At 67.9% G+C, this 368,809-nt stretch carries 337 protein-coding genes, 3 tRNA genes, 2 pseudogenes and 1 riboswitch; of the genes and pseudogenes, 214 read left to right on the top strand and 128 right to left on the bottom strand.

Annotation, left to right across the window (positions count from 1 at the left end):
• The first annotated feature begins 1,476 nt into the window (after positions 1-1,476).
• Entirely contained in the window at positions 1,477-2,760 is a 1,284-nt protein-coding gene (locus tag AB0M15_RS25380; RefSeq protein WP_363823815.1) for a hypothetical protein, read from the top strand.
• Positions 2,761-2,891: 131 nt separating this feature from the next.
• Positions 2,892-3,995 carry a CHAD domain-containing protein gene (locus tag AB0M15_RS25375; protein WP_363823814.1) on the top strand — a complete coding sequence of 368 codons (1,104 nt, stop codon included), beginning with the start codon at positions 2,892-2,894 and terminating at the stop codon, positions 3,993-3,995.
• Here AB0M15_RS25375 and AB0M15_RS25370 read toward each other — a convergent pair.
• Positions 3,992-5,155 (bottom strand): DUF1015 domain-containing protein, encoded by a 1,164-nt coding sequence (locus tag AB0M15_RS25370; RefSeq protein WP_363823812.1) that lies wholly within the window; start codon positions 5,153-5,155, stop codon positions 3,992-3,994. The two genes, AB0M15_RS25375 and AB0M15_RS25370, sit on opposite strands and share 4 nt — an antisense overlap.
• Positions 5,156-5,179: 24 nt before the next feature.
• Here AB0M15_RS25370 and AB0M15_RS25365 point away from each other — a divergent pair, with 24 nt between their 5' ends.
• The 13 genes from AB0M15_RS25365 (at position 5,180) to AB0M15_RS25305 (ending at position 19,519) form a co-directional block, all read left to right on the top strand.
• On the top strand, positions 5,180-6,292 hold the full coding sequence (locus AB0M15_RS25365; RefSeq protein WP_363823810.1) for an HAD-IIA family hydrolase: 1,113 nt from the start codon (positions 5,180-5,182) through the stop codon (positions 6,290-6,292).
• Between the two features lie 71 nt (positions 6,293-6,363).
• Positions 6,364-6,900 (top strand): phasin family protein, encoded by a 537-nt coding sequence (locus tag AB0M15_RS25360; RefSeq protein ID WP_363823808.1) that lies wholly within the window; start codon positions 6,364-6,366, stop codon positions 6,898-6,900.
• Between the two features lies 1 nt (position 6,901).
• Positions 6,902-7,897: a hypothetical protein gene (locus AB0M15_RS25355; RefSeq protein WP_363823807.1), complete on the top strand. Its 996-nt coding sequence runs from the start codon at positions 6,902-6,904 to the stop codon at positions 7,895-7,897.
• Positions 7,898-7,913: 16 nt separating this feature from the next.
• A complete protein-coding gene (locus tag AB0M15_RS25350) occupies positions 7,914-8,729 on the top strand; it encodes a TlyA family RNA methyltransferase (RefSeq protein ID WP_363823805.1) in 816 nt (271 codons plus the stop codon).
• Between the two features lie 5 nt (positions 8,730-8,734).
• Entirely contained in the window at positions 8,735-9,730 is a 996-nt protein-coding gene (locus AB0M15_RS25345; protein ID WP_363823854.1) for an NAD kinase, read from the top strand.
• Positions 9,730-11,454: a DNA repair protein RecN gene (gene recN, locus AB0M15_RS25340; RefSeq protein WP_363823803.1), complete on the top strand. Its 1,725-nt coding sequence runs from the start codon at positions 9,730-9,732 to the stop codon at positions 11,452-11,454. Before AB0M15_RS25345 ends, recN begins: the two co-directional genes overlap by 1 nt.
• Positions 11,455-11,548: 94 nt before the next feature.
• The gene (gene steA, locus AB0M15_RS25335) at positions 11,549-12,730 is read left to right on the top strand and encodes a putative cytokinetic ring protein SteA (RefSeq protein WP_363823802.1); all 1,182 of its coding nucleotides are present in this window, start codon (positions 11,549-11,551) and stop codon (positions 12,728-12,730) included.
• Positions 12,727-13,671 (top strand): copper transporter, encoded by a 945-nt coding sequence (locus AB0M15_RS25330; protein WP_363823800.1) that lies wholly within the window; start codon positions 12,727-12,729, stop codon positions 13,669-13,671. Before steA ends, AB0M15_RS25330 begins: the two co-directional genes overlap by 4 nt.
• Position 13,672: 1 nt before the next feature.
• Complete coding sequence (locus tag AB0M15_RS25325) at positions 13,673-14,485, top strand: hypothetical protein (RefSeq protein WP_363823799.1); 813 nt, start codon at positions 13,673-13,675, stop codon at positions 14,483-14,485.
• On the top strand, positions 14,464-16,083 hold the full coding sequence (locus AB0M15_RS25320) for a lipid II flippase MurJ (protein ID WP_363823797.1): 1,620 nt from the start codon (positions 14,464-14,466) through the stop codon (positions 16,081-16,083). Before AB0M15_RS25325 ends, AB0M15_RS25320 begins: the two co-directional genes overlap by 22 nt.
• Positions 16,080-17,105: a glycosyltransferase family 4 protein gene (locus AB0M15_RS25315; protein WP_363823796.1), complete on the top strand. Its 1,026-nt coding sequence runs from the start codon at positions 16,080-16,082 to the stop codon at positions 17,103-17,105. Before AB0M15_RS25320 ends, AB0M15_RS25315 begins: the two co-directional genes overlap by 4 nt.
• Before the next feature lie 21 nt (positions 17,106-17,126).
• Positions 17,127-18,869, top strand: a complete 1,743-nt coding sequence (locus AB0M15_RS25310) for a CTP synthase (RefSeq protein WP_363823795.1) — start codon at positions 17,127-17,129, stop codon at positions 18,867-18,869.
• A complete protein-coding gene (locus AB0M15_RS25305; RefSeq protein ID WP_363823794.1) occupies positions 18,866-19,519 on the top strand; it encodes an NUDIX hydrolase in 654 nt (217 codons plus the stop codon). The genes AB0M15_RS25310 and AB0M15_RS25305 overlap by 4 nt, the downstream gene beginning before the upstream one ends.
• Here AB0M15_RS25305 and AB0M15_RS25300 read toward each other — a convergent pair.
• The gene (locus tag AB0M15_RS25300) at positions 19,509-20,453 is read right to left on the bottom strand and encodes a helix-turn-helix domain-containing protein (protein WP_363823792.1); all 945 of its coding nucleotides are present in this window, start codon (positions 20,451-20,453) and stop codon (positions 19,509-19,511) included. The two genes, AB0M15_RS25305 and AB0M15_RS25300, sit on opposite strands and share 11 nt — an antisense overlap.
• A gap of 71 nt (positions 20,454-20,524) precedes the next feature.
• On the opposite strand from AB0M15_RS25300, the gene AB0M15_RS25295 reads away from it, so the two are divergent.
• Positions 20,525-21,541, top strand: a complete 1,017-nt coding sequence (locus AB0M15_RS25295) for a saccharopine dehydrogenase NADP-binding domain-containing protein (protein ID WP_363823790.1) — start codon at positions 20,525-20,527, stop codon at positions 21,539-21,541.
• A gap of 48 nt (positions 21,542-21,589) precedes the next feature.
• On the opposite strand, the gene AB0M15_RS25290 is transcribed toward AB0M15_RS25295, so the two are convergent.
• From AB0M15_RS25290 to AB0M15_RS25275, 4 genes are all read right to left on the bottom strand, one after another.
• Positions 21,590-22,339 (bottom strand): peptidylprolyl isomerase, encoded by a 750-nt coding sequence (locus AB0M15_RS25290; protein ID WP_363823788.1) that lies wholly within the window; start codon positions 22,337-22,339, stop codon positions 21,590-21,592.
• Between the two features lie 28 nt (positions 22,340-22,367).
• Positions 22,368-25,760 carry a GH92 family glycosyl hydrolase gene (locus AB0M15_RS25285; protein WP_363823787.1) on the bottom strand — a complete coding sequence of 1,131 codons (3,393 nt, stop codon included), beginning with the start codon at positions 25,758-25,760 and terminating at the stop codon, positions 22,368-22,370.
• Positions 25,761-25,895: 135 nt separating this feature from the next.
• Complete coding sequence (locus AB0M15_RS25280; protein ID WP_363823785.1) at positions 25,896-26,246, bottom strand: extradiol dioxygenase; 351 nt, start codon at positions 26,244-26,246, stop codon at positions 25,896-25,898.
• Entirely contained in the window at positions 26,243-26,851 is a 609-nt protein-coding gene (locus AB0M15_RS25275) for a hypothetical protein (protein WP_363823784.1), read from the bottom strand. The genes AB0M15_RS25280 and AB0M15_RS25275 overlap by 4 nt, the downstream gene beginning before the upstream one ends.
• Before the next feature lie 22 nt (positions 26,852-26,873).
• On the opposite strand from AB0M15_RS25275, the gene AB0M15_RS25270 reads away from it, so the two are divergent.
• Positions 26,874-27,311, top strand: coding sequence for a cupin domain-containing protein (locus AB0M15_RS25270; protein ID WP_363823782.1), 438 nt, complete (start codon positions 26,874-26,876; stop codon positions 27,309-27,311).
• On the opposite strand, the gene AB0M15_RS25265 is transcribed toward AB0M15_RS25270, so the two are convergent.
• Positions 27,308-28,138 carry an LLM class F420-dependent oxidoreductase gene (locus tag AB0M15_RS25265; protein WP_363823781.1) on the bottom strand — a complete coding sequence of 277 codons (831 nt, stop codon included), beginning with the start codon at positions 28,136-28,138 and terminating at the stop codon, positions 27,308-27,310. The two genes, AB0M15_RS25270 and AB0M15_RS25265, sit on opposite strands and share 4 nt — an antisense overlap.
• A 391-nt stretch (positions 28,139-28,529) precedes the next feature.
• Between AB0M15_RS25265 and ald the strand changes: the two genes are divergently transcribed.
• From ald to AB0M15_RS25205, 12 genes are all read left to right on the top strand, one after another.
• Entirely contained in the window at positions 28,530-29,645 is a 1,116-nt protein-coding gene (ald, locus tag AB0M15_RS25260; RefSeq protein ID WP_363823779.1) for an alanine dehydrogenase, read from the top strand.
• Positions 29,642-30,583, top strand: coding sequence for a site-specific tyrosine recombinase XerD (xerD, locus tag AB0M15_RS25255; protein ID WP_363823852.1), 942 nt, complete (start codon positions 29,642-29,644; stop codon positions 30,581-30,583). Before ald ends, xerD begins: the two co-directional genes overlap by 4 nt.
• A gap of 8 nt (positions 30,584-30,591) precedes the next feature.
• A complete protein-coding gene (locus AB0M15_RS25250) occupies positions 30,592-31,866 on the top strand; it encodes a low temperature requirement protein A (RefSeq protein ID WP_363823776.1) in 1,275 nt (424 codons plus the stop codon).
• Positions 31,838-32,560 (top strand): alpha/beta hydrolase, encoded by a 723-nt coding sequence (locus tag AB0M15_RS25245; RefSeq protein WP_363823775.1) that lies wholly within the window; start codon positions 31,838-31,840, stop codon positions 32,558-32,560. The genes AB0M15_RS25250 and AB0M15_RS25245 overlap by 29 nt, the downstream gene beginning before the upstream one ends.
• Positions 32,561-32,959: 399 nt before the next feature.
• Complete coding sequence (locus AB0M15_RS25240; RefSeq protein WP_203590677.1) at positions 32,960-33,835, top strand: ParA family protein; 876 nt, start codon at positions 32,960-32,962, stop codon at positions 33,833-33,835.
• A complete protein-coding gene (locus tag AB0M15_RS25235) occupies positions 33,820-34,209 on the top strand; it encodes a hypothetical protein (RefSeq protein WP_164599735.1) in 390 nt (129 codons plus the stop codon). The genes AB0M15_RS25240 and AB0M15_RS25235 overlap by 16 nt, the downstream gene beginning before the upstream one ends.
• Positions 34,210-34,216: 7 nt before the next feature.
• Positions 34,217-35,269, top strand: coding sequence for a ScpA family protein (locus tag AB0M15_RS25230; RefSeq protein ID WP_363823774.1), 1,053 nt, complete (start codon positions 34,217-34,219; stop codon positions 35,267-35,269).
• Positions 35,270-35,735: 466 nt separating this feature from the next.
• On the top strand, positions 35,736-35,819 hold the full coding sequence (locus AB0M15_RS25225; protein WP_363823850.1) for a hypothetical protein: 84 nt from the start codon (positions 35,736-35,738) through the stop codon (positions 35,817-35,819).
• Between the two features lie 223 nt (positions 35,820-36,042).
• On the top strand, positions 36,043-37,065 hold the full coding sequence (scpB, locus tag AB0M15_RS25220) for an SMC-Scp complex subunit ScpB (protein ID WP_363823847.1): 1,023 nt from the start codon (positions 36,043-36,045) through the stop codon (positions 37,063-37,065).
• On the top strand, positions 37,058-37,828 hold the full coding sequence (locus AB0M15_RS25215; RefSeq protein WP_363823772.1) for a pseudouridine synthase: 771 nt from the start codon (positions 37,058-37,060) through the stop codon (positions 37,826-37,828). The genes scpB and AB0M15_RS25215 overlap by 8 nt, the downstream gene beginning before the upstream one ends.
• 92 nt (positions 37,829-37,920) lie before the next feature.
• Positions 37,921-39,282: a Pup--protein ligase gene (gene pafA, locus AB0M15_RS25210; protein ID WP_020386528.1), complete on the top strand. Its 1,362-nt coding sequence runs from the start codon at positions 37,921-37,923 to the stop codon at positions 39,280-39,282.
• 253 nt (positions 39,283-39,535) lie between these two features.
• Entirely contained in the window at positions 39,536-40,519 is a 984-nt protein-coding gene (locus AB0M15_RS25205; protein WP_363823770.1) for an FKBP-type peptidyl-prolyl cis-trans isomerase, read from the top strand.
• A 70-nt stretch (positions 40,520-40,589) separates the two neighbouring features.
• Here the strand turns inward: AB0M15_RS25205 and AB0M15_RS25200 are convergent, their stop codons facing one another.
• The 3 genes from AB0M15_RS25200 to AB0M15_RS25190 are packed head-to-tail and all read right to left on the bottom strand — an operon-like array spanning position 40,590 to position 43,186.
• Complete coding sequence (locus AB0M15_RS25200; protein WP_363823769.1) at positions 40,590-41,069, bottom strand: hypothetical protein; 480 nt, start codon at positions 41,067-41,069, stop codon at positions 40,590-40,592.
• Positions 41,070-41,100: 31 nt separating this feature from the next.
• Positions 41,101-42,198 (bottom strand): DUF3866 family protein, encoded by a 1,098-nt coding sequence (locus AB0M15_RS25195; protein WP_363823845.1) that lies wholly within the window; start codon positions 42,196-42,198, stop codon positions 41,101-41,103.
• A gap of 19 nt (positions 42,199-42,217) precedes the next feature.
• Complete coding sequence (locus AB0M15_RS25190) at positions 42,218-43,186, bottom strand: hypothetical protein (protein WP_363823765.1); 969 nt, start codon at positions 43,184-43,186, stop codon at positions 42,218-42,220.
• 99 nt (positions 43,187-43,285) lie between these two features.
• Here AB0M15_RS25190 and AB0M15_RS25185 point away from each other — a divergent pair, with 99 nt between their 5' ends.
• Positions 43,286-44,248, top strand: a complete 963-nt coding sequence (locus AB0M15_RS25185) for a WYL domain-containing protein (RefSeq protein WP_363823763.1) — start codon at positions 43,286-43,288, stop codon at positions 44,246-44,248.
• A complete protein-coding gene (locus AB0M15_RS25180) occupies positions 44,245-45,225 on the top strand; it encodes a WYL domain-containing protein (RefSeq protein ID WP_363823760.1) in 981 nt (326 codons plus the stop codon). The genes AB0M15_RS25185 and AB0M15_RS25180 overlap by 4 nt, the downstream gene beginning before the upstream one ends.
• Before the next feature lie 413 nt (positions 45,226-45,638).
• Here AB0M15_RS25180 and AB0M15_RS25175 read toward each other — a convergent pair whose 3' ends face one another.
• Entirely contained in the window at positions 45,639-46,835 is a 1,197-nt protein-coding gene (locus AB0M15_RS25175) for a winged helix DNA-binding domain-containing protein (protein ID WP_363823758.1), read from the bottom strand.
• A 116-nt stretch (positions 46,836-46,951) separates the two neighbouring features.
• On the opposite strand from AB0M15_RS25175, the gene AB0M15_RS25170 reads away from it, so the two are divergent.
• The 5 genes from AB0M15_RS25170 (at position 46,952) to AB0M15_RS25150 (ending at position 50,191) form a co-directional block, all read left to right on the top strand.
• Positions 46,952-47,143 (top strand): hypothetical protein, encoded by a 192-nt coding sequence (locus tag AB0M15_RS25170; protein WP_328326995.1) that lies wholly within the window; start codon positions 46,952-46,954, stop codon positions 47,141-47,143.
• 51 nt (positions 47,144-47,194) lie between these two features.
• Positions 47,195-47,485 carry a twin-arginine translocase TatA/TatE family subunit gene (locus tag AB0M15_RS25165; RefSeq protein WP_363823752.1) on the top strand — a complete coding sequence of 97 codons (291 nt, stop codon included), beginning with the start codon at positions 47,195-47,197 and terminating at the stop codon, positions 47,483-47,485.
• 79 nt (positions 47,486-47,564) lie between these two features.
• Entirely contained in the window at positions 47,565-48,323 is a 759-nt protein-coding gene (gene tatC, locus AB0M15_RS25160; protein WP_363823750.1) for a twin-arginine translocase subunit TatC, read from the top strand.
• Entirely contained in the window at positions 48,323-49,195 is an 873-nt protein-coding gene (locus AB0M15_RS25155) for a YegS/Rv2252/BmrU family lipid kinase (RefSeq protein ID WP_363823748.1), read from the top strand. The genes tatC and AB0M15_RS25155 overlap by 1 nt, the downstream gene beginning before the upstream one ends.
• A gap of 135 nt (positions 49,196-49,330) precedes the next feature.
• The gene (locus AB0M15_RS25150) at positions 49,331-50,191 is read left to right on the top strand and encodes a chitosanase (protein ID WP_363823745.1); all 861 of its coding nucleotides are present in this window, start codon (positions 49,331-49,333) and stop codon (positions 50,189-50,191) included.
• 10 nt (positions 50,192-50,201) lie between these two features.
• On the opposite strand, the gene AB0M15_RS25145 is transcribed toward AB0M15_RS25150, so the two are convergent.
• Positions 50,202-52,358, bottom strand: coding sequence for an MMPL family transporter (locus tag AB0M15_RS25145; protein WP_363823743.1), 2,157 nt, complete (start codon positions 52,356-52,358; stop codon positions 50,202-50,204).
• 163 nt (positions 52,359-52,521) lie between these two features.
• Here AB0M15_RS25145 and AB0M15_RS25140 point away from each other — a divergent pair, with 163 nt between their 5' ends.
• Together AB0M15_RS25140 and AB0M15_RS25135 are read left to right on the top strand one after the other, a co-directional pair.
• Positions 52,522-53,652 (top strand): histidine kinase, encoded by a 1,131-nt coding sequence (locus AB0M15_RS25140; RefSeq protein ID WP_363823741.1) that lies wholly within the window; start codon positions 52,522-52,524, stop codon positions 53,650-53,652.
• Positions 53,649-54,302 carry a response regulator transcription factor gene (locus AB0M15_RS25135; RefSeq protein ID WP_363823740.1) on the top strand — a complete coding sequence of 218 codons (654 nt, stop codon included), beginning with the start codon at positions 53,649-53,651 and terminating at the stop codon, positions 54,300-54,302. The genes AB0M15_RS25140 and AB0M15_RS25135 overlap by 4 nt, the downstream gene beginning before the upstream one ends.
• Here AB0M15_RS25135 and AB0M15_RS25130 read toward each other — a convergent pair.
• Positions 54,265-54,708, bottom strand: a complete 444-nt coding sequence (locus AB0M15_RS25130) for a MarR family winged helix-turn-helix transcriptional regulator (RefSeq protein WP_363823738.1) — start codon at positions 54,706-54,708, stop codon at positions 54,265-54,267. The two genes, AB0M15_RS25135 and AB0M15_RS25130, sit on opposite strands and share 38 nt — an antisense overlap.
• Before the next feature lie 80 nt (positions 54,709-54,788).
• On the opposite strand from AB0M15_RS25130, the gene AB0M15_RS25125 reads away from it, so the two are divergent.
• From AB0M15_RS25125 to AB0M15_RS25115, 3 genes are read left to right on the top strand one after another with little or no spacing between them, the layout of a single operon-like run.
• Positions 54,789-55,691 (top strand): alpha/beta hydrolase fold domain-containing protein, encoded by a 903-nt coding sequence (locus tag AB0M15_RS25125; RefSeq protein WP_363823736.1) that lies wholly within the window; start codon positions 54,789-54,791, stop codon positions 55,689-55,691.
• A 38-nt stretch (positions 55,692-55,729) separates the two neighbouring features.
• The gene (locus AB0M15_RS25120; RefSeq protein ID WP_363823735.1) at positions 55,730-58,585 is read left to right on the top strand and encodes a DEAD/DEAH box helicase; all 2,856 of its coding nucleotides are present in this window, start codon (positions 55,730-55,732) and stop codon (positions 58,583-58,585) included.
• A 25-nt stretch (positions 58,586-58,610) separates the two neighbouring features.
• On the top strand, positions 58,611-59,873 hold the full coding sequence (locus AB0M15_RS25115) for a serine hydrolase domain-containing protein (RefSeq protein ID WP_363823733.1): 1,263 nt from the start codon (positions 58,611-58,613) through the stop codon (positions 59,871-59,873).
• Here AB0M15_RS25115 and AB0M15_RS25110 read toward each other — a convergent pair.
• Positions 59,870-60,334, bottom strand: a complete 465-nt coding sequence (locus AB0M15_RS25110; RefSeq protein ID WP_363823731.1) for a MarR family transcriptional regulator — start codon at positions 60,332-60,334, stop codon at positions 59,870-59,872. The two genes, AB0M15_RS25115 and AB0M15_RS25110, sit on opposite strands and share 4 nt — an antisense overlap.
• Before the next feature lie 63 nt (positions 60,335-60,397).
• On the opposite strand from AB0M15_RS25110, the gene AB0M15_RS25105 reads away from it, so the two are divergent.
• Together AB0M15_RS25105 and AB0M15_RS25100 are read left to right on the top strand one after the other, a co-directional pair.
• Entirely contained in the window at positions 60,398-60,769 is a 372-nt protein-coding gene (locus tag AB0M15_RS25105; RefSeq protein ID WP_363823729.1) for a cupin domain-containing protein, read from the top strand.
• A gap of 37 nt (positions 60,770-60,806) precedes the next feature.
• Entirely contained in the window at positions 60,807-62,336 is a 1,530-nt protein-coding gene (locus tag AB0M15_RS25100) for a hypothetical protein (protein ID WP_363823727.1), read from the top strand.
• Here the strand turns inward: AB0M15_RS25100 and AB0M15_RS25095 are convergent.
• The gene (locus tag AB0M15_RS25095; RefSeq protein WP_363823725.1) at positions 62,333-63,616 is read right to left on the bottom strand and encodes a glycoside hydrolase domain-containing protein; all 1,284 of its coding nucleotides are present in this window, start codon (positions 63,614-63,616) and stop codon (positions 62,333-62,335) included. The genes AB0M15_RS25100 and AB0M15_RS25095 overlap by 4 nt on opposite strands.
• Positions 63,617-63,708: 92 nt before the next feature.
• On the opposite strand from AB0M15_RS25095, the gene AB0M15_RS25090 reads away from it, so the two are divergent.
• On the top strand, positions 63,709-64,182 hold the full coding sequence (locus AB0M15_RS25090) for a GyrI-like domain-containing protein (RefSeq protein ID WP_363823724.1): 474 nt from the start codon (positions 63,709-63,711) through the stop codon (positions 64,180-64,182).
• On the opposite strand, the gene AB0M15_RS25085 is transcribed toward AB0M15_RS25090, so the two are convergent.
• From AB0M15_RS25085 to AB0M15_RS25055, 7 genes are all read right to left on the bottom strand, one after another.
• Positions 64,179-65,240, bottom strand: coding sequence for an FAD-dependent oxidoreductase (locus tag AB0M15_RS25085; protein WP_363823722.1), 1,062 nt, complete (start codon positions 65,238-65,240; stop codon positions 64,179-64,181). The genes AB0M15_RS25090 and AB0M15_RS25085 overlap by 4 nt on opposite strands.
• Before the next feature lie 42 nt (positions 65,241-65,282).
• Entirely contained in the window at positions 65,283-65,930 is a 648-nt protein-coding gene (locus AB0M15_RS25080) for a hypothetical protein (protein ID WP_363823720.1), read from the bottom strand.
• 83 nt (positions 65,931-66,013) lie between these two features.
• Positions 66,014-66,670 carry a hypothetical protein gene (locus AB0M15_RS25075; protein WP_363823719.1) on the bottom strand — a complete coding sequence of 219 codons (657 nt, stop codon included), beginning with the start codon at positions 66,668-66,670 and terminating at the stop codon, positions 66,014-66,016.
• Between the two features lie 78 nt (positions 66,671-66,748).
• Positions 66,749-68,260 carry a precorrin-2 C(20)-methyltransferase gene (locus AB0M15_RS25070; RefSeq protein WP_363823718.1) on the bottom strand — a complete coding sequence of 504 codons (1,512 nt, stop codon included), beginning with the start codon at positions 68,258-68,260 and terminating at the stop codon, positions 66,749-66,751.
• Positions 68,257-68,892 carry a precorrin-8X methylmutase gene (locus AB0M15_RS25065; protein WP_363823716.1) on the bottom strand — a complete coding sequence of 212 codons (636 nt, stop codon included), beginning with the start codon at positions 68,890-68,892 and terminating at the stop codon, positions 68,257-68,259. The genes AB0M15_RS25070 and AB0M15_RS25065 overlap by 4 nt, the downstream gene beginning before the upstream one ends.
• A complete protein-coding gene (locus AB0M15_RS25060; RefSeq protein WP_363823715.1) occupies positions 68,889-70,034 on the bottom strand; it encodes a precorrin-3B synthase in 1,146 nt (381 codons plus the stop codon). Before AB0M15_RS25060 ends, AB0M15_RS25065 begins: the two co-directional genes overlap by 4 nt.
• 73 nt (positions 70,035-70,107) lie before the next feature.
• A complete protein-coding gene (locus AB0M15_RS25055; RefSeq protein WP_363823713.1) occupies positions 70,108-71,262 on the bottom strand; it encodes a N(5)-(carboxyethyl)ornithine synthase in 1,155 nt (384 codons plus the stop codon).
• Positions 71,263-71,352: 90 nt separating this feature from the next.
• Between AB0M15_RS25055 and AB0M15_RS25050 the strand changes: the two genes are divergently transcribed.
• The 3 genes from AB0M15_RS25050 to AB0M15_RS25040 all read left to right on the top strand — a co-directional run bounded on the left by AB0M15_RS25050 (position 71,353) and on the right by AB0M15_RS25040 (position 73,984).
• Positions 71,353-71,832: a MarR family transcriptional regulator gene (locus tag AB0M15_RS25050; RefSeq protein ID WP_363823711.1), complete on the top strand. Its 480-nt coding sequence runs from the start codon at positions 71,353-71,355 to the stop codon at positions 71,830-71,832.
• 77 nt (positions 71,833-71,909) lie between these two features.
• Positions 71,910-73,340 (top strand): MFS transporter, encoded by a 1,431-nt coding sequence (locus AB0M15_RS25045; RefSeq protein WP_363823710.1) that lies wholly within the window; start codon positions 71,910-71,912, stop codon positions 73,338-73,340.
• Between the two features lie 2 nt (positions 73,341-73,342).
• A complete protein-coding gene (locus AB0M15_RS25040) occupies positions 73,343-73,984 on the top strand; it encodes a TMEM175 family protein (protein ID WP_363823843.1) in 642 nt (213 codons plus the stop codon).
• Here the strand turns inward: AB0M15_RS25040 and AB0M15_RS25035 are convergent.
• The 3 genes from AB0M15_RS25035 to cobF all read right to left on the bottom strand — a co-directional run bounded on the left by AB0M15_RS25035 (position 73,973) and on the right by cobF (position 77,635).
• Positions 73,973-75,565, bottom strand: coding sequence for a carboxylesterase family protein (locus AB0M15_RS25035; protein ID WP_363823708.1), 1,593 nt, complete (start codon positions 75,563-75,565; stop codon positions 73,973-73,975). The genes AB0M15_RS25040 and AB0M15_RS25035 overlap by 12 nt on opposite strands.
• 77 nt (positions 75,566-75,642) lie before the next feature.
• Positions 75,643-76,725 carry a chitinase gene (locus tag AB0M15_RS25030; protein ID WP_363823841.1) on the bottom strand — a complete coding sequence of 361 codons (1,083 nt, stop codon included), beginning with the start codon at positions 76,723-76,725 and terminating at the stop codon, positions 75,643-75,645.
• A 130-nt stretch (positions 76,726-76,855) separates the two neighbouring features.
• On the bottom strand, positions 76,856-77,635 hold the full coding sequence (gene cobF / locus AB0M15_RS25025) for a precorrin-6A synthase (deacetylating) (RefSeq protein WP_363823706.1): 780 nt from the start codon (positions 77,633-77,635) through the stop codon (positions 76,856-76,858).
• A gap of 83 nt (positions 77,636-77,718) precedes the next feature.
• Here cobF and AB0M15_RS25020 point away from each other — a divergent pair, with 83 nt between their 5' ends.
• From AB0M15_RS25020 to AB0M15_RS25005, 4 genes are all read left to right on the top strand, one after another.
• Positions 77,719-78,822: a DNA alkylation repair protein gene (locus tag AB0M15_RS25020; RefSeq protein ID WP_363823704.1), complete on the top strand. Its 1,104-nt coding sequence runs from the start codon at positions 77,719-77,721 to the stop codon at positions 78,820-78,822.
• On the top strand, positions 78,819-79,205 hold the full coding sequence (locus AB0M15_RS25015; RefSeq protein WP_363823703.1) for a nuclear transport factor 2 family protein: 387 nt from the start codon (positions 78,819-78,821) through the stop codon (positions 79,203-79,205). Before AB0M15_RS25020 ends, AB0M15_RS25015 begins: the two co-directional genes overlap by 4 nt.
• A gap of 173 nt (positions 79,206-79,378) precedes the next feature.
• Positions 79,379-80,059 (top strand): hypothetical protein, encoded by a 681-nt coding sequence (locus AB0M15_RS25010; protein WP_363823701.1) that lies wholly within the window; start codon positions 79,379-79,381, stop codon positions 80,057-80,059.
• A 62-nt stretch (positions 80,060-80,121) separates the two neighbouring features.
• Positions 80,122-80,982 carry an LLM class F420-dependent oxidoreductase gene (locus AB0M15_RS25005; protein ID WP_363823699.1) on the top strand — a complete coding sequence of 287 codons (861 nt, stop codon included), beginning with the start codon at positions 80,122-80,124 and terminating at the stop codon, positions 80,980-80,982.
• A 75-nt stretch (positions 80,983-81,057) separates the two neighbouring features.
• On the opposite strand, the gene AB0M15_RS25000 is transcribed toward AB0M15_RS25005, so the two are convergent.
• Positions 81,058-81,849 carry an SDR family oxidoreductase gene (locus AB0M15_RS25000; protein ID WP_363823697.1) on the bottom strand — a complete coding sequence of 264 codons (792 nt, stop codon included), beginning with the start codon at positions 81,847-81,849 and terminating at the stop codon, positions 81,058-81,060.
• Between the two features lie 98 nt (positions 81,850-81,947).
• Between AB0M15_RS25000 and AB0M15_RS24995 the strand changes: the two genes are divergently transcribed.
• Positions 81,948-82,547: a TetR/AcrR family transcriptional regulator gene (locus tag AB0M15_RS24995; protein ID WP_363823696.1), complete on the top strand. Its 600-nt coding sequence runs from the start codon at positions 81,948-81,950 to the stop codon at positions 82,545-82,547.
• On the opposite strand, the gene zwf is transcribed toward AB0M15_RS24995, so the two are convergent.
• The 5 genes from zwf to AB0M15_RS24970 all read right to left on the bottom strand — a co-directional run bounded on the left by zwf (position 82,544) and on the right by AB0M15_RS24970 (position 90,266).
• Complete coding sequence (zwf, locus tag AB0M15_RS24990; RefSeq protein WP_363823695.1) at positions 82,544-84,058, bottom strand: glucose-6-phosphate dehydrogenase; 1,515 nt, start codon at positions 84,056-84,058, stop codon at positions 82,544-82,546. The genes AB0M15_RS24995 and zwf overlap by 4 nt on opposite strands.
• Positions 84,059-84,095: 37 nt before the next feature.
• Positions 84,096-85,100: an alpha/beta hydrolase gene (locus tag AB0M15_RS24985; RefSeq protein ID WP_363823693.1), complete on the bottom strand. Its 1,005-nt coding sequence runs from the start codon at positions 85,098-85,100 to the stop codon at positions 84,096-84,098.
• A 16-nt stretch (positions 85,101-85,116) separates the two neighbouring features.
• Entirely contained in the window at positions 85,117-86,409 is a 1,293-nt protein-coding gene (locus AB0M15_RS24980; protein ID WP_363823692.1) for an epoxide hydrolase family protein, read from the bottom strand.
• Positions 86,410-86,505: 96 nt separating this feature from the next.
• Positions 86,506-89,184: an AAA family ATPase gene (locus AB0M15_RS24975; RefSeq protein WP_363823690.1), complete on the bottom strand. Its 2,679-nt coding sequence runs from the start codon at positions 89,182-89,184 to the stop codon at positions 86,506-86,508.
• 68 nt (positions 89,185-89,252) lie between these two features.
• Entirely contained in the window at positions 89,253-90,266 is a 1,014-nt protein-coding gene (locus tag AB0M15_RS24970; protein WP_363823688.1) for an aldo/keto reductase, read from the bottom strand.
• A 61-nt stretch (positions 90,267-90,327) separates the two neighbouring features.
• Between AB0M15_RS24970 and AB0M15_RS24965 the strand changes: the two genes are divergently transcribed.
• The gene (locus AB0M15_RS24965) at positions 90,328-91,239 is read left to right on the top strand and encodes an AraC family transcriptional regulator (RefSeq protein ID WP_363823686.1); all 912 of its coding nucleotides are present in this window, start codon (positions 90,328-90,330) and stop codon (positions 91,237-91,239) included.
• Here the strand turns inward: AB0M15_RS24965 and AB0M15_RS24960 are convergent.
• Complete coding sequence (locus AB0M15_RS24960) at positions 91,236-92,321, bottom strand: serine hydrolase domain-containing protein (RefSeq protein WP_363823684.1); 1,086 nt, start codon at positions 92,319-92,321, stop codon at positions 91,236-91,238. The two genes, AB0M15_RS24965 and AB0M15_RS24960, sit on opposite strands and share 4 nt — an antisense overlap.
• A 99-nt stretch (positions 92,322-92,420) precedes the next feature.
• Here AB0M15_RS24960 and AB0M15_RS24955 point away from each other — a divergent pair, with 99 nt between their 5' ends.
• Positions 92,421-93,254 carry a hypothetical protein gene (locus tag AB0M15_RS24955; RefSeq protein ID WP_363823682.1) on the top strand — a complete coding sequence of 278 codons (834 nt, stop codon included), beginning with the start codon at positions 92,421-92,423 and terminating at the stop codon, positions 93,252-93,254.
• Positions 93,255-93,457: 203 nt separating this feature from the next.
• On the opposite strand, the gene AB0M15_RS24950 is transcribed toward AB0M15_RS24955, so the two are convergent.
• A tRNA-Arg gene (locus AB0M15_RS24950) sits at positions 93,458-93,529 on the bottom strand.
• Between the two features lie 155 nt (positions 93,530-93,684).
• Between AB0M15_RS24950 and AB0M15_RS24945 the strand changes: the two genes are divergently transcribed.
• The 11 genes from AB0M15_RS24945 (at position 93,685) to prmC (ending at position 105,966) form a co-directional block, all read left to right on the top strand.
• A complete protein-coding gene (locus tag AB0M15_RS24945; RefSeq protein ID WP_363823680.1) occupies positions 93,685-93,873 on the top strand; it encodes a PspC domain-containing protein in 189 nt (62 codons plus the stop codon).
• A gap of 18 nt (positions 93,874-93,891) precedes the next feature.
• Positions 93,892-94,407 (top strand): hypothetical protein, encoded by a 516-nt coding sequence (locus AB0M15_RS24940; RefSeq protein ID WP_363823678.1) that lies wholly within the window; start codon positions 93,892-93,894, stop codon positions 94,405-94,407.
• Positions 94,408-94,564: 157 nt separating this feature from the next.
• The gene (gene argS / locus AB0M15_RS24935; RefSeq protein WP_363823675.1) at positions 94,565-96,226 is read left to right on the top strand and encodes an arginine--tRNA ligase; all 1,662 of its coding nucleotides are present in this window, start codon (positions 94,565-94,567) and stop codon (positions 96,224-96,226) included.
• Positions 96,223-97,626, top strand: coding sequence for a diaminopimelate decarboxylase (gene lysA, locus AB0M15_RS24930; RefSeq protein ID WP_363823672.1), 1,404 nt, complete (start codon positions 96,223-96,225; stop codon positions 97,624-97,626). Before argS ends, lysA begins: the two co-directional genes overlap by 4 nt.
• Entirely contained in the window at positions 97,623-98,963 is a 1,341-nt protein-coding gene (locus tag AB0M15_RS24925; RefSeq protein ID WP_363823665.1) for a homoserine dehydrogenase, read from the top strand. The genes lysA and AB0M15_RS24925 overlap by 4 nt, the downstream gene beginning before the upstream one ends.
• A 2-nt stretch (positions 98,964-98,965) precedes the next feature.
• Positions 98,966-100,042, top strand: coding sequence for a threonine synthase (gene thrC / locus AB0M15_RS24920; RefSeq protein WP_363823659.1), 1,077 nt, complete (start codon positions 98,966-98,968; stop codon positions 100,040-100,042).
• Position 100,043: 1 nt separating this feature from the next.
• Entirely contained in the window at positions 100,044-101,051 is a 1,008-nt protein-coding gene (thrB, locus tag AB0M15_RS24915) for a homoserine kinase (RefSeq protein ID WP_363823655.1), read from the top strand.
• A 271-nt stretch (positions 101,052-101,322) separates the two neighbouring features.
• Positions 101,323-103,560 (top strand): transcription termination factor Rho, encoded by a 2,238-nt coding sequence (rho, locus tag AB0M15_RS24910; protein WP_363823649.1) that lies wholly within the window; start codon positions 101,323-101,325, stop codon positions 103,558-103,560.
• 143 nt (positions 103,561-103,703) lie between these two features.
• Positions 103,704-103,910 (top strand): 50S ribosomal protein L31, encoded by a 207-nt coding sequence (rpmE, locus tag AB0M15_RS24905; RefSeq protein WP_328326895.1) that lies wholly within the window; start codon positions 103,704-103,706, stop codon positions 103,908-103,910.
• A gap of 143 nt (positions 103,911-104,053) precedes the next feature.
• Positions 104,054-105,130, top strand: coding sequence for a peptide chain release factor 1 (prfA, locus tag AB0M15_RS24900; protein WP_363823636.1), 1,077 nt, complete (start codon positions 104,054-104,056; stop codon positions 105,128-105,130).
• Positions 105,127-105,966, top strand: coding sequence for a peptide chain release factor N(5)-glutamine methyltransferase (prmC, locus tag AB0M15_RS24895; protein ID WP_363823632.1), 840 nt, complete (start codon positions 105,127-105,129; stop codon positions 105,964-105,966). The genes prfA and prmC overlap by 4 nt, the downstream gene beginning before the upstream one ends.
• Here the strand turns inward: prmC and AB0M15_RS24890 are convergent.
• Entirely contained in the window at positions 105,957-106,892 is a 936-nt protein-coding gene (locus tag AB0M15_RS24890) for a hypothetical protein (RefSeq protein WP_363823625.1), read from the bottom strand. The two genes, prmC and AB0M15_RS24890, sit on opposite strands and share 10 nt — an antisense overlap.
• Positions 106,893-107,096: 204 nt before the next feature.
• On the bottom strand, positions 107,097-108,113 hold the full coding sequence (locus AB0M15_RS24885) for an adenosine deaminase (RefSeq protein WP_363823619.1): 1,017 nt from the start codon (positions 108,111-108,113) through the stop codon (positions 107,097-107,099).
• A gap of 119 nt (positions 108,114-108,232) precedes the next feature.
• Between AB0M15_RS24885 and AB0M15_RS24880 the strand changes: the two genes are divergently transcribed.
• The 15 genes from AB0M15_RS24880 (at position 108,233) to sppA (ending at position 123,989) form a co-directional block, all read left to right on the top strand.
• Positions 108,233-109,051, top strand: coding sequence for an L-threonylcarbamoyladenylate synthase (locus tag AB0M15_RS24880; RefSeq protein WP_363823614.1), 819 nt, complete (start codon positions 108,233-108,235; stop codon positions 109,049-109,051).
• A gap of 149 nt (positions 109,052-109,200) precedes the next feature.
• The gene (locus tag AB0M15_RS24875; RefSeq protein ID WP_363823607.1) at positions 109,201-110,319 is read left to right on the top strand and encodes an MraY family glycosyltransferase; all 1,119 of its coding nucleotides are present in this window, start codon (positions 109,201-109,203) and stop codon (positions 110,317-110,319) included.
• A 195-nt stretch (positions 110,320-110,514) separates the two neighbouring features.
• Positions 110,515-110,979 (top strand): hypothetical protein, encoded by a 465-nt coding sequence (locus AB0M15_RS24870; RefSeq protein WP_363823602.1) that lies wholly within the window; start codon positions 110,515-110,517, stop codon positions 110,977-110,979.
• 126 nt (positions 110,980-111,105) lie between these two features.
• On the top strand, positions 111,106-111,321 hold the full coding sequence (locus AB0M15_RS24865) for a hypothetical protein (protein WP_328326880.1): 216 nt from the start codon (positions 111,106-111,108) through the stop codon (positions 111,319-111,321).
• A 97-nt stretch (positions 111,322-111,418) separates the two neighbouring features.
• On the top strand, positions 111,419-112,201 hold the full coding sequence (gene atpB, locus AB0M15_RS24860; protein WP_363823598.1) for a F0F1 ATP synthase subunit A: 783 nt from the start codon (positions 111,419-111,421) through the stop codon (positions 112,199-112,201).
• Between the two features lie 93 nt (positions 112,202-112,294).
• Positions 112,295-112,528 (top strand): ATP synthase F0 subunit C, encoded by a 234-nt coding sequence (gene atpE, locus AB0M15_RS24855; RefSeq protein WP_343964018.1) that lies wholly within the window; start codon positions 112,295-112,297, stop codon positions 112,526-112,528.
• A 30-nt stretch (positions 112,529-112,558) separates the two neighbouring features.
• A complete protein-coding gene (locus AB0M15_RS24850; protein WP_363823595.1) occupies positions 112,559-113,134 on the top strand; it encodes a F0F1 ATP synthase subunit B in 576 nt (191 codons plus the stop codon).
• Complete coding sequence (locus tag AB0M15_RS24845; RefSeq protein ID WP_363823592.1) at positions 113,134-113,931, top strand: F0F1 ATP synthase subunit delta; 798 nt, start codon at positions 113,134-113,136, stop codon at positions 113,929-113,931. Before AB0M15_RS24850 ends, AB0M15_RS24845 begins: the two co-directional genes overlap by 1 nt.
• A gap of 90 nt (positions 113,932-114,021) precedes the next feature.
• A complete protein-coding gene (atpA, locus tag AB0M15_RS24840; RefSeq protein ID WP_363823589.1) occupies positions 114,022-115,659 on the top strand; it encodes a F0F1 ATP synthase subunit alpha in 1,638 nt (545 codons plus the stop codon).
• 6 nt (positions 115,660-115,665) lie between these two features.
• Positions 115,666-116,577: a F0F1 ATP synthase subunit gamma gene (locus AB0M15_RS24835; protein ID WP_328326868.1), complete on the top strand. Its 912-nt coding sequence runs from the start codon at positions 115,666-115,668 to the stop codon at positions 116,575-116,577.
• Positions 116,578-116,582: 5 nt separating this feature from the next.
• Positions 116,583-118,037, top strand: coding sequence for a F0F1 ATP synthase subunit beta (gene atpD, locus AB0M15_RS24830; RefSeq protein WP_363823585.1), 1,455 nt, complete (start codon positions 116,583-116,585; stop codon positions 118,035-118,037).
• 6 nt (positions 118,038-118,043) lie between these two features.
• Positions 118,044-118,448, top strand: coding sequence for a F0F1 ATP synthase subunit epsilon (locus AB0M15_RS24825; RefSeq protein WP_363823582.1), 405 nt, complete (start codon positions 118,044-118,046; stop codon positions 118,446-118,448).
• Positions 118,449-118,540: 92 nt separating this feature from the next.
• On the top strand, positions 118,541-118,972 hold the full coding sequence (locus AB0M15_RS24820) for a DUF2550 domain-containing protein (RefSeq protein WP_328326862.1): 432 nt from the start codon (positions 118,541-118,543) through the stop codon (positions 118,970-118,972).
• Between the two features lie 15 nt (positions 118,973-118,987).
• Complete coding sequence (locus tag AB0M15_RS24815) at positions 118,988-122,308, top strand: SNF2-related protein (RefSeq protein WP_363823580.1); 3,321 nt, start codon at positions 118,988-118,990, stop codon at positions 122,306-122,308.
• A 22-nt stretch (positions 122,309-122,330) separates the two neighbouring features.
• Complete coding sequence (gene sppA / locus AB0M15_RS24810) at positions 122,331-123,989, top strand: signal peptide peptidase SppA (RefSeq protein WP_363823577.1); 1,659 nt, start codon at positions 122,331-122,333, stop codon at positions 123,987-123,989.
• Here the strand turns inward: sppA and AB0M15_RS24805 are convergent.
• The gene (locus tag AB0M15_RS24805; protein WP_363823575.1) at positions 123,982-124,569 is read right to left on the bottom strand and encodes a cob(I)yrinic acid a,c-diamide adenosyltransferase; all 588 of its coding nucleotides are present in this window, start codon (positions 124,567-124,569) and stop codon (positions 123,982-123,984) included. The two genes, sppA and AB0M15_RS24805, sit on opposite strands and share 8 nt — an antisense overlap.
• Positions 124,570-124,706: 137 nt before the next feature.
• On the opposite strand from AB0M15_RS24805, the gene murA reads away from it, so the two are divergent.
• Positions 124,707-125,993, top strand: a complete 1,287-nt coding sequence (gene murA / locus AB0M15_RS24800) for a UDP-N-acetylglucosamine 1-carboxyvinyltransferase (protein WP_363823572.1) — start codon at positions 124,707-124,709, stop codon at positions 125,991-125,993.
• A 19-nt stretch (positions 125,994-126,012) separates the two neighbouring features.
• Positions 126,013-127,194: an enoyl-[acyl-carrier-protein] reductase FabV gene (gene fabV / locus AB0M15_RS24795; protein ID WP_363823568.1), complete on the top strand. Its 1,182-nt coding sequence runs from the start codon at positions 126,013-126,015 to the stop codon at positions 127,192-127,194.
• 2 nt (positions 127,195-127,196) lie between these two features.
• Here the strand turns inward: fabV and AB0M15_RS24790 are convergent, their stop codons facing one another.
• Together AB0M15_RS24790 and AB0M15_RS24785 are read right to left on the bottom strand one after the other, a co-directional pair.
• The gene (locus tag AB0M15_RS24790; protein WP_363823566.1) at positions 127,197-129,698 is read right to left on the bottom strand and encodes a DUF3516 domain-containing protein; all 2,502 of its coding nucleotides are present in this window, start codon (positions 129,696-129,698) and stop codon (positions 127,197-127,199) included.
• Between the two features lie 22 nt (positions 129,699-129,720).
• Positions 129,721-130,545 carry an ATP-grasp domain-containing protein gene (locus tag AB0M15_RS24785; RefSeq protein WP_363823562.1) on the bottom strand — a complete coding sequence of 275 codons (825 nt, stop codon included), beginning with the start codon at positions 130,543-130,545 and terminating at the stop codon, positions 129,721-129,723.
• A 120-nt stretch (positions 130,546-130,665) separates the two neighbouring features.
• On the opposite strand from AB0M15_RS24785, the gene AB0M15_RS24780 reads away from it, so the two are divergent.
• Positions 130,666-130,878: a hypothetical protein gene (locus AB0M15_RS24780; protein ID WP_363823557.1), complete on the top strand. Its 213-nt coding sequence runs from the start codon at positions 130,666-130,668 to the stop codon at positions 130,876-130,878.
• Here AB0M15_RS24780 and AB0M15_RS24775 read toward each other — a convergent pair.
• From AB0M15_RS24775 to AB0M15_RS24760, 4 genes are all read right to left on the bottom strand, one after another.
• On the bottom strand, positions 130,863-134,321 hold the full coding sequence (locus AB0M15_RS24775; protein ID WP_363823553.1) for a S8 family serine peptidase: 3,459 nt from the start codon (positions 134,319-134,321) through the stop codon (positions 130,863-130,865). The genes AB0M15_RS24780 and AB0M15_RS24775 overlap by 16 nt on opposite strands.
• Positions 134,322-134,463: 142 nt before the next feature.
• Positions 134,464-135,600: a CU044_5270 family protein gene (locus AB0M15_RS24770; RefSeq protein ID WP_363823550.1), complete on the bottom strand. Its 1,137-nt coding sequence runs from the start codon at positions 135,598-135,600 to the stop codon at positions 134,464-134,466.
• A 1-nt stretch (position 135,601) separates the two neighbouring features.
• Positions 135,602-136,246: an RNA polymerase sigma factor gene (locus AB0M15_RS24765; protein WP_363823547.1), complete on the bottom strand. Its 645-nt coding sequence runs from the start codon at positions 136,244-136,246 to the stop codon at positions 135,602-135,604.
• A 205-nt stretch (positions 136,247-136,451) separates the two neighbouring features.
• Positions 136,452-136,805 carry a hypothetical protein gene (locus AB0M15_RS24760; RefSeq protein WP_363823544.1) on the bottom strand — a complete coding sequence of 118 codons (354 nt, stop codon included), beginning with the start codon at positions 136,803-136,805 and terminating at the stop codon, positions 136,452-136,454.
• A gap of 125 nt (positions 136,806-136,930) precedes the next feature.
• On the opposite strand from AB0M15_RS24760, the gene AB0M15_RS24755 reads away from it, so the two are divergent.
• A complete protein-coding gene (locus AB0M15_RS24755; RefSeq protein WP_363823541.1) occupies positions 136,931-137,239 on the top strand; it encodes an STAS domain-containing protein in 309 nt (102 codons plus the stop codon).
• Here AB0M15_RS24755 and AB0M15_RS24750 read toward each other — a convergent pair.
• A complete protein-coding gene (locus tag AB0M15_RS24750) occupies positions 137,236-137,964 on the bottom strand; it encodes a class I SAM-dependent methyltransferase (RefSeq protein WP_363823538.1) in 729 nt (242 codons plus the stop codon). The two genes, AB0M15_RS24755 and AB0M15_RS24750, sit on opposite strands and share 4 nt — an antisense overlap.
• A gap of 107 nt (positions 137,965-138,071) precedes the next feature.
• Here AB0M15_RS24750 and AB0M15_RS24745 point away from each other — a divergent pair, with 107 nt between their 5' ends.
• Positions 138,072-140,051 carry a protein meaA gene (locus AB0M15_RS24745; RefSeq protein WP_363823535.1) on the top strand — a complete coding sequence of 660 codons (1,980 nt, stop codon included), beginning with the start codon at positions 138,072-138,074 and terminating at the stop codon, positions 140,049-140,051.
• Here the strand turns inward: AB0M15_RS24745 and AB0M15_RS24740 are convergent.
• On the bottom strand, positions 140,048-140,539 hold the full coding sequence (locus tag AB0M15_RS24740) for a pyridoxamine 5'-phosphate oxidase family protein (protein ID WP_363823532.1): 492 nt from the start codon (positions 140,537-140,539) through the stop codon (positions 140,048-140,050). The two genes, AB0M15_RS24745 and AB0M15_RS24740, sit on opposite strands and share 4 nt — an antisense overlap.
• Before the next feature lie 82 nt (positions 140,540-140,621).
• On the opposite strand from AB0M15_RS24740, the gene AB0M15_RS24735 reads away from it, so the two are divergent.
• The 3 genes from AB0M15_RS24735 (at position 140,622) to AB0M15_RS24725 (ending at position 145,435) form a co-directional block, all read left to right on the top strand.
• On the top strand, positions 140,622-142,544 hold the full coding sequence (locus tag AB0M15_RS24735) for a hypothetical protein (RefSeq protein ID WP_363823530.1): 1,923 nt from the start codon (positions 140,622-140,624) through the stop codon (positions 142,542-142,544).
• 116 nt (positions 142,545-142,660) lie between these two features.
• The gene (locus AB0M15_RS24730; protein ID WP_363823527.1) at positions 142,661-143,710 is read left to right on the top strand and encodes a hypothetical protein; all 1,050 of its coding nucleotides are present in this window, start codon (positions 142,661-142,663) and stop codon (positions 143,708-143,710) included.
• Between the two features lie 81 nt (positions 143,711-143,791).
• A complete protein-coding gene (locus AB0M15_RS24725) occupies positions 143,792-145,435 on the top strand; it encodes a DNRLRE domain-containing protein (RefSeq protein ID WP_363823525.1) in 1,644 nt (547 codons plus the stop codon).
• Positions 145,436-146,120: 685 nt separating this feature from the next.
• Here the strand turns inward: AB0M15_RS24725 and AB0M15_RS24720 are convergent.
• A complete protein-coding gene (locus AB0M15_RS24720) occupies positions 146,121-147,029 on the bottom strand; it encodes a cyclase family protein (RefSeq protein WP_363823523.1) in 909 nt (302 codons plus the stop codon).
• A 50-nt stretch (positions 147,030-147,079) separates the two neighbouring features.
• On the opposite strand from AB0M15_RS24720, the gene AB0M15_RS24715 reads away from it, so the two are divergent.
• Both AB0M15_RS24715 and AB0M15_RS24710 read left to right on the top strand, forming a co-directional pair.
• On the top strand, positions 147,080-147,973 hold the full coding sequence (locus AB0M15_RS24715) for an alpha/beta fold hydrolase (RefSeq protein ID WP_363823520.1): 894 nt from the start codon (positions 147,080-147,082) through the stop codon (positions 147,971-147,973).
• Between the two features lie 31 nt (positions 147,974-148,004).
• Positions 148,005-148,709, top strand: coding sequence for a hypothetical protein (locus AB0M15_RS24710; RefSeq protein ID WP_363823517.1), 705 nt, complete (start codon positions 148,005-148,007; stop codon positions 148,707-148,709).
• Here the strand turns inward: AB0M15_RS24710 and AB0M15_RS24705 are convergent, their stop codons facing one another.
• Both AB0M15_RS24705 and AB0M15_RS24700 read right to left on the bottom strand, forming a co-directional pair.
• On the bottom strand, positions 148,710-149,420 hold the full coding sequence (locus tag AB0M15_RS24705) for an isocitrate lyase/phosphoenolpyruvate mutase family protein (RefSeq protein WP_363823514.1): 711 nt from the start codon (positions 149,418-149,420) through the stop codon (positions 148,710-148,712).
• Between the two features lie 4 nt (positions 149,421-149,424).
• Entirely contained in the window at positions 149,425-149,889 is a 465-nt protein-coding gene (locus AB0M15_RS24700) for a carboxymuconolactone decarboxylase family protein (protein ID WP_363823511.1), read from the bottom strand.
• A 47-nt stretch (positions 149,890-149,936) separates the two neighbouring features.
• Between AB0M15_RS24700 and AB0M15_RS24695 the strand changes: the two genes are divergently transcribed.
• Positions 149,937-151,361: a PLP-dependent aminotransferase family protein gene (locus AB0M15_RS24695; protein WP_363823509.1), complete on the top strand. Its 1,425-nt coding sequence runs from the start codon at positions 149,937-149,939 to the stop codon at positions 151,359-151,361.
• Here the strand turns inward: AB0M15_RS24695 and AB0M15_RS24690 are convergent.
• Positions 151,358-151,774 (bottom strand): MarR family transcriptional regulator, encoded by a 417-nt coding sequence (locus tag AB0M15_RS24690; RefSeq protein WP_363823506.1) that lies wholly within the window; start codon positions 151,772-151,774, stop codon positions 151,358-151,360. The two genes, AB0M15_RS24695 and AB0M15_RS24690, sit on opposite strands and share 4 nt — an antisense overlap.
• A gap of 73 nt (positions 151,775-151,847) precedes the next feature.
• On the opposite strand from AB0M15_RS24690, the gene AB0M15_RS24685 reads away from it, so the two are divergent.
• A complete protein-coding gene (locus AB0M15_RS24685; protein WP_363823503.1) occupies positions 151,848-153,659 on the top strand; it encodes an ABC transporter ATP-binding protein in 1,812 nt (603 codons plus the stop codon).
• Here AB0M15_RS24685 and AB0M15_RS24680 read toward each other — a convergent pair.
• A complete protein-coding gene (locus tag AB0M15_RS24680) occupies positions 153,656-154,573 on the bottom strand; it encodes an FAD-dependent oxidoreductase (protein WP_363823500.1) in 918 nt (305 codons plus the stop codon). The two genes, AB0M15_RS24685 and AB0M15_RS24680, sit on opposite strands and share 4 nt — an antisense overlap.
• A gap of 227 nt (positions 154,574-154,800) precedes the next feature.
• On the opposite strand from AB0M15_RS24680, the gene AB0M15_RS24675 reads away from it, so the two are divergent.
• From AB0M15_RS24675 to AB0M15_RS24610, 14 genes are all read left to right on the top strand, one after another.
• Positions 154,801-155,952: a DUF2332 domain-containing protein gene (locus tag AB0M15_RS24675; RefSeq protein WP_363823497.1), complete on the top strand. Its 1,152-nt coding sequence runs from the start codon at positions 154,801-154,803 to the stop codon at positions 155,950-155,952.
• Positions 155,862-157,022 (top strand): NTP transferase domain-containing protein, encoded by a 1,161-nt coding sequence (locus AB0M15_RS24670; RefSeq protein ID WP_363823493.1) that lies wholly within the window; start codon positions 155,862-155,864, stop codon positions 157,020-157,022. Before AB0M15_RS24675 ends, AB0M15_RS24670 begins: the two co-directional genes overlap by 91 nt.
• A gap of 13 nt (positions 157,023-157,035) precedes the next feature.
• Positions 157,036-158,325 carry an aconitase/3-isopropylmalate dehydratase large subunit family protein gene (locus AB0M15_RS24665; RefSeq protein ID WP_363823490.1) on the top strand — a complete coding sequence of 430 codons (1,290 nt, stop codon included), beginning with the start codon at positions 157,036-157,038 and terminating at the stop codon, positions 158,323-158,325.
• A complete protein-coding gene (locus AB0M15_RS24660) occupies positions 158,322-158,912 on the top strand; it encodes a hypothetical protein (RefSeq protein WP_363823488.1) in 591 nt (196 codons plus the stop codon). The genes AB0M15_RS24665 and AB0M15_RS24660 overlap by 4 nt, the downstream gene beginning before the upstream one ends.
• Positions 158,909-159,655: a class II aldolase/adducin family protein gene (locus tag AB0M15_RS24655; protein ID WP_363823486.1), complete on the top strand. Its 747-nt coding sequence runs from the start codon at positions 158,909-158,911 to the stop codon at positions 159,653-159,655. The genes AB0M15_RS24660 and AB0M15_RS24655 overlap by 4 nt, the downstream gene beginning before the upstream one ends.
• A 110-nt stretch (positions 159,656-159,765) precedes the next feature.
• Positions 159,766-160,371 carry a DUF402 domain-containing protein gene (locus AB0M15_RS24650; protein WP_363823483.1) on the top strand — a complete coding sequence of 202 codons (606 nt, stop codon included), beginning with the start codon at positions 159,766-159,768 and terminating at the stop codon, positions 160,369-160,371.
• A complete protein-coding gene (locus AB0M15_RS24645; protein WP_363823480.1) occupies positions 160,368-161,714 on the top strand; it encodes a condensation domain-containing protein in 1,347 nt (448 codons plus the stop codon). The genes AB0M15_RS24650 and AB0M15_RS24645 overlap by 4 nt, the downstream gene beginning before the upstream one ends.
• Complete coding sequence (locus tag AB0M15_RS24640) at positions 161,711-162,202, top strand: NUDIX hydrolase (RefSeq protein WP_363823476.1); 492 nt, start codon at positions 161,711-161,713, stop codon at positions 162,200-162,202. The genes AB0M15_RS24645 and AB0M15_RS24640 overlap by 4 nt, the downstream gene beginning before the upstream one ends.
• A complete protein-coding gene (locus AB0M15_RS24635; protein WP_363823474.1) occupies positions 162,199-163,158 on the top strand; it encodes a phosphotransferase in 960 nt (319 codons plus the stop codon). Before AB0M15_RS24640 ends, AB0M15_RS24635 begins: the two co-directional genes overlap by 4 nt.
• The gene (locus AB0M15_RS24630; protein ID WP_363823471.1) at positions 163,146-164,240 is read left to right on the top strand and encodes a glycosyltransferase family 4 protein; all 1,095 of its coding nucleotides are present in this window, start codon (positions 163,146-163,148) and stop codon (positions 164,238-164,240) included. Before AB0M15_RS24635 ends, AB0M15_RS24630 begins: the two co-directional genes overlap by 13 nt.
• On the top strand, positions 164,237-165,211 hold the full coding sequence (locus AB0M15_RS24625) for a GNAT family N-acetyltransferase (protein WP_363823468.1): 975 nt from the start codon (positions 164,237-164,239) through the stop codon (positions 165,209-165,211). The genes AB0M15_RS24630 and AB0M15_RS24625 overlap by 4 nt, the downstream gene beginning before the upstream one ends.
• Complete coding sequence (locus tag AB0M15_RS24620; protein WP_363823464.1) at positions 165,192-166,460, top strand: MFS transporter; 1,269 nt, start codon at positions 165,192-165,194, stop codon at positions 166,458-166,460. The genes AB0M15_RS24625 and AB0M15_RS24620 overlap by 20 nt, the downstream gene beginning before the upstream one ends.
• Entirely contained in the window at positions 166,457-167,737 is a 1,281-nt protein-coding gene (locus AB0M15_RS24615) for an ATP-grasp domain-containing protein (RefSeq protein WP_363823458.1), read from the top strand. The genes AB0M15_RS24620 and AB0M15_RS24615 overlap by 4 nt, the downstream gene beginning before the upstream one ends.
• Positions 167,738-169,192 (top strand): AMP-binding protein, encoded by a 1,455-nt coding sequence (locus AB0M15_RS24610; RefSeq protein WP_363823456.1) that lies wholly within the window; start codon positions 167,738-167,740, stop codon positions 169,190-169,192. It abuts the gene before it with no gap.
• Between the two features lie 61 nt (positions 169,193-169,253).
• Here the strand turns inward: AB0M15_RS24610 and glmS are convergent, their stop codons facing one another.
• The 3 genes from glmS to nucS form a co-directional block, all read right to left on the bottom strand.
• Complete coding sequence (gene glmS, locus AB0M15_RS24605) at positions 169,254-171,074, bottom strand: glutamine--fructose-6-phosphate transaminase (isomerizing) (protein WP_363823453.1); 1,821 nt, start codon at positions 171,072-171,074, stop codon at positions 169,254-169,256.
• Positions 171,075-171,120: 46 nt separating this feature from the next.
• Positions 171,121-171,396: a hypothetical protein gene (locus tag AB0M15_RS24600; RefSeq protein ID WP_328335311.1), complete on the bottom strand. Its 276-nt coding sequence runs from the start codon at positions 171,394-171,396 to the stop codon at positions 171,121-171,123.
• A 91-nt stretch (positions 171,397-171,487) separates the two neighbouring features.
• Positions 171,488-172,147, bottom strand: coding sequence for an endonuclease NucS (gene nucS / locus AB0M15_RS24595; RefSeq protein WP_363702589.1), 660 nt, complete (start codon positions 172,145-172,147; stop codon positions 171,488-171,490).
• Between the two features lie 72 nt (positions 172,148-172,219).
• Here nucS and AB0M15_RS24590 point away from each other — a divergent pair, with 72 nt between their 5' ends.
• From AB0M15_RS24590 to AB0M15_RS24575, 4 genes are all read left to right on the top strand, one after another.
• The gene (locus tag AB0M15_RS24590; protein ID WP_363823450.1) at positions 172,220-172,543 is read left to right on the top strand and encodes a hypothetical protein; all 324 of its coding nucleotides are present in this window, start codon (positions 172,220-172,222) and stop codon (positions 172,541-172,543) included.
• A 102-nt stretch (positions 172,544-172,645) separates the two neighbouring features.
• On the top strand, positions 172,646-173,665 hold the full coding sequence (locus tag AB0M15_RS24585) for a class I SAM-dependent methyltransferase (RefSeq protein WP_363823840.1): 1,020 nt from the start codon (positions 172,646-172,648) through the stop codon (positions 173,663-173,665).
• Complete coding sequence (locus AB0M15_RS24580) at positions 173,662-174,114, top strand: NUDIX domain-containing protein (RefSeq protein ID WP_363823447.1); 453 nt, start codon at positions 173,662-173,664, stop codon at positions 174,112-174,114. Before AB0M15_RS24585 ends, AB0M15_RS24580 begins: the two co-directional genes overlap by 4 nt.
• Before the next feature lie 64 nt (positions 174,115-174,178).
• On the top strand, positions 174,179-175,957 hold the full coding sequence (locus AB0M15_RS24575; protein WP_363823444.1) for a 3-hydroxybutyryl-CoA dehydrogenase: 1,779 nt from the start codon (positions 174,179-174,181) through the stop codon (positions 175,955-175,957).
• Between the two features lie 3 nt (positions 175,958-175,960).
• On the opposite strand, the gene AB0M15_RS24570 is transcribed toward AB0M15_RS24575, so the two are convergent.
• The gene (locus tag AB0M15_RS24570; protein WP_363823442.1) at positions 175,961-176,749 is read right to left on the bottom strand and encodes a phytanoyl-CoA dioxygenase family protein; all 789 of its coding nucleotides are present in this window, start codon (positions 176,747-176,749) and stop codon (positions 175,961-175,963) included.
• A gap of 49 nt (positions 176,750-176,798) precedes the next feature.
• Between AB0M15_RS24570 and AB0M15_RS24565 the strand changes: the two genes are divergently transcribed.
• From AB0M15_RS24565 to AB0M15_RS24550, 4 genes are all read left to right on the top strand, one after another.
• Positions 176,799-177,629, top strand: a complete 831-nt coding sequence (locus AB0M15_RS24565) for a helix-turn-helix domain-containing protein (protein WP_363823439.1) — start codon at positions 176,799-176,801, stop codon at positions 177,627-177,629.
• A complete protein-coding gene (locus AB0M15_RS24560; RefSeq protein ID WP_363823437.1) occupies positions 177,626-178,486 on the top strand; it encodes an ABC transporter substrate-binding protein in 861 nt (286 codons plus the stop codon). The genes AB0M15_RS24565 and AB0M15_RS24560 overlap by 4 nt, the downstream gene beginning before the upstream one ends.
• A gap of 110 nt (positions 178,487-178,596) precedes the next feature.
• A complete protein-coding gene (locus tag AB0M15_RS24555) occupies positions 178,597-179,334 on the top strand; it encodes an amino acid ABC transporter permease (RefSeq protein ID WP_363823838.1) in 738 nt (245 codons plus the stop codon).
• Positions 179,331-180,062, top strand: coding sequence for an amino acid ABC transporter ATP-binding protein (locus tag AB0M15_RS24550; RefSeq protein ID WP_363823434.1), 732 nt, complete (start codon positions 179,331-179,333; stop codon positions 180,060-180,062). Before AB0M15_RS24555 ends, AB0M15_RS24550 begins: the two co-directional genes overlap by 4 nt.
• A 26-nt stretch (positions 180,063-180,088) precedes the next feature.
• Here the strand turns inward: AB0M15_RS24550 and AB0M15_RS24545 are convergent, their stop codons facing one another.
• Both AB0M15_RS24545 and AB0M15_RS24540 read right to left on the bottom strand, forming a co-directional pair.
• Positions 180,089-181,006, bottom strand: a complete 918-nt coding sequence (locus AB0M15_RS24545; protein ID WP_363823432.1) for a DUF559 domain-containing protein — start codon at positions 181,004-181,006, stop codon at positions 180,089-180,091.
• A 160-nt stretch (positions 181,007-181,166) separates the two neighbouring features.
• A complete protein-coding gene (locus AB0M15_RS24540; RefSeq protein ID WP_363823430.1) occupies positions 181,167-181,583 on the bottom strand; it encodes a YciI family protein in 417 nt (138 codons plus the stop codon).
• 204 nt (positions 181,584-181,787) lie between these two features.
• Here AB0M15_RS24540 and AB0M15_RS24535 point away from each other — a divergent pair, with 204 nt between their 5' ends.
• Complete coding sequence (locus tag AB0M15_RS24535; protein WP_363823423.1) at positions 181,788-182,744, top strand: acyltransferase family protein; 957 nt, start codon at positions 181,788-181,790, stop codon at positions 182,742-182,744.
• On the opposite strand, the gene AB0M15_RS24530 is transcribed toward AB0M15_RS24535, so the two are convergent.
• Both AB0M15_RS24530 and AB0M15_RS24525 read right to left on the bottom strand, forming a co-directional pair.
• Positions 182,722-183,369, bottom strand: coding sequence for a response regulator transcription factor (locus tag AB0M15_RS24530; RefSeq protein WP_343963913.1), 648 nt, complete (start codon positions 183,367-183,369; stop codon positions 182,722-182,724). The two genes, AB0M15_RS24535 and AB0M15_RS24530, sit on opposite strands and share 23 nt — an antisense overlap.
• Positions 183,321-184,619, bottom strand: a complete 1,299-nt coding sequence (locus AB0M15_RS24525) for a sensor histidine kinase (protein ID WP_363823419.1) — start codon at positions 184,617-184,619, stop codon at positions 183,321-183,323. Before AB0M15_RS24525 ends, AB0M15_RS24530 begins: the two co-directional genes overlap by 49 nt.
• A gap of 193 nt (positions 184,620-184,812) precedes the next feature.
• Between AB0M15_RS24525 and AB0M15_RS24520 the strand changes: the two genes are divergently transcribed.
• Both AB0M15_RS24520 and AB0M15_RS24515 read left to right on the top strand, forming a co-directional pair.
• Positions 184,813-185,868: an acyl-CoA desaturase gene (locus tag AB0M15_RS24520; RefSeq protein ID WP_363823416.1), complete on the top strand. Its 1,056-nt coding sequence runs from the start codon at positions 184,813-184,815 to the stop codon at positions 185,866-185,868.
• Between the two features lie 138 nt (positions 185,869-186,006).
• Complete coding sequence (locus tag AB0M15_RS24515) at positions 186,007-187,392, top strand: M20/M25/M40 family metallo-hydrolase (RefSeq protein ID WP_363823414.1); 1,386 nt, start codon at positions 186,007-186,009, stop codon at positions 187,390-187,392.
• Here the strand turns inward: AB0M15_RS24515 and AB0M15_RS24510 are convergent.
• A complete protein-coding gene (locus AB0M15_RS24510; RefSeq protein ID WP_363823411.1) occupies positions 187,389-188,369 on the bottom strand; it encodes a zinc-dependent alcohol dehydrogenase family protein in 981 nt (326 codons plus the stop codon). The genes AB0M15_RS24515 and AB0M15_RS24510 overlap by 4 nt on opposite strands.
• 28 nt (positions 188,370-188,397) lie before the next feature.
• Positions 188,398-188,979, bottom strand: coding sequence for a TetR/AcrR family transcriptional regulator (locus tag AB0M15_RS24505; protein ID WP_363823408.1), 582 nt, complete (start codon positions 188,977-188,979; stop codon positions 188,398-188,400).
• A 99-nt stretch (positions 188,980-189,078) separates the two neighbouring features.
• On the opposite strand from AB0M15_RS24505, the gene AB0M15_RS24500 reads away from it, so the two are divergent.
• Together AB0M15_RS24500 and AB0M15_RS24495 are read left to right on the top strand one after the other, a co-directional pair.
• Positions 189,079-189,378: a hypothetical protein gene (locus tag AB0M15_RS24500; RefSeq protein WP_363823405.1), complete on the top strand. Its 300-nt coding sequence runs from the start codon at positions 189,079-189,081 to the stop codon at positions 189,376-189,378.
• A gap of 11 nt (positions 189,379-189,389) precedes the next feature.
• Positions 189,390-190,154 (top strand): alpha/beta fold hydrolase, encoded by a 765-nt coding sequence (locus AB0M15_RS24495; protein WP_363823402.1) that lies wholly within the window; start codon positions 189,390-189,392, stop codon positions 190,152-190,154.
• A 3-nt stretch (positions 190,155-190,157) separates the two neighbouring features.
• On the opposite strand, the gene AB0M15_RS24490 is transcribed toward AB0M15_RS24495, so the two are convergent.
• Positions 190,158-191,762 carry a DHA2 family efflux MFS transporter permease subunit gene (locus AB0M15_RS24490; protein WP_363823399.1) on the bottom strand — a complete coding sequence of 535 codons (1,605 nt, stop codon included), beginning with the start codon at positions 191,760-191,762 and terminating at the stop codon, positions 190,158-190,160.
• A gap of 167 nt (positions 191,763-191,929) precedes the next feature.
• Between AB0M15_RS24490 and AB0M15_RS24485 the strand changes: the two genes are divergently transcribed.
• The 5 genes from AB0M15_RS24485 (at position 191,930) to AB0M15_RS24465 (ending at position 196,104) form a co-directional block, all read left to right on the top strand.
• Positions 191,930-193,045 carry an erythromycin esterase family protein gene (locus AB0M15_RS24485; protein WP_363823396.1) on the top strand — a complete coding sequence of 372 codons (1,116 nt, stop codon included), beginning with the start codon at positions 191,930-191,932 and terminating at the stop codon, positions 193,043-193,045.
• A 30-nt stretch (positions 193,046-193,075) separates the two neighbouring features.
• Positions 193,076-193,546 (top strand): NUDIX domain-containing protein, encoded by a 471-nt coding sequence (locus AB0M15_RS24480; protein WP_363823393.1) that lies wholly within the window; start codon positions 193,076-193,078, stop codon positions 193,544-193,546.
• 262 nt (positions 193,547-193,808) lie between these two features.
• The gene (locus tag AB0M15_RS24475; RefSeq protein WP_363823390.1) at positions 193,809-194,726 is read left to right on the top strand and encodes a GTP-binding protein LepA; all 918 of its coding nucleotides are present in this window, start codon (positions 193,809-193,811) and stop codon (positions 194,724-194,726) included.
• Between the two features lie 374 nt (positions 194,727-195,100).
• Positions 195,101-195,502, top strand: a complete 402-nt coding sequence (locus AB0M15_RS24470) for a hypothetical protein (RefSeq protein WP_363823386.1) — start codon at positions 195,101-195,103, stop codon at positions 195,500-195,502.
• Positions 195,499-196,104: a DUF2188 domain-containing protein gene (locus tag AB0M15_RS24465; RefSeq protein WP_363823382.1), complete on the top strand. Its 606-nt coding sequence runs from the start codon at positions 195,499-195,501 to the stop codon at positions 196,102-196,104. Before AB0M15_RS24470 ends, AB0M15_RS24465 begins: the two co-directional genes overlap by 4 nt.
• Before the next feature lie 226 nt (positions 196,105-196,330).
• Here the strand turns inward: AB0M15_RS24465 and AB0M15_RS24460 are convergent, their stop codons facing one another.
• The 5 genes from AB0M15_RS24460 to mce all read right to left on the bottom strand — a co-directional run bounded on the left by AB0M15_RS24460 (position 196,331) and on the right by mce (position 202,361).
• Complete coding sequence (locus AB0M15_RS24460) at positions 196,331-197,665, bottom strand: AI-2E family transporter (protein WP_363823377.1); 1,335 nt, start codon at positions 197,663-197,665, stop codon at positions 196,331-196,333.
• Entirely contained in the window at positions 197,662-199,299 is a 1,638-nt protein-coding gene (locus tag AB0M15_RS24455) for a transposase (protein WP_363823374.1), read from the bottom strand. The genes AB0M15_RS24460 and AB0M15_RS24455 overlap by 4 nt, the downstream gene beginning before the upstream one ends.
• A 110-nt stretch (positions 199,300-199,409) precedes the next feature.
• The gene (ccrA, locus tag AB0M15_RS24450) at positions 199,410-200,747 is read right to left on the bottom strand and encodes a crotonyl-CoA carboxylase/reductase (RefSeq protein ID WP_363823369.1); all 1,338 of its coding nucleotides are present in this window, start codon (positions 200,745-200,747) and stop codon (positions 199,410-199,412) included.
• Between the two features lie 160 nt (positions 200,748-200,907).
• Positions 200,908-201,840, bottom strand: coding sequence for a sensor histidine kinase (locus tag AB0M15_RS24445; protein ID WP_363823365.1), 933 nt, complete (start codon positions 201,838-201,840; stop codon positions 200,908-200,910).
• An 86-nt stretch (positions 201,841-201,926) separates the two neighbouring features.
• A complete protein-coding gene (mce, locus tag AB0M15_RS24440; protein WP_363823360.1) occupies positions 201,927-202,361 on the bottom strand; it encodes a methylmalonyl-CoA epimerase in 435 nt (144 codons plus the stop codon).
• A gap of 94 nt (positions 202,362-202,455) precedes the next feature.
• Here mce and AB0M15_RS24435 point away from each other — a divergent pair, with 94 nt between their 5' ends.
• The 6 genes from AB0M15_RS24435 (at position 202,456) to AB0M15_RS24410 (ending at position 207,559) form a co-directional block, all read left to right on the top strand.
• Positions 202,456-203,673 carry an acetyl-CoA C-acetyltransferase gene (locus AB0M15_RS24435; protein WP_363823356.1) on the top strand — a complete coding sequence of 406 codons (1,218 nt, stop codon included), beginning with the start codon at positions 202,456-202,458 and terminating at the stop codon, positions 203,671-203,673.
• A gap of 54 nt (positions 203,674-203,727) precedes the next feature.
• Entirely contained in the window at positions 203,728-204,684 is a 957-nt protein-coding gene (meaB, locus tag AB0M15_RS24430; protein WP_363823348.1) for a methylmalonyl Co-A mutase-associated GTPase MeaB, read from the top strand.
• Positions 204,685-205,320: 636 nt separating this feature from the next.
• Positions 205,321-205,479 (top strand): hypothetical protein, encoded by a 159-nt coding sequence (locus tag AB0M15_RS24425; RefSeq protein ID WP_166678885.1) that lies wholly within the window; start codon positions 205,321-205,323, stop codon positions 205,477-205,479.
• Between the two features lie 90 nt (positions 205,480-205,569).
• The gene (locus tag AB0M15_RS24420; RefSeq protein WP_363823345.1) at positions 205,570-206,298 is read left to right on the top strand and encodes a PH domain-containing protein; all 729 of its coding nucleotides are present in this window, start codon (positions 205,570-205,572) and stop codon (positions 206,296-206,298) included.
• Between the two features lie 87 nt (positions 206,299-206,385).
• Positions 206,386-206,733, top strand: coding sequence for a VOC family protein (locus AB0M15_RS24415; RefSeq protein WP_328326738.1), 348 nt, complete (start codon positions 206,386-206,388; stop codon positions 206,731-206,733).
• Between the two features lie 16 nt (positions 206,734-206,749).
• Complete coding sequence (locus AB0M15_RS24410) at positions 206,750-207,559, top strand: methyltransferase domain-containing protein (protein WP_363823340.1); 810 nt, start codon at positions 206,750-206,752, stop codon at positions 207,557-207,559.
• 199 nt (positions 207,560-207,758) lie between these two features.
• On the opposite strand, the gene AB0M15_RS24405 is transcribed toward AB0M15_RS24410, so the two are convergent.
• Complete coding sequence (locus AB0M15_RS24405; RefSeq protein WP_363823337.1) at positions 207,759-208,508, bottom strand: maleylpyruvate isomerase family mycothiol-dependent enzyme; 750 nt, start codon at positions 208,506-208,508, stop codon at positions 207,759-207,761.
• 71 nt (positions 208,509-208,579) lie between these two features.
• Between AB0M15_RS24405 and AB0M15_RS24400 the strand changes: the two genes are divergently transcribed.
• From AB0M15_RS24400 to AB0M15_RS24385, 4 genes are all read left to right on the top strand, one after another.
• Positions 208,580-209,086 (top strand): MarR family transcriptional regulator, encoded by a 507-nt coding sequence (locus tag AB0M15_RS24400; protein ID WP_363823335.1) that lies wholly within the window; start codon positions 208,580-208,582, stop codon positions 209,084-209,086.
• A 90-nt stretch (positions 209,087-209,176) separates the two neighbouring features.
• On the top strand, positions 209,177-210,850 hold the full coding sequence (locus AB0M15_RS24395; protein WP_363823333.1) for a methylmalonyl-CoA mutase family protein: 1,674 nt from the start codon (positions 209,177-209,179) through the stop codon (positions 210,848-210,850).
• Complete coding sequence (locus AB0M15_RS24390; RefSeq protein ID WP_363823331.1) at positions 210,771-212,645, top strand: NAD-binding protein; 1,875 nt, start codon at positions 210,771-210,773, stop codon at positions 212,643-212,645. The genes AB0M15_RS24395 and AB0M15_RS24390 overlap by 80 nt, the downstream gene beginning before the upstream one ends.
• 190 nt (positions 212,646-212,835) lie before the next feature.
• Positions 212,836-213,639, top strand: coding sequence for a tetratricopeptide repeat protein (locus tag AB0M15_RS24385; protein ID WP_363823328.1), 804 nt, complete (start codon positions 212,836-212,838; stop codon positions 213,637-213,639).
• Here AB0M15_RS24385 and AB0M15_RS24380 read toward each other — a convergent pair.
• Both AB0M15_RS24380 and AB0M15_RS24375 read right to left on the bottom strand, forming a co-directional pair.
• Positions 213,636-214,412, bottom strand: coding sequence for an IclR family transcriptional regulator (locus AB0M15_RS24380; protein WP_363823325.1), 777 nt, complete (start codon positions 214,410-214,412; stop codon positions 213,636-213,638). The genes AB0M15_RS24385 and AB0M15_RS24380 overlap by 4 nt on opposite strands.
• Positions 214,409-215,044: an NAD(P)-dependent oxidoreductase gene (locus AB0M15_RS24375; protein WP_363823322.1), complete on the bottom strand. Its 636-nt coding sequence runs from the start codon at positions 215,042-215,044 to the stop codon at positions 214,409-214,411. The genes AB0M15_RS24380 and AB0M15_RS24375 overlap by 4 nt, the downstream gene beginning before the upstream one ends.
• Positions 215,045-215,135: 91 nt before the next feature.
• On the opposite strand from AB0M15_RS24375, the gene AB0M15_RS24370 reads away from it, so the two are divergent.
• The 4 genes and pseudogenes from AB0M15_RS24370 to AB0M15_RS24355 all read left to right on the top strand — a co-directional run bounded on the left by AB0M15_RS24370 (position 215,136) and on the right by AB0M15_RS24355 (position 217,595).
• Entirely contained in the window at positions 215,136-216,077 is a 942-nt protein-coding gene (locus tag AB0M15_RS24370) for a hypothetical protein (RefSeq protein ID WP_363823319.1), read from the top strand.
• Positions 216,077-216,733, top strand: a complete 657-nt coding sequence (locus AB0M15_RS24365; RefSeq protein ID WP_363823316.1) for a bifunctional 4-hydroxy-2-oxoglutarate aldolase/2-dehydro-3-deoxy-phosphogluconate aldolase — start codon at positions 216,077-216,079, stop codon at positions 216,731-216,733. The genes AB0M15_RS24370 and AB0M15_RS24365 overlap by 1 nt, the downstream gene beginning before the upstream one ends.
• Positions 216,734-216,759: 26 nt before the next feature.
• Positions 216,760-217,127, top strand: a pseudogene (locus AB0M15_RS24360) (NAD(P)-binding domain-containing protein); the annotation flags it as partial.
• A complete protein-coding gene (locus AB0M15_RS24355; protein WP_363823836.1) occupies positions 217,107-217,595 on the top strand; it encodes an NAD-binding protein in 489 nt (162 codons plus the stop codon). The pseudogene AB0M15_RS24360 and the gene AB0M15_RS24355, both read left to right, overlap by 21 nt.
• Positions 217,596-217,777: 182 nt before the next feature.
• On the opposite strand, the gene AB0M15_RS24350 is transcribed toward AB0M15_RS24355, so the two are convergent.
• Both AB0M15_RS24350 and AB0M15_RS24345 read right to left on the bottom strand, forming a co-directional pair.
• Complete coding sequence (locus AB0M15_RS24350; protein ID WP_363823314.1) at positions 217,778-218,224, bottom strand: MarR family transcriptional regulator; 447 nt, start codon at positions 218,222-218,224, stop codon at positions 217,778-217,780.
• Positions 218,225-218,251: 27 nt separating this feature from the next.
• Positions 218,252-218,782, bottom strand: coding sequence for a GNAT family N-acetyltransferase (locus tag AB0M15_RS24345; protein ID WP_363823311.1), 531 nt, complete (start codon positions 218,780-218,782; stop codon positions 218,252-218,254).
• 127 nt (positions 218,783-218,909) lie between these two features.
• Here AB0M15_RS24345 and AB0M15_RS24340 point away from each other — a divergent pair, with 127 nt between their 5' ends.
• Positions 218,910-219,902: a hypothetical protein gene (locus tag AB0M15_RS24340; RefSeq protein ID WP_363823308.1), complete on the top strand. Its 993-nt coding sequence runs from the start codon at positions 218,910-218,912 to the stop codon at positions 219,900-219,902.
• Between the two features lie 33 nt (positions 219,903-219,935).
• On the top strand, positions 219,936-220,832 hold the full coding sequence (locus tag AB0M15_RS24335; protein WP_363823305.1) for a MurR/RpiR family transcriptional regulator: 897 nt from the start codon (positions 219,936-219,938) through the stop codon (positions 220,830-220,832).
• On the opposite strand, the gene AB0M15_RS24330 is transcribed toward AB0M15_RS24335, so the two are convergent.
• The gene (locus AB0M15_RS24330; RefSeq protein WP_363823302.1) at positions 220,805-221,962 is read right to left on the bottom strand and encodes a citrate/2-methylcitrate synthase; all 1,158 of its coding nucleotides are present in this window, start codon (positions 221,960-221,962) and stop codon (positions 220,805-220,807) included. The genes AB0M15_RS24335 and AB0M15_RS24330 overlap by 28 nt on opposite strands.
• Before the next feature lie 73 nt (positions 221,963-222,035).
• On the opposite strand from AB0M15_RS24330, the gene AB0M15_RS24325 reads away from it, so the two are divergent.
• Complete coding sequence (locus AB0M15_RS24325; RefSeq protein ID WP_363823299.1) at positions 222,036-223,199, top strand: citrate/2-methylcitrate synthase; 1,164 nt, start codon at positions 222,036-222,038, stop codon at positions 223,197-223,199.
• A gap of 58 nt (positions 223,200-223,257) precedes the next feature.
• Here AB0M15_RS24325 and AB0M15_RS24320 read toward each other — a convergent pair whose 3' ends face one another.
• Positions 223,258-224,169: an alpha/beta hydrolase gene (locus AB0M15_RS24320; protein WP_363823297.1), complete on the bottom strand. Its 912-nt coding sequence runs from the start codon at positions 224,167-224,169 to the stop codon at positions 223,258-223,260.
• 18 nt (positions 224,170-224,187) lie between these two features.
• Positions 224,188-225,651, bottom strand: a complete 1,464-nt coding sequence (locus tag AB0M15_RS24315; RefSeq protein WP_363823295.1) for an NAD(P)/FAD-dependent oxidoreductase — start codon at positions 225,649-225,651, stop codon at positions 224,188-224,190.
• A 133-nt stretch (positions 225,652-225,784) separates the two neighbouring features.
• On the opposite strand from AB0M15_RS24315, the gene AB0M15_RS24310 reads away from it, so the two are divergent.
• The 3 genes from AB0M15_RS24310 (at position 225,785) to AB0M15_RS24300 (ending at position 228,687) form a co-directional block, all read left to right on the top strand.
• On the top strand, positions 225,785-226,156 hold the full coding sequence (locus AB0M15_RS24310) for a YciI family protein (protein WP_363823293.1): 372 nt from the start codon (positions 225,785-225,787) through the stop codon (positions 226,154-226,156).
• Positions 226,157-226,293: 137 nt separating this feature from the next.
• Complete coding sequence (locus tag AB0M15_RS24305; protein WP_363823291.1) at positions 226,294-227,571, top strand: sigma-70 family RNA polymerase sigma factor; 1,278 nt, start codon at positions 226,294-226,296, stop codon at positions 227,569-227,571.
• Between the two features lie 204 nt (positions 227,572-227,775).
• Positions 227,776-228,687, top strand: coding sequence for a phosphotransferase (locus AB0M15_RS24300; protein ID WP_363823288.1), 912 nt, complete (start codon positions 227,776-227,778; stop codon positions 228,685-228,687).
• On the opposite strand, the gene AB0M15_RS24295 is transcribed toward AB0M15_RS24300, so the two are convergent.
• From AB0M15_RS24295 to AB0M15_RS24265, 7 genes are all read right to left on the bottom strand, one after another.
• Positions 228,656-229,711, bottom strand: a complete 1,056-nt coding sequence (locus tag AB0M15_RS24295; RefSeq protein ID WP_363823286.1) for a GNAT family N-acetyltransferase — start codon at positions 229,709-229,711, stop codon at positions 228,656-228,658. The genes AB0M15_RS24300 and AB0M15_RS24295 overlap by 32 nt on opposite strands.
• Before the next feature lie 281 nt (positions 229,712-229,992).
• Positions 229,993-232,344, bottom strand: coding sequence for a 1,4-alpha-glucan branching protein GlgB (gene glgB, locus AB0M15_RS24290; RefSeq protein ID WP_363823283.1), 2,352 nt, complete (start codon positions 232,342-232,344; stop codon positions 229,993-229,995).
• A 63-nt stretch (positions 232,345-232,407) separates the two neighbouring features.
• Entirely contained in the window at positions 232,408-235,257 is a 2,850-nt protein-coding gene (locus AB0M15_RS24285) for a BTAD domain-containing putative transcriptional regulator (protein ID WP_363823280.1), read from the bottom strand.
• Positions 235,258-235,400: 143 nt separating this feature from the next.
• On the bottom strand, positions 235,401-236,813 hold the full coding sequence (locus tag AB0M15_RS24280) for an aminoglycoside phosphotransferase (protein WP_363823277.1): 1,413 nt from the start codon (positions 236,811-236,813) through the stop codon (positions 235,401-235,403).
• Positions 236,810-238,513: a maltose alpha-D-glucosyltransferase gene (gene treS, locus AB0M15_RS24275; protein WP_363823834.1), complete on the bottom strand. Its 1,704-nt coding sequence runs from the start codon at positions 238,511-238,513 to the stop codon at positions 236,810-236,812. Before treS ends, AB0M15_RS24280 begins: the two co-directional genes overlap by 4 nt.
• Positions 238,514-238,815: 302 nt before the next feature.
• Entirely contained in the window at positions 238,816-239,388 is a 573-nt protein-coding gene (locus AB0M15_RS24270; protein WP_363823275.1) for a hypothetical protein, read from the bottom strand.
• 136 nt (positions 239,389-239,524) lie between these two features.
• Positions 239,525-240,658 (bottom strand): OmpA family protein, encoded by a 1,134-nt coding sequence (locus tag AB0M15_RS24265; protein WP_363823272.1) that lies wholly within the window; start codon positions 240,656-240,658, stop codon positions 239,525-239,527.
• A 193-nt stretch (positions 240,659-240,851) separates the two neighbouring features.
• Between AB0M15_RS24265 and AB0M15_RS24260 the strand changes: the two genes are divergently transcribed.
• From AB0M15_RS24260 to AB0M15_RS24250, 3 genes are all read left to right on the top strand, one after another.
• Entirely contained in the window at positions 240,852-242,096 is a 1,245-nt protein-coding gene (locus AB0M15_RS24260) for a glycoside hydrolase family 18 protein (RefSeq protein ID WP_363823269.1), read from the top strand.
• Between the two features lie 303 nt (positions 242,097-242,399).
• Positions 242,400-242,984, top strand: a complete 585-nt coding sequence (locus AB0M15_RS24255) for a winged helix-turn-helix domain-containing protein (RefSeq protein ID WP_363823262.1) — start codon at positions 242,400-242,402, stop codon at positions 242,982-242,984.
• A 54-nt stretch (positions 242,985-243,038) separates the two neighbouring features.
• The gene (locus tag AB0M15_RS24250; RefSeq protein ID WP_363823259.1) at positions 243,039-243,161 is read left to right on the top strand and encodes a hypothetical protein; all 123 of its coding nucleotides are present in this window, start codon (positions 243,039-243,041) and stop codon (positions 243,159-243,161) included.
• Positions 243,162-243,223: 62 nt separating this feature from the next.
• On the opposite strand, the gene AB0M15_RS24245 is transcribed toward AB0M15_RS24250, so the two are convergent.
• Complete coding sequence (locus tag AB0M15_RS24245) at positions 243,224-247,642, bottom strand: S8 family serine peptidase (RefSeq protein ID WP_363823255.1); 4,419 nt, start codon at positions 247,640-247,642, stop codon at positions 243,224-243,226.
• Positions 247,643-247,935: 293 nt separating this feature from the next.
• Between AB0M15_RS24245 and AB0M15_RS24240 the strand changes: the two genes are divergently transcribed.
• Positions 247,936-248,568, top strand: coding sequence for a winged helix-turn-helix domain-containing protein (locus tag AB0M15_RS24240; protein WP_363823250.1), 633 nt, complete (start codon positions 247,936-247,938; stop codon positions 248,566-248,568).
• 11 nt (positions 248,569-248,579) lie between these two features.
• Positions 248,580-249,755, top strand: coding sequence for a threonine synthase (locus tag AB0M15_RS24235; protein WP_363823246.1), 1,176 nt, complete (start codon positions 248,580-248,582; stop codon positions 249,753-249,755).
• Here the strand turns inward: AB0M15_RS24235 and AB0M15_RS24230 are convergent.
• Both AB0M15_RS24230 and AB0M15_RS24225 read right to left on the bottom strand, forming a co-directional pair.
• On the bottom strand, positions 249,752-250,135 hold the full coding sequence (locus AB0M15_RS24230) for a hypothetical protein (protein ID WP_363823240.1): 384 nt from the start codon (positions 250,133-250,135) through the stop codon (positions 249,752-249,754). The two genes, AB0M15_RS24235 and AB0M15_RS24230, sit on opposite strands and share 4 nt — an antisense overlap.
• 42 nt (positions 250,136-250,177) lie before the next feature.
• Positions 250,178-252,166 (bottom strand): maltotransferase domain-containing protein, encoded by a 1,989-nt coding sequence (locus tag AB0M15_RS24225; RefSeq protein ID WP_363823236.1) that lies wholly within the window; start codon positions 252,164-252,166, stop codon positions 250,178-250,180.
• Between the two features lie 249 nt (positions 252,167-252,415).
• Here AB0M15_RS24225 and glgP point away from each other — a divergent pair, with 249 nt between their 5' ends.
• Positions 252,416-255,019 (top strand): alpha-glucan family phosphorylase, encoded by a 2,604-nt coding sequence (gene glgP, locus AB0M15_RS24220; RefSeq protein ID WP_363823233.1) that lies wholly within the window; start codon positions 252,416-252,418, stop codon positions 255,017-255,019.
• A 67-nt stretch (positions 255,020-255,086) separates the two neighbouring features.
• On the opposite strand, the gene AB0M15_RS24215 is transcribed toward glgP, so the two are convergent.
• Positions 255,087-255,782 carry an SDR family NAD(P)-dependent oxidoreductase gene (locus AB0M15_RS24215; protein WP_363823230.1) on the bottom strand — a complete coding sequence of 232 codons (696 nt, stop codon included), beginning with the start codon at positions 255,780-255,782 and terminating at the stop codon, positions 255,087-255,089.
• Positions 255,783-255,794: 12 nt separating this feature from the next.
• Positions 255,795-256,304, bottom strand: coding sequence for a hypothetical protein (locus AB0M15_RS24210; protein ID WP_363823227.1), 510 nt, complete (start codon positions 256,302-256,304; stop codon positions 255,795-255,797).
• Positions 256,305-256,439: 135 nt separating this feature from the next.
• Here AB0M15_RS24210 and AB0M15_RS24205 point away from each other — a divergent pair, with 135 nt between their 5' ends.
• A complete protein-coding gene (locus tag AB0M15_RS24205; protein ID WP_363823225.1) occupies positions 256,440-256,901 on the top strand; it encodes an SRPBCC domain-containing protein in 462 nt (153 codons plus the stop codon).
• Positions 256,898-257,287 (top strand): metalloregulator ArsR/SmtB family transcription factor, encoded by a 390-nt coding sequence (locus AB0M15_RS24200; protein ID WP_363823223.1) that lies wholly within the window; start codon positions 256,898-256,900, stop codon positions 257,285-257,287. The genes AB0M15_RS24205 and AB0M15_RS24200 overlap by 4 nt, the downstream gene beginning before the upstream one ends.
• Here AB0M15_RS24200 and AB0M15_RS24195 read toward each other — a convergent pair.
• On the bottom strand, positions 257,284-257,568 hold the full coding sequence (locus AB0M15_RS24195; RefSeq protein WP_363823221.1) for a hypothetical protein: 285 nt from the start codon (positions 257,566-257,568) through the stop codon (positions 257,284-257,286). The two genes, AB0M15_RS24200 and AB0M15_RS24195, sit on opposite strands and share 4 nt — an antisense overlap.
• Positions 257,569-257,624: 56 nt before the next feature.
• On the bottom strand, positions 257,625-258,110 hold the full coding sequence (locus tag AB0M15_RS24190) for a hypothetical protein (RefSeq protein ID WP_363823219.1): 486 nt from the start codon (positions 258,108-258,110) through the stop codon (positions 257,625-257,627).
• Positions 258,111-258,251: 141 nt separating this feature from the next.
• Between AB0M15_RS24190 and AB0M15_RS24185 the strand changes: the two genes are divergently transcribed.
• Together AB0M15_RS24185 and AB0M15_RS24180 are read left to right on the top strand one after the other, a co-directional pair.
• On the top strand, positions 258,252-258,833 hold the full coding sequence (locus AB0M15_RS24185) for a dihydrofolate reductase family protein (RefSeq protein WP_363823217.1): 582 nt from the start codon (positions 258,252-258,254) through the stop codon (positions 258,831-258,833).
• A gap of 30 nt (positions 258,834-258,863) precedes the next feature.
• Positions 258,864-259,859, top strand: a complete 996-nt coding sequence (locus AB0M15_RS24180; RefSeq protein WP_363823214.1) for a DMT family transporter — start codon at positions 258,864-258,866, stop codon at positions 259,857-259,859.
• On the opposite strand, the gene AB0M15_RS24175 is transcribed toward AB0M15_RS24180, so the two are convergent.
• Both AB0M15_RS24175 and AB0M15_RS24170 read right to left on the bottom strand, forming a co-directional pair.
• Complete coding sequence (locus tag AB0M15_RS24175; RefSeq protein ID WP_363823212.1) at positions 259,834-260,709, bottom strand: transglutaminase-like domain-containing protein; 876 nt, start codon at positions 260,707-260,709, stop codon at positions 259,834-259,836. The genes AB0M15_RS24180 and AB0M15_RS24175 overlap by 26 nt on opposite strands.
• The gene (locus AB0M15_RS24170) at positions 260,706-261,557 is read right to left on the bottom strand and encodes a MerR family transcriptional regulator (protein ID WP_363823210.1); all 852 of its coding nucleotides are present in this window, start codon (positions 261,555-261,557) and stop codon (positions 260,706-260,708) included. Before AB0M15_RS24170 ends, AB0M15_RS24175 begins: the two co-directional genes overlap by 4 nt.
• Positions 261,558-261,754: 197 nt before the next feature.
• Between AB0M15_RS24170 and AB0M15_RS24165 the strand changes: the two genes are divergently transcribed.
• The 4 genes from AB0M15_RS24165 (at position 261,755) to AB0M15_RS24150 (ending at position 264,603) form a co-directional block, all read left to right on the top strand.
• Positions 261,755-262,267, top strand: a complete 513-nt coding sequence (locus tag AB0M15_RS24165; protein WP_363823207.1) for a PadR family transcriptional regulator — start codon at positions 261,755-261,757, stop codon at positions 262,265-262,267.
• Positions 262,268-262,349: 82 nt separating this feature from the next.
• Positions 262,350-263,657, top strand: a complete 1,308-nt coding sequence (locus AB0M15_RS24160) for an alpha/beta fold hydrolase (protein WP_363823205.1) — start codon at positions 262,350-262,352, stop codon at positions 263,655-263,657.
• Entirely contained in the window at positions 263,654-264,151 is a 498-nt protein-coding gene (locus AB0M15_RS24155; protein ID WP_363823203.1) for a sigma-70 family RNA polymerase sigma factor, read from the top strand. The genes AB0M15_RS24160 and AB0M15_RS24155 overlap by 4 nt, the downstream gene beginning before the upstream one ends.
• Entirely contained in the window at positions 264,148-264,603 is a 456-nt protein-coding gene (locus AB0M15_RS24150) for a hypothetical protein (RefSeq protein ID WP_363823200.1), read from the top strand. The genes AB0M15_RS24155 and AB0M15_RS24150 overlap by 4 nt, the downstream gene beginning before the upstream one ends.
• Positions 264,604-264,663: 60 nt before the next feature.
• Here AB0M15_RS24150 and AB0M15_RS24145 read toward each other — a convergent pair whose 3' ends face one another.
• Positions 264,664-265,461 carry an SGNH/GDSL hydrolase family protein gene (locus tag AB0M15_RS24145; RefSeq protein ID WP_363823198.1) on the bottom strand — a complete coding sequence of 266 codons (798 nt, stop codon included), beginning with the start codon at positions 265,459-265,461 and terminating at the stop codon, positions 264,664-264,666.
• Positions 265,462-265,596: 135 nt separating this feature from the next.
• The gene (gene glgX, locus AB0M15_RS24140; protein WP_363823196.1) at positions 265,597-267,693 is read right to left on the bottom strand and encodes a glycogen debranching protein GlgX; all 2,097 of its coding nucleotides are present in this window, start codon (positions 267,691-267,693) and stop codon (positions 265,597-265,599) included.
• A 184-nt stretch (positions 267,694-267,877) separates the two neighbouring features.
• Here glgX and AB0M15_RS24135 point away from each other — a divergent pair, with 184 nt between their 5' ends.
• From AB0M15_RS24135 to AB0M15_RS24095, 9 genes are all read left to right on the top strand, one after another.
• On the top strand, positions 267,878-269,167 hold the full coding sequence (locus tag AB0M15_RS24135; RefSeq protein WP_363823194.1) for a sugar ABC transporter substrate-binding protein: 1,290 nt from the start codon (positions 267,878-267,880) through the stop codon (positions 269,165-269,167).
• Positions 269,164-270,039: a sugar ABC transporter permease gene (locus tag AB0M15_RS24130; RefSeq protein ID WP_363823191.1), complete on the top strand. Its 876-nt coding sequence runs from the start codon at positions 269,164-269,166 to the stop codon at positions 270,037-270,039. Before AB0M15_RS24135 ends, AB0M15_RS24130 begins: the two co-directional genes overlap by 4 nt.
• Complete coding sequence (locus AB0M15_RS24125; protein ID WP_363823188.1) at positions 270,032-270,871, top strand: carbohydrate ABC transporter permease; 840 nt, start codon at positions 270,032-270,034, stop codon at positions 270,869-270,871. Before AB0M15_RS24130 ends, AB0M15_RS24125 begins: the two co-directional genes overlap by 8 nt.
• Positions 270,872-270,880: 9 nt before the next feature.
• A complete protein-coding gene (locus AB0M15_RS24120) occupies positions 270,881-271,894 on the top strand; it encodes a Gfo/Idh/MocA family oxidoreductase (protein WP_363823185.1) in 1,014 nt (337 codons plus the stop codon).
• Positions 271,894-272,937 (top strand): Gfo/Idh/MocA family oxidoreductase, encoded by a 1,044-nt coding sequence (locus AB0M15_RS24115; RefSeq protein WP_363823183.1) that lies wholly within the window; start codon positions 271,894-271,896, stop codon positions 272,935-272,937. Before AB0M15_RS24120 ends, AB0M15_RS24115 begins: the two co-directional genes overlap by 1 nt.
• Before the next feature lie 91 nt (positions 272,938-273,028).
• Positions 273,029-273,808, top strand: a complete 780-nt coding sequence (locus AB0M15_RS24110) for an enoyl-CoA hydratase-related protein (protein WP_363823181.1) — start codon at positions 273,029-273,031, stop codon at positions 273,806-273,808.
• On the top strand, positions 273,809-274,756 hold the full coding sequence (locus AB0M15_RS24105) for a methyltransferase domain-containing protein (RefSeq protein WP_363823178.1): 948 nt from the start codon (positions 273,809-273,811) through the stop codon (positions 274,754-274,756).
• A gap of 19 nt (positions 274,757-274,775) precedes the next feature.
• Positions 274,776-275,645: an acyltransferase gene (locus AB0M15_RS24100; protein ID WP_363823174.1), complete on the top strand. Its 870-nt coding sequence runs from the start codon at positions 274,776-274,778 to the stop codon at positions 275,643-275,645.
• Positions 275,638-276,615 carry a hypothetical protein gene (locus AB0M15_RS24095; protein WP_363823171.1) on the top strand — a complete coding sequence of 326 codons (978 nt, stop codon included), beginning with the start codon at positions 275,638-275,640 and terminating at the stop codon, positions 276,613-276,615. The genes AB0M15_RS24100 and AB0M15_RS24095 overlap by 8 nt, the downstream gene beginning before the upstream one ends.
• 3 nt (positions 276,616-276,618) lie before the next feature.
• On the opposite strand, the gene AB0M15_RS24090 is transcribed toward AB0M15_RS24095, so the two are convergent.
• Complete coding sequence (locus tag AB0M15_RS24090; protein WP_363823168.1) at positions 276,619-277,353, bottom strand: class I SAM-dependent methyltransferase; 735 nt, start codon at positions 277,351-277,353, stop codon at positions 276,619-276,621.
• A gap of 106 nt (positions 277,354-277,459) precedes the next feature.
• Between AB0M15_RS24090 and AB0M15_RS24085 the strand changes: the two genes are divergently transcribed.
• Together AB0M15_RS24085 and AB0M15_RS24080 are read left to right on the top strand one after the other, a co-directional pair.
• Positions 277,460-278,242, top strand: coding sequence for an electron transfer flavoprotein subunit beta/FixA family protein (locus AB0M15_RS24085; protein WP_363823165.1), 783 nt, complete (start codon positions 277,460-277,462; stop codon positions 278,240-278,242).
• Positions 278,243-278,256: 14 nt separating this feature from the next.
• The gene (locus tag AB0M15_RS24080) at positions 278,257-279,204 is read left to right on the top strand and encodes an electron transfer flavoprotein subunit alpha/FixB family protein (protein ID WP_363823162.1); all 948 of its coding nucleotides are present in this window, start codon (positions 278,257-278,259) and stop codon (positions 279,202-279,204) included.
• 191 nt (positions 279,205-279,395) lie between these two features.
• Here the strand turns inward: AB0M15_RS24080 and AB0M15_RS24075 are convergent, their stop codons facing one another.
• A complete protein-coding gene (locus AB0M15_RS24075) occupies positions 279,396-281,060 on the bottom strand; it encodes an amidase (RefSeq protein WP_363823159.1) in 1,665 nt (554 codons plus the stop codon).
• A gap of 203 nt (positions 281,061-281,263) precedes the next feature.
• On the opposite strand from AB0M15_RS24075, the gene AB0M15_RS24070 reads away from it, so the two are divergent.
• A complete protein-coding gene (locus tag AB0M15_RS24070; protein ID WP_363823156.1) occupies positions 281,264-282,211 on the top strand; it encodes an acyltransferase domain-containing protein in 948 nt (315 codons plus the stop codon).
• Here the strand turns inward: AB0M15_RS24070 and AB0M15_RS24065 are convergent.
• The 10 genes from AB0M15_RS24065 to AB0M15_RS24020 all read right to left on the bottom strand — a co-directional run bounded on the left by AB0M15_RS24065 (position 282,179) and on the right by AB0M15_RS24020 (position 297,285).
• Complete coding sequence (locus AB0M15_RS24065; protein WP_363823151.1) at positions 282,179-283,858, bottom strand: helix-turn-helix domain-containing protein; 1,680 nt, start codon at positions 283,856-283,858, stop codon at positions 282,179-282,181. The genes AB0M15_RS24070 and AB0M15_RS24065 overlap by 33 nt on opposite strands.
• A 77-nt stretch (positions 283,859-283,935) precedes the next feature.
• Positions 283,936-285,060, bottom strand: a complete 1,125-nt coding sequence (menC, locus tag AB0M15_RS24060) for an o-succinylbenzoate synthase (RefSeq protein ID WP_363823149.1) — start codon at positions 285,058-285,060, stop codon at positions 283,936-283,938.
• Positions 285,060-286,085 (bottom strand): GNAT family N-acetyltransferase, encoded by a 1,026-nt coding sequence (locus AB0M15_RS24055; protein WP_363823146.1) that lies wholly within the window; start codon positions 286,083-286,085, stop codon positions 285,060-285,062. Before AB0M15_RS24055 ends, menC begins: the two co-directional genes overlap by 1 nt.
• Positions 286,082-287,203, bottom strand: a complete 1,122-nt coding sequence (locus AB0M15_RS24050; RefSeq protein ID WP_363823143.1) for a M20/M25/M40 family metallo-hydrolase — start codon at positions 287,201-287,203, stop codon at positions 286,082-286,084. Before AB0M15_RS24050 ends, AB0M15_RS24055 begins: the two co-directional genes overlap by 4 nt.
• The gene (locus AB0M15_RS24045) at positions 287,200-290,538 is read right to left on the bottom strand and encodes an LpqB family beta-propeller domain-containing protein (RefSeq protein ID WP_363823140.1); all 3,339 of its coding nucleotides are present in this window, start codon (positions 290,536-290,538) and stop codon (positions 287,200-287,202) included. Before AB0M15_RS24045 ends, AB0M15_RS24050 begins: the two co-directional genes overlap by 4 nt.
• Positions 290,535-291,347 carry an ATP-binding cassette domain-containing protein gene (locus AB0M15_RS24040; protein WP_363823137.1) on the bottom strand — a complete coding sequence of 271 codons (813 nt, stop codon included), beginning with the start codon at positions 291,345-291,347 and terminating at the stop codon, positions 290,535-290,537. The genes AB0M15_RS24045 and AB0M15_RS24040 overlap by 4 nt, the downstream gene beginning before the upstream one ends.
• Positions 291,344-293,305, bottom strand: coding sequence for a dipeptide/oligopeptide/nickel ABC transporter permease/ATP-binding protein (locus AB0M15_RS24035; protein ID WP_363823135.1), 1,962 nt, complete (start codon positions 293,303-293,305; stop codon positions 291,344-291,346). The genes AB0M15_RS24040 and AB0M15_RS24035 overlap by 4 nt, the downstream gene beginning before the upstream one ends.
• Positions 293,305-294,291, bottom strand: a complete 987-nt coding sequence (locus tag AB0M15_RS24030; protein ID WP_363823133.1) for an ABC transporter permease — start codon at positions 294,289-294,291, stop codon at positions 293,305-293,307. Before AB0M15_RS24030 ends, AB0M15_RS24035 begins: the two co-directional genes overlap by 1 nt.
• Entirely contained in the window at positions 294,288-295,871 is a 1,584-nt protein-coding gene (locus AB0M15_RS24025) for an ABC transporter substrate-binding protein (protein WP_363823130.1), read from the bottom strand. The genes AB0M15_RS24030 and AB0M15_RS24025 overlap by 4 nt, the downstream gene beginning before the upstream one ends.
• Before the next feature lie 25 nt (positions 295,872-295,896).
• Entirely contained in the window at positions 295,897-297,285 is a 1,389-nt protein-coding gene (locus AB0M15_RS24020) for a serine hydrolase domain-containing protein (protein WP_363823125.1), read from the bottom strand.
• Between the two features lie 98 nt (positions 297,286-297,383).
• Here AB0M15_RS24020 and AB0M15_RS24015 point away from each other — a divergent pair, with 98 nt between their 5' ends.
• From AB0M15_RS24015 to AB0M15_RS23980, 8 genes are all read left to right on the top strand, one after another.
• Positions 297,384-298,040 (top strand): hypothetical protein, encoded by a 657-nt coding sequence (locus AB0M15_RS24015; protein WP_363823118.1) that lies wholly within the window; start codon positions 297,384-297,386, stop codon positions 298,038-298,040.
• 76 nt (positions 298,041-298,116) lie between these two features.
• On the top strand, positions 298,117-299,319 hold the full coding sequence (locus AB0M15_RS24010) for a cysteine desulfurase family protein (RefSeq protein ID WP_363823109.1): 1,203 nt from the start codon (positions 298,117-298,119) through the stop codon (positions 299,317-299,319).
• Positions 299,319-300,407 (top strand): tRNA 2-thiouridine(34) synthase MnmA, encoded by a 1,089-nt coding sequence (mnmA, locus tag AB0M15_RS24005; RefSeq protein WP_363823106.1) that lies wholly within the window; start codon positions 299,319-299,321, stop codon positions 300,405-300,407. The genes AB0M15_RS24010 and mnmA overlap by 1 nt, the downstream gene beginning before the upstream one ends.
• Before the next feature lie 15 nt (positions 300,408-300,422).
• Positions 300,423-300,659 (top strand): DUF1272 domain-containing protein, encoded by a 237-nt coding sequence (locus AB0M15_RS24000; protein WP_363823832.1) that lies wholly within the window; start codon positions 300,423-300,425, stop codon positions 300,657-300,659.
• Positions 300,656-301,663 (top strand): methionine synthase vitamin-B12 independent, encoded by a 1,008-nt coding sequence (locus tag AB0M15_RS23995; RefSeq protein ID WP_363823102.1) that lies wholly within the window; start codon positions 300,656-300,658, stop codon positions 301,661-301,663. Before AB0M15_RS24000 ends, AB0M15_RS23995 begins: the two co-directional genes overlap by 4 nt.
• A 31-nt stretch (positions 301,664-301,694) precedes the next feature.
• A complete protein-coding gene (gene ligA / locus AB0M15_RS23990; protein ID WP_363823100.1) occupies positions 301,695-303,824 on the top strand; it encodes an NAD-dependent DNA ligase LigA in 2,130 nt (709 codons plus the stop codon).
• A 245-nt stretch (positions 303,825-304,069) separates the two neighbouring features.
• A complete protein-coding gene (locus AB0M15_RS23985; protein ID WP_363823098.1) occupies positions 304,070-305,518 on the top strand; it encodes a hypothetical protein in 1,449 nt (482 codons plus the stop codon).
• 6 nt (positions 305,519-305,524) lie between these two features.
• Complete coding sequence (locus AB0M15_RS23980) at positions 305,525-305,749, top strand: hypothetical protein (protein WP_363823096.1); 225 nt, start codon at positions 305,525-305,527, stop codon at positions 305,747-305,749.
• Positions 305,750-305,816: 67 nt separating this feature from the next.
• On the opposite strand, the gene AB0M15_RS23975 is transcribed toward AB0M15_RS23980, so the two are convergent.
• On the bottom strand, positions 305,817-306,461 hold the full coding sequence (locus AB0M15_RS23975) for an amino acid-binding protein (RefSeq protein ID WP_343963711.1): 645 nt from the start codon (positions 306,459-306,461) through the stop codon (positions 305,817-305,819).
• A gap of 225 nt (positions 306,462-306,686) precedes the next feature.
• Here AB0M15_RS23975 and gatC point away from each other — a divergent pair, with 225 nt between their 5' ends.
• Genes gatC through gatB form a run of 3 tightly spaced genes read left to right on the top strand, consistent with a single transcriptional unit; the run spans position 306,687 to position 309,992 of the window.
• Positions 306,687-306,986, top strand: a complete 300-nt coding sequence (gatC, locus tag AB0M15_RS23970; protein ID WP_328326589.1) for an Asp-tRNA(Asn)/Glu-tRNA(Gln) amidotransferase subunit GatC — start codon at positions 306,687-306,689, stop codon at positions 306,984-306,986.
• Between the two features lies 1 nt (position 306,987).
• A complete protein-coding gene (gene gatA / locus AB0M15_RS23965; RefSeq protein WP_363823084.1) occupies positions 306,988-308,493 on the top strand; it encodes an Asp-tRNA(Asn)/Glu-tRNA(Gln) amidotransferase subunit GatA in 1,506 nt (501 codons plus the stop codon).
• Positions 308,490-309,992, top strand: coding sequence for an Asp-tRNA(Asn)/Glu-tRNA(Gln) amidotransferase subunit GatB (gatB, locus tag AB0M15_RS23960; protein WP_363823082.1), 1,503 nt, complete (start codon positions 308,490-308,492; stop codon positions 309,990-309,992). Before gatA ends, gatB begins: the two co-directional genes overlap by 4 nt.
• Before the next feature lie 49 nt (positions 309,993-310,041).
• On the opposite strand, the gene AB0M15_RS23955 is transcribed toward gatB, so the two are convergent.
• Positions 310,042-310,485, bottom strand: coding sequence for a general stress protein (locus tag AB0M15_RS23955; protein ID WP_363823079.1), 444 nt, complete (start codon positions 310,483-310,485; stop codon positions 310,042-310,044).
• A 103-nt stretch (positions 310,486-310,588) separates the two neighbouring features.
• The gene (locus AB0M15_RS23950; RefSeq protein ID WP_363823076.1) at positions 310,589-311,698 is read right to left on the bottom strand and encodes a PQQ-dependent sugar dehydrogenase; all 1,110 of its coding nucleotides are present in this window, start codon (positions 311,696-311,698) and stop codon (positions 310,589-310,591) included.
• A 163-nt stretch (positions 311,699-311,861) separates the two neighbouring features.
• On the opposite strand from AB0M15_RS23950, the gene AB0M15_RS23945 reads away from it, so the two are divergent.
• Positions 311,862-312,587: a peptide deformylase gene (locus AB0M15_RS23945; protein ID WP_363823073.1), complete on the top strand. Its 726-nt coding sequence runs from the start codon at positions 311,862-311,864 to the stop codon at positions 312,585-312,587.
• Positions 312,588-312,591: 4 nt separating this feature from the next.
• Here AB0M15_RS23945 and AB0M15_RS23940 read toward each other — a convergent pair whose 3' ends face one another.
• Together AB0M15_RS23940 and AB0M15_RS23935 are read right to left on the bottom strand one after the other, a co-directional pair.
• Positions 312,592-313,881 carry a cyclopropane-fatty-acyl-phospholipid synthase family protein gene (locus tag AB0M15_RS23940; RefSeq protein WP_363823070.1) on the bottom strand — a complete coding sequence of 430 codons (1,290 nt, stop codon included), beginning with the start codon at positions 313,879-313,881 and terminating at the stop codon, positions 312,592-312,594.
• Complete coding sequence (locus AB0M15_RS23935; protein WP_363823067.1) at positions 313,878-315,257, bottom strand: FAD-binding oxidoreductase; 1,380 nt, start codon at positions 315,255-315,257, stop codon at positions 313,878-313,880. The genes AB0M15_RS23940 and AB0M15_RS23935 overlap by 4 nt, the downstream gene beginning before the upstream one ends.
• A 157-nt stretch (positions 315,258-315,414) precedes the next feature.
• Between AB0M15_RS23935 and AB0M15_RS23930 the strand changes: the two genes are divergently transcribed.
• The 4 genes from AB0M15_RS23930 to AB0M15_RS23915 all read left to right on the top strand — a co-directional run bounded on the left by AB0M15_RS23930 (position 315,415) and on the right by AB0M15_RS23915 (position 318,345).
• Positions 315,415-316,344, top strand: coding sequence for a 2-hydroxyacid dehydrogenase (locus tag AB0M15_RS23930; protein WP_363823064.1), 930 nt, complete (start codon positions 315,415-315,417; stop codon positions 316,342-316,344).
• A 45-nt stretch (positions 316,345-316,389) separates the two neighbouring features.
• Positions 316,390-317,481, top strand: a complete 1,092-nt coding sequence (locus AB0M15_RS23925; RefSeq protein ID WP_363823061.1) for an exo-alpha-sialidase — start codon at positions 316,390-316,392, stop codon at positions 317,479-317,481.
• Entirely contained in the window at positions 317,481-317,765 is a 285-nt protein-coding gene (locus AB0M15_RS23920; RefSeq protein ID WP_363823059.1) for a ubiquitin-like small modifier protein 1, read from the top strand. Before AB0M15_RS23925 ends, AB0M15_RS23920 begins: the two co-directional genes overlap by 1 nt.
• A gap of 118 nt (positions 317,766-317,883) precedes the next feature.
• Entirely contained in the window at positions 317,884-318,345 is a 462-nt protein-coding gene (locus AB0M15_RS23915) for a cupin domain-containing protein (protein ID WP_363823056.1), read from the top strand.
• Between the two features lie 40 nt (positions 318,346-318,385).
• Here AB0M15_RS23915 and AB0M15_RS23910 read toward each other — a convergent pair whose 3' ends face one another.
• On the bottom strand, positions 318,386-318,937 hold the full coding sequence (locus tag AB0M15_RS23910; protein ID WP_363823054.1) for a CHAP domain-containing protein: 552 nt from the start codon (positions 318,935-318,937) through the stop codon (positions 318,386-318,388).
• Between the two features lie 106 nt (positions 318,938-319,043).
• Between AB0M15_RS23910 and ilvD the strand changes: the two genes are divergently transcribed.
• The 6 genes and pseudogenes from ilvD (at position 319,044) to serA (ending at position 327,446) form a co-directional block, all read left to right on the top strand.
• Complete coding sequence (gene ilvD / locus AB0M15_RS23905; protein ID WP_363823051.1) at positions 319,044-320,714, top strand: dihydroxy-acid dehydratase; 1,671 nt, start codon at positions 319,044-319,046, stop codon at positions 320,712-320,714.
• A gap of 230 nt (positions 320,715-320,944) precedes the next feature.
• Positions 320,945-322,693, top strand: a complete 1,749-nt coding sequence (locus tag AB0M15_RS23900; RefSeq protein ID WP_363823049.1) for an acetolactate synthase large subunit — start codon at positions 320,945-320,947, stop codon at positions 322,691-322,693.
• A pseudogene (gene ilvN, locus AB0M15_RS23895) lies at positions 322,694-323,197 on the top strand (acetolactate synthase small subunit); the annotation flags it as partial.
• 214 nt (positions 323,198-323,411) lie between these two features.
• Positions 323,412-324,431, top strand: coding sequence for a ketol-acid reductoisomerase (ilvC, locus tag AB0M15_RS23890; protein ID WP_363823831.1), 1,020 nt, complete (start codon positions 323,412-323,414; stop codon positions 324,429-324,431).
• Positions 324,432-324,540: 109 nt separating this feature from the next.
• Positions 324,541-325,734: a trypsin-like peptidase domain-containing protein gene (locus AB0M15_RS23885; protein ID WP_363823047.1), complete on the top strand. Its 1,194-nt coding sequence runs from the start codon at positions 324,541-324,543 to the stop codon at positions 325,732-325,734.
• A 113-nt stretch (positions 325,735-325,847) separates the two neighbouring features.
• On the top strand, positions 325,848-327,446 hold the full coding sequence (gene serA / locus AB0M15_RS23880) for a phosphoglycerate dehydrogenase (RefSeq protein WP_363823045.1): 1,599 nt from the start codon (positions 325,848-325,850) through the stop codon (positions 327,444-327,446).
• Between the two features lie 567 nt (positions 327,447-328,013).
• Here the strand turns inward: serA and AB0M15_RS23875 are convergent.
• The gene (locus tag AB0M15_RS23875) at positions 328,014-328,877 is read right to left on the bottom strand and encodes a LysR family transcriptional regulator (protein ID WP_363823042.1); all 864 of its coding nucleotides are present in this window, start codon (positions 328,875-328,877) and stop codon (positions 328,014-328,016) included.
• Between the two features lie 99 nt (positions 328,878-328,976).
• On the opposite strand from AB0M15_RS23875, the gene AB0M15_RS23870 reads away from it, so the two are divergent.
• Positions 328,977-329,618 (top strand): dihydrofolate reductase family protein, encoded by a 642-nt coding sequence (locus AB0M15_RS23870; protein ID WP_363823039.1) that lies wholly within the window; start codon positions 328,977-328,979, stop codon positions 329,616-329,618.
• Positions 329,615-330,580, top strand: a complete 966-nt coding sequence (rarD, locus tag AB0M15_RS23865) for an EamA family transporter RarD (protein WP_363823037.1) — start codon at positions 329,615-329,617, stop codon at positions 330,578-330,580. The genes AB0M15_RS23870 and rarD overlap by 4 nt, the downstream gene beginning before the upstream one ends.
• Here the strand turns inward: rarD and AB0M15_RS23860 are convergent.
• The 5 genes from AB0M15_RS23860 to AB0M15_RS23840 form a co-directional block, all read right to left on the bottom strand.
• Positions 330,468-331,283, bottom strand: a complete 816-nt coding sequence (locus tag AB0M15_RS23860; protein ID WP_363823034.1) for an aldo/keto reductase — start codon at positions 331,281-331,283, stop codon at positions 330,468-330,470. The genes rarD and AB0M15_RS23860 overlap by 113 nt on opposite strands.
• 8 nt (positions 331,284-331,291) lie before the next feature.
• Positions 331,292-332,416: a hypothetical protein gene (locus AB0M15_RS23855; RefSeq protein WP_363823031.1), complete on the bottom strand. Its 1,125-nt coding sequence runs from the start codon at positions 332,414-332,416 to the stop codon at positions 331,292-331,294.
• Positions 332,413-332,925: a SigE family RNA polymerase sigma factor gene (locus AB0M15_RS23850; RefSeq protein WP_363823028.1), complete on the bottom strand. Its 513-nt coding sequence runs from the start codon at positions 332,923-332,925 to the stop codon at positions 332,413-332,415. The genes AB0M15_RS23855 and AB0M15_RS23850 overlap by 4 nt, the downstream gene beginning before the upstream one ends.
• A gap of 78 nt (positions 332,926-333,003) precedes the next feature.
• Positions 333,004-333,747: a class I SAM-dependent methyltransferase gene (locus tag AB0M15_RS23845; protein ID WP_363823026.1), complete on the bottom strand. Its 744-nt coding sequence runs from the start codon at positions 333,745-333,747 to the stop codon at positions 333,004-333,006.
• A 169-nt stretch (positions 333,748-333,916) separates the two neighbouring features.
• Positions 333,917-334,483: a class I SAM-dependent methyltransferase gene (locus tag AB0M15_RS23840; protein WP_328326545.1), complete on the bottom strand. Its 567-nt coding sequence runs from the start codon at positions 334,481-334,483 to the stop codon at positions 333,917-333,919.
• A 258-nt stretch (positions 334,484-334,741) separates the two neighbouring features.
• Between AB0M15_RS23840 and AB0M15_RS23835 the strand changes: the two genes are divergently transcribed.
• The 3 genes from AB0M15_RS23835 to AB0M15_RS23825 are packed head-to-tail and all read left to right on the top strand — an operon-like array spanning position 334,742 to position 337,078.
• Positions 334,742-334,894: a hypothetical protein gene (locus AB0M15_RS23835; RefSeq protein ID WP_020392829.1), complete on the top strand. Its 153-nt coding sequence runs from the start codon at positions 334,742-334,744 to the stop codon at positions 334,892-334,894.
• Positions 334,891-335,940: a 3-isopropylmalate dehydrogenase gene (locus AB0M15_RS23830; protein WP_363823014.1), complete on the top strand. Its 1,050-nt coding sequence runs from the start codon at positions 334,891-334,893 to the stop codon at positions 335,938-335,940. The genes AB0M15_RS23835 and AB0M15_RS23830 overlap by 4 nt, the downstream gene beginning before the upstream one ends.
• A 46-nt stretch (positions 335,941-335,986) precedes the next feature.
• A complete protein-coding gene (locus AB0M15_RS23825; protein ID WP_363823010.1) occupies positions 335,987-337,078 on the top strand; it encodes a branched-chain amino acid aminotransferase in 1,092 nt (363 codons plus the stop codon).
• Positions 337,079-337,106: 28 nt separating this feature from the next.
• On the opposite strand, the gene AB0M15_RS23820 is transcribed toward AB0M15_RS23825, so the two are convergent.
• Positions 337,107-337,535: a hypothetical protein gene (locus AB0M15_RS23820; protein ID WP_363823007.1), complete on the bottom strand. Its 429-nt coding sequence runs from the start codon at positions 337,533-337,535 to the stop codon at positions 337,107-337,109.
• A 51-nt stretch (positions 337,536-337,586) separates the two neighbouring features.
• Here AB0M15_RS23820 and AB0M15_RS23815 point away from each other — a divergent pair, with 51 nt between their 5' ends.
• The 3 genes from AB0M15_RS23815 to AB0M15_RS23805 all read left to right on the top strand — a co-directional run bounded on the left by AB0M15_RS23815 (position 337,587) and on the right by AB0M15_RS23805 (position 340,063).
• The gene (locus AB0M15_RS23815; protein WP_363823005.1) at positions 337,587-337,985 is read left to right on the top strand and encodes a hypothetical protein; all 399 of its coding nucleotides are present in this window, start codon (positions 337,587-337,589) and stop codon (positions 337,983-337,985) included.
• Between the two features lie 228 nt (positions 337,986-338,213).
• Positions 338,214-339,803 (top strand): citramalate synthase, encoded by a 1,590-nt coding sequence (cimA, locus tag AB0M15_RS23810; RefSeq protein WP_363823002.1) that lies wholly within the window; start codon positions 338,214-338,216, stop codon positions 339,801-339,803.
• A complete protein-coding gene (locus tag AB0M15_RS23805) occupies positions 339,800-340,063 on the top strand; it encodes a hypothetical protein (RefSeq protein ID WP_363822999.1) in 264 nt (87 codons plus the stop codon). Before cimA ends, AB0M15_RS23805 begins: the two co-directional genes overlap by 4 nt.
• Here the strand turns inward: AB0M15_RS23805 and AB0M15_RS23800 are convergent.
• Entirely contained in the window at positions 340,050-341,138 is a 1,089-nt protein-coding gene (locus tag AB0M15_RS23800) for an epoxide hydrolase family protein (protein WP_363822996.1), read from the bottom strand. The genes AB0M15_RS23805 and AB0M15_RS23800 overlap by 14 nt on opposite strands.
• 112 nt (positions 341,139-341,250) lie before the next feature.
• On the opposite strand from AB0M15_RS23800, the gene AB0M15_RS23795 reads away from it, so the two are divergent.
• Positions 341,251-341,685: a MarR family transcriptional regulator gene (locus AB0M15_RS23795; protein ID WP_363822993.1), complete on the top strand. Its 435-nt coding sequence runs from the start codon at positions 341,251-341,253 to the stop codon at positions 341,683-341,685.
• A complete protein-coding gene (locus AB0M15_RS23790; protein ID WP_363822990.1) occupies positions 341,682-343,052 on the top strand; it encodes an MFS transporter in 1,371 nt (456 codons plus the stop codon). The genes AB0M15_RS23795 and AB0M15_RS23790 overlap by 4 nt, the downstream gene beginning before the upstream one ends.
• A 90-nt stretch (positions 343,053-343,142) precedes the next feature.
• Here the strand turns inward: AB0M15_RS23790 and AB0M15_RS23785 are convergent, their stop codons facing one another.
• Both AB0M15_RS23785 and AB0M15_RS23780 read right to left on the bottom strand, forming a co-directional pair.
• A complete protein-coding gene (locus tag AB0M15_RS23785; RefSeq protein WP_363823830.1) occupies positions 343,143-344,213 on the bottom strand; it encodes a ribonucleotide-diphosphate reductase subunit beta in 1,071 nt (356 codons plus the stop codon).
• Complete coding sequence (locus tag AB0M15_RS23780) at positions 344,195-347,035, bottom strand: ribonucleoside-diphosphate reductase subunit alpha (RefSeq protein ID WP_363822987.1); 2,841 nt, start codon at positions 347,033-347,035, stop codon at positions 344,195-344,197. Before AB0M15_RS23780 ends, AB0M15_RS23785 begins: the two co-directional genes overlap by 19 nt.
• 185 nt (positions 347,036-347,220) lie before the next feature.
• A riboswitch (cobalamin riboswitch) is annotated at positions 347,221-347,350 on the bottom strand.
• 125 nt (positions 347,351-347,475) lie between these two features.
• On the opposite strand from AB0M15_RS23780, the gene AB0M15_RS23775 reads away from it, so the two are divergent.
• On the top strand, positions 347,476-348,576 hold the full coding sequence (locus tag AB0M15_RS23775) for a serine hydrolase domain-containing protein (RefSeq protein ID WP_363822985.1): 1,101 nt from the start codon (positions 347,476-347,478) through the stop codon (positions 348,574-348,576).
• Here the strand turns inward: AB0M15_RS23775 and AB0M15_RS23770 are convergent.
• Positions 348,573-349,277 carry an NUDIX domain-containing protein gene (locus tag AB0M15_RS23770; protein WP_363822982.1) on the bottom strand — a complete coding sequence of 235 codons (705 nt, stop codon included), beginning with the start codon at positions 349,275-349,277 and terminating at the stop codon, positions 348,573-348,575. The two genes, AB0M15_RS23775 and AB0M15_RS23770, sit on opposite strands and share 4 nt — an antisense overlap.
• 68 nt (positions 349,278-349,345) lie before the next feature.
• Here AB0M15_RS23770 and nadC point away from each other — a divergent pair, with 68 nt between their 5' ends.
• The 4 genes from nadC to AB0M15_RS23750 are packed head-to-tail and all read left to right on the top strand — an operon-like array spanning position 349,346 to position 353,042.
• The gene (nadC, locus tag AB0M15_RS23765; protein WP_363822979.1) at positions 349,346-350,218 is read left to right on the top strand and encodes a carboxylating nicotinate-nucleotide diphosphorylase; all 873 of its coding nucleotides are present in this window, start codon (positions 349,346-349,348) and stop codon (positions 350,216-350,218) included.
• Between the two features lie 16 nt (positions 350,219-350,234).
• Positions 350,235-351,215, top strand: a complete 981-nt coding sequence (nadA, locus tag AB0M15_RS23760; RefSeq protein ID WP_363822976.1) for a quinolinate synthase NadA — start codon at positions 350,235-350,237, stop codon at positions 351,213-351,215.
• Entirely contained in the window at positions 351,212-352,720 is a 1,509-nt protein-coding gene (gene nadB, locus AB0M15_RS23755) for an L-aspartate oxidase (protein ID WP_363822973.1), read from the top strand. Before nadA ends, nadB begins: the two co-directional genes overlap by 4 nt.
• Before the next feature lie 28 nt (positions 352,721-352,748).
• Positions 352,749-353,042, top strand: coding sequence for a DUF1330 domain-containing protein (locus AB0M15_RS23750; RefSeq protein WP_363822971.1), 294 nt, complete (start codon positions 352,749-352,751; stop codon positions 353,040-353,042).
• A 272-nt stretch (positions 353,043-353,314) separates the two neighbouring features.
• Here AB0M15_RS23750 and AB0M15_RS23745 read toward each other — a convergent pair whose 3' ends face one another.
• The 5 genes from AB0M15_RS23745 to AB0M15_RS23725 all read right to left on the bottom strand — a co-directional run bounded on the left by AB0M15_RS23745 (position 353,315) and on the right by AB0M15_RS23725 (position 359,936).
• On the bottom strand, positions 353,315-353,896 hold the full coding sequence (locus tag AB0M15_RS23745) for a DinB family protein (RefSeq protein ID WP_363822969.1): 582 nt from the start codon (positions 353,894-353,896) through the stop codon (positions 353,315-353,317).
• Between the two features lie 86 nt (positions 353,897-353,982).
• Positions 353,983-355,254 carry a Fic family protein gene (locus tag AB0M15_RS23740; RefSeq protein WP_363822966.1) on the bottom strand — a complete coding sequence of 424 codons (1,272 nt, stop codon included), beginning with the start codon at positions 355,252-355,254 and terminating at the stop codon, positions 353,983-353,985.
• 44 nt (positions 355,255-355,298) lie between these two features.
• On the bottom strand, positions 355,299-358,463 hold the full coding sequence (locus AB0M15_RS23735) for a P-loop NTPase fold protein (protein ID WP_363822964.1): 3,165 nt from the start codon (positions 358,461-358,463) through the stop codon (positions 355,299-355,301).
• A gap of 70 nt (positions 358,464-358,533) precedes the next feature.
• Positions 358,534-359,451, bottom strand: coding sequence for a 3-methyladenine DNA glycosylase (locus AB0M15_RS23730; protein ID WP_363822961.1), 918 nt, complete (start codon positions 359,449-359,451; stop codon positions 358,534-358,536).
• Positions 359,448-359,936, bottom strand: a complete 489-nt coding sequence (locus AB0M15_RS23725) for a GNAT family N-acetyltransferase (RefSeq protein WP_363822958.1) — start codon at positions 359,934-359,936, stop codon at positions 359,448-359,450. Before AB0M15_RS23725 ends, AB0M15_RS23730 begins: the two co-directional genes overlap by 4 nt.
• A 42-nt stretch (positions 359,937-359,978) precedes the next feature.
• Here AB0M15_RS23725 and AB0M15_RS23720 point away from each other — a divergent pair, with 42 nt between their 5' ends.
• From AB0M15_RS23720 to AB0M15_RS23710, 3 genes are read left to right on the top strand one after another with little or no spacing between them, the layout of a single operon-like run.
• Positions 359,979-360,767, top strand: a complete 789-nt coding sequence (locus AB0M15_RS23720; RefSeq protein ID WP_363822955.1) for a fumarylacetoacetate hydrolase family protein — start codon at positions 359,979-359,981, stop codon at positions 360,765-360,767.
• Positions 360,760-362,298, top strand: coding sequence for a glutamate--tRNA ligase (gltX, locus tag AB0M15_RS23715; RefSeq protein ID WP_363822953.1), 1,539 nt, complete (start codon positions 360,760-360,762; stop codon positions 362,296-362,298). The genes AB0M15_RS23720 and gltX overlap by 8 nt, the downstream gene beginning before the upstream one ends.
• The gene (locus tag AB0M15_RS23710) at positions 362,298-363,260 is read left to right on the top strand and encodes a type II CAAX endopeptidase family protein (protein ID WP_363822950.1); all 963 of its coding nucleotides are present in this window, start codon (positions 362,298-362,300) and stop codon (positions 363,258-363,260) included. Before gltX ends, AB0M15_RS23710 begins: the two co-directional genes overlap by 1 nt.
• 37 nt (positions 363,261-363,297) lie before the next feature.
• On the opposite strand, the gene AB0M15_RS23705 is transcribed toward AB0M15_RS23710, so the two are convergent.
• A complete protein-coding gene (locus tag AB0M15_RS23705) occupies positions 363,298-364,503 on the bottom strand; it encodes a transposase (protein WP_363822945.1) in 1,206 nt (401 codons plus the stop codon).
• A 211-nt stretch (positions 364,504-364,714) separates the two neighbouring features.
• Here AB0M15_RS23705 and AB0M15_RS23700 point away from each other — a divergent pair.
• Positions 364,715-364,786 (top strand) — tRNA-Gln (locus tag AB0M15_RS23700).
• A 79-nt stretch (positions 364,787-364,865) separates the two neighbouring features.
• Positions 364,866-364,941, top strand: a tRNA-Glu gene (locus AB0M15_RS23695).
• Between the two features lie 69 nt (positions 364,942-365,010).
• On the opposite strand, the gene AB0M15_RS23690 is transcribed toward AB0M15_RS23695, so the two are convergent.
• On the bottom strand, positions 365,011-365,550 hold the full coding sequence (locus AB0M15_RS23690; protein ID WP_363822939.1) for a DUF308 domain-containing protein: 540 nt from the start codon (positions 365,548-365,550) through the stop codon (positions 365,011-365,013).
• A 170-nt stretch (positions 365,551-365,720) separates the two neighbouring features.
• Complete coding sequence (locus AB0M15_RS23685) at positions 365,721-366,440, bottom strand: IclR family transcriptional regulator (RefSeq protein WP_012922430.1); 720 nt, start codon at positions 366,438-366,440, stop codon at positions 365,721-365,723.
• 140 nt (positions 366,441-366,580) lie between these two features.
• On the opposite strand from AB0M15_RS23685, the gene leuC reads away from it, so the two are divergent.
• Positions 366,581-368,011, top strand: a complete 1,431-nt coding sequence (leuC, locus tag AB0M15_RS23680) for a 3-isopropylmalate dehydratase large subunit (RefSeq protein ID WP_363822931.1) — start codon at positions 366,581-366,583, stop codon at positions 368,009-368,011.
• Between the two features lie 13 nt (positions 368,012-368,024).
• Positions 368,025-368,624 (top strand): 3-isopropylmalate dehydratase small subunit, encoded by a 600-nt coding sequence (gene leuD, locus AB0M15_RS23675; RefSeq protein ID WP_363822922.1) that lies wholly within the window; start codon positions 368,025-368,027, stop codon positions 368,622-368,624.
• The last annotated feature ends 185 nt before the right edge of the window (positions 368,625-368,809 follow it).

Genomic DNA, 368,809 nt, shown 5'->3' with positions numbered 1-368,809 from the left:
CTGGAAGTTAAGCCTGACAGCGCCGATGGTACTGCGACCGGTAGGTCGTGGGAGAGTAGGACGTCGCCGGACATTCACACTGTTAAGGGCCACCCACTCGGGTGGCCCTTAATGTTTGTGCCTGTACTTTTGTCTGAGCGCTGTTTTCACCTCGTACGACCGATAGGAGTCACCGTGGCTACGCCACCTCGCAACCCCCGCTCTGGTCCGGGCGATCGCTCCGGCCGTGGTTCGTCCGGCGGATCGGGTCGTGCCGGCGGCGGCAACACCGGCGGCCCTCGGTCCGGCGGCTCATCCTCCGGCCCCCGCGGCGGCAGCTCGTCCGGAGCCCCTCGCGGCGGCTCGACAGGCGGCCCGCGCGGCGGCTCAACCGGTGGTCCCCGTGGCGGGAGCTCCTCTGGCGCTCCCCGCGGCGGCTCCGGCGCGCCCCGAGGAGGCTCCTCGAGCGGCCCCCGTGGCGGTTCCGGCGGCAGCTCGTCCGGTGGTTCGTACGGCGGCTCCTCGAGCGGCGCCCGTGGCGGTTCCGGCGGTGGATACGGCGGCAGTTCGTCCGGCGGCGGTTCGTACGGGGGTAGTTCCTCGGGTGGCTCGCGTGGAGGCGGCTCCTACGGGGGCGGTTCTGGCGGTGGCTCACGAGGTGGGTCTTCTGGTGGATCGCGTGGCGGTTCCTGGAGTGCGTCTGGTGATGCGCGGAGTGGAGCCCCTCGTTCCAGTGGCTCTACCGGTGGTCCGCGCAGTGGTGGGCCGCGGCGGGACGACAAGCCGGCTCCGAAGCGGAACACGCGCTGGGACGACAAGGGCGACCCGGGACGCGACCCGTTCAAGGGACAGCTGTCGGACCGCGATGACCGTGGACCCCGCCGTGACGACCGCGGCGCTCCCCGTCGCGACGACCGTTCGCCCCTGGGCTCCGACGGCCGCTCCGCCCCCCGCGGCGGCGACCGCGCCGGCTCCCCCCGCGACGACCGAGGCAGCTACAACCGCGACGACCGCGCCGGCTCCGGCCGTGATGACCGTGGCGGGTACAACCGCGATGACCGTTCCGCTCCGCGTCGTGACGACCGTGGTGGATATGGGCGCGACGAGCGCAGCGCGCCCCAGCGCGACGACCGTGGTGGCTACAGCCGCGATGATCGTTCCGCTCCGCGCGGTGACAACCGTGGTGGGTACAACCGCGATGACCGCGGTGGGTACAACCGGGACGACCGCTCTGCGCCGCGCGGGGACAGCCGTGGGGCGTCTGACCGTGGCGGGTACAACCGGGACGAGCGCAGTGCGCCGCAGCGTGACGACCGCGGTGGGTACAGCCGTGACGAGCGGTCTGCTCCTCGGCGGGACGAGCGCAGTGCGCCGCGGCGGGATGAGCGTGGTGGGTTCCAGGGTGGGGCTCGGTCTGGGCCGCCTCGGGATGGGCGGCCGACCGGGTTCAAGGGCGGCGCTCGGACCGGGCCGCGGAGTGATGACCGGACGGGGTCTGTGCCGCGTCGGGACGAGCGGACCGGATACCAGGATGCGGCTCCCCGGGATGACCGTGGACCGCGTCGGGATGACCACAACGGGCCTCGCCGGGAAGAGCGTGGTGGGCGTGGGCGTACTGATCGTGAGCGTGGCGGTCGGGGTACCGGGCGTCAGGACGAAGAGAAGGTCGGTCCGCGCAAGGACGACCCGATCATTCCGGCCGGGATCACCGGTGCGGAGCTCGACCGTGGGGTGAAGGCCGAGCTTCGGTCGTTGCCGCGCACGCTCGCCGACCTGGTCGCGCAGCACCTGGTGGCGTCCGGTCGGTTCCTCGAGGACGACCCGGAGCTCGCATACCAGCACGCGAAGACGGCGCGGCGGCTCGCTGCCCGGCTCGGCGGAGTGCGTGAGGCGGTAGCTGTCACGGCGTACCTGTCCGAGCACTACGCGGAGGCGCTGACCGAGTTCCGCGCGGTTCGGCGGATGACCGGCAACCACGAGGTGCTGCCGGCGATGGCCGACTGCGAGCGTGCGCTCGGCCACCCGGAGAAGGCGCTGGCGTTGTCGCAGGAGAAGGCCGTGCTGACGCTGGAGGAGGGTTCGCAGATCGAGATGCTGATCGTGGCGGCCGGAGCCCGGCGCGACATGGGTCAGACGGCTGCGGCGATCCAGGTCCTCGACATCCCCGAGCTCACCAAGCGGACCCGGGCCGAGTGGCTGCCGCGGCTGCGGTACGCGTACGCCGACGCGCTGGCCGAGGCAGGTCGTACGGAGGAAGCCCTCACCTGGTTCCACCGCGCCGCCGGCTCCGACCAGGACGGCTCCACCGGAGCCGCCGAACGCGCCGCCGAACTGGAAGGCCTGACCTTCACCGACCTCGACGAAGACGACGAAGACGAAGTAATCATCGAGGTCTTCGACGAAGCCACCGGCACCACCACCGGCACCACCACCGACGCCGACGCCGACGTGGACGAGGACGACGAGGACGAGGACGAGGACGAGGACGACAACGTCGAGTCCGACACGGACGACTCCGCCGACCTCGACTCGGACGACGACTCCGCTGACGAGGATGACGACACCGACGACGTCGCCTCCGAGGACGAGGACGAGGACGAGGACGAGGACGACGCTGACTCCGACCAGGACGACGCTGACTCCGACGAGGACGACTCGGACGACGATGATGCGGCCGACTCCGATGACTCGGACGAGGGCGACGACGCGGGATCCGCGGGTGATGAGGCTGCGGAGGACGCGGCTGATGGCGAAAAGGCCGGCGGGAAGTCGGCGGAGTAGTAGCTGGATGTAGTTGGTGAGCGGCCCGGGTGGGCGGTGGAGAAATCCGCTGCCTGCCCGGGCCGTTCTGCTTGTCCGGAGGTGGTCGGCGTGGCGGGGCGTGGGGTTGGCGGACCGACGAGAATGGGTCGATGACAGCTGACGCAGGAGCAGGTACACCAACTGCCGGTGTGATGACCACCGACGCAGCACCAGACCCGTCAGCTGCCGAACCGACGTCCGCGGCTGCGGCGCAGCCGTCGGCAGGTGAGGTGGTGCCTGAGGCTGCGGCGGAGCCGCCGGCTGGTGACGGGGTGTCTGGGGTGGCAGCCGAGCCGTCGGCTGGTGAGGTGGTGTCCGGGGTGGCAGCGGAGTCGTCGGCTGCTGGGGTGGTGACTGCTGAAGCTCGGGGTGGGGGTGGGTTGCTGGCGGGGGAGTTGGTGGGGCGGGCTGTTGAGAAGGGGGCTCGGCGGTTGGGGAAGGCCGTGCGGATGGTGGAGCGGGGGGAGGATGACGCGATTCATCAGGTGCGGGTTAGTTGCCGGCGGTTGCGGAGTGATTTGAAGTTGTTCCGGAAGGTGATCGCGGGGGACTGGGGTGAGCGGTTGCGGGTGGAGTTGGCTTGGTTGGCCAACAGTTGTGGGGAAGCTCGGGATCTTGAGGTGATCGCGGAGTTGGTGCGCGAGGGAGTGACCGGCGAGGATGACGCGGAGCATGTGGCGACGATTCTTGGGACGTTGACGACCGGGTTGGGGCGGGCGTCGGCGCAGTCGGCTGAGGTGGTGTTGGGGGAGCGGACCGCCTTGTTGGTAAGGGAACTGACGGTGGTTGCTGCCGCACCCGAGCTCAGTGGGTTGGCTGAGAAGACCAGTGCTGAGTTGTTGCCGAAGCTCCTCAAGGCCGCACGGCGAAAGTTTGATTCGTCGGCTGAGTTGCTGAAGCCGTGGTCGCCGGATGATGACTGGCACGAGGTGCGGTTGCTGGCCAAGCGGGTCCGGTACGCGGCGGATACGAGTGCGTCGGTGCTTGGCGATGAGGCGCGTGACATCGCAGTACAGGCGGCGCGATTCCAGGAGTTGTTGGGGCAGCATCAGGATCACTGTGCGGCGGCGGATGCGTTGACGGCGTTGGCGAAGGACGCGGCTGCTCAGAGCGATGCGGAGCTGTCGTTCACGCTAGGCAGGTTGACCGAGCGCCACCGAGCGGCGCGCAAGCCGCTGCGGGAAGAGTTTCTGAGCCAGTACCACCGCGACTAGCTGAGCATCCGGAACAGGAGCCCCACACGCGGCTTGGGGCCGAATGAGGTCGCCTTCTGCGGCAGTACGACGCCGCGCACGGCTGAGCGGAGTACCTGGTCCATCCGGGGCGCTACGAGCTCCACAGCGGCCTGCTGGGGCCCAGCGAGGGCTACTGCGTCCGCCAGCGCGTGGTGGAAGGTGATCTCGTCCGCGGGCACGCCCCAAGCCGGCAGCAGTTCGCGATGCAGCAGGGCGACAGTAGGCGTCACCTGACCCTCAGTGGACTGCAGTGTCACCCAGGACGTCCCGTCAGTGATCGCAATGCGGTCCGGCACGCCCTCCACGCGACCAGGCAGCACCTGCCAGCCATTCGGCGTACGGGACGACACCAGGTCCAGGGTGAGCCCCGGTACGACGCGGTGGATCGGGTCAAGCGTCAGCGGGTGCCGGTCGTTGTCGACCAGCATGGCGAGGCCGACATCAGTGCCGTCGCGGTCGGGCTCGCGCCGGTTGCGTTCCAGGTACGCCGCGTAGCGGTGGTGGCCGTCGGCGATCAGCGCCTCGTGCGTCGCCAGCTCCTCGGCGATCTTGGTCAGCAGCTCCTGGTCGTCGATCCGCCAGATCCGGTGCTGGGCGCCGTTCTCGGTGTCGGCGACCAGCCACGGCTCACCCGCGCGGGCCTCGTCGACGGCGTCGCTGGCCACCTGGCCGCCGTTGTAGGCGAGCAGGATCGGCTCCAGGTCCGCGTCCGTCGCCTCCATCAGCTCGAACCGGTCGTCGACCCACTGCGGCATCACGTCCTCGTGCGGCAGTACCACCCGACGGGCCGGATCGAGCGCGAGCGAGCCGACCAGCCCGCACAGTACGGCGCCCTGGAACTGCTGCTCGTAGACGTACAGAGCGGGCCGGTGGTCCTGGATCACCACGCCCTCGCGCTGCCAGGTGGACAGCCTCCGGGCGGGCTCGTCGTACCGGCCGGGGCCGAGGTCGGGATCGCGTGGAAGGATGAGCCTCACCATGTTGTGGAGATCAGAGTCAGTCAGCCGCCGGACGATGGCGGGTTCCAGTACGTCGTACGGCGGCGAGGTCACCGCGCCGAGCGCGCTCACCTTGCCCGCGACGAACCGCCAGGCCCGCAGCGGGTCGAGCCGCAGGACGTTCGCGGACGCTTCTGACATGGGCGGCATCGTACGGGGGGAAGCATGACCAGGACACAGGAATCGCCCGCCCCACTGTCGGCTTGTGACGAACCGCTCGCCAGCCGGTACGACGTTGCGCTGCTCGATCTGGACGGGGTGGTCTACGTCGGCCCGGACCCCGTGCCGGACGCGCCGGACAACCTGCGTAAAGCCGCCGCGGAGGGTATGCGGATCGGGTACATCACCAACAACGCGAGCCGGCCGGCCTCCGTGGTCGCCGAGCATCTGGCGTCGTTCGGGCTGGACGTGATCGGCGAGGACGTCGTCACCTCGGCGCAGGCGGCGGCGAAGCTGATCGCGAAGGAGTTCCCGAAGGGGTCGCCGGTGCTCGTCGTCGGTGGCGAGGGGCTGATCGCGGCGCTGGAGGAGTACGAGCTGAAGCCGGTCCGGAGTAGCGACGCGAACCCAGTGGCCGTCGTTCAGGGGTTTCATCCCGATGTGAACTGGGTGATGCTCGCGGACGGTGCGCACGCGATCAACGAGGGCGCGAAGTGGTACGCGACGAATCTCGATCTGACGATTCCGACCGCGGGTGGCAAGGCGCCGGGCAATGGGACGCTGGTCCAGGCGGTTCGGGCGGCTGTCGAGGTGGATCCGATCGTGGCGGGCAAGCCGGAGGCACCGCTGCTCGAGACGAGTATCGAGCGGTTGAAGGCCGAGCGGCCGTTGATGATCGGCGATCGGCTGGACTCCGACATCGCCGGGGCGCACAACGTTGGGATCGCGAGTCTTTGGGTGGCGACTGGGGTGCATGACGCTTATGACCTCGCGGCGGCGCCGAAGAACGAGCGGCCGACGTACATCGGGGCCGGGCTGGGTGCGTTGCGGCAGAAGCATCCGGGGGTGACGGTCGACGGGGCGAAGTACAGCTGCGAAGGCTGGACGGCTTCGGTTGTTGACGGCGCAGTGGCTGTGACGGGTGAGGGCGAGCCGTACGACGGGTTGCGGGCGATCCTGTCGGCGACGTGGGCTGCCGTGGATGCCCCGCCGAAGCCGGTTGCCAAGACGGCGGCCAAGAGCGCTGCGCGAGGGCGGCGGCCGTTGCCGAAGCCGGCGCCGGAGCTGGGGTCGATCAAGATCGGCGAGGCGCTGCATCGGGTCGGGCTCGACAAGTAGCACTCTTGATGGGTGCTGGTATTGCCGGGCGGGCGCGATACCGTGGCTTGCAAGTCAAGCAGGAGGTTCTCATGGTGATGGATGCATTGCGCGGCTACGTACAGCTGGCGAACGGTCTGACCGAGGTGACGAAGCAGCGTGCGCAGCAGGCCGCGAAGGCGCTGTTGCAGCAGACCGGCGCGGACGCGCTGACGGCCGGCGTGACCACCAAGGTGAGCGACCTGGCCGAGGAGATCGTTGCTACCAGCAAGAGCAACCGGCAACTGCTGCAGGCGATCGTGGCGAACGAGGTCGAGGGTGCTGTGGCGCGGCTCGGGTTCGTACGGTCCGAAGAGGTCGCTGCGCTGAGTCGGCGGGTCGACGGGCTGGAGCGCGAGCTGGCCGAGGCGAACGACGCCCTGGTCGCTGCTGCTGCTTCGTCTGCTCCTGCGCCGGCTGCTGCGTCCAGGCCGGCGGTGAAGAAGTCTCCGGCCAAGGCCGCGGTGAAGGCGCCGGCGGTCAAGAAGGCTCCGGCCAAGAAGACGTCGGCCGCTGCGAAGACGACCGCGTCGGCGAAGAAGGCGGCGGTCAAGAGGACGGCCAAGAAGGCCCCGGCGAAGAAGGCGTGACGTGACCGACCACCCCGGCGAGCAGTTCCCCCCGGCAGTCGACCCCGACGTCGAGCCCGGCTACGACCCCGAGCCCGACGAGCAGTCCCGCCCCGACTACGACGCCGAACCCGGCCCGGAGTCCCGCAGTACCTGGGTCAACCCAACCCTGCAGGGCCGCCCCCACACAGACCCCCTCCTAGCAGGCTTCACCGTCTACGGCGACCCAACCCCGGAACCCGACCCGGACCCGGTAGAGGACACCGAGCAAGCCTTCGAGGCCTCACTGGAGGAGCCGACGCAGCATTCGTTCGTCGACGACGGGCTGGACGACTTCGACGACGAGCAGAACCAGTCGTACGAGCAGCCTGAAGAGCCAGAGGCTGACCAGACTCCAGCGCCTGCTCCTGTGGTTCCGACTCCGGCATCTGCTTACCCACGACCGGCCGCTGCTTCGTCTGGTGAGGCTTTGGCTGGGCCGGATGCGGTGTCCGGGCAGTCGGCTCCTCGTCCGGGGGTGCCTGGGCAGGGGATCGCCCGGCCCGCCTCACCCGGACCTGCATCGGCCGCGCCCGCTGCTGCGGCATCGGCACCCTCGCTCGCCCAGGCTTTCCCACCACCGGCCGCTGCTTCGTCTGGTGAGGCTTTGGCTGGGCCGGATGCGGTGTCCGGGCAGTCGGCCCCTCGTCCGGGGGTGCCTGGGCAAGGGTTCACCCGGCCCACCTCACCTGTGCCTGCGGCGCCGGCTCGGGTGTCTGAGCAGGCGTATCCGAGGCCGTCGGCTTCTGTGCCTGGGTCTGCGGCTCCTCTGGCTTCCGGTGCGGCGCCTGTTGTGCAGGCGGCTGCTGAGGAGCAGAGGGAAGAGGAGGTGCATCCGTTGGTTGAGGATGTGGTGGAGCGGTTGGAAGGGCTGGGGGAGCGGGCTGTCGGGGAGCATGCGGAGGTTTATGCGGAGCTGCATGAGCGGCTGCAGGCTGCTTTGGTGGAGGCGGACGCCGAGCATGGCGACCGGAGTTGAGTGACCGCGGGGACCGATGGCTAAAGGGGTGAAGCGGTCCCGGCTGGATGCCGAGTTGGTGCGGCGCGGGCTCGCGAGGTCGCGGGAGCAGGCCAGTGAACTGGTACTGGCGGGGAAGGTGAAGGTCGCCGGGACGGTGGCGACCAAGCCGGCTACGGGTGTCGGGGCGGATGCGGCGATTCTGGTCGACACGTCTGAGACCGATGATCCGGGATATGCGAGTCGTGGTGCGCACAAGCTGGTCGGTGCGTTGGAGGCTTTCAGCGAGATAGAGGTGAAGGGCCGGCGGTGTCTTGACGCGGGTGCGTCGACCGGTGGATTCACCGACGTACTGCTGAGGAACGGCGCCGCGAGCGTGATCGCTGTCGACGTCGGCTACGGGCAGCTTGTCTGGGCGCTGCAGACCGACGAGCGCGTCACCGTGATGGATCGTACGAACGTCCGCACCCTCACCCTCGAGGACATCGGCGGCGAGCCGGTCGATCTCGTCGTCAGCGACCTCAGTTTCATCTCGCTGACGATCGTCATGCCGGCCCTGCTCGCTGTGGTCGAGCCCGACGGCGACCTGGTGCTGATGGTGAAGCCGCAGTTCGAGGTCGGCAAGGAGCGGCTGGGCAAGGGCGGCGTGGTCCGGGATCCGGTACTCCGCGCCGACGCGGTCCGTGGCGTGGCCCGGAAAGCGGCCGATCTCGGCTGGGGCGTGGCCGGTGTCGCGGCCAGTCCGTTGCCGGGTCCGTCAGGAAATGTCGAGTACTTCCTGTGGATACGCCGTACAGCGCCGCCGCTCGATGAGACGATGCTCCGGACCGCTATCGAGAGCGGCCCGCAGTGAGCACTGTGGTCACAGCTACTGCGCCTACAGCTGAAGGGCAGGTCCCCGTGGTCGAGCCGGAGCCCCGGCGCGTGCTGTTGGTGACGCACACCGGTCGCGACCTGGCCGTGGAGGTGGCCCGTGAGGCGCACCGGTTGCTGACCGGTGCCGGGCTGGTGGTCCGGCTGCTGTCCGAAGAGTTCGAGGCGATGAAGCTCGACCCGGTCGAGATCGCCGAGGATCCGGAGAAGGCGGCCCAGGACGTCGAGCTGATCATCGTGCTCGGCGGCGACGGCTCGATCCTGCGCGGCGCCGAACTCGCCCGCCCGCACGGTACGCCGGTACTGGGCGTCAACCTCGGCCATGTCGGGTTCCTCGCCGAGGCCGAGCGCGACGACCTGGAGCGGATCGTCGACGTGGTGGTCGACCGCACGTACACGGTCGAGGAGCGGATGACGCTCGCGGTCGACGTGTGGCACGACGACGAGCTGATCTTCGACACCTGGGCGCTCAACGAGGCCAGCATCGAGAAGGCCGCCCGGGAGAAGATGCTCGAGGTGATGGTCGAGGTCGACGGCCGGCCGCTGTCGCGCTGGGGCTGTGACGGGGTCGTGGTCGCGACGCCGACCGGCAGCACGGCGTACGCGTTCTCGGCCGGCGGGCCGATCGTCTGGCCCGAGGTCGAGGCGATCTTGATGGTGCCGCTCAGCGCGCACGCGTTGTTCTCCCGGCCGATCGTGGTGGCGCCGACGTCGCAGCTGTCGATCGAGCTGATCGCCGCCTGGCACGGGCGCGGAGTGCTGTGGTGCGACGGCCGGCGGATGGTCGAGGTGCCGCCGGGCGCACGAATCGTTGTTAGGCGGGGCAGGACACCGGTCCGGCTGGCGAGGGCGCACGAGGCGTCCTTCACCGACCGGCTGGTCGCCAAGTTCGATCTACCGGTGCTCGGCTGGCGCGGACGCGCCGAGCGCGACCGCAATCCAGACGCAGACCGCGACAGCAGTCCGCAAGAGGAGAAGTAATGCTCTCGGAGATCCGCATCACCGGTTTGGGTGTGATCGAGGACGCCACGCTGGAGCTCGATCCGGGGTTCACTGCGGTCACCGGCGAGACCGGGGCCGGCAAGACGATGGTCGTGACGGGCGTGAACATGCTGCTCGGCGGCCGGGCCGACAGTGGGCTGGTCCGGCACGGCGTACGGCGGGCCCGGGTCGAGGGCCGGGCGAGCAACGTACCGAAGTCGATCGTGCAGCAGGCCGAGGACCGTGGCGGCGAGCTGGACGACGACGAGCTGCTGATCGCGCGCGAGCTGTCGTCGGAGGGTCGCTCACGGGCGTTCCTCGGTGGCGCTTCGGTGCCGGTGTCGGTGCTGGCCGAGGTGTCCGGTGACCTGGTCGCGATCCACGGGCAGGCCGACCAATGGCGGTTGCTGCAGCCGGCCCGGCAACGCGAGACGCTGGACACCTTTGCGGGGAAGCCGGTTCTGGTTCCGCTGGGGGAGTACAGCACGGCCTACCGGCGGCATCGGGAGATCGAGACCGAGCTGACCGAGCTGACCACGCGGGAGCGCGACCGGCTGGCCGAGGCGGATCTGCTGCGCTTCGGGCTCAACGAGATCGCCAAGGCGGAGCCGTTGCCGGGCGAGGATGTCGAGCTCGCGGCCGAGGAGGAGCGACTCGCGTACGCCGACGGCCTCCGTACTGCGGCCACGACCGCGGCCGAAGCGCTCGCCTCCGAGGACCTGGACTCCACCCGGCCGGCCGACGTGCTCGGCCTGCTCGCTCTAGCGAAGCAAGCGCTGGACGGGGAGCGCGAGCACGACGCGAAGCTGGCCGAACTGGCCGACCGCGCGAGCGAGCTCGGGTACCTCGCGGCGGACCTGGCCGGCGAGCTTTCGTCGTACGCGTCGGATGTGGATACCGATCCGGCCCGGCTCTCGGTGGTGAGCGAACGTCGTTCGTTGCTGAAAACACTTGTTCGTAAGCACGGTGGCGAAGAGGGCACAGTCGACGAGGTACTGGAGTGGGCCAAGCGATCCGCCGCGCGGCTGGCCGAGCTGGACGGCAGCGACGAGCGCGTCGAGCAGCTCACCACGGAACTGACCGAGCTGCGGGCCCAGCTGAAGGATCTCGGCGACCAGGTCAGTACTGCGCGCCGCGAGGCGGCGGCCCGGCTCGGCGTGGCCGTGTCGGAGGAGCTGAGCGGGCTGGCGATGCCGCACGCGACGCTGACCGTCGAGATCCACGAGACGGCGCCCGGGCCGTACGGTGCCGACGAGATCGAGTTCTGCTTCGCGGCGAATCCGGGAAGCCCGGCGCGGCCGCTGCAGAAGGCGGCCTCGGGTGGTGAGTTGTCGCGGGTGATGCTGGCGCTCGAGGTGATCCTGTCGGACACGCATCCGGTGCCGACGCTGGTGTTCGACGAGATCGACGCCGGGATCGGTGGTCGGGCCGCGGTCGAGGTCGGCAAGCGGCTGGCGCGGCTGGCAGAGAAGGCACAGGTGATCGTCGTGACCCACCTCCCGCAGGTGGCGGCCTTCGCGGATCGTCACGCTGTGGTGCTGAAGAGCGACGACGGATCGGTCACCACGAGTGGTCTGGTCGCGCTCGACGACGACGCCCGGCTGAAGGAGCTCTCCCGGATGATGGCCGGTCTGGAGCACTCCGACGCGGCCCAGGCACACGCGGAAGAACTGCTTGCGCTAGCGGCCGAAAGGCACCAGAAGGGCAAGAAGAAGAAGCGCTGAGTCCTGGTTCAAAAGGATGATTTAACGCACCGTCACCGGGGTACCGGCTGAAAAGGCGGGCGGAAGGCTCTTGACATGGCAGGATGAGTAAGCGATGAAACTGCCCAGTCTGCGACGAGCACGCCCACCTGAACTGCCCGGGACCGCCGGGGTGGTCCGGCTGGATCGCCGTACCAAGAATCTCACCAAACGGCTCAAGCCGGGCGAGATCGCGGTGATCGACCACGTCGACCTGGACCGGGTCAGCGCCGAGGCCCTGGTCGACTGCCGGGTGGCCGCGGTGGTCAACGTGGCCGACTCGATCTCCGGGCGCTACCCGAACCTCGGTCCCGAGATCCTGGTCGAGGCCGGCATCCCCCTCGTCGACGGGATCGGCCGCGAGGTCTTCTCGGTCCTGCACGAGGGCGAGCGGGTCCGGCTGAACGACGGAATCCTGTACCGCGGTGAGGAAGTCGTCGCCAAGGGCGTGGTCCAGGACAGCGCGTCCGTCGCCCAGTTGATGGACGACGCCCGTGCGGGCCTGTCGACCCAGCTCGAGGCATTCACGGCGAACACGCTGGAGTACTTGCGCCAGGAGCGCGACCTGCTGCTCGACGGCGTCGGCGTACCGGCCGTGCACACGGCGATGGACGGCAAGCATGTGCTGATCGTGGTCCGGGGCTACGACTACCGCGAGGACCTGGTGGCCCTGCGGCCGTACATCCGGGAGTACCGGCCGGTCCTGATCGGCGTCGACGGCGGCGCTGACGCCCTGGTGGAGAACGGCTACGTCCCCGACCTGATCGTCGGCGACATGGACTCGGTCAAGGACGAGACGCTCAAGTGCGGCGCGGAGGTCGTCGTGCACGCGTACCGCAACGGGCACGCGCCGGGATCGGAACGGCTGGAGCGGCTCGGGGTCGAGTCGATCGAGTTCCCGGCCACCGGTACCAGCGAGGACGTCGCGATGCTGCTGGCCGATTCGAAGGGTGCCTCGCTGATCGTCGCGGTCGGCACCCACAACTCGCTGGTGGAGTTCCTCGACAAGGGACGCTCCGGAATGGCGAGCACCTTCATCACCCGGCTGCGAGTAGGTGCGAAGCTGGTGGACGCCAAGGGCGTCGGCCGGCTCTACCGAAGCCGCGTTTCGACCCTGCAGGTGGTCGCGCTGATCGCGGCCGGCCTGTTCGCGCTCGGCGTGGCGATGGTCGCCATCGGCGCCGACGACGTGGTCTGGTCGATCCTGCGGGCGCGCTGGAACGACTTCGTCTATTGGATCCGGGAGCTGTTCACGTGATCGACTTTCGCTACCACATCGTCTCCATCGTGGCGATCTTCTTCGCCCTCGGCGCCGGTGTGGTGCTAGGTGCCGGACCACTGAAGGGCACCGGCAGCGACATCGTCGCGGCCCAGGCCGCCAAGGACCGCGACCAGCTGGCCGACGCGCGGGCCGAGCTGATCCAGGCCAAGGCGCTGGACAAGTACCGCGACGACTACATCGCCAAGGTGACGTCGGGCCTGACCGACGGCAAGCTGGTCGGCAAGCGGATCGTCCTGGTCACGATGCCGAACGCGGACAGCGACATGACGGACGCGATCCAGGCCGCGATCGAGCAGGCCGGCGGCCAGGTCACCACCAAGGTCTCGCTGGACGGCAAGCTGTTCGATCCGGGACAGCGCCAGTTGGTCGAGCCGCTGGTCAACGACCTGGTCACCAGCGACCTGCAGTTCCCGGCTGACAGCAACACCTACCAGCGCGCTGGGATGATCCTGGCCCGCGGCGTGGCCGCCAAGGAAGAGGCCAAGACGGTCGACACCGAGGCGGTCAAGATCATCAACGGGCTGAGCAGCGCGAAGCTGGTCTCGCTGAAGCCGACGCCGAAGGACCGCGGCAGCCTGGTCGTCGTGGTGGCCGCCAAACCGCCGACGCCGGCGCCGGACAACTCGTCGTACAACGAGGCGGTGGACTTCGCCGAGGGGCTCGACACCGCCAGCGGGGGTGTGGTGGTCGCCGGGATGCCCGAGTCCGCGCAGAACGGCGGGTTCCTGAAGGCGCTGCGCGGCAACGCCGACGCGACCAAGGGGCTGTCGACGGTCGATGTCGCGAACCTGCCGAGCGGGCAGATGACGGTCGTGTTCGCGCTGGCCGAGCAGGCCGGCGGCAAGGCCGGGCAGTACGGCGGGATCGATGCGAAGAACGGCGTCGCGCCGACGGCCGACCAGGTGAAGGGCAACTGAGATGGGTCTGTTGGGTGCGGTGATCTCCGCTGCCGCGACGGCTGGGCTGGAACGGGCCGCGGCGAAGCTGCCGAAGGAGAGCCGGGCGCCGTTCGAGCGGACCAACCATCGCGGCGAGACGGTCACCTTGCTGGAGGGCCCGATCGCGGTGCTCGGCGCGTTGGCCGGGGTCGCTGCTAGTCGCTCGGACGGCCGGGTGAAGGCTGCTGCTTTGCTGGCTGGCTCGGTGTCCGGTGCGGTCGGCGCCTATGACGACCTGGCCGGAGCGACCGATACCAAGGGCTTTCGTGGGCATCTGACCGCTTTGCGCCGTGGCGAGGTGACCAGCGGTGCGGTCAAGATCCTCGGGGTCGGTGCGGCCGGGCTTGCTGCTGCGGCGTTGCTGCCTCGCCGGTCGAAGGGCTTCGGCGGGGTCGTCGAGACCGTTGCCGACGGCGCCTTGATCGCCGGTACTGCGAACCTCGCGAACCTGCTGGACCTCCGCCCCGGCCGGGCGTTGAAGGGCATCGCGGCGGTCAGCGCTCCGGTGGCTCTGGTGGCCGGTGGACCCGCTGGTGCAGTCGTCGGAGCTGCTGTTGCGTCCGCGCCGTCGGACCTCGGAGAGCGCTCGATGCTCGGTGACTGCGGGGCCAACGGGCTCGGCGCGATCACCGGTACTGCGCTCGCGTCCGCGCTGCCGCGTCCGCTGAAGGTGCTCGCGCTGGGGGCGGTCGTCGCGCTCAACCTGGCCAGCGAGAAGGTCAGCTTCACCAAGGTGATCGCGAACACCCCGGTCCTCGACAAGATCGACCAGTGGGGCCGACGCCCCCGGTGAGCACGGGCGGGCGAATCGCTCGGGCCGCCTTGCTGGTCGCGGGTGTCACCGTCCTTGCCCGCGTGGTCGGGTTCGGGCGATGGCTGGTCTTCTCGAAGACCGTTGGTGCTGGGTGTCTTGCCGACGCCTATGCGACGGCCAACCAACTACCGAATGTCGTCTTCGAGATCGTCGTCGGCGGGGCGCTTGCGGGGGCGGTCATTCCTGTTCTGGCCGGGCCGGTCGCTCGAGGTGATCGGGCTGCGCAAGGCCGGATCATCGGTGCGTTGCTGACCTGGTCGCTCGTGCTGCTGACTCCTTTCGCCTTGCTGGCTTGGCTATTCGCCTCGCGCTACACCTCCGCGATGCTCGACGCCGGCCCGGAGTGCGGCGGTTCGGGCGACACTGCGACGCGCATGCTGTTGATCTTCGTCCCACAGGTCTTCGGCTACGCGATCACTGTCGTCGCAACCGCGGTTCTCCAATCCCACAAGCGTTTTGCGGCAGGCGCGGTCGCCCCATTGATCTCCAGCCTCGTAGTGGTCGCCACCTACTTCGCCTTCGCCGCCATGGCTCCCACGGCAGACAAGGCCTCGCAGGGTGCAGCCGACTTGCTTGCCTGGGGCACCACTGCCGGTGTCCTCGCCCTAGCGCTCACTGTCCTAGTGCCGATGCTCTTCCTGCGCCTACCGATCAAACCGACCCTGCGCCTCGACCCAGGCGTAGGCCCGGTACTACGCAAGCTCGCCGCCGCAGGCCTCGCCGTACTGGTCGCCCAGCAACTGGCCTTCGTCGTCACGACCTACCTGGCCAACCACCGAGGCGCTGCAGGAAGCATTGCCGTCTACACCTGGGCCAACGCGGTCTACCTGCTGCCCTACGCAGTACTGGCCGTGCCGATCACCACCGCGGTCTTCCCGCGACTAGCGGCTGCCTACGAGTCAGGCTCAGCCACCTTCGACCTCTACGCCGCCACCTCGACGCGAGCAGTCATGCTCGCCGGGGGAGCCGGTGCGGCGCTGCTGGTGGGTACTGCGGTCCCGGTCGCGCGCATCTTCGCCTACAACGACGGCCAGGTGCAGGAAGCCCAGGCCACCTCACTGGGCGCAGGGCTCGTCGCCTTCGCTCCAGCGATCATCGGCTTCGCAGTACTCATGCACGTCGGCAGGGTGCTCTATGCGCGTCACGCCGGACGCCAGGTCGCAGTGGTGACCGGCGGAGCCTGGCTGATCGTTGCGGTGGCCGGGATCCTGCTCACGCTGCAGTGGGACGGTTCTGAGGCTGTAGGAGCACTAGCGGCCGCCATGTCGATCGGAATGGTCGCCGGGGCCGTCGTACTGCTCGTGGTCTTGCGGCGGCTGGCGGGACCTGGTGTGCTCGGTGGGCTGCCCCGCGCGACGCTTGCCGCGCTCGTCGGCGCAGTACTGGCCGGTGCGGCCGGATGGCTCGTCGCGCTGCCGGCTGATGACGGTGGCTGGGGCAGTGCGCTGGTGTTCTCGATACTGTCCGGCCTGGCTGTCGTGATCGTGTACGCCGCGGTCGCGGTCGCTCTGGATCGTCCGGACGCCCGAGCGCTGCTGCGCCGGGGTGTGCCAACCGTTGTGGAGGAGACGTCATGAGGATCGGCTTGCTGCTGGCGGAGTCCCGGGGTGGGATCGGGCAGCACGTCGCCTCGCTGGTGCCGCGCTTCCTCGAGGCCGGCCATGAGGTTGTGGTCTGCGCCCCGCCCGGTACTGCCGAACACTTCGACTTCGGCGACGCGACTGTCGTAGTACAGGCTGCTGGGCTGCGTGGCTGCGACGTGATCCATGCCCACGGCTACCGAGCCGGTACTGCGGCGCTGCGCGACCGGGCGAATCTCCGGCCGCTCGTGGTGACGTGGCACAACGCCATCCTGACTACTGGGCCGCGCGGGGTCGTCATGCGGCTCGGGCAGCGTCTGGTTGCCCGTGGAGCCGACCTGACTCTAGGAGCGTCTAGCGACCTTGTGGAGCTCGCCAAGTCGCTGGGCGCCCGCAAGGTCGAGTTGGCGCCGGTAGCGGCCCCGGCGCTACCCGAGGCTCGCACGCCGGCTGCCGAGGTCCGCGAGGCACTGGGAGTGAGTGACGGGCCACTAGTGCTCTCGGTTGGGCGGTTGGCTCCGCAGAAGGACTACCCGACCCTGTTGTCGGTAGCGGCTGCTGTGGCGTCTCAGCGCTCAGACGCCACCTTCGTGGTTGTTGGGGATGGCCCGCTCAAGGAGAACCTGCAGGCGCGGATCGACGCCGAGGCGCTCCCGGTGCGGCTGCTCGGGCACCGTAGCGACGTGGCTGACCTGCTGGGGGCGGCTGACGTCTTCCTGCTGACCTCGCACTGGGAGGCGCGGGCGCTGGTGCTCCAGGAGGCGGTCCAGGCGGGCGTACCGGTCGTCGCGACGGCGGTGGGCGGCGTACCGGAATTGGTGCGGGACAGCGCGGTACTGGCGGCTCCGGGGGACGCGGCGGCGCTCGCGGCCGGAGTACAGGAAGTTTTTTCTGATCCGGACAGGGCGGCCGCTATGCGGACAGATGGCCTGAAATTGGCCGCGGAGTGGCCGGACGAAGACGAGGTTGCAAAGAATCTGCTCGACATCTACGCGGGTCTCGTCGCGACCACCGGCTGACAAGAGGTAGCCTTAAAGCCCGTGGACAGAGCTTCGTTCGGGCAGCAGACCAAGCACGTATTCGTCACCGGTGGCGTCGCCTCCAGTCTCGGCAAGGGGCTGACAGCGTCAAGCCTCGGCAGCCTGCTGACGGCGCGGGGCATCCGGGTCACCATGCAGAAGCTGGATCCCTATCTCAATGTGGATCCCGGCACGATGAACCCGTTCCAGCACGGCGAGGTGTTCGTCACCAACGACGGCGCCGAGACCGACCTGGACATCGGGCACTACGAGCGGTTCCTCGACCGGGACCTGTCCCAGGTCGCCAACGTCACCACCGGCCAGGTCTACTCGTCGGTGATCGCGAAGGAACGCCGCGGCGAGTACCTGGGCGACACCGTCCAGGTGATCCCGCACATCACCAACGAGATCAAGGAACGGATGCTGGCGATGGCCGGCGCCGACGTGGACGTGGTGCTGCACGAGATCGGCGGCACCGTCGGCGACATCGAGTCGCTGCCGTTCCTCGAGGCCGCGCGCCAGGTCCGGCACGACGTCGGCCGCGACAACGTCTTCTTCCTGCACATCTCGCTGGTGCCCTACATGGCGCCGGCCGGCGAGCTGAAGACCAAGCCGACCCAGCACTCGGTCGCCGCGCTGCGCTCGATCGGTATCCAGCCGGACGCCATCGTCTGCCGGGCCGACCGGCCGATCCCGGACAGCGTCAAGCGGAAGATCTCGCTGATGTGCGACGTCGACGTCGAGGCCGTGGTGGCCGCGGCGGACGCGCCGAGCATCTACGACATCCCCAAGGTGCTGCACTCCGAGGGGCTGGACGCGTTCGTCGTCCGCCGCCTCAACCTGCCGTTCCGCGATGTCGACTGGACCCGCTGGGACGAGCTGCTGAAGGTCGTCCACAACCCCGCCGACCAGGTCACGGTCGCGCTGGTCGGCAAGTACATCGACCTGCCGGACGCGTACCTGTCGGTCGCCGAGGCGCTGCGGGCCGGCGGTTTCGACAACGACGCCAAGGTCAACCTGCGCTGGGTTCCCTCCGACGACTGCGCCACTCCCGAGGGTGCCGCGCGGCTGCTCGGCGACGTGGACGCGGTCTGCATCCCGGGTGGCTTCGGGGTCCGTGGCATCGAGGGCAAGATCGGCGCGATCCGGTACGCCCGCGAGAACGGCGTACCGATCCTCGGACTCTGCCTCGGCCTGCAGTGCATGGTGATCGAGGTGGCCCGCGACCTGGCCGGGCTGACCGACGCGAACTCGACGGAGTTCGACCCGGACGCGGAGCAGCCGGTGATCGCGACGATGGAGGAGCAGAAGCACATCGTCGACGGCTCCGGTGACCTCGGCGGCACGATGCGGCTCGGTCTCTACCCGGCGAACCTGGCCGAGGGCTCGATCGTCCGCGGCCTGTACGGCGCTCCGTCGATCCAGGAGCGGCACCGGCACCGCTACGAGGTCAACAACGCTTACCGCGACAAGCTGGAGACCGCGGGCCTGGTGTTCAGCGGATTGTCGCCGGACCACGAGCTGGTCGAGTTCATCGAGCTGGACCGCGCGCAGCACCCGTACTTCGTCGCCACCCAGGCGCACCCGGAGCTCCGCTCGCGTCCGACCAAGCCGCACCCGCTGTTCTCCGGCCTGATCGTCGCCGCCCTGGTCCGCCAGCGCGAATCGCGACTGCCGGTCGAGGACCTGACCAAGAAGCCCACCCCGAAGTCGAAGGGTTCCAAGGCTGCCGAGCCGGCTGTTGTAGAGACGGCGAAGGCGTGACCACGGATCATCCTGTACTCCGCTTCGGCGCCGGCCTGGCCGATTCGCGGGAGTCGTGGGAGGTCTCGTCGTCGGAGGTAGTGCACTCCACCGGTCGGGTCATCTCGGTCCGCCGCGACCAGATCGTCCCGCCGGACGGTGGCGAGACCTTCACCCGCGACGTGGTCGTCCACCCCGGCGCTGTCGGGGTGGTGGCGCTGGACCCTGACAACCGGATGCTGCTGGTACGGCAGTACCGGCACCCGGTGGGCTATCGGCTGCTGGAGCCGCCGGCTGGGCTACTGGACGTCACCGGTGAGGCGTACCAGCTTGGAGCTGAGCGGGAGCTGTGGGAGGAGGCAGCCACCAAGGCTGCCGACTGGCGGGTGCTGGTGGATGCCTTCACCTCGCCGGGACTGACCAACGAGGCGGTGCGCATCTTCCTGGCACGCGAGCTGTCGGAGGCACCGGAGACCTATGACCGCCTGCACGAGGAAGCCGACATGGAGACCGTCTGGGCTCCACTGGTCGACGTCGTCGGTGCGGTGTTGGCAGGGGATCTCCACAACCCGATCCTGGTGATGGGTGCGTTGGCGGCTTGGGCTGCGCTCAATGGGCCTGGGTTCGACAACCTGCGGCCGGCTGACTCTCCTTGGCCCGCTAAGGACTAGTGCGGAAGGTGCGGCGGTAGGTGTCCGGTGGGACGCCTACTACGCGCTTGAACTGGCGGCGAAGCGTCGTGGCCGTGCCCATGCCGGTAGCTGTGGCTACTGACTCGATGCTGTCGGTGGTGGACTCCAGGAGCTCCTGAGCGCGGCGTACTCGCTGGATCAGGAGCCACTGGAGTGGGGTCTGGCCAGTGACCGAGTGGAACTGACGGCCCAGGTTGCGGGTGCTCATGCTCGCTCGCTTGGCCAGCTCGGTGACAGTGAGCGGCTGGTCCAGGCGTTGCTGGGCCCAGGCGAGTACGCCGGCCAGGTGGTGGTCGCCGGAGGGCTGCATCGGGGTGGCTACGAACTGCGCCTGGCCGCCCGGGCGGTGGGGTGGCATGACCAGGCGGCGGGCGACCGTGTTGGCGATGATGGCGCCGTGGTCGAGGTGGATCAGATGGATGCAGAGGTCGACTGCGGCCGCTTTGCCTGCTGCGGTGAGGACGCTGCCGTTGTCGGTGTAGAGCACGTCTGGGTCGACAGTGGCCTCGGGGTGGCGAGCAGTGAGCTCCGCTGTGTGCGCCCAGTGAGTAGTGGCGCGCCGGCCGTCCAGTAGACCTGCGGCGCCGAGTGCGAACGCCCCGGTGCACAGGGACGCGATCCGGGCACCTGCGTCGTGGGCTGCGCGGATGGCGTCGACCAGCTCGGCCGGTGGCGGTACGTCGACGTCCGCGCAGGCGGGCACCAGCACAGTGTCAGCCGTGGCGAGCCGTTCCAGCCCGTACTCCGGGGCGAGCGTGAAGGGCCCGATGTCGACGGGGCCCGGGCCACAGAGCAGTACGTCGTACCAGTCCTCGCGCGGAAGCTCCTCCGGTGGCGTCCGGAAGATCTCGTAGGCCACCGCGAGCTCGAAATGCAGCAGGTGGCCGGCGGTCGCGATCGCGATCGTGTGCATGTCCGAAAGTGTACGCATGATGTCGTTTCGGACTCTCACGGTTCAGGGGCGATCTCGGCCAGAGTGGAGGCATGCAGAACACAGTGGTGGTCTACGGCGCGACCGGGCACACCGGCCGCTTCATCGTCGCGGAGCTGGTCGAGCGCGGCTTCGTCCCGATCCTCTCCGGACGTGACGCGGGGCGGCTCGAAGTACTGGCGAAGGAGTACGACGACCTGGCGGTCCGCCCGGCGACGGCGGACGATCCGGCGTCGCTGGATCGCGCGCTGGACGGCGCCGCGGCAGTCATCAATGCCGCCGGACCCTTCGCCGTGACAGCCGGTCCGGTGGTCGAAGCCGCTTTGCGTGCAGGCATTCCGTACGTTGATGTCGCGGCCGAGATCGAGGCGAACGCGGACATGTTCGCCAACTACGCAGAGGCAGCTCGCGAGGCGGGTGTGGCGGTGGTACCGGCGATGGCCTTCTACGGAGGCTTGGGCGACCTACTGGTCTCGGCGGCCATGGGCGACTGGACCGCAGCCGACGAGGCCCACATCGCCTACGGCCTCACTAGCTGGCACCCAACCCCCGGTACCCGCGCTGCAGGCTCCATCTCCCACGACCGTCGAGCAGGCCGCCGGGTGCGCTTCAGCAACGGCCAGCTGCAGTACCACGACGACCAGCCGGTCCAGGAGGCCTGGAACTTCCCAGAGCCGCTGGGCCTCCGCCAGGTGATCGCCGAGTTCACCATGGCCGACGTAGTGACAGTCCCCAGTCACCTCCCGATCCCAGAGGTCCGCACCTACATGTCGGTAGAAGCCGCCACAGACCTGGGCAACGAGAACACCCCAGAGCCCGTCGCAGCCGACGCCCAGGGCCGCTCCGACCAGACCTTCGCAGTAGACGTGCGAGTCCGGGCAGGCGACGCAGAACGTCGCCTGACCGCCCACGGCCAAGACATCTACGCCATCACCGCCCCACTGGCCGTAGAAGCGGTCCACCGCATCCTCACCAACCAGACCCGGACCACCGGCGTCGCCTCGGCTGGCGCGATCTTCGACGCCGAGGACTTCCTCCAGGCGCTCGCCCCTGTGCTGTCCGTGAAATAGAACGCGGCCGCCGGGAAGTGTCCCGGCGGCCGCGTTCAGTAGTTGCTGTCAGAAGCGAAGGGCCCGCAGGATGTCGGTCTTGCGGTTCGGTGCTCCGTCTACAGGGGCCGGGTCTTCGGGGGTGGGCTTGACGCCGGCGGCGGCTACCCGGTCGAGGGCCTTGAGACCGAGGCGGTCTACCGAGCCGAAGACGGTGTAGTCGGGGCGGAGGCGCGAGTCGGCGAACACCAGGAAGAACTGGCTGCCGTTGGTGTTCGGGCCGGCGTTGGCCATCGCCAGGGTGCCCCGGGCATACACCTTGCGCGTGCCGGTGGTGTCGCCCGGCCAGGGCGGCAGGTCGGTCGGAAGTTCGTCCTTGTACGAGTAGCCGGGGCCGCGCTCACCGGTACCGGTCGGGTCGCCGCACTGGAGCACCTTGAGGGTGTCGTACAGGGTCAGCCGGTGGCAGGTGGTGAAGTCGTAGAAGCGGCTCTTGGCCAGGTGCAGGAAGCTCTGCACCGTACAGGGCGCCTTGGCCCGGTCCAGTGACAGCAGCATCGGGCCCTGGTTGGTGGCCAGCAGCACCTTGACGATGCCCTTGTTCGGAGTGGGCGTGGGGTCCGGCGGCAGCGACACCGGTCGCGGCGACGGGTCGTCAGGGGTCGCCGTGTAGCCGCAGGGGCCGGTGGTCGACGTGGTGACGGCCGCAGGTGCAGCCGGGGCAGCAGAGGCCGCGGGCTGGGCCAGCGCGGTGGTGGTCGGGGCCAGCAGGCCCACGATGGTCAGCGCCGCGCCGGCGATGACTCTGGTGGCTCTCATCGATCGTTCTCCTTCAGGGCGTTCGGGATCAGCCGGTGGCCAGCGTGAAGATCCGCAGGTCGCGGTTCTTCGGCAGCGTCACGCTAACCGGTGTCTTGCCTGCCGGGAAGGTGAACGGCGCGGTGGCGAAGATGTGCGTGGTGACGTTGTCCTTGCCGCCGCCTGCCTCGTTGCGGTACGGCGTGGTCGCGACGATCAGGTTGCCGTAGTGGATCGTGTCGCCGCCCCCACCGAGGGTCCAGTCGCTGAACGACAGGTCGATCGGTGCGGTGCTGCCGTCGGAGTACGTGAGCGTGGCGGTCGTCTGCTGGTTGCCGTTCACCGCGCTGCCGACGAAGGACAGCTTGGTGGCGCCCGCCGGAACACTCAGGTTGAGCAGTTGCCCGTCCGCAGGCACGTTGTCGGGATCACCAGCCGGTACTGCGGGCCAGACGAACGTCAGGCCCTGCTTGGTGACAGTGGCGCCCGGGACGAGTCCCGCCGCGGCGAGAGCCTGACGGGAGTAGCTGACGCCACCACCGTCGTAGTCGGCCTCGTTGTGGTCGCCTGCGTCGTCAGAGGCCGCTACACCTTCCCGGAGTACGGAGAAGGAGTTCGGCTCGCCGACAACGACGGTGAAGCCCAGCCGGGGCAGGGCGGTGCCGTCTGTTGCTTGAAGGGCCACAGTGACCGAGTAGCGGCCGTCCGGAGTACCAGGGGCTGCCGAGATGGTCACTGGTGCACTGCCTACGCCACTGGCTGGGTCCACCGTGAATGTGCCACTCGCAGGTGACGCGGTGAGTCCGGCCGGCGTTGTCACGGTGTACTTGACGCTGGTCGCGTTGCCGTTGAGCCGGTGAGCGGTGATCGCTACTGGGCCGCTGGTGGATCCAGGGGCGACCACTACGCGGCTGGTGTCGGTAGAGGTCTGGAACGGGATCTCCCCGGTACGCCACGAGCGCGGCGCGTCCTTGGCGGCGCTACCCCAGGCGGTATTGGGCGTAGTACCGAGGTGGAAGTCGAGCGTGCCGCCGTGCTTGACGAAGTCCTCGTCCAGCCACGCCTTGCTCGAGTTCTGGCCGTTCACGCTCAGGCTCTGGACGTACTGCGCCGGCGCCTCGGGTGCGGTGATCTCGATCGACTTGCCGTGGTCGCGGTGGATGATCGCGTGCGTGAACGTCGGTGCGCCCACCTGCAGGTCCGCGCGGCTCGGTACGTCGGGGTAGAGGCCGAGTGCGGTCCATACGTACCAGGACGACATGGCGCCGAGGTCGTCGTTGCCGGGGATGCCGCCGGTGGTGGTGTTCCACAGCTGCGTCATCGCCTGCCGCAGCGTCTCCTGCGTCTTGTACGGCTGTCCTGTGTAGTTGTAGATCCATGGCGTGTTGATCGACGGCTCGTTGTCCATCTCGGCGTGCAGGTCGCCCGAGTGGGTCAGAGCCCAGTTGCCGTTCGGATCCTTGAAGAACGCGTCCAGGCGCTGGCTGGCCTTCGCCTGCCCGCCCATGGCGTCGAACAGTCCGGCGCGGTTGTGCGGAATCATCCAGGTGTACTGCGCGCTGCTGCCCTCGGCGAACCCGTCACCTGTCGCCGGCTCGAAGCCCGGCCAGGCGCCGTTCTCGTCGCGGTTCTGGATGTAGCCGCCGTTCTCGGGGTTGAACACGTTCTGCCAGTACTGCGACCGCTTGAGGAACTGGTCGTACGTCTTGCTGTCGTTGGTCTTCAACGCCAGCTGCGCGATCGCGAAGTCCGCAGTGGTGTCCTCGAGCGTCTCGACGGCTCCACCCCACGCGTTCGACTTGGTGGGGATGTAGTGGAGAGCCAGATACTTGTCGAGCGACGGGCGCTGGCCGATCGACATCACCGGCTTACCCGCGGAGCTGAGGTCCTTGGCGGTCGGTACCGTCGCAGCCTTCACCAGTGACTTCAGCGCGTCGCGGGCGTCGAAGTTGGTACCACCGAACGCGTAGATGCCTGCCACTGCTGGGGCGGCCGGGTCACCGGTCATTACCGCAGTACTGCCGGAGGCGTGCGTCCAGCGGTCCCAGATGCCGCCGTTCTGGTCGGCCTGGTTGAGCAGCGACTGGGCGATGTCCCCGGCCTTGCGCGGCTCGATGAGCGTCAGTAGTTGGACCTGCGACCGGTAGACGTCCCAGCCGGAGAAGGTCGCGTACTGCGCTTTCTGTACTCCCTTGACCCGGTGCTTCTGCTGGTCGAAGCCCCAGTACTCGCCGTTGACGTCGCTGAACAAGTTCGGGTGCAGCAGTGCGTGGTAGAGCGCGGTGTAGAAGGTGGTGCGCGCTGCTGGTGTTCCGCCGTCGACCTGGATCTTGTTGAGCTGGTCGCGCCAGGCCTGCTTCGCCTGAGTCGCTGTGGTCTCCAGGGATGTGCCGGTCGGGTTCTCCGCCGTCAGGTTGGCCTGCGCGTTCGCCTGGCTCACGTAGGAGATGCCGATGCGCATGTTGACCGTCTTGGCGTCGAAGCCGACATACCCGCCGGAGCCCTTGTTGGCGGGCATCCAGCCGTCCGGCCCGTACGTCGTACCGCCCTGGGCGCTCGTGCTGCCCGGGCTGACCGTGGTGTCCTTCCAGGTGCCGGTCTTGGCGAAGGGCTGGTCGAACTGGGCGACGAAATGCAGCGTGTAGTAGCTGTGCCGTCCGACCGACGCCAGGTAGCCGCAGAAGTTGCCGGCGGTCACCGAGCCGGTGATGGTCCGGGTGGCCGGGTCGATCGAGATCTGGGCGTCGCTGCTGCCCACCTCGGAGTTGGAGGTCCGGAAGAGCAGCGAGGAGGCCTTGTCGGCCGGGAAGGTGAACTTGGCCGAGCCGGTGCGCGGAGTCGCCGCTAGCTCAGTGGTGACGCCTGAGTCGAGTCCCACCTTGTAGTAGCCGGGCTTGGCGACTTCGTTGGCGTGGGAGAAGGTGCTGGCGTAGGTGGCGTCCGTCGCGTCCGCCTGGGGTGAGGTGGTGACCCCACCGGCGTACGGGAAGATCGGGATGTCGCCGGAGCCGCCGGCGCACCCAGTGCCCGACATGTGGGTCAGGCTGAAGCCGCGGATCTTCGTGGCGGAGTACATGTAACCACCGGGTGCTGCTGTGCGGTACGCGTTGCCCCTGGTCGTCTCCGGGCTGAAGGAGAACATCCCCTGCGGCGTCACTGCGCCGGGGAAGACGTTGCCCGCGTTGGTCGTACCGATGAGCGGATCGACGTGGTCCGTCGGGTCCACCGAGCTAGTGGTGATCCGGGACGTCCCGATCGCTTGGGGCGCGCGCAGGCCGGGTGGAGTGGTGTCAGGGGTGGCTGTGGTCGGCTGGGCCTTCCGGCCTGGACCTGGTGGTGCCGGACTGGGCCCGGCGAGTGCTGAGGTTGTCAGCGAGACGGCTGCGATCAAAGACCCAGCCAGTACTACGGACGCGCGGCGGCGCAGGGCGGACTTCTTCAAGGGGTTCCCCACCTTCGACGTCGATTCACGGGCGGCGTGACATCGTTGTCAGCAAGAAATACCCGAGCGACCGACCACCGTCAAGGGATCAGCCCACTATCCGCAACACCCCGACCCCGGAGCGCTACCTGCCGATCAGAGGTCGTAGGCGGGTTCGTGGTGGGGCTGGTACAGGCCGAGGTTGCCGCCGCCGGGCAGCCGGATCGTGGTCAAGATGCCCCAGCGCTGTTCCTGCGGCGGCTCCGGAAACTCGACCCCGCGCTCCTGCAGTGCCGTGATGGTCTCGGCGAGGTTGTCGCACATCAAAAACAGCTCGTGCGACTCGGCGCCGTCGGCGGGGTGGACGGCGACCTCGGCCGGCGGCAGCTTGAAGATCAGCCAGCCGTGCCCGGCGTCGACATGCGGGTAGCCGAGCACGTCGCGCAGGAAGTTGCGGTCAGCCTCCGCGTCCTGGCTGTAGATGATGACGTGCGCTCCGTTGATCATGCGCCGAGGCCTTTCCCGAGTGGTTCGCCGGATCGTTCGCTGAGGGCGGCTGCGACGGTGCGCGCGTTGGCTTGGAACTCGGCTGCCGGGATCGTCGGGAGCAGGTCGTCCCAGGCGGCGATCATCGCGCCGCGTAGTTGCATCATGCCGAGCGGTCTGGCCAGGAACCAGACGTGGAAGTGCTCGCTGCCGTCGCCCCAGCGGTTGAAGTGCGTACGGCCGACTCCCGGGATCCGGCGGATGGCACCCGCAGTCCGCTGGATCATCGGGCCGAGGGTCGCGGTCAGCTCGTCCGGCAGGTTGTCCAGCCGGAAGTGCTCCCGGGGCACCATCAGGGCAACCATCGGCAGCCCGGTGGGCTGGAAGGCCTTCAACACCCACTGCTGGTCGGCCCAGATCGCATCCTTCTCCGGATCGACGCAGGTTGGGCAGGGGGTGCCGCCGGGCTCGCCCGCACGTGGCGGCTCGGGGAGGGTTGGCTCGGCGAGTGGGACTACCTGGAGGTCGCCTTCGAAGGGGAAGAACGGGCCGCCCAGCAGGGAATCGGCCGCCATGCGTTCGCCGTACGGGAGTCTGCGGTGGTAATCGCTCGGGTACTCGTTCATGCCCGAAGGCTACGGTCGGAGCATGTCAATCGATGAGCAACCTGAGTTGGTTGAAGTACTGGGGTTGGAGCGGCATCCGGAGGGTGGGTGGTTCCGGGAGACGTGGCGGTCGGAGGTGTCCTTCCAGCCCGACGGGTACGACGGTGAGCGGGCCAGCGCCACGGCCATCTACTTCCTGCTGGCGCCGGGGGAGGAGTCGCGCTGGCACCGGGTGCGGTCGGCCGAGATCTGGCTCTGGCACAGCGGCGGGCCGTTGACGCTGGAGCTCGGCGGCACCGGTGACGACCCGGGGGAGCCAGACCCGATCACGCTCGGCCCGGATGTGAAAGCCGGCCAGCACCCGCAGGCCGTAGTACCGGCGGGTGCTTGGCAAGCTGCGCGGCCGGCAGGAGATCAGCCCGTACTGGTCTCCTGCATCGTCTCGCCCGGCTTCGACTTCGCCGACTTCACCCTGCGTTAGATCAGTACGGTCGCCAGGGCCTCGTAGCCGGGCAGCAGGTCGGGGCCTTCCTTGCCGAGCTGCTGGATGACGACCTGGTCGGCACCGGCGTCCAGGTGTGCCTTGAGGCCCTCGGCGATCTCCACTGCGGTCCCGTGCAGCACCAGTGCGTCGACCAGGTCGTCGCTGCCGCCGTCGGCCAGGTCGTGGTCGCTGAAGCCGAGCCGCTTCAGATTGCTCGTGTAGTTGCTCAGCTTCAGGTACGTCGCCAGGTAGTCGCGGCCGACCGCCCGGGCGAGGTCGTCGTCGGTCTCGAGCACCACCTTCTGCTCCGGCGCTAGCAGTACGCCGGCGCCGAGCGTCTCCCGAGCCTGCCGGGTGTGCTCGGGGGTGGTCAGGTACGGGACTGCACCGGCAGTGCGCTCGGCCGCGACCTTCAGCACCCGCGGGCCGAGTGCGGCAAGCACCCGGCGGTCCACCGGGACCTTGCCGTCGTCCAGCGCGTCCAGGTAGTCGACGATGGTCTCGTACGGCGTCTTGTACTCGCCTGTGTGCTCTCGGTGCCCGATACCCACACCCAGCACGAACCGGCCGGGGTGCTCGCTCTCGAGCCGGTGGTAGGACTCCGCCAGCACGGCCGGGTCCGCCTTCCACATGTTCACGATGCTGGTGCCGACCACCGCATTGGTGGTGGAGGCGAGTAGCACCTCGGCGTCCCGCAGGTCCTCCGTCGGGGAGCCACCGAGCCAGAGCGTGCCGTAACCCGCCTGCTCGACCCCAGCGGCGAGCTCAGGTCCCCACTTGTGCGCTTGGTGCCAGACCCCGAACCGTCCCAGATCGACCGCCACGTCGTGCTCCTCTCGTCAGTACGTCTCAAACACAGGCGACAGCGGGCGGGCCATCATCCCAGCCTGGATCTCCTCACCTGGCAACGATGGCAGATCCAAGCGTACGGGTTTCCCGTTCGGGTACCGGAAAGTAGCTGAACGGGTTAAGAAAGCCGGGGGTTCGAAAGAGCACGGTAAAGATTTAACCGGACTGCCACGCGGGACTGCCGCGCGTCGTCCTTCACTAAGACCAACCGGTCGAGTGGTATGAACCCGGCGGGCTTACACTCGGCAGCGACCTGGCGTTCCCAACCCCTCGAAACGCCCGGGCCGCGGACCACAGCGAGGTGGGCCGCCGGCGACTCGGACGTAATCCCTGAGTCGTCACCTGGATACGGAAGAAGGGCAAGTTGTGAAGGTCGGAGTACCGAAGGAAGTCAAGAACCACGAGTACCGGGTGGCGATCACCCCGGCCGGCGTGCACGAGTTCGTGCGCAACGGGCACGAGGTTCTGATCGAGCAGGGGGCAGGCGCCGGTTCGCTGCTTCCCGATGAGGAGTTCGTCGCGGCGGGCGCCCGGATCGTCCCCACCGCGGACGACGTCTGGGCCGACGCGGAGCTGGTACTGAAGGTCAAGGAGCCGGTCGCCGAGGAGTACCACCGGATGCGCAAGGAGCAGGTGCTGTTCACCTACCTGCACCTGGCCGCCAGCCGCGAGACCACCACCGCGCTGATCGACTCCGGGACCACAGCGATCGCCTACGAGACGGTCCAGCTCCCCGACGGCTCACTGCCGCTGCTGGCCCCGATGAGCGAGGTTGCGGGCCGTCTGGCGCCGCAGGCCGGCTCGTACCACCTGATGGCCAACGGCGGCGGCCGCGGCGTACTGATGGGTGGTGTCTCCGGCGTGCACGCGGCCCGGGTCGTCATCATCGGCGCCGGTGTCGCGGGCATGAATGCGGCGGCGATCGCGCTCGGCATGCAGGCCGAGGTGCAGCTGTTCGACCGGAACATCCAGCGGCTGCGGGACGCGGACACGACCTACCAGGGCCACCTGCGCACGGTCGCGTCGAACGCGTTCGAGATCGAGAAGGCGGTCCTCCAGGCCGACCTGGTGATCGGCGCCGTACTGGTCACCGGCGCGAAGGCGCCGAAGCTGGTCAGCAACGAACTGGTGTCGCGGATGAAGCCGGGCAGTGTGCTCGTCGACATCGCGATCGACCAGGGCGGCTGCTTCGAGGACTCGCACCCGACCACGCACGCCGACCCGGTCTACAAGGTGCACAACTCGCTGTTCTACTGCGTGGCGAACATGCCGGGCGCGGTGCCGAACACCTCGACGTACGCGCTCACCAACGTGACGCTGCCGTACGCCGTGGACCTGGCGAACCTCGGTTGGAGGGAAGCTCTCAAGGCCGACCACAGCCTCGCGCTCGGCCTCAACACGCACGACGGCCAGGTCACCTACGGCCCGGTCGCCGACGCGCACGACCTGCCGCAGCTGAAGCTCGACGAGGTGCTCGTCTGAGCCGGGAGATCACCCGTGCGGTCAGCTCCTACCTCGACCACCTGACGGTCGAGCGCGGGCTGGCCGCCAACACCCTGGCGTCGTACCGCCGCGACCTGCGCCGGTACGACGCCTACCTGGCGGGCGTGGAGATCGACAGCCTCGGCCGGATCTCCGAGGCGGTCATCAGCGAGTTCCTGATGCGCCTGCGCGAAGGGGACGCCGACAACCCGCCGCTGACCGCCTCTAGCGCCGGGCGGACCGTCGTGGCCGTCCGTGGCTTCCACAAGTTCCTGCTGCGCGAGGGGCTGACCGCTGTCGACCCGGCGGCCGCAGTGAAGCCACCTGCTCCTCCGCAACGGTTGCCCAAGGCACTGTCGGTGGATGAGGTGACCCGCATCCTCGCTGCCGCGGCCGGGGCGGAGGCGGAGCCTGCAGTACTGACTACGCGGGACGCTGCGCTGCTGGAGTTTCTGTACGGGACCGGTGCGCGCATCTCGGAGGCAGTCGGGCTCGATGTGGATGAGGTCGATCTCGAGACCGGGACTGTGCTGCTGCGGGGCAAGGGCAGCAAGGAGCGGGTCGTACCGGTCGGGCGTTATGCGCGCGATGCGATTTCGGCGTACCAGGTCCGTGGCCGGCCTGACCTCGTGCAGCGGGGGCGTGGGTCGCATGCGCTCTTCCTCAACGCCCGCGGCGGTCGCCTGTCCCGGCAGAGCGCCTGGACCGTACTACGTCGCGCAGCGGAGCGGGCCGGGATCGCCAAGGACATCTCGCCGCACACGTTGCGCCACTCGTTCGCTACGCATCTACTGGACGGCGGCGCCGACGTACGGGTGGTGCAGGAGCTGCTCGGGCACGCATCCGTCACCACCACGCAGGTCTACACCCTGGTCACGGTCGACAAACTCCGCGAGGTCTACGCAACCTCCCACCCGAGGGCCCTGTCTTCCTCTTAACTGGGCGCGTGGCAGATCAGAAGACGCCGGAAGAGCGGCATGCGAGCTGGCTGGAGCTGTTCTTCGACCTGACGGTGGTGGCGGCCGCTGCGCAGATCTCGCACCGGCTGCACGGCGCGGACAGCATCGGCCAGGTGGCTGCCTGCGCTGCGATGTACTACGCGATCTGGAGCGTCTGGACGACCACCAGCATCTACGCGAACGTGGCGGGGGAGCGGACTCGCCGGCGCGCAGTACTGCGAACCATGCTCGGCATCGCCGTCATGGCGGCGACTGTGCCTGGGGTATGGCCGGAACTGCTGCCTGGTGAGCACGAGGAGCTGAAAGGCCGTACCGCTGCCTTCGTGGTCGCCTTCATCGTCTGCCGGGCGATCGCATCCAGGTCTGCGGCTCGTGACGGGCAGGTGGTCGCGTTCTGGCCGGCCACCCAGAGCCTGATGGCCACGCCCTGGGTGGTCTCGCTCTTCGTGCCGCACACGGTCGCGTACTGGCTGTGGGGGTTCGCGATCGCCGTGGACATCGCCTTCTCGATGCTCGGCGCCAGGAACCCGCGTGCGGTCGAGGAGATGACCGAGCGCGCCCGCAAGCGGCAGGAGCAGCAGGACCGGCAGCAGGAGCGCAGGCTGGCCCGGCTGATCGAGCGCGGGGTCGCCCCGGACCAGGTGCCGACCCGGCCGACGACGTACATCTCTGTGGCACAGGTGGAGCGCGGTCATCTCGACGAGCGACTCGGGCTGTTCGTCATCATCGTCCTCGGCGAGGCGCTGGCCCAGGTGGTCGCCTCCAACACCGAGGAGGCCTGGACCTACGCGGTGATCGCTGCCTCCCTCGCCGCCTTCCTGGTGCTGGTCACGCTCTGGCAGCTGACCACCCTCTACGGCTTCACCCCCGCACCCCGGACCACTGCGCCACTTGAGCCATGGCAGTCCCTCCCGGCCCACCTAGGCGTCACTGCCTCGATCGTGGCCATAGCGACCGGCTTCGGCGCGCTGATCCCGGACGCGGCCCACCACGTCCACGACAAGGACCGCTGGTACCTCTTCGGCGGCCTGGCCCTCTACTTCCTCACCAGCCTCTTCGCCGGCCTCGCAGGCAAGGCGCCTCTTCGCTGGTACCTGGGCTGGCTAGCGCCCAGCCTGCTAGCCACCGCTGCGCTCGCCGTCTTCGGCCATCCCCTGACCGGCTGGGGCCTCGCGATCCTGGCCTGGGTCATCCTGGGCTGGTTCTCGACCTACAACAGCGAAAGACTCACCCGTGTACTACGAAGACCACGGCCAAGGTGACGCCGTCCTACTGCTCCCCGGTTGGGGCGGCAGCATCACCGACCTCAACCCTCTCCGGCAGGCGCTAGGAGACGGATTCCGGGTCATCGCCGCCGACCTGCCCGGTTGCGGCCGCTCGGAGCCGCGGACGTACACCGCCGACTTCTACGACGAGGACGCTCGGGCTTACCTCGCACTCCTCGATCAGCTCGGGGTCGAAGCCGCACACCTGGTCGGCTTCAGCGACGGCGGGGAGACGGCACTACTGATGGCCGCACTCGCACCCGATCGAGCACTGTCGGTGGTGGCCTGGGGAGCCGCCGGACAGATCGTGGAGCCGGTCGAGGGATTTGGCCCGCTGATGCGGTTGCTGGACGAGCCGACCGAGCGTTTGCTGCCACTAGCTGCGTACCTGGCTGAGGCCTACGGTCCCGACCGGGCACGGGCGATGGCGGCCGGCTGGGGTGGTGCACTGCGGGCCATTGCCGCTGCCGGTGGCGACATCAGCCTGTCCCGGGCCGGTGCGATCACCTGCGAAGTACTGCTGGTCATCGGCTCGGATGATCCGCACTGTCCGGTCGCCGCCGTCCAGGAGCTGGCTGATGCCGTCCCGCGGAGCCGGCTGCTGGAGCTGGAGGGCGTCGGGCATGACGTTCATCTCGCCGCGCCCGGGCTGCTCACCACCGTCGTGCTCGACTGGCTGGGTGATCACTGAAACCCACCGGGGCCCCGATGCGCAGGAACCAAGAGCAGTGTGCGATCATTCCGTCACGGTCGGTCACTCTGGCGGAGTGATCGACCCTGCCTGGAAGGTCGGCCGACCCCGCTGCGGAGTGGCTGGTTGAGAGTGCTTGAATGCACGCTTACAGTCGCTGGGATCGCCCGTATCGGTTGAAAGGTTTGACGAGTCATGAACGAGTCGACATTCCCGGGCACCCAGCACCTGTCGTCGTCGACGGAACCGATGTCGTCGACTCCTGACCCGGCGCCCGCCACGCCCGCTGCTCCACCAGTCGTGACCCCGGCGCAGAACCCGGTTCCGCCCCGGACCGTCACCCCACCCAGTAACTATGCGGAGATGCCCCGGCCGACGGCCAAGCTCACCGCGGAGGACATGCACCCTGTGAATGACGCGAACGGCGCGAAGGGCAAGATCGGGCCGACCGGACGGCCGCTGCCCGACCTGCCGGACGTCCTGCCGCCGACCCGGCGCGGCCCCGCGCAGGTGATCGCCATGTGCAACCAGAAGGGTGGCGTCGGCAAGACCACGACGACCATCAACCTGGGCGCCGCGATCGCCGAGACCGGGCGCAAGGTGCTGCTGATCGACTTCGACCCGCAGGGCTCGGCCTCGATCGGTCTCGGCGTGCAGCCGCACGACCTGGAGATCTCGGTCTACAACCTGCTGATGCAGCGCGACATCACCCCGGACGAGGTGATCCAGGCCACCAAGGTGCCGAACCTCGACCTGCTGCCGGCCAACATCGACCTGTCCGCGGCCGAGGTGCAGCTGGTCCAGGAGGTCGCCCGGGAGTACACGCTGTCGCGGGTGCTGGAGCCGATCATCCCGCTGTACGACGTGATCCTGATCGACTGCGCGCCGTCGCTGGGTCTGCTCACCGTGAACGCGCTGACCGCGTCGAACGGCATCGTCGTCCCACTGGAGTGCGAGTTCTTCGCGCTCCGCGGACTGGCCATGCTGACCGACACGATCGGCAAGGTGCAGGACCGGCTGAACCCGAAGCTGGAGATCGTCGGCATCCTCGGCACCATGTTCGACGGCCGCACCACGCACGCCCGGGAGGTGCTCGACCGGGTCGTCCAGGCCTTCGACGAGCGGGTCTTCCACACCGTCATCCGGCGTACCGTCAAGTTCCCCGAGACCACGGTCGTCGGCGAACCGATCACGACGTACGCGCCGTCCTCATCTGCGGCTACCCAGTACCGCGACCTTGCCAAGGAGGTGCTCGCGCGTTGTCCCGCCGGGTAAGCCTGCCAGGTGCCAGTGAGCTCTTCGGGGGCGCGGCACCCAAGCAGACCAGACCCGAGAAGCGCACCACCACTGACGGATCGTCGCTCGCCGACGACCGCCCCGGTCCGAACGGACGCGGCCGCACGGCCGTGGTCGAGGACCGCAAGTCCAGTGGACGGATCCGGCACGACACGAAGATCACCGTGTACGTGACGGAAGAAGAGCTGCTCGGACTTGAACAGACTCGGCTCGCGTTGCGGGCCGAGCACGGCTTGACCGCCGACCGCGGCCGGATCGTCCGGGAGGCGATCGACGTGCTGCTGGCCGATTTCGTCGACCACGGACCCGACTCCGTGCTGGTGCAGCGGCTTCGGGCCGCGGCTCCGGAGTGAGCCGGCGATGAGTGACGCCGTGGCTCCCGAGGCCTCCACGCCGCCGGTGGAATCCTCGGAGTCACCGATCGACCTGCCGGGGGTGCCGGATCCGGAATCGCCGGTGGACTCCGCCGGCACGGGCTTCAATGTGCATCTGGTCAACTTCGAGGGTCCGTTCGACCTGCTGCTGCAGCTGATCAGCAAGCACAAGCTCGACATCACCGAGATCGCGTTGTCGGTGATCACGGACGAGTTCATCGCCCATATCAAGGCGCTGGGCTCGGAGTGGGATCTGGACCAGGCGTCGGAGTTCCTGCTGATCGCCGCGACGCTGCTGGATCTCAAGGCGGCCCGGTTGCTGCCGCAAGGCGATGTCGAGGACGCGGAGGATCTGGCGCTGCTGGAGGCGCGGGATCTGCTGTTCGCGCGGTTGTTGCAGTACCGGGCGTTCAAGCAGATCGCGGCGTTGATGCAGCTGCGGATGGCGGAGGAGGCCAAGCGCTTCCCCCGGGCCGTTGAGATGGAGGCTCGGTTCGCGGATCTGCTGCCTGAGGTGCTGCTCGGGGTTGACCCCGCCGGGTTGGCGGCGTTGGCTGCGCGGGCGTTGGCGCCGAAGGCGGCCGTAGTACCGGAGGGTGTGTCGCTGGCGCACTTGCATGCGCCGGCGGTGACGGTGCGCGAGCAGGCGGCGGTGATCATCGATCGGTTGCGACGGGAGCGGAGTACAACCTTCCGGTCGCTGGTGGCGGATTCACCGGACACGGTGACGACGGTATGCCGGTTCCTGGCGCTGCTGGAGCTGTTCCGCGAGGCCGCGGTCACCTTCGACCAGGAGACACCACTCGGCGAACTGACAATCGTCTGGACCGGCACCGACGAAGGCGAAATCGCCGTCGGCGACGAGTTCGACGAGGTACCGGCGCCCGCGGACGAGGACGGCGAGGCACCGATCGTCCCCGACGAAGCCGACTTCCTCGAGCCCGGCGAAGAACTCACCGAGCCGCCCGAAGACCCTGTACCTGCTTCAGACACCGAGCCCGATTCCGGGCCCGAGCAGCACGAAACGGTGGACCAGTGACCGACAACCAACCCCCGACCGACCTCCAGAACCCCGCCGACGCCACCACAGCCGACGCCCTGGACTCCGTCACCACCACCGAAACAACCGACTCCGCAGAAGCCGACTTCACCCCGGCCGAGCCGACCCCGCCCACCGACCAAGCGCCGTCCGACGACCCGCTCTCCCACGAGCCGCTCTCCCACGAGCCGCTGTCCGACGAGGCGTCGTCCGACGAGGCGTCGTCCGACGAGGCGTCGTCCGACGAGGCGTCGTCCGACGAGGCGGTGTCCGGCGAGCCGCCGTCTGACGAGGAGTCGCCGGCTGAGGACGCATCGGCCGAGGACGCGTCCCCGGAGGCCGCTCAGTCCGAGGACGTTGCCGCGGGAGCTGCTCCGGCCGACGCCGAGGGCACGCCGGCTGACGGAGAGTCGTCCGAGGACGAGCCAGCCCAGCCCGGCACCGAGCCCGCTTCCGCCGAGCTCGCATCCGACGAGTCCGCCTCAGAAGAGTCCGCCTCCAACGAGCAAGCTTCCGACGACTCCGCTTCCGCCGAGCCCGCTTCCGTTGAGCTGGCCTCCGAGGCCGCTTCCGACGACTCCGCTTCCGCCGAGTTGGCCTCTGATGAGTCCGCCTCCGCCGAGCTGGCGTCCGCCGAGCTGGCGTCCGGTGAGGCCGCCTTGGCGGGTGATGGTGTTGGTGAAGGGGTGCCTGCTGAGGGGGATGTGGGGGCGCTGCTGGATGAGGTGCTGGATGACGTGGTGGTGGCGGAAGACGCCATCGACGACGTCACCATGCGGCGGGCGCTGGAAGCGATTCTGATGGTGTCGGACGAGCCGTTGCCGGTGCTGGCGATGGCGAAGACTGTCGGACGGAAGGTCGCGGATGTATCGGCGGCGTTGACCGGGCTGTCGGAGGAGTACACCGAGCAGGGGCGTGGGTTCGACCTGCGTGAGGTCGGTGGCGGGTGGCGGTACTACACGCGAGAGGACACCGCGCAGTACGTCGAGGGCTACGTGCTGGAAGGTCAGCAGGCGCGCCTCACGCAGGCGGCGCTCGAGACGCTCGCGGTGGTCGCGTACAAGCAACCGGTCAGCCGCGCACGAGTCTCCGCGATCCGCGGCGTGAACGTCGACGGCGTCATGCGCACCCTGATCAGCCGAGGCCTCCTCGAAGAAGCCGGCCCCGACACCGAATCCCAGTCCACGCTCTACCGAACCACCTCGTACTTCCTCGAACGCATGGGCATGCAGTCCCTCGACGACCTCCCCGAACTAGCCCCGTACCTCCCCGAGATGGACGACATGGAGGAGGAACTGGCCGCCCAGTCAGCCACCCCCACCGACCCCACCTCCGAGGACACCCCCGAAGACGACAACACCCCCCTCGAAAACGACCTCGCCCCACCCACCCTCCCCATCGCCCCCGACGACGAGCTGGCCGGCGATGACTCTGAGGTGGGCGATGAAGGTGACGCCGACGCCGAGCTGGTTGGCGATGACGCTGAGGTCGGCGATGAAGATGACGCCGAGGCCGAGCTGGTCGACGAGGCTGAGGAGGCGGACGGGGTCAGGGCGATCGAGGGTGTAACGGACGACCCGGCTGACGAAGTTGATGCTGGTGAGATCGCGTCGGGCGAAGAGGCTGTCGAGGTGACCGACGCTGCCGATGAGGCGGAGCTGGCCGACGGTGCCGGTGGTGGCCAGGACGACGAGGGTGAGGGGGCTGGTGTCGGCGGGGTTGGTGGTGGGGTCGAGACTGTGGGTGGGCCCGGTTCGGGTGGTAGTGGCGAGAGCAAGAGTGGGCTGAATGACTGACGAGCAGGATCAGGGTGACGGCGTCTCCGAGGGTGGGGAGTCGGGGATCCGGTTGCAGAAGGCGCTGGCGCAGGCGGGTATTGCGAGCCGGCGTGGGTCGGAGATCTTGATCGAGCAGCGGCGGGTCGAGGTGGACGGCCAGGTGGTGACCGAGTTCGGTACCCGGGTCGACCCGGCCGTCTCGGTGATCCGCGTGGACGGCGTACGGATTCCGCCGATCACCGCGCACGTCTACCTGGTACTCAACAAGCCACGCGGTGTCGTCACCACGATGTCCGACCCGCAAGGCCGCCCGTGCGTCGCCGACTACGTGCACGACCGCCCGGAGCGGCTCTTCCACATCGGCCGGCTCGACACCGACACCGAGGGCTTGCTGCTGCTCACCAATCACGGTGAGTTCGCGCATCGCCTCGCGCACCCGTCGTACGAGGTCTCCAAGACGTACGTCGCCGAGGTCGAGGGCAACGTCAAACCGCAGGTCCTCCGCCGCCTCACCGACGGCCTCACCCTGGAGGACGGATTCGCCCAGGCGGACACCGTCCGCGAGATGACCAGCATCAAGGGCCGCACGCTGATCCAGATGACCCTGCACGAGGGCCGCAACCGCATCGTCCGCCGTATGTTCGATGCCGTCGGCCACCCGGTCAAGCGCCTCACCCGCACCGCGATCGGCCCCGTCCGCCGCGGCAACCTGCACACCGGCGAACTCCGCGAACTGGACGCCAAGGAACTAGGCCAACTCCTCGACCTCGTCGACCTCTGACCCAGCGTTGCGGCACCACCCCGGCAACGAAGCGGTGACGGCGCGCCTGAGACTCGACCCGATTGTCGGAACGGGGTCGTAGGGTGGGGACTGTGAACCGGCGAATCTTCGGCCTGGAGAACGAGTACGGAGTCACCTGCACTTTTCGCGGTCAGCGCCGACTGACCCCCGATGAGGTGGCCCGGTACTTGTTTCGGCGCGTCGTGTCCTGGGGGCGGAGCAGCAACGTCTTCCTCCGCAACGGGGCGCGGCTCTACCTCGACGTGGGCTCCCACCCGGAGTACGCGACCGGCGAGTGCGACTCGGTCACCGACCTGATAGCGCACGACAAGGCCGGCGAGCGGATCCTCGAGGGGCTGCTCGTCGACGCGCAGAAGCGGCTGCACGACGAGGGCATCTTCGGCGACGTCTACCTGTTCAAGAACAACACCGACTCGGCCGGCAACAGCTACGGCTGCCACGAGAACTACCTGGTCAGCCGGCACGGTGACTTCGCCAAGCTCGCCGACGTACTGATCCCGTTCCTGGTCACCCGGCAGCTGATCTGCGGCGCCGGCAAGGTGCTGCAGACGCCCCGCGGCGCGGTGTACTCCGTGAGCCAGCGCGCCGAGCACATCTGGGAAGGCGTCTCCAGCGCGACGACCCGGTCCCGCCCGATCATCAACACCCGCGACGAGCCGCACGCGGACGCCGAGCGGTTCCGCCGGCTGCACGTGATCGTCGGCGACTCGAACATGTCCGAGACCACGATGCTGCTGAAGGTCGCCAGTACCGACCTGGTGCTGCGGATGATCGAGGCCGGCATCGTGATGCGCGACCTGACGCTGGACAACCCGATCCGGGCGATCCGCGAGATCAGCCACGACATGACCGGCCGGCGCGAGGTCCGGCTGGCCAACGGCCGCGAGGCGAGCGCCCTCGACATCCAAGGCGAGTACCTGACCAAGGCCCGCGACTTCGTCGACCGCCGCGAGCTCGGCACCCCGGCCGTCGAGCGGGCGCTGAACCTGTGGGAGCGCTGCCTCAAGGCGATCGAGTCCGGCGACCTGTCCGGGATCGAGCGCGAGATCGACTGGGTGATCAAGTACCGGCTGATCGAGCGTTACCGCCAGCAGAACAACCTCGGCCTGGCCAGCCCGCGGGTCGCCCAGCTCGACCTGGCGTACCACGACATCCACCGGCCGCGCGGTCTGTACTACCTGCTCGAGCGCAAGGGCGCCGTCACCCGCGTCGTCGACGACCTGCGGGTCTTCGAGGCCAAGTCGGTACCGCCGCAGACGACCCGGGCGCGGTTGCGCGGCGAGTTCATCAAGCGGGCCCAGGAGCGCCGCCGCGACTTCACCGTCGACTGGGTGCACCTGAAGCTCAACGACCAGGCCCAGCGGACCGTGCTCTGCAAGGACCCGTTCAAGTCCCACGACGAGCGCGTCGAAAAACTCATTGCGAGTATGTAAGAGAAGAAGCTGTGATGGGGAGCACGACGAGCGCGTGGAAAGCTCATCGCCAGTATGTGACGGGTTGCTGTGAGCCTGCTGGGAGTCTGCTGGACGGCCGCTCGCGACGCTGCGTGACGTGATCGAACGGTGACTGAGGTGCCTGGTCGGCGGCTTGTCCGCGCAGGCTAGGGTGGGCGAGTTCATCTGGCCGTATATCCAGGCGGGCCCGCCGACGGCAGGGCCGTGCCGTGAGATTTCGAGGTGCTCGTTCGTGCGCAAGTTGTTGAGTCTGGTCGCGGTGCTGGCGCTGGGGACCTCCCTGGCCGCCTGCGGTTCCGATGATTCCAAAGCCGGGTCCGGGGGCGACTTCGGCAAGATCGGGATCAAGGCCACCGAGGAGTTCGGCAAGAAGCCGACCGTCACCCACAAGGACGGGGATCCGGACAAGACCCTGCAGACCGAGGTCCTCAAGGAGGGCGACGGTCCCGAGGTCAAGAAGGGTGAGCTGCTCACCGCGAACTACCTCGGCCAGATCTGGCGCGACGGCAAGGTCTTCGACAACTCCTACGACCGGGGCGCGCCCTCGTCGTTCCCGATCGGGATCGGCGGCGTGATCGCCGGCTGGGACGAGGCACTGGTCGGCAAGAAGATCGGCAGCCGGGTGCTGATGTCGATCCCGTCCGACAAGGGCTACAAGGAGACCGGCAACGAGCAGGCCGGGATCAAGGGTGACGACACGCTGATCTTCGTCGTCGACCTGGTCGGCGTGGCCGGCAACGACACCAAGCTCGACGCCGACCCGGTCGCCGCCCCGGCGACGCCGTTCAAGGTCACCGGCGAGCTGAACGCGGCCCCGACGCTGGTCGTGCCGAAGGGCACCAAGGCTCCGGCCAAGCCCGGCAAGCCGGTCATCATCGCCACCGGCAAGGGCAAGCCGATCGAGAAGGGCAGCCAGCTGGTCGGCCGTTACGTCGTCTTCGACTACACCGGCAAGAAGCAGGCCAGCACCTGGGATCCGCAGCCGGCCTCGCAGACCGCACCGGCTCAGCCGGGCCTCCCGACCGACAAGCTCCAGGTCGGCCCCGGCCCGAACGGTCAGGCAGGCGCCCTGGACGGCCTGGCCGGCATGCCGGTCGGCAGCCGTGTCCTGGTCGAGCTGCCCCCGGGCAAGGACGAGAAGGGCAAGATCACCAGCCCCGCGGCGATCGCCGTTCTCGACATCCTCAACGCCTTCCCGGCGCCGAAGCAGCAGTAATACTCTGAACCCAGTGATGGGGGTGGGGCGGCGGTACTTCGGTACCACCCCCCACCCCCATCCTTTTGGGTCAGCTCCTCGCCTTGAACCAGCGGTTCGCCTCCGGCTGGTACATCAGGACCACGCCGGTGATGACCGCCATCACGTGAACGCTGCGGATCACCGCGAAGGCGACGAGCTCCGCGCTGACGTCGATCGCGCCGAAGTCGCCGTTGGTGAGCAGCCACTGGATCGGGCGGATGACCAGGGTCGCCAGGCCGATCACGCCGAGCAGGACCGCCAGGAGCTGGCGGGACCAGTTGCGGCCGAGCCGGAAGTACCGGTCGATCACTACGAACAGCCCGCCGTAGACGATGGCTCGGAAAGCGATCTGGGCGACCAGGGCCGGCCAGGCCATCGAGCCGTCGAAGGCGCCGATCACGCCGAGGACCGACTCGGCGACACCCGCGCCGACCGCCAGGAACCACGCGGCCGTCGCGGCCCGCACCCGTACCGGCGGCTCCAGCCGGACGGTGTCGTGAATCGTGAGGTCGCGCTGCGTGGTTGCCATGCTTCCACTCTGGCCGCCACGGCCTGGAGTTTCAGGAGTACTGAGACCCCGAACCAGGTGGTGGTACGTCCACCAGCCCGGCTGCATGGCGACCGGCTGCGGCGGCTGCTTCGAAGTAGGCGCGGTCTGAGTCCAGGTCGCGGCCCATCGTCGACAGCTTGACCGGGGCGGCCGCCAGAGCGTCGTACAAGCCGTCCACTGAGACCCGTACGACCCGATGCCGGCCCTTGAGGGGTTCGGCCGCGTCCCTGACGGCGTCGCCGAACTCTCCGTCCAGGTCCGGTACTACGACGTCCGCCGGCTGCAGCGCCACCCGCCCGTACGCCGTGAGGCTGTGATGCGAGATGCCCCGGTGCCGTGGTCGCGGGTCGGCTTCGGAGATGCGCAGCGACGCCACGGCCCGCCCACCGAGCGTTCCGACCGCATTGACCGCCTCACCCGACTGGACGCCGGAGAAGCCCCAGCGGGTACCAGTGCCGAGGTTGCCCGGTCCCTGCGTCAGTACGACTACCTCTGCCGCCAGCACGTGTACTGCGGTGAGCAGGCCGGTGTGGACGGTCACGGCCTCACGGTCGCCGCCATATGCCTGGCCGACCGTGACAGTCCCGCCAAGCCAGCCAGCATCCCGCAGCGCCGAGACAGTCCTCGAGAACGCGAGGGGCAGCGCGCCGCCATCCGTCATCACGTAGACAACGCGAGTACCGGGTCGGGCCTCGAACACGCCGGCCAGCACCGCGGGTAGCGCGGAGTGGAGGTCAGCGACTACTACCGGCGTACCGAAGAGGTCGTCGGCGTCCCGTAGTACTGCGTGGTCCGGCGAGTCCTGCTCGTCGGCGCCGAGCACCATGGACTGCAGCGGGGTGTAGCGGGCCTTGACCAGGTGGCCGGTCTCGGGCGGGTCGGCTGGGAGCCGGTCGGGGATGGCGACGACCAGTGCATAGCCGCCGGTACCCAGGCCTCGGTCGAGAGCGCCTACGTTGAGCAGCACTCGATCGCCGACGACGGGGGAGCCCACGAGATCCGGGTAGGCCAGTGACCGCACATCCCGGTCACCGACCACCACAGTCAGCTCCTGCGCCCCGGCCCAGCTCCGCCCGAGCCCACTCACGATTCCTTCACGCCACCGCATCACACGGTGACTGTAGTAGTCAGGAGCCGCAGTCGAAGACGCGGTGATCCTCGTAGTAGACCCGGCCTGAGTCCGACAGGCCGACGGCATAGCCAGGACCGGCCGCGCGCACAGGCTGTCCGCGCCGGATGAAGTCGGTGACCGCGGGCGCCGCGGACGGAGTTCTGGTGACCGTGAAGTCCCCACCAGCGTTCACCTCGCCGCTGCGAGCCTCGCTGGCGGCCACCACTGTCTCGGTGTCCGCGGCGAGGTTCCAGCTGACGACGGACTGGCCGTCCTCGCCGATGGCGATGCCGTTGCGGACCGCTGATGGCCAGGTGTAGTCGTGATCCGTGGCGAGCAGCAGCCGGTACCCGCCGTCAGCCGGCCAGACGACCGGCTGCCGGGTGGGCATACCGAACTCGTCGAGGTTGACTGCGAAGCCGACGACCGTGCCGTCGTCGTCGATGTCCGTGGCTTCCGCCGAGGTGAACCCGTCGGGCACCGGCAGGGCCCGCGGTTCGTTGCTGGGCGACCACACGATCCCTTGGCTGCCGGCGGTAGTGGTGATCACGCCGGCAACCTCGCCGGCGGAGTTGATCGCCACCGCCTTGGCGGAATCGGCGCCGGTCGGCGCCGGCAGCGCGGTCCGCTGCGTCCCGCGAGCTCGCCAGGCGCCCATCGGCTCGCCGCCGGCGTAGCCGAACCCGACCACCTCGGCCCGGACGTTGACGTCGAGCGGCTCGATGTAGCCGTCGAGCAGGGGGACCATCGTCTCGGCGACACCGTTGCGCCAGATGCCGACACCGAGCCGGCCTGTCCGGTCGCCCAGTTGCGCTACCTGGTACCGGCCGGAGGGATCGGTTGCTGTGATCGGGGACCGCTCCCAGGACGTCAGCGGAATCAGGTACGACTCGGAACAGGTCTCAGCAGCCGCTGCGGGCTGCATCTGCAGCAAGCCGGTCGACGCAAGGGCCAGCAGAGCCAACCCGGCGGTGGGTTTTTTCATGGCTGGACTCTGGCAGCGGGCGGGGTCACCGACAATCTTTTCCCCGACTGTCGAAGGTTAGAACACATGTTCGCGCCGATCACCCCGTAAGGTGGTCGGGTGTCGGCGCGGAAGAGTGAGCGGCTGCTCAATGTGGTGATCTGCCTGCTGGTCGCGCGCACCTACGTGACCAAGGAGCGGATCCGCGAGGTCGTCGAGGGGTACGCCGGGCAGACCGACGACGCCTTCGAGAAGATGTTCGAGCGCGACAAGGACGAGTTGCGCGACCTCGGCATCCCGATCGAGATGGGCACCATCGACAAGTTCTTCTCCGACGACGTCGGCTACCGGATCCGGCGCGACGTCTTCGAACTGCCCGAGGTTCACCTGGAGCCGGACGAGGCTGCCGTCCTGGGCGTCGCCGCGCGGGTCTGGCAGCACGCGAGCCTGGCCGAGGCGACCACGTCGGCCGTGCTCAAGCTCAAAGCCGCCGGGATCCAGACCGACCAGTCGGCGCTGAGCGCGATCGAGCCGCACGTCGGCGCGTCCGAGCCGGCCTTCGACCCGCTGTGGTCCGCCGTCGTGAGCCGTACCGCCGTACGGTTCGAGCACACTCGCAGCGGCGGCTCGGCGCCGACCACGCGCACTCTCGAGCCGTGGGGCATCGTCTCGTGGCACGGCCGCTGGTACGTCGTGGGCCGGGACCGCGATCGCGAGGCGACCCGGATGTTCCGGATGTCGCGGATCGGCGGCAACGTCAAGACGGTCGGCCCGCCGAACGCGTTCACCGTGCCCGAGGGCACCGACATCCGCTCGCTGGTCAGTGAGCTCGCGCCGCCACGGCCGACCTCGGAGGCGAAGGTCCGGGCCCGGACCGGCTCGGCCGTGAGTCTGCGCCGGCGCGCGAACGCGATCGAGCCGTACGAGGAGGACTGGGACCTGCTGCACGTCCCGTACGCCGACTCCGAGGTGCTCGCCGAGGAGATCGCCTCCCTCGGCCCGGACGCCGTGGTCGAAGGCCCGGGCGACGTACTGGACGGCGTACTACGCCGCCTGCGAACCGTTGCCGGAGTGACCGCATGAGCAATGCGCGTGACCAGGTGCAGCGGCTGCTGGCACTGGTGCCGTACCTGCGTGAGAACGACGGCGCCCGGGTGGACGACGTCGCCGCGGAGTTCGGCGTACGGCCGAAGCAGATCATCGCGGACCTGAAGGTGCTGTGGTTCTGCGGTCTGCCCGGCGCCCAGATGGGCGATCTGATCGAGATCGACATCGACGCGGCCGAGGGCGACGGCGTGATCCACCTCAACAACGCCGACTACCTGGCTCGCCCGCTGCGGTTGGCGGCCGACGAGGCGCTCGCCCTGCTGACCGCGCTGCGCACCCTGCGCGACGTGACCGCCGGCCAGGACCGCGACGCCGTCGACCGCGCGATCGCGAAGCTGGAAACGGCCGCGGGGGAGGGCGCCGCTGCGATCGAGGGCTCCGCCGCCCACGTCCACGTCGAGCCCGCCGCGCCGGAGATCGCCGACCTGGTCAACCGCGCGCTGGCCGGCAAACGACGGATGCACCTCACGTACGACGTACCGTCTCGCGACGAGACGACCGAACGAGACGTCGACCCCATGCGCCTGGTGGTCTCCGAAGGCCGCAGCTACCTGGAGGCGTGGTGCCGCCTGGCCGAGGATGTCCGGCTCTTCCGGCTGGACCGAATCGCCGCCGCCAAACTCCTGGACCTGCCGAGCGAGCCGCCGCCCGAGGCGACTCCGCGCGACCTCTCGAACGGCATGTTCCAGCCCTCAGAACAAGACCTACTAGCCACCGTGAAGCTCGAGCCTCCCGCACGGTGGGTCGCCGAGTACTACCCCATGGAGTCGGTGGAGGAGAGCTCCGGCAACTCTCTAACCGTCAAACTCCGAGTAGCCGACACCGCCTGGCTCCAACGCCTGATCCTCCGCCTAGGCGGCACCGCCACAGTCCTGGACCCCCAAGCCCTAGGCAAACAAATAGCCGAAACAGCCCAAGAAGCCCTCTCCGCCTACGACGACCACCTCCCCTAACCCCACGCCACCGACCCACCGCCCGCTCCTTCGGCCTCGTGGCGCTGGGCGCCACCTCGGCTGGCCTGGATGCTGACGGCGTGTGGATCCTGCGCAGGGGCTGATTCCGTTGAGGTGAACTGCGTTGGGGTGGTCTCGCGATGGACCTGCGGTGGTGAGTGCGGTGTTGGCTGGTCGGGTGAGCGCGCCGGCGGTCAGCCGGTCGGCTTGGCCTCGTGGCGCTGGGCGCCACCTCGGCTGGCCTGGATGCTGACGGCGTGCGGGTCCTGAGCCGGGGTGGGGTCCGTGCGCTGGGATTCTGCGCGGGCGCGAGCGCGGGCGCGGGCGAGGGCGCGGGTGGTGATGCGAGTGCGAGTGCGGGTGCGGGTGCGAGTGCGAGTAAGGAGTCGGGCGGGCGGGCGCCGGTTGGTAGGTCAGCGTTTGGAGAGTTCTTCTTCTAAGGGGGAGGCGCGGCGGCCTCGGGGAGTGATACGGACGCCGGCCAGCCAGTTGGTCCAGCGGTTGGCTTCGGATTCGATTGCGGAGGCGGTTTCGTGGCCTACGTCGTCTAGTAGTTGGTAGCGGACATCGCCGGATTCCGGTTGGCCCCAGCCGCCTACGATTCGGCCGTTGGACCAGACTGAGGGGCCGATGTTGCCGGTGGTGTCGAACATTCGGGATTTGTGGTCGCCTAGGTACCAGGCTCGGTCTTTCCAGCCCATTGGTGTGGGGTCGAGGGCGGGGAGGAAAGCTACCCAGGGCTCGGGGTCGGGCTCGGGGGACTCGTCTCCGGGGAGGACGTATCCGACGGAGCCGTCGAGGTCGACTTCGACTGCTTCGACGGCGGATAGGGCCTTGCGGGTTTGGCCTAGGGTCCAGCCGGACCACCACTGCAGGTCTGCTGAGGTGCCGGGGCCGAATGAGGTCAGCCAAGCGCGTGCGAGAGTTGCTCGCGCCTCGTCGGCCGGTAGCTTGTCGCCGAAGCCGTCGGGGAGCCAGTTTTCTACTGGGGACCACTGGTGCTGGCCGCTCAGCCAGGTGCCTAGCGGGCGGCCGCGGACGATCCGGCCCTCGGCTGAGAGTTGGAACAGGACGCGGCTCGTCACGTACGGCTGGGCGGCGTACGACTTGCCAGGTGCCATCGCCAGCCGGCTGCGCAAGCGCGGCTCGTCGGCCGACAACTCTGAAGCCGTCGCCGAACCGCGCAGCGCGAGGGCGGTCGCCGTCGACTCCTCGACGGCCCGCAACCACTTCGCGCACTCCTCGGCGTCGGGCGCGATCCCCGCCTCGGCGAGATGCTTGACCAGCAGTTTGCGCTGCTTGTCCGCGATGTCGTCAGTACAAGCAGCCTGTACTACGGAAGCGAACGCCGTAGGCACGACGAACACCGTTCGCCGCATCCCCAGCATCCGAATCAGCGTGCGATCGTCGTAGAGCGCGCGCTCGGTCCCCGCCACCTCGCTACCCGGCACCCGCGCGGCGATCGACAAGTGGACGGTCGCCGGGTCGGTCCCATGCAGGACGACCATCGACCGAGCTGCCTCGACCGGATCCGCAGCCTGCGCCGATCCCGCCAGCCGATGCCGCCGCCCGAGCCGGGCCCGCCTGTCCGCGACCGAAATCCGTTCCATCAATGCCCCCTGAGGTCTCTGCTTCCCCTGTTCTTACCATCACGTTCCGACACCGTTGTCCACCGCGACGGGCTGCGGGGAAGGGTCGTGACCGGGAACCGGATAGGCTCTTGGGCATGTATTGGCTCTTGCTCTTCCTGGGCGTGGTGGCGGTGTGGATCCTGGTCCTCGTGCTGCTCGCTAGGAAGCTGTGGGGTCAGGCCAAGGCACTGACACGTGAGTTGGTAACCGCCCAGTCCAAGCTCGAGGACGCGCAGTCGGAGGCGAGGTCCGCCCGGACCGCCGAGGACGCACAAGCTCGGGCGTAGTATCGGCGCTCACGGTTGAGCCACAAGTAGAAGTCGGTAGGGAGTTTCGTCATGGTTGCGTATCTCGGAATGCCTCAGGGCGCTGAGTGGCTCGTCATTCTCGCGATCGTCGTGCTGCTGTTCGGGTCGGCCAAGCTGCCGGCGCTGGTGAAGCAGCTCGGCAAGTCGAAGAAGATCTGGGAAGAGGAGGTCGGCCCGTCGTCCCGCAGGAAGGAGGGTGAGCTGACCGAGGGCACCCAGGCGCCGACCCAGCCGGTCAACCCGCCGGTGCAGGCACCCAGCCAGCAGCCGAACGGCCAGGCCCCGGGCGACGGCTTGCCGCCGACCCACACCGCCAACTGAGCCGCGCGCTCCACCTGTGACAACGGTGAGGCTGGGACGGCGGAAAGAACCCCGCCGCCCGAAGGACGAAGAGGGTCGGATGACCCTGCGCGAGCACATTGTCGAGCTGCGTAACCGGCTGCTCATCAGCGTGCTCGCGATCGTGATCGGCACGGTCGCGGCCTGGTTCATCTACGACGAGGCGTTCAAGCTGCTGACCGAGCCGTTCCAGGAGAGCGTTCGGCAGCTGAACCCCGGGGTCGACGAGACGAAGCCGATCCTGACCCTGAACGGGGTCGGCGACGCGCTGACCTTCCAGATCAAGGTCTCGGCGCTGATCGGGCTGGTGGTCTCCAGCCCCGTCTGGCTGTACCAGCTGTGGGCGTTCATCGCGCCCGGGCTGCACCGGAGCGAGAAGAAGTGGGCGGCGCTGTTCGCCGGTCTCGCCGCGCCGTTGTTCGCCGGTGGCATGGCGGTCGCTTACTGGACGCTGCCGAAGGGCATCGCGATCCTGATCAGCTTCACCCCGCAGTCGGTGCAGAACCTGATCGAGATCCCGCACTACCTGGACTTCGTGATCCGGACGATGCTCGTCTTCGGGATCGCCTTCCTGATCCCGCTGGTCGTCGTCCTGCTGAACATGCTCGGCCTGGTGCCCGCCTCGGCGCTGGGTAAGTTCCGGCCGTACATCATCCTGGTGATCTTCATCTTCGCCGCGGTCGCGACGCCGTCCGGTGACCCGTTCACGATGTGCCTGCTGGCGATCCCGATGTGCCTGCTGTTCTTCATCGCCGAAGTGATCTGCCGGATCAACGACAAGCGCCGGGGCCGCAAGGCCGAAGAACTGCTGGCCGACTGATGGGCCGCAAGATCGCGCTGGTGGTCAATCCCACCAGCGGCAGAGGGCTGGGCGCACGGGTCGCCCCGGTGGTCCGCGCCGAGCTCGAAGCCGGCGGCCTGACCGTCGACGAGTACACGACCACCTGCGCCGAGGACGTCGGCCGGATCTCGGCCGAGGTGATCGCCTCCGGCGCGGACGGCGTAGCGCTCGTCGGTGGCGACGGCACGATCCACCTCGGTGCTCAGGTGCTGGCCAAGTCGGGCATGCCGTTCGGCGTGATCCCGGCCGGCACCGGCAATGATTTCGCCCGCGGCATCGGCGTACCGCTGAAGGATCCGAAGGCCGCGGCCGCGCTGATCGTCAGGGGGCAGACCCGGGCGGTCGACCTGGCGACGGCGAAGGACGAGTACATCACCACCGTCGTGGCCGGCGGCTTCGACTCGTTGGTGAACAAGCGGGCCAACGCGATGACGTGGCCGAAGGGCAACGCGCGCTACACACTGGCCACCTTCGCCGAGCTGCGTACCTTCACGCCGATCTCGTACGTCGTCACCGTCGACGGCGAGGTGCTGGAGACCGACGCGATGCTGGTGGCCGTCGGCACCGGTCCGACGTACGGCGGGGGACTGCAGATCTGCGCCGGGGCCGGGATCGACGACGGGCTGCTCGACGTCACGATCATCAAGCCGGTGTCGCGGCTGACCCTGCTGCAGATGTTCCCGAAGCTGTCGAAGGGCACCCACCTCGGCCACCCGGCGGTGCACACCCTGCGCGGCCGGTCGATCCGGCTCGAGTCGCCCGGCGTCACGGCGTACGCCGACGGCGAGATCCTCGGCCCGCTGCCGGTCGACATCGGTGTCGCTCCCGGCGCCCTGACCGTCTTCGCCTGAGCTGAAACGAGCGTTCGAACCGGTTAAGTCTCCTCGATCACTGAATGAATTTCAGTGATCTCTGTTCGTCACCGGATTTGTCTGATAGGAAAGCTTCCTAACAGATAACCACCTCGACGCCCTCGGAGGAGATTCGTGTTCAACGCCCCCACGAACACCAAGAGCAGCACCCGCCGGCTGACCGGCATCTTGCTCGGCCTCGCCGTCGCCGCCGCCCCGGCGACCGCGTACGCCTCGCCGCTGCTGGAGCACACGACCGCCACGCACGCACAGAGCAGTGTGCAGGCAGTCGGGCTGGACGACCCGGCGAAGAAGGAAATCGCGATGAAGATCGTCTCCAGCGCGGAGAACTCCTCGCTGGACTGGAAGGCGCAGTACAAGTACATCGAGGACATCGACGACGGCCGCGGCTACACGGCCGGCATCATCGGCTTCTGCTCGGGCACCGGCGACATGCTGGACCTGGTCAAGCTCTACAAGCAGAAGAAGCCGGGCAACGTTCTCCAGAAGTATCTGCCCGCCCTGGAGAACGTCGACGGCACCGACTCACACGAGGGTCTCGACCCGAACTACACCAGGGACTGGAAGACCGCCGCCAATGACTCGGTCTTCAAGGCCGCGCAGGACAGCGAGCGCGACCGGGTCTACTTCAACCCGTCGGTGAGCCAGGGCAAGGCTGACGGCGTCGGCGTACTCGGCCAGTTCATGTACTACGACGCGATCGTCATGCACGGTGGCGGCAACGACGGCACCAGCTTCGGTGGGATCCGCAAGCGCGCCCTGACCAAGGCCAAGCCGCCGGCCCAGGGTGGTAACGAGACCACCTGGCTGAACGCCTTCCTCGACGCCCGCGTCTGGGCGATGAAGCAGGAGGAGGCGCACAGCGACACCAGCCGGGTCGACACCGCCCAGCGCGTGTTCCTCCGCAACGGCAACCTCAACCTCAACACCCCCCTCGACTGGAAGGTCTACGGAGACTCCTTCCACATCAGCTAGCAGAGTCACATCAGCTGACCCTGACCGGCTGATGACGGCCCCCTGTTGCCCGAGTGTCCCCGGGTAGCGGGGGGCTGTGTGTTTCGAGCGCCGGCAGCAGGCGATCGAGCCAGCCCGGGATCCACCAGTTCGCGGTACCCAGCAACTTCATTGCCGCCGGCACCAAGAGCATCCGGACGATGGTCGCGTCGATGAAGATCGCGACGGCCAGTCCGAGCCCGAACATCTTGGCCGACGGATCGCTGCTCAGGACGAAGCCGAGGAAGACCGACACCATGATCAACGCCGCCGACGTGATCAGCCGCCCGGTGGTCGCGATGCCGTGCACGACCGAGCTGTCGCTGTCACCGCTGCGCAGATACTCCTCCCGCACCCGCGACAGCAGGAACACCTCGTAGTCCATCGACAGCCCGAACAGGATCGCGAACATGAACATCGGGATGAACGGCACGATCGGTACCGTCGACTCCAGCCCGATCAGCCCGGCGCCCCAGCCCCACTGGAACACCATCACCATCACCCCGAACGAAGCGCCGATGCTGAGCAGGTTCATCAGCGCAGCCTTGAGCGGTACGACGATCGACCGGAAGACGACGGTCAGCAGCAGGATCGACAACAAGATCACGGCGCCCACGAAGAGCGGCAGCCGATCGTTGACCTTGGCCCCCACATCCGCAAAGCTCGCCGTCTGCCCACCCACGTGAGCCGTCGCCGGGCTGTCCCGTAGTACCGACGGAAAGACGTCTGTACGCAGGCGCCTGACCGTCTCCAGCGTCGCATCGTCCTGCGGCCCGGTGGTCGGAAAGGCGACGAGCGTCGCGAGCCCAGCCGCGGCATTCACCTCTGGCGGAGCGACGGCCGCGATCCCCTTGTCGGCCTTGACGGCATCGAGCAGTGGCCCGACCACGCCGGCATCGGCTGAGATGTCGACCGCGATCACCAACGGCCCATTGATCCCCGGCCCGAATCCCGAGGCGATCAGGTCGTACGCCCGACGCTCGGTCCGCGTCGCGGGAAGCGCGCCCTCATCCGGCGTGCCCACCTGAAGCGCCAGCACCGGTGCAGCGATCGCCAGCAACGCGACAACCGCCCCCACCAGATACGCGACGGCGTTCCGGGACACATGCCGGGCCCATCGCTCCCACCCACCGGTCCGTACCGTGACGTGCCGTACCGCGAGCCGATTGATCCACGTCCCGGCCAACCCCAGAAAGGCGGGCAACAAGGTGATCGAGGCAACGACCATGATCAGCACGATGAGCGCGACCGCGATCCCACCAGCGGTCATGAACGGTACGCCGGCCACCGCCAGCCCGAGGATCGCGATGACCACCGTGCCACCCGCGAACACCACGGCCTGCCCAGCGGTCGCGACCGCCCGTCCGGCCGACTCCTCGACCGTCAGTCCTGATGACAAGTACTCGCGATGCCGCGTGACCAGAAACAACGCATAGTCGATCCCCACCCCGAGCCCAACCATGCTCCCGATCACGGGCGCCCAACTGGGGATGTCGATCAGGTACGTGACCAGCGACATCCCACTGATCCCGAGCGCGAGGCCGAACAAGGCCAGCCCGATCGGCAACCCCATCGCGATCACCGAGCCGAACGTCACCAGCAGGATGATGATCGCGACCAGCAGCCCGAGCCCTTCACCGAGACCCGTCTCGGGCGCCTCGAAGACGAAGAAGAGGTCGCCACCCAACTCGATCCGGAGCGCCGGCGGAACACCAGCAGCGAACTCCTTGAGGTTCTCCAGATCACCCGGACCCAGCTTCTCCTGTACCGGGTACTGAAGCCGGATGACCGCGACGCGTCCGTCGGCCGAGATCTCCGGCGCCCCGGCACCCAGCACATTGGGCAGCTCGGCCGCCCCTGCTCGGACCTCACCCAAAGCCGTCCGGGGCCCCGAGTCGGAGAACGTCGCACCGCCGTCAGTCGGCGTGAGCACCACCTTTGCGGTCAGCCCGGCCGCATCAGTCCGGGCGAGCAGCTCGGTGGCCTTCTGCGAGTCGAGCCCCGGCGCCCCCATCGAATCCGAGAGCTTCTGGCCGAACAGGCCGGCCGCGGCGATCACGAGCACGGAGACGACCAGCCAGGTGCCGATCACCGTCCACGGCCGGCGGGCGGCGTACCGGCCCAGTCTGTACAGCGCGTGCGACATCATCGGAGATCTCCTTCAACGGCCCAGGGACAAGTGGACTCAGCGTCGCGAGATCCGCGCGAGGACACCTCGGGAGAAGGGCCGGAGTCGACTCGGCCGGTCGGCTGATCGAAACGCCGTACTTTGGGCCGATACCCCAGCCACCGGGGGTGTCTACTGTGAGGTCATGTTGAGAAACGCGGTCCGCTCGCTCTGGGCAGAGCCGCGTGCTCCGCAGCCGCCCCAGCGTGTCTGGCGGGACTGGGTGCTCGTCGGCCTGCTGCTGCTGACGGCCATCCTGGAGGGGATCTTCCGGAACGACCTGGTCTGGCGGCCGGTGGCGATCGTGCTCGCCGTGGGCACCGTGCTCGCACTGCTTTGGCGGCGTACCGCTCCGTTCGAGGTCGTAGCCGGCGTGTTCGGCACCCTGAGCCTCCTGAGCACAGTGACTTTGCTCAGCGGCCAGGAGTCAGTCGGGCTGTACGTGATGATCTGCGTGATCCTGCTCCCGTACTCCTTGTTTCGTTGGGGTTCCGGCCGCGACATCGGGCTCGGCATGGTCTTCATCCTGATCGCCTTGGCGCTCGGTCTCGCCGCCGACTACACGGGACTCACCGAGGCGATCTTCGGGAGCATGTTCCTGCTCTTCCCCGCGACGGTCGGTGCCGCTGTCCGGTACCGGACCTCGTCGCGAGTCCGTGAGTTGGACCAGATGAGGCTCCGCGAGCGCGAGCAACTGGCCCGCGAGCTGCACGACACCGTCGCTCACCACGTCTCGGCCATCGTCATCCGGGCGCAGGCGGGCCGCATCGTCGCCGCGTCCGATCCGAGCGCCGCCGTGGATGCCTTGTCCATCATCGAGACCGAGGCGACGCGGACCCTCGCGGAGATGCGGGTCATGGTCGCCGGACTCCGCCAGGACGAGGCGGCCGCGATGGCCCCGCAGCCGGGCGTGGCCGACCTCGAGCAACTGGCTCGCGGCAGCCGACTGCACGTCGACCTCGACCTGTCCGGCGACCTCGACGATCTCGGCCCGTCGGTCGGCGCCGCCCTCTACCGGATAGCCCAGGAGTCGATCACGAACGCCGTCCGCCATGCCCGCGCGGCAACCCGCGTCGACGTCCGGGTAGCCGGCGATGTCGACCAGGTGCGGCTGACCATTCAAGACGACGGCGAGGCAGGCGCGCCCGGACCTGTCGGCTACGGCCTGGTCGGTATGACCGAACGGGCCGCCCTCCTCGGCGGCTCCTTCGAGGCCGGCCCCGGCCCCGACCGCGGATGGACCGTCGAAGCCGTCCTGCCGAAGGCGGCCAGATGATCCGGGTACTCGTCGCCGACGACCAGGAACTCATCCGTACCGGCCTGTCGATGATCCTCTCCGCGCAACCCGGGATCGAGGTGGTCGGCCAGGCCGCCGACGGTCGCGAGGCGGTCGAACTCGCTCGCCGGCTGCGGCCCGACGTATGCCTCTTCGACATCCGGATGCCCGGGATGGACGGGATCGCCGCCACCCGCGAGTTGGCCGGACCGCACGTCGAGGACCCGATCGCGGTGGTCGTGATCACCACCTTCGACCTCGACGAGTACGTCCACGGCGCGCTGAAGGCCGGGGCTCGCGGTTTCCTGCTCAAGGACGCCGGCCCCGAACTCCTGGTCCAGGCGATCAACGCGGCCGCCGACGGCGAGGCACTGATCGCCCCGAAGATCACCGCGCGACTGCTCGCGGCCTTCTCCGATACGCGGCTAGGACGGCCGCCCGCTCAACCCGTCGAGCCGCTGACCGGCCGTGAGGAACAGATCCTGCTCACCGTCGCCCAGGGCCGGACCAACTCCGAGATCGCCGGCGACCTCCACATCAGCCTCAGCACGGTCAAGACCCACCTGACCAGCATCATGACCAAACTCGGCGCCCGGAACCGGGTCGAACTGGTCATGTGGGCCTACGAGACCCACCGAGTCCAGCGCTGATCATCGACAGCAGGCCGGCCAGGTCCGCTACCGACTGTTCGGGCAGGACCGAGCCGATCCTCGTGACCAGCTCGGCCTCGACCGTGGGTGTCGCGGCCGCAAGGATCTCGAGACCGGCCGGGGTCGCTTCGACCAGGGAGGAGCGGCGGTCTTCGGGGTTCGCGGTCCGGCGGCAGCGACCGGCCGCTTCGAGGCGGTCGACACCCTTGCTGGTGGCGCCGACGGTGATCGCGAACTCGTGCGCCAGGTCCTGCACCCGCGTCGTCCCGCTCGCTGCCATGAACCGCAGGAACTCGAACTGACCCAGCGGCAGGTCATGCTCCGCCTTGAGCCGGGCATCGAGCGCGTTGTAGAGCCGCGTCTCCAGCCGGACCAGCTCCGAGAACAACGACGTGAGGTCGGTCACAAATTAATCCTGCTTCTTGGGAATTAGCTTCCTGGGAATGTAGTTGTCACGAACCATAGCCCACCGAGGAGAGGTGCACGATGAGCAGGGAGCAACGCGAGCAGGCGCGCAGCCTGATCGACAAGAGTGAGCTCGGCCGGACGCCTGTCCAGCAGCGCGCCGACTTCGACGAGATGTTCGCCAGCCGGCCGTTGGGGGACGATGTGACGCTGAGCCCCCGCACGCTCGGGGGACGTCCTGCTCTGGACGTCGCGGTCGAGGGCGCCGATGGCGAGGGAGTCGTCCTCTACCTGCACGGTGGCGGCTACTCGATCGGCTCGGCCCGCACCGGGGCCAACCTTGCGGCGCCGTTGGCGCGGAGTACCGGCGTATTGGCTGTGTCGCTGGACTATCGGCTGGCACCGGAGGACCCGTTCCCGGCCGCGGTCGACGACGCGCTCGCGGCGTACAAGGAATTGCTGGAGAGCGGTCAGAAGGTCGTACTAGCAGGCGATTCGGCTGGTGGCGGGCTCGCGCTCGCGCTGATGCTCGCCGCGCGGAGGGCCGGGCTGCCGCAGCCTGTGGGCGCTGTCCTCTACTCGCCGTGGACCGATGTCTCGTTGAGCGGCGGGAGCGTGGACTCTCGCGGTGACTTCGACCCGCTGTTCAGTCGGGCCCAGATGGCCGAGTCGGCCGACTGGTATATCCAAAGCCAGGACCCAAGCGACGAGCTGGCCAGCCCGCTGTTCGCGGATCTGACCGGTTTGGCGCCGCTGCTGATCCAGGTCGGGTCGGCCGAGGTCCTGCTGGACGACTCGCTGCGACTGGCGGTCCGGGCGGCCGAGGCCGAGGTCGATGTCAGCCTGGACGTGGTCGCCGGAGCACCGCACGTGTTCCAGTACTTCACCGGCTTCCTGCCCGAGGCCGACGAGGCGCTGGAGCGGGCCGCGGCCTTCGTCCGGCGCCGACTCAGCGATCGACTCGGGGACCAGCCGGTCGGGTAGCGCGGGGTTCTGGGGGTGGCGTCGCATAGATTGGGGGCATGAGTACTCCGTCCGAGAAGTATGCCGTTTTCCGCTCGGACCAGGAGCACCCCGCGGTGCGGGAGTTCCGCTCGCTGTACGACTTCCAGCTGGACGACTTCCAGTTGCGGGCGTGCGCGGCGCTGGAGGACGGGCACCAGGTGCTGGTCGCCGCGCCGACCGGCTCGGGCAAGACGCTGGTCGGCGAGTTCGCGGTGCACCTGGCCCTGCAGCGCGGGCAGAAGTGCTTCTACACCACCCCGATCAAGGCGCTGAGCAACCAGAAGTACAGCGATCTCGTCCGCCGCTACGGCCACGACAACGTCGGCCTGCTGACCGGCGACAACTCGATCAACTCCGAAGCGCCGATCGTCGTGATGACGACCGAAGTGCTGCGCAACATGCTGTATGCCGCCTCCCAGACGCTGCTCGGCCTGTCGTACGTGGTGATGGACGAGGTGCACTACCTCGCCGACCGGTCCCGGGGCGCGGTCTGGGAGGAAGTGATCATCCACCTGCCCGAGTCGGTCTCGGTGGTGTCGCTGTCGGCGACGGTGAGCAACGCGGAGGAGTTCGGCGACTGGCTGGAGACCGTCCGCGGCAACACCGTGGTGGTCCTGGAGGAGAAGCGGCCGGTGCCGCTGTTCCAGCACGTGATGGTCGGCAAGCGGCTGCACGACCTGTTCGCGGGGGAGGCGCCGACAGCGCGCGCCGGTGGCGTAGCGCAGTACGGGCCTCAGTACACGGCACCCAAGTCGAGGTCCGGCAACCCGGCGAAGGCTGGCAGTGGCGCGCCTGACCTCAAGGACATGGTCAACCCGCAGCTGGTCAAGATCGCCCGCGACGACAGCCGGATCTTCAAGGACGACTCGCGCAAGCCGCGCCGTCGCCGGGATCTGCCCAAGAGCCGGCCGGCCCGCTCGCACTTCACGCCGTACCGGTCCGACGTGGTCGAGGAGCTGGATGCCGGCGCGCTGCTGCCGGCGATCTACTTCATCTTCTCCCGCAAGGGCTGCGAGGACGCGATGCTGCAGTGCCTGCGCTCGGGCCTGCGGCTGACCAAGCCGAGCGAGCGCGACGAGATCAAGCGGGTACTGGCCGAGCGCACCTCCGATCTGCCCGACGAGGATCTGGGCGTGCTCGGCTACCACGACTTCTCCGAGGCGCTCAGCCGCGGCATCGCGGCCCACCACGCGGGCATGCTCGCGGCCTTCAAGGAGGTCGTCGAGGAGCTGTTCGCGCGCGGCCTGATCAAGGTCGTCTTCGCCACCGAGACGCTTGCCCTGGGCATCAACATGCCGGCCCGCACGGTGGTGCTGGAGAAGCTGAGCAAGTGGAACGGCGAAGCCCACGTCGACATCACGCCGGGGGAGTACACCCAGCTGACCGGCCGGGCCGGGCGCCGAGGCATCGACGTCGAGGGGCACGCGGTCGTGCTCTGGCAGCCGGGGTTCGACCCGCGTGCTGTCGCCGGTCTCGCATCGACTCGTACGTATCCGTTGCGGTCGTCGTTCTCCCCGTCGTACAACATGGCCGTCAACCTGGTTCGCCAGGTCGGCCGCAGCAGGGCACGCGACATGCTGGAGCTGTCGTTCGCGCAGTTCCAGTCCGACCAGGCCGTGGTGGGTCTGGCGCGGCAGGTGCAGCGGAACACGGAGGCGCTGGAGGGATACAAGGAGTCCATCGACTGCCACCTCGGCGACTTCCTCGAGTACGCCGCGCTGCGCCGCCGGATCGGTGATCGCGAGTCGTCGGGCTCGAAGGCGCGCAAGCTGGACCGCCGGGTCGAGGCGCAGGCGTCGCTGGAGAAGCTACGGATCGGCGACATCATCCGCATCCCGGCCGGCCGCAGCGCTGGCTGGGCGCTGGTTCTCGACGCCGGCGTACGGTCCGAGCGCGAAGGGCCGCGGCCGACCGTGCTGACGCTGGACCGGCAGGTGCGCAAACTGTCGATGATCGACTTCCCGACCCCGGTCGAGGCGATCAGCACGCTCCGGGTGCCGAAGAAGTTCAACGCGCGCAACCCGCAACAGCGCCGCGAGTTGGCCCATGTACTCCGGGGCCGCACCGACATGATCGGCGAGGAAGGTCCGCCGTCGTCGCGCAGCCACCGGGGCGACGTCGTCACGCACGCAGACGATCCGGAGCTGCAGCAGATGCGGGCCGAGTTGCGCGCGCACCCCTGCCACGGTTGCTCGGATCGCGAGGACCACGCCCGCTGGGCCGAACGGTACTTCCGGCTCGACCGGGAGAACCGCGATGTGCAGCGCAAGATCGAGCAGCGGACGAACACGATCGCCCGCCAGTTCGACCGGGTCTGCCAGGTGCTCGACGCGTTGCACTACCTCGACGGCGACAAGACGACGGAGGCGGGCGACCGGCTCTCCCGGATCTACACCGAGCTCGACCTGGTGGCGGCCGAGTGCTTGCGGGTCGGGGTTTTCGACGATCTCGACGTACCGGAGCTGGCGGCTTGTCTGGCGGCGCTGGTGTTCGAGTCGCGGTCGAAGGACGAGCCGACCTCACCCCGGTTGCCGCGCGGCGAGGTCCGGCCGGCGCTGGAGAAGATGGGTACCATCTGGCGGGACCTGTCGGCGCTCGAGCGGGACATGCGCGTCGACTTCCTGCGCTCGATGGATCTCGGCTTCTGCTGGGCCGCGTTCCGCTGGGCGTCGGGTGCGTCGCTGGCCGAGGTGCTGTACGAGTCGGACCTCGCCGCCGGTGACTTCGTCCGTTGGGTGAAGCAACTGATCGACCTCACCGAGCAGGTCGCCGACGCGGCTGGCCCGACCCCGCTGCGCAAGACGGCGCGTCAGGTGACCGACCAGATCCGGCGCGGCGTGATCTCGTATGCTTCGGTGGTCGACGAGCCGTAAACCGCCTATTTACAAGGACTCTTCTGTGCCGCTGTCACGCCGTGATCTAGGAAAACTCGCAGTGGCCGGTGGGGCCGCCGCAATCGTCGGTACTACGGTGGCGCGGTCTGCCGACGCCTCCGCGACGTGGAAGGCGACCGGGACCGCGGTGCCGGCACTGGCTGGTTTCGACAACCAGATGAAGACCTTCATGCAGGCGCGCGGCGTCACGGCCGGCCAGTTGGCGGTGACGTACAAGGGCCGGTTGGTCCTTGCCCGCGGCTACAGCACCGAGTCCACGGTGGCGGTTCAGCCGACCTCGTTGTTCCGGGTCGCGTCGCTGACGAAGTCGTTCACCTCGGCGGCGATCCTCAAGCTGGTACAGGACGGCAAGCTGAGCCTGACCACGCCGGTGACGTCGATCCTCACCTTCACCCCACCGGCCGGCCAGACGGTCGACCCGCGGCTGAAGACGGTCACGATCAAGCGGCTCCTGCAACACCTCGGCGGCTGGGACCGCGACGTGTCGGGCGACCCGACCGGCATGGACGCGACCATCTCGAAGGCGCTCGGCGTCCCGATGGAGCTGCAGCACGCCGACGTCATCAAGTTCATGGCCGGGCGCCCGCTCGACAACGCGCCCGGCACGAAGGTCGCCTACTCCAACTACGGCTACCTGCTGGCCGGCCGGGTGATCGAGAAGGTCAGCGGGCTGCCCTATGCGACCTACGTGCAGCAGAAGTTGCTGACCCCGTTGAAGATCACCCGGATGGCGCAGGGGTACTCGATCGCCAAGCACGCGGGCGAGGTGCCGTACGACTCGCAGTACACGGCGAAGACGGTCCTCGACACGACGGGCAAGGTCGTCGCGGCGCCGTACGGGTCGTTCAGCATGCGCATCCACGACGCCAACGGCGGCTGGATCGCCAGCGCGCCTGACCTGGTCCGCTGGGCGAAGATGTTCGACGCGCCAGGCACCGTCCTGAACAGCACCTCCCTGGCCAGCGTCTGGGCCAAGCCCGAGACCGGGGTATCTCCTGACGGCTGGTACTACGGGCTCGGCTGGCAGGTCCGCCCCACGACCCAGGGCGGCACCGGCCGCAACACGTGGCACACCGGCAGCCTCCCCGGCACCTTCACGCTGCTCGTCCGCACCTACAACGGGATGAGCTGGGCCGCGTTGTTCAACCGCCGCGACGATGCCAGCGGCAAGTCGTATGGCGACATCGATGCCGCGATGTGGACCGCCGCCGCAAGCGTGAAGACCTGGCCCACCAACGACCTGTTCCCGACGTACTTCCCGGCCTAGAACATCAATGCCCTGAACTGTGGATCAGTGACGCTGTCTTCGCCTGCCATGTCGGCGAAGACAGCCCGGACCGCGTCGATCGCCTCGTCGCCGTGGGTCTTGCGCAGCTTGCGTTCGTAGGCCTGGTGGAATCTCCGGGCGGCCTTGAGCGCCGCCTGGCCGCGCTCTGAGAGGTGGATCAGCCGCGCCCTGCCGTCGGTCGGATCGGGGTGGCGCTCCACGTAACCGCGCGCCTCCATGTCGTCGATGATCTGCGCGGCGCCCTGCTTCGTGATGTCCAGCCGGGTCGCCAGCGTGCTGATCGTCGCAGGAGCGCGGCCGAGCGTGCGGAGTACGAACCCGTCGGAGCGGCCCTGGTCGTCGAAGCCCTTGGCCGCGGTGGCCGCCCGTAGCTCGCGGACGAACTCCTGCTCCGCGAGCAGCAGCAGGATGCCGAAATCGGGGTTGTCATTCGTCGCCATGTCGTCCATGATAGACAAGCCGAGTTGAACAAGTCAGCTTGTCTAAATAGTTGGGGGTACGAGATGCCGATCACCCGCGCGGCCGATGCGCCGCGGTTCGACCTTCCGGGCGCGCAGTTCACCGTGCAGGCCGCGCCCAGCCTGGGCTCCAAGGGCCTGTGCACGTGGCGGTTGCGGCTCGACACGAGCGAGCGCAACGACGCGCCGCACACCCTGGACCGCGACGAGGTCTTCATGGTCCTGTCCGGCACGGTCCAGCTCACACCGGACGGCGAGAAGCTCGAGGCGGGCGACTCGGCCGTGGTACCGGCCGGCGACCCGATCCAGGTGCGCAACCTCGGCGACACCGACGCTGAGCTCTACGTGGCCATCACCGCCGGCTTCACCGGCACCATGGCCGACGGGACGACCGTCCAGCCTCCCTGGGCGCAGTAGCCGAGGTAGCCGGCGTCGCCGTCCGTCAGAGATGGGCATGACGGAGATGACGACGCGCCAACTGCTCTGGGACAGCCTCTCGATCGCGCCGGCGGGCCGCCACCCTGGACGGGTGGGGGTGATCGGCCTGCCGGCGGCGGAGTTCACCGTCTCGGAGAGCATCAAGCACTCCCCGAGCGTGGCGGGCAAGGACTTCGACCGGGTCAACGCCTTGGGGCATGCACTGCAGGACCACCAAGGCAGCGGCTTCGAACGGACGGTCAGGTCCGACGCCGGCCAACGGATGAATCCTGGCTGGCTCACGACCAGGAGCCTCGTCCACGATCCTGCCGGCGGGCGGATCGCGGCCGCGGCTCATCTGAATCACACCGGCCTCGGCCTGCCGCCAGCGCTCGACCTTGGCGCCATGGATGGCAGGAACATGATCTCCTGGCGCGAGCACAACGGAATGGTCTATCCGGCGGGGAACCTGTACTGCGGCTCCGATCGCTCCGGCGCTCTCGTTCCGGCGCTGATGAACGCCGACATCATCTCGGTCGATCTGTGGCCGTCGACCGGATCGATGGCCATGTTCGAGTCCTGGGGCGGATCGCTGGGATCGGTTGCGCTGATCGACGGCGGCGGATCGCACAGGCTCCTGACCTTCATCGACGGCGTGAGTGGCGGCGAGGAACTCCGCTTCAGCCCGGACGGTGGCTGGCTCTTGCTCGACGGAGGGTCGAAGGCCTGGCTGGTCGAGGTCGTGACCGGGCGCTGGATGCGGGCGCCGGTCGAGAACGCCGCCTGGTGGCCACTGCGTCCGGCGACGCTCATCTCCGTCTCCAACGAGGACGGCAGTGTGGTGCCGAGGCTGTACGACCTGTCCTCGGCCGAGTACGTCGGTGAGTTCCCGCAGCTCTACATCGAAGGGCAGGGTGAGGTGGACCCGGCCTGCTGGGGTGTAGCCGTCTCACCCGGAGGCGACGAACTCCTGGTCGGTACGCGGGCCGGCATCACCGCGGCGTACCAAGGTGAACACGGCTCGCGGACGCGGGCGGCTCGGGTGACGCTGGCTACCGGTCGCGGCCAACTCGTCTGGCCGATCTTCGTGGACGATCAGGGCGAGCTGGAGCGGGAGCACCACGAGTTTCGCTGGCTCGGCCCGGTACCAGAGCTGCCGGTGACGCTCGCAGCGCAGCTCTCCGCGCTGCTTCAGGAGCCGAGCAGCCAGGTGCCCGAAGGGGATCCGGCTCGCTACGGTGACGAGGCGAAGCAGTCCACCGGCATAGCGCTCGACTACACGGTGCAGCAACTACAGACCGACCTGGTGGCATCAGACGGGGCTTACCTGATGCCGGAGATCGTCCGCGGTCTCGCGACGCTGCAGTCGTACGGCGGCGAGCACTGGGACAGCATGAGCGAGTGGGCGACCCGGGTGGCCGGCGCGTTGGAGCCGCTCGTCAGCAGCGGCTCGCTCTCGCCACGCAACGAAGATGCGTGGCGTGTGTTCTGCTCCGCCGTGCGTGCTCTGAACGCAGGTAGTCCTTCCTCGATCGACTGGGCAGGGCTGCCCTGGGTGAGGGGCTAGCAGCGGCGGATGGGAGCGCTGTAGGTGGTGTTGCTCGGGTTGGCGACGTAGTAGTCGGTGACCCAGGTGCCATCACTCAGGCGGTTCCAGACGGACGTAGTACCGACCTTCGTGCCGGCTCGTTGGCAGGTGACCCAGGCCAGCGAACCGATCGGTAGTAGGCCTGGGTAGGTGGCGTACGACGTACCGGGGCCGTGGCGCCTGGCCAGGTTGTCGGTTGTGGTCTGGTACGGGAGGCTGCACCCCGGGATGGGTGCGCTGTAGCCGGGGTTCCCGGGTGTGCGGACGTAGTAGTCCGTGACGTACGTCCCGTCGATCAGCTTGTCCCAGACGGCGCTGGTGCCGACCTTCGGGCCGAAGGTCTGGCACACGATCCGGATGGGGGCATTGTGGGCGATCGTCGCGCGTCTCGGGTAGGCGGTGGAGGGACCGCTGTAGGCGTAGATGTTCGTTCGGACCGTGTAGGTGTACCAGGTCGAGGCGACCGGTGCGTCGAGGCGATCGTTGTCGATGTTGAGGGTGACGCCGCCGTACGTCTCGTTGTGATCGCCCTTGTACTGCTTGGCCCGCTGGCCCACGGACCAGTAGCGGTCTGAGATGAGCGGCCAACCCGTCAGCGTCGAACTGAGGTCCCAGCGGGCGATCCACACCGCATCGGGGCGCGCGTAGGCAGTTGAGTTGTACACCTCGGCCAGGTGGCGGGCGCCGGAGTCCTGGTGGGCGTACACTGCGGAGATGTAGCCGCGCCGGTGCAGTTCCTTCGTCCAGGACGAGAGGTACCGCAGTACTGCGGCCCGGCAGGTCGCATCGTTGACGTTGTAGTGCTCCATGTCGCCGTAGAGCGCACTACCCGGCAGCAGCCCGATCGCTGCAGCCTTAGCTGCGGCATCGGCCGCCTGAGCCGTCCCCTGTGCGGCTGCAGACGACACGGTCAGCTTCACCGCGTTGACTCGGGTAGTGCACGGCGCCTGATACCCCATGTACACAGGGATCAGCCGCCATCCCATCCGCGTCACACTGCTCACCCAACTGCCCGTGAGCTGCGGCTGCGAGCACCCGCGGTTCACCCCGCCGATGTAGATCCCCACCGCCCGGTACGGCGACGCCAGCCACGCCGACATCTGCGGGACCGTCGGCGCAGTGCAGGTGTCGAACGCCAACCCCTTGTACCTGGTAGCCGTGGCACTCGCCGGATACCCGACCGACGTTGCCGGCTCAGCCGCCGCCGGTACCGTCATCCCCATCAACAGCAACGCCGCAACCAACAGCAAACGCTTCATTCCACCAGCCCCCTAGATACTTGCAGTACACGCCTCCCAGGCGTGCCCGGCAAGGGGCTAGTCTGCGGCGAAAGAGCATCGGAGGAGGCGGGATGGAACCCACGATCGTCGAGCGCGAAGACCAGCCGTACATGGCGTTGCGCGGCAAGATCGCGATGAACCAGATCGCCGACTTCGCGCGGCGTACGCCGGAGTTGTTCGGCTGGCTCGCCGCCCGCACCATCGACCCGATCGGCGACGTGTTCTTCCGGTACGCCGTGGTCGACATGGAGCACGGTCTGGTGCTGGAGATCGGCGTACCGGTCGAGGAGCGCCACCACGGCGAGGGTGAGATCGTCGGCGGCATCCTCCCCGGCGGCCGCTACGTCAGCGTCACCCACGTCGGCCACCCGGACCAACTCGAAGGCGTTACAGGCGACCTGCTGGCGTGGGCCGAGAAGGAGGGCCTGGAGTGGGACGCGGACGGCAACAACTGGGGCAGCCGCCTCGAGGTCTACAAGTCCGACCCCCAAGAGGTCCCGATGGACCTATGGGAAACCGAGCTACTGTTCCGCCTCCGCGGTTAAGCAGCTACAGGTTGGAGCAGGTCGCGGAGTTGGCGGGCCGCCTGGAAGCCGGCGCGGTTGCCGCCGATAGTGCTGGCTGACGGCCCGTAGCCGATCAGGTGCACGCGCGGCTCCAGCACTGTGTGGGTGCCGTCCATCCGGATACCACCGGACGGTTCGCGCAGATGTAGCGGCGCGAGATGCGCCAGATCGGCCCGGAAGCCGGTTGCCCACAGGATCGCGTCGACGTGCTCCGCGCGACCGTCGGCCCACTCCACGCCATCGGGAGTGATCCGCGAGAACATCGGGAGCCGGGTGTAGACGCCCTTCCGGTACGCCGCCTGCTCCTGCTCGCGCAGCTGCAGACCGGTCACCGCGACCACACTCTTCGGCGGCAGCCCGGCCCGGACACGCTCGTCGACTTTGGCGATGATCTGCCGCCCGATCTCCGGCCCGAACTCTTCACCCGGCGTCCGCCACTCCGGCGGCCTCCGGGTCACCCACGGGGTGGTCGCGACCTCGGAGATCTCGGCGAGCAACTGCACCGCCGACGCACCCCCACCGACCACCAGCACATGCCTGCCAGCGAACTCGCCGGCGCCGTTGTAGTCGGCAGTGTGCAGTTGCCGCCCCTGGAACGTCTCGATCCCCGGGTACCAGGGGATGAACGGCCGATTCCAGGTACCGGTAGCGTTGACGATCGCCTCGGCCTCGTACTCGCCCTGGTCGGTAGTCAGCTCGAACAGCTCACCGTTGTGCCGCACGCTCTCCACGATCACCGGCCGCACGACCGGTAGCTCAAACCGAGTCTCATAGTCGGCGAAGTACTGCGGCACGAACGCATTGGCCCGCTCCACACCAGCACTGGGCGGTACGTCGACGCCCGGCAGGTTGGCGATCCCGTGGACGTCGTGCATGGTCAGCGAGTCCCACCGGTGCTGCCAGGCGCCACCGGGGGCCGGGTTGCGGTCGAGCACCACCACCCCGTCGTACCGGGGGAACCCCATCCGGACGAGGTGGTACGCCGCCGACAGGCCAGCCTGGCCGGCCCCGATCACCGCAACCTGGGTCCTCTTCACACCAGGTGCAACAGCCGGGCCGGCCGCCTTACTCCCGGCGCCTCAGCCCCAGCTGTTGTCGATCCGCTTGTGGTAGCGCTGACCGGCCTTGCCACCGATGACTGCGGCCAGCAGGCTGACCACCACGACAGCGACGGCCAGGATCAGGCTGCCGGCGGTCAGGTCCTCGTTCGCGATCGGGACGGACGGCAGATCGACCCGGTCCAGTACGTCGTACTGCGACCCGGCCAGCGCGCCGATCCCGGCGACCACCAGCGTCACGATGAACCCGATCGCCCAGACGCCGAGCCCCTGCCGGGCCCCGTCGAAGCGGGCGAGCCGGCCGGCGACGTACCCGCCGTTGTAGTAGGCGATCGCCATCATCAGCACGAGCAGCACGGCTGAGACGATGCCGATGGTGCCGGCGTTGTCCTCGGCCGTCGACCGGTCGATGGTGACCGCGTAGTCGACCGCGGCGGCGATCGCGCCGATCACCCCGGTCAGCAGCACGGTCAGGCCGATCGCGATCAGCCAGCCGAAGAAGGCGGCCCCGGACTTGAAGCCCCGATACACCGGGTCGACCTCGGCCGCCGTGGACGTCTTGATGTCGGCGCGATGGGTGGCCGTCGGCCGCTCCACCGCGGTGTCCTCGGTGAACTGCTTCTGGGGGACCTGCTGGGTGTCAGCCTCGTCCCGGTACTGCTGAACCATCTCGCCGTCTCCTCACCTCGACAGCCCCGTTCTCACCGCCTGGTACCCCCACGTATTCATCCCGACTCACACCGTGTCGGTTGCTAGGGAATCAGATCGTCGATCTTGTGGTGATAGCGCTGACCGGTCCGGCCGCCGAGAAGCGCGAAGAGCAGCGGCAGCATCAGCAATGCGGCGGCCGTGATGAGCCCACCGGTCAGCAGGCTGTCGTCGGCCAGCGGTACGTCGGGACGCTCGATCCGGCCGGTGTAGTCGTAGTTGCTGTTCAGGAACGCCCCGACCGAGCAGCCGCACACGATCAGCAGCAGCGAAATCATCCAGACCCCGAAACCCTGCCGCATCCCGTCGAACCGGACGAGCCGTCCCGCGACGTAGCCACCGGTGTAGAAGGCCAGGCAGATCACCAGGACCACCGCTGCCGCGGCACTGATGGCGACGGTACCGGCGTTGTCCTCGAGATCGGTTCTGGTGTAGCCCAGAACGTAGTAGGCGGCGGTGGCCGCGCCGCCCACCAGTGCGGTGAGCAGGACGAGCATCGCGCCCATGATCAGCCAGCCGAAGAACGCGGCGCCGAACTTGAAGCCTCGGTAGGACAGCCGCTCCGGCTCTGCCTGCTCGTCCGCCGGCTTGTCGGGGACCAGCGTGACGCTGCTCATCGCACGATGAGCAGCGGCCCGGGCTTCCTCGTACCGCCGGGTCGTCGTGTCGGCTTCAGGTTCGTCCAGGATGCTCTGTTCCACTGCCGTTCCCCTCACATGTCAGCCCTGCGCCCGGGGCCTACCCGTGAATCGCGCGACTCATGCGGGACTCGAGAGGAATTAACGATCCTCTGTCCGCGGGTACCGGCGGGGAGTGAAGACCAGTGGTCCGGCGGGGCGCGGCACTGTCTGGGTCTGCGACGAACCGATCAGCAACAGGCAGCGCATGTCGACGCCTGCCGGGTCCAGCTCGGCCAGCGTGGTGACAGTGACTGACTCGCTCGCGCCGCCCACATCGCGGCCGACGATCACGGGCGTCGTCGGTGCACGGTGTTCGAGCAGGAGGTCGCGGGTAGCGGCCACTTGCCAGGTCCGGGACTTCGAGGCCGGGTTGTAGATGGCGATAGCGAGATCAGCGGCTGCTGCAGCACTCAGGCGGGCAGCAATCACTTCCCACGGCTTGAGCCGGTCCGACAGTGACAACACGCAGTAGTCGTGGCCGAGGGGCGCACCTACGCGACTGGCAACCGCCTGCGCTGCGGTCATCCCTGGCAGCACGGTGACGGCGATATCGGCGTACTCCGGTTCGGAAGCGACCTCGGTGACTGCACTGGCCATCGCGAACACGCCCGGGTCACCAGAGGAGACCACGACGACTCGTGAGCCCTTGCGGGCCAGGTCGAGGGCGAAGGCGGCCCGCTCGGACTCCACCTTGTTGTCCGACCCGTGCTTGCGTTGCCGGGCACGGTCGGGCAGCCGGTCGACGTACGGGCCGTAGCCGATCAGGTCGTCGGCCTCGGCGATCGCATTGCGGACCTGCGGCGTCATCCACTCCGGCCCGGCCGGTCCTAGCCCGACCACCGTTACTGAGCCCTCTGCGCTCACCCTCGGCGCCAGGGCCTCCGGTGCGGGGGTATTGATCGGGCTGGGGAGCAGGGCCAGGGAGAAGTACGGCACCGAGTCGGGGTCGACGTCCGCCAGGGGAGCGGTGCGCTGGGCGTCGGTGGTTGCGCGTTCGACGTACCAGGCCTCGTCTGCCCGGCCGGCGAGCTCGAAAGCCTCGCGTACGTTGGTGAAAGTCCTGCCGAGCTTCATGACTGCGGCAGCGTCGGTACTACGCAGCCGCTCGGCCAGTACGTCGGGTGGCAGCGTGCCGGGGAGGATCGTGAGGATCTCGTCGCGCTCACACAGCGGTCGGCCGAGTACTGCGGCCGCTGCGCTCACCGAGGTCACCCCTGGCACTACCTCGCACGTGTAGCGGTCAGTGAGCCGCTTGTGCATGTGCATGTAGGACCCGTAGAACAGCGGGTCGCCCTCAGCCAGTACTACGACGTTGCGCCCAGCATCGAGATGCGCTGCGAGCCGTGCCGCGCAGTCGGCGTAGAAGTCGTCCATGGCACCCTGATAGCCGCCGGGGTGATCAGTGGTCTCCGTGGTCAGCGGATACATCAGCAGCTCTTCGACCTGACCGTCACGCAGGTACGGCGCTGCCACCGATCGCGCGATGCTCCGGCCGTGTCGCGCGCTGTGGTAGGCGATGACGTCCGCCTCACCGATCAGCCGGGCGGCCTTCACCGTGACCAGTTCGGGGTCACCCGGGCCGAGCCCGACACCCCAGAGCCGTCCGGTCACTCGTCTTCGCTCGCGATCGCATTGATGGCGGCGGCCGTGATCGCGCTGCCACCCCGGCGGCCGCGGACGACCAGGTACTCGAGTCCCAGCTCGTTGGCGGCCAAGGCGTCCTTGGACTCGGCGGCGCCGATGAACCCGACCGGAATCCCCAGGATCGCGGCCGGTCGTGGCGCACCGTCGCGGATCAGCTCGAGCAACCGGAACAAGGCGGTCGGAGCGTTGCCGATAGCAACGACCGATCCGGCCATCCGATCCGCCCACAGATCGATCGCGGCGGCGCTCCTGGTGGTGGCGTGCTGCTCGGCGAGCTCAGGCACCGACGGATGGCTCAGCGTGCAGACGACGTCGTTGCCGGCGGGCAACCGCTTGCGGGTGACTCCCGCCGCCACCATCGACGCGTCGCAGAGGATCGGGGCCCCCGCCTGCAGCGCAGTGCGCGCGGCCTTGATCACTCCGTCGGAGAAGGCGAGATCCTGGACCAGATCGGTCATCCCGCAGGCGTGAATCATCCGTACGGCGACCTGCGCCACGTCCGCCGGCAACCCGTCCAGCGCCGCCTCGGCCCGGATCGTCGCGAACGACTGCCGGTAGATCTCGGCGCCGTCGGCCACGTACTCGTACTTCTCGCTCACCTGTGTGCCCTCACTTCATCGACTCCCATCGCGACCCCATCGACCGCGTAACCGCCACCCCCGAGGGCAACCACGTCCAGAAACTCTCCACCGGGCTTCCCGCATCGTCGCTCACACCCGGACCAGTGCACCCGCCCACCACCCGACCACCCCGGGACTACGCGCCGAGCGTCCCCGCGAACATCCCCCAACGCCTTCCCACACCCCGGCCGCCCCGCACACGAGGTGACCCCGTTCCACGGCGAAGACCCCTCAAGCACCAACCCGACCTCAGCCAGCCGCCGTACCTGCGTGCCGACCACCACTACCGACCGCCAAGGCGTAACCCGTACCTCATCCGCAGACTCGGCCAACGCCTCAGCCTGCTCTGCAGCAAGTACTCCAAGCGGAACAGTAGCCACAATCCCGCCCTCAAAAGCCCCCGCCACAGCAGGCTCACCCCTGACATCCTCAGCCCGACCACCTTCCAGACCAAGCCGCGTCAGAACCATCCGCGGCCCATCCTCCAACTCACCCAGCCGCCAAGCCTCGGACCCCTGCTCATCCCGGACCGCCAGGAAAGCCTCCGCCGCAGCCACCATGACCTCAGCCACCCGCTCCACCGCCACCCGTACTCCAGTAGCGACTCCTGCAAGCAGCAGCTCACCCTGCTGACCATCACTCATCCGCACGGCGACATCTGGCTTGGAGGGAGCGAGGTCTCCCCGCCCATCGTCCAGCGCGAACAGGAAGCGCCCCGGCAAGGCGGCGAGCCCCGGGGTAGCGCACAGCAACCGGTCCAGCTCACCAGCGAGCGGCAATACGTCGTACCGGCTGAGGTGATCGAGTCCGGACAGCGGCGAGGCGAGGATGTTCCGCACCCGCTCATGCGTGATCGACGGCAGCAACCCCGCCGCGTACAGCCGCTCGGACAGCTCCACCGGCGCGCCGGGCTGCAGCGCCCGGATCTGCACATTCGCCCGCGACGTGAGCTCCAGGTGACCGTCACCCAGCTCCACAGCCGCCGCGGCCAGCACCCGCAGTTGCGAGGCGCTCAGCACCCCGCCAGGCAGCCGCACCCGGGCCAGCCCGCCGTCGGCCGCCTCGTGCACAGCGAGAACGCCCGGACAGCGGTCCGGCACAGTTCTTTCACGAGGCACCACGGCGTGATGCTACTTTCCCGCCCGTTTGCCCGCGCAGCAGCCCTCTGGGACCGCTGCGCAGGCGTAGTACCGGCTAGAGGTGGGCGTGCGGGTGGGTGGGGGAGCGGTGCTGGAAGGAGAGGATGCCCGGATTGCGGATCCGGCCGCCCTCGATCTCGATGGCGCGGTCGATGGTGGTGTCGGCGTGCCAGGACTCCGGCCCGTCGAGCACCGTCCGCAGGTACGGCAGCAGAGCCTCGCTGATCTCCCAGCTGGCCGAGTTCCACAGGTACGACGGGGTGTGGTCGACGCCGTAGTACGTGACGTTCTCGCCGACGGTGAAGGTGGGCTCGGCGAAACCGGTCGGGCGGGCCCAGCTGAAGCCCATGCCCAGGTCGCAGGAGACGTCGATGATCAGGCTGCCCGGCGCGAACTGGTCCAGGTCCTCCTCGATCAGGAACGTCAGCGGTGCGTCCGGGTCCTGCAGCACACAGTTCACGACGATGTCGTGCTGGGCCAGGAAGCCGGCCAGCGGCACCCGCTCGTCGTCGATCAGCGCGTGGCTGCGCCGCGGGTCGCTGGTGTCGTCGGGGTCCTCGTGGTCGAACTGGATCATCCGGGCGGAGTGGATCGGCGAGCTGACCGCCGCCACACCCCGCCCGGTCAGTACGTCGACATCGTGGATGCCGTGTGCCGCCAGCGCGGTCACCGCACCTCGTGCGGTCGCGCCGAAGCCGATCACCACCGCGTTGAGCCGGCGGCCGTAGTCACCGGTCGAGCCGATCATCTCCAGCGCGTGCAGCACCGAGCAGTAGCCGGCCAGCTCGTTGTTCTTGTGGAAGACGTGCAGGTTGAACCGGCCGTCGTCGGTCCAGTGGTTCATCGCTTCGAAGGCGATCAGGGTGAGCTCGCGATCGATCGCCAGCTGGGTCACCTTGTCGTCCTGGACGCAATGCGGCCAGCCCCACAGGATCTGTCCGGTGCGGAACTCGGCCAGATCCTCGTGTTGCGGCTTCGGCAGTAGTACGACGTCGGCCCTGGCGATCAGCTGTTCCCGGTCAAGGACGCCCGCTACGGACCGGGACAGCTCCACGTCGGAGATGCCGAACTTCTCGCCGTACCCGGACTCGAGAAAGATGCGCTGCCGCAGGTCGTCGTCGATGCGTTCGAAATGGTGCGGATGGATCGGCAGCCGATGCTCGTTCTCTTTGCGGGAACGGCCGATGACGCCGAGAGTTAACTGGTCCACGATGGGCCCCTTTGGTTACCGCCTGTCTAGCACAGATGCACCAACCGGAGATCATCTGCTAGCGGATAATCCCGCGCTAGGATGATCAGCATGGCTGATACACCGTTGCGTACCGTGCCCGATCTGACCGGGATGCTGATTCATGCCGGTCATGTGCTGGAGACCCAGCTGACCGCGGCGCTGGCGGAGATCGGGCTGACGCCGCGGATGCAGTGTGTGCTCGGCTACGCGCTGGAGGAGGACCGGACCCAGATCCAGCTCGCCGAGCTCGCCTATCTCGACAAGACGACGATGGTCGGCACCGTCGATGCCTTGGAGCAGGCCGGTTTCGCTGAGCGGAAGCCGTCGGCGACCGATCGCCGGGCCCGGATCGTCGCGGTCACCCCCGCCGGGGCCAAGGCTGCCGAGGAGGGTCAGCGAGTCGTCGACAGAGTGCACGGTGAAGCCCTCGCCGCCCTCGCCGCCTCCCAGCGAAAGCCCTTCGCCGATGCTCTCGCCGAACTCGTCGGCGGACAGCTCGCCACTCCGGTCGAGGCCCAGCCAGTACGCCGGCCTCGCCAGCGCACATGATCCGCTAAAAGATCGTCTGCTACGGAACCATCTGTTAAGGTCGTACTTGTCCTGTTCTGCTGACAAGGAGACGACCGATGACGCTCACCACCCGCCCGGAGCACGCAGGCCAGCTCGGGCGCGCGAAAGCGCTGGCCGTGTTGTGTGTGATGCAGCTGATGATCATCCTCGACGGCACCGTCGTGACGGTTGCGCTGCCGACGATCCAGAGCGACCTCGGCTTCAGCCAGGCCGGTCTCGCCTGGGTGATGAACTCGTACCTGATCGCCTTCGCCGGTCTTCTCCTGCTGGCCGGCCGGATCGGTGACCTGATCGGCAGCAAGCAGGTGTTCCTCACCGGCCTGGCCGTCTTCACCGCGGCTTCTCTGCTGTGCGGTGTCGCCACCAGTTCCGAAGTACTGATCGCCGGCCGCTTCCTGCAAGGCGTCGGCGGCGCCCTGGCCTCCGCGGTGATCCTCGGCATGATCGTCGGCCTCTACCCGGCACCAGCCGACCAGGCCCGCGCGATGGGCGTCTACGGCTTCACCTCTGCCGGCGGCGCCTCGATCGGCCTGATCCTCGGCGGAGTGATCACGCAGACAGTCGGCTGGCACTGGTCCTTCCTGATCAACGTGCCGATCGGCATCGTCTCCCTGGTGCTCGCCACCCGCCTGCTCAAAAGCCAACGCGGCCTGGGCCTCAGCAAGGGCGCCGACGTACTAGGCGCAGTCCTGGTCACCGCTGGCCTCTCGCTGTCCGTCTACACAATCGTCCAGACCGCGGAGCCGACCGCAGACCTCCCGCGCACGCTAGTCCTCGCGGCAGCAGCAATAGCGCTCCTCACCGCCTTCGTACTACGCCAGGCCCGCGCCACCCAGCCCCTGCTCTCCCTGCACATCTTCCGCAACCGCCAGGTGACCACAGCCAACCTAGTAGTCGTCCTACTCTTCGCAGCTGGCTTCGGCTTCCAGTTCATGACCGCCCTCTACCTGCAGCGAGTACTAGGCTTCGACTCGCTCCACACCGGCCTGGCCTTCCTTCCGGCGCCGATCCTGGGCGCAGTGATGTCTCTGTTCATCGGCCCACGCCTGATCGCCCGCTTCGGCGCCCGCGCACTCCTACTGGCAGGCCTAACCGCCCTCCTCGCGGCGCTACTGCTGATGAGCCAGGCTCCCGTCAACGGCTCCTATCTAGCCAACGCAGTGGCCCCACTCCTCCTAGTGGGAGCCGGCATCGGCGTGGGCATCCCGGCAGCGATCATGCTCGCCATGTCCGGCGCAGAGCCGAGCGACGCCGGCCTGGCTTCCGGACTCAACAACACCGCCCAGCAGGCAGGCGCAGCAATCGGTACTGCGGTACTGGCAACGCTGGCCGCCTCGCGCACCGCAGGACGGGTGGCAGCTGGAGCGACGCCGATCAGCGCATTGCGGGACGGCTACAGCATCGCGTTCGTTGCCGCGTCGGCCTTTGTCGTCGCGGCACTGCTCATCGGTACGACACTCCTGCTGCGCTACCGTGGTCGCCCGTGAGCATGACGAGGAACCCCGACCGGCTGGTGCTGTTCACCGACGCAGTGGTCGCCATCGCCGTCACCCTGCTGATCCTCCCGCTCGTGGAGGTCGTCACGGAGGTGGCGAAGGCACAGGCGGAGGCGAACGGGGGAGACGCCCCGGACCCGTTCGCGGTGATCAGTGAAAACCAGCCGGCCATCTTGTCGTTCCTGTTGAGCTTCGTGGTGATCGGGCGGTTCTGGCTGGTTCACCATGGCGTCTTCGAACACGTCAAGGCCTACAACAGCATGCTGGTCCGGCTGAACATGCTCTGGCTGCTGTGCATCGTGGTGCTGCCGTTCCCGACCGAGATCCTCGGCCAGTTCAAGAGCGACACCTTCTCGGCGGCCTTCTACTCCGGCACCCTGGTCGTGCTCGCACTGACCCAGACGGCGCTCACGATGCTCGTCCATGGACACAAGGAGCTCGAGGCCGACGACAACCCCCTCACCGACCGCGAGATCGTCGGCTCTGTCGCCTTCCTTGCTTGCGCGATGGCCGCGTTCCTTCTCGCGCTGGTGCCGGGGGTGCGTCTCTACGGCTTGCTCGCGCTGATCCCGAGCGGCTGGATCGCCAAACTCATCAGCAGTCAGCGCGAGCGCCGTACGGCGTCAGTGGCCTAGATCGGCCCAGAACCCACAGTGGTGTTCAGCGCTGAGGTTGACCCGCTGGATGCCACCCTGGTCGGTCGGTGCAAGTGAGAGCCCGCGGATGTCGCCGTGGCCGGCCGGAGCCCAGTGCGGACGCCCCGGTCCGTTCGGGTCACCGGTACTAGCGAACGCCGTCCAGTAGTCGATCATCTGCTCCGACAGTCGCTTCTGCGCGTCGGTCAGCGGGAACTCGTAGCCGCCGAGGCTGAACAGATACGGCAGCTCCGTAGCGTGCGCTGCGCCCTGCCCTGGCTGGGATAGTGGCGAGTGCTTGTCGGCGAACTCATACGCATACACAGGGACCTTCCGAGCCGCCTGCTGGTCAGTGGTGACCTGCGTGCACGACCAGATCCGATCCGTCGTCACCACTGTCCAAGCAGCAGCGGTCGACCCGTACTTCGCCAGTGGGTACTCCTTCAGTACCTTCTGAGCATCCGCAGCACCGACCATGTCGGTCACCAGTCGCGGGTAGTCCGCATCAGTGAGCACGCCACCGTTGAAGGCGGTCAACCACGCTGACGCCTCGTCGTGGTTGTTGCCGGACAACACGGGCACCCGGTGGAACAGCCCAGCCTTCATCGCCTTCGCCGGGCTCAGCGGCAACACCGCAGTACCGCCATAGGCAACCTGCGTGAAGTTCAGCGTGTCCTCGACCAGTACTGCGGGATCCGCCGCGCGTAGGCAGTCCAAGACCGCTTGTCCCGGCTTGCAGCCAAGCTTGGCCGCGTTGTCGGCTGCCCATTCCTTGCCGTTCTGCTGCACGGTGCTCTGCGAGATCCACGGCGAGTCAGCCGCCTGTCCCGGGTACTGGCTGTTGTCGCCCCAGTTGAATGCGCAGGAGCCGCTCTGCATGACTGCCTTGGAGAAGAGGCCGGTCGAGGTCGGCGAGGTGAGCTGGGTGCATACGCTCATGCCACCGGCCGACTCACCGGCCACAGTAACGTTGCGCGGGTCGCCCCCGAAGGCCCGGGCGTTCCGCTGCACCCAACGGAGGGCTGCCTGCTGGTCCTGGATGCCGTACGTACCGGAGGCGGCCAGCCCCGGATAGCCGAAGAAGCCGAAGATCCCCAGCCGGTAGTTGACCGTGACAACGATGACGTTGCCGCGGGCAGCCATCTTGGAGGCCTCGTAGCTGTTCCCGGCGCCGGAGAAGAAACCACCGCCGGGGATCCACACCACCACAGCACGCGGCTTCGCGGCCTGCTGGGTCGGCCGAGTGACGTTCAGGTAGAGACAGTCCTCGTTGGTGGAGCCGCCCGGCGCTTCCGGGTTGTCCCCTTGCGGGCAGACGCTGGACAGCTTGGTCGCGTCACGGACGCCCGCCCAAGGCGTCACGGCCTGCGGGGGCTTCCAGCGCAACGCGTGCACCGGCGGAGCGGCGTACGGGATGCCGTTGAAGACCTCGGTCGTCGCCGTCGCCTGCCCACGTACTTGCCCGGCATCAGTCCGTACTACGGGGCCCGGGGCAGCCGTGGCCTGGTTGACAAGGAGTGCGGCCGGCAGCAGCGCAAGGGCTGCCGCCAGCGACACCTTCCTGCTAATAGTTGTCCTCATGCCGTGCAGCCTCTGCCAAGTCCAGCTGGACCCGCTTCGGCCGCACGGCCACTACGCCTACACCTTTGGTCTAGGGGTCAGCAGTAAAGGTTGCTGCCGGGGGAGACCCCGAGGATGCCGGTGATGCGGTTGTAGGCGTCCACGCGGCTCTGTACCTGACCAGGATTGCCGCCGTTGCACTCGATCGAGCCGTTGATGCTGCGGATGGTCTCGCCGAAGCCGGCGCCGTTGACCATCGCGTTGTGCGGCGTCATCGTGCCCGGTCCGGACTGGGTGTTCCAGTACCAGAGGCTGGCCTTCCAGGAGACCGTCGCGTTCTGCTCGACCTGGTAGGGGTTTCCGAGCAGGTCGATGCCGAGGAAGTCGCCGGCGGCCTTGTAGTTGAAGTTGTGGCTCAACTGCAGCGGACCGCGGCCGTAGTACGCCGACTGGCCGGCCGGGCAGCCGTACGGGAGCTCCGGGTGGCAGTAGTTCGGGTAGTTCGCGGTGTTGATCTCCTTGATGTAGACCAGCCCACCGGTCTCGTGGTTCACGTTGGCCAGGAAGGCAGCGGCCTCGCGCTTGCGGGTGGCGTCGTCACCGGTCTTGGTGAAGCCGGGGAACGCAGCCGCGGCGCTGACCAGGCCGGAGTACGTGTAGAACGAGTTCCGGCTCGGGAACATCGAGTTGAACTGCGACTCGCTCACCGGGAAGCTGCCGGTCGGCGGCGGATCCGTCGGGCCGCCGTTGCAGGTGTAGGGATCCCAGTACCAAGTACTGACGGTCGGGTCGTAGCCGGGGTTGTCGTGTTCGGCGATGTAGTACAGGCCGTTGGTGTACTTGACGATGTTGCCGGTGACGTAGTTGGCGCCCTGGACCCAGTTCGGGTAGTTACAGGCCGGCGGGGCCGGGTCGCCGCTGCAGCTGAACGGATCCCAGAACCAGGTGCTGATGATCGGGTCGTAGCCGGGGTTGTCGTGTTCGGCGATGTAGTACAGGCCGTTGGTGTACTTGACGACGTTCCCGGTGACGTAGTTGGCGCCGGCCACCCAGTTCGGGTAGTTGCAGGCCTGGGTCGCGGTGGGGGCTTGTACGCGGGCGTCGGCGGGTGCCGTGACCAGCATGGACAGCACGACTCCGAAGGCCGCGAGGACCGGCAGAACGCGCACGAAACGAGGCATCTTCACGATGGCACTCCTCTGTCCTGACCCGGCGCAGTGGGGGCGCGCGCCAAAGGTCATGGGGGCGGGTGGACACCGAACAAGCTAGATCCGCCGGACAGCGAGCAGAAGAGCGTGCGCTCTAGACTTTCTAAAGATCCTTTGGTAATTCTTTTCCAGGCCGTCGCAACAAATACGTGTCCATGATCCAGCCCTTGCGCCGGCGCGCTTCTGTACGCGCTTCGACGATCTGCCCGGACACCTCGGACAGTGGTCCGGCGATCAGGATCTCGTCCGGCGTGCCGAGGTAGGCGCCCCAGTAGATGTCGGCATCCTGGTCGGTGTGCTGGGTGAAGGCGGTCTGCGCGTCGAGCATCACCACGACGTCGTCGACGTCGTCGGGCCAGCTCTTCGCGAGTCGTCGTCCGGTGGTGATCTCGATCGGCCTGCCGACCTGGTTGAGCCCGACCCGGTGCCGGGCCGCGAGGGCGGAGACGCTACTGATGCCGGGGATGACCTCGATCGCGAAGGTCAGCTCGCCGCGGTCCAGGATGTCGTCGAGGATGGCCAGCGTGCTGTCGTACAGGGACGGATCGCCCCAGACGAGGAACGCGCCGACCTGGCCGTCCTTCAGTTCCCTGGCGATCAGGCCCGCGCAGACGTCCGCCCGGCGGCGGCGCCAGTCGTCGACGGACTCGACGTACGCGTCGCTGCTACGGTCTCGCTCGGGGTCCTGCCCGAAGACGACCCGGTACTCGCGTTCGCCCGCGTGCCGTCGCAGGATCTCCGCGCGCAGGTCGACGAGTTCCTGCTTGACCTCGCCCTTGTCGAGGACGAAGAACACGTCGACCGCGTTGAGCGCCTTCACGGCCTGGAGCGTCACGTGATCCGGATCGCCGGCGCCTACCCCGATGACCTTCAGTTCCATCATGGCGCCGACAGTAGTAGGGAGGCCGGGTTTGGCTGCCCGCCCAGTTACTGCTAATTTCAAAGTAACTTCGTCGAGAGGTGCCCGTGCCCACTGCGGAAGAAATGCTCAGTACTGCGTCCGTGGTCGCCCTCGGCGCCTGCTTGAGCGCGGCGGCCCCTTCGCTGGAGCTGGCCACCGTGACCGCGGCGCCTGCCGAGTTGGCCGGCCTGGGCTTCAGCGAGCGCGGCCGGCTGGTGCGGGACGCATTGCTGGCCGATCTGCCCGCGGAGTACGGGGCTCTGGAGAAGATCTTCCGGGCGGCGCTGGACGATCCCAGCTTCACCGGCTGGATGATCTGGCCGGTGACCGAGGCTGTTGCGGTCCGGGCGGTCGCGGATGGTGAACTCGAAGCAGGCCTCGCGTTGATTGCTGCCCTGACGCCGCGGCTGACCGCTGAGTTCGCGCTGCGGACCTTCTTGGCGGCGGATCTGGAGCGCACGCTGGCGGTCGTACTCGAGTGGACCCGGGATCCGGATGAGCATGTCCGGCGGCTGGCGAGCGAAGGCACCCGGGCGCGACTGCCGTGGGCCAAGCGGGTGCCCGGGCTGATCGAGCGGCCCGACGTGACGCGGCCGATCCTCGAGGCGCTGCGGCGGGACGATTCGGAGTATGTCCGTCGCTCCGTCGCCAACCACCTCAACGACTTGAGCCGGATCGACCCGGGGCTGGCTGTCGAGATCGCCGGTGAGTGGCTGGCGTCGCCGGAGCCGACGACGGCGCGGCTCGTGCGGCATGCGTTGCGTACCTTGATCAAGGCGGCTGACCCGGGAGCCCTTGCGTTGCTGGGGTTCGAGCCCCCTGTGGGGTTGGTGGTGGATGGGCCGCTGGTCGCAGTACCGGCTGTTGCGGTGGGGGAGTCGCTGGCTTTCGAGTTCAGCGCGCACAACCGCGGGTCCGGTGAGTTGCGGCTGGCGATCGACTACGTCGTCCATCACGTCAAGGCGAACGGCACCCTCGCGCCGAAGGTCTTCAAGCTCACCACCCGGACGCTCGCGCCGGGGGAGTCGGCGACGATCGCCAAACAACACTCGTTCAAGCCGATCTCGACCCGCCGGTACTACGCCGGCGAGCACGCGCTCGAACTCCAGATCAACGGCCGTCCCTTCGGCCGCTCCACCTTCACCCTCACCACGGAAGGCATCCGATGACCATCCCCACCCCGCCCGACCCGACCGCCGCCGAGCACGCGAAGCACCTCCCGCACTCGATCACCACCTACCTGCGCGAGGCGGACCCGGCCCACCGCGCCAACGCCCACGACCTGCTGTCGGCCTTCACCCCCGACGCCGTGGTCGTCGACGAGGAGACCACCTACACCGGCCACGACGAGATCCACCGCTGGCGCGAAACCGCCGCCACCGAATACACCTACACCGTCGAACTGACCCACGTGGAAAAGCTCGACGAAACCCACTACGTCACCACCAACCACCTGGAAGGCAACTTCCCCGGCGGTGTCGTAGACCTCCTCTACCGCTTCACCCTCGACCCCGATTCCACCCTCATCACCCACCTAGAAATCGCGCCCTAGACGGCCCCTCAAGTCAGTTGCCTGAGGCACCTTGTGCATCACCTGAGTATTTCCCGGCGGCGGATCTGCTCACGTCGAGCACAAAGTCGCCAAGAATCGGCCAACCGGCCCCGTTGCCCGCCAGCCCGAGGCTGAAAACTCGGCCATGGCGGCTGGGTCGAAGGGGTGCCGCCGTGGTGGCGGGCCGTCATCCGCGCGCGGATCCAGTACTAGTACTCCGCTCCGAACGCGTAGCCGAACTGTCCCGCTCGACCGGGGTGGCGGCTGCCGTGGGCGCGCTGGTGGTGCTCGGCGGCGGCATGCTGGTGGCCTCGGCCGCCGAACCCGCGACGACCACGATCCACGCCTGCGTCGACAAGAACTTCGGCGACCTCCGCGTGATCGACCCCGCCAAGGGCGGCTCCTGCCGCTTCTACGAGAACCCCACCTCCTGGAACCAGCAGGGCCCCAAGGGCGACCCGGGCACCCCCGGTGCGGCGGGTGCTCCCGGCGCTCCCGGCGCCAAGGGCGACAAAGGTGACAAGGGCGACCAGGGCCCGAAGGGCGACCCGGCCGACAGCGTCGGCGTCACCGTCTCCGCCCCCGTGCTCGTGAAGCAGGCCTTCAAGCCGGGCGAGCGGCACTCCTGGCAAGCCCTGTGCCCGGCCGGCCAGGTCGTCGTCAGCGGTGGGCACTCAGGCGACTCGAACAGCGGCGAGGGGCTGATCTTCTCGGACTCGGAACCGCTCTACTTCGCGCAGGGCTGGAAGGTCGAGGCGACCTACACCGGCACCCAGAGCAACGTCCAGGGCTACGCCTTCGCCCTCTGCGCGGTCGGCCACAGCACCGCGACCCCAGGCGGCGGCGCAGGCTGATCGTTTGAACGAGGCTGTTCCGGGGTGTTGGCTGGAAGGAAAACGCCCCGGAAGGACCTCCGATGGACATCGGTCTGCAGATTCCCGACTTCACCTGGCCGAACGGCGCTGCCGCGCTCGGCGCCGAGCTCGCCGCAGTGGCTGAGACCGCCGATCGGGCCGGTTTCAGCCACTTGGCCGTGATGGACCACTTCTTCCAGATCCGCGGTGTCGGCCCGGCGGATCACGACATGCTCGAGGCTTACACGACGCTCGGCTTCCTCGCCGCGCATACCGAGCGGGTCAAGCTCTTCACGCTGATCTCCGGTGTGCACTACCGCCACCCCGGTCTGCTGGCGAAGGCGGTGACGACGCTCGACGTGCTGTCCGGCGGCCGCGCGATGATCGGCATCGGCGCCGGCTGGAACGAGGAAGAGTCCCGCGGGCTCGGCTTCGACTTCCCGCCCGTCGCGGAGCGGTTCGAGCGGCTGGAGGAGACGCTCCAGTACCTGCAGCAGATGTGGTCCGACGAGGACAAGCCGTTCGAGGGCAAGCACTACCAGGCCGAGCGGCTGCTGAACGTCCCGCAGGCGCTCAGCAAGCCGCACCCGCCGATCATGGTCGGCGGCGGGGGAGAGAAGAAGACGCTCCGGCTGGTCGCGCAGTACGCGCAGTCCTGCAACCTCTTCAACACCCCCGACCTCGAGCACAAGCTCGACGTCCTCGAACAGCACTGCGAGGACGTCGGCCGCGACTACGCCGAGATCACCAAAACCGTCTACCAGACCCTCGACGCCGAGAACCCCCAGCAACTGATCGACGAACTGGGCCGCCTCCACACCCTCGGCTTCGACGTAGCCATCGGCGGCATCCCCCAACTCCCCAACCTCGAAGCCGTCGAACGCATCGGTACGGACGTCATCCCCGTCGCCGCAGCCTTCTGATAACCGCGCGCCGAGCCGGCCCAGGGGGCCGGCTCGGCGCGCGGTGGTTGGTGGGCGGTGCGCTGCAGAGGCCGGTCAGCCGGCGATAACGGCGACGCCGAGGCGGCCGCCGTCCACGTCGAGGACTGTGCCGTGGATGAAGGAGGCGTCGTCGCTGGCCAGGTAGACGGCTGCTTGGGCGATGGAGTCCGGTGCGCCGATCTGGCCGTATGGGGTACCGGCCATCATCGACTTGGCGGGATGATCCTCGACGGTGTGGACGACGCCCGGAGAGATCGTGTTGACCCGTACGCCGGACGGCCCGAACTCGGCCGACCAGGCGCGGGTCAACGTCTCCAGCGCGCCCTTCGAGGCGGCGTAGACGGCGCCGATCGGGATGCCGAGGCGTGCGACCCAGGAGCCGAGGTTGATGATCGTGCCGCCGCCGGCTGCGGCCATTGCCGGGGCGATCGCGGCGGTCAGGAAGTACGGGGACTTCACGTTGACCGCGAAGACCTGGTCGAAGGTCGCCTCGTCGGTATCGACGGTCGTCCCGCCGTCGATGGCGCCCGCGTTGTTCACCAGTACGTCGATCCGCCCGCCAAGCAGCCGCGTAGCCGTCGCGGCCAACTCCTCCGCCGCAGCCTTCGCACCGCCGACGGCGCTGCCCTCGCCGGCGTCCGTTGCGGTCGAGCCCTGGAGGTCCACGGCGACGAAGTCGGCTTGCCCGCCGGCCGCGCGGATCTCGGCGACCACCTCGTCTCCTCGAGATTTGTTGCGTCCAGCAACGACAACCTGGGCGCCCTGGGCGGCCAGGGCGACGGCGATCGCGCGACCGATGTTGCTGGTGGCACCGGTGACCAGTGCCGTCTTGCCTGCCAACCGCATGAGTTCTCCTCAACGACTAAGAATGGACCGTTGAGTCCAGAGTAACACCAGGAATGGACTGCTTGGTCCAGTGAGGGCCAAGCGCTAGGCTGGGCCGCATGGAGCGAGTGCTGACCGCCAAAGGTGCGGCGACCCGGCAACGGATCGTCGAAGGCGCCGCGCAGCTCATTCGCGAGCGCGGGGTCGCCAACGTCGGGCTCGACGACATCCGCGCGTCCACCGCGACGAGCAAGAGCCAGCTCTTCCACTACTTCCCCGACGGCAAGGCCGACCTGATGCTCGCCGTCGCCAGGTACGAAGCGGAGCAGGTGATCACCGACCAGCTGCCCCAGCTCGCGGACCTCACCACCTGGCGCAAGTGGCAGGCGTGGCGCCGTCGCGTCATCCAGATCTACGACGCGCAACGAGCGGCCTGCCCGCTCTCCGCGCTGACCGCCCAACTGGGCAAGGCGGACCCCACGACCCGCGAGATCGTCGACGGACTGACCGACGAGTGGACCGGCTACCTGGCGACCGGCGTACAGGCGCTGAAGGACTCCGGCGAGATCGACCCGCGCGTCGACGTGACCAGGACGGCCCACGCCATCCTCTCCGCCGTCTCCGGCGGCGCGACCCTCCTGCAGTCGACCAACCGCCTCAGCTACCTCGAGGACGCCCTCACCGAGGCCCTCGACAACATGCGCCGCCCGAGAAGCTAATCCTCGTCAGCAGCCGGCTTGCCCTCGCGCCACTCGCGCTCGAAGGGCAGCCGCCAGGCGTGCGGTGCGATCAGCTGGTGAATCGCGTTCGGCCCCCAGGTACCGGGTGCGTACGTCTTCACCGGCGGCGGGTCCTCCAGCAGCAGCGTCGAGTTCTCCCACAGCGACTCGATGCCCTCGGCCGTCGTGAACAGCGTGTGATCGCCACGCATCGCGTCCAGGATCAGCCGCTCGTACGCCTCCAGGACGTCGCCCGCCGTCTCGGTCTCCTGGGTCGAGAACTGCATCGACAGCTTCTCCAGCCGCATCCCCGGCCCCGGCCGCTTGCCGTAGAAGGACAGCGACACCCGCGACGAGTCGGCCAGGTCGAAGGTCAGGTGGTCCGGACCCTGCGAGCCGACGCCGGACCCGGACGGGAACATCGTCTTCGGTGCTTCCTTGAAGGCGATCGAGATGATCCGCATCCCCTCGGCCATCTTCTTGCCGGTGCGCAGGTAGAACGGCACGCCGGCCCAGCGCCAGTTGTCGATCCCGACCTTCATCGCGATGAACGTCTCGGTGTCGGAGTCCGGCGCGACGCCGTCCTCGCTGCGGTAGCCGCCGTACTGGCCGCGGACCACGTCCGTCGGCTGGATCGGCAGCATCGAGCGGAAGACCTTGTTCTTCTCCTCCGAGATGGCCCGCGGCTCCAGCGCGGTCGGCGGCTCCATCGCGACGAACGCGAGCACCTGCAGGACGTGCGTGACGACCATGTCCTTGAACGCGCCGGTCGGCTCGTAGAAGGTGGCCCGCTGGTCCAGCCCGAGCGACTCGGGGATGTCGATCTGGATGTGGTCGATGAAGTTGCGGTTCCAGATCGGCTCGAACAGCCCGTTGGCGAACCGGAAGGCGAGGATGTTCTGCGCCGCCTCCTTGCCGAGGAAGTGGTCGATCCGGAAGATCTGCGACTCGTCGAAGGTCTCGTGCACGAAGTCGTTCAGCGCGATCGCCGACTGCAGGTCGTCACCGAACGGCTTCTCCATCACCACCCGAGCCCGCTCGACCAGGTCGGCGTCGCGCAGCATCTGGATCACCGAGTGGGCGGCCTTCGGCGGTACGGACAGGTAGTGCAGCCGCCGGGTGTCGGGGCCGAGCAGGGTCTCGGCCTCCTTCACCGCGGCGGCGAGGGCGTCCGGCCCGGCGGTCGTCGGCACGTAGGAGAGGCGGTCGCAGAACTGCGCCCACTCCTCCTCGGTGATCTTGTGCGTGCCGTAGGTGTCCACCGCGAGCCGGGCCCGGGCCTGGAACTCTTCGGTGCTGAGCTCCTCGGTCGCGGTGCCGATGATCCGTACGTCCGGAGCGAACCGGTTCTGCTGCAGGTAGGCCAGCCCCGGCAGCAGCTTGCGCTTGGCCAGGTCGCCGGTGGCCCCGAAGAGCACGATCACGTGCGGCGCGAGCGGCTCCAGATCACGCCGCGACGGCCGCGCGCCCGGCGCGGGATAAGCGATCGTCTGGGTACGTGAATCGGGCATTCTCAGGTCCTCCTACGGACGACGCGGCAAACCTTGATCAGTGTAGGCGCGCCGCCTCGAGGATCGCCCGTACGAACGCCTTCGGCTTCTCCTGCGGCAGGTTGTGCCCTGCACCCTGTACTACGTGATGCACCCGGGGACCGGTGAAGTGGAAGGCCGAGGGTTTGCCATCCGTCCATGGAAAGTTGCCGTCGTCTTTGCCGTCGAGCGTGACCGCGGGGACCGTGATCAGCGGCTGCTTGCGGAGTTGGGCCTCCAGCGCGTCGTACCGGGGATCGCCGGGCTCGGTCAGCCGGCGGTGGCGGTACACGTGCAGGACCACGGCGACGTAGTCCGGGTTGGTCATCAGCGAGGCAGCCCGGTCGAGGTCGGCCTCGGTGTAGTCCCAGGTGGGGGAGTTCTTGGTCCAGACGACCCGGGCGATCTCCTTGCGGTTCTGGGTCAGGCCGTTCTTGCCGCGCTCGGTGGTGAAGTAGTCGAAGTACCACTGAGCGGCCTCGACCGCCGGGGCCGCTGGGATCACGGCGAGCTTGGGGTCGAGGTTCTGGACCAGATAGCTGTTCACCGAGACCAGTGCGACGCAGCGCTCCGGCCAGAGCGCGGCGGCGACGCACAGACCGCGACCACCCCAGTCGTAGCCCGCGAAGATCGCTCGCGGGATCTGCAGCGCGTCCATGAAGGCGATCCAGTCCGACCCAAGCGCCGCCTGCTGCCCAGACCGGAAGGTGTCGGCCGACAGGAAGACGGTTTCGCCGTGCCCACGCAGAAACGGCGTCAGTACCCGGTATCCACGGCGGACCAGCTCAGGGACGACTTCGGTGAAGGCGTACGGACTGTAGGGCCAACCGTGGCCGAGCAGCACCACTGGGCCGCCAGCTGGTCCGGCTTCGTAGTACGCGATCTCTAGTAGTTCAGTGCGTACTTTCTTGAGTCGGCCCAGGCCTCGAGAGGGCGTTGCAGTTGCTGTGCCGGCCACGCTCGAGAGCGAGGCAGCGGCCGCTCCTGCGCCGACCACCTTGCCGAAGGTTCTTCTGCTGATCATCGAAAGCAGTCCTCTCTCAACGCAGGGAACGGAAGGCGGCGCGGAGCTCGCGGCTGAACAGCTCGGGCTCTTCCCAGGCGGCGAAGTGGCCGCCCTTGTCGACCTCGTTGAAGTAGATGAGGTTGTGGTACGCCTGATCGGCCCAGCTGCGCGGGGTCTGGTAGATCTCGCCCGGGAAGACGGTGATCGCGGCCGGGATCGAGATGTCGACGGCGTTGAAGTTGTTCTCGCAGTTCTCCAGGTAGAGCTGCGACGACGAGACGGCCGTGTTGGTCACCCAGTAGAGGGTGATGTCGTCGAGCATCTCGTCCCTGGTCAGCGACCGCTCCGGGTCGCCGCCGCTGTAGGTCCACTGCGCGAACTTGTCGTACATCCACGCGGCCAGCCCGGCCGGCGAGTCGGTCAGGCCGTAGCCGAGCGTCTGCGGGCGGGTCGCCATCATCGCGGAGTACCCGGTGTTCTGCGTGTAGAAGGTCTTCAACGTGTCGAAGGCCTTCCTCTCCACCGGGCCGAGCCCGGCGGGAGCGGGGTCGCCGTCGTTGAGCGCCTTCGCCACGTCCGGCGGCACGGTGGCCGGCATGTTGATGTGGATGCCGAGCAGCCCCGGGAAGGCGCGGCGGGCCATCTTGTCCGAGACGACCGCACCCCAGTCGCCGCCCTGGGAGACGTACTTCGAGTAGCCCAGCCGCTTCATCAGGACGTCCCAGGCGAGCCCGATCCGGTCGGCGTTCCAGCCCTTCGCCGTCGGCCGCTCGGAGAATCCGTAGCCGGGCATCGACGGGATGACCAGGTGGAACGCGTCCGCCGCGCGGCCGCCGTACGAGGTGGGATCGGTGAGGGGACCGATCACCTTCTGCAGCTCGAGGATCGAGCCGGGCCAGCCGTGCGTGATGATCAGCGGCAGCGCGTTCGCGTGCTTGGAGCGGATGTGGGTGAACTGGATGTCGAGGCCGTCGATCTTGGTGACGAACTGCGGCTGCGCGTTCAGCCTCCGCTCGACCTTGCGCCAGTCGTAGCGAGTACCCCAGTAGTGGACGAGCTCCTGGAGCTTGGCCAGCTGCACGCCCTGGGACTGGTCGGTGACCGTCTCCTTGGCGGGCCAGCGGGTGGCCTTGATCCGGTGCCGCAGGTCGGCGAGCACATAGTCGGGCACATTCACCCGGTACTTCCGGATGGCAGTGTCCGTGCTGGTTGCTGCTGTTTCGGAGCTGGCCAGCGCCTCGGTGCTGGAGAGGGCTCCGGTGGAAGCCACTGTGACTGCAGCGGCTGAGGTGGCGAGGAAGGTCCGCCGCGACGATTGTTCGGGCATGGAATGTCTCCTACGGATAGTCAGCGCACTTACGCCTAGCAACGTAGGAGCGTCTGGCCGGCCGCCGCGCCCGTCAGATGACGCTGCCGGTGTACGTCACCCCGGGGAATTCCGCAGTACGGCGGGCAGATCAGCGCGCGACGTGATGCCGAGCTTGGGGAAGATGCGGTGCAGGTGGGTGCTGACGGTCCGGTGCGACAGGTAGAGCCGCTGGCCGATCTCGCGGTTGGTCAGGCCCTCGGCGGCCAGTTGGGCGATGCTCAGTTCGTGGGGGGTGAGTTGCTCGCGCGCATCCGGCGTACGGCGTGGGCTGGTCTCGCCTGCGGCACGTAGCTCGCTGCGGGCTCGCTCGCTCCAGGGGATCAGGCCCAGAGCGTCGAACGTCTCGCGTGCCGCCCGCAGGTGGACGCGCGACTCCGCTGCTCGGCGGTGGCGGCGCAACCACTCGCCGAACGCCAGGTGCAGTCGCCCGCGCTCCAGGGGCCAGCCGGTGAGATCACCGGAGAGCGCGGCCAGGAAGAGCTTCTCTGCGTCGTCGTCGCTCGCCAGTGCGGCGCGGGCGTAGCGCAGGCCGATGTGGAGCGACGGGGAGCCGGTCTGCTGGGCGTCCTTCTCCAGCCTGCGGATGATCTCGCGCGCTGCGTCCTCCTGGCCGCAGCGGATCGCTGCCTCGGTCAGGTCGGCGATCAGGTAGCAGCGGAGGGCTAGCTGGTAGGACGGCTCGGTGAGGTCGAACACCCGGTGCAGGTCGGCGAAGGCGTCGGCGTGCCGGCCCTCGCCCAGGGCGGACAGGCCGCGGGCGAGTTGGACGGTGGCGAGGATTGGCCGGGCACCTGCGGCTAGGGCGACCTGTTCTGCCTCGGCGATCAGCTCGGCGGCTTCGGCGTACTGGCCGCGGAGGGCTGCTATCTCGGCCTGGGCGGACAGCGCGAAGCCGTACATGAAGATCTGGTGGGTTTCCTTGGCGAGGCGGGCCGCTTCCTCGGCGGCGGGCAATGCGACGTCGAGGTTGCCTAGGCGGGTGGCGCTGCAGGCGTGTACGGCCAGGGCGCGGGCCAGCAGGCCGAGGCGGCCCTGTGCTCGCAGGCCGGCTGCGGCGGACGCTGAGAACCTGGCGGCCAGCTCGAAGGCACCGATCTGGAGGGCGGCGCTGCCGAGGAATCGCTCGACCTCCGGGTCACCGCCGGTCTGCCCGGCCAGCTCCATCAGGCCGGCCGCGACCGCCTTGCCGCGCTCGATCGGTGCGACGTAGGCGAGGATCGCGATCAGCCGTGGGTCATGCTCATCGAGCGGGAGGCTGTCGGCGACGTCGAGCAGATGCTGGCGCGCCTCGGGGCCGGGCTCGGCCCAGAAGCACCGCATACCCGCACCCCACAGGATCCGCATCGCCAGATCCAGATCACCGTCCTCGTAGACCGACCGCGCCAGCTTGGCCAGCTCGATCGGCCCGGCCGTGTCGTCGACCAGCCCGTCGTCGAAGCTGCTCCGGATCCAGGTCGCCCGCGCCCGGTGCTGGAACGACAGCGTCTCCCTGGAGGCCTCCGCGAGCAGCCGCTCGACGAGATCGGACCGCCCCGCCTCAACACTCAGATCAGCCGCCCGCAGCAGCCGATCAGCACGCAACTCAGCCGTCTCACTGAGCCGCGCAGCCTCCTCCAGCCCCGCAATCGCCGCCCCAACCCCACCCCGGTACTGCGCCCGCTCAGCCGCCTCGACCAGCGCCCCCGCAATCCCCTCATCAGCCCCCTGAGCCGCCGCAGCCAAATGCCAGGCCCGCCGCTCCGGATCCTTCACTAGCTCCTGCGCCAAAGCCTGATGAGCCGCCTGCCGCTCGCCAACCGTCGCCGCCTGGACAATCGCCGACCGCACCAAGTGATGCCGGAAGGTCAGCCCGCCGGCCTGGAGCTCGATCAGACCGGCCTTGACGGCGGGAGCGAGCACATCCGTAGAGATGGGCACGCCAGGACCGCTGTCACCGCCGAGTGCAGCAAACAGCAAACGCCTCCGGGTCTCTGCAGGCAAAGCCGAAAGCCTTGCGCCGAAGGCTCGTTCGAGCCGGGTGTTGAGCGGAACAGTGGCCTTCAGCAACGAATCTGCCTGGAGCGTGGCAGGCAGCTCGGTCAAGGCGAGCGGGTTGCCGGCGGCCTCGGACAGCAAGCGTTCGCGGACGGCCGGCTCCAGCGTCGGCGCGACCTCGTCGAGCAGCGCGGAGGAGGTTGCTGGGCTGAGCGGTTCGACGTGGAGGGACGGGAGTTCGGCGTCCAGTTGGCTGGGGACGCCGTCGCGGACGGTGGCGATCAGGACGACCGGCTCGGAGTCCAGCCGCCGGGCTACGAAGGCGAGCACGTCGGCGCTCGCCTGGTCGAGCCAGTGGGCGTCCTCGGCCAGCAGCAGAAGCGGAGTACCGGTGTCGGAGAGCAGGTTGAGCGCTGCCATTCCGACCAGGTAGAGGTCGGGTATGTCGCCATCGGCGAGGCAGAGCGCGATTCGGAGGGCTTCACGTTGCGATCCCGGGAGGGCGTCGATCCCCTTGCGCACGGGATGCAGCAGCTGGTGCAGTCCGGCGTACGGGAAGTTCTGCTCGGACTCCGAACCAGTAACCGACAGCACCTTCGCCCCGGCCGCCTTGGCCTGTACGACGGCCTCGGCAGCCAGCGCCGACTTCCCGATCCCGGCCGCGCCCCGGATCACCAGAGCCCCACCGGACTCGGTGACCCGGGCAACAAGCCCACTCAGCAGTGCCTGCTCCGCTGACCGACCGAGAAGTGTCCGCACGATCCTGAGTGTGGCATGCCAGAACAAAGGTCAAGAACCGCTGGTAAGACCTTCATCAGACCCACATGTCAGCGCCGGCGGAGGTGGGCGTGCTCGATTGCGGGTGGAGTCGCGTTGTAGTTGTCGGCCGGGTCGAGCTCGGTGCCGGGTGGGACGATCTCGTCGATCCGGTCGAGCACATCGCCTGACAGGTCGAGCTCGGCGGCCGGTAGCAGGCTGTCGAGCTGATCCTGAGTGCGAGGGCCGATCAGTACGGACGTCACCGCCGGGTGCGCCCGGGCGAACGCGATGGCCAGCTGCGGCAGCGTCATCCCCGCCTCGGCGGCGAGAGCGCTGAGCTTGCCGACAGCAGCTGCCTTCGCGGCGCCGGTCACAGTGGTGGGGTCGTAGTGGTTGGGCCGGGTCGACGCCCGGTGGGACGACAGCAAGTCCGCCCGACCGGACAGCCAGCCGCCGTTGAGCGGGCTGAAGACCAGTACGCCGAGGTCGTGCCGCTGGGTCACCGGGAAGACGCTCGCCTCCGGGCGCCGGGTGAAGATCGAGTACATGAGCTGCTCAGTCAGGAACCGGTGCGTACTCCGCCGCTCCGCGGCCCACTGTGCCTCGACGATGGTCTCGGCCGGGAACATCGACGACCCGAACGCCCGGATCTTGCCCGCCTGGACGAGGTCGGACAGCGCGGACAACGTCTCGGCGACGTCCGTGTCGTGGTCCGGCCGGTGGAGTTGGTAGAGATCGAGGTGATCGGTGCCGAGCCGGCGCAGGCTGTTCTCGACCGACTGGATGATCCACCGGCGGGAGGCGCCGCTCTGGTTCGGGTCGGTGCCCATCGGCAGGCCGAACTTGCTGGCCAGTACGACGTCGTCGCGCCGGCCCTTGATCGCCGTACCGACGATCTCCTCGGACTCGCCGGCGGAGTAGACGTCAGCGGTGTCGATCAGGTTGATACCGGCGTCGAGGGCGGAATGGATGATCCGGACCGAGTCCTCGTGGTCCGGGTTGCCCATCGCGCCGAACATCATCGCGCCGAGGCTGAGATCGCTGACCGAGATGCCGGTGCCGCCGAGAGTTCTGCGGTTCATGGGAATGCCTTTCTGTCGATACTTCGATCAGACCACCGGTGGCCGGCGAGGTGTGAGCCTGATGCTGGCGCCGGCTTGCGCGATCCTGGCGACTTCGGAGCACACTGGGGGAGTGGACCTGCTGGAAGAGCTCCGGAAGCTGATCGTCCGGCACGCCGTCGGGCAACGCGGACACAGTCGGGAGCTGCTGGACGGCGTACAGGTCAGCAGGGTCGATGCCCCGACCGAGTTGAGTGCGGGAGTGGCTCAGCCGTCGGTCGCGATCGTTGCCTCGGGCGTCAAACTGACGCTGCTCAACGGGGTCGCCTACGAGTACAGTGCCGGGCAGTTCCTGGTCACCTCGCTGGACCTGCCGGTGATCGGCCAGGCGTTGAAGGCGAGCCCGGACGAGCCGTTCGCGGTGGTGAGCATCCGGCTCGACCCGCTGGAGATTGCGCCGCTGCTGCTCGAGACGCCGGCCCGGCCACCGCAGTACGGCGGCATGGTGGTCAGTGATGCGACGCCTGACCTGCTCGATCCGGTCGTCCGGCTGCTGCGGATCGCCGATCGGCCGGACGACGTCCGGGTGCTGGGGGCGGGCATCCGACGAGAGATTCTGTGGCGGCTGCTCCTCGGCGACCAAGGCGCGCTGGTTCAGCAGATCGGGCTGGCGGACGGCATGCTCGCTCACATCTCGGATGCGATCGGCTGGATCCGTCGGCACCACAACGAGCCGATCCTGGTCGCCGAGCTGGCGGAGGTGGCCGGGATGAGCGTGTCGACCTTCCATCGGCATTTCCTGGCCGCGACCTCGATGACGCCGATCCAGTTCCAGAAGCAGCTACGGCTGCAGGAGGCCAGGGTCCTGCTTCGCACCCAGCCACTGACGGCCGCCGAGGTCGCGTACCAGGTCGGCTACACCAGTCCTGCGCACTTCACCCGGACGTACCACAAAGCCTTCGGCCGTACGCCGGCCGAGGACCGGACTCCCTAAGACACGCCTTCGTAGGCGGCGAACACCATGCCGAGGCCGCGGTCGTCACCGAGCGCACTCTCTTCCAGCATCTGGTTCATCACATAGGCAACGGTCAGCCGGGCGTCGAGGTCGACCAGGACCAGCGAGCCGCCCCAACCGCCCCAGCTGCAGGTCCGGCCCTGCACGCTGTACCCCATCCCATAACGCATCCGGCCGCCGAACACCTCGTCCTGACCGGAGAACTGCTCCTCGAGGACCCGCTCGCACCCGGCCGCCGACAGCAACCGCACCCCACGGGCCTCGCCGCCGTTGGCAAGCACCGACTGCACGGCCGCGACCGATCGCGCGTTGCCGAATCCGTTGGCCGACGGGATATCCGCCCGCCGCCACGCTTCGGTATTGGCGGTCTCAGCCGGGATGGGAGGGTTCCCGGGCCCCGCCGCGACGATTTCGGGCGCTCTGGTCGGAGCTGGGATGATCGGCGAGACCCGGTGATCGTCCTCGGGCGGCACACTCAGCTGGAAGTCTGCCCCGAGCGGTCCGGCCACCTCCTCGGCGAAGAAGGTGGCGAAGGTCCGGCCGGTTGCCCGCCGGACGATCTCACCGATCAGGAATCCCTGGGTGACCGCGTGGTACGCCCCGACCTCCCCGGGCGGCGAGCTCGGCGCCTGCTCGGCCAGCAACCTCGTCATCAGCGACCAGTCGTAGAGCTGCTCGGTCCGTACCGGCTTCTCCCAGGTGGGCAGCCCGGCAGTGTGGCCCAGCACATGTCGTACCAGCACCTTGTCCTTGCCTAGGGCACCGAATTCCGGCCAGTAGGTTGCGACCGGCGCGTCCAGGTCGATCACGCCGCGGTCGGCGAGGGACAGCGCTGTCAACGCGGCCATCGTCTTCGTCGTGGAGAAGACGCAGGTGATCGTGTCGGTCTCCCACGGTCTGGTGCGGGCCTCGTCGAAGTACCCGCCCCAGAGATCCACCACCGGCTCGTCACCCAGGTAGACGGCGACCGAAGCGCCGACGTCCTTGTCGTCCAAAGACGCTGCCAGCGCCTCCCGCACCGCTTCGAACCGCGCGTCGCAGGTCCCCTCCACCTCAGCCATGAACCCATCAAAGCCACTACGCCCGCTGGCACCAACTGATTTGTTCGGCGGGCATCAGGATTTCATCACTCTGACAGCAGGCGCTGCTACAACGAGTGAATGCGCAAACTGGGGATCTTCTTCGCGGCGGCGCTGACCGCCCTGCTCATTCCGCTGCAAGCCCACGCCGTCACCGGCTGGCGGATCGTCGGTTCCGACAACGCCCGGCCGCTCGACGAGGGCCAGGGTCTGGCGACCGTGACCCGCGGTGGCACCACGACGTACCGGTACACGGGCACCACGACCATCCCGCTCGATCTGCTGGTGGGCGGCTGGAACCACGTCGGCGACCCGGGTGCTGCCGGGGGCTGGTACGTGGAGCCGTACCAGCGTGACGACCGTGGGGCGAAGCTGTACCGGGTGCAGTCGCCGACCGGCAAGTGGGCCAACTACAAGCACGCCCTGGAGCCGTGGGAGGCGAGCAACAACAGCTTCTCCGCGGTATCCCCGGACGTGCGCTGGATGGTCACCGGCGAGTGGGGAACGATGGACCGCTTGCTCGTACTTCCGATGCCCGGCGTCGGCGCCACCAACCCGGGCCAGAACCTGCCGTACACCTCGGCCATCCGCCTCAACCACCAGGTCCGCGACATCCAAGGCTGCGACTTCGTCACCGCAACCCAACTCCTCTGCGCCTCCGACGACCCCGACGGCACCCTCTTCGGCACCACCAAGCCTCTGCTCCAGGTAGACCTGTCCGCTCCCGTCGGCACCGCCGACGTCACCGGCACCGTCACCTCCCTCGGCCAACTGCCCTTGCAAAGCGCCTGCACCGGCACCTTCGAGGTCGAGGGCATCGACTACTACGAACCCGACGCCACCCTCCGCGTCATCGTCCTCTCCCCAAGCATCTGCATCACCACCGACAGCAAGACCTACCGCTTCCAGCGGTAAGACCGCCCCGACCCAAGGGGGCAAGGAGCGAAGCCCCAATCCACCGGACCACAGCCAACCTGTCACCCAAAGCGGAACCCAACCTCAGCGGGGGGTCCGGGGGGCGAAGCCCCGCCGGGTGGGGTGTGGGGGCTTCGCCCCCACAAAACGGCGGGCGATCCAAGCTCGCGCTTTCCGCGAGCATGAATCGCCCAGATCGTCCGCGCCCCCGGCAGGATTCGAACCTGCGCACCCGCCTCCGGAGGGCGGTGCTCTATCCCCTGAGCTACGGGGGCTCAGGAACGAGCAGAACCTTAGCAGGAAATTCGGATGGGGTTCGCATTGGGGGAGACCCTGGTCGGTCCCTGGGTCTTCCGTGTGGCGGGATCCCGTTGGGTACTGGAGTCGTCATAGTGGACGTAATCCCAAGTACCGAAAGGAAAACGAACTCATGGCTAGCACTCTGGTACGTCCGGTCAACGGTCGCATGGTCGGTGGTGTCTGCGCGGGTCTGGCGCGCCGCTTCGGCGTCTCGGCGAACACGATGCGAGTGATTTTCGTGGTCAGCTGCATCGTCATCCCCGGCTCACAGATCCTGATCTACCCGATCCTCTGGGCGCTGATCCCGTCCGAGCGGTGACATGAAACCCTGCTCCCCATGAGAGCGGGTCTGCTGGTGGTAGCCGTCACACTGAGCCTGGTACCGGTGGTGAGCGGCTGCCAGGTCGGCCCGGCCGAACCCGCGCCGGCCGAGCTGAGGACGAGTGCACCCCCGTGGAGCGCGCCACGGGATGCGGTCTCGTACGTCGACAAGGCCGGCTTCGAGCGGCTGCCGCTCGACTTCAGCGGCCCCGCGCCGTACACGCTGAAGCTGTCCGTCACGGTCGACGGCAAGCCGGTGGAGATTCCGGCGGACATCGGCGTCGACCGGCTCCGCGCCGAGCAAGCGGCGGTGCACACGCACGGTACCGACGGCGTGCTGTGGGTCGAGGCGAAGACCAAGGCCGAGCGCCCGACCCTGAACCAGTTCTTCACCCTCTGGGGTCTTCGGTACGACGACCACTGCCTGGCCGCCGCGTGCGGCTCGCTGACCGTCACCGTCAACGGCGAGAAGGCCGCCTGGGACACCAAGCTCCCTCGCGAGAGCGTCGTCCAGGTCGAAGCCAAACACTGACGCTCGTCGCAACCGTCGTCGCCACGCTCACCCTGGCCGGCTGCAGAACCGCCGTTCTCCGCCTGAAACCCGCCTGAGCGGACGTCCGGGGGCGTCGTCGTACCGGGCTGTGGATACTGAGTCAAGGGTTTGGGCGGCTGGCCATTAGGCTGGCCCGGTGACTCCGGAACAGCTCGCTGAGAAGATTCTGTTGGCCCTGACCGCGCTCGTCGACGACGGGACCTTGACGGTCGAGGGCGGCCTGCCTGGTGAGCTCAAGGTGGAGCGACCCAAGAATCCCGAGCACGGGGACTACGCGACCAACATCGCCATGCAGCTGGGCAAGCGCTCCAGCCTCGGCAACCCGCGCAAGCTGGCCGAGCTGCTGGCGGCCAAGCTGCAGGACGACGACGCCATCACGGCGGTCGAGATCGCCGGCCCGGGCTTCATCAACATCCGGGTCGCGGCCGATGCCCAGGGCAAGATCGCGGCCCAGATCGTCGAGGCCGGCCCGGCGTACGGGTCGAGTGACTCGCTCAAGGGTCAGCCGATCAACCTGGAGTTCATCTCCGCCAACCCGACCGGCCCGCTGCACCTCGGCCACACCCGCTGGGCCGCCGTCGGCGACGCGCTGGCCCGGGTGCTGATCGCCGCCGGCGCCAAGGTCACCCGCGAGTTCTACGTGAACGACCGGGGCGCCCAGATGGACAAGTTCGGCGCCTCGCTGATGGCCTCGGCCAACGGCGTACCGGTCCCGGAGGACGGGTACCACGGGGAGTACATCAACGATCTGGCCGCCCGGATCGTCGCCGAGGTGCCGGGGATCAAGGAGCTGCCCGAGGCCGAGCAGTCGGTCGCGTTCCGCGAGGCCGGGTACGAGCGGCAGCTCAAGGAGCAGCAGGACCAGCTGGCCCAGTTCCGGACCGAGTTCGACGTCTGGATGTCCGAGCGCAGCCTGCACGAGCAGGACGGCGTCGGCCACGCGATCGAGAAGCTCCGCGAGCAAGGGCATCTGTACGAGGCGGACGACGCGATCTGGATGCGCACCACCGACTTCACCGACGACAAGGACCGGGTGCTGATCCGGACCAACGGCGAGCCGACCTACTTCGCCTCCGACGCCGCCTACTACGTGAACAAGCGCGAGCGCGGCTTCGAGGTCTGTATCTACCTGCTCGGCGCCGACCACCACGGGTACGTGAACCGGCTGAAGGCGATCGCGGCCTGCGCCGGCGACGACCCCGAGCACAACATCGAGATCCTGATCGGCCAGCTCGTCAAGATCCTCAAGAACGGCGAGGAGATGAAGCTGTCCAAGCGGGCGGGCACGATCGTCACGCTCGCCGAGCTGGTCGAGGAGAGCGGCGTCGACCCCCTGCGGTACACGCTGTGCCGCTACCCGGTCGACTCGCCGCTGACGCTGGACATCGAGGAGATGACCCGGCAGGTCAGCGAGAACCCGGTGTACTACGTGCAGTACGCGCACGCCCGGCTCGCGTCGATCCTGCGCAACGCCGACGAGCTCGGGATCAAGCTGGACGAGTTCGAGCCCGGCCTGCTCAGCCACGAGAAGGAAGGCGATCTGCTCCGCGCACTCGCCGACTTCCCGCGCGTGGTCGCCACTGCGGCCGAGCTGCGGGAGCCGCACCGGGTCGCCCGCTACCTCGAGGACACCGCCTCGGCGTTCCACAAGTTCTATGACGTCTGCCGGGTGCTGCCGCGCGGTGACGAGGAGATCGAGCCGGTGCACAAGGCTCGCCTGACCCTGGTCGGCGCCACCAAGACCGTCCTCGCCAACGGGCTCGACCTGCTCGGCGTCAGCGCTCCGGAGCGGATGTGAGGGCGCACGAGGCGGGCACGCTGCACGCCGACCTCGGGCACAACTCCCCGCCGTGGCTGCGCGCGCCGCGTGACCCCAACGACCTGGTCACCTCGCTGTGGTCGACGACGGCCAAGAAGAACGGCGAGGGCGCGCTCGAGGTCGGCGGTGTCGATCTGCGCGAGCTGGTCGCCGAGCACGGCAGCCCGGCTTACGTACTCGACGAGGACGACTTCCGGTCGCGGGCCCGCGCGTTCAAGCTCGGCTTCAAGGACTTCGACGTCTACTACGCGGGCAAGGCCTTCCTCAGCACGACCGTCGTGCGCTGGGTGATGGAGGAGGGCCTCAACCTCGACATCTGCTCCGGTGGCGAGCTCGCGGTCGCGCTTCGGGCCGGCGCCGACCCGAAGCGGCTCGGCTTCCACGGCAACAACAAGTCCGTGCAGGAGCTGGCCCGTGCGCTCGACGCCGGGGTCGGCCGGATCATCGTCGACTCCGAGTACGAGATCACCCGGCTGATCGAGCTGGCCAGGGAGCGCGGTGTCGTCGCGCCGCTGATGGTCCGGGTCACGGCCGGCGTCGAGGCGCACACCCACGCGTACATCGCGACCGCGCACGAGGACCAGAAGTTCGGCTTCTCGATCACCTCGGGGGCGGCCTACGAGGCCGTTGCCCGGATCAACGAAGCGCCCGAGCTGGAGCTGCTCGGGCTGCACTCGCACATCGGCTCGCAGATCTTCGACTCGTCCGGGTTCGAGGTCGCCGCGAAGCGTGTGATCGCCTTGCACGCAAGGGTTTCCGACGAGCTCGGTGTGGACATGCCCGAGCTGGACCTCGGTGGTGGTTTCGGGATCGCCTACACCACCCAGGACGACCCGTCCGACCCCGCGCAGCTCGCGACCGAGATGGGCAAGATCGTCGAGCACGAGTGCCGCGGGCACGGTATCGACGTACCCAAGGTCTCGATCGAGCCCGGCCGCGCGATCGTCGGCCCGGCGATGTGCACGGTCTACGCGGTCGGCACGGTCAAGGAGGTCGCGCTCGACGGCGACGCCTACCGCACCTACGTCTCGGTCGACGGCGGGATGAGCGACAACATCCGCACCGCGCTGTACGACGCCGACTACTCCTGCACGCTGGCGAACCGGTACTCCGAGGCCGGGCCGACGCTCGCCCGGGTGGTCGGCAAGCACTGCGAGTCGGGCGACATCGTGGTGAAGGACGAGTTCCTGCCGGCCGATGTGACGCCCGGCGATCTCGTCGCGGTGCCGGGCACCGGCGCCTACTGCAGGTCGATGGCGAGCAACTACAACCACGTACCGCGGCCACCGGTGATCGCGGTCAAGGACGGGCAGACGCGGGTCGTCCTCCGTCGCGAGACCGAGGACGACATGCTGGCACTGGACATGGGGGCCGAATGACCGAGAACGCAGAACCCCACAAGGAGAAGTCGCTGGGTGTGGCGGCGGGGCAGCGCCCGTTGAAGGTGGCGCTGCTGGGTTGCGGCGTCGTCGGCACCGAGGTGGTCCGGATTCTCACCGAGCGGGCCGATGACCTCGCCGCCCGCGTCGGCGCCCCGCTGGAGATCGCCGGCATCGCCGTCCGCCGGGCCGGCCGGGCGCGCGACATCGCGGTCGACCCGGCGCTCGTCACCACCGACGCGCAAGCGCTCGTCTCGCGCGGTGACCTCGACCTGGTGATCGAGGTGATCGGCGGGATCGAACCGGCCCGCAGCCTGATCCTCACCGCCCTCGAGCACGGCGCCTCGGTCGTCACGGCCAACAAGGCGCTGCTCGCCGAGGACGGCCCGACGCTGTTCGCCGCCGCGGAGAAGTACGAGCGCGACCTGTACTTCGAAGCCGCCGTGGCCGGCGCGATCCCGATCCTGCGGCCGCTGCGCGAGTCGCTGGCCGGTGACGACGTGACCCGGGTGATGGGCATCGTCAACGGCACCACGAACTACATCCTCGACAAGATGGACTCCACCGGGGCCGGCTTCGACGAAGCGCTCGAGGAGGCCCAGGCCCTCGGATACGCGGAGGCCGACCCGACCGCCGACATCGAGGGCTTCGACGCTGCCGCCAAGGCCGCGCTGCTGGCGAGTTTGGCCTTCCACACCAGGGTTTCCATCGCCGACGTGCACCGCGAGGGCATCACCGAGGTGTCCGCGACGGACATCGCCTCGGCCCGCGAGATGGGCTGCGTGGTGAAGTTCCTGGCGATCTGCGAGCTGGACGAGGAGAACGACTCGGTCGGCGCCCGGGTCTACCCGGCGATGATCCCGCTGAGCCACCCGCTGGCCTCGGTCCGGGACGCGTACAACGCCGTTTTCGTGGAATCCAAAGCGGCTGGCCAGCTGATGTTCTATGGTCGTGGTGCCGGCGGCGCCCCGACGGCCAGCGCTGTCCTCGGGGATCTCGTATCCGCCGCGCGCAACCGGCTCAAGGGCGTGCCGGGGGTCGGCGAGTCGTCGTACACCCAGCGGGCCGCCCGGCCGATGGGTGCCACCCGGACTCGCTATCACGTGTCGCTGGACGTGGCCGACAAGGCCGGCGTGCTGGCGGCGGTGGCGCTCGCGTTCTCCGACCACGGCGTGTCGATCCAGACCGTCCGGCAGGAAGGCCGCGGCGGCGACGCCCAACTGGTCGTCGTCACCCACACCGCCACCGACGCCGCACTCTCCGCGACCGTGGAGGCCCTGCGTGACATGGAGATCGTCCGTGAGGTCAGCAGTGTGATGCGGGTTGAAGGGGACTAGAGATGGCGAAGCAGCGGCCACACCAGTGGCGAGGCGTGATCGAGGAATACCGCGACCGGTTGCCGGTCTCGACGGACACTCCGGTGGTCACCCTCGGCGAAGGCGGTACGCCGCTGGTGGCCGCGCAGTGGCTGAGCGAGCAGACCGGCTGCGAGGTCTGGCTCAAGGTCGAGGGCAACAACCCGACCGGCTCGTTCAAGGACCGCGGTATGACGGTGGCGATCTCGCTCGCCGCGCAGGCCGGTGACAAGGCGGTCGTCTGCGCCTCGACGGGTAACACGTCGGCGTCAGCCGCGGCGTATGCCGTGCGCGCGGGGATGCTGCCGTTGGTGCTGATCCCGGCCGGGCGGATCGCGAAGGGCAAGCTGGCGCAGGCGATCGTGCACGGCGCGAAGCTGGTCTCGATCGACGGCGGCTTCGACGACTGCCTGCGGATCGTGCGTGAGCTGGGCAAGCACTACCCGGTCGCGCTGGTGAACTCGGTCAATCCGGTCCGGCTGGAAGGCCAGAAGACCGCGGCGTTCGAGGTGTGTGACGCGCTTGGTGATGCCCCTGATCTGCACCTGCTGCCGGTCGGGAACGCGGGCAACATCGCGGCGTACTGGAAGGGCTACCAGGAGTACCGCAAGGACAAGATCTCCTCGAAGGTCCCGCAGATGTGGGGTTTCCAGGCCGAAGGCGCCGCGCCGATCGTGACCGGCCGCATCGTCGAGAAGCCGGACACCCAGGCGACCGCGATCCGCGTCGGCAACCCGGCCTCCTGGACCCTCGCCGAAGCCGCCCGCGATGAATCCGGCGGCCGCATCGAGGCCGTCACCGACGACCAGATCCTCTCCGCCCAACGCGAGTTGGCAGCCCGAGAAGGCGTCTTCGTAGAACCCGCCTCCGCGGCCGGCGTAGCCGGCCTCCTAGCCACCAAGGCGGCGGGCCGCCTACCCGGCGGCTCCACCATCGTCATCACCGTCACCGGCCACGGCCTGAAGGACATCGACACTGCTCTCTCCTACGCAACAGTCAAAGAGTCCCCAGTAACCCCAGCCGACACCGACGCGGTAGCCCGAGTAGCAGGGTTGGCTTAAGTTGCCCACGACCAGCGACCAGTCAGCCTTGGCCGAGTCCGCCGCCGCTGGAGAAGGTGCCGGCGGGCCGGTTCGGGTGCGGGTGCCTGCGACCAGTGCGAACCTTGGGCCGGGCTTTGATGCCTTTGGGTTGGCTCTGACGCGGTACGACGAATTGACGGTCACCCCGGGTGGTACCGAGGTGGTTGTTGAGGTGACCGGGCCTGGTGAGGGTGAGGTTGCGCTGGACGAGTCGCATTTGGTGGTGCGGGCGATTCGGGCTGGGTTGGATGCGCTGGGGGCCTCGGTGCCTGGGTTTATGTTGCGGTGTGAGAACCGGGTTCCGCATGGGCGGGGGTTGGGGTCGTCTTCGGCGGCGATCGTCGGGGGGATCGCCGCGGCGTACGGGCTGGCGGGGGAGCCGTTGGATCGGGATCGCGTGCTGGAGTTGGCGAACGAGATCGAGGGGCATCCGGACAACGTGGCCGCGTGTGCGCTGGGTGGGTTCACGATCGCGTGGACCGACGGGGACACCGGGCGGGCGATCCGGTTGGAGCCGATGAGCGAGTTGTCGGTGGTTGCGTATGTGCCGTCGACGCGAGTACTGACCAAGGAGGCTCGTGGGTTGCTGCCATCCGCAGTACCGCATGCAGATGCAGCTGCAAATGCAGGACGGGCCGCGTTGCTCGTTGCTGCGTTGACCTCGCGGCCCTCGTTGCTGATGACGGCGACCGAGGACTGGCTGCACCAGGAGTACCGGCAGCCCGCGATGCCCGAGAGTCTTGCCCTTGTGCACAGGCTCCGGGGAAGCGGTCTGGCCGCGGTCGTCAGCGGCGCCGGTCCGACGGTGCTGGTGCTGGGCGAAGAACCCGAGCGAGCCGGCGAGGCACCCGACGGTTGGCACCGGTACGAGCTCGGCATCGATCCACTCGGCGTACAGGTCTGGTCGGCGGATGCGGAACAACTGCTCGCCGAGGGCGGGAATGAACGATCCCGGACACGCGTTGAACACCTCGAGGCAGCAGACTGACCCGGATGGGTGCTAGTCTCGGATCACCCGATCCCCTCCAGGTGATCGGCGAACTCTCGCCGCATCGGGCTTTGTTCCCGGCACCCCAGGTGTAGGTGGCGATCTCCCAGAGAAGAACTTGCGCCGCCTGCGCCGGAGATTTCCGGGGGAACCCAGATTCAGCGAGAGCCGCCTCCTTGTTACCCCGCGTCGCCGTTTCGTCGGTCGCGGGAGATGATTCCGGGCGATGAGCCTCTCAGGACATCGTCCATCCGTGTGGGAAGGACCTCACGTGACAGAAACTGTTGAAGCCTCCAGCGGAGCCGGTACCTCGGCCCCGGGCACCGACGCGACGGCTACCGCCGGAACGCGGCGCCGCAAGGCCGGAGGCGGCCTCGAAGGCATGCTGCTCCCCGAGCTCAAGCAGCTCGCCGGGACGCTCGGCATCAAGGGCACCGGCGCGCTGCGCAAGGGCCAGCTGATCGAGGCGATCAAGGCCAACCAGGCGAGTATCGGCTCCGGGGGCTCTCGCTCGCGGTCGAGTCAGCCGACCCTGGACGAGGCCGCGGAGCCGGTGGCCACCAAGGCCAGGACCAAGACGGCCGAGGTGAAGGCCGAGGCTCCCGCTCAGGACGCACCGCAGCGAGCCGGCAGCCGCCGGACGCGCGCCGCCGCCACCCAGAGTGGCTCGGAGACGACTGAGCAGAACGGTGCCGCCACCAGCGGCGCCGACCGTGCGACCGACCGGCCGGCCGAGTCGGCCCCGGTGACGGCGCGGAGCGGTGCAGCGGCGGCCGAGGCCGTCCAGGCGCCGGAGAAGACTCGTGAGCCGGTCGACAGCCCGTCGGTCGAGCAGAGTACTGACCGCAGCGAGAGCCGCGGCGACCGCGGCCGTGGCCGCGACAACGCGCGGGACAACCAGCGCGACGGTCAGGCCCGCGATGGTCAGAGCCGTGACGCTCAGGCCCGCGACAGCCGGGACAACGCGCGGGACAACCAGCGCGACAGCCAGGCGCGGGACGGCCGTGACGGCCAGACCCGCGAGAGCCGTGAAGGTCAGGCCCGCGATGGCCAGGCCCGTGACGGTCAGCAGAGCCGTGGCGAGGGTCAGCGGGACGGCAACCGCGACGGTCAGCGCACCGATCGCGACGCCAACCGGGACGGTGGCCGCGACAACAACCGCGACCGGCAGAACCAGAACGACCGGGGCGAGGAGGGCGAGGGCCGTCGCCGTCGCCGCCGGGGCCGCGATCGTGACCGGGTCACCACGGACCGCCCGACCAACGACCGCAACGACCGCGGTGGCCGGGACAACCAGCGCAACCGCGGCCGCAACGACCGCTTCGAGCCGGAGCCGACCATCAACGAGGACGACGTGCTCGTCCCCGCGGCCGGCATCCTCGACGTGCTCGACAACTACGCCTTCGTCCGGACCAGCGGCTACCTGCCCGGCCCGAACGACGTGTACGTCGCGCTGTCGATGGTGAAGCGCTACGGCCTGCGCAAGGGTGACGCGATCACCGGCGCGGTGAAGCAGCCGTCGGACGGCGAGCGCAAGGAGAAGTTCAACCCGCTGGTCCGGATCGACACCGTCAACGGGTCGGACCCCGAGGTCGCCAAGCAGCGTCAGGACTTCAACAAGCTGACCCCGCTGTACGCGACCGAGCGGCTCCGGCTCGAGACCGAGCCGAACATCCTGACCACCCGGATCGTCGACATCGTCAGCCCGATCGGCAAGGGCCAGCGCGGCCTGATCGTCTCGCCGCCGAAGGCCGGCAAGACGATGGTGCTGCAGGCGCTCGCCAACGCGATCACCACGAACAACCCCGAAGTACACCTGATGGTCGTGCTGGTGGACGAGCGGCCCGAAGAGGTCACCGACATGCAGCGCACGGTCAAGGGTGAGGTCATCGCCTCGACCTTCGACCGGCCGGCCGACGACCACACCACGGTCGCCGAGCTGGCGATCGAGCGGGCCAAGCGGCTCGTCGAGCTCGGCCACGACGTCGTCGTGCTGCTGGACTCGATCACCCGCCTGGGCCGGGCGTACAACATCGCGGCCCCGGCCAGCGGCCGGATCCTGTCCGGTGGTGTCGACTCGTCGGCGCTCTACCCGCCGAAGCGGTTCTTCGGCGCGGCCCGCAACATCGAGGACGGCGGCTCGCTGACCATCCTGGCGACGGCGCTGATCGAGACCGGCTCCAAGATGGACGAGGTCATCTTCGAGGAGTTCAAGGGCACCGGCAACATGGAGCTGCGGCTGCGCCGCGAGTTCGCCGACCGCCGGATCTTCCCGGCCATCGACGTGGTCGCCTCCGGTACCCGCCGCGAGGAACTGCTGATGAGCAAGGACGAGACCCAGGTCGTCTGGAAGCTCCGCCGGGTGCTGTCAGCTCTCGACGGCCAGGCGGCGCTGGAACTGCTGATCGGCAAGCTCAAGGAGAGCAAGTCGAACATCGAGTTCCTGCTTCAGGTCAACAAGACCACTCCGTCGGCCGGCAACGGTCACACGACGGACAACGGTAACTAGAAGTAGCAACACGCTGACGAATCGCCCCGGAATACCGGGGCGATTCGTCAGGTTGGGCCCCTAGATGGCAAACTTGTCTGTTGGTTCCGGTTCACGTTCGCACCAAGCGGACGACCCGGGCTGCCTTTGACTCGAGGAGATCCATGAAGAGCGACATCCACCCGAACTACGTGCTGACCAAGGTGACCTGCACCTGTGGCGCATCGTTCGAGACCCACTCGACGGCCGAGAGCGGCACCATCCGCTCCGAGGTCTGCTCGCAGTGCCACCCGTTCTACACCGGCAAGCAGAAGATTCTCGACACCGGTGGCCGCGTCGCCCGCTTCGAGAAGCGGTACGCGAAGAAGTAGCTGCGAAAGCTCTGGGCGAGGTGTGCCTGCGGACAGCGCAGGCCACCTCGCTTTCGTGTGTTGTGCGGCTTCGCCGCGGGCGGGGGCTTCGCCACCCGCACCCCCTTGCGTGGGGCTAGTGTTTTATCCGAAGGGACTCCGGCATGTTCGAGGCTGTGCAATCGCTGAAGGCGGAGTACGCCGAGCTGGAACGGCGGATGTCGGATCCTGAGCTGCACTCCGACCAGGCGGTCGCGCGGCAGGTGGGCAAGCGGTACGCCGCTTTGGCGCCGGTCGTGCGGACGTACGCGGAGTGGCTCCAGACGGCTGACGACATCGAGGCCGCCAAGGAGCTGGCTCACGAGGACGCGAGTTTCGCCGAGGAGGCGACCAAGCTCGAGCACCGGCGTGACGAGCTGGCCGAGAAGCTGCAGGTGCTGCTGGTGCCGCGCGACCCGAGTGACGACAAGGACGCGATCCTCGAGATCAAGGCGGGGGAGGGCGGCGACGAGTCGGCCCTGTTCGCCGGCGACCTGCTGAAGATGTACCTGAAGTACGCCGAGTCGCAGAACTGGAAGACCGAGGTGCTCGACTCGGCCGAGTCCGACCTCGGCGGGTACAAGTCGATCACCGTCGCGGTGAAGGCGAAGGGCACGCCCGAGCCCGGCGAAGCGCCGTACGCGAAGCTGAAGTTCGAGGGTGGCGTGCACCGGGTGCAGCGCGTCCCGGTGACCGAGTCGCAAGGCCGGATCCACACCAGCGCCGCCGGTGTCCTGGTGCTGCCCGAGGCCGAGGACGTCGACGTCGAGATCGACCAGAACGACCTGCGGATCGACGTGTTCCGGTCGTCCGGTCCCGGCGGCCAGAGCGTCAACACGACCGACTCGGCGGTCCGGATCACCCATTTGCCGACCGGCATCGTCGTCTCCATGCAGAACGAGAAGTCCCAGCTGCAGAACCGCGAGCAGGCCATGCGCGTACTACGGTCCCGGCTGCTCGCCGCTGCGCAGGAGGCGGCCGACCAGGAGGCGTCCGACGCCCGCCGGTCGCAGATCCGTACGGTCGACCGCTCCGAGCGCGTCCGCACGTACAACTTCCCGGAGAACCGCTTCTCCGACCACCGGGTCGGCTACAAGGCGCACAACCTGGACCAGGTCCTCAACGGCGAGCTCGCCCCAGTGATCCAGGCATTGACCGATGCGGACCTCACCGCTCGTCTAGAGGCCGTCGAGAGCAAGTGAGCGTCCGTACGCTGCTTGCCGAGGCCACTGCCCAGCTGGCCGACGCAGGGGTCGCGTCCCCCGACTACGACGCGGCAGAGCTGCTCGCCCACGTCACCGGCGTACGGCGGATGCAGTTGGGGCTGGTGAAGCCCACGGCCGACCAGGAGGCGCAGTACGCGGCCCTGCTCGCCCGTCGCGCCCAGCGCGAGCCACTGCAACACCTGACCGGTACTGCGGCCTTCCGCTACCGCGACCTCGCCGTAGGACCAGGGGTGTTCGTACCGCGCCCTGAGACCGAGGTGCTCGTCGGCTGGATCCTCGACCGCATCGCCGACGTCGAGAACCCACTGGTGGTCGACCTCTGCAGCGGCTCGGGTGCGATAGCCGGAGCCGTCGCCACCGAGCGCCCTGACAGCACTGTGCATGCGGTAGAGCTGTCGCCCGAGGCATGCGTCTGGGCCCGGCGCAACCTGGCCGGGACCGGGGCCACCTTGCATGAGGGCGACATCGACGGCTGCCTGCCGGAGTTGGACGGTCAGGTCGACGCCGTGATCTCCAACCCACCGTACATCCCTTTGACTGCTTGGGAATCCGTCACCGCCGAGGTGCGCGACCACGACCCCGCGCTGGCGCTCTGGTCGGGCGACGACGGGCTCGACGAGATCAAGGTCGTCGCCGCGTCGGCCGGCCGGCTGCTGAAGCCCGGTGGCTGGTTCGGGTGCGAGCATGCCGACGTACAGGGTGAATCCGCGCCGGCCGTCTTTGCTGCTACGGGGCTGTTCACGGAGGTACGCGACCAGCTCGACCTAGCAGGCAGGCACCGCTTCGCCACCGGACGCAGAGTTCACTCGTAGACGACGAACTCCGGGCGGGGTTTGAGCGCCATCACCTGGGCCGGCGTCATCAGCGGGCCGTGCCGGGTGTCCTCCTGGTAGAAGAGCTTGAACCCCGCGTGCACGCCGGCCGCCATCTTCGGGGTCAGCTTGCGCCAGGTGGACTCCTTGTCCTTGCGGTTGCCGATTCCGTCGACCGACTTGATCGTGACCACGCCCGGGTGCTGCTTCAAAGCCTTCTCGTTGCTGACGATCCGCGCCGACAACTGGTGGAAGACGAACACCTTCTCCGGCAGGTCGTTCTGTTCGACCAGCCCGGACAGGTACTTCGCGATGCTGTCCAGCTCGGCACCACTGGTATGCCCGAAGACCCGCCCCGGCACCTGGCCCGGCCCGACCGCCCACTCCGGGTCGAAGGCGAGGCCGACGTCGGGTTCCTTCAGCCAGCGCTCCTGCCGCTTCACCTCGTCGAGGATCTTCGCCCGGCCGGGCTGGATGTCCAGCAACAGCAGCATCTTGTGCTCGCGCGCGACCTTCAGGTAGTTCGCGATCTTCTCGTCGGACAGCCGGTTGCGGTACTTGCGATCCTTGCCCGGCCCGCCGCTCGCGACGACGACGATCAGCTCGAGCACCGGCAGGGGAGTACGACCGACGGCGTACGACTTGGCAAGCTTCTCCAGCTTGTCCGCCTTCGCGTCCAGGTCCTTGTCCAAAGGCCCCAACGCGGGCGACCCCGGCAACCCGACGTACCCGACCAGTTGGTACTTCGGGAAGATCACCCGCCCACCCCGAGGAAGCTCCCCATCAGCCGGCGGAGCAGGCACCGAGCTGGACGCCTTGGGTACCGGCTTCAGCACCGGCCCAGACTCCGCATCGCTCTTGCTGTCGCTACAGCCCGCCGCCATCACCAGCAGCAGACTCGCCAGCACCACACCCGACCTACGCACCCCACCACCCAACCACGCCCCACCAACCCCTGCCCGCCGACGAACCCCCAGGGGTCGACAGCCACAGCAAGCGGTGCCTGCTGGCGTAGCGGCCCGACCTCGACCAGCTGTCCGTCCAGCCGGACGGACAGCTGGTCGAGCGACTAGATGGGTAGTCACGCAGTCACACTGCGGGACTGGCCGCGCGATGGGGCCACCGGGGGTCTACGCCTTGGCTGCGTACTCGTCGATCTCGGTGAGTAGCGCTGCCTTGGTGGTGTCGTCGGCGAAGGAGACCTGGACGGCGGTGCGGGCCAGGTCGGCGGCGCCTTGGTTGTCGAGGTTGAGCAGGTCGGCGGCGACGGCGTACTCGTTGACCAGGTCGGTGCCGAACATGGGTGGGTCGTCGGAGTTGATCGTGACGACCAGGCCGGCGTCGACCATGCCGCGCAGCGGGTGCTCGTCGTAGGAGGCGACGACCCGGGTGGCGAGGTTGGAGGTCGGGCTGACCTCCAGGGGGATCCGGTGCTCGCCCAGGTAGTCGACCAGGGCCGGGTCCTGCAGGGCAGAGGTTCCGTGACCGATCCGCTCGGCCTTCAGTACGCGCAGGGCGTCCCAGATGGTCTCCGGGCCGGTCGACTCGCCAGCGTGCGGCACGCTGTGCAGACCGGCGGCGCGGGCGGCATCGAAGTACGGGGCGAACTGCGGTCGCGGTACGCCGATCTCAGGGCCACCGAGCCCGAAGCCGACCAGGCCGTCGGGGCGGACCTCGGTGGCGATCCGCAGCGTCTCCGCGGCCGCCTCCAGACCGGACTCGCCGGGGATGTCGAAGATCCAGCGCAGCACGACGCCGAACTCCTTCTCCGCGGCGGTTCTGGCGTCCTCGATCGCCTCGCAGAACGCCTCGGCGGCCATCCCGCGCTTGACCGACGAGTACGGCGTGACGGTCAGCTCGGAGTACCGGATGTTCTGGCCGGCCATCTCGCGGGCCACCTCGTAGGTGAGCAGCCGGACGTCCTCCGGCGTGGTGATCAGGTCGACCACGGACAGGTAGATCTCGATGAACTTGGCGAAGTCGGTGAAGACGAAGTACTCCGCGAGCGCGGCGGCGTCGGCCGGGACCGCCGAGTTCGGATGCCGGGCGGCGAGCGCGGCGACGATCCGCGGGGAGGCGGAGCCGACGTGGTGGACATGCAGCTCGGCCTTCGGCAGGCCGGCGAGAAAGTCGCGTGTCACAGTCATGGCGGGGATCTTATGCATGCCGTGCGGGTACCTGCCGGGAAGCTGACAGATGATTGTCAGGAGTGCGCGGGGCGAACCCGATTGGGGCGTGTAGCCACCGGAGTGGCACGATTCACTCCGTGAGCGAGCGCTTTGACTTCACCGGTGACGAGTTGGCCCCGGCCTACCGTGCGGCCGTGGACGCGATCGAGGCGGGCGACCTGGTCGTCCTGCCGACCGACACCGTCTACGGGATCGCGGCCGACGCCTTCAAGGCTGACGCCGTGCAACGGCTGCTGGACGCCAAGGGTCGCGGCCGCGACATGCCGCCGCCGGTGCTGATCTCGGTGGTCGAGTCGCTGGACGCGTTGGCCACCGACGTACCGGAGGCCGGGCGGAAGCTGTGCGAAAAGTTCTGGCCGGGGCCGCTGACGGTGATCTGCCATGCGCAGGGGTCGCTGATGTGGGACCTGGGGGAGACCCAGGGGACCGTCGCGCTGCGCGTGCCCGACCACGAGAACACGCGTGAGCTGTTGTCTCGCACAGGACCGCTCGCGGTGAGCTCGGCAAACCTGAGTGGGCAGCCGGCGGCGCTGGACGTGTACGACGCCGAGGCGCAGTTGCTCGACTCGGTCGCGGTCTACCTCGACGGCGGCGCCGTAACCGGCGGCCAGCCATCGACGATCGTCGACCTGACCGGCGACGCGCCCCACATCGTCCGGGTCGGCGCCCTGTCCGTCCAGCAGATCCGCGACGTCGTCCCCGAGGCCACCACCGACCTCGAGCCCGACGAGAAGCCCGCCGACGAAACCGTCCAGGACGAGATGCCGCAGGACGAGAAGCCGCAGGACGAGCCAACCGAAGTACCGGTCGAGGCGTCCAACGAGAAGACCGAAGACAAGCCCGAGGACGACAAAGCTGCTGATGTGAGGCCTGCGGACCAAGCCCATGACTCCTGACCCCACGCCTACTGCGCGGCACTCGGCACGGCACCTCGCCGCACGGGTGCAAAGGGCAAGATGCTCCGCATCTAACCCTCCGCCCCCGCACGCCGAGCTACCGCGCCGAGCACCTGCTCGCTACGGCGTGGGATCAGGAGTCATGAGCTGTGCGTGAGTATCTGCTGGTCCTGTTCGTGGCGATGGCCACGACCTTCCTGCTGACCGGTGTGGCCCGGCAGATCGCGTTGCGCTACGGCGCGGTGGCCAAGGTCCGGACCCGGGACGTGCACAAGGTCCCGATCCCGTACTTCGGCGGCATCTCGATCCTCGGCGGCCTGATCGCCGGCTTCGCGGTCGCCTCCAGCCTGCCCTTCCTCGGCGACAGCCTGCAGGTCGCGCACGACGCCCGGGCGATCCTGATCGGCGGCGTGGTGATCTGCGCCGTCGGCGTCGTCGACGACCTGTACGAACTGGACGCGATCACCAAGCTGGCCGGCGAGGTGCTGGCGGTCGGCGTGATGGTCGTCCAGGGCATCCAGCTGTACTGGCTCCCGCTACCAGGCGGCATCTTCTCGCCGCCACCCGCGCAGCTCGCCGTGCTGACCGCCGGCATCCTGCTCGTCTCCACCAACGCGGTGAACTTCGTCGACGGACTGGACGGTCTGGCCGCCGGCGTCACCGCGATCGGCGCGGCCGCCTTCTTCACCTACTCGTACCTGCTGAACGTCGAGCAGAACCTCGACCGCGCCACCACCTCGACCCTGATCACGGTCGCGCTGGCCGGCGCCTGTCTGGGCTTCCTGCCGCACAACTTCTTCCCAGCAAGAGTTTTCATGGGTGACTCAGGTGCCTTGCTGATCGGTCTGATGCTGGCCGCGTCGACGATCAGCCTGACCGGCCAGATGGACCCGAACGCCGTCCCGTACGAGGTCGGCGGCTCCAGCCTGCTGCCGGCGCTGCTCCCGCTGATCCTCCCGATCGCGGTCCTGGCGATCCCGGCGCTCGACCTGACGCTGGCCTACATCCGGCGTACCAAGGCCGGCCGTTCGCCCTTCGCGGCGGACAAGTTGCACCTCCATCACCGCCTCATGCAGCGCGGTCACTCGCATCGCCGCGCGGTCCTGCTGATGTACCTGTGGACCTTCCTGATCGCCTTCGGCGTGGTGGTCCTCGGCCTGCAGCTGAAGTGGTGGACCACCCTGCTGGTGCTGGCTGTGACGGTCACCGCGATCCTCCTCACAACGGGACTGCCGAGGCGGTCCGGGCGGGCGCTTTCCAAGGTCTGAGCAAGACCAGACCAGTGGGCTTCGTGGCCTACCGATAAGGTGTTCGTGTACAGCGGCAGGGACGCTTGTTTTGCCGACCGTGAAGACTTTGTGCTAGTTTTCACAAGCACCAGCAATTCACAGCTTCACCCCTGACCCCGCCCACCAGACGACCGAGGGCAAGAATCCCGGTCGCCAGCAGGACGGAACCACCAGATGGCTCCCCAGGTAAGTAGCCCCAAAGAAGCCGGCCAAGCGACAAAGCACCCGGCTCTCGCGATGTTGCGCGGCGCGGCGGTCGCCGCAGTGGTCGTCGGCGTGAACGCAGCCGCCGTCGCGACCGTAGCCGCCGGGTCCAAGGGTCTGTGGGGGGCACTGCTCGGTCTGCTGATCGTGCTGGTCTTCTCCGGCGCCGGCCTGCTCGCGCTGCACGCCGCGCGGCACACCAGCCCGACCATGCAGCTCGGTGTCGCGATGGCCTCCTACACCGGCCGGATCGCGATCTTCGGCGGCCTGCTCGCCCTCGCGATCAACTCCGACTCACTGGCCCGCAACGTCAACCTGACCGCCCTCGGGATCACCGCGATGGTGGTCGTGATGGGCTGGATGGCCGGCGAGATCTGGTCCTGGTCGCGGCTGCGGGTGCCGATCTACGACCTCGACCACGAGGTGAACCCGTGAGCACCCTGGGTGACGCCTGGGATAGCCGTTTCCAAGCCGTTATCGAAGGTGTGTCGAATGGCACTGGACACCCCGCTCAGGCCGATGTGACCCGGCGTGTCGCGGGCTGGTACCTTTCGGGTGCCAATGAGCCAGAACGAGGATCCGAAGCCGACGCCGAACACATCAGGCGATGGCTGGCGGGTCCTGTCCTACTTGATCGGCGGGGTCCTCGTCTACGGGGGCATCGGCTTCGGGTTGGATCGCTGGCTGGGCACCAAGTTTCTGCTTCCGGTGGGCATCGTGCTCGGTGCCGGCCTGACGATCATGTTGTTGAACTTCCGGTACCGGCAGCGGTCCTGAGCCCTACCGGGTCTGACGTAGTTGACCGCCTTGCCCTGAGCCGCCCTGCCCTTAGCCCTATGGCGAACGACTTGAGCACGACGCGAGAGGAGACCCGGTGAGCGCCGGCGTTCCGACCGAGTTCATCCCACCCGGTCCACAAAGCTTCGACACCCCGCCGATCATCGACGGCGTCGACTGGTTCACCAAGCCGGTCCTGGTCGCCGCGCTGTCGGTGGTGGTGATCATCTGGTTCTACTGGGGTGCGTCCCGCAAGGCCGCCATCGTGCCGTCCAAGCTGCAGTTCGCCGGGGAGTTGGGTTACAACTTCGTCCGCAACTCGATGGCTCGCGACGCGATCGGCAGCCAGGAGTACATGAAGTACGTGCCGTACCTGTGCGGCCTGTTCTACTTCATCCTGCTGAACAACGTGGCGGCGACGATCCCGCTGATCCAGTTCCCGACCTTCAGCCACATCGGCTGGGCGTACGTGGCCGCGATCATGAGCTGGGTCATCTACAACTTCGTCGGCATCAAGAAGAAGGGCCTGTGGGGCTACTTCAAGCACCAGACGATGCCGGCCGGCGTGCCGGTCTGGCTGATGCCGCTGATGATCCCGATCGAGTTCATCTCGAACATCCTGGTCCGGCCGATCTCGCTGAGCCTGCGGTTGTTCGCCAACATGTTCGCCGGCCACATCCTGCTGCTGGTCTTCGTCACCGGTGGCGAGTACATGGTGCTGCACTCCGGCAGCATCGCGATCGGCGGCGTCGGCATCATCACCTGGTTGATGGCGCTGGCGATCGGCGGCCTGGAGCTGTTCGTCCAGTGCATCCAGGCCTACATCTTCGTCGTACTGACCGCGCAGTACATCGGTAGCGCGATCTCCGACGAACACTGATCCGTACCACCCCGCTGTAACCCAGACCCGTCGTAACGGAAACCCGGATAGTCCCTATCCGTACCGAAAGGAAACACCGCAATGGTGAGCAACATGGCTCTCGCAATCACCGGTGACATCGCCGTCCTCGGCTACGGCCTCGCCGCGATCGGCCCGGGCGTGGGCGTCGGTCTGATCTTCGCCGCGGTCATCAACGGCACCGCGCGTCAGCCCGAGGCACAGAGCAAGCTGCAGTCGATCGCGTGGATCGGCTTCGGCGTCACCGAGGTTCTGGCGATCATCGGTATCGCGCTCGCCTTCGTCTTCAAGGGCAAGACCGGCGCCTGATCTTCCACCCCTGACTGACAGGACTGAGACATGCTGACGACACTTCTCCCGCTGACAGAAGCGGCCGCTGAGGAGACCCCCAGCCCGCTGCTGCCGCACGTGGCTGAGATCATCTTCGGCTTCGTCTTCCTGATCCTGCTGGCCATCGCCTTCGCCAAGTTCGTAGTCCCGCGGTTCGAAAAGGCTTACGCCGACCGGACCGCGGCGATCGAAGGCGGCATGGAAGAGGCCAAGCGGGCCCAGACCGAGGCGAAGGCGGCACTCGACAAGTACAACGCGCAGCTGTCGGAAGCCCGGCAGGAAGCTGCGAAGATCCGTGAGGACGCGCGTGAGCAGGGTGCGCTGATCATCGCGGAGATGCGCGAGCAGGCCAACGCCGAGGCCGAGCGCATCGTGACGCACGCCCGCACCCAGATCGACGCCGAGCGGGCCCAGGCCGTGGCCTCGCTGCGCAGCGAGGTCGGCACCATGGCGACCACGCTGGCGGGCCGGATCGTCGGTGAGTCGCTCGAGGACGAGGCGCGTCAGCGCCGGACCGTCGAGCGCTTCCTGGCCGATCTGGAAGCCTCGGAGTCGGCCCGGCAGGCCGTCGGAACGGACGGCTGATGCGCGGCACATCGAGGGAGTCACTCGCCAAGGCCCAGGAGGCCCTGGCGGGTGTCACCGTCACCGAAGGCCTCGGCGCCGAACTGTTCTCGGTGGCCAAGCTGCTCGACGGCAACGGCTCGCTCCGGCGGGCCCTGACCGACCCGGCCCGCCCGTCGGCGACCCGGACCGGTCTGGCCCAGCAGTTGCTCGGCGGCAAGATCTCCGCCCAGGCGCTGGAGATCCTGACCGCCGCGGTGTCCGGCCGCTGGGTCAGCGGGCGTGACCTCGGCGACTCGCTCGACGAGCTGAGCGTGCAGGCCGACGTGGCCTACGCCGACGGCCAGGGCAAGCTGGACGACGTCGAGGACGAGCTGTTCCGGCTCGACCGGATCGTCACCGCCGAGCGGGCGCTGGCCGACAAGCTGAGCGACCGCAACATCCCGGTGGCGACCCGGCAGGAGCTGCTGCACGGGCTGCTGCAGGGCAAGGCGACCGACGTGACCGTGCGGCTGGCAGAGCGCGCGGTGGACGGCCGGGGCCGCAACTTCGCGGGTTCGATGCGGTCGTACCAGGTCGCTGCCGCCGCCCGGCGCAGCGCCAGCATCGCGACCGTGCGGGTCGCCGCGGACCTGTCCGAGGCGGACCGCACCAGGCTCGCGACGGTGCTCGGCCGGCAGTACGGCCGCGACATCCAGCTGAACGTGATCGTCGACCCGAACGTCGTCGGCGGCGTCCGGGTGGACATCGGTGACGAAGTGATCGACGGAACCATCGCGGCCCGGCTCGACGAGGCGCAACGGCGCATCGCGGGCTGACCCTAACGACATATTCGGCGCTAGTGGTCAGCAAGCCTCTAGAGCCTTCACCAGGCCAACCTTGGTCAAGGAAGCAGGGACGGAAACAAAATGGCTGAGCTCACGATCAGGCCGGAGGAGATCCGGGACGCCCTGGATCAGTTCGTCCAAAACTACGAGCCGGACGAGGCTGCCCGCGAAGAGGTCGGCACCGTGATCGACGCGGGTGACGGCATCGCGCACGTCGAGGGCCTGCCCTCGGCGATGACGAACGAGCTGCTCGTCTTCGAGGACGGCACCCAGGGCATCGCGCTGAACCTGGACGTCCGCAGCATCGGTGTCGTCGTGCTCGGCGACTTCGGCGGTATCGAAGAGGGCCAGCAGGTCCGCCGGACCGGCCAGGTCCTGTCCGTGCCGGTCGGTGAGGGCTACCTGGGTCGCGTCGTCGACCCGCTGGGCAAGCCGATCGACGGCCTCGGTGAGATCACCGGCCTCGAGGGCACCCGCGCGCTGGAGCTGCAGGCGGCCGGCGTGATGGACCGCCAGGAGGTCCGCGAGCCGATGCAGACCGGCATCAAGGCGATCGACGGGATGATCCCGATCGGCCGCGGCCAGCGTCAGCTGATCATCGGCGACCGCAAGACCGGCAAGACCGCGATCGCGATCGACACGATCATCAACCAGAAGGCCAACTGGGAGTCCGGCGACCCGAAGAAGCAGGTCCGCTGCATCTACGTGGCGATCGGCCAGAAGGGCTCGACGATCGCCGCCGTCCGCGGCGCGCTCGAAGAGGCCGGCGCGATGGAGTACACCACCATCGTCGCCTCCCCGGCGTCCGACGCGGCCGGCTTCAAGTACGTCGCGCCGTACACCGGTTCGGCCATCGGCCAGCACTGGATGTACCAGGGCAAGCACGTCCTGATCGTCTTCGACGACCTGACCAAGCAGGCCGAGGCGTACCGCTCGATGTCGCTGCTGCTCCGCCGCCCGCCGGGCCGTGAGGCGTACCCGGGTGACGTCTTCTACCTGCACAGCCGGCTGCTCGAGCGTTGCGCGAAGCTGAGCGACGCGCTCGGCGCGGGCTCGATGACCGGTCTGCCGGTGATCGAGACCAAGGCCAACGACGTCTCGGCCTTCATCCCGACCAACGTCATCTCCATCACCGACGGCCAGATCTTCCTCCAGTCGGACCTGTTCAACGCGAACATCCGCCCCGCCATCGACGTCGGCATCTCGGTGTCCCGGGTCGGCGGCGCCGCGCAGGTCAAGGGCATGAAGAAGGTCTCCGGCTCGCTGAAGCTGGACCTCGCGCAGTTCCGCGCGATGGAGGCGTTCGCGATGTTCGCCTCCGACCTCGACGCCACCTCGCGCCGCCAGCTGGACCGCGGTCAGCGGCTGGTCGAGCTGCTCCGTCAGCCGCAGTACTCGCCGTACCCGGTCGAGGACCAGACCGTCTCGATCTGGGCCGGTACCACCGGCAAGTTCGACGACGTCCCGGTCAACGACGTGCTCCGGTTCGAGCGTGAGTTCCTGGACTTCCTGCGCCGGGAGAGCAACGTGCTCGACGCCGTCCGCGAGTCGGGCAAGTTCGAGGACGACTCGGCCGACGCGGTCACCGACGCGCTGAAGAAGTTCAAGCCGACCTTCCAGACCTCCGACGGCCAGCTGCTGGTCGGCAAGGAAGAGACGGCGGCGATGGACTCCGAGGACGTCGAGCAGGAGCAGATCACCAAGCAGAAGCGGGGCTGATCGTCCATGCCCGCAACCCAACGTGAGCTGAAGGATCGGCGAGCCTCCGTCTCGACGATCAAGAAGCTCACCCGTGCGATGGAGCTGATCGCTGCATCCCGGATCGTCAAGGCGCAGCAACGCGCCAAGGCGGCCGGTCCGTACGCGCGTGAGCTCACCCGAGCGGTGTCGGCGGTGGCGACGTTCTCGAACGTCGACCACCCGCTGACCACCGAGAAGCCGAACCCCAAGCGGGCCGCGGTTCTCCTGATCACCTCCGACCGCGGCCAGGCCGGCGCGTACTCCTCCTCGGTCATCCGGGAGGGCGAGCGGCTGAACCAGCTGCTCCGGGAGTCCGAGAAGGAGATCGTCCCGTTCCTGAGCGGGCGCAAGGGGATCGCCTACTACACCTTCCGGCAGCGCGAGGTCGCGCAGTCGTGGAGTGGCGACTCCGACGCGCCGTCGTTCGCCCGGGCACGGGAGATCGCCGACGCGTTGATCGAGGCCTTCCTCAAGCCCACCGAGGAGGGCGGCGTGGACGAGATCCACATCGTCTTCACCCGGTTCGTCTCGATGCTGACGCAGAAGCCGGACGTCATCCGGCTGCTGCCGCTGGAGGTCGTCGAGGGCGAGGAGGCACCGGCCGCCGAGGACGTACTGCCGCTGTACGAGTTCGAGCCGTCCGCCGAGGACGTGCTGGACGGGCTGCTGCCGAAGTACGTCGCGAGCCGGATCCACTTCTGCATGCTGCAGGCGGCGGCGTCCGAGCTGGCCAGCCGGCAGCGCGCGATGAAGTCCGCCACGGACAACGCGCAGGATCTGATCGAACGACTGACCCGCGAGTACAACCAGGTGCGGCAGTCGGCCATTACCCAGGAAATCAGCGAGATCGTCGGTGGCGCCAACGCGCTGGCCGACGCCAACGCCGGGAGCGAGTGAGAGAGATGACTGCCACGGTTACCGAGAAGGACAACAGCGGCGCGGCAGGTGCCGTCGGCCGCGTCGCCCGGGTCATCGGCCCGGTCGTCGACATCGAGTTCCCCGCGGACGCGATGCCCGACATCTACAACGCGCTCGAGGTGGACATCACCTTGAACGACGTCACCGCCACGATCACCCTCGAGGTCGCGCTGCACGTCGGCGACAACATCGTCCGGGCGATCTCGATGAAGCCCACCGACGGCCTGGTCCGCGGCGCCGAGGTGCGCGACACCGGCTCTGCAATTTCTGTCCCGGTCGGCGACGTCACCAAGGGCCGCGTGTGGTCCGTGACCGGCAAGTGCCTGAACCAGGACGAGTCCGAGTTCGAGATCACCGAGCGCTGGCCGATCCACCGCAAGGCGCCGGCCTTCGACCAGCTCGAGTCCAAGACCGAGATGCTGGAGACCGGCATCAAGGTGCTGGACCTGCTCACCCCGTACGTCCAGGGCGGCAAGATCGGCCTGTTCGGCGGTGCGGGCGTCGGCAAGACCGTCATGATCCAGGAGATGATCTACCGGATCGCGCACAACTTCGGTGGCACCTCGGTGTTCGCCGGCGTCGGTGAGCGCACCCGTGAGGGCAACGACCTGATCGGTGAGATGGAGGACGCGGGCGTCTTCAAGGACACCGCGCTCGTCTTCGGCCAGATGGACGAGCCGCCGGGCACCCGGCTGCGCGTCGCGCTGTCCGCGCTGACGATGGCGGAGTACTTCCGCGACGTGAAGGAGCAGGACGTACTGCTCTTCATCGACAACATCTTCCGCTTCACCCAGGCCGGTTCCGAGGTCTCCACGCTGCTCGGCCGGATGCCGTCGGCCGTTGGTTACCAGCCGAACCTCGCCGACGAGATGGGCATCCTGCAGGAGCGGATCACGTCGACCCGCGGTCACTCGATCACCTCGATGCAGGCGATCTACGTACCCGCCGACGACTACACCGACCCGGCGCCGGCCACCACCTTCGCGCACCTGGACGCGACCACCGAGCTGTCGCGTGACATCGCGTCGCGTGGTCTGTACCCGGCCGTCGACCCGCTGACCTCCACGTCGCGGATCCTCGACCCGCAGTACATCGGCCAGGAGCACTACGACGTGGCCGTCCGGGTGAAGCAGATCCTGCAGAAGAACAAGGAACTGCAGGACATCATCGCCATCCTGGGTGTCGACGAGCTCTCCGAAGAGGACAAGATCACCGTCGCCCGCGCGCGCCGGATCGAGCAGTTCCTCTCGCAGAACACGTACATGGCGGAGAAGTTCACCAACACGCCGGGTTCGACGGTGCCGCTGAAGGACACCATCGAGTCGTTCAAGAAGATCACCGAGGGCGAGTGCGACCACATCGCCGAGCAGGCCTTCTTCAACGTCGGTTCGCTCGACGACGTCGAGCGGCGTTGGGCCGAGCTCCAGAAGGAGCTCTGACCTCTGATGGCTGACGAGGCCGGCAAGCACCTCGAGGTCGCGCTGGTCGCGGCCGAGCGGGTGGTCTGGGGGGGACAGGCGAAGATCGTCATCGCCCGTACCACCGACGGCGACGTCGGTATCCTCCCGGGCCATGCCCCGCTGCTGGGTCTGCTGCAGGGCGGTACGGTCCAGGTGCGGACGGTCGACGACGAGTACTTCGTCGCGGCCGCTCCGGACGGCTTCATCTCGGTGGCGCACGACCGGGTCTCGATCCTGGCCGAGAACGCCGAGATGGGGCACGACATCGACCTGGAAGAGGCGAAGCGGGCGCTCGAGCAGGCCCAGGCCACCGGGACCGACAGCGAGGACGAGCAGGAGCAGGTCCGGCTCGCCGAAGCCAGGGTGAGGGCCGCCGAGAAGGCGTCCTGACCCCACCTGCAATAATTGAAAAGAGACGGATTCAGTACGGTTCGGGGATGGCGCCACCACAGCGAGGGCGCCAGGAATGAGGTTGGCAACTTATGAGCACAGTCCTCGAATTGGTCGGGGTCTGTTGCCTTGCTGCCGTACTGCTGATCATCGCTTTCGCGTGCCGTCGTCGCTGGTTGTCCAGGGACGGCGGCACGTTCGATTGCAGCCTGCAACTCGCTGAGAAGGACCACGGCCGCGGCTGGGCGCTGGGACTGGCCCGCTACGTCGGCGACGACCTGCAGTGGTTTCGGGTCTTCAGCCTCGCCTGGTGGCCGAAACTCACCGTCAACCGCCGCCAGCTCGAAGGCGTGACGACCCGCCGCCCGATGGGCAACGAGCCCCTGGTCACCTACGCCGGCCACGTCATCGTCGACGCCGAGCTGCGCGACCGTACCGTCCACTTCGCAATGACCGAGGAAGCGCTCACCGGCGTCCTCGCCTGGATGGAATCCGCACCCCCGAGCACCCAGACCTACCTGTAGGTGCCGCCCCCGATCGTGCATGGCCTCAGTGCTGTCGAGGTGAAGGACGCTGTCGGGATGGCCGCCTATGCGCGGGGGCTCGGGTATGCCCAGGGCGGGGCCGTTCGCTCGACCTGGTGGGATCCGTCGGTGAACGCGCTGCGCGGCCGGGTCCGGGGACAGCTGGAGAACCTGTACGAGGTCGCGGTCTTCGTCTCGATCGGCGACGACGGCCGGGCGAGCTATCTCGACGGCGAGTGCAGTTGCCCGGTCGGACTCGACTGCAAGCATGTCGCGGCGGTCGCCCTGAAAGCCATCCTGTCCTCGTCGGAATCGGATGAGTCGGGTCTGCAGGCAGCCACGGCAGCTACGGCGGCGACGGCAGGGCCGGTGCCCATGGGCCGGGCGGGAAGCCGGTCGGCCGGGTGGGAGGCGTCGCTGGATTCCCTGGTCGGCCAGGAGCCGCCCGTCCTGCGCGAGCGAGCCGGCTCCGCGCCGCTCGCGATCGAGCTGTCCCTGGTGATACCGGCGCCGTACTCGACGAAGAGCCGGTCCGGCGCGGGGGAGCCGGTGCTCCTCGCCCGGGTGATGAAGCGGGGCAAGAACGGCTGGATCCGGGGCAACCTGACCTGGGCGACGCTGGACAACCCCTACGGCGAGCTGGTCAGGGCACACTCGGAGGCGCTCCAGGAGTTCTACGCGTCCTACACTTCGCGCAGGTCCAGGTCGCACCGCCACGGCGACGAGAAGACGCTCGAGCTGTCGGCCTTCGACAGCCGGCAGCTCTGGCCGCTGCTGGACCAGGCGCTGGCCGTCGGCGTACGCCTCGTCCACAGCAGGAAGAACGCCGGGGATGTCGATCCGTACGGAGTCGCCGAGTTCTGTCTGGACATCACGACGGAGGAGTCCGGAGCGCTTGTCGTCCGGCCGCTCACCCGCATCGTCGGCGATCAGCAGGAGCCGCCGGCCGACGTGGTGCCGGTCGAGTTCATCGGCGCCGAGGGGCACGGGCTGGTCTGGGTCGACCGGTCGGATCTTGGTCCGTCCACGGATCTCGAGGGGCTGCGGTTCCGGCTGGCCAAGTTCATCAAGCCCGTACCGCCCGAGCTTCAGCAAGTGGCGCTGACCGCGCAGGAGCTGCAGATCCCCGCGGCGGACGGGGCACGGTTCCGCGCGGAGTACTACCCGAAGCTCCGGCAGCTGGCCACGGTCATCTCCTCCGACGACTCGTTCAGCCCGCCGGCGATCTCCGGTCCGGAGCTGAGTCTGCAGGCCGAGTACGGGCCTGATCATGCGCTGGATCTGCAATGGAGCTGGCTCTATCGGGTCGACGGCTCGCAACTGCGGGTGCCGGTCGCCCCGGTCTCCGGACCCGCCGAGATCTATCGCGATCCGGACCAGGAACGCGAGATTCTCGCCGGTCTCGACCTGCAGCCGGAGCAGCTTCCTGAAGCCCTGCAGGAGTTCGACACCGTCCGGTTCAGCACCGAACTGCTTCCCCAGTTGGTCGCGGACCCGCAGGTGGACGTCGAGGTGACCGGTACGCCGGCCACCTATCGCGAGGTCGGCGACTCGCTGACCATCGAGGTCTCGACCTCGGCCGAGGCGGGTGAGATGGACTGGCTCGATCTCGGGATCACGATCAGGGTCGAGGGACAGCGGGTTCCGTTCGTCAACATCTTCCGTGCGCTGGCGATCGGCAAGTCGTCGGTGCTGCTGACCAGCGGCGCCTATTTCAGCCTCCAGAAGCCAGAGCTGAAGGCGTTGCGGGCGCTGATCGACGAGGCGCAGGCGCTGCACGACATTCCCAGCGACAACCTCAGGATCAGCCGGTACCAGGTCAGCTTCTTCGACGAGTTGGAGCGGCTTGGCGTCGTGGAGCACCAGGCCGAGGGCTGGCAGCAACAGTTGGCTGCCCTGCGCTCCGTGGACACGACCGACGCGACCCCGCTTCCGGCGACGATCGAGGCGACGCTGCGGCCGTACCAATTGGAAGGGTTCCGCTGGCTGGCCTTCCTCTGGAGGTTCGGGCTGGGCGGCATCCTGGCCGACGACATGGGACTCGGCAAAACCCTGCAGACGTTGGCTTTGATCGCCCATGCCAAGGAAACAGCGAGCCCCGGACCGTTCCTGATCGTCGCGCCGACCAGCGTCGTGTCGAACTGGCCGGCCGAGGCGGCGCGGTTCGCGCCGAGCCTGAAGGTGGTGACGGTCGCCGATACGTTGCGCCGTCGCGGCCAGAGTCTCGACGAGGCGATCGGCGACGCGGACGTGGTGGTGACGTCGTACACGCTGCTCCGCCTCGACATCGACGCGTACGCCGACCGCTCGTGGGCCGGGCTGGTCCTCGACGAGGCGCAGTTCGCCAAGAACCATCAGTCGAAGCTCTACCAGTGCTGCCGCCGGGTGCCCGCGCCGTTCAAACTGGCCATCACCGGTACGCCGATGGAGAACAACCTGATGGAGCTCTGGACGCTCCTCTCGATCACCTCGCCCGGCCTGTTCCCCAGCCCGACCCACTTCGACCGGTACTACGTGCGCCCGATCGAGAAAGATGGTGACGCCGAGCGGCTGGCCCAGTTGCGTCGCCGGATCAAGCCGCTGGTCAAGCGCCGGACCAAGGAGCAGGTGGCCGCGGACCTACCGGCCAAGCAGGAACAGCTGCTCGAGGTGGACCTCCATCCCCGGCACCGCAAGATCTACCAGACCCATCTGCAACGCGAGCGCCAGAAGGTGCTCGGCCTGGTCGCCGACTTCGACAAGAACCGATTCACCATCTTCCGGTCGCTGACTCTGCTCCGGCAGCTGAGTCTGCACGCGGGCCTCGTCGACGAGGCGCACAGCGACCTGGCGAGCGCGAAGATCGACGCCCTGCTCGAGCAGCTCCCCGACATCATCGGCAGCGGTCACCGTGCCCTGGTCTTCAGCCAGTTCACGGGCTTCCTCGACCTGATCCGGCAGCGGCTGGACGCGGAGGGGATCGAGTACTGCTACCTCGACGGCAGCACCACCAACCGCCCTGCGGTCCTGAAGAAGTTCAAAGACGGCACCGCACCTCTGTTCCTCATCAGCCTCAAAGCCGGCGGCGTCGGCCTCAACCTGACCGAGGCCGACTACTGCTTCCTCCTGGACCCCTGGTGGAACCCGGCCACCGAAGCCCAGGCCGTCGACCGAATCCACCGGATCGGCCAGCGCAAGTCGGTCATGGTCTACCGCCTGATCGCGAAGGACACCATCGAGCAGAAGGTGATGGAGCTCAAGGAACGCAAGGCGGCCCTGTTCGCCAGCGTGATGGACGAGGGCAACGCGTTCGGCGCCGGGCTCAGCCCCGACGACATCCGCGGCCTGTTCAGTTGATCGATCGGTCTAGGGTCGATACATGACGGGCATTCTGCTGGAACTGGATCTGACGCGTGGGGTCCTGGAGACTCCGCCTGCTTCGCCTCTGGCCGCTTTCCGGGCTCGGCACCTGCCGACGATGCGGGAGTTGGTGCGGGCGCTGCGCAAGGGCGCCGAGGACGACCAGGTGGTCGGGCTGGTCGCGCACCTGGGTGGACCGGCGTTGTCGCTGGCTCAGGTACAGGATCTGCGGGAGGCTGTGGCCGACTTCCGGGCGTCGGGGAAGGGTGCGGTCGCCTGGACCGAGTCGTTCGGTGAGATCGGCGGCGGGACCGTGCCGTACTACCTCGCGACCGCGTTCGACGAGATCTGGGTGCAGCCGTCGGGGGATCTGGCGATCACCGGGGTGTCCATCCAGGCGACGTTCATCAAGGGGGCGCTGGACAAGGCGGGGGTGATTCCGCAGTTCGGCCGGCGCCGGGAGTACAAGTCGGCGGTGGAGACCTTCACCGAGAAGGAGATGTCCGGGCCGGCCCGCGAGATGGCGTCGCGGCTGGCGGAGTCGGCGTACGAGCAGATCGTCGAGGGCATCGCAGTACGGCGCCGGCTAGAGCCTGCGAAGGTGCGGGAGCTGGTGGACGACGCGCCTCTGTCAGCGGACGCCGGACGTGAGGCTGGTCTCGTCGACCAGCTCGGCTACCGGTCCGATGTGTACGAGGCGCTGGAGAAGCGGCTGGGGGAGACCACCCCGCTCCTGGCCGAGCGGTACGTCCGCCGCGGGCCCCGCACGCTCCAGGAGGTGCGCAAGAACCTCCCCTGGCCGCAGAAGCCCGTAGTGGCCGTGATCCGGATCAGCGGAGGCATCAGCGTCGGCCGCAACTCGGGTGGCGGACCCATCGGCGGCCCAGGCTCGGGGTCGGACACCATCGGAGCCGCCCTGCGCGCCGTGGCCGACGACGACAAGGTCAAGGCCGTCGTACTCCGGGTAGACAGCCCAGGCGGCTCCTACGTCGCCTCAGACGCCATCCGCCACGAGGTACTCCGCCTGCGGGCCACCGGCCGCCCAGTCGTCGCCTCCATGGGCAGCGTCGCAGCGTCAGGCGGTTACTTCGTCGCCATGCCCGCAGACGTCATCGTCGCCCAGCCGGGCACCATCACCGGCTCCATCGGCGTCTTCTCCGGCAAGGGCGTAGTACGGGACGCTCTCGGCCGCATCGGCATCTCCCAAGAGGCTGTGTCGGAAGGTGTGAACGCCCGGATGTACTCCGCCCAGGAGGAGTTCACCACCGAGCAGTGGGAGCGCCTGGAAGAGACTCTGGACCGCATCTACGAGGACTTCGTAGCCAAAGCCGCCCAGGACCGCGGCCTCCCCGTCGCCGACCTGGAAGCCCTGGCCCGCGGCCGGGTCTGGACCGGCGCCGACGCCCACGACCGCAAACTGGTCGACGAGCTAGGCGGCTTCGAGCACGCCCTCCTGATCGCCTGCAACCGCGCAGGCCTGGACCGAGACAACATCGCCCTCACCGCAGCGCCTCACCGGTCCCTGATCGACCGCCTGCGCCCACCGGAGTCCACGGACGACCTGGCGGCCACAGCGAGGTCCTGGACCGCAGACGGCCTCACCAGCACCATCTACGCGGCCCTAGGCCTCCCACCCACCGGCATCCTCACCATGCCGATGACCTGGCGCCTTACTTAGGGTCGCGGTCTCCGCCCGGCACCCAGAGGACGTCGCCGCCTGAGGACAGGTTGGCTACTCGGCCGAGGATGAAGAGTAGGTCTGACAGGCGGTTGAGGTACGTGATCGCCAGCAGGTTGACGGTGGGGCCGTGGGTTTCGACGGCGGTCCAGGCGGAGCGTTCTGCGCGGCGGGTGACTGTCCGGGCGACGTTGAGGTACGCGGCGCCCGGCGTACCGCCCGGGAGGATGAAGGAGCGGAGTTTGGTGAGGCGGTTGTTGTACTCGTCGCACCAGCCCTCGAGCCGGTCGACGTAGTCCTGGGTGATCCGCAGCGGCGGGTACTCCGGGTCGGGGGAGATCGGGTTGCACAGGTCGGCGCCGACGTCGAAGAGGTCGTTCTGGATCCTGGTCAGCAGCAGCACCAGGGAACTGTTCAGGTGGCCGGCCGCGATCGCGACGCCGATCGAGGAGTTCGCCTCGTCGACATCGCCGTACGCCACCACCCGTGGGTCGGTCTTCGATGCCTTGCTCATGTCGCCCAGGCGGGTCTCGCCGGCGTCTCCGGTCCGGGTATAGATCCGCGTCAAGTTCACAGCCATGTCACGGCACTCTACGCAAGCCTGCGACCCCGAGCAGATTTAGGACATGACGGGTCATTCTGCGCGTGCTGCGCGGCACCCGGTGGGCACCTGCTCGCGACTGCGCAGAATGACCCGTCATGTCCTACAGTCAGCGGGTGGAACGGTTTCGGATAGCAGGTGAGGCACGGCTCGAGGGCAGCGTCGAGGTGGCGGGCGCGAAGAACAGCGTGCTGAAGCTGATGGCGGCGGCACTGCTGGCGGAGGGGACGACGACGCTGCGGCAGGTGCCGAGCATTCTCGACGTCACCTTCATGGCCCAGCTGCTGGACACCCTCGGCTGCTCGGCGAAGATCGACGCGGACTCGGCCAGCGCGACCATCGCAGTACCGGCCGAGATCGGGTACCAGTGCGACTACGAGCTGGTACGCAAGCTCCGAGCCTCGATTTCGGTGCTCGGCCCGCTGCTGGGCCGTTGTGGCCGCGCCGAGGTGGCACTGCCGGGTGGCGACAACATCGGCTCCCGCGGGCTCAACATGCACGTCGCCGGACTCGAGTCGATGGGCGCGAAAGTCCATATCGAGCACGGTTTCGTGATCGCCGAGGCGCCGCAGGGCCTGCACGGCGCGGAGGTCTGGCTGGACTTCCCGAGCGTCGGCGCGACCGAGACGATCATGATGGCCGCGGTGCTCGCCAAGGGCACCACGGTGATCGAGAACGCCGCCCGCGAGCCGGAGATCCAGGACATCGCCGCGATGCTGGTCGAGATGGGCGCGGTGATCGACGGCGCCGGTACGCCGAGAATCGAGGTCACCGGCGTCGACGGCCTACTCAAGCCGGTCGATCACGTGACCGTGCCGGACCGGATCGTCTCCGGCAGCTGGGCCTTCGCCGCCGCCATCACCAAGGGTGACGTGACGATCTCGAACGGTCACGCCGAGCACCTCGAACTCCCGCTGGACAAGCTGCACAAGGCCGGCGCCGAGATCACCATCCTGAATCCGGGCTTCCGGGTCGTCATGCACGACCGCCCCAAGCCCGTCGACGTCGTCACGCTGCCCTACCCGGGGTTCGCGACCGACCTGCAGGCGTTCGTGATCGCGATGAACGCGCTCAGTGACGGTGCCGCGATGGTCACCGAGAACCTCTTCGAGGGGCGCTTCACCTTCGCCCAGGAGCTGACCCGGCTCGGCGCCCACATCCAGACGGACGGCCACCACGCCGTCGTACGGGGTGTGCCGCGACTGTCCGGTGCCCCCGTGGTCGCCAGCGACATCCGCGCCGGTGCCGCCCTCGTCATCGCGGGACTTGCTGCCGAAGGCGAGACATTGGTCTCAGCGGCCCACCACGTGCACCGCGGTTACACCGACTTCGCGGGCAATCTCCGCCGCCTGGGCGCCGACGTGACCGTAGAGCCGGACGACGCAGAGCTCTACTGGAACTAGATGCCTTAGGGTCGGTCGCATGACTGAGCGTGTGATCAAGCCCGTCGGCCGCGGTTTCCTCTTCCTCGACTCGCACCCCGCCGGGTGCGAGCAGATCGTCCGGGATCTGACCGAGCAGGTCGAGGCGCGGACGCCGGCGACGCGTCCGGTCGCGCTCGTGATCGGTTCCAGCTCGGGCTACGGCCTGGCGACGACCGTCGCCGGTCTGGCCCGCTACGGCATCGACGGCATCGGCGTCTCCTTCGAGAAGGGGCCGGCCCGGCGTACGGCGACCGCGGGCTGGTACCGCACCGCCGCCACCGCCGCGTACGCCGAAACCGTCGGCAGCACGTTCCACTTCATCAACGCCGACGCCTTCGCCGACACGACCAAGGCAGACGTGCTCGATCTGCTGCAGGAGAAGTTCGGGGGAGTCGACTACCTGATCTACAGCGTCGCCGCGCCCCGCCGCGTCGACCCGCGCACCGACACGACGTACCAGTCGGCCATCAAGGCGATCGGTCAGGCCGCGGAGACCAAGAGCCTCGCGTACGACGACGGCCAGCCGGTGCTCCAGGAGGTCGGCATCGAGGTCGCCACCGACGAGGAGATCGCCGACACCGTCGCAGTCATGGGCGGCGAGGACTGGGCCCGCTGGGTCGACGCCCTCGAGGAGCGCAAGCTGCTCAAGGACGGCTTCAGCACCGTCGCCCTGACCTACATCGGCAGTGAGCTGACCGGGCCGATCTACCGCCAGGGCTCGATCGGCGCCGCCAAGGCCCACCTGGAAGCCACTGCGAGCGAGTTGCGCCAGCGGGACGGCGTAGAGGCCCGTACGTCGGTCAACGGCGCAGCAGTCACGCAGGCGTCGTCCGCGATCCCCGGCATCGGCCTGTACGTGAGCCTGCTGCACAAGGTGCTCGGCGACGACCTCCAGACCCCCATGCAGCAGTCCATCTCCCTCTGGGACCAGCTGACCGGCGAGAAGCCCCTGGACCTCGACGAGGACGGCCGCATCCGCCTGGACCGCTGGGAGCTGACCGAGGATGTCCAAGGTGCCGTAAAGAAGCAATGGGACGCAGCAACCCAGGACAACATCGCAGAGGTAGCCGACACCGTCTGGTTCTACGAGGAGGTCCGCCGCCTCTACGGCTTCGACGTAGCCGGCGTGGACTACGAAGCCCCCGCAGAGGTCGACGTGGAGTGGCCTGCAAAGGCCTGAAACTAGAGGGGCTTGAACGACACCATCTCCAGGACCAGGTCGCCTGCCTCGTCGGAGGCGGTCAGGTCGATGGTGGCGGTGATTCGCCAGTCGTGGTTGCCTTCTGGGTCGTCGATGATCTGCTGGACCTCCCAGTAGCCCGGGTGCTCCTCGACGATGAAGAGGGCCGGGCCTCGGGCGGCAGGGCCGGTCGGTAGGGAGTCGTGCTCGGCGTAGTACGCGGTACCGGCCTCTGCCCAGCGTCCGGCGTCCCAGCCGGAGTCGTTGTCGAGTTGGCCGAGCTCGGCCCAGCGGTGCAGCGAGACGAGCTCCACCCGGCGGAACATCGCGTTGCGGACCAGTACTCGGAAAGCCCTTGTGTTCAAGGTGATCCGGCGCGGGCCCTGGAGGACCGGTACGACGACCTCCTCGGTCGTCGGGTTGGTCAGCTCCTCCCACTCGTCGAGCAGGCTGGAGTCGGTCTGCCGGACGACCTCGCCGAGCCACTCGATCAGGTCCGTGAGGTCCTCGTTCACCTTGTCCGGTGGGACGGTCTGGCGGAGCGCCTTGTACGCGTCGCTGAGGTACCGCAGGACGATGCCCTCGGAGCGCGCCAGCGCGTAGTACTGGATGTACTCGCCGAACGTCATCGCCCGCTCGAACATGTCGCGGACGACGGCCTTCGGCGACAGCCCGGCCTCGGCGATCCACGGGTGGGTCTGCCGGTAGATCTCCAAAGTTGCCTCTAGCAACTCTTCGAGCGGCTTCGGCCAGCTGATCTCGTCGAGCAGCTCCATCCGCTCCTCGTACTCGATCCCGTCGGCCTTCATCCCCTGCACGGCCTCGCCCTTGGCGTGGTGCAGTTGCGCCATCAGGATCGCGCGCGGATCCTCCAGCGTCGCCTCGACCACCGACACCACGTCCAGCGCGTACAGCGGGTCCTCCGGGTCGAGCAGATCCAGCGCTGCCAGCGCGAAGGTGGACAGCGGCTGGTTCAACGAGAAGTCCTTCTGCAGATCGACCGTCAAGCGCAGCGTCCGGCCGTTCTCGTCGGGCTCGTCGAGTCGCTCGACGACGCCCGCGGTGAGCAGCGTGCGGTAGATCTGGATCGCCCGCCGGATCAGCCGGAGCTGCGCCTTGGAGTCCTCGTGGTTGTCCTGCAGCAGGTGCCGCATGCTCGCGAACGCGTCGCCGTCGCGGGCGATCACGTTCAGCAGCATCGCATGGCTGACCCGCATCCGCGACTGCAGCGGTTCGGGGTCGGCGGCGACGAGCCGGTCGAAGGTGTCCTCGCCCCAGGTGACGAAACCCTCCGGCGGCTTCTTGCGCTGGACCCGGCGCTGCTTCTTCGGGTCGTCACCGGCCTTCGCCATCAGCCGGACGTTCTCCACCACGTGATCCGGCGCCTGGACGACGACGGTGCCGGAGGTGTCGTAGCCGGCGCGGCCCGCGCGGCCGGCGATCTGGTGGAACTCGCGCGCCTTGAGGATGCGCTGCCGACGGCCGTCGTACTTGCTCAGCGCGGTCAGCAGCACGGTCCGGATCGGGACGTTGATGCCGACGCCGAGGGTGTCGGTGCCGCAGATGACCTTCAGCAACCCCGCCTGCGCGAGCTGCTCGACCAACCGCCGGTACTTCGGCAGCATGCCGGCGTGGTGGACGCCGATGCCGTGCATGATCAGTCGCTGCAGCGTCTTGCCGAAGCCCGGGCTGAACCGGAAGTGCCCGATCAGCTCCTTGATCTTGTCCTTCTCCTCCTTCGTGCAGACGTTGATGCTGGTCAGCGCCTGCGCGCGCTCCAGGGCCGACGCCTGGGTGAAGTGGACGACGTACACGGGGGACTGGTGGGTGACCAGGAGCTCGGCGAGCGTCTCGTGCAGCGGCGAGGTGACGTACTTGTAGACCAGCGGCACCGGTCGCTCGGCCGACGAGACGATCGCGGTCGGACGGCCGGTCCGCCGGTTGAGGTCGATCTTGAACCGCTCGACGTCGCCGAGGGTCGCCGACATCAGGATGAACTGGGCGTCGGGGAGCTCCAGCAGCGGTACCTGCCAGGCCCAGCCGCGATCGGGCTCGGAGTAGAAGTGGAACTCGTCCATCACCACCTGACCGACATCGGCGGCCCGGCCCTCGCGCAGCGCGACGTTGGCCAGTACTTCGGCGGTACAGCAGATGATCGGCGCACCCGCGTTGACGGAGGCGTCACCGGTCAGCATGCCGACCTTGTCCGCCCCGAACACGTCACACAACGCGAAGAACTTCTCCGACACCAGGGCCTTGATCGGCGCCGTGTAGAACGTCCGCTTCCCGTTGGCCAGCGCCGCGAAATGCGATCCGGTGGCCACCAGACTCTTCCCCGACCCGGTCGGCGTCGACAGGATCACGTTCGACCCCGTCATCACCTCGATCAACGCTTCTTCCTGCGCCGGATACAGCGAGATCCCCTGCTCACCCACCCAGGTGGCAAAGGCGTCGTACAGGGCATCGACTTCGGTGGTTCCCGGCAGCTTCTCGGTGAGCGTCATCCCCACCATTGTCCCGCATGGCTCAGAACAGCCCCGCCATCAGGTCAGCAGGATCCCTGGACGCCGGCCAATCACTGACCTGGCCGTCCCCCAGTTCGACGATCCGCCACTCGCCGTCGGTACGCCGGACCAGGTCGACCGTCACGAACGGCAGCGCCAGATCGCTCACCAGCGGCTCGACCTCGACCAGATCGAGTCCCCTGGGCAGCTCGTCCGGGGTGTCGGGGTGGGGCGTGATCAGTACGCAGCGGCCGCCGACCCACCAGGTCCGGGCCTCGGCGCCGGTGAAGTTCTCGAACCGCCGGAGCACGAGGCCGCCGGTGAACGAGTCACCCCGCAGCTCGAGGAACCGCTCCGCCACCCGGTGCACGGCGTCCCGATCGGCCAGTTCGGGGATGAAGGCGGCCTCGTCCCAGTAGTGCTTCATCGACTTCACATGATCACGCAGTACCGCCGGGCCTCGGCCGAGCCGGTCGCAGACGGCGTCGAGCCCGGCGAGATCCGGCCCGTCCGTCCAGGTCGACTCCGGGGTCAGTGGCAGCAGTGCGTCGTACCAGCCGGGCAGCTCGTGGGCGGTCTTGTACTCCTCGCCGTTGGTCCGCAACGTCACCCGGCGGGCGTCGAGCGCCTTGGCGAACCCGTCGTACTCGGCCGCCGTCATCATCCAGCCGCGGTAGACCGCGTCATCACCGGCCGGCACCCCGGCCACGGCCTCGTCCGGCCGCCCGAGTGCGTCGTGATCGATCCGCGCGACGGTGATGCCCGCATCGCGCGCCGCGGCAGCCTCCCGGGCGAAGTGTGGATCCACTCGCCGCGGATTCAACGGATCCCCCGGTACCAGCAGCATGGACTGAATTGTCCCTGGGCTGGTGGGGGATCGCCTGTTGGTTCCGCGTGGCTGGGGGAGGACTTGTGGCTGTAATCAGCGGAAACACTGCTGATCGATGGGGCTTGTAGCTTCGGCAGCGTGACAGTTCTGTCGTCCCGGCGCCGGGTCCGGCTGTGGTTCGGGCAACACCAGATCGGTGAGTACATCGGCGACGCGGCCTACGCCGAACGCTATGCGGCCGCCATGCGCCGCCGCTTCCCCGGCCTGGAGATCACCAACGAAGCCCTGGCGGCTCGGAGCCCCTCAGCCGCGAGCCGCCAGGTGTCAGGGGTGGACTACTTCAGCTCGTAGGCCCGTTTGATGGTCTGGGTGACTTTGTTGCCTGCGGCATCGATGGCGATGGCGCGGAGGGTGACGAAGCCGGTGGACGGTTGGGTGACGGCGGCCTGGAAGGTGTTCGTGCCGGTACGGCGTACCGACGCCGCGTGCCACGAGGTGCCGTCGTCGAAGGATGCGTCGAGTTGGAGCGAGACGATCGGCTTGGTGGGGGCGAGGAACGCGGTCTGGACGGTGACCGGGAACTCGAAGCGGCCACCGGGGGCTCGGTTGCGGTCGTCCAATGCGGGTGTGTAGCGGACGTTGAGGAGCGGTAGGGCGGTGTCGACGCCGTCAGGGGTGCGTTGGGACTTGAAGGTCCAGTCGGACGAGATCTCCGTCGACAGTTTGGTCCACACCTGCCCCGGCTTGACGACCTTCGAGAGGCGGTAGGTGGCAGGGGCAGCGGGTAGGGCGAAGGTTTGGATCGCGATGGAGTCCGTTGAGGCGATCTGCCGGCCGTTGCGGAAGAGGGTGGTCTGCTCGGAGGTGCTGCTGACGTCGCCGAGGCGGTTGGGGACGCCGTCGGAGAAGGTCGGGACGTACACGCTCAGGCTGTCGCCGTCGCGGGACACCCACGGCAGCTTCGGCCGTCCGGGGTTGCCGATGCGCGGGTCAGGCAGGCTCGGGCCGAAGACACCGCGTTGCCAGTCGAGCTTCCTGGTCTTCCCGGCCTCGAGGTTGTAGGCCTCCGACTCGACGACTGAGCGGTACACATAGCCGTTCTCCTCGTCGAAGCTGAAGACCTGGTTGCCGAAGCCCCATGCCACCCCCTTCGCCGAGTAGTACTCGTCCCGCCGGAACGGCAACGTCATGCTGATCGTCGGCGTGAACACGAACAACGGCAGCCGGGTACCGTCCGCAGCCGGCGTCGGATCGGTCGGATAGCCGTAGTTGTCGGCGTAGAAGCCCGGCTCGCCGGCGTACGACGCGTCGACGTGCGCATAGTCGCGGGGCTTGGTGATCACCGACGGGTGGGCGGGAATGCGGCCGGGCCAGACGGCCACGTCGTGGTACAGGTACGGGCTGTTCAGGAAGGAGCCGACGCCCGGGACCGGACCGTCCGGTGCCCCGGCCCACACCACGTGTGAGTAGGCCTTGAAGGTCGACTTGTCGCCGGTCTTGTTCGGCACGACGTACAGCTCGGGAACGATGTTCGGGGTGCCGTCACCGTCGATGCCCACGCCGCCGATGTACTGCCCGACGGGGAGCGTGCGGTTGATCCCGAGCCCACCGGTCGCCACGGTGGCGCCGGTGACCGGCGGGCGGTAGCCGACTTTCGCGGCCTTGCTGCCGTCCAGCACGACCGGGCCGGTCTTGCCGATCACGAGGTCGCCCTCGGTGAAGTACGTCAGGTTCTTCCAGCCGGGCGCATCCTCTCGACGCGTCGCGGCGTAGCCGTCGACCAGGTAGTGGCCGGCCGGCAGCGAGACGGTTTCGCCGGCCGAGACGACGTAGCCCTCCTGCCGCTCGACATTGATCAGGTACGTGCCGGCTGAATGCAGATCGTCGTTGGTCCCCGGCGCGCCGGAGAAGTCGGTCATCTCCACCTTGTGGGGATAGGTCGACACCTGCTTGCCGATGCCAACCGTCGTCCGGATCGCCGAACCGTTGCCGCTAGCAACAAGCCAGGCGGCGTAGGCGCCCTCGGCCTCGGGACCATCGGTGCGACCAGTGACATTCACCTGAGCGCTGCCGTTGGCCGGGATGGTGATCGAGGACCGGTCGAGGCGGAACACCTTGGCGCCGTCGAGCCGGAGCGTGAGGTGGACCGGGCGCGAGCTCTGGTTGACGTACGTCACGGGCTTCGTGACCGGCTTGTCGTCGTTGTGCGGGGCCGTCTGGAGGCCGAGGTTGAGGTTGCTCGGCATCGCCAGCACCTCTTGCTTGATCGCCTGCGCGAGGTCGACCCGGCCGGCGCCCTGCGTGTAGATCCCTTGGTCAGCGAGCCCGACCGACGAGCCCATCAACGCCGACTTCAGCTCCGGGGCTTTCCAGTCCGGGTGTTGCTGGGCGAGCAGGGCGGCGGCGCCGGCGACGTGGGGCGCGGCCATCGAGGTACCGGACAGATCGGCATACGAGTCGTTGATGGCGAACGGCGCCAGTGGCGTGTTGGCTGCGCGGGCGGCCACGATGTGGCTGCCGGGCGCGGAGATGTCGGGCTTCACCGACAGGTCGCCGACGCGCGGGCCCTGGCTGGAGAACTCGCTGTGCGTGTCGGATTTGGTGACCGAGGCAACTGCGAGGGCCGCGTCCGCGGCGGCCGGAGTGGACACGGTCTGCGCGGCGCCGAAGTTGCCCGCCGAGACGACGAACAGAGTGCCGGTACTAGCCGTCAGCTCGTTGATGGTCTCGGACAAGATGTCCGTACCGTCGCTCGGGCCGCCGCCGATGCTCATGTTGACGACCTTGGCGCCGGACGTCGCGGCCCACTGCATCCCGGCGATCATCGCGGACGACTCGCAGTTGCGGTCGCCGCAGACCTTGCCGATCATCAGGTCGGCACCGGGAGCGACGCCCTTGTACTTCCCTTGCGAAGCGGCTCCGGTACCAGCCACCGTCGAGGCGGTGTGGGTGCCGTGACCGACCCGATCGACGACGTCGTTCTCGTCGACGTTGCCATCCTGGTCGGCGGTGAATCCCTTGGTGGCGATCACCCGGTCCTTGAAGTCGGGGTGGGTCGCGTCGTAGCCGGAGTCGAGTACCGCGACCTTCACGCCCTTGCCGGTGAAGCCTGCCTTCCATGCGACCGGGGCGCCGATCTGCGGGATGCTGCGGTCGAGGTTCGGGGTGACGCCGCCGTCGAGCCAGAGCTTCTTGACGGTGCCGGCCAGGCCGGTCTTGCGCTTGGCCTGTGGGCTGTTGAGCCAGTTGAACCACAGGTCGCCGGCTTGCGATCGCTCTTGGCCGATCGCCACCGCGTCGATGATCGGCAGTTCGCGCTTGACGACCGTGCCCTCGGGGAGGGCGGATCGGACGGCTCGGGCGGCGCCGTTGGCGGCGTACTGGACCAGCAGGGGGAGGCGGGGCGACGACTTGTCGTCCAGGCCGAGGGTGGCGAGCAGGCTGACGTCGAAGAGTCGCTCGTCGACGACGCCGGCGGAGACGAGCGGGAAGGCGTCCAGCGGGACGACGAGTTCCTTGCCTTTGAAGGAGGACTTGTGGAAGGCCATGCCCTCGCGGCCGGGGCCGGGCTGGACGTTGGCGGCGCGGTAGCCGGTCGCGGTCTTCTGGACGGTCACCTTGTCGCCGGTGACGAGGGTGATGGTGAGGGGGTTGACGGTGGTCGCCAACCCAGCGCCGACTCCGTCAGTACCGGCGCTGGGTTGGATCTGGATACCGGCGGCAGGAGCCGCCAAAGAAGCGGCGGCCACGAGCGACACGACGGTCGCGACGGCCAGCTTTCGATATCGGGACAAAGGGTTTCACCTCACGAAATGGGCGTTTCCGGGGCAGGACGAAGTGCAACCGGGCAGGGCGAAGCGCGGCGGCGGCCGGGCGGGCCGTGGCCGGATCGGGGAGGGGCTCTGGTGGGAGAGCTGCGGGGTGGCGGGGAGCGGGTTAGCGGATCGCGGGGGAGGGCGGGGTGGGTTTTTCGTCGGTCCAGCCGGACTCGAGGACGACGTTGGCGCCGCGCTTGAAGCCGTCGTACTCCTGGCTCAGCAACCGGCCGGTAGCCGGGTCGACGATGAAGTTGGTTTTGCCGTCCCGGAGCATGGTCGGCCCACTCGACGGCTTGCCGGGCTTGGTCCAGTCCATGCTGATCTGGGTGCCCGTGCGGCCGATCGGGTCCTTGACGTTCTCCTTGATCCGCACGCCCGGCAGCATCGACAGCACCCGAAGCGCGGCACCCCGCAGCTTCGGCGGCGACGGCATCTCGAACAGCAACCGCCCGGCCGCGCTGAACACCTGGTAATTGATGTCGTCGGCCGTCATCCCGGGCTCAGGCTTCCCCGCGAGGACCGCGCGAAGCTGCTCGGGATCGGTCGGCAGCGCCTGGATCTGCTGGGCGGTGACCGGCTTCACGCCGCTCAGGGAGTAGCCGGGCGGCACCTCGTCGAAGGTCATCTTGTTGACCACCGGCTCGGTCGGCGCCATCGTCACCGGGCTCGTCTCGGTCATCGGCCACTCCGTCGGCGATCCCTGGGCCCGCCACTTCGCGGCGTCCGCGCGAGTCGCCGGATGCGCCCCGAGATCGACCCAGCCGAACCAGGACTCGACGCCCTGCTTCATCGGCATCCAGCTCTCGGTGATGCTCTTCTGCAAGATCTTGTACTTCGGTGAGCCGACCTCGATCGAGCCCCGGATCTGCAGGTTGCGGACCCGGAAGAACTTGCCCGAGACCTTCTCGTCGATCTCCTGCTTGATCGCGAGCTGGACCAGCACCTGGCTGGCCGTCATCAGCTTGGGGCTGGTCGGCGTGACCGTGCTCGGCACCGGTCCCGCGTCGCCGCTGCCGGAGCCCGGCGACAGGATGAGCGGAGTCGCGAGCGCGGCCAGCGCCACGGTGGCGGCTGTCGCGGTCAGCGCCATTCCGACCCGGCCGGACTTCGCAGCGGCGTACCAGCGATCCCGGCGACGGGCAGTCTCGGCCTCGCGGATCAGTTCCTGTACCTGCCGGCGCGCCTTGTTGGTCGTGTCGGCAGACGGGCCCGGCTGCTCGGGGAAGGCTTTGCGGATCTTGTCGAACTCGTTCATCTCAGGCCTCGTCACGCGTTGCGGTCGGGTCGGTGTGGCCGAGGTGTTCCCGGACCACCCGGCGGGCCCGGGACAGGCGGGAGGCCACCGTCCCGTTGGCGATGCCGAGCGCGGCGGCGACCTCGTCGTACGTGAGTTCGCCGAGCGCCACGAGCATGAGTACCTCGCGGTCCTTCGCGGAGGCCTTCGCCAGCGCGGCGGCGAGCTGGCGGCTGGCGCCCTGCGCGGTCACCTGGGCGGTGACGCGCTCCTCGTGCCCGCCGGTCGGTGTCGGCAGCGGCAGCTTCGCGGTCGCCCGCCAAGCCCGTACTTCGTCCCGCCGGTGCCGCCGGATCAGGTTGGTGGCGATCCCGTACAGCCAGGCCCGGACGACCCCGTTGCGCCCGTCGAACTTGGCCCGCTGCCGGAACGCGACCAGGAACGTCTCCGCGGCCAGGTCGTCGGCCAGGTCACTGCCCAGCCGGCGGGCGACGTAGGAGTGCACCTGAGGGAAGTACCGGTCGAAGATCAGCGTGAAGCGGTCGGGCTCTCGCGCGGACGCCTCGAGGATCCGGGCGTCCTCGTCCGGGACTAGCGCGGCCGCCCGGGTCGGCACCAGCGGCCGGCCGGGCAACGCGAGCGTCGCCAGGGCGAGGTCGGGCGTCATCGAACTCCTCATGCCGTCGGCGGGAGGTTCGCCGGGACCGATCGGCCCCGGGGCAGCGCTGGTGCTGCCGTCCGGCTCACCCTGTTCTTGTCCGATGTCCCCGATACCCTTCTCGACCCCGCCGACAGTCCGCGTTCATGACGCGCTGAGGGTCGATCCGGATGACAACGACCGGGGCGGTGGGGCGGGGAAAGCAGAAATTGAGTCAGAAAGAGTTCAGGAATCCTCGGGCGGCTTGCTCGTCGGCAGGCCAGACGTAGACGCTCCAGCCGTGCTTGGCGGTCTGTTCGGCGTCTTTGGTCCGCGCAGCGGTCGCCTTGATGCCGAAGTCCTTCAGCATCGCGACCTTCACCCTGGCCTCGTTGTACGTCTGGACGGTCTGGACGTCGATCAACAGTCCGAAACTGTCCTTTTCGGCCGGTGAGTAGTCAGTACGGCGCACCAAGGACCCGCCTTTGGCCTTCGAGAACGCCCAGCGGGTGAGCAGCACCATGCCGCCCGCGAACGCGATGGCCACCACGGGGAAGAGGAAATAGTGCTCAGCGAACACGGACACCATTGTCTCGCTAAATGAAAGGTCGCGAACCCTTGGCAACCTTCCGTGTCGCCAGGGAGTCTCTACCAATACAACGCTGCAAGCGCGGCCGATTCTCGGGGGCCGCCGGAAGAGCGGAGGGCACGGACATGCTCGCACCGACCCACGTGATCTACCTGACCGGACTGCTGGACGTCCGCTCGGTGGGCGACGTACGACAGCAACTCAACCACCTGATCGACAACTCCGAAGGCGACGTCATAGTCGACCTGGAGGCTCTGGACGCCCTGGATGCCACCGGCCTGGGCCTGCTGGTAGCCACCCACCGCCGCACCCAACTCCTGGGCCGGCAACTCGTACTACGCCACCCACTCCCCTCGGTGATCCGCATCCTCGCGGCCACCCGCCTCCACCGAATCCTCCACATAGAACGGACCCCGCTCCCGATCTCGGCCTAGCCGGCGGCAGAGAACAACGCGGCGTTGAGGAAATCGGCGCCGAACGTTTCGGCGGTGTCCACCCGGACCTCCCGCAGCTCGATGGCCTCCAGCGGCGAGAAGATCGCCCGGAGGTCGTCGAGCGTGAACGCCATGCCCCCGGCGGTGTCTCCCGTCAGGACGATCTGTTCGTCCGGTGGGGTCTCCATCCGCTCGGCGGCGAAGGCGACGATCCCGAATCGCCCTCCCGGGCGTACCGCAGGTAGGACGCGTTCGAGGTAGGTGAGCCGCCGGTGCGGAGCGATGTGGTGAAAACACCCCGAGTCGTACACGACGTCGAACTGTCCGGCGGGCAACGGCTCACGCAAGACGTCGAGCGCTGTGAGCGTCACCGACGCAGGCATCGTCGGCCGGAGCCTGTCCAGCAACGGCGCTGCCAGGTCGACGCCCTCCACCGTCGCGCCTTGGCCCGCGAACCAGTTGGTGTTGCGACCGCCGCCACACCCGATGTCCAGCACCCGAGCACCTGCCAGCTCCCCGAGCAGCCCACGCTGCTGCCAGTCGACGAGTGCCTCGTCCGGCAGTTGCGTCGCCAGCGGGTGCCCTGGCCTGGTCAGCATCTCGGTCCAGAACCCGGCGGCATCCTTCTGCGACCGATCTCCCCGGTCGCTGGCAGCCACCAGGTCGTCAAGCACCTCGAGCAGTTGATCGACGGTATGGATCCGGGTCCTGCTCTCGCCGTTCACCTCCTGATTTTACCGTCCGGCCCGGTTCAGGGGTGTGACCTAGTCCGCTTATGACACCAGTCACGAGGTGAGGACTCACAAGGGCACATAGTCCTACTCTCGGGTACATGACAGCCGAGAAGGATCGCCCGTGGGTGATGCGGACGTACGCCGGGCACTCGTCGGCGGCGGAGTCGAACGCGCTGTTCCGGCGCAACCTGGCCAAGGGGCAGACCGGGTTGTCGGTTGCCTTCGATCTGCCTACGCAGACGGGGTACGACGCCGATCATCCGTTGGCGAAGGGTGAGGTTGGCAAGGTCGGGGTGCCGGTGGCTCATCTGGGGGATGTGCGGGCGCTGTTCGATCAGATTCCGTTGGCGCAGATGAATACGTCGATGACGATCAATGCGACGGCGATGTGGTTGCTGGCGCTCTATCAGGTCGCGGCGCAGGAGCAGGGGGCGTTGCCGGACGAGCTGACCGGTACGACCCAGAACGACATCGTCAAGGAGTACCTGTCCCGCGGGACCTACGCCTTCCCGCCCGAGGCGTCGTTGCGGCTCAGTACTGATCTGATCGCCTACACGGTCTCCAACGTTCCGAAGTGGAATCCGATCAACATCTGCAGCTACCACCTGCAGGAGGCCGGCGCGACGCCCGTGCAGGAGTTGGCGTTCGCGTTGTCGACGGCGATCGCGGTGCTGGACCGGGTGCGCGACGGCGGTCAGGTACCGGCCGATCGGTTCGGGGATGTCGTCCAGCGGATCTCGTTCTTCGTCAACGCGGGTGTGCGGTTCATCGAGGAGACCTGCAAGATGCGCGCGTTCGTGCGTCTGTGGGACGACGTCTGCTTGAACCGGTACGGCGTCACCGACGCCAAGGCGCGGCGCCTCCGGTACGGCGTACAGGTGAACTCGCTCGGCCTGACCGAGGCCCAGCCGGAGAACAATGTGCAGCGGATCGTGCTCGAGATGCTCGGCGTGACGCTGTCCAAGAACGCGCGCGCCCGGGCCGTGCAGCTGCCCGCATGGAACGAGGCGCTCGGGTTGCCGCGGCCGTGGGATCAGCAGTGGTCGCTCCGGATGCAGCAGGTGCTGGCGTACGAGTCCGATCTGCTCGAGTACGAGGACATCTTCGACGGCTCGCACGTGATCGAGGCGAAGGTGGACGAGCTGGTCGCCGGGGCGCAGGAGGAGATCGACCGCGTTCAGGCGATGGGCGGCGCGGTCGTCGCGGTCGAGAGCGGGTACCTCAAGCAGGCGCTCGTGGCGTCGCATGCCGAGCGCCGCCAGCGGATCGAGTCGGGTGAGCAGGTCGTCGTCGGCGTCAACAAGTTCGAGAACACCGACCCGTCACCGCTCACCGCCGACCTCGACACCGCGATCCAGACGGCCGACCCGCAGGCCGAGGCGGCCGCGTTGAAGTCTTTGCAGCTCTGGCGCGAGCAGCGCGATGCCAAGGCGGTCGAGGACGCGCTCGCCCGGTTGCGCGAGGCCGCCAAGGGCACCGAGAACCTGATGCAAGCCACCCTCAGCTGCGTCCGCGCCGGCGCGACGACGGGGGAGTGGTCCGGCGTACTGCGCGAGATGTTCGGCGAGTACCGCGCCCCGACCGGCGTCTCCGGATCAGTCGGCGTGTCCGGCGGAGGCGAGGCGATCGCCGCCGTCCGTGCCAAGGTCAACCAGACCTCGGAGGAACTCGGCGGCCGCCTGCGCTTCCTGGTCGGCAAACCCGGCCTGGACGGCCACTCGAACGGCGCCGAGCAGGTCGCCGTACGCGCTCGGGATGTCGGCTTCGAGGTCATCTACCAGGGCATCCGCCTGACCCCCGAGCAGATCGTCGCCGCCGCCGTCGCCGAGGACGTGCACTGCGTCGGCCTCTCGATCCTCTCCGGCTCGCACATGGAACTCGTCCCCCAGGTAGTCGAAGGCCTCCGCGAAGCCGGCCTCGAGGACGTCCCCGTCGTAGTAGGCGGCATCGTCCCCGACGCCGACGCCCGAGCCCTCCAGTCCGCAGGTGTAGCCGCCGTCTACACCCCGAAGGACTACGACCTCACCGGGATGATGTCCAACGTGGTCGACGTCATCCGCCACGCCAACCACCTCTAACTTTGCTGCTTGGTCGCGATCAGGTCTTCGACGGCCTTGGGGATGGTGGTTTCGAAGTCGAGGAGTTTGGCCCAGGTCAGGGTGACGGTGATGACGACCATCTCGTCGTACAGGGCCTTCACGCCTTCGAGCCAGCCGTTGTACTGCTCCTCATCGGCCATCACCTTGCGGCCGGCGACCAGGTAGCCCTCGGGGATGCCCTGGATCAGCTCCACCTCGGCGGTGCCGCGGAGCAGCAGGACCTTCGGGGGGAAGGCGCCGGTGTCGATGGTCAGCGCGACCTTCGGGTTCTTGCGCAGTGCGGCGACCTTGGCCGCCTTCGGCACGGTGGCGATCTGGAGCTGGTCGCCCTCCATCCAGAAGCCGATCGGGACGACCCGCGGGTCGCCGTCGAGGCCGTCGTAGGCGAACCGGGCCGGCTCGGGGCCGTTCAGCAGAGCCTGGGAGTAGGGCTTGGCGAGGATTTCGGCGATCTCGGTCTTGTTCATGATGGTTTTCCTCTCGGGTGCTGGCTCTTACACCCCAGGGACGAAGCAGCGCCGGCGTTCTCTACATCGCTAGGTTGAAGAAATGCGAGAAACTTTTGCCTTCGGCAGCGGCCAGGTCGAGTTGACCCAGGACGGCGCGGTGGCGGCGGTGCTGCACCCGGTCCGCAAGCAGTCGATGCTGCTCGTCGACGGGCCCGTGCACGACCCGGCGCGTTACTGGGGCAAGGGCTTCGTGATCTCCAGCAGCGGCAGCCACCGGTTCGACGCGCCGGACTTCACCCGCTGGCGGCAGACGGGCATCGACCTCCTGTATCGCATGGGCAACCTCGAATTGCGGGTCGGCCGCCGGTTCGGCGAGCACTGGACCGAGACCTACGAAGTACGGAACATCGCCGACGAAGCCACCCAGATCGGGTCGCTCGGGATCAGTACTCCGTACCGCGACCTCTACACCTCATCCCGGGAGAGCCTCAACACCGCGGTCCACGCGCACATCTGGACGGGCGGCGCCGACTCCTGGGTCTGGGCGCAACCCATGGACGGCAGCGGCCCCGGCCTCGGGCTGCAACTCACCGAGGGCGAGCTCTGGGCGTACTCCGTCGAGTCCCGTGACGCCGACACCGGCAGCAACATCCGCGGCCATCTCTATCTCCACCCCACCGACCACGCCCGCGCGCCCCACGCGATGGGCGGCCAGCCCCAACTCGTCCTCCAACCCGGCGAATCCCATCGCTGGACCTGGCAACTCGCCTGGCACGAAACCCTCGAAGCCTTCCACGCCACCAGGCAGCCCCTCATCGACGCGCCAACCCTCGCTGCGGAGGTCGGCGAGTCGCTCACCATCCAGCTCGCCGATCGAGCAAAAGGCCCATCCACCATCACCTCAGAAACCCCCGGCACCCAGTACGTCGAAGCCACCGACGGCACGGTCACCTCCCGTATCAACGTGCTGTTCCACGACCCCCTCCGCACCATCGTCGAGCGCCGGGTCCGCTTCGTTCTCGACCACCAGCGCCCTGTCGAGCTGCCTGACAGCCGCCGCTTCTCCTTCGTCCCGTACGACACCGACACCGGCCTGCGCGTGCTCGCCGGCGCCTGGCGCGACTGGTCCGACGCTCGCGAACGCATCGGCACCGCTTTGTTGCTGCAGGCAACCAGAGGCAACGGCTGGGGCGATCGTGAAGAGCTCGACGAAGCCCTGGCCGGCTATCAGCAGTTCGTCTCGGAGTACCTGGTCTCCGAGGACGGCACCGTCGCCGACGACAGCCTCCACCCGAACGTCCGCCTCTACAACTTCCCCTGGTTCGCCCGCTTCTTCCTCAACCAGGGCGACTCCACGACAGCGATCCGCATCATCGACCGGTACTACGAACTAGGCGGAACCCACTTCCTGGCTTTCGACCTGGGCCCACTCCTGCGCGAACTCGCCAAGGTCGACCCCAGAATGCGCACCCACCTGGCCGAGCACGCACAGACCTTCCTCGACTACGGCGACGATCTCCCACCGCACGAGGTCAACTACGAGCAATCCATGGTCGCGCCGCTCCTCGAACTCCTGATAGCCGCCCACCAAGAGGCCCCCGACTCAATAGACCCCAACGAGCTCACCCGCCGCCTCCCGTGGCTGACAGCCTTCGCCGCCGACCAGCCCGACGTCCGCCTGCGCCACATCCCCATCCGTCACTGGGACGGCTACTGGTTCGGCCTGCTGCGTCAGTGGGGTGATGTCTACCCGCACTACTGGTCGATCCTCAGCGCCGCCGTCTACCTCACCTGGCCCCGCGACCTGGTCACCCAGGCCGAAGCCGACCAGCTCACGACAGCAGGCCGCGCGATCCTCCAGGCCAACCTCGTCAACTTCCACCAGGACGGCTCCGCCACCTGCGCCTTCGTCTATCCCAGCGCAGTCAACAACCGCCCGGCCCACCACGCGGACCCCTTGGCCAACGACCAGGACTGGGCTCTCGTCTACGCGCTCAGACTGGCCAACGCCGCCACAATGTAAGCAGTCTTTGGAAAGATCCTGACTGAAATCGATCTCCAATGGTAGTTTATTGGCCTCGGGGAACGCCGCCGCCGCGAGGCGGCCGACCGTGCTGGGGGAACGCCGTGGTTGCCAATGTGAGCTTGGGTCGCCGGCCAGAACTTTCCGAACACGAGAAACTCTTCCGCGAACTGCTGCCCGCACCGATCGCCGACGCCTACCTCGAACTGCTCGCCGCCGGGCAGCGGGCCTGGTCGGAGTGCGACGGGATCGGCCGGGAGCTGATCACCCGAAACCTCGCCTACTCGCATCGGTACCAGGGCACCGAGATCCTTCGCCCGGTCGATCCGTTGATCGCGACGACCGGCTTGCTCACGCAGGTCCAGCGTGAACTCGGCCGCCAGCAGGACCGGCTCGTCCAGGGGTACGTCGCCGCGGCCGAGCTGCACCACCAACGGCAGTTGCACGACAAGCAGGCGAGCGAGGTGCCGTCGCTGCTCGCGCAGCTGCTGACCGACCGCGACGAGATCGCCGAACGCTGGCTGACCTCGATCCACACGGTCCAATGCACGTACCGCTCGATCGCCGTCCACGATCCCGACCAGACCGCGCCGATCCTGCCGTCGCCGCTCGCTAGCCAGTGCGACTCGATGCACTTCCGCGAGCTCTGTACGCCGGAGTTCCTGGCCGACCCACGCGGAGCCGAAGCCGTCCGCGCGGCGACCGAAGCGGGGATCGAGGTCCGTACCGTCCACAGCCTGCCGGTCCGGATGCTGATCGTCGACGACCACTTCGCCCTCGTCGGGCTGGTCCCGACAGGCACGACCGGCGCCCTGCTGGTCCGCTCAGCCGTCCTCATCGCCGCCCTCACCCAGTACTACGACCAGCTCTGGTCAGCCGCGACGCCGGTCGTACTGCCAGGTGCCACAAACTCCGGCCCGGCCTCCAACCAACTGGGCGCGACCGAGCGAGGCGTCCTGTCCCTGTTGGCGCCGGTCTGTCGATGGCGCGGAAGTCCTTCTGGGCCAAGTACAAGCGCCTGCCGCTCAAGGTCGGCCGCTGGGGCGCACAGGGCTGTGCGTTCGGCATCGTCAAGACCTACGTCTGGACGAAGATCAAGAAGTGGATCACCCCGACCGGTCCAGGACCGATCGGGCCGTCGAGCCGCGGCTGGCACTAGGCCGTGAGCTCATCCAGCTGAACCGTTGATCCGCCCGGGCGGCCCTGCACAGGGCCGCCCGGGTTTCTTGCCTTGAAAGGTGATCCGCATGTCCCCTGATTCCAGAGCGCGCTGGATCGGCGCAGTCCTCGGCCTGGCGCTGGTTGCGGGCCCGCTGCACGAACCGGCCGTCGCCCGACCCGTCGATCAACCCGCAGCTTCGCCGGACCGTTCCGGCGAAGCTGCAGCCCTCGCGACGGCGCGGAGTACCGGCAAGCCCGTGCTGATCACGAGCAAGACCACCGACACCACGGAGTACCGCGCGCTGCCGTCGGGTCAGCTCGAGGCGACGATCGCCGGTGGCCCGGTCCGGATGCGCGACGCGCACGGCGAATGGATCCCCGTCGACGTGTCGCTGGTCCGGCAGGCCGACGGTTCGGTCGCCGCCAAGGCCCACCCGTACGGGTTGAGGCTGTCCGGGCCGGCCGGGCCGGGTGATCACGAGCTGGTCGCAATAGGGGCCTCAGGCAACCGTTCGGCTCTTGGCTGGTCCGGTCCGCTGCCGGCGCCGGAGCTGGCGGGGGCCACGGCCACCTATCGGGAGGTGAAGCCGGGGGTCGATCTGGTCGTCGAGGCGACCAGGACCGGCTATCAGCAGTACCTGCTGGTGAAGAGCCGGCAGGCCGCAGTACAGGTTGGTCAGCTCAGGATGCCCTGGAAGGCGGGCGGCCGGGTCACGCCGGACGCAGTGATGTGGGACTCGACCGTCGATCGGGCGTCCGGTGAACACCTCAGGCGGGCACCGGTGCGGCTCGGTATCGGCAAGGACGCGTTGCTGCTGACTCCGGACGCGTCGTTCCTGACCGACCCGAAGACGGTCTATCCGGTCACCATCGACCCGTCGCAGAGCGCGGGCGCGAACTTCGACGCGTTCGTCCAGTCCAGCTACACCACCGACCAGTCGGCCGCGACCGAGTTGAAGATCGGCACGTACGACAGTGGCGCCAACAAGGCGAAGTCGTACTTGCGGTTCGACAACCAGGAATGGCTGTGGGACAAGCAGATCCAGGCCGCGACGCTGAGCCTGTGGGAACACCACTCGTACTCCTGCACGGCCAAGGGGTGGGTGGCCTACCGGGTGGCCGATGTGACGAACACGGCCCGCTGGACGAACCGGCCGGCGCAGTACGAGCAGGTCGGCACCTCGACGCAGACCAAGGGGTGGGGGAGCGGCTGTGCGGCCGGTTGGGTGACGATCCCGGTGACGGCTGCCTTCCAGTACACGGCGGCACATCAGCTGACCAAGACCAATATCGGCATCAGTGCGGCGAGCGAGACCGACAACTACGGCTGGAAACGGTTCGGCTCCCGGGAGGCCGCCAACCCGCCGTCGGTGACGATCACCTATCAGACCAGGATCGCAGTGGACGCTCTGGCGACCGCACCGGAGACCAACTGCGCCACCGGCGCGGACCGGCCGATCATGTCCAGCCTGACGCCCCAGTTGCGGGCGCAGATCAGCGACAACCTGGGTGGGCAGGTGTACGGCACCTTCGAATGGAAGGTGGTCGGCAGCAGCGTCAGCACCACCGTCACCGAAGGCCCCGGCGCCTCCGGCTCCTGGATGGGGACCACCATCCCCGACGAGGCGTTCACCGAAGGCAGCAGCTATGCCTGGCGAGTCCGAGGAACCGACGGAACGACACCGGGCGAGTGGTCCAACTGGTGCGAGTTCACCGTCACCACCTGGTAAGAACAAGAACAAGAGCAAGAACAAGAAAAACGAAGAAGATAAAGACAGGGAATAGAATTCTTCCTCAAGTTGGCAGGCAGCCTCAGGCGGGCGTGCGGTGAGTGCGCTACGCGGTCGCGGGTCCTGGGGGAGCCAAGGATGTTCTAGGACTGCCTGCGAGGCGAGGTGTCAGAGGAACAGATGTATGTACCTGTTCCTGGGTCATGCTGTTTGTAGACGTCATCGGCGACGAGCACGGTGACTCCCCACTGCGCAAGGTTGGTCATCGCGGTCTGCGCTGCGGGGGAGCTGATCTGTGCTCTGTTTGAGAACGGCATTGCTACTACGGCTGCTTCTATCGTGTTGGCTGGCGGCAGAGTGTCGGGAGCATCCGGCTCCTTGTGCGAGTTGCGCACTACGTGGCCTGTCTTGGCGGCCAGAGTGTCGCAATCGGTGAACCGCCGACCGCCGGGTGAGGTGATCACGCACACTCCCACCCATCGGCCTGGGCAAGACCAACCAGCTTGTCGATATCCCGGGCTGCTGGCGATCCCGTCACCAGGGTGTAGAGGACTGGTTGGCGGGTTGCGGTCATGAGCTCCGTACTCTCTCCCGAAACGAGTGAGAGAACTGGCAATGCCGGTCCCGTGACACGACCTCCTTGACTTGTATTTCCTCTTTCCCTTCTTTTCTCTGTTTGGGGTGGTTAGGGCAGCTTGGCGTAGGCGCGGACGGGGAAGGTGGCGAGGCCCTCGATCCGTGGTGGGGTGGCGGTGAACAGGGCGCCGGTGGGTGGGAGGTGTGCCAGGCTGGTCAGATGCTCGACGATCGGGAGGCCTGCGCCGAGCAGGAGGGTGTGGGCGGGGCGGGTACCGTCGGTCATGTCGTCGATGTTGGCGGCGTCGATGCCGACGAGTGCGGCGCCGTTGTCGATCAGCCACTGGGCGCCGTCGCGGGTGAGGAAGTGGGCGTTCTCGACGTACTGCGGAGTGCCGAACCGCGCGTCGTCGCCGGTCTGCAGCAGCACCGCCCTGCCTTGTACGTCGTACGTCGCCAGCGCCGCCGCGTCGATCCCGAGGCGGCCGCTGTCCTCGACCCGCACGGCAACCGCGGGCAGGTCGACCAGTTGCTCGAGGGCGTATCCGGTCAGATCGTGCCCGTCGGGATAACGGTGGTTCGGGCTGTCGAGATAGGTGCCGGTGTTCGCCACCATCGAGATCCGGCCGATCTCGAACTCCGTGCCCGGCGAGTAGATCTCCCGCGATGCCTCCCGCGTCAACTGCTTGGACAGCACCGGCCCAGGCAGGTTGGGCAACGTCACCATCCCGTCGTGGATGACATGACTGAGTTCCACGTACATCGGCCGATCGCCGCTCCGCCGACTGTCGGCGGACGGTCCGCCCCGGGTGCCCTTGTGAGCCGCCTCGACGATCTCCAGGTTGCTGAGCTCGACATCACCGGCCATCAGCAGCCCGAGCGAGTCGAGGAAGAGTTCGCCGACCTGCGCCGACGTCACCTCCGCGGACGGTACGTCGACGAGGAACCCCTGGACCTGCAGCCCGCCGCCGTTGGTGAAAGAGACGGTGGCGTCGAAGCGCGCGCGATAGCTAACCATGCCGGTCATCATCACCCATCCGTACGCCCCACGGCCCCGAATTTCGTCCCGTGATCACTCGTCGCAACCTCCTGCTCGCGGGCACTGCCGGTGTCGCCGGTGTTGCCGCGACCGTCGCCGCGGCCGGCCTTGCCCGTCGCGGCTCGGACAGGCCTCCCAAGCAACCCGCCGCCCAGTCGACGAAGGAACCGATGACGATCTCGTACGGCGATGACGAGTCCCAGGTCGCGGACCTCTACCTCCCCGAAGGCGATGGCAAGGTTCCGGTGGCGGTCGTGATCCACGGCGGCTTCTGGATGAGCAGCTACGGCCGCGAACTCTCCACCCCGCTGGCCGAGGACCTCGCCAAGCAAGGCATCGCCGGGTACGCGATCGAGTATCGCCGAGTCGGCAACGGCGGCGGCTGGCCCGCGACCTTCGAAGACGTCGCGGCCGCGATCGACAAGCTGGCCGACCAGCCGCGACTGGACCTCGGCAAGGTGGTCGCGGTCGGCCATTCAGCAGGTGGGCAGTTGGCGGTCTGGGCCGCGGGCCGGCCGGGTCTCCCGCAAGGCGCGCCGGGTGCGACGCCACGTGTGGTACTGGCTGGGGCTGTGTCGCAGGCCGGAGTACTGGACCTGGTGAACGCCTACGACGAGCAGTTGGGTGGCGATGCGGTGTCGGCCTTCCTCGGTACGACGCCTGCCAAGGATCGCAAGCGGTACCAGCTGGCGTCGCCGTACGAGCGGCTGCCGCTGAAGGTGCCGGTCGCGCTCGTGCACGGCACCCGAGACGGCCAGGTACCGATCGAGCAGAGCCGCCGCTACCGCGATGCCGCCCTGGCCAAAGGCGATCAGGTGAAGCTGACGGAACTCGAACACGTCGGTCACTTTGAGCTGATCGACCCGGACGACAAGGCCTGGCAGACCTGCCGGGCAGAGACCAAGCGCCTCCTCGAGACCTGATCAAAGCCCCGCTCGGCATCTAACATCGAGTATGGAGTGGCTGCTGATCGTCCTCGGCGGCGGTGGGGTCGCCGCGGCGGGCCGGTATGCCTGGGCGAAGCGAGCAGCACGCCGGCAGGCGGCCGCGGAGCTCGAGGGGATTCGCAGGAACGCCGATGAGGACGTCACCTACTTCGGTGAGCAGCTGAGTCGCCTCGGCGAGAGCCTGGCCGGCCGGGAACTGGATGCCGACACCCGGTACGACTACCAGGCGGCGCTGGATGCGTATGAGCAGGCGAAGCGGGCAGCACCTCGCCTGCATACCCGGGAGTCGATCAGTGCTGTCGTCGACCTGCTGACCGAGGGCCGCTACGCACTAGCTTGCGTCCAGGCCCGCGCTGCCGGCCGGCCTGTCCCGGAGCGGCGGGTGCCGTGCTACTTCAGTCCGCAGCACGGCCCGTCGTCGATGGAGGTCCTCTGGACGCCGTCGGCAGGTGGCACCAGGCGAGTGCCTGTCTGTGCGCAGGACGCGGCACGCATAGCGGCCGGTACGGAGCCAGAGGTGCACTACATCCGGTATGGCGAGTTGAACGTCCCGTATTGGGAGGTCGGCGATCCCAACGAGCCGTACCGTGGCCTGTTCTACAGCGGCGGTGCTCGCGCCGTCGCCATGCACCTGCGGTTGAAGCACCTCGGGCTCGACGTAGGCCGGGGTCGCAGAGACCCCGGCATGCTGCGCCGCAAGCGCCGCCCTTGATCAGAGCTCCGGCAGCAGCTCGCGCAGTACGTCGGTAGTGAAGTTGTGCAGGCTGGTGCCGTAGGAGATGCGAGTAGCGCCTAGGGCGATCAGGTCTGCCGCGGACGGGCCCTTCGGTGACGCGTGGGCGTTGAGCGGGCCGCCGATGTCAGTGGCGAGCTTCTGTAGTACGTCGAGCGGTGCTGCGATCGGGTAGATGCAGTCGGCCCCGGCGCGACGGTAGGCGCGGCCGCGGGCGATGGCTTCATCAACGCTCCCATGGCTGATGAAGATGTCGACCCTGGCGTTGATGACCAGGTCTGCGCCGGCAGCAGCCCGTACTGCGCTCAGGTAGTCGGCCTGCTGCTCTACATCGACCAGCTGGTCGTCCAGCGAGTCCTCCAAGTTGCACCCGACCGCACCTGTCTCCAGCAGCCGCTCGGCGAACTCCTTGGCGCCCAGCCCGTACCCGGCCTCCATGTCGGCCGTCACCGGTACGTCGACCGCCCGGGCGATCCGTGCGACCGCCTCGAACATCTCGGCGACAGGGGTGAGCTGGCCGTCGTCGTACCCGAGCACCCGGGCGACCGCACCACTGCTGGTGGCGATCGCCGGGTACCCGGCCTCTGCGATGGCCCTGGCGCTGACCGGATCCCAGGCGTTCGGCAGTACCAGGGGAGTGGACCCGTGATGCAACGCCCGGAAGGACTCGGCTGTGCTTGGGGTGGTCATCGGGTCAGCTCGGGTCGTAGTGGCCGGGCTCGATGCGGCAGGTGACGCCGACCCGGTTCCAGGCGTTGATCATGATGATCAGGCTGATCAGCTGGGCGAGCTCCTTCTCGTCGAAGGCGTTCGCGGCGATCTCGTAGACGTCGTCCGGCACGTGGTCGATGCTGATCAACGTGATCGCCTCGGTCAGCTCCAGCGCCGCCAGCTCCTGCTCGGTGTAGAACTTCCGCGCCTCCCGCCAGGTCGCCACCACGTTCACCCGCTGCGCGGTATCACCCTCGTGCAACGCATCCAGCGTGTGCATGTCGAGGCAGTAGGCGCACCCGTTCAACTGCGAAGCCCGGATCCGGACCAGATGCGCCAGCTTGGTGTCCAGCCCCAAAGCCGATACCTCGTCCAGCGCGATCAACGCCTGGTAGAACTCCGGCGCGTGGCTGGCCAACTTGACTCGACGACGTGTGTTTGTGCTCATGACGACAACGCTATGCCCCGATCGGCCCAGGTGTATGGTCCACTTCTATGGAGGATTCGAGGGCCAATTCCACCGCGGAGCCGAGCGGCGCCGACCTGCACCTAGACCTGGCCAACCGCCGCGGCCGCGCCGACCTGGTCAACGCCCTCCACGAATCAATCCGCACCGGCCGCCTAACCCCCGGCACCCGCCTCCCTTCCTCCCGCCAACTCGCCAAAGACCTAGGCATAGCCCGCAACACCGTCGCCGACGCCTTCGGCCAACTAGTAGCCGAAGGCTGGCTAACCGCCCGCCAAGGCTCAGGCACCGTAGTCGCAGACCGAGTCCTCCCAACCTCCACCACCGCCCCCGCTCACCCCACCTCCGTCCACTCCGGAATTTCCTTGCCGGAGGCAAGGAAATTCCGGTATGACCTGACCCCGGGATCGCCGGACGTGTCGACCTTCCCGCGGAGCGAGTGGCTGGCTGCCGCCCGAAAAGCTTTGCCGGCTGCGCCGAATGAGGCGTTCGGGTATGGGGATCCACGGGGGAGAGTCGAGCTGCGGAAGAACCTGGCCGACTACCTCGCGCGGGCGCGCGGCGTACGGGCTGATCCCGACCGCATCCTCATCTGCTCCGGCTATGTCCAAGCGCTCAACCTGCTGACCGACGTGCTGCGGCTGCAAGGCGCCCAGACCATGTCCGTCGAGGAGTTCGGCTACGACCTGCACTGGGACGTGATCCGCTCCAGAGGCGTCCAGCCCAAGCCCGTCCCGGTCGACGAGTACGGCGTCCGCGCAGACTTGCTCGAAGGCCGAGCCGCCCTCCTCACCCCGGCCCACCAGATGCCCACCGGCGTCCCGCTCGCGCCGGATCGGCGTACCAAAGCAGTGGAATGGGCCCGCGAGACCAACGCCATCCTGATCGAGGACGACTACGACGGCGAGTTCCGCTACGACCGCCAGCCAGTAGGCGCCCTGCAAGCCCTGGACCCCGAGCGAGTCGTCTACACCGGTACTGCGAGCAAGAGCCTCGCCCCAGCCCTCCGACTCGCCTGGATGGTCCTCCCCGAACACCTGATGGACCCAGTCCTAGAGGTGAAGCGCACCACCGACCTACTGACCGCCACCCTCGACCAGCTCGTACTAGCCGAGTTCATCGCCTCCGGCCACTACGACCGCCACGTACGCCGTACCCGTCAGCACTACCGCCGTAGACGCGACCACCTGGTCGAGCTGCTCGCCGTCCGGGCCCCAGGCGTCACGGTGGCCGGCATCTCGGCCGGCCTGCACGTCCTGCTCGACGTACCGGGCGAAGCGGCGGACATGGTCGCCCGAGCCAACCGCCAAGGCCTGCTGATCGCCTCCCTGGACCGGTACCGCTTCCCCCCGGACCCAGCTACCCGCCAAGCGCTCATCGTCGGCTACGGCACCCCACCCGACCACTCCTACAACGGCGCCCTGGACCTCCTTTGCCAGGTGCTAGCCGTCTAGCGTCGGAGCTTGCGAAGAATGCCGGCCAGCTCGCCCCGCTCCTCCTCGCTGAGGATGTTGAAGTAGGCCTCGGCCTCGGCGTCACGGGAGGCCCGGATCGCGTCCCCGACCCGCGTCCCCTCACCGGTAGGCGCTACTAGCGTCGCCCGCCGGTCGGCAGGGTCGGGACGCCGCTCCACCAGCCCACGATCCTGCAGTGCGTCGACCACCTCGGTTGTCGACCGCGCCGCGATCCGCAGCTGATCGGAGAGCTCATTGAGCCGCAGCGGCCCCTGCCGCAGCAGCACTCCGAGCGCCCGCGCCTGGGACGGCGCGATGTCCCAGGGAGCCAGCGTCTCCTTGCGCAGATGCCGCAGCTGATGAGCGACCGCCCAGAACGTCTCGGGCAGCGTCTCCTCGTCGTCATCGGCCATGGGAATACCGTACCAACCAATCCTGTTGTACCCTCATAGTGAGGTAACCTCAGTATATTCTTCCGACAGAACGGTGCCTGCCTTGGATTACCAGAACCAGAAACGTGGCCGCCCCGAAGGCGGCCGGAAGTCGGCCACAGCCGCCGAGAAAGCCCAGGCCCGCGAGGTATCGCTGGCCCGGATCGGCCGGCTCTTCAGCACCCACAAACTCTCCCTCGCCGTCGTCACGGCGATCATCGTCGCAGCGTCCGTGGTGGCGATGGCGTCACCCTTCCTGCTGCGCGCCGTGATCGACCAGGCGCTGCCCCAGCAGAACCTCGAACTCCTGATCTGGCTGGTGATCGGCATGGTCGCCGTCGCCGCCGTCACCTCGATCCTCGGCGTCATCCAGACCTGGATCAGCACCCGGGTCGGCCAGCAGATCATGCACCGGCTGCGGACCGACGTGTTCGCCCACCTGCAGCGCCAGTCGATCGCCTTCTTCACCCGGACCCGCACCGGCGAGGTGCAGTCCCGGATCACCAACGACATCGGCGGGATGGAGCCGGTCGTCACCTCGACGGCCACCTCGATCGCCGCCAACCTGACTACCGCGATCGCCACCGCCGTCGCCATGCTCGCGTTGTCGTGGCAGCTCTCGCTGATCTCGCTCGTCGTGATGCCGCCGGCCATCTACTTGACCCGCAAGGTCGCCCGAATGCGCCGGGAGATCACTGCGCAGCGTCAGCGCGAACTGGCCGATCTCAACGTCACGGTCGAGGAAGGCCTGTCGATCAGCGGGATCCAGCTCAGCAAGACGATGGGCACCGCCGCGACTCTGGTCCAGCGCTTCACCGAGTCGTCGACCCGGTTGATCGATCTGGAGCTCCGCTCGGAGCTGGCCGGCCGCTGGCGGATGGCCTCGATGAGCGTCATCTTCGCCGCCATCCCGGCGATCATCTACCTGAGCGCCGGCCTGCCGATGACCGCCGGAACGCTGTCCATCGGCACCCTGATCGCCTTCACCACCCTGCAGGCCGGCCTGTTCCGGCCGCTGATGGGGCTGCTCAACGTCGGCGTCGCACTGACCAGTTCGCTGGCCCTGTTCGCGCGGATCTTCGAGTACCTCGACCTGCCGATCGACGTGGACGACCCGGCCGACCCGGTCGCGATCGACCCGTCCCGGATCGAAGGCCATGTCCGCTTCGAGGACGTCACTTTCGTCTACCCAGGCAGCGAAACGGCCGCCGTGGCCGGCATCAGCCTGGACGTGCCGGCCGGTACGACGCTGGCGCTCGTCGGTGAGACCGGCTCGGGTAAGAGCACCCTCGCCTCGCTGGTCGCGCGACTCTACGACCCGACCAGCGGACGCGTCACCATCGACGGCATCGATCTGCGCGACCTCCGCCTGGCGGATCTCAGCGCAGTGGTCGGCGTCGTCAGCCAGGAGACCTACCTGCTGCACACGACTGTCCGTGAGAACCTCCGCTACGCCAAGCCCGAGGCCACCGACGAGGAGATCGAGGAGGCAGCCCGGGCCGCCCAGGTGCACGAGCTGATCGCCGGACTCCCGGACGGCTACGACACCATGGTCGGATCTCGCGGCCACCGCTTCTCCGGCGGCGAGAAGCAGCGGATCGCCATCGCCCGTACGCTCCTGCGCAACCCCCGCGTCCTCGTCCTGGACGAGGCCACCAGCGCACTCGATACCGAGACCGAGCGGGCAGTCCAGCAGGCCTTCGACCGGCTGGCCGAGGGACGTACCACTATCACCATCGCCCACCGCCTCTCGACCGTCCGCGACGCAGACCAGCTCGCCGTGGTCGACCACGGACGGGTGATCGAGTCCGGAACCCACACCAGCCTGGTCGAAAGCAACGGCCGCTACGCCCAGCTCGCGACCTAAGCCTGGATCAGCGAGAGCACCTCGTCGGCACAACCCCACGACAGCGTCATACCGGACCCGCCATGGCCGTAGCAGTGAATCACCTGGCGGTCGTCGGTACGGACGCTCTCGCACCGAACCGACGGGCGGGCGGGCCGCAACCCGACCCGGTGCTTGATGACTTTCGCCTTGCGCAGTTGAGGAACCAGCGCGGCCGCCCGTTCGAGAATCGACCCGGCGGTCTTGTCGTCGGGCGCGAGGTGCCAGTCGCCGGGTTGCGAGGTGCCGCCCACCACGACGTCGTTCGAGCGCGGCACGAGGTAGCAAAGCTCTTCCGGCCCGTTGTCGGCCATCAGCCACTCGGTCAGGCCGAACTGCTCGACGGTGAACACCTGCCCGCGTACCGGCGTGACGGTCGGGTCCTGCGCGGTCAGCCGCGCACCGAGACCCGTGCAGTTCACCACGATCGGCGCCGTGTTCGGCAAGGCCGAGAACGCGGCCCGGTTGAGCGTCCCGCCGGCGGCCTCGAGCCGTTTCACCAAGTACCGCAGGTAAAGCGGCATCTCCACGACCGGCGTCGTGAACGACCACCCGTCGCGGAACCCAGGCGGCGGCGACCCGACCCGCTCCAGATCGGTCAGCACGTCCGCCCACACCGGATCCGGCGTCGGCTCGAGCAGATACTCCTTGCCGTGCCGCAACCGCACCGACGGCTCGCTCTCCGCAAGCTCGACGAACTCCCGGTACGTCGTCCGCGCCCAGCCCGCGACCCGATCACCCGCCGACTGGAACGGATACCAGATCGCGGCGGAGACGGCCGACGTCGTCTCCAACGGCAGATCGCGAGCGAACACCGCCACGTCGTACCCGGACTCCGCCAGCCGAACAGCACAACTGAGCCCGATCACACCGGCTCCGACCACGATGACGCGCATTGACGCATTGTGTCGCCCTCCGGCCACTACCGCCACCTGTCCCGGGAGTGCCGATGCACAGGGCAACGAATTGCGGCTCCTCGCTGGCCATCCGCCGGACTCAGGTCGGGTCGCCGAAGAGGTTGTGGATTGCAACAAGCTGCAGAAACCGGAGATTTCGTTGACCAGTAAAAGGCCTGCTTGATTCACTCGCTGGCGGTCGGGCAGCGAGCGAAGGAGTGCCTCAGTTGGTCAGGGAGCCATTGTCATCCCGAGCAGGGGCGCCGGCGATCGATGGCCGGGTCGGACGGGCCGTCCTGGTCGAGAACACCGCGGAGCAGTTCACGCGATTCGCGAAGGAACGGGTGCAGCAGGTATCGCCGACCTACGCGGTCGTCGCTCAGCACGTCGCGGAGACGCCCTGGCTGCTCGAACTGGCTGCGGTACGACGGCTTTCGCGACTGCCGGAGCTGTTCCTGGCGTCCGTGCAGTTCCTCGCCCGACAGACCGACGACGCTCTGCGGCCCTTGTTCGAGAAGGGGATCACCGCCTATCGGTCGCCCGGCGCGGTCACCGCCGAGTTCGACCGATTCTGCCGGGGACGTGGACCGGAGATCGGTCGGCTGGTGGCGGAACGTGCTGTACAGACGAACGAACCCGCGCGATCGATCGGAGTCCTTCGCGGCCTGAACCGGGCGGCCCGGAAGTTGCCGGGCCGGCGGGTTCACTTGGTCGAGCTCGGCGCCAGCGCCGGTCTGCAGTTGCTTCCCGACTACTACTCATTCGAGTTGCGCCGCCCTGGCGGCCACCAGGTGGTGCCTCCGCAGCGCTTCCTGTCCGGTCTCTCCGCGCCGGTCTTCACAGCCGAGGTGATCGGTCCGGACGCCGGCAGCTGGATGCCTGGTCCGGTCCGGATCGCGTCTCGCCGGGGGATCGACCTCGATCCCCTCAACTGCAGGCTCGCCGCCGACCGGCTGTGGGTCGAGTCGTTCGTCTGGCCGGAACAGCTGCATCGGCGGACCATGCTCCGAAGGGCGATGGACCTTGCGGCAGAGCTACCCGTTGGCCTCCGGCGACTGGACGCGGTGGCCGCCCTCGAGCAGATCGCGCGGCAGGCCGACGACGTCCTGGTCGTCCTGCATTCCCACATGATCAAGCAATTGCCGCCCGGGTCTCGTGCGGAGCTGGAGGAGTTGTTCGGCCGGCTGGTCGCTGCGGGCAAGGTGATCCGGGTCGCGGTGGAGGCTTCCGCCGAGGGGAAGGAGCAGCCGGCCGTTGGATTGCGGTCCCGGTCTGCCGAGGTCAGCGTATGGACCACCGACGGAGTCGAGCGCGTCGCCCAGCTCGACTCGCATGGCACCTGGATCCGGCCGGTACTGTCCGAGGACGAGAAGCAGTGAGCCGCGGGCTGGGTGTGATCGTTCTCGCCGCCGGACATGGTCGCCGGCTGGGCAACCGGTGGCCAGGGTTGCCCAAACCGATGTTGCCGGTAGGCGGTGTTCCCATCGTGGCCCGTGTTCTCGCCCGGGTTCAGGAGCTCGGCGTCGAGCAGGTCACAGTGATCTGGGGGCCACCGGCCCAGGAGCCCGGGGTGAGCCGGGACGGTCAGCTTCTCGAGGAGTACCTACGCACCACCTTCGGGTCGAGCCTCGTTCTCGTACCTGGCGCTGGTACAGGTTCGGCCGACGACGGGTACCGCGGATTCGCGGCGACCGGCACCGACGACTGCCTGATCCTGCCGAGCGACCTGGCTTTCGATCTGGACCTGACTGCCTTGGTCGAGCGGCACCGCTCGGGTGAGTCGGGCGCCACGGTGGTGGTGACGACAAGCCCCCTGTGCCGTACCAGCGTCGGCTACGGCCTGGATGCCACCGGGGGAGTCGTCGCTCGCCGCAATGGCGACCAGGTCGCCTGGGGAGATCCCGGGCTCGCTCAGGAGTGGGCCACACCGACCGGCATCGGGATCGTCAGACGTGAAGAGATTCCGGTGGCGCCGCCGACCGCTGGAATCGGCTTGGGCGAACACCTGTACGACCGGATCGGAGCTCGCGGTGCGTTGACCGCACTGCACAACGGTTCCCGGCCGATGGTGGACATCGGCTCACGGACCTTCCTGGCCGGCCTCGAGCCGGGCACCGTCGCCGACATCGGTCCGCGGCTGGCCCAGCTTCTCGTACCCGAGATCTGGTGGGGGAAGCCTCGGCGAACTCACCGTGCGCAACATCAGCAAAAAGGAGAAGCGATGAGCACGATCATCAGAGACACCGTGGCTCGCGAATGGTGCCTGCTACTCGAGGTCGACGAGGTCCGCGACGGTGACAACTTCTTCGAGGCAGGCGGTGACTCCCTGACCGCGGTGGAGCTGGTCGAACGCCTGGAAACCGTGCTGCAGCGGAAGATCCCGGTCGACGCGCTCTTCATCGAGGGCACCTTCGGTGCGGTCCTGGCGAGCTGCGAGGGCGTCAGGTGAGCGGCCTGTGCCAGTGACCGAGTCAGCGCCGCTCACCCGCTCCCCGGGCGCGACGATCGCCGAGAAGATCATCGCCCGGCATGCCGAACGCGATCTGGTCAGGCCAGGAGAGTACGTCTGGGTGCGCACGGACGCGGCCGGCGGCCTGCCCTACCGGGAGCTGGATCGACTGGGCGTCGAATCGGTGCACGCTCCGGACCGCACCTTCGTGGTCGAGGATCATCTCGCCCCGCCACCCACCGTGGAGCGGGCCAACGAGATGGTCGCCCGCCGGGACGCCGTCCGGCGGTTCAAGATCGACAACTTCTTCGAGTACGGGCGGCACGGCATTCTGCACCAGTTGTTCGCCGAAGAGGGGATGTTCGCGCCCGGTGAACTGGTGGTCATGCGAGATTCCCACGCCACCAGCGGAGGCGTGTTCAATGCCTGCGTCACGAGCTCGACCACCGACAACGCCTTCGTCCACACGCTCGGTGTCACCTGGCTGCGGGTGCCCCGGACCCAGCTGATCACCCTGACCGGCTCCTGGCTCCGGGCGACCGAGCGACTCGTCATGGGCAAGGACGTGATCTTGAGCCTGGCCGGGTCGATGGGAACCGACGGCGCCATCTACGACGCCTTGGAGGTGGTCGGGCCGGCCGTCGAGCAGATGTCGCTGTCATCACGCTGGACCATCGCGAACATGGCGGTCGAACTCGGGGCCAAGTTCTGCCTGTTCGAGTACGACGCGACCACGGCGGAGTTCCTGCGTGACCGGGTCGGCCGGCCGTTCAGCCCGGTCTCCGCGGACCCCGACGCCGGCTACTCCGCGCGGGTGGAGCTGGACGTCGAGACGCTCGAGCCGATGGTCGCGCTGCCTCCTGATCCGGGGAACGTCGCCACCATCAGCGAGGTGGCTGCCCGGCGGATCCGGATCGACCAGGCCTTCATCGGCTCGTGTACCAACGGAAGGCTCGAGGACTACGTCATCGCCGCCCGGATCCTGAAGGGGCGGCGGATCGACCCGCGGGTCCGGCTGCTGTGCAACCCGGCGTCGCAGCGAGTCTGGCAGGAGGTCCTGCGGGCCGGTGCCTGGGAGGTGATCGCGGAGGCCGGCGGAAACATCGGGCACTCGACCTGTGGGCCGTGTATCGGCGGCCATGCCGGCGTCCTGGGTGACGGCGAGGTGTCCATCTCGTCGACCAACCGCAACTTCCAGGGCCGGCAGGGCAGTGCGGAAGCCGAGATCTACCTGGCGAACCCGGCCGTCGTGGCGGCGGCGGCGGTCGCGGGGTACATCGCGGACCCCCGGGAGATGCTGTGAACCGGCCTTGGACCGAAGCCTCTCTCGCCGTCGAGGGGCGGGCCTGGGTCTTCGGCGACAACATCAGCACCGACCTGATCATGCCCTCGCGGGGATTGCGAGCGTCGATCCCCGGGCGCTCGGCGGTGGACTGGTGCTTCCACGCCAATCGACCTGGCTGGGCAGCCGAGGTCAGCCCGGGGGACCTGGTCTTCGCGGGGCGGAACTTCGGCTGCGGGTCCGGACGGGCGGCGCCCGACGTACTGCGTGACTGCGGCATCTCCGGCATCGTCGCGGCCTCCGTCGCGCGCACGTTCTTTCGCAACGCGATCAGCATCGGACTGCCGGTGATGATCTGTCCGGCCGTCGTCGGCCAGGTCCGGGAGGGGCAGATCCTTCGGGTCGACTTCCACAACGGCCTGGTGACCGACTCCGACGGTCGCGAGTTCGTGGGAGAGGCGCTGCCTGCCGACAGTCCGCCGGCCCAGATCCTGGCCGCCGGAGGCTTCGAGCCGTTCCTGCGGACCGTCCTGACGATGAGCGCCGAGGAGCGATCCGTCCTGCTGGGCCTTGCTGTGACCACCGATTCACCGGAGGAACAATCATGATGTACGAACGCGAGCGCCGGCTCCTGGTCGAGACCGTGCGCGAACTCGAGAGCACGGACGTCCTCGAGGTGGGCGGCGGAGCGGTCGGGCTCCGGGTCAGCGACGACCATGCCCTCGTCACGCCCACCGGGATCCCGTACCGGCGCTGGGAGATCCCGGCCGGGGAACTCCTGGTCGCCGACATCCGGGACGGCTCGATCGTGGAGATGGGCACCCGCCTCGGCGCGGCTCCGACGCCCATGTTCCTCGCGCTGCTGTCCGCGTTTCCGGAGATCGGCGCGATCATCCATGGACATCCCGCGTGGTCCCTGGTCTATGCGGCCGCCGGCCGTGAGGTTCCCGCCGTGACGAATGCCTTCGACAAGATCTCGCCGGTGCCACTCATCCACTGCGACGACGCGACCCTCAAGCGCCAGTACCTGGAGACGCCGTGGCCGGTGTTCTATCCGGAGTCGATGCTGCGCCGTCCCGATGTCGCGGCGGTGGAGGCGTTCATGGTCGAGAAGGCCTCGGCGTACTTCGGCCCCCGCCGCGCCGAGTTGGCCGTCCACTCGCTGGCGTTCACCATGTACCGGCACGGAATTGTTGTCGCTGGCAACAGTTTGGAACGCGCCGCCGCCGACCTGGCCATCATCGAGGCGAACGCGAGGACCGCCTGGCACGTGGAGGCGATCCAGGGCAGGCTCGACGGTCAACCGCTAGGCGACCAGGCTGGTAGCGCACCGGTCGGGGTTGGTGCGTGATGACCTCTTCCGACCGATCCGATCCTGATCAGACCGCCCACCGGGCCGCTGGCGCCCCCGTTGTCTGGAGGTCGATCATCGGGGGCCTTCCGTCGTACTGCTTCGCGGGTGTGGTGATTCAGGACAGCGCCGACGCCGTCGTGATCCACCAGCCGACCGGCGCGCCGACAATGCGCCGGACGGGCGCTCGGGGCGGGCCACGGAACTCCATGCTGGCGGGCGGCTGGGACGGTGGCTATCAAGAGCGACCGTGGCGGGGCGAGCCGAGCGTGCGTGCGCATGAGCCAGGAAAGCCCTTCTCCGTGATCCGGGGCTGGGATCCGCAGCGCGAGGAGTTCGCCGGCTGGTACGTCAACCTCGAGCTCCCCTGGGCGGCCACCGAGGTCGGCTTCGACTCGCGCGATCTGATCTTGGACATCCTGGCCGATGACGACGGTGTCTTCGTCGGCTGGAAGGACGAGGAACAGCTCGCCTGGTCGGTCGAGACAGCCATCCTGAGCCAGGGACAGGCCGACTGGATCAGGACGACCGGTGAGTCCGTGCGGACCGCGATGGCGATCGGGACCGGGGTGTTCGCCCCGGAGAGCTGGAGGGCCTGGACTCCTGATCCTGGTGCCGTGCTGCCGGCTCTGCCGGCCGCGTGGGCCGATGGCCCGGCCGCCATGGAGATCCCCTCGGTCGATGACGTCGCCGCGCCGGAGGCCGAGACCGAATGACGACACGCAACACGACGGCGGCGGCGCTGTCCGCTGGTCAGCGGGCGCGGCTCGACCGGGACAGTCGCTGGCGCGCCCGTGGATTGACGGTCAACTACAACGTCACCGAGACGGTTGCGCTGTCACCGGCGGTCCGAAGCGACGCTGTCCGGCTCGCCGTTGGTGACGTCGTCTGGCGTCACCCCGCTCTGCGCACGGTCGTCAACCCGGACCTGGCCACCTGCACCGTGCTCGACGAAGCGGACATCGCGGTCGCCGTCGTCGAGGTGGGCGCGCTGGATGGACCGGAAGCCGAGGAGGTACTGCGTCAGGAGCGCGAGACCGCGATCGACGCCATCGCCGGACCGCCGTTTCGCGCGATTCTGCTGCGCTCCCCGGACGGGTCGGGAACCCTTGCCTACACCGTCGAGCACCTGTTCGCCGATGCCGCGTCGGTCCGGACCATCAACCGGGACTTCCTGCGCGCGTACCGTCACCGGCTGGCAGGCGGGTCGTCTCCGGTGTGGGACGAGCAAGCCCGCGGCTATCACGAGTACGCGAGCTGGGAGAGTGAGGTGCTGCAGAGTGACGAGGGTGAACGCCGGCTGCGCTTCTGGCGCGCCATGCTGGATCCCCAGCAGGCGTTGCCCGAGTTCCGGCTACCGGGCGCGGTGGTGCCCTCGTTGCGAGACAGGACCTCCGTCCGCAGTCAGCTGACGCTGGGCCGCTCCCCCCGGGAAGTGTTGGCGGCCGCGCAGTCCATGGGCGTCCAGCCTCAGACGATCCTCGCCACCGCGGTCATGCTGGCGATGCACCTGGTCAGCGGAACCCAGGTTCCCGGCATCGTCGGCCCGATCGACGCCCGGCGTGGGAAGTGGCGGACGACGGTGGGCTGGTTCAGCACCGTACTGCCGTTGCGTGCCGCGCTGGTCTCGGAGGATCCGTGCGTCGACCTGGTGCAGAAGGTGTCGGCGGCGCTGACCGGGAGTATCGCCAATCTCCTGCCGCCGGCTCACATCGTCGGAGAGCTGGACCCCCAGCGAGACCGGCGCCGGATCTGGCGGCCGCGGGTCTACCTCGATTCGGTGTACGCCGGCGCGGACCCGAGCTGGTCGTCACCCGAGGAAGCCCGGAACCGGCTGCTCAACGATGACTTCACGGTGAAGGACGGCCTGGTGTGCCTGGTGGCGTTCACCTCCCGGACGGTCGAACTCCTCGTCCTCGGCGAACGGGGATCGATCAGCCAGGCGCAGCTCGACGAGTTCTCGGCCCTGGTCGGCCGTTGCCTGGAGCAACTGTCGGCCGATGCATCGATCACCGTCGAGGAGCTCCGTGCCGCTGTGTCCGGACGGGAACCCGGATGACGGTTTCGCGGAGCCCCGCGGCCTATGACGCCATGCCGATGCACCATCTGGCCGTCGGCGCCGTGCTGCGGGACGCAGCTGGACGTCTTCTGCTCGTCCGTCAGTTCAGCGGTCTGTGGACGCTGACCGGTGGAGTGGTGGAGAGCACCGAGGATCCGGTGAGCGCCGTTCGGCGTGAGGTCGAGGAAGAGGTCGGTCTGACCGTGGTCCCCACACTGCGTGCCGTGGACTGGTTTCCGCCGGCTGGATCCCGGCGGCGGGGATTGGCGTACTACCTGTTCGAGGCGCCGATCCCGGTCGGCACCGGGATCGAGGCCGATCCCGCGGAGATCGCCGACTGGGAATTCGTCTCCGCCGACGAGGCCCTGCGGCGCTGCGACACCAACATCAGCCGTGTTCTCGGCTGCGTTCTGGAGTCCCCGCGGCCAGGGCCGGGCGGTGCCCGGACGGGCTCGAGGTTTCCGTGGCGATGGGAGGGCGAGCAATGAGGAGCTCGAAGGCGCTCAGCGCCGATCCGATCACCCCGCTGGTGGCAGGGGCGCGATCGGCGCTGGAGCGAGCAGCCGCCACGATCGGCCTCGATCTCGCCGATGCCGAGTTGGCGCATTGCGGGCACAACGTCGGATTCACCTTGCCCGGCGCCGGGCTCTTCGCCAGGGTCGGGCCGCCTGGTTCCCAGGACAAGGCGCGGAACGCGGTGGTCTGTTCGCGGTACTTCCACCAGCAGAACTTGCCCGTGGTTCCTCCGATAGAAGGACGCCACGCGTTGGCCAGTACGGCCTACGGGCCGGTGACGTTCTGGCCACTCCTGCACCCGGTCGACGCGCCCGTCGACTTCCGGTGGCTGGGCCGTACTCTGCGGCGACTCCACGACCTTCCGGGCCGCGGCATGCCGCCTGCCCAGCGCACGTCCCGTAGGGACCTCGGATCGAGAGTCGGCCGTTTTCTGCAGTCCAGACCGGATCCTTCCGTTCGCCGGAAGATCGAAGCCCTGGTCCGTGAACTCGACGAGTGCGCGCTGGTGCTGCCGACGCTCGCTGTGGGGCCTGTGCACGGCGATCCCTACCCCAGCAATGTGCTGGCCACCGCGGCCGGCTACCGGCTGCTGGACTACGACGGCTCCGGGATCGGCCATCAGCTACTGGATCTGGCACCGATCTTCGCCGCACACAAGCGATTCGGGCTGGGGCAGGCGGACCTGAAGGCCTTCGTCGACGGGTACGGGAGCGATCCACGGGCGTTGCCGGAGTTCGGCGCTGTTCTTCGCCTGCGCGAACTCGGTCTGGTCACCTGGTTGCTCAAGTTCGCGGGTCACCTCGAGGCGTACTACGACGAGCTGGAGTGGCGGCTGGCGACGCTGGACAGCACGGACGATTGGACGGATCTGGGCCACGGCGTCGTCGACGCGGCCGGGGCCACGGAAGGATCGGCATGCCGAATGTAGTGAGTACCTGGTACTCCAGCGCCAGTGGTGGCGCCGAGGTGTCGGGGAAGATGTTGAGCAGCCAGTTGAGGACCCTCCGAGGAGTGCGCTCGACGCACGTCGTCTGGAACGGCCGCCATGACGGTGACGACGACTCGGCGCAGTCCGGCGGCTGGGATCTGGCGACGTACCAGCGCACGGTCACGGGCCTCCTCGACCAGCCCGGCAGCGTCCTGATCAGCAACCATCGGACCGTCGCGGTCGATGCACCGCTGGCCGGCTCCCTGGGAGTGCCGATCATCGTCGTGATGAGAGGCATCGTCCTTCCTGACAAGGAGATCCGCGTCGTGCGTGACGACGGGACGTTTGCCCGGCACCGGCCGGCAGACCTCGGTTGGGGCCGGATCGCGGTCGATCGCTGGGTCGGGATCAGCCAGGCCAGCGCCCGGAGCTTGACGATCGCCGGAGTGAGCCGCGATCAGGTGACTGTCGTCCACAACGGAGTCGCGGTGAACCGGCCGGCGCCGGTTCCCGTTGCGGCCGGCGGGCGGATCCGCTTCGCCATGGCCGGCCGGGCCGCGGCCTGGAAGCAGTTCGGCCTCGGGATCGACGCGGCTGCCATCCTCCGCGACCGCGGCGCCGACATCAGCCTGACGTTGCTGGTCGCAGGCCCTGGCGAGGATCAGTTGCGAGCGCTGGTCGAGGAGCGGGGCCTGGAGCAGAACGTCCGGTTCGCCGGCTGGCGTGGAGACTTCGTCTCCTGGCTGAATCGCAACGTCGACTGCCTGATCCATCCGTGCTCGGTCGAGGGGTTCGGCCGGGTCGTCGCCGAGGCGGGATCCGTCGGCGTACCGGCGATCGTGGCCGATCGCGGCGGGCCGCGGGAGATCGTCCGGGACGGTGAGACCGGCTTGCATTTCCGCGCTGACGACGCCGGGGACCTGGCCGGCCGGATGGCGGAGTTCGCCGCCCTGCCGGTCGCCCGGCGGATCGCCATGGCCGCGGCGACCGTCGCCCGGACGAGGACCCTGTTCAGCGTCGAGATGATGGCGGATCGCTACCTGTCCCTGTGCCGATCCGTGCTGGGGGAGGCTGCCGCGTGACCGGTTGTGGTCATCATCCCGCGGGGGCCTGCGTCACCATCGAGTCGCAGATCCCGGTGGACGACTACGCGAGTGGTTGGGAGCTCGCCTTCGGCCGGTCACTGACCACCGAGCGGGACTGGTTGCTGCGTCGCTCCACGACGCTGATGGGTGCTGTCGATTGTCAGGGTGAACTGGTCGCGGGGCTCGGTTTCCGGCGGGCGGTCCTCGAGGACCGGCAGCGGATCAATGTGAGGCTGCTCCATGATCTCTGGGTCCATCCGGAGCACCGGCGCGGTGGAGTGTTCACCACTCTTGCCCGGGAGGCGTCCCGGCGACACCTCGCGGCCGGCGCGGACGCCGTCCTGGCGATTGCCAGCCGGGCGCGCGGCACCCGGCGTGGGTTCGAGTCGGCCGGGTTCGCCCATCTCGGTCCGGTAGAGACGATGCGCGGTCCGGTCACTCCTTTCCTGGACCTCGGCGAACCCCGCTCCAGCGTGGACCGGGTGATCGTGACCGCTTCGCTGGCCGAGTTCGGCTACGACCGGTGCGCGGGGTTGTTCGAACAGCGCGAACGGGTGGTGGGCCAGGTCGGATTGCGGCGTGACGCACAGTACTTCCGTGAGCGCTTCGACGAGGCGCCGCGTGCCTATCTGGCCGCCGGTGCGCTGAGCGGCACGGCGTCCGGACGACTTGACGCGCTCTGCATCGCAAAGGTCTGGGCCAAACGCTCCTGCCTGCAGGTTCTCGCTGCCGCCGGGACCGCGACTCCGTTGCTCGCGGCAACATCGGCCCTGGTGCGTCACGCCATCACCGATGCCGCCGTCACGACTGTGGACATCAGCGCGCCGGGCGCCGAAGCATTGGGGCCCGCGGTCGCAGGGCTCGGTCTGGTGCCGGCGCCGATCGAGCGAGATATCTTCGTCCGGGCCGCGCCGGGCGTCCGAATCAGGGGCTGGGAGGTGTTCCGTGATGAGATCAACTCGTTCTGAGCGCGCCGGAGACAGCAGTTCGGCGGTGCGACGCCTGCTCGCCGTCCAGGCGTTCCGCTACCAGTTCGTGGCCCGGGCGAGCTCGAACATCGGCACCTCGATCGCGCCGGTCGCGCTAACCCTCGGGATCCTCCAGCTGACGGGCTCGGCGGGCGCTCTGGCGCTGGTTCTGTCGGCCCATACGGTGGTGTTTCTCGCCGTTGTTCTGGTGGGTGGGGTCTGGGCCGACAGGCTGCCTCGTCACCGGATGATGCAGGTGGCCGACTCGGCCCGTTTTCTGACCCAGGGTGTCTTCGCCGGGCTGTTCTTCCTGGACTGCCGGGTGCTGTGGCCGTATATCGCCCTTCAGGCGGTCAACGGGTTCGCGACAGCGTTCTCGCAGCCCGCCGCGGCGGGACTGACCAGGCTGACCTCCCCACCAGACCTGCTCCGCCAGGCGAACGCCTTGCTGGCCTCGACCCGCAACGTGACCTCGATCGCGGGACCGCTGGTCGCGGGGGTGATCGTGGTCTTCGCCGGCCCCGGACCGGCCTTCGTCCTCGATGCGCTGACCTTCGCGATCAGCGCGGTCATGCTTGGCCGGCTCACCCTGCCGCCGATGACGCACGCTGGGGACCGGTCGGTGCGGGAGGACCTGGCTGCCGGCTGGCAACAAGTGCGCGCCCGGTCGTGGCTACTCATCAGCCTGTCGTTCTTCGGAGTCGAGAATGCACTGTTCTCGACCTTCCTGATCCTGGCGCCGCTGGCCCTTGGCGCCGCTTCAGGCGACACACACTGGGCCTATCTGGTGTCAGCGATGGCTGCCGGACAACTGGCCGGGAACGCGGTTGCGCTGCGGTGGCCGGTCGGTCGGCCGTTGCTGGTCGGCCGGCTGCTGTGCTTGCTCGTGCTGCCTCTGTTCGCCGCGGTGGCCGCCGGCCTTCCACTCTGGTCGCTCACGGTCCTAGCGGTCGTGACAGGGGCAGGTACCAGCGTTGCCGAGGTCTTGTGGATGACAACCATGCAGGCGCGCATCCCCAGTGAGGTTCTTGCCCGAGTGAGTTCGTACGACCTGCTTCTCAGCTTGTCGGCGCGCCCCATCGGCTACGCGGGCGCCGGACTGCTCGCCGCCTGGCTGGGCAGCCGTGAGGCCGTGACCTGGCTGGCTATCGCAGTACTGGTGACCATCGTCGGCGGCTTGTTGCCGCGGTCGATCCGGCGGGACGGGCTCGCTACCGAGCGACTGGCATCCAATCAGGTCGCACCATGAACGGCGCTGAACTCACCTCGGCCGCATTGCCTCACCTGATGGTCGTCTACGGGACCGGAGCCGCGTCCCCGACCGAGATCCTCACCGCCGCGGCCGGGCTGTGCCGGGTGACGTTCGCGATGCCGTCGGACGATCCGGTCGTCAACCAGGTCGAGCGAGTGGTGGGCACCAGGGCGGAGTTCATCCGGTTCGATGGTGAAGCCGAGCTGAAGCGGTACCTCACCGAGCTCGCCCCGACGCTGCTGACCACCTTTGCCGAGGATCTGCTGGAAGTGACCGCGGCGGCAGCCGCGGGTAGCGGACTCGCGATGGATTCGCCCGCGACCGTCGAGGCACTGCGGGACAAGGTCGAGCAGCGTCAGCTTCTCGCCCGCGCGGGATTGGCCGTGCCCTGGTTCAAGCGGATCAGGCGAGACGAAGTCGCTTCGGCCTACCTGGCGGCCCCCGTCCCTGCTCTGGTCCTCAAGCCTGCTGCGGGATCTGGCAGCCTGCACACCTACCGCGTCGCCGAGCCGCTGCCGGTGCCAGGGATGGACCTTACGCAGCTACCGGATGTCGATTACATCCTGGAGGAGGAGCTGGCCGGCGCCCCCACCGGTCACGAGAGCGTGGGGGACTACGGGTCGGTCGAAATGATCAGTGTCAGAGGCGAACACACACCTCTGGCGGTTGTCGGCCGCTTTCCGGTAGTGGCGCCCTTTCGCGAGCGCGGTGGCTTTCATCCGTCGGCCTGGTCGGGAGCTGAGAAGGCCGAGATGTCGCGACTGGCCGTCGAGGCGCTACGCGCGCTGGGGGTGTCCGACGGGCTGTCGCATGTCGAGATCAAGCGAGGACCGGACGGCCCGCGGATCATCGAGGTGAACGGCCGGCTGGGCGGCAACGTCGCAGCATTGCTGGCCCGGTCCGCCGGTACCGATCTGGTGCGCGAGTGGTTGAGCTGCGCCTTGTCCGCTGCTGTTGGCCGGACGAAGCGCCCGATGCCGGTCCGGGAGGATGCGGCCAGGCTGTGTTACCGCTGGTGCCTCTACGCAGACGGCGAACAGCCAGGAGTACTCCGGGAGATCCGGGGACTGCCGCAGTTGCGCGGACTGCCCCATGTGGAGCGGCTCTCGATCCTCAAACGCCGCGGCGAGGTGATCGACTGGCGGGCCGGGACGGCCAGTGCCGTCGTAGTCGTCGATGGCAGCGTCGGCGATTTCGACGAGCTCGATCACGTCCACCGGGAGCTGTCGGAGATCGGCAGCGTGGTCCTCGAACCTGTGAGTGGAGATCGCTGAGTGACATCCCAACTGGTGGAGCTGTACCGGTCCGCGGCCAGCCGTCACGGGGATCTGTTCGCGGTCGACAGTGCGGCGGGGAGCGTGACCTATCGAGAACTCTTTGCCGATGCCGGAAGGCTGGCATCGGAGCTGTCGGGTGCCGGGGTGGGTGCGGGACAGGTCGTCGGCGTGACCGCCCCGGCAGGCGCCGGCTTCTACCCGCTGATGATCGCGCTGCGGATGCTGAATTGCCCGATCGTCCCGGTACCGCCCGGACCCGCCGAGGATGCGCGCCTTGTCCGGCTCGGGGCAGCCTGGCGTGCCGACGAGTGCGGCCAGTGGCCGGCGGCACCGCGCCTGACCCGCCTGGATGGTGGAGGCGGTACCTCCGTAGTCCCTCCGGAGGTGGTCTATGTCATCGGGACATCCGGTTCCACCGGGCGATCGAAGGACGTTCCGGTGACCGAGGGCAACCTGGCTGCCTACACGCGGCAGATGGCCGCCCTCGACCGTTGCAGGCCGGGTGACCGGATCGCCCAGAACTACCAGCCGTATTTCGACGCCTTCTTCGACGTCGTCGTGCTGGCGGCGGTCGGCGCGGCGACCGTCGTGGTGCCCGCCGAGCGGGAGGGTTTGCTGGTCTCGTCCTTCTGCCGCAGGCAACGCATCACGATCTGGAACTCCGTGCCGTCACAGATTCGCTATGCCGCTCGCCTCGGCATGCTGGAGCCAGGGTCACTCCCCGATGTCCGCGTCGGCGAGTTCGGTGGTGAGCCGCTCACCGAGGACGTGGTCCGGCTGTGGCGGAGCGCGGCGCCGTCCTCGGTGATTGTGAATTCGTACGGTCCCACCGAGCTCACCATCGCTGTGGCGGAGTATGTGCTTCCCGAGGCCGTCGCCGAGCAGGACCCGGTCGGTGACGAGGGCGGCATTCCCATCGGTGAGATCTTTCCGCAGCTGGAGTGGATCCTGGCGCCGGCCGGCGATGGACGCACTGAGCTCTGTGTCCGGGGGGCTCAGCGTTTCGGCGGCTATCTGGATCCCCGGGACAATCTCGGGCGGTTCTACCGCGGCTCCGGCGAAATGCTCGGACCGGTTGAGCTGCCGCTGCGAGATGAAGACTGGTACCGGACCGGCGACCTGGTCACGCCATCTCCGGACGGGTTGCGCTACGTCGGCCGGATCGACGACGAGGCGAAGGTCCGCGGTCGCCGGATCGACCTGGACGAGGTACGCAGGCAGCTCGTCGCGGACCGACGGGTACTGGCCGCCTGGGTCACGGTCGTCGACGACCGGGTGGTCGCCGCAGTGGAGTCCGACAATCCGGACGGGATCGACCTGGCGAGCCTTGATCTGGCCGACCTGCGGGACTATGCCCGCCCGGTCCGTGTCGTCGTCGTTCGCCGATTTCCACTGCTCCCCAACGGGAAGGTCGACAACGTCGCACTCCGCAAGCTGACCTCGGACGGCTGACGGACCACCGCCGGCCAGACTGGATGTCCGGCCGGCGGCGGTTCCGTAGTCAGCTTGAGGACTACTCGACGGTGACCGACTTCGCCAGGTTGCGCGGCTTGTCGACGTCGTGGCCGAGGGCGACGGCGGCGTAGTACGCGATGATCTGCAGCGGGATGGTGAGCAGGATCGGGTCGAGTTCCGGCTCGTTCTTCGGGACCTCGATCACCGCGGCGGCGCCGTCCGGGACCTCGACGCCCGGGTGGGTGACGACGTACAGCGGCCCCGAGCGGGCGGCGATCTCGTGCAGGGCGCCGATGTTGCGGTCGAGCAGCTCGTCCTTCGGCACGATCGCGACGCTCGGCACGTCCGGCGAGATGAGCGCCAGCGGGCCGTGCTTCAGCTCGGAGGTCTGGTACGCCTCGGCGTGCCGGTAGGAGATCTCCTTCAACTTCTGCGCGCCTTCGCGGGCGACCGGGTAGCCGCGGGTGCGGCCGACGAAGAAGACGCTCTCGTGCTTGGAGAGGCGGCCGGCGATCTTGCCCAGCTCCTCCTCCTGGTCGACGATCGTCTGGATCTGCTCGGGGATCCGCTTCAGGCCCTCGATCAGCCGGCGGCCGTCGGCGGGGGAGACGTCGCGGATCCGGCCGAGGTGGATGCCGAGCATCGCGAACGCGACGGCCATGTTGGTGAGCGCCTTGGTCGACGCGACCGAGACCTCCGGGCCGGCGTGCAGGTAGACGCCGCCGTCGACCTCACGGGCGATGCTGGAGCCGACCGCGTTGACCAGGCCGATCACCCGGCCGCCCTTGCGCTTCAGCTCCTGCACCGCGACCAGGGTGTCGAGCGTCTCGCCGGACTGGCTGACCGCGACGTACAGGGTGTCGCGCTCGACCACCGGGTTGCGGTAGCGGAACTCCGAGGCCGGCTCGGCGTCGGCGGGGATCCGGGCCACCTCTTCGATGAACTGGGCGCCCATCTGGCCGGCGTAGTACGCCGAACCGCAACCGAGGATCTTGACCCGCTTGATCTCCCGGGCCTCCCGCGCGTCCATGTTCAGGCCGCCCAGGTGGACGGTGTGGAAGCGCTCGTCCAGGCGGCCGCGAAGCGCGCGCTGAACGGCCTCCGGCTGCTCGTGGATCTCCTTCATCATGAAGTGCTCGTGCAGGCCGCGCTCGTACTCGTCGGCGCTCCACTCGACCGTCTTGGCGGTCTTGGTGGTCGGCGACGCGTCCTGGGTGAAGGTGCGGTAGCCGTCGGCCTTGACGGTCGCCATCTCGCCGTCGTCCAGGTAGACGACCTGGCGGGTGTAGCGGATCAGCGCGGCGGCGTCGGAGGCGACGTGCATCTCGCCGTCGCCGATACCGAGGATCAGCGGGCTGCCGTTGCGGGCGACCACGATCCGGTCGGGGAAGTCCAGGTCGACGACGGCGATGCCGTAGGTGCCCTCGATCCGGCGCAGCGCGGCCATCACCTTCTCCTCGAGGGTGGCGCCGTCGGACTGCTCGATCAGGTGCGCGAGGACCTCGGTGTCGGTCTCGGAACGCAGCTTGACGCCGGCCTCCTCGAGCTGGCGGCGCAGTGCGCCGGCGTTGTCGAAGATGCCGTTGTGGACGACGGCGATCCGCTCGTTGCCGCTGGCGTGCGGGTGCGCGTTGTCCTTGCTCGGGCCGCCGTGGGTGGCCCAGCGGGTGTGCCCGATGCCGAGCTTGCCGCCGAACCGCTTGGGCAGCGAGGCCTCCAGCTCACGGACCCGGCCGGCGTCCTTGTGCACCTTCAGCTCACTGGACCCGACGACGGCGACGCCGGCCGAGTCGTACCCGCGGTACTCGAGCCGGGCCAGGCCGTCCACCAGGATCGGCGCGGCCGGTTTGGTGCCGACGTATCCGACGATTCCGCACATGGGGAGGGTGTTCCTTTCGTGGGGTTTCAGTTAGCCGAGCGACGTTTCAGCCGTAGACGATCCGGCGCAACTGGCGGGCGGACAGCTCGGGTGAGCGGACCGGCCAGTGCCGCAGCTCGCTGCCGAGCCGGGCGAAGATCTCGTCGTTGCGGGCACCGTAGGTCTGCAGCTCGCGGTGCCGGCGCCGGACGTACTGCTCGGTCGTCTCGGTGAAGTAGGCCAGGACGTCGGCGACCACCCGGCGGGCATCGTCCGGCGTCAGTCCGGTGGTGCGGCTGACCTGGTCAACGAGGTCTTCGCTGGGATCCGCCGCCTCACTCATCACCCGCTCACTCTGCAGTCAAATGAGGTCCATTGGCAAAGATCTGCCCGGAATCGGGCAGGCTTTACGTGGATCACACACTGTAGCTGAATCAGAACAAGCGTAGTACGTCGGATTCCATGCCTCGGAGGAGGTCGTAGTCGACGGTGACGCATTCGAGGCCGCGGTCGGTGGCCAGGAACTGGGCCTGCGGCTTGATCAGTTGCGCGGCGAAGATGCCGCGCACGGGGGCCAGCAGCGGGTCGCGGTTGAGCAGTTCGACGTACCGGGTGAGCTGCTCGACGCCGTCGATCTCGCCGCGGCGCTTGATCTCCACGGCGACGTGCTTGCCGTCCGCATCCCGGCAGAGCAGGTCGACCGGCCCGATCGCGGTCGGGTACTCCCGGCGTACCAGCGTGAACCCCTCGCCGAAGGTGTGCACATGCTCGGCCAGCAGCTCCTGCAGATGCGCCTCGACCCCGTCCTTGATCAACCCAGGGTCCAGCCCCAACTCGTAGGACGAGTCGCTCAGCACCTCCTCGAAGGTGATCCGCAACTCCTCGCCCGCCTTGTTGGTGACACTCCAGACGCCCTCTTCCTCCGTCAACTTGCACGGCGGCGACATCCAGTTCAACGGCTTGTACGACCCACCGTCGGCGTGGATCAGGACAGAACCGTCCGCCTTCACCATCAACAACCGGGGCGCCATCGGAAGATGGGCCGTCAACCGACCGGAATAATCCACTGAACAACGAGCAATCACCAGGCGCACGACAAAGCACCGTAGTCCAATCGCGCGCCCAACCCCATGTCGCCCTGCCGTGGCGGGTGAGAAGCTGACCTCATGAAGCCGAAGATCAGCCTGAAGACGCGGTTGGAGTATGACGCGGTCGCCAAGGGGCTCGCGGACGAGGGTGTGGTCGAGGGCAGCATGTTCGGCATGCCGTGCCTGAAGATCGAGAAGAAGATGCTGGCCGGGCTCTTCGGCGACGCGATGACCTTCAAGCTGCCCCCGGAGCCCCGCGAGGAGGCCCTCAAACTGAGCGGCGCAGAAGCCTTCGACCCCGGCATGGGTCGCCCGATGAAGGAATGGGTCGTAGTCCCCCTCGAACATGCAGACACCTGGCCCCACTACGCCGAACAAGCCCTGGCCTTCGTCCGCCCGTGAACCTGCCGCCCACCCACCCGAGCCACCGGCCGACCTCCCGCCCATGAACCGGATGTGCCCGACCGGCCTGATCCTCACGCCAGGCTCGCTGCCGTGAACCTGATGTGCCCCGCCCGGCTGATCCTCCTGCCGCCCGGCTCCCGCGAACGCCTGACCGGCGAGCGCATCGCCGCCGTCTACGCCACCCCAGCCGCGGCGGAGCAAGCCGCAGGGTTGGCGGAGGAGCTAGCGGTCAGTTTGACGCTCCTGCGCCCACACCATCCGGCCCAGGCAGACCCGGCCCACGCAAACGGCCGGCCGGTTGAGGCCGGCTTGGCAGACGAGCTGGGGATGGGGGCGACACTGCCGCGCGCACAGCATCCGGCCCAGGCGGACCCGGCCCAGGCTGACCGGTGGCCGGTTGAGGCGATCTTGCGGGAGATTGGGGATCAGCATCGGGGGGAGACGGTGGTGGTGGTTGCGCCGGAGCTCAGGCTGGGGTTGGAACTGCCGGTGGTGATTGAGCATGAGGGGGAAGGGTGGACCGTGCTGCCGACACCGAATGAGGTGACGTTGGCGACGTATGAGCGGGCGGCGGAGCGGTTTCGGGAGTCCATTCCGACCGGGGTGAATGAACAGTTGGTCGAGCTGTTCGACGAGATTGATGCGCGGCTGCCGGGCGGTGGGGATGTTCTCGAGTTGGGTAGCGGTACAGGCCGGGACGCGGTTGAGTTGGAGCGGCGTGGGCATCGCGTACGGCGTACCGACGCCGCCGGCTCCTTCGTCGAGATGATTCGTGCCGACGGCCACGACGCCGAGCACCTCAACGCGTTGAGCGACGACTTCGGCGGACCGTACGACCTCGTCTTCGCCGACGCCGTCTTCCTGCACTTCACCCCTGAGCAGCTCGCCACAGTCCTCCGCAAGGCCCACGCCGCGGCGACCCACCTCGCCTTCACCACCAGCGAAGGCGCCGGCGACGAATGGTCGAACCGCTTCCTCGACCTCCCGCGCCACTTCACCAAATGGCAGGAACAACCCCTCCGCGCCGTCCTCGCCGACACCGGCTGGACAGTCCTCACCTGGCAACAAGCCCAAGCAAGAACAAGCGGCTGGTACTACGTAATGGCCCGCCGCACATGATCCGCGCCGGCGTAGTCCTCCTCACCGCCACCGGCCTGGCCGCCATCGAACGCATCCGCGACGGCATCACCTACTACACCCTCCCGGGCGGGGGAGTGGAGGACGGCGAGACCCCGCAGGAGGCCGCGATCCGCGAGACGCACGAGGAACTCGGGCTGATCGTGCGGGTCGACGCGCTGGTGGCGGCGGTGAACTTCCGGGGGAGTACTCAGTACTACTACCGCGCCGAGGTGCTCGGCGGGGAGTTCGGCGCGGGAACCGGCGAGGAGCTGGCCAGCCCGGCGGACTCGAAGGCGGGCAGCTACAAAGCGGTCTGGATCGAGCCGCGGCAGCTCGCAGTACTGGATGTCAGGCCCGTCTCGATCGCCAAAGCCCTCGCCACCGCACCAGACTGCAACCGCCTGATCAACGACTGGTCCAGCACTCCACTCGTGGTCGACGAGGTGTGACCTTTTCAACGCCCGTGACACAGCTCATGTGCGGACCAGTGTGGCGACTGGCACACTTCGAGCCATGGCGCGCGAACTGAAGACGGTCGGAGTGGTCGGTCTCGGCACGATGGGAGCCGGTATCGCGGAGGTGTTCGCCCGGCACGGGCTGAGCGTCGTCGGCGTGGAGCGTGACGAGGACGCGGTCGAACGCGGCCGCGGGCACATCCAGCACTCGACCGACCGGGCGGTGAAGCGCGGCAAGCTGTCGCCCGAGGACCAGCAGGCGCTGTTCGACCGGGTCACCTTCGCCACCGAGATCGAGGCGCTGGCCGACTGCGACCTGGTGATCGAGGCCGTGATCGAGCGGCTCGAGCTCAAACGCGAGATCTTCTCCGCGCTCGACAAGGTGGTCCGCGAGGACGCCATCCTGGCCACCAACACCTCCAGCCTCTCGGTCACCGAGATCTCCGTCGCCACCCAGCGCCCGCGCCGCGTGGTCGGCATGCACTTCTTCAACCCCGCACCCGTGCAGGAGTTCGTCGAGGTGATCAAGACCGTCGTCACCGAGCCGGACGTGGTCGACGACGTGATCGCGCTCGCCCGCAAGCTGGAGAAGGTTCCGGTCGTCGCGGCCGACCGCGCGGGCTTCATCGCCAACGCGCTGCTGTTCGGGTACCTCAACCACGCGGTGTCGATGGTCGAGTCGCACTACGCCACCCGCGAGGACGTCGACGCGGCGATGCGGCTGGGCTGCGGGTACCCGATGGGTCCGCTGGCCCTGCTCGACCTGATCGGCCTCGATACGGCGTACGAGATTCTCGACACGATGTACAAGCAGGGCCGCAACCGGCTGCACGCGCCGGCCCCGATCCTCAAGCAGATGGTCACCGCCGGGCTGCTCGGCCGCAAGACGGGCCGCGGCTTCTACACCTACGAGTCGCCCGACTCCCCGGTCGTCGTCGAGGACGACCTGACGCCGTCGACCTCGGGCGGTGCGCCGGCGGTCCGCGCGGTCCAGCAGATCGGCGTCGTCGGCTCCGGCACGATGGCGGTCGGCATCATCGAGGTCTGCGCCAAGGCCGGGTACGACGTCCTGTACGTCGCCCGCGGCACCGAGAAGGTCGACCGGGTCCGCGCGGCACTCGAGCGCTCGCTGGAGAAGGGCGTCCAGCGCGGCAAGCTCTCCTCCGAGGAGCGCGACTCGGCCCTCACCCGGATCATCGGTACGGCGAAACTCGACGACCTCGCCCAGGCCGACCTGGTGATCGAGGCGGTCGTCGAGGAGCTCAGCGTCAAGCAGGCGCTGTTCGAGACGTTCGACGAGATCTGCAAGCCGGGCGCTGTCCTGGCGACGACCACTTCCAGCCTGCCGGTGATCGATCTGGCGATGGCGACCAAGCGCCCCGGAGACGTCGTCGGCCTGCACTTCTTCAACCCCGCGCCGGTGATGAAGCTGGTCGAGGTGGTCAGCACCGTGAGCACCTCGCCCGAGGTCGCCGACACGGTCGCCGCGGTAGCAGTTGCCGCAGGCAAGCACCCGGTACGGTGCGGCGACCGCGCCGGCTTCATCGTCAACGGCCTGCTCTTCCCGTACCTCAACGACTCGGTCAGGATGCTCGAAGCGCACTACGCCGGCGTCGACGACATCGACGCCGCCATGAAGCTCGGCTGCCGCCTCCCGATGGGACCGTTCGAGCTCCTGGACGTAGTCGGCCTGGACGTCTCCCTGGCCATCCAGCGCACCCTCTACCTGGAGTTCCGCGAACCAGGCTTCGCTCCGGCCCCGCTGCTCGAGCACCTGGTCACCGCCGGCTACCTCGGCCGCAAAACCGGCCGCGGCTTCCGCGACTACTCCAGCTGACGGTTACGGTTCTGCGTTCGCGTAGTCGCCGCACGGGCCGCCGCCGATGGCCTCGGAGATGACGGTGGTCCGGCGGTCGGGGCGTACGAGCGGGTTGTAGAAGGCGGCGATCTCCGTGCTCTCCGCTGAGATGTAGTGGAAGATCAACGACCGCCGGAAGCGATCCGTGCTGGTGTTCGGCCGCGAGCCGTGGACGACGCTGCCGTGGAAGAAGAGCACGTCGCCGGCCTTCATCCTTGTCTGCACCTTGCTCAGTCCGTCGGGAATCGGTACTTCGGCATTGGTGAACGACTCCGTCAGATCAGCCTCCTCCGGGCACAACAGCTCAACCTCGTGCGACCCCAGTACCACCGCCAGCCCACCGTTCTCGGCGTCCACGTCGTCGATCGCGATCCAAGCCGCCAGACAGGTCTCCGGATGCGCCCGCAGGAACGTGTTGTCCTGGTGCATCGCCTGCCCCCGCGCCCCCGGCGGCTTGAAGTAGAACATCGACTGAGCCCCCAGGGCCGGCCCGATCAGCGTCTCGACGACATCGAGGATCCGGTTGTCGAGCATCCACTCCAACGCCAGCCGCCCGGCCTCCACCTCGGTCCGCCGATGCGGATGAACGAACCGCGGATACTGCGCGAGCGGGTCCTCCGCAGGCACCCCGTCATCGATCGCCAGCGAGTGATCAACGGCGACCTGCTGCATATACGCAGCCTTGATCTGCTCGACTTCGGCCGGGCGGAGCACGCCGGGAACCTGTACGATCCCGTCCCGCGCGTACACCTCTGCAACTGTGCTGGTCATGTCTCCAGCATCCGCCGCCACGACCGGCCTGTGGATACCCTATCGAACTGTGAACCTTCGAGATCCTGCTACGCGGAAGCCGGACTCCTTCACCCCGGCCGTCCGCCGCCTGCTGGCCGGCGAGTTCGACGAAGGTCCGAGCTACGCCACCTACCGCCGCCGCGGCACCACGGACTGGCTCCTGATCCACACCCTCGACGGCCAAGGCAGCGTCGGCAGCGGCATCCAGGCCGGCCCAGGCGTCACCACCCTCATCCGTCCCGGCACCCTCCAGGACTACGGCACCGCAGGCGACCGCTGGCACTTCCTCTTCGCCCACTTCCACCCCCGCCCCGACTGGCTCCCTCTGCTCGACTGGCCATCAGTTGCCCCAGGCATCCTTCAACTCCACCCCAGCCCAGCCGCCGCGGACCGAATCACCCACGCCCTGTCCGACGCAGTCCGTCACCAAGACAGCGTCCTCACCCAAGGCGAAGTCCTGAGCGTCAACGCCCTGGAGGCGGCCATCATCTGGTGCGACGCCCAGAACCCCAAAGCCGCCCAGATCGACGACCGCCTACTCCGAGCCATCGAGTACATCGACCGCAACCTCCGCGCCGACCTCTCCGTCGCCGTCCTGGCCCGCGAAAGCACCCTCTCGGTCTCCCGCTTCGCCCATCTCTTCCGCACCCAACTAGCCACTACCCCTCAACAATTCGTGGAACGCCGCCGCCTCGACACCGCAGCCCGCCTCCTGGAACTGACCACCCGCCCAGTCGCCGCGATCGCCACCGAGGTCGGCTTCCCCGACCCCCTCTACTTCTCCACCCGCTTCCGCCGTCTCACCGGCCGCAGCCCCAGCCACTACCGGCAGCAGTTGGGCTCTACGCTGCTGCCATGACTGCTCGTTCAGCCCTGGCCGTCGGCGCCGCCCTCGCTGTCGTCGCGCTCACCGCCTGCGCTCCCGAAGAAGACTCCGCCGGTCCGGCGGCCCCGCCGTCCTCGGCCGATGCCTGTAGCAAGGACAAGCTGGCCCTGAAGACCGCGGGGACGTTCTCGGTCGGCACCGACAAACCGGCGTACGAGCCGTGGTTCTCGGGCGACGATCCGGCCAACGGCAAGGGGTACGAATCGGCCGTCACCTATGCGGTGGCCAAGAAGCTCGGCTTCGAGGCGAGCGAGGTGAAGTGGCAGACGGTCCAGTTCAACGCTGCCTTCGCGCCGGGACCGAAGAAGTTCGACCTGGACGTCAACCAGGTGTCGATCTCCGCCGACCGGGCCAAGGCCGTCGACTTCTCGACCGGGTACTACGACGTCCGGCAGACCGTGATCACCACGGCGGGGAGCAAGATCGCCGGGGTCACCTCGGTCGCCGGACTCGCCGACGCCAAGCTCGGCGCCCAGGTCGGGACGACGAGCTACACCTCACTGCGCGACGTGATCAGGCCGAAGCAGCAGCCGGCCGTGTTCGACTCGAACGACCTGGCCGTGCAGGCGCTGAAGAACAAGCAGATCGACGGCATCGTGGTCGACCTGCCGACCGGTTTCTACATGACCGCCGCGCAGCTCGACGACGGCAAGATCGTCGGCCAGCTCCCGGCCACGGACAAGCCCGAGCAGTTCGGCTTCGTCCTGGAGAAGGGCTCGAAGCTCACTGGCTGCGTCTCGCAGGCCGTCGACGCGCTGCGCGCCGACGGAACGCTGACCGCCCTGCAGAAGCAATGGCTGACCGCAGAAGGCGCACCGGAACTCTCGTGAGCGACTGGCAACCGTCGGCGCTTCAACAAGAAAGATCGAAGTATCGCCGGCAGCGAACTGTCCGTTCCGGCCTGATCGCCGGTGTGAGTACGTTTGGGCTGTTGGCGTTGGTGGTTTTCGGGGTGGGGTCGACGCCGGGGTGGCCGCGGGTGCGGGCGACCTTCTTCGACTTTCATCGTGGCTGGGAGGCATTGCCGGTCGTCGCCCAGGGGCTGTGGCTGAACGTGCGGGTGATGCTCGTTTGCGCGGTGCTGATCGTCGTCTTCGGACTCACGCTGGCGATCATGCGGACGCTGCGTGGCCCGATCTTCTTTCCGTTCCGGATCTTCGCGGCCGCCTACACCGACATCTTCCGCGGACTGCCTCTGCTGCTGGTGATCTTCCTGCTCGGCTTCGGCGTACCGGCGCTGCAGTTGCGCGGATTGCCCAACCAGGCGGTGATCTGGGGCGGAGCCGCGCTGGTCCTCACCTACTCGTCGTACGTAGCCGAGGTCTTCCGCGCCGGGATCGAGTCGATCCACCCGTCGCAGCGAGCCGCGGCCCGATCCCTCGGGCTGTCGCATCGGCAGACGCTGCGCTTCGTAGTACTGCCGCAAGCGGTCCGGCGAGTGCTGCCGCCGCTCCTCAACGACTTCGTCTCGCTGCAGAAGGACTCCGGCCTGATCGCTGTCCTCGGCGTCATCGACGCGATCCGCGCAGCGCAACTGGAGACAGCCGAGGACTTCAACTTCACCCCGTACGTCGTAGCGGGGCTGCTGTTCGTCGCGCTGACCATCCCGCTGACCCGGCTGACCGACTGGGTCGCCCGGCGGCAGGGCTGGTACGGCGCCGGCGGAGGTGTGGTGTGAGCCTGCTGTCAATCCGCAACGTGCGGAAATCCTTCGGCTCCAACCTCGTCCTCGACGACTTCACCCTCGACGTCGAGGCGGGGGAGTGCGTCGTCCTGATCGGCGCATCAGGCTCCGGCAAGTCCACCCTGCTGCGCTGCGTGAACCTGCTCGAGACAGTCGACGACGGCGTCATCGAGCTCGACGGCACCGACATCACCGACCCCCGGATCGACACCGACAAGGTCCGTTCCGGCATCGGCATCGTCTTCCAGTCCTACAACCTCTTCCCCCACCTGTCCGTACTGGACAACGTCACCCTGGCCCCGATCCGCGTCCACCGCGTACCGCGCGACCTCGCCCGCACCCAGGCCCTGCGAATGCTCGACCGGGTGGGTTTGGCCGACAAGGCATCAGCCAAACCCGACGAACTCTCCGGCGGTCAGCAACAACGCGCCGCCATCGCCCGTGCCCTGGTCAACTCGCCCAAACTCATGCTGCTCGACGAGGTCACCTCAGCCCTCGACCCCGAACTGGTCGGCGAGGTCCTGGACCTGCTGCGCGAACTCAGCGCCGAGGGCATCACGATGGTCCTCTGCACCCACGAGATGACCTTCGCCCGCTCAGTGGCCGACAAAGTCTGCTTCCTCGACCAGGGCCGCCTCCTGGAATCGGGCCCACCCGGCCAGATCCTCGAGCACCCGGCCGAACCGCGCACCCAGGAGTTCCTCCGCCGCATCCGGCTGTGAGCTCCGTCCCGACCGACAGGACATAGTCACCAGCCAACCCGCTCGGCACGCTCACCGAGGAGGTGGGCGCCGGCGATTCGAGCACTATGTCCTGTCGGTCGGGACAGGGCCTCTCGAACCACGTCGACCACCCACGCTGGTTCGAAGACGATCTGCTGGTAGGTGAACCGCAGCACCAGCCAGCCCGCCGCGACCAACTCGTCGTATCGCCGGCAATCGGCAGCGAAGGCGCTGCTCGTTCCGTGGTACTCGTACCCTTCGGCCTCCAGTGCGACCTGCGCCTGTCGATGGCCGAGATCCACTCGCGCCCGGAACCACCCTCTGGTGACCGTGACCTGCGGCTCGAACCCCTCGATGCCGTCCTGGATCAGCAGAGCCCGCAGCATCGACTCGAGAAAACTCTCGCTCGCCGCGGTCGCGGCGGTGCCCACCGCGCGCCCATTGATGCTGCCGGAGCCGCGCATCACAGTGGTCGCCGCGATCAGCTCCCGGCGGGTGAGCCCGAGACGCAAGCCGGCGTCGGCCACCGCGAGCGCCTCGCCGAAGGGGAGGATCCGGGCGCAGTCGGTCACCGTTCGGAGAATCGAGGTCAACCGTCTCGTGCGGTCCTCCGCGGACGTCGGCGCCCAGTGCAGAACGGCAGGCAACCCCGGGCGAGGACGACGCTTCTTCGGCACGGTGATGTGCGGCTTCTTGGGTCTGCTGAGCAGCGGCAGGTCCCAGGTGGCCGCCGCGCTCAGGTGTGACACGACCCCGTCATAGGCGATGGCGACGAGCTGATCGGCCGACTCGTTTCCGGGCAGTCCGTAGAGCCCACGCGCCAGCCGCTGGATGTCGCCCGCGCTCACAGCGGCCGCTACCTTCCGCTTCGAGGTGAGCTGGGTCAGCTCGGCGAAGGTGGCGCGACCACCCAGCCGCTTCAGCACCTCGGCCAGAGTTTCCACCCACGGGAGCCTGCCGGATAGTGCCTGACCGGGCTGAAAGTTATCCACATGCGTCCCGACCGACAGGACATAGTCAGCGGTCAGCCTTTGTCGCCAGGCTCACAGAGGTGGCTGAACAGGCCAGCCGAGGGACTATGTCCTGTCGGTCGGGACAGAGCCTCTAGCCCAGCGGGTTGAGCTCTTCGAAGTCGGCGGCTTCCATCACCCGGCGGACGCCGATCGGTTGCTGGATGGGGACGCCGCCGGGGCCGGGGACCTGGGAGACGAGAGCGGCGATCTCCAGGGCTCGTTCCAGCGATTCGACGTCGACCATCTGGAAGCCGGCCAGCATCTCCTTCGACTCGACGAACGGGCCGTCCGTGATCACCGGGGCGGCCTTGCCGTCGGAGATCACCGTCTTGGCCTCCTCGGGCCAGCTGAGCGCCAGGTGCTCCACCAGTTCGCCGCTGGCCAGCAGTTCGTTGTTCAGCGCTTCGTAGTACGCCATGTGCGCCTTGACGTCCTCGGGCGCCCACTCGGTCATCGGCGTGTCGATCACGCCGGGCTGGTAGTCGACGATCAGCAGGAACTTCGTCATCTCGAAACTCTCCCATTCAATCCGTACGCCGGTCGGCGCAACTACCCGTGGACGAAGCCATGGCCGGGTTCTCTACATCCTCACCGCAGCCTGATCGTGCATCTCTGCCGGGCTAACGGGACACCGGACGGGCAGTTCGTTGACCCCGCAGGTACCCGTCGCGTGCTGTGGACCCCAGTACACACAACACAGGGGGCATTGCTCGTGGGGGAGACATCGACGGCGACCAGGGCGCAGAGCCGGGTCGCCTGGGCGGACGTGGCCAAGGGCGTCTGCATTCTGCTGGTGGTGCTGTGGCACGTGATCATGAAGCACTACCTGCAGATCGACTGGCGTTCCGCAGGCCCGATCCCGGCCGCCTGGGGCAGCTTCAGCGAACAGTTGCTGCCGCTGCGCATGCCCCTCTTCTTCGCGATCTCCGGCTTCTTCGCCGTCAACGCAGTCCAGCGTCCCTGGCGAGTGGTGGCCCGCACCAGAGTGGCCAAGTTCTTCTACCTGTACGCCCTCTGGCTCTGCATCCACACCGCTGTCCTCGCCCTGGTACCCGATTTCCACACCGAGCGCGCGACCGGCCCGCGAGACCTCCTCGCCCAGCTGACGATCGCCCCGACAAACCTCTGGTACCTCTCCGCGCTGGCCCTCTACTTCGTCTTCGCCAAGCTGGTACGCCGCGTGCCGACCGCATTGGTCCTCGCAGCAGCCTTCGTGTTGTCGGCCATCACCGCGTCCGGCTTCCTCGACGTACCGGGCAATCGCGGCCCCGTGTACCAGAACCTCGTCTTCTTCCTCGCCGGCCTCTACGGCAAACCCCTGATGGAGCGACTCGCCGACCGAGCCAGCTGGCCACGCCTGGCAATGATCGGCGTCCCGTACGCCGTACTGCTCGTGGTGATCGCGGCCTTCGACGCCAAAACCTGGCTCGGCCTCTGGCCACTCGCCAGCGGAATCGCGATCGTCGCCGCCCTGATCCGCCCACTGTCGGCAGCCGACCCGCACATCCAGTTCCTCGTCGCAGTCGGCGAGCCGATCGTCCTACTAGTGACGGTCTGCCTGGCGCTACGCCGCTTCCTGCCAGTACTGCTGTTCGACCTGCCAACCCGCGCAGTGCCGGCAACAGCACCCCGCCACCGAGCCCAGGTCAGCGCGAGGACAGGTAGGTGAGCACCGCCATCACCCGGCGGTTGTCGTCCTCCGACGGCGGCAGGTCCAGCTTGGAGAAGATGTTGTTGGTGTGCTTCGACACAGCCTTCTCGGTGACGAACAACGCCGCCGCGATCGCCGCGTTGGACCGCCCCTCCGCCATCAGACCCAGTACTTCGGACTCGCGCGGCGTGAGTCGCCCGATCGGCTCGTCCCGGGTGTTGCGCGCCAGCAGCTGACCGATCACATCGGGGTCCATCGCCGTCCCGCCGCCTGCGACCCGGCGTACCGAGTCGAGGAATTCGGCCACGTTCGAGACCCGGTCCTTGAGTAGGTAGCCGACCGCGCCGCCGCCCCCGGTGAGGAGCTCGCGGGCGTAGAGCTGTTCGACGTACTGCGAGAGCACCAGGACGGGCAGCCCTGGTACCTGCCGGCGCGCCTCGATGGCAGCCTTCAGGCCCTCGTCGGTGAAGGTCGGCGGCAGCCGGACGTCGACGACGGCCACGTCCGGCCGGTGCTCGACGAGCGCCGGGACCAGCCGGGGGCCGTTGTCGACCGCCTCCAGTACTTCGAAGTCGTGGGCTTCCAGCAGCCGGATCAGGCCGTCCCGGAGGAGGGCGTGATCTTCAGCGATGACGACTCGCAAGGCAACTCCATGATCACGGTGGTCGGCCCGCCGGTCGGGCTGGCCACGGTCAACGTACCGTCGAAGGCGGCCAACCGCCGCTCGATCCCGTACAAACCGCCACCGGGTCGTACCGTCGCGCCACCCACGCCGTCGTCGCCGACCAGGATGTGCAGCCGCTCGCGCTCGTGGCTGATCTGCACCCAGGCCGTGGTCGCCGCCGCATGCTTGAGCGTGTTGGCGAGCGCCTCGGCGACAGCGAAGTACGCCGCGGACTCCACCGGCGCCGGCGGCCGGCCGGGCAGCTCGATCGTCACGTCGACCTTGAACGGCAGGCTCAGCGCGAGGGCCTTGACCGCGCCTTCGAGGCCCCGGTCGGCCAGGACCGGCGGGTGGATGCCACGGACCAGGTCGCGCAGCTCGGAGAGCGCAGTACTGGCGGACTCGCGCGCCTCGGTGAGCAGTGCGGCCGCCTGAGCGGGGTCGCGAGCGACCATCTCCTCGGCCATCCCCAGGTTCATGCTCAGCGCGGCGAGCCGGGCCTGCGCGCCGTCGTGCAGGTCGCGCTCGATCCGGCGCAGCTCGGCTGCCTGGGTGTCGACCGTCTCGGCGCGGGACTCGGACAGCTCGCGGACCCGGATCGCCAGTTGCGCGCTCTCGGTCGGGCCGAGCAGCGACTTGCCGATGTACGCGCTCGCCTTGAGCAGCCGCTCCCCGGAGCCGACCCAGATCAGGAATGCGATCAGGCCGACCGGGATCATCAGGAAGCTGGTCGCCACGTTGACCGTGAACAGCCCGCCGAAGGGCTCGGTGAAGACGCCGTCGGGCGTCACCCAGACCAGGAACGGGTAGATCAGGTAGAAGATCGAGGCCAGGAACAGGACGGCCGACAGCAGGTTCAGGGTGAAGCCGACCACCGCGTTCACCAGCAGCCAGGCGATGTCGCGCCAGGTCGCCGGGTCGCTCAGGGTCGTCCGCAGCCACATCAGCAAGCCCTTCATCGGGGGCTTCTTGTACGGCTTGGGGATCGGCTGGCCGATGATGCCGGCGTAGATCACCCGGTGGCAGTTCGCGAACCAGCGGGCGCACGGCACGAAGACCAGCAGCAGCGGGATACCGACCCAGACCGCGATCAGCGGCACCGCCACCACGTTGAGAACGAAGAACGCGATCCCGATCTCGGCCAGGATCGCCAGCCCGAGCGCGATGAAGGGCTGAGCGAGCGCGGGGAACCGGATCGGCACCCTCGGCGCCTGCTGTGTGATCGTCATACCGACCATCATGACCGAGAGTCAGGTCGGGCTCAGTGGTGCTAGCTCCACTGTCCTGTGGGCGGCAGCACCCCGGCGTAGTGACGTAGTAGCACTCATGCTTTCGGATGGTCCGGGGAACAGGCTGGTTGCACTACGCTGGCCCGCGGCTCAACGCCTAGGCCTCCCCACCGCTCTGAGATGAGGACACTCAATGGCTCAGCCCATTGCGCTTGCCCCTACCCGCGAACGACCGGCCACAAAGGGCAGCGATTTCGCGCCGTTGCTTCGCGAAGTGAGGGAAGCAGGGCTGCTGGAACGCCGTACTGCGTCCTACGTGATCGCGATCACCTTGAACGTGGCTCTGCTGGCCGCGACGTGGGCCGGGGTCGTCCTGCTCGGCAACTCTTGGCTGCAACTGCTGCTGACGATTCCGCTGGCGATCTTCACCACCCGCGCCGCGTTCTTCGGCCATGACGCCGGCCACCAGCAGGTCGGCAGCTCCCGCAAGTTGCACGACGTCCTCGGCATGCTGCACGGCAACTTCGTCTGTGGAATGTCGTACGGCTGGTGGAACGACAAGCACAACCGGCACCACGCCAACCCGAACCACACCGACAAGGACCCGGATGTCGGCGAGGGCGTACTCGTCTGGACGCTGGAGCAGGCCGAGGGCCGCACCGGCCTGTACGGCTGGCTGACCAGGCACCAGGCGAAGATCTTCTTCCCGCTGCTCACCCTCGAAGGCCTCAACCTCAAGGTGTCGAGCGTGCTGTTCCTCTGGAGCCGCCGCAACCGTCGGGAGGCGCGGATCGAGCTCGGCCTGATGGCCGCTCACCTGACCCTGTACTTCGGTGCGCTGTTCCTCATCATGTCGCCCGGCAAGGCGATCGCGTTCGCCGCGTTGCACCACGCGCTCTTCGGCCTGCACCTGGGCAGCGTCTTCGCCCCGAACCACAAGGGCATGGAGATGCCGGACGCCGACACGAACTGGGGCCACCTGGAGAAGCAGGTGCTGACGTCGCGCAACGTGAAGGGCGGCCTCGTCACCGACTGGCTGATGGGCGGTCTGAACTACCAGATCGAGCACCACCTGTTCCCGAGCATGCCGCGCGCCAACCTGCGCTTCGCCCAGCCGATCGTCGAGGCGTACTGCGCCAAGATCGGGATGCCGTACCTGAGCACGGGCGTCGTCGAGTCCTACCGGATGGGCCTCGGCCACATGCACGAGGTCGGCAGCGAACTCCGCGACCAGAACAAAGCAGCATAAGAGCACACTCCGCGTAGGCGAGCGGCCCCGAAGAGTATCGACTACGGTCGATCCTCTGAAGGGCCCTGAGTCGGCGATTGGTGCACATCTCCGGCGCCGACTCAGGACCCTCGGGCCGATCTCGTGAGGAGACCCTGTATGACCGAATCGACCGGTATGAGTCGTCGCGGCCTGCTAGGCGCCGTCGCCGGAGTTGCGGCCGCGGCCACCGCTGTCCCCGCTTGGGGTGTGGATGACCAGCGGCCAGGGGCGGTCCGGCCCCCGACACTGGATCGGGATGACCGGCACATCGTGGGGCGCCTCTCGTCGGAGCGGGCGCTGCGGCATCTCGAGGTGCTGTCCGAGGAGATCGGCTTGCGGATCGGCGGTACCGCGAGCGAGAAGCGCGCCGCCGACTACCTGGCCGGCCAGTTGCGCAGCTACGGGTACGAGACGCGGTACGAGCCGTTCCCGGTCGCGGACAAGTTCCTGGCGCAGATCGGCGACCCGCGCAACCTTCTGCCCGACGACATCTGCTGGCAGGCCGGCGCTGCTCCCGGCGGCAAGCTCGACGTCACCGTGACCGGCTCGGCCCGCGATGTGGGTTCTGCTACCGCGCCGGTTTGGCCTGCTGACGTTGCGGGTGCCGTGGTGCTGGCTGATGACACAGCGGCCGCTCGACCGGCGTTTGTGGCTGAGGCGGCCGCTCGCGGGGCGGTCGCCGTCGTACTGCTTCCGGCCGATCAGGTGTTTCCGCGCCGCGCATCAGCCTTCTCGCCGGCCGGGCTGACCGGTGCCTCGGTGCCGGTCGTCGGCGTTGCTCAGGTACAGAAGCGGTTGCTGCGCGAAGCTCTGGCCGTCGTCGCGTCGTTGCCTTTGACAATCAGTACGACGGCGCATCGCGGGCTGATCTCGAGCAACGTGGTCGGCGAGCGGGTCGGCAACGGCGCCAACTCGCCGATCGTGATGGTGAGCGGGCACTACGACTCGGTGATCGGCGCGCCCGGCGCCAACGACGACGGGTCGGGGACCGCATTGACGCTGGAGATCGCCCGGGTGCTGAGCAAGTACCCGACCGAGGCGACACTGCGATTCGCGTTCTGGGGTTCGGAGGAGCAGGGCATTCTCGGGTCGCGCTATCACGTGAAGCAGCTGACGCAGGATCAGCGCGACCGGTACCGGGCCGTCTTCCAGAACGACATGGTGGCGACCAGTTGGGATCCGGCCATCGTCTACTGGCTCCTCTCCTTCGACGGCCTCGCGAACGCCGCGACCACCGCAGTACGAGCCTCCGGCCAGCGCCTCGGCTACGACCCCAAACTGGTAGGCCCGGTACTCCGCGGCTCCAGCGACCACCAGTCGTTCCAGGAGGTAGGAATCGCCGCCGCTAACTTCTCCTGGCGAGGCGAACTGACCCCCGCCTCCCTCGAGCCGCCCTACCACTCCCCGGAGGACACCATCGCCAAAAACGTCTCCCTGGAACGCCTCCAGGTCTCCATGGAACTCATCGGCACCGCCGCCTACAAGCTCGCCACACCCCTCTAGAGGTCGACTACAACCTTGCCTGTTGCTTGGCCTTGCTCGACGAGGGCGTGGGCTTCGGCGATCGAGTCCAGCGTGAAGTCGCCGTCGTGCAGGCGCGGGCGCAGGAGGCCGCGCTCTGCCAGGGCGGCGGCCTCGCGCAGGATCTCGCCGTGGTGGGCGCGGTCTTCGCCGGTGAGCAGCGGATGGAGGGTGAAGACACCGGAGTAGGTGCCGGACCGGAAGGAGAGCGGTGCGAGGGAGTGGGTGCCCCACCCGAGCGCGCTCACCACATGCCCGTCGTACCGCTTGGCGGCCTTGAAGCTGTTGTCGAGTACCTCACCGCCGACGGTGTCGAAGACGATGCCGAACCCGGCACCGTCGGTGTACTTGCCGACGTACTCCTCGACGCTGCTCGTCGTGTAGTCGATCGCGGTCGCACCAAGCTCCTCGATGGCCTGCAAACTGCTGGTCGAGCCGGTCGCGAACACCTCGGCCCCAACAGCCTTGGCCAACTGAATCGCCACCTGCCCGATGCCACCCGCCCCACCGTGGATCAGAACTCTCTGCCCTTTGCGGATCTTCGCTTGATCCACCAGCGCTTCCCACGCCGTGACGAAGACCAGCGGCACCGCCGCCGCCTCCCGAAAACTGAGTCCACCCGGCTTCCGCGCGAGCAACCGCGCATCCACCGCAACAAACTCAGCCAACGACCCCTGCTGCTCCCCAACCCCACCAACCAACCCGAACACCTCGTCCTCGACCGCAAAGGTGCTCACCTCGGGACCGACTGCTTCAACCACGCCGGCGGCGTCGAGGCCGAGGATTGCTGGGAGTTGGGTTTGGGCGTGGGCGGCTTTGCCGGCGTGGATCTTGGTGTCCAGCGGATTGACGCCGCTGGCGACGACCCGGACCAGCACCTCGCCGGGCCCGGGTGTGGGTTTGGCGACATCTCGTAGTACCAGGGGAGTGCCGAACTGCTCCAGCACCAATGCGCGCATATCATTTCTCCAAACGGACAGGTCTGTCTTATTTACAGGCGGCATCGACCAGCACCCGAGCGGCCGCCTTCGCCGCGGCCGGCATCGCCGAGTCCTGCTCAAGCCGCTCGGCGGCCAGTGCGCCGTCGATCAGCAGCGTGATCCTCATCGCGAGCCCGACCGGGTCATCTGCCCCCGCGGCCTCGGCCAGGAAGCGGACCCACTCCCGCACCGCCTTCTTGTGCTGCAGCGTCGCGGCGTGCGCCCGGCTGCCCGGCTCACTCTCCGCCGCCGCGTTGATGAACGGGCAGCCATACAGCTGGTGCCGCTTGTAGGCGTCATCCACAGCGTCGAAAAGCCCGACCAACTGCTCCTTGGGGTCGGTCCCGGCAGCGATCGCCGCCTGCCGCAGATAGCCGCGCCAGCGCTCGTCCGCCTTCACCAGATAGGCCTCGATCAGCTCGTCCTTCGACGGGAAGTGCGCATACAGCGTCGACTTCGCGACACCGGACTCGGCGATGATCCGATCGATCCCGACGCCGCGCAGGCCGTGCATCCGGAAGAGCTCGTCAGCCGTCGCCAGAATCCGCTCCCGGGTCGGCGGCCGCTTCTCCGTCACGTTGATGCTCATACTTAGAACGTACAGACAGGTCTGTCCGATTTCAAATCCGTTCACCCCGCTGGGCCAGTGTGCTGACCACTGGCGTCGGCCGATACCCTTGGCGTCGTCATGGTGTCCCGCAAGAAGAAGCCCTCGAAGCACACGCGACCGGTCAGCGACCGGCCGCTGCTGGGTGGGCACCAGACGCGGGAATCGCGCTCCGACGGCGACTGGATGGTCCGGCACGTGAGCGGCTCGGCAGCGGGCAAGTCCTACCGCTGCCCCGGCTGTGACCAGACGATCCTGCCGGCCACGCCGCACGTGGTCGTCTGGCCGGAGACCCCCAGCCTGCTCTCCGCGATCGGCGGCGGCCAATCCCTGGACGAACGCCGCCACTGGCACAAGGCCTGCTGGCAACGCCACCGCTGAGAGAGGTCTACATGTTGCTTCCGGTTACGGCGTACGGCGAGAGCGGGTCGCCCGTTGTCGTCATGCACGGGTTGTTCGGATCGGGACGGAACTGGATGACGGCCGGCCGGCGGCTGGCCTCGACGCACCGGGTCTACGCCTTCGATCTGCGCAACCACGGCAGCTCGCCGCATACCGGCACGATGAGCTATCCCGAGATGGCACAGGACGTGTTCGAGACGATCACCGACCTCGGTGTCGGCCCGGTCGGCCTGGTCGGTCACTCGATGGGCGGCAAGACCGCGATGCTCACCGCACTCCGGCACGCCGAGGTCGTCGACCGTTTGGTCGTGGTCGACGCGGCGCCGGTCACGTACCCGCCGGCCTTCGTCGAGTACGCCCGGGCGATGCGCAACGCCGACCTGTCCCACGTCCAGCGCCGCGCTGATGTCGACGCCCAACTGGTCGATGCCGTCGACTCACCCGGCACCCGGGCCTTCCTGCTGCAGAACCTGATCCTCGACGACCAGGGCGCCCGCTGGAAGCCGAACCTGCCCGTCATCGAGGCCGCCCTCCCCGCCATCTCCGGCTGGCCGGAGGACGAGGAGGGGGCGTACGACGGCCCGACGCTGTTCGTCTACGGCGGCAAGTCCGACTACGTCCAGCAGGACCACCGCGACACCATCAAGCGGTACTTCCCGCAGGTTCAGTACGCCGAGATCGCCGAGGCCGGGCACTGGGTGCATGCCGAACGCCTCGACGATTTCCTCGCCGCAGTGACTCCGTTCCTAGCCTGACGGTCAGTGGATCATCGGGGGCGGTGCACCCTCTTCGACCAGGTCTGATGCCGCGCGTTTGCGGGGGAGCATCAAGGCCGGGATCAAGGTGATGGTGACCAGCACCCAGGCGACCCAGTAGCTGTGCGCGAAGGCTGATGCGGCGTCGACCAGACCGCGAGCGATGGCGGCCGGGTCAACGTGGAGTGCGCCGAGAATGTCCGGTCGGGTGTTGGACAGGATCGCCGCCTGGGTCTCGCGCAGTCCGTCGCCCAGACCGGGCGCGCCCTGCGTACCGGGGATGATCGGCGAGTCGTTGAGCTGGTTGGTGAGCACGACCGACATCGTCGCGACGCCCACGGACGAAGCGATCTGCTGGCTGATGTTGAGCAGTGTCGAGCCGCGGGCGACCTGAGCCCCGGACAGTGTCCGCAGGGCCGTGGTGAACAGCGGCATCATCGTGCCGCCCATCCCGAAGCCCATCACGACCAGCATCGCGATGATCAGCCCGTACGACGTCGTGGCGGTGATCTGGGTCAGACCGAACATGCCCACGACGATCAGCGCCAGCCCGACCGGCACGATCCGGCCGACCGGGATCTTGTCGACCAGCCGCCCGGCGATCGGCATCGTCACCATCGCCCCGAGCCCCTGCGGCGCCACCAGCAGGCCGGCGTGCAGCGTGGACTCGCCACGGATCTGCTGGAAGTACGTCGGTACGAGCAGAAGGCCACCGAAGAACGCGGCGGCGAACAGGAACATCGTGATGATCGAGACGGTGAGGTTGCGGTCGCGGAACAGCCTCAGATCGAGCAGTGGATGCTCGGGCCGGAAGGAGTGCCAGACGAAGGCCAGCATCAACGCGATGCCGATCAGCATCGAGACCCAGACGCGCGGGGCACCGAAGTCACCGCCTTCGGCCGGCAGGGACGAGATGCCGAACAGGAACAGCGCGAGTCCGGGGGACATCAGCACCACACCGAGGATGTCGAGCGACTCCGACTTGTGGGCCACGTCCGGGGCCAGCGCCCGCCAGGCGTAGATCAGCGCGATCACGCCGAGCGGCACGTTGATCAGGAAGATCCAGTGCCAGCTCGCGACCTGGATCAGCCAGCCGCCGAGGATCGGCCCCAGGATCGGGCCGAGCAGCATCGGTACGCCGAGGATGGCCATCAACCGGCCCATCCGGTGCGGCCCCGCGGCCCTGGTCATGATGGTCATGCCGAGCGGCATCAGCATGCCGCCGCCCAGACCCTGCAGGACCCGGAAGCCGATCAGCATGTCGATGCTCGACGCCGTCGCGCAGAGCGCCGATCCGGCGGTGAAGAGGAAGATCGCGGTCATGTAGAGCCGCTTGGTGCCGAACCGGTCGGCGGCCCAGCCGGTCAGCGGGATCACGGTCGCGAGCGCGAGCGTGTACGCCGTGACGGTCCAGGCGACAGTTGAGTAGGAGACCGGACTGTCGGGCGAACCGAACTCGTCCTGGAAGGTCGGGAGCGCGACGTTGACCACGGTGATGTCGAGAATCGACATGATGGCTCCGAGCACCACGACGCCGGCGATCTTCAGGACCGCGGCGTCGATGTTGTCCGGGTACTCGGGTTGAACAGCAGACTCGGATTGACTCACGTTTTCCCCCTCGGCAGGAATCCCGTCGCAGAAGACACTACGCGTCCGGCGTCTTCGGGCACGAGCACATTCTTGAACTTTCATCGCATTTGAGACTTTACGAATACCTACGGAGGCGAAAGCTGGATAAGTCTCTACCGAATAGTTCAACGATAAGATTCAATGACATGAGCAAAGACATTCGAGACTTCGTACCACCGTCCTGCGAACTCCTGGGCCTCGGCGAGCCGACGCATCAGGAACCGGCCTTCGGGCTGCTCCGCAACGAGCTGTTCGCAGTACTGGTGGACGAGGGGTTCCGGTCCATCGCGCTGGAGTCGGATCGGGTCCGCGGGCTCATGGTGGACGACTTCGTCCAGGGTGGCGCGGGGGACCTCGACACCGTGATGACTGAGGGCTTCTCGCACCGGTTCGGGGAGCTGCCGGGCAACCGGCTACTGGTCGCCTGGATGCGGGAGTACAACGCGGGACGTCCGGCCGACGAGCGGGTCGCTTTTCACGGCTTCGATGCGTCGACTGAGAACACCAGCGCTGCCAGCCCGCGGATCTATCTGGAACATGCGCGCGACTACCTTGGCCTCGAGCTCGATCTCGCCGACCTGCTCGGTGACGACGAGCGATGGAGCCGCGACGAGGCGATCCTCGATCCGGCCCAATCGCTCGGGGACACCCCCAAGGCCTCGCAGCTGCGCGTGATCGCCGACGATCTGCTCACCACGCTCTACGCCCGCGCCCCGGAATGCATCGCGGCCACCTCGCGCGCTGACTGGTACCGGGCTCGCACCTATCTCACTACAGGTCTTGGCCTGCTGAGGTACCACAAGCAAGCCTCCCTACCGGGCTCGCAGGAGGTACGGATCGACCGGCTGATGGCTGCCCGCGACTCCCTCATGGCTCAGAACCTCCTCGACATCCGCAGCATCGAGGCGCAGCGCGGCCCGACGCTGGTCTTCGCGCACAACGCCCACGTGCAGCGCATGACCGGCACGAACCACGACTGGTACTCCGCCGGCGCGATCGTGGCCGAGCTGCTGGACCAGCGCTATGCCGTCATCGCCGGCAGCCTGGGGCGGAGCGAGACGCTCGGACTCATGGAGCCGGCGGCCGACACGTACGAGGGCAACCTTCAGCGCACATTCACCACCTGGGGCCTCACGCCTGCCGTTGCACTCCAGCCTGCCCAGACGCGCACTGACACCACGCCACGGCAGGGCTACTTCCCTCTCGACCAGCCATTGCTCGACCACGTCGACGCGGTCCTGCACATCGACGCGGGCCGCTGAGTCACCCGCTTCACTGCGTAGGGTGCGGCCATGAGTTTCCGGCTGGCGGCGTACGCGGTATGTATCGATGACGGGCGGGTGCTCCTCGCCCGCTACGTATCTCCGAAGGGCGAGGGGACCTGGTGGACGCTGCCCGGCGGCCGGGTCGAGCATGCAGAGGATCCGTACGACGCGGTGACCCGCGAGGTCGCTGAGGAGACCGGCTGCTCGTCCGTCGTCGAGCGCCTGCTGGGTGTCGATTCGCGACTGATCTCGGCGGCCGAGAGCACCAACGGGACGCTCCACCAGAACGTCGGCGTCTTCTACGCGGTCCGCATCACCGGCGGCTCGCTTCGTCCGGAGCCGAACGGGGAGACGGCGGAGTCGGTATGGAGCCCGCTGTCGGACATTGCCGGGCTGAGTCGGTCGGTGGTGATCGATGTCGGCGTCGGCCTGGCGATGGCGGCGCCTAGTACCGGGCACCTCGCGTCCGTGGCCGTTGGTGGGTTGGTTCGGCACTGAGTCGTCGCACCCATCCGGGTGTTGACCGGCTCCGAATCGCTGTGGACCCTTGGCGTTGAGTTGCGGAAGTGTACGTGCGGGGGATCACGTAGTACAGGGTGAAAGGCAGTGGGTGATGTTACCCCCTGGAAAGTAAGGTAGTACTTACCAGAGGTCAGACCGGCTGAAGGTGATCTGAGGCCTGGGGGTGGGTGAGAATCGTCATGAGAGGTTGCGAAAACAGCAGGACGCGGCAGGTGCGGACGACCAAGGTGGCCCGGCCATGAGCGCCGCGAGTACGTCGCCATGGCGTCGTCGCCCGCGGAAGCCGTTCTCGGTGGAGGCGCGGCTGGCCGAGCACGTCGACCGGCTGGCCGAGGAGCACCCGCCGATCCCGGTGGACAGCGCCGACTACACGATGGTCCGGCCGGAGTTGCTGGCCGAGCGATTCGGTCCGGTGCTCACGTACATGTCTCGGGTGGAGCTGGAAGTCGAGCGGAACGTACTGGAGCTCAACCTCCTGCTGCCCGACCCGCCACCCGTGGACAAACACTTCTACGCCGACGTGTGGCTGCCGCAGGAGACCCATCACGGCTACCTGCTGGACCGGTTGCAGCAGTTGGCCGGTCTGCCTCAATCGGAGCCCGACCTCACCTCGCTGGCATTCAGCTACAAAGTGCTCGGCGCACTCGGCCGCTGGAGCGCCGTCCAGGACGTGAGCCGGATGCTGTACTACCTGACCGGTGTGGCGACCGAACAGTCGGCCATCCTCGCGTACAACAAGCTCTACCAGGGCCTGCTGGACCTGGGCGAGAAGGCCGTCGCAATGACGGTCGTCGCCCCGATCCGCCGCCAGGAGCCCGGCCACTTCGCCTACTACAAGATCGCCGCCCAGGGCCTGTGGTCCGAGATGGCCGAGTGGCAGAAGTGGATCGTCCGCACGCTGCGCCGCCACACCTTCGAACCGGTCGGCGCCTACACCAAGAAGCAATGGGCCCAGTTCGGCGACGTCATGCACCACCTCGGCATCACCGTGTCAGCCACCGACGACGAACTGACCCGCTACGCCCAGCAAATAGGCCGCTTCGAACTAGAGATGCTGTGGGCCCACCGCAACGGCCTCAAGGTCCCCACCTACGTCCTCGACTCCCTCCACCGAGCAGCCCGCCTAGCCGCCAAACACCGCCCCACACCCGCCTAACCCCGGACTGTGGTTCCCCCACGCGTCCTGCTGCTGGCCCGCTCCCACGTCGCGTGCCACGCCGGCCGCTCCCACCCACCCGTGGACGCGTGCTGCGCCCGCTGAACGACGCGTGCTGCGCCCGCTTGCTTTGGCGTGCTGCGCCCGCTTAGTGGCAGGTGCTGCGCCCGCGTTCCCAGCGTGCTGCGCCTGCTTGCTTGGCGTGCTGCGCCCGCCTACCTGAGAACGCCCTGGTCCCGTCGCGGCGTAGCTGTTGATTTTCTCTCAACCCGGGCGCTGCGCTGGCGGCATACCCGCTCTCAAGGTCGTCCACCATCGCCCGCCGCCCGCGATATGACTTGCATGTCATATGACAGCCAGATCATACTGGCGAGGTGCAGGTTGACTGGCCGGTCGAGTTCGACGTGTGGCTCGCCGACCTCGAGCGGAAGGCCAAGGAAGGACGGCAGGATGCGAAGCGCTTGCTGGCGTTGGTCCTGGCTGAGCTGAAGTACCTTCAGGATCTCAAGGAGCCGCCCGCCCGCGACTCCGAGAGGGCCACTCTCAAGTGGGTGCGCCAGTCGGGACGCTACCCGCTCTGGCGGGTATCTCACCCGTACCGGAAAGGCATTGCAGTTCGCCTCATCTGCTGGTTTCCGCCTGGCGAGGACAGGGTGGTCGTCACTCTCTTCGCAGCGGACAAGGCCAGGATGGGAGATGTGTTCTACAACTCGGTGGCGGGCCGGGCGGACGGACTTATCGATCAGTGGAAGCGAGAGGTAGGGAGGCAGCCTTGAGTACTGAACCTGTGAAGAGGACCTTCGTTCGAGGTAACGAGCGGCTCAACCGGCTGCTGGCCGATCCGGAGATCGCTGCCGCGGTCGAGGAGATCGAAGCGGAATCGCGAGAGCTGGACCGAGCCTATGCGGAGAACCTTGCGAAGATTCGGCAGGCTGGCAAGCTCACCCAGGTCGATGTAGCCAAGAGGATGGGAGTCGGCCAAGCGGTGATATCGCGCCTTGAACACCGTGACGACATGCTGCTGTCCACTCTCGCCGACTATCTGCATGCGACGGGCGCCAGAAATGTGCGCATCGTCGCGACGCTCGGTGACCTTGAGGTCGAGCTCGACCTGGATCTGTTGCGGGGGCATCGGCGCCTGCCGCAGAACGAGAGGCACGTGGTGCGGAACGACGATGGCGGATGGGAGGTTCGCAAGCCTGGTGCCGATAGGGCAAGCGCAAAGCTGCCCACCCAGGCGGATGCGATCAGTCGCGCCAGAGAGATCGTCGCGAACTCGGGTGGCGGTGAGGTTGTGATCCACAACCGAGACGGCAGGATCCGGAAGGCGAAGGCGGTAACCCGAGACAGCAAGGCAGAAGACAAGAAGTTGGCGTGAGGCCTGCATCGGTTGAGTATCGGAGCCGAGCGTGGTGCTGGCGGGCGGAATTTGCTAGGCGGGATGGCGCCCAGGGGAGGCCGGTCGGCTCGGAGTCGTCCGAGTCGACGGGTTGTGACCGGTGACGGGTTGCTGTCGCCTAGCGGGCGACGTAGGAGCGAGCGTGGCGCCCGGCGTGGGGGAGTACCCCATGCTGAACGGCAACCAGCTCGCTCCTCCGGTGGGGCTACGAGGCGTCGGCTTTGCGGACCCAGACTTCTCGGACTATGAGGAGGATGGCGGCGGCGGTGGGGATTGCCATCAGGGCGCCGACGACGCCTAGGAGGGCGCCGCCGAAGAGGGCTGCGATTACTGTGACGGCGCCGGGGATGTTGACTGCGCGGCGCATGATGCGGGGCGCGATGAAGTAGTTCTCGACCTGCTGGTAGATGATGCCGTACGCCAGGCAGGCGACGCCGATCCAGAGGCCGTCGGTGAAGCCGATCAGGGCTACCAGGACGACGCCGATCAGGCCGCCGACCATCGGGATGAATGCGGTGAACATGACGCAGATCGCCAGAGCCACGGCGTACTGACCCAGGCCGACGATTTCCAGGAAGATGAACATGAAGCAGCCGGCGCAGAGGGCGACCAGGAACTGGCCGCTGACGTAGCCGCCGACCCGGCCGAGCACCTCGTCGCCGAGGATCGAGAACCGGCTCCGGCGGCTGGCCGGGACCAGGCTGTACGCCGCGCGCTTCACCGTCGGCAGTGAGGCGAGGAAGTACAGGGTCAGGATCAGGATCGTGAACGCGGAGAACAGCGCGTTCGCGACGACCTTGCCGACGCCGAGTACGCCGCCGAAGGCCTTCTGGGCCAGCGCCGGGTCCTGAATGTAGTCGGTGGCCTTCTGAATGAAGTGGTACTTGTCGTTGAGGCTGTTCAGCGTCTTGGACTTGGTCAGCAGGTCGAGCCAGTCCGGCGCGTTCTTGATCAGCCCGTCGATCTGGTCGGTCACCACCGGAACGATCGCGAAGCCGACGCCGGTGACCGCGAGGATCATCAACAAGAAGACGACGCCGACCGCGAGCCCGCGCTTGAGTCCGCGGCGCATGAACCACTCGACCAGCGGGTTCAGGCCAACCGCGATGAACATCGAGACGACGAGCAGGATCAGGACCGACTTGGCCTGACCGAGCGCGTGCCACAGTCCGTACGCGACCAGGCCGCCGAGGACTGCGAAGAATCCGAACACGAACGGGTTCGACCGGCGCAGCGGCGGGCCGGGCGCGCCCATGCCTTCCGACGGGTGCCGCTCGTCGATCAGTAGTTCACCCACGAGGCTCTGCTCGTCCTCACTGGCTGCCTTTGCTTCGGCGGCGGCCTTTTCGGCGTGTGCGGCTGCATCCTCCGACTGCTCGGCCGACGTTTCCGACTGCTCGGCGGACTGTTCAGCGTCGTCCGCCGCAGCTTCGGCCTCGGCTGCGGCGGCCTTCGCCTCGCGGGTGGCCTGCTCGATCTCCGTTACCTGGGTCTGGCCGTCCGTCTTGCCGTTCGCATCCTGGTCGCCGGCAGGCGTCACTTCGCATCCTTCGTGGCTTTGCCGTCTCCGGTCGCCTTGGCGTCGTCGGCCTTCGCCTCGGCAGCATCAGCGTCGGCGTCAGCGTCAGAGTCAGCAGAAGAAGTCAGGTCGGTGAGCCGGAACTCGTCGATCCGGGTCTCGTCGCGCAGCGGCTTCTTCTCGGCGGCCCGCAGGTCGTCGATGCTGCTCGCGTCCACCCGCAGGTTGCTGTCGATCCGGGTCTCGTCGACCCGCGCTCCACCAGCCTCCGACCCGACGAACGGGCTGCCACCGGCGAACGGGTTCCCGCCACGCCCGAGCTCTGCCTCTTCCGGCTCCAGCGCGGACGGCGCGGAGTCGGCCGAGTACGTCGCCGTCGGCTCTTCGGGACCGCCGACGTATGTCGCGGGCGTCTCGTCGTACGCCGGTGTGCCAAACGGACTGCCACTCGCAGGACCGGCGGAGGGCGCGGCGAACGAGCTCGACGAGCTGCTGGGCGCGTCATCGCCGGACGAGGACGGCGCCGAGAACGGACTCTCGGCGGGTGCAGGCGGTGCGGGGGAGGCGGGCGGGGCAGCGAACGGGTTGCTGTAAGGCGTCGCCGTCTCCGAATCCAACTCGGCAGCCTGCCGGGCGATGTTGCTGGCGATGTCGTTCAGCCCGGCGATCTGAGCCAGAATCCCATCGCGCCGCTTGGCGAGCCGCTCGGTTTCGCGGGCGACGATCGTGCGCGACCGCTCGGCCTCGTCTGCCGCGTTGGCCAACTCGGCCTCGGACCGGGTGCGAGCCGTGGTGAGCAGCTGCTCGGCCTCACGACGGGCACGGGACAGCGTGCGCTCGGCGGACTCGTCCGCCTCGGCGCGGATCTTGCGGGCCTGCTCGGTCGCCTCGGCAACCCGCCGCTCGGATGCTTCCGCGGCCTCGCGCATCTGGGTGGTCAGGTTCTCGGTGTCGGCGGCGATCTTGGAGTGCTTGTCGGCGAGTTCCTTGGCCTGCTGCTCGCGCTCGTCGGCGAGCCGGGCGCGCAGGGCGGCCGACTCGCGCTGGATCGCGGTGCGGATCTTCTCCGCCTCATGCAGCGCGCCGTTCTTCATCGTGCTCGACTCGGACTCGGCGGTCAGCTGCAGCGTCTCCGCCTTGCGCCGGGCAGCCGCGAGCACCTCCGCAGCCTCGGTGTCGGCGGTCCGGCGGATCTCGGCCGCGTCGCCTTCCGCGGTCCGGCGCATGCTGTCGGACTCGTTCAGCGCGACGGTCCGGATGTCCTGAGCCTCACGCTCACCGGTCGACCGGGTGGCCGCAGCCTCTTTGGCGGCAGTACTGCGCAGCTCGTCGGCCTCACGACGTGCCTCTTCTAGTGCCTCGGACGCCTGGTCCTGGGCGAGCCGCAGGATCTGCGCGGCCCGGTCGCCGAGTCCGGCGTACGACGGGTTGGCGCTGGCCTCGAGTTGCCGCTTGGCCTCGTCGAGCTGGCGTTGCAGGGGAGCCGAGTTGGCCTGCGACTCCTCCAGCCGGCCGCGGGCGTCGGCGAGCTGCATCTCCAGCGCGCGGACATAGTCGTCCACCGCCTGTTTGTCGTAGCCGCGACGTCCCACGGGGAAGCCACCCGCGGCGGTCGCAGTACGATCGAAAAACGGCAGGCTCGACTCGTCAGCCATCCCAAAGAGTCCCTTCTGGCGGCTCGGATAAATCCCCCTGTCAGCAGAGCCTGTCAGAACGTGGCCCCCCAGCGCCAACCGGGTGGACCAGGGCTGTGGACAACGGTCGGTCAGCGGTTGCGGAAGCGGTTGATCTTGGTTAGGTGCTGGTCGCGTAGTTCGGGGTTTTTGACGCCGAGGCCCTCGGACGGGGCGAGGGTGAGGACGCCGACCTTGCCCTGGTGCAGGTTCTGGTGGACGTCGTACGCCGCCTGGGCGGTCTCCTCGAGTGAGTAGGCGCGGCTCAGGGTCGGGTGGATCATGCCCTTGGCGATCAAGCGGTTCGCCTCCCACGCCTCGCGGTAGTTGGCGAAGTGGGAGCCGATGATGCTCTTCAGGTTCATCCACAGGTACCGGTTGTCGTACTCGTGCATGAAACCCGAGGTCGACGCGCAGGTGACGATCTTGCCGCCCTTGCGTGCGACGAAGACCGACGCGCCGAAGGTCTCCCGCCCCGGATGCTCGAAGACGATGTCCGGATCGTCGCCGCCGGTCAGCTCGCGGATGCGTGCGCCCAGCCGCTTCCATTCCTTCTGGTCCTGGGTGTGCTCATCCGACCAGAACTTGTACCCCTCGGCCGACCGGTCGATGATCAGCTCCGCGCCCATCGCCCGGCAGATCTCGGCCTTTTCCGGCGACGACACCACGCAGACCGGGATCGCCCCACCGTTCAGCGCGAACTGGGTTGCATAGGATCCGAGTCCGCCGGACGCGCCCCAGACCAGGACGACATCGCCCTGCTTCATGTTCGCGCCGTTCGACGACACCAGTTGCCGGTACGCCGTACTGTTCACCAGCCCCGGCGACGCGGCCTCTTCCCACGTCAGGTGCGCGGCCTTCGGCATCAACTGGTTCGACTTCACCAGCGCCAGCTCCGCCAGCCCGCCGAAGTTGGTCTCGAAACCCCAGATCCGCTGCTCCGAGTCGAGCATCGTGTCGTTGTGCCCGTCCGGCGACTCCAGCTCGACCGACAGGCAGTGCGCGACGACCTCGTCGCCCGGCTTCCACGCGTTCACGCCCGGCCCGGTCCGCAGGACGACGCCGGCCAGATCCGAGCCGACCACGTGGTACGGCAGATCGTGCCGCGCGGTCAGCGGCGAGAGCTTCCCGTACCGCTTGAGGAAGCTGAAGGTGGAGACCGGCTCGAAGATCGAGGTCCAGACCGTGTTGTAGTTGATCGCGCTCGCCATCACCGCGATCAGCGCCTCACCCGGCCCGAGCTCGGGCGTCGGTACGTCGTCCAGGTGCAGGCTCTTGCGCGGATCCTTCTCCTTCGACGGCAGCCCCTCGAACATCCCGGTCTCGTCGGCATGCACGGTGATCCCGCGATAGTGGTCCGGGACGGTCAGCCGCCCGAACTCCTCGGCCGGGGTGTCGCCGGCCAGGATCGCGTCGAGGATGTCCTTCACGTCGTACCTCCAGAGGGTGGAGCCGCTGTGAAAGCGAGAATCTACCGACGAGTATGCCTCTTCGACAGGGTTCTGTGAGGCACGTCGCAGCCGTTGAGACGACCGTCACTTTTCCAGTCCACTGTGTTTAGTGGTCTTAAGAAGCCGAGTGCTTTCGATGTCAATCGAGCCGGGCGTGCAACCGGACCTGCGTTCCGGTCTCGCCGGAGCGGATCTGGACCAGGTCGCAGAGCTGGTTCGCGAGCCAGACGCCACGCCCGCCGAGACCGTCGGCCGGCGGCAGTACCCGGCCGACCAGGAGGTCGCCGATCCGGCCGTCGTCGGCGATGTCGAGCACCAGCGAGCGGTCCTGCGTCCACAGGGACAACGTGCCGCGGCCGCCTCCGAAGCGCACGCTGTTCGTGCAGATCTCGTGCAACGCAAGCGCCAGGTCGTCGACCTGATCGACGGGCAGCCCGTACGACCGCGCCCAGCCGGCCGCCCAGCGGCGTACGCCGGTGAGCTCGGCCAGCCCGAACTCCCGCCGCTCGGCGTCGTCCGGTACGACCGGCAGCGGCGCCCCGAAGAGCGTGAGCGCGACGTCGTCCCAGTCCCGAGCGGGCTGGCAAGCCGAGTCCGGGTGGTTGGGCGCCGGGTCGAGCCCCAGCGACACGGAGTACGGGCAGCGCAGCCGGAACGGGCCGGAGTGCTGGAAGGCGATGTTGAGCAAGGCTTCGTGGAGCCTGGCTTCCGCGTACTCCGCCGCGCTCCGCCCCGGGTATGCCGGTTCGCCGAGCGCACGGATCGGGCGGCCGTCGTGCTCCCGCAGGATGTCGGCCCACAGCGGGATGATCCGCGCCGGGTTGCGGCCGGCCACCGTGATGTCGATGAAGGTGACCTCGTCCGCGAGGTCGCCGAGTTCCTTGCGCAGCAAGGCGATTCGCGCCTCGGGGAGTGCGGCGAGCACGACCTCGCCCGCCATCAGCCCGTCACGGAGGAACGGAGCTGCGCGGTGCACGAACTCGTCGTCGTCGGCGTAAACGAAGGCATCGTGCTGGAAACCGGCAGGACTACCGCTTGTTGCGTCAGGCTCTGGGGCGCTGTCGATCAGCACTCCAACAGACTAGTACCGAATCGGCCGTCCGGCGGCTCGAGGAGTCCTTCGTCACCTACGGTCCGCCGACGGTGACTCGGTGGCCCTCAGGAGGCCGGTTCGACGAGCTCGATCAGTACTCCGCCGGTGGAGCGCGGGTGCAGGAAGTTGACCCGCGATCCCGCGGTACCGCGGCGCGCTTCGTCGTACAGGAGGACGGCGCCGCGCTCGCGCAGGGTGGCCGAGACGGCGTCGATGTCGCGGACCCGGTACGCGAGCTGCTGGATGCCGGGGCCGCGCTGGGTCAGGAAGCGGGCGATCGGGGAGTCGGGCGTGATCGGCGCGAGCAACTGGATCGAGGAGCCGCTGTCGCCCACCGAGAGCATCGCCTCGCGGACACCCTGGTCCTCGTTGATCTCCTCGTGCGCGACCGTCATACCGAACGTCTCGGCGTAGAAGCGGACCGCCTGGTCGAAGTCCGCCACGGCGATGCCGACGTGGTCGATCGCCTCGAACAGGGTCTGCGTTCCGGTGACGTCCATGGGCCCAGATTGACCTAGTGGGGGCGCTGTTTCCAACCGAGTGTGACCCGATCGACAACCACGTACCAGTGCGCACGCAGGTATCGTGGAAAGCATGTCTGACACCACTCGCAGCCCGCAGAACACAACTGTCATTGTCGCCGGTGCGCGGACCCCGATCGGCAAGCTGCTGGGTGGCCTCAAGGGCTTCACCGGCGCCGAGCTCGGTGGCTTCGCGATCAAGGGTGCGCTGGCCAAGGCCGGCGTCGCGCCGGAGCAGGTCGAGTACGTGATCATGGGCCAGGTGCTGCAGGCCGGGGCCGGCCAGATCGCCGCGCGCCAGGCCGCGGTGGCCGGTGGCATCCCGATGACGGTGCCCGCGATCACGATCAACAAGGTCTGTCTGTCCGGCCTGAACGCGATCGCGATGGCCGACCAGCTGATCCGCGCGGGCGAGTACGACGTGGTGGTGGCCGGTGGGATGGAGTCGATGACGAACGCCCCGCACCTGCTGCCGAAGTCGCGCGAGGGCTTCAAGTACGGCGACACGACGCTGGTCGACTCGATGGCCTTCGATGGGCTGTGGGACGCGTTCACCGACCAGGCGATGGGTGCGCTGACCGATCAGGCGAACGAGTCCGGGCTGAAGCTGACCCGTGAGGAGCAGGACCAGTTCAGCGCGCGGTCGCATCAGCTGGCCGCTGAGAGCTGGAAGAACGGGGTGTTCGTCGACGAGGTGGTGCCGGTCGAGGTACCGCAGCGCAAGGGCGACCCGCTGGTTTTCGACACCGATGAAGGTGTGCGGGGCGATACGTCGGTCGAGACGCTCTCGCGGTTGCGGCCTGCCTTCGGTAAGGACGGCACGATCACCGCTGGGTCGGCGTCGCAGATCTCCGATGGTGGTTGCGCCGTCGTAGTGATGAGCAAGGCGAAGGCGGAAGAGCTCGGGCTGACTTGGCTCGCCGAGATCGGTGCGCACGGCTCGGTCGCCGGGCCGGACTCGTCGCTGCAGAGCCAGCCGGCGAACGCGATCGTGAAGGCCTGCTCGAAGGAAGGCATCGAGCCGGGTGCGCTGGACTTGATCGAGATCAACGAGGCGTTTGCCGCGGTCGGCATCGCCAGTGCTCGTGAGTTGAACGTCGACCTGGACAAGGTCAACGTCAACGGCGGGGCGATCGCTCTCGGTCACCCGATCGGGATGTCCGGCGCTCGCCTGGTACTCCACCTGGCGCTGGAGTTGCAGCGTCGTGGCGGCGGTACCGGCGCTGCTGCGCTGTGTGGTGGCGGTGGCCAGGGCGACGCCCTGATCGTCCGGGTTCCGCAGCAGAACTGAGGCAGGGACTAATCTCTGTCCTTTCACTCCCGATACCGAACTGACAGAGAGCCCATGTCCCGACGCACTGCACCGGTTGCCGAGTTGGTCGAGCGTGCTCGGGAGGGTGACTCCCGAGCGGTGGCACGGCTCATCTCGTTGGTGGAGGACGAGTCGCCGCTGTTGCGTGAGGTGATGGCGGCGCTTGCTCCGCATGCCGGGCAGGCGCACATCATCGGGATCACCGGGTCGCCGGGCGTCGGTAAGTCGACATCGACGTCGGCGCTCGTATCGGCGTACCGGGCGACGGGGAAGCGGGTCGGCGTACTGGCGGTTGATCCGTCGTCGCCGTTCTCCGGTGGTGCGCTGTTGGGCGACCGTGTGCGGATGCAGGACCATGCGACCGACTCCGGGGTCTTCATCCGCTCGATGGCGTCTCGTGGGCATCTGGGCGGGCTTGCGTGGACTACTCCGCAGGCGCTGCGGGTGCTTGATGCTGCTGGCTTCGATGTCGTGCTGGTGGAGACGGTCGGCGTTGGGCAGTCGGAGGTCGAGATCGCCGGTATGGCCGATACGACGATCATCTTGCTGGCGCCCGGGATGGGGGACGGCATCCAGGCGGCCAAGGCGGGCATCCTCGAGGTCGGCGACATCTATGTGGTCAACAAGGCCGACCGGGACGGCGTACAGAACGTCACCCGCGACCTGCGCGCGATGCTGGCGCTGGCCGAGCGCGCGCCGGACGCGTGGACCCCGCCGATCCTCAAAACAGTTGCCTCACGCAACGAAGGTGTCGACGAGGTGGTGATCGCGATCGAGGAACGGCTGACCTGGATGCGCGCCAACGGCGTCCTCACCGACCGCCGTCGCACCCGGGCCCGCGACGAGATCGAGGCGATCGCGATGACGGCGCTGCGCTCCCGGTTCGCCCACCTCCACGGCGACGCCCGCCTCGACGTACTGGCCGCCAAGGTCGCCGACGGCAACACCGACCCGTACTCCGCAGCCGACGAACTCCTCGACGCCCTCTAACCCGATCCCCCCACGCACCCTCCGACGCCTGCTCCCGCGTCGCATGCTCGTTCAGGCGCTCCCGCCCGCCCGGTGTTGGGCGCTCCTGCGTCGCGCGGTGCGACCACCTGGGCGGCTGGTCGGTTGGGTGGGGGTGAGGTGGTGGGGTTGGGCCCCCGGCCGGCTCTCAGCGTCCGCGGTGCGTGCAAGGGCCGCCAGCCGCCGGGCGGCTGCGTTGTGTGCTCGTTTGGGCGCTCCTGTCGGCTCGTGTTTCTCGGAGCTGTGCGCGGATGGGGCCGCGGGTGCCGACAGGCCCGGGTGGGGGGAGTGGGAGGCGGCGAGCTTGTTAGTACCTGGAACAGGGAATTTGTCGGGGAATTCGGGGGATCTGCTGAGAGCTGAATTCGTTGCCAGTGACACACTTGGCGACTCTCTGTCACATCCGAAAACGGGCAAGTAACCGGGAGAATCGCCTTTGTGGGGTTCGTTCGTCTCAAGGCGGCGCGCCGGTGGGTGCCGTGCACCCTGATCCGTTACAGAATGGATCTTGAAGCTGGTGAGCATTGTGCGGTGGGCTGTGTTCAGTCAGTGACAGTTGGTGACTATCCGTGATACAAACACAGTCGACCATGTTGGTTGCGAACGAGGAGTGGTGACATGCCGAAGAAGCTGCTGATCTGGCTGGTCATCGCCTTTGCGGCGTTCTATCTGTTCACTCAGCCCAGGGGTGCCGCAGATGCCGTGGGAGGTGCGTTCTCGGCCGTCGGCGATGCATTCGGGAGCGTGATCGTCTTTCTGTCCGCGCTGTTCAACTGATCCTTCAGCCTAGGTGTCCCGTATCGAGCATTCGTGCGGGACACTTAGCTGTAGCAGGACCGACAGCGGGGTGGACAGGGGAGTGAGTGGATGGCCGGCATAGGCCTGTTCCGGGCTTTTGATCCGAAGGTCCGGCGCCACCTCATCTCGGATGAGGGCGAGGTCGTCATCGACGAGGTGCGGCATCACTGGGTGGTGTTCACCGTGCCGATGCTCGAGATCGCGCTGGCGGTGATCCTGCTGTTCGTGATGCTCTGGAAGAACCTCGGCGACGCGGCCTTCGCGCTGCTGGTGATCGTGCTGGTCCTGCTCGGGCACGCCTTCTGGCAGTTCCTCACCCAGCACCGGGACCGGTTCGTCGTCACCAACATGCGGGTGATGCGGATCCGGGGCGTCTTCTCGCAGACCGTCGCGACGACGCCGATCGCCCGGATCCTCGACATCACGCTGCAGAAACCGATCATCGGCCGGATCCTCGGCTACGGCCATTTCGTCTTCGAGTCCGCTGCGCAGGACCAGGGCTTCCGCGAGATCAAGTACGTCAGCAGGCCCGACGACCGTGACCTGACGATCCAGCGCGTCATCCAGCGCACCGGCCTGCGAGCCTCCGCCAGCGTCGATGTCGTCCAGGGAGACGACGACGATTCCGACGACGACGGTACCGGCCCGATCGGGATGAACTCCGCGGCCGAGGTCACCACGACCACCACCACGGCGCCGACCCACCACACCACCTCGACCCGGGTCGCCGGCACCTCCAGCAAGTCGATCTTCAACTCCGAGCGCGGCAACTGGACCGACGACCCGGACCACGACTGACAAGCTGGTCAGGAATCGAGAAGCTTTGCGGATCGCGCGGATCTAGGTTTGTGGGCAAGGAAACAAGCCACTAGATCTGGAGTGATGATGAGCGAGACGCAGGGAATCAAGACCGTGCTGCACCCGGTGTCGGACCTGGCGAAGGCGACCGAGCTGTACGCCGCGCTGCTGGGGATCCGGCCGCAGGTGGAGTCGCCGTACTACGTGGGCTTCGAGACGGCCGGTCAGCAGATCGGCTTGGTGCCCCAGGGACCGCAGAGCCCCGACGGACAGCTGGCCTACTGGCACGTGGACGACATCGAGGCGAAGCTCGCCGAGGTGACGGCCGCCGGCGGGACCGTGAAGGACTCACCGCGCGATGTCGGCGGCGGCCGGCTGGTCGGCTCGTTCACGGATCAAGACGGCAACGTGCTCGGGCTAGTCCAGGACCAGTGATCCCTAGGATCTCGCCATGGGCGACCAAGGCGAGATCGATTCGGGGATCCAGCAGTACTACTCGAGTGTCTTCGATGAGGACGCACGTCTGACCACCCGCTCTGCGCAGAGCGCACTCGAGTTCGTCCGGGTTCAAGAACTCGTCGGTACCAGGATCGCGGCCGGATCCCGGGTGCTCGACATCGGCGGCGCGACCGGCATCCACGCCAAGCCGCTCGCCGCCGCCGGCCATCACGTCACGCTCGTCGATCCGGTCGAGGAGCAGGTCGTGAAGGCCCGACGGCACGGGACTTTCCAAGCAGAGGTCGGGGACGCCCGGCACCTGCGGTTCGCCGCCGACACCTTCGACGTCGCGTTGCTGTTCGGTCCGCTGTACCACCTAAGAAAAGCCGACGACCGTCTCCAAGCACTCAAAGAGGCGGCACGCGTCGTAGTACCGGGCGGCTGGATCTTCGCAGCCGCGATCCCACGCTTCATCCACCACGCGGCGGTCAGCCTCGGCAAGACTCCGCCAACGCCTTATCCACAAGCCTGGATCAACACCCTCGAATCCGGCACCCCAACCCCCGGCGGCCGCTTCCCCGCCGGCCACTTCCACACCGCGGAAGAACTGGAAGGCGAACTCCAAACAGCAGGCCTGACCGACATCGAACTGCACGCGATCGAGGGCTCAGCCGGTTTCGCGTTGGAGCGACTCCCGAACGACGAAGCCCTCCTCCAAGCAGCCCTCACCCTGGTACGCCGAACCGGCCACCTCCCAGGCATCCGCGACCTGACCAACCACCTGATGGCCATCGCCCGAACCCCAACCAACGCACCCCACTAACCGCCGCGCTCCAGCCCACCGCGCCCTCGACATCTCAGGGGTTAACCCCCGAGATGGTGGGTTGCCACCCCTGAATCTCGGGGGGCAACCCACAATCTGAGGGGTTAACCCCTCAAATGCTGCGGGGCCGACGGGAGTCGCGAGCGGCGGCGTGGGAGGTGGTGCGGGGTACAGCGTGGTCGCGGGTGCGGGGCGAGGGTTACTGGGTGCTCTCCGCAACCCGCAAGCGGAACTCCTGTACGGCGGTGTCGGCGCCGGCTGATTGCTCCATGTTCAGGTCGTGGCGGCCCCAGAGCCACAGGAAGATGTCGTCGGGGTTGCCGAAGACCTCGGCGTCGACCTCGCCTTCGGCGCCGGCGACAACCGAAGCGGTGGTTGCGTCGAGGCGGATGGTCCACGAGCGGCCCGCGGAGGTGATCCGGATGGTCGCGTCGACCGGGTGTTTCGTGTCGCCCTCTTCCCACCAAGGGCCGCCGAGCATCAGCGTCAGGATCTCGTCGATCCCGTCGAGCGCCAGTGCCCGATCGATCGGCGTGACCACGCCGTGCGCCAGCTCCGCGTCGACCCGGTGCACCGCGGTCTCGAGCGCCATCCGCCGGTACCAGAAGCCGGACGTCTTGTCCGTCGGCGAGAACGTCCAGGTCGGCAACTCGGTCCCGGCCTCGGTCAGCGCGACGACGATGGCCGCGCGCGCCTCGTCGAACAGGTCGACGGCATCCCGCAAATCCAACCCGGCAGGCGGCCACGGGTCAGGGCGGGTGGCGGTCCGGAGCGCCTCGATCTTGTGCAGGTAAACGGTCGCGACATGCCGCAGCACGGTCTCGACAGTCCAGCCCTCACAGCTCGGGACCTCCGCGGTAAGCCGCCGTCGGCCTACTTCGGCGAGGCGGGCGGAGTCGGCCTGGAGGCAGGCGAGATACAAGGCGGCACGTTCGGGCGGCAAAGACATGAAGAGAACGATCTCATCAACCACCGACAGTTTCGGCCGACACTCGGGGCGGACCGGTTAACGTAACGCCCATGGCGAGGAAGAAACCGTTGCCGTTCGACCCGATCGACGAGGCCTCGCGGCAGTGGGGACGCCGCTGGGGGGCCGTCGAGCAGATGCGTGCGGTCACGTCGCTGATGCGCGCCCAGCAGATCGTGATCGCCGAACTCGACGAGATCCTCAAGAAACACGGCCTGACGTTCGCCCGGTTCGAGGCGCTCGTGCTGCTCACCTTCTCCCGGCGCGGCTCGCTGCCGCTGGGCAAGATGGGCGAGCGTCTCCAGGTCCACCCGACCTCCGTCACGTCGATCGTCAGACGGCTCGAATCGGCCGGCCTGGTCACCCGGACGCCGCACCCCGACGACGGCCGCGCGATCCTCTGCGAGATCACCACCGAGGGCCGCGACCTGGTCGAGCGCGCCACCAAGGACCTGGTCGCCGCCGACTTCGCCCTCCGCGGCCTGACCGACGACCAGCTCAAAATGCTCTGGTCGGTGCTGCTCCCACTCCGGCAGACCGCCGGGGATTTCGCCGAGTAACCAGTGAACCTGTGCAAGACCTATGCACGAGGTGGTATTTAGTAGGACGTCCAAGTACTTTGGGGGGAGACCCGACCTCAGGAGGACGTGATGGACGCCGAGCAGATTGCCGCCGGACAGAGCCGATGGCAGCAGCGGTACGACGCGTCGCGACGCCGCGAGGCCGATTTCACCACCCTCTCGGGCACTGAGGTCGAGCCCGTCTACGGCCCGCCCGCGGGCTCCGACGACCCGCGGATGGAGCGGATCGGCTGGCCGGGCGAGTTCCCGTTCACCCGGGGCCTGCACGCCACCGGCTACCGCGGCCGCACCTGGACGATCCGCCAGTTCGCCGGTTTCGGCAACGCGGAGGACACCAACGCGCGGTACAAGATGATCCTCAACTCCGGCGGTGGCGGCCTGTCCGTCGCCTTCGACATGCCGACCCTGATGGGCCGCGACTCCGACGAGCCGAAGTCGCTCGGCGAGGTCGGTCACTGTGGCGTCGCGATCGACAGCGCGATCGACATGGAGCGGTTGTTCAAGGACATCCCGCTGCAGGACGTCACCACCTCGATGACGATCTCCGGGCCCGCCGTACCGGCCTTCGTGATGTACCTGGTCGCCGCCGAGCGGCAGGGCGCCGACATCACCAAGCTCAACGGCACCCTGCAGACCGACATCTTCAAGGAGTACATCGCGCAGAAGGAGTGGCTCTTCCCACCGGAGCCGCACCTCAGACTCATCGGCGACCTGATGGAGTACTGCGCCGCCAACATTCCGGCGTACAAGCCGCTGTCGGTCTCGGGCTATCACATCCGCGAGGCCGGCTCGACGGCCGCGCAGGAGCTGGCCTACACCCTGGCCGACGGCTTCGGCTATGTCGAGCTCGGCCTGAGCAGAGGCCTCGACATCGACAAGTTCGCCTCCGGCCTGTCGTTCTTCTTCGACTCCCACCTGGACTTCTTCGAGGAGATCGCCAAGTTCCGCGCCAGCCGCCGGATCTGGGCCCGCTGGATGCGCGACGTCTACGGCGCCAAGACCGACAAGGCGCAGTGGCTGCGATTCCACACCCAGACCGCGGGCGTCTCACTGACCGCCCAGCAGCCGACGCTGAACGTCGTCCGGACGGCGGTCGAGGCGCTCGCCGCCGTCCTCGGTGGCACCAACTCGCTGCACACCAACGCGCTCGACGAGACACTCGCGCTGCCGACCGACCAGTCGGCCGAGATCGCGCTGCGGACCCAGTCGGTGCTGATGGAGGAGATCGGCGTCACCAACGTCGCCGACCCGCTCGGCGGCTCCTGGTACGTCGAGGCGCTGACCGACAAGATCGAGGCCGAGGCCGAGGAGATCTTCCAGCGGATCAAGGAGATGAGCCCGGACGGCTCGATGACCGGCGGCATCCTGCGCGGGATCGAGGACGGCTGGTTCATGGCCGAGATCGCCGACGCCGCCTTCGAGTACCAGCAGAAGCTGGAGAAGGGCGAGAAGAAGATCGTCGGGGTGAACACCCAGACCGACACCGTGGCCGGCGAGCTGGAGATCCTCCGGGTCAGCCACGAGGTCGAGGTCGAGCAGTGCCGGGTGCTGGCGGCGCGCAAGACGCAACGCGACGAGGACCTGGTGCGTCGTACGCTAACGGCGCTGGTCGAGGCGTCCAGAGGGACCGGCAGTCTGATCGAACCCATGCTGGAGGCGGCGCGTGCGGAGGCCACGATGGGGGAGATCTGTCACGTTCTTCGGATCGAATGGGGCGAGTACCGAGAGCCCGCCCGCTTCTGAGGAGACCGCGGCAGACCCCGACGGTACGGCCGGCACAGGCGGCAAACCACCCCGCCGCTGGGGTGGTGGTGGCAACAACAACGGCAAGCAGCCGGAGGGCACCCCGCCGTCGGTCGACGACCGTGGCGTGGTCGTCATCGGCTCCGACCGGACCATGCTCCGGGTGGTCACCGAGCTGGTGAGCTCCGGCGAGCACGTGACCGCGATCGTCAACCCCGACTCCCGGCACTACGAGCGGATCGGTGAGCTCGGCGCCCAGGTGATGGGCGTCCGGGTGGTCAGCGAGTCCGTACTACGCCGCGCCGGCATCGACACCGCGGACGACTCGGCCCTCAGCGCGCGGGCCTTGGTACTCCTCGACGCCGACGATGTCCGCAATGTCCACACCGCACTGACCGCGCGCGACATGGACGCGAAGCTGCGCATCGTCATCCAGATGGTCAACCCACGCCTCGGCGGCCAGCTGCATGAGCTGCTCGGCGACTGCGTCGTCATCTCCGGCCCGTCGCTCGCGGCCCCCGCCTTCGTCGCCGACGCACTCGAGGACGACGAGCTGACCTGGGTCGAGCTGGGTGGCCGGCGCATGGTCGCCGGCCCCGCCGACCTGATCCGCGAACCCCACCTGACCAGGCTGGCCGACACCACCTCGTCAGCAACCCCTGAACTGCTGCCGACCGGCAGCTCCGACCCCGACGGCGACATCGTCCTCGGTACCGGCGTCAGGCCGGTCTGGCGGACCAGGGACGTCCGCCGGGCAGGCTGGCTGATGGCGACCCGCGACATCCTCGACCGACGGGTCCGAACCATCGCCGCCGTGATGGCCGGCCTGGTGATCGCCGGTACTGCGCTGACGCACTGGATCGCCAACGTCGAGTGGATCCGCGCGCTCTACCTCGCGGCCGGCGCGGTGACGTCGGCGGGAATCGAGGACAACACCTTCTCCAACGCCTCGCCCTGGGCCAAGATCGCCGCCGTCATCGTCCAGCTGACCGGCATCGTGCTGATGGCGCTGCTCACCGCCGTGATCGTCGACTCGCTGATCGGCGCGCGACTGTCCCGCGTGATCGGCGGGGTCCGCGGCCGGCCGCGCAACCATGTCGTCGTCTGCGGGCTCGGTACGGTCGGAGCCCGCGTGCTGGAGATTCTGGTCGAGCGTGGCGTTGCGGTGGTCGGCGTCGAGCAGGACGAGGACGCACCCGGCGTACAGACCGCCCATCGGTTGCGGATCCCGGTGATCATCGGGGACAGCAGCAACGAGGAGACGCTGCGGTCGGCCGGCGTACAGCGTTGCCAGTCGGTGCTTGCGATCACCAACGGCGACATCACCAACCTCGAATCGGCGATGGTCGTCCACGAGCTGAACCCGGACGCCCGGATCACGATGCGGATGTTCGACCACGACCTGGCCCAGCGGGTCGAGCGGCAGCTCGGCCTCGGTCACAGCCGCTCCGTGTCGATGCTGGTGGCCCCGGCCATCGCGGCCGCCGTGGCGAACCGTCGCAGCCAGACGACCGTCCCGGCCGGACGGCGCGTCGTGCTGCTCACCGAGGTCACCGTCGAGCGGGACTCGGTGGCGGTCGGCAAACGACTCGGCGAGCTGGACGAGACCGGCGGCCTGCGAGTCCTTGCCCGGCTGGAGGGCGGCACCCCCTGGGACTGGGCGCCGGCCTTCGACAAAGTGGTCCAACCGGGCACCCGGATCGCCGTCGCCGGCACCCGGAGCGGTCTGGCCCGACTGCTGCTGGCCACCCGCGCGCAGCACCGTTCGGGCGCGTCGGGGAGGATGGACCCATGAACGTAAGCAGTGAGCACGGAATGCGAGGACAGCGGTGAGCCAGCCGAACTTCTCCCGACCGGGAGCGATCGACCTGTCGTCCCTGCGCAAGCCGCCCGCGCGGCCCAGCGGCGCACCCGGAGCCCCTGGAGCTCCCGGGGCGCCAGGCGGAGCGCCGGGAGGCGGAGCCGGTGGCGCGTACGTGCTGAACGTGACCGAGCCGACCTTCCAGGCGGACGTGATCGAGCGCTCGCTCCAGGTCCCCGTGGTGGTCGAGTTCTGGTCGCCGCGCTCGGACCAGTCGGTCGCCCTCAGCCCGGTCCTGATCCAGCTGTCGACCGAGTACGCCGGCAAGTTCCTGCTGGCCCGGATCGACATCGACGCGAACCCGCAGCTGGCCCAGGCGGTCGGCGTCCAGACGGTGCCGCTCGTGATCGCCGTACTGCGTGGTCAGGTCGTCCCGCTGTTCCAGGGCGCGGTCGGCGAGCCGGAAGCCCGTCAGTACTTCGACCAGTTGCTGACCGTCGCCGTCGCCAACGGCATCACCGGCCGCACTGACCCGGTCGGCCCGGCCGGCCCCGCCGACGAGGCCGCCGAGCCGGAGCCGGACCCGCGGTACGAGGCTGCCGACAATGCGATGGCAGCCGGTGATCTGGACGGTGCGATCGCGGCGTACGAGGCGTTGCTTAAGGAGACTCCGGCCGACGCCGAGGCGAAGGCCGGGCTGTCCCGGGTCCAGCTGGTGAAGCGGACTCGCGACGTCCCGGCCGAGGTGCGGACTCGCGCCGCGGACAACCCTGAGGACATCGAGGCGCAGATGCTGGTCGCCGACGTGGACCTGATGGGTGGTCACGTCGACGACGCGTTCGCCCGGCTGATCAAGACGATTCAGGTGACGGCCGGCGACGACCGCAACGCCGTCCGTCTGCACCTGCTGGAGCTGTTCGAGGTGGTCGGCGCCGACGACGAGCGCGTGGTCAAGGCCCGTCGCCGCTTGATGGCCGCGCTGTTCTAGCGGATGCCTTCCGATCGCAGCAGCGTCGCGAGGCGCTGCACGTGGTCGCGGATGATCGCGGCCACCCGCTGCACCTCTTTGTCGGTGCAGCGGGCGATCGGGATCGAGCAACTGATCGCGTCGGTGGCCGGGATCCGATAAGGAACCGGTACGCCGACGCAGCCCAGGCCCATCACATTCTGTTCGCGCTCGATCGAGTAGCCCCGTCGCCGGGTCTCGGCCAGTTCCTCGGCCAGTGCTGCGTGGGTGCCGACGGTGTTGGCCGTCAACGCGGGCAGCGGGTCGGCCGGCAGCTCCAGCGAGACCTCCGTGGCGGTGAGCTCGGCCAGCAACGCCTTGCCGAGTGACGTCGCGTGGGCCGGCAACTGACGGCCGACCCGGCTGGTTGCCCGGGCCGGCGCGATCGCCTCGCGAGTGGCCAGGTAGATCACGCTGGCGCCGTCGAGTCGCGCGTAGTGGCAGGTGTAGCCGCTGTCCTCGCGGATCGCCTCCAGCGTGCGGATCGCGTGCGGCAAGGCCGGGTCGCGGTCGAGGTACGCAGTACCGACGAGCAGTGCGTGGGATCCTATGCCGACCATCGCGCCCTCGTTGGTGGACTCGATCCAGCCGGTCGCGATCATCGTGTGCAGCAGCTGGTGCAGGCTGGAGCGCGGGTACCCGGTCCGCTTGTGCAGCTCGGTCACCGACATCGGCCCGCGCGCGTCACCGAGCACCTCGAGTATGCGCAGGGTTCGCTCGGCCGACTTGACCAGCCGGATCTCTTCGGTCGTCACCAGGTGCCTCCCAGCGGATGGTTCGCATCGACGAACACCCCGGCCAGCAGGGCCTCGCGATCTTCTCGTACGTCGGTGTCAGGCCCGATCTGGCTCTCGGCGTCGTCGAGCGGATGGAATCCGATCGCCTTGCCTGCTTCGAGCGAGAACCAGCTACGGGTGTTGTCCGAGACCGCCCAGATCAGATGGTGCCCAGGCCGGTCGAGTTCAGACACGGTCTCGATCAGCCGGGCGAGATCGGCGGGGGAGACCCAGGTCGACAGGGTCCGGCCGCCGGTGCCGATCGTGTCCGCCACGGTACAGATCCTGGCCGACACCACGGTCATGCCGAAGCGGTCGGCGTACAGGCTGCCGAGGGCTTCGAGGGCGACCTTGCCGACTCCGTAGTACGTGTCCGGTCGCGGCTGGAGGACCGGCGCAGCGGCCGCATCCCGCGCGGCGACGTAGCCGGTGGCGTGTAGGGAACTGCCGAGGAGGACTCGCGGTACTCCGGCCCGATGGGCCGCTCCGAGTACGACGTACCCGCCGTTGATGTTGGTCTCGAGGATCTGCTCCCACGGACGCTCGGCCGAATGGCCGCCGAGGTGGATGACGAGCTCCGCTCCGGTGATCGCGATCAGCACTTTCGTCACTCCTTCGACCGTTGACAGATCCGTGAACAAACTAATACGCTTCAAACTGCTACGCCAGTATGAACAGCATTCACAAATGTGAATCAAAGAGATGGGGACTGACCATGTGCCGGTACGACCGCAGGCCTGGGGTGCATTGGTACCGGTCAGCGTCGATGAGGACGCCTTCAACCGTGCCGCTGCACAGCTCTCTCTGCCGGTGAAAGCCTGGGTCGTACTGACCCACGGACAGCTGGATCCAGCCGTCTGCGTCCGCAACGCCTTCGGTGACGTCTACGAGTACGCACTTTGCCCGTCCTTCGATGACGTACTGACGTACGCCCACGCGTTGGTGGGAGAGGTCGCCCGGCAGACCGGAGTCGAGGCGATGGTGCTCGAAGCCTGCGGGCCACTCGGATTCGGTCACCAGTCGACCCACGAGAAGACCGCCGGCGCCGACTGGTCCGCCGCCGACCAGGCGCTGCTCTCGATCTGCTTCTGCTCGGCCTGCGCTACGTCCTACAGCTTTGCAGGCTTGCAGGTTGAGCGGTTGGCCTCGTTGGTGCGGGCAGGTGTAGGAGTCGTCGCGTCGGTCGAGGAAGCGCTCGGACCGGAGGCGAAGGTGGTCCTCGAAGTGCGTCGCCGGGCTGTCCGGGATCTGCGGGACGCCGTCGTCGCGGAGGCGCGGGCGGCCGGGGTACGGGAGATCTCGTTGCATGCGGCCGTTTGTGACTGGGACACCGGACCGGCTGTGGCTGTGGACTCGGTTGCTGACGGCATCGACAGCTACATCGCCCCAGCTTGGGAGTTGACCGGTGCAGGAGTGGACCGGGTCGAGGCGCTGCGGCGGCTGGGGTGCGAGCGGGTCGGCGCGTATGTGACCGCGCTGCCGCCCGTACCGCCGGATGCCGACACGTTGGCCGCGCACTGGCAGTCGTTGCTTGCGGCGGGTGCGACCGATCTGCACATCTATCACGCCGGACTGGCGTCCGATCGTCGTCTCGCCGCTGTGCGGACGGCGCTGGCGTCGCTGCGGCCTTTGAAGGAGCAATGATGATTCAGCTGAGTGACGAGTTGTCGGACCGCCCGGTGGTCGCCGTACTGCGGGCCGCCGGCGCCGACCGGTTCCTGGAAGTGTCGGCGATGCTCGCCGATGCGGGGTTCGGGGCGGTGGAGTTCACTCTCACGACGCCGGGCGCGGTCTCGGCGATCGCTGCTGCGCGGGCCGCCTTGCCGGGCTTGCTGGTCGGGGCGGGAACTGTGCGGACGATGGAGCAGGTGCATCACGCGATCGATGCCGGGGCGTCCTTCTTGGTGAGCCAGGTGACTTCTGGCGTTTTGGTGGCCGCGGCGGCTGCTCGGGGTGTGCCTTTCATCCCGGGGGCACTGACACCGAACGAGATCGTGGCGGCCTGGGAGCTCGGGGTGCAGGCGGTGAAGGTTTCGCCGGTCGGGCCGGTGGGTGGGGTCGAGTACATCTCCGAGCTGGTCGGCCCGTTGCCGGACATCGCGTTGATGCCGACCGGGCTGGTCCGGATCGACGAGGCCGGTGACTATTTGTCCGCCGGTGCCGCGGTGGTCGGGATCAGCCGCGATCTGACCCGGGATGCGCTGTTGCCCGGCGGGGATCTGCAGGGTTTGGCCGAGCGGGCGGCGCGGGTGATCCGCTCGGTGGACGTTCAACGACAACTGAGCAGGAGTGAGCAGTGAGGATCGCCTTCGTCGGGCTCGGCATCATGGGGTTGCCGATGGCAACCAATCTGGTGCGCGCCGGGCATGACGTCTGGGCTTTCAACCGGAGTCCGCGGACCTTCGACGGAACGCTGGCGGATCGGTCGCCGAGGCGGTGACGGAGGCGGACGTGGTCATCACGATGCTGCCGGACTCGCCCGACGTCTCGGCGGTGGTACTCGGCGACGTGTTGCCGTCGGCTGGGCAAGGCGCGTTGCTGATCGACATGAGTTCGATCGCTCCGGCCACCGCTCGTACGGTCGCCGCCGCTGCCGGCGAGGCCGGCGTACGGGCTCTGGATGCACCGGTGAGTGGGGGAGAGCAAGGCGCGATCGACGGGACGCTGTCGATCATGGTCGGTGGGTCTGCGGAGGATTTCGAGGCTGCGTTGCCGGTGCTCGAGGTGCTGGGGAAGACCATCGTCCATGTCGGTCCGGCCGGGTCGGGTCAGACGGTGAAGGCGGCGAATCAGTTGATCGTCGCCGGCACGATCGGACTTGTTGCGGAGGCGCTGACCTTCCTGGCCGCCCACTCGGTAGATCTGGAGTCGGCTGTCGAGGTGCTCGCCGGCGGCCTGGCAGGCAATCGCATTCTCGACCGCAAAGCGGCCGGCATGATCGCCCACACCTTCGAACCAGGCTTCCGGATCGACCTCCACCACAAGGACCTGGGCATAGTCATCGACTCCGCCCGCGCGGTAGGCACAGCCATCCCGCTAGGCGCAGTCACCGCCCAGCTCATGGCGGCTGCCCGGGCCCAAGGCCACGGCTCCCTGGACCACTCAGCCCTCCTGCTGGTGATCGAGTCCCTCTCCCGAACGCCCGGCCAACCGACCCTCTGACCGACCCTCTGACCGACCCTCTGACCGACCCGACCCGACCCGACCCGACCCGACCCGACCGACCCGACCCGACCCGACCCGACCCGACCCGACCCGTCACGCACGCATAACCCTCGCGATCCGCCCCGGCACGCCGGGGTAAGCGCTTGCGGGCTGAGCTTTGTGCTTGCGTGGCCGACCGGTCAGCTGTTGAGGATCGGGTCGGTGGTGAGGGACTTGGAGACTCGGGCGAGGAGGGCTCGGAGGGTGTCTCGTTCGTCGGCGGTGAACTCGGCGGCGAGGCGGCGTTCGACGGCGGCGGCTCGTTCGTCGGCGGTGTCGAGGGCTTTGCGGCCGGCGGGCGTGGTGCGGGTCTCGATGACGTGCCGGTGGAGCGAATGTGGGGTGCGCTCGATCAGCGCGGCCGACTCCAGGTTGCGCAGGATGGTCGTCATGGTCTGCGGCGTCACGTGGCAGCGGCGGGCCAGCTCGGCGGCCGAGATGCCGGGCTGCTCGTCCAGTACGAACAACGCGGCGTACTGCGGAACCGTCAGCCCGGCCGGCCGGACGGCAGCCGTCTTGACGGTTTGCAGCTCCTGCTCGACCCGCTTGAGGTGACTACCGAGCCGCTCCTCGAATGACATCCGCATGACCCCATGGTAAGTACCGGCCGCCGATCAGCAGACCTTCCGCATCCTCGCGCCCACCAACTCGACGCCACCGGCGAACCTCGTCGGCACCCGTTCGACCAGGTGGTAGCCCATCGCCGCGCGGAACGCCTCGCTGGCCGGCGTGCACATCGCCTCGAACACCCGGAAGCCCGCGTTCCGCGCGATCGTCTCGGTGACGTGCGCGAGCAACGTCGCCAGCCCCTGCCTGCTCCAGTCCGGATCGATGTACGTCGCCCGCATGGTCGCCGTCGACGCGTCGGCCCTGACCCCGCTCTCGACGTGACCCGCCGGCCCGAACTCGCCGCCGTCGCTCCAGCCGCTGCCGCCGACCACCATCCCGTCGACCTCGACGGCGTAGTACCGGCCTGACTCGACCAGCTCCCGCTCGACCTTGTAGATCTCGGCGTCGCGCGCCGCGTTCAGTTGCTCGGCGCTGTAGTGCTCGCTGAGCAGCTTGAAGACGGCTCGCTCGGCGGTCTCGTGCAGCGCGCCGAGGTCGTCGACGGTCGCCGGCCGGATCGTCAGCCCCTGAGGCATTTCTGCTCCCCTCTCGGTGATGTCGGGCCCCTGTACGCCGGTGCCGAACGCTGCGGTTCTCGATATGTGCATTGACAACTATCAGAGGTCTGATTAATGTCTGTGTGCGTATCCAATCGAGGGAGGCATGATGTTTCGACGCATCGCGACGGTGGTTGCCGTGCTGGCGAGCGCGTTGGTGGTACCGGCTCCGGCACTTGCCGGGGTTGTCGGTGAGGCCGGCTGGCCTGATGCGATCACCGGGGTGACGGCGGATCGCTACCCCGAGGGCGTGACCTGGGATCCGACCCGTCAGGCGTTCCTGGTCGGCTCCATCGCCACCGGCCGGATCGACGTGGTGGACCGCGCCGGCCGGGCGCGGGTTCTGGTCGGGCAGGCACCGGGGGTCTCGACCTTCGGGCTGCATGTGGATGTCCGGCGCAACAGGTTGCTGGTCACGTATGCCGACATCGGCAACGGTGAGCGGTCGTCGCCGGCGACCGCTTCGATTCAGTCCGGTGTTGCGATCTACAACCTGCGGACCGGGCGGCTGCAGCGTCGGGTCGATCTCAACACTGCCGCGTTGAACCCGGCCGGTGGCCGGCATGGCGCCAACGACTTGGCCATCGACGGCGCTGGGAACGCGTACGTGACGGATCCGGCCGGGGATGCGATCTACCGGATCACGCCGGCCGGTCGTGCGTCGGTGCTGGTCCGCGACGCGCGTCTGCAGAGCGCGACGATCGGGATGAACGGCATCGTCTGGGATCCGGCGGGTTACCTGCTTTCGGTGAGGTACGACTCGGGGACGCTGTACCGGATCTCGCTGCGCGGTGGGCTCACCGAAGTACGGCTCGCGCAGCCGTTGGTTGGTGGCGACGGGCTGGCCTTCACAAAAGATCGCGAGCTGATCGCCGTCACCAACAAACTCGGTGCCGCCGGCAACGAAGCTGTCACCGTGCTGCGCAGTACGGACGGCTACCGCAAAGCCGACGTCATCACCAGCAAGGCCTGGCCGTTCGCCGGCCCGACCACGATGACGTTGACGCCGCACGGCCCGTACGTCCTGAGCGGCCGCATCGACGTGCTGCTCACCGGCCACAGCTCGAGCGAGTTCGAACTGCATCGTGTGAATTATTGACAGATGGCGGCGGTGATTCTGAGAATCATTCATGTGAGTGTTCCGGGATCGCCGCCGCCCAGTCTCGAAGCGCGGATCCACGGCCTGTTGCCGGCCCTGAGTCCGGCGCAGGTCCGGGTCGCCACCGAAGTACTGCGTGATCCGGCAGCCGTTTCGTCGTCGACGATCGGTGAGCTCGCGGCGCGTTGCGGGACCTCGCTGCCGAGTGTGACGAGGTTCTGCCTGGCGCTCGGACTCAGCGGGTACGCCGAACTGCGGCTGGCGCTCGCGGCCGAGGGTGGTCGCAGCAGTTCGAGTTGGGAGCGGGGAACGGGCGCCGCCGAGGTTGGCCCCGACGACGGTCTCGACCATGTACTCCGGACCCTCCTCCAAGCCGACGCGCGAGCACTGGAGGACACCGTTGCTGAGCTCAATGTCGACGCACTCGGCAAGGCGGTCCACGCGATCTCCGATGCCCGCCGCATCGACCTGTACGCCGTCGGCGGATCCGCCTGTGTCGCCGAGGATCTCCGGTTGCGCCTGCATCGCATCGGCCGAGGTGCCAGCAGTTGGAGCGATGTCCACAACGCGCTGACGAGTGCAGCATTGCTAGGTGCGGGCGACGTCGCCGTGGGCATCTCGCACAGCGGCGAAACTCTCGAAGTACTGGAACCGCTGCGGCGGGCGGGTCAGCAAGGCGCCCTGACCGTTGCCATCACCAACTATCCCCGCTCACCACTGTCCCGGGCGGCAGACCTGGTATTGATCACCGCAGCCTCCCGCGACGTCACCTTCCGAACCGGCGGTCTGTCCGGCCGCCACGCCCAACTACTCGTCCTGGACGCCCTGTTCATCGGCGTAGCCCAACGCGACTACACCCTTTCGGAACAGTCCTTCGACATCACCGCCGACGCAGTCTCGGCTCACAGGTCGCCGTCCCGTCCGGTGTAGACCCCCAACGCCCGGAATCGCAGGCCTGATTCGGCGTACTCCTCCAGTGCGTGGGCTGTCCAGCCGACGATTCGGGCGATGGCGAACAACGCCTCACCGGCATCGGGGTGGAAGTCGTAGGCGTGCATCATCGTGGCGATGGCCAGATCACTGTTCGGGAAGGCGGGGACTCTGCTGGTGATGGCGGTCAGCTGCTCGAGGATCGGCTCGCCGGACATCAGCTCGAACAGGATCTCCGCGCGGGGGTCGCGCTGCTGGTAGATCCGGTGTCCGAAGCCCGGTATCGACTCGCCTGATCGCAGCTGGTCGGACAAGACCTGGACCGGATCCTGGAAGGCTCGACCGAGGAACTGGTAGGCGAGCGTGGGAGCGGCACCGTGGTACTGCCCGTCCAGCGCGCCGAGCCCGGCCGACACCACGGAGTACAAGTTCGCACGGGCGCTGGCGGCGACTCGGGCCGCGATCGTGGAGACGGCGAGGCCGTGATCGGCCAGCAGGATCAGCGCGGCGTCGAGCAGTCCGGGTGCTACCGGTCGCGTCGAGAGCTTCGGCCACAACCGGTCGCCGACACTGCCCTCGCCGGTCGGCCCAGGCAGTGCCTCGATCAGTACGCCGAGCAGCCTGCGCGCTGCCGCGATCACTGATTCGCCAGCCAAATCGAACCGCAACGGATCAGCCGCGCCCAGCACTGCCACCGCGATCCGCAACTGATCCACCTTGCGGGCCGTTGCCGGAGCCACTGCGACACTTGCTCGCGCGAGGTCCACGAGGGCCGGATCCGCGACGAAGCCGGCTGCCTCCAACTGCCCGCTCCACAGCAGGTTGGCGACCGCCTCGACCGTCTGCGTCTCGACCAGGTCGCGCACCGAGTGGCCGCGGTAGTAGAGCTCGTCATCCCGCAGCAGTGTGATCTCGGTTTCGATCCGTTCGACGACCCCGGGGTGGTCGACGGAGCGGCTCGCCAGACGCTCGACCTCGGCGGCGGCGAACAGGCTGCCGCGCCGGCCGCGGGCCCGGACACTGGTGAGGTGACCGCGGCTCACGTACGAGTAGATCGTCTCCGGTTTCACCTGCAGCCGGCGGGCGACCTCGGCGGTGGTCAGGTAATTCTCGTCACCTTGCTGGGCCATCGCGCGCTCCCGGGCCGCTTGTGTTGACTGGATCAACATTGACAATAGTTGATTGCGCTTGAACGCTGAAATCATGTCAATCACAGTCGAAGGACCGATCGAAGTACCGCCTGGGCTGCGTAACGTCGTCGTCACCGAGACCCGGCTCGGCGATGTTCGTGGCGACGAAGGGTTCTATCACTATCGGGAGTACTCGGCGATCGAACTGTCCCGGGCCAAGACGGTCGAGGACGTCTGGTTCCTGATGTACGAGGGCCGGCTGCCGACCGCTGCCGAGCTTGCGACCTTCAGCGAGACGATCGCGCCCCTGCGCGTGCTGCCGGCCGAAGTACAGGCTGCTCTGCCGGCGATCGCCGCTGCTGGCTCAGCCTTCAACCCGCTCGCCGGACTCCGTACTGCGCTCTCCCTGCTCGCCGCTGCCCGCGAACTCCCACCCGTGTGGGATGCAGACCCGGTACGCCGCAAAGCCGACGCCATGCTCGTCTGCGCCGTCACCCCGACGATCCTCGCCGCCCTGTACCGCCTACGCGAAGGACTGGAGCCGCTCGAGCCGCGCGCCGACCTCTCCACCGCGGCGAACTGGCTCTACCTGGTGACGGGCCAGGAGCCGACGGAAGCCAAGGCGCGGGCGATCGAGCACTACCTGATCTCCACCATCGACCACGGGTTCAACGCGTCGACCTTCACCGCCCGCGTGATCGCGTCGACCGGTGCCGACGTCGTATCGGCCGTCGCCGGAGCCATCGGCGCCTTCTCCGGCCCCCTGCACGGCGGCGCCCCCGACCGCGCCCTCGCCAGCCTCGACGAGATCGGTACGCCGGATCGCATCGACGACTGGGTACGCGCGAAGGTGTCGGCCGGCGACCGCATCATGGGCTTCGGCCATGCCGTGTACCGGACCGAGGACCCGCGCTCCCTCATGCTCCGCGACATCGCCCGCGACCTCGGCGGCGACCTGGTCGACTTCACCACGACAGTCGAACAGCGCATCGTCGAAGTACTGGCCGAACTCAAACCCGGCCGCAACCTCTACGCCAACGTCGAGTTCTACGCCGGCGTAGTGATGTCCCTCTGCGACCTCCCCCGCGCCATGTTCACCCCAACCTTCGCCACCAGCCGAGTCATCGGCTGGACCGCCAACATCCTCGAACAGTCCGAAGACCCCAAGATCATCCGCCCAGCCGCCCGCTACGTCGGTCCGCCGCCACCGGTGGCTGTCCCGATCGACAGGACATAGTGCCGATTCGGCCGATCCTGATCGCAGTCCTGAGCGTGGCGGCGGCGTCCGTGAACGACTATGTCCTGTCGATCGGGACAGTGAGCAGCGCGGCGAGCCGGCCGTCGAGATCCTCAGGAGCCGTGTGGCCGAGGCCGGGGATGCGGATGATGTCGATGCCGAAGGTGGCGAGCTGATCCGCGGCACGGTCGACGCTGGATAGTGCATGGTCCTCGGTGCCGACCAGGATTGTTGCCGGTGACAACGGTCCTGCCGCTGTCACCGGAAGGTCCCCGAGCGAGGGAGCCAGCACGATGACGCCGCGGACCGCAGTCGGCTCGGCGGTGAGCGCCCACTCGAGGGCGGCACGACCCCCGCTGGAGAAGCCGGCTGCGATCACCGGTAGTCCGCTGAGCTCGTCGGGGAGGGCATCCAGGGCGGCGGCGATGTCCCGGACGACCAGGTCGCGCTCTAGCCAGGTACGGAATTGCGGGGAGATCAGCTGCGACGAGTCGACGCAGACCAGCGCGTAGCCGAGCTCGACCACCGCGGCCCAGACTTTGGCGGCCCGGGTCGCGCGCTGGCCGGTGCCGTGCAGCGCGACGACCACACCCAGCAGTGGCCGCTCGGCATCGGGGAGGTCGATCGTCCAAGCAGGCTGGTCATTCACCTTGCGCCCTTGGGAAAACTCGACCAACTGCTTGAACTCAGGTACCTCCCGGAGTGCGGCGAGGTCGTCGTCCTCGACCAGGAGCGAGTGATGCCACCATGCCCCGGCCGCACTCGCCCGCAGGAGAACCTCCAGCGCCGAGTCCGGATCACCGAGCGAGCCATGCATGCACGCCTCGAAGTGCGCAAGCTCGGCTGCCCACGGCGCGAGCTCTGGGTCCGGGGGATCGAGCAGCTTCAAAGCCTCACGCTGCTTGCCCTCGCGGTACAGACTCAGCAGGCGATCCGTCAGTTGTTCGTAGCGTGCAGCGGTCGTGTCCACCGGCCCATCCTGCGTGCCCTACCGGGTCACCTCAACTGGTTTGCGGGACGGCTTGAAGTGCATGGCGCCGTCGGCGAGCTGGCGGTAGCGGAGGGTCAGGAGGTCTCGGGGGTAGTTCTGGCGGAGGCGCCAGGGGCCGGTGGAGCCTTGGCGGGGGAGGATGTGGGCGGCACGGCGGATGTAGCCGGAGGTCAGGTCGACCACTGGGCGCGGCGGAGCGTCGTACTCGGCTGGGTCGATCTCTGGGACACAGATGGTGGTGCCGGTCGCGTCCAGGTGATTGAGGAGGCGGCAGACGTACTGCGAGGTCAGGTCGGAGCGCAGCGTCCAGGAGTTGTTCGTATAGCCGATGCACCAGGCCAGGTTGGGTACGCCGCTCAGCATCATGCCCTTGTAGACGAAGGTGTCGTGGACGTCTACGCGCTTGCCGTCGACGGTCAGCTCGATCTTGCCGAGAACCGCCATCTGCAGCCCGGTAGCGGTCACCACGACATCTGCGGTCAGCTCCTCGCCGGAGCTCAGCCGGATGCCATCTGGGGTGAAGGTGTCGATCTCATCCGTCACTACCGACGCAGTGCCGTCGCGCAGGGCTCGGAAGAGGTCTGCATCCGGTACTAGGCACAAACGCTGGTCCCACGGCTTGTACTGCGGGGTGAAGTGCGGGTCGGCCGGTATGGACGCGGGGAGCTGCTTGGCGGCGGTGCTGTTGAGCAGCCAGGCCGCATGGGCGGGCCAGCGGCGGATGGCGGCGTACACGACACTGCTGAAGACGACGTTCTTGCCGCGGATGACGTGGTGCGCCAGCTTCTCCGGCAGAACCGCGCGGAGCTTGTCGGAGAACGCGTCGGCGGCAGGACGTGAGGCGACATAGCTGGGGGAGCGCTGCAGCATTGTCACGTGCTCGGCCGTGGGTGCCATGGCTGGTACCAGGGTTACGGCGGTCGCGCCGCTGCCGATCACCACTACCCGCTTGCCGGCGTAGTCGAGGTCCTCAGGCCAGTGCTGCGGATGCACGACCTCGCCCTGGAAGTCCTTGAGGCCGGGGAAGTCCACGACGTAGCCACTGTCGTAGTTGTAGTAGCCGCTGCAGGCATAGAGGAACGAGCAGGTGTACGACTCCTTGGTCGTCTCCACTGTCCACAGTGCGTCCTCTGACGACCAAGACGCCCTGAGGACGTGCCGGCCGAAGCGGATGTGCTTGTCGATCCCGTACGTCGCTGCCGTCTCGTGCAGGTACTCCAGGATCGACGGACCGTCCGCGATCGCCTTCGCGGCCTTCCACGGGTGGAACGGGAAGCCGAGCGTGAACATGTCGCTGTCGGAGCGGACCCCGGGATACCGGAACAGGTCCCAGGTGCCGCCGAGGTCGTCGCGGCCTTCGAGGATGGCGTAGGAGTGGCTGGGAGCCTGCGTCTGGAGCCGATAGGCGGCGCCGATCCCGGACAGGCCGGCGCCGACGATCAGTACGTCCAGGTGCACCATGAGTTCCTCCTGGGGTCCTGTTGAGTACATAGTCAACAGTAGGCGAAAAAGTTCATCCTGGGTGTTGTCGATTCCTTCCGGGGTCGTTCGTCAGCAAGATGTCCAAGAGAACCCCGAGACAAGGGAGCCAGAGATGGCGCAGTACATGTTCCTGTTGTTCGACTCCGAAGAGTTCTACGACAACATCACGCCCGAGGGCTGGCAGGCGACGATGAAGCTGCACAACGCCTTCGGCGAGGCGGTCGAGGCGGCCGGCGCGAGCATCTTCGGCGGCGCGGCACTGGAACGCTCGACCACGGCGAGCACGGTCAAGCAGCAGGACGGCGGCGAGCCGATCGTCACCGACGGCCCGTTCATCGAGACCAAGGAGGCCCTCGGCGGCTTCTACCTGATCGAGTGCAAAGACCTCGACCAAGCCCTGGCCCTGGCCAAGATCTGCCCCTCCGGCAACGTTGAGGTCCGCCCGGTGATGGACACCTCCGAAGACTCGACCCCGCCGGTCTGATCACGCCACGGTCCGCCGCCGCGCCCTACGGGGTGTGGCGGCGCCGGGCCTGCGCGAGACGTAGTGGTGCGGGGCCTGCGCGGGATGTGGTGGTGCGGGGCCTGCGCGGGACGTGGTGGTGCGGGATGGTGGGCTGCGTGACGGGAGGAGGTGAGTGGGTGGAGGCGGGGGCGTCTACAGCGCGGGAGGTTGCTGAGCTGGTGGACCGCGCGCATCGGGCGTGCTGGTCGACGGTGCTTGCATCGACTGTGCGGCTGACGCGGGATCTGGATCTGGCCGAGGACTGCACGCAGGACGCGTTCGTGCAGGCGTTGCGGACGTGGCCTGATGGCGTGCCGGACAACCCGGCGGGCTGGTTGACGACGGTCGCGCGGCGGCTGGCGCTGGATCGGTTGCGGCGGGAGACGACGCTGCGGCGGAAGCTGCCGTTGCTGATCGAGGATCCGGTGGCGCCGGGTGACAGCGAGCGGCCGACGGATCCGTTGCGGCTGGTGTTCACCTGCTGCCACCCTGCCCTGGCACGTGATTCGCAGATCGCGCTGACCCTCCGGCTGATCTGCGGCCTCACCACCCGCGAGGTCGCCGCCGGTCTGCTGATCAGCGAGACGACGGCCGCTGCCCGGATCACCCGCGCGAAGAAGAAGATCGCCGCCGCCGGTATCCCGTACAGAATCCCCGCCGATGACGAGCTCGCCGAGCGCCTGGACGTCGTACTGACGGTGGTCCAACTCGTCTACACAGCCGGCCACGTGGCCACCGGCCCAGAGCTGACCCGCACCGATCTGACCGGCCGCGCCCTGGAGCTCGCTCACCTGCTGGTCCGCCTGATGCCAGCCGAACCAGAACCAGAAGCCCTCCTCGCCCTGCTCCAAATGACCCAGGCCCGAGGCGACGCCCGAGTCAGCGAAGACGGCGAACTGGTCCTCCTGGCCGATCAGGACCGCCACCGCTGGAACGTCAACCTCCTGGCCGAAGGCGTCTCCCGAGCCACCGCGTCCCTCCAGCGAGCCACCGTCAGTCCCCGAGGCGTCGGGCGGTTCGCGTTGCAGGCAGCTGTGGCTGGGCTACATGTGACCGCGCCGTCCTGGGAGGAGACCGACTGGCATCAGGTAGTGCGGATGTACGACGCCATGCTGCTCAGATGGCCCTCACCCATCGTCGCGCTCAACCGAGCCGCCGCCCACAGCTTCGTCCCCGGCGCCGATCTGAATGCGATCCTCGAAGAACTAGATGCCCTCAGCAACGACCCTGCCCTCAAGACCTACTCATACCTCCCCGCCACCCGAGCCGACATCCTGGCCCGCCTCAACCGCCCCACCGATGCCATCCAGGCGTACGACGAAGCCATCACCCTCACCGCCAACGACACCGAACGCCGCTTCCTCACCCGCCGCCGAGCTGCCCTCCACCCCTGAACCGATCGGAGCTACCCCGCATGCCCCGCCTGGGATGTCAGGGTTGGGGCTTGGTGCAGTTGATGGCGACGGTTACTGCTGGGTGGTACGCGTTGAGGTGGCTTGTGGTCCAGCAGGTGGAGCCGGCGGCTGCTTCGTCGGTGGCTAGGCGATCGTCGATGGCTGCACAGCCAGATGTTGGGTGCGCGCATGCTTGACTGAGGCATGGTTTTCTTGCCGGCGCCGCCCGTGATGCAGTACTTCGAGGCTCATGCGAGTGCTCCGGTAGTGCTTCTCGGCCAAGGAATGGAAGGCGCCGTCTACGACCTCGGCGAGGGGTTGGCCGGCAAGGTCTGGTTCGAGCGGGTGGCTGATGATGTCCTGCCTCTGCAAGCATTTCTCGCTGAGCTCGGCCGGCAGGAGCTGCCGTTTCTCACGCCGCACATCGTCGCCGTGGACACTGCAGCTGGCCGCGCTGTCAGCATCGAGCGGAGGCTGACCGGTACGCCGCTTCGCCAGGCGCTCGAGAGTGGCGTGATGAGCCAGCAGGAAGGGCTCGATCTCTTCGTGGAGGTGGTGGCCGCGTTGGGGAGGACGACTGCAGGCCCGGCGGCGCGGGCGCTTCCGTTGCTCGGTGGCATCGAGTTGGCACCCGGTGAGTGGGGTACGGCGTTGGCGGAGCTGGTGCGGCAGCGGGCGGTCGGGTCGAGCGAGTACTTGGCCAAGGACGTCGACGGATTCGATGAGTTGTTGGAGCGGGTGTTGGCCGGGCTGGCCGCAGTACAGGTAGACAAACCGCAGATTGTCCACGGCGACCTCTGCACTCCGAACATCCTGGTCAGCGACGGGCAGGCGGCTCTGCTCGACTGGGGGTTCTTCACGACGGCAGGCGACAACACCTTCGATGCCGCGACAGCTGCTGGGTTCTATGACATGTACGGACCAGAGGCTCGAGCTATCGACGACCTGTTGTTCGATCGGTTCGAAGGGCTTGGGCACTCGCGCGAGCGGATGCACCTCTATCGCGCCGCCTATGCCATCTGCACGGCCACCATCTACAGCTCGACCGGTGCCGACGGCCACTACACGTGGTGCGTCGAGAACCTCAGGCGGGAGGATCTTCGAGCTGCGCTGTGATCGGGTGGCCGTCGCGGAGGTTGTGGAGGATGTTCGGGGAGGCCAGTACCAGCGGTAGGCGCCGGCTGTTGAGCGGCGAGACGAGGTCGGCCAGGGCGGTGGGGGAGTACCAGTCGACGCCCAGGATCTCGAAGCCGTCGGGGGTCAGGGACTCCAGGAGGGACGGGTCGTGGACGCCGCCGTCGTAGAGGATTTCGATGGCGTCGCCCCAGCCTTGCCAGCGGGGGAGCCAGTCGATTGCCAGCACTCCGATGAGGGGGAGCTGGAAGCCTAGTTCTTCCTGCATCTCGCGGAGGGCGCCCGTCGCAGGATCCTCGTCCGGCTCGACCACGCCGCCAGGGAGTTCGAGATCGCGTTTGTAGCTGACCTTGCAGAGCAGCACCCGGCCGTCGGTGTCGCGGACCACGACATGGGCGATCACGCGCTTCTTCGGCAGTACGGAATCCATCAGGGCCGTCCAGCCAGACAAGGTATCGGCGCGCGGATCGTCCTGGCGCAGGCCGTAGACGGCGACATCCCGCCGCTCGCCCTGGAGGACCGCGCCGCCCCGCAACAACCCCTCGCGCCGGAAGCCGGAGCGGATCGCGATCCGGGCCGAAGCGCGATTCTCGGGGTCGACCTCGACCTGCAACCGATCCAGCCCGAGCTCACCGAAGGCATAGACAACCAGCAGCCGTACTGCGCGCTGCGCGACCCGCCGCCCCCGATACGGCTTGTAGGTGGTCCACGACACCCCACCCACACCAGGCGACAGTCGCCGAACTTCCACGGTCCCGACCGGCCCCGACTCGCCGGCCAGCTCGATGACGAAGTTCACCACCGACCGGTCGTCCGCGTGCTGCTCCCGCCACCGCTCGACCGCCTCCACCAAGCCGGAGCGCGACGGGGTCTCCGAGAACCAGCGCACCATCTCGTCGTCCGCCAGCCCGTGGGCGACGTCGATGTCCTCGTCCCGCCACGGCCGCAGGGTCAGTTCACCATCGGTCAACGTCGGCTGAGGAGGCACACCAGGGACAGCTGTCACCCCGTGAACGCTACCTGTTGTCGCGTACCCACCACCGAACCCCCGGCACGGCGAGACGCCCGCACCACCGAAACCCTGCCCTGCAAGGCGGATTTTTCACCGCTCGTGATCATCCGTGCACGCAGCTCGCACACCAGCAAGAAAACAGTCGCGATTCACAGGAAATTTTCAGCTAACCAGCTAACTTTTCCGGCATCTCGCGCGTCTATCACTATGAAGGCGGGTGAGGTCGCGTCGGGGCGGACGCAACCTCACCTGCTTTCTTTCTGCCCGGAGACGGCTCAGCCGTTATACCTGAGCCAGATCGTGCCCAGCGGCGGCACCGAGATCTCCGCGCTCGCCACCATCCCGTGCCAGCCCTCGCCGTCGGCCTCGAAGCCGCCGAAGTTACCGACCCCCGAACCGCCGTAGACCTCCGCGTCCGTGTTCACCAACTCCTGCCAGTGCCCAGCGAACGGCAGGCCGATCCGGTAGCCGTGGTGCGGCACCGCCGAGAAGTTCGCGACGCAGGCGAGCGTCGGCTGACCCTCGTCGCCGTACCGGACGAAGGAGAAGACGTTGTTGCCGGCGTCGTTCGCGTCGATCCAGGAGAACCGCTCGGGCACGTGGTCGTTGCCCCAGAGCGCCTTGGTGTCCTTGTAGTTCCCGTTCAGGTCCTTGACCAACTGCTGCAGACCACGGTGGTCGGCGTGATCCAGCAGCCACCAGTCGAGCTCGCCCTTCTCGGACCACTCCGACTCCTGGCCGAACTCGCACCCCATGAAGAGCAACTGCTTGCCCGGGTGTGCCCACTGCATCGCGAGGAAGGCGCGCACGTTGGCCAGCTGCTGCCACCGGTCGCCCGGCATCTTGCGCAGCAGCGATCCCTTGCCGTGGACGACCTCGTCATGGGAGATCGGCAGCACGAAGTTCTCGGAGTACGCGTACATCATCGAGAACGTCAGCTCGTGGTGGTGGTACTGGCGGTGGATCGGCTCGTGCTCGAGGTAGCTGAGCGAGTCGTTCATCCAGCCCATGTTCCACTTGAAGCCGAAGCCGAGACCGCCCAGGTGGGTAGCGCGGGTGACGCCCGGCCACGAGGTCGACTCCTCGGCGACGGTGATCACGCCGGGGACGCGCTTGTAGAGCGTCGCGTTCATCTCCTGCAGGAACGAGACCGCCTCGAGGTTCTCGCGGCCGCCGTACTGGTTCGGCACCCACTGACCTTCCTGGCGCGAGTAGTCCAGGTAGAGCATCGAGGCGACGGCGTCGACGCGCAGGCCGTCGATGTGGAACTCCTCGGCCCAGTAGACCGCGTTCGCGACCAGGAAGTTGCGCACCTGCGGCCGGCCGAAGTCGAAGACCAGCGTGCCCCAGTCGGGCTGCTCGCCGCGCCGCGGGTCGGGGTGCTCATAGAGGGGAGTGCCGTCGAACCGGGCCAGCGCCCAGGCGTCCTTCGGGAAGTGCGCCGGCACCCAGTCGACGATCACGCCGATGTTTGCCTGGTGCAACGAATCGACCAGGAAGCGGAAGTCGTCCGGGTCGCCGAAACGGGAGGTCGGGGCGAAGTACGAGGTGACCTGGTAGCCCCAGGAGCCGCCGAACGGGTGCTCCATCGGCGGCATCAGCTCGACATGGGTGAAGCCCATCTCGGTCACGTAGCCGACCAGTTCGTCGGCGAGATCCCGGTACGACTTGCCCTTGCGCCACGAGCCAAGGTGCACCTCGTACACACTCATCGGCTCCGCGTACGCCTGGGAGGCGGCGCGATGGTCGAGCCAGGCGGAGTCGTTCCACTCGTACGTCGAATCGTGCACGACCGACGCGTTCGCGGGCGGGACCTCGGCCAGGTTGGCCATCGGGTCGGCCTTCTGACGCCAGACGCCGTCCCGGCCGCAGATGTCGAACTTGTACCGCGTCCCCGGGCCGATGCCCGGCACGAACAGTTCCCAGACGCCGGACGAACCCATCGTGCGCATCGGATGCGCGCGGCCGTCCCAGAAGTTGAAGTCGGCAGTCAGCCGGATGCCTTGGGCGTTGGGCGCCCAGACGGCGAACGACGTACCGGTGACCGTGCCGGTCGGGCCGTCGTACCGGCGGACGTGGGCGCCGAGCACGGTCCACAGCTGCTCGTGCCGGCCCTCGCCGATCAGGTGCAGGTCCATCTCGCCGAGCGACGGCAGGTATCGGTAGGGATCGTCGACCTCGAGCGCTGGCCCGTCGGTGTACGTCACCTCGAGCCGGTAGTCGGGCACCTTGTCGACGTCGAGCACGCCGACCCAGACGCCTTCGAACTCGTGCTCCAGCTCGACACTGGCCTGGTCGAAGACAGCCGTCACACTCAAAGCGAACGGCCGGAGCACGCGCAGCGTGACCACCCCGTCGCCGAGATGCGGCCCGAGCACCTGGTGCGGATCGTGGTACGTCCCCGCGACCAGTCGCTCCAGCACGCCACGCTCCACCGGAACAGCCTTGTCCAAAAGGCTCCCCGGCACCGCGTCGTCAGCCGTCGACGAGCCCGGATAGGACCCCGGCATCCCGGCGGCCGCCACCGAATGGTCACCAGTCTCGACAACGGCTGGATCGGGCTCCGTCATCGCCTCGGAGATCGGCGTCGTCACCTGATCACTCTTGCTCGAATCCATAAACCCCATCCTGCCCGATGAAACCGCGAACTACTGCACCCCGTACCCGCCTGTCCAGCACGTACACAACTGCTACTCGGCGAGCTTCTTCCGGAGCTCTTCCAAGCGGGCGGTGTAGCGGGGCCAGGCGAAGCCGGAAGTGGTGTAAGCGGTGGTGGTTTCGGCGAGCAGCGCACGGGCCCGGGGGAGGTCGTCCTGGGCTGCGGCGAGGGCGGTGGCGGCGGCTCGGGCGGCCAGCCACGGAGTGCTGTTGGCCGGGGCCTCAGCGAAGACGGCGTCGAGGAGGTCGGACGCTTCTTCTAGTTCGCCTTGGAGGATCAGTACGTCGGCCAGGTCGATGTGGGCCATCGTGACGCCGCTGTTGTCGGCGACCGCGTACTCGACGGCCGACCGCAGGTACTTCTCCGCGTCCTCGATCGAGCCCTTCGCCAATGCCACCGAGCCGCGGATCACCTCGTTGAGCGGCAGGATCTGGCGGTCGTCGAGGCGCCGGGCGTAGTGGTCCGACTCGTTCGCCGCGTCGAGTGCCTCCGGTAGCCGGCCAAGCGCGACGAGTGCGCCGGCCAAGTTGCTGAGGCCACGGGACAAGCCGTGTTCGTCGCCGTAGATCCGGTCGGCGGCGATACAGACGTCGTACTGCTCGACGGCCTCGGCGGGCCGTCCGGTGTAGAGGTACAAGGTGCCCAGCGCGTCAGTGAACGCCGACAGCCGCCGCTCCTGGCTCGGTCTGGCCGCGGCCAGCTCCTGGCCGGCGAGCAAATGGGACAGCGCATCGCGCAGGTGGCCGCGTTCGATCTCCACGATGCCGCGGTAGTAGAGGACGGTCAGCGTGAGCGTGTCGTCATTCAACTCCTTGGCGAGTTGCTCCGCCTCGGTCAGCAAGGTCGCCGCCTGCTCGAACTGCCCGAGCATCGTCAGCACGAAAGCGTGGTTGCTCAGCGCGGTCACTCGCTCAGGCTGGGTCGCGCCCTCCGCACCGGACAACGCCTCGAAGTGCCGGGCAGCTTCGCCGTACCAACCTCTGACCAGCCATGGAGTGTGCAGCAGAAGGGCCAACCGCAGGCCGACGACCTCGCGATCGGTGCCGACCGCCTGGTCGAGAGTGTCGAGCAGATTCGGCCACTCGGAGAAGACCTCGGCGATCGACTCGGCGGTCGCGAAATCGTCGTTGTCCTGGCCGATCGTCTGGACCCGGTTGATCGCCCAGTCGAGCTCAGCACCGCGCGCGGCCTCGGTCTCACCGGCGTCCTCGAGCTTGGCCAGCGCATAGTCCCGTACGGTCTCCAGCAACCGGAATCGCCGCCCGTTCACGGCCTCCACCGTCAGCAGGCTCCGGTCGGCCAGCTCGGTCAACGCCGGCGCGACATCCCGCGGATCGAGTGCGACCTGCTCGGCCGCCTCCAGCGTGAACCCGCCGGCGAAGATCGCCACCCGACGCAGTACTGCGCGCTCCGCGTCACCAAGCAACTGATGACTCCAGTCCAGCGCCGCCACCAGGCTCGCGTGCCGGGCCTGCGCGTCTCGCGTGCCGGCCACCAGCAAACGCATCCGCTGCTCGAGCCGATCAGACAACTGTGGCACCGTCAGCGTGCGAGTGAGACCGGCCGCCAGCTCGATCCCCAGCGGCAACCGATCGACCGCCGAACAGATCGCCGCCACCTGCTCGGGATCCGCGCCCTGAGCATCAGCCGCACACCGCTCGGTGAAGAGCTGCGCCGCCGCGATCGCGTCCAACGGACCCATCGGGACGATGTCCTCGACGCCAAGTTGCAAAGGCCGTTGCGACGTCACCACCACGGTCAGCCCAGGCGCCCGCCGGAGCAGCCCGGAGACGATCTCCGCGACCGGCTCGACGACATGCTCGGCGTTGTCGAGCACCAGGACGGCCCCGTCCAGCGACACCGCGGCCGCGGCCAGCGGATCGTTGCCCCCGGCATCGTCTCCGGTGATGGCCTCGAGTACTGCGCTCTCCCTGTGCAGCGGGGCGAGCTCGACGAAGCGGACCGACCGGCCTGTGGTGGCGACCAACCGGGCAGCCTCGGCGGTGAGTCGCGACTTGCCGCTGCCCGGGCCGCCGGTCAGCGTGATGAGGCCGGGCGAGGCGATTCGGCGTACCAGGGAATTCAGCTCGCCTTGACGGCCGACGAAGCTCGTCAGGGGAGAGGGCAACTGGACCGGCGCCGGCAGCGTGGTCGGGGCGCCATGGACGACGGCGGGCTCGGGCGGCGCGATCAACAAGGTCGGATCCTGGCGGAGCAAGCGCAACTCCATCGCTGCGGTGTCCGGCGCCGGATCGACACCTAGCTCCTCCGACAACCTGGACCGGAGCTTGGCGAGCCGACTCAGCGCATCGGCTTGCCGACCTGTCCGGTACAACGCGAGCGCGAGCAGGCACCACAACCGCTCATGCAGCGGGTGCTCGGCCGCCAGGGCCTCCAGTTCGCGGCCCGCCTCAGCAGCGGCACCTAGCGCGAGGTCGGCGTCCAGCCGCTCGACCTGCAGGTCGACCCGCCACGAATCGAGCTGCTCACCTTCGAGTGCGGCGTACGGAATGCTCCTGAGATCGGCCAGGGACTGACCGCGCCATTGACTGAGCGCATCACCGGCGGCCGCACGCACCGCGTGATGATCACCGGCCCGTACTGCGACGTGCATCCGCTCCGCCGCGGCGCGGGCAGCGACAAGGTCGGTCAACTGCGCGGACAGCGCATAACCGCCGCTGGCGCGAGTGAGCGAGTCGGGGGAGTCGATTGCCGCACGCAACCGAGATGCAAGCACCCGCAGCCGCTCGGTCGGACGCGCAAGCTCGACGTCTCCCCACAGATCCGCCGCCAGCCGCAGATCCGGAACCGGCAACCCGTCGGCCAGCGCGAGCCGGACGAGCAAGGCCCGCTCCAACGGCCGATCCACCGACCGCGGCACGCCCCCGAGTCTGACGACAAGTGGTCCGAGCATGAGGATCTCAAGCTGCGGCTCTGAGGGCATACCGACAAGTATTACAGCGACAACTCACCCACGCTCTGTAATTTTTCGCGGGATGAGATTACTTGGCCAAATATTGGGTACTACGTGGCGCTCAGTTGCGCGGCAGCGGCCAGCGGGATCGGTAGCCAGGACGGTCGGTTGCGGGCTTCGTAGAGGGTTTCGTAGATGACCTTGTCGGCCAGGAACGCGCTCAGCAGCACGTTCTGGTCGCGGGGGTCGGTGCCGGAGATCTCGGCGTAGCCGTCGCAGAAAGCGCGGCGGTTGCGGTTGGCCCACTCGGCTGCGCGGTAGGCGATCTGTTGGTCGCCCTGGTGATCGGCGAGCAGCGAGCGGGCCGCGTAGTCGAACGACCGGAGCATGCCGGCGATGTCCTTGATCGGGGTGTCCAGCGCGCGCCGCTCGACCAGCGACTTGGCCGGCTCGCCCTCGAAGTCGATCAGCTTCCAGCCGTCGATGGTGCGCAGCACCTGGCCGAGGTGGAAGTCACCGTGGATTCGCTGCACGGTCACCGGTACGCCGGATGCCGCGAGCGCATCGAACGCCCGCGTCAGCCCGGGCCCGAACTCCGCGAGCTCGGGCACCGCCTTGATGGCCCTCTCGAGCCGGCGGCGCATTGCGTCCGCGTGCTCGACCATCTGGGCGGGCTCCCAGATGTCCGTGCCTAGCGCCTTCGCCAGCTCGGCGTGCACCTGCGCGGTGGCAGCGCCGAGTCGCTGGGACTCACCCGCGAAGTCGCCACCGACCTCTTCGGCGTGCAGGTCGGCCTCGGCGTACAGGTCCCGGACCGAGGTGGTCGCGTACGACCAGCCGTCGGTCGCGTTCTTCTGGAACGCCGTCATCATCGCCAGCTCACCGGAGTCGGTGCCGCCGCCGGCCCGCGGCCAGGAGCCGCGCGCCGACCCGAGCACCTCGGGCACCAGTTCGGAGCCGGCCTCGGTGAGCGCCGACTCGATCTCGACCCCGGGATTGCTCCCGGGCTCGAGCCGGCGGAACACCTTCAGCAGTGCGGTGTCGCCGAAGACCAGCGACGTGTTGCTCTGTTCGACCGTGAGGACGAGCGACTGCGCGTCCTCCGGTACGACGGTCGTCCGCTCCGGCGCGTGCACCGGGTGGAACTCCAGACCGGTCAGCTGCCGCCCATGGGTGAGGGCATCCAGCCAGTACGGCGTGGCCTCCTTGTCGTGCAGCGCGTCGTACACCCAGACCCTCGTGTCGTCGAGGTCCTGCTCCGCCCAGTCACCGATCAGGGCATGGCCGAGGTTGTCGACCGGTGCCCGGTGGTAGCTGAGCGGCAGCTGGTAAACCCGGATTGCGTTCTCCGCGCCGGGCGGGCCGGCGCAGTAGACGAACCCGATCCGGACCGCGGGCCAGACGCCCTCGTCCGACAGCCACGCGGAGGTGGCCATCGCATCGACGTGGACGTCGTGTCCCTTCTCACCGAACCATCGCTGGTTGGCGCAGAAGGACTGGACCTGGTCCAGATGGGAAGTCACGAAGAGCTCTCCTCACGATCAGCAGCCTTGTTGACCGGCAGACGGAACCAGTAGAAACCGTGCGCGCCCAACGTCAGCAGGTACGGCAGTTCACCGATGGTCGGGAAGTGCACCCCGCCCAGCAGCTCGACCGGCTCCACTCCCTGCCACTGCCGCAGATCCAGCTCGATCGGCTGCGGGAAGCGCGACAGGTTGTTCACGCAGAGCACCACATCGTCGCCGAACTCGCGGATGTAGGACAGCACGCTGGGGTTGGAACCGCCCAGGTCAGTGAAGGTACCCATCCCGAAACACGGGTGCTGCTTGCGGGTCTGGATCATCCGCCGGGTCCAGTGCAGCAGCGACGACGCGTTCTCCATCTCCGCCTCGACGTTCACCGCCTGGAAACCGTAGACCGGGTCCATGATGACCGGCAGGCTGAGCTTGCCCGGGGTGGCCGTCGAGAACGACGCGTTGCGGTCGGGGGACCACTGCATCGGAGTCCGGACACCGTCGCGGTCGCCGAGCCAGATGTTGTCGCCCATGCCGATCTCGTCGCCGTAGTACAGGATCGGCGAGCCGGGCAGCGACAACAGCATCGCGGTGAACAGCTCCATCCGGTTCACGTCGTTGTCGAGCAACGGCGCGAGCCGGCGGCGGATGCCGATGTTGGCCTTCATCCGCGGGTCCTGGGCGTACTCGCCCCACATGTAGTCGCGCTCTTCGTCCGTCACCATCTCGAGCGTCAGCTCGTCGTGGTTGCGCAGGAAGATGCCCCACTGACAGGTGTCGGGGATCTGCGGGGTCTGGGCCAGGATCTCCGAGATCGGGAACCGCGACTCGCGCCGGACCCCCATGAAGATCCGCGGCATCACCGGGAAGTGGAAGGCCATCTGGCACTCGTCGCCACCGGACTCGCGGTCGCCGAAGTACTCGACCACGTCACCAGGCCACTGGTTGGCTTCACAGAGCAGGACGCGGTCGGTGTAGTTCGCGTCCACCTCCTTGCGGACCCGGCGCAGGAAGTCGTGCGTCCTGGGCAGGTTCTCGCAGTTGGTGCCCTCTTCCTCGAACAGGTACGGCACCGCGTCCAGCCGGAAACCGTCGACACCGAGGTCGAGCCAGAACTTCAGCGCCTCGATCATCGCGTCGCCGACGGCCGGGTTCTCGAAGTTCAGGTCCGGCTGGTTGGAGTAGAACCGGTGCCAGAAGTACTGCTGGCGGACCGGATCCCAGGTCCAGTTGGAGGTCTCGGAGTCGACGAAGATGATCCGCGCGTCCGAGTAGGCCTCGTCGTTGTCGGACCATACGTAGAAGTCGCCGTACGGGCCGTCCGGGTTGTTGCGGGACTCCTGGAACCAGGGGTGCTGGTCCGAGGTGTGGTTCATCACGAAGTCGACGATCACGCGCATGCCGCGCGCGTGCGCCGCTTCCATGAACGCGGCGAAGTCGGCGATCGTGCCGACCTCAGGCATCACGTTCGTGTAGTCGGAGATGTCGTAGCCGCCGTCACGCAGAGGTGAGGGGTAGAACGGCGGTAACCACAGACAATCCACGCCGAGCCACTCGAGGTAGTCGAGTTTCTCGGTCAGGCCTTGCAAGTCGCCGATGCCGTCGGCGTTCGAGTCCTTGAAGGACCGCACCAGCACTTCGTAGAAGACGGCCCGCTTGAACCACAGCGGGTCACTCTTCGTCAGTCCGTGGTGCTGCTCCGGCAGCATGTCGGTCACGCTCACCTCCATCAGGTGTAATCCCCTCGGTCCGGACGGACACTGTCTGCCTGCATTGTTTTCCCTTACCCCGCTGGCGGGTTCTCAAAAGGAGACGGCAGGCCGTCGACGTGTCCGGTGGTGTGCAACGAAGCCAACGGATGGGCGGTCCGGGCCGACGTTCAGCTCAGTGTGACGGCCCTTTGCCAGTACAAGCAAATGGGGGCCGGATCGCCCTAATCCTGGATCGAACCGTGATCTGAACTGCGTTGCTTCCGGTGCCTTCGGTCGTTATTTTCACCGCTTGCGACCGGTCAGTCGGTGGGGCGCGCCGACTTGCGGGGTTTGCGAACGTATTTCGTGAAGCCGGCGCGTTCGGCGTCGGTCTCGGTGCGGAACCAGACCTCGGCCTTGGTGCGGCCGTAGTACGGGGAATCCGGCGTGTGGAAGAGCATCGACTGGGCATTGCCCTTGATGGTGAAGCCGTCCGGCGGCCCCTGATGAGCCACCGCGTCAGCCGACCCTTCGCCATACCTACCGGCCGCAACAGGCTCAGCCTTCGCCTGTACTTCGGTCTCCGGCTCGTCGTCATCCATCCGCATGGAGAACTGAAGTTGCTCCGGCGCGGGCAGGGGTTCTGGGTCGCGGCCGGACTCTTCCACGGGAGGTTCTTCGACATGCTGCGGTGGCGGGGCGGGCGCAGTACTGGGTGCTGCGGCTGCTACGCCTGCGGTGACGAGGGTCTTCTCCTCGATCGGTTCCTCTTGTTTGGCCGGCTCTTCCGTGGGCGGAGGTTGGCGGCGGTTGAGGAGGAACCAGGTGATTATTGCGCCGATCAGGAACGCCAGCAGGAGCCACAGCCAGTTGTGGCGGAACAGGTAAGCCATCAGCGTGCACCCTTCGGGCCGGCCGGTCGCAGGCGGTGGAGCAGCCAGGCGGCGGCGCTGCCGAGGACGAATGCGGCGAGCAGCAGGAACCAGACCTGCGCGATCAGCCAACTCATGGAAAATCCCCTAGGGAGCGTTAGAGAACTCGGATCTCGACCCTGCGGTTGGCGATCCGGCCGGCGGACGTGGTGTTGGAAGCCACCGGCCGGGTCTCCCCGTAACCGCGGCTGGTGATCCGCCCGGCGGGTACGCCGAGCTTGACGAGCGCTGTCTTGACGGCGTCCGCGCGCTGCTGTGACAGCGGCAGGCTGGTCGCCGGGTTGCCGAGGTTGTCGGTGTGACCGCTCACCTCGACGTCGAAGCTGGCACAGCTCAGCAGCAGCTTGGCTGCCTTGGTCACCGACGGGCGGGAGGCGTCGTTCACGGTGTCGGTGCCGGACAGGAAGACGAGCTTGTTCTCCGCGTTGAAGCGCGCGAGCCGGGCCTCGAAGGTCTGGCACGCCTCGCTCACCGGCGGCTTCGGCACGGTCGGTACCTGGAGTTCGTTGGCGATCACGGCACCCGGTACCGCCGCAGCGGCCGCGCGTGCCGCCGTCGCCTTGGTGGCCTGGTCGGCGACCTTGCCACTCAAGGTGACCTTGTCGCCGTCGTACTTGATCGCGGCATCGCCGGTCGCGGTCGACAGCGCGTGCAGCAGAGCCGACAACGCGGTCGGGTTCGGCAGCGCGGTCTTCTCGTCGATGCTGATCTGATCGGTGAAGTCGGTGCCCTCGGTCAGCAGCGCCTGCACCTCGGCGACGAGTTTGTCCTTCGTCTCCTGGTCCCGCACGACAGCATGGACGGTGATCGCCTGATCCGTCCGGCTGAGCTCGAACGGAGCAACCTCTGCTTCGGCCGGTGGGGTCGAGGGCACGGCTGACGTCGTACCGGTCGGCTCTTCCGCAGTACCGGTTGATGGTGCGCCGGTCGGGCTGGCAACGACTTGCTGGTTGCTGTGGGCGGTACGGACGCCGTCGACGGCCGCGACCACCTTCTGCGCTTCGGCCGCGTCAGCCCCGGCCGGTACGACGACTGTCGCGTCCCGCCCGGAGAAGTCGACCCGTACGCCGGTGATGCCACGGGCGTCGAGTGCGGCCAACGACCGTTGCCGAAGATCGTCCTCGGTCGGCCCGGCCTTGATCCCGATCACCACCGCGGTGAGCAGGACAGGAACGAGTACGGCCGCAAGCAGCCAAACAAAACCAGGCCGCCGCGCAGCAAGTCCGGGCACTGTTCCTCCGTCAAGAGCGGTCATAGGTGACCGTGCGCGAGGAGACTACTCCGTACCGCTCCAGGCGCGCATACCAGCCCGCCAAAGTTTTACCTGAACGGGCGGACACTTTTATTCAGGTTCCTCCTTTTATTAACTGCGAGTACTCGATAGAGTGCGCTGAGTCCCTCTTCCGCCCCCCTTGGAGGAACACATGAGAGTCCGCCCCCTGCCCACTCTGCTCGCCGTGCTGGCGCTGCTGACCGCTGGTGTCGTGCCGGCGGCCGCGTCCACTCCGATGCAGGACGGCACCGAAGTACAAGCCGGCACCAGAGTCGTTGCCGCAGGCAAGAAGGTTGTTGGCTACTTCACCGAGTGGGGTGTCTACGACCGCAACTACCACGTGAAGAACATCAAGACGAGCGGGTCGGCAGCCAAGCTGACCAACATCGTCTATGCCTTCGGCAACACCACCAACGGCCGCTGCACGATCGGTGACGCGTACGCCGCGAACGACAAGTTCTACGACGCGGCCAGCTCGGTGGACGGTGTCGCCGACACCTGGGACACCGGCGCGCTGCGCGGCAACTTCAACCAGTTGCGCAAGCTCAAGCGCGAGTTCCCGAACATCAAGGTGGTCTGGTCGTTCGGCGGCTGGACCTGGTCCGGCGGCTTCACCCAGGCCGCGCAGAACCCGACCGCGTTCGCGAACTCCTGCTACAGCCTGGTGAAGGACCCGCGCTGGGCCGACGTCTTCGACGGCATCGACATCGACTGGGAGTACCCGAACGCCTGCGGCCTGAGCTGCGACACCTCCGGCCCGAACGCGTTCAACAACATCATCACCGCACTGCGCAACCGGTTCGGCTCGTCCGCGCTCGTCACGGCGGCGATCACGGCCGACGGCACCAACGGCGGCAAGATCGATGCGACCAACTACGCCACCGCGGCGCAGAAGCTCGACTGGATCATGCCGATGACGTACGACTACTTCGGCGCGTTCGCGGCCCAGGGCCCGACGGCTCCGCACTCGCCGCTCACCTCGTACTCCGGGATCCCCACCGCCGGCTTCTACAGCGACGCGGCGATCCAGAAGCTGAAGACGAAGGGCATCCCGTCCTCGAAGATCCTGCTCGGCATCGGCTTCTACGGCCGCGGCTGGACGGGCGTCACGCAAGCCGCACCGGGTGGGCGTGCCACCGGGGCAGCGCCCGGCAAGTACGAGGCGGGGATCGAGGACTACAAGCTCATCTCGACCCGTTGCCCGTCCACCGGGACGGTTGGCGGTACGGCGTACGCGTTCTGCGGCGGGCAGTGGTGGGGCTACGACACCCCCGCGACGATCCGCAGCAAGATGCAGTACGCGAACACCCAAGGCCTCGGCGGCGCCTTCTTCTGGGAGCTGTCGGGCGACACCAGCAACGGCACTCTGATCACGGCGGTCAAGACCGTCGGCTGAACCTTCCGACCATCGCCTGATCCGGTAGGCGATTCCCGCGTCCGGGGTCCTCTGCACCGTCCTGCAGAGGCCCCGGACGCTTTGTATTGCTCGGTAATCCGATTTCGGGGCGGCGACTGTGAGCGACGGTGGAGAGGGTGTTTTGTGGCGCTGCGTACACCGTTCGAGGCTGTTCGTGGCCGGTGTCGGACAGGTCGCATTTGTGCCATCCGGGGACGCAGGGAATCCCTTGACTTAACCCTCGCTGTTCGCAGTACTGGTCCCTTGCATGACCCCCGGCAAGCGTTTGACAGGAGGGGCTCCATGGAGAGGCTGCCGGACTCGTCGTTGATCATCGGGGTGGCGACGTCCACCGCCGAGCGGGTGCAGCTCGCCCGGCTGCTCGGTGGTGCCGACGCGTTGTTGCTGGTGTCCAGTGCCGAGCAGGCGCGGGCATTCCTGGAGCTGACCGCCACGGCGGAGTCGGCGCCGGTGGTACTGACCCCTGCTGTCGTACCGGCGATGAGCATGCGTGGGGTGACTGCCCAGATCGAGGCAGCCGTGCCCATCTCGTCAGAACCGGTACGACCGCCGCTGACCGTGGCTCCCGCTGCCGAGGACAACGCGCTGGAGCTGGATGTGGATCGCCGGGTGGTGCGCTACAAGGACCGGGAAGCCCGGCTGACCCGGTTGGAGCACGACTTCCTGCACTGCCTGGTGGCGGAACCCGGCAAGGTCTGGACGTACCAGCGCCTGCACCACGCGGTCTGGGGCAACGAACACCTCGGCCACGGATCGCACATCCACTCGGTGGTCAAACGCCTCCGCCAGAAGCTCGCCGGCCTCGGCGCGAGCGTCACCATCCATGCCGTCCGCGGTGTCGGGTTCCACCTGCTGCCGGCGGTTTGACCCGACTTTGTGACCAATTGGCTTTCCGCGCGTTAGACGTATATGGCAGAGCCAATGGTGTCGGAAGTCGTGCGCGGGATCGCCGAGCGCCTTCAGGTCGACGAAGACACAGCCTCCCTGCTGATGGATCGCCCCTACAGCCACGTTGCGGAAGACCTCGAGCTCGAAACGGCTTGAGGCAGCAAAAGAACCGCCCCCACCCGGTGAACCGGGTGGGGGCGGTTTTCTTTACCTGACTACTACTTTGTCGCCTTCAGAGCGAAGTCCTCGACGACGGTCTCTCCGTTGACCAGCTTGGTCGTCCGAGTCTGCGGCTTGTAGCCGTCCTTGGCCGCGATCAGCGTCAGCGGGTTGTTGCGGCGGTCCAGCCAGTAGGCGTAGCCACCGTCCTTGTCGGTGATGAACGTGTACTCCGACGCCCATGAGTCGACCTCGACCGTGGCTCCGGGGAGCGGTGCGGTGGTACCAGAGGTCGCGACCCCGGTGACGGTACCGGCCAGCTTGCTCCACGTGGTCGGCGGCGTGACAGTGAGCTTCACGTCGACCGGGTCCACGCTGTACGGGGTGTTCTCGCCGATGGTGACCGCGGCCGTGTAGGTGCCCGGCTGGTCGACAGCGGCGTTCAGTGCCACCTTGACGGTGACCTTCTCACCCGGGGCCAGGCTGGCCTCGGTCTTGTCCAGGCTCAGCCACGGAACGTCGGCCGACGACTCGGAGCAGCTCTCGAGGCCGGGAAGAACCTCGCCCTCCACAGTCGGGTTGAACCCACCGGACGATCCACCGACCCGGTAGAAGCCACAAGCCGCACCACCCCGGTAGCGGGGCTGGTTGGCGTTCGGCAGCGCGGCCCAGGTACCGGCCGCCGGGTCGAAGGCGAACCCGGCGTTGGTGACGGCACCGGCCTGGACACCGCCGACGACGAGCAGCTTGCCACCGGCGACGGCGAAGGACGCCGCCCAGTGGTCGGCCGGGGAGTCGGCGATCGGGGACCAGGAGTTCGCACCCGGGTCGTAGACGTAGCTGGACTTCTGCGACGCCACGCCGTCGTTACCGCCGGAGCAGTAGATCTTGCCGTCGATCGCGCCGCAGGATGCGAACGCCACCGACTTCGGGTAGTTGGCCAGCGTGGCCCAGCTGTTCGACGCCGCGTCGTAGGCGACCACGGAGTTGGACATCGGGGTACACGCCGAGGTGGTGCAGCCACCGACGGCGTACAGCTTGCCGTCGAGGACAGCCTGCCCGGCAGCCGCACGCGGCGTCGGGTTGGCGGCCACCGCGGACCAGGCGTTGGCAGCCGGGTCGTACGACCAGGTCGCCGCGTCCGGACCACTCACACCCCAGCCGGAGCTGACGATGAGCTTGCCACCCACTGCGCCGACGGTGACGGCGTTGCGGGCGCCCGGCAGCGGCGCGATCGGCGTCCAGGCCAGGGTGGCCGGGTCGTAGACGTAGCTGTTGCCGGTGGAGGCGCTGCCGTCGCCACCCGCGATCGAGTAGATCTTGCCGTCCAGGTTGACCACCCGGTTGTCCATCACGACGTTCGGGAGGTTGGCGATGTTGGTCCACGGAGCCGCGAGCGGACCCGGTGCGGCCGGCTTGACCGCCATCTTGCCGGACAGCTTGTTCCCGAACGAGGTCGGGACCTGGAGCCGCTGCAGCGGGGCCCCGGTGCTGTTCAGCACCTGGGTCTTGGTGGTCGTGCTGCCGTTCGCGTTCTGCAGGGTGAAGCCGCCGTCGCGCTCGCCGAACTTCAGGTCGACGTTCGCGGTGCCGGTGTTGGTGACCACGAACTGCTTGGTCACCTTGCCGCCCGGAAGCCGCAGGGTGGCGGCGAGTGCCGTCGGAGCGACCGAGACGCGGCCGGCCTTCAGGCTGAAGTCGGCCTGGGTGACCCAGTCCGCCTCGACGTCGACGTTCGCCTGCGAGGCGGTGTAGTTGCTCGCCTTGGCGGTGTAGCCGTGCGTGCCGTCCTCCGCGGAGTACAGCCAGTAGAAGCCATCGGCCAGGCCGGTGTCCTCCGGGGTGGCGACACTGGTCGCGGTCTCGCTGGGCTTGTCGTCACGGGTGACGACGGCGCCGTTCACGTAACCGCCGGTGTTCGCGTCCTTGACGTTGCCGACGACCAGACCGCCGCCGGTCGGCTCGCAGGTGACGGTGGTGCCGATCAGCACGCTGTCGACCTCCCACCACCATTCGTACGAGGCGTCGTAGTAATGGAAGCGAACCTGTACGGCCGACTTGCCGGCCGCCTGCGGGATCGCGATCTCCTTGACGCCGCGGGCGTCGGCGGTGGCCTGCTGGAGCACGTTCGTCCAGGTGGCGCCGCCGTCGATCGAGAGGTCGACATCGGCCTTCTCGCCGCCGAGCCAGTTGAGGTCCTGGTTGAACTTGATCTTCGGCGCGGTGACCGCACTCAGGTCCACCACCGGGCTGACCAGTGAGGTGTCCTGCGAGTTGCCCGCGCCGTACTTGTCGCTGTCGATGATCGCGAAGCCGCCGGCCGCGCCGGTCAGGTTGCCGCGGTTGCCGACATCGGTGAACTTCCAGACCTGCCCGTTGCCCTTGTTGTCGACGACGGTCCAGCCGCTCGGCGCGACCTGGCCGTCGAAGGTCTCGTAGAGACCGTCGGAGCCGTTGCGGTAACCGGGAGCGGTCAGGCAGGCGTCGGAACGGACCGGGACGGCCACGTTCTTGGTCAGGTTGCCGGCGCCGACGGTGATCGGCACGCTGGTCGTCTGGTACCCGGGAATCTGGGACTCCACGGTCAGCGTGTAGGCCGCGCTGGCGGGCACCTTGAAGGAGTAACGGCCGTTGGTCGGGGTGGTGTAGTCGTACACGCCGCCCGGACCCTGGACACTGACCTTCGCGTACAGCGGCCAGCCATGGCCGGAGCCGTCCGTGACGGTACCGCCGACGCTGACCGTCGGAGCCGCCGTCAGGGCGAAGTTCTTCGTGGTGGTGGTGTTGACGGTGATGGTCGCCGTACCGGTCTGGCCGACGTAACCGAAGGCGGTCACGGCGAGCGAGTAGTCACCGGCGGGCAGCACGGCCGAGTAGGAGCCGTCGGCCGAGGTGGTGAGCACCTTGTCCGGCGTACCGGTCTGCTTGATGGTGAGGGAGGCGCCACCGATGCCTGCGCCACCGGTGCCGGTGACCTTGCCCGCCAGCGTGCCGGTGTCGCCGACGGGTGCCGCGTTCAGCAGGGCGAGCGCGTCGACGCGGCCCTGTCCGAACACGTTGTTGTTGGCGTCGGTACCGCCGCACTGCGCGTTCGGGGCGTCGATCGCGGTGCCGTTGAGCAGCGCGCGGGTGGCCGCGACGTCGCCCTTCAGGCTCGGTGCGCCCGACCACAGCAGCGCGACGACGCCCGCGAGGTGCGGGGTGGCCATCGAGGTGCCGTTGAACGCGCCGTAGGTGTTGCCGGGCAGGCTCGACCGGACGTTGACGCCCGGGGCCGAGATGTTCGGCTTGATCGTGCCGTTCTGGCCGGCACCACGGCCGGAGAACGAGGCGATGGTGTTGTTGACGTCGTAGGCGCCGACCGAGTAGTTGCTGGTCGAGCTGCCGGGGGAGCCGGAGGTGTTACACGCCGAGCCGCTGTTGCCGTTGGCGAAGACGCCGAAGATGCCGGACGCGGTCCACGCGAGCGTGACGTCCTCCATGAACGGGTCGTTCGACGGCAGCGTGCTGCCCCACGAGTTGTTGATGACGTTCGGCCGCTTGCTCGCGTCCGGGTTCGCCCCGGCGAGGTTGGTCGGCTCGAGCATCCACTGCCCGGAGCTGATCAGTGCCTCGTCGCTCGGGCAGCAGCCGTTGGCGGCGATCCACTTGACGCCCGGCGCGACGCCGATCTGGTTGCCGGCTCCGTCGTCGCCGGCCATCGTGCCCATCGTGTGGGTGCCGTGGCCGTTGTTGTCACACGGAGCGCCCGAGCAGCTGCCGGCCGCGTCGAACCAGTTGTAGTTGTGGTCGAAGGTGCCGTTGGCAAGCTTGCCGCGGTACTGGTTCACCAGCGCCGGGTGGTCGTACTGGACCCCGGTGTCGATGCTGGCCACCGTGATGCCGGCGCCCTTGTCGCCGTACTGCGCCCAGACCTGGTCGGCCTTGACGTTGGCGATGCCCCACTCGACCGCGTTGATCTCCATCTGCTGGGTGCCCTTGGTGACCGGGGGCACCTCGTACTTGACCGGGTTGTAGACGCCCTCGACCTCGGCGTGCCCGGCGATGCTCTGCGCCATCGAGAGCGAGCCGCCCTTGACGACGATCGCGTTGGTGGCCCAGTAGGTCTTGTAGGTCGCGTGCTGCGCGTCCAGCTCGGTCTTGACGCTCGCCTGGCTCTCCGCGGCGGTCTTCTTCAGCGCCGCGGCGACGGCGGTACCGCGCGGGTTCCAGTCGGTGATCTTGCTGGCAGCGGTCAGGTCGGCCTTGTCGCTGAACCGGACCCAGAAGTCGGTCGCCTCTTTGGCGTCCTTGCCCTCCAGCTTCGACAGCAGGTCAGGCTTGATCTTCGAGTCCGGCGCGGCAGTGGTGCCGCTCGGCTTGGTGGGTGGTGCGGCTTGGGCAAGGCCGGAAGCGGCCAGCCCGGTGGTGACGACCGCCACCGCCGCAAAGGCGCTCACCAGCGATCTGGCGAGCCCCTTCTTCCGTTGATGTGACATCTCTGCAGCCCCTCACTTGTACGACCCCGAGTCGACTCCCCCGAGTCATGGTGCAGAGGTGCAGGGCTTCGCAGGCGCCGTGGTTGGTGAACCGGTTCTGCGAACACTCCGTGCCCCCCAGGTCGCCACGTGTTACGCGGCGAGCCTGCCGAGGACCCTATGTGTCATTCCAACGTCAGAACAAGCACACCTGGTGAGCAAGATGTGACAGACGGTTGGCTGCTTCGAGGCAAGTTTCGCCATTATTTGTCAATGCGTTGACGATTAGAGGCAGAGGTTGACATCGTAATCGGATGGTCACCGCCCGTGTCCCCACCGCGAGCGACGGCGCCCCCGACTTGACCAGTTCCGCCACCGAGCCGTTTCCACTGCTGATCGCAGTGGCAGCCTCACTGGAGGAGCGAGTCCGGCTGGCGGAGCTCGTCGACGACGTCGCACCATTGCTGCTGGTCTCCAGCCTGGACGAGCTGCGCAAGTTGATCACGCCCGCGCAGCCGTCGTCACCGGTACCACCGGAGCACCCCGAACCGCCCGAGCCCGAGTCGGTGGCCGAGCCACCCGCGCGCCAGGTGCCTGGCCGGCGTACCGAACGAGACGGCCCGGAGGCCGACGTACTGACGATCGACTCGGCCCGATCGGTCGCAAAGTGGCGGGACCGGGAGGTGCCGCTGACCGATCTCGAGCACGACCTGCTCACCTGGTTGATGACGGAACCGCTGCGCGTCTGGACGTACGAGGGTCTGCATCAGGCGGTCTGGCGCAACCGGCATCTGCGCGGTACTGCGGACGTGCACTCGCTGGTGAAGCGGGTCCGCCGAAAACTGGATGAGCTGGGCACCACGGTCACCATCGACGCGGTCCGGGGTACCGGCTTCCGGCTCACCGACCACCAGAACCCGGCGATTACGGGGTTGCGTGCCGGGTAGCCTCTGAGGTCGTGCGCTTCTCCAGCTTGAGTCACCTCGAATGTCCTCAGTGCGGCCTGACCCACGACGCCGATCAGGTGATCGGACTGTGTACGTGTGGATCGCCGCTGCTTGCCCGGTACGACCTCGAGGAGGTGCGGGCCGGGTTGACCAAGGCCGACGTCTCGTCGCGGCCAGCTGACCTTTGGCGGTACCACGAACTGCTGCCGGTCCGGGCGGTGGAGAACGTGGTCAGCCTGGGGGAGGGGATGACGCCGTTGCTCCCATTGCCTGCTTATGGGCGGGAACTGGGCGTCGAGCGGCTGTTGATGAAGGACGAGGGGCTGATCCCGACCGGGACGTTCAAGGCGCGCGGGGCTGCCGTTGGGGTGTCGCGGGCTCTGGAGGTCGGTGTTCGGAAGATCGCTATGCCGACGAATGGGAACGCGGGGTCGGCTTGGGCGACCTATGCGGCTCGGGCCGGCATGGAGGCGCTGATCGCCATGCCGCTGGCGGCGCCGGAGATCTGCCGGCGTGAGGTGACGGTGGTCGGGGCGGAGCTGAAGCTGATCGATGGGCTGATCGGTGACGCGGGTGCTTGGATCCGGTCGGAGTTGGCCTCCCGGGACGGCTATCAGGATGTCTCGACGTTGAAGGAGCCCTACCGGATCGAGGGCAAGAAGACGATGGGGCTGGAGATCGCTGAGCAGCTCGGATGGAAGCTGCCGGACGTGATTCTCTATCCGACCGGTGGGGGAGTGGGGCTGATCGGGATCTGGAAGGCGCTCGCCGAGCTTCAGGCTCTGGGATGGGTCGAGGGGCCGATGCCGCGGCTGGTCGCAGTACAGGCGACCGGGTGCGCGCCGATCGTGCAGGCCTGGGAGAAGGGCCTGCCGTCGAGTGAGCCGTGGCCGAATGCTCATACGGTTGCTTTTGGCATCACGGTGCCCAAGGCGCTCGGCGATTTCCTCGTCCTGCAAGCGATCGCGGAGACCGACGGCTGCGCTGTCGCCGTCGACGACGCGGACATCCTCGCCGCTCAGCGTCGGGTCGCAACGTTGGAGGGGTCGTTCATCTGCCCCGAGGGCGCTGCCAACTTCGCCGCCGTCCGGCAGCTCCGCGAGTCCGGCTGGATCAAGGCCGGCGAGCAGGTGGTCGCCCTCAACACCGGTACCGGCCTGAAGTACCCGGAAACCGTCCCGCTCTAGTCGTCGCTCCGCAGTTGCTGCCAGCGGGTCATCAGCACGAGACCAGCGATCAGCCCGAGCGGGAACCAGAACCCGTTGTCCGGGCCGTGCCGGGTCAGGTCGCCGCCGGGGACCATGAAGATCACTGCCACCAGGATCGCCAGCGCGGCCGGGTAGGTGAGTCGCTGGGCGAGATCGCGCGGGCTGAACCACTGCCAGAGCACACCGGCGAGGACCCCGGCCGCCGCGAACAGGCCGGAGCTGAGTCGCTCCGACTGACTGATCGTCGTCTCCGCACCCCCCGGAAACAGACTCGTCAGGATGCACCCGGTGATCGCCGGGATCAGCCAGCCCGCCTTGCGCCGCACCTCGAGCGGCACCTTCTCCAGAACCGACATCATCGCCCCCACCTCACGTTGTGTGAGGACGATGATGTCAGGTGATCAGGCCTGGCCGCGGCGGACGGCGAGGATGTGGCAGGGGTCGCCGTTGGGGTCGAGTTTCACGTAGTTCTGCTGGCCCCAGCGCCAGGTGGCGCCGGTGATCTCGTCGTACACGGTGAAGGTGTCCTCGGGACGCATGCCGAGCGCGGCCATGTCGAGGTGGACGAGGGACTCGCGGACCGAGTGCGGGTCGGTGTTCACCACGACGATGACGGTGTCGCTGTGGCCGTCGGGGCCGGTGACGCGCTTGGAGAAGCACATGATCTGCTCGTCGTCGACCGTGTGCAGGCTGAGGTTGCGCAGCTGCTGCAGCGCCGGGTGGCGACGGCGGATGTTGTTGAGCAGGGTCAGGTACGGGGCGAGCGTGCGGTTCTCCGCCGCGGCCGCATCCCAGTCGCGCGGGCGGAGCTGGAACTTCTCGGTGTCGAGATACTCCTCGGAGCCCGGCCGCAGCGCGACGTGCTCATACAGTTCGAAGCCCGCGTATACACCCCAGGCCGGCGACGAGGTCGCCGCGATGGCCGAGCGGATCTTGAACGCGCCAGGGCCGCCGTACTGCAGGTAGGCCGTCAGGATGTCCGGGGTGTTGACGAAGAAGTTCGGCCGCAGGAAGTGGCCGGTCTCCTTGGTCAGCTCCTCCAGGTACTCCTCCAGCTCCCACTTCTCGTTTCGCCAGGTGAAGTACGTGTACGACTGGTGGAAGCCGACCTTGGCCAGCTCCTGCATCATCGGCCGCCGGGTGAACGCCTCGGACAGGAAGATCACGTCGGGGTCGGTCTTCCGGATCTCGCCGAGGATCCATTCCCAGAAGTTGACCGGCTTGGTGTGCGGGTTGTCGACCCGGAACACGGTCACGCCGTGTGAGATCCACAGCTTCAGGATCCGCAGTACCTCGGCGTAGATGCCTTCGGGATCGTTGTCGAAGTTGATCGGGTAGATGTCCTGGTACTTCTTCGGCGGGTTCTCGGCGTACGCGATCGAGCCGTCCGCGCGGACGTTGAACCACTTCGGGTGCTCGGTCACCCACGGGTGGTCCGGCGAGGCCTGCAGGGCGAAGTCGATGGCCACCTCGAGACCGAGCTCGCGGGCCCGGCCGACGAACGCGTCGAAGTCGTCGAAGGTGCCGAGCTCCGGGTGGATCGCGTCGTGCCCGCCCTCGGAGCTGCCGATCGCCCAGGGGGAGCCGGGGTCGCCCGGCTTCGGGTCGAGCGTGTTGTTCGGACCCTTGCGATACGACTTGCCGATCGGGTGGATCGGCGGCACGTAGAGCACGTCGAAGCCCATCGCGGCGACGGCGTCGAGGCGCTGGGTGGCGGTCTTGAAGTTGCCCGACACCCACTCCTGCTTCTCGTCGTCGTAGTAGGCGCCTTCGGAGCGGGGGAAGAACTCGTACCAGCTGCCGTACAACGCGAGCTGGCGATCCACCCACACCGGGTACGTCTCGGAGGAGGTGATCAGCTCGCGCACCGGATAGCGACCGAGCGCCGAGCGGACCTGCGGCGAAATCCCCGCGGCCAGTCGCGCCTCGGCCGGCAATGCGCCGTTCGCCAGCGCCTGGGCCGCATCGCTCAGGGTCGAACGATCCACCCGTACTGCGGGCGGTACGCCGGCAGCGGCCCGATCGAAGAAGGCTGCGCCCTCGGCGAACATCAGGTCGACGTCGATACCGGCCGGGATCTTGATCTCGGCGTTGTGCCGCCAGGTGCCGTACGGATCGCTCCAGCCCTCGACCGCGAACGTCCACGCGCCCTGCTCCTGCAGGGTGACGTCGACGGTCCAGCGGTCGGTGCCCTGCCCGACGGGCGTCATCAGCATCCGTCTGGTCTGTCCCGTCGGCGACGTCAGCACGACGTTCGCGTTCACCGCGTCGTGGCCTTCGCGGAACACGGTGGCCGCGATGGTGAAGGTCTCGCCCACCGACGACTTGGCCGGATACGCTCCGGCGTCGACGGTCGGGGTGACGTCGGTGATCGGGATGCGCCCAGTCATGGAGTTAACGAACCTTCGCTTTCCGCAGTAGCAGGAACAGGGAAGTACAACACTCACGCTATCGGTTCCCAGTACGTCGACGCGCCATGCGGGCATCACGGTTTGGGCCAAACTCTGGATTGGTTGCTCACAGGCTGATACGCAGTGATCCTCAGGGGTTAGTGGTCTGGTCTGCAAGTTCTTGCTCGCGTTGCAAGATCGATGCATCCCGAGGGTGCTGTCGGCGCTTCGGGCCGGTACGGTGTCCCGGTGCGAGCGATACGACGATTCTCCGTCCGCCCTGTCCTGCCCGAGCCGCTGACCGGTCTCGGCACCCTGGTGAACAACCTGCGCTGGGTCTGGCACCCGGAGACGCAAGACGTCTTCGAGGCCGTCGACCCGCTGTTGTGGCGCAGTACCGGTGGTGACCCGGTTCGGCTTCTCGGTGAGGTACCGGCGGCCCGGCTCGACGAGCTGGCGAACGACCACGCCTTCCTCCGCAGGCTGGAGCTGGCTGTTGCCGACCTGAACGGCTACGTGACCGACGATCGGTGGTTCCAGGCCGAGGCCGGTTCGCCGGTCAGCTCGGTGGCCTACTTCTCCCCGGAGTTCGGCATCACCCACGTGCTGCCGCAGTACTCGGGCGGTCTCGGCATCCTGGCCGGTGACCACCTGAAGGCCGCGAGCGACCTCGGCGTACCGCTGATCGGTGTCGGCCTGCTCTACCGGCACGGGTACTTCGGCCAGTCGCTGAACCGTGAAGGCTGGCAGCAGGAGCGGTACCCGCTGGTGGACCCCGACGGTCTGCCGATCAGCCTGCTGCGCGACGCCGACGATGCGCCGGCCACCATCAGCGTGAACCTGCCGGGCGAGCGCAAGCTGTGCGCGCAGATCTGGGTCGCCCAGGTCGGCCGGGTGCCGCTGCTGATGCTCGACGCCGACATGGAGGACAACGAGCCCGCCGAGCGCGAGGTCACCGACCGGCTGTACGGCGGTACGACCGAGCACCGGCTGCTGCAGGAGCTCCTGCTGGGTGTCGGTGGCGTCCGCGCCGTCCGCGAGTTCTGCCGGGTCACCGGCCACGCGGCGCCCGAGGTCTTCCACACCAACGAGGGTCACGCCGGCTTCCTCGGCGTCGAGCGGATCCGTGAGCTTGCCACCGACCAGTCGCTCGACTTCGACACTGCGCTCGAGGTGGCCCGCGGCGGCACTGTCTTCACCACCCACACGCCGGTCCCGGCCGGTATCGACCGGTTCCCGGTCGAGCTGATCCAGCAGCACTTCTCGCCGGACGTGTTCGGCGAGGGTGTGCCGATCGACCGGATCCTCGCGCTCGGCGCCGAGGACTTCGAGAACGGCGACCCGTCGGTCTTCAACATGGCGATCATGGGTCTGCGGCTGGCGCAGCGGGCCAATGGCGTCTCGAAGCTGCACGGTGTCGTCAGCCGGGGGATGTTCGCCGGTCTGTGGCCGAGCTTCGACCCGACCGACGTGCCGATCACCTCGATCACCAACGGTGTGCACGCGCCGACCTGGGTGGCACGCGAGATCCACCAGCTGACGTATGCCAACACGGACACGGCAGTTGACGGCGAGGGCATCTTCGAGGGCCTCGACAAGACCACCGACGCGCAGTTGTGGGAGACGAAGCGGATGCTGCGGCAGCGCTTCATCGACGACACCCGCGCCCGGGTCCGCGCGTCCTGGGTGAACCGGGGCGCTTCGGAGGCCGAGCTGGGGTGGGTGGACTCGATCCTGGACCCCGACGTGCTGACGATGGGGTTTGCCCGGCGCGTACCGTCGTACAAGCGGCTCACCTTGATGCTGCGTGACCCTGCGCGGCTGAAGGCTCTGCTGCTGCACCCGACGAAGCCGATCCAGATCGTCATCGCGGGCAAGGCGCACCCGGCTGACGAGGGTGGCAAGAAGCTGATCCAGGAGATGGTTCGCTTCGCCGACGACCCCGAGGTGCGGCACCGCATCGTCTTCGTGCCTGACTACGACATCGCGTTGGCGCAGCCGATGTACCCGGGTTGCGACGTGTGGCTGAACAACCCGCTGCGTCCGTACGAGGCGTGTGGCACGTCGGGTATGAAGGCTGCTCTGAACGGCGCGCTGAACCTCTCGATCCGCGACGGTTGGTGGGACGAGTGGTACGACGACGAGTTCGGCTGGGCGATCCCGTCGGCCGAGGGCATCGAGGACACGGATCGTCGCGATGACCTCGAGGCGCACGCTCTGTACGACCTGATCGAGAAGCAGGTCGCGCCGCGGTTCTATGACGGCGAGGTGCCGGGCCGCTGGATCGAGATGCTGCGGCACACGATCAAGGAGCTCGGCCCGAAGGTGCTGGCGACGAGGATGGTTCGCGACTACGTCCAGCAGCTTTACGTCCCGGCGGCCGAGTCTTCGCGTCGACTCAACTCGACGTACGAAGGTGCGCGCGCCCTGGCCGCGTGGAAGCGTCAGGTCCGGGCAGCCTGGCCGGCCATCCGCGTCGACCACGTCGAACTGCAGGGCCTGGGCGATGTGCCGCAGCTCGGCACGACCGTCGGCATCCGGGCGTTCGTGACGCTCGGCGATCTGACTCCCGCGGACATCGACGTAGAAGCCCTGCACGGCCGCGTGAACTCGGAAGACGAGATCACCGACCCGGTCCGGGTATCGCTGTCGCTGGCCGAAACGTACGAGGGCAACCGCCACCGCTACGAGGGCGAACTGAAGCTGGACCGCACCGGCCCCTTCGGCTACACGGTCCGCGTCCTCCCGAAGAACCCGATGCTGGCCAGCCCAGCAGAACTAGGCCTGGCAGCCGGCCCTTCCGACCCGGAAGACCCAGAAACCCCGGACCTCCCCGCAGGCTCCGAATTCTGACCAACTGAACGCGGGCCTCGCCTACCTCACTAGGCGAGGCCCGCGTTTTCCGTATTTGGCAATGTACTCACCAGGGCAGCGGTCGTCCGTCGCGGAAGAAGCCGCCGGTGGGGCCGTCGTCGGGGAGGTTGACGCCCCAGAGGACGCTTCGGGCTCCGTCGCGGACCGGGCGGCCGCCTTGGCCCATGTCCGTGTCGGTCCAGCCTGGGCAGATTGCGTTCACGAGGATGCGGTCGCGGCGCAGTTCTCCGGCGAGCAGTCGCGTCAACGCGTTGAGTGCTGCCTTGGAGACGTTGTACGCCGGCGCTCCGCCGGTCATCTCGCTGATCGCCCCGCCTTCGCTCGACACGTTGACGATCCGCGGATGGTCGCTCCGCCTCAGTAGCGGCAGGAACGCCTGACTCACCCGCCAGGCTCCGTACAGGTTGGTCTCCATCGCCCGATGAACCGACCCGAGATCAACGCTGATCGCGCGTTCGGCAGGGTCGTACAGAATCGCCGCATTGTTGATCACCGCATCGACCTGCCCGACCCGCTCCGCCGCCCACTCGGCAGCCGTCGCAGCATCGTCGGGATCGCTCACATCCAGCTTGACCGGCAGCAATCGCTCGCTGCTTGCGCTGATGGCCCGCGCGGTCTCCCGCCCTTTGCCGAGATCCCGTACGCCGAGCAGCACCGTCCACCCCTGCTCGTGGAGCTGCCTGGCAAGCTCAGCGCCGATTCCCCGATTGGCCCCGGTGATCAGTGCGACTCTGGTGGACACATTCCAGAGATATCACGCGGCCGTACCAACCCGAGAGCTGTTTGGGAGCAAGGCCAGAAGCTGCTGAGTGTGCCCTGGAAGCTCGGAGTCGACCAGGCCGTCGAGCAGTACCCGCAGCGGCAGCGGCTGGTTGACCTGAATGGTGTCGTGCGACACGAGCAGGGTCGGCACCGAGGTGTCCAGCTCGTCCGCACTCAAGCCGTCGTCGTAGAAGGTGCAGAGGGCCTTGCCCTGACGCCGGATACGCTCCTGAAGTCCGGTGATCCCGCCGGTCACCGCGATGACGTGATCGAGTGTCCAGGGGTCGTGCGCGATCCGGTTGTCGTACGCCGTAACGGTGCCCGCGGCAATCGACGCGGCGGCCGCGATGGTGGTGGCGTTGACGATCGCCACGTGTGCCAGGACCTGCTCCGCATTCCACTCGCCGGCGGCCGGGGTGATGACCGAATCGCCTGCCGCGGCGACAGTACCAGCCGCATCCAGCAGTGCCTGGAACGTTTCCTCAACCGTCGTGGTGTTCATGGTCTCTCCTCGTTGATGCAACATTTGGTTGCACATGAGCTTAGTCGGGGATTGACCTAATGCGCAACCATCTGTTGCTTATCGGTGTGATCGCAGGCTAAGGTGATCCGCAACCAAGGATTGCAGGAGGATGGCATGGAGTTCGGAACGCTCGAACGCGAGATCTACGTCGGCGCCTCACCTGAGATCGTCTTCGAGGTGGTGAGCAGTCCCGAGCACCTCAAGGAGTGGTGGCCGGACGACGCCCGGTACGAGCCGACGCCCGGCGCTGACGGGGTGATCTCCTTCGGCGACCCCGATGCCGGCGGCCAGGTCGTCCAGTTCACCGTCGTCGACGCTGCTCCGCCCCGGATGTTCTCGTTCCGCTGGACCCACCCGGTCGGCGACGTCGCGAAGGAGGGCAACTCGTTGCTCGTCACCTTCGACCTGATCCCGTCCGGTGAGGGCACGCTGGTCAAGATGACCGAGACCGGCTTCCGCGAGATGGGCTGGGAGGCCGCAGTACTGGAAGCGCAGTACAACGACCACGCCACCGGCTGGGACTACTTCCTGCCCCGCCTACCCGTGTACGTCGCAACGCTGGAGGCGCGCTCATGACCCCAACCGCTCCATCCGCCACCCCTGCGCCGACCACGGTCGACGACGACCTCTGGTCCGCCATCGGCGACCCAACCCGCCGCCGCATGCTGGACCTCCTCCTCACCACCGGCGAAGGCACCGCCACCACCCTCGGCCAACAACTCCCCGTCACCCGCCAGGCAGTAGCCAAACACCTCACCGTCCTGGACCGAGTAGGCCTGGTCCAATCCCGCTCAGCCGGCCGCGAAAAGCTCTACCACGTAAACGAAGCCCAACTAGCCCGAGCAGTAGCCCAACTAACCTCAGTAACCACAGCCTGGGACGCCCGCCTCCACCGCATCAAACGCCTAGCCGAATCAATCCAACACAAAGCCAAGCAGAGCAAGGGAAATGGGCGCGCCTAGCCGGTAGCCTTGGGATGACCGGTGCCTGCCCATCGGATCCAAACAATCTTCTTGGCCGGATCGACGACATACCAGATCCTTCCGCCGGCGGTCACCTCGTACTGCCATTGCTCGAGTCCGCCGATGGTGCCCAGTTCGCCTTTCAGACGATGGTTCCGGCTGGTCGTCGGGAACGGCGTGGGGTCTGTTCGGATCGCCTCGTACGCCGTCCAGAGGTTGGCCCCCGCCTGCCGAACCAGGTCCTCCCATTCTTTGGCTGCTTCGGTGGTACCAAATCTCAACAGCCAGCAACCGGGTTCGGCAGGCGGAGCGACCCGATCGTTCTTCTTGCCATGGGTCATGACTCGGGTGGGGGAGACGGGACCGCTCCGAGGTCGTCGATGACCTCCGACCGGAGGATCTCCAGAAGCTCGGGGTCGGCGTAGACCTGGGCCGTGTTCCTCCACTCGGCGATCAACTGCAGCACAGGTGCGGGCGAGTCGATGTCATTGCTCGCATCCATCACTGCGATGAGTTCGCGGACGAACTCGATCCGGTCACCGGATGGCAGGAATCGAAGCCAGGGAAAGACCTGTGGCACGAGATCCAGCAGATGACTGGATCGCACCACCGGATCGCTCATGATCGCCCGCAGCAGGCGCGTCGCAACCTCCACCAACTGATCGTCCTGAGCTGATCGCGAGGCGGTGGTCAGTACGAGGTCGTCTTCGGTGCCTCGCCGGTGCACGCGCAGAGCCCGCCGCCGGCTCGCCTTCAACTTGTCGATGGTTTCGGTCGGCCGTTGCAGCAGATCGGTGAACGTCACTTCCTGCATCTCACCCATACCTCAAAGGTAGATGCTAGGTCGACCCATCGCAACCTCGCCCCAAGCGATAGGGAGCTGATTGTCGATGTCGGGGATCGTTACTCGTATGGAGGGGGAGAGGGCGGAACGGCCGCGCTCGGGCAGCTGAGGGGATCGGTCATGGGTAGCTCGGTTCTGTATATGTCGATGTCGCTGGATGGGTTTATCGCTGGGCCGGGGGATGAGCCGGCGAATCCGGGTGGGGACGGGTTCATGCGGTTGCACGACTGGTTCATCGGGCCGGACGGGGAGTTCGGCAATGTCGAGGGTCCGGCGCGGGATGTGATTGAGGAGATGAGCAACTTCGGTGCGATCGTCGCCGGGCGCAACACCGTCGAGCAGGTCGATCACTGGGGTGGTGAGCGGAACGGCGTACAGATCTTCGTGCCCAGCCACCGCCCTCCGGCGCCGTCGGTCGCGAAGTACCCGAAGGTCACCTACGTCACCGATGGGATCGCCAGCGCGATGGCTCAGGCCAAGGAAGCGGCAGGCGACCGACGAGTGATGGTCCACGGCGCCTACACCGCCCAGACCGCCCTCGAAGCAGGCGTCCTGGACGAGCTCCAAATCCACCAAATCCCAGTCCTCTTCGGCAACGGCCGCCGCCTCTTCGACGTGCTCCCGGAGCGCATCGAACTCGACATCCTCCAAGTCGTAGACACCCCCGAAGCCACTCACATCCGCTACTGCGTACGACGGTGAGCGCGGTGGGGGCGTGGGAGGATCCGTGGGGTGAGGGTTCGGGAGATTCAGCAGTTGCCGATGGTCGGGTTGGCGGTGGTGGGTGGGGTTGGACTGGCGGTGCAGGCTCGGCTCAATGGTGGGTTGGGGGCGAGTCTCGGCGATGGGGTTGTCGCGTCGATGATCTCCACCGCTAGCGGCATCCTCGTCCTGCTTGCGATCGTCCCGACCTCGCGCGGCGGCCGGCGGGCGCTCCGTCAACTCCGTGAAGCGCTGCGAGTACAAGGCCTTCGCTGGTGGCAATGTCTCGGCGGGGTCGGTGGCGCTCTGTACGTCATCAGCCAAGGCGTCAGCGTCGCGTCGTTGGGAGTCGGCATCTTCGTGGTCGCCGTCGTCGGCGGTACGTCGGCCGGCAGCCTCGCCGTCGATCGCGCCGGACTCGGACCAGGCGGCCCGCGCGCGATCACCATGCCCCGGATCATCGGCGCAACCGCCGGTGTCGCCGCCGTAGCCGTTGCAGGTCACGATCAGCTGGCAGGGGACAGCAACCTCTGGCTTCTCGCCCTCCCGGTGATCGCAGGTCTGGCGCTCGCGCTGCAATCCGCACTCAACGGCCGCGTCGGCGCCATCGCCGGCTCACCCTGGGCTGCCGCACTCGTCAACTTCGTCGTCGCCGGTTGCACACTTTGCATCGCGCTACCGATCGAGTTCCTGTTCCGTGGACCCACACCCGGCGAACTCCCGACCAAACCCTGGCTGTACTGCGGCGGCTTCATCGGCGTATCCATCATCGCCATCGCAACCACCGTCGTCCGCCGAGTAGGAGTACTCGTCTTCGGCCTGGCCAGCGTCGTAGGCCAACTCCTCGGCGCCGTCCTACTCGACACCCTCGGCGCCCACCGCCCACCCGCCACCACCTGGCTCGCAATCGCCCTAACCCTCGCCGCCGTAGCAATCACCATGCTCCCCAAACCCCCACCCCCTCCCAAAACCCCACCTCTCCCCAAGAACCCACCGCCGCCTAAGGCACCACCACCCGGCGTTTGAGGTCGATCGTCACCGGGGGATCGCCGGCCGGTGAGAGTTGCAGGATCTGGTCACCGGGCTGCAGATCGGGATCTGCGGCGTACCGGGCAGCTAGTACTTCGGATGCCGCGTCGTCTCCATTGTCGGCGGCAATCAAAAGTGTGGCGATCTCGTCGGTCAGGTCGAGGTCGGCGCCGTCCAGTGAGGCGGTCATTGCGCCCCAGGTGTCCCAGAGGAGCAGCTCGTCGCCTTGGAGGTGGGCCAGTTGGTAGAAGACGTAGTTGCGGATGAACCACGCGCCCCGGATCGGCAACGACGGGTCCACTCCGAAGACGTCCGGATCCAGTTCGCCTGAGCGATAGCCCAGCCACACCTCGGCCGCCGACCGGAACCATCCCGGAACCATGTCCTGCGGGTCGAAGCTCCAGTGCGGTCCCGGCTCGAGTTGCGAGTCCACCATCACCCAGCGCTCGCCGTTCCAGTACTCCACGACGACGTGGTCATGGTTGAACCCCTGGGCGAAGTACGAGCTGAAGCCGACCCGGCTCCGGGCCGGGATCCCTTTGTGCCGCAAGGCGGACACCGTCATCAGGGTGTAGTCGCGGCAGCACCCGACCACCCGGTCGAACGGCTCCCGTGGCACAGCCAGCGCGGTGGCGTTGCGCCGTTGGTCGGTGGCCAGCATCGCCGACACCCAGCGATGGTTGATCTCCTGATACCGCTCACCGGTGAACTCGATCCCGCCACCGCGATAGTGGATCAGCAGATTGCGCACGACGGCCGTGAGCCCGGGAATGTCCGACGGCAGTGCGTCGAACAACCCCGCGTGCGCACCCGGGTCGCTGTAGGAAGTCTGTTCCGCGTAGTTCATCGAGCTCGTCCTTCGATCGGTTGGGCGATGTCAACAGTCAGGTCGGAACCGGCGGCGTGCTGGAATCCGGCGTGGTAGACCTCGCGGACCGGCCCGGTCGTCAGCCAGCCGGAGCGCCGGACCCAGGCGTCGACGAGGTCGTAGGCGATCATGATTCGCGGATAGCTGCACTCGTCCTTGGTGATCGTGCAGTACGCCTCCGAATGCGCCGGCTCGACCCGGATCGCGATCTGCCCGGCCGGGTCCACCAAGCCGGTGAACGGCACACACACCTCGACGGTTGCCTCGCTCTCCGGTGTCACCGGTCCGTGGAAGTTCACCGACCAGCCTCCGGGCACCTCAGCCCCGGCTTGCTCCAGATGCGCGTGGATCTCCATCATCGACGAGACCAGTACGCCGACGAGCGATTGCTGGTCCGAATCGGCGCGGATGCACGCCACCTTGGTGTCCGGCACGAACCGGGTCAGGACGGGGCGTGCCGACAATCCGGGGCTGGGCGCTCGGAGCAGCCGGTCCCGCAGATACTCCAGCGTTGCCTTGCGGGCCTCGTTGGTCGCCTGCTCGGCCGCCCACCAGCGGTCGAGCCGGATCAGCCCGTCCTCGTCGGACCCGGACAGCACCTCGGTGATCGTGGCCAGCGGCATGTCGAGCTGACGCATCACGCTGATCCGCCGGGCCCGCTCGAGTTGGCTCGTCGAGTAGAGCCGAGCTCCGGTCCCCGGCGCGATCCGGGCAGGGGCCAGCAGCCCCGATACGTCGTACAACCGCAATGCCTTGTGGGACAGCCCTGAGCGCCGGCCGAACTCGCCGATCGTCAGCTCGCCCTCGATCTCCCGTGCCTCTGCCATGCCCGTCAGTGAACACCCTGCCCCAGGGGCAGGAACAAGTTCGTCCACAGAGCTTGTGTTCATGACGGTAACGATATATCTTTAGTGTCATGAACAATATCGAGGAGGAACCAATGAACACCCCCAACACTGAAACCAGGGGCCGCCGAGGCGGCCACCGACACCCCCGCCGCGGTGGACCGCGGATGGGAGAAGGCATGCCGATGCACCGCGGACGCGGTGGCCGGGGCCCGGGACGTGGCTCAGGCCGCGGACGCGCCCCTCGCGGTGATGTCCGAACGGCCGTCCTGATCCTGCTCGGCGAGGAGCCGATGCACGGCTATCAGTTGATGCAGGCCGTCGCCGACCGTAGCGGCGGACGCTGGACTCCCAGCCCCGGCGCGATCTATCCGACCATCAACCAACTGGAGGACGAGGGTCTGGTGACCGTCACCGCGGACGCCGGCCGCAAGCTCGTCGCCCTGACCGACGCCGGCCGTCAGTACGTCGAGGAGCGGCGCGAGACGTCCGCCGATCCCTTCGCCGGGTTCGCGAACGCAGAGCCCGCCGACGACCTGCGCGGACTGCTCGAGGAACTGCACTCAGCCACTCGCCAGGTGGCCCGCAGCGGCTCGGACGAGCAGCGCACGGCGGCAGCCAAGATCCTCTCCGACGCCCGCCGGTCGCTGTACCTCTTGCTGGCCGACGGCCCGAAGACCCCCGAGGCCTGAAAAAAAACCTGCACCTCGCAGGGAACGTTTCGGCCGAACGGCTCCTCTTCCTCGATGTTCACACATCTGAGGAGGGGCCGAGATGGGGATCCGAAAGCTCGCCGCAGGCGCACACGTTCTGCTTGCGGCAGCCCATGTCTACTGGGCGACAGGCGCAACCTGGCCCGCGCCCGACCAACGATCACTCTCCCGAGCGGTCCTTGGTGGGGAGACGTCATTCGCCCCCCAACTAGTGCTGCCACTCGCGGCACTCCACCTGCTCCTGGCAGTCGCGGTGCTCCGGTCCGACCGGTCCACCCTGGCCAGACTCGTAGTCGCCGGCCTCGCAGCCGGCCTGGCCGCCCGAGCCACGCTTGGTGTGGTCTGGGCCTTCGTCGATGCTGACGCCGGTACTACGTTCTACTGGCTCAACTTGTTGCTCTACACACCGGCCTGCGTGGCTCTCCTGGCGATCGACGTCAGATTGCTCCAGGCCAAGTGGCTCAAGCGACTAGTCATTCCACTACCCGTTCTCGGTGTAGTACTAGTCAGCTTGCTGGCCTACGGCTATCAGCCAACGGCCCAGCCGAGCCCCCAGCCGTCGAAGGACTCCCGGTACGTCGATACGCCGCTGGCAAGGTTCCACTACTTGCAACGCGGCACCGGCACACCAGTCGTGCTCCTGTCGCCAGGTGCCTCGCCGGCCTCGGCCTGGCAGCCTGAACTGGACGCCCTGTCGAAGACCCATGCCGTGTACGTCGTGGACCTCCCCGGACAAGGGGAGACCCGACTACACGGCACCGGGTTCGCCTTCGACCTGGACGCCATGACCGGAGCACTGGGGGAGTTCCTGGACCAGCTCGACCTGCACCAGGTCGTCCTGGGTGGGAACTCCTGGAGCGGCGGCTGGGGGCTCGCCTATGCCCAGCAGCATCCCGAGCGGGTGTCCAAACTCCTCCTGCTGGCGCCTTCCGGGCTGGCCGAGCCGGACCCCGCGAGTTGGGAGGCTTTGAAGCTTCCGCTCGCCGGTGAGCTGCTCGCGAAGCTCGGTGCGAGTCGTACGGCCGTGCAAGCAGCGGTCCGGGATCTCTTTGTCCACAAGGACCTGGTGACTCCGGCGCTCGTCGACCAGATGTGGGTGCCAGGCACGTATCGTGACAACGTCCGGGCGATGTATGCGCTCGAGCGCGGCCTCGACTGGCGTGTCACTCAAGCGGCCTTGCCGCGCACCGGGCAACCTGTGCTGATCATCTGGGGTGAGGAGGACACCGTGCTGCCGGTCGAGCAGGCGCAGCGCTTCGCGGAGTTGTTGCCACATGCAACGGTTAGGACTTTGGCCGGCTGCGGGCACGCACTCACGCTGGACTGTGCGGACCGGGTCACGCCGTTGCTGAAAGAGTTCGTGCCGTGATCGAGGAACCCGACGAGCTGGTACGCGCGGCGCAGCGAGGTGACACGCTCGCCATGCACGACCTGCTCGATCAGCTGGCGCCGTACGTCGGGCGGATCTGCGCGCCGATCGCCTTGAGCAATGGGCAGGACGCGACCCAAGAGGCGCTCGTCGCGGTGTTCAAGTCGCTTGGCACGTTGCAGGAGCCGGCCGCGTTGTTCGGCTGGGTCCGGGCGATCGCGATCCGCGCCGCGATCCGGGTGGCGAAACAGGACGAGCGGCAGGTCGCCGCCGACCTCGCGGAGCTGCCGGCACGCGGTGACCCGCAACTGGCGGTCGACATCCGCGACACCTTGGCACGGTTGTCGCCTGAGCATCGGGCGCTACTGGTTCTGCGCGACCTCGAAGGACTGGACGAACGCGAAGCGGCGGCGCTGCTCGCAGTACCGCCAGGAACGGCGAAGTCCCGCCTCCATCGAGCCCGGGCAAGTTTCCGAAAGGCATGGGCATCATGACCGACGACTGGCCGGACGTTCAGTTGGACGCCGTGCGACGGTTGCGCGCGCTGGCTGCGGGCATCCCCGGCGCCACGGTGACCGAACGCGTGTACGACACCACGCCGGCCCACGCGTGGGATCTGATCTGGGGCGACGGCAGGACCTTCGTCGAGTTCCAGACCGACATGAAGAAGGTCGAGTGGATCGAACGTGACGGGGACCGGGTGCGGATGCAGGTCCGCAGCCACTACGGCATGAGGGCCCGTCTGCAGGGGACCATCCGTCCAGGGTGGTGCTGGCTGCAGAGTCGTTTCCTGCTGATGGGCATCGCGGTCGCCGAGGAACCGGGCGGCGGCACCAGAGTCGCCCTCACTGGCGGAGTCCGAGTGCCGGGCCGTGCCGCGATCATCCCGATCGGTGTACGCCGGGAGAGCACCAAATCCCTCAATCGCCTGGAGGCGATGCTTTAGGGCGGGGGCCTGGCCAGGACTGGCGGGGGCCTGGTGAGGACTGGCAGGGCCCGGCGGGGATCAGCGGGCGACGGTGGCGGGGATTGCGGCTAGGAGGGCGTTGGTGAGGGGCCGGTAGCCGAAGTCGTTCGGGTGGAAGAGGTCGGGGGCCAGCTTGCCGCGCCACGGTGGGCGGACGTGGCGGGAGAGTTCGGCGACGGGGAGCCCGCGTTCGGCTGCCGCGGCGTGGATCGTGCGGTTGATGCCGGCGACGTACGGGCTGCAGAGGCTGCCGATTCCCCAGAAGCGGTTGGGGAGGAGGAGGTCCATCACGACGGAGGGAGATGGCAGACGCTGGATGAGTTGGCGAAGGTTGCTGTGCACCAGTTTTGGTGCGGTACCGAGGATGTCGTTGCTGCCGATTCCGCAGGTCACCAGGTCCGGTTCGACGCCGAGCTTGTCGAGCATCGGGAGCTGGTCGTGCAGGACGTGAGCCGCCTGGGCGCCGGCGCGGGAGAGGTTGAGCACTCGCCACGGACGACGAGACGACTCGTTCAAGACGTTGACTGTCTGACCGACGTAGCCATGAAGCGGGGAGGTCGCACCAAGGCCCTGCGCGGTCGAGTCGCCGAGCACAACCCAGAGCGGGCCGTCGCCAAGGAGAGCTGTCTCGTTCTGGCGGGTCCAGTACTCCGCGTAGGTCCGCGCCTGCACGTCGACATAGGCAACCCCGTCGCACCACCGACGGAACGCGCGCCGCGCCGTCGTCCGGTCGGCGTCACCCCACCGCACCACCATCTGATGCAGCACGCCGATCGGCGTCGCGTGGTCGTGCTGACTGCGTTCGTAGTGCCTTTCGGCAGCACCTAGTAAAGCCATCTGGCCCCCCTCTGGTCATCACCTCGGCGCCGGAAACGCGAGGTGACCCGGAGGTGAACAGCTGGTGACCAGTGAAGGTACCTCACGAAGATGAACAACCCAGAGAACGCGATTCGGTGCGGTAGGCCGGGGGAGTCAGAGGGCGCGGAGCAGGACCAGGCAACGGGGGGCTAGCGGTACGACGGCGCCGGCGGCGACCTCGGTCGCGCCGCTGGAGCTGGTGTCGAGGACCACCTCGTAGGCGGGGGCCCAGGAGGCGTCGGGGACTACGACGTCGCGGGTTTCGGCGGTGGCGTTGAGGGCCAGGAGGAACGAGTTGTCCACCGGAACGTTGCCGTCGGCATCGGTTCCGCGGATGGCGTCGCCGGCCAGGAACATACCGATGGTGCGGAGGTTTCCGTCGTGCCAGTCGGCTTCGGTCATCTCTCCGCCGTGCGGGGCGATCCAGGAGAGGTCCTTGCGGCCGCCGGGTACGACGGGCTGGCCGGAGAAGTAGTGCCATTGGCGCAAGGTCGGGTGGGCGGCTCGCAAGGCGAGAAGCTTCTTCGTCAAAGCGAAATGATCCGACCACACGCCAGGCAGCGACCAGTCGAACCACGAGGTCTCGTTGTCTTGGCAGTACGGATTGTTGTTGCCGTGCTGCGTCCGCCCGCATTCGTCGCCGGCCGTGATCATCGGTACGCCGGTCGACAGCACCAGCGTCGCCATCAGGTTCGCCATCTGCCGCTTGCGCAACGCGACGACGCCGGGATCGTCCGTCTCGCCTTCGAAGCCACAGTTCCAGGACCGGTTGTCGTCGGTGCCGTCGCGGTTGTCCTCGCGGTTGAGCTCGTTGTGCTTGTGGTCGTACGAGACCAGATCGCGCAGGGTGAACCCGTCGTGCGCGGTGATGAAGTTGATCGACGCGTACGGGTACCGCCCGTCGTCGCCGTACAGATCGCTCGACCCCGACAGCCGGTACGCGAGGTCCTGTACACCGTACGACGAAGTGCGCCAGATGTCGCGCACACTGTCGCGGTACTTCCCGTTCCACTCCGACCAAGGCGTCCCGAAGTTGCCCACCTGATAGCCGAAGTTCCCGACATCCCAAGGCTCCGAGATCAGCTTGACCCGCCCGAGCACCGGATCCGCGGCGACCTCCGCCAGGAACGGATGCCCGACCGTGTCGACCTCGTGCCGCTCGTTGCGGATCAGCGTCACCGCCAGGTCGAACCGGAACCCGTCGACGCCCATCTCCTCGACCCAGTACCGCAGCGAGTCCATCACCAGCCGGCGGACCTGCGGGTGCGACGTGTCGACCGAGTTGCCCGTCCCGGTCACGTCGTACATCGTGCCGCCCTGCGTCAGCCGGTAGTACGCGCGATTGTCGAGCCCGCGGAAGCTCAGCGTCGGCCCGTCGAAGCCGCCCTCGGCCGTGTGGTTGTAGACGACGTCGAGGATCACCTCGATCCCCGCCGCATGGAACGCGGCGACCATTGCCTTGAACTCGGCAACCTGCTCACCAAGCGACCCCGATGACGAGAACGGAGCATGCGGCGCGAAGTAGTTGAGCGTGTTGTAGCCCCAGTAGTTGGGCAACCCGCGCGCCGCGATCGCCGGCTCGGTCAGGAAGTGATGAATGGGCAGCAACTCAACGGAGGTGACGCCGAGGTCCACCAGATAGGAGATCACCGACGGGTGCGCGAGTCCGGCGTACGTCCCGCGCTTGTGCTCCGGTACGTCGGGATGCAGCTTGGTGAACCCCTTGGTATGGAGCTCGTAGATCACCGTCTCGGTCCACGGAACCGGCCTGCTGATCGGCGGCGGCGGCTCCGACGAAGCGACGACGACTCCAACCGGTACATGCCCGGCGGAGTCGCCCTCCGAGGAGTCGTAGATCAGCGGCGAGGCGAAGTCGAGCACCCCGTCGACCGCACGCGCATACGGATCGAGCAGCAGCTTGGCCGGGTTGAACCGGAGCCCGTGCGTCGGGTCAAACGGCCCGTGCACCCGATACCCGTACCGCTGCCCGTGGCCGACACCCGCGACGAACCCGGTCCAGTACTCACCCGCGTGCGCGAGGTCCAGATTGCGCTGGCTCCCGTCGGCGGAGAGCAGCGTCAGCTCGACCCGCTCGGCGGCCGGCGCCCAGACGCTGAAGGTCGTGCCATCGGACTGGACCACCGCGCCCAGCCGGAGGTCCGGATCGGGCGATGGGCCGAGCGCATTCGGGGCGGCGGTGGCTTCGGTCACCGGCACATTGTGCCCATGACAGGTCAAACGTGCTCGGGCGCGTCACAACTTGAGCGCAATAGTGTTGATAATGCGCGGAGTTGGGTAGTTGCGAGCATGGACACGCAATGATACAAACGTAGACACCGTTACTAATTTACCTGGCACGATGCAGGTCGGGTAACAGGTTGCCGGAGGAGACATCATGCGAATTCCATCTGTCCTGGCCGGGCTCACCCTGGCAGCGCTCGCCCTGGCCGGCTGTGGAGGCAACTCCGGCAGCGCGGGCGACGCGAAGGTCCCCGACGATCCGGCGAAGGTGAAGGGCGACCTCACCTACGCGATCTGGGACGTCAACCAGCAGCCCGCGATGCAGCAGATCGTCAAGGCGTTCAACCAGAAGTACCCGGACGTGAAGGTGTCGATCTCGCTGGCCACCTTCGACCAGTACTTCACCAAGCTCAAGACGCAGGGCTCGTCGAACAACCTGCCCGACGTGTTCTGGATGAACGGACCCAACTTCCAGCTGTTCGCGGCCAACAAGCAGCTCGCGACCCTCGACGGCCTGATCGGGGCCAAGCAGGTCGACCCGGCCAACTACCCCAAGGCGCTCGACGACCTCTACACGCTCGACGGCAAGCAGTACGGCGTACCGAAGGATTTCGACACGATCGCGCTTTGGTACAACAAGAAGCTCTTCGCCGACGCCAAGGTCGCCGCGCCGACCGCGGACTGGACCTGGAACGACTACAAGGCCGCCGCGGTGAAGCTCAAGGCGGCGCTCGGCTCCAAGGGCATCTGGGCCACCGGTGACAACCTCGGCAACCAGGCCGACTTCTATCCGGCGATGCTGAGCAACGGCGGCTACGTGATCAAGGACGGCAAGTCCGGGTACGGCGATCCGAAGTCGATCGAGGCGCTGCAGTTCTGGTCGGACATGGTCAAGGGCGGCTACACCCCGACCGCCGCGCAGAACGCCGAGACCAAGAGCCAGGACCGGTTCTTCGACGGCAAGGCCGCGATGATGTGGAACGGCAACTGGGTCGTCTCCGCCGCGCTCAAGTCGCCGTACAAGAACGACTTCACCGTGGTGCCGTTGCCGAAGGCTCCGAGCGGCGGCCGCAAGACGGTGATCCACGGCATCGCCAACGTGATGAGCGCCAAGACGAAGAACCCGGAGGCGGCAGCGGCGTTCCTGGCGTTCCTCGGTGGCAAGGACGCGGCGCTGATCCAGGCCAAGGCGGGCGCCGCCAACCCGGCGTACACGGGAACGCAGACGGACTTCGTCGACAGCGCGCCGCAGTACAACCTGAAGACCTACATCGAGGCCGCCGAGCAGTACTCCGAGCCGTACCCGGTCTCGAAGGACACCGGCGTCTGGAACCAGCTCGAGACCGACGACCTGATCGCGGCCTTCGGCGGCAACAAGCCGATGTCCGAGGTCGGCCCCCAGGTCGCGACCAAGATGGACGAGGCTTTGGGCAAGGAGAAGTGAACAAGGCCGACGGCAAGTGGCCGTGGGTCTTCGTGCTGCCGACCTTTCTGGGCGTGCTGGTCTTCTACCTGTGGCCGCTGGTCAAGACGCTCTACGACAGCTTCACCGAGACCGGGCCGTTCGGTGGCGCGACCTGGGTGGGCATCGCCAACTACAGCCAGCTGGTCGGTGACTCCCAGGTCTACCGGGCGATCGTCAACACCGTCGTCTACACGGCGATCGTGCTGCTCGGGATCCCGATCGCGGTGCTGTTCGCGAGCCTGCTGAACCGGCCGGGGCTGAAGGGCGCGATGGTCTATCGCACGCTCTTCTTCCTCCCGTACGTCGCGATGCCGACGGCGATCTCACTCGTCTGGCGGATCATCTACAACGGCGAGTACGGCGTACTGAACCAGGCGCTCGGTGCATTCGGGATCGACGGCCCGTCGTGGATCACCGAGCCGTGGTTCGCGCTGATCGCGGTCGCCTTGCTCGGGCTGTGGATGTCGATCGGGTTCAACCTGATCGTCTTGTCAGCCGGGTTGAAGGGCATTCCGGGCGAGCTGTACGAGGCCGCGTCACTGGATGGCGCGGGCAGGGGCCAGCAGTTCCGGGCGATCACCGTGCCGTTGCTGACGCCGTCGATCTTCTTCCTGTCGGTGATCACCACGATCGCCGGGTTCCAGCTGTTCGACCAGCTGTTCGCGTTGCTCGGGCCGACCAATCCGGTGATGCCCAAGACGCAGTCGCTGGTCTTCCTGTTCTACGACGCGGCGTTCGTCGGCAACGAACGCGGGTACGCCGCGGCGGTCGCAGTATTGATCCTGGCGGTGGTCGGGCTGCTGACCCTGTTCCAGTTCCGGCTTCAGCGCAGGTGGGTGAGCTATGACTAAGCGTGCGGATCAGCAGCGGCTGGGCAGCAATCGGCTCGCACACGTGGTGCTCGTCATCGGCAGCCTGGTGATGATGTTCCCGTTCCTGTGGCAGCTCAAGCTGGCGTTCTCCAGCAACGCCGAGATCCAGGCGGTACCGCCGAACCTGCTGCCGAAGGGGCTGGAGTGGAGCAACTTCACCGAGGTGTTCCAGCGGCTGCCGTTCCTGGACCAGTTCTGGGTCTCGGTCGCGGTCACTGCCGGCCGTACGGTCGGGCAACTCGTGTTGTGCTCGATGGCCGGCTACGCGTTCGCGCGGATGTCGTTCCGGTTCAAGGGGCTGATGCTCGCGCTGATCCTGTCGATCCTGATGGTGCCGAGCCAGGTGTACCTGATCCCGCAGTACCAGATCATCCAGCGGCTCGGCTGGCTGGACACCGTCCAGGGCATCATCGCGCCGGGTGTGTTCAGCGCGTTCGGCACCTTCCTGATGATGCAGTTCTTCCGGTCGATCCCGGTCGAGCTGGAGGAGGCCGCGCGCCTGGACGGCTGCAACCCGTGGCAGACCTTCTGGAAGGTCGTCCTGCCGGTCGCCAAACCCGGGCTGATCTCGCTGGCGATCATCACCGTGCTGGCCTCGTGGGCCGATCTGCTCTGGCCGCTGGTGGTCACCTCGTCGCCAGATGAGATGCCTCTTGCCGTGGGCCTGGCCACCCTGGCTGGATATCAGGGCAGCATCTCGCCAGGCGTGATGATGGCGGCGGCCCTGATGGCGATGTTGCCGATCCTGATCCTCTTCGTCGTACTGCAGCGTCGCGTCGTCGAAGGCATTGCTTTCTCCGGACTCAAGTAGAGGACATCCATGTCTGTTTCTGACCTCACGGTCGGGCTGATCGGCGCGGGCAACATCGCGCACGTTCACGTCTCGGCCTGGCAGGCGCTCGGCGCGCGGGTGCTCGTGCACTCGGCCGCCGGCGCCGAGGAACTCGCCGCGCGCTACGGATTGGAGCACGCCCCGACGCTGGACGGGCTGCTCGCCGAGGTGGACTTCGTCGACATCGTCACGCCGTCGGCGACGCACAAGGAGATCGCGCTGGCCGCGATCAAGGCCGGCCGCGACGTCATCTGTGAGAAGCCGCTCGCCCTGCGGGCCAGTGACGCGCACGAGCTGTCCGAGGCGGCGGCCGCTGCCGGCGTACGGATCTACCCGGCGCACGTGGTGCGGTACTTCCCGGAGTACGTCGCTGCGCACGAAGCAGTCGTCCAGGGGCGGATCGGCAAGGTGGCCGTCGCGCGCTTCTTCCGGCAGGCGTCGTCACCGGCCGGCGCCGGCTGGTACCGCGATGTCGCCCGCTCCGGCGGCGTCATCATGGACCTGATGGTGCACGACCTCGACCAGGCCCGCTGGCTGTGCGGCGAGGTGACCAGCGTGTACGCCGTACAGAGCCCGCCGAACGTGGACGGGATCAGCCCGGTCAATGTGGCGGCCCACGTGACGCTGACCCACGAGGGCGGCGCGATCAGTCACCTGCGCGCGACCTGGGGTGCCACCGGCACGCCTTTCAAGACCGGCTTCTCGATAGCGGGTTCCTCCGGGGTGCTCGAGTACACCTCCGACAAGGAGACCGGGTACGCCGAGGAACTGCAGGGCGAGGCCGTCGGGGGAGACCTGCTGATCCCGTCGTCGACTCTCTTCGAGAGCCCGTACCTGACTCAACTGCGCGAGTTGTCCACTGCACTCAAGGACGGCTCCACCCCGCGAGTTTTAGCTGCTGATGGCGCGGCGGCCGTCTACCTGGCCGAGGCCGCTCGCGAGTCGATGGCAACAGGTCGCACTGTCGACATGACTACCTTCAACCCGGCAGGAGTCGCCTGATGACCTTGAAGGTAGCGATCGCGTCCTTCGCCCACACCCATGCCTCGTCCTACGCGCACTTGCTTGGCTCCTTGCCCGATGTCGAGGTGCTGTCGTCGGATCCCGACGGTGCTGCCGCGCCCGACGCCGGTCCCCGGGGTGCCGAGTTCGCAGCCAAGCTGGGCGTCGCATACGTCGACTCCTACGACGAGTTGTTTGCCTGGGGCCCCGACGCGGTCGTGGTGACCTCGGAGAACGTGCTGCACCGCGGACTGGTGGAGCGGGCCGCCGCAGTGGGCGCACATGTGCTCTGCGAGAAGCCGCTGGCGACCGAGGTGGCCGACGGCGAGGCCATGCTGGCGGCTTGCGAGGCGGCCGGGGTGATCCTCATGACTGCTTACCCGGTGCGCTTCGCGCCGTCGTACGGGCGGTTGCGGGCATCCGTGGAGGCCGGCCGGCTCGGCGACGTGTTTGCGGTAGCAGGGACGAACAACGGGAAGATCCCGTACGCCCAGCGGCAGTGGTTCACTGACGCCGCGCTGGCCGGCGGGGGAGCGATGGTCGACCACACCGTGCACTGCGCCGATCTCATCGACGGGCTGACGGGTGGCTCGGAGGCTGTGCGGGTGCATGCCGTGGCCAACCACGTGCTGCACCAGGACAAGGGTGTGGCGGTCGAGACCGGCGGTCTCGTCACCATTACCTACGACAACGGGCTGCTGGCAACCATTGACTGCTCCTGGAGCGTGCCGGACAACGGGCCGACCTGGGGTGGCGTGACGCTGCAGGTGACGGGTACGAACGGCTCGGTGGAGATCGCGCCGTTCCAGTCGCATGTCGGCGGTACGGACGCCTCTGGCGAGGTCTTCCTCGCAGTGGGTGGCGACCTCGACTCGATGATGCTTGGGGAGTTCCTGAGCGCAGTACGCGCGTCCGGCAAAGCAGTGCCCGGTACTGCGCCCGCCGTGGTCCCACAGCCGGACGGCGCAGTCGGACTGCGCACCCTCCGCATCGTGGATGCTGCCCGCCGATCTGTAGCCGCCGGGCAGCCCGTCGACGTCTAGCCAGGGCTCCCGGTAGTACGAGTATTCCCACTGGTCCGGTACCGTGCCCGAGGATGTGACCCGCGGGTAGTGCTGAGACTGAGGAGCTGTGATGGGCGAGTTCGTCAACCTGACCGTGGCCGACGGGGTCGGCACGATCCGGCTGGACCGGCCGAAGATGAACGCGCTCAACGTGCAGGTCCAGGACGAGATCCGCGACGCCGCGCTGGCGGCGGCCGCGGACGACGCGGTGCGGTCTGTCGTGATCTACGGCGGCGAGCGGGTCTTCGCGGCCGGCGCGGACATCAAGGAGATGGCCGACATGTCGTACGCCGACATGGTCAAGCGCTCCGGTCCGCTGCAGGCCGCGCTGTCCGCCGTCGCCGCGATCCCGAAGCCGACCGTCGCGGCGATCACCGGCTACGCGCTCGGCGGTGGCTGCGAGCTGGCCCTGTGCGCGGACTACCGGATCGCTGCGGATGACGCCAAGCTCGGCCAGCCCGAGGTCCTGCTCGGGGTCATCCCCGGCGCCGGTGGTACCCAGCGACTGTCGCGGCTGATCGGGCCGTCCAAGGCCAAGGACATCATCTTCAGCGGCCGGTTCGTGGACGCAGCCGAGTCGCTGCAGATCGGGTTGGTCGACAAGGTCGTACCGGCTGCTGAGGTGTATGACGCGGCCGTCGCCTGGGCGTCGCAGTTCTCCAAGGCAGCCTCGCTGGCATTGCGGGCGGCCAAGGAGGCGATCGACGCCGGGCTCGGGGTCGATCTGCACACCGGGCTGGAGATCGAGCGGCAGCAGTTCGCGGCGTTGTTCGCCACCGAGGACCGCACGATCGGGATGAAGTCTTTTGTCGAGAACGGCCCCGGCAAGGCCGAGTTCAAGGGAATCTGAATGACCACGTCTGCTTCTAAGCCCGCCGCCACTGCCGAAGAGGTCGAGGCCGCGTGGAACGACAACAAGCTTGCCCAGGTGCTCTACCACGACTGGGAAGCGTCGACCTATGACGAGAAGTGGTCGATCTCGTACGACGAACGCTGCGTCGACTACGCCCGGGACCGGTTCACCGACGTCGCCGGGTCCGACGGCTGGCCGTACGGCAAGTCGCTCGAGATCGGCGCGGGTACGGGCTTCTTCACGCTGAACCTGAAGCTGGCCGGCGTCCTGGCCGAGGCGCACGTCACCGACCTGTCGCCGGGCATGGTCGAGGCGGCCAAGCGCAACGCGGACACGCTCGGCTTCGCGATCGAGGGCAAGGTCGCGGACGCGGAGAAGTTGCCGTACGACGACGACACCTTCGACCTGGTGATCGGGCATGCGGTGATCCACCACATCCCGGATGTCGAGCTGGCGTTCCGCGAGATGCTGCGGGTGCTCAAGCCGGGCGGCCGCTTCGTCATCTGCGGCGAGCCCACCCGGTACGGCGACTTCGTGGCGCGGCGGCTGTCGCGGTTCACCTGGTGGGCGACCACGAAGGTGACCAAGCTGCCGGCGTTGTCGCACTGGCGCCGGCCGCAGTCGGAGCTGGACGAGTCGTCGCGGGCGGCTGCGTTGGAGGCCGTCGTCGATCTCCACACGTTCGACCCGGACACGCTGGCCCGGATGGCGTCGCGCGCCGGGGCTGTCGACGTACGGACGGTGACGGAGGAGTTGCTGGCGGCATGGGTCGGGTGGCCGATTCGGACGTTCGAGGCCGCAGTACCGGAGGAGAAGCTCGGGTTCGGGTGGCGGATGTTCGCGTACAAGTCCTGGCTGCAGCTGTCGAAAGTCGACAAGGTTCTGTCTCAGGTCGTACCCGATGAGCTCTACTACAACGTGTCCATCACGGGAGTCGCTCAGTAGCCGTGTACATACTGGACGGATGCGGTTGCTGACGGCGGCGAATCTGCGCTGGGTGGTGCGCCACCGGGCGTGGACGCCGTACTACCTGAAGCGCTACTGGCGCTTCGGCTGGTTCAAGCTGCGGCACCCGCACGTCGTCACCGAGGGATTCGTCTTCCTCGGCAAGAAACTCGAGATCGTCGCGCGGCCCGGGCATGGCCGGCTGATCCTCGGGCAATGGGTGCATCTGGGTGACGAGACGCGGCTGCGTGCCCATGAGGGCACGCTGCGGGTCGGCGACAAGGTGGTCTTCGCCCGCGACGTGACGGTCAACTGCTACCTGGACATCGAGATCGGCGCGTCGACGTTGATCGCCGACGGCACCTACATCTGCGACTTCGACCACAAGACCGAGGACCTCGACCTTCCGATCAAGGACCAGGGTCTGGTCAAGTCGCCGGTCCGGATCGGCCCCGACTGCTGGCTGGCCACCAAGGTCACCGTCACCCGCGGCGCCGATATCGGCCGCGGGGTGGTGATCGGCGCCAACAGTGTTGCCCGAGGCAACATTCCGGCGTACTCCGTGGCCGTCGGCGTGCCCGCTGTCGTGGTCCGCGACCGGGTGACCCGCTACGAAGCCGACACCACCCGCCGCGCCTATCTTGCCGACCTGGCCCGCTCCAACGCCGAAACCACCGCCCGCCTCCGGGCCGGCGAGTTGCCGACCGCCGCCGAGGCACCTCCGGCTGAAGAACCTCCGACCGAAGAAAAAGCAACCGGCGACACACCGATGGGTTACGAGCCGCGAACAACTGGTGATAAGGCAGATATGACCAGGGGGTTCTCAAGTTACTCGCCAGTCGTGCACTATGTCCCGGAAGTAGCCGAAGAGGAGACGCAGCGTGGCTGAGCAGGCGGACAAGGGGTCCATCCTGGACCAGGCGGCCGCCGACGGCTCGATCACCGACGCGCGGCACCGGGCGGTCGATCCGGTGCCGATCGTGGTGGCGGATGTGACGGACGGTGCGGATCTGGCTACGTTGGAGTCAGCGGACGGCGTGCCGTCCGCACCGATCTGGAGGGTGCGGCGCAAACTGTCGCCGCGCCCGGTACCGGGCAACCGACGCAGGAAACCGCCGGTCCCGGCACCGGTGACGGACGAGGAACCGATCCCGGCTGAGGAGATGGACGACGTGGGTACTCAACCCGACAAGGCGGCGAAGACCGCCGATGCCGAGAAGGCGGTGACACCGGACGTGAAGGCTGAGGAGACTCCCGCGGCGGTGCCGTCCGCCGAGGCGTCCACAGGTGGGCGCGGGGCGACCGCGACCGCGACGAAGCCCGCGAAACCGAAGACGGCGGCCGAGATCGTCGCCGAACAGAAGGCCCGCGAGAAGGCGGCGGCCGAGTCGCCTCAGGACGATACGGCGGTGACGAAGCCGGTCACCCGGCAACCTGCCGCGCCGAGCGCTGCCGCAGTACCGGGCACGACCACTCCCAAGACCGCTGCGAAGCCTGTTGCCGCGGCTGCCGCGAAGAAGACCGCATCGTCTTCCCCGGGCTCGGGCAAGGCCGCGTTGTCCGCGGTCGGTTCGGGCGTCAGGCGCTTCCGGAACCTGCTGGCCTCGCTGGTCTGGCTGATCGCCGTCATCGCGGCCGCAGTGCTTGCCCTGGGCGCGCTCTTCACCGCGCTCGACCAGGCCAACCAGAGCAACGAGATCGTGAAGTGGGTGCTGGAGCGCGGACACGACCTGGTGGGCCCGTTCAAGGACCTCTTCCGGCTCGAGACGGCGAAGAACACGCTGCTCGTCAACTGGGGGATCGCGGCGCTCGTCTACCTGATCATCGGCAAGATCGCCGAACGCTTCATCCGCCCTTAGCTGCTAGCTGGTCCGGGGCCGGGCGACGACGATGAGGTCGAGACTGTCGTCGAGGTCGCCCGCCCGGATCACAAAGTCCTCGTACCTTGTGTCCTTGACGAGTTGGGTCAGCTCGGCCGGCCACTGCGCGTGCTCCGACGCCAGTTGGGCATCGACGCAGGAGCCGTTGGCCTGCTCCCATGCGGTCAGCTTCTCGCCGTGCCAGAGGCCGAGCGTCTCGACGATCTCCAGGTCCGCTTCGACCAGCTCGACGAACTCCGGGCCGGTGAGTTCCCTGGTGTGGTACCAGTTGCCGCTCGGGAAGGTCAGCCGGTTCGGAGTACTCAGCACGATCGTGGCGCCGGGCGCGGTGATCCGCGCGCACTCGGTGATGAAGCGCGGCTGCTCCCACAGGTGCTCGATCGTCTGCAGCGACACGAGCAGTTCGAAGGCCGCGTCGGCGAAGGCCGTCCGGACGAGATTGCCCTGCACCAGATTGACTTGTGGATAAGCCTTCGCGACGTGGCGAAGCGTCGTACCTTCATAGTCGAGACCGAACACCTGCCTGGCGCCGGCCCGGTGCAGCAGATCCGCGCCGTACCCCTCGCCGCAGCCGGCGTCGAGGACGCGGCGGGTCTCGGAAGTCAGCCAATTCGCCGTGATCCAGCGATAGGCAGCCTCATGGCGCGCGAACCAGTAGTTCTCATGCCAGATCCCGGGGGCTGTTCTCTCACCGGTGAGCGGTAACGTCTCGGTCACCAGGTGACTGTAACTGTGATGGGACTCGCACGCGTCATATGTTTCTCGCGAGTAACATCCGTGGCAGGCTGGGAGAGACCGTTAACCAGAAGGGGTCCAACACGCTATGAAGATCGTCGTCTGCGCGAAGTTCGTGCCGGATGCCACTGCGGACCGCCGCTTCCGCTCCGAGGACAACACGGTGGATCGCGCCGGAGTCGACGGGCTGCTGTCCGAACTGGACGAGTACGCCGTCGAGACCGCGCTGACTGTGAAGGAAGCCGGGGATGGTGAGGTGACCATTCTCACGGTCGGGCCGGAGCAAGCCGCGGACGCCATCAAGAAGGGCCTCCAGATGGGCGCCGACGCCGGCGTCCACGTGAACGACGACGGCATCCACGGCTCCGACGCCGTGGCCACCTCGCTGATCCTGGCCAAGGCGCTGGGCAAGCTCGAGGCCGACCTGGTCGTCTTCGGGATGGCCTCCACCGACGGCTCGATGGGCGTCGTGCCGGCGATGGTGTCCGAGCGGCTCGGGCTGCCCGGCGTCACGCTCGGCTCCTCGGTCACCGTCGACGGTGACAAGGTGACGATCCGCCGGGACGGTGACACCGCCAGCGACACCATCGAGGGCACGCTGCCGCTCGTACTGTCCGTGTCGGACCAGTCCGGCGAGCCGCGGTACCCGTCGTTCAAGGGCATCATGGCCGCGAAGAAGAAGCCGGTCGAGACCTGGTCGCTGGCCGACCTGGAGATCTCGCCCGACCAGGTCGGCGCCTCCTCGGCGTGGACCGAGGTCACCGAGGTGACCGCCCGCCCGCCGCGTTCGGCCGGCACGATCGTCACCGACGAGGACGGCAGCGGCGCTGCCCAGCTCGTCGAGTTCCTGTCCACCAACAAGTTCCTCTGAGGGGCGAGCAATTCATGTCGAACGTACTCGTTCTCGTTGACCACACCGGTGGCAAGGTCCGCAAGACGACCGCTGAGCTGCTGACCATCGCGCGCCGGCTCGGCGAGCCGGTCGCCGTCTTCATCGGCGACAACGTGCAGGACGCACTGCCCGCGCTCGGCCAGTACGGCGCGACCAAGGTGATCGCGCTGACCGACCCCGAACTGACGCAGTACCTGGTGGCCCCGAAGGCCGAGGCGCTGCAGCAGGTCGCGGCCAAGATCGAGCCCAGCGCGATCCTGATCTCCTCGAACTCGGAGGGCAAGGAGATCGCCGCCCGGCTGGCGGTCAAGCTCGACTCCGGCCTGATCACCGACGCCGTCGACGTGCAGGAGGGCCCGGTCACCACGCAGTCGGTGTTCGCCGGCAACTACTCGGTCAAGGCCAAGGTCACCCACGGCACGCCGATCATCACGGTCAAGCCGAACGCGGCGACCCCTGAAGCGGCCGAGACCTCGCCGGAGGTGGAGGAGTTCGACGTCACGATCTCCGACGCCGCCAAGACGGCCCGCATCACCGACTCCAAGCCCCGCGAGGCCACTGGCCGCCCGGAGCTCACCGAGGCCGCCATCATCGTCTCCGGTGGCCGCGGCACCGGCGGTGACTTCAGCCCCATCGAAGCCTTCGCTGACTCGCTGGGCGCTGCAGTGGGTGCTTCCCGTGCGGCAGTCGACTCGGGTTGGTACCCGCACGCCTACCAGGTCGGCCAGACCGGCAAGACGGTTTCGCCGCAGCTCTACATCGCCGCGGGCATCTCCGGTGCCATCCAGCACCGGGCCGGCATGCAGACCTCGAAGACCATCGTCGCCATCAACAAGGACGAGGAAGCCCCCATCTTCGAGCTGGTCGACTTCGGCGTAGTAGGCGACCTCCACAAGGTCCTCCCCGCCACCACCGAAGAGGTCACCAAGCGCAAGTCCTGAACGATCTGAAGTAATTCCGACGCCCGGTCCGCTCCTGCCTGACCGGGCGTCGGTGCGTCTAGTGCAGGTCGGGCCGGCTAGTACGGGTCGGCCCGGCTAGTACAGGTCGGAGCGGGGTAGTGCGTGGGTGACCGAGCGGGTTAGCCAGTCGGTGTACTGGTCGGAGGACCAGTGGCGGTTCGGTTGTTGGGTTAGAGGCCGACGTCGGCTGGGTGGTAGGTGGGGATGCGGCGGGCTTGGGACTCTTGTTCGTAGGCGTGGGCCAGGCGGAGGAGTACTGGCTCCGACCAGGCTGGGCCGATGAAGGTGAGGCCGATGGGAAGGCCGAAGGCGAAGCCGGCTGGGACGCTGATGGCTGGGTAGCCGGCCAGGGCGGCGGGGGTTGAGCTGCCACCCAAGTAGTTGTCGCCGTTGATGAGGTCGATCTTGCCCGGGGGTGCGCTGGTCGGCATCACGAGGGCGTCGAGTCGGTGTTGGCGTAGTACGGCGTCGATGCCTTCGGTGCGGGACAGTCGATGGTTGGTGGCCAGAGCCGCGCGGTACTCCGCTTCGGAGAAGTCGAGTGCCTGGATGGCTTCCAGCCCGTCCTGGCGCACATAGAGCAGCTCGCGGTCGCTGTGCTCGCGGTTGAAGGCGATCAGCTCGGACAGGCTGCGCGGATGGTCGCCGGGAGTCGTGGACAGGTACCGGTTGAGTGCTCGCTTGGCCTCGTACGCCTGCACGACGATCGAGGTCTCGGTGTCCTCAAGCTGCCGCGCGGTCGGGACATCGGCCGGGTCGACCACTGTCGCCCCGGCCTTCCGCATCACCTCGATCGCCTGCTCGGCGATCTCGTCGGCATGACTGCTGTACCCGAAGTACACCTGACGCGGTACGCCGATTCGCGCGCCCCGCAGCCCGTCGGCGACGAGGAACCGTGTGTAGTCGAGGTGGAAGTGCCCGCGACTGGCCAAGGTAGCCGGATCCCGCTCGTCCACTCCGACCAACGTGCCGAGCACGATCGCGGCGTCGCGGACTGTCCGGGCGATCGGGCCGACGCTGTCCTGGCTCGGTACTCCCTGGATCATGCCCGCGCGGCTGATCAGCCCCACGGTCGGTTTCACGCCCACGACCGAGTTGGCCGCGGCCGGGTCGACGATCGAGCCGTTCGTCTCGGTACCGATCCCTACGACGCAAAGGTTTGCGGCGGCCGCTACCGCCGTACCGGAGCTGGATTCGCTCGGTGAGCGGTCGAGCTTGTATGGGTTGCGCGTCTGGCCGCCGCGGGCGCTCCAGCCAGGGTGATGGGTGATGGAGATGCCGCCGGCCCATTCGCTCAGGTTCGTCTTGCCGAGCAGCACCGCACCGGCCGCACGTAGCTTCGCCGCCAGGCTCGAGTCCACTGTCGGGCGCCCGCCTTCCAAGGCGAGAGAGCCAGCCGTGGTGTGCATCCGGTCCGCCGTGTCGAAGAGATCCTTCACCAGCACGGGCAATCCATGAAGGGGACCGCGAACCCCACGAGTACGCCGCTCAGCGTCCAGCCGCCGCGCTTCTCGCATCGCGTCCGGATTGACCTCGATGACCGCCCGCAGCCCTGGCCCACGCCGATCGATCCTGTCGATCCGTTCGAGGTAGTACCGAGTCAACTCCTCAGCAGAGACCAGCCGCGCCGCCATCTGGCGAGCAAGCTCGCTGACCTCCGGCCCATCCGCCTCCGCCGCCGCGCCCTGCATCGCCGGGCTCGGTGCCACCCCGCTCTGCGTCACCGCGCTGCCGGCTGCCGCGTTCGTTGCGGATGTCAGCCAGGGGGCCGTTGCGGCGGCCACGCCCATTGCCAGTACTCCGCGTCGCCCGGGCGTGCTTCGGTCATGCCTCATATCCCACCTCTGCAGGGTCGTCGAGATCCACTCCCACCAGCACATCGTCCGGCCGCGCGCTCGGACATCACCTGCCCACTACCGCCGAGGTAGAGCCGGCGCTACTTGGCGTTGGATGTGAGGTGAGTCACAAGAGTCGTGCGGGCCGGAGGCGGCCCGTGGTGGGGTCGAGGGAATGGTCGAACTCGGCGAAGGGGCGCGGGATGGCGAATGCGGATACGGGTGCTGGCGTGGAGTTGCCGGGGCAGGAAGCCCTTGAGTTGATCGAGTTTTGTGGAGTTGGTGCGCGGGATTGCGAGGAGATGCTGGCGGCTCGGCCGGATCCTGAGGCTGACCCGGAATGGTGGGCGGTGACGACTGCTCTGGCGGGGAGTGTCGAGCGGGAGATGGAGAAGCCGGTTCCGTCGACTGGGTTCGAGGCTTGGCCGGCGGTGCCGATGGAGTCGTCGGCGGTGGGGTTGTTTGCTGGTGCTTGGGCGTTGCTGGCCTGCGTTCCCCGGTTGGTTGAGGTGCATGCGCGGCGTGGGGTGCCGGAGGCGGTGACGAGGGCTACCGTGTCGGCGCTCGGCGGGGTGATGAGTACGCATCGGCAGATCTTCGGCCGGGCCGGAGTGGGGCTGATTCCGTTGTGGAGTCCGCCGTTGCGGTTCCGGGGGACGGATTTCGAGATCGGGCGGCATGCGTTCACGCGTGCTCAGTTGGGGATCGGCGACGGCGTTTCAGGGCACGTACTGATGATGCACATCCCGCCGACCGGGCGGCTCGATGCGCAAGCGTCCGAGGAGTCGGTTGCCGAGGCGACCCGGTTGTTCGAGCGGTGCTATCCCGAGGAGCCGGTCGCTGCGTTCGTCTGCCACTCGTGGCTTCTCGATCCGGATCTCGCGAAGTACCTGTCCGCGGACTCCAACATCATCCGATTCCAGCGACGCTTCGATCTGCTCCCGTTGCTGCCGATGAAGGACCCGAGCGAGGGCGACCGCGAGATGATGCGCCTCGGCCTGCATCTTTCGGTACCCGACGATGGTCCGCTCACGGATGACGACCTCGCTCGAGTGCCGCAGGAGACCTCGCTGCAGCGGGCGTTCGTGGCGCACCTACGGTCCGGCGAGCACTGGCAACTACGAACCGGCATCCTCCGCAAGGCGAGTTGACGCAGCTCCCCGGGAAGGGCGGGGTGGGTTGACGACGCGGAGTTGGAGCATTGCGGCGAAGCGGGCTTCGGGGTCGTCCAGGTCGAGGGCGCCGACTTCGGCGAGGCGGCGGAGGCGGTAGCGGAAGGTGTTGGGGTGGACGTAGACGGCGCCGGCCGCGGCGATCACGTCGCCGAAGGCGTCCAGCCAGGCTCGCAGGGTTTCGACGAGGTTGGTGTTGTGCTCGCGGTCATACGCGACGAGGCGAGCGATCGGTCCGGTCGGCTGGTCGCCGCGGGATTCGATGAGGTCTCGCAATTCGAGCAGGAGTGATTCGACGTGGACGTCGGCCAGCCGGGCGACACGTTGGGAGCCGCGGGCTGTTCGGAGTACACGCAGAGCTCGGTCGGCGCCGGCGCGGGCGTGGGGGAGACGGGCGGTTTCGCCGACGACCGGTCCGACCCCGATCGTCGCGGTGACGCGTTCGCCGATCCGGTCGAGGAAGTCCTTGGCGATCCGTACTGCGTTCTCCTCGCCATCCGAGCGATCGGCGCGGACCGGCATCAACCCATAGGCGATGTCGCCGACCAGCGCGGCGGCCGAACGTGGGTGGACGGCACCGAGATGCATCGCGAACGCATCAGCCAGACGCTGCCGCTCGGTCGTCAACCCGGCCTCCCCGACCAGCGAGTCGGAGACAGGTACAGCTAGGGCCAGTACTACGACAGGCTGGTCGGCCAGGCCCAGGCGGTCGAGCGCATCGCGGGCTCCGGCGCCGCCTTCGAGCGCAGTACTGACCAAGTCGGTGCGAAGCCGGCGCTCGACGTCCGCGCCGGCGCGGATGCGGAGCATGTGGAGGGCGACGAGCTTGGCCGCGTCGCAGAGTGCCTGCGTGCGTTCCTCACTCAGTGGGTCGCGGACGGCGGCCCAGATGGAGCCGAGGATCTCGTCACCGGCGCGGACGGCGACGGCGACGCGGGGGAGGGTGATTTCGCCTTTGGTGACAGGCATCGGGGGGATGTAGACCGGTTGATCGGTTCGGTACAGATCCCGGAAGACGCCTCGCTCGTTGAGGAGGCGGGAGTACCGCTGCGGGACCTGGCGGCCGAGGACGGTCTCGACCCGGGCGGGGTCGGCTTCGTCCTGCCGGTTGGAGAAGGCGAGGACGCGGGAGCTGCGGTCCTCGATGGTGATCGGCGCGTCGAGCAGGGCAGCGGCCGCGTTGGCGAGGGCGAAGAGGTCGCCGGAGGGCATACCGCCGAGGGTTTCCGGCTCGGCCACTCCGACGTCGCCCTCGGCGAGCAGGGATCTGAGGAGTACTGCGAGTTGGTCCCAGGAAGCGCCTCGGGTGAGGCCGAGCAAGGCGACGCCGGACTCGGTGACCGCGTTGGTGATCGTCTCGTCCGGGGTGATCGGAGCGCGGACGACGAGCCCGGCAGCTTGCTGGCGGCCGAGGTCGCGCAGTACCCAGGCGATGACCGAAGGCTCCTGGAGGCCGACGCCGAGCACGAGCGCATGCCGGGGGAGCATTGGTTCATCGAGCGGGTCGTGGATGACGACGCCACCGATCTCGGCCGGCTGGTCAGGATCGCCGTGGACGAGTTCGAGCAGGGTGGCGCCCAGGTCGTCGAGAACCCGCCCGAGACTCGCTCGCGGTCGATTCGTCACGGAAGGCAGCACCTTTCCGAACTTAGAAGCCGGAAACCCAGCCTAGTTCGTCCAGGCGCACAATTTCAGCCCCTGATTTAGTCCGATCCGACAACTTGCAGCGGGAGCCATTCGGTGGAGGTGGTAACGGCGGCCAGGTGGTCGGGGAGGGGGTCGATGCCGATGCCGGGCGTGGTGGGGACGGGGAGGTGGCCGTTGTCGAGGGTGAAGGGGGTGGTGATGTCGGTTTGGTAGTAGCGGCTGGAGGCTGAGGTATCGCCGGGGAGGGTGAAGCCGGGGAGGGCTGCCAGCGCGACATTGGCGGCTCGGCCGAGGCCGGTCTCCAGCATGCCGCCGCACCAGACAGGGATGCCGTGGGCTACGCAGACGTCGTGGATGCGGACGGACTCGAGGTAGCCGCCGACTCGGCCGGGCTTGATGTTGATGATCGAGCAGGCGCCGAGGGTGATCGCGGCGGCGGCCGCCCGGGCTGAGGTGATCGATTCGTCGAGGCAGACGGGGGTTTTGATCGAGCGGGCGAGTTCGGCGTGGCCGAGGATGTCCTCCTCGTCGAGGGGTTGCTCGATCAGGAGGAGGTTGAAGGGGTCGAGTCGGGCGAGATGGCGAGCGTCAGAGACTGAGTAGGCGGTGTTCGCGTCTACTTGCAGCAGGATGTCGTCGCCGAAGCGTTCGTGGACCGCAGCTACTGGGTCGATGTCCCAGCCGGGTTGGATCTTGAGTTTGATCCGCAGGTAGCCCTCGTCGAGATAGCCGCCGACGGCGTCGAGTAGTTCGGGGATCGAGTTCATGATGCCTACCGAGACGCCGCAGGGGACGCGGTCGTGGACCGCGCCGAGTTCGCGGGCCAGTGGGCGGCCTTCGGCTCGTAGTTCGGCGTCCAGTACTGCGGTCTCCAGGGCGGCCTTCGCCATCCGGTGGCCGTGGAACTTCGCCAACGCCGGCGCTACGTCGATGGCTGACAGGCGTTCGACGGCACCCAAGGCGGGTACGAAGAAGCGCCGCAGTACGTCGATCGCGCCGTCCACGTACTCCGAGGAGTACAGCGGTCCGCTCATCGCGACGCACTCGCCCCACCCCTCGGCCTCGGTGGATTCGACCCGGACCAGCAACGCGTCGCGCGTCGTCTCGGTCCCGAACGACGTCCGGAACGGTGACACCAACGGCAACGAGATCCGCCGCAACTCGACTCCGGTCAGCTTCATCACAGCAGCCCCTTCCCAGGACCTTCGACCACATACCAGCCGGCCCGATCGAACCCGGTCACCCGAGCCCCATCTGCCATCAACCCACCCAGCACCTCCCGCAACACCAACCGCCACTCCTTCGCCGCTCCCGGATCCGTCCTCCGCAATCCCTCGACATCAGCCGGTACGCCGACCAGCACCGTCCCTCCGGATCCGCTGGATCCACCAACCACCGGTCGCCCGTCGCCACCGACCTCCACCAAAACCGTTGCCTCCCGCAACATCTCCGCAATCTGCCCAGCAGGCGTGGAAAGGGTGGAGGAGCGGCCACCCCCACCGGCGCTCGACGCCGGGCCGGAGCGAGGGCTCAGGTGAGAGCCTGTTGCAGCCACACCGGAGCTCGACGCTGCGCCGGCGTCCGCTCCGCTGCCGGTGGCCGCGGATGCGGGTTGGCGGTGGGCGGCGGTTCTTACGGTGGTCGCGTCCAGTTGCCAGCGGACCAGGAGGCGGTCGGAGTCGTCGGCGTTGTTGATGCTGTCGGCCATCGGGCCGTAGAAGTTGGTGAGGTACTCGGTGGGGTGGGCGGCCAGTTTGGTCAGGTTGAAGTAGGCGTTGCGGCGGATCAGCGGGTCGAAGGTCCAGGAGATTGCCGTGACGCCGCGTTGTAGGGCCCAGGCTCGTTGGTGGAGTTTCAGGGCGAAGCCGACGTTGCGGCCTCGGGCGGCGGTCGACACACCGGCTACGTGACTGTGCATCGTGACCTCGGCGGGGGCGCCGAAGAAGCCTACGCAGGCACCGATGAGGGTGTTGCCGTCGTAGGCGCCGCCGACGTAGTTGCCTGCTTTGGTGAGGGCGCGGAGGAGTTCTGTGGTCACCGGCGGGTTTTTGGGGTCCGGGCGCCAGATCGAGTTGTACAGCCGGTAGACCTCGTCCAATTCCGCCAGTTCGTGGAGTTCACGAACCACGACCCCGGCAGAGGCGGCTGCCGCCAGACCATCGCGGGTGGCATCGGAGACGGGTAGTTCCAGGTTGGGAGCGCTCATGGTCTGGCCAGTAGGTCGGTGAGGAGGGCTGTCAGGAGAGCGGTTCGGGGGGCGATCTCGGCGACGACCACGTGCTCGTCGTCGGCGTGGGCGCCGCCTCCTACCGCGCCTAGGCCGTCGAGGGTCGGGATGCCTACGCCGGCCGTGAAGTTGCCGTCGGACCCGCCGCCTACGGAGATTTCGCGCAGCGGGGGGAGGCCGAGGGAGGCAGCTAGGTCTGAGGCTCGACGGTAGAGATCTTCGGACATTTTGCGCTCGAGCGGTGGCCGGTTCGGGCCGCCCAGGACCTCGAGTGTCGCCTCGGGAAGTACCGGCTTCAGGGCATGGAGCGCCGCATCCACTCGGAGCTGTTCGGCGACGGAACGGGCTCGTACGTCGATCAGGAAGCTGCCCACGGCGGGCACGGTGTTCCGCGTGGTGCCGGAGGTCAGCAGGGTGGGAGTGACGGTGGTGCCCAGTGAGGGGTCGCCGAGGTTGCTGACGGCAAGGATCTGATGGGCGACTTCGATGCTCGCGTTGACGCCGAGCTCAGGCTCGAGGCCGGCGTGCGACGCGCGTCCGACGATCCGGATCTCGTAGTTGGAGACGCCCTTGCGTTCCAGCTTCAGCGCACCCTCAGCAGATGCCTCCAACACGAGTGCGGCGACGCATCCGGCCGCCTCCTCCTCGATGAGCGCGCGAGACGACGGCGACCCCAGCTCCTCGTCACCAGTCACCAGCAACGTCACGCCGGCCGCCGAAGGCAGCGCGGCCAGCGCATGGAAGGCCATCACCAACCCGGTCTTCATGTCGAACGACCCAGGTCCCCGCAGCACCCCGTCCTCAACAACAAACGGATGCGTGGCAAGCGACCCGATAGGCCAGACCGTGTCGTGATGCGCCAGCACCAGCACGCGAGACGGCCCGTCGCCGAGGCGCCAGCGCAGATGGTTTACGTCGTCGACCACCACGTACTCCGGTGCGACGCCGAGCCGCTCCGTCCCGACCCGAGCCACCACTGAAGCGCTCGCGGCCACCGCGGCGAGATCCGAGGACGGCGACTCACAAGTCACCAACGTCTCCAGATCCGCGAGCATCGACGGCAGTGCGGCCTGCAGCTGATCAACCAGTGAAGTCATCCGCCCACCTTAGGAGTGGCTCGAACCCCGCAGTGCAGGTACTTCTCACCGGTCGGCAACGAGTAGAACGTCAGCGGAATCCAGGTCAGCGACCCCGGCTGCCGCAGTACGAACAGATCGCCGCTCTCGTCGACCGGCGTCATCACGAACTCGTGCGACGGCTCCGGCGTCAACGCTGCCAGCGGCCCCGTGAGCGTCATCCGCAGTACCGCCTCGCCGTCGCGCACGAACACCTCCTGCAGAGAACTGGCGCGCTCGTACCGACCGACATGCTTGCGGACATCGACAACCGGCGGCTCCGCCGGTGCGGACAGCTGCGACGGCATGGCCACGCCGGCCAGTTCGAGGAAGATCTCGCGGTAAAGCTCCTCATACAGATCCCGCGTGTTGCCGCCATTGGTCAGCAGCGTCACCGCCAGCCCCTCCGACGGCAGCACCCGGAGGAAGGCGGCCTGGCCGATCGTGTTGCCGTCGTGCCCGATCAGTCGGTGACCGTTCCAGTCGAACCGGATCCAGCCCAGCCCCCACGAGTCGCCGAGCGAGTACTTGTCCGGCAGCTCCGCGTGCTTCTCCGCCATCGCGGCCACCGACTCCGCGCTGAGCACCCGAGTGCCGTCCGGTGCGAGCCCGCCGGACAGGTGAAGCCGGGCGAAGCCCAACGCATCCGCGACAGTCGAGGTGACCAGCCCGGCCGGACCCAGCGACCGCGGCAAACCCCAGACCGGTGCGACCGAGGCCTCCTCGCCACCCTCGCTCTCGTGCCCGACTGCAGCGCGATGCATCAGCGCTTCCTCGGGCAGAGTGACGGTGTGGTCCAGCTTGAGCGGGGTCAAGATCCGCTCACGCAATGCCTGGTCCCAGGTCTTGCCGGTGAGCTTCTCGATCACGCGGCCCGCTAGTGAGAAGCCGGAGTTGCAGTACGACCAGGTGGCGCCCAGCGGATGGTTCTGACCGACCTCGGCCAGCCCGTCGACGTACTTCTCCAAGCAGTCGTCACCACGCCCGGTATCGGTGAACACGTCGCCGTCGATCCCGCTGGTGTGCGTGAGGAGCTGCCGCATCGTCACCTTCTTGGCGACATCGGGATCACCCAGCTGCAGCTCGGGCAGTACCTCGATGATCGGCGCGTCCAGGTCGAGCAACCCCTCGTCGACGAGCTGCAGCGCGAGCGTCGCCGTCCAGACCTTCGTCATCGACCCGATCTGGAACAGCGAATCGGTTGTCACCTCGACGCCGGTGTTCTTGTTCAGTACGCCGAAAGCGGCCTCCACCAGCTCGTCACCCCGCAGGATCCCCAGCGTGGCCCCCGGTACGCCGTGCTTCGCCGCCAAAGTACTCAGCCTGCGCTGCCAATGCGAAGCGTCGATCCGTGCCCGCCGCGGCCCGGCCGAGTCGCCGGCATACTGCTCGACCCAGTCGAGGATGCGGCGGTTGAAGTCGAGCCGGTGCGACGGACGCCCCTCCACGATGAACAGGTGGCTCGCCTCCGGGTAGAGCACCAGTTGCGTCGGCACCCCTTGCTCACGCAGCGCCGTGTGCCACTGCTGCGCCTGGCCGATCGGGCAGCGCACATCCCCATCACCGTGCAGGATCAGGGTCGGCGTCCTCACCTGGTCGACCTTGCTGAAGGGGGACATGGCACTCACATCACCCGTCGACTCCAGCTCGTAGACGCTGAGGAAGTGCCCGCTGTCGGAAGTACCGGCCATGCTGGTGAGGTCACTGACCACGCCACCGGTGACGGCTGCAGCGAAGCGGTGGTCGCGACTGGTGAGGTAGCAGGTCATGAAGCCGCCATAGCTATAGCCGGCTACGGCGAGCCGCTGCGGATCAGCGATGCCTTCGGCAACCAGTACATCGAGTGGCTCCAGGAAGTCTCGAGCATCCGACGTGCCCCAGCCGCCGACCACCCCGTTGTAGAACGCCTCGCCATAGCCGTCGCTGCCCCGCGGATTCACCAGCAGTACGGTCCAGCCGCGCGCAGCGAGCTCCTGGTGGTAAAGGTGCACCTCATCTGCCACCGCGTTCCACGCGTTGTGCGGACCGCCGTGGATGTCGAGCAGCAAAGGCTGCGCGCCGCTCGCAGCAGGATCGCGAATCAAGTAGGCCGGCACCACAGTCCCGTCCGAGACCGTGAACTCGCGCTCCACCCGCGCGAAGTGCTCCACTTCGGAGAACTTCTCCCCATAGGTCGTCCGCGGAGTCGCCTCGCCGCTCGCCAGGTCCAGCGTGACCACCTCGCCGTACGACGTCTCGGTGACCAGCACGACGGCCGCCACGTCGCCCGCGATGCTGAGTCCGGACACGTTCTGCCCCGGCTTGCCCAGCACGCGTAGCGGCGTACCGTCCGCGACGGGCACGGAGTACAGGTGACTGCAGCCGCGGTCCCGGATGCAGAAGAAAACGCTGCTGCCGTCAGAACTCAACGCAGGAAGGGCCCCCGGGTACGCCGGACCGCCCGGCATCACGTTTCGATCGAGACCGGCCGCCAGGTTCACCACCTCGCCACTGGCCAGCGTGAGCCGCAGCAACCCAGCATGTCCCACCGGCCCATTCGGGTTGCCAACGATCAGCAGTCCCGAGCCATCAGCCGTCCAGAGCACCGGACCGGCCAGGCCCTCGGCCAGTCCGACCTGCTGAGGCTGGGCCTTCTCATCCGTCGCGTCGAGCACGTAGGCCGGTGCTGTCGGGTTGAGGTCGGCGTCGGGAGCAGTGGCGGCTCCGAAGGCGACCTTGCTGCCGTCAGGCGACCAGGCGGGATCACCTGCATGCCAGTCGCCCTCAGTGGCCTGCCGGACCTTCTTCGAGCCGACCTCGAGCAGGTGGACGTGCTGGCGCATGGTGCGCAACCAGCCGGCTCCGTCTGCCTGGTAGTCGAGTCGCTCGCTGACGATCGGTGCATGGCCGCGGCGGCCGCGTGCCTCGTCGTCCTCGCCGGCAGCCGCGGCTATGTCGACCGGTGCGCTGAAGGCGATCCGGGTGCCGTCCGGACTCCACCGCGGTGCGCCTGCTCCCAGCGGAAGCGTGGTGAGCTGCTCCGGCTCGCCACCGCCTGCAGGTAGCACCCAGAGCTGCGCCGGGCCGTCCTTCGCTCGCAGGAACGCCAGCTGCGATCCATCCGGTGACCAGACGGGCGTGCTGTCGCCAGTACCTCGCGTGAGCTGCTGTGGCTCGCCACCGGACGCCTGCACTCGCCAGAGGCTCCGCAGCGTCTTGTCTTCCTTGAGGTCGGTGGTTCGCAGGACATAGGCGATCTGGGAGCCGTCCGGCGACAGGGCTGCCTGCTCCGGTACCGCGAACTCGGAAAGGTCGTCGATGCGCAGACGTCGGGTCACGAGGAAGTCCTCCTTGAGAGCGTGGGTAGCGAGGTCGTACCGCGGCGGGGTACGGCCGCGAGAAGTTCTCTGGTGTAGTCGTGTTGTGGATTGCCGAGGACCTCGTGGGCCGGTCCGAACTCCACGATCCGGCCGAGGTACATCACGGCGATCAGGTCGCTCACATAGCGGACGACCGCGAGGTTGTGCGAGATGAACAGCATCGACAGCCTCAGCTCTCGCTGCAGGGAGCGGACGAGGTTGAGCACCGTCCCTTGGATCGAGACGTCGAGCGCCGAGGTGATCTCGTCGGCGATGATCACGTCCGGTTGGCCGGCCAGCGCCCGGGCGATCGCCACCCGCTGCCGCTGCCCACCGGACAACGCCCCCGGATAAGCGTCCGCCCGCTCACCATCGAGCCCGACCAACTCCAGCAACCGCTCAACTTCTCGACGCCGGTCAGCAGCGGATCGAGAGGCGCCCTCGGCGACCGCGGACCCGCGGGATCGGGGTATGGCTTCGGCGATGGTGTTGCCGATGGTCATTCGCGGGTCGAGGGAGGAGTAGGGGTCCTGGAAGACCATCTGCAGTGGGCGGCGTTGGCCGGGGCGGTGGCGTAGTGGCACGCCGTCCAGCAGGATCCGGCCGGAAGACGGCGTGGTCAGGCCGACAGCGGCGCGGGCCAGGGTCGACTTGCCTGAACCTGACTCGCCGACCAGCCCGACCACCTGCCCCGACGGGACAGTCAGATCGACGCCGTCGACAGCGGTCACCGTGCGACTGCCCGTGCCGAAGCGGACCGTCACGCCATCGAATCGCAGTTCGCTCATCGCTGCCCCGTTCGGATGGACTTGATCGACTCACTGCCCAGATACCGAGCTTGCCAGGCCCCAGCACTCGTGGCGGCCGTCCCCTGCGGGTGCCAGCAAGCCACCTGATGCGCCGGCCCATGGCTGACCAGCGCCGGATCCTCAACCCGGCATCTGTCCTGGGCGAACTCACACCGAGCCGCAAACGCACACCCGGCCGGGAACGCCGACGGATCCACCGGTCGCCCCGGTATCACCGCCAACGGCTCGTCCAGCGGCGTCTCCAGATCCGGTACTGCGTCCAGCAACGCGCGCGTATACGGATGCCGAGCCCCAGTCGCCAACTCGGCAGCCGGCAAGTCCTCCACGATCCGACCCGCATACATCACCAGCACGCGAGCACAGACCTGCGCGACGACAGTGATGTCGTGGCTGATCAACAGCACCGCGACGTCGTCCTCGACCCGAATCGTCTCCAGCAGCTGAAGCACCTGCTGTTGCACGGTGACGTCGAGTGCAGTGGTCGGCTCATCGGCGACGATCAACGCCGGCGCCCCCATCAGCCCCATCCCGATCATCGCCCGCTGCCGCATCCCGCCCGAGAACTCATGCGGATACTGCCGCGCCCGGCGCTCAGCCTCCGGAATCCGAACCGCACGGAGCCGATCGACCGCCCGCGCCATCGCATTGCGCCGCGTCAGCCCTTGATGCTCACGAGCGCCCTCGGCCAACTGCGTCCCGATCCGCTTCGTCGGGTTGAACGACGTCATCGGGTCCTGGAACACCATCGCGAACGACGTCCCCAACAGCCGTCGCCGCGCGGCCGCCGTACTGCGAACCGCCAACCGTCCGAGCAACGGCGCCCCGAGAAAGGACAACTCGGCAGCCCGTACCTCCCCGGGCGGCTCGATCAACTGCGCGACAGCCAACGCGGTCAGGCTCTTGCCCGACCCGGACTCGCCCACCACCCCGACGATCTCGCCCCGGCTGATCGAGAAGCTGATGCCGCGCACCGGCGTCACCGGCCCCGCCACACCGGGAAAGCTCACGTGGAGGTCTTCGACAACCAGCACGGCATCATCGTCGACAGCCGCCGCGGGCCTGGTCTCCGGCAACCGCTCGAGCGCGCCCTTCACAACTGGCGCAAAACTCTTCAGCACCGGTACACCGAAGCCCTTCGCCACCGCCTCCCCGAACAGGTTGAACGCCAACCCAGCGATGACGACCGCCACTCCGGGAGCCAACGCCGCCGCCGGATGCACGTAGATGCTGTTGAGGCTCTCGCCCATCAACCGCCCCCAGTCGTAGGCCGGCGGCTGCACCCCCAAACCGAGGAACGACAACCCGGCGAAGGCCAGCAACGCACCGCCCGCGCCGATCGTCGCGTTCACCACCAGCGGTTCGGCGATGTTCGGCAGGATGTGCCGCAGCAGCATCCGAAACCGCCCGACCCCAGCGATCCGCGCGGCCGCCACGAAGTCCCGCTCGGCGATCCCGGCGACCAGCGTCTGTGTCAGTCGCGCAAAGGCCGGCGCTCCCGCAAAGCCGATCGCCAGCACCGCGCCCTTCGCGCCGACTCCGAAGATGACCGCGAAGAACAAGGCGAGCAGCAGACCGGGGAACGCGACCGCGATGTTCACCACGGCAGTCGTCAACCGGCCGGCCCGGCGCCCGAGCAGCACCGGCGCACAACCCAGCGCGAGACCGGTGACCACGGCGATCGAGATCGCTGCCAGCGCGAGCATGATCGACGTCCGCGAGGCGACCAGCACTCGGTAGAGAATGTCGCGCCCGAGATTGTCGGTGCCGAGCCAGTGCGCTGCGGATGACCCTTCCAGCAAGTGCTCGGTGTCGATCGCACTCGCCTGCTGGGACCAGATGATCGGAGCGAAGAGTGCCAGCAGGAGCACCGCGAGCAGCAGCACGCCGGCACCCAAGCCGACGGGCGTACGAAGTACCGCGATCCAGCGCGCTCTCATCAGCTCTCCCGGATGGTGGATCGGGGGTCCAGCAGAGCGAGGATCACGTCGACCACCAGGTTGACCAGCAGGACGCCCGCGCCGTAGACGAGCACCACGCCCTGCACGAGCGGGTAGTCCTTGGACAGGATCGACGACACGATCGTGCTGCCGAGTCCCGGCCAGCCGAAGACGTTCTCGACCAGCACAGTCCCGGCGACCATCCCACCCAGCAGCAATCCGCCCAGCGTGATGGTGGCCGTCACTGCATTGGGCAACGCGTGCCGCACGTAGACAGCAACTGCAGGGAGTCGCTTGGCTCGGGCGGTACGCAGGTAGTCCGTCTGTAGCACGGCCAGCAGCTCCACCCGGCAGATGCGTGCGAGCACGGCAGCCGGGCCGATCGCCAACGAGATCACCGGCAGCACGTACGACGACAAACCCCCACGCCCGGCCACCGGCAACCAGTGCAGCTTCACCGCGAACACGTACACGAGCCCGACCGCCAGCAGGAACTCAGGGATCGCAGCCAGGATGACCGTCGTCGACGTGAAGCTCAGCTCCGCCCGCGGCCGCCGTCCGGCCCGCGTGAGCACACCCATCGCCAGCCCGACCGGCAAGGCGATGAGCATCGCCACCACGAACGCGGCGAAGGCGAGCTGGACGGTGGCCGGCAGGCGGTCCCGGATCACGTCGGAGACGGGCAGACCGGTGGTGATCGAAGTACCGAGGTTGCCGGTGAACAGGTTCTGCAGGTAGTGGATGTACTGCAACCACAGCGGGTCGTTGAGGCCCAGCGACTCGCGCTGGGCATCAACCAGGCTCTGTGCAGCCGCCGGTCCGAGTGCTCCCCGGACCGGGTCGCCCGGGATCAGATGGATCATCAGGAAGGCCGCGCTGACCAGTACGAAGACGGAGCCGACCAGCCGCCCGAGCCGGCGAACCGCGAACCGCACCCAGGGATGGGTGGTGAAACCCACTCCCTGGACGCCGGCAACCACCGTCATCCGAGCATCCGGATTGTCTGCGGGGCGACGCCGTCGCTCAGCTCGAAGGTGGCGCCCTTGCCGAAGATCGGCACGGTCGAGTTCACGAACGGCACCACGTTGACCTCCTTGAGCAGAGCGCGTTCGCCCGTCGCCCAGTCGGCACAACCATCCGCGCCGGCGATCTTGGACGCCTTCGCGATCGCGGCGTCGTAGGCGGGGTTCTTGATCGAAGCGAAGTTGCCGCCGTCCGGCGGGCCCGTCCCGGACATGAAGCTGACCAGTTGGCTGGGCAGGTTCACCGTCAGCGGGATCAGCCCTGCGTGCCACGTCCCCTGGCCGGCCAGCACGACGGTGCTGATCTCTGCGGTGGACACGGCCTTGAGTGAGACGTCGACACCGAGCTCGCCCCAGGCCTTCTGCAGCAGCTCCGCACCGGACTGGATCGTCGGTCCGAGGTTGGTCAGGTAGTAGAAGACGAGCGACAGCTTGGTCCCGCCCTTCTCCCGGATCCCGCCCGCACCCGCCTTCCAGCCGGCCGCATCGAGAGCAGCCTTGGCCGCATCGAGGTCGTGGCCAGGAATGTTGCCGGTGACGGTGTCGTCGTTGCAGGGACCTGTGCCGGGTACGACGAAGCTGGTGGTCGGCTTGCCGGTGCCGCCGGTGATCACCTTGCCGAGCTGGGTCAGGTCGAGGGCTTGCGTCAGCGCCTTACGGACGGCGAGATCCGCGGTCGGCAGGCCGGGCTTCTGGTTGAACCAGAGCTCGCCCAGCGGAGTACCGGCGCTGCGGTTGAAGAGTTGCTGCGCCTGCAGCCGCTGCTTGTCCGGGCCCGAGATGGCGGCAATGTTGACCTGGCCGGAGATCAGCAGGTTGGCCGCGGTGGTCTCGTTGGCGACGACCTTGAGCACCACCTTGTCCGCCAGCCCGGGCTGGTCGGCTTTGAAGTCGCCCGGCCCCCACGCGTACTCCTTGCGCCGGGTCAGCGTGTAGTGGTCGCCGGGAACCGCCTCGGCGACCTTGTACATCCCGGTGCCGTCCGAGCCCTGCTTGAGCAGCTTGCGGTCCTTCATGCCCTTGTCGCACACGATGTGCAGTCCACCGACGTTGCGGACCAGGAACGCGTCCGGCGCAGCTGCCGTCACGGTTACCGTGCCGGCCGTGTCATCGCCGACAGCCTTGGCCCCCGGCGGGACGAATACGCCGATCCTGGTCGACTTGCTAGCCGGATTGCCGACGAAGGTGATGTTGGCCGCGACCGTGGTCGCGGTCAGCGGGCTGCCGTCCAGGCAGGTGACGCCCTTGCGCAGCGTGTACTTCGCTGTGGTCGTCGTGCCTTCCCACTTCTCCGCGAGGCCGGCCACTTGCTGCCCGTTCTGATCGAGGTTGATCAGCGAGTCGTACAGGAACGCGTCGACCTGCTTGGTGATCGAGAGCGAGGTGAACTGCGGGTCGAGGTTGCCGGGGTCGGAGCCGAGCGCCATGGTCAGCGTCTGCCCCTCGACCGGCTTGCCGCCGCCGGCGGTGGTCGGCTCGTCCGAACTGCAAGCAGACAAGGCCAATCCCACGACCAGCGAACCGGCGATGATTGCAGATCTCATGATGCCTCCGAAGGGGAAGGGCGGATCAGGCTGAGGCGCGGCGGATAGCCCGGCCGCTGTGGATGAAGAGGGCCGGACCGCCCGATTCGTTCCCTACGAACACATAAGAAATATGGACGCCGTTCTCCGCCTTGAGCGCGATCAGGCTTTCCTCGTTCCGCCCGACCAGTTCGACCGGATCCGGCGCGGGCCCGAGCTCAGCGAAAATCCCCTTGGGCGTCTGGTCCAGCCAGACCCTGCCGTCCTCGTCCTGCCGCACGGTCACATCTACGACCTCACAGCTGTAGGTGCCGAGGAACCGGTCCACGTCGACCGGCACGGGCGTGGCCGGGGGAGTGGGCAACGCGGGCAGGTCCAGCCCGGCCAGCTCCTTGACCACATGGCCGACGACGGTCTTGTAGAGCTCGATCGTGTCGCCGCCGTTGGTCAGTACGGTGACGGCCAACCCATGCTCCGGTACCACCCGCAGGAACGCGTTCTGTCCGATCGTGCCGCCGTCATGGCCGATCACCGTCGTACCGTCCCAGTCGAACAGCTCCCAGCCGAGCCCCCACGAGTCGCCCATCATCCCGAGCTTCGGCAGCTTGACCTGCTCTTCCTGCATCGCCTTGACGCTCGCGGGGCTCAGTACCGACGTACCGTCCGCGGCTGTGCCCGAGTCGAGGTGGAACTTGGCGAAGGCGAGCAGGTCGCGCGGCCGCATCGCGAGCATGGCTCCCGCGGGGGCCATCCCTCGCGTCATCGCCCACATCGGAGCGGGTACCGGTTCTGCGTCGGGAGCGGGCCGGATGTGGCCGACCGCGGCGCGGTACAGGATCGCTTCGTACGGGTCGGTCGCCGAGTGCGTCAGTCCGAGCGGCGTGAAGAGGTGCTCGCGCAGGACGGTGTCGAACGGCTTGCCGCGGAGTACCTCGATCAGCCGGCCGAGGACAGCGAAGGCGGCGTTGTTGTAGGAGAACATCTCGCCCGGCGCGAAGAGCTGGCTGACCTCGGCGATGCTGGCGACGAACTTCTCGATCGCGTCGTCGCCCTTGCCGGTCTCGTTGAAGATGTCACCCTCGAAACCGGACGTGTGGCTGAGCAGCTGACGAACGGTGATCACGGCCGCCGCCGCTTCGTCGCTGATCACGAACTCCGGGAGGTAGTCGCGCAGCGGTTTGTCGAGGTCGATCTTGCCCTCGTCGACCAGCTGCATGACCAGCGTCGTCGTCCAGACCTTCGTGATCGAGCCGATCTGGAACACCGTGTCAGGGGTGACCGGTACGTCGGTCGCCCGGCTCAGTACGCCGGCCGCGTGGTCGATCACCTCGCCGCCGAACAGCACGCCGACCGCCGTACCGGGGACCTGGTGCTCGGCGAGCAACGCCGGCAGCCGGTCTTGAAGCCACGTCTCGATTTCGCTCAGGGTCGCCATGCACCGACGCTAGGACCGCCCGCCGCGAGAGTATTCGTCGCAACCGACAACTGACCGGCCCGATTTCGTCCGGACCGACGAGGTGTCAGGATCGGACGATGGAGCAGAGGTACTGGTACGCCGACGGCCTGGACCCCGAGGAACTGTCCTTCCAGCGTCTGTACGGACCGGTGGAGGCTGCGACCCGGGACGAGGCGGTCGAGTTCTTCGGCGGACTCGGGCTGGACTGGTGGGTCGCGGGCGGCTGGGCAGTCGAGGCGTTCACCGGCGTCTCCCGGCCGCATGACGACCTGGATGTGTCGTTCTGGCGGCGTCACGTGCCGGAGCTGGTCAGGTACGCGGACGGCCGGTACCACGTATGGTCGGCCGGGAGCCGGAAGATCTCGCCGCTCTCACCCGAGCAGCCGGAGATGCCGGACGACGCGGACCAGGTGTGGCTGCGCGAACATGCGCTGGCGCCCTGGAAGTACGACGTGGTGCTCAACCCGGATCGCGACGGGCGGTGGGTGTTCCGCCGGGATCCGTCGCTGGACTTCGCGCTCGACGAGGTGACCTGGGTGGCCGACGACGGCATCCGCTACGTCAATCCCGAAATGGCGCTCGCCTACAAGGCCCAGGGGAACCGTCCGAAGGATCGAGCCGATCTGGCCGCCGCCCTGCCCTTGCTCGGAGTGGCCAGACGCACCTGGCTGGCTGACATGGTCCACCACCTGCACCCCGACCACGCCTGGCTGGAGCAGATCCGCGGCGGCTGAGCCAAATAATCGGGCTGATCGGGAATAAACGCGGATGAGTGGGAACATCTGGGGAGGACTTACTCTTGAGGGTGTTATGACCTCTTCAGGCCGTCGGACGGTCTATCTCGATCACGCCGCGACGACGCCCATGCTGCCCGCGGCGATCGAGGCGATGGCTGCCCACCTCGGGCGCACCGGCAACGCTTCCTCGTTGCACGGGTCCGGGCGGGCCGCGCGGCGGACGGTCGAGGAGTCGCGGGAGACGATCGCGGAGGCGCTGGGCGCCCAGCCGAGCGAAGTGGTGTTCACCTCGGGCGGTACGGAGGCGGACAACCTCGCCCTCAAGGGGCTGTGGTGGGCCCGGCTGGCCGAGGACCCGCGTCGTCGGCGGATCCTGCTGAGCGGGGTCGAGCATCACGCGGTACTGGATCCGGCGATCTGGCTCGCGGAGCACGAGGGTGCCGAGATCGAGTGGCTGCCGGTCGACGAGCTGGGCCGGGTGCGGCCCGAGGACGTCCAGCGGGCGATCGAGAAGGACCCCGAGTCCGTGTCCTTCGTCACGTTGATGATGGCCAACAACGAGGTCGGCACGCTGCAGCCGATCCGCGAGGTCGCCGCGCTCGCGAAGCCGTATGCGATCCCCGTGCACACCGACGCCGTCCAGGCGGTCGGGCAGGTGCCGGTGGACTTCGCCGAGCTGGGTGTCGACGCGATGACGGTGAGTGCGCACAAGGTCGGCGGCCCGTTCGGGATCGGCGCGCTGGTCGTCCACAAGGAGACCAAGCTGGCGCCGATCGTGCACGGCGGCGGGCAGGAGCGCGACGTCCGCTCAGGCACGCTGGACACCCCGGCGACGGCCGGGTTCGCGGCGGCGATCGAGCACTCCGTCAAGCACCAGGCCGAGCACGGCGCGCGGCTGACCGCCCTGCGCGACGCCCTGATCGAGGGCATCATCAGTACCGTCCCGGGCGCGATGCTGTCGGGCGATCCGGTGCACCGCTTGCCGGGTAACGCGCACTTGTCGTTCAAGGACTGTGAGGGCGACTCGCTGCTCCTGCTACTCGACGCGCGGGGCATCGAGGTCTCCACGGGGTCCGCATGCAACGCGGGCGTCGCCGAGCCCAGCCACGTGCTGCTGGCGATGGGGTACGACGACCAGCGCGCTCGTGGTTCGCTCAGGTTCACCTTGGGGCACACGTCCAGCCGGGCCGACGTGGACGCCGTACTGGACAACATCGGGCCCGTTGTCGACCGGGCGATGTCCGCCGGATTGCAGAACGTAGGAAGGAACCACTGATGCGGGTACTCGCAGCCATGTCCGGCGGGGTCGACTCCGCCGTCGCGGCCGCGCGGATGGCCGAGGCCGGGCACGACGTGGTCGGTGTGCACCTGGCGCTGAGCCGCAACCCGCAGTCGTACCGCAGTGGCGCACGCGGCTGCTGCACCATCGAGGACTCCCGCGACGCCCGCCGCGCCGCCGACGTGATCGGGATCCCGTTCTACGTCTGGGACCTGGCCGAGCGGTTCCACGCCGACGTGGTCGAGCCCTTCGTCGCGGAGTACGCGGCAGGCCGGACGCCGAACCCGTGCCTGCGCTGCAACGAGAAGGTCAAGTTCAGCGCGGTGCTGGAGCGGGCGCTGGCCCTGGACTTCGACGCCGTCGCCACCGGACACTACGCGCAGATCGTGGAGACCTCCGCCGGCCGTGAGCTGCACCGCGCGGTGGACCCGGCCAAGGACCAGTCCTACGTGCTCGGAGTACTGACCCAGGAGCAGCTCAAGCACGCGTTCTTCCCGCTCGGCGACACCCCGAAGACCGAGATCCGGCTCGAGGCCGAGCGCCGCGGGCTGTCGGTGGCGGCCAAGCCGGACAGCCACGACATCTGCTTCATTGCCGACGGCAACACTCCGGGCTTCCTGGCCAAGCAGCTGGGCGAGTCGCCCGGTGACATCGTCGACGCCCAGGGCAACAAGCTCGGCGAGCACAAGGGCACCCACGGCTTCACAGTCGGCCAGCGCAAGGGCCTCAAGATCGGTACGCCGGCGGCCGACGGCAAGCCGCGATTCGTGCTGGACATCTCCCCGGTCGAGCGGACCGTCACGGTCGGCTCGCGGGCGGAGCTGGCGGTCGAGAGCCTGACCGCGTCGAACCCGCGCTGGTGCGGCCCGGTCCCGACGTCGACGTTGCACGTGAAGGCCCAGTTGCGCGCGCACGGCGAGGAGATCGCCGTCACCGCGCGGCTCGAGGGCGACCAGGTGCTGGTCTCCTTCGACGAGCCGGCTGATGCGGTCGCTCCTGGCCAGGCAGTTGTCCTGTACGACGGCACCCGGGTGATCGGGTCCGCCACCATCGACTCGGTCGAGCGCGCAACCCAGAAGGTGTGATGCCCCGTGCTGCGGATGAAGGACACCTGCGAGCGCTGCGCCGCCCAGCTCGGTCCCACTGCCGACGCGGTGATCTGTAGCTACGAGTGCACCTTCTGCCCGGAGTGCTCCGAGGCGATGGCGCACGTCTGCCCGAACTGTGGCGGCGAGCTGGTCCGGCGGCCGACCCGTACCACCGGCGCTTCCGCTATCGCTTCTCGCACACCCGGCCGGATCACGCGATACCTCCAGAGGAACAGGAACACCACGTGAGCAGTCCCTTCGGTCCAGCGGCGACCACTGCGATGGGCTCGCTGCCCGGCGAGGACGTGCGCGAGTGGACGAAGTACGTGCTGGAAGGGGTGACCATCCCGTTCCTGCCGGAGCTGCCGGCCCGCCCGTACGCCGACATGGTGAGCCGGGCCGCTGGCGTGGTGACGTCGCTGGCTATGGATCTGCAGCCGGCGGGGTGGCGCTTGACGGGTGGCAACGACCCGCGGGCGAGTCTTGACCAGCGGCGGGCGCGGTCCTTGCTGCTGCAGGACCTGGATGTCCTGGAGGAGCTGGCGGATGGGTACACCGGGCCGCTGAAGCTCCAGCTGACCGGGCCGTGGACGCTCGCTGCGACGGTCGAGCTGCCTCGTGGAGACAAGGTGCTCGCGGATCACGGCGCTCGGCGCGACCTGGCTGAGGCATTGGCCTATGGGCTGCAGGACCACATTGCTGATCTTCGGCGACGGGTGCCGGGGGCGGAGTTGGTGGTGCAACTTGATGAGCCGGGGCTGCCCGCAGTACTGGCTGGGGCTGTTCCTACTGCCAGTGGGTGGGGCAAGCACCGGTCTGTCGACGGGCCGGGGTCTGTGGATCTACTGAGCCGGGTGATCGAGGCTGCGGCACCTGCGATCACAGTGGTGCACTGCTGCGCGGCACGGCCGCCTATCGAGGTGTTCCGGAAGGCAGGGGCCGGGGGAGTGGCGGTGGACGTGTCCCTGCTGACCGATGCCGCCTGGGAGCAGATTGCCTTCGCAGTGGAGGACGGGACGACGCTCTATGCGGGCGTAGTACCGACTACTGGGCCGGTGCTCAAGCCCGAGCAGGCAGCCGAGGTTCTGAATCGTCGCTGGCACCAGATCGGCCTCACTCAGAAGTCTCTGGTCGACGTCGTGATCACCCCTGCGTGCGGCCTCGCGGGCTCCCCGTCACCGTCGGATGCCCGCGCCAGGCTGGAACTTCTCGGTCGTACGGCACAAGTAGTGGGAGACGCGGCAGAGGCCTAGAAATGTCCCTGGCTGGCGGTAAGTTCGGTCTATGAGTACGGAGATCCCCGAGACCAGTGCCGCCGACCAGCCTGCCGCGCCGCCGGAGGTGCGGGAGCGGCATGCCGAGCTGAGCCGGGAGATCGAGGAGCACCGGTTCCGCTACTACATGGCGACCTCGACGATCTCCGACGAAGACTTCGACGCCCTGATGCACGAGCTGCAGGGGATCGAGGCGGAGTACTCCGAGCTGCAGACGCCGGACTCGCCGACGCAGAAGGTCGGCGTGCCGATCTCGACGCTGTTCACCGCGGTCGAGCACCCGCAACGGATGGAGAGCCTGGGCAACGCCTTCTCCGCCGAGCAGATGGAGGCCTGGGCCAAGCGGCTGGAGCGTGAGGTCACCGTCGCGCAGATCCACGAGAGCGGGTTTCTCTGCGAGCTCAAGGTGGACGGCCTGGCGCTCGACCTGGTCTACGAGAACGGCCGGCTGGTCAGCGGCGCCACCCGCGGCGACGGGCGGACCGGCGAGGACATCACGCTGAACGCGCGAACCATCGACTCGATCCCGAACGAGCTTCTCACCGACAACCCGCCGACGTTCCTGGAAGTACGGGGCGAGGTCTATTTCCGGGTCGAGGACTTCACCGAGCTGAACGCGCAACTCGTTGAGGCGGGCAAGGACCCGTTCTCAAACCCGCGCAACAGTGCGGCCGGATCGCTGCGCCAGAAGGACCCACGCGTCTCCGCGAGTCGCCCGCTGCGCTTCGTGGTCCACGGCCTCGGCAAGGTCGAGGGCTACCACGTGACCCGGCTGTCCGAGGCGTACGAGCAGCTCAAGGCCTGGGGGCTGCCGGTCAGCGACCGTGCCCGCCGGGTCACCACGCTGGACGAGGTCAACGAGTTCATCGCGTACTACGGGGAGAACCGGCACTCCGTCGACCACGAGATCGACGGGGTCGTGGTCAAGATCGACGAGATCGATCTGCAACGCGCGCTCGGCTCGACCTCGAGTGCTCCGCGCTGGGCGATCGCGTACAAGTACCCGCCCGAGGAGGTCACCACCAAGCTGCTCGACATCCAGGTCAACGTCGGGCGCACCGGCCGGGTCACTCCGTTCGGTGTGATGGAGCCGGTCCGGGTGGCGGGGTCGACGGTCGAGTTCGCGACTCTGCACAACGGCCAGGAGGTCGAGCGCAAGGGCGTCTGGATCGGCGACACCGTCGTACTGCGCAAGGCCGGCGACGTGATCCCGGAGATCCTCGGGCCGGTGATGGAGCTGCGGCCCAAGGATGCGTACCCGTTCCGGATGCCGACCGAGTGCCCGTCCTGCGGGACGACGCTGCGGCCGATGAAGGAAGGGGACATCGACATTCGGTGCCCCAACGCCCAATCGTGTCCGGCGCAGTTGCGGGAACGGCTGTTCCATCTGGCCGGCCGGTCCGCCTTCGACATCGAGGTGCTCGGCTTCAAGGCTGCGGATGCGTTGATCAGCAGCGAGTTGATCGCGGACGAAGGGGATCTGTTCTCGCTGACCGAGGAGGATCTGGCGAGCAGTTCGTTCTTCACCACCAAGGCGGGGGCGCTGTCGGCCAACGCCGTGAAGTTGCTGGCCAATCTGGAGCAGGCCAGGACTCAGCAGTTGTCGCGCGGGCTGGTCGCGTTGTCGATCCGGCACGTTGGGCCGACCGCGGCTGCAGCGTTGGCGGCGGCGTACGACGACATCGATGCGATCGAGGCGGCTTCGGAGGAGGAGCTGTCGCAGATCGAGGGGGTCGGGCCGACGATCGCGCATGCGGTGATCGAGTGGTTCGAGATCGACTGGCATCAGGAGATCGTCCGGAAGTGGAAGGAAGCCGGCGTCGAGCTGCGGCAGGTGCGCACCGGGCCGACCGTGGAGCAGACGCTGACTGGGCAGTCCGTCGTGGTGACGGGCACTGTTGAGGGGTACAGCCGCGACGAGGCGACTGAGGCGATCGTGTCGCGGGGCGGGAAGGTTGCCGGGTCGGTGTCGAAGAAGACTTCGTTCGTGGTGGTGGGGGATGCGCCGGGGTCGAAGTACGACAAAGCCGTGCAACTCGGGGTGCCGATTCTGGATGCTGCGGGCTTTGTCGTCCTGCTCACCGACGGGCCGGAGGCGGCCGCGGCGGTGGCGACGAATCGCGAGCCGGAAGAGGGCTGAGAACCGGACGGATCCAGGTGCTCCGCTGATCCGTCCGACTGTTAGTTTTCACCTTGAGTGTCCCGTAAGCGATGCGGCTTGACGCTATCGGCGCCCAGGCACGCACCTCGCGGCACTTGCCCAGCGCCCACGATGCTCCGCATCGAGGGCACTGCTCAAGCACCACGATGCACGCACCTGGACACCGCTATCGTTCAAGCCGCATCGCTTACGGGACACTAGACGTGGTTTTCTAAGGAGCAGATATGACGACGCCGCCACAGGGACCGTGGGGTCCTGGGCAGCCGGGCGGACAACAAGGAGGACGACCGCAAGATGGTCGTCCCGGGCAGGGGCAGCCGCCGCAGCGTGGTGGCGGATGGGGGCAGCAGCCGGGCCAACCTCCGCAGGGCGGACAGCCGCCGGCGCAGCAGTACCCACCGACCCAGCCTCCGCAGCAGGGTGGCGGATGGGGTCAGCAGCCTCAAGGTCAGCCTCAGCAGGGTGGGCAGCCGGGTGGCTGGGGGCAGCAGCCGCCGCAGCAGGGTCAGCCGCCGCAGTACGGGCAGCAGCCTCCTCAGCAGGGGCAGCCTCCGCAGGGGCCGCCTCCCGGGTATGGGCAGCAGCCGCCGTACGGGCAGCAAGCCGGTGGGTATCAGCAGCCGTGGGGGCAGCAGCAGCCGCAGGGTGGATGGCAGCAGGGGCAGCAGCCTTGGCAGGGTGGGCCTGGTGGTTCCGGCCGCAAGCGGGGCGGTATCTCCAAGGACAAGTTGCCGATGGTGGTCGGCGGTGGCTTGATCGGTCTGGTGGTGATCGCTCTGGTCGTGTTCCTCGGTATCCACTTTCTCGGCGGTGACGACAAGACGACGACCAACCCGCCGACTACGCAGCCGACCCAGTCGGTGGCGGGCGGGCAGGCGCAGGGTGCGACCGACAGGTTGCAGAACGCCGGGTTCCAGTGCAGCGACCTGTTCAACGGCGCGCAGGGTGCGCACCGCGGCTGCTTCAAGTTCGACGAGGTCAGCCAGGCCGAGGTGATCTTCCAGTTCCAGTCCGACGGCACGATCATCAGCACGCTGATCCGCTCGATGAACCGGGAGAACGTCAACAACGCCGCGGTCGCCTTCGACGCAGCGCTGCAGGCGATCGGCAACGACACCTTCGGCGGCAGTGACGTGGCGAAGATCCAGGCGGCGGTCAAGACCGGTCAGAAGGACGCCAAGGTCAACAGCACCTGGGGTGACTTCAACCTGTTCAACAACGGCGACTCGGTCCAGGTCTCCGGCAGCAAGTCCGGCATGGAGTCGTTCGACCTGCCCACCAAGGAATTCCAGACCACAGTGGAGCAGATGACCACGGCGCTGAAGGCGAAGCAGTACGCCTGCACGCTGGCCTGCCGCAAGGATCTCGGGCGGTCCGGTTCGCAGCGGATCTTCCCGCTCGGCGGCAGCAGCAAGGCGATCCGCTCACTCGACATCGAGGCCTCCGGCGACCCCGCCGAGGTCAAGGCGGCTCTGCCGGTCGCCGTTACCGATGCGATGAGTGTGCTCAAGGGTCCGGACGTGGACGCGATCAAGACCTTCCTCGCGGCACACACCGACGGGAAGCCGTACGCTGCTTATGTGGCCGGTTGGCGGATCGAGCAGACCGGCACGGGCAACGACGACTACTCGTCGCAGACGATCAGGATCAAGTACGAGTCGTACTACGTGTGAGGTGTGATGAAGTCCAACCCGGAGAAGCGGCCGGAGACCCAGGTGGCGAAGCCGCCGCCGGAGTCGGTGTACCGGGTGGACGGCGGCGGTCCGTGGGGGCCGACGCAGTTCGACCTGCCGGAGCGTAACGGCGACAACACCCAGACGGTGGTGATCGTCGCCGCGATCGGCGTGATCCTGCTGCTGTTGCTGGCCGGCGCCTGGACCCTCTGGTACTTCAAGTTCAACTGATTGATCCGAACCAACGAAGATGGGCCTCCCGATCGATCGGGAGGCCCTTCTTCGTTGCTGCTTCGGTCTATGCGGTGGCGCGGATGGTGACGGCGAGGTTGGCCAGGTAGCTCAGCCGGGCCACCTCGGAGCCGAGGAACTCGGGCCCGCCACGGCGCCCGATCACCAGCACCCGGCGGTTGGACTCCAGTGGCGCGGCCACCAGTACCGACTCGGCCAGGCCCTTGTGGTCCGGCGCGGTCAGCGTCGTCGCCTTCTCCAGCGGCAGCCACTGGTCACCCAGGTCGCCGAACTCAGGAGTCGCGCTCGTCTCCAGCGCGACCTTGATCTCACTGCCGGTACCGTCCAGCAAGGCGGCCCAGTCGGCGTGCAGCACCGCGGGTGCCTGCTCGACCAGGATGTCGACCGCTTCGGCCGGAGCAGACGTCATCTGCTCGACGGCTTCGAGGTCCATGTGCAGGCCGCCGCCCGCGCCGTACCGGGAGAACCAGATCACCTCGACGTCGGGGACGCCGTTGCAGGCGGAGACCAGCCGGTCGGGCAGCACGCCCGGCGGAAGGTCGACCACGATGTCGTCGACGGCGGTGCCGTTCTCGCGCCGGTGCTCCACGATCTCGATCGCGTGGATGTCGGCGGACACCTCGCCGAGTGCCGTTGCCACGGTGCCCAACGAACCGGGCCGGTCCGGGATGATCAATCGCAGCAGGAACACCGAACGATCATCTCCCAGCCGAATACCACGCAAGTTACGCCCTGTCGCGGCCAATGTTACAGAGCGGAACAAAGTGACACGCCGGGCCCTCTCATCTATTGAACAGAGGGCCTGTGGAAACCGGAAATACACATGTCATACCGGCCCACTAGGATGAGCGCGTCCGTAGAGGTAGGTGCGAGCCGCACGCTGCCGGCAACTCGTTGTAGACCATTGGAATCCTTCATGCCATCGATTACCCGCGAAGAGGTCGCGCATCTGGCGCGGCTGGCGCGGATCGAGCTCACCGAAGACGAGCTCGACCACCTCGCTCCGCAGCTCGAGCAGATCATCGGCCTGGTCGCCCAGGTCAGTGAAGTGGCTGCCGAGGACATCCCGCCGACGTCGCACGCCCTGCCGCTCACGAACGTGATGCGGCCCGACGTGAACGTCCCGTGCCTCACGCCGGAGCAGGCGCTGTCCGGCGCCCCGGCGGCCGAGGAGCAGCGTTTCCGGGTACCGCGGATCCTGACCGAGGAGGCATGAGATGAGTGACCTGACGCGGAAGACCGCGGTCGAACTCTCCGAGCTGATGAGCTCGGGCCAGGCGTCGTCGGTGGAGATCACCCAGGCGCATCTGGACCGGATCGGCGCGACCGATGCCGCCGTGCACGCGTTCCTGCACGTGGACACCGAGGGCGCGCTCGCCCAGGCGGCCGCTGTCGACGCTCGCCGGGCCGCGGGGGACGAGCTCGGTCCGCTCGCCGGAGTACCGCTGGCGTTGAAGGACGTGCTGACCCAGGACGGCATCCCGACGACGGCGGGCTCGAAGATCCTCGAGGGCTGGAAGCCGCCGTACGACTCGACGGTCGTGAAGCGGCTCAAGGCGGCCGGCATCGTCATCCTCGGCAAGACCAACATGGACGAGTTCGCGATGGGGTCGTCCACCGAAAACTCGGCCTACGGGACGACCCACAACCCGTGGGACCTCAACCGGATCCCGGGTGGTTCGGGTGGTGGCTCGTCGGCCGCGATCTCGGCGTACCAGGCGCCGCTGGCGATCGGCACCGACACCGGTGGCTCGATCCGTCAGCCCGCTGCCTTCACGGGCACGGTCGGCGTGAAGCCGACGTACGGCGGGACCTCGCGGTACGGGCTGATCGCGCTGGCCTCCAGCCTGGACACGCCTGGTCCGTGTGCGCGGACGACGCTCGACGCGGCGCTGCTGCACGAGGTGATCGCCGGGTACGACCCGATGGACTCCACCTCGATCAACCAGCCGGTGCCGGCCGTGGTCGACGCGGCTCGTCGCGGTGACGTGACCGGCCTGCGGATCGGTGTGGTCAAGGAGCTCGGCGGCGAGGGGTACCAGCCGGGGGTCGAGGCGCGCTTCCACGAGGCGGTCGAGCTACTCACCAAGCTCGGCGCCGAGGTGGTCGAGGTGTCCTGCCCGCACTTCCAGTACGCGCTGCCGGCGTACTACCTGATCCTGCCGAGCGAGGCCTCGTCCAACCTGGCCAAGTTCGACGCGATGCGGTTCGGCCTGCGGGTCGGCGACGACGGCGAGAACGACGCCGAGAAGGTGATGAGCCTGACCCGCGAGGCCGGTTTCGGTCCCGAGGTCAAGCGCCGGATCATGCTCGGCACGCACGCGCTGTCCAGCGGCTACTACGACGCGTACTACGGCCAGGCGCAGAAGGTGCGGACGCTGATCGCCCGCGACTTCACGGCGGCCTACGAACACGTCGACGTGCTGGTGTCGCCCTCGACGCCGACCACCGCGTTCGCGATCGGCGACCGGGTGAACGACCCGATCGCCATGTACAAGAACGACCTCTGCACGATCCCGTCGAACCTGGCCGGCAACGCGGCCGCGTCGTTCCCGGTCGGCCTTGCGGACGAGGACGGCCTGCCGGTCGGCTTCCACGTGATGGCGCCGGTGATGCGCGACGACCTGTGTTACCTGGTCGGTGCGGCGCTCGAGTCGGCGTACGCCGATCAGTGGGGTGGCGTGCTGATGTCGAAGGCTCCGGAGCTGGAGGTCACCCGATGACTGTGGTTGCTGATGTGCTGTCCATCGATGACGCTTTGGCGCAGTTCGACCCGGTGATGGGCCTCGAGGTCCACGTCGAGCTGAACACCAGGTCGAAGATGTTCTGTGGTTGCCCGACCGAGTTCGGCGCCCCGCCGAACACGCAGACCTGCCCGGTCTGCCTCGGCCTGCCGGGCGCGCTGCCGGTGGTGAACGCTCGGGCGGTCGAGTCCGCGATCAAGATCGGCCTCGCGCTGAACTGCGAGATCGCCGAGTGGTGCCGGTTCGCCCGAAAGAACTACTTCTACCCGGACATGCCGAAGAACTTCCAGACCTCGCAGTACGACGAGCCGATCGCCTTCAACGGGTGGACCGAGGTCGTCGTCGACGGGGAGACCTACCGGATCGAGATCGAGCGCGCGCACATGGAGGAGGACACCGGCAAGTCCACCCACGTGGGTGGCGCGACCGGTCGCATCCACGGTGCGTCGCACTCGCTGGTCGACTACAACCGGGCCGGCATCCCGCTGATCGAGATCGTCACCAAGACGATCGAGGTGCCGCCGGCCAAGGCTGCTGCCGTCGCTCGGGCGTACGTGAGCATGCTGCGCGATCTGCTGCTGGCGCTGGACGTTTCCGACGTCCGGATGGACCAGGGGTCGCTGCGGTGCGACGCCAACGTGTCGCTCAAGCCGTCGGGGTCGTCGGAGCTGGGCACCCGGACCGAGACCAAGAACGTGAACTCGTTCCGCTCGGTCGAGCGCGCGATCACCTACGAGATCACCCGGCAGGCCGCCGTACTGGTTGCCGGGGGCAAGATTCTCCAGGAGACCCGGCACTGGCACGAGGACACCGGGGTCACCACCTCGGGCCGGGAGAAGTCGGATGCCGACGACTACCGGTACTTCCCTGAGCCCGACCTGGTGCCGGTTGCTCCGGCGCGGGACTGGGTCGAGGAGATTCGGGCGACGCTACCCGAGGCGCCTCCGGTCAAGCGGCTGCGGTTGCAGACCGAGTGGGGCTTCACGGATCTGGAGATGCGGGACGTCGTCAACGGCGGCGTGCAGACGCTGATCGAGCAGACCGTCGCGCTGGGTGTCGCTCCTGCTGCCGCGAAGAAGTGGTGGCTGGGTGAGTTGGCTCGGGCGGCCAACGAGGCCGGCAAGGACGTGGATGCGCTCGGGGTCGGGCCGGCAGAGATTGCCAAAGTACAGAAGCTGGTCGAGGCCGGCGCTCTGAACGACAAGCTGGCCCGCGAGGTCTTCGACGGCCTGGTCAAGTCCGAAGGCACCGTCACCGAGATCATCTCCGCGCGCGGTCTTGCGCTGGTCTCCGACGACTCCGCCCTGCAGGAAGCCATCGACCGGGCCATCGCGGCCAACCCCGACGTCGTGGAGAAGGTCAACTCCGGCAAGCCTGCCGCCGCCGGTGCCCTGATCGGCGCCGTCATGAAGGACATGCGCGGCCAGGCCGACGCAGCCAAGGTCCGCGAGCTCCTGAACGCAACGCTCGGCATCTGAAGTACTTGCGCTGAGGTCCGGTAACTCGTACCGGACCTCAGCTCTGGCCTTATGCCGCCTTGCGGGTGGGCGTCGCCGGGCCGAGGCCGATCAACGTCCTGGCCACCGAAGCATCCGCCGCCGCGCAGCGCACCTCGTAGCACATCGGCACGAGCTCGGTCGCCTCGGCGTCCGGCCGGTTCTTGAACAGACCGCGGAACAAGCCGGCCAGCGCGCCCACGATCACGCCGTACACGGCACCCCACAGGATCACGACGAGTCCGGTCAGGCTCGTGTCCGCCACCAGCGTCACGAACACCGCGGCCAGCAACCCGATCCCGAGCCCGGTCGCGGCACTCCGCGCGGTCAGCGCTGGAGTCGACGGCCCGGCAGGTCTCTCGGCCAGTACCAGCCCCGCTCCCACGACGGCCAGACTGTCCCGTTCCAATCCCGAGGCTCGCAAAGTCCGCACAGTCTCCTGTGCCTCCGCGTACGTCGCCGTCGAGACGATCACCGTGTCGTGAACCAGAACCCGCGCACCAGACCGCAAACCCGTTCCCTTCCCTAGCCGGACACTCCACTAGTACCAGGTCCGGCCAACCGGAAACGTCTTCTGTTCAACGGGTGATCGTCACCCGCAGGATGCGATCGTCACCCGGCCTGGGATCCCCGCGGCCATCGGTGTTGGAGGTGGTGAGCCACAAGGAGCCGTCGCGGGCGGCTTCGACGGTGCGGAGGCGGCCGTACTTGCCGGTGAAGTACGCGACCGGCTCGCCCGTGCGCTTGCCGTCGGCAACGGGGATCGCCCACAGGCGTTCACCCCGGAGGCTCGCCATGAAGATGTGGCCCTGGGCGAAGGCGATCCCGCTGGGGGAGGCGTCCTTCGTCGGCCACTGGGCGATCGGATCGACCATGCCGTCCAGGTTGCTGACACCTTCGGCGGCCGGCCAGCCGTAGTTCGCGCCGGGTGTGATCTCGTTCAGTTCATCCCAGGTGTCCTGGCCGAACTCGGCGGCGTACAACTGCGATCCGCCGAACGCGAGTCCTTGCACATTGCGGTGCCCCTTGGAGATCCACAACCTGCCGTCCGGGTTGCCCGGCGCGGGTTTGCCGTCGGTGGTGATTCGGAGGATCTTGCCGCCGAGGGAGTCGTCGCTCTGCGAGTTCGGGCGATCCGCACCGTCGCCCGTACCGGCGTACAGGAACCCGTCCGGCCCGAACCGCAACCGCCCGCCGTTGTGAATCGCAGCCTGCGGAATCCCCTCCAGAATCACCGTCGGCTCACTGATCCCGCCGTTGCTGTACGTGAGCCGGGCGATCCGGTTGTCGTCCCCACTGGAGTAGTACACGTAGATGTAGGGCCGCTTCGGATACCCCGGATCCACCGCGATCCCCAGCAACCCACCCTCCGACGACGCATCGACCCCCTCGACCGTCCCCACCTCACTGACCTGCCCCGACCCCGTCACCCGCTTGATCCGCCCGGAATCCCGCTCAGTCACCAACGCACTGCTATCCGGCAGGAACGCCAGCCCCCAAGGCACCTCCACCCCAGTAGCCACCACCCCCACCACCGCCAACTTCACCGCCGCACCAGTCGCCGTCCCGCTCGGCTCATTGGGCGAAGAGGTCGACAGCGACGGCTGCGCATCCCCACCACCATCCCCGCACCCAGCAACCACCCCAGCCACCAACACCGCCACCACACCCCAGCGACCCTTACCCATGAGCACCATCCATCCCTAACCCATCCCCAGGCTCCCAAGGTATCGACCACTCCAACGCGACAAACCCCCGGACGTTATGCACACCGCGTCCTGGACTGAGATACACCGCCGGTCGGGGATCTGATCCAATAGACGTCCGAGCAGACCGACAGCGGAGGGTCATGTGAGTATCACCAGGCGTGCGTTGCTCGCCGGTACTGCGGCCCTGCCGCTGGCCGCAGCTACCCAGACAGCCTCAGGAGTTGGCCGCCCGCCTATGAACGACATCAAGGATCAGATCACGAAGCTGGTGGAGGAGCACCGTGACGGTGTCGCCCCGATCGTGTCTCTGGGGGATCCCGTACTACGCCAGGTCGCCGAGCCCTTCGACGGCCAGGTCGACGACAAGGTACTGACCGACTTCATCGCCCTGATGCGTCGCACCATGCTGGCGGCGCCCGGCGTAGGCCTGGCCGCCCCGCAGATCGGCGTATCGGTGCGCATCGCAGTACTGGAAGACCCCGCCACGGTCTCCGACGAGGTAGCCGAGGCCCGCCACCGCTACCCCTTGGAGTTCTTCGCCGCCATCAACCCCTCATACCTTGCCCACGGCCACAAACGCCGAGGCTTCTACGAAGGCTGCCTCAGCATGCCCGGCTACACCGGCGTAGTGAATCGCCCCTACGCCGTCAACGCCACCTACACGGACCCCGCCGGCACCACGCACCACAAACTCTTCGAAGGCTGGCAGGCACGCATCGTCCAACACGAAACCGACCACCTCCACGGCACCGTCTACATCGACAAACTGGAAACCCGCTCCGTCTCCACCACTGAGAACTACTTGGAACACTGGAACGACCCCGTCCCCACAAGGGCAGCCGCAACCTTGCGCTTCCGCCTCGACTAGCTGTTCAGCTGCCCCAGGTGGGGCGGAGCGGGAAGTGGGCGTTGGCCTGGTCGTCGAGCTTTACGGCCAGGACCTGGTGGAGTTGGGTGTTGTTGCGTTCGAAGCCGACTTGGCAGGCTGCCAGGTACAAGCCCCAGACCTTGGCTGTGGGGTAGCCGACTTCGGCGACCGCTTCGTCCCAGTGGGCTACCAGGTTGTTGGACCAGGCGTTGAGGGTCAGGGCGTAGTGCTCGCGGAGGTTTTCTTCGTGGCGGACTTCGAAGCCGGCGTCTTGGGCGTCGGCGATGATGCGGCCGGAGCCGATCAGTTCGCCGTCGGGGAAGATGTAGCGGTCGATGAAGGCGCCGGTGGGGCGGAAGCGGTTGTCCGGGCGGGTGATGGAGTGGTTCAGGAGGCGGCCGCCGGGCTTCAGGTGGTCCAGGAGGAAGCCGAAGTAGGACGGGTAGTTGCGGACGCCGATGTGTTCGGTGAGGCCGATCGAGGAGATGGCGTCGAAGTTGGTTTCGGTGACGTCTCGGTAGTCGGAGAAGCGGACTTCGGCCAGGTCTTCCAGGCCTTCTCGTTTGATGGCTGCCTGGGCCCACTCGGCTTGGGCGGCCGAGAGGGTTACGCCTAGGGTTTTCACGCCGTACTCGCGGGCTGCGTGGCGGACCATGCCGCCCCAGCCGCAACCTACGTCCAGGAGGCGTTGGCCGGGCTTGAGGTCCAGCTTGCGAGCTACGAGGTCGTACTTCTCGTGCTGCGCCTCCTCCAGGGTTGCATCCAAAGACGGGTAGACGGCGCAGGTGTACGTCATCGACGGGCCGAGGATGTACTCGTAGAAGGTGTTCGAGACGTCGTAGTGGTGGTGGATCGCGGCCTTGTCGCGGCTCTTCGAGTGGCGGAGTCCTTCGAAGGTACGACGCCACTTGGGCAGGTGCTCCTGCGGCGGCGGGGGCGGCGGCTTGAGGTGGCTCCAGCCGAGGCCGCGGACGATGCGCAACGCCTCCGACGGGGTCGGGCGCTGGAAGTGGACCTGGTTGAGCATCATCTTCATCAGGCCGTACGGGTTGCCGGGATGGCTGCCCTCGATCTCCAGATCGCCTTGTACGTACGCGCGCACCATGCCCAGGTCGCCGGGGGCAGTGAGGATGTACGACAGGCCGCGCTCGGTGGCCAGGTGCATGTGGATCGGGGAGTCCTCGGGTCCGGTCGCGCTGCCGTCGTACGCGGTGAAGCGGAAGGGAAGTCCTTCGGGCGCCACCGCGGTGAGCGCTGCTGCGATCGAAATCTGCGTCGGGATCGTTGCCGTCATCGGCGCGTCACCGCCTTCTCGTAGAGCCCGGTGAGCCGGGCGTCGGGGTCGTAGCGTTCTTTCATCAGCGTGAGGGCCGGTACGTTGTAGAGCCGGTCGAAGGTCTCCCGGTCGTAGTACGCGTCGGAGTACAAGGACTTGTGCCCGTCGAAGTCGGCGACGGCCGCCTCGATCCGGCGGTTCATGTCGCCGTCGGCGGCGCCCGGGGCGATCGCGACCGTGCCCCAGAAGCCCACGTTCACATAGGTCTCGCCGGGCTCGAGTGGGTAAAGAGGCCACGCCGAAGACCCGCGCAGGCGCAGCGGGCAGAGCCAAACAGGCCGCATCCCGACCTCGGCGTCGAACCAGCGCAGGAAGCCGGCCAGCCGCGACGCCGGGATCTCGACGTCCTGAACGACCCGCTCGCGGTCCGGGTTGCCGCGCCGGCGATTGATGCGGGCGGCAACTTGATGACGGTTCTCCAGGCCGATGATCTTGTGGTAGACGTCGCTGCGCCGCAGCCGGCGCGGCCAGACCCGCCGGAGATAAGGGTTCTGCGCACCGAACGCCGCGGAGCACCAGAACCAGTCGGTGTCCCAGCGCCACAGATAGTCATGAGCGGTCAGCGCATCGGTCGACCGTTGCTGGATCGACCGGTAGAAGATCTGCTGGCCGGTGTAGTCACTGACCTGTACTGCGGTATCGCTGTTCCGCCCCAGCGTCAGGTACGCCTCGTCGGGGCTGAACGCGACGCCGTCGACGAAGTCCACCGGCTGACCGGCATACGTGCCGTCGGCAACGATCGACTCGATGGCCGGGCCGAGCTCGTCGAGGCCGAGCCGGACGTGGCGGAGGGCGACGTACGGGGAGATGCGGTCGAGCTCGATCCGCAGGCGCGTCGCGTACCCGAGGGAGCCGTACGAGTTGGGGAAGGTGCGGAACAGGTCGGCGTGCTCGCCGTCGGGCCGCGCGGTGACGATCTCACCGGCGCCGGTGAGGATGTCCATCTCGAGCACCGATTCGTGCGGGAGACCGGCCCGGTACGACGAGGACTCGATGCCGAGGCCGGTCACGGCGCCGCCGAGCGTGATCGTGCGCAACTGGGGGACGACCATCGGCACCAGGCCGTGCGGCAGGGTCGCGGCGACGAGGTCCTCGTATGTACACATGCCCTGGACGTCGGCGGTGCGGCCGACCGGATCGACCGAGATCACGCCGGTGAGACCGGAGACGTCGAGGCCTGGGCTCTCCAGCGTCGTTCTTGGCCGGAACAGGTTGGAGCTGCGCTTCGCGAGGCGGACCGGGGCTCCCGCCGGGATGCGCTGGTAGGACGACCGCAGCCGCCCTACGGCCTGATCGTGATCGAGAGTCGAGGCCAGATCCGATGTCGTAGGCACCTGTTCAGAGTACGACGCCAACTCGCCCTCGGCACGGAATTCTCCGTGCACTCGTATGACACCTGGAGTGCACTTTAGGACCACTCGGTCCAGTGGTCCTGTGGGCTGAGAGTGTGCTCGCTTCATCTTGTCCGAGGGGGCGAGTAGGTTGCGGGGCATGGGTGAATCAGTGAAGGCGTTGCTGCCGTGGGAGGACCCGGACGGGTTCCTCGGAGGCTTGCCTGCGGGCGTCGACACGCAGTACTACGCCGGTGGCGAGCGACCGGCGCTGGATGCTGTCGAGTTCTACGTGCCGAGCTATATGGGCGCGTCCGAGGTGGTCGAGGTCGTCGCGGAGATGCCCGCATTGAAGGTCATCCAGACCCAGACGGCGGGGTTCGAGAACTTGCTGCCGCTGCTGCGGGAGGGCGTCACCCTGTGCAACGCGCGGGGTGTGCACGACGCGTCGACGGCTGAGCTGGCGGTCGGGCTGATTCTGGCGTCGTACCGGCGGCTGGCGCGGGCCGTGCGGAACCAGGAGCACGGCGAGTGGCCGTCGTCGTACCAGGAGCTGGACGACTCGCTCGCTGACCGGACGGTACTGATCCTCGGGTACGGCTCGATCGGGGAGGCGTTGGAGCGCCGGCTGGACGGGTTCGAGTGCGACATCATCCGGGTCGCGCGGCGGGCACGTGAGGGTGTTCACCCGATCACGGACCTGCCCGATCTGCTGCCGCGCGCGGACGTCGTCGTGCTGCTGACGCCTGCGACGGCCGAGACGCGCGGGATGGTCGATGCCAAGTTCCTCGCGCAGCTCAAGGACGGCGCTCTGCTGGTCAACGTCGCGCGCGGCGTGGTGGTCGACACGGACGCGTTGCTCGCCGAGCTGACCACCGAGCGGATCAGCGCCGCCGTCGACGTGACCGACCCCGAGCCGCTGCCCGCCGGACACCCGCTCTGGTCGGCGCCGAACATTCTGATCAACCCTCATCGCGGGGGCGCTTCGACGGCCTTCGCGCCACGCGTCGCCCGGCTGGTGCGGGCCCAACTCGAGCGGTACGTCACCGGCGTACCGCTGATCAACGTCGTCGCGGGGCCGCCGCGCTGACCTGAACCGTTGCGCAACCGCGCAGACCGATGGAGATGGACGAGGATGTCCGAGACCGTATTGCTGATCGGTACCAAGAAGGGGCTCTGGATCGGCCGGAGCGACACCGAGCGCCGCGAGTGGACGCTCGACGGGCCGATGTTCGAGATGCAGGGGATCTACTCGGTCGGGATCGATACCCGCGGCGAGCGGCCGCGGCTGTTCGCGGGTGGCACCAGCGAGCACTGGGGGCCGGCGGTCTTCCACTCCGATGACCTCGGCCAGACCTGGGACGAGCCGCCGGAGGGTTCGATCGGCTTCAAGGCCGGTGACGACGCATCGCTGGAGCGCGTCTGGCAGATTCAGCCGGCGCCGGAGGATCAGCTGGGAGTCGTGTACGCCGGTGCGCAACCGTCCTCGCTCTGGCGGTCGACCGACGGGGGTGTCCGGTTCGAGTTGGTGCGCGGGCTTTGGGATCACCCACATCGCAAGGACTGGGGTGCTGGGTTCGGGGGTCAGGCGATCCATACCGTGCTGCCGCATCCGACTGATCCGCAACGGATGAGCGTCGCGATGTCGACCGGTGGGGTCTACCAGACCGCGGATGGCGGGGAGTCGTGGGAGCCGGCGAATCATGGGATCAAGGCGTATTTCATGCCTGACCCGGATCCGGAGTTCGGTCAATGCGTGCACAAGCTTGCCGGGCATCCCGACGTACCGGAGCGGTTGTTCGCACAGAACCATCATGGGGTCTATCGGTCGGACGACGGTGGCGCGATCTGGAAGTCGATCGCGGACGGGCTGCCGTCGGACTTCGGGTTCCCGATCGTGGTGCATCCGCAGGAGCCGGCGACCGTCTACGTCTTCCCGTTGATTGCTGATGGCAACCGGATCCCGACGGACGCGAAGTGCCGGGTCTATCGGTCGCGCGATGCCGGGGCGACGTGGGAGGCGCTCACGAATGGCCTGCCTGACGTTCCTTCCTACGCGCCGGTACTACGAGACGCGCTGTGCGTCGACCAGGCGGACCCTGCTGGCGTGTACGTCGGCACGCGCGACGGTTGCGTGTATGCGAGCGCCGATGCGGGCGACTCGTGGGTCGAGGTGGCGCGGCATCTCCCCGACGTACTGACTGTGCGCGCGGCGGTGGTCGGCTGATGTCCGTGGCGGTCAAACTCCCGACGGTGCTGAGACCGTTCGCCGGGGGAGTCGAGCAGGTGGAGGTGGATGTCTCCGGTGAAGCGACCGTCGCCTCGGTCTTCGCCGCGTTGGAGACGGAGCACCCGGCTCTACGCCGCCGCCTGACCGACGACCAGGGCGCCTTACGCCGCCACGTCAACGTCTTCCTCGGCAACGACAACATCCGAGACCTAAACGCCTTAGACACCACCCTCTCCGACGGCGACGAACTACTAATCCTCCCAAGCGTCGCAGGCGGCTGACCCGCCGCTGCCGGGCACGGCTGGTCCGGCGACCCCGCTCCGGGCCCGCTGGCGCGGTTGGTCCAGGGCCGGCGGGGGCGGCTGGTACACGGCCAGCGCGGGCGGGCAGGCGGGGCGGGTGATCCCAGGGCGGGTGGTCGGTGAAGGCTGGCCGCCCGCGCCGCGACTGGGCAGCGGTGCTCGCGCGGCGACGCTGATCCAGGGCGGGCGTTGGTGCGTACTGGGTTGCATGACGATGTGGCGGTTGTTTGCGGATGAGGGTGGCAAGGCGCGGTTCGAGGTGTGGGGGCCGGAGTTGGTGCCTGAGGTGCCGGGGGCTGGGGAGTTGAGTGCTTCGGCGCCGCTCGAGGCGTTGGCGGCGATGGTGGTGCGGGGGCCGGCGGGTGGGGGCCATCCGGAGCAGCCGGAGGCGGGGCGGCGGCTGGTCGTAGTACTGGCTGGGGAGTGTGAGGTGACCGTGTCCGGCGAGACGGTGGTCGGTCGGCCGGGAGACGTGTTGCTGGTGGAGGACACGACGGGGAGTGGCCACTCCAGCAGGTCTGCGACCGGCTTCGAGGCGTTGGTGATCGTTCTGGACTGATGGGAGCCATCCAGGCACGTTGGATGGCGACCAGGATGAACTACTGCGCGGCTACCCAGCCGTAGATGTTGCCGGGGCGCCCGGCGGCCTTGGCGTGGGTGGGGTCGAAGGGGCCGAACTTCCGTACTGCGTTGCTCGCGTTGCCCTCGACCGTGGTGATCTTGCCGTTGCCGACAGCAACTACTACGCCGGTATGCACGCTGGTGTTGGTGTTCTGCGGCCCGGTCCCGTAGAGCACGATGTCACCCGGTTGCATGCCGGTGTTGGTCGAGTGGGCCCGGCCCCTGCCCTGGCCCCAGGTGTAGATGTCACCGGTGAAGCCGTAGTTGGGGATGTTGATCCCGCCCTGCCGCCAGGTCCAGGTGGCGAAATGCGCGCACCAGGCCTCACACGGCCCGTACGGGTTGCAGTTGCTGCCAGGCGGCGTCTCGCCCTGCCCGACCTCACCGTTGGCGGCGTCGACGATCGCAGTACGAACGTCAGCGACAACAGGTGCGGTGACCGGTACGGCGGCCGCCGTGATCGAGCTTGCCGAGAGCAGCGCGCCGCCGAGCAACAGGGCGGGTGCGAGCTTCTTCCAGGGAGGGCGCATCGTAGGAACTCCTTCGGTAGGTGGTGGGAACACCAGCCACCTTGTTACATACCTACCAAGTTTGGCAACCCATAGTAATTATTTGACTACGGAATAGAGTGATCCCATGGTCGATATCAAGCCGAGAAGCCGGACTGTCACTGACGGGCTGGAGGCGACGGCCTCGCGGGGGATGTTGCGGGCCGTCGGGATGGGGGATGACGACTGGGTCAAGCCTCAGATCGGGGTCGCGTCCAGCTGGAACGAGATCACGCCGTGCAATCTGTCGCTCGACCGGCTCGCGAAGGCGGTCAAGGACGGGGTGCACGCGGCCAAGGGGTACCCGCTCGAGTTCGGGACGATCAGCGTGTCCGACGGGATCTCGATGGGCCACGTCGGCATGCACTATTCGCTGGTCAGCCGCGAGATCATCGCCGACTCGGTCGAGACCGTGATGGAGGCCGAGCGGCTCGACGGATCGGTACTGCTGGCGGGCTGTGACAAGTCGCTGCCGGGCATGCTGATGGCCGCCGCCAGGCTCGACCTGGCATCGGTTTTCCTGTACGCCGGATCGATCATGCCCGGCAAGCTCGGGGACAAGGACGTCACGATCATCGACGCCTTCGAGGCTGTCGGCGCGTGTGTGCGTGGGCTGATCAGCCGTGAGGAGGTCGACGCCGTCGAGCGTGCGATCTGCCCGGGCGAGGGCGCCTGCGGTGGCATGTACACCGCGAACACGATGGCGTCCGCAGCCGAGGCGCTCGGGATGTCGCTTCCCGGTTCGGCCGCACCGCCCGCGGTGGACAGAAGAAGAGATGGCTTCGCCCGCAAGTCCGGCGAGGCGGTCGTCAACCTGCTGCAGCAAGGGATCACGGCACGGCAGATCCTCACCAAGGAGGCGTTCGAGAACGCCATCGCCGTCGTGATGGCGCTCGGCGGCTCGACCAACGCCGTACTTCACCTGCTCGCGATCGCCCGCGAGGCCGAGGTCGATCTCACCCTGGACGACTTCAACCGGGTCGGCGACAAGGTCCCGCACCTGGGTGACCTGAAGCCGTTCGGCCGCTACGTGATGACGGATGTCGACCGCGTCGGCGGCATCCCGGTCGTCATGCGCGCGCTGCTCGACGCCGGTCTGCTGCACGGCGACTGCCTGACCGTGACCGGCAAGACGATGGCCGAGAACCTGGCCGACATCGCTCCGCCGGACGTCGACGGCACGATCATCCGCGCGCTGGACAAGCCGATCCACGGCACCGGCGGCATCACCATCCTCAAGGGCAGCCTCGCCCCGGACGGCGCGGTGGTGAAGAGCGCCGGCTTCGACGAGGACGTCTTCGAAGGGACTGCGCGCGTCTTCGACGGCGAGCGCGGCGCGATGGACGCGGTCGGCGAGTTGAAGCCGGGCGACGTCGTGGTGATCCGCTACGAGGGCCCGAAGGGCGGCCCGGGCATGCGCGAGATGCTCGCCGTCACCGGCGCGATCAAGGGCGCCGGCCTCGGCAAGGACGTGCTGCTGCTGACCGACGGACGGTTCTCCGGCGGTACGACGGGACTCTGCGTCGGCCACGTCGCGCCCGAGGCGGTCGACGGCGGCCCGATCGCGTTCGTCCGCGACGGCGACCGGATCACTCTCGACGTCAAGAACCGCACCCTCGACCTGCACGTCGACGCCGACGAACTGCAACGGCGAAGCGTTGGCTGGACCCCGAAAGAGCCCGCGATCACCAGGGGAGTGCTGGGCAAGTACCGGCGGCTGGTGACCTCCGCCTCTCAGGGCGCTGTCTGCATCTCCTAAACTGAGGCTAAACGTAAGACAGCCATCTCAATCCATGAGATGGACTCGTGCCAGGCTTGACCGGATCGAGAGGAGTCGGCGAAGGTGACTGCATGCGATCGATTCTTCTCGTACTTGTGCGGCGCGCCGACTGACGCGACCTTCGAGTCGAGCGCGCCCCCTCAGCCCACCCGGCGGAGGGGGCGCTTTCTTTTGTGTAGCAGCAGCAGTGACGACCAAGGGAAGGCACCATGAGTGAGCAGCTGACCGGAGCACAGGCTCTGATCCGCGCACTGGAACATGCCGGTGTGGACACCGTCTTCGGCATCCCGGGTGGCGCGATCCTCCCGGCGTACGACCCGATGCTCGACTCGACCCAGATCCGCCACATCCTGGTACGTCACGAGCAGGGCGCCGGCCACGCGGCCCAGGGCTACGCCTCGGCGACCGGCAAGACCGGCGTCTGCATGGCGACGTCCGGCCCGGGCGCGACCAACCTGGTGACGCCGATCGCCGACGCCTACATGGACTCGGTGCCGATGGTCGCGATCACCGGCCAGGTGGCCAGCGCCGCGATCGGCACGGACGCCTTCCAGGAGGCGGACATCCGCGGCATCACGATGCCGATCACCAAGCACAACTTCCTGGTCAACGATCCGAACGAGATCGCCAGTACGATCGCCGAGGCCTTCCACATCGCGAGCACCGGCCGCCCCGGCCCGGTCCTGGTCGACGTGACCAAGGACGCCATGCAGGCGATGGTCGACTTCCGCTGGCCGACCGAGCTCTCCTTGCCCGGGTACCGCCCGGTGACCCGCCCGCACCCCAAGCAGGTGCGTGAGGCGGCCCGCCTGATCGCCGCCGCGGAGAAGCCGGTCCTGTACGTCGGCGGAGGCGTGATCCGTGCCAAGGCGCACGCCGAGCTGAAGGAACTGGCCGAGCAGCACGGCATCCCCGTCGTCACCACGCTGATGGCCCGGGGAGCGCTGCCCGACACGCACGAGCTGCACTTCGGCATGCCGGGCATGCACGGCTCGGTCTCGGCCGTCGGCGCGCTGCAGAGGTCTGATCTGCTGATTTGTCTCGGTGCCCGGTTCGACGACCGGGTGACCGGCAAGCTCAGCTCGTTCGCGCCCGAGGCCAAGGTGATCCACGCGGACATCGACCCGGCCGAGATCGGCAAGAACCGCCATGCCGACGTACCGATCGTGGGTGACTGCAAGGAGGTCATCGTCGATCTGATCGCGGCGCTGAACAGCGAGATCGCGAGCAACGGCAAGAGCCCGGACTACTCCGCGTGGCGTGCCCAGCTCGAGGCGGTCCGGGCGAAGTACCCGGTCGGTTTCGACGAGCCGGAGGACGGCAGCCTGTCCCCGCAGTACGTGATCCAGCGGATCGGCCAGATCGCCGGACCGGACGCGATCTACACCAGCGGCGTCGGCCAGCACCAGATGTGGGCCGCGCACTACCTGCCGTTCGAGAAGCCGATGCACTGGCTGAATTCCGGCGGCCTCGGCACCATGGGGTACTCCGTGCCGGCGGCGATGGGCGCGAAGGTCGCCCGGCCGGACAAGACCGTCTGGGCGATCGACGGCGACGGCTGCTTCCAGATGACCAACCAGGAGCTCGTCACCTGCGCGCTGGAGGGCATCCCGATCAAGGTCGCGGTGATCAACAACCAGTCGCTGGGCATGGTCCGGCAGTGGCAGACGCTGTTCTACGACAAGCGGTACTCCAACACCGACCTGCACTCGGCCCGGATCCCGGACTTCGCCAAGCTGGCCGAAGCGATGGGCGGCGTCGGGCTGCGCTGCTCCGACAAGGAGTCGGTCGACGCCACCATCGACAAGGCGATGTCGGTCACCGACCAGCCGGTCGTCGTCGACTTCGTCGTGCACCGCGACGCGATGGTCTGGCCGATGGTGGCCGCCGGCAGCAGCAACGACGACATCCAGTTCGCACGCGACATGGCCCCGCAGTGGGATGGGGAGGAGCTGTAAATGTCCAAGCACACACTTTCGATCCTGGTGGAGAACAAGCACGGTGTGCTCGCCCGGGTGGCGGCACTCATCTCCCGGCGCGGATTCAACATCGACTCACTGGCCGTCGGCCCGACCGAGCACCCTGAGGTTTCCCGGATGACCATCGCGGTCAGCGTGGACGAGCAGCCTTTGGAGCAGATCACCAAGCAGCTGAACAAGCTGATCAACGTGATCAAGATCGTCGAACTCGAGCCGACCGCCACCGTGCAGCGTGAACTGCTGCTGGTGAAGGTCAAGGCGGACACCCTGAGCCGCGGGCAGGTGCTGGAGACCGTCCAGCTGTTCCGTGCGAAAGTGGTGGACGTCGCTCCGGACGCGATCACCATCGAGGCCACCGGTAACCCCGAGAAGCTCGAAGCCATGCTCCGGGTGCTGGAACCCTTCGGCGTCCGCGAGCTGGTCCAGTCCGGCATGGTCGCGATCGGCCGGGGCAGCCGCTCCATCTCCGACCGCACCCTGCGCCCGGTCCCGGTCCCGCCACCACACGTGGCGACCGGATCCCCGACGCTGCAGGCCCGCCCGGCCGGTACTGCGAACAGCACGCCGGCCTCGGCCAACCCGACCCACCCGGTGCCGCACCCGCCGCCCGGTCACCGTCCCGCTCCCGCCCGACAGGCCTGAGCTGTAATCCCTCAATACAAGAAATCAAGGAGACGAGCTCCAAGTGGCAGCAGAAATGTTCTATGACGACAACGCCGACCTGTCGGTGATCCAGGGCCGCAACGTGGCCGTGCTCGGCTTCGGCAGCCAGGGCCACGCCCACGCGCTGTCCCTGCGCGACTCCGGCGTCGACGTCCGGGTCGGCCTGCCGGAGGGCTCGAAGAGCCGCGCCAAGGCCGAGGCCCAGGGCCTGCGGGTGCTCACCCCGTTCGAGGCATGCGAAGAGGCCGACGTGATCGTCGTGCTCGCGCCGGACCCGGCCCAGCGGTCGCTGTACAAGGAGGCCATCGAGCCGAACCTGGTCGACGGCGACGCGCTCGTCTTCGGGCACGGCTTCAACATCCGGTTCGGCTACATCAAGCCCCCGGCCGGCGTCGACGTCTTCATGGTCGCGCCGAAGGGCCCCGGCCACCTGGTCCGTCGTGAGTTCTCCGAGGGTCGCGGCGTACCGGTGCTGGTCGCCGTCGAGCAGGACGCGTCCGGCAAGGCCTGGGACCTCGCGCTGTCCTACGCGAAGGGCATCGGCGGCCTCCGCGCCGGCGGTATCAAGACCACCTTCACCGAGGAGACCGAGACCGACCTGTTCGGTGAGCAGGCCGTCCTCTGCGGTGGCGTCTCGCAGCTGATCCAGTCCGGCTTCGAGGTGCTGACCGAGGCCGGCTACCAGCCCGAGGTCGCGTACTTCGAGTGCCTGCACGAGCTCAAGCTGATCGTCGACCTGATCTACGAAGGTGGCATCGCCAAGCAGCGCTGGTCGGTCTCCGACACCGCCGAGTACGGCGACTACGTCTCCGGCCCGCGGATCATCGACGCGTCGGTCAAGCAGCGGATGGTCGAGGTGCTCGGCGACATCACCGACGGCACCTTCGCGGCCCGCTTCATCGCCGACCAGGACGCCGGCGCGCCGGAGTTCGCCGAGTTCCGCAAGAAGAGCCAGGAGCACCCGATCGAGGCTGTCGGCAAGGAGCTCCGCGGTCTGATGGCGTGGGTCAAGTCGCACGACGACGACTACGTCGAGGGCAGCGCGGCCCGCTGACCCTTTGGCTCTTACGCCCGGCCACCGTTCCTGGGTGGCCGGGCGTTGCCTGTTTGTTTGGCACAATCAGTGACGCAACGGGCCGGAGCGGGTGATCAGGGGGTAGCCGATGGACAGCGGCAGGCGAGAGCTGCCGAAGCCACCCCGGCGCGTCCCCGCCGGAGTGCTGACTCCGCTGACGTCGATCGAGTCGTCGCCGCCGCGCCGCCCGGACGTGACCACCCAGCCGCCGTTGCCGCCGAAGTTCCGGCCGCGATTCGTGGTCCCGCTGATCGTCTTCGTACTAGTCCTCGGCGCCGGCGCCGGCTGGCTGATCCGCGAGGACAGCCTCACCCTGGACACGGCCGAGGTGCTCCGGAAGTCCGGTCCGAGTGTCGTCAAGATCCTCGCCACCACCTGCGAGGGCACCGGCATCGCCAGTGGCGTCCTGCTCGACGACGGGCTGGTGCTGACCGCGTCCTCGTCGATCAAGCAGCCGATGTCCGTCGCGCTGGTGACGTCCACCGGTGACGTACGCCGGGCCAACGTGCTCGGCAGCAGCACCGACGGCGTCGCCGTACTGCGAATGATCGGCCAGCTCCCCAACCCGACGGCTCAGCTGGCGTCCAAGGAGCCGCCGCGAGGTGCTGACCGGGCCGTGGTCGCGTACATCGCCAACGGGCTGCTGTCCGTCCTGCCGCTCGGTCCGGCGAAGAACCCCAGGCCGCTGACCTCGGTGCTCAACTCGACCAAACTCGGCGCGCCCGCCCTGGACCGGTCCGGCCGGGTGGTCGGCCTGATCACCGGCGACACGGTGCCCAAGGCCACGATCGTCCCGGTCGCGAAACTGCGCCAGTACGTCGGTACAGGGCAGCCCGGCATCACCCCCGAACCCGGTGGGACCTGCGTGCGCTCGCGTGGACCGCAGGCCGCGATCGTGCCCGAGCTGACCGTGGCCAACACGCCGCTCGCGGGTGAGGTCCAGACCCTGATCGGCAAGTACATGACCACCACGAACCGGCACGATTTCGTCGGTTTGCGGGCGCTCTACTCCGCGCGGCTCGCCAAGAGCCTCACCGAGGATGAGGACCGCGAGCACCACCAGACGTCGTTCCTGTTCGGTCCCCGGATCATCGAGGTGACCCAGGTGGGGGAGACGGTGAACGCCCGGGTGAACTACAGCGTGCTGTTCTCGCCGAACAGCGTCGGCGCGCTCGGCCAGAGCTGTAACCGGCTCGACAACCGGTACCAGCTGGTCCGGGAGAAGGGCCGGCTGCTGGTCGACCGGGCGGTCGCAGTACGGGATCCGCAGCCCTGCGACTGAGATGAGACCCTGCGGGCGGCCGGATCGGCGACCAGGTAGCATCGTGTTCAGCGGGCACAGCGCGGTGCTCTGACTCTTCGAGCCCCCAACCGCTTCTGCAGGAGACATCTCTCATGACTGACGCTCAACGGCCCGTCGTCCTGATCGCCGAAGAACTGTCCCCGGCCACCGTCGAGGCACTCGGCCCCGACTTCGAGATCCGGCACGCGAACGGCGCCGACCGCGCCGAGCTGATCCCGGCCATCGCCGACGTCGACGCCATCTTGATCCGGTCCGCCACCAAGGTGGACGCCGAGGCGCTCGCCGCCGCCAAGAAGCTCAAGGTGGTCGCCCGCGCCGGCGTCGGCCTCGACAACGTCGACGTGAAGGCCGCCACCCAGGCCGGCGTGATGGTCGTCAACGCGCCGACCTCCAACATCGTCAGCGCCGCCGAGCTGGCCGTCGCGCTGCTGCTCGCCGCGGCCCGCCGGGTGCCGGCCGCCGACCTCTCGCTGAAGAACGGCGAGTGGAAGCGGTCGAAGTTCTCCGGCGTCGAGCTGTTCGAGAAGACCGTCGGCATCGTCGGCCTGGGCAAGATCGGCGTCCTGGTCGCCCAGCGGCTGGCCGCCTTCGGCATGAACGTGATCGCGTACGACCCGTACGTGCAGGCCGGTCGCGCCGCCCAGATGGGCGTCCGGCTCGCGTCGCTGGACGAGCTGCTGGCCGCGTCCGACTTCATCTCCGTGCACCTGCCGAAGACGCCCGAGACGATCGGGCTGATCGGTGACGAGCAGCTGCACAAGGTCAAGCCCGAGGTCATCATCGTCAACGCCGCCCGCGGTGGCATCGTCGACGAGGCTGCTCTCTACAGCGCTTTGAAGGAAGGCCGGGTCGCGGCGGCCGGGCTGGACGTCTTCGCGAAGGAGCCGTGCACCGACTCGCCGCTGTTCGAGTTCGAGAACGTCGTCGCCACCCCGCACCTGGGCGCCTCCACCGAGGAAGCGCAGGAGAAGGCCGGTATCGCCGTCGCCAAGTCCGTGCGGCTGGCGCTGTCGGGTGAGCTCGTGCCGGACGCGGTCAACGTCCAGGGCGGGGTCATCGCCGAGGACGTCCGGCCGGGGATCGCGCTGACCGAGAAGCTGGGGCGGATCTTCACCGCTCTCGCCGGCGGCGTCGCACAGCAGTTGGACGTCGAGGTGCGCGGTGAGATTACGCAGTACGACGTCAAGGTGCTCGAGCTGGCGGCGCTGAAGGGCGTGTTCGCCGATGTCGTCGAGGACAACGTGTCGTACGTGAACGCCCCGCTGCTCGCGGCCGAGCGTGGGCTCGAGGTGCGGCTCGTCACCGACCACGACAGCCCGGAGCACCGCAACCTGATCACCCTGCGCGGCACGCTGGCCGACGGTGGCCAGGTGTCCGTGTCCGGCACGCTGGTCGGCGTCAAGCAGTCCGAGCGGCTGGTCGAGATCGACGGCTTCGACCTCGAGGTCGAGCTGGCGGCGCACCTCGCGTTCCTGAGCTACGAGGACCGTCCCGGCATCGTCGGCCAGGTCGGCGGCATCCTCGGCAAGTCCGAGATCAACATCGCCGGCATGCAGGTCAGCCGCGACCGCAAGGGCGGCAAGGCGCTGGTCGCGCTGAGCGTCGACTCCAGCATCCCGACGGCGGTCCTGGACGACATCGCCACCGCAGTACAGGCCGACACCGCTCGCACGGTCGACCTCGAGGTCTGACAAGTTAAAACACCCCTGGGGTCGCTCGCGCCCCCAGGGGTAGCGCAAACTGTTCAAACAGGTCCGGCCTGCCGCCCGCAGGCGCATGGCGGCCGGCCAGGGCCCGAGCCCTCCCACCGGGAGCGCGCTCGGGCCCACCTGCTTTTACTGGGTACTGCGATGTAGGTGCTCCTTCGACGGGTGGTACTCCGCCCACGCCGGCTCCTACGTCGCCTGCTGCCCACCCCCCAGCTCCGGGCTCCTCCGTCGTGGTGTCCCGGTCGACAGGAGGTAGTCGTTGTTTTGGCGGATTTGGGTTGCTGTTCAAGCGGGGCGAGCCCTTGCCGTACGCACTACGTCCTGTCGACCGGGACACCAGCCCTGGAGTAGAGCTAGGCCCGGCCGTCCCGCTGGCGCCGACGATCACGCAGGGCTGCTCCAAGCTTCGGCGACTTGCCCGGGTGGTATCTCTCAAAGGCAGCGGGAGGGGCGACGGAGGAGCCCCAGAGCTGGGGGGGTCGGGAGCAGGCGACGTAGGAGCCGGCGTGGGCGGCGAGGTTTCCTGGTTGGGGGAACCCCTTCGGCCGGCTATCCGGCCGCGGCTTTCAGGGCTTCCAGTATGGCTGTGACGGCTGGAGGGTCCGGGGGATCGCCGTAGGTGGCGGCGTGGAGTTGGCGGGTGTGGCCGGGGATCTTGGTGGCGTGAATGTCCGGGTGGCGGTGCGCCTGGAGGGCGAGGCCGGGCAGGGTGGTGACGCCGATGCCTGCGGCGACGAAGGCTTGGACGACGGTCATGTCGTCGCTGAGTGACCCGATCCGCGGGGTGAAGCCTGCTCGCCGGCAGACGGTGACGAGCTCCTCCTGGCATCGCTCGCAGCCGCCGATCCAGGCGGAGTCGCGATGGTTCTCGAGGCTGTCGTCCGGGTGCTGGCTGATCAGATAGACCGGGTCGTCGCCGATGTGGACCAGACGGAACCCTTCGTCCTCGGCCGGCGCGTCGGCGTACCGGAAGATGAGGGCGACGTCGATCTCGCCGTGGCGCAGCATCTGCAACGCTTCGACGGGATGGCGCTCGATCAGGCTCAGCTCGAGTCCCGGGTACGTCCGGGTCAGGATGCCGGCTGCTCTGGGCGCGACCGTGCTCACGACTGACGCGTTGCCCGCCAGCCGGACCTGGCCGGCCTGTAGCCCGACCTGAGCCGCTAGCTCGTTTGCCGCCGCGTCCATCCGTCCGATGATCTCGGCGGCCCGGTTGGCCAGCAGCCGTCCTTCCGGCGTCAGCCGGATCCCTCGACCGACCCGCTGCAGGAGCTTGACGCCGGTGGACGCTTCCAGGCGGGCCAGGTGGTGGCTCACCGTCGGCTGCGAGTAGTGCAGCTCTTTGGCCGCTTCGGTCACCGAGCCGTGGCGCGCTACCGAGGCCAGAATCTTGAGATGGACAGGGTTGAGCATTGATAGAGATTATCAATGTATTCCTCAAGATATTGGCATTAGACGGCATCTCTCCGCTGCTCCATGCTCGGACTCGGGACCACCTACCGAGGAGAAGCGATGAGCAAGCTCAGGTGTCATATCTCGATCTCGCTGGACGGTTTCGTCGCGGGGCCGAACCAGAGCGTGGAGAACCCGCTCGGCGAAGGCGGGGAGCGGCTCCACGACTGGGTGGTGCCGCTGGCCAGCTGGCGCGAGGGCCACGCCAAGGAAGGCGGCGAGGTGAACGCGAGCGACCGGGTCGTCGAGGAGGCCCGGGAGAATCTCGGCGCGGCGGTGATGGGCCGGAACATGTTCGGCCCGATCGGTGGTGGCCCGTGGGTGAACGAGGACTGGTTGGGTTGGTGGGGCGACAACCCGCCGTACCACTACCCCGTGTTCGTGGTGACCCATTACCCGCGTGAGCCGGTCGAGATGGCCGGGGGTACGACGTACCACTTCGTCACCGACGGGATCGAGTCGGCTCTCGATCAGGCGAAGGAGGCCGCCGGCGGGAAGGACGTGATGCTCTGGGGTGGCGGCGACATCATCGGGCAGTACCTGGCGGCCGGACTGCTGGACGAGCTCGAGCTGCACGTCGTGCCGATCCTGCTGGGCGACGGTGCTCGCATCTTCGGCACCCCGGGAGGTGTCCGGCTGGAACAGATCCGGTCCGTCGAGGCGCCCGGCGTCACCCACCTCAAGTACCGCGTCCTGAAATGAAGCGCGGCCTCCTGTACGGCGCCTCGACGTACGGGATCTGGGGACTGCTGCCGCTCTACTGGCGGCTCCTCGACGGCGCCGGTGCGATCGAAGTGCTGGCTCACCGGTTCGTCTGGACCCTCGCGTTCATCGCGTTGCTGCTGTGGTTGCGCCCGCGGCCCGGTTGGTGGCATGCGGTGAGGCAGCGCCCTGCCGCGCTGCGGTATCTGGCTGCTGCGGCGTTGGTGATCTCGTTCAACTGGTACCTCTACATCTGGGGCGTGAATCACGGGCGGGTGGTGGAGACCTCGCTCGGCTACTTCATCAGCCCGCTGATCACCGTCCTGTTCGGAGTGGTTCTGTTTCGCGAACGGCTCCGGCGAGGGCAATGGCTCGCGCTCGGCCTGGCGGCTGCCGGGGTCGGGTGGCTGGCGATCGACTACGGCCGCGTGCCCTGGGTGGCGGCCGGGCTGGCGCTCAGCTTCGCCGCGTACGGCGTATTGAAGAAGAAGGCGGCGACGCCCGCGGTCGAGGGCTTCGCGGTCGAGGCGACGGTCGTGCTGCCCTTCATGGTGGGGTATCTGGTCTGGCTCGGGTACGCCGGACGTGCAGAGTTCGGGCAGGGCTGGTCGACGTCGCTGCTCCTGGCGGCCGCCGGCCCGGCCACGGCGATTCCGCTGCTGTTCTTCGCCGGGGCCGTCCGCCGGATCCCGCTGACCTACCTGGGGCTGCTGCAGTACCTCACGCCGACCGTGCAGTTCCTGCTTGCCGTCTTCGCGTTCGGCGAACCGATGCCCGCCGAACGCTTGGCCGGATTCCTCCTGATCTGGACTGCCTTGTCGATCTTCATCGTCGGCAATGCCGGCCCGGTCAGGACCACCACTTCTGGCCGGGGGCCTTGGCGTCGGGGGTGTGGTTGGAGGTATCCAGGGCGTCCAGTGCTGTCATTGAGTCCTCGTCCAGTTCGAAGTCGAGGGCGATGAAGTTTTCCTGGATTCGGGAGGGGGTGGCGGACTTGGGGATTACTGAGACGCCTCGTTGGAGGGACCAGCGGATGAGGACCTGGGCGGGGGTGCGGCCGGTGGTGGAGGCGATTTTGGCTACGACCGGGTCGTCCAGGTGTTCGCCGGTACCTAGGGGGCTGTAGCCCTGGGGGACTACCCCGGCGGCTACGCAGGCCTCGACCAGGGCGCGGCGGTCGAGGAACGGGCTGTACTGGAATTGGTTGGCCGCAGGGGTGATCTCGGCGGACTTGGAGACCTCGGCCAGTTCGGTGGCGCTGAAGTTGGAGACGCCGATCGCCCGGGCCAGGCCGGCGGCTTGGGCTGCTTCCATGCCGGGCCAGGCGACCGTGGGGCCGCCCTGGGGCCAGTGGACGAGGTAGAGGTCGACGTAGTCGGTGTCGAGGCGTTCGAGGCTCTTTTCCATCTCGGCCAGGGGGTCGCGGCGGCTGGGGAGGAACTTTGTGGTCAGGAAGATCTCCTCCCGCGGTACGCCGCTGCTGCGGATCGCCCGGCCGACGCTCGACTCGTTGCCGTAGGCCTGAGCCGTGTCGATCAGCCGGTAGCCGGTCTCGAGGGCCGCGGCCACCGCGCCTTCGGTGACCGGGCCGTCCGGCACCTGCCAGACTCCCAGCCCGAGGGCGGGGATCTCGGCGCCGGTCGAAAGCTTCAGCAGCGGTTGCATGTCTTCTCCTAGTTCATCGGGAACCCGATGGGGAACTGAGTGGTGGATTTGTTGGTCAGCGGTGGGGCGAACTCGCTGAGTGATACCTGGCAGGTCGTCTTGGTGGCCGACTTGATCGCGCAGGTGAGCAGATCCAGCCGGGCCGTCTCCTCGGAGCGGAAGCCAACAGCGTAGAAGGTGTGTTCATCTTTCCACTGGGTCGGCGCGATCAGGAGGTAGCCGGGGATGGTGAGTACCGCGTTCTTGCCGCTCCGGACGTCGACCACGCCGACGGTGTCGGCCTTGTCGGTGAGCAAGTAGCGGGCCCCCGGTGAGAGGGTTCCGCGCCAGCCGCTGAAATGGGCCGGAGCAGCCGCGTTGACGTCGCTGCCGAGTGCCATGTCGACATCGTCGTCCACCGGGTTCTCCCAGACGAATTGCCCGGCTTCGGCGGCGACCAGGAAGGTCGGCTTCACCTTGGGCTTGATCAGTTCGCCGACACCTGTGGCGAGGTTCCACCGGCGCAGCCCGTCCATGGCGCCGAAGTACGCGATCCCGTCGTCGATCGCGGCGACCCGCAAAGAGGGGTTGGCCTGCGGGTTGTCGTACCTGTTGCCGGCCCCCGTCCGTACCACCTCCTGGTCAGCGACCAGGTTGTACACGACGAACTCGGGCACAAGCCGAGTCGCGTCGACCCAGCCGACCACCGAGTGGTCGGCATCCGCCGCTAGCCGGTGGTTCTTGCTGCCTTTCCCGATCTGGGTGGCCCCGTCGGCGCCGACACGATAGACGCCGCCGTCCTTGGTGGTGAAGACGAAGGCCTCGTTGGTCTGCACGAACGAGGCGATGGCGGCCGGCACCCGAATCACCTCGGCACCGAAGTGGATCTCCTTGCCGTCGGCCCAGGTCGGCCGTCGTTCGGCAAAAGGCCCGCTGTTCGAAACCTCGACCCCACGGTCGCTGCCGAAGTGCACGGCCGCGGTCAGCCCGCCGGCCACGACCACGGCGCTGGCGGCCACGGAGGTGAACACCTTCGCCAGCTTGCGCCGCTTGAGCCGGCGCTTGCCGGTGCGGACGATCGCGTCCAGATCGAGGTGCGGGTCACCGATCGCCTCGGCTTCCTCGGTGAACGTGTCCTTGAGCAACCCGGTCATGCGGTCACCACCTTCTCCATGATCAGGAGCGCCTCAGGACCGAGTCCCGCGCGCAGTTTCTTCAGGGCACGGGAGGTCTGGCTCTTCACCGTGCCTTCGCTGCAGCCGAGGATGCTTGCAGTCTCGGCCTGCGTGAGGTCCTCGTAGTACCGAAGCACCAGTACTGCGCGCTGTTGCGGCGGAAGCGTCCCGACCTCCGCCCACAACCAGACCCGGCCGGTCACGTCCTCGGACCTGGCCTCGAGCCCGGCCGGCATACTGCCATCCGGCCGTTCACCCCACGACTTGCGCCGGAACCAGCTGATCGCCGTGTTGGTCATCGTCCTGCGCGTGTAGGCTTCGGCGTTGGCCGAGTCGAGCAGCTTGTTCCAGCGGACGTAGGTCTTGGTGAGGGACTCCTGCAGCAGGTCCTCGGCCAGCCCCCGGTCGCCGACCAGCAGATAGGCATAGCGGAACAGCGCCCGCTGACTGCTGATCGCGAATTCCTCGAATTCACGCTCATTGGCCATCTGTGTCCTCTCCACACCCGGTGCCCTCCGCACCAGCTGCCCCCTAGACGCTTCGCGACCGCCGAACCGTTGGCGGGGTCACCTCGATGTCCATTGCACACGCGTCTGCCAAGGCAGCACATACTCGGCGGCGGTGAGGTGAGACCTCATGGCATCAACGAGTGGCTGCCGCTCCTCGTCTGGCAGGTTTGCGACCCAGCCCATGGAGCCGAAGTAAGCGATCAGCCCTTGCGCGTCGAGGGTCTGAGGATTCGCCAGCCGCACCTCGCGGATCTGGTCGAAGGTCCTTTCGGCGAAGGGCAGGTTCCATGCGGTGGGTGCCCAATCACCACTCATCATGTCGAGCGGGAACCCGAAGTCTCGAGGCCAGATTGGTGCGAGAAGCTCCTCGACAGCCGTGATGGACGGGACGGCCGGTCCGTTCGCCACGTTCCACATCACCACCAGGGCCCCGCCCGGTCGCAGGACGCGGGCGATCTCCACCAACGCGGCCTCGTTGTCGAACCAGTGGAAGGCCTGAGCCACGAAGACCGCGTCGACCGAGTCATCCACGAGCGGGATCCGCTCCGCAGTACCGTCGATCGCCTCAACACCTGGACAACCCGCAACAAGCGCACGACGCATGCCAGGGTCCGGCTCGACGGCCACCACATGCGCGAACCTCGAGACCAGCTGCCGGGTGAGCTTGCCCGTCCCGGCAGCAAGTTCGAGCGCCGTCGCCGACGACGAGAGCTCGGCGACATCGAGAACCTGAGCCGGGTAGCCGGGCCGCCCCCGCTCGTAGTCTTCGTACCAATGCCTGGGCATGCCGTCGGTCGCCATGGACCCATCCTGGCCGGGTTAGGTCGATATCCACAGCGGATGTCGACCTAAACCGCCACAGCTACCCGTCCCACACGCCAGACGCTGGCCGGCCCGCATTGTGCGCGCCTCACCCCCTTGGCAAGGCAGCGGAGTGGAGACGGAGGAGCCGGCGTGGGTGGGGTAGTGGCTAGCGTTTGGTGGCGAGGAGGACTGCGGCGTCGGTGGCGACCATGATTTCTACCGTGGTGAAGCGTTTGTCCTGGAGCCATTCCTGGCGCAGCGTGTCGACGCGGCCTTCGTACATGGGGGGCCAGACGGCGGACGGGGTGAAGTCGTCCAGTACTACGAAGCCGCCGGGCTCGACTGCCTCGGCGATCACGTCGCGGGCCGACAGCTTGGCCTCGCGGGCGTCGACGAAGAGCAGGGAGAACGGGCCGCGCTCGATCAGCGCGGTCCAGTCGGCCGAGAGGACCTCGATCCGGCCGTCGTCGGCGAAGAGCTCCTTGACCACCTGGGCCAGCTGCGGGTCGCTCTCGGCGGTGACGATCTTGGTGTCGTCGGTCGCGCCGTGCCGCAGCCAGGCCGAGCCGACGCCGCAGCCGGTGCCGACCTCGCCGAGGGTTCCGGTCCGGGAGGCCGCCAGAGTGGCGAGCAATCGGCCGGTCTCGTTGCGCGTCGCGCTGACGAATCCACGGCGTCCGGACAGGCTGAGGGCCGCTGAAACCAGCGGCGGCAGTTCTGGGGGAGCACTCACCGGTTGAGAGTTGCACAGCATTGGTCCAGTTGTGTCACTGGTATCTCAGATGTCGAGACAGGATGCCCGCATTGTGGCGAAATAGTCGGACGCCAGAGTATCTTCGGACCCATCATGCAGTTCGTGGTACGCCTTATTCGCTGCCGCGCCGGGGTCCGCTAAGGCCGACCTCCCCGGCGCGGGTTTCGGCGTACCTCCCGCCCGGTAGTGCCAGTCGTCGGCCGTTTGTGACAGCACCAGACCAAACGGGAGAGCAGCATGTACGACATGTATCCGGCCAACTGGAAGGTCGTCGACGGACGCGAGCGCAAGGCCGCCCGCCGTCGCCGTCCCGCCCCACGCCAGGCCGAGACCCAACCAGTCCAAGAGGCCATGAACCGCCGCGACAACGGGGGAGAACCCAAGAAGTGAGCACGCAAAAGTCGTTCAAGCTGGCTGTCGTAGGTGGCGACGGGATCGGTCCCGAGGTCACCGCCGAGGCGCTCAAGGTCCTCGACGCGGTCAGCGCGAACTACGGCGTCACGTTCGAGCGCACGGAGTACGACCTCGGCGCGAAGCGCTGGCACGAGACCGGCGAGACGCTGCCGGACGCCGAGCTCGAGGAGATCCGCGGCCACGACGCGATCCTGCTCGGCGCCGTCGGCGACCCGACCGTGCCGTCCGGTGTGCTCGAGCGTGGCCTGCTCCTCAAGCTCCGCTTCGCGCTGGACCACTACGTCAACCTGCGCCCGTCGAAGGTGTACCCGTCGGTCGGCTCGCCGCTGGCGAACCCGGGCGAGGTCGACTTCGTCGTCGTCCGCGAGGGCACCGAAGGGCCGTACACCGGCAACGGCGGCGCGCTCCGCGTCGGCACGCCGGCCGAGATCGCGACCGAGGTGTCGGTCAACACGGCGTACGGCGTGGAGCGGGTCGTCCGCGACGCCTTCGCCCGGGCGCAGGCGCGGCCGCGCAAGAAGCTCACCCTCGTGCACAAGAACAACGTGCTCGTCTACGCCGGTCACCTGTGGAAGCGGACCGTCGACGCCGTCGCCACCGAGTTCCCGGACATCTCCGTCGACTACCTGCACGTGGACGCGGCGACCATCTTCCTGGTCACCGACCCGGCCCGCTTCGACGTGATCGTCACCGACAACCTGTTCGGCGACATCATCACCGACCTGGCCGCCGCGATCAGCGGTGGCATCGGGCTGGCCGCGAGCGGCAACATCAACCCGGACAAGACCGCGCCGAGCATGTTCGAGCCGGTGCACGGCTCCGCTCCGGACATCGCCGGCCAGCAGAAGGCCGACCCGACGGCAGCGATCCTGTCCACGGCCCTGCTCTGTGACCACCTCGGCCTGACCGAGGCGGCGGCGGCGATCGAGGCGGCCGTGACAGCCGACATCGAGGAGCGTACGGGCGCCCCCCGGACGACCTCCGAGATCGGTGACGCCATCGCCAAGCGCGCTGCGGGCTGAAAGCTGAGGCTCGCATGACCACTTCCTCAACAGGTACGGTGCGCTTATGAGCGCGGATTTGCAGTTCACCGTTGAGCCAAACACCCAACCGGCCAGCGACGACCAGCGCGCCCAGATCCTGGCGAACCCAGGATTCGGGCAGTACTTCACCGACCACATGGCGATCGCCACCTGGACCCGGGACAACGGCTGGCACGACGCGAGGATCACCGCCTTCGGACCGCTGGAACTCTCTCCGGCGACCTCGGTGTTCCACTACGCCCAGACCATCTTCGAGGGGATGAAAGCCTACCGGCACCCCGACGACTCGATCCACATGTTCCGGCCCGAGGCGAACGCGGCGCGGTTCAACCGCTCCGCCCAGCGGCTCGCGCTGCCGGAGCTGCCGGAGGAGGCGTTCCTGGACTCGCTGCGTCAGCTGATCGAGCTGGACAAGGCCTGGGTTCCGACCGGTGGCGAGACCTCTCTGTACCTGCGGCCGTTCATGTTCGGCTCGGACCCATTCCTCGGCGTCCGGCCGTCGGCCCAGGTCACGTACTGCGCGATCGCCTCACCGGCCGGCTCGTACTTCGCCAAGGGCGTCAAACCGGTCCGGATCTGGCTCAGCGAGGAGTACACGCGGGCTGCTCCCGGTGGCACCGGCGCGGCGAAGACGGGTGGCAACTACGCCTCGTCGCTGCTCGCCCAGGCCGAGGCCATCGAGCAGGGTTGCGACCAGGTCGCCTTCCTCGACGCGGTCGAGAAGAAGTGGATCGAAGAGCTCGGCGGGATGAACCTGTACTTCGTCCTCGACGACAGCACCGTCGTCACGCCGGAACTGTCCGGCACCATCCTCGAGGGCATCACCAGGGACTCGATCCTGAAGCTGGTCACCGATCTCGGCTACACCGTCACCGAGCGCAAGATCTCGATCGACGAGTGGCGCGACGGGGCGGCGTCCGGCCGGATCCAGGAGGTGTTCGCCTGCGGGACCGCCGCGGTGATCACCCCGGTCGCCTCCCTGAAGTGGAACGGCGGCGAGGTCCAGGTGGCAGACGGCGAGGGTGGCAAGGTCACCGCAGCCGTCCGCTCGGCACTGCTCGACCTGCAGTACGGTCGCACCACCGACACGCACGGCTGGATGACCAAGGTCTGCTGACCCCCAGCGCAGAAAGGCTCCGGTGACCTCAGCGTCGCCGGAGCCTTGTGCTGGGTGGCTGCGCCCGGCGGCAGACGACGACCGCGACCAGCCAGATCGCCGCTTCCGCGTAGGGCGCCCACGTGGCTGAGACTCCGGTCATCCGCGGACCGCGATCGGCGAGGATCACACCGGTGGCGATCAGGCCGCCGACAGCCAGCACCATGGCGGCCTTGTCATCGGGTGGGATCACCAGCATCGCGATCGCGGCCACCACGCAGACCAGCACCATCAGCACGCCGACGCCTCCGGTCGGCGAATGGTCCTGACCGGGAATCACGCCGGTCAGGCCGAAGCCACTGGCCTTGTAGGCCTCGTGCCCCGGTGATCCGTCGAAGGTGAACCAGGCCGGCGCCAGCACCAGGAGTGCGGCGATGCCGCAGACGACGGCCACGGGCCGGAACTTAGTTGGCTTCATTCATAGGATCCTCTCAGCCGGACCGAGGGACCGGTGGATAGGGTCGAACCTATGAGCGGCTTACCGGACGAGGTTGAGGCGTACTACGCGGAGCTGGCCGATCAACGCGGCTGGCAGCCGGACACCGTGCGGGCCTATCGGGCCTCGGTGGAGCTGATCCGCGACCTCGACCGGGGGACCGGGGCCCGGACCTTCGGGGCGCGCGCGGACGAGTACGGGACGGACTGGCTGTTCGAGGCGGTCTGGCACGAGCGCGAGTGGGTGATCGTCCGGCAGTTGCAGGTCGGCGAGGACGGCACCGTACTGCGGTACTGGTGGCAGCGACTCGAGGACGAGGACGGCGCCCTCACCGAAGAGGGGCTGAATCGCGGCGAATGGGGTCTGCGGCCGCTCAGCCGGGAGGACTTCTATGCGGCCTGGGACGACCCGGGATGGTCGCTCACCGCGTAATTCAGTACTCCGGTGGACGACGTAGTACAGGCTGACGTACTGGATGTTCGCGTTTCGAGACAATCGGCCGCGCCGTGGAATTCCTATGGCAGACTGCCAAATGTCATGAAGACCTACGCGATCATTATTAACTAGGCGCGCTCAGCCAGCAGTACCTGAGCGCGCAGACCTCTCGCACCTTGCGGGAGGTTTTTTGTTTGTCTGAAGCCCCCATCGGAAGGCGATTCCGTGAGCACAACCGACGAGTTCCACGTCTACGACACCACCCTGCGCGACGGCGCGCAGCAGGAGGGTCTGGCGTTGTCAGTGGCCGACAAGATCGCCATCGCCCAGCACCTGGACGACCTGGGGGTTGGCTTCATCGAGGGTGGCTGGCCGGGCGCGGTGCCCAAGGACACCGAGTTCTTCCAGCGGGCCAGGACCGAGCTGCACCTGCGGCACGCGACCTTCGCCGCGTTCGGCGCGACCTGCAAGCCCGGTACGCCGGCAGCCGACGACCAGCAGGTCGCCGCGCTGCGTGAGTCCGGCGCGGCCGTCGTCACGTTGGTTGCCAAGAGCCACGATGCGCACGTCGAGCGGGCCTTGCGCACCACCCTCGACGAGAACCTGCGGATGATCGCCGACACCGTCCGGCACCTGCGTGAGCACGGCCAGCGGGTCTTCCTGGACACCGAGCACTTCTTCGACGGCTACCGCGCCAACCGTGCCTACGCGCTGGAGGTGGTCCGGGTATCGGCCGAGGCCGGCGCCGACGTGGTCGCGCTCTGCGACACCAACGGTGGAACGCTTCCGCGCGAGCTGCAGGACATCGTCCACGACGTACTCGACAACACCGGTGCCCGCCTCGGCATCCACGCCCACAACGACGGTGGCTGCGCGGTCGCCAACTCGATCGCCGCGGTCGAGGCCGGCTGTACCCACGTACAGGGCACGATCAACGGCTACGGCGAACGGACCGGCAACGCCGATCTGCTCGCGGTCGTGGCCAACCTCGAACTCAAGCGCGGGATGGAACTGCTCCCGCCCGGACGGCTCGCCGAGTCGTACCGGATCGCGCACGCGATCGCCGAAGTGACGAACGTGCCGCCGTCGACCCGGCAGCCGTACGTCGGTGTGTCAGCTTTCGCCCACAAGGCGGGACTGCATGCCAGTGCCATCAAGGTGGATCCCGATCTCTACCAGCACACGGATCCGGCCCTGGTGGGCAACGACATGAGGATGCTCGTCTCGGAGATGGCCGGCCGGGCGAGCGTCGAGCTGAAGGGCCGCGAGCTCGGCTTCGACCTCGGCAACGACCGCGATCTGGTCAGCCGGGTGACGGACCGGGTGAAGGAGATGGAGTCGCGCGGGTACACGTTCGAGGCCGCGGACGCGTCGTTCGAGCTGCTGCTGACCGAAGAGGTCGCAGGCGAACGGGTGAGCTTCTTCGACGTCGAGTCGTGGCGGGTGATCACCGAGTCGCGGGCCGACGGCGAAGCGGTCTCGGAGGCGACGGTCAAGCTCGTCGCCGGTGGCGATCGCGAGATCGTCACCGGCGAGGGCAACGGCCCGGTGAACGCGCTCGACCATGCTTTGCGGGCAGCGATCGAGCGCGCGTATCCGGTGGTCAACAAGTTCGACCTGGTCGACTACAAGGTCCGCATCCTCGACCAGGGTCACGGCACGGACGCGGTAATCAGAGTTCTGATCGAGACGGCCGACGGTGAGGGTTCGTGGCTCACCGTCGGGGTCGGCCACAACATCATCGAGGCTTCGTGGGAGGCGCTGGTCGACGGCGTCACCTACGGTCTGCTTCGCCACAAGGAGGTCGTGCGATGACCACGCTGGCAACCCTGGAACCGGTCGAATACGTAGTACCTGAACGGATCCTCACCACCTTCACCGCTCAGGTGGTGGAGACCCGCGGCCTGCTCGCCCGGATCGCGGTCCAGCTGAACCCGTACGACGTCCGCGAACTCAAGCTCTGCCTGGAGACCAGCACCCTCCGTATCGTTGTCGAAGGCAACGGCTTCGACGCCGGCCGGGTCGCCGCCCGGCTCGACAAGATCATCGGCGTCCTCGAGGTCAGCTACTGCTGAGGCTCTGGAAGAAGGTCGTGATATCGGCGGCTAATGCCTCAGGGACTTCCAATGCGGAGAAATGGCCGCCGTGCTCGAATTCGGTCCATTGCCGGACATCGAACAAGTACTCGACGTGAGCTCGGACGGCCAGCGTGATGTCGTGGGGCATTACCGCGACGGCGATGGGTGCCTTGCAGGTCGGTGGCGCGATGCCGGCGGTTTCCTTGGTGAGTCTGGCGGCTGAGCCGGCCGTACCGGTGAGCCAGTAGAGCGAGACGTTGGTCAGGATCTCGTCGCTCGAGATTCGGGCCTCCGGGTCGGTCCATTCGGTGTACTTCTCGGCGATCCAGGCGAGCTGGCCGACGGGCGAGTCGGTCAGGGCATACGAGATCGTCTGCGGCCGGGTCGCCTGCAGGGACTGGTACGCCGGGCGGTTGGCGATCAGCGCCTTGATCCGGCCCAGGCGCCGGGTGTCCTCCTCGTCGAGCTCGAACGTCACGCCGGGCGGCGGCGGACCGGGCAGGTAGGTGAGGTGCACGCCGACCACCTTGTCGGGCGCGACGGCCGCCAGCGCGCGGGAGATCCCGGACCCGAAGTCGCCGCCGTGGGCACCGTACCGGTCGTAGCCGAGCCGGCTCATCAGCTCCGCCCAGGCTTCGGCGACCCGAGGGACACCCCAGCCCTTCTCGTGCGTCGGTCCGGAGAATCCGAAGCCTGGGATGGACGGGATCACCAGGTGGAACTCTGCGGACAGCGGCTCGATCACCTGCAGAAACTCCAGGAAGGAGCCCGGCCAGCCGTGCGTGAGGATCAGAGGCAGTGCACCCTCGCGCTTCGACCGGATGTGAACGAAATGGATCCGCTGGCCGTCGATCTCGGTGGTGTAGTGCGGCAGCTCGTTGAGCCGGGCCTCGTGCTTGCGCCAGTCGAAGGTCGTCAGCCAGTAGTCCGCCAGCTCTTTGACTCTGGCGAGCGGGATTCCGTAGTCCCAGCCGACGTCCGGTAGCTCGTCGGGCCAGCGGGTGCGGGCGAGGCGGTCGGCCAGGTCGTCGAGGTCGGCCTGCGGTACGTCGATCGTGAACGGCTCGATCATCATCCACTCCTTTGTTGGTGCGACCAACGATACGTCAGATTTATTGGTCGCGCCAACAATAAAATAGACAGTCTGGACTGGACAGTTTGAACTGAAGGTTTATCGTGGAGGTATGGAGATCTCGGAGTCCGCCGCGCTCGCGGCCAGCGAGGTGCGGGTGACGTTCGGTCGCCTTCGGCGGCGGCTGAGGGCCTTGGCGGCGTCCGATGACCTGACGCCGTCGCAGGAGGCGGTGCTGAGCCGGCTCGACAAGCACGGCGTGGCGTCCGCCAGCGATCTCGCCGCGGCCGAGCGCGTCCGCCCGCAGTCGATGGCCGCCACGGTCGCGGTCCTGGTGGAGCTGGGCTTCGTCCAGCGGACCCCTGATCCCGACGACGGTCGCAAGCAGTTGATCTCGCTGACCAAGGCGGGGGTCGACCGCCTGCGAGGTGATCGGCAGGTTCGGCAGGAGTGGCTGGCCGCGACCTTGCAGGAGAAGTGCACCGAGGAGCAGCGGCAGACCATCATCCAAGCCCTCGCACTGTTGGATGAAGTGACCCAGGCGTGAGTTCCGCGGGTTTCGATCGCAAGCTGATCGCGCCGATGATGCTCGGCTCGATCCTCAACCCGATCAACTCGTCGATGCTGGCGGTGGCGCTGATCCCGATCGGCGCCGCGTTCGGCATCCCGCCGTCCCAGACGGCCTGGCTGGTCACGGGCCTGTACCTCGCCACGGCGGTCGGCCAGCCGGTGATGGGCAAGCTCGTCGACACGTACGGACCACGCCGGCTCTACCTGATCGGCACCGCGCTGGTCGGAGTCGCCGGCCTGATGGGTGCGCTGGCGCCGAGCCTCGGCTTCCTGATCGCTTCGCGGGTTCTGCTCGGCTTCGGTACTTCGGCCGCGTACCCGGCCTCGATGTCGCTGATCCGCAGCGAGGCCGACCGCACCGGCCAGGAGAGCCCGACCGGCGTGCTGAGCGCCCTGTCGATCGCCAACCAGGTGATCGCGGTGATCGGCCCGACGCTCGGCGGCGTGCTGATCGGGCTGGGTGGCTGGCATCTGATCTTCACGATCAACGTGCCGCTGTCGATCGCTTGCGTCCTGCTCGGCTGGTTCTGGCTGCCTCGGCGCGCGACCGGCGTACGGACCGGGCAGCGGTTGGACTATGCCGGGATCGTGTTGTTCGCGGCGATGCTGGTGTCGCTGATGGTCTTCCTGATGCTGCCTGCCGTGTCTCGGTTGTACCTGCCTGTGCTCGCGATCGCGTTCGGCGCGGCCTTTGCGCGGCGGGAGCTTCGGACGCTGGAACCGTTCATCGACCTGCGGGTGCTCGGTGGCAACGCGCCTTTGCTCGCGACGTATGCGCGGCAGGTGCTGTCGTTCGTCGTCAGCTACTCGTTCCTCTACGGGTTCGCCCAATGGCTGGAGGAGACGCGCTCGCTGAGTGCGTCCGCGGCCGGGCTGGTGCTACTGCCGATGTCAGGGGCCGCGATCGTGATCACCGCGATCACGGGCCGGCGGGCTCAGGTACGAGGCAAACTCGTTGCCGGGAGCATCGTCTTGCTGCTGGCCGTCGCCGGCCTTCAACTGGCCAACGCAGGAAGCGCTCTCTGGCTGCTAATCGCACTCGGCATCACCGCAGGCTTCCCCCAAGGCCTCAACGGCCTAGCCAATCAGAACGCCCTCTACCACCAAGCAGATCCCGCCCGCATGGGCTCCTCCGCCGGCCTGCTCCGAACAGGCACCTACCTAGGCGCCCTCATGGCAGCCGCCGCCAACGCCACCTTCTTCAAAACCGGCGCCACCACCACCGGCCTCCACCACCTGTCCCTCTTCCTCCTGCTCACCAGCTCCCTCCTACTGCTCCTCACCGCCCTGGACCGCTCGCTCCGCCGAATCGGCCGATCACCCGCTGGCCCAACCCACAGCTGAGCCAGATCCGGCGACCTTGAACACCAAACGGCGACCTTGAACAAGTTATTACCTGTTCAAGGTCGCCGGTGGGTGTTCTAGGTGACTACTTCAGTCCCAGCTGAGGCCGCCGCCGGACTGGTATTCGATGACTCGGGATTCGAAGAAGTTCTTTTCCTTCTTGAGGTCCATCATTTCGGACATCCAGCCGAACGGGTTGCGGGTCTCGCCGAAGATCGGGGCGATGCCGATCTGCTCGGCGCGCCGGTCGGTGACGAAGTGCATGTACTGCTCGCACAGGTCCGCCGTCAGGCCGAGCATGCCGTTGGGCATGGTGGCTCGGCCGTAGGCGACCTCCAGTTCGCACGCTTCGGTGAGCATCTGGCGGACCTCGGCCTGGAACTCCGGGGTCCACAGGTGCGGGTTCTCCTGCTTGATCTGGTTGATGCAGTCGATGCCGAAGTTCAGGTGGATCGACTCGTCGCGCAGGATGTACTGGTACTGCTCGGCGATGCCGACCATCTTGTTGCGCCGGCCGAGCGACAGGATCTGCGCGAACCCGGTGTAGAACCACATGCCCTCGAAGACCACGTAGAACGCGATCAGGTCGCGCAGGAAGTCCGTGTCCGATTCGGGCGTACCGGTCTTGAAGTCCGGGTCCTCCAGGTGCTGCGTGTACTTGAGCGCCCACGCGTCCTTGTCGGAGATCGACGGCACCTCGCGGTACATGTTGAACAGCTCGCCCTCGTCCAGCCCGAGCGACGTGCAGATGTACTGGAAGGTGTGCGTGTGCACGGCCTCCTCGAACGCCTGGCGCAGCAGGTACTGCCGGCACTCCGGGTTGGTCAGCTGCCGGTAGACCGCGAGCACGATGTTGTTCGCGACCAGCGACTCCGCGGTGGCGAAGAAGCCGAGGTTGCGCTTCAGCATCAGCCGCTCGTCCTCGGTCAACCCATCGCGAGACTTCCAGAGCGCGATGTCGGCCTGCATCGAGACCTCGGTCGGCATCCAGTGGTTGTTGCATCCGGCAAGGTACTTGTCCCAGGCCCACTGGTACTTCAGCGGCAGCAGCTGGTTCACGTCCGCCCGCGCGTTGATCATCGCCTTGTCGGTGACGTCGATCCGCGCCGCTCCGAGGGTGATCTCACCCAGTCCTGTGGTCGTCACTGGCAGGCCTCGCAGTCAGGGTCTTCGATTGAGCAGACGGCGCCCGTGGGTTCTGGTAGTGCAACTGGTACTGCGTTGAGCCGGCCGTCCGTGCCTTGCAGCGTGGACTTCTCGACGTGCGTGGCCGACTGGGAGCGTAGGTAGTACGTGGTCTTGAGGCCGTGGCGCCAGGCCGACCGGTACAGCTCGTCGAGCGCCTTGCCCGACGGCGCCGTCATGTAGAGGTTGAGCGACTGAGCCTGGTCGAGCCACTTCTGCCGGCGCGACGCCGCCTTGACCAGCCATAGCGGTTCCATCTCGAACGCGGTCGCGTACAACTCCTGCAGGTCGGCCGGTACGCGGTCGATCTGGGACAGGATGCCGTCGTGGTACTTGAGGTCGGAGACCATCACCTGGTCCCACAGCCCGCGCGCCTTGAGGTCGGCGACCAGGTACGGGTTGGCGACGGTGAACTCGCCGGACATGTTCGACTTCACGAACAGGTTGCGGTAGATCGGCTCGATCGACTGGCTGACCCCACAGATGTTGGAGATCGTCGCGGTCGGCGCGATCGCCAGGACGTTGGAGTTGCGCATGCCGTCGCGGAGTACCTTGCCGCGCAGCGCGTCCCAGTCGAGCTGCTTGCTCGTATCGACGGTCAGGTCGCCGTTGCGCGCCCGGCGCAGCAGCTCGAGCGAGTCGATCGGCAGGATGCCCTGGCTCCACAGCGAGCCCTCGTACGTCTGGTACCGGCCGCGCTCGGCGGCGAGATCGCTCGACGCCTCGATCGCGTGGTAGCTGATCTGCTCCATCGAGCTGTCGGCGAACGCGACGGCCGCGTCGGAGCTGTACGGGATGCGCAGCGCGAACAGCGCGTCCGCGAAGCCCATCAAGCCGAGGCCGACCGGGCGGTGACGCTGGTTCGCGCGCTCCGACTCGGGCGTGGTGTAGAAGTTCACGTCGATCACGTTGTCGAGCATCCGGATGGCCGTCTTGACGGTGCTCTTCAGAAGCTCGGCGTCCAGACCGGTGTCCGTCAGGTGCGCGACCAGGTTGACCGAGCCCAGGTTGCAGACCGCGGTCTCGTCGACGGTGGTGTTCAGGGTGATCTCGGTGCACAGGTTCGACGAGTGCACGACGCCGTCGTGCTGCTGCGGCGAACGCAGGTTGCACGCGTCCTTGAAGGTGATCCACGGGTGACCGGTCTCGAACAGCACGGTCAGCATCCGGCGCCAGAGATCGACGGCCTTGACCCGGCGGAACACCCGGATCTCACCACGGTCGGCGGCTGCCTCGTAGTTCTCGTACGCCGTCCGGAACGCGGCGCCGTACAGGTCGTGCAGGTCCGGCGCCTCGTCGGGCGAGAACAGCGTCCAGTCGCCGCCGGCCTCGACCCGCTGCAGGAACAGGTCGGGCACCCAGTTGGCCGTGTTCATGTCGTGCGTGCGGCGACGCTCGTCACCGGTGTTCTTGCGCAGGTCGAGGAACTCCTCGATGTCCATGTGCCAGGTCTCGAGGTACGCGCAGACCGCGCCCTTGCGCTTGCCGCCCTGGTTCACCGCGACGGCCGTGTCGTTGGCGATCTTGAGGAACGGTACGACGCCCTGCGACTCGCCGTTGGTGCCGCGGATCTTGGCGCCGATCCCGCGGACCGGGGTCCAGTCGTTGCCCAGACCACCCGAGTACTTCGCCAGCAGCGCGTTGTTCCGGATGCCCGCGAAGATGCCGGACAGGTCGTCGTCGACCGTGGTGAGGAAGCAGGAGCTGAGCTGCGGGCGCGTAGTACCGGAGTTGAAGAGGGTCGGCGTGCTCGACATGAACCGCATCGAGCTGAGCAACTCGTAGAACTCGATCGCGCGGTCCTCGCGGTTCTCCTCCTTCAGCGAGATGCCCATCGCCACCCGGAGGAAGAACGCCTGCGGGAGCTCGAACCGGATCTTGTCGATGTGCAGGAGATAGCGGTCGTACAGGGTCTGCAGGCCGAGGAAGGCGAAGTCCAGGTCACGCTCGGGCTTGATCGCCGCGGCCAGCTTGGCCAGGTCGAACGTGGCCAGCTCGGGGTCGAGCAGGCCTGCGTCGATACCGGTCTGGATGTACTGCGGGAAGTAGTCGACGTATGCCGTGGCCATGTCGGCCTGGCTCGCCTGCCGCGGCTCACCGTGCACCCGGCCGAGCGTCTCGCGACGGATCTGGTCGAGCAGCAGCCGGGCGGCCGCGTAGCTGTACTGCGGTTCCGTCTCGACGTACCCGCGCGCCGCCATCACCAGCGCGAGCTCGACCTCGTGCTGCGCGATGCCGTCGTAACAGGAGCCGAGCGTCTCGTTGAGGATCAGCTCGGCATCCACCGAGTCGAGGCCCGTCGCAGCCTCGGCGACGATGACGCGGAGCCGGTCGACGTCCAGCGGAGCGGTGCTGCCGTCGGCGGCTCGGACGGTGATCACCGGCTGGGTTTTGGTACTCAGCTCGGCCGCTGTGTCGGGGGTACGGGCCTTGGTGCGCTCTTCGCGGTACAGGACGTAGGCGCGAGCGACCTGGTGCTCGCCGGCCCGCATCAGCGCCAGCTCGACCTGGTCCTGGATGTCCTCGACCTGGACGCTGCGCCTCGCGTCGCCCCTGCTGGTGATCGCTTGGATGATTTTGGCGGTGAGGTCGGCGATCAGGTCGCGGACGCGGTGGCTGGCGCCGGCCTCGCTGCCCTCGACCGCGAGGAACGCCTTGCTGAGCGCGACCGAGATCTTGGTCGGGTCGAAGGCGGTGCTGTTGCCGTCCCGGCGGACGACGGTGAGCTGGTTCGGGGGTGCGGCCTGGTCTTTGGCTGACTGACCTGCTGAAACGATGGTCACAAGCGCTCTCTCCACGCGAGTCTCTTGGTGACCGAGACCCGGTTGAGCGCATGACGGGACGCGCGCGCAGATCGTCGAGGAGCCCAGACTCCACCCGTGGGCTGCCCGCGCGGTACTGCCACTGCTGGTGCGCGCCAACCCGACGGTCTGCTGCTGTCTCGCCCTGCGACCCGCCCTCGAGGTCTCGGACAGCGCGTGCCGGCGGCACGCGCGCCGGTCGCAGGTATTCGGGCTCACGGGACTGCTTCATCCGCTTACCGCTGCGGGGCAGCCCCGGATTCTCACCGGATTCCCCTGTCGACCAGTGCTGAGACCTTAACCCGCTGAACCCCACATCTAGTGCCTCGACTCGCCGCATGTCGCACATCTTGTGTGAAAAACGCATCTCGGGGCAATGTCAAGTTTGGCTCAGCGGCTCCGACCCGGTACTGAGAGTCGTCCAACGAGGAGCCGGTATGAGTGAGTTGTTGCAGGAGCAGATCCAGTCCGTCATCGACGGGCTGGTCGCGTCGGGTGCGGAGAACGGCGTACAGGCCGCTGTCTACCGTCGGGGTGAGTTGATCGTGGATGCGGTGGCGGGGATGGCCTCGGCTCGGAGGCCGGTCGCGTCGGACACGTTGTTCTATGCGGCGTCGGCGGTGAAGGGGGTGACGTCGACCGTTGTGCACGTGCTGGTGGAGGAGGGGGTGTTGTCGTACGACACGGTGGTGGCTTCGCTGTGGCCTGAGTTCGGGGCTCATGGCAAGGAGTCGGCGACTGTTCGACAGGTGTTGACGCATTCGGCCGGCGTACCGGCGGTGCCCGCGGATCTGACGTTGGCGCGGTTCTGCGATTGGGACGAGATGTGTGCGGTGATCGCCGGGCTGGAGCCGTGGTGGGTGCCGGGGTCGCGGGTCGGGTATCACGCGGTCACCTTCGGCTTCATCGTCGGCGAGGTCGTGCGACGGGTTTGCGGCGCGCCGATCTCCTCGGTGCTGGCTGATGGGATCGGTGCGCGGCTGGGGATCGCGGGGGAGTTGTACTTCGGCGTACCGGCGTCGGAGTTGGGGCGGGTGGCGCATTTCGAGGACGACCCGGCTGGGGCGGCTATGTTCGCTTCCTTGCCTCCGGACTTTCCGCTCTTCAAGTCGGGCCCGCGATCGCTGTTCCCCAACGCGGCCCTCGCCAACAACGTGGAGGTGACGATGGCGGACATCCCTGCCTGGGGGACCGTCACCGCTCGCGGCTTGGCCCGGATGTATGCCGCTCTGATGTCTGAGGTCGACGGCGTACGCCTGGTGCCGCCCTCCCGACTGCGCGAGATCACAGCCCTCTCCACCACCGGCCTCGACGAGATGACCGGCGGACCCGCGCAGTACGGCCTCGGCTACACAGTCGGCCAGGTCGGCATGCGCCCCGTGTCACCGACCGTCTTCGGCATGGTCGGCATCGGTGGCAGTGCCGCGTACGCCGACACCGCCACCGGCATCTCGGTAGCCGTCACCAAGAACCGCTTCAACCCCACCGAAATCAACGCTTTCGACCAGGTCTGGGACCTCGCCACCCGGGCCTGTTAGCGGGGTGGTCGGAGTACTGCGAAGGGGTCGGTGACGGTCAGTTCGCGGGCGGCGAATTTGTAGACGGTCGCGGGCCGGCCGCCGCTCTGGCCGGGGGAGGCTCGGCGCTCGGTCGGGTCGATGACGTGGCGTCGGGTCAGGACCCGGGTCAGGTTGGTGGCGCCGAGCTCATACCCCAGTGCGGCGCTGAACAGATCGCGCAGCTCGGCGATCGTGAACTCCAGGGGAGCCAGCGCGAAGCCGATGTTCGTGTAGGACAGCTTGGCGCGCAGCCGACCGACCGCGGCATCGATGAAGTAGTGATGGTCGAACGCGGTCGGTGGCAGGTCGTCGACCGGATGCCAGACCGTGTCGGACGGAAGCACCGGCTGTACGTCGGACGGAACCAGGCCGAGGTATGCCGTCGCCAGGACGCGGGCCCGCGGATCGCGATCGATCGCACTGTGGGTGGCCAGCTGTTCGAGGTGTGCGACGTCGCGGACGTCGACCTTGGTCGCCAGGTGCACGCTGATGGCTTCCCGGAGCCGCTGGGTGGGCTCGACCCCGCCGCCGGGCAGCGCCCAGCGGCCGCGATGCGGGTCTCGTGCGCGCTCCCACAGCAGGACGCACAGCCTGCCGTCCCGGACCGACAGGACCACTGACAGCACCTCGTGCGGGTAGCTGGGGAAGTTAACCGGATCACCTTTCTTGGCTGCGGGCACGACGCCGATGGTAGCGTGCAGCTAGTTATCGCCTCTGGAGCGAAAACCTCATGGAGGGCGGGCATGCTGTGCAACTCACAACGGAGACGGTCCGGACCGCGGTCGCGGCCGCGTTGGCCGAGGACCGGTCGGTGGACGACGTCACCACCAGATGGAGCGTCCCGGCCGAACTGCAGGTCGAGGCGACGGTGGTCGCCAAGCAGGCGGGTCGGGTGGCCGGTCTGCCGCTCCTGCAGGGCGTGTTCGCCGCGATCGATCCCACCGTCACGGTGCGGCCGGCTGTTGCCGACGGCGATCCGGTCCTGCCTGGACAGCGGCTCGCGTCGATCAGTGGTGCGGCGCACTCGATCATCACCGGCGAGCGGGTGGCGCTGAACTTCGTCCAGCGAATGTCCGGCATCGCAACCCTCACGGCAGCCTTCGTGGCCGCTATCGGAGCGCGCCCGGTCCGGCTCCTCGACACCCGCAAGACAACGCCCGGCCTCCGGGCCATGGACAAGTACGCCGTCAACTGCGGCGGCGGTACGAACCACAGGCTCGACCTGGCCGCCATGGTCCTGCTCAAGGAGAACCATCTCGCCGCGGCCGGCGGCATCCTCCCGGCCGTACGCCGGGTCCGGGACGGCATGACCGCGGAAGGCAGAGGTCTGGCGATCGAGGTCGAGGTCACCACCGCGGAGGAAGCCCTCGAGGCGCTGGGCTGTCAGGTCGAGTGGATCCTGCTGGACAACATGCCGCCTGAGGAGATGGCGCTGATCGTCAAGCAACGCAACGCCTCCGGGTCCTCCGCACAGCTCGAGGCCTCCGGCACCATCACGCTCGACACCGTCGCAGACGTCGCCGCCACCGGTGTCGACGCCGTCTCGGTCGGCGCCCTGACCCATTCCCCCACGGCACTCGACATCAGCCTGCTGGTCGCCCGCGATCACGGCGTCAACTGAGGAAGAAGGAACTGTTGTGACCACTGGTCAGAACACAGCGATCAGCTGGCAGGACGAGGTACGCCGCCTCGCCCAGGAGCGCGACGCGGTGATCCTCGCCCACAACTATCAGGAACCGGCGATCCAGGACGTCGCCGACCACGTCGGCGACTCACTCGCACTCTCGCGGATCGCTGCCGAGACCGACGCCTCAACCATCGTGTTCTGCGGCGTGCACTTCATGGCGGAGACCGCCAAGCTTCTCAGCCCGGACAAGACCGTGCTCATCCCCACTGCTCAGGCGGGTTGCTCGCTGGCCGACACCATCGACGCCGACCAGCTACGGGCCTGGAAGGCCCAGCACCCCGATGCCGCGGTCGTTGCCTATGTCAACACCACCGCGGCGGTGAAGGCCGAGGCCGACGTCTGCTGTACGTCGTCCAACGCGGTAGAGGTGGTGAACTCGATTCCGGCGGATCAGCCGATCCTGTTCCTGCCCGACCAGTTCCTCGGAGCACACGTCCGGCGGCAGACCGGCCGGGACAACATCGAGGTGTGGATGGGCGAGTGCCACGTGCATGCCGGCATCAGCGCGGCCGACCTGCGCGCTCAGGTGGCGGCCGATCCCGAGGCCGAGGTCCTGGTCCATCCCGAGTGCGGCTGCGCGTCGTCCGCCATCTGGCTCGCCGGCGTGGGTGATCTGCCGGCCGAGCGGACCCACATCCTGTCCACCGCCGGCATGCTGGAAACTGCCCGCGACCTGACCGCGAAGACGGCCCTGATCGCGACGGAGATCGGCATGCTCCATCAGCTTCGCAAGGTCAACCAGCGGACGAATTTCGTGCCGGTGAACCCGAAGGCCTCGTGCCGCTTCATGAAGATGATCACCCCGGAACTGCTGGTCCGATGCCTGCGGGAAGGCCGCGACGAGATCCAGCTACCGCCCGAGATCGTCGAGCGGGCCCGGCGTTCGGTCGAGCGGATGGTTGCCATCGGCAAGCCTGCGGGTGCTCGATGACGCGTGCCGTCGACGTGGTCGTGATCGGCTCCGGCGTGGCGGGCCTGTCGACCGCGCTCGGTCTCGCAGCGACCCGCGACGTCCTTCTGCTCAGCGCGGGCGACGGCAGCACGCCCTGGGCGCAGGGCGGCGTCTCGGCCGCGTACGGCGAGGACGATCCGCTCGACCACTGGCGTGACACCGACATCGCGGGCGCGGGATTCTGCGATCCCCGCAACGTTCGGGCGCTGGTCGAGGAAGGACCGCAGCGACTCGCCGAGCTCATCGCCCACGGGGCTCGTTTCGACCGCAACGCCGATGGATCGCTGTCGAGAACTCTGGAGGGCGGCCACAGCCGTCCCCGGATCGTGCACGCCGGCGGCGACGCGACCGGGGCGGAAGTGCATCGCGCGCTCCGTACCGCAGTGCAGCGAACCAGCGTCCGGACGATGACCGGACGGACCGTCGGCCTGGTCCAGTCGGACTCCGGAAGCATCGTCGGTGTGCTCGTCGAGAACGGCAACCAGCTCACGCAGATCGACGCGCGCGCCGTCGTAGTGGCCACCGGTGGTATCGGCAATGCCTACCTGGCGAGCACCAATCCGTCGTCGGTGCGCGGGGACGGCATCGCCCTGGCGTTGCGAGCCGGCGCATCACTGGTGGACATGGAGTTCGTCCAGTTCCACCCCACAGCACTGCGCACCGGTGAGACGAGTGGTCAGTTGCCTCTGGTCACCGAGGCCGTCCGGGGCGAAGGCGCCGTACTGCGCGACGCCCACGGTCGCAGGATCATGGACGGATTGCACCCGCGAGCCGATCTGGCCCCGCGGGACGTCGTCGCCCGGGCGATCGAGGCGACGATGCGCCGGGACGGATCCGACCACGTCTGGCTGGACGCGACAGGTGTCGCGCCGGACATCCTGCGGCGGCGATTCCCGACCGTACTGGCCTCCTGCGCACGCATCGGCGTCGACATGTTGTCCGAGCAGATCCCGGTCGCACCGGCCGAACACTTTCTGTGTGGCGGCGTTCGGACCGACCGCAACGGCGCAACCGACGTACCAGGTCTGTACGCCGTCGGCGAGGTCGCCGCGACCGGCGTCCATGGGGCCAACCGGCTCGCCTCCAACAGTCTGCTGGAGGGATTGGTCTTCGGCCGGCGTGTCGCCACGGCCCTGACCCTCGAGCTCCCCGCGGCGGACCACGGCAGCTCGCACGAGGTCACGCTGGGCGAGGATCGCGAACCGGAGCGGATCCGCACGATCCTGAGCAGGTACGCCGGCATCCGTCGCGACGGCGCTGGTCTGAACGCCGCCGCGGACGAGCTCGAGACCGCCGGCACCGGACCGCTCGCAACGGTGGCGCGGTCCGTCATCGTGGCAGCGACCGCACGTCAGGACAGCCGCGGTTGCCACTGGCGCTCCGACCATCCCCACTCCGACAGTCGCTGGGACGACCACATCGTCGTACGTCTCGACGAGGGAGGCCGACCGACGACCCGGCAACTTCAGCGTTCGCCGGCTTGAGGATCAATACAACAACACTGGAGGTTCCATGCCCAAGGGGTACTGGGTCAGCGTCTACCGCACCATTTCAGACCCTGAGAAGCTGGCTGCTTACAACAAGCTGGCCGCTCCGGCCGTCGAGGCCGCAGGCGGTCGGACCTTCGTCCGTGGCGGTCGGGTCGTCGCGCATGACGCCGGGATCGCCGAGCGCACCATCCTGGTCGAGTTCGACAGCTTCGAGCAGGCCGTCGCGGCGCGCGAGAGTACGGCCTACCAGGAGGCGCTGGTCGCCCTGTCCGACGGCGTCGAGCGCGACTTCCGCATCGTCGAAGGCATCGACTGACCCAGGCGGAGGAGGTGATGGAGTGGGGCCTGGCTGCCAAGGCGCTCTCCAGGGCGGCGGGTAGGAGGCATCTGCCTTGACAGCCAGGCGATCGGGGGAGGCCGACCGGTCGACCTGCTTGCCGTGATGGCGCGGTCCGACTCGTGAGCGGAGGACCTGTCCTTGGAGCGGCTGGCCAACCGGTGGTGTGGTGGGCCTGACCGCCGAGGCGCGCTCCGGTGCGGTGGATGGAGCGGCCTCCGCCTCGACGGCCAGGGATTGGGGGGCAGCGGTCAAGCAGCCAACGCGTGCAGGTCTTGGAGCGTCATGATCTCCGAGCCGTGGTGGATCAGTTCGCGGTTCAGCCGGAGGATCACGTGACCGAAGGGCTCAGCAGCGTCCAGCTCGGTCGCCTGGCTCAGCCCGACCGTCATCGCCTCCTCCTCGTCGAGATCGGCGATCGAGTCACGCCACGCGTCCACCCAGTGCGCCAGCCACGCGACGGCGTCCTGTGCGTTGCCGTGCAGCGTGATGTCCGCACGCCCCTGTTGGCTCGCACCGAAGGTCCACTCCCAGCGCTCGAAGAACGTCTCGGTCAGGTGCGCGATCAGCCAGGCGATCGTCCGCGGCCCGCGATGGTCCGGCTCGTCCGGCCACTGCGCCACCCACTCACCCGAGCCCAGTGACCTGAACCGTCCCGCGTACTGCCGCCGCACCACGGTCAGTGCCTCGCTGCTCGGCCGCCAGAAGTACTCCTCGTCGGTCAGCGCCGCCAACCGTCCCGACAACACCATCCAGCTGAAGCCGAGCTGCCCGCGCACCATCGCCATGGCGGACGGCCGCTGCAAGATCTCCCAGTCGAACGGCTCCGGCATCACAGATCCTCACACTCCCCGATTTGGTCCAGCTCTCGAACATGTGTTCGAATTGTTCATCGAGGAAGGGAGGAAAGTCAATCAGCTCAGCGTGTCGGTCGCGGCACTGACGGAACCGGTCTGCTAGGCGCCGCGACTCTGGTATCCGCCGCCGGACTGGCGAAGCGGCGTTCGAGAAGGGTGAAGGCATCGATCAACTCAGGAGCTTCATAGACGCGGTTGCGGCGACCGTCCGTGATCTCCCGCAGCACAGCGGCCTCGGTCAGGCGCGTCAACGCCTGGTTGGCAGCCTGCTGCGAGCGGCCGATGAGTTCGGCGGCGGCCGCGAGGGTGAGGACGGGTGCTGCGGGCAGGGTTTCGATCAGGAGGTCGACGGCTGAGCCGGTGCGCACCGGGGCGGCTCGTTCGCGCCAGACCGTCTTGAGATCGGCGGCGGTGCGTTCGAAGCGGGCGGCCTCGGCGGTCGCATGGCTGCAGGCGGTGGCGAACATGAGCAGCCACTCGTTGGCGGCGCTGCGGGCGCGGGCGTTCGTCGCCTTGCCGGTGTGACGGAAGGCGGTGAGCGCTTCGACGTACTGGGTCGCGTGGGTGGCGAGGGAGAGCGACACCGGTGGCACGCTGCGCTCGACGAGACCTTCGGCTCGTAGTACGAGGTGGATCAGTGCGCGTCCGGTGCGGCCGTTGCCGTCGGCAAATGGGTGGATCGTCTCGAACTGGGCGTGCGCGATGCCGGTCTTGGCCAGCACTGGTAGCGGTGACTCGCGGATGAAGGTCATCAGGTCCGCGAGTAGATCGGGGACCAGGTGCGCCGGCGGCGGTACGTAGTACGCCTCGGCGGGGGAGCGGCCGCCGATCCAGTTCTGCAGATAGCGGACTTCGCCTCCGAACTCCGGATTCGGCGAATGCGCCATCAAGCGCCGATGTGCCTCGAGTAGATGCTCGACCTCGAGTTTGTCGCCGATCTGTACCGACTCGGTCACCCACATCATCGCGTCGACCGATCCGAGCACCTCCTCGGCTGTCACGTCATGATGCCGCCCGCTGTCCCGCAACGCCTCGGCTTTGAGTAGTCGCCGGGCCCCCACCACCAGCCCCTCGATCTGCGACGATCCGACCGCCTCGGCCCGCAACAACAGCCGAGCCAACGCCTCACTGTTCGTCAGCACGGCAGCGGTCGCATCCAGTCGCGCCAGATCCCCAGCCGCATCCTCCAAGGCGGCCAGCACCTCAGAGCTGAGGTCGAAGTCCCGCCCAACCAGCGGATCCGGAAAGTACAGCTCATACGACCCGCCCAGCCGCTCAGCCCGGGTGAACCCATCCGGGTGCCCCGGCCACCGATGCAACTCAATCCTGGCCACACTCTTATTCAAGCTTATCTGGCAACCTTGAACAAGGGCTGGTACTAATCCTGGATGAGCTTGCTGACCGAGCTTCCAGTGGGGAAGGACAGCCTGCCGACCGGCACCACCCACTCCGCCCAGATCGCCAGGCTCTGCGGCAACGGTTGGCCGACGGTCGCGGCCCGACGGCCTACGACGTCCAGCGCGGTCAGTAAGTCGTTCCATTGCTGCGCCCGCGATGCGCTCATGCACCGCTCTGCGCGGTTCCCAAGGCCGGTACTCCGATCAGCCGGCCGCAACCCCTCCAGGTACTCGGACCAAGGCGTGCCCGGGTTGGCCAGCGCGGTCTGATGGAGGTCGGGGAAGAACGTCGGCCCCAGCATCGGGAAGCCGATCACCGCCGCAAGCAGCACCATTCCCGCCCGGTATGGCGGCGTCGCGCCCTCCAAGTCTTGCGCCGGCTCCACGTCGGCGCGCTGCCCGGTGGTGAGAGCGGACGGCGCACCAGTCGCGACCAGTAGCCCGTAGCTGTTGGCCAGCCGCTTGACCGAACGCGGTCCGGTCACGAGCGGCGGGCCGAGGAGGTTGATCAGTTCGTACTCCGCCGGCGTCAGTGCCAGCGGGTCCACCCGCTCCGTCACCACGGCGGTCAGGTCGATCGGCGCCCGCCACTTCGCCTCCGCCTCCTTCTCCTTGGCCGCGGCGGCCCTCACCTCCGCGTCCGCCCTGATCGCGGCAGCGCGGCTGATCGCATCGATCGACGGGGGACCGCCGGTCGGGATCGCACTGCTGGAAGCAAGATCTGCGGCCGCCCGCGCCAAGGCATTCGCCTTGGTAGCTGCTTCCGCAGCCGCGGCCTCGGACTCCGGATCGGAGTCGGTGCGGAGCCCGACCAGGTCGTCGATCATCTTCCGATAACCGTCCTGCTCCATCGGCGGCAGCGTCAGCACGATCTGGAAAATCTTCTCCAGGTACTGCGCCGGCGTCGCCGCCCACAGCTCGTCATCACCCTGTACCCCCTCGGCCGCAGCGAACAGCTCTCGATAGTGGCTGGTCAGCGACCGCAACAACCACCGCGGATCGACCGCCACCACGACGACGAACAACCGCACCGCAAGCAGCAGATGCACAGCCTCGAGCACATCGACCACCCGATCGGGCGGGCACCGGTCGAGATCGTCGATATAGATGACGATCCGGTCGATCGCCGGCAACTCGTCACCAGCCGCATCCTCGACCGGTACGTCGCTGCGCACCGCCTCATCCGGCCGCAGCAACTCCGCCATCCGCTCGAAGTCCTGCCGAATCTGCGTCATCAGGCCGAGCCGCTCCCGGTACGACGCCGCGCCCGCCCGTTCCTGGACGACCCCGGCAAGCTGCCCCGCGGAGGTCAGGTTCTGCAGCCGCTTCCTCAACTCCTCCACCTCGGCAGCAGCAACCGCCTCAGCCGTGTCGAGCCGCTGCTTCTGCTCGTCCCGAACGCGACGGACGGCCTGCCAGGCTGAGCCGATCGCCTCCCGAGCGGGTTGCGTGCTACTCCATCCCCGCACGGCGATACCGGCGACGGCGACCACTCCGGCCACCGCTGGCAGTGCGGCGATCCAGCGCGCGAGATCCGGCCCCCAGATGACGAGCGCGACGGTAGCGGCGACCCCGGCCTCGACCGCCAGCCAGCCACGCCAAGAGATTGCCTTGAGCAACCGCTTCACCGCTCGCGACGTGCGCCGGGAGGTCGACGAGGTGAGGGCCGCCTCGCGATAGAGACTCTCGGCCTCAGCTCCGAGCAGGTCCTGCAATCGAAGCCGCGCCGACGGCGTCAGACTCGCCCAGCCGCCGTCTTCGGTCGCGTCAGCCTGCCGGAGGTCGGCCAACCGCTCCTCGGCCGCAACGAGTTGCTCTCGCAGCCCGCGCGCCTGCACCAACTCACTGGCCAACCGCGACCGCTGCCGCTGCTCCCGCGCCGGATCCTCGCCGTCACTCAACTGGGCGAACAGCTCAGCAACCAAGCTCGCCCACAGATCGGCTTCCGCGTAATGCCAGGCGTTGAACCGTACCTGCCGGATGTTCCCGTGCGCGATCGGATCGTTGACCCCAGCAGTCCGAGCCCGCTCACTCACCTGCTCCTGCAACATCTCCAGGAACATGCTCTTCCCATCACCCCACTGCCCGAACAACCCCACAGCCAACGGCGGCTGAGCAGACCGCGCGGTAATCACATCGGCCAACGCCGCCGCATCCCCACGCCGCCCCAACAAATCAACAGCCCCACCACTATCCGACCGATAGTTAGGCACCCGCGGCACAACCCGCTCCCACACGAGGTCATACAGCCAAACCTCTCCAGTTGTGTCGCCAACGGCCAGTATCGGCTGGCCGTCCACCGACCCCCAGGACCCCCAATGCACCGGGTGACCGAGCATGACCGACTGGGCCGTGGGGCTGTCCGGATCGCAGAACCACACCTGCCCGTTCGGCCCGCCGGCCACAATCATCGGACGGCCGTTGAACGTTCCCCACGATCCCCAGGTCGTGGTGGCGCCCGACCTCGCGCCCCGGTCGAACTTGATCGAGGTGGACCTGTCGGTCGCTGGATCGTGGAGTTGCACGGCCGGTCTGTTCACGCCGCCGGACGCGAGCACAGACCGGCCGTCGACCGAACCCCATGCACCCCAGGTCGACTCGTACCCCGGTCGGAGGGATTTCGCCACGGATTCGACAAGCGCCGTCGAGCGCAGTGTGGCTCCCGTCAGGAACTGCAGAGTGGTGTCTCCGCCGATGGCGAGCACCGGCTCGCCGTCAACCTCGCCCCAAGCGCCCCAGCCGACCTTCCGCCCGTCATCTCCGGTACGGATCGACGCGCGCTCGTCCATCGCGATCGGATCCCAAAGCCGCACCCACCCGTCCTCACCACCAGTCGCCAGCACGGCCGCCCCGTCAACCTTCCCCCAGGCACCCCAGAGCAACCTGGCACTCGAAGCAGAGTCGAAGGGCACGATGTGGTCGTTCTCCAGCCAGAGGCAGAGTTCAGATACCGGCCCGAGGGCGAGGTTCTTGTCGAGATAGCGGTTGGAGCCGCTGAGCGCCAGTACACGCGAGCCGTTGACCCGGCCCCAGACGCCCCAGTCTGCGCGGCTCGGGAGGTTGACGTCGCCAAGGCGCGAGGTGAATATCCAAGTCTCCGGGTCAAGGCGCCGGAACAAGTGCGCAGTGATCCCTAGCGTCGCCATCGCGAGGGTCGGCTGATCGTCTCCTGGACGCCAGGCTCCCCAGGACCGGCTGCTTGCATGAATCGGCTGGTCAGACTCGAACTGCAGTTGGTCTCGAAGGACCAGGCGGGGGAGCTGCTGTGACATCCGTAGATGGTGACAGTTCTAGGAGCCTCTCGCACAGGGCTATCAGTTGGTGGCGGAGCGGGTGGGCGCGGTCGGCGAACGCGCGTTGGGCGGTGGCGTACTGCGCTTTGCCGGCCGGTGTCTCGATCGGGACGGGCTGATAGCCGAGCGTCGAGAAGTCGTACGGCGAAGCTCGCATGTCCAGGGTGCGGATGTCTCGGGCTAGTTCGAAGCAGTCCAGCAATAGAGAGCTGGGGGTGAAGGGCATTAGTTTGGTGGCCCATTTGTAGAGGTCCATGTTGGCGTGGAGGCAGCCGCCCTGTTCCAGGGCCGGTTGGGATTCGCGGGTGGGTTGCAGGAGGTTGAGGGGGCGGGCTGGGGTGGTGAAGAAGCGGAAGGCGTCGAAGTGGGAGCAGGCGATTTTGCTCGACTCGACTACCTGGTCAGTGGCTTCGGGGCCTAGGCGGAGGGGCCAGTCGTGGCGGATCTCGTCCGTGCGATAGACCATGGCCCACTCGTGCAGGCCGAAGCAGCCGAATTGGGGTTGTCTACCAGCGGTTGCCGATAGCAACTGCTTGATCCAGGTGATGGAGTCGGCGCGGCGTGAGATCTCGGCCGGGTCCAGGGTTGCCACGTCGTCGGCGTACAGGTAGCCGCGTTTGCCTTCGTAGGACCGGGCGCCGCGCAGGCCGACGCCTGGGCCGGGGTGCCAGAGGCGGAGTTGTTTGGGGCGGGTGGGGTAGTAGGTGAAGAGGAAGTCTTCGATGGGGTGCTTCTCGCCGCGGGCCTTGCGTTCCAGGTGACCTGCGAGGAGGGCGTCTACGCGAGCGGCATGGGCTGCTTGTAGAGGCTCCCAGTCAGACGGGTCCAGTGCGACGGTCATAGGTCCAGGGAGAAGGCGTACAGGTCGACACCGGGGCGGGGGGACCAGTCGCGTTCGGGGAGGCGGGTGAAGCCGAGGCGGCCGTACATGCGGTGGGCTGTGGCCATGTAGCTGGCGCTGGACAGTACGACGCGGCTGTAGCCGAGCTCCCGGCTGCGCTGGATGCAGTGCACCGACAGCGCCGTACCGATGCCGCGTCCACGAGCAGCCGCGGCGACGCCGAGCATCCGGAACTCGCCCTCACCGCCGCGCCCGATCTCGCCGTAGACCGAGCCAGGGACACAGAAAGTGACCGTGCCCAACAGTTCTGTACCGTCCACCGCCACCCACAACTCCGCCTTCGCGGCGCGGTCGGCCGCGTTGCGCAGGGTGAGTCCGTAGTCGGATCCCTCGGGGATGAAGCCGTCCGCGGCATAGGCGTCGACAGTCAGCGAACCCACGTCCTCGTACTCCGCGGGCCTGGCCGGCCGGATGTCAGTCGTCACCGTGTAACTGTCTCACCCTGGTACGACGGTAGGCTCGGGCCCGTGCGTATCGCCAGATTCTCCGTTGATGACGAGCCGAAGTACGGCATCGTCGAGACCGACGACCCCGAGGGGCTCACCGGTACCGTCGCAGTGCTCGACTCGGATCCGCTCTACCGGCCGGTGCAGTTCACCGGCGAGCAGCTGCAACTGGCCGACGTCCGGCTGCTGGCCCCGGTGATCCCGCGCAGCAAGGTGGTCTGCGTCGGGCGCAACTACCGTGCGCACGCGGAGGAGCTCGGCAACGAGGTCCCCAAGGAGCCGCTGATCTTCCTCAAGCCGAACACCAGCGTGGTCGGCCCGCGGGACGGCATCGTCTACCCCGAGCAGACCAACGACCTGCACTTCGAGGGTGAGCTGGCGATCGTGATCGGCCGGATCTGCCGCGACCTGCCCCGCGAGCGGGCCGAAGAGGTCATCTTCGGGTACACGATCGCCAACGACGTGACCGCCCGGGACCTGCAGAAGTCGGACGGCCAATGGGCGCGGGCGAAGGGGTACGACACGTTCTGTCCGCTCGGCCCGTGGATCAGCACCGACCTGGACGTGGCCGACCTCCGGGTCACCACCACCCTGAACGGCGAGCCGAAGCAGGACGGCCGGACCTCGCAGTTCATCTTCGACATCCCCGAGGTGCTGGCCTACATCACCTCGTTCACGACGCTGCTGCCCGGCGACGTCGTGCTCACCGGCACCCCCGCGGGTGTCGGCCCGATGCTGCCCGGCGACGAGGTCGCGGTCAGCGTCGAAGGACTCGGAACTCTGACGAACAAGGTGATCGTGCGTGACTGACAAGCCTGCCCCGACCGACGATGACGTCCTCGGCGGCTTGGAGCCCAACCAGGTGCGGGTCCGCTTCCCACCGAGCCCCACCGGTCTGCTCACGGTCGGCAACATCCGCAGCGCGCTGTTCAACTGGGCCTTCGCACGGCACTACGGCGGCAAGCTGATCCTGCGGATCGAGGACACCGACAAGTCCCGCAACACCCCTGAGGCGATGCAGTACACGCTGGACTCGCTCAGCTGGCTCAGCCTGAACTGGGACGAGGGCCCGGAGGTCGGCGGCGAGTTCGGCCCCTACCTGCAGTCCGAGCGGATGGACACGTACGCCGACGTGGTGGCGAAGCTGCTCGCCGCAGGCCGGGCGTACCACTGCTATTGCTCGCAGGAGGAGCTCGACCAGCGCCGCGAGGCCGCCCGGACCGCCGGCCAGCACAGCGGGTACGACGGTCACTGCCGCGCGTTGACCCCGGAGCAGGTGCAGGCGTACATCGAGGAGGGGCGGCGTCCCGTAGTACGGCTGCGGATGCCCGATCGCCCGATCACCTTCGACGACCTGGTGCGCGGCGAGATCACCTTCCTGCCGGAGAACCTGGGCGACTACGTGCTCGTCCGTGCGAACGGCTACCCGCTCTACCCGCTGGTGAACCCGGTCGACGACGCGCTGATGGAGATCACCCACGTACTGCGGGGCGAGGACCTGCTGCCGTCGACGCCGCGGCAGATCGCCCTGTACGAGGCACTGGCCGAGATCGGCATCGGCTCCGGCCGGACGCCGCGCTTCGGGCACCTGCCGTTCGTGATGGGCGAGGGCAACAAGAAGCTGTCCAAGCGCGACCCGGGTGCCGGCCTCGGCGAGTACATGGAGCGCGGCTTCCTGCCCGAGGGGCTGCTGAACTACCTGGCCCTGCTGGGCTGGTCGATCGCCGACGACCGCGACGTCTTCACCATGGACGAGATGATCAAGGCGTTCGACATCCGCAAGGTGAACGCCAACGCGGCCCGCTTCGACCCGAAGAAGTGCGAGGCCATCAACGCCTCGCACATGCGGTTGCTGGAGCCGGCCGACTGGGCCGGCCGCGCGGTGCCGTTCCTGGCGAAGGCGGGCGTGCTGCCTGCCGAGCCGTCGGCCGAGCAGCTCGCGCTGCTGAACGCGGCCGTCCCGCACGTCCAGGAGCGGATGAACACCTTCTCCGAGGCGCCGGAGATGCTCGGCTTCCTGTTCGTCTCCGACGAGCACTTCTCGATCGACCCGGATTCCGCCGCGAAGGTGCTGACCGGTGACGCCGGCACGGTGCTGGAGGCGACGGGCAAGGCGCTGGCCGGGGTCGGCGAGTGGAAGACCGAGCCGATCGAGGCCGCGTTGCGGGCCTCGCTGATCGATGGTCTGGGGCTGAAACCGAAGAACGCGTTCGGCCCGGTCCGGGTCGCGATCTCCGGCCGCCGGATCTCGCCGCCGTTGTTCGAGTCGCTGGAACTGCTCGGGCGGGAGAGTTCACTCCGCCGGATCGAGCAGGCCCGCGCGAGCCTCGCGACCGACTGATGGCGTACGCCGGTACGCCGGGCCCCGGGCTGTCGATCGACCCCCGGGACACCGGCCCGCAGCCGTACCACCGGCTGCTGCGCAACAACGTCACGCCGTCCGCGTTCGTGCTCCTCGGGGCACTGACCGTGCTGGTCGGCTGGATGTTCTGGAGCGTGCTGGTGCTGTCGATCCAGCAGTCGATCCGGACCGACCCCAAGGGCACCGTGTCGTGGCTCGGCCTGCTGGCGACGAACCTGTCGCTGATCGTGCTGATCCCGCTGACGATGCTGGTCGCGACCAAGCTGAACAAGCAGACGCCTGGCTTGCTCTCCTCGGTGACCGGCAAGCTGCGCTGGCGGCCGTTGGCGTTGTTCGGCGTCGCGGCCGTGCTGCTCGAGCTGGTCACGCTGGGCGTCATCGAGCTCGGCGGCGTCGATGTGCTGGGCAGCGGCTCCAATGGAGTGGCCTCCGACGCGGCCGGCGTGATCGCGGTGACGTTGCTGACGTCGACGTTCCAGGCGGCGGGGGAGGAGTACTTCTTCCGCGGTTACCTGTTGCAGGCGGTCGGCGCGTTGGTGCGCAGCTCGCTGATCGCAGTACTGGTGACGACCGTGCTGTTCACGATGGCGCACGGGGTCTGGCCGTGGGAGAGCCCGGCGCTGTTCCTCGACCGGTTCGCGTTCGGGCTGGTGGCGGGGTTGCTCGCGGTGCGTACCGGCGGGCTGGAGGCGCCGATCGCGGCGCACGCGGCGAACAACGTGATCACCTTCATCTACGCGGCTTTGACCAACACCGTTGGCGACAGCCTCGGTGCGTCGGACGCGCCCTGGTCGCTGGTCGCCGTCGACGTGGTGAAGTTCGCCGCCTTCGGGGCGATCGCGTTGCTGCTGGCCCGCAGGCAGGCAATGGCGACCCGCTGCGAACTTCCGCTGGCGAGTTCACTCGTCGCGGATCGCGGTCCGGGCCGGCGACTGCTGTGACGGGTTTGACGTCCTCCCCTCCCTGAGGGCGGGGATTTCAACTACTACGTGGAGTAGCGAGTTGGGGTTCACGCTTCGGTGAGACCCCTACCGGTGTCTCTCGGCGTGCGCTGACGGCTCGTCCAGCCGCGATATTGACTGCCGCGTTCACGTCCGCGTTCGCCTGGTGTCCGCAGGCAACGCACCGGAAGACCGCTTGGCTCTCGCGGTTGTCGGGTGCGCAGTGCCCGCAAGCGCTGCAGGTCTGCGACGTGTACGCAGGGTTCATTTTCTCGACCCGTCCTGCGGCCTTGTGCTGCAGACGCTGGACGAGCAGTCCCCAGCCGCTGGCAAGGATGCCGCGGTTGAGTCCGGCTTTCGCTCGGCGGCGGTTCGGCAGATACGCATCTGGTTGGCCGGGATCAGGCTTCGGCTTGGGCCGCCGGGTCATCGAAGAGACGCGCAGATCTTCCACGTGGATGACGTCGAACCGGCGGGCGAGATCGGTGCTGGTCTTCTCCACCCAATCCTTGCGACGGTCGCCGGTACGGGCATGCAACTTGGCGATCGCCGCCTTCACCCGCTGACGGCGGTTCGAGCCGCGGTGGCTGCGGACCAGGCGACGTTGCAGGCGCTTGAGTCGCCCCTGTTCACGTTCCGACAGACCAGGGCACGGCAGGAGCTCACCGGTGGACAGGGCGGCTGAGACTATGACGCCACGGTCCACACCGACGACTTCGCCCGTACCAGGTGTGGGAATCGGTGGCGGGATGACGGCGAACGCGAGGTGCCAACGCCCCACCCGGTCGCGCGTGATGCGGTACGACTTCGCGTCGGGAGCGGCACGGGACAACCGGAACCGTACCCAGCCGACCTTCGGGACGTTGGCCGCGGCCCATTTCTGATTCAGCTTCACTACCCGGGACGCCTGAGGACCGACGATGCGGAATCCCTCGTGTACCCCTGCTTTGCGCCAGGTCGGCCGCCGGTGAGTACCGGCGTAGAAGTTCTTGGTGGCCTGGTCGAAGTCCCGCAGAGCCTGCTGCTGGACGGTCTGCGATCCCGCCCGTAGCCAGCCGAACTCGGCTCGTGCTCCGGTCAGTTGCCGGCATTGCCCAGCAAAGGTCGGCGTCGTCGCAGCCTTGTCGCGGGTCCACATCGACCACTGCTCGAGGGCCAGATTCCACACGTACCGGGCGTGTCCGCACTGGTCCAGCAGCGCAGCCTGCTGCGTCGGTGTCGGGTACATCCGGAATCGGGACATGTACCTACCCAATCAGCCGGGACCGACATTCCTGGTTGACGAAGGGAGGCAGCAGCGGATTCCTCCAACCAGCCATGACTGGCCCTGCCTGTGTCAAACACAGGCGGCGCCCGCGGCGGGGCTCGTTTTGGTTTCTGGCGGCATGCTGCGATAGGCTCAGCGGGCCAGGTTGTGAGGGCGGAAACGCGCTCACAATCGCAGTAACAAGCTTTGGGGTATGGGGTAATTGGCAGCCCGACTGGTTCTGGTCCAGTTAGTCTAGGTTCGAGTCCTAGTACCCCAGCGATTGGACCGTATCGCTGGAAGTTAGGTACAGTTCATCCTCGTTGGTCGGCTCTCCGGAACCGGTCAGCAAGCGCTCTGGCCCCGTTGTGTAGCGGCCTAGCACGCCGCCCTCTCAAGGCGGTAGCGCGGGTTCGAATCCCGTCGGGGCTACCAGAGAAAGCGCCCCTCACCACCAGGTGAGGGGCGCTTGTTTTTTCTCTCTGTACTCGGGTGAGGCGAGCGTCACACCTTGGCTTCGGGACCACTCGCGACCAGCCGGCGCATCGACAGGCCGGCCACCAGGAACGTGGCGCCCCACAGCAGCGCGACCACGCCGAGGAAGACGGCGATCCCCACTGCGCCCTTGCCGGGGTTGGCGGCGAACAGGATGCCCAGCAGGATCGAGAACGCTGCTCCGAGGAGCAGGAACCATCTCGGCGTCACGTGATTGGTCGTGAACGCCCCGACCGCCTCGAAGACTCCCCGGACGATCAGCCAGATGCCGAGGATCCAGGTGAGCGTCACCGCCGTCACGGCTGGACTGAAGATGGCGAAGAAGGCCGCGACCAACGCGATCACACCGAGCACGATCAGCCACAGCCGACTGCCCCGCGCTTCGGGCCGGAGCGCCTGGGTCAGCGACCCGATCCCGTCCATCAGCGCCCAGAAGCCCCACAGCAACGCCAGCGCGATCGCCGTCGAGATCGGCCAGACGATCGCCAGGATCCCGAACACGATGCCGATCACCCCGCGGACGATCAGCATCTTCCAACCAACAGTCATCCAGTCCCGCACCATCGCAGTACCTCCCGAAGCGCTGTAACCCCCTGAGGTCATCGTGATCCCGCCGGTGAGACCGGGCAAGCACCTCGCCGGAGTGGAGGAGAAATGAGACGGAGAAAGGGAACAGCCCGCCGCGGGAGGCGACGGGCTGTTCGCAGTACGGGCTGGTGTTACTCGGAGGCTCGGCGGAGAGCTTCGGAGAGGCGCTCGGCGGCGGCCATCACGGCGGGGGCGTGCATCCGGCCGGGCTGGCGGGAGAGCCGCTCGATCGGGCCGGAGACCGACACGGCGGCGATCACCTTGCCGGAAGGGGAGCGGACCGGGGCCGAGACGGAGGCGACGCCTTGCTCTCGCTCGCCGACCGAGTGGGCCCAGCCACGGCGGCGTACGCCGGCCAGGGCGGCCGCGTTGAAGGTGGCGTTGTGGAGACCGCGGTGCATCCGCTCCGGGTCCTCCCAGGCAAGCAGTATTTGAGCGGCGGATCCAGCGGCCATCGTCAGCTGGCTGCCGACCGGCACGGTGTCGCGCAGACCGGACGGGCGCTCGGCGGCCGCGACGCAGACCCTGTACTCACCCTGGCGGCGGAACAACTGCGCGGACTCACCAGTGATGTCGCGCAGTCGGGCCAGCACGGGACCGGCTGTCGCCAGCAGTCGGTCCTCACCGGCAGCGGAGGCCAACTCGCTCAGCCGCGGCCCGAGCACGAAGCGGCCCTGCATGTCGCGACCCACCAACCGGTGGTGCTCCAGAGCGACAGCGAGCCTGTGTGCCGTCGGCCGGGCCAGTCCCGTCGCCGCCACGAGTCCGGCCAGGGTCGCCGGTCCGGACTCGAGTGCGGACAGAACGAGAGCTGCTTTGTCGAGAACGCCGACTCCGCTAGAGTTGTCCATGAGACGATATTGCCGTCTCGAATCGTGGAACGCAAGTCGCTTCTGCCGCCTATCTCGGCGCAGTGTGAGCGATAGAACACCACCACAAACCCCGTGCGGGGCGGTGGGGTGGGAAAAGAATCTATCTAGAGGAGTGTCTGATGGGTAGGACGTTGTCGGAAAAGGTCTGGGATGCGCATGTCGTGCGCCATGCCGACGGAGAGCCCGACCTCCTCTACATCGATCTCCATCTCGTGCACGAGGTGACGAGTCCGCAGGCCTTCGACGGCCTCCGGCTGGCGGGCCGGCAGGTGCGCCGCCCGGATCTGACGATCGCCACCGAGGACCACAACGTGCCGACGCTCGACGTCGACAAGCCGATCGCCGACCTGACGTCGCGGACCCAGGTGGACACGCTGCGCAAGAACGCGAAGGAGTTCGGCGTCCGGATCCACACCCTCGGCGACCCGGACCAGGGCGTCGTGCACGTGATCGGCCCGCAGCTCGGCCTGACCCAGCCCGGCATGACGGTGGTCTGCGGTGACAGCCACACCTCCACCCACGGCGCTTTCGGCGCGATTGCCTTCGGCATCGGTACCAGCGAGGTCGAGCACGTGCTGGCCACCCAGACGCTGATGCAGGCCCGCCCCAAGACGATGGCGGTCACCGTCGACGGCGTACTGCCCGACGGTGTCTCGGCCAAGGACCTGGTGCTCGCACTGATCACCCAGGTCGGCACCGGCGGCGGCCAGGGCTACATCGTCGAGTACCGCGGTGAAGCGATCCGCGCGCTGTCGATGGAAGCCCGGATGACGATCTGCAACATGTCGATCGAGTGGGGCGCCAAGGCCGGCATGATCGCGCCGGACGAGACGACGTACGCGTACCTGAAGGACAAGCCGCACGCGCCGCAGGGCCTCGACTGGGAAGCCGCGGTCGAGTACTGGAACAGCCTGGCCACCGACGAGGACGCGACCTTCGACAAGGAGATCGCGTTGCGCGCCGAGGACATCGCGCCGTTCGTCACCTGGGGCACCAACCCGGGGCAGGGCGCGCCGCTGTCGGCCAACGTGCCGTCGCCGGACGACTTCGACGAGCCCAACGACAAGATCGCCGCCGAGCGTGCCCTGGAGTACATGGGCCTCACCGCCGGTACGCCGCTGCGCGAGGTGCACGTCGACACCGTCTTCCTCGGCTCCTGCACCAACGGCCGGATCGAGGACCTGCGCGCGGCCGCCGGCGTACTGGCCGGGCGGAAGGTTGCCGACGGCACCCGGATGCTGGTCGTGCCGGGATCGGGCCGGGTGCTGCTGCAGGCCGAGGCCGAGGGGCTGGACGTGATCTTCAAGAACGCCGGTGCCGAGTGGCGTGGCGCGGGCTGCTCGATGTGCCTGGGGATGAACCCGGACCAACTGGCCCCGGGCGAGCGCAGCGCCTCGACCTCCAACCGGAACTTCGAAGGACGCCAGGGCAAGGGCGGCCGGACGCACCTGGTCTCGCCGCTGGTCGCCGCCGCCACCGCAGTCACGGGCACTCTCGCGGCGCCGGCCGACCTGCCGCCGCTCGAGATCGCCGTACCCGAGAACGTCTGAGGACAAAGGAATCATGGAAGCCTTCACCCAGCACATCGGCACCGCGGTTCCGCTGCGGCGCAGCAACGTCGACACCGACCAGATCATCCCGGCGGTCTACCTCAAGCGGGTCACCCGGACCGGCTTCGAGGACGGCCTGTTCGCTGCCTGGCGCAACGATCCCACCTTCGTCCTGAACCAGCCCGAGTACGAAGGGGTCTCGGTGCTCGTCGCCGGACCGGACTTCGGCACCGGCTCGTCGCGTGAGCACGCCGTCTGGGCCTTGATGGACTACGGGTTCCGCGTCGTCGTGGCATCGCGGTTCGGCGACATCTTCCGGGGGAACTCGGGCAAGGCCGGGTTGCTTGCGGCCCTCGTCGAGCAGGAGGTCGTCGACCAGCTCTGGGCCACGGTCGAGCAGGACCCCGGTACCAAGGTGACCGTCGACCTGGAGAACAAGACGATCTCGGCCGGGGACGTCTCCGCGCCGTTCGAGATCGACGACTACACCCGCTACCGGCTGCTGAACGGGCTCGACGACGTCGGCATCACCTTGTCCCACGAGGCCGACATCACGGCGTACGAGGCGACCCGGCCGGCCTTCAAGCCGGCCACCCTGCCGGCGAAGGCGTAACGCATCGCACAGTGATACCGATAACTCCGGTGTTATCCTTGCGAAGTTGTCAGCACAAGGCACGACGAGATCTTGGAGGTGGGGCGCCATGAGCAGCGAACCCTCCAGACATACGGATCTCGTCCGGCCTTGAGGCGCTGAATCCTCTTCTGACAGGTCAGGTCACCCCGTCGCGTTTCCGCGCG

The organism is Kribbella sp. NPDC051718, assembly GCF_040681515.1.
In the GTDB taxonomy this organism is placed as follows: Bacteria; Actinomycetota; Actinomycetes; order Propionibacteriales; family Kribbellaceae; genus Kribbella.
This window is presented reverse-complemented; position numbering and strand designations above follow the sequence as displayed.

What these genes read in the sequence shown, in the direction of transcription:
- AB0M15_RS25375 (WP_363823814.1), top strand. Translation starts at nt 2,892, where the DNA reads ATGACAGCTGACGCAGGAGCAGGTACACCAACTGCCGGTGTGATGACC.
- AB0M15_RS25370 (WP_363823812.1), bottom strand. Translation starts at nt 5,155, where the DNA reads ATGTCAGAAGCGTCCGCGAACGTCCTGCGGCTCGACCCGCTGCGGGCC.
- AB0M15_RS25365 (WP_363823810.1), top strand. Translation starts at nt 5,180, where the DNA reads ATGACCAGGACACAGGAATCGCCCGCCCCACTGTCGGCTTGTGACGAA.
- AB0M15_RS25360 (WP_363823808.1), top strand. Translation starts at nt 6,364, where the DNA reads ATGGTGATGGATGCATTGCGCGGCTACGTACAGCTGGCGAACGGTCTG.
- AB0M15_RS25350 (WP_363823805.1), top strand. Translation starts at nt 7,914, where the DNA reads ATGGCTAAAGGGGTGAAGCGGTCCCGGCTGGATGCCGAGTTGGTGCGG.
- recN (WP_363823803.1), top strand. Translation starts at nt 9,730, where the DNA reads ATGCTCTCGGAGATCCGCATCACCGGTTTGGGTGTGATCGAGGACGCC.
- steA (WP_363823802.1), top strand. Translation starts at nt 11,549, where the DNA reads ATGAAACTGCCCAGTCTGCGACGAGCACGCCCACCTGAACTGCCCGGG.
- AB0M15_RS25325 (WP_363823799.1), top strand. Translation starts at nt 13,673, where the DNA reads ATGGGTCTGTTGGGTGCGGTGATCTCCGCTGCCGCGACGGCTGGGCTG.
- AB0M15_RS25315 (WP_363823796.1), top strand. Translation starts at nt 16,080, where the DNA reads ATGAGGATCGGCTTGCTGCTGGCGGAGTCCCGGGGTGGGATCGGGCAG.
- AB0M15_RS25300 (WP_363823792.1), bottom strand. Translation starts at nt 20,453, where the DNA reads ATGCACACGATCGCGATCGCGACCGCCGGCCACCTGCTGCATTTCGAG.
- AB0M15_RS25295 (WP_363823790.1), top strand. Translation starts at nt 20,525, where the DNA reads ATGCAGAACACAGTGGTGGTCTACGGCGCGACCGGGCACACCGGCCGC.
- AB0M15_RS25290 (WP_363823788.1), bottom strand. Translation starts at nt 22,339, where the DNA reads ATGAGAGCCACCAGAGTCATCGCCGGCGCGGCGCTGACCATCGTGGGC.
- AB0M15_RS25280 (WP_363823785.1), bottom strand. Translation starts at nt 26,246, where the DNA reads ATGATCAACGGAGCGCACGTCATCATCTACAGCCAGGACGCGGAGGCT.
- AB0M15_RS25275 (WP_363823784.1), bottom strand. Translation starts at nt 26,851, where the DNA reads ATGAACGAGTACCCGAGCGATTACCACCGCAGACTCCCGTACGGCGAA.
- AB0M15_RS25270 (WP_363823782.1), top strand. Translation starts at nt 26,874, where the DNA reads ATGTCAATCGATGAGCAACCTGAGTTGGTTGAAGTACTGGGGTTGGAG.
- AB0M15_RS25240 (WP_203590677.1), top strand. Translation starts at nt 32,960, where the DNA reads ATGCACCCTGTGAATGACGCGAACGGCGCGAAGGGCAAGATCGGGCCG.
- AB0M15_RS25230 (WP_363823774.1), top strand. Translation starts at nt 34,217, where the DNA reads ATGAGTGACGCCGTGGCTCCCGAGGCCTCCACGCCGCCGGTGGAATCC.
- scpB (WP_363823847.1), top strand. Translation starts at nt 36,043, where the DNA reads ATGCGGCGGGCGCTGGAAGCGATTCTGATGGTGTCGGACGAGCCGTTG.
- AB0M15_RS25215 (WP_363823772.1), top strand. Translation starts at nt 37,058, where the DNA reads ATGACTGACGAGCAGGATCAGGGTGACGGCGTCTCCGAGGGTGGGGAG.
- AB0M15_RS25200 (WP_363823769.1), bottom strand. Translation starts at nt 41,069, where the DNA reads ATGGCAACCACGCAGCGCGACCTCACGATTCACGACACCGTCCGGCTG.
- AB0M15_RS25195 (WP_363823845.1), bottom strand. Translation starts at nt 42,198, where the DNA reads ATGCGGTGGCGTGAAGGAATCGTGAGTGGGCTCGGGCGGAGCTGGGCC.
- AB0M15_RS25190 (WP_363823765.1), bottom strand. Translation starts at nt 43,186, where the DNA reads ATGAAAAAACCCACCGCCGGGTTGGCTCTGCTGGCCCTTGCGTCGACC.
- AB0M15_RS25180 (WP_363823760.1), top strand. Translation starts at nt 44,245, where the DNA reads ATGAGCAATGCGCGTGACCAGGTGCAGCGGCTGCTGGCACTGGTGCCG.
- AB0M15_RS25175 (WP_363823758.1), bottom strand. Translation starts at nt 46,835, where the DNA reads ATGGAACGGATTTCGGTCGCGGACAGGCGGGCCCGGCTCGGGCGGCGG.
- AB0M15_RS25170 (WP_328326995.1), top strand. Translation starts at nt 46,952, where the DNA reads ATGTATTGGCTCTTGCTCTTCCTGGGCGTGGTGGCGGTGTGGATCCTG.
- AB0M15_RS25165 (WP_363823752.1), top strand. Translation starts at nt 47,195, where the DNA reads ATGGTTGCGTATCTCGGAATGCCTCAGGGCGCTGAGTGGCTCGTCATT.
- tatC (WP_363823750.1), top strand. Translation starts at nt 47,565, where the DNA reads ATGACCCTGCGCGAGCACATTGTCGAGCTGCGTAACCGGCTGCTCATC.
- AB0M15_RS25155 (WP_363823748.1), top strand. Translation starts at nt 48,323, where the DNA reads ATGGGCCGCAAGATCGCGCTGGTGGTCAATCCCACCAGCGGCAGAGGG.
- AB0M15_RS25145 (WP_363823743.1), bottom strand. Translation starts at nt 52,358, where the DNA reads ATGATGTCGCACGCGCTGTACAGACTGGGCCGGTACGCCGCCCGCCGG.
- AB0M15_RS25140 (WP_363823741.1), top strand. Translation starts at nt 52,522, where the DNA reads ATGTTGAGAAACGCGGTCCGCTCGCTCTGGGCAGAGCCGCGTGCTCCG.
- AB0M15_RS25135 (WP_363823740.1), top strand. Translation starts at nt 53,649, where the DNA reads ATGATCCGGGTACTCGTCGCCGACGACCAGGAACTCATCCGTACCGGC.
- AB0M15_RS25125 (WP_363823736.1), top strand. Translation starts at nt 54,789, where the DNA reads ATGAGCAGGGAGCAACGCGAGCAGGCGCGCAGCCTGATCGACAAGAGT.
- AB0M15_RS25120 (WP_363823735.1), top strand. Translation starts at nt 55,730, where the DNA reads ATGAGTACTCCGTCCGAGAAGTATGCCGTTTTCCGCTCGGACCAGGAG.
- AB0M15_RS25110 (WP_363823731.1), bottom strand. Translation starts at nt 60,334, where the DNA reads ATGGCGACGAATGACAACCCCGATTTCGGCATCCTGCTGCTGCTCGCG.
- AB0M15_RS25105 (WP_363823729.1), top strand. Translation starts at nt 60,398, where the DNA reads ATGCCGATCACCCGCGCGGCCGATGCGCCGCGGTTCGACCTTCCGGGC.
- AB0M15_RS25100 (WP_363823727.1), top strand. Translation starts at nt 60,807, where the DNA reads ATGACGGAGATGACGACGCGCCAACTGCTCTGGGACAGCCTCTCGATC.
- AB0M15_RS25095 (WP_363823725.1), bottom strand. Translation starts at nt 63,616, where the DNA reads ATGAAGCGTTTGCTGTTGGTTGCGGCGTTGCTGTTGATGGGGATGACG.
- AB0M15_RS25090 (WP_363823724.1), top strand. Translation starts at nt 63,709, where the DNA reads ATGGAACCCACGATCGTCGAGCGCGAAGACCAGCCGTACATGGCGTTG.
- AB0M15_RS25080 (WP_363823720.1), bottom strand. Translation starts at nt 65,930, where the DNA reads ATGGTTCAGCAGTACCGGGACGAGGCTGACACCCAGCAGGTCCCCCAG.
- AB0M15_RS25050 (WP_363823711.1), top strand. Translation starts at nt 71,353, where the DNA reads ATGGCTGATACACCGTTGCGTACCGTGCCCGATCTGACCGGGATGCTG.
- AB0M15_RS25045 (WP_363823710.1), top strand. Translation starts at nt 71,910, where the DNA reads ATGACGCTCACCACCCGCCCGGAGCACGCAGGCCAGCTCGGGCGCGCG.
- AB0M15_RS25040 (WP_363823843.1), top strand. Translation starts at nt 73,343, where the DNA reads ATGACGAGGAACCCCGACCGGCTGGTGCTGTTCACCGACGCAGTGGTC.
- AB0M15_RS25035 (WP_363823708.1), bottom strand. Translation starts at nt 75,565, where the DNA reads ATGAGGACAACTATTAGCAGGAAGGTGTCGCTGGCGGCAGCCCTTGCG.
- AB0M15_RS25030 (WP_363823841.1), bottom strand. Translation starts at nt 76,725, where the DNA reads ATGCCTCGTTTCGTGCGCGTTCTGCCGGTCCTCGCGGCCTTCGGAGTC.
- cobF (WP_363823706.1), bottom strand. Translation starts at nt 77,635, where the DNA reads ATGATGGAACTGAAGGTCATCGGGGTAGGCGCCGGCGATCCGGATCAC.
- AB0M15_RS25015 (WP_363823703.1), top strand. Translation starts at nt 78,819, where the DNA reads ATGACCATCCCCACCCCGCCCGACCCGACCGCCGCCGAGCACGCGAAG.
- AB0M15_RS25005 (WP_363823699.1), top strand. Translation starts at nt 80,122, where the DNA reads ATGGACATCGGTCTGCAGATTCCCGACTTCACCTGGCCGAACGGCGCT.
- AB0M15_RS25000 (WP_363823697.1), bottom strand. Translation starts at nt 81,849, where the DNA reads ATGCGGTTGGCAGGCAAGACGGCACTGGTCACCGGTGCCACCAGCAAC.
- AB0M15_RS24995 (WP_363823696.1), top strand. Translation starts at nt 81,948, where the DNA reads ATGGAGCGAGTGCTGACCGCCAAAGGTGCGGCGACCCGGCAACGGATC.
- zwf (WP_363823695.1), bottom strand. Translation starts at nt 84,058, where the DNA reads ATGCCCGATTCACGTACCCAGACGATCGCTTATCCCGCGCCGGGCGCG.
- AB0M15_RS24985 (WP_363823693.1), bottom strand. Translation starts at nt 85,100, where the DNA reads ATGATCAGCAGAAGAACCTTCGGCAAGGTGGTCGGCGCAGGAGCGGCC.
- AB0M15_RS24980 (WP_363823692.1), bottom strand. Translation starts at nt 86,409, where the DNA reads ATGCCCGAACAATCGTCGCGGCGGACCTTCCTCGCCACCTCAGCCGCT.
- AB0M15_RS24970 (WP_363823688.1), bottom strand. Translation starts at nt 90,266, where the DNA reads ATGAACCGCAGAACTCTCGGCGGCACCGGCATCTCGGTCAGCGATCTC.
- AB0M15_RS24965 (WP_363823686.1), top strand. Translation starts at nt 90,328, where the DNA reads ATGCTGGCGCCGGCTTGCGCGATCCTGGCGACTTCGGAGCACACTGGG.
- AB0M15_RS24960 (WP_363823684.1), bottom strand. Translation starts at nt 92,321, where the DNA reads ATGGCTGAGGTGGAGGGGACCTGCGACGCGCGGTTCGAAGCGGTGCGG.
- AB0M15_RS24955 (WP_363823682.1), top strand. Translation starts at nt 92,421, where the DNA reads ATGCGCAAACTGGGGATCTTCTTCGCGGCGGCGCTGACCGCCCTGCTC.
- AB0M15_RS24945 (WP_363823680.1), top strand. Translation starts at nt 93,685, where the DNA reads ATGGCTAGCACTCTGGTACGTCCGGTCAACGGTCGCATGGTCGGTGGT.
- AB0M15_RS24940 (WP_363823678.1), top strand. Translation starts at nt 93,892, where the DNA reads ATGAGAGCGGGTCTGCTGGTGGTAGCCGTCACACTGAGCCTGGTACCG.
- AB0M15_RS24925 (WP_363823665.1), top strand. Translation starts at nt 97,623, where the DNA reads ATGACCGAGAACGCAGAACCCCACAAGGAGAAGTCGCTGGGTGTGGCG.
- thrC (WP_363823659.1), top strand. Translation starts at nt 98,966, where the DNA reads ATGGCGAAGCAGCGGCCACACCAGTGGCGAGGCGTGATCGAGGAATAC.
- rpmE (WP_328326895.1), top strand. Translation starts at nt 103,704, where the DNA reads ATGAAGAGCGACATCCACCCGAACTACGTGCTGACCAAGGTGACCTGC.
- prfA (WP_363823636.1), top strand. Translation starts at nt 104,054, where the DNA reads ATGTTCGAGGCTGTGCAATCGCTGAAGGCGGAGTACGCCGAGCTGGAA.
- AB0M15_RS24885 (WP_363823619.1), bottom strand. Translation starts at nt 108,113, where the DNA reads ATGACTGTGACACGCGACTTTCTCGCCGGCCTGCCGAAGGCCGAGCTG.
- AB0M15_RS24870 (WP_363823602.1), top strand. Translation starts at nt 110,515, where the DNA reads ATGGCTCCCCAGGTAAGTAGCCCCAAAGAAGCCGGCCAAGCGACAAAG.
- AB0M15_RS24865 (WP_328326880.1), top strand. Translation starts at nt 111,106, where the DNA reads ATGAGCCAGAACGAGGATCCGAAGCCGACGCCGAACACATCAGGCGAT.
- atpE (WP_343964018.1), top strand. Translation starts at nt 112,295, where the DNA reads ATGGCTCTCGCAATCACCGGTGACATCGCCGTCCTCGGCTACGGCCTC.
- AB0M15_RS24850 (WP_363823595.1), top strand. Translation starts at nt 112,559, where the DNA reads ATGCTGACGACACTTCTCCCGCTGACAGAAGCGGCCGCTGAGGAGACC.
- AB0M15_RS24845 (WP_363823592.1), top strand. Translation starts at nt 113,134, where the DNA reads ATGCGCGGCACATCGAGGGAGTCACTCGCCAAGGCCCAGGAGGCCCTG.
- atpA (WP_363823589.1), top strand. Translation starts at nt 114,022, where the DNA reads ATGGCTGAGCTCACGATCAGGCCGGAGGAGATCCGGGACGCCCTGGAT.
- AB0M15_RS24835 (WP_328326868.1), top strand. Translation starts at nt 115,666, where the DNA reads ATGCCCGCAACCCAACGTGAGCTGAAGGATCGGCGAGCCTCCGTCTCG.
- atpD (WP_363823585.1), top strand. Translation starts at nt 116,583, where the DNA reads ATGACTGCCACGGTTACCGAGAAGGACAACAGCGGCGCGGCAGGTGCC.
- AB0M15_RS24825 (WP_363823582.1), top strand. Translation starts at nt 118,044, where the DNA reads ATGGCTGACGAGGCCGGCAAGCACCTCGAGGTCGCGCTGGTCGCGGCC.
- AB0M15_RS24820 (WP_328326862.1), top strand. Translation starts at nt 118,541, where the DNA reads ATGAGCACAGTCCTCGAATTGGTCGGGGTCTGTTGCCTTGCTGCCGTA.
- sppA (WP_363823577.1), top strand. Translation starts at nt 122,331, where the DNA reads ATGACGGGCATTCTGCTGGAACTGGATCTGACGCGTGGGGTCCTGGAG.
- AB0M15_RS24805 (WP_363823575.1), bottom strand. Translation starts at nt 124,569, where the DNA reads ATGGCTGTGAACTTGACGCGGATCTATACCCGGACCGGAGACGCCGGC.
- fabV (WP_363823568.1), top strand. Translation starts at nt 126,013, where the DNA reads ATGACTGAGCGTGTGATCAAGCCCGTCGGCCGCGGTTTCCTCTTCCTC.
- AB0M15_RS24790 (WP_363823566.1), bottom strand. Translation starts at nt 129,698, where the DNA reads ATGACGCTCACCGAGAAGCTGCCGGGAACCACCGAAGTCGATGCCCTG.
- AB0M15_RS24785 (WP_363823562.1), bottom strand. Translation starts at nt 130,545, where the DNA reads ATGCTGCTGGTACCGGGGGATCCGTTGAATCCGCGGCGAGTGGATCCA.
- AB0M15_RS24770 (WP_363823550.1), bottom strand. Translation starts at nt 135,600, where the DNA reads ATGAACGAGTTCGACAAGATCCGCAAAGCCTTCCCCGAGCAGCCGGGC.
- AB0M15_RS24765 (WP_363823547.1), bottom strand. Translation starts at nt 136,246, where the DNA reads ATGACGCCCGACCTCGCCCTGGCGACGCTCGCGTTGCCCGGCCGGCCG.
- AB0M15_RS24760 (WP_363823544.1), bottom strand. Translation starts at nt 136,805, where the DNA reads ATGGTGTCCGTGTTCGCTGAGCACTATTTCCTCTTCCCCGTGGTGGCC.
- AB0M15_RS24755 (WP_363823541.1), top strand. Translation starts at nt 136,931, where the DNA reads ATGCTCGCACCGACCCACGTGATCTACCTGACCGGACTGCTGGACGTC.
- AB0M15_RS24745 (WP_363823535.1), top strand. Translation starts at nt 138,072, where the DNA reads ATGACAGCCGAGAAGGATCGCCCGTGGGTGATGCGGACGTACGCCGGG.
- AB0M15_RS24740 (WP_363823532.1), bottom strand. Translation starts at nt 140,539, where the DNA reads ATGAACAAGACCGAGATCGCCGAAATCCTCGCCAAGCCCTACTCCCAG.
- AB0M15_RS24735 (WP_363823530.1), top strand. Translation starts at nt 140,622, where the DNA reads ATGCGAGAAACTTTTGCCTTCGGCAGCGGCCAGGTCGAGTTGACCCAG.
- AB0M15_RS24725 (WP_363823525.1), top strand. Translation starts at nt 143,792, where the DNA reads ATGTCCCCTGATTCCAGAGCGCGCTGGATCGGCGCAGTCCTCGGCCTG.
- AB0M15_RS24720 (WP_363823523.1), bottom strand. Translation starts at nt 147,029, where the DNA reads ATGGTTAGCTATCGCGCGCGCTTCGACGCCACCGTCTCTTTCACCAAC.
- AB0M15_RS24710 (WP_363823517.1), top strand. Translation starts at nt 148,005, where the DNA reads ATGGAGTGGCTGCTGATCGTCCTCGGCGGCGGTGGGGTCGCCGCGGCG.
- AB0M15_RS24705 (WP_363823514.1), bottom strand. Translation starts at nt 149,420, where the DNA reads ATGACCACCCCAAGCACAGCCGAGTCCTTCCGGGCGTTGCATCACGGG.
- AB0M15_RS24700 (WP_363823511.1), bottom strand. Translation starts at nt 149,889, where the DNA reads ATGAGCACAAACACACGTCGTCGAGTCAAGTTGGCCAGCCACGCGCCG.
- AB0M15_RS24695 (WP_363823509.1), top strand. Translation starts at nt 149,937, where the DNA reads ATGGAGGATTCGAGGGCCAATTCCACCGCGGAGCCGAGCGGCGCCGAC.
- AB0M15_RS24690 (WP_363823506.1), bottom strand. Translation starts at nt 151,774, where the DNA reads ATGGCCGATGACGACGAGGAGACGCTGCCCGAGACGTTCTGGGCGGTC.
- AB0M15_RS24680 (WP_363823500.1), bottom strand. Translation starts at nt 154,573, where the DNA reads ATGCGCGTCATCGTGGTCGGAGCCGGTGTGATCGGGCTCAGTTGTGCT.
- AB0M15_RS24670 (WP_363823493.1), top strand. Translation starts at nt 155,862, where the DNA reads ATGGACCACCGACGGAGTCGAGCGCGTCGCCCAGCTCGACTCGCATGG.
- AB0M15_RS24655 (WP_363823486.1), top strand. Translation starts at nt 158,909, where the DNA reads ATGATGTACGAACGCGAGCGCCGGCTCCTGGTCGAGACCGTGCGCGAA.
- AB0M15_RS24645 (WP_363823480.1), top strand. Translation starts at nt 160,368, where the DNA reads ATGACGACACGCAACACGACGGCGGCGGCGCTGTCCGCTGGTCAGCGG.
- AB0M15_RS24640 (WP_363823476.1), top strand. Translation starts at nt 161,711, where the DNA reads ATGACGGTTTCGCGGAGCCCCGCGGCCTATGACGCCATGCCGATGCAC.
- AB0M15_RS24635 (WP_363823474.1), top strand. Translation starts at nt 162,199, where the DNA reads ATGAGGAGCTCGAAGGCGCTCAGCGCCGATCCGATCACCCCGCTGGTG.
- AB0M15_RS24630 (WP_363823471.1), top strand. Translation starts at nt 163,146, where the DNA reads ATGCCGAATGTAGTGAGTACCTGGTACTCCAGCGCCAGTGGTGGCGCC.
- AB0M15_RS24620 (WP_363823464.1), top strand. Translation starts at nt 165,192, where the DNA reads ATGAGATCAACTCGTTCTGAGCGCGCCGGAGACAGCAGTTCGGCGGTG.
- AB0M15_RS24615 (WP_363823458.1), top strand. Translation starts at nt 166,457, where the DNA reads ATGAACGGCGCTGAACTCACCTCGGCCGCATTGCCTCACCTGATGGTC.
- glmS (WP_363823453.1), bottom strand. Translation starts at nt 171,074, where the DNA reads ATGTGCGGAATCGTCGGATACGTCGGCACCAAACCGGCCGCGCCGATC.
- AB0M15_RS24600 (WP_328335311.1), bottom strand. Translation starts at nt 171,396, where the DNA reads ATGAGTGAGGCGGCGGATCCCAGCGAAGACCTCGTTGACCAGGTCAGC.
- AB0M15_RS24590 (WP_363823450.1), top strand. Translation starts at nt 172,220, where the DNA reads ATGAAGCCGAAGATCAGCCTGAAGACGCGGTTGGAGTATGACGCGGTC.
- AB0M15_RS24585 (WP_363823840.1), top strand. Translation starts at nt 172,646, where the DNA reads ATGTGCCCCGCCCGGCTGATCCTCCTGCCGCCCGGCTCCCGCGAACGC.
- AB0M15_RS24580 (WP_363823447.1), top strand. Translation starts at nt 173,662, where the DNA reads ATGATCCGCGCCGGCGTAGTCCTCCTCACCGCCACCGGCCTGGCCGCC.
- AB0M15_RS24575 (WP_363823444.1), top strand. Translation starts at nt 174,179, where the DNA reads ATGGCGCGCGAACTGAAGACGGTCGGAGTGGTCGGTCTCGGCACGATG.
- AB0M15_RS24570 (WP_363823442.1), bottom strand. Translation starts at nt 176,749, where the DNA reads ATGACCAGCACAGTTGCAGAGGTGTACGCGCGGGACGGGATCGTACAG.
- AB0M15_RS24560 (WP_363823437.1), top strand. Translation starts at nt 177,626, where the DNA reads ATGACTGCTCGTTCAGCCCTGGCCGTCGGCGCCGCCCTCGCTGTCGTC.
- AB0M15_RS24540 (WP_363823430.1), bottom strand. Translation starts at nt 181,583, where the DNA reads ATGACGAAGTTCCTGCTGATCGTCGACTACCAGCCCGGCGTGATCGAC.
- AB0M15_RS24525 (WP_363823419.1), bottom strand. Translation starts at nt 184,619, where the DNA reads ATGACGATCACACAGCAGGCGCCGAGGGTGCCGATCCGGTTCCCCGCG.
- AB0M15_RS24520 (WP_363823416.1), top strand. Translation starts at nt 184,813, where the DNA reads ATGGCTCAGCCCATTGCGCTTGCCCCTACCCGCGAACGACCGGCCACA.
- AB0M15_RS24515 (WP_363823414.1), top strand. Translation starts at nt 186,007, where the DNA reads ATGACCGAATCGACCGGTATGAGTCGTCGCGGCCTGCTAGGCGCCGTC.
- AB0M15_RS24510 (WP_363823411.1), bottom strand. Translation starts at nt 188,369, where the DNA reads ATGCGCGCATTGGTGCTGGAGCAGTTCGGCACTCCCCTGGTACTACGA.
- AB0M15_RS24505 (WP_363823408.1), bottom strand. Translation starts at nt 188,979, where the DNA reads ATGAGCATCAACGTGACGGAGAAGCGGCCGCCGACCCGGGAGCGGATT.
- AB0M15_RS24500 (WP_363823405.1), top strand. Translation starts at nt 189,079, where the DNA reads ATGGTGTCCCGCAAGAAGAAGCCCTCGAAGCACACGCGACCGGTCAGC.
- AB0M15_RS24495 (WP_363823402.1), top strand. Translation starts at nt 189,390, where the DNA reads ATGTTGCTTCCGGTTACGGCGTACGGCGAGAGCGGGTCGCCCGTTGTC.
- AB0M15_RS24485 (WP_363823396.1), top strand. Translation starts at nt 191,930, where the DNA reads ATGAGCAAAGACATTCGAGACTTCGTACCACCGTCCTGCGAACTCCTG.
- AB0M15_RS24480 (WP_363823393.1), top strand. Translation starts at nt 193,076, where the DNA reads ATGAGTTTCCGGCTGGCGGCGTACGCGGTATGTATCGATGACGGGCGG.
- AB0M15_RS24475 (WP_363823390.1), top strand. Translation starts at nt 193,809, where the DNA reads ATGAGCGCCGCGAGTACGTCGCCATGGCGTCGTCGCCCGCGGAAGCCG.
- AB0M15_RS24455 (WP_363823374.1), bottom strand. Translation starts at nt 199,299, where the DNA reads ATGGCTGACGAGTCGAGCCTGCCGTTTTTCGATCGTACTGCGACCGCC.
- mce (WP_363823360.1), bottom strand. Translation starts at nt 202,361, where the DNA reads ATGGACGTCACCGGAACGCAGACCCTGTTCGAGGCGATCGACCACGTC.
- AB0M15_RS24435 (WP_363823356.1), top strand. Translation starts at nt 202,456, where the DNA reads ATGTCTGACACCACTCGCAGCCCGCAGAACACAACTGTCATTGTCGCC.
- meaB (WP_363823348.1), top strand. Translation starts at nt 203,728, where the DNA reads ATGTCCCGACGCACTGCACCGGTTGCCGAGTTGGTCGAGCGTGCTCGG.
- AB0M15_RS24425 (WP_166678885.1), top strand. Translation starts at nt 205,321, where the DNA reads ATGCCGAAGAAGCTGCTGATCTGGCTGGTCATCGCCTTTGCGGCGTTC.
- AB0M15_RS24420 (WP_363823345.1), top strand. Translation starts at nt 205,570, where the DNA reads ATGGCCGGCATAGGCCTGTTCCGGGCTTTTGATCCGAAGGTCCGGCGC.
- AB0M15_RS24415 (WP_328326738.1), top strand. Translation starts at nt 206,386, where the DNA reads ATGAGCGAGACGCAGGGAATCAAGACCGTGCTGCACCCGGTGTCGGAC.
- AB0M15_RS24410 (WP_363823340.1), top strand. Translation starts at nt 206,750, where the DNA reads ATGGGCGACCAAGGCGAGATCGATTCGGGGATCCAGCAGTACTACTCG.
- AB0M15_RS24405 (WP_363823337.1), bottom strand. Translation starts at nt 208,508, where the DNA reads ATGTCTTTGCCGCCCGAACGTGCCGCCTTGTATCTCGCCTGCCTCCAG.
- AB0M15_RS24400 (WP_363823335.1), top strand. Translation starts at nt 208,580, where the DNA reads ATGGCGAGGAAGAAACCGTTGCCGTTCGACCCGATCGACGAGGCCTCG.
- AB0M15_RS24395 (WP_363823333.1), top strand. Translation starts at nt 209,177, where the DNA reads ATGGACGCCGAGCAGATTGCCGCCGGACAGAGCCGATGGCAGCAGCGG.
- AB0M15_RS24370 (WP_363823319.1), top strand. Translation starts at nt 215,136, where the DNA reads ATGGGGACTGACCATGTGCCGGTACGACCGCAGGCCTGGGGTGCATTG.
- AB0M15_RS24365 (WP_363823316.1), top strand. Translation starts at nt 216,077, where the DNA reads ATGATTCAGCTGAGTGACGAGTTGTCGGACCGCCCGGTGGTCGCCGTA.
- AB0M15_RS24355 (WP_363823836.1), top strand. Translation starts at nt 217,107, where the DNA reads ATGGTCGGTGGGTCTGCGGAGGATTTCGAGGCTGCGTTGCCGGTGCTC.
- AB0M15_RS24350 (WP_363823314.1), bottom strand. Translation starts at nt 218,224, where the DNA reads ATGCGGATGTCATTCGAGGAGCGGCTCGGTAGTCACCTCAAGCGGGTC.
- AB0M15_RS24345 (WP_363823311.1), bottom strand. Translation starts at nt 218,782, where the DNA reads ATGCCTCAGGGGCTGACGATCCGGCCGGCGACCGTCGACGACCTCGGC.
- AB0M15_RS24340 (WP_363823308.1), top strand. Translation starts at nt 218,910, where the DNA reads ATGATGTTTCGACGCATCGCGACGGTGGTTGCCGTGCTGGCGAGCGCG.
- AB0M15_RS24330 (WP_363823302.1), bottom strand. Translation starts at nt 221,962, where the DNA reads ATGGCCCAGCAAGGTGACGAGAATTACCTGACCACCGCCGAGGTCGCC.
- AB0M15_RS24325 (WP_363823299.1), top strand. Translation starts at nt 222,036, where the DNA reads ATGTCAATCACAGTCGAAGGACCGATCGAAGTACCGCCTGGGCTGCGT.
- AB0M15_RS24315 (WP_363823295.1), bottom strand. Translation starts at nt 225,651, where the DNA reads ATGGTGCACCTGGACGTACTGATCGTCGGCGCCGGCCTGTCCGGGATC.
- AB0M15_RS24310 (WP_363823293.1), top strand. Translation starts at nt 225,785, where the DNA reads ATGGCGCAGTACATGTTCCTGTTGTTCGACTCCGAAGAGTTCTACGAC.
- AB0M15_RS24300 (WP_363823288.1), top strand. Translation starts at nt 227,776, where the DNA reads ATGGTTTTCTTGCCGGCGCCGCCCGTGATGCAGTACTTCGAGGCTCAT.
- glgB (WP_363823283.1), bottom strand. Translation starts at nt 232,344, where the DNA reads ATGGGGTTTATGGATTCGAGCAAGAGTGATCAGGTGACGACGCCGATC.
- treS (WP_363823834.1), bottom strand. Translation starts at nt 238,513, where the DNA reads ATGCTGCCGGAGCAGCACCACGGACTGACGAAGAGTGACCCGCTGTGG.
- AB0M15_RS24270 (WP_363823275.1), bottom strand. Translation starts at nt 239,388, where the DNA reads ATGGCTTACCTGTTCCGCCACAACTGGCTGTGGCTCCTGCTGGCGTTC.
- AB0M15_RS24260 (WP_363823269.1), top strand. Translation starts at nt 240,852, where the DNA reads ATGAGAGTCCGCCCCCTGCCCACTCTGCTCGCCGTGCTGGCGCTGCTG.
- AB0M15_RS24255 (WP_363823262.1), top strand. Translation starts at nt 242,400, where the DNA reads ATGGAGAGGCTGCCGGACTCGTCGTTGATCATCGGGGTGGCGACGTCC.
- AB0M15_RS24250 (WP_363823259.1), top strand. Translation starts at nt 243,039, where the DNA reads ATGGTGTCGGAAGTCGTGCGCGGGATCGCCGAGCGCCTTCAGGTCGAC.
- AB0M15_RS24245 (WP_363823255.1), bottom strand. Translation starts at nt 247,642, where the DNA reads ATGTCACATCAACGGAAGAAGGGGCTCGCCAGATCGCTGGTGAGCGCC.
- AB0M15_RS24240 (WP_363823250.1), top strand. Translation starts at nt 247,936, where the DNA reads ATGGTCACCGCCCGTGTCCCCACCGCGAGCGACGGCGCCCCCGACTTG.
- AB0M15_RS24230 (WP_363823240.1), bottom strand. Translation starts at nt 250,135, where the DNA reads ATGATGTCGGTTCTGGAGAAGGTGCCGCTCGAGGTGCGGCGCAAGGCG.
- AB0M15_RS24225 (WP_363823236.1), bottom strand. Translation starts at nt 252,166, where the DNA reads ATGACTGGGCGCATCCCGATCACCGACGTCACCCCGACCGTCGACGCC.
- AB0M15_RS24210 (WP_363823227.1), bottom strand. Translation starts at nt 256,304, where the DNA reads ATGAACACCACGACGGTTGAGGAAACGTTCCAGGCACTGCTGGATGCG.
- AB0M15_RS24205 (WP_363823225.1), top strand. Translation starts at nt 256,440, where the DNA reads ATGGAGTTCGGAACGCTCGAACGCGAGATCTACGTCGGCGCCTCACCT.
- AB0M15_RS24200 (WP_363823223.1), top strand. Translation starts at nt 256,898, where the DNA reads ATGACCCCAACCGCTCCATCCGCCACCCCTGCGCCGACCACGGTCGAC.
- AB0M15_RS24190 (WP_363823219.1), bottom strand. Translation starts at nt 258,110, where the DNA reads ATGGGTGAGATGCAGGAAGTGACGTTCACCGATCTGCTGCAACGGCCG.
- AB0M15_RS24185 (WP_363823217.1), top strand. Translation starts at nt 258,252, where the DNA reads ATGGGTAGCTCGGTTCTGTATATGTCGATGTCGCTGGATGGGTTTATC.
- AB0M15_RS24175 (WP_363823212.1), bottom strand. Translation starts at nt 260,709, where the DNA reads ATGAACTACGCGGAACAGACTTCCTACAGCGACCCGGGTGCGCACGCG.
- AB0M15_RS24170 (WP_363823210.1), bottom strand. Translation starts at nt 261,557, where the DNA reads ATGGCAGAGGCACGGGAGATCGAGGGCGAGCTGACGATCGGCGAGTTC.
- AB0M15_RS24165 (WP_363823207.1), top strand. Translation starts at nt 261,755, where the DNA reads ATGCCGATGCACCGCGGACGCGGTGGCCGGGGCCCGGGACGTGGCTCA.
- AB0M15_RS24160 (WP_363823205.1), top strand. Translation starts at nt 262,350, where the DNA reads ATGGGGATCCGAAAGCTCGCCGCAGGCGCACACGTTCTGCTTGCGGCA.
- AB0M15_RS24150 (WP_363823200.1), top strand. Translation starts at nt 264,148, where the DNA reads ATGACCGACGACTGGCCGGACGTTCAGTTGGACGCCGTGCGACGGTTG.
- AB0M15_RS24145 (WP_363823198.1), bottom strand. Translation starts at nt 265,461, where the DNA reads ATGGCTTTACTAGGTGCTGCCGAAAGGCACTACGAACGCAGTCAGCAC.
- AB0M15_RS24135 (WP_363823194.1), top strand. Translation starts at nt 267,878, where the DNA reads ATGCGAATTCCATCTGTCCTGGCCGGGCTCACCCTGGCAGCGCTCGCC.
- AB0M15_RS24125 (WP_363823188.1), top strand. Translation starts at nt 270,032, where the DNA reads ATGACTAAGCGTGCGGATCAGCAGCGGCTGGGCAGCAATCGGCTCGCA.
- AB0M15_RS24120 (WP_363823185.1), top strand. Translation starts at nt 270,881, where the DNA reads ATGTCTGTTTCTGACCTCACGGTCGGGCTGATCGGCGCGGGCAACATC.
- AB0M15_RS24115 (WP_363823183.1), top strand. Translation starts at nt 271,894, where the DNA reads ATGACCTTGAAGGTAGCGATCGCGTCCTTCGCCCACACCCATGCCTCG.
- AB0M15_RS24110 (WP_363823181.1), top strand. Translation starts at nt 273,029, where the DNA reads ATGGGCGAGTTCGTCAACCTGACCGTGGCCGACGGGGTCGGCACGATC.
- AB0M15_RS24105 (WP_363823178.1), top strand. Translation starts at nt 273,809, where the DNA reads ATGACCACGTCTGCTTCTAAGCCCGCCGCCACTGCCGAAGAGGTCGAG.
- AB0M15_RS24100 (WP_363823174.1), top strand. Translation starts at nt 274,776, where the DNA reads ATGCGGTTGCTGACGGCGGCGAATCTGCGCTGGGTGGTGCGCCACCGG.
- AB0M15_RS24085 (WP_363823165.1), top strand. Translation starts at nt 277,460, where the DNA reads ATGAAGATCGTCGTCTGCGCGAAGTTCGTGCCGGATGCCACTGCGGAC.
- AB0M15_RS24080 (WP_363823162.1), top strand. Translation starts at nt 278,257, where the DNA reads ATGTCGAACGTACTCGTTCTCGTTGACCACACCGGTGGCAAGGTCCGC.
- AB0M15_RS24075 (WP_363823159.1), bottom strand. Translation starts at nt 281,060, where the DNA reads ATGAGGCATGACCGAAGCACGCCCGGGCGACGCGGAGTACTGGCAATG.
- AB0M15_RS24070 (WP_363823156.1), top strand. Translation starts at nt 281,264, where the DNA reads ATGGCGAATGCGGATACGGGTGCTGGCGTGGAGTTGCCGGGGCAGGAA.
- menC (WP_363823149.1), bottom strand. Translation starts at nt 285,060, where the DNA reads ATGAAGCTGACCGGAGTCGAGTTGCGGCGGATCTCGTTGCCGTTGGTG.
- AB0M15_RS24055 (WP_363823146.1), bottom strand. Translation starts at nt 286,085, where the DNA reads ATGAGCGCTCCCAACCTGGAACTACCCGTCTCCGATGCCACCCGCGAT.
- AB0M15_RS24050 (WP_363823143.1), bottom strand. Translation starts at nt 287,203, where the DNA reads ATGACTTCACTGGTTGATCAGCTGCAGGCCGCACTGCCGTCGATGCTC.
- AB0M15_RS24040 (WP_363823137.1), bottom strand. Translation starts at nt 291,347, where the DNA reads ATGAGCGAACTGCGATTCGATGGCGTGACGGTCCGCTTCGGCACGGGC.
- AB0M15_RS24035 (WP_363823135.1), bottom strand. Translation starts at nt 293,305, where the DNA reads ATGAGAGCGCGCTGGATCGCGGTACTTCGTACGCCCGTCGGCTTGGGT.
- AB0M15_RS24030 (WP_363823133.1), bottom strand. Translation starts at nt 294,291, where the DNA reads ATGACGGTGGTTGCCGGCGTCCAGGGAGTGGGTTTCACCACCCATCCC.
- AB0M15_RS24025 (WP_363823130.1), bottom strand. Translation starts at nt 295,871, where the DNA reads ATGAGATCTGCAATCATCGCCGGTTCGCTGGTCGTGGGATTGGCCTTG.
- AB0M15_RS24020 (WP_363823125.1), bottom strand. Translation starts at nt 297,285, where the DNA reads ATGGCGACCCTGAGCGAAATCGAGACGTGGCTTCAAGACCGGCTGCCG.
- AB0M15_RS24015 (WP_363823118.1), top strand. Translation starts at nt 297,384, where the DNA reads ATGGAGCAGAGGTACTGGTACGCCGACGGCCTGGACCCCGAGGAACTG.
- AB0M15_RS24010 (WP_363823109.1), top strand. Translation starts at nt 298,117, where the DNA reads ATGACCTCTTCAGGCCGTCGGACGGTCTATCTCGATCACGCCGCGACG.
- mnmA (WP_363823106.1), top strand. Translation starts at nt 299,319, where the DNA reads ATGCGGGTACTCGCAGCCATGTCCGGCGGGGTCGACTCCGCCGTCGCG.
- AB0M15_RS24000 (WP_363823832.1), top strand. Translation starts at nt 300,423, where the DNA reads ATGAAGGACACCTGCGAGCGCTGCGCCGCCCAGCTCGGTCCCACTGCC.
- ligA (WP_363823100.1), top strand. Translation starts at nt 301,695, where the DNA reads ATGAGTACGGAGATCCCCGAGACCAGTGCCGCCGACCAGCCTGCCGCG.
- AB0M15_RS23985 (WP_363823098.1), top strand. Translation starts at nt 304,070, where the DNA reads ATGACGACGCCGCCACAGGGACCGTGGGGTCCTGGGCAGCCGGGCGGA.
- AB0M15_RS23980 (WP_363823096.1), top strand. Translation starts at nt 305,525, where the DNA reads ATGAAGTCCAACCCGGAGAAGCGGCCGGAGACCCAGGTGGCGAAGCCG.
- gatC (WP_328326589.1), top strand. Translation starts at nt 306,687, where the DNA reads ATGCCATCGATTACCCGCGAAGAGGTCGCGCATCTGGCGCGGCTGGCG.
- gatA (WP_363823084.1), top strand. Translation starts at nt 306,988, where the DNA reads ATGAGTGACCTGACGCGGAAGACCGCGGTCGAACTCTCCGAGCTGATG.
- gatB (WP_363823082.1), top strand. Translation starts at nt 308,490, where the DNA reads ATGACTGTGGTTGCTGATGTGCTGTCCATCGATGACGCTTTGGCGCAG.
- AB0M15_RS23950 (WP_363823076.1), bottom strand. Translation starts at nt 311,698, where the DNA reads ATGGGTAAGGGTCGCTGGGGTGTGGTGGCGGTGTTGGTGGCTGGGGTG.
- AB0M15_RS23940 (WP_363823070.1), bottom strand. Translation starts at nt 313,881, where the DNA reads ATGACGGCAACGATCCCGACGCAGATTTCGATCGCAGCAGCGCTCACC.
- AB0M15_RS23930 (WP_363823064.1), top strand. Translation starts at nt 315,415, where the DNA reads ATGGGTGAATCAGTGAAGGCGTTGCTGCCGTGGGAGGACCCGGACGGG.
- AB0M15_RS23925 (WP_363823061.1), top strand. Translation starts at nt 316,390, where the DNA reads ATGTCCGAGACCGTATTGCTGATCGGTACCAAGAAGGGGCTCTGGATC.
- AB0M15_RS23920 (WP_363823059.1), top strand. Translation starts at nt 317,481, where the DNA reads ATGTCCGTGGCGGTCAAACTCCCGACGGTGCTGAGACCGTTCGCCGGG.
- AB0M15_RS23910 (WP_363823054.1), bottom strand. Translation starts at nt 318,937, where the DNA reads ATGCGCCCTCCCTGGAAGAAGCTCGCACCCGCCCTGTTGCTCGGCGGC.
- ilvD (WP_363823051.1), top strand. Translation starts at nt 319,044, where the DNA reads ATGGTCGATATCAAGCCGAGAAGCCGGACTGTCACTGACGGGCTGGAG.
- AB0M15_RS23900 (WP_363823049.1), top strand. Translation starts at nt 320,945, where the DNA reads ATGAGTGAGCAGCTGACCGGAGCACAGGCTCTGATCCGCGCACTGGAA.
- ilvC (WP_363823831.1), top strand. Translation starts at nt 323,412, where the DNA reads ATGTTCTATGACGACAACGCCGACCTGTCGGTGATCCAGGGCCGCAAC.
- AB0M15_RS23885 (WP_363823047.1), top strand. Translation starts at nt 324,541, where the DNA reads ATGGACAGCGGCAGGCGAGAGCTGCCGAAGCCACCCCGGCGCGTCCCC.
- serA (WP_363823045.1), top strand. Translation starts at nt 325,848, where the DNA reads ATGACTGACGCTCAACGGCCCGTCGTCCTGATCGCCGAAGAACTGTCC.
- AB0M15_RS23875 (WP_363823042.1), bottom strand. Translation starts at nt 328,877, where the DNA reads ATGCTCAACCCTGTCCATCTCAAGATTCTGGCCTCGGTAGCGCGCCAC.
- AB0M15_RS23870 (WP_363823039.1), top strand. Translation starts at nt 328,977, where the DNA reads ATGAGCAAGCTCAGGTGTCATATCTCGATCTCGCTGGACGGTTTCGTC.
- rarD (WP_363823037.1), top strand. Translation starts at nt 329,615, where the DNA reads ATGAAGCGCGGCCTCCTGTACGGCGCCTCGACGTACGGGATCTGGGGA.
- AB0M15_RS23860 (WP_363823034.1), bottom strand. Translation starts at nt 331,283, where the DNA reads ATGCAACCGCTGCTGAAGCTTTCGACCGGCGCCGAGATCCCCGCCCTC.
- AB0M15_RS23855 (WP_363823031.1), bottom strand. Translation starts at nt 332,416, where the DNA reads ATGACCGGGTTGCTCAAGGACACGTTCACCGAGGAAGCCGAGGCGATC.
- AB0M15_RS23850 (WP_363823028.1), bottom strand. Translation starts at nt 332,925, where the DNA reads ATGGCCAATGAGCGTGAATTCGAGGAATTCGCGATCAGCAGTCAGCGG.
- AB0M15_RS23845 (WP_363823026.1), bottom strand. Translation starts at nt 333,747, where the DNA reads ATGGCGACCGACGGCATGCCCAGGCATTGGTACGAAGACTACGAGCGG.
- AB0M15_RS23835 (WP_020392829.1), top strand. Translation starts at nt 334,742, where the DNA reads ATGTACGACATGTATCCGGCCAACTGGAAGGTCGTCGACGGACGCGAG.
- AB0M15_RS23825 (WP_363823010.1), top strand. Translation starts at nt 335,987, where the DNA reads ATGAGCGCGGATTTGCAGTTCACCGTTGAGCCAAACACCCAACCGGCC.
- AB0M15_RS23820 (WP_363823007.1), bottom strand. Translation starts at nt 337,535, where the DNA reads ATGAAGCCAACTAAGTTCCGGCCCGTGGCCGTCGTCTGCGGCATCGCC.
- AB0M15_RS23815 (WP_363823005.1), top strand. Translation starts at nt 337,587, where the DNA reads ATGAGCGGCTTACCGGACGAGGTTGAGGCGTACTACGCGGAGCTGGCC.
- AB0M15_RS23805 (WP_363822999.1), top strand. Translation starts at nt 339,800, where the DNA reads ATGACCACGCTGGCAACCCTGGAACCGGTCGAATACGTAGTACCTGAA.
- AB0M15_RS23800 (WP_363822996.1), bottom strand. Translation starts at nt 341,138, where the DNA reads ATGATCGAGCCGTTCACGATCGACGTACCGCAGGCCGACCTCGACGAC.
- AB0M15_RS23795 (WP_363822993.1), top strand. Translation starts at nt 341,251, where the DNA reads ATGGAGATCTCGGAGTCCGCCGCGCTCGCGGCCAGCGAGGTGCGGGTG.
- AB0M15_RS23775 (WP_363822985.1), top strand. Translation starts at nt 347,476, where the DNA reads ATGAGTGAGTTGTTGCAGGAGCAGATCCAGTCCGTCATCGACGGGCTG.
- nadB (WP_363822973.1), top strand. Translation starts at nt 351,212, where the DNA reads ATGACGCGTGCCGTCGACGTGGTCGTGATCGGCTCCGGCGTGGCGGGC.
- AB0M15_RS23750 (WP_363822971.1), top strand. Translation starts at nt 352,749, where the DNA reads ATGCCCAAGGGGTACTGGGTCAGCGTCTACCGCACCATTTCAGACCCT.
- AB0M15_RS23745 (WP_363822969.1), bottom strand. Translation starts at nt 353,896, where the DNA reads ATGCCGGAGCCGTTCGACTGGGAGATCTTGCAGCGGCCGTCCGCCATG.
- AB0M15_RS23735 (WP_363822964.1), bottom strand. Translation starts at nt 358,463, where the DNA reads ATGGCGACGCTAGGGATCACTGCGCACTTGTTCCGGCGCCTTGACCCG.
- AB0M15_RS23730 (WP_363822961.1), bottom strand. Translation starts at nt 359,451, where the DNA reads ATGACCGTCGCACTGGACCCGTCTGACTGGGAGCCTCTACAAGCAGCC.
- AB0M15_RS23710 (WP_363822950.1), top strand. Translation starts at nt 362,298, where the DNA reads ATGGCGTACGCCGGTACGCCGGGCCCCGGGCTGTCGATCGACCCCCGG.
- AB0M15_RS23705 (WP_363822945.1), bottom strand. Translation starts at nt 364,503, where the DNA reads ATGTCCCGATTCCGGATGTACCCGACACCGACGCAGCAGGCTGCGCTG.
- AB0M15_RS23690 (WP_363822939.1), bottom strand. Translation starts at nt 365,550, where the DNA reads ATGACTGTTGGTTGGAAGATGCTGATCGTCCGCGGGGTGATCGGCATC.
- AB0M15_RS23685 (WP_012922430.1), bottom strand. Translation starts at nt 366,440, where the DNA reads ATGGACAACTCTAGCGGAGTCGGCGTTCTCGACAAAGCAGCTCTCGTT.
- leuC (WP_363822931.1), top strand. Translation starts at nt 366,581, where the DNA reads ATGGGTAGGACGTTGTCGGAAAAGGTCTGGGATGCGCATGTCGTGCGC.
- leuD (WP_363822922.1), top strand. Translation starts at nt 368,025, where the DNA reads ATGGAAGCCTTCACCCAGCACATCGGCACCGCGGTTCCGCTGCGGCGC.